We start from the raw sequence: 454,361 nt of genomic DNA, 5'->3' as shown, positions 1-454,361 counted from the left end.
GCGCCGAAACGGCGCGTTCTGTGGCAACCATACCTGCCAATCCTGCCCGGAAAATATCATTCTTCCGAAAATAACCTCTCTACTATTTCGCGTTAATCAGCGTTCCGCGAGCAGTTCGGGCAAATCGTTAATCGAGTCGATGACCGCCTCCGCACCGTTCTCTTCGTATTTTCGCCTCCCTTCTTCCCCGGTCAAACCGCCGGTCAAAACACCGATTCCGAAATACTCCCGCGACGAATCGGCGTCCGCCGCATTCGTCGCGGTTCGAACGTCGTCTAGCGTGTCGCCGACGAAGACGACTCGCTCCGCGTCGAATCGCTCCGCGAGCGTCAGCAGGGCGTGTGGGTGCGGTTTGCCCTGCTCCCAGTCGTCCATCGTAAAGCGGTGGTCGTCCGCCACGTCGAGTTCGGCGCGGGAGAGCGCGATGTCGGCCTCTGCGGACGGTCTGCCAGTCACGATTCCCACCGGGTAGTTTTCCGTGAGGGTCACAATCGTTTCCGGTTCGACCAGCACGGGTTCGTCGTTGATGTAGCCTCTCGTGGCAAGGGTCGGTTCCCCGCCTTCGAGTTCGGCGTACAGTTCCGACCCGAGATAGAGTTGCTGGAACACCGCATGCAGTTCTTCTCGGTTCCAGTTTTCGAAAACCCGCGTTCTTGCGTCTTCCGGCAGAGCGTCGGCCACGACTTGCTCCGCGGCGTCGAGTCCACCGCCTGCCTCCGCGATTTGGTCGGTGAACTCCGCGATTGAGTGGTCGAGTTCCTCGCGGGAAGCGAGGACGTACAGTGCCACGGCGTAGGTGAGTTCCCAGTCGTTGTTGAACCCACCGGCGTCTTTGAACGCCTGTATGTCGGCTTTCGGAATAGTGTCGTCGTAGACGTGCGAGACGGATTCGATAATCGCTCTCCGGTAGGAGTCTGCCACGTCTACCAGTACCCCGTCGATGTCTAGCACGACAGCGTCCGCATTCATGTTCTCGGCTTCGTTTCCGGAACCATGGGTCTACCGAATCGACTATGGTCATCGCGCGTGATGGTTAGTCCATGCAGCACGAGGAACTCCAGCAACTCTACGGCCACGACGAATATTACTGGGGCACGGAGCCGAACGGGTTGGCAGAGACGATACTGGAGTTCGCACCGGAACGGACGGCCCCTGCCGCAGTTGACATCGGTGCTGGAGAAGGTCGAGACGCCATCTATCTCGCCGAACACGGCTACGGCGTCCTCGCCGTCGATCCGATTCACAACGGTTTGAAAAAGGCCGAACAACTCGCGGAAAAACACGACGTCGTCATCCAAACGCGGGAAGCGGACGTAAACGACCTCGACTTCCCGGCGATGGACGTGGTGTACTCCTGTGGCGTGCTTCAGTATCTCCGCCCGGAGAACCGAACCGAGCAGTTCGAGCAGTTCAAAACCTCGACGACTGACGGCGGGATTCACGTCCTCTTTGCGTTCGTGAACCATCCCGATGTCCCAACCGCGCCCGACTGGAGCGACAACGAATATTTCTACGAACCGGGCGAACTCCGGGAGTATTACGACGATTGGGAGGTCGTGGAAGAAGACGAGTTCGTCTTCGACGACGATTCCGGCGGCGAACCGCACCAGCACGCGGCGGAAACGCTGGTCGCCCGGAAACCGGAAGCGTAGACTTCCACCAGATTCTCGGTGCTGTTCATATCGGAGCAATAGTCAAACAATCTGTCCAATATTGTGGTATTAACTGAATAGCGGCCCTCTGTTCGAATGCAGATGGAAGAGTACACCGTCCAAGTCACCGGCATGAGTTGCAAAAGCTGTGAAAGTATGGTTCGAGACGCGGTGACCGCCCTCCGCGGCGTCAGTAGCGTAGACTCTGACGCCCAATCCGGCGAGGTCACCGTCCGGGGTGAGGCCGGAACCGACGACCGAGTTCGCCAAGCGATAACCGAACTCGGCTACGAGGCGTAAGCCGAAACAGGCTTCAGCGAAACACCGAGGACACGATTTTTACCCCTCCACAGGCCTTTTTCCGCCGACAACTCGTTCAACATTGTCACCTCAACTCCGCGATAGTCGCAGTATCACTCCCGCGCCCAAAACAGCGTCTCCCCCGAAATCGTCTCCCGACGAACCGGAACCGACGGCTGGTCACCGCCCAAAGTGGTAAACACGAAGACTGAATCACACTTCTTGGCTACAACAAGCGCCGGGCGGTGGAGTTCCGGCGGAATGTTCAGCGCGTACAGCACATCAGAATTTTCGTACACGCTAGAGTCTGGATTCGTCACGTCGTCCAGCACGAACTGGACGTTCGAAGGAACCTCTCGCGGTCGGATGTCAGTCGCGGTAACGACGATTCCCGCGTCGGCGAGCGCACCCGCAACGTCCGGACGATTGCCGATTCCGATTTCGACGGCGGACTGATAGTCGGCGAGGCGGGCAACCATTTCGTCGCGGGTTTCCGGGTTCACGGCGGGATGTTTATGGGGCGTCCCCCCATAGGGGTTGCTATGTTGATTGACATCGTCCCCGTGGGGGACGTGACGGGACGGGTCAAACGGGAGGCCTCTTCGGCACTGCGGCGGATTTATGACTGCGACGTGATGGTTCACGAGCGACAGGAGATTCCCTCTGGGTCACACGACCCGAACCGAAACCAACACCGTGCGGAGGATTTCATCGAACTGGCGAGTCGCATCGGCACGGGGGAGAAAAACATCGCCATCACGCCTCAAGACCTCTTCTACCGCAGGCGGAACTACGTTTTCGGACTCGCCTATCTCGACGGCCGGGGAAGCGTCATCTCTACCTATCGACTGCAACCCGCCTCCGACGGCTTTTCTTCCGACGGCGGCATCACGACGAAACCCGCGGACGAGGTGTTTTCAGACCGCGTTCGAAAGGAAGTCGTCCACGAAATCGGCCACACGATGGGACTCGAACATTGCGACAACAGTCGCTGTGTGATGAACTTTTCTCCGACCGTCCGCGAAGTTGACGTGAAAGAGGAGAACCTCTGCGGCACCTGCCAGCGTCAGGTGTTGTAAACCAGTTCCCGAACGATTCTCGACTCCGCGTTTCTAAGGTGCGTTGAGGCCGTACTTGCGGCACAGTTCAGCTTTTCGGCGATGGCTTCGACTCCCGACTCCCGCGGCACTTCGTAGTAGCCGACCGCAACAGCGATTTCCAACGTCTCTTGCTGGCGCTCCGTCAATCTAGACCAGAGTTGCGCCTGCGGCGTGTCGTACTCGCCGATTTGCTCGACCACCACGTCGATGTCGGTGTCGAGTCCCTCCATTACGTCGTTCATGTCCGCTGCCTTCCCAACAAGTTCCATCCGCATCGCGCCGTCGCTGGTGTAGGTGATGGGCGGCACGACGAGGATGCTCGTTCCCTCGAACGCGGTTCTGAACTCGTCGTCCACGTCGCGTTTCGCGTGTTCGATGTAGGCGTAAAACGAACCGTCGGAAAGCGGCGTGAGTTCGTAATCGAGAATCAACGGTTGCCCCGAAACTGCATCCTCGTACGCCTCTTCGTCGCCGACGATTCGAAAGAGAACGTAGTCGCGGTCTTCATGCGAGAGGTTCCAGTTTAACAGTTCCGCACGCTCCATCTGTTCGTGTTCCATGATGAACGTCCGCATCGGATTGCGCATCTCGGCCGGATGACGAAGCGTGAGCCGAACGTATTTCATACGCGAACATACGGCTTCGCTTATAAATGCTCTAGTGGATTCGTGGGAAGTGGCTTCCGACTCACGCGCCCATGTTCGTGTATGACCACGTCCGAAGCCACCGCGAGTGACCGATTGGACGACCTCCCGCTTCCGCCGGGCCCGAACTCGTACCCCGTCGTCGGAAACACGCTCGGCTTTCTGCGTGATCCGTTCGAATTTTACGACGAACTGGGCGAGTACGGGGATGTGGTGTCGTACTCCGTCGCTGGCGAGGATTTTTGTACGCTTTTGCACCCCGACCACGTCGAACAGGTACTGGTCACGGAGGAATCCAAATTCGGCAAGAGCGAGTTCGTGCAGGACGCTGGCGAGCGATTCATCGGCAACGGACTGTTCGCAAGTGAAGGCGAGTTCTGGCGACGCCAGCGAACCCTTATTCAGCCAGCGTTCTACCGCGAGCGAATCGCATCCTACACGGAACCGATGGTCGATTTCGCGGCCTCTGCCGCGAAATCGTGGGACGACGGCGAGAGGATTCGGATAGACGAGAGGATGAAACGACTTACCCTCCGAATTCTCTCGAAAGCGCTGTTCGACCTCGACATTCGAAACCAACAGTCCGCGATTCGTGACGCCGTGCAGGCGATCAACGACAAGGGCGACGCAAGTTCAGTCGATGCGTTTCTCCCCGACTGGGTGCCAACGGCGACCAACCGGCGGTTTCGGCATGCAACTGACCAGTTCGACGAGGCCATCTGGAACCTTATCGAGAAACGCCGCGGCGAACCGCCGGGCGACGATTTCCTCTCGATTCTCATGCACGCCACGGACGAACACGGCGAGGGAATGTCGGACGAGGCGCTCCGCGACGAGATGGCTACGTTTCTGTTCGCGGGACACGAAACGACTGCCCTCGCACTCACCTACTGCTGGTATCTGCTCTCGGAAAATCCGCGCGTTCGGGAGAAACTGAACCGCGAACTCGATTCCGTGCTGGACGGAGAAACGCCCACGATGGCCGACATCGAGAAATTGGAATACACGGACAAAGTCGTCAGGGAAGCACTCCGTCTGTACCCGCCCGCCTACGTCGTCTTTCGCCAAACGAAGGAGGACGTGGAAATCGGTGGCTACAGAGTTCCCGCCGGAACGACGGTGACGCTCCCGCTGTTCGTGGTTCACACGGACGACCGCTGGTACGACGACGCCGAGCAGTTCCGACCGGAACGCTGGACGCCCGAGTTTGAGAACTCCCGTCCCGATTACGTCTACTTCCCATTTGGTGGCGGCCCGCGCCACTGTATTGGAATGCGGTTTGCCAACGCCGAAATCCGTCTCGTGCTGGCGACGATTGCACAGCAGATCGAGTTCGACTGCCACACTTCCGACCTCGATTTACGAATGGGAACGACGCTCGAACCGACGAACGCCATCGAGATGACCGTGAAAAAACGCTAACGTCGCCGCTCGATTCCCGTGCCGACCAGCGCAAGCAGACCGAACAGGACGAAAAAGGCCTGTTCCGCCAGTCGCTCCGGCGCGACGTACTTCACCATCGAAATCGCCCACGACCCGCGTTCGCGGACGACCAAAGCATCCTCGGTTTCGGATGGGATTCCTTCTCCGCTTGCTGTCGGGCCATCGCTCCCTTCGCCGGGCAGTCTGTCCGCCTCGTAGGGGAGCGACCCGGTTTCGACTGCCCAGACTATCTCGCCGTTCTCGTTCACTTCCACGACGCGGTCGTTGTACGAATCCGTGACGAGCGTGTGGCCGTTCTGCTGGCGGTCTGCGTCCCGCGGCCAGTCGAACACCGCACTTCCGCCGTACTCCCAGACGATTTCGCCGTCCTCGATTTCCAGCACGCGGTCGTTTTCGCTGTCCGCCACGAGTAGGGTGTCGCCGAGCGTGTCGGGGTTGTGCTGTTCGTGGAGGATGTCACCTCGCTCCGAAAACGAATCCGGCCCGACCACGGGTTCGACGCGAATCGAGTCACTGACTCGATTCGCGTTACGCTCGCCTCGGTTCGAGTCGTTTTGCTCCCCGGCCGAATCGTTGACGTGCAAATCGACTATCGTATCGAAGTTGCGGATGCTCACACGGAAAACCCCGTTTTCGACCCTGTCAACGTCGTTTGCGTGCGTCCAGTCGCCTTCCGGCCCCATTTCGTCCGGGCGTTCGTAGCGGTCGGTCGCGTTCCACTTCCAGACGATTTCCTTGTCGCGGTTCACCGCAAACACGCGGTCGTTGCCCATATCCACGAGTACCCAGCGGTCTTTCCCGTTTACCGTGTAGTGGTCTGCGTCGTGCAGTTCGTGCGCGTGGAGTTTCGCGTCGAACCACGAATACTCCCACGTCGTCTCGTTCGTGTCTTTCTCGACTATCCTGAGCGAGTTGCGAACGCAGTTTTCGTGGCCGTCGTCGCGGAACTGTGCCGGGCATTCCTCATCGCTGATTTCGTCGGCGACGGCGATTTGGACTCGGTTCGGGCCGAGGGCTTCCACGTCGAACACGTCGTGTGCTCGGTCGTACTCCCAGACGATTTCGCCCGCGGGATTCACCTCGATGGCACGCCCCTCGTCGTCGTACCCCTGAAGCGCGATGAGCGTGTTGTTCGCGGGACGCTCTTCGTCTTCCGTGAGATGGGGTTCGTCGGGTGCGGTGAACGCGCCGACGCCAGCAGTGGCGAACAGGACGACTGCGAGGAGAGCGAACAGGTTCGCGCGGTTGTCGGAGCGGGAGAGCCACGCGGTGAGCGTCGAAATCACTGTTCGGGAGTTTTGTCGGGTCGGAAAAAAGGTGGTTCGGTTCCGTTCCGGGATTGACTTTTTCTCTCGCCGAATTCCGAGGATGTCTTCGAACTGCCTGAAAATCAACCGATTAGCTGTAGTAGTACTCGCCTTCGCTTTTCTGTCGCCGGTCGAGTTGACTACCGGGCTTGTTGATGCGCGGGCGACCCACGTTCTCGTCCCTGCGGAAGGTGATGTCGAGGTTGGCGAGGAAGTCGTTCATGCCCTCGCGCATTCCCTTCGGGCGTCCGGCGTGACCGTGTTCTGCGGGTTCGCCGTCGAACACCATCAGTCGGTCGGAGAGAAGGTCGACCATGTACGTGTCGTGGTCGATGACCAACACCGTTGCGTCCTGCATCTCGGCGTAGCGTCGAATCGCGCGCGTCGCCCGGACGCGCTGTTCCACGTCGAGGTACGCCGAGGGTTCGTCCAGCAGGTAGAGGTCTGCGCTCTTCGACAGACAGGCCGCGATGGCGACTCGCTGGCGCTCGCCGCCGGAGAGGTCGGTCAGGTTCTGCTCCATGATTCGGTCGAGCAGGAGCGGTTGTGCGATTTCGGTGTTCCAGTAGGAAGAACCGAAATCGTCCGACAGCGACGAGAGAAACACGTCCACTCGCATCGGTTGGTCGATTTCGATGTACTGCGGCTTGTAGGAGATTTCGAGATTGAGGTCAACGTCGCCCTCGTCAGGTTGCAGTCGCCCAGCGAGCAGTTTGGCGAACGTCGATTTCCCGATTCCGTTCGGGCCGACGATGCCGAGAACTTCGTTCTCGTAAATTGTTCCGCTCTCAACGTCGAGCGAGAATTCGCCTTCGCCATAGGATTTCGAGAGGCTGGGATACTCCACGAGTGCGTCCGCGGTCGTCGTCTCTCGCGGTGCGTGCTCGTCGAACTCGATGGCGTTCGGACGAATCCGCATGTTCTCGTTATTGAGGTACCCAGCGAGATACTCGTTGATGCCGTTGCGCACCGATTTCGGCGTCGTGATGACACCGTAGGCACCGGGTTCACCGTATGCTACGTGAAGATTGTCCGCGACCAAGTCGAGAATAGCGAGGTCGTGTTCGACCACGAGCATGGAGCGTCCCTGCTCGTTCGCCATCTCCTGAATCAGGCGCGCGACTTTGACGCGCTGGCTGATGTCGAGGTACGGCGTGATTTCGTCGAGGAAGTAGAAATCGGCGTCACGAGCGAGTGCGGCCACCAGCGCGACGCGCTGAAGTTCCCCGCCAGAGAGGCTGTCGATGTCCTGTTCCATCACGTGCTCGATTTCGAGGCGTTCCAGCAGGTCGTCCAAAACCCCACGCTCGTCGGTTCGGGAAAGCAGGTCGGCCGTACTGCCGTCGAATCGGTTCGGAATCTTATCGACGTACTGCGGTTTTCGCGCAACCGTCACGTCGCCGTCTCGCACGTCTTCGAGGTAGTTCTGGAGTTCCGTCCCGCGGTAGCGGTCGAGCACCGCGTCCCATCCCGGTGGCTCTTCGAACTGGCCGAGGTTCGGCGCGAGTTCGCCAGCCAAAATTTTCACCGCGGTCGTTTTCCCGCTCCCGTTCGGGCCGAGGATCCCCGTCACTTGGCCTTCCTGTGGAACCGGCAGGCCGTACAGCGAAAACGCGTTTTCGCCGTAGCGGTGAGTCGGGTCGTCCTGTAGCTCTTGGGGTAGGTTGATAATCTCGATTGCGTCGAAGGGACACTTTTCGACACAGATACCACACGTTTCGCCGAGGCAGATTTCCTCGCTGATGTGAATTTGGTCGGGTTGACCTTCCTCCGTGTCCTCGCCGCGGAGCGTGATGCACTCCTTTCCGGTTCGGTTCGGTGGGCAGTAGTTTTTACACTCGTAGTTGCACCTGTCGGGCGAACAGCGCTCCAAATCAACGACGGCAATGCTGTCTTCCGCCATGGTTTACAACTGCACCTGATTCGTGAGCAGGATTCCCCACGTGATGAACCAGAGAGAAAACGTCATGAACGCCACGAAGAGATGGTCTTTGATTCCATTGAGTTCGTAGCCAATCACGCGGAGCAGTGGTAGTTGTACCACGACGAATCCGAGCATGATGGCCAGCCCTAACTGATCTGTCGCCGCCTGGCCGCTCGTCCCTACCACCATGGCAGAGGCGAACCCGGCGGCAATTCCGGCCAGCGAAGCGAGCGCCGTGACGGTGATACTCCGTAGATGGGCCGCCCGTCGCTCTGTTGCCTGTTCAGTCGCCATGTGTGGCAATCGGGTACCCGGCCTCAAAAGGTGTTCGTTTGCGTGTATCTCCGTTCGCGCTCTTTGGGGTGGGTGTTTGATGGTCGGTGTGCGATGAGTGTTCGTTTGAACTCGTCGCTTCCGCATCTTCTGTGAGTTGTTTGTGCATTTGGGACTAGTTTGCTGTCACTGCTGTTGTTGTGACTATTTTGCCAAGCAATCACGACGATTTCGCGCGAACCGAATAGAGACGGGAGTGTGTATTTACATGCCCATTGGTAACACAAAACTGCGTCGCCAACACGCGGTTGGCAGGCGGACGGTTAGCACGGGTCGTTCTCGGAACGTAACTCCCACAATCGCGTTCGATGAGTCACCACTAGCCGTTTCCCATGTCACCGTGTCTCAATAGTTTTATGCCGATGGGGTGTTTCGATTCGTAACGATGATGAGCCAGACAGAACGGGAGCAAATCGATGACCTGCCACCGAGTGCAAAACTCGTGTTCAAGGTTCTCGAATATCAGGGGTCGCTCACACAGAAACAGATCGTCGATGAGTCGATGCTGTCCGCGCGGACGGTTCGCTACGCTCTCGAACGACTCGAAGACATCGGCGTGGTCACGGAAGACATCTACTTTGCCGACGCCCGACAGAATCTCTACGACATCGACTTCCCAACCGAAACGGACACGGAACAGTCCGCCGACGCCCAGTGCGCTGAATAGCTGAATTTCGTTTCGCTTTTCTTCCCTTCTTCCCCGTTCCCGCTCTCACCGCCTCAGGCAGTCACGACCGTAATCTGGCGCTCTCGGTCGATCGCGCGCTCTAACTCCTCCGCAATCGCGCTTCCGCGGGAAACCTGAATGTCGCCGCCGCGTCCGACCGTCGCGGTGAACAGGTACTCGCCGTCAGCCTGCACTTCGACGGTTTCCCCTGCGTGGCCGTCCAACGGGATGATGACGTGCCGCGAGGTGATTTCCGGAATCACGACGTCGCCACGCGGTTCGGCCTGTGCCGAACCGCCGCCAGCCGACGACGGTTTCTCTTCGTGGGTGCGAACGTCGATGCTCATTCCCAGTCGGTTTTCGATGTCGTCGATTCGACCGCCGCCCTTGCCGATGACGTAGGAGATGTCGTTTTCGTCTACGTAGACCACGGCGTTGTTCTGGCCTTGGATTTCCACGTCAACCCGACCGCGCGTGACGGATTGGATTTCGCGTTCGATTTCCTGTTTGGCGAGTTGGGAGACGCCGCCCTCGTCGCGGTCACCCTCTTGCAGTGGAACCGTGACGACCTGTCGGTTGAAGGTGTAGATTTCGTACTCTGGCGTGCCGGTTTCGAACTCTTCGACCACGATGACGGGACGGGCAAGGTCTTCTTCCATCATTCCCTCGGGCACTTTGACCTGCGTCGTCACGTCGTACACTTTCTCGATTTGTCCGGCCTCGATGTAGACGACGGTGTCCACGATTTGCGGAATCATGCCGAGTTCGACCCGTCCGATGAGTCGCTGAAGCGCGTCGATTGGCCGAGTCGCGTGAACGACCCCGACCATGCCGACGCCCGCGAGGCGCATGTCCGCGAAGACCTCGAAGTCGTTCGTCTTCCGCACCTCGTCGTAGATGGTGTAGTCGGGACGTACCATCAACAGGGAGTCCGCGGTCTTCTCCATCTGCCCGGCGAGTTCGGTGTACTGCGTAATCTCCGGCCCGACCTGCAAGTCGCGCGGTTTCTCCATCGTCTTGACTGCGAAATCGTTGTTTGCGAGGAACTCCGCCACAGCCTGCGCGAAGGTCGATTTCCCGGCACCCGGCGCGCCGGAAATCAGGACGCCACGCTGGCGTTCAAGCAGTCGGCCTTTGAGTTCATCGGCGTGCTCGTAATCTTCCATCGAGGTTTTGACGATTGGCCGAACCGCGGTGATTTCCCACGCATCGGCAAACGGCGGTTCCGCGATTGCGATTCGGTAGTCGCGGAACTGGACGATTGTCATACCGGGTTCGTCGATTTCGATGAACCCCTCGGTACTCTGTTTCGCGCTCTCGACGATTTCCTGCGTGTACTCCTTGAGGTCTTCTTCGGTCGAAACGTCGTCACGAATTTGCTGGTAATGCATTTCGCCGATCTCTCCGCGTTTCGCCATCGGCGCGACATCGACGCGGAGGTGGACGCTCATCGTCTGTTCATCGAAATAATCCTCGATGCTGAGTCGCCCCACATCGCGGACTTTCGGTGAAATGTACTCGACATCCAATCCTTTCGCCTGCGCAACCTCGCTCTGGACGAGGTCGCTGGTGACGAAGGTGGCGTCGTGTTCGTCCGCGAGTTCCCGAATCAGCGCGTCGATTTCGCCCCGGTGGGCGTATCCCTGCTGTTCGGGTTCTGGTCGGACGCCGACGTATTCGAGTTCGATGTTCCCCTCATCCGCGAGATCTGCGAGTCGCTGGAGTTCCGACAGCCCGTCCCAGCCGTTTTCCTCGCCGTTGTTCGCCTGCGATTCCAGTTCGCTGACGACGGCCTCGGGGATGAGTACCGTCGCCCCTGCAAACTCGCCGTCATCGATTTTTGCGGAGATGCGACCATCGACGACGGCGCTCGTATCCGGCACTACGTTCATGCCTACAAATTCGTGTGGGGGATTCATAAGGGTTTCAGCGTCCGGAGTCACGCTTTTGGCATTCCATGGCGTACCACGGTCGATGCGACACAATCATCTCGTTCTCACCATCGACACCGAAACGCGCGAACGAATCGAAGCGGACTGTAGCGACGAAACCATCGACGAGTGGTTGTTGGACGCCATCGACCGCAAACTCGACCGCTATGAGGGGTACGAGTTTGTTGATGATTGTTCGATATAACCATACTTGCTACTGCAAGCGTCATTGTTAGAAGGATGACGAAGAAATCGGAGGCCGATGGTACAATCTGAGTCTACAAGACTCGACGCAGTGTTCAACGTACTTTCGGATGGGGAGCGTCGTCGCGTGATGCATCATCTCACGAACGCATCAGACGGAACTGCGACACTCGAAGAACTTGCGACCCTCGGCGACGACTCTGCCGGGAGTGAGGTTCGTCTCCGCCACATCCACCTCCCGCGTCTCGATGCGGCAAAATTCATCGAATACGACGAGCGAAGCGAAACAGTCCTATATCATGAAAACAACGCAATTGAAAAAATTCTAACTGAATGTTGCAGAAATAGATAACAGACTCTCGACTAACAACGCTCGCCCAAGCCATAAAAAGAGTCTAGTGGGTAACCATTTGGCAAATTCTTCGAGACCGGACTCGGCTAGCTGTTGTATTTTGTGAATTATTCTCCACCGATCTCGACAGTCAGAGACCAGTCCACTGATTCAGAGTCACCCATGCGAATCGAGTCAGTAAACGTGTATGTTCCAGATTCGATTCGCGACGCTTTGCCAGGATGTGCCCAAACCTCCCAAGTATGAGAGACGCTTTGTCCTGGTTCAAGTGTTGCCCCCATCAAAGTGAGGTCACCGGTCTCCAAGTTGTCCCTTTTTGGAATCCAGGTATCGGTGTTTCGCCGTTCGAAATTAGACTCCTTATCTACCAGCAGAACTCCCTCCTGTTTCGTACTCTTTTTCGGCGACGAGTACGGTATCGAACTTCCGAATGAGAGAGTCCGTTTTTCATCACCGTTCCAAGAGATGGTGAGCGAAATTTCGCCGGTATGATTTGATGTAATTTTTGCTTGCTTGACCGACGCTTCAACGGAGAGGTCAGTCGATTCTAAACCGGATACGGAAACGTCTGTTATTTGTCTCATCTGTGAAGTTCCGATGTTTTTGATTCCGTTTGCTGTGCAGCCCGCCAATGTTGCGAGAACTGTTGCCGCCCCTGTTAGGTAGGTACGTCGTTCCATTGTAAATCATATTCACTGTTGTTCCAGTAAATACCTTCTGTGAACTAAAACAGCGATTTTAGTTGGGGGTAATCTCTTTTATCCGTAAGGCTAAATGACTAACTAACATCTATGAGTAGTCTATTCCCCCATCAGTCAACGAGTACGCACAAACCTACCAATCAGAGCTATTTACTGAGTATCAATGATGAGGAGGCCGAAGAGGTATTCTCTGTCCTCAGTTCGGCTACAACTCGTGATGTTCTTGCTTCTCTTTATACTACACCAGCGACAGCATCGAGTCTTTCTGACGAAATGGATAGCTCCCTTCAAAATATCAAATACCATCTCAAGAAGTTGGAGGAAGCAAACCTTATTGAGGTTACTGACACATGGTACTCCAACTCAGGTAGCGAAATGAAGGTGTACGCACCGACGAACGAATCACTCGTTCTCTTCGCTACAAAGAGCAACAACGAAAAAACACTTCGAAATTCGCTCTCTCGCCTTCTTGGTTCGATTATCGCCTTGGGTCTCGTAAGTCAGCTAATCGACTTGTTGATGCAGTTCTTCCGCGAACCGCGAGATCAAAACTTTTCCGTTTCTTATGATACTCCTTCCCCGACTAGTGGTGCCACCGACCAGCTAATTCAGCTTTCGCTAGGTGAATTGTTCTTCACCATCGGCCTTTTCACCATTTTACTTGTGTTTATTTGGCGATGTCACACCCATTCTTCGTTACAATCAAGATCTTAATCGCGGGAATTGATAAAATAATAATATTATAAATATATAAGAAAAATAATTTGTTCCGTCCAGGCACCTAACCGGCAAGTGTCTCCTTCTTTGAAGATGTTAATCAGCCCATTTCAAGCCCTCTCGTTCGTCTCAGTATAAAAATGCGTTTCTATTTATAATATTTAAAAACTCACATTTCTGCTTTCGTGTTGGCTCTAACTGTGTGAAGAACCTTGAATCGGGTACTCGTTATTGAGATAGTACGCTGCAGTACCAATACTCTTTTTGAATGGATCTGTATCGTAACAATTGGAGTTAGATGTGTATCGGCCGCCTTTCGGATCTCCCTGTGTGACTATATGAGTGACGTAAGCGTCACCATTGTGGAGTGAAAAGGCAGGGCCTCCAGAATCACCCTTAGCAACGTCTGCACTACCTCTGACACCATGCCCGTCGTAGGACGGTGTACCTGAGTGGTAACTGTCTCCGATATGGTATTTACCAAGCCCACCTTCGGTTTCTCCGGTGGTAATGCCCATTTGTCTGTAACCATCGAAGAAGTCCGAAACCCGACTTGAAATTCCACTCTCGGTTACCCATCCACCAATTTGGTATGTAGATCCATCTCCGATAATTTTGTTTGGGATGTTACGGTTAGAGCTCAACACAGCCACGTCGGTCGCTGAAGCTGATTCGGTGAGAGCCACCCCTCCGACCTTCTGAGGGGACAGAGTGGGATCACCGTAGACGTCATAAGTATCCTCAACAGTGTGTGCCGCGGTCAATATACAATCACCATACCAGTCTACCTTCCAAGCAGTGGTACCGATCGAATACGGCGAAGTATCACTGTCGTAAATCTTCACTCCACCTGGAAGTCCACTATAATTTGTGTTGAGACAAAGGTCAACGGGAGCCTCTGGCTTCTCGGTAGTTTGGACAGGAACATTGTCCACATGGTCTTCGATTTCAGTTTTGATTTTACTCTTGTCTATTCCGACCTCAACCTGAAGCCCTCGTTTATCACCGAATTTTTCCGGGCTGGCAACGATACCAACTTCAACAACACCCTCATCGTTCGCATATCTATTTTTCAGTGCATTAGAAACTTTCTCAGCTCGTCGTTTTTGAGCAGCCCAAGATTGTGGAACTTCCAACCACTTTACCACACCATCTTGATTTCGCAACTCAGGGAGTTTTTCTGTACTACCCTGTTGACTGGCAAAGCTTCCGATAGGGAAGAGTGCACCAGCCCCCATTTTCTTCATTACGTTACGTCGACTTCCTATTAATTCTCTACTCATCGCATACAAAATCTCTTAGCACAATATATTAAATTTTTCTATCTAATTATACTTTTTTAAAACGTGTCTTATAGGTTATTAGATATTTCGAGCTAACCATCGGAACTCTATCAATTTGCTCTTTAATATAATTAATAAAATAATATTTTAAGAAATATTGATAATTTAATATATAATCTTATAATGGACTCTTAGAAACCACACCTACGTCTAAAGCAACGGGAAATACTAAATCTGCTTCATATATATATATATATATATATATATATATCTGTATATTAATAGTGATTGCTTATGAAATATGGGTGCTAGATTTCTTTTCTATACTCCGATATTTGAGAGTAACGGTATAATAGGCAAGTCTCATGAGTAAAACAGGGTGAGGATATCAGTTGAATTGCCGAGGACACAGAGTACTAAACCACTGGGTTGAATGAAGGGATATGGACGAACTGGTCGAGATAACCCGTGACCTCGTGTCGATTTCGAGCCACGAGGACGAGACGAAGGCGGGCGATTTCATCGAAGGATGGCTTCGCACCGAAACCGACGCGGAGGTAACGAGAGACGAAATCGGCAACGTGATTGCCCGCAAAGGAACGGGAGTCGAAACCGACACCGAACTGGCGCTCGTCGGCCACCACGACGTCGTTCCCCCGGACGAATCGCAGGTCGAAAACGGCGAGTACGTCGTCGAAGAACGCGACGGCCGACTCTACGGGCGCGGAACCGCGGACATGAAAGGCTCCGTGGTTGCGTCGATGCTCGCGTTCCGCGATGCAAACCCGACCTGCGAACTCGTCTTCGCCAGTTTCGTCGCGGAGGAATTGGGCGGCGACGGCGCGCGCCACGCCGTCGAAAACGGCTTTTCACCTGACTATGCCATCGTCGCCGAGGGTTCCACGAACTACTCGAAAGACGGCGTCACGGATGTGGTCATCGCGCACCGAGGCCGACGCGCGAGTACCATCACGGCCAGTGGCTCCGCCGCCCACGCCAGCGAACCAGAAGCAGGCGAGAACGCAATTTACCGCGCCTGCGACGCGGTGGACATCGTGCGCGATTGTTCGGTGCCGACGGTTTCCGTCCTCGGCCACGAGATTTCGGGAAGCGTCGTCGCCACCGAAATCGAGGGCGGAAGCGCGTGGAACGTGATTCCTGCGGGCTGTGAAATCACGATAGACGAGCGAACCGTCCCCGGCGAACGCGCCGACCTCGAAGCGGTCGAAGACATCGAGGGAGTGACGTGGACTGTCGAACAGGATTTGCCGCCGATGGAGTGCGACGACGCCGAGTTCGCGGATGCAGTGCTGGAATCCGCGCGCGATGCACAGGAGAGCGAACCGAAACACGTCACGAAACCGCACGCGACCGACGCGGGATGGCTCTCGCAGGCCGGAGTTACGTGTGTGGTCTGTGGCGCTTCCGAACCCGGCGAGGCGCACACGAAAAACGAAAGCGTCGGAATCGACGTGCTTGAACGCTGTTATCGGATTTATCGGAACACGGCGGAACGACTCTGAGGGTTTCGTTCCGAAACCCAGTCTTTGATAATCGGTGACAGCAAACACTCGGTGATGGCAACCGAAGCCGCCGCAGAAAACGCCGCGTATCAGGAGCTTCTCGACAACGTAAAACGAATCTCCAACGTCAAAAACGCCGCCGGAATCCTCGGCTGGGACCAAGAGGTCGTGATGCCCGAAGGCGGCACGCCCGCCCGGTCACAACAGCGTTCCGCCCTCTCCGCAATCGCCCACGAACTGCTCACCGACGACGAGATAGGCGAGTTGTTGGACGAACTCGAATCACAGGAGTTGGACGACGAGCAGGCCGCCGTCGTGCGCGAAGTTCGACGCGAGTACGAGCGAGCAACCCGAGTTCCGGGCGAACTGGTCGAGGAGATTTCACGAACCACGTCCGAAGCCCTTCCGCAGTGGAAGGAGGCGAAAGCCGAGGACGACTTCTCGATTTTCGCGCCGACGCTCGAAAAACTGGTCGAGCAGAAACGCGAGTACGCAGAGCATATCGACCCCGACAAAGACCCCTACGAGGTGCTGTTCGCGGATTACGAACCCTATCTCGGCATCGAAACCGCGGAGGAGATGCTGACGCGACTCCGCGACGAACTGGTTCCCCTCATCGACTCGATTCGGGAGAGCGACGTGGAACTCGCCGCACCGTTCGACGGCACCTACGACACGGACACGCAGGAACAGCTTTCGCGCGATATTCTCGACACGCTCGGCTACGACTGGAACCGCGGCCGCCTCGACACCGCACCGCACCCCTTCTCCAGCGGGACGCAGTTCGACGCCCGCGTGACGACGCGATTCGACGAGAGCGACCCGCTCGGCGCGATGATGAGCACCATCCACGAGTTTGGCCACGCGACGTACACGCAGGGCCTCCCGGACGAGGAGTACGGAACGCCGCTCGGTCAGTCCCGTGACCTGACCGCCCACGAATCCCAGTCCCGAATCTGGGAGAATCACGTCGGCCGGTCGCGCGCCTTCTGGGAACGGTTCCTACCCGCCTTGAAAGAGCGATTCCCGGACGTGGAAGACGCCTCCGTCGAGGACATCTACGAAGCAGTCAACCAAGTTTACGAGGATAACTTGATCCGCGTCGAAGCGGACGAACTCACCTACCACATGCACATCGTGGTTCGGTTCGAAATCGAGAAAGCGCTCATCCGCGGCCAAATCGAAGTCGAGGACGTGCCGGAACTCTGGAACGACAAGTACGAGGAGTACCTCGGCATCCGCCCCGACACCGATTCGGAAGGCTGTCTCCAAGACATCCACTGGAGCCACGGCAGTTTCGGCTACTTCCCGACCTACTCGCTCGGAAGCGTCCTCGCGGCGCAGCTGTACGCGAAAGCGGAAGAAGATATTCCGGACTTGGACGACCAGATTCGAAACGGGGAGTTCGACGAGTTCCACGACTGGCTGACCAGCAACGTCCACCAGCATGGTTGTCTGTACACCACCGACGAACTCATCGAAGAGGCGACCGGCGAGGAGTTCACCGCGGACTACTTCTTAGAGTACGCGGACGAGAAGTACGCCGAACTGTACGATTTAGAGTAGTAGGGTGATTCGATTTTCGCATTTATCGTACTGCTCGAACTATGAACTGAGCCTGAGAACCATGTAGATAAAAGACAAGTCTTCTGAGCCATTTTTATCACCATGATGTTTAATTCTCGTGATGTTTTCACGATTGGCTGTGGTCTGTTCGGCGGATTCACTGGCGGGTTGCTATGGATACTGCTAGGAAGTGCAGAACTTCCAGTTGGCCCGGGCATCGTCTGGAGTGTCACTGGTTTACTACTCGGGGCGTATTCCGGTACCCGAACCACGAGCACGGACGCATGAGGAACGGTTTGAGTTTCTACTTCTAAACAGCCAAGCAGCACTGACGTAACGATATTTTACCGAAATATCGGATGTCCAAAGGTGACAATTCGAGCATATTAATTTCCTATTATTTCTCAAAAAATTTATTTTGTTCTATTATCCTTGTTACTGTGTAGCTATGTCAAACCATGGAAATCCAACACAGAAGTTCACCGGACGGAAACTGACTCCCTCGGCATCACGGCGGAAATTCCTCCTTGGAACAGGCGCAGTGGCTGTGACGGGAACGCTCGGAACTCGCAACGCGAAAGCACACGGCGACTACGGCAATCGCGTCGTCGGCTACTACCCTGCTTGGGCGGGGAATTACTCGCCCGGGGACGTCCCCTACGACAAAATCACCCACTTAAATTACGCATTCCTCGAACCGCGGTCCGACGGAACGGTCGTCGTGGGCGATTCGTCCGAAAAGAGTCTACTCAGCGACTTATCGAACTATGACGACACGGACACGGTGTTCATCCTCTCCATCAGTTCCGGGTGGTATTCGGGGAAATTCTCGGACGCCGCATCGACGGCGACGCGACGCCAGCGATTCGCCAAGACGGCGGTTGATATAATGGAACGGTACGGCTTCGACGGACTGGATTTGGACTGGGAGTACCCTGATGGGACGATTCGAGCCAGCGATCCACACAACTTCACGCTTCTCTTGGAGGAGTGTCGAAAGGAACTCGATTCGCGATTCGGTTCGTGGACTCACCTAACGATGGCTGGCTCTCCGAATCCTAACATCGTGGACGATGCTTACGAGGTCGGAACCATCAGCAACTATCTCGACCACGTCAACGTAATGACCTACGACTACCACGGTGATTGGAGTAACGACACGAATTTCAACGCGCCGTTCGATTCCCCGCCGGAAGACCCTGATGGACAGCAGAGCTGGAACACCACCAACCACATGGAGCACTGGGCCAGCAAATCGATAGCGAAGGACAAACTCGTCATGGGAATGCCGTTCTACGGGCGTTCGTACTCGGGCGTCGCACCAACTAACGACGGGTTGTTCAACTCGTTCACCTCGTCAACGTCGGAGACGTACTACAATATCGTACAGAATATCAAACCACAGTCGGATTACGAGTACCACTGGCACCCGGATGCGAAAGTTCCATGGCTGTACTCCACAGTCGAAAACACGTTCATCTCGTACGATAACGTTCGCTCCATCTCGAACAAGTCGAACTACGTCAAGAACAACGGCTTCGGCGGGGCGATGTGTTGGGAACTCTCCCAAGACCCCAGCAACACCCTCATCGAGGAGATGCACAGTGCGCTCCACTCCTGATTCAACCGGCTTTTGACACTACGTTTTTTTGAGGAGCGTCTTGAGATTTTCAGCCGAGAAGAAGGAACTCGGTCTGTCCATGTGAACCCCGATTTCGCCAGCCATCGACCTGAGTCCGGCGGTCTGCACCGACTTCGGTAGGGAGTACGCCCGACGAACCCAGTGACCCAGTCGAATCTCGTTTTTCAACTCGTTGCGCCACGCGCGCTCGTAGTGGGAAAGCGTTCCGGGGTCGTCGGGGTCGATGGTTCGAACGGCGTGGTCTGCGGAAGTCATCCCGTAGAGGATGCCACCCCCGGTGAACGGTTTCGTCTGCGCGGCGGCGTCGCCGATGAGGAATCCGCGATGGGCCGAAACCCTCGCTGGCGGGCCGATAGGAATCATTCCGGCGCAGAACTCGTCTGTTTCGGCGCTGTATTCGGCGGTGAACCGGTCGAACAGGGCGCGGGCGCTGGGGGTCGAACCCGGCGGGGCGGCCAGTCCGAACTCCACGCCAGCATCGCCGCGGGGGATGCGCCACGCGAAGAATTTCGGCGCGGTGAGATGCACGTCCACGAAATTGCCGCTGTGGGCTTTCGGCGCGAATCCGAGGACGCCCTGTAGCTTCTCTTTCGGTTCCGGGAGGCCGAGTTCCCGTCGAACTCGTGAAACCGGGCCGTCACAGCCAACGACCATCTTTCCGCGGAAGGTTTCGGCTCCGTCGGGGGTGTTCGCCGTCACGTCCACGTGCTTTCCGTGTTCGTCCACGTCGGTGACGCTATGATTTTCGCGCAGGTCGGCACCCGCATCCTCCGCGGCGCGGGCGAGGGTCTTATCGAGTCCGACGCGGTCGATAACGTTCGAGATGACTTCGTCTTTGTAAAACGGATGTTCCGGAGAACGAGGGCCATCGACGTGGAATCGCGCGCCGTAAACTTCGTTCTGGAGGAGGTGGTCACGCGCACCGTCCGGGGTAAACTCCCAGATGTCGGTGCTCACGTGGCCGGAGCAGGCGAGTGGCGTCCCCACCTGTCCTCGTTCGAGGACGAGGACATCGTGCCCCGCACGGACTGCCTGTCGCGCGAATCGCGACCCGGCGGGACCTGCACCGACCACCACGAAATCGTACATTATACCCGCCTACTGTCCGCCGATTCAAATACCTTCTTTCTCGTTTCAGGCAGTAGCGATGCAGTCGGCAAGCATCGGTACGGCCATCGTTACCGGGCAGAGGGCGGCCGTTCCCCGGTTCCGAGTTGCCGCCGCCGCAAATAATGAACCAGTGCCGAGAGCGCGAACGCGGCGACGATGATGACGCCCCAGATTTCGTCCGGAATGGCGGTAAACGGCGGAATACCGAGAAAGTCTGCGAGGACGAGAACTGCGCTGACGATTGCGAGTCCGAGGTAGTACCGAATCCACGGAAATTCGTCCTGCGGGCGGAGATAGCCTTCCAACTGGGCGGCGTTGGCCGACAGTTCGACGACGCCCCTGCTCTGGTTGTACTCCACGATTCCCGCGTCCGAGAGCTTTGGCAGATGGGTCTGGTAGAGCGAAGTGTACACTGATTTTCGTTCGTTCGCCGAAAGCCCCTCGACGGTTGTGTCGTTCTCCCACGCCGCCACCTGTTCGGCGAGCTCGCTGAGTTCCACCGGGCGGCCCTGCTGCTTGAGGTAGTGAAGCGTGTACCGTCGCCGTCGATTTTTCAGAACGTCGAAGATGAGGTCTTCGGACAGTTCTTGTGGGGTTCCATCAGTCGAACTCATGCCACCAGTGACCCGCAATCCGTTGTTTCGTTATACCATTGCCACCCGGACGTAACACAGGTGCGAGATTACCGCGGACGACACTTTGTTATCCAGTGCTTAGCTGGTGGTAATTTTCAAATTAATTAGAATAACTGGGTTTAGGCATGCGATTCTTCGCGGTAAGCCCGGCGTTCCACCGGAGAGAACGCCTCTCCAACGGTTCTCAATCGTCCATCGCGGCAGGTGCAGGTCTGTCGGCACGCGGACCATCGAGTTCGACGGCGGGGAGTTTATCGCGGAGATACTGCCCGGTGTACGAATCGTCGTTTCGCGCAACTTCTTCGGGCGTTCCCGTGGCGACGATTTCGCCGCCCTTCTCGCCACCTTCCGGGCCGAGGTCGATGACGTGGTCTGCGTTCTTTACGAGGTCTAATTCGTGTTCGATGACGACGATGCTGTTGCCCTTCTCGGTGAGTCGCTGGAGCACCGAGATGAGTTTTCGCTCGTCTTCGTGGTGGAGGCCAGTCGTCGGTTCGTCGAGCAGATAGAGCGTGTCACCGGTCGATTTCTTGCCGAGTTCCTCGGCGAGTTTGACGCGTTGGGCTTCGCCGCCCGACAGCGTCGTGGACGGTTGACCGAGTTTCATGTAGTCGAGTCCCACATCCTTCAGCAGTTTCAGCCTGCGCCGAACCCGCGAATCGTGTTCGAAGAAGTCGTGGGCATCCTCGACGGACATGTCGAGGACTTCGGCAATCGTCTTGCCGCGATAGGTCACGTCCAGCGTTTCGTCGTTGTAGCGTGCGCCTTCGCACTCCTCACACGGGACGTACACGTCCGACAGGAAGTTCATCTCGATTTTCACGGTTCCCTGTCCGCCACACTCCTCACAGCGTCCGCCTTTCACGTTGAACGAGAAGCGACCCTTCTCGTAGCCGCGCTGTTTGGCGAGTTTCGTCTCCGCGAACGCTTCGCGGACGTAGTCGAAGACGCCGGTGTAGGTCGCTGGATTCGACCGCGGGGTTCTGCCGATTGGCGACTGGTCGATGAGTCGCACTTTCTCGATATCGTCCATCCCATCGATGGCGTCGTGTTCGCCGGGGTCGACGGACGTGTTGTCGTTCATCTCGCGGGCCAATCCCTTGTACAGGATGTCGTGCATCAGTGTGGACTTACCAGACCCCGAAACGCCCGTGATGGCCGTAAACGTCCCGACCGGAATGTCCACGTCGAGGTTTTTCAGGTTGTGTTGGCGGGCACCGCGAATCGTGACGTGCGTGTCGTGTTCTCGACGCTCGTCAGGCACTGGTATCTCTTCGCGTCCGGCAAGATAGTCGCCCGTGATGCTCTCGTCGTGGGCCATCACCTCGTCCACGTCGCCCTGAACGACGACTTCGCCGCCGCGTCTTCCCGGGCCGGGCCCCATGTCGATGACGTTGTCCGCGCGGCGCATCGTCTCCTCGTCGTGTTCCACCACGATGAGGGTGTTGCCCAAATCACGGAGTTCACAGAGCGTGTTCAGCAGGCGGTCGTTGTCGCGCTGGTGGAGTCCAATCGACGGTTCGTCAAGCACGTACAGCACGCCGACTAGTCCGGAGCCGATTTGTGTCGCAAGCCGAATCCGCTGGCTTTCCCCGCCCGAAAGCGTTGAGGCTTCACGGTCGAGCGTGAGGTACTGCAGGCCGACTTCCTCCATGAACCCCAGACGGGCGCGAATCTCCTTCAAAATCTCCTCGGCGATGCGGTTCTGGCGGTCTGTTAGATTCGCTTCGAGATTCTCGAAGTGAACCAGTGCGTCCCCGATGGACATCCGGTTGACCTGTGAAATCGACGTGCCATTGACGTACACCGACCGACTCTGTGGTCGCAGTCGCGTGCCGTCACAGGCGGGACACTCCGTCACCGCCATGTAGTCCTCGATGTGCTTTCGCGCCCGGTCGCTGTCGGTTTCGACGTAGCGACGTTCGAGGTTGTTCATCACGCCCTCGAACGGTTCTTCTTTCCGGCGAGTGCCGTTTTTCGTGTCCCATTTGAACAGCACGTCCTCGTTAGTTCCGTAGAGGAAGGCGTCCTGAATGTCCTCGTCCAACTCTTCGAACGGTGTCGTCAACTTCACGTCGAAGTGCCGGGCCACGGAATCCAGTTGTCGTCGATAGTACGTCCGCTGGTAGCCCCACGGTTCGAAGACGTGTTTCAACTGCTTGCTCGGGTCTTGGACGACGAGGCCCTCGTCAACTTCTTTCGTCTCGCCGATTCCCTCACACTCGGGACACGCGCCATGTGGACTGTTGAACGAAAAACTGCGCGTCTCGATTTCGCGGAAGTCGATGCCGCAGTTCGTGCAGGCGAGGTCTTCGGAGAACTCCACCGCGAGTCGAGAATCGCCCTCACCAGCCAGATCGCCAGTCGAGCGTGACTCCGAACCCAAATCCACGTCTTCCGGTGGATTCGGCACGATGAGTTTCATCATGCCCTCGGCTTCCTCCAGCGCGGTTTCCACGCTGTCGGTGATGCGCGAGCGCGCTTCCTCGCTGACTTTCACCCTGTCCACGATAACGTCGATTGTGTGATCGTAGTTTTTGTCGAGTTCGGGTTTGTCGAGCGTCAGGTCGAACTCCTCGCCGTCCACTTCGACGCGGGAGTAGCCGTCCGAAACGAGGTCGTCGAACAAGTCCGCGAACGCGCCTTTTTGGTCGCGGACGACCGGCGCGGCGATTTTCGCCTTCGTGCCCTCCGGCAAGTCTAGCACCCGCCGAACCATGTTCTGGGCGCTCTGCTCGCCGACTTCCTGCCCACACTGCGGGCAGTGGGGCGTCCCTACGCGGGCGTAGAGTAGTCGCAGGTAGTCGTGCAGTTCGGTCACGGTTCCGACCGTCGAACGCGGGTTGTTCGCCGCGTTCTTCTGGTCGATTGAGATGGCGGGCGACAAGCCTTCGACGTTCTCGACCTGCGGTTTGTCCATCTGTCCGAGGAAGTTCCGGGCGTAGGCCGACAGGCTCTCGATGTATCGTCGCTGTCCCTCAGCGTACACCGTCTCGAAGGCGAGCGAGGACTTGCCCGACCCAGATAGGCCGGTGACGACGTTGAACTCCTCGCGCGGAATCCGTACGTCGAGGTCTTTGAGGTTGTGCTCCTCGGCCCCCCGCACTTCGATGTAGTCCTTGCTCATCTATCCTCAGACAGCGACTGAATGAGGGTATGCCTGTCGGTTGCAGATGAAAGCGGAGTGAAAGTGAAAATGGATAATACTTGCATAGAACTGCAATATATCCGCCAAACTTGATTATAGCTCTAGTTCACAATATTATAAACCACGAACGCATATATGAGTGAAGTAAGAAATGGTTGTATAAATGGAACAGGTCACTCTCACACTCTACTCTGAAACAGGAGATAGCTTCACGATTCAGTACGATTCTGTGAAATTATTAGTAATTGAAAAATCTTTTAAAAATCTTGGTACAGATGATTTTGAAGTTCGACGATGTGATTCGGATATCCCTGCTGATGATATTTTTCACTCTCACAAGGGAAAAGCAAATAATACGTGCTGGCTTATGGAATATAAGGACGGTAGAAGCGAGAAATATTATGAATTAGATAGTCTATTAATGGAAGTGTGTAATCTTGAACCATCCTCCATTGATATATCCATCTTTCCACCAGTTAATGAACAAAGCTTAGACGCTGAACTGGTAGAGAAGTGTCTTCTTCAGTACGAAAATGGACATTATCAAGGTACTGTCCGGGAGGCATTTATAATTCTTGAAGAAAGGATACGACAAGAAGGGAACCTCAACCAAGACATAATTGGCTCAAAGTTGGCTACCGAGGCTTTCCATCCCAAAAACGGAGACATTACAATTGGTCAAACGGAGGGCGAGAAAGAAGGGATAATGTTCTTATATCGAGGGGCATTTCAGGCATTAAGAAATCCAGTGAGCCACAGATTCATTGATGAAATAGATGAGAGCTACGCCTACTCAGTACTACATACTGTCAACCTTCTGTTAAAATTATTAGATCAGTGATTGTTCGGAGTAGGCATCCAAAATTACTCGCTCTTCCAACTGTTTCATAAGATACTACCTACTGAAACACACAAACCCACTGAGCACCTAGAATCTTCGACTTAGGTGATTCCATTCAGCCTCTCCAGCAAACTCCCTAATCCTCGCAAACCAACCCAAAACGCCATGTGGCGACTGTACGCCGAGTACGGCAAAGGCCACGTCCACGAGTTCGCTCTCGGCATCGTCGCCACGATGCTCTCGCGTTTGTCCGGCCTGCTCCCGCCGTTCATCCTCGGCCTCGCCATCGACGCGATATTCCTGAATCAGCGTGAGTTTCACCTTCCCCTGTTCCCCGCAGAGTGGATTCCGCAAACTTCGACCGGGCAGTTGTGGCTCTCCATCGCCATCATCGCGCTGTCGTTCTTCATCGGTGCAACCTTCTCGTGGCTGGAAGGCTGGGGCTGGAATCGCTTCGCGCAGGGCGTCCAGCACGCGCTTCGGGTGGACACCTACGACAGGATGCAGTTGCTCGATATGGGCTTTTTCGACGACAAGCAAACGGGCGAGTTGATGTCGATTCTGAACAACGACGTGAACCAGTTGGAGACGTTCCTGAACGACGGAATGAGTTCGGCGCTCCGAATCGTCGTGATGGTGGCCGGAATCGGGTTCCTCCTGTTTTGGCTGAATCCGGCACTCGCGCTGGTCGCGCTCCTGCCGGTGCCGCTGTTGGCGCTGTTTACCTATCTGTTCGTCAGAATCATCCAGCCGAAATACGCCGTCATGCGGGCCAGCGTCGGCGCGCTCAATTCACGACTGGAAAACAACCTCGGCGGGGTTCGCGTTATCAAAACCGAGACGGCGGAGGAGTACGAATCCGACCGCGTCGAGGACGCCTCGCGGGACTACTACGACGCCAACTGGGACGCCATCAGAACGCGGATTACGTTCTTCCCCGGACTGAGCCTCCTCACCGGAATCGGCTTCGCAATCACGTTCTCCGTCGGCGGGTTTTGGCTTCTCTCCGGGCCGCCCGGCCCGTTTTCGGGAACCCTCGAACCCGGCGAGTTCGTCACCTTCATCGTGCTAAGTCAGCAGTTCATCTGGCCGATGGCCCAATTCGGCCAAATCATCAACATCTACCAGCGCGCGAAGGCGTCGAGCGTCCGCGTTTTCGACCTGATGAACGAACGCGGCACGCTGGACGAGAGCGCGGATGCACCGGATTTAGACGTGCCTGACGGAGCGGTGGAGTACGACGATGTGAGCTTTGGCTACGACGACGAAACCGTCATTTCGAACGTCGATTTGCGGGCTGAACGTGGCGACACGATTGCGCTCGTCGGGCCGACTGGAGCGGGGAAATCCACCGTTCTGAAACTCTTCCTCCGGATGTACGACGTTGATAACGGGGAAATCAGAATTGACGGCACGGATATTCGTGACGTGAACCTGCGAAGCCTTCGTCGGTCCATCGGCTACGTCAGCCAAGAGCCCTTCCTGTTCTACGGGTCGGTAAAGGAGAACATCGCTTACGGTACGTTCGACGCGAGCGAGGAGGAAATCATCTCCGCCGCAAAATCCGCAGAGGCACACGAGTTCATCGTCAATCTTCCGGAGGGCTACGACACGATGGTCGGCGAGCGCGGCATGAAACTCTCGGGCGGCCAGCGCCAGCGCCTCTCCATCGCGCGGACGATTCTCAAGAACCCCGCTATCCTCGTCCTCGATGAAGCCACGAGCCACGTCGATACCGAAACCGAGGCGCTCATCCAGCGCAGTTTGGGCCGACTCGTCCGGGAAAAGACGACCTTTGCAATCGCCCACCGACTTTCGACCATCAAGGATGCCGACGAAATCGCAGTGTTGGACGATGGTGAGATTGTCGAGCGCGGCACCCACGACGACCTACTTGCCCTCGACGGACTGTACGCCAACCTCTGGCGGGTGCAGGCCGGGGAAATCGAATCGCTCCCGCAGGAGTTCATCGAGCGTGCGATTCGGCGACGTGCCGAGGTCGAAGGAGTCGAAGATGCTGGTGAAGGCCCCGAAAGCGCAGATGCACAGGCAGACGGCGGCAAGTAATTCTCGAACTGTAATCGAACGTTCAACCTCAAATTTAAATAGCAGACAGTTACAACCGATTGACAATGGAAGACCCATTTCAGGAGCGAAGCATCGGCGGCGTCGTCCTCGATGACGACGAGTACACGGTCGAACAGAGCTACTTCCGGAACAAGTACAAGGTGTACGATTCCGCCGGTGACCTCGTCCTGAAGTCGAAACAGAAGATGTTCAAGATGAAAGAGGAGTTCCCGTTTTACGACGCCGACGGGAACGTCGTCTTCCGCGTAAAAGCGAAGAACATCCTCGACGTGGCGGGCGATTACGTCTTGACCGAGGAGGGTTCGGACGAACCGCTCTTAATCCTCAACAAGAACTTCACGTTCTTCCACCACCGTTGGACAATCAAGCAACCCAACGGAACCGAAATCGCGGAAGTCGACTCCCGCAGTGCGGTTCTCGAAGCACTGCGCTCGCTCATCGATTTCCTCTCGTTCCTCCCGCACAAATACTCGATTACGTCTCCCGATGGCGATTCGATAGGCGAAATCGAGGGGCACTTTTCGCTCCGCGATCGGTACGACATTCGAATCCACGATACGGGTTCGGTGCCGAAAACTGCGCTCGTCGCCGGGGCAATCGCCATCGACGCGTTGGAAGGGAATTAGACGAAATCAGATAGAGCGAAGTGGAATCAGTGTTAGACTGTTTCCGGCAACCAGCCGCCATCGACTTCCACGTTCACGCCGCTCAAGTAGTCGCTGTCCTCGTCCAGAAAGAATCGCACTGCTTGAGCCATATCCTCGAATTTCGCGGGGCGGCCACGAGGCAAGTCGTCGGGAAACACGTCCGAGTTCTCTACGACGTAGGGTGACACGGCGTTGACGGTGATACCATCGTCTTGCGTGTCTGCCGCGAGCATGCGGGTGAACATCAGGACGCCAGCCTTGGCCATGAAGTACGGCGCGTTTTTCGGACTGATGAGGCCCTTCTCCGAACTGGCGTAGCCCACGTTGACGATTCGTCCGAATTCATTGTCGCGCATGCCCGGGAGCGCTCGCTTCGAGCAAAGGTAGGTGCCGTTGACGTTCCCCTGCAACACCAGATTCCACGTTTCAAACGAGATGTCTTCCCAGTGGTCGGGTGCGAACGGGCCGACGTTGTTCACCAGTACGTCAACGGCTCCGAGTTCGTCTTCGATGGTCGCAAACAGTTCGTCCACGCTGTCCGGGTCGGTCACGTCTCCCTGCACCGAAATCGCGGTGCAACCGCGATTTCGGGCTTCCTCGGCGACTTCGCGTGCTTCTTCCTCGCTGGAGCGGTAGTGAACCGCCACGTCGGCCCCGCAGTCAGCAAGCGACAGCAGGAGTTCCTTTCCGACGCCCTTCGAACTTCCAGTGACCAGTGTGACTCTGCCGTCCAACTCCGGTGAAATCATGGTGGCTTCTTCGTGGAGGAGAAGCAACTATCTTGGCGTCTCAGTTTCTTCGATTCCGAGTTAACCCCCGCAGTTTTAAGATTCTGCACGAAGAGCTAATACCATGGCAATTGAGACGATTCTGCTCGCCGTTGGGCCGGGCGACGCAGACCGGACAGGAAAACTCGCATCCGCCGTGGCTGACGTGGCAGGGCCAACAGGCGCGACGGTTGTCCTCGCACACGTATTCACCGACGACGAGTTCGACGACGTAATCGACCAACTCGACTACGACCCGTCCGGGCAACCGAACTCGGACGAGGTGGCGGCGCGCCACGCGACGATTCGCTCGCTTTCGTCCGCGCTGGACAGAGAAGACATCGGCTACTCCGTTCGCGGCGCAATCGGCGAACACGGCGAAACCATCGTGAAACTCGCAGAGGACGTGAACGCGGACGGCGTTTTCGTCGGTGGACGAAAACGCTCGCCGACCGGAAAAGCGGTGTTCGGAAGCACCGCACAGGAAGTGATGCTGTCGGCACCGTGCCCCGTGACGTTCGTGCGAGACGACTGAGTATCGAAGTACCGAATCAGTCCCTCGCCCGTTTTCGCCATCTGCGCTGTTGTCGGCGCTCTTTGACGTGGCGTTCGCCCTCCGCGACGCTCTCGCAGACCGCCTGCTCGAACGCTAACACGTCCTCGAAAAACTCTTCTTCGAACGTTTCGAGCAGTTCGTACGTCCATCTGTCATCACCGAGGACGCCACTGGGAAGGATTTCGTCCCGGATGTGGTCGGCAAATTCGTCGTGGCCCGCCTCGCGGAGGTTCGACTCGGCGGCCTGGAGGTGGTTCATCGCCCGACCCGTCGCGTGATGAAAGTGGACGAGATAGCCGTGTGCCTTTCGTAGCCCTTCGATACCCAGTTCGAGTTCGTGCAACGCAGTTTCTTCGTCGTCGGTGAGTTCGGGAATGTCACTAGCCATGACATCACATAACGTTCTCAACGGGGTTAGTGTTAGTCGGTCGGATGAAACTCACCCGCGAGTAAATGCCTGTAGTTAAATGGGTCGGACGTCTTCTGTTCATCTGAATGGCCTACTACGCGGGTGTAGACCTCGGGGCGACGAACGTCAGAGCAGCGGTCGCGGACGAAGATGGCAACGTCATCAGCGTGTACGACCGCGGCACGCCGGGGGGTTCAACTGGCATCGCGGTCACCGAAGCGGTACTCGAATGTTTGCGTGAAGCGTGTGCCGATGCGAGTATCGACCCTGCCGAGATTCGCGCGGCGGGCATCGGCAGTATCGGCCCACTCGACCTCGCGGAGGGTGCGGTGACGAATCCGGCAAACTTACCGGACACCATCGACCGAATCCCGTTGACCGGGCCGGTCGGCAATCTCATCCACAGCGACCGAGTGTTCCTCCACAACGACACCAACGCGGGCGTCATCGGACAGCGGTTTTACAGCGACCGCAACCCCGACGACATGGTGTACATCACGATTTCGAGCGGTATCGGCGCTGGCGTCACGGTTGACGGCAACGTCCTCACGGGATGGGACGGCAACGCGGGCGAAGTCGGTCACATGGTCGTTGACCCGCAGGGAAGACGAACCTGTGGCTGTGGCCACGACGGCCACTGGGAAGCCTACTGTTCTGGGAACAACATTCCGAAGTTCGCCCGAATGTTGGCAGAAGAGGACGGTGGCGTCGAAACGTCCCTTCCTCTCGAAGACCCGGATTTCTCGGCCAAGGACGTGTTCGAGAACGCCGGACTGGACGCCTTCGCAGACCACGTCATCGAACAGGTTGCACACTGGAACACGGTCGGCGTGACCAACGTCGTGCAGGCGTATGCGCCAATCGTCGTCTACCTCGGCGGTGCAGTCGCGCTCAACAACGAAGAACTGGTTCTCGACCCGATTCGTAAGCGAATCGAAGACGGACTGCTCAACAACGTGCCGGACGTGCAGTTGACCACGCTCGGCGACGAAATCGTGCTGAAAGGCGCGGTTGCGAGCGCGCTGACCGAGGGAACCGGCGACGAGTCACTGGCACCGAACTGAATCGGTTCATTTTCGATCCAGCTCCGTCACCCGCGCTTTTATTTCTCTCGCACCCGATTAGTCGGTTATGCGACGGCGAGAGTTCCTCCGTACTGCCGCCATGGGGGGCGGAACCGCGGCTTTGCTCGCGTCCGGGGGCGTCACTGCACAAGACTCACAAGACCCGTACCGGCCGCTTGGCACCGTGGCCGTCGAACAAGCAAAAGAAGCAGTCGTTTCGGACGACGGCAAGACCGCGTTCGTCGCCGCGACGGACGGCTTCGCCACGGTGGACATTAGTGACCCCGCGAATCCGACGGTGCTGGCGGAGCGACGTGGTTTGCTCGAAGAGAGGGACGACGGCCCGATGTCCGAAATCTGGGACGCGAAAATCGACGGCGACCGTCTGCTCGTCGTTGGGCCAGCGAATCCCGCCAGCGATGTCGTTCACGGAGTCCTCCTGTTCGACGTGAGTGACCCCGCGAATCCAAATCGAGTGGCTTTCCACGAAACCGACTATCCGATTCACAACGCGATGTACGTGGACGGAGTCGCGTATCTCACGGCCAACGACGGGGATGGAAATCCGCTCGTCATGGTCGATACGTCGAACGACTCGCCGACGGAAGTCGGTCGCTGGTCGATGCTCGACTACAACTCTGATTGGTCGAAGGTCGATTCGTGGGTTCGGTCGCTCCACGACGTGTGGGTGCAGGACGGTACGGCGTACCTCGCGCAGTGGGACGCCGGAACGTGGCTCGTGGACGTGTCGAATCCGAACCAGCCCTCCCACATCGCGCATTTCGGCGGCGAACCGCTGGACGACCTCGCTTCGATTCCCGACGGGGAGGAAAACGACGCCATCATCGGCCTGCCCGGAAACGACCACTACGTCGCGGCCAACGAGGACGGGTCGCTGGTCGTCGTCAACAAGGAAGCGTGGGCGACGGGCGACGGTAGTTCGGGCGGCCCCGGTGGAATTTCCCTGTGGGATCTGTCCAACTCTCAAAATCCCGAGCAGTTGGCCGAAATTTCGGCACCGGAATCGGCCGACCCGACCTACGATTTGCAAGGGCCATCCTTGTTCCAGCAGTTCTCACTGCCGCAACTGTCCTCGCTCTCCCCGGTCGGAACCGCCTCGGCCCACGGAAAATGCCACGATTGCACCGGGGGCAGTGCGATTTCGGGCCAGTGGACGACCTCGCACAACTTCGACATCGTCGGCGACCGACTCTACACCTCGTGGTATCAGGGCGGCGTGAAACTGTTCGACATCAGCGACCCCGCGAATCCCGAGGAACTGGTTTGGTGGCGCGACCCCGAACAAACGGCGTTCTGGACGAGTCAGCACGTCTCGGATGACTTTTTCATCGGCGGAAGCATGGGTATGGACGGCAACGGAAAGGGGGCGCTCTACACATTCCCGAACCGTGCCGGACAACAGGAGAATCCGCCAAGCCTGACTTCCGGTGGCGGTGGCACGGCCAAAGACGAGTCGCGGACGACCTCGGAGCAACCCGGATTCGGCTTCGGGGTCGCCGGGGTTTCGGTGCTCGGACTGGCGGCGTGGAAACGGCTTCGAAATCGGGAGTGAGTTTTACCCCTTTCGCGCCCCGAACGAGAACCCCAAGTTTACCGTACCTCCAGCACCAAAGAATATCCAATGAGCAAGTCCAGCGAGACGGAAGCCACGAAGTCAAACCTCAAATCGCGGGTCGAACGCTGGCTGACCGCCCAAATGCCCATTATCCAAATGCACGGCGGAACGAGCGCAGTTCGAAAAGCCGACCCGGACGACGGCGAGGTCGTCATCGAACTCGGCGGGGCCTGTAGCGGCTGTTCCATCACACCCATCACGTCCCAGAACATCGAAGTCGAACTTCTCAAAGAGTTCGAGGAAGTGAACGACGTAACTGTTCGAATCGCCGACGACGGAACCAGTCAGTGGAAAAACGACCAAGCCGAGAGCGTCATGGGAATCGACCGAAGCGAGGGGGGCCGCGGTGGAAAGCTAAACACGCCGTCCGACCAAGAACACTTCTGACCCATCTTCTGCGTTCGCGCGGCGACGCCGCGCTCTCTGGAAAAATCTGAACCAAAAACACTGCGCTCCTCCCGATGGTCGTCGCTTGGCCCGCTCGTTCGTCACTGCGTTCTTCACTCGCGGAGAGTGTGCTCCGTAGCCATGTCGAATACCGATTACTGTGATTTGTTCCCGTCGCTATTTTCCGAGTACTTTCTCCACGCTCGCCGCAACGCTCCGCGCTTTGTCGGCCAGGTTCGCCGAAATATGGCCCGCTTCGACCGCCGAATCCAGTTCGTCGTCATCGACTCGCTCTACGCTTCCGTCGGGGCGCTTTACGACATCGACGTGTAAATCCACGTAGCGCACGGAACGCGGGAACAGTTCGACGGGCGTGCAGACGTTGACGTAGGTACCTTTCGACTCGCCGTCCTCGCTCCGGTAGGCCGTGGGGTACCACCAACGACCTTCGCGGAATTTGGTGATTGCCACGTCGCCCGCCTCGCGGTCGGTGCCGATGGCGTCGTAGGTTCCCGACCCCTGCATCTTCCGGCGAATGGTATACTTGCCGGACTCTGGGTCGCGCTCCGCCACGTCGCCCTTCCCGAGCGAGAAACACCGGCCGTCCGGCTTCCCGTGGTCGATGAAGACTTCGCCGTCCTCTTCCGGGCCGAACTGCCGGAGGGTCGCCCCGATGGGAACCTCGTCGCCGGGTTCGTAGAGGTCTTCCGCGAAATCGACCGCCCCGCTCGCGGCATCGTCCGCGGCCTTGATTCGGTGGTGGCCGGGCAAGGTCGTCGTGACTTCCCGTCGGAACTCGTCCAGTTCGAACCGGGATTCTCGGCCGAACCAGAGCCATGCAGTAGAATCGGGTTCCGCAATCGTCTGAGGCACGTCTGTGTCGCTCGAAGAATCCGCGGATTCTCTGAGCGCGCCGTCGATGTCTTCGGCGCGTTCGACCGCATCGGAAAGCGCGGCATCCATCTCCCCGATTTCGGCCTCGTTCGCGCCGTACTCCCATCGAACGCCCCATTCATCGGGTACGTCGGTCGGGAGCATCTCGGTCGTTCGCGCGAGTTCGCGCCTGCTGGCGTCGTCGGGCGCGCTGGCGACGACGCGGTTCACGCCTTTCGAGAGACTTGCCACGCCGCCGAACACCTGTACGTCGGTTCCGAGCAGGGGTCTGTCGCGCGACCACGGCGGTGCAGGGGTGTGAACCTGCACGCGAACGTGATCGCCTTCGTCGATTCTGCGGTCGATTTTCCGGAAGGGAAGAAAGCCGTCTCGTTTGCCGAGGCTCACGACCGCACCGCTTCCGAGGGTTTCGCTGACGACGCCGTCGAACAGCGCGCCGCGGGGGGTCGGGTCGTCCCAGTGGAAGGTGTCGATGCCGATTTCCGCCAGTCGATCGCCCACTGTTTTCACTGTATCCTGATCGCCGAACAGACCGATTCCCTGCCGGTCGTCGGTCGTTTCGACCGTCGCGTCGTATTCGCCGGTTTCGAACTTGGAATCGAACCGTCGCTGGATTGGTGGCGAAGCTTGCACTACGTCGAAATCGTCGACGAGCAGGTGTGTGAGTGCGGTGGTGTAGATACCGCGAACGCGGATTCGACTGTCGAAACTCATCGGTGGTGTTCGGAAAAACGGGGGGTGGTTGGTGTTCGGGCGGTCTGCGTTCGGATGGTTGTCACGCTGAAAGCGAGTGTCGCGCGGGAGGCGAGCGTGTCGCGCTGGGGAGTCATACCTCCCGGTTGGTGTGCAGGGGTTTTCAGCGTGACGAGGTCGGTCGTCGTGATGTCGGCGGTGTCGCAGTCGTCGGTCTGGAACCGTCTGCTTCAGTCGTCTGCGGGGATGGCACCCGTCCAGTTCGTGTCGGTGCCGGGTGTGATTTGTTCATCCACCCATCTGTCGTCCTCGACCTCTACTTCTTCGGCATCTACTGCCTCGCTATTCTCTTCTCGTGTGTCTTTCCGTGTCGATTCTTTCGGCGGTGCCGAGTACATAATTCCTCGGCTGTGACTCGTGGGTGTCATCGTGTGTCACGAATCGACAGTCCTCCCTAATAAACGCAACCCTACATTTGTTTATGGTATATAATTTCATATAAGGTGTTTAAGGTTTACTTGCCGAACGATTTACTCTCTGCCCGTGCGAACTCCCGCCATGGACGAGAATCGTGACCCTGTCGCTCGCGGAACCGACGACTCGGTCGATTTGTACGACATTGCGACGTGGGAAGAACGGTCGCGTTTGGACTGGTTCGCCACGAAATTCTACGGACTACTCGTCGCCTCGGCGCGGGCATTCATTATTCTCCTCGCAATTGCGATTCTCCTCGTGCAGTTCGCACTCGGAGGGCTCGCGGCGATAACCGACCCATCCAACCCATGGGTCGCAGTGTTCGTTCTCCTTTCGGTCGTCCCCGCGTTCGCCCTCGCGGCCTACATCTGGCACGCCGACGTGACGATGTCCGAACCGCTCCCGCTCCTCGTTGGAACGTTCCTCCTCGGCGTGCTGTTCGCCGGATTCGCGGCGATTTTCAACTCCTACACGCAACCGCTGTTCTCGTGGATTCCGCTCGTCGGGTCGGCGCTGTTTTTCTACATCGTCGTCGGGCCAATCGAGGAAACCGTGAAGTTGCTCGCGGTACGCCTGTTCGCCTTTCGGAGCGACCGATTCGACGCCGTCATTGACGGTGCGGTGTACGGCGCGATGGCCGGACTAGGCTTTGCAACCATCGAGAACGCCCTCTACATCAGTCAGGGGGTGCTTGACTCCTCGGGCACCGACCCACTCTTGCAAGCCGGGCAGACCGCCGTTTTTCGGTTGTTTGCCGGGCCGGGCCACGTCATCTACTCTGCCTTCGCGGGCTACTACCTCGGACTGGCGAAGTTCAATCGCGAAAACGCCGGGCCAATCGTCGTCAAGGGTCTGTTCATCGCGGCGGTCATCCACGCCACGTACAACACGTTGGTCGGGTTCGTCCCCGGTCTGGCGTCGTTAGTGTATCCATCAGTCACGCCCGTGATGGCCTACATCGTCTTCGTCTTCATCTACGACGGCTTTTTCGGCTATCTACTCTATCGGAAACTCGACCGCTACCGCGACCTGTACGAACAAACGGGCCACCACGATTCGGTAACCTTCGGCGTCGGTGAGGGCAGTCAAGTCGCAGAAACTGGACGAACGGGCGAAAAGAGGAAAATGGTTGACGGTGCAGAGGTCAGCGAACTAAACACCGCCGAAACCGACGATTCGAACGATTCAGCGGACGAGACCGACTCGATTTGGGACGACGATCCGTTCGGATACGACCGAAAGTAGCTCCGTCTGCCCTATTCCGCCAGCCCTATTCGGCCAGCAGTTGTTCTGCATACTTCGCCAGCACGTCTACTTCGAGGTGAACCGGGTCGCCGGAGCCTTTGTCGGAGAGGTTCGTCACGTCGCGCGTCGTCGGGATGATGGCCACTGTGAACGTGTCCTCGCCTTTTTCGGCCACTGTGAGACTGATGCCGTCCAGCGCGACCGACCCCTTGTTCACGATGTACTGACCGAAACCGTCCGGAATCACAAACTCGTACTCCCAATCCTCGCCGACTTGTCGAACGTCAACGACCTCTGTCGTCGTATCGACGTGCCCTTGGACGAAATGGCCATCCAGTCGCGCGTCCGCCCGCAGTGCCCGCTCTAGATTGACGACGTCGCCCTCTCGTACCTCACCGAGATACGTTTTCGAAAGTGTTTCCTCGGCCAGAAACACCTCGAACGTTTCGGCGTCGAACTCCTCGACGGTCAGGCACGCGCCGTTTACGCTGATACTCGCGCCGTGTTCGACATCCGCGAGGGCTTCGTCCCCCGCAATTGTCAGTCGTCGCCCGCCCTCCGCGTCCTCGACGCGACGAACCTCGCCAGCCTCCGCAACGATTCCGGTAAACATAACAGAACTGTGACGCCGGACGGTTGAAAACCGTTCCGGAACGCGGTGTCGGTGCGGGGTTGTCGTGGTACCGACCCAGCGCCGTGGCGTCGCACTTTTAATCGGTCGTTGGATAGAAGCGGTATGAAACTCGGTATTCTCGACACCGTGAGTCTGGCGGCGACGCTGGTGTTCGCGCTCCCCATCGGACTCCTCGGTATCGAACGCCTCATCGCCGGACAGACGCTTCTCGGCGGGGCGTTCGTCGCCATCGCCGTGCTGATGGTGTTCCTCCGCGAATGGTTGACGACCCCCGAAGACATTCCGGCCAGTGCGGCGAAAAAAGTGGTCGGAACCGTTGCTAAAACCGACGACGACGAAAAAGAGTGACGCGGTAGATTCACTGAGAGGACGATACTCGCCCCCGTTTTGGAGGCTAAAATGCAGACCAGTGCGGACGTTCTACCCTTGAACCGCTACAGGTAGATAACAGTTTTAACTGCTACTGCCTCAAACGGACGGATGATGGCGCTCGACCGACTCGTTACCAGCAAACGAGTGAATGCTATCGTGGGGTGGACGATGATAGGAACAGTCATTCTCGGGGCAATCACGAGTTTCCTCACGAACGTTATGCTTTGGGGCTGCTTCGCGCTATTCGTCGTCATCGTGGCATCGTTACCACCACTGGTAGCCCGCGACTGGACGGCACTGATTTCGTGGCCAGTCCTGTCCGTCGCTGCTATCGCTGTGGTTGCTCTAGCGACTGGATTACACCCTGAAATTGCAGGTTATTTTGCAATCGCGGCGCTCGCATTCGTTATCGTCGTCGAGATCGACGTGTTTACAGCCGTCGAACTGAGTAGTTGGTTCGTTGTCGGCTTTGGAGTTTTGACTACGATGGCGATAGAGGCACTCTGGATTATCGCCCAGTTCGTTTCCGATTCGTGGTTTGAGACGATGTTTCTTCGTTCGCAAACCGAACTGCAAAACGAGATGGTTCACGTCACCGTCGTCGGATTCGTAGTCGGCGGATTCTTTTGTTGGTTCTTCGGGAGATTCGAACCCGTGGGAGCCGTCAACCACTCATCGAATACGGAAACAGAATGACGATAGCCGACACGCTGGGACTGTCGGATTCGCAGGAACGAGTCATCGTACGCGTTCTGCAAGGAGTGTTGTTTGGGTTCCTCGTCTTCGGATTGACGACGGGACAACTGTCGATGACCATAACCTCGGGTATTGCGCTTGGCGTAACACTCTTTCCGGCAATCCTCCGCCGGGAGTATGGCTATGCGATGGATGCAGGACTCGTTCTCTGGATTACCATCGCGATGATTCTCCACACCGCTGGCTCACTGAGCCTGTATTCACAATATCAGTGGTACGACGAGGTGACACACACCGTTTCGGCGACGATTGTCGCAGGAATTGGCTATGCGTCTTTCCGCGCGTTAGAACTTCATTCCGATGCTATCGACGTTCCATCGGAGTTTCGAACGATATTCATCGTCGTTTTCGTCCTCGCGATGGGTATCTTTTGGGAGATTTTGGAGTTCGCTCTTGGCGGGCTAATTACTGTTTATGGCGTTGATGACATCGTTACCGACATGATATTCAATACGGTCGGTGCGCTCATCGTGGCAATTTGGGGAACCGGGTACGTCGGTAGTCTCGTCGGATTTTTTCGGGAACGACTGCGCTCAACCGAATCCTAAGCGGAGAAATCCCCGAACACATCCGTTCGCCGGATTCCGAAAAACGGACATCCAAACGCTCAATCGAAGTTACAGCCAAAACGCCGTCTTAGTCCAAATCGTAGATGTCGCTGTACTTCTCCTCAACGTACTCCAAGAAGTAGTCGGCGGTGAGCGGTTCGCCGGTTGCTTCCTCGATGAGGTCGTCCGTCGTGTACGTCTGCCCCTGCTGGTGGATGTTCTCGGTCAACCAGTCGCGGATTGGGGCGAAGTCGCCCTCTCGAATGCGCTCCATCGGGTCGTCGATTTCTTCTTCGATGGTCGCCCAGAGTTGGGCCGCGAAGACACTGCCGACCGTGTAATTCTGGAAGCCGCCGAATCGACTCGTCCAGTGAATGTCCTGCAAACAGCCTTCCGAGTCGGTTTCCGGGACGACGCCGAGGTAGTCGTCCATGAGTTCGTTCCAGCGGGCCGGAATCTCCTCTACGTCCAACTCGCCACCGACGAACTCCTGTTCGATTTCCGATCGCAGAATGATGTGCATGTGGTAGGTGAGTTCGTCGGCCTCCACGCGAATCATGTTGTCCGTGAATACCTGATTGACGGCTTCGTAGGCCTCCGCCACGGTCACGTCGTCAGCCTGCGGGAAGTGGTCTTTGAACGTCGGGAGGAACAGTTCCCAGAACGCCTTCGTCCGACCGACGTGGTTCTCCCAGAACCGGGATTGGGATTCGTGGATGCCCGAACTCCGCGAATCGCCGAGCGGCGTTCCGTACTCGTCGTCCCGCAGGCCGAGTTGGTAACTCGCGTGACCGAACTCGTGAATCGTCGCCGTAAGCGACCCGATTGGGTCGTTTTCGTTGTATCGCGTCGTCACCCGAGCGTCGAACTGCGTGCCCGACATGAACGGGTGGGGCGCGGTGTCGAGACGACCGCGATTCCAGTCGTAGTCGAGTGTGTCGAGCGCCGCTCGCGCGACTTCCTCCTGCGTGTCTGTGTCGTAGCGTCCCGAAAAAGCATCGTCCGCGATGTCCGCGCCGTTCTCTTGAATGTCTTCGATGAGCGGAACCAATCCGTCGCGGAGTTCGTCGAAAATTCGCTCGACGGTAGACAGTTGGAGGTACGGTTCGCCGTCCTCGAACATGACCTCGTATGGGTCTTTGTTGGCGTCGATGTGCTCCGCTCGCTCGATTTGGAGTTCGCGCAGTCGGTCGAGATACGGTTCGAACGTCTCGAACTCGTCTTCCGCTTTCGCTTCCTGCCACGCCGGTTGGGCCTCGCTACTCGTCTCGGCGATTTCCGTGACGAGGTCGCTGGGAACGTCGATTGCCCGGTCGTACTGTCGCCGGATTTCGCGGACGACCGCCGACTGCTCGTCGTCCAGTTCTTCGCTTTCGAGTTCGTCTAACAACTCGCCGGTTCGCTCCTCGGTCAGCAGTTCGTGCGTAATCGACTGGAGCGCCGAAAGTTGTTTTGCGCGCGCTGGTGTACCCTCTTCGGGCATCTTTGTCTGCTGGTCCCAGTAGAGAATTCCCGTCGCGTTTCCGATGTTGGCAATTCGCTTGATTCTGGTTTCGAGTTCGTCGTAAGTGGAGTGAGCTTCTTGTTCGGAAGTTGCCATCAAATCTATTCCACCGGCTGACGGTATCAATGCACGGGTATCGGAAAAGACGAAATGAGAACTCTGTGTTCTCGCCTACTGCGCTTCGAGTTCTTGGTCGAGGATGTCGTCAACCGACTGCTCGTTCGGTTCGTTGAACAACAGCACGTCTAGTTCGAGCGTCGGCGCGCCGCTGACGAGGTTTTCCATAAGAACAAGGCGCTCGCGGGCGCGACTCATGCCGACGTAGAAGACGCGGCGTTCGTTGTCGGTGAGGACTGGAACCGGGTCAGTACTCGCCGTAAATTCGTCCACGCCGGGAAGGTCGATACCGTCGTTTTCCACGGTCGCAGCCATCTGCTCGACCACTTTTTCGGTCAAGTCGGTGGCGACGAACACGTGGTCTGCTTCACGACCTTTCGCGCTGTGGATGGTACCGATACGGATGCGGTCGCGCTCCATCCCTTGATATTTGCCCATGAAGTAGGCGTTCATCGACCGTTTCTGATAGCTAGTTACTTTCCGAACCATGTCGGACGCCGATTCCGGGCCGGGCATGAACGGCGCGAAGTCCCGGACGAAATCCCCGTCGAACTCCAGTTCGGTGAGGTCGTCCACGTCTTTCTCTTCCTTGCGCTCGTCGATGGCGTCGAACATCTCGTCGCGGTCGTTCGAACCGAACGTGGAATCCGCGAGCATGTCCGCGAGTCTGCGCGCTTGCAGACCGTCGATTGGTTCGTCTTCCTCGATTTGTTCGACTGCATCGACGTACTGGTTCAGCCTATCCGTCCACATCCGCTGGTCGGTGAGGGTGCGGAACGGCATTCCCTCGTCGATGAACTCGTCGATGAACCGGAACATCTGGTAGCGGGCGCGGAACAGCACCATTGCGGTGCCGTCGAACTCGCTTATCGTGTACCGAACGTTTCGCACGAGGTCTAACATCGACGGACTCTCGACTGCCTCGACGGTGCCGCCCTCTTTCCGTGGTTTGAGGTTTTTCTCCTGTCGCTCGTCGATGTGGTCTACCTCCTGCTGGACGACTTTGAGAACGCGGGAGGGGAGACGGTAGGAGGTGTCGAGAATAACGTCTTCGCCGCCCTCTTGCAGGAGCAGTTTCGGGTCTGCGCCCTGCCATGCGTAGACGACCTGGTCGTCGTCGCCCGCGATGAGGACGTTCTCCATGTGGGGTTTCCACTCCTCGTAGATGTCGAACTGGAGTCGGGTGATGTCCTGAAACTCGTCGATAACGAGATAATCGACGCTGGGGAGAAGCGAACGCTGTTTGACGCGTTCGAGCATGTCGGCGAAGCCGACGAGTCCTTCGTCACCTTTGTACTTCCGCCAGCCTCGAATGGCCTCTGGAACGTCGAATCGGTCGTCACTGCTCGGCCATGTCGGGGTGTATTTGTTTCCTTCCTGCGAGTTTGGGTCGATTTCGGGTGGCAGTCGAACCGTCTCGACGTCCCACTGAAACGGAACGTCGTACCAGTCGGCAACGTCGCGGCGGGTTCGCTGAAGCCACTGAGAAGTTGCGATAATCTTGTTTCCGAGCGTCGTGGAGCGTGCCGTCCTGCGACCCTTGCCGCTGTACTCGTCTTCGTACTCCAGCCCAAAATCCTCGCAAAATTCCTTTTTCTGTTTCTCGCCGACGACGTCGCCGCGAGAGAGATTGAGCAGTTCGTAGGCTTTCGCGTGCATCGTACAGACGTTTCCTTGGAGCGAGCGAGGGTCTACGTCCAGTCGTTCCGCGAGTCGCTCTCGAACCTCGTTTGCCGCCGCACGGGTGTAGGAGACGACGAGAAGGTCGTTTACCGTGACCTCGTCCTTCGAAAGGATGTCCTCGACTCGGTCGAGGAGTTCGGTGGTTTTACCGCTTCCCGGTCCACCGAACAACCGAGTTACTTTCGCGTCAGTCTCTGCCGTTGGCATAGTCATTACACCACCACAGGTGATGGGGACGTATAAAACGACGTGAATCGGACTGACGGCTGTTTCGTCTCAGGCGCTGCGCGTCGAACGCGCCTTGCGTACCTCGGAACCGTCCCGGATTTTGTCCTCGCAGTTCGGGCAGACGCGCGGATTTTCGACCCCCGGTGGCGTGAACACTCGTGCATACGTCGCCGTCACGAACGAATCGCAGTTCTGACACTCTGGCATTTTCTCCTCGATTATGAATGTGGAATATGATAGTATATTTCTGACGACATCTGGATGAGCGCGGCAGTTATGCCGACGAGTGGAAACGTTTCTATAATGGCGATTCCCGTCGAGGTGTACCTCCTTTCGCTCGTCCCGGCCCTTCTCTGGGGATTCGAACCTATCGTCTCCAAGCGAGCGATGGCCGAGGGTGGCGACTCACTCCAAGCGTCACTGGTCGTCGTCATCGTTGACACCGCCGTTTTCTGGCTTGCGCTCGTCGTACTGGAAGGCGGAAACCCGCTTTCCGACCTCTCCCACTCGACCATCGGCATCTTCCTCTTCGCGGAATTCGTCGGAACTGCGGTTGGCCGACTGGCCGCATTCGGTGGTGTCCGGCGCGTCGGCGCGAGCGTCAACAACGCCGGAGTCAGTGCACGACCGCTCTTTTCGGCGACGCTGGCCGTGTTCGCTCTCGACGAACCGCTTTCGCTCGCAACCGCTGTTGGGATTCTCGTGCTCGTCGCGGGACTTGCAGTTCTCGCGCTAGCCAAAGGTGGCGACCTTGCCGGGTGGGAACCCTACGAGCTATCGTTTCCACTCGTCGCCGCGGCGGCGTTCGCGATCGGAAACGTGGTTCGACGATTCGGACTGGAGACGACGCAGGCAACCGCTCTCGAAGCGGTTACACTGAACGAAACCGCGGCACTGGTCGCATTAGGGGGCTATGCTATCGCCAGAAATCGTCGTGGCGTGCTCTCCGCACCGAAGCGAACGTACTGGCTGTTCGCGGTGAGCGGTCTGCTCACCGCGGTCGCACTGCTGTCGCTGTTTTCCGCGTTGGCGCTCCCTGAAGGCCGGGCCGCCATCGTTGACCCCCTAACTGGAACCGCGCCGCTGTTCACGACGCTCTTTGCGTACTTTCTGCTCAGGGACGTAGAACGAGTGACCCGCGGAATCGTTGCGGGCGCATTGTTGGTCGTTGTCGGTGCTGGAATCATCACCGCGCTGTGAGCGCGGTTTCCGTTTGCTGTCTCCTGTTTCTACTGTCTACGAATTCCACCCGCAAACTGTGCATTCAGTTGCGGCCATTTCGTGGAGTCCGCCGCACTCCGGGCACTGCTTTTTGTTATACTCCTGCTCCCAGTCTACTCGTTCTGTCTCGTGACCACGGTCGGTGAGAAACTGGTCGAACACGGACTCGTCGTTGCCGGTCGGTGCGGAAGCCATACATGCTATGCTAATGCACACCATCCATATAATCCTGATGGTCAAACAGATGCCAAACTGGTCTGAACTTCGAAAATTGTAGAAAGTTTCCCGGCTCGTTCCGCACAATTACGGTTTCGGGGCGAAATACCGCGCGAGTTCACGTCCGAACTCCTCGGCGAGTTCTCCGATTTCGCCGCCGGAAAGCACCTCGTATCCGCGTCGCATCGTCTTCTCGACGTGGACGCCGAGTGCGGCGTCGAAGACCGAATCACTCTCCAGAAACCCGATTGCCGTCGTGAACTCCCGCTTTCGCTCGACCGCGTAGCGGTCGCCGTCGATGAACGGGCCATACGAATCGTCGGCGTCGTACTTCTCGTAAAATCCGGTCGCGTGCGCGCGGACGTGAACCGGCGGGCCGTCGTGACGCTCGATTGCCGGACGCTCGGGCACGGACAGTTCGAAAAACAGCACCGCGGTTTCGTCCGCGAACAAGTCCGCTCGAAGGAGTTCGAATCCACGGCGGGAAAGCGCGTCAGCAACCCCGGAAAGCGATTTCTGTAGTTGCGGATACAGTTGGTCTTCGACTACGTCCGGCGCATCGAATCGAATCGCAACCGGTGTGGTTCCGCGATCAGCAACGAACTCGCTCACCTCGCTGGACGTGAGTGGGTCGGGAGAATCGGCGAAAAAGAGCGATTCGCGCGGATTGGCGAGCAAGTCGCGTGCATAATGCTGGAGTCGGGCGAAATTCTCCGGCGAGAGAACCGCGGCGACGTTACGCTCCGGGTCAGTCGGGTCGATGACCACCAGCGGGTCGCCGAACGTTTCCGTGCCGTGGTCTTCCGGGTCGAAGCGAACTGGCGGGTGCCAGTCCGCGACCGCTTCGAGCAATGCCCGAAAACCGCCGTATTCGAGGACGAGCAGTTCTGCCAGATAGCCTGAAAACCCCTCCGTGCGGAGGTCGCTTCCGTATGCCCCGATTCCTTTCAAAAACTGCTTGAACAGCAGGACTTCGCCCGCCAGTTCGTCGTCCAATCGCGCTTCGAGGTATTGGGTGTGAAACGGCGTGCGGTCAACCGCCGACTGGATTTTCGTCGCCGATTCGACGCGATAGCAGGGAACGAGGTCAACGTCGAACCCCTCGAATTCACCCTTGACGTAGGGATGTTCCGCGAACTCCTCGTGACCCCCCGGCAGGACTTCGTGGCCGATTTGCAGTCCGTACGATTCCAGCGTCTCGCGGTCGAGTTCCGGCGGAAATCGAACGAACAGGTCGATATCTCGGTCGCCGCTCGTCCACGTTCCGCGGGCGGTGCTTCCCACCTGTATCACGTCGGCCTCGACCGGCAGGTCGGCGATCGCGTTTTCCGCTCGTTCGGCCAACGACCGGGCGACCTGCTGAAGCCGTTCGCGCTCGTCGCCGTCCGGCTCGACTTGCTTGCGGACTTCCGCGACGACCTGCTCGAAGCGTTCCATCGTGGGATGGTTTTCCACGAATGCGTGAAAGCGTATCGATGCTACTGGCCGAAAACGAAAGCCCTATCAAAGAACTCCGTCTATGTGGAAATGCAGTCGGAAGCCGCCGTAGCTCAGTTGGTAGAGCACCTGGTTGTTACCCAGGTTGTCCCAGGTTCGAGCCCTGGCGGCGGCGCTTCTCTCGATTCACTGTTTGGTGAGTGGTTGCTGTGTTCTCTGCCGGTATCCGCACAAAACCCGGTACGTTAAAGAGGCGTCACAGATTACCGATAGCCGACAGGGCCCTTAGCTCAGTCTGGTTAGAGCGCTCGGCTCATAACCGGGTGGTCATTGGTTCGAATCCGATAGGGCCCATCCAGATTTTGGTTGATTCTGAGCCAACGGCTTCGCGTCCGTAAGCGTCTGTAGCGGTTATTTTCACTCTTGGATGATTGATACAGTTAGTGTGTCGGTGCTCTCAATTGTTGAACGCTCCTATGGAATCGAGATAGTCACGCATTTCAACGACGAACGTCTGGTAGCGCTCGATATTTTTCAACGCATTGTAAATAGTGTCGTAATCGATGATTCGGCCATACTTATGCAAGACAACATTCTGGAATCGAATACTTTGCGTCATCTGTTGGCTGCCGAAGATGAGAGTACACCAATCTCGCCGAGTGACCGCATCGGTTCGTGATTCCTTCCCGGGGGTTGTCTCTGCTTGTATTTGACGATTCTTTACCAATATCGATGATGCTTTTGTCGTCTTCACGAACCGCCGCTCAACGATATCACGGGTATTCGAACTTCTGACACCAAATCTACCACCCGATGGTAAAGTTCAGCGGCGTGACTTTACCATTGAGACTTGAGTTCAACCGTCTCAATCGATTCGAGGTACGTCATGAACGACCCGAACCGGTACTTCTCATTTCGCATTATATTTAAAACAATAGTATAAAAAATATATAAGTTAGTTACGTTCTGGAAATCATGTATGGATGAAAATCCAGAAGATATGACTAGAAGAAGTGCGATGAAAACAGTGGCTACTGGTATTGGAGTGACAATGGCCTCTGGGACGGTTCTTGGTAAAAAGGGAACCAATACAAAATCGGAACTCCCCGCACATGTGTCCGGAACGCGAAAATACCACTTCACACCGGACTCAGAAAGCAACGGGTTTGTGCGTAGAGAGCATTTAATACTTCTGATATAAAATCTCGAAACGGTGGCAGTCGCAAGGTTAGTTTCGAAACTGAAGTTCTCCCTCGTGAATCGATCCCAGAACAGTACCGAAATCCAGATCGAGCATTTACAGTTGAATACGCTGATGATGCGGTACTTGGTACTGTTGAGCAACATATGCGTGCTGAAAAGCAGGAAAAAGAACAGATGTCGAAGGATGGCGTGACATCTCAGGGCATCATTGACCCTGATGGGCCAGGAACTTACAATGGCCTCTCTATACATACAAATCGGGGTCGATTAACGAGAGAACTGCACCAATCAACGTCGCGTGGTATAATTTGGGTAAGGATGCTAAGGATATCAAGCAGCAAATGAATAATAATGGTTGGGGAAGTATTTACTGGCTCTCTACCTCAAAACACATCGGGTACGATACGAGCAATGGCTACGTAACGAAGGAGGAAGACAAACATGGCAAGAAAGAGGGTGGTCTAGTTGTTGGGGAACAGTGGCACGGTCGACTGTATAATATCCCTAGCGACTATTATGGTGGTTATGAGGTAGTCGGAGCTTTCCACCGAGATCCTGCTGATCACGGTTGGGTACCCGGTAATGAACAGTGGCGATTCGCAGATTCTCGCCGCGAAGTCGTCAGCACATGGGAAGATATCGCTTGTCCATCACTGAACCGAGATGTCGGGAATGGTGGGACATACCCATCTTCGAACGGAAAGCTTGGAGTCATATTTTGAATGGAAAGTCTAAACTAAGAAGTATAGTATATGAATAACGTAAAATTCACCAAAGGAGAGACTAAATTGCAGAATAAGATGCCTACAGGTACTTCCAAAGGAGTATACGCATAGATGTTGGAGTGGCTCTTCCCAACTGTGTCAAATCCTTTAGGCCTTGCTGCACTTATCGCTGTGAGAATCACTCTCAACGTGATTTTGACTGTGACTGTCGCGAGGGCTGTTGGTTTCAGAACCGTGACCACCGCAGTAGCAGGGACAGCGACATTCCTCTCGGGTGCTCTAGTGGTGTTAATCTTTAGTTCCGGAGAATTCGGACTCTACGCATCGTACGCTGAATTTACCCTACAAGCCATCGTAATCGTCCTTGCTGGATACGTCATCGTTACGTCCCTATCCACTCCTCTGTCCAGACTCCGACGTGCAGCCGGTGCAGTTGCACTTATCGGTGCAATCCTGGTTCTTCTCTCCATGATTCCACTTTATGGAGATGCATTCGTTGCACCATAGGTGGTGCTGAAAACTCCATCTCCGATGTCTTTTGCCATAATAATATTATATCGTAAATATCCACATCAATATTCATATACTCGATGATTATATTCTCTAGTAGGTAATATGTGATCTATGATATTTAATATGAATCCCACTTCTTTATATAGCCCGTTTCAGATACCTATGTACCTATAAACAGATATCTGCAAATCCCGAATATTTTGAATACGCTCCGATAGGGCCCATTTCTACCGAACTACATTCGTGAGCAACAGGATGCTGTCCACCGATTCGAGAATATTGTCTACAAACGCATGATGGAAAAACGAGGGTCGATTCCGCCCTGGAATCGACCCGCGACCGTACCTGCTGTCTCTTCTCAGAACTCCCCGTTCACGATGTCTGCAACCCGTTGGCGGTCGAATAGCTGGTTGTCTTCCGTCACTTCCCCGAAAACCTCGGGATACAACTGCTTTGCTCCCCGTTCGGTCAGAAAGAGGTTGTGAATCGGCCCTTGATAGAGGGAGCCGCCGCGGTAGACGCGGCCGTTTTTCACGGCTGTCAACCGACTCGCAACCGGATGGTTTCGCATAAATTCGAGAACCGTGTTTCGGAACTCGGTGGCGGACTGTCGCTCGTGGGCGCGCAGGAGTATCACGTCGGGGTCGATTTCCAGCATCGTCTCGTAATCGATTCGCCCGCGGTCTGTGGTGCTGATACCATCGATACCGGTGCTTCCGAGCGCGTCGGTGACGCCGAGGTCGCGCCACTGTTTCTTGCTCGTTCCCTTGTCGTTGAGGCGATACGGCGAGAACTTCTCCGGTTCATTGCTTCCTTCGTAGACGAGCAAGACGTTTGGTCGGTCGTCTTTTGGCGGAAGTTGGCTTTGGATGTCTGCAATGAACTCGTCGTGAAGCGTTTTGAACGCTCGATACCGTCCCCCTTCTCCGAACAGTTGTGCGATTTTCTCGAATGCTTCGTAGAGGGTGTAGTATCGGTAATCGTGCCAGTCGTCTTCCCGTCGGAAAATTAGGTTGCCGACGAACGGGCCGACGTTCGTCGTGATTTCTTCGACGTCCGTTTCGCTCCAATCGAACCAGTTGACGAGCATCTGCGGATCCATGACGTGGACGTCGTTGTCGAGTTCGTAGAACATCTCCTTGGACATGCCAGCCTCGCCCAAGTCGTTGTTTTCGAGCGTCTGGCGGTTGACGCTCACACCGGGAAGTTCGTCGTACACGGCGGTGTAATAGCGGTCTACGCCGCCGATGCCGGTCATACCGTCCGCTTTGCCGAGCGCGACGCCCATGTCGGCGTAGCCGCCGCCGTATGCGACCCACTGTTTGGGAACCGAATCGAACGTGACCCGGCCGACTGGTTCCATGGAAACCGCGTGAGAAGCGTCCCGACCAGTTTCAGATTGGTCGTTCGAGGCCGCCGTGTCGGTTGTCGCCGATGTTGCCTCCGTCCCTGAGTCGCTCGTACACCCGGCAAGAAAACTTCCGCCGAGTACCGCACCGCCGTACTTGACGTACTCCCTGCGTGTCGGCGCTTCGTGGTTTATGGTGTCTCTGACCATGTGATTTAGGCTCGCCTAAAACATAATAACTGCTTCGATTTTTAGGCTTGCCTAAAAACAAATCGCTCAGTGCGGCCCGCCGCAACGTGGACACATCGGCGGGGACTGTTCCGGAAGTGCAAGTCCGCAGTGGGGACACTCGTCGTCCGACGCGGTGATTTCGGCAACCGCGTCGCTGGTCGTCGCACGAACTCCTTCGACCGTTCCTATCCCGTCTCCTTTTTCATCGGCCGTAGCCACCTCGTTGATCGCTCCGAGGGCGAACCGCTCTCGGTGACGGGTGAACGGTTCGTCATCTTCCTGCCGTTCTTCGAACTCCTCGAAAAACGACGCTGGAAGCGAATCTTTTTCGGTATCTGCACGGGCGAGTACGCCGAGTGCTTCGACGGCCCGTCCGCGGACGTGGGCGCTTTCGTCGTCCAATTGCGCCACGAGCGAATCAGTCGCGTCAGCGACTGATTCGGGAGACTCGCACCCGACGACCACGACCACCGTACAGAGGTGATACCGAACGAGTTCGCTTTCGTCATCGAGGTGGGTTGCGAGGGTCGATACCTGATGTTTCAGCCGAGTCGGGTCGCCCAGCGCGATGTGTTCGAGTGCTTTCGCCAACTTCTTCTTTACCGCCGATTCGTCGAACGACAGTCCGACGTGCAAGTCCGCCACGACTGCTGGGGATGCAACTGTCTCGGGATGCTCGCGTGCGACGTAGCCGAGCGCCTCCGCGGAGCGAGCGCGAACGTAGTAGAACTCCTCGTCGTCGGCAAGCCGTTCACCGAGTGTAGACACCACCGGAACGACAGCGTCCGGTTCGGTTTCGGCGATAGCGACGAGCAGTTTCGCCGTGGTCAGGCGAACCGACCGCTCGTCGTCAGTGAGAAACTCTGAAAGCGTCGGGACGAGCGGTTTCAATGCGGATGGGTCGTCGTCCGCGAGCGAACGGAGCGCCTGTACCGTCGCTTTTCGCTCCTCGGTCGGTGCCGTTTCGACTCGTTGTACATACTCTCTCGCCTCGTCGTGGCTGTTCTGCTCGATGAGTCCGAGGAAATAATCAGTGGTGTGTGTCGAATCGTCCATGATACGGAATCCGTTACGTCCACCGTCACGGAGCAGTGTCAAAAACGTCCGGCGTTTCGTGTTGTTTCCGGTTCTGTCCGCAACGTGCCGTAGGAGACGCTTCTCTGCCGAATAACGCCCGCACGTCCATGAGTTTGATAGCAACACTTAGAAGACACTGAACGCTATATCAAGTAGACGAACACATGTCTGAGGAGGGATACGACCATGCGACTATCGAACAGCGCTGGCAAACGGCGTGGGCCGAGGAGGATGCCTATCGGACGCCGGACGACGCGGAGCACCCTACCTATGTCTTGGGAATGTTTCCGTACCCGTCCGGAAAGCTCCACATGGGCCACGTCCGAAACTACACGATAACTGATTCCTACGCCCGATACCGCCGGATGCAGGGGGACGACGTACTGCATCCGATGGGGTGGGACTCCTTTGGCCTTCCCGCAGAAAACGCCGCGAAGGAGCGCGACACCGACCCCCGTGAGTGGACGATGGACTGCATCGACACGATGCGCGACCAGATGAAGTCGATGGGGTTCGGCTACGACTGGGAGCGCGAGGTGACGACCTGCACGCCGGAATACTACCAGTGGAACCAATGGTTGTTCCAGCAGTTCCACGACGAAGGTCTCGTAGACCGACGCGCCGCCGAAGTGAACTGGTGTCCTTCCTGTGAAACCGTGCTGGCGGACGAACAGGTCGAAGGCGAGGACGAACACTGCTGGCGTTGCGGGACGATAGTCGAGCAACGCGAGTTAGACCAGTGGACGCTAGCCATCACGGAGTACGCAGACGAACTGCTCGAAGCGATAGACGAGTTAAAGGGCTGGCCGAACAGCGTTCGCCAGATGCAACGCAATTGGATTGGCCGACAGGAAGGAACCACGCTGGAGTTCTCCATTGAAGATCACGGCCCCGTGGAAGCGTTTACGACCCGCGTGGACACGATTTTTGGCGCGGCGTTCTTCGCGCTGGCTCCCGACCATCCAATCTCGCAGGCGGTGGCCGAGGACGACGAGAGCGTTCGCCGATTCATCGAGGAAGAGGCCGACCCGGACGGAGACGAACCGAACGGCGTCGAAACCGGTCTGACCGCGACGAATCCCGCAAACGGCGACGAAATCCCGGTGTTCGTCGCGGACTTCGTCCTCTCGGATGTCGGGACGGGCGCGCTGATGGGCGTCCCCGGACACGACGACCGCGACCACGTATTCGCCTCGAAGATGGGCGTCGAAATTACGCCCGTCATTGCCCCCGAACCGGAGGAAGGCAAGTCGAAAAACGGCGAATCCGACCCCGAAGCACCCGATGTGAGCGAGGGTGCGTACACCGAGGACGGCGTCTTGGTGAACAGCGGGGACTATTCCGGACTGAAAAGCGAGGAGGCCCGCGAATTGCTGACCGCGGACATCGACTCCGCACGATTCCACACGCAGTACCGCCTGCGCGATTGGCTCATCTCCCGACAGCGATACTGGGGAACGCCGATTCCCGCGATTCACTGCGACGACTGTGGCCCGGTCATGGTTCCCGAGGAAGACCTGCCGGTCGAACTGCCGGAGTTCATCAACACGACGGGGAACCCGCTTGACGCCGCAGAAGAGTGGAAACACGTCGAGTGTCCCGAATGTGGCGCGGACGCCGTCCGCGAGACGGACACGATGGACACCTTCGTTGACTCCTCGTGGTACTTCCTGCGGTACATCTCGCCGGACGCAGAGGATGCACCGTTCGAAACCGGGAAGGCGGACGACTGGATGCCCGTTGACCAGTACGTCGGCGGCATCGAACACGCCGTGATGCACCTGCTGTACGCTCGGTTCGTCACGAAAGCAATTGCCGATTTGGGCATGTTAAAGCACCGCGAGCCGTTTACGAACTATCTTGCGCAGGGGATGGTACTCTTAGACGGCAAGAAGATGTCCAAGTCGAAGGGGAACACGGTGTCCCCACAGCGGATTTCCGCAGAGTATGGCGCGGACACGGCGCGCCTGTTCATGATGCAGGCCGCCCAACCGGAACGGGATTTCGACTGGTCGGAGGAGGGGGTTCGTTCCACGAACCGCTTCCTCGCGCGATTCAAGAACGTGGTCGATAGCTTCGACGCTGAATCGGCAGACGGCGAAGACGATTCCGTCGCGGAGTACGTTCGCAACGAAATCGACGCGACGATTGCCGTCGCAACGGGGCAGTACGACGCGCTGATGTTCAACACCGCACTGCGCGAAGTCCAAGACCTTGTGGATACGCTGCGTACCTACGCGGATTACACCGATGTCCACGCGCCGACCTTCGGGCGCGGCCTGACGGTTGCGACTCGACTGCTGGCCCCGGTTGCGCCGCACATCGCGGAGGAACTGTACGACGAACTCGGCTACGACGAGTTCGTCGTTGACGCCGACTGGCCGACTCCGGAAACGGAAACCGAGGATACGGTAGAGCGCCGTCAACTGATAGAGAACACCCGAGAGGACGTGCGCGACATCATCGACGTCGCGGGTATTTCCGATCCCGAGCGAATCGACGTGGTGGTCACGCCGGAGTGGAAGTATCGCGCCCTCGAATTAGCGATGGACAGCGACGCGGACAACCTCATCTCCGAACTGATGCAAGAACAGGAAATCCGCGAACAGGGTGACGCCGCGGCCTCCTACGGCCAAGACCTGCAAGCGACCCGCGAATCGCTGACTCCGACGCTCACGCCGGAACGCGAGTACGAGGTGTTACAGCAGACCGCGTGGCTCATCGAACGCGAGTTCGACGCCCCTATAAGAGTGATGACAAGTTCGGACGCCGACGAGGGGACAGTTCGGAAGGCGGAACCCGGTCGTCCCGCCATCGACATTCTGGAATAGTCCGCACATTCTATTTTCTCGCTGACGCCCGAAACCGCCCGCGTTGAACTGCTTAATACGTGCAAAACGGTCGTAAACGGACAGTTCTATTATGAAATCGAACTGGCGTAAGATGGCTGATTTTCACAGTCTGAGACTTTAGGACTAACATAAATAAGGGAATAGAATCCAAAGGAAGTACCATGTCTATATGGAGGCGGTACTCTCTCCAGAACGCCCGCCGGGTTCTGGAAAATCCGTCGCTCCTTCAAGGAGAACTACGACGACTTCGCAAGGATGCCCTGAACGCGAACGCCTACGTCTCGCGGTTGTTGAACGACGACGAGCGAGTGAACGTGATGGCGGAAGATTGGGACAATCTCGTCATCTTGGACGCCTGCCGGTACGATATGTTCGCGGCGAGGGCGAACATCGGCGACCGAGTGACGAGCAAACTCTCGCCGGGGAGCGAGAGTTGGGAATTCATGCAGGAAAGTTTCGTGGGAACGGAATTTCACGATACGGTCTACGTCACGTCGAACCCCCACGCCTACAAACTCCCTGAGGGAACCTTCCACGCCGTTGTCAACCTGCTGGACGACCATTGGGACGACACCTTCCGAACCGTCATGCCCGAAACGATGGTCGAACAGACGCTTGCAGCGTTCGAGCAGTACCCCGACAAACGCATCATCACGCATTTCATGCAACCGCATTTCCCCTTCATCGGCGAAAAAGGGCGAAAACTCGGCCACGCTGGCATCGAAATGCAGTTGGATGCGGACGAACACAGCGGCGAACCGCATCCGTGGAACGCCCTGCTCTACGGCGAGACGGACAACGAATCGGAGATAATCGAAGCCTACGTCGAAAATCTCAACGTGACGCTTCCACACGTTGAGCAACTGGTGGACGAACTCTCCGGAAAATCGGTTATCACGGCAGACCACGGCAACCTCATCGGTGAACGAACGTATCCGATTCCGATTCGAACGTTCGGCCATCCCGGCGGATTACACAAGCGCGAACTCATCGAAGTTCCGTGGGCGGAAATAGATTCGAAGGAACGCCGCGAAATAACGGCGGAACCCCCGAAAGCCAGCGAAGAAATAGACGACGACGTAATCGAGGACAGATTGCGGAACCTCGGTTACGCGGAGTAATCGCGCGGCGAAGCGAACTTCGGACGACCGAACGTAGAGTCAGTAACGAACTACAGCGTGGCGAGTCGCGCGATGTACACCAAACTCAACACGTGGTCGTTCGTGTCGAGGTCGGCAGGGCCGTCGGAACCGAATCGGTCTACCTCCGAAAAGCCGTACATGTACGACTGCAAGGCTTCACAGGCCGGTTCGCTCAACCAGCCGATTTCCTCGTAGTACGAAAGCGCGTTGGAACTGTTCTCGAATCCGGCCTTCTCGATGAGGAAATCGAGCCATTCGAAGACGATGACCTCGGCACCGTATCTGGTCGGGAGCAAGGTCAGGTAGGGCTTTTCGGGAAGCGAACCGGACGCGAGAAACTGCGTTTGCAGTTTCATCAGCTCTTCACGCTGGCTTAGCCGAAAGATGTCTTCCGCAGTCTGTCCGTCGTCCGCGGAGAGGTCGAGCGGCGGCTCGTCCTCGTCCGCCATCCTGCGAAGTTCCCGCAGGTCGTAGTCGGAGGGTTTGATAGTCATTCTGATATTTAGGATACAACCCACTAGACCTATTTAACTCTTGGTGAGGTGTGATTTGCTGACTCTATATCAGAAAAATGGCTGTTCTACTCGTCCGCCGACCCGCCGCGGACTTTTCGCGCGAGGGCGACGACGCCGAGGAGACTGACCAGCACGCCAGCAACGCCTGCGGCGCTTTTACCGCGGCCGGTTTCCGCATCGAAATCGTCCGCGTCGAAATCGTCCGCTTCGAACGTCGTTGCATCGTCCTCGGCGGACGCTGCACGGAGTTTGCGAGCGACAAGTGCGATACCGGCGACTACGAGAAGACCGAGGAGCGGTTTTACTAGCGAGCCGACCGACCGACCCGACGATTCGGACTTCGTGCGCGCACTTGCCGGTGCGGTGTCCTCGTCGGGGTACACTCGTTCTTCGACGAGTGCGGGTTTTTCGATGTTGACTTCGAGGAGCGACATCACAGTCCTGTTCGTTGCCTACCACCGTTATACCTTCTGGCTTGTCGTGTGCATCCGTCTCGTCCTGCCCAAATATCATAATTCATAATAATCATTACGTCAAATTTACGTACCCCGGCGAGTATTCGTGGGTATGACGGTGTCCATCTGCGTCCTTCTGGTTGACGATGAACCAGACCTTGCGAACATGACGTCGCTTTTTCTTCAACGCGAGCATGACGCAATCGAGACGCGGACGGAGACGAACCCTGTCGATGCACTCTCACGCCTCGAAACGGAGCGATTCGACTGCGTCATCAGTGATTACGACATGCCTGAGATGAACGGACTGGAACTGCTCTCTGCAATCCGTGATTCGCACTCTGAACTGCCGTTCGTCCTCTTTACGGGCAAGGGAAGCGAGGAAATCGCCAGCGAGGCGATTTCCGCGGGCGTCACCGGCTATCTCCAGAAGGAAACGGGCACCGACCAGTACACCGTCCTCGCAAACGTCGTCGAGAATGCGGTAGAAAAGTATCGCGCGGAGCGCGCACTCAGGGAAGAACAGGCGTTCACCGAAAGTGCGCTCAACTCGCTTTCCGACATCTTCTACGCGGTCGATTCAGACTACGAATTTCTCCGCTGGAACGACACGATCGGCGACGAAACCGGCTATTCCGACGACGACATCGCGGAAATGCGACTGACCGATTTGGTGGCCGACGACGTTGCTGCCGATCTGGATTCGATTTTCGCGGCTGAAACCGGCGTGTTCGAAACGTGTCTGCGAACCAGCGACGGAGACACCATCCCCTACGAATTTCGCGGCGCGACGTTCACCGACAGCGACGGCACGGTTGGTATCTGTGGCGTGGGCCGGGACATAACCGAGCGACAGTGCCGGGAAGAAGAACTCAGGCGAAGCGAACGCCGGTTCGAAGCCATTTTTAACGACCCGTTTTCCTTCATCGGACTCCTCGAAACCGACGGGACGGTCATGCAGGTGAACCAAACCGCCCTCGACGCTATCGACGGCGACGTGGAACAGGTCGAAGGGAAACCGTTCTGGGAGACGCCGTGGTGGAACGTTTCGACCGCCGTCCAAGACGAACTCCGTGACCGAATCGCCGACGCGAGAGATGGGAAGTTCGTCCACTTCCGCGCCGAAAACCGAACTGCTGAGTCGGATTCCCTCGTCCTCGACGTTTCGATTCGCCCCGTCCGCGGCGAATCGGGTGCGGTGGAGACGCTCATCGCCGAGGGACGAAGCGTCGAGCGTCTCAAAGAGCGAGTCGAGGACTTAGAGTGACGGGAACGACCCGCGAACCGCTTCTTCGAGGGTGTGCCGGACACCCGGACTGACGGCCAGAAGGAGGCCGACGTAGACGACACCGCCGACCGAAACCAGCACCCCGAGGTCTACCCACGACTGGACGGAAATCGAAGCGCGTGCCGTCGAGACGACGGCGAACATGGCGAGGCCCGCACCGACCTGTTCGACCATCGGGCGCGAAATCGGAACGAGTCCCGAAACCGTCTGTCGGAGAAAGTGGAAACCACCGAGATACACGAGCGTTTCCGCGACAATCGTCGCAATCACAACGCCGATCGGGCCGAGTCGGAGCGTCAGCAGAACGCCCAGTACGAGGTTTACCGCGACCGCAACCGCCGACAGTCGCATTGCCACGTCCGGCCTATCGAGTCCGTTGATGGCTTGCACGAGCGGGCCGCTTTGGCTCCGGACGACGCGGTATCCGGCGAGTCCGATTAGCAAGGGTGCAGCGTTTCGGAAGTCGGGGCCGTAAACGGTCACGACGAGCGATTCGGCGAGCGCGAGCGACCCGAAGAAAATCGGAACCGCGAGGATTCCGGCGTAGGCGATTGTGTTCGACACGTCGCGTCCGATACCGCGTTCGTTTCTGTTTCCGCTCTCGTTTCCATTCTCGTTCTCATTCCCTTCACCATCCCCGCTGCGAGCGTGACGGGCGCTCACGGTCGCCATCAGTCCGCGTCCTGCAACGTCGGCGACGAACACCGCCGGAAGCGTGAGTTTCCACGCCACTTCGTAGAACCCCGCCGAGGCCGAACCGAGCAGAAATCCGAGCAGGAGCACGTCGAGGCGGTCGTAGGTCGTCCCGAGCACGCTCGTCGGAACGCTGTATCGTGCGTAGTCACCGAGACTTCGGAGGAATGTCCGGGAAGGAATCGCGGGTCGTGCCGAGACGAACAGCGCGATTACCGGAAGCGTGAGTGCCGATGCGACGGCGAGGCCGTACACCATCCCCGCCCCGGCGATTCCGGGAAGCGCGACGAACCAGAGTTGAAGCGGCAGTGTCAGCACCGACCGGAGAGTGTCGTTCCACGTCGCGGCGCTGATTCGTCCCCGTCCTTGGACGAGGCTCTCGATAGTTTCGTACATCGATTCGGTCGCCAGCAAGAGGACGAGCAAAACGGGCGCGAGTGCGAGGCCGGTGTACGCTCGCAGAGCGTCACCGGCCACCAGAACGGCAAGAACGGCGAGTGCAACCCAGAACGCGTTGAACAACAGTTGCGCCCCGAACGCAGGTGGTCGAAGCGAATCGGATTCGGAGAGTCGCTTTTTCGCGGCGAGCGACCACCCGTTCATCGGTCTGTCGGCGATTTTCGCTACCGCGAACAGCAGGTAGACGCCGCCGAACGTCGCGGGGCCGAGCCATCGAGCGAAGATGACGGTTCCGGCGAAACCGACGGCCGCCATCGTGAACTGGGCGGCGGTTCCGCCGAACGTCTCCCTGCTAAGGCTGATTCCGTCGGCCTCGCTCATGCGTAGCCTAAATCGCGCAGTTGAGCTTCAACCGACTCCGAGACGGCCACGTCGTTTTCGATGACCCGTTTGTCGAGTTCGTCCACGAGGGATTCGATTCGCTCCCGTGGCTTGTCTATTTCGCCGAGTTCGTGAAATCCGTCCAGCGCTTCCCACCCGTAGTAATCGGGAGCAATCAGCGCATGCATCTCTCCATCGAGTGGTTCAGTGTCGAATCCGTCCCGCCCGAGCGCGATTCGGTGGCGGTTCGTCAGGCCGTGATACTCCGCCAGAAACTCGGTTTCTCCGTCGTTCTCGGCGGTTTGTGTCCCTTCGAGCAAACTGCGCCCTCGTGATTCGCCGTCTATACCCACCATGTCGAGCACCGTCCGATGAACGTCGAGCAGGCTAACCGTCTCTTTCCGTACAGCGTTATTTCGAGATTCGCTCCGCTCATCTCGCTCCCGCTCCCAGATACAGAGTGGAACCTTCGTCACTTCGGGATACAGCCCACAGAGATGTTCCCACGCGTCGTACTCGCCCAACACCTCGCCGTGGTCGGAGAGCGTGATGATGTAGTCGAACTCCTCGCGCAGTTCCGCGAAGATGGCGCGATACATGGCAGAGAGGTACCGAACGCTGTCGTCGTACGCCTGCCGAATCGTTTCCGGATTCGCTTCCGGCCCTTCGAGTGTCGCCCGTAATCCGTTCAATTCCGGAGGTTCCACGGTTCGATACTCCTCCGGCGGGGCGTAGGGCGTGTGGGCTTCCATCAGGTTGACGAACAGAAATTCGTCGTCGCCGAAATCGGTTTTGCGGACGAACTGAAGCGCCTCTGTTGCGCCGTCGTCGTGGGTCGCTTTGCCCCACCCCAAATCACGGAGTTTCAGCAGTGCACCGCGCTTGAGCGAGGGAACCGTATCACAATCCCCGGTCAGCACCTCCTGTAGGGCGTAGAGATAGCGTTCCGGCCCCTGTTCCCTCGTTTCGGCGATGAACCCGTCCCAATCGAAGACGTTCTCCGAGAGGGCTTCGAGTCGCCAACTCCCTTCGAACGTTTCGAATCCCCGGTGAAAATCGAACGGTCGGGAGACGTTGACGTTCGCGCTGAACGCCCGCGTGGTGTACCCCGAATCGCGGAAGGATTCCGCGAGAACTGGCTCTTTACAATCCAGCAGTTGCGCCCCAGCGTACACCCCCAGTTCGCTGGCGTACGTTCCGGCGAACAGGGAGGCATGGGCCGGAATCGTCCAGTGTGAGGTTGAATAGGCGTTCTCGAATCGCTGTCCCGGAAGCCAGTCGAAATGCGCGTCGAAGGCGTCCTTCCGGAGCGTGTCGAGGACGACGAGCGCGACGTTCATCGGTACCCCAACGCCGACAGTCGGTCGGCAACCGACGTTTCCGTTTTCTCCATCCACGATTCCGGGTCGTGCGACCCGGAATCGTTTGCGGTGGTGACGACCCACGGAACCTCCCGGAGGACTCGAATCGGCACCTTGTCCGGATGCCCGTAAATATACCATTCGCCGAACCCGTTGCCGTGGTCTGCGGTCAGCACGACGCGGCGTGCATCGAGGTTGTCGAGTAGGACTTTCACGTCGGAGAGGACGTATCTGAGGTTTTCCCGGTAGGAGTCCCAGACCTGATTTCGCGTAAGGTCACCTCTCCGCAGGCGCTCCCAGACGCCGACCCGACTGCCGAACTCGTCCCGACTCATCGCGTCGCCCGGAATCGGGTCGGGAACCGAGGGAAAATGCGGTTGCATGTAGTGAACGACGAGTTTTTCCGCGTCGTGTTCGCGCCCCGCCGAAATCGCGCGGTCGGTAACGGCGCGAGCGGGAACCGTTCCGAGTTCGTCGTCCCATGTGTTGCGCCACACCTCGTCCAATAGGGCGAAGTTTTCCGCATCGAGATGCTCGTCGGAGTTCGGATTCGCCGTGACGTGAACCGTGTCGGTACAGTCTCGGCTCGAAAAGTTTGCTCGCATCCATTCGTCGGAGCGCGTCCCCGCCGACTGGAATCGGCTGATTCGGTCGATGAACGAAAATTCGTTCGCAACTTGTCGCATGCAATCGACCCGACAGCCATCGAGGACGACGAGCGCGTCCCACGGTTGGTCGTATATCGACTCGCCGTAGTTCCGGCGCTCGCCGACTCTTCGAAGGACGCCCTTGTACAGTTCGTAAGCCGACTTGTCCACGCCGTTCCACCCATCTTCACGAACTCGGCCCTTGCTTTCCGCAACCCAGTCGTCGAGCGTCATCGCCTTCCTCCGGCATATCGAACCCTATCGACCGCGTTCCAAAACCCACGTCGCCAGAGCCAGTCGTTGACTCGTCCGACGGTCGTCTGCGGGACGATTCGCTCCCGATAGCGATTGGGATATTCGTGTCGAAGGCGCGCTTCTTTTTCGTCGTCGATTCTCGCCCGCGTCCTGTCGGGATGGTACATCACCAGATTCGGGTCGTACCGGCAGGTTCCGTGGGATTCCATTCGCCATCCGAACTCGGTGTCGTCGCGCCACCCAGCGTACTCGCTGTCGAACCCTCCGACGGAACGCGCCGTTTCGCGGTCGAATACGAGGTTACAGCCGACGTACAACCCTTCGCCGTGATACGTTCTCCCGCCCTGTACGGCTCCCTCGACACAAACCGTCTCCTCGTCCTCCGCGAGTGCTTCCGCCGCTTGTGCCACCCAGTCGTGTGGTGGTCGGCAGTCGTCGTCGGTGAGAGCTATCGTGTCCGCCTTCGCGGCTTCGATTCCGGCGTTTCTCGCCTCGCAGATGTCCATCTCTCCATCGTCCACCACCAACACCTCGAACGCCGTCGTCGTCTGATTGCGGAGGGCGGCGACCACACCTTCGTGGTCGTTTTCCGGAAGCGTCGGAATCACGACCGAAACGCGAGGCTCAGTGGATGTGTACGGTTTTCGTATCATTGTTGACTGCGGAGCGCTTCGAGGCGGCTTCCGCGTGCGTTCTGCTGACGAGTTCGAGAAGGTCGTCCGCGAACGTCGTTCGGTCGTAGCGTTCCGCAAACCGTCGAATTTCGTCGCCGTCAAACTCGTTCGAGTCGAACCGTTCGATTGCGGCCCGCAGTGACGCCACGGTCGGTTCAAACCGGTGTCCGGTCACTCCGTCCACGACCTGTTGGCGGGTGTAGCCTTCATTCACCCCGATGAGCGGTTTTCCGGCCGACAGCGCTTCCGCCCCCACGAGGCCGAAATCCTCGTCCTTGGGTGCGTAGACGACTGCGGTTGCACGAGCGACCACGTCCTCTATGTTGTCCACGTAGCCGAGCAGTTCGATGTTATCACAGCCGCGTGCCCTCCGTTCGAGTGCTTTGCGTTCTTGGCCATCTCCGACGACGACGAGGCGTTCGTCGAGTCCGGCGAACGCATCGACCACGAGGCCGATGCGTTTTTCGGGCGAAAGTCGCGACCACGTCACGAAGTAGCCGTCATCGCCGTCATCGTACCAGTCGCCGATAACCGGGGGATAGAGAACCGCGGAATCTCTGTCATAGTATCGCTGGATTCGGTCACGCACCAGTTCACTGTTGGCGACGAACTGGTCAACGTAGTCGTTCGCCTCCTTGTCGAGCGTTCGCCACCATTTCGCGTAGCCCTTCAGCGCGAAGCGGATGCCGGGGTAGTCGAACCCGGATAGCCGCTCGCGGTAGAGGTCGTAGAGCCACCGCGGCGGACTGTGCGGATAATGAAGCACCGTCTGTTCGACGGGCGGAACGTATGATTTCGAAAGCGGGGCGCTCTCAACCAGCACGTCGTAATTCGTCAGTTCGTCGTGTGCGTCGGTCAAATCGAGTGCGACCGACAGCGTTTCCAACGGATTCATCCCCTCGTTTTTCCATTCGAGAAATCGGCCGGAGACGCCGCGAGTGTACTTTTCCTGCTGAATCGGGATGACAGTCACGTCCTCCGGAAGGCTGACGCCCTCCGCGACGTACGTCGTGTAAATCGGCGCATCGAGCACTCGCGCTGTCTCGATTGCGAACCGTTCTCCGCCTCCCATCCCGGGAAACCGGTCGTGCAACACCGCCGAAGAAATGCCCTGTCGTTCCTGCTTCATTGGCCCACCCATCGGGTTTGACAGTGCTACACCGTAGCCGAATATAAATTGTATGCCAGATTTGAAAACAGTGGTCGCTCTCCGTGCGTCTTTCCCTCCCGAATCAAAACGCTACTTCTGAATCCCTGCGATTCACGCCGAATCCAACAGCGGATGGGACGATCGAACCGCTGAAACGGCTTCCAACACGTCCTCGTTTGCTTTCTCTTCGGGGACGACTGGCTCCATCCCGTCGAACACTTCGTGAACGATTGCGACCCCGTCGGAAAGCGTGTCCATTCCGTAGCCGCCTTCCAGAACGAATCCGAGCGCGGAATCGACTTCGTCCGCGACCGCACGAACGCGCGCAGTGAGCATCCCGTATCCCTCCGTCGAGACGCGCATCCGTGAAATCGGGTCGTGGCGGTGAGCGTCGAATCCTGCACTCACCAACAGCAGGTCGGGGTCGAACGCCGTAATCGTGGGTGCGACCAACTCGTCGAGCGTCGTTCTGTATTCTGGGTCGCCCGACCCCGCCGGAAGCGGGACGTTGAGGGTCGTCCCTTCCCCGTTACTTTCCCCGACCTCTTCGATTTCGCCCGTCCCGGGATACAGCCCTTCCTCGTGAATCGAGGCGTAAAAGACGTTTCCGTCGTCGTAGAAGATGTCCTGCGTTCCGTTTCCGTGATGAACGTCCCAGTCGAAGATGGCGACGCGTTCTGCCTCCCCTCTGTCGATGACAGACTGGGCCGCGACCGCGGCGTTGTTGAAGAAACAAAATCCCATGGCGTCGTCGCCGACCGCGTGGTGTCCCGGCGGTCGGCCGAGCGCGAAGGGCGTATTCCGTCCGTTGTCACCCGCCAATGCCCGCTTTGCCGACCAGCACGATAGTCCGGAACTTTGCAGTGCGGCGTCCCACGTCGCTTCCACTGCGACGGTGTCCGGGTCCCAATTCCCGCCGCCGTTTTCGCAAAACTCCCGAAACTCCGCGACGTAGCCTTCGTCGTGAACCGCGGTTACCTCGGATTCCGTCGCTGGAGCGGGGTCGATATACTCGACACCGTGTTTGCGCGTGAGTGCCTGTCGAATCGCACGCAGGCGGTCGGGCGTTTCTGGATGTCGTTTACCGGTGTCGTGAGCTAAACACGTCTCGCTGTAGCCGAATTTCATTCGAACAGCCTGAAGTAAGTCTCGATGTCCTCGGCCTTAACCGTTCGCCGGTCGGCGTGATGTGCGAGAATCGACGCGGCGGACGCCACGTTGTTCGCGTAATCTTCGAGAATGTCCGCCAACGCGACGCGCGCGCCCATTGCGACACGGTAATCGTTGTCAATGTCGAGGCGCGCGATTCGGTCAACTGGGGCAACTGGCAGGGTGAGGTCGTCCTTGTCGATGACCTGTTGAACGCCGAAATCCCCCGCCATCAACGTCTTTCGTCCATCCCTCGTCGCCTCCTTCGCCGCATCCGTCGCCAAATCTGCGCCATGCGTCTGAATCCGGCGGGCGAGTTCTTCTGCCGCCCCCGCACTGACGCGGAGGGAACCCGCGTTTCGTCGGATTATCGTATCGACCGGCGCAAACGGAAGCTCAACGCTCATAATCCAACAGCGGGAGTGTGTCGTCCTTAATCTTTCCCTACAGCCGTTCGCGGCAAACTGGACGGGTCGAATATCGCGGATTGGATAGCGAATCTGCCAGCACGAATAAGAGCGATGACGTTGAACCATCGGCTACAATGAGCGACGACAACCCACGCGGACGCGACCGAACGCTGGCCAAAGAGAAAGAAGAAGCCGAAGAAGCGGAAGACAAGGAAGAAGCCGAGCAAGCCCGCGAAGACGAACTGGAAGACGAAACCGAAGTCGAACACAAAGAAGCGCGCGAAGATGCCGCGGCCGACGAACAGAACGTCGATAACCACCGCGACGAAGAACCGTTCGAGAGCTGAATCGAGAACGAGAACTAAAATACGTCTTCTGCGTCGAGCGTTCCATCGCGGAGTTCGCCCCGGGCGGTAACTTCCTGCCCGAGGTGAACGTCCGCAGTCGTCTCGACGCTCACCGTTTCTTCGCCGTCGTCGAGGACGACGGGGTTCCCGGCCTGTACGACCGTGCCGGTAAATTCGATTTGTTCGCCAGCGGTGCTGTCCGTTGTTCCGTTCGTATTCGTCGTGCTCGTTGCACTCGTGCCGGTGGAATCTACTGAATCGTCATTCCCATTTTCGTCTTCATCTTCGTCGCCACTGAACGCACCCAGTCCGGTCGTCTCGCTGTCACTCGACTCACTCGACTCGGTCGATTCCGTCGGCGAACCGCTGTCGAGGACGGAGATTGTGGACTGCCACCCGGCGGAGGCTTCGATGTCGTCGGCCCAGCCGTCTTTCACGTCCACGTCGGCGAACTGAGCTTTGTCGCCCGGTGCGAGTTCGATGTCCGCCTTCTCACCCCAGAGGGCGACTCGGATGTCGCCCGTTTCGTCCTGCACGCGGACGTTTTTGACCTGTCCCTCCGACCCGTCGTCGCGGTCGAACGTTCGTTTCGGGTCGGCGGAGCGAACCACGCCCGCGATGTCCACCGTGTCCCCCATTTGGAGGTCGGCGATTGGCGTGCTTTCGGGGACGTAGTCGATGTCCGCGTCGATGGTTTCGACTGCACCACGGTTGCCGACGTGAAGTTCGAGACTCCCGTTTCGCTCGCGTACGTAGCCATCGACCACTTCGACCGAGATGCCGGGCGAGAGTTCTTCGGCGGTGTTCGCCTGTTCGTCCCAGAGCGTGACGCGCAGTCTGCCCGTTTCGTCGCCGAGGGTCAGGTTTGCGACCTGCCCCTCGGAACCGTCGTCGCGGTCGAACGTTCGAACCGCGCTGGTGTCCAACAGTTTTCCTTGCAGGTTCACGTCCGACAGACCGAGCGAGAGGTCGGAAATCGAGTAGGTGTCCTGCACCTGCACGTCGATTTCCGTGTCCTCGTCCTGTTCGGCTTGGTCGACGCTGACCTCAGTGCCGTTGTAGCCGTCCTTCGGGCGACCCTTGATTCGGAGCACCTGTCCGGTTTCGAGTTCTTCCTTCGCGGCCTCGGCCTGTTCGTCCCAGAGCGAGATGCGAATCGACCCGGTTTCGTCTGCGACATCGACGTTCAGGACGCGGCCGTCCTCGTCGTCCCCATCGCGGTCGAAGGTGCGAATATCGCCGACGCTCGTGACCTTGGCGATGAACTTCACTTCGTCCATGCCGGGTTCGACGTCGGCGACCCCGTTCACTTCGTCCTCGTCTAATTCGTGGGCAATGAGCATCGCGGCGGTTTCTTTGTCCGCAAGCCCGCCCATCTGTTCTACTTTTTCCTCGACGGCGTCCCGGAACTCGTCCAGAGAGATGTCGGCGTCGAGGTCCCCATGTACCTCGTCTATAACGCCCATAATCGTACTGTGGTGCAGGGTTGGCCGTCGCTTAAGCGTTGTCTTTGTGTCGGCAGACCGACGCCGTCCGGCGGTTGTCCCGCGGGCAATTGTCTCTTGTTTCGACTCATGGACGACAGTGGCCGCGTCTTCTAAAATAAACCTACGCCTCGTCGATAGTTACGACGCTGTTCGTCATCGCAGTGCGGTCGAACCAACTGTTCACGTTCCCTCGGTGGACTCCCCGCTTCCGTGTCCTGCCGAGGTTACTTCCTTCGTCTCGCCTTGGCTCTGGTGGGAGACGGAGACTGAACTCGGAACCCCGGAACTGAACGCGAACTCCGATTCGTATTCGATTGCGCCGAGACACTGCTGGCAGGTGCTGACGCCCTCTCCTTCCTGTTTCTTCGCGCGGATGGTGACGTTCATCGTCCCCGACTCTCGGTCGTAGTTGACGTTCCCCAGCTTCGGCACGTGGCACGGGTCGCTCGTGCGAATAGTTCCGGTCACGAGAACCGTGGACTCCGATTCGTTGAACTCGACAGACGCTTCTTCGGGGTTGCCGTCCGCACATCCGGCGTTGACGATTTCGACCGACCGATTCTGGAGCGACGGGTTGGATTCCGTCGTGGTTTCCCCGCCCGTGGTTTCTTCCGTCGTCTCGTCGGTCGTTTCTTTAGTCGATGTTTCGGTCGGCGTGGATTCGTCCTCGGTGTCGTCCGGTGCGCCGCCGGGCGAGCCGCTGTCGCTGAGACAACCGGCCAACGCGCCAACTGTCATCGCCGCGCCCGCTTGTTTGAGGATGGTTCGTCGTTGCATATCAACAACCACCATGCCCATCCTAAAAGAACTCCCGTAGGCGAAAAGAGCGATTTGAGTTACCCGCATATTTCGGTTCACGGATATTCGAGGGACTGCGTGGCACACCCACAGTGTCCCCAGACCGTAACCCCTATTAAGGCAACCGCGAAATGAATGAATGAGTCCTGGTAGGGTAGTGGACTATCCTCTTGGCTTGCGGAGCCAGGGACCGGAGTTCAAATCTCCGTCAGGACGTCATTCTTACGGAATCAACCCGAGAGAGCCGACGCCTCTCTCGGATCATGGAGGAAGATGACGACTCGCGGAGATTTGAGCTAGCGAGACGCACGCCCGCGGAAGGAGCGTATGCGACTGAGCAGGAACGTCTCGCCAGTTCAAATCTTCGTTGGAGCACTCACTTTCGTTCGTGCTCCGACGTGCCTTACGCTCTCTTCGCTCGCGTGAGACTCCGTCAAGACGGGTTTCGAAATCCCATTCCGACGAATGTAACGAGTCGGCGCTACTTTTCTGCCCGAATCAGTACCTTCTCGTTGCTGAACCCGCGAATAGTTCCCTCTTCGACTGAAACGTCGTACACGGTTCCTGCTTCCGGCTTTCGCACGAATTCGGCCAACTTCTCCCGTGATCCTGCATCCGGATTCGTGCGTTCGACCCACGACTCGTATTCGAGTTCCTTGCGCATGGTGACCGATTCGTCGATGGTAAACCCGGCCTCGCGGAACCACGCAAGCCACTCTGGGGCGGAATAAGCTTCACCGTGGGTCGGGTCGCGGAGACGCTCGAATCGGTTGTAGAAGTCGGCCAGTTCGTCATCCTCGGGCGCGATGTTGTCCTCGAACGCGAAAACGCCGCCGGGTGCAAGGATACGAGCAACTTCGTTCACGAACGCCTGCGGATTCGGAAAGTGGTGGGCCGCGATTCGGCAGGTGACGGCGTCAAAACTGCCATCTGCGAACGGGAGGCGTTCCGCGTCGGCGACGATGCCGAGGAGGGCGAACGCCTCGGTTGCGGTTTCGACCATTGCGGGAGTTGCGTCGGCGGCGAAGACGGTCTCCGCGTTTTCCGTGAGCGCCTTGGCGGTGTGGCCCGCGCCGCAGGCGATGTCGAGCGCCCGATTCGCGCCGTCGCACCACGACGCGAGAAGTTCCAAATCCGCGCCGGATTGGTGAACGTCACTATCGAGATAGGAACGCGCAACGTCGCCGAAGGAGGCCGTCGTCGCCCGCTTGTGGTCGAGGTCGTCCATGCGAATGCTACAACTGTTGGTGGTATGATGGTTGGTGTACGGTCAATTCTGACCGGACGAACCCTAAGCACGTTCTGCAACGTATGCTATGATTTCACAGGCCAAATATGCCTCCAACCGTGACACTTTTCAACCCTGCACGAGTATTTACTCGTGTATGAGTAAAATCGAAAACTACCGACTGTTCGTACAGGATTTGAAGAAGTGGGCTGTGAAGAAGGCGGCAGAGAAGTAACCCCCTGTATTTTTCCGCGCGACGAGGCGAACGACCGGTCCCAACCAGTATCTGTCAGTTGCTGTTCTTGCTTAGCGGACGCTCCACCCGCGCCGCGAGGAGCAAGAACAGGCCGAACAGACGTCCTGGTTCCCGAAACCGCGCCATCTCGGTTCTCGAATCGTACTCTACGACACCTGCATTGGCCAGTTTCGGTAAGTCTACGTTCCGCAAACGCGCCACCGTCTGTTCGAGTTCCGTTTCTGTCACATCTTCGGTCGATTTCTCGCGCCTCCACGCAGTGATTTGCAAAGCGACGTCTTCGAGTTCGGTAGCGGCGTCTACCTCGTGAAGATAGTAGAGTACGTACCGTCGCTGTTCGTTCGCCAATAGTTGGAATATTTTGTTCAGTGACCCCTCGTCAGCAACAGTTCCCTGCGACATCGCCTCTCTGGAATACGCGACGGGTATGAATAATCATTGTGGTGTGTTATCACACACCAATCCAAAGCGATTTTCGAGGTCGTCCGAAACGTTTCGTATGAACGATTTCCTCCGGGCCGGACTGGCGATTTTCAACACAGGTGAGTTTCACGCCGCTCACGACGCGTGGGAAGACCACTGGTTGATCCTCGACCGCGACACCGAAGACGAGCGATTTCTGCACGGCTTCATCCAGTTCACCGCCGTCGTGTACCACGCACAGCATGCGAACTGGGACGGGATTCGCGGATTGGCCGAAAGCTCCGTCTTCTACCTCGACGGACTTCCCGCGGACTACCGCGGCGTCAACGTCGGCGCTGTTCGCTCGTACCTCGACGCAGTTCGTCACGACCCCGAATACGTCGAACGAGTTGCACCGCCGCGACTGACTCACGAGGGCGCTGTTCTCCTCCCGGACGACCTCGATTTCGACGCTTCAGCAGTTGCCGCGCTCGTTCTCGCCGAGGAGTTCGGCTACGACGAGTGGGTAATTGAGAAGGGTATCGAGTTCGCGCGCGCGGACTTGGAGTCGGGCGACGAGGGAAGCTCGTTCATCACCCTCGTCATGGATTTTGTGCGAGACATCGAGAATCGAGGACTCATCTTCCAGCGACTCCGTGGCCACGTCGAAAAACGGAATGCCCGTGAACGCGACGTTGACGGCCTGTTTGAGTGATTCTTTGCCTTGATAGCTTTCTCCTAACAAGTTTGCTTTTTGTCTTCGGATCATCTCTTCTACTTCTGTGCCGCTGGGTATTCACGACAAAATCGACGCAAACTCTGTGGTGCGTGCGTCGGCAGGCCCGAGGAAAACGCGGTTTCTGTGAAACCGCGAACGCGAGCGGTGTAACCGCGAGCAACCGTCCGAGGACCTGCGCGGGTTCGTGCGAGGGATGACTGAGCGAAGCGAAGGAATCGGTTGGGGAGGTGTGTGGGTGGTTGCGGTGCGGTGGCGGTTTGATTGGAGTCGTGACCTCCTAGCAACTCATCCACTTTTTCTCTCAATATCCAACAAACATCCTACCGTATCAATGTGCATAGAGATATAGTACACAAAACATCCGCTAAAAACTGAACAAAAACGAAATAACGAAACCTCTGCTGCTAGTCGAAGTGGGCGGAGTTGTCCTGCGGGTCGTACCCGAACACTTCGCGCGCTCGGTCGATGGAGTAGTATTTTCGGTCGTTGTCGGAGATACCGTAGACGATTTCGTAGTCGTACTCCGCCTGCAGACAGCGGTCGAAGAGGTGGGCACAGTCGCGGTAGGAAAGCCACATCGCCTGTCCGCGCTCGTAATCTTTCGGTGGATGCCCTTCGGTGAGGTTGCCGATTCGAACGTTGGCCACGCTCAGGTCGAACTCGTCGTGGTAGTAGCGGCCGAGCACTTCGCCCGTCGCCTTGCTCACGCCATAAAGGTTACTGGGTCGGGGAAATTCGTCACCGTCGAGTCGGAACTCGTCGTGGGGTCGGTAGAGGTCGGGTGTGCGCTCGTCGGTTTCGTAGTTGCCGACCGCGTGGTTCGAGGAGGCGAAGATAAATTTCTCGACGCTTTCCGAATCGACTGCGGCCTGTAGGATGTTGTGCGTTCCGTCGATGTTGTTGCTCAGAACGCTGTTCCACGGGGCCTCGGGGCGGGGGTCACCCGCGAGGTGGATGATTGCGCCCGCGCCATCGACAGCCTCGTAGACGGCGTCGTAGTCGGTGATGTCCGCGACAAAAAAGTCGTTCGACGATTCATCTGCCGGTGGTTCTCGGTCGAGGAGTCGCCAGTCGTATTTCGATTCGAGGTCGCCCAGAATCGCCGACCCGACCCGACCCTCAGCACCCGTGAGAAGAACGGGATCGTCCATTCAGTCGGCTAGAGGCACAACGGTGATAAGAACCATGCGGTTTCGCTCACGTCAACACGATTCCAAAAATGGATCTGTCGGAACTCAGGCCAGCACGCGCCGAAGAACCTTGTCGCGGGCCAGCATGACGCCTGCGATGAGTGCAACAGCACCCATGACGCCGAGCCAGATTGCAGTGATACTGTCGCCCGACGCGGCGGTTTGAAGGCCGTCGTACTCCGCGAGCAGGCCGAGAGCCGTCAGCAGTACAGAGCCGAGGGCGTACAGTAAGACCCCGCCGATTTCAACGAGTGGTTCGTACATGCACCTCTGTGGGAACGTGACGTAAAAGAGCGTTTCGTTGGTTCCCGGCGGAACGTTTTTCTGGGATTACCTCGGAAATCGACAGTATGGGACGATACGGAGATTTGGATTATCCGAAACTGACGAAGCGAGGGTTCTTCCTCGGCGTCGCACTGCTCACAATCGGTGCGCTCGGCGAAATCGTCGGAACCGCACTCTACGGCCCGCTTCCCGCGTGGGAAAACGCACTATTCACCGACCTCGAAATCATCGGCATCCTGCTCGGATTGCTCTCGCCGTTCGTGTTCGGAATGTTCCTCCCGCTGACGGAATAGCGAGAAAAACGAACGGATAGAAGGAAAAAGCGATAGAGCAACGGCCAGAGAAAATACGACCAGAGAGAGCGCAATTACGCGAGACGCGAGAACGCGAGATTTCCGCGGACGCTCTCGACGTAGATTTGGACGACGTCTCCTTCCTGTGCGCCCGGAACGAAAATCGTGTACTTGCCGCGTTCCGCGACACCGTCGCCTTTGCGGCCCGTGCCGGTGATTTTGACCTCGTAGGTTCGGCCTTCCTCGACCGCATCCTGCTGGTGGGTTCGACTGGACGTGCTTCGTTTCGTGACGGGGCGGAACGCACCACAGGCGTCACATCGAAGCATGAGGTTGCGGTCTTCGCGGACGAGGCGCGTGTCCGGCAGGCCACACTCCGAACAGGTGACGAACTCCTCTACGTACTCGTCCAGTGCGGCGTCGAAGTCGGATTCCGTGAACGACCCGCTGTAGCGGGCCTGTCCGTCCTCAAACTTCCCGCTGGTACCGAGTTCGCGCTGGAGCGCGCTGTGAACGTGTTCTGCGTCACGGGAAAGGGAGTCCGCGATGTCACCGAGGTTCGTCAGTCGTGTGAACGACCCGTCTTTCTGTACCGCCGGGTTTGGGAAACTAAACCGCTCATCACTCGTTTCGAGGTCTGGAACCGCGTCCATGCCTCTGTCGAGAGCTGAATCGTAATCCATACTCGTGCCTGGTTGTGGACGCATAAAGGTTCTCCGTGTTCCATGTCATCACGAACTTTAACCCCCGAATCCCACAGACGACTCATGGAACCGACCACCCGAGATTCGGCCTGTTTCGAGGCGGGAATCAAATTCGGCGCGCTGTATCACCAGTTCGCCGGAACCCCGGTTAACCCCGAAAGCGCGGCCAGTCTCGAAACCGCAATCGAGGAGAGCATCGAAAACCAGCCCTTCTGTGAATCGGTCGAAGTCGAGATTTTGACGGATAAATTGGCTGACGCGATTGACCATGGCTATACAGAACTGACTGGCAAGTTCATGGAAGTCGAAATCGTTGTGGAACAGGAAGGAACTAAGGTTGTGACGAAAATGGAAATGGAAGATGGCTATCCGATGATGAAAATCGAGTCGGTGACGAAATAAGCTAGCGTAAGAGAACAGTAATCTTGGTATTATAGTCAATACAAAAGATTCAATTAATCTGATTATCAACGTCGCCTGCTAGCAAATGAATGACGATAGTTCGTCTGTTCCCTCGGCGACGTCTAATACTGACGCGCTTGAAGTTGCATTAGCCGAATCTCGGAGAACATTCGATAAAACTGTCTCACGTTTGGAGGAAATAGATGACAAGGCGATGAGGAGTGTACGAACTGCCGTACTGCTTGCCGGTTTTGTTGCCTCGGCAATTGGTGTCGGTGGCCCTAGTTCAATATCTGATTTTGGTGTGTTTCCTGTTCTCCTTGTTGCGATTGGAGTAATTTGCCTTATCATTTCTATAGTTTTAGGCATAGGGACATACACTATTACTCAGTATCCATCCGGAATTGGTAGTAGTCACCGAACAGATGTAATTACGGGTGGCTACAACAAAAAAGAGTGGTTGGTAGATATGATAAACGAGTATGATGAATGGATTTCGGAAATAAATACAGAAATTCGTAGAAATGGAGGTTATCTAGATGTGGTTCAAATTTCATTAGCGTTTGCAGTAGTATGTTTGCTAATCTCTTCATCTATGATTGTAGTGAAAGCTGCATATGATATACCTCCGCTAATCACGCTTTCAATGATTCTTTTGTTTGTGCCTGCTATAAATTACCCCAAGAACTTAGTATCTGGTCGAACATAGTAGGAAATAGGAAAATGGGTAAATCTCATAAAACCGGTCGAAACCGCGAACCAGAACGGATCAAGAAAGGTTCGTCGTTTGCGCGAAAACTGTTCGGAAAATTCGGTATCAAATCGGTTCGTGCTGACCGTTCAGAACACAATTAACTATTCTTGTTCCGGTGCTTTGTGAGATATTGAATCTCGCATAATTTACAAGTATATTCTCTAGCATTCCACTTTCACTTTCGGGTCATCTTTTAAATGCAATCCCGCCGAATCGACAGCTATGAGCCAAGCTTCGTTCGAGGACGAACTGTTCGGTGAAGCGGCGAACGAAATGCGCGAGGATGTCGAAGAACATCTCGCCGCCGCACGCGAGGAACTGCCACCAGTCGAAGCTGTCTGGGAAACCGAGGCGGAAAACACGCTCGGGGCGCTCAACGCGCTTCGCTCCGCGCTGGATGTCGGGGATGCAGAAGACCACCTTCACGACGCGAAAAAGTGGTACGCGATGGGCAAACGCGCCGACGCCTTCGAGGACGCCGACGATTTGGAAACCGAAATCGAGACATTGGACTCGGCGATTGAGGACATCGAGGACGCCCGCGAGCAGGTCGGCGAACTGGCGAGCACGATTCCGAGTTTGAAAGGCGCGCTGGAAGACCTGCACGCGATGGACGACGGTGACGAATCCGAAGACGACGAACAGGACGAAACTGAAGCGGAGGCCGAAGCCGACGAAGAGGAAGAAACCGAGGAATAGAAAATCGCTACCGGTGTTCGGGTCGCCGAACGTCCCGCGACGCCACCGCAGAGAGCAGTTTCACTAGCGACTGTACCGCCAGTTCCAGCAGTTCCTCTCCTCGTTCCTCGCTTCCCTCACTCGGGTCGCCGACGACGCCGTTTTCCGTGAACTCCGCGCTGTCGTAGGCGAGATTCGTGTAGGACACCCACTCGCCCCAGCCGTCGCTCGCGCCTTCTCTGGCCAGTTCGACTCTATCCTCGTGAACCAGTTCACCGCGAGTGTGGCGCAAGAACGCGGTTTCCAGTGGCCCGGCGTGACCCATGTCGCTTCGATGGTCGCCGACCGCTTCGAACCACGTGAACGGAACCGCGTAGGCTTCGTCGTGGCGTGTGATTTTCCCGGTGACTTCGCGGAGCGCGGCGACGTTCCCGCCGTGACCGTTGACGATGACGACGCGATTCCAGCCGTGTTCTGCGAGGCTCGCAACCGTCTCGCGGACGTACCGCCGGAAGGTTTCCTCGGTGACCCAGAGTGTTCCGGTGAATTGGCGGTGTTCTTCGCTCACGCCGACCGGAATCGGCGGGGTGACGACGACGTCGCCGTCGTATGCCTCAGCAGTCGCGTCCGCGACTGCTTCGGCGTTGAGCCAGTCGGTTCCGAGTGGTGCGTGTGGGCCGTGTTGTTCCGTGCTTCCGACGGGAAGAAGCGCGAGGTTCGTCTCGACGTCGTCCGCGTCTGTCCACGTCGCACGAGAGAGATTCATGTCCCATTCATATCGGGGAACGCTCTTGTACCCGCCGGACGCAAGTCGGCGACTTTCATAATCGTTCACGACCGTCCCCGACCTAGCCGGAAGTTCTTACTGTTCTACGGGCGTGAATCCTCCATGGCCGACGAAGACCGCGAAATGGGTGTGGAGTTGGGCGAACTGGCCGACAAACTTGACGAGCACGACTATCCCGCATCGTCGGACGACCTCGTAGAGGAGTACGGCGACTACGAAATCGAATATTCGAACGGTTCCGAGCGATTCGAGGAGGTAATCGGGCCGCTCAACGAAACCTACGAATCTGCGGATGGTGTCCGACAGTCGATACTCAACATGGCCGACAGCGAAGCGGTTGGCCGTCAGCGATACTCCGACCGAGGCGGCACCGAACAGTCGTCGCCGGAAGACGACCCCGACCAACAATCGTTCTGATTCCTCTCGCGGGAGAAAGTACGTCGTTTCTCATATTTGGTTCGATAGGAAGTCATTACTCTAGCGGTAGGCCGTCATTACGACCGTTCACCGAGTCAAACGGAGTTGAACGGACGACTGCCTTATTCCTCGCAGTCTCGCACAGAAGACACCTGATGAGAGGTGAGTACAGACTTGCAGGTTTCCACTGGAACCCGCAACCGAAGCCATGACAGGTGAACGCCCAACCGCCGAGACGGTGTCATCCCTCCTCGGCGACCACGAACTCGTCGTCGCCTCGAACCGCCAACCGTACAGCCACGAACGCGAGGATGGGGAAATCGTCGTCAACCGACCTGCTGGCGGCCTCACGTCCGCACTCGACCCCGTCGTGCAATCCGCCGGGGGAACGTGGGTCGCGTGGGCGAGCGGCGACGCAGACCACGACGTGACCGACGAAAACGGGCGAGTCGGCGTCCCGCCGGAAGACCCGGCCTACGACCTGCGACGCGTATCGCTCACCGAGGAGCAGGTCGAAGGCTACTACTACGGCTACAGCAACCAAGTTCTCTGGCCGATTTGCCACATCGACACGTCGAAGATGAACGCGCGCGCCGATTTCTGGGAACACTACCGTGACGCGAATCGAGCCTTCGCGGACGCCATCGCGGACGAAGCGAGCGACGATTCCCTCGTCTGGTTGCAGGATTACCATCTCGCGCTGGCCCCGCGAATGATACGCGAAACAAACCCCGACGTATTCTGCATGCAGTTCTGGCACATCACGTGGCCATCGTGGGACGCCTTCCAGACGTGTCCACAGTACGAGCAACTGCTGGACGGACTGCTCGCGAACGACCTCGTCGGCTTTCACACCGACCAATACTGCCAGAACTTCCTCGACTGTGCCGCCATGCTTCCCGACGCCCGGGTTGACCGAGCAACCCGGAGCGTCGTCTACAAGGGACGGCGAACGTTCGTCCGGCCGTTCCCGCTCGGTATCGACGCCACGCACCGGCGGCAACTCGCACTGTCGAGCGCGGATACCGGATTCTGGAACGAGTTCCGCGACGAACACGACATCGGCGACACCGTCGCGCTCGGCGTCGAACGACTCGACTACACGAAAGGGATTCCGGAGCGATTGACGGCGCTCGAACAGTTCTGGGAGACGCGCCCCGAGTGGCAAGGAGAACTCACCTACGTCCAGAAGGCGAGCGAAAGCCGAACCCAGATTCCGGAATATCAAGCGATACAGGATTTCGTCGAATCCGAAATCGAGCGCATCAACACCCAGTTCGGCACGAACGACTGGACGCCAATCGTCTATCTCAACGAGTATCTCTCGAAAGACGGTCTTGCGACCCTGTACCGCGAGGCCGACCTCGGCATCGTCAGTCCGCGACGAGACGGAATGAATCTCGTGGCTAAGGAGTTCGTCGCGTCGCAAGTAGACGACCCCGGCGTTCTCCTCTTGAGCGAGTTAACCGGCGCGCACGAGGAACTCGGCGACGAGTCGATTTCAGTGCATCCGCACGATACGCTGGGATTCGCGGACGCAATCGAGACTGCACTGACGCTGCCCGAAACCGAGCGAGCGCACCGGATGAACGACCTCGAACGGCTGGTTCACTCGAACGATGTATATGCGTGGATGACGAAGCAGTTCCGAACGGTCGAATCGATCCAGCGCGGCCGCGACGTTGCGAAACAATCCATCAAACGACAATGACTACCGAGGTTCCGGAACCGCTCCGAACGAATCTGTACGTGCTGGTTAACCGACTCCGTGACACCGACGGCCTGCTTGCGCTGTTCGACTTCGACGGGTCGCTCGCACCCATCGAACAGCGACCGGAGGACGTGGAACTTCCGCCAGCAACCCGCACCGAACTCGAAGCACTCCGCGGAATGGAGAACGTGGAAGTCGGTATCGTCAGCGGTCGCGGCCTCGACGACCTTCGGGAACGAGTCGGCATCGACGGCGTCTCTTACGCTGGCAATCACGGATTGGAATTGTACATCGACGACGAGCGGAACGTCCATCCGGTCGCCGAGGATTCCAAAAAACAGATCGCCGCCCTCTGTGACGAACTCGAAGACGAACTCGCGCCCGTTGACGGCGCGTTCGTGGAGAACAAAGGCGTCACGGCGTCGGTTCACTACCGACTCGTTGCGGACGAGGATGGAGTCTCGACTGTTCGGGAGGCCGTCGAGAATGCGGTGCGAGGGGCGGACGACATTCGCATCACGTCCGGCAAAGCGGTGGTGGAGATGCGACCCGACGTAGAGTGGCACAAGGGGCGAGCGCTTCGATGGCTGTACGACCACCACGTTCCGGATGACGAGACGTGGCTTCCCCTCTACGTCGGCGACGACCGAACCGACGAGGACGCGTTCGAAGTCCTGCCGAAATCCGGACTCGGTATCAAGGTCGGTCGGCAACCGCCGACCGTGGCGAGCTATCGCGTCGCCGACCCGTCGTCAGTGCAGACAATTCTCACGTGGTTGGTGGAGTACGGCGTCGAGTTTCTCGGAACGGAGTCGCTTTCGAACGGAACTCGGAGCTGACGAAACCGTGGGTTTCCCGTCTCGAAAGCCATCGCGGAAGCGACCGAACTGTCTGAACAGTCACGCTGGTTTATTCTCTGTTTGCGAGTAGCACGCGGCAGACCATGGACACAGACGACGAAGAATCCCGACAGCCGGACGAACCGAACGACGAGGAGGTAGAAACCGAACAACGAGAGCGACAGGCAGACGAGGATGAGCGACGAGCGGAGGGCGAAGAACGAGAATCCGGTTCCAAGAAACGGCCGAAGCACGAAGAGCCAGCCCCGTCAGAGTCTCGTACACCACGTCCTCCGGAGCCAGAAGAGCGTCATCCCCCGAAACCGGAAAAGCGGCACCCTCCGGAACCGGAAGGACGACCGCCCGAGGGTGCGCCGGAACATCCTTCTCCGGAGGAGCCTCCGCACCAGTCTTCCCCGCCGTCGCGCCCGCCCCGTCAACAGCGAACGGAAGGGGGACAAACCCCCGAGAAGTCGGAATCGTACAGCGGTCGATACGGAAGCAGGGTGGGCGAGCGCGAAGCAAAAGAGCAATCGCACGAGGTCGAAGGAAAATCGGAGGAACCTCGTTCACGCCGGGACGAAGAGCAGCAAAATCAGCGCGAGTCGGAACCGACCGAAGTGAAAAAGTACGGCGGGCCGCGCGACCCGAACTGGGAACGACGGCGACGATTACAGAAAGCCGAACGCCGAGGAAACGAACGGACGATGGACGTCGCATTCGGCAAACAGCGGGCTGGACGACCGACAAAACGGTATCAGCGTGGACGACAAAAACAGCGGTAAAAACGAGCACCGATAGCCGTCAGTCGTCCGCGTCGGTACGGGCGGTTCTGCGGGCGGCGCGTTCGATGAACTCCTCGGGGAGTTCATCGATTTCACCGGCCTGAACGCCCCAGAGATGGGCGTAGAGGCCATCTTTTTGCAGGAGTTCGTCGTGCGGGCCGCGTTCGACGATTTTCCCGCCTTCGAGAACGACGATTTTCTCCGCATCCTTGATTGTCGAAAGACGGTGCGCGATGGCGAACGTGGTGCGGTCTTCGGTGAGTTTGTCGAGACTGCGCTGGATGAGCATCTCCGTCTCGGTGTCCACGTCGCTGGTTGCCTCGTCCAAGATGAGGATTTCCGGGTCTTTCAGGATTGCACGGGCAATCGAAATCCGCTGACGCTGGCCACCCGAAAGCTTGACTCCGCGTTCGCCGACCTTGGTGTCGTAGCCCTCCGGTAGATTGGTGATGAACTCGTGGGCCTCGGCGGCTTTCGCTGCCTCCTCGATTTCCTCGTCGGAGGCCTCGAAGGTGCCGTACTCGATGTTTTCTTTCACCGTCCCGTAAAACAAGAACGTGTTCTGGCTAACGTAGCCGATGTTTTGGCGAATGCTCGGCAGACTCACGTCGCGGATGTCGGTGCCGTCGATTCGAATCGCACCATCGTCCACGTCGTACATCCGAAGCAGGAGCTTCAGGACGGTCGATTTCCCGGCTCCGGTCGGGCCGACCAACGCGAGGGTGTCGCCGCCTTCGACGGTGAACGAGACGTCTTCTACGATAGTTTCCTCGTCGTAGCCGAAGGTTACGTCATCGTAGACGACCTCGCCGTCGCGGACGACGAGGTCTTCAGCATCGGGTTCTTCACGGATTCGACTCGGTTCGTCCATCAGACCGAAGATTCGGGCGCTGGACGCGTACGCGCGTTGGTACATATTGATGATGGAGCCGAACTGCGCCATCGGCCAAATAAACCGCTGAGTCAGGAGCATGAAGGTGATGAACTGTCCCGCTTCGAGGTCACCCGTGAAGAACCACGGCCCCTCGCCGTTGAACACCCACAGACCGCCGACGATGAACGTCAGGGCGAAGCCCAGTCCTGAAAGTATCTGGAGGGCCGGGAAGAACTTGATTCGCGTAACGATGGCGTCCCAGTTCGCACCGAAATAGTCGTGTGACACGTCGTCCACGCGGTCGGATTCGAACGACTCCGTGTTGCTCGTTTTGATGACCTGAATACCGCCGAGGTTGTTCTCCAATCGGGAGTTCACCTTCCCGACGGAAGAGCGCACGTCGGCATATTTCGGTTGGATAATCTGAATAAACTTGTAGGTGAACAGCGCGATGAGCGGTACTGGCACCAGTGCGACCAGCGCGAGTTGCCAGTTGATGGTGAGTAAGACGGCCGCGATGGCGACGACCATTACGCCCAGTCTGAACGCCGAGTTCATTCCGTCGTTGAGGAATCGCTCCAATCGGTTCACGTCGTTCGAGAGAATGGACATCATCTCCCCGGTCTGTTTGTCGGAGAAGAACTCCATGTCCAACCTCTGCATCTTGTCGTAGGTGTCGGTACGAACCGAGTGCTGAATGTTCTGGGCGAACGAGTTCCATCCCCAGTTTCGTGCCCAGTGGAAGGCCGCACCGACGCCGAACGCGACGGCGACCACGCCGACGGAAAACCAAAACTGTCCTCTGGGTGCCCCCGGCGTGATTTGTGCGGAGAAGCTCTCCGAGAGAAACGGTACTGAAGCGGCGAGTGCCTCCGTATACGGAATTTCTTCCCGAAATAATGCGTCGAGTGCAACACCGAGGATTATCGGCGGGAGGAGATTGAGAATTCGAGCGAAGAGACTGGAGACGACCCCGACGACGAAGGCGAACCGATTTTCGCCCCCGTATTCGAAGAACAGACGCCGCATCGGATTGTCGGCGTTTTCCCGTTGTTCTTCGAACGGGTCGTCTTCGTCTGTGTGTATGCTCATGATACTCATAAATGGGACACCGGATTGATAAGAGTTTCCTACGAACCGAAACACCGTTTCGAAGAAGAACGAAAACCCGGCTTTCGACTGTGTGATTGCCGAGTGAATAACTGTTCTGGGCGATTCACTTCGCTCAGAGGTCGCGGGCTTCGACTTCGGGGTCGATTCCCGCGGCGTCCAAATCCTGTCGAACTCGCTCGCGGAGCGGTTCCGGAACCGTCCCCCTTCCGACTGGAACCGCCACGTCGCCGTCGCCTTTGACTTTCCAGTACAGCACGCAGTGGCTGGGTTCGTAGTATTCGATGCTGTAGTAGTCGTCCGCGCCGCGGTAGTGAACGCGGGCGGCGAACTCGTCTACCTTCCAGCCGTCTTGCTCGCCGAGCGCGGGGAGCGAGTCGTCCATACCTGCGATTTGCTACCGGGTGTGGTAGTCGTTACGAAAACGAGAAAGTAACAGTTATTCCCCCGGAGCAACTTTTCCTGGGTACGGGTTCGTGGTCTAGTTGGTTATGACGCGGCCTTTACAAGGCCGAGGTCGGTGGTTCGAATCCGCCCGAACCCACTGGATTTTTGTGGCACATCACGGTGAGCGAAGCGAACCTCGTGCCACGAAAAGGAAGCGTTCGGGCGGTTCGAGGTAGGCCAGACGCACGGAACGAAGTGAGTACGTCTGGACGTGGTTCGAATCCGCCCGAACCCACTGTTTTGCGACGAACTTCTTCGTGAGTCACAAAACTGTTCCGAGGGCGATTGAACCAGACAAGTCGCACCCCCGGGAGCGAACGTAGTGAGCGACCCGAAACGTCTTGGCGTGGTTCGAATCCACCCGAACCCATGAAATTCTGCGCGATGCAAGGTGACGAGCGGAGCGAGTCACCTGCTCGCTTCCCTATTCACTCCTTCGCGACCTTGAAGAACTCCTGATACCCCACGGAAGCGAGCAGGGCGAGAAACGGAAGCGGATAGAGCCAGTACGCTCGATAGGCGCGCACGAACAGTGGTGCTGTCATTGAGAGCGCAAGGAGTGCGGTTGTTAGTATAGGCGCATTCGTCGAAAGGGCAGGACGTTCGGCGTCTCGTGTGGAGAGTGCCAACTGGGCAACAATCGTCGCGGGGACGATGAGGACGAGATGCTTGAGAGCTTCGCGGTAGAGCGCGTTCATCCAGCGACTCGTGTCGCCGATGAGTGATGGAACGACCGGATTCGTCGTGTACTTCTCCGCGGCCCCGAACGACCAGTAAATCGCGCCGTTGAACGAGGCCTGCCCCCACACTGCGTACACGAGCGCGAACGTGACGGCGACGACGCCGATTCCGGCGATGCTGAACGACGCCAGCCATCTGATGCCCGAATCGCGGTCGAGTTTTCGGAGACGGTCGTAGGCCAGCGCCGGAATGGCGAACACTGCGTGTTGAGAGAAGAGTCCCGCGGCCGCGATAGTCGCGCCGCGTGCCACTGGATGGTGAACCGAGAGTGAGAGGAGGATGCCCGCAATTGCGAACGAACGGACGTTCACGACGGTTCCACCGGCGGCGGGGACGCTCGTCAGGAACAACAGTCCTGCCACCATCCCGACGCGGGAGGCATCGCGCTGTGCGCAGATTCGCCAGAGAAGGATTGCGATGGCGGCGTTTGCGAACCCGACTAAGACGAAAAATACGAGCAGATACTGCCCAGTTGCGGCGACAGCGATATTGAGCAGTTCGAACAGCGGTGGTTTGTTGTCCACCGCTGGCCGCACGTAAATGGGTTTTCCGGCGAGTACCGCCTCCGCGAGCGGACGCCAACAACACCGCACGTCAACGTGGGGTTGCTGCGCGCCGGCTTGAATCCGCATGTACCGGTTCATCGTTTCGAGAACGCCGAGCAGAACGAATGCCGGAACGATGAACGTAGATGACTCAAGCGTTTCTCGTTTCGAGCTAAGTACGTGCATTGGAATGAGAACAGGGTGTGTCAGTTCGAGCAATTCGCACTGAATGCGTCGATGAGTGTACTGCCGTTATTACCTTCCACTCAACTGACTGGATAAATAATTTCTTGTATGGATTCGATAAATGATTGCGTAGAACGTCAAAATACAGGTCGCTTTACTGTTTTCCCCGACGACGAGTTAAAAGAGTAGTTGAGGCTCCGAGCCCTCGGCATCTCTCCGCTTGGATTTTCTAATCAACGCCACTCCACAAATCCACAAAACCAGTTGTTGCTCACCCCATCTCGAATCCGTTATCTCTCCTGAGAATACGTAGTTCATGACTGCTGTCGGCGTTCCAGTGCGACGAACGCTTCTGGAAAATGCAAGGCTAAACCCTCGCCTTCTGGGTTCGGAGGATGTTACGCTTCCCACGAGAGTTCGATACCGGCATCGGACCAAATCCAGGCTTCATCGTTTTCGGGGTCGTAGAACTCGACGCCGCCGTCGATTTCGCGTTCCAAACAATCGCCCCATTCTTCGGTGTTTTCTTGCACCATTGGGTATATCGGGAGTGCAGAACCGTGTAGGTATAAGCTTTCCCCCGCTCGCGGTATTCACCGCTTACCGCGTCGGTGATAGATTTTTGATGAAAGAAATATTTCGTGGTGCGTCGTCGATTACTCCGCCGATTTTTCCCGCGCTGGGGCGGGTGGATGGAGTTCGATTCCGACATCATCGGGCGTGAGAACGCTCGGGAGGTCACCCTCTCGGTCGCCCGTAATGTCCCCGAGAATCTCTTTCAGGTAGGCGTTGAACAGTTCGGGATGCTCGCTCATCGGGAAGTGGCCGATTTGGGCCATCTCGACTGCAACCGCTCCGTCGCCGACACCTTCCGCCGTCTCTTTGCCGTCTTCGGGCGTGGTAAGGTAGTCGTACTCGCCGTTGACGATGTACAGCGGACATTCGTCGGCCTTCACTTGGTCGAGTTTGTCCCGGTAGTCGTGGTCAACCGAGTAGTAGTACAGGTCGCCCTTGAACACGCCATTTGCGCCCTGTTCGTACAGATACATCGTCTCTCGGCGGGTTTCTTCCGGACTCTGCGGTGCCATCAGACCCCAACAGGAGTAGGCGTTCACCTCGGTCGTGTTGACTTCCGGGTGGTCTAACCAGTCGATGTAAAAGCCCGGACTGTGCGCGCCACACTCCAACCCGATGAGGGCTTGGAACCGGTCTGGATACCAGTCGGCCAGTTCGAGCGTGATGTTGCCGCCCATCGACGACCCCATGTAAATCGGGTCTTCGAGTTCGAGCGCGTCGGCAAGTGCGACGAGCGTCTCGGTGAACTGTTTGCCCGTCATCTTGTAATCTTCCTCCCACCACGACTGACTGGTCGGCGGAACCGACTTCCCGTGATACGGGAGGTCGTGTGCGATGACGCGATAGTCCTCGGTTATCTCCTCGTCGGTGAGGAGGTGCCGCCACTCCTGACAGTTGTTGCCAGCAGTGTGCTGACAGAGAATCGGCGTTCCGTCCTCCGGGCCGTTCTCCTCGAAGTAGATTCGGTGGTCTACCCCGCCGATTTCGACGTGGACGTACTTGCCCGTAATCGGTTCGATGGTTCCTTGTTCTGCCATGTTAGCTCCCTCCGTTGTTGTTCGCCACGCGCATCAAATCGAGCGCGCGCTGGAACGGTCGCAGGTTTTGGAATATTTTTTTGTTATCTCCTCGCATCATCAGATGGCCGTCTTCGTTTCTGACTGCACTTCGATAGTGTGATGCAACGATTTCGTGGTTGAACGCAGGCGGCGTCTCTTGAACGAACTCCTCCCACGCCTCGCGGTCGCCTTCGACGCCGAACGACCACCGGTTGTTCAACGCCGGATTCGGCAGTATCTCTTGTACGGTTCCGTTCTGCATTTGGATGAGGAACCGCTCCTCACCGATTTCGACGTAGAAGTTGTCGCTGAATTTGTCGTGACCCCGGACTTGCATCTCCGGGTCGCTATTCACCGTCTCCTTGTAGTTTTCCCACCATTCGTGGCTGGCGAACTCTGTATCGTTCATTGCTCCCCCAAAACACGGAGTCAACAGCGACGATGATAAAAAGTAGCATAATCAATCCGTGGCGTCTCGAGCGGAACAAGCAGTTAGAACATCAATTTTCAACCAGCGACGTTCCGCAGTCGGGACACTCCTCGTCCACCATCGTCACCTGCGCGTCGCACGCAGGACAGAACTCCAAATAGCAGGCGCGTTCTCCCATGCGTACTACTGACATGATACGGCATAAATGGCTTTCGACCGCAGTTTGGAACGCTGTCGCCGTGGTTTCGCCTTCCGGCCGCCCTCCGGCGCATTTCGAAATCCTTTTTTGTCCCATCCCCCTCCGTCCAAACGCGCCGCCTTAGCTCAGACTGGGAGAGCACTCGACTGAAGATCGAGCTGTCCCCGGTTCAAATCCGGGAGGCGGCATGATTCTACGGCTGACAACACGAACGAGCGTAGCGAGTGAGCCGTCAGCCGTGAATCTGCGACCCGACTGCGATTTGAATCAGACAAGTCGCAGCCCGGAAGCGCAGCGGAGCGAGCATCCCGGAACGTCTTGGCGAGGTTCAAATCCGGGAGGCGGCATTTCTGTTGCGAACAACATCGTGAGCAACAGATATGGAATCCGAGCGAATTTTAATTAGACCGAGGTTCTGCGCGAAGAGTAGGTTCTCGGACGTTGTTCAAATCCGGGAGGCGGCATTTCTGTAATTTTGACGTGGCTCGTTTCGCTCACAAGTCAGAATTGTGCTCGTACCCGTGGGTTGAAATCGGGCACGCTATTCCTCACAAAAATCAATGCCAGTATCGCATATCTGGCTTTTTCGAGGAGGATGACCGCGTCCACTGTCATCAGATAGGATATCGGAGAGAGCGAGCAAAAACGGTTTGATACACTGACTACTAGACAGAAATACGTAGCTCATGGATTTTACCACCTCCATCGTCCGGACAGAAATTCACGGACACGAAACCGAACTTCGCAACCTCCTTCGAGAATATTTCACCAGAGCCAACGAACAAGGGCAAGAATGGTTCGATGACGACGATTTCGGTGCGAGCGTCGAGGAAATCGTAACGGGTGACCTTAACAGACTCGAATCGGCGACTATCACGGAACCGCTCTTCCTCGCGTTTCTCGACGACGAAATCGCGGGCTCGGTGCAGCTAAAGCAACTAGACGAAACGACTGCCGAGGTGAAGCGACTGTACGTGAAACCAGCCTACAGAGGCGAAGGACTCGGCCGAAAACTCATGGAAGCGATGCGCAGAGAAGCGGACGCAGACGGGTACGAAACACTCCGATTGGGCGTATCGCCATTTCACGAGAAGGCACAGTCATTGTACCGTGACCTCGGATTCGAGTTTACGGAACCATACGACGGAACGCAAGCACCGCCAACGATTCGAGAAAATTGGAACTTCATGAAGCTCTCGCTCTCAGATTGACCGGCCCGCAACTGGCAAACGACCCCCTGTCTCTCGCGGAAACACCACCCTCCTTTACCGGATATGAAAAGAACTTTACTTTCGATTCGAAATACCACAGAGTCGTGCCCCGTTTCCCGAACCCCGTCCGGCTAACCATCCTCGCAATCGGCCTCGCGCTCGCTCGCGCAGGCCTCGTTAACCCCAAACGCGTCCGCAGAACGACGGATTTGGCGTGGCCGCGCATCGTCACAGGACTTGCTCGGATGTCGAAAAATGCGGTGGACGTGGCATTTGTCGGAATCGCCGTCGGCCCGGCGGCGATTGCGGGCGTCGGATTCGCCTCCCCGTACTGGGGTATCGCGTTTTCTCTCGGGGGCGGATTCGCCGGGGGGACGATTGCGCTTGTTTCACAACGCTACGGCGCGGGGGCGTTCGACGAACTCGGGCAGGCGATTCGGTCGAGTGCCGCGCTCGTCCTCGCGGTGACGCTCCCGGTTGCCTGCCTCTTCTGGCTGTTTCCGACGGAACTCATCTCGTTGATGACTGGCAACGAAACGACAGTCGAGATGGGGGCAACGTACTTGCAAATTCTCGCCATCGGCGTGCCGTTTGCGGGACTCAACCTCATCGGCAGTCGCATCTACATCGGCATGGACGATTCGTGGACGCCGATGCTGGTTCGTTCGGGCGGTGCGATTTCGAACATCGTCTTGAGTGGCCTGCTCGTCTTTCCCCTCGGCTGGGGTGTCGCTGGCGCGGCGTGGGGTACCGTGCTGGCGAACGTGGTCGTCACCGCGGCGTTCGCTCTGGGGCTGGTCGCTGGCCGACTTCCGATTGCTGGCGAACTGCCGGTGCAGGTGAATCCTGCCGCCAAGTACGTCGATGGCGACACGATTCGGCAGTTGGTTCACATCGGTCTGCCGGTCGTCGGGCGCAACATGGTGTGGACCGTCGCCAAGTTCCCGATGTTGGCCATCGTCGCGCTGTTCGGCCAAAACGTCGTTGCCGCATACGTCATCAGCCGACGTATCTGGGGCTTGATGAACACGCCCGGTTGGGGATTCGGACTGGCGTCGAGTAGCCTCGTGGGACAAGAACTCGGCGCGGGCAACGAACTCGACGCGGAGGAGTACGCACGGGACGTGATTCTGTTTGCGGTGGCTACCTACGCCGTCGCGGCGGTCATCGTCTTCGCGTTCGCCGAACCCATCGCCGTCTCGTTCGTGGGCGATTCGGCAGACCCGTCGGTGGTGCCACACACTGTGGCGCTCGTCTACGCGGCCTGCGCCGCTGTCATGGCACAGGGTGTCAAAGGTGCTGCTGCGGGGCCGCTCGATGCGAGTGGTGACACTCGCTGGCCGTTTTACAGCCAGATAATCGGAATGTTCGGCTGTGCGATTCCCGTCGCCTACCTCGGTGCCACGACGTCGCTCGGCCTTATGGGACTGTATCTGTCGTTCGTAGCGGAGACGACGGTGCCAGCGGCCATCAATTACCATCGGTTCTCGACCGGGAGATGGAAGGCAATCAGTCGGAAGTTTCGACCGGGTGTCTCCGCTTCCGACGACTGACTGCTTTCTTGAACTCTTCACCCCGATGTACCAAAATGGAACTGTCGATGACAGTAGTTCCGAGCCGAATTATCGACCGATTCGATGACGAACCGTATTGAAATCCAAAATAGCGGCCGTCCGTATAGAATATGGGATGATTTCGAAAAATCATCAACTGAATTCGAAACGAGGACAACGATTTCCCAAGCCTTATCCGGTACAAGGCATTCTGTTCAGAAGCAATGGCAAAAGGTAACGTTGATTTCTTCAACGACACAGGCGGCTACGGTTTCATTTCGACTGAGGACGCGGACGACGACGTTTTCTTCCACATGGAAGACGTTGGCGGCGAGGACCTCGAAGAGGGAACGGAAATCGAATTCGACATCGAACAGGCACCAAAAGGACCACGCGCGACGAACGTTACGCGCCTGTAATTTTCGGAATACGTGTCCGCTAACGCGGACGACAGCGTATCAAGATTTTACTGTCGAATATTTTCTACCCCGAGTAGCGATGCGTACTGCGTATCGCTTGCGTGGCACGGTATTCTGAAATATTCCGCCTGGTGAGAGTTCCATGGATCATCGTCCATGGTATAACCTGTCTCGGAAGTATTATCCGTGAGGCACCAGTTTATCCAAAAGCAATGGCGAAAGGCAAAGTTGATTTCTTCAACGACACTGGCGGCTACGGTTTCATCTCGACTGAGGACGCGGACGAGGACGTTTTCTTCCACATGGAAGACGTTGGCGGCGAAGACCTCGAAGAGGGAACGGAAATCGAATTCGACATCGAACAGGCACCAAAAGGACCGCGCGCGACGAACGTCACGCGCCTGTAAATCGGTTACTGCTGTTTATCGAATAGTACCACATTTTCTTCAGTGAGCAATGACGGAGAGCGGTGCGACCGCCATCAGTTTTACCTGTATACCAGTTGTTACACGGGTTCAGTCTGATGCGATAACAAACCGTCGAGAGTCTTCGATTGAACCTGTTCATCGAATCGCCACGGTTTTGACTATACAGAACAATACTACTACTATGAACACGGGGCGCGAATCCCCGAGATTGCTATGAGCGACCAGAAAAACCCTGAATCACCGGAAATGTGCGACCCGGAGGTTGGTGCAGGATTGCTCGAAACGAACATGGGTCCGAGTTCGGCGTTGGCCCATCTCTATCGTGGTGAGATTCATCGCATGAAGTTCTGGCGGGAGCGGCTCGACAGAACGAGCAACTGGGCGATTACGCTGATGGCGGCCATCCTCACGTGGGCGTTTTCGAATCGGAGCAATCCACATTACATCGTGTTGCTCGCCATCGTCACGGTCAGCATCTTCCTGCTCATCGAGGCGCGTCGGTATCGCGCCTACGATATCTGGCGCTCCCGGGTTCGGATGCTTCAGCAGAACGTGTTTGCCTTGGGACTCGACGATTCGGCGGGCGTCGTGGACGAAGACTGGCGACAGAAGTTGAGCGAGGATTACCGTATACCGAAGATGAAGGTCTCGCTGGAGGAGGCGCTCGCGCACCGTCTCCGACGCGTGTACGCGCCACTCTTTTTGGTGCTACTCGCGGCGTGGGTGTTCCACCTGACGGCCTACGCTTCGGGTGGGCAGTGGCCTCGCACTGCCGCAATCGCGTGGATGCCCGGCGGCGTCGTTCTCGCCACTGTCGTCGCGTTCTACGTCGGTATCCTCGTCGTCGCGTATCGTCCGCGAGAGTGGCACATCAACGGGGAAATCCTGCCGAGCGACGTGACCGGCTGGGATTATTCGCGGGAGTGACGAAAGCGGATTTCCCCGATAGGTGTTTACGTGAACCTCGCCTACCGGGGGCACGATGATGGCAACGACGCACGCCCTTGTCGGCGTGCTTCTCGGAAGCGTCACCCTGCTGATCGCGCCGGAGTCCGCTCCGGTTGCGGTCTTCGCGGGACTTTTCGGCGGGCTCTTCCCTGACTTCGACCTCTACTCGGGCCACCGAAAAACGCTCCACTTTCCGGTGTATTTTTCGGTCGCTGGAGCAGCAGCACTCGTGATTGCGATATTCGTTTCGACAACATGGACTGTCGCAGTCGCCGTCTTCCTTCTCTCCGCGGCAGTTCACTCCGTCTCGGACGCCTTCGGCGGCGGACTGGAGCTGAAACCGTGGCTCGGTGAATCCGAGCGTGCGGTGTACGACCACTTCCGCGGCCGGTGGATTCCGCCCCGTCGCTGGATTCGGTACGACGGCGCGCCCGAGGATTTCGCGTTGGGTTTCTTCGTCGCGCTCCCGAGTCTCGTCCTCTACGACGGGACGATTCAAACCCTCGTCATCCTCTTCGTGCTCGTTTCGGGCGTGTACGCTCTGCTCCGAAAGCAAATGGTGGTCGCGGCGGAATGGCTGGTCGGGCGGATTCCAGCGTCGATGTTGGGCTACGTTCCCGACCGGTTCGTTCGGGATTTCGTCCAGTGAGCGTCGAACTCGCTTCGAAGGGTTTATTCACGGCCTGACCATCAGACTTCAGTAGTAACTATGTCCGACAAACCTGCCTCAATGTACCGGGAGATTCGAAAGCCCCCGTACACGCGACGCGAATACATCACGGGTATCCCGGGTTCGAAGATTGCACAGCACAAGATGGGCGACGTTGGAGAAGACGAGGACAGCTACCCCGTCCAAATCTCCCTCGTCCTCGAAGAGGAGTGCCAGATTCGCCACGGCGCGCTGGAGGCCTCCCGTCTCTCGGCAAACCGCTATCTGCTGAAGAACATCGGCGAAACCGGCTACAAGATGATTCTGCGCAAGTTCCCACACCACGTCCTGCGCGAGAACAAGCAGGCGACCGGTGCGGGTGCAGACCGCGTTTCCGACGGAATGCGACAGGCGTTCGGAAAACCAGTCGGCACCGCGGCGCGAATCCAGAACGGCGAGCGCCTCTTCACCGCATGGTGTGAAGTCGAGGACGCAGACGCCGTCAAGGACGCCTTCCGCCGTGCGTACAACAAGGTTTCCCCGCCGTGCCGAATCGTCGTCGAGCGCGGTGAGAAAGAGCTTATCAGCTAAACTGACCCCCTCGACCACTTTTTCGACGTGCTGGTTTCGTCGTCAGCGACGGGTTTAAGCGACAGATTTGATTTTTCGTTTCGATTGGGATGTAGTCGTTATCCTGTGATGAAGTGTGTTCTTAATAATAGCGCTAGGTAGTCACGACAACAAATGACCGCACCGCCACCGCGCTCGCGACTTCGATGGGACTTCTCGGACGTGATGTCCTCGAAGTCCCACCAGCGCGCGCCACATGGCAAATTCGATTTTCGAGAATTTTCACATCCGCTCTGGCGCGTGCGTCGGCAGGGCTGAGGACTTTACGTCCGAAGGTCTGCCCGAGTTCGCGCGAGGGATGAGTGAACGAGCGACAGCGAGTGAGGGAATCGGTTGGGGAGGCGTGTGGGCGGTTGCGGTTTCATTGGAGTCGGCAACAGCTAGCTCCATCTCGGAAACCACCTCAATAGCTTTCTACTCTTCCAATCAGTTTTCAACCACTCCGAATCCACATCGAAAAACGAGAACAGTCTTTTTCACGCTTAACTCGAAATTCTCACTCGAATGCTGAACTTGGCGGTTGCGTACCGAAAACAGACGTTCGAACGAATGCGTGACCCACTCGAAGAACGAGGAATCAACGCACACCACGTCCCGAACGAGGCGCGGACATTCGACCTCGCCGACCCGCCGTGGACGCCGGACGAGTTCGATGTGGGATTCGTCTATCCTTCCCGAATGATGGAGGGCGGCGTGGTCGATGCCCTGCTCTCGGTTCCGTGGGTTAACGGACGCGAAGCAGTGCTCACGTCGCGGAACAAAGCCGGGGTCATCGTCCGACTCGGAAAAGCGGGGATTCCAGTTCCGAAGACCGCGATGGTGTCGAACCCGGTCGAAGAGAGCGACCGCCGGGAAATCTTTGCGCGGTTCGACCCCCCGGTGGTCATCAAACCCAACTCGACGACGCGAGGAACTGGCATCGCAAAAGTGGATGACATAGATTCCTTCCTCGGCGTCGTGGACTATCTGAACCTCGTCCACGACTACCGCGCGACCGGGGACAAATCGTTTCTCGTACAGGAGTATCTTCAGGGTGCAACCGACTACCGCGCGATGGTTGTCGATGGCGAGTACGTCGGCGCAGTCGAGCGCCGACTGCCGAACGATGCGCTGGCCGAGGGTCGCTGGAAACACAACGTCCATCGCGGCGCGGAAGCGCGCGGAATCTCCCTGCCGGAAGAACACAGAGAAATCGCGGAGAAAACAGCGGAAGCGCTCGATATTTCGTTCTGCGGCGTCGATTTACTCGACACAGGCGACCGAATCGTCGTGAACGAGACGAACGCCCGTCCGACCATCGACGCGGAGACGAAGTACGAGGACGGATTTTACGACCGCCTCGCCGAACTCGTCCGGACGACTCGCCGGTAACCGTTTTCCAATTACTCGACGCTGATGTTCGCCGATTCGTCGGTCTTTTCGAGTGTTACTTCGAGGACGCCGTTGTTGTACGTCGCTTTCGCGGAGCGTTCGTCAACGCGCGCTGGAAGCGAGATTCGTTCGTCGTATTCGCGGTGGTCGCTGACGGCGCTGATGGTCATCGTCTCGCCGTCGCATTTGAGGTTGATGTCCTCTTTTTCGACGCCGGGGAGGTCTGCGATGACGCGAACGTGTTCGTCGTCCTCGTGAATATCGACGTGGGTGTCAGCCCCAAATCCGGCGGGTGTACCAGTATCGACCTGCATATCGACGTTTCCGCCCATCATATCGTTCATCATGCGTTCGATTTCGCGGAAGAGGTCGTCGAAGGGGTCGTCGCGGTCGTCTCGTCGCATGCAGAACAGTAAGCCCCTCCCGGGCAAAAGGTTTTGGACGCCCCCGCGAACGCGCCGCTATCGAACGTGCTGGACGAACTTCGATTCGGCGTCTGAAAAATGAAACCGCGTCGGTTGGTGTTTGGTTAGTTCAGTACCGTGACAAGGAAGTTAGTCCCACCACTGGAACTGCTTGTTCTCGTTCTCGGCTTCGGAGTCAGCGTACTGGACGTTGATGTTGGCCTGCTTGTTCGCCTGAGTCGCTTCTGCGTTACCTTTCACAGCGATGGCGTAGTTGTCGTCCTGCTTGTTGAAGTTCTGCTGGTTCACGTACTGCTTCTGGTCAACGTCGGAGTCCGCGTACTGCCAACTGCTCTGTTTCTGTTCGTCGTCTGCCGCGGCCATGCCCGTGAACCCGACAGCGAACAGGCTTGCCACAACGGCCAGCGCAATCGTGATGCGAAGTGCTTTTTTCATTGTTTTCTCTCCGGGCGGGAGAGACTGCATGTCGAACGTGCACGGATGCCGTCAGTTCCGAAAGCGAACCTCCGGACTTGTATCCGGCGAACCGTGCTGTTCGCCCCACCCATCTCACGCCATCGCCCGATGTGTAAATGAATGGCCACCACCGTTGAGTCCGTTCGCTCGTTTCACGAACGACCGAATTTCGCCCTAATCGGGAGTAATACAGAAAATCGGTGGTACGCACTCGAATAAGTGCAGATAGGACTACCGAAACGAGCGCATTGTCTCCCCTTTCGAACGACCGAATTGACGGATGCGGAACCGTAACGAAACATACGAACGACTCATGTTACCGTCTCACATGCTGGAAATTGGCGAATACCGGTCTTGAATGCGGTTGGTCTTCGCAGTAGTTCTGTAGCCAGAACGGTTGTCGAACCGGCGAATTGCGCGATAAACAAAATGAGAAAACGGAATCCGAGAAGATCCGCTCGGATGCCCGGTTAGAACCCGATTTCAAGCGCGTCGTTCGTCGTCTGGATGCTCTCGCGGGCGTCCGCGCTGTTCGTGACGGCGCGAATTGCATCGACGTTTTCGGGAACCACGTCGCTCTCTTGATGAATCGCTTGGAAGAGGTAGAGGTCGTTGCCTTCCATCGACACCGACTCGCCCCAGAGGCAGTTCTCCCAGAGGTCGGCCCGCGGCCGCCCTCTGTCCATGGCGTACTCTTTGAGTTTGCCAGCGCCGTCGATGTCCATTCGCTCCGGAACGACGAAGATGCGCGACTGACTTTCGAGCAGTTTACGAACTTCCTCCGCATCCGGTTCGGATTCGAGCGAGACGTTGACGCTGTGCATGTGCATCAGCGTCGCCGGAACCTTCAGTCCGAGCGTGTCGATTGACAAGTCGGGGAAGATGGTTTTCACGTCCGGGCCGTGGTGCGACGGCAGTTTCACCGGATTCGGCACGATGTCGTTGATTGGGCCGCGACCGGTCTGGGCCGGGTCGCCACCACGTCGGACGAGCGTTGCACGAACCTTCTCGACGCCGTACTCCTCACGGAGTGGCGCAATGAGACGCGATAGTCCGGTCGTATTGCACGAAACGACGCGGACGTGCTGTGCGTCCACGGCTTCCTCGTAGTTGGCGCGCGCGTTGAAACTCACGTCGGCAACGTCCGCGTCCTCGCCACCCTGATAGAGTGCGGGCGTGTCGTACTCTTCGTACAGCGATTTGTTGTCCGCGCCGATGCCGGACGGGCAGGCGTCAACGACCACATCGGCCTTTTCGACCATCTCTTCGACCATACCGGCCAGTTCGATTCCTGCTTCGTCGAACAGTTCCGCGCGCTCCTCGATTGCGGCGTAGAGCGAATAGCCGTTTTCGACGGCTCCCTCGGCTTCGAAGTTGGGTCGGGTTTTTGCGACCCCCACGACCTCCATATCCGGTTGCGCCCGGACAGCGTCAGCGACTCGTTTCCCGATAGTCCCGTACCCGTTGATGCCGACCTGTAGCATGTACATCCGCAGGTCCAACGCCCGCCATTAAAACCGTTTCGAGCCATTCGTCTCGGAATCTAACTCACACGCGAGTAAGATAGAACGGAAAGAAAGGGAACATCTAACCACCTTGGAAGGCAATCCTCAGCACATGAGTTTGGACGACGCGGCGAAGACGGCCGTGGAGCAGTGTATGGCCCTCCAGTCGGACGAAAGCTGTGCAGTCATCACCGACGACAAGCGGTGGGACATCGGCAAGGCGCTGTACGACGCGGCCAGCGAAATCACGGACGATGTCGTCATCGTGCGCTACCCGGTCGGCAATCAGCACGGCGAGGAACCACCGGAACCCGTCGCCGCCGCGATGGCTGGCGCGGACGTGTTCCTCGCCCCCACCACGAAAAGCCTCAGCCACACTCGCGCACGCGGCAAGGCAAACGAGGCGGGCACGCGAGCGGCAACCCTCCCCGGAATCACGGAAGAAGTCATGGTTACGGGCCTTTCGGCCGACTACGAAACCATCGACCAACACTGTCAGGACGTGCTCGCGCAGGTCGAAGGCGCGCAGGAAATCCGCGTCACGACCGACATGGGAACCGACATTACCTTCGAACCCGGCGACCGCGAATGGTACGACGACACCGGCCTCTGTCACGACCCCGGCGACTTCACCAACCTCCCCGCTGGCGAGGTGTTCGTCAGCCCCGAGAACGTGAACGGCCACTACGTCGTGGACGGTACGATGCGCCCGCACGGATTACTCGAAGACGGCCAGACGCTCGAATTTGAGGTCGAAGACGGCTACGTCACCGAAATCAGCGACGACGAAATTCGCTCGCAGGTCGAAACCGCCGCGGAGGAAGTCGGGCAGGACGCCTACAACCTCGCCGAACTCGGTATCGGGACGAACGTCGCGGTCACGGAACTCGTCGGTTCCGTCCTGCTGGACGAGAAGGCTGGCGGTACGGTTCACATCGCAATCGGCGACGACGCGGGAATCGGCGGCGACACGGACGCTCCGCTCCATCTCGACGGCATCATTCGTGACCCGACAGTGTACGCAGACGGTGAAGAAGTCGAACTGCCGCGGCCCTAAAATCGGTCAACAGATGCCGACTATCTACGGAACCGAAGTTCACGGCGTCGAAGTAGACGAAGAGACACGATGCTCCCATTACGACACGGAACGAGACGTGATTGCGATTCGGTTTCCGTGCTGTAACGACTATTATCCCTGTTTTCGGTGTCACGACGAAGTGGCCAACCATCCGCGAGAGACGTGGCCGGAAAATCAGCGCGATGCGGAGGCGGTGCTGTGCGGAGTTTGCGGTTCCGAACTGACGATTGCCGAATATCTGGGCTGTGAATCTCGGTGTCCCGAGTGTGGTGCGGAGTTCAATCCGGGCTGTGCGAACCATTACCATCTGTATTTCGAAGGGTAAGTTCGGCGGTCAAACTCGACAGGACGAACACTCGACTCGAAAGCCGCAGTAGTCGTTTTACTCACCGCAAAAGCATTAATTCACGACAGACGAATAGTTGGTATGAATCGTCGTGTCCTCCTCGCAGGACTCGCCGTTCCGCTCGTCGGCGGAACGGCCGCCGTCGCTCAGCGACTCGATTATCGCCGTAAGAAGGAGTTCTCTGTCCGGACTGAACCGCCGATAACCGGACACCGATTCGAACTGGTTGACGCCCACGACCGATTTGGTGACGGGAGCTACGACCCCGACGAGCGGTTCGCCCACCGCGCTGAAGTCGAATTTGATACGGTCGGAAAGCAGGTTGGTGTACTCGGGCGGGTCAAAAGCGGCAGTCGGTCGTGCAAGGAGACGAAACTCAAATCGCTTCGCTACGACGAATCAGCGGACACGCTCACAGTTGTCGTCTTCGACGATTACACCCACCAAGACATTTGCATGCTAGAAATCGCAATCGTTCCGTACACAGTCTCCGTGGACTTCGAGTCGAACCTCCCGTCGAAAATCATCGCTAAGCATGTCAAAGATGGCAGTGGCGTCGTCTACGAAGAGACGTTCCACAAGTAGTGCCCTCCCAATCGTTCCCCGAACTCCACGCACTTTTAGGGCCTGAGTCCCTACACCGGAACATGAGCGAAACAGCGGAACGTGTGGCAGTGGTTTGCCCATCCTGTTCCCCCAACGCCGAAACCGTCCACGAGGTCCTCAAACCGGGTGGCCAAGCGACGGTTCGTTGTACCGAGTGCAGTCACGTCCACAAGACGAAAATCGAACGCGTACAGACCGAGGAAATCGACGTTATCGTCTCCCAAGAGGGCGAGTCGTTCTCCGCGAAGGCCGACGTGCCGGTCGAAGAAACGCTGGCGGTTGGCGAGGAGTTCGTCCTCGAAACCGACGAGGCCATCTTCGTGGTCAGAATCACGAGCCTCGAACAGGACAAAAACCGCCGCGTCGAGGACTCGGTGGCGGAGGATGTCGAAACCATCTGGACGCGCGCAGTGGACAACGTCTCTGTCAACGTGACGATTCATCCGAACGACGGTCGCCGAGACAACTCCCGCGGGGTCAAGGTGAACATTCCGGGCGACTACGAGTTCGTCGTCGGCGAGACCGAGGAGTTGGCGAACGAGGAGTTCACCATCGACGGCATCCTCGTCACGGACGACGCGAGCGGCTACAATCACGACCGACTGGATTTCGACGGCGACACGGTCATCGCAAAGGACGTAAAGCGCATCTACGCCGAGGACGAGAGTTCGACCGCTTGGTCGGCGTGGTAACGTGTCCGACCGCGGTAACGGCGGGTTCGAAGACGAACGAGAAGTGCTCGTCGCCCAACTCGCCGACCGCGACAGAATCCAGCAGGAGACGACGCTTTCGGCACTTCATTCTACTCCCCGTCACGAGTTCGTTCCCCAACACCGACAGCGGGAGGCCTACGACGACCGGCCGCTTCCGATTGGAGAAAACCAGACCATCAGCGCGCCGCACATGGTCGCGGTTATGACCGATTTGCTAAACCTGTCGCCCGGTGACCGAGTCCTCGAAATTGGAACCGGGTGTGGCTATCACGCCGCCGTGACCGCCGAAATCGTCGGTTCGGAAAACGTCTTCAGCGTCGAATATCATGAATCGCTGGCGCAGGCGACACGCAACCGATTTCGACGGCTTTCACACTCCGACCGATTCGACTACGATGACATCTCGATTCGCGTCGGCGACGGACACGACGGTTGGCCCGAACACGCGCCCTACGACGCCGTCTATCTGACTTGCGCCGCATCGAATTTCCCGTCTTCTCCCGTCGAGCAAGTTCGTCCCGGCGGTCGTCTCCTCGCACCGCTCGGAGACGACCCGCAGGTACTCGTCCTCGCGGAAAAGCAAGACAATGGCTCACTCGCCCGCGAATCGCACGGCTTCGTCCGGTTCATTCCGATGCAGGGAGAGTAGTTTTTTAGCTCCCACACGAGCAGTCGATATGGACTACCGCGAACTCTGTCTGTTGTGGGCGGCCCGCGAGACGGACATCATCGAGACGGTCATGTTCGACGCAGGGACAGTTGAGGAAATTGCCGAGGAAACCGACATCACCGAGCGCGCCGCGAGAATCACGCTCGAAGCGATGGTCGAGATGGGCTTTCTCGAACGATTGGGCGAGAAGTACGAGGCGACAAACCGCGCGCTCGGCCTCTTTGCGAAAACCGGCGTTCGCTCGATTGGGAGCGTTCCGCACCAGATGGACTGTCTCTCTCGGTGGGTCGAACTGCCGGAAACGATGCGAACCGGCTCACCGCCCGAAACGCCGGAGAATTGGACGCAAAATTTCATGGGCGCGATGGCAACCGTAGACGAAACCACGGTTCGGTCGTGCGTCACCGAGGCTGTGCACGAATATCCCGACGCAAACCGGGTTCTCGACGTGGGCGGCGGCCCCGGAATCTTCGCCAAGGAGTTCGCCCGGCGGGGATTCGAGGTGACGCTAATCGACCAGTCCGACGTTATCGACATCGACAGTAGATTTCTCGAACACGAACCCATCGAACTGGTTTCCGGCGACGTAACAGACGCACTCCCGACGGGATTCGACCTCGCGTTCTGCTCGCGGGTTGCCCACGCGCTCGGGCCGGAAGAAAACCGGAATCTCCTCCAGAACGCTTTCGGAGCACTGGAACCCGGCGGAGTCGCGGTTTTCATCGACCAACTTCGAGGGCGCGCGGAAGAGGCCGCACTAATGGGTGCGCACATGCTCGCCCAAACCGATAACGGCGACACCTACACCGCGAACCAGTTCGAAGACTGGTTCGCGGATGCGGGGTTCGTAACCTTCGAAATCCGCGACGTTCCGGGCACGAATCAGCAAGCAATCGTCGGGCACAGGCCGCGCAATTGAAGCACGTCCGAACCCAACGCGGTGTATGGAACCGGCGGTACTGCGCGACGATATGGTCGCCAGTTTGGAACACGAAATGAAGGGGTTGGTGCGGAGTGACAACGTCGGTCTGGCGCTTCGAACTGTACCCCGCCACGAGTTCGTGCCGATTGACGCCGAGCAAGGCGCGTACGCAGACAAGTCGTTCGACCACCGCGGGACGCGAATCCTCGCGCCGAGCATCGTCGCCAGACTTCTCGAAGCGCTCGACGTGCGGGAAGACGATTCAGTTCTCGTCGTCGGTGCAGGTGCGGGCTACACGTCCGCAGTGTTGGCGGAAATCGTCGGCGAATGCAACGTCCACGCAATCGACATTACGCGAACTATCGTCTACGAAGCCCGAGAAAACCTCGAAACTGCGGGCTACGGCGGCGTCTTCGTCGATTGCGGCGACGGTGCCGATGGCTTACCGGAGTACGCGCCGTTCGACCGAATCCTCGTAGAGGCGGCGGCTATCGAACCACCGCGAACGCTCGTTTCGCAACTCGCCGATGACGGCAGACTGGTCATTCCACTTGGAAGCGGCATCCAGCGACTCACCGCCGTCGAACCTTCCGATTCGGATTCCGGCACTCCCGAAACCGTCGGTGAGTTCGGGAAAACCGCCTTCGCGCCGCTTCTCGTGGAAGGCGAACAGTCCGATACTCTTGAGCGCAACCGAACCAACCGCGAAGACCGTGAATTTGCAGAGCGCCACGCTCAAACCCGGCGCGGATGGGAACACGAGTGGATAGATTGGGACGGCTACAGCTAGGCTGGTTTCTGTTTCCCTCAATCGCTGACGACCAGTATTCGAGTGTTTTCGCGCTTGTCGGCAAATTCGCTTCCGGCAGGTGGTTTGATGTCGATATCGAGCGTTCCGTCGTCCTGATTCGCCCCGAGACTGGGATGTATCGAGAGATGCGCTCGACCATCGCTTTCCGTCGTGGCGGTTTCGATGTTCTCCAGTCTCGCCGAATCGCTTTTCACCACGACGGTTGCGTCCGCCACGGGGTTTCCATCCGCGTCGATGACGGCGATTTCGACCGCCTGCTGTCCCGGTTCGATGACTTCGGGTTCGGGTTTCGCATCGAGTTCGCTCACGGCCAAGCCGTTGAGTCCGGACAGCATGTTCATCATGACTGAGAGACTGGCGACGCCGACGACGAGCGCGATGACCAGTCGAATCGGAAGCCCTTCGATTGCACGATTGTCGGAGCGAAATCGCTGACGTATGGACATGAGGCGGTCTGGTTTCGGTTTGAGATATAAACCTTCGTCCGAGAGTTTATCCGAAAAGCCGGAACCAGTTCCCGCCATGACGGAGGTTTTGGGACGAACTGGCGACGACGGAATTTCAGGACACCTCGGACACTACCGCGCCAGAGATGGCAGTGCGGGTGCGTCAGTGCGAATCGACCTCGATAGTCCGCACGTCGCGCTGGTGGTCGGAAAGCGAGGCTACGGAAAATCGTACACGCTCGGCGTGCTGGTCGAAGAACTCGGGGAAGCAGATGGAGTCGCGCCGGTCGTCGCCGACCCGATGGGCGCGTTCACCACGTTTGCGAAAATTTCGGGGTTCGAGGTGATTTCCACGCCACGCGTCTCCGCCAACGCACTCCCGCCGCGGGCGTGGTGCGATTTGCTTTCCCTCGACCACGAACGTCCGACTGGGTCGCTGGTGTGGCGGGCGGCAACCGAATCCAAAGCGCTGACGGAAATGAAGGATTTTGTTGCCGAGGCCGATGCGAACCGGGCGACTCGCCGTGCGGCGCGAAACCACCTTGCACTTGCGGAGTCGTGGGACATCTTTTCACCGGATGGCATTACTGCGGCGGACTGTGTCGAACCGACATCCGGCATCGTCCTCGACTGTTCGGGCTACGACGAATCGGCGATGAACGCCGTCGTTCGGGCGGTTGCGGAGGATTTGTACCGCGCCCGTATTGTCGAGTCGGTTCGCAAACTGCCGTGGTTGGTGGTGGACGAAGCACATGCCTTCTTCGGCGGCGTCGCTAACCCTGCGCTCAGAACCATCATCACCAGAGGACGGCGTCCCGGCGTGAGTTTTGTCGCGGCGACACAGCGACCTGCCGTGCTACCCGAGGTTGCGGTTTCCCAATCCGACTTGCTCGTAGCCCATCGGTTGACCTCGCGCAACGACCGGGATGCGCTCGCACATGCCCGTCCGGCCTACATGCAAGGGTCGTTTGCCGATAGAATGCCGGAAACCCCCGGTTCCGCGGTCGTCGTGGACGATGCGACCGAAAGCGTTCACGCGGTTCGGATTCGAAAACGGCAGGTCGAACACGGCGGCGGCAGTCCGAGCGCGAGCGGTGCCTGTTCTGGCGAGAGTGAACCGAATTCGCCTGCGACCGAACTTCGAAAAAGATAGGGGACGCTGTCGATTGCAGTCGAACACGAGCGATGGGCCGCGATTTCCGACCTGTCGTCGAAAATCGACCGGAAGTCTCTCGCTGGAAAGCGGTTCTCCGATGTCGGTACAACAATCACGCGCGCTGAAGCGTCTCGAACCAGTTTTCCTCATCGCAGTCGGTGGCTTCGTCGGCGCACTCCTGCGGTACGCGGTGAGCGACGCGCTTCCCGGCGGATTTCCGTGGGGGACGCTCGTCGTCAACGTTGTCGGGAGTTTCGCGCTCGGTGTGTTGCTGTACGAAGCGCATCTGGCGGATAGGCTCTCTCCCGAAACCCGACTGGTCGTCGGCACCGGCTTTCTCTCGTCGTTCACGACTTACAGCACGTTCGCGGTGCAAACCACGGGGCTGTCGCCGATGTTCGCCGTTCTCAACGTCGGCGCGAACTACGTCCTCGGATTTCTGGCCGTGCTTCTTGGCCGCCGGGTCGTCGGGGGTGTCGTCTCGTGAACCCCGCTGTTCTCGTCGGCGTCGGCGGAATGTTTGGCGCGTTGAGTCGTCACTTCGTCGGGCAGAGATTATCCGGTGAGGGTCACGGAACCTTCGCGGTGAACGTCCTCGGAAGCTTCGTTCTCGGCGCGTTGACTGCTGGACTGACGAGCGACCCGACTCTGTTCGCGCTGGTCGGAACCGGATTTTGTGGCGCGTTCACGACGTTTTCAAGCTTTGCGTTCGAGACGGTTCGACTGTACGAACGCGGGAAGCGCCGGAAAGCGGTCGCCAACGCGATGATCAATCTTCTCGGCGCGCTCGTAGCGGTCGGATTCGGTACTCTCACGGCCAGCACTATTTCGCTCTGAATATCAGCTCGATGCAACATATCTATCCCACAGAACGATGGCGGAGGGCGTCACGAAGATAGCGGCGAAATAGGAGTAAAAGATGCTCAGGGCAGTCACGACGCCGAACTGCCCCAAAACGGGCGTGATTGCGAGGACGAGAATTCCCGTTCCCGAAATCGTCGTGAGCATGCTCCCCGTCAGCGCGCCGCCGGTGCCGCGAACAGTTCGGGTGAGTGCGGCGAACACGTCGCCTTTCGATTCTACATCCGCCATTTCTTCGCCCAAACCTTCGTACTCGTCGGTGAACCGGTGGACGACGTGGGCCGAATAGTCCACGCCCAACCCCAACGCGATTGCAAGAACGGTTGCGGTCAGGGCGTTGAACGGAATCTCGAGCAGGCGCATCGTTCCCGCGAGCAGGGATACCGCGACGACGATTGGAAACAGGTTGATGACGCCGAAGGCGATTCGTCCCACGATGATTCGGTAGAGAAGTACGAGGAAAACCGCGGTCGTGGCCAACGCCGTCGCAAGGCTTCGTATCGCGGAGCTGAAAATTGTCGCCGCGATGGACTGAAACACGACGATTTCGCCGGTCGCAACCGCGTCGAAGCGATACCGGTCGGCGACGAGTCGAGCATCCCGCGTAATCTCGTCCTGTGACGCACCGCTCTTCGTGGAGTAGACGACCTGCGTGCTTCGCCGGTCGTCCGATATATATTCCAGTGCTTGCTCGCGGGCGGGAGAATCGAGCAGTCGGTCGTAAATCAACGCCAGATTGTCGTCCGGCACGCCGTCGTCGTCTATGTCGTTCCGTGCGACTAGCCGCCGGAACTTTTCCGATTGTTGGCTGTAGCCCTGAATGACTGTGATGATGCTTTCCGCATTTGCCTGCCGGTCGGTTGCGAGAAACGAATCCGGCGGATTCCGATTGGCGTGTTCAATCGATTCGAGGGCGTAGTCCTCTCGTAACGGCCCCTCGACGTAAATCGTCACCGTGTCGTCCTCGGCGGAAGCAAACTTCTCCTCCAAGAAATTCGTCACTTCGGTTACGGTGTACGTCTCCGGCGCGAACGGTTCGGGGAGCACTTCGAGATACGCTGGCGTCTCCTCCGGCGGAAGGAAATCCTCGTTCGAAAACGTCGTGTCGATGCCGGTTGCGTAGATGCCCGAAACGAGCGTCAGGGCGACTGCAACCGCGACAACGACAGTGGCACCTTTCCGGGCGAGAACGACACTACTCGACAAGGTTTGGCCCAGCAGCGAGCCTTCCTCGCCCAGCGGCCGCTCGCCGAACGTCGGCAGGTCGAACCGAACGCGAAGGTCGTCAGTGACGACCTTCGCGGCCGGAAGGAAGATACCGAAGATGAGGAAGGTAAAGACGATGCCGATGGCGGCGACGATTCCGAACTCCCGAATCGGTTGGAGGCGACTCGTCGCGTTCGACGCAAAGCCGAGAACCGTAGTTCCGGTGACGATGAAGAAGGCGACGAGCAGTTGGTCGGTCGCGCGCCGCATCGCCGGTTTGACTTTTGCCCCGATGACGCGTTCCTCGCGGTAGCGATTGATTGCGTGGATTCCGTAGTCGATTCCCACGGCGAGCAAAAGCGGCGGCACGGCGACCAACAGTTGCGTGAACGGAATCCCGACGATTCCCATGAACCCGAGCGTCCAGACGATGGTCATCACCAGCGAAACGACCCCTAAAACGAGGTCTACCGGGTCGCGATAGGCGAACAGCAGAAAGACGAAAATCAGTATTCCGGCGGCGGGGATGACGATGATGAGCGAATCGAAGGTGACGCTCGACAACTCGTCCGTGAGAATGCCGCTTCCGAACAGTCGGATGTCGCTATCAACGGAACTGACGACCGACTGCGACCGAATCTGTATCCCCGCGAGGGGGTCTGTTTCCGGCGACGCTTCCGCGCCCGCCTCTTGTGAAACACCACGCGGAATCACGTGTTCGACGATTCCAATGGTCGCCGAGGCAGATGCCGACCGGCGATTGAAATCCCTGCTCAACAGCACCCGAAACTCGGGATTTTCCGCGGCCTGCCGAACCGCGACTTCGATTTCGGTCGGCGTCGCCCGCTCCAGCGTTCGAACCTGGGCTTCGAGCGTCGTCGCGTTCGGATCGAGTGTTTGCGCGACGATTCCGGCGGCACTGGCCGTGGACGCGACGCGAAGTTCTTCCCGTTGTTCGAGTCGGTACTGCGCCCGCAACATCGCCAGCAGTTCGGGTTTCGACAGCACGTTGCGACCGCTTTGAATCAGTTGCGTGCTTCCGTTTTCCGCTTCGAACGGTTGCGTAAACTCCTCGTTGACGCTTTCGAACGCTTCCAGTGCGGGACTATCCTCCGTGAACTGACTCGTCCCTGCCTCGGTCGAAACGCGGGTGAGGCCGACGCCGAACACGGCGGTCAGAACGAGAAAGGTGAGGAGAACGGTTTTCGAACGGCCGACGATCCACTCGTCGGCCCAGTCGATGACTGCTTGGTAATCAACCACCGCCGTCACCTCGTCTTCTCCGACTTCCTCGCGCGGCCCGCCACCGCCGGAATGCGACGAATCCGCCGACGCCCACGAGAACGACGCCGAGGACGAGAATCAGCGGAAGTACGATTCCCCCGCTCAAGAACGAAAGAAGGCCGTTTCCGTCCGGTTCGGCTACTCGAACCGGAACCTCGTAGGTGTCCGAAAGTTGGCTCTCTCCGTCGGGCGTTTCGTACTGGAAATCAACCGACATCGGATACGTTCCGGCCAATGCCTCGCCCTCCGCGCTCAAGCTGAACGCAATCGTCGCCGATTCGTTCGGTTCCAGTCGCGTGATAAACGCTTGGTCTTCTTCGAGCGTGAGCGGACTATCGACGAATGTACGCGCGTCGATGTTCCGCAGCGTCCTGTCGCCGTTGTTCGTGACGACGAGCGAAATGGTCGAACTTGACCCCTGTTCCACCGACGCACTTTGTGGTTCGATGACGAACTCGTCCCGTTGAGGCCCGACGCGAACCGCCGTTTCGAGCGGTTTGCTCTGGCGTGAATCGCCGTCCTGATTCTCGTAGCGCACGACGAACGAGAACTGTCGTGGCCCGCGGTCTGCGCCCTCGCTCACGTCGATTCGATAGCGAACCCGCTCCGACTCCCCCGATTCAAGGGTTTCGAGGGCGTACTCCGTTTCCCGTGGGAAGGCGTTGTCGCCCTGCGACTGAAGGACGAGCACCGCGTTTGCCGCGGCTTGCGGCCCCTCGTTGGTAACCTGCCCAGTGACGACTCCCTCGTCGCCGACGCGGAGTGTGCTGTTCACGTCGGTGAGCGAAAACGATTGCTCCGGGGCCGGGATGATGCCGATAAGCTGTGATTGAGTTTGATTCCGCGACCCGTCTTCCCGGTAGGAGACGGAGATACTGAATGGGTAGCTGCCGCCGACGGTGTCGTTGCTCGCCGACACCTGATATTCGACCTGCACGTCCTCGTCGGTTGCCCATTCGCTGACGAACTGGCTTGCGTTCCGCGACTCTCCGAGTCGAAGTTGGTCGTTTTGAGATTGCAGAGAGATGACCGCGTCGCTCACGTCTCGTCCCGTGTTTTCGAGCGTGAGCGAGACGGTTCCAGTATCGCCAGCCTGTACGTTCGAGGAGATATCTGTCACCTCGAATCGCTCCAACCGAATTGGCTGTGTGGGCCGGACGTTGAACGTGTACGGCCCGGCCCGTTCCCGGGAACCGTTTCTCGTAGTGTACGAAATAACGGCCTCGAACGGGTAGCTTCGAACCTCCGCGAACTCCTCCGCGAGCAGTCTGTACGTAACCGTTCGCCGTTCACCCGAAGACCAGTTGCCGACAGATTTGCTGGCGTTTTGCGAGTCGCCGAACCGAACGCTTTCGTTCGGCGACTGGACGGCGATTCGCGCGTTCGTGATGTCCGCTCCGGTGTTCTCGAACGTCAGCGAAAGGTTCCCAGTTCCATCCACCGGTACGTTCGACGCGACGGAGACGAGTTCGAAGTCCGCAGTTACCCCTGCGTCCGCCGTTTGCGTCTGCTGTCCGATGTCTGCCTTGGAGTGGCCTTCGCCCATCACCATCCCGCCGCCGGTCGAACCCTGCACGACGAGAAGAATCACGACGAAAATCGGAACGAACGCTTCCCGGGTCATCTTCGATAGGTCACCCGTCGCTTCGACTGCACCATTCCCCACTCGTCCCGCGTGAGGACGGAGCGTTTCGAAACGCTCCGTCCTCTATCTGGCGTCATTTGTCCCCCTCCCCTATCGTGTCACGTCACGATACTTCCTATAGATTTGCCTCCTCGTCGGTATTTTCCCGAGCGTTCGTATCGGTAGAATGATTGTTTGTGGCCGAGAACTGTGTCGTATGCTTGGTTCCGAGCGCCCTATTTTCGAGGGGAGATGGCCGTGACAACCGCGACGGGTTTGTTCGAGCGAGCACTCGGTGAGGAGTGGACGCAACTCCACCCAAAAATCCGTAAACGATACGGCCTCGTGACCGACGACGACCGAACGGCAATCGGCCGGGGTCAAATGACACGCCTCTCCCGCGGTGCAATCGCGCTTCCCGTGCTGTGGTTCGGGACGACCCAAAACTTCCTCTTCCCGGAAGGTGGTGACGATGTTCCGTTCGAAATTCGCTCCGATGCCTTCGTGGATGCCCGAGGATATGAAGCACTAACGCTTCGGCGTCAGTTCCAAACCGACCCCGTCCGTCGGTTCGACGACACGATGCGCTGGAATCCGGAACGAAACTGTATCACCGATTTCTTCGGAACCGACGGCAGAATCGTGGCCGACATCCATCTCTCGGTCGAAGACGGCGGTCTCGCTATCCGCCTCGGCGACCAGTGGATTCGCGTCGGCAACCGATACGTTCCGTTTCCAGAACCGCTCACCGCCGACGCAACGCTTCAGGATTGGTACGACGACCACGCGGGGCGATTCCGCGTTGCCGCGACGGTCACGAATCCGCTCGCGGGTCACATCTTCGGCTATCAGGGCACCTTCGATAACGACTGGCAGGAGGCGGACGGAAGCCGCCTCACTGACTCGACTCTCCGCAGTGTTCAGCTTCCGAGTTCGTCGGGATCGTCCGGTTCCTTGGATTCGTCCGGTTCGCCGGGTGCAAGTCGATGACCACGGTAGAGGGGCAGAGGAGTGTCGATTCTCTCCACTTCACCGATACCCACCCCACTATCCGCGGATTTCGAATCACCGACGCAAACACCGTGTTCGGTGCGGTTCTGTGGTCGATGCTGGTCGCCGCGGATATTCTTTCGACCGTCGAACTGTTCGTCGCGCTCGCGGTTCTCGTCATTCTCCCGCTCGGACTTGGCGTTGCGATGACACCTCGGCGTTCGGGCGGGACACCGCTTGTCTACCGTCTCGCGGTGTTCGGACAGCCTCCGGCGGCAATTTTGGCCGTTGCGTCGTTTACTTTCCCTACCGGTTCCGTCGGTGCAGTCGCACTCGCGCTTCCGTGGGTCGCGGTGACAGCCTGCGTCGCACTGTTCGGTCTGTGGCGTCTGCTTCCTCGCGGTTTCACGCCGCTTCCGGAACTCGCAATCGACGCCGTCTTGCTGTACGTTCCGGTCGGTGCGGTCGCGCTTTTCCTCTCCCGCGCCGGAATTTCGTTTCATTTCAAACCGATTATCATCCTGCTCACGGTGGTTCACTACCATTACGCCGGATTTGCACTCCCGCTTATCGGGGGGACGGCTGGCCGACTCGTCACGGACGACAGGGGTCGATTCGGGTCGGACTTCGTTGGCCGTGCGATGGCCGCGACGACGCTGATTATTATGGTAAACCTCGCGCTCATCGCCGTCGGAATCACGTTTTCGCCGCTGGTCGAGGTCGTCGCAGTCGCATTTTTCACCGTCGCAGTCGTCGTCTTTGCGCTCTCCATTCTGGGCAGCGTCGTTCCGCGAGTTGACCGAGTTCGGGGCGTCCTGCTCGCGCTGGCGGCCGTCGCCGTCGTCTGGACGATGGCGCTCGCGCTCGCCTACGGCTACTCCGCGTATCCCGGAACGCCACAACTGGTCACTATCGACGAGATGATTGTCCGGCACGGAAGCGTCAACGCGTTCGGATTCGCGCTTCCCGCACTGTTAGCGTTTCGACTGGAGACACCGGAATCGACCGCCGTCTGACCCACGCCTCCTGTTTCTCGACTCGTTTCCCGTGGATCCGTCGGGACTGACTTCTTCGGAAAAACGAACTGTTCGCCTGCCACGAGGTGTTTTCGCTGGGGCGGTCGCTCGTGACATTCAGTATCGGAGTACGCGAAAGTAGGAGCAACAGACGCCTCTTTTAGAAGGTGAATTCGGAAAAAGCGCCCGAGGCGGGATTTGAACCCGCGTCACAACCGTGACAGGGTTGTATGATGGGCCACTACACCACCCGGGCCTGTGACGCAATTACTCCTTTCTCCCGCCATTATTAAGGGGTGTCGATTTACACCACCTTTGGCAATCTATACCATAAACATGATACAAGCCATCTTCTCCCCTATATTTCTCCATCAAACTCGTAATCCTCTGCCCAGTTAATCGAAGGGTGATTTATTTTAGCGTTGAATCGAAGTTCCATTTTCTGCTCAGTCGCTTCCTCAATCTGTATCCAATAGAGTTTCTCGTTTTTTGGGTACCGAACGAGGAAGGCATCTACTTCGCCGTGATACGTATTTTCGTGATATTTTCCCTCTTTTGTAGTCTGGGTGTGTGTATTGAATCGCATCGTCCCCTCTTTGTTCGTCCAGCTTGTCTCACATTGGACTCGATAGAGTGACCCATTGTCATCTACTATAAGATCATATTTGTCGTTGTCTCCGAACGGAATCGAAACACTGTATCCGTGAGAAATCAGCGTGTGAATTATTTTCGCCTCCGTTTCATCACCTTTGTCTTTCGTGTTCACCGTGCCGCTCTCCTCTATGCTATTACTGTCGAATGTGCTATTATAAAAATAGTCTTTTGTAGCAAAATAGTCAACTATGGTTCCACAAGCCTTGGTATGCCGCTTCCAAGTGGTCGCTTTCTAGTACTGTTCTCGGAAAGAAATCAAGCTCTCATCAAACAAGTAAATCCATCAAAAACGCCCGAGGTGGGACCAAGCGAATGCAGTTTATTCGCGAAGGTCGAAAGAGATGGAGCGCCTTTCGAGATTTGAACTACGCCAAGACGTTCTGCTCGCACGGAAAGAAACAAGTTCTTCCCTGCTCTCGTTCGCTCCCTTGTCACGCTCGGCAAAGCTGACCGCTCACTGTTTTGAAAGTTGAAAAAACGCCCGAGGCGGGATTTGAACCCGCGTCACAACCGTGACAGGGTTGTATGATGGGCCACTACACCACCCGGGCCTGTGACGCAATTCATGCTTTCTGGCTTGTACGCTTAAGGCTTTCCAAACGAAGACAGTGTGTCGGGGCACCCCGTGCTATGGTACGACTCCCCACATGCCAAAATAATTTATACCAGAACGAAGTAGATACTGGCGTTAGAGAACTGCCCGCATGGTGTGCGGGGTGCGATAGCCGGGCGTGTGCGCGCTACTTAGCAAGTCTTAAATGAGTGCCACCTGTAATACCCTGTAGTATCTCGTGATAGCCATTTCTCCCGCTGGTCAGAAAATCGCGCACACATGGTAGACGTAAGCCAACACAAGATGGTTCCGGAGCACTCCATCGTCGATGAGGGCAAGCTCGACGATGTGCTCGAGGAATACGAAATCAAGAGTACAGACTTACCAAAAATCAAGCGGACGGACCCTGCGTTGCCCGACGATGCGGAAATCGGCGACGTTATCAAAATCGTTCGTGACTCTCGGACGACTGACAGGGCAGTCGTATACCGACTCGTGGTGGAATAATGCAACGGGAAGACCGACGCGCACTATCGAGGCAGTATTTCTCGAAAGAACGACTCGCAGAGCATCACTACCGCTCGTTTAACTCCTTCCTGACTCGCGGCATGCAGGAAGTTGTGACCGAGAAGGGCACTATCGACACGGACATCGGCGACAAGGAGGGCGAAGAACCGGTGTTCGTGGAACTGGGCGACGTTCGCGTCGTCACTCCGCGCGTGCGTGAAGCGGACGGGAGTGAGGAACTCCTCTATCCGCAGGAAGCGCGCCTCCGCAACATCACCTACGCCGCGCCGGTGTTCATGGAGATGACCATCGTCAAAGGCGAAGGCGACGACAAGCGAGTCGTCGATACGACCGAGACGAAGGTCGGTCGGATGCCGGTCATGGTCGGCTCCGAGAAGTGTAACATCGCCAACTTCGAGGAAGAGGAATTGGTCGAAATCGGTGAAGACCCGGCCGACCCCGGAGGCTACTTCATCGTCAACGGTTCCGAGCGAGTGCTGATGACATCAGAAGACCTCGCACCCAACAAGATTCTCGCCGAGTACGACACGAAATACGGCGACGAAATTCAGGTGGCGAAAACGTTCAGCCAGCGCCGTGGATACCGTGCGTTGGTGCTGGTCGAGCGAACCCGCGACGGCCTGCTCGAAGTGTCGTTCCCGTCGGTGTCGGGGAGCGTCAACTTCGTCACTCTCGTTCGCGCGCTGGGACTCGAATCGGACGAGGAAATCGTCCACCGCGTCTCCGACGACCCGGAAATCGTGAAGTTCATGCTGGAAAATCTGGAGGCCGCGGAAGTCCAGACCCAAGAGGAGGCAATCGAGTCCCTCGGGAAACGGGTCGCCTCCGGACAGGGCAAAAACTACCAGTTGAAACGAGCGAACTACGTCATCGACCGTTATCTCCTGCCGCACCTCCACGAGGACGGCGTCGAAGAGGAGGAAGTTCGCATCAACAAAGCGTACTACCTCGCGCGAATGGCCGAGGCATGTTTCGAACTCGCACTCGGCCGACGCGATTCGGACGACAAAGACCACTACGCCAACAAGCGCCTGAAGGTCTCTGGCGACCTGATGAAAGACCTGTTCCGCACGGCGCTGAACAAACTGGCGCGGGACGTGAAGTATCAGCTCGAACGTGCGAACATGCGTAACCGGCAGTTGTCGGTGAACACCGTCGTTCGTTCCGACGTGCTGACCGAGCGACTCGAACATCCGATTGCGACCGGAAACTGGGTCGGTGGCCGCTCCGGTGTGTCGCAGTTGGTTGACCGGACGGACTTCATGGGTGTGCTTTCACACCTTCGTCGTCTGCGTAGCCCGCTGTCGCGGAGTCAGCCCCACTTCGAGGCGCGTGACCTGCACGCGACCCAGTGGGGTCGCATCTGTCCTTCCGAGACGCCGGAAGGGCCGAACTGTGGGCTGGTGAAGAACTTCGCGCAGGCGATGGAACTCAGCCAGAATATCGAGGACGAACAGGAACTCAAACAGGAACTCTCGTCCATGGGTGTCGAGGGCATCCCCGGAATTGAGAGCATCGAAGGGAGTGCGGACTGAATCATGAGCCAGGGACGAGAAGCGAAAGTGTACGTCAACGGGAGTTTGGTCGGGACGCATCCCGACCCGGAACAGCTCGCAAACCAAGTACGGGAGGCGCGCCGACGCGGCGACGTGAGCGAGATGGTGAACGTCTCGGTCAAAGATCGAACCCGCGAAGTCATCATCAACGCCGACGCGGGGCGTGCCCGCCGACCACTGCTCGTCATCGAGGACGGCGACCCCCTCATCACCGAAGAGGAAATTGAAGCCGTCAAAGCGGGCGATTTCTCGTTTGAGGAACTCGTCGAGCGCGGCAAAATCGAGTTCATCGACGCCGAGGAAGAAGAGGACATCTACGTCGCGGTTGACGAGGGTGACCTCAACGAAGACCACACTCACCTCGAAATCGACCCACAGCTCATCTTCGGTATCGGTGCCGGGATGATTCCGTACCCGGAACACAACGCCAGTCCGCGTATTACGATGGGCTCGGGGATGATGAAGCAGTCGCTCGGCCTGCCCGCGGCGAACTACCGGATTCGCCCGGACACGCGCCAGCACCTCTTCCACTATCCGCAGTTGTCGATGGTGAAGACGCAGACGACGGAGCAAATCGGCTTCGACGACCGCCCTGCGGCACAGAACTTCACCGTCGCAGTCATGAGCTACGAAGGGTTCAACATCGAGGACGCACTCGTGCTCAACAGCGGGTCGGTTGACCGCGCGCTTGCGCGCTCGCACTTCTTCCGTACCTACGAGGGTGAGGAACGACGCTACCCCGGCGGACAGGAAGACCGATTCGAGATTCCAAGCGACGACGTGCGCGGCGCTCGCGGCGAGGATGCCTACACGCATCTGGACGAGGACGGTCTGGTCAACCCCGAAACGCGCGTTGACGAAAACAGTGTCTTATTGGGGAAGACGAGTCCGCCCCGGTTCCTCGAAGAACCGGACGACATGGGTGGCCTGTCGCCACAGAAACGCCGCGAAACCAGCGTCACGATGCGCTCGGGCGAATCCGGCGTCGTTGACACGGTGACGCTGATGGAGGGCGAGGACGGTTCGAAGCTCTCGAAAGTGTCCGTTCGTGACGAGCGAATCCCGGAATTGGGTGACAAGTTCGCATCACGACACGGTCAGAAAGGTGTCGTCGGCCACATCGCGCCGCAGGAGGACATGCCCTTCACGCAGGAAGGTGTCGTCCCCGACCTTATCGTCAACCCGCACGCGCTCCCGTCACGCATGACGGTCGGGCACGTGCTAGAGATGATCGGTGGCAAAGTCGGCGCGCTGGAAGGACGGCGCGTTGACGGAACGGCATTCACTGGCGAAGACAAAGAAGAACTCCGCTCGGCGCTCGAAGAACGCGGGTACAAATCCTCCGGGAAGGAAATCATGTACTCCGGCGTGACGGGCGAGAAGATTGAAGCGGAAATCTTCGTCGGCACCATTCTGTACCACAAGCTGTACCACATGGTGTCGAACAAGCTCCACGCCCGGTCGCGCGGCCCGGTGCAGGTGCTGACCCGACAACCGACCGAAGGACGTGCCCGTGAGGGTGGCCTTCGTGTCGGGGAGATGGAACGTGAGGTTCTCATCGGACACGGTGCCGCACTCGCACTGAAAGAACGACTTCTCGACTCTTCCGACCGCGAGTGGATTTACGTCTGCGGTCAGTGTGGAATGAGCGCAGTCGAGAACATCGACCAGAACCGCGTGTACTGTCCGAACTGTGAGGAGGAGACGGACATCCACGAAATCGAGATGAGCTACGCGTTCAAGCTCCTGCTCGACGAGATGAAGGCGCTCGGAATCGCCCCACGACTCGAATTGGAGGACGCAGTCTAACATGGCAACGAATCAAACTCCCAAGGAAATCGGCTCCATCAGCTTCGGCTTGATGGACCCGGAGGAGTACCGCGAGATGTCGGCGACGAAAATTATTACCGCCGACACGTACGACGACGACGGGTTCCCAATCGACATGGGACTCATGGACCCCCGACTGGGCGTCATCGACCCCGGTCTGGAATGTAAGACCTGTGGGCAACACTCCGGGTCGTGCAACGGCCACTTCGGCCACATCGAACTCGCCGCACCGGTCATCCACGTCGGCTTCACGAAACTCATCCGCAGATTGCTTCGTGGCACCTGCCGTGACTGTTCCCGACTCCTCCTGACCGAGGAAGAACAGGAAAAGTACCACAGTATGCTGACCCGGACGCGGGAACTCGGCAACGACCTTACCGACGTGACGAAGGCAGCGATTCGAGAGGCCCGCAAGAAAGACCGCTGTCCGCACTGTGGCGAAGTTCAGTACGACATCAACCACGAGAAACCGACGACCTACTACGAGGTACAACAGGTTCTCACGAGCGAGTACTCGGAGCGCATCGCGTCGGCGATGCAAGGTCGGGACGAGGAAGGCGAAGAAGACGAAGACCGCGACCCAATCGCGCCGCCGGAACTCGCGGAGCAGACGGACATCGACCTCTCGCGTATCAACCAAATAATTTCGGGAGAGTTCCGTCCACGAGAGGAAGACCGGAAAGCCATCGAGAAGGCACTTTCCATCGACCTCACCACCGAGGACATGAACAAATTGATGCCCTCGGACATCCGCGACTGGTTCGAGGACATTCCGGATTCGGACATCGAAGCGCTCGGTATCGACTCCGACCGCTCGCGTCCCGAGTGGATGATTCTCACCGTTCTGCCAGTTCCGCCGGTGACGGCCCGTCCGTCGATTACGCTGGACAATGGCCAGCGTTCCGAGGACGACCTCACCCACAAACTGGTGGACATCATCCGCATCAACCAGCGGTTCATGGAGAACCGTGAGGCTGGTGCCCCACAGCTGATTATCGAGGACTTGTGGGAACTGCTCCAGTACCACGTCACGACGTTCATGGACAACGAGATTTCGGGAACGCCACCCGCCCGCCACCGCTCCGGGCGTCCGCTGAAGACGCTCTCACAGCGACTGAAGGGTAAGGAAGGTCGCTTCCGTGGTTCGCTGTCCGGAAAGCGTGTAAACTTCTCGGCGCGTACCGTCATTTCGCCCGACCCGACGCTCTCGCTGAACGAAGTCGGTGTGCCACAGCGCGTCGCCCGTGAGATGACTCAGACGATGAACGTCACGCCGCGCAACATCGAGGAAGCGCAGCGATACGTTCAAAACGGACCGGAAGGTCATCCGGGTGCGAACTACGTCAAACGACCCGACGGACGACGACTCAAAGTTACGGAAAAGAACTGCGAGGAACTGTCGGAGAAGGTCGAACCCGGATGGGAAGTCAACCGCCATCTGGTCGACGGCGACATCGTCATCTTCAACCGGCAGCCGTCCCTGCACCGGATGTCCATCATGGCCCACGAAGTGGTCGTGATGCCGTACAAGACGTTCCGGCTGAACACTGTCGTCTGCCCGCCGTACAACGCGGACTTCGACGGGGACGAGATGAACATGCACGCCCTTCAGAACGAGGAGGCACGCGCGGAGGCGCGCGTACTCATGCGCGTGCAGGAACAAATCCTGTCCCCGCGCTTCGGTGAGAACATCATCGGCGCGATTCAAGACCACATCTCCGGAACGTATCTGCTCACGCACGAGAACCCGCAGTTCAACGAGACGCAGGCACTCGACCTGCTTCGTGCGACTCGAATCGACGAACTGCCGGAACCCGATGGTGAGGAAGAGGACGGAACGCCGTACTGGACTGGCCGGACGCTGTTCTCGGAACTCCTGCCTGACGGACTGGAACTCGAATTTACGAGTTCGGCTGGCGACACCGTCGTCATCGAAAATGGCCAACACGTTAGCGGAACGATTGACGAGGACGCAGTCGGTGCGTTCGGCGGGGAAATCGTCGATACCATTACGAAGGCGTACGGCGAAACCCGCGCCCGTCACTTCATCAACGAAGTCGCAACGCTGGCGATGCGTGCCATCATGCACTTTGGCTTCTCCATCGCTATCGACGACGAAACGATTTCCACGACGGCCCAAGAGCAAATCGACGAAGCAATCGACAACGCCTACGAGCGCGTCCAAGACCTCATCACGACCTACGAGAACGGCGAACTCGAATCACTGCCGGGGCGAACGGTGGACGAGACGCTCGAAATGAAAATCATGCAGACGCTCGGGAAGGCCCGCGACTCTGCTGGTGACATCGCGGAAGACCACTTCGCGGACGACAATCCGGCAGTCATCATGGCCGAATCCGGTGCGCGTGGGTCGCTCCTGAACCTGACCCAGATGGCTGGCTGTGTCGGCCAGCAGGCAGTTCGGGGCGAGCGAATCAACCGCGGCTACGAAGACCGCACGCTCAGCCACTTCCAAGCGGACGACTTGTCCGCGGACGCTCACGGCTTCGTGGAGAACTCCTACACTGGCGGCCTGAGTCCGCTTGAGTTCTTCTTCCACGCGATGGGTGGCCGAGAGGGACTCGTGGACACGGCAGTTCGTACCTCCAAGTCCGGGTACCTCCAGCGCCGTCTGATTAACGCGCTGTCAGAACTCGAAACACAGTACGATGGTACGGTGCGCGACACCAGCGATACCATCGTTCAGTTCGAGTTCGGTGAAGACGGAACCTCGCCGGTTCGGGTGTCCTCCGACGAGGAGAACCCAATCGACGTGGAACATATCGCGGATAAAGTCATAGACGAGGAGTTCGACAGCGAGAACCGCAAACTGGAGTTCCTTGGCGAGCGTCAACCGCCGACGAATCTCTCCGAACACGCCGACGCACGGCAGGTGGAATCAGATGACTGAAGTTACGGACGACATGGAGGCAATCGTAGAGGACACGGAGCTTCCGCGACGCCTCAAAGACGAAGTGTACGAAACCATCGAATCGCGCGACGGGATTTCCGTCGAACAAGTGGACGAAATCGCACGCGCGGTCGAAACGCGCTACTTCAACACGCGAGTTGACCCGCTCGACCCGGTCGGAACGGTGAGCGCCCAATCCATCGGGGAGCCGGGAACGCAGATGACGATGAACACGTTCCACTATGCGGGCGTGGCGGAAATCGACGTGACCCAAGGGCTTCCGCGACTCATCGAACTCGTGGACGCTCGGAAGACGCCGGATACACCGATGATGACGGTGCATCTGGACGACGAGTTCGCCGACAACCGCGAACGCGCCCACGAAGTCGTCTGGCAAATCGAGGCGACGAAGATTCTGGCGCTCGGTGACATCTCCACAAACGTCGCCGACATGATTGTCTCGATCAATCTGAACGAGGACACGCTCGAAGAGCGGATGATTACTCCGGACGAAGTCTCGGGCATCATCGAAGACAGTCTCGGCGTCGAAACGAATCAGCAGGGAACGGTTATCGAATTCGGCCCCGACCAGCCGAGTTACCGCAAACTCCTTCAGTTGGTCGAAGAACTCCGCGAAATCGTCTTCAAGGGAATCGAGGACATCACCCGCGTTGTCATCCGCAAGGAGAAGATGGACGACGGAGGCGAGGAGTTCGTCCTCTACACCGAAGGCTCCGCGTTCGGTGACGTTATCGAAATCGACGGCGTGGACGCCTCGCGCACCACGTCGAACAACATCCACGAGATTTACCGCAACCTCGGCGTCGAAGCGGCCCGTGAGGCCATCATCGAAGAGACGATGGACACCCTCGAAGAGCAGGGGCTTGGCGACGTGAACGTTCGACACCTAATGTTGGTTTCGGACATCATGACCAACCGGGGCACCATCGAATCCATCGGTCGCCACGGTATCTCCGGAAGCAAGGAGTCCGTGCTTGCCCGCGCGGCATTCGAGGTGACGGTGAACCACCTGCTCGATGCCGCCATCCACGGCGAAATCGACGACTTGAACGGCGTCATCGAGAATGTCATCGTCGGCAAGCCAATCAAACTCGGCACGGGTGACGTTGACCTCCGGATGGGTTCGGTCAGTCGCGGCGCAGAGCCTTCGGACTGATGACGGTCACTCTTTCCGACACGGCACGCCAGTACATCGCCCTTTTCGAGGACGAAACGGGCGCGACGGCCCGTGATTGCATCGTGTTGACCGAAGAGAACGAAGAAACCGATGGCGAAGATACAAATCGCATCATCTTCGTCGTCAAGTCAGGCGAGATGGCGCAAGCCATCGGCCCCGGCGGCGAGAGCGTTCAGGCGGTCGAAGATCGTCTGGACGCAAACGTAGAACTGGTGGAGGACGCGGACAGCGCGGACACGTTCGTCGCAAATGCGCTCGCTCCGGCGGAAGTCCGCCATGTCACCATCAGTGAGAACGACGACACGGTGGCCTACGCAGAAGTCGCGCAGGCCGACACCGGGGTCGCCATCGGTGCTGGCGGTCGCAACATCGAGGCGGCGAAACTGCTGTCGGAACGTCATTTCGACGTAGATGACATTCAGTTGACCTGATTGAAATCGTTTCTGCGTTTTCTATGGATTTTCGTTTTTCTATTCGTTGAAATTGGTGAAGTACGCTCGACGTCGTCCAACGAACCCATTGGCTCTGCTTAGACTCAATGAAACGTGCTCAGATTGCTTTATCAACCCCTTTCGAGCGACCTGCGGGCGTAACGCCGAACCCAAAAGACACCGTTTAAGTAGCTCCATCGAATAGTCCACAGCATAATGGCGAACGGTAAGTACGCGGCTCGGAAGCTGAAGAAAGACCGCCAGAATCACCGGTGGTCTGACTCCGATTACGCCCGACGAGAGCGTGGTCTTGGTGAGAAATCCGACCCTCTCGAAGGTGCGCCGCAAGGCCGAGGTATCGTGCTGGAAAAAGTGGGCATCGAAGCGAAACAGCCCAACTCCGCAATTCGAAAATGCGTCCGTGTCCAGCTTATCAAGAACGGTAAGCAGGTGACGGCGTTCTGTCCCGGCGACGGTGCAATCTCGTTCATCGACGAACACGACGAGGTCACCATCGCAGGTATCGGCGGTGCGAAAGGTCGCGCGATGGGTGACCTTTCCGGCGTCAACTACAAAGTCGAGAAAGTCAACGGCGTGAGCATGGAAGAACTGGTTCGTGGCAATGCGGAAAAACCGGTGCGATAAATCATGAGTGCAGACGAAGAACAACCAGAACCCGACGCACACGTTGGAACGGAAGGCGAAGGTGCCGTTGCTGAACTGTTCGGCACGTGGGACGTGACGAACATCGAATTCAGCGACCCGAGCACGGAACGCTACATTTCGGTGACGCCCGTTGCGCACACGATGGGCCGCCACGCTGGAAAGCAGTTCCAGAAGAGCGAAGTCAGCATCGTCGAGCGTCTCATCAACCGTCTCATGCAGACGGAAGAGAACACGGGCAAGAAACAGCAGACGATGAAAATCGTCCGCAACGCGTTCGACATCGTTCACGAGCGCACCGAGGAGAACCCGGTGCAGGTGCTCGTCCGCGCAGTCGAGAACGCCGCCCCGCGTGAGGAAACCGTCCGCCTCAAATACGGTGGTATCTCCGTCCCGAAGGCAGTCGACGTTGCGCCCCAGCGCCGCGTTGACCAGTCGCTCAAATTCATCGCGGAAGGTGCCCACGGTGCCTCGTTCAAGACCGCGACGGACGCCGAGGAAGCGTTGGCACAGCAACTCATCGGTGCCGCGGATTACGACGTGCAGGCCTACGCGATTAACCAGAAAGAAGAGAAAGAGCGCGTCGCTGCTGCGGCACGCTAAACTCCGTTTCCTTCTCTTTGGACTCGATTTTCGTTTTTATTTTCTGTTCTACGAGCGGCCGCGTTTTCGATACGAGGTCGTTTTATTAGAGATGTCACTTTATTCACGGTGTAAAATCGAAACCAATCACTCAAACAGTTGTAGAGGTATATCGCTAACAATTCACGACTCTAAACGAACCGCCTCCGCCACCGCACCGCAACGGCCACGTGCCTCTCCAACCGATTCCCGTCGTCGCTTTCGTTCCTCCGATCATCCCTCGCGTGATAATTCGCAAGCCCTCGGACGACAAGTCCTCGGGCTTGCCAACGCACGCGCCATGTTGTTTGTGTCGATAGCAGGTGTCTTCGAAATCGGGGGTTCAGTCCGCGGCTTGTCCGTCTTCGTTCCCACCGAGAACGTATTCTTCGGCGGCATCTACGAGCGCCTTGCGGTATTCGCTCTCGTCGGGGTCGTCTGCGAGCGAGAGAAACCGGTATTTGAACCCCTGAACGTCAACGTTCGGGGCGTCGCGGGATGCGGTGCGGGCGAGGTCGTAGAGGCGGTGGTCGCGGGGAACGAGGTCGTGGCGTTCGACCAATGCGAGGGCGAAGGCGGCGTTCACGGCGGTCATTTCGGAATCGGTGGTCGCGGTCATTCGCCTCCCGCGTGGGTGGGTTGGCCGGTCTGCAATCGCCGTGGCGAGCTCGGATTCGAGGAACGCGACGAGTTTGTCGCTCGGGCCGACGCGGAGGGTGATGTCGTCGGCGTAGATGTCCTTCATGTGATTCGCAATCTGGTAGCAGTGGGTGAGCTTTCGTCGTTCGACCGACTTCCCCGCGAACGCGAGAAACAGAGCTTCCGCGGTCGATTGGGTGTGCGAAGGGTGTGACTGCTCGTTGCGGGCCATGTGTGAGTATTCGTGGAGCGCAAGTTCGCGGGCCATCGCACTCGTCGCGGCCTGCCGTGAGATGTTGAGGATGTGGTGGTCGCCGGGATGAGACGTCCACGTTCGCTCGTCCGGGTCGTCACGGACGCGGACGTGAACCGGCCTGTCGAGGTCGTGTTCTGTTTGGAACAGGTCGGAGGCGCTAAGGAACGGGGTCGGGGGCGTAGACCCATGCACTCGTATATCCATGTGTGTCGTTGACACGCTCTGGGTGGCTATTACTCTTGTGCCGTATGCGACTATTTGGCAGGGTAATGAACCATTTCCAGCCGCTGTCCGGACGCGAAAACACTACGCTTTTCAACCTCGTACAGGTAGGAATAGCCATATATGGGTAGACGAAAGAAAATCGTCGAAAAGTGCGAGCGGCTCATGGACAAACCGGAGCAGATCCGGAACATTGCGATTGCCGCCCACGTCGACCACGGTAAAACGACACTGACTGACAACCTTCTCGCTGGTGCGGGCATGATCGCCGACCAAGGCGAAGCCACCCAGTTGATGATGGACACGGAAGAGGACGAGCAAGAACGCGGTATCACCATCGACGCGGCCAACGTCTCGATGACCCACGAGTACGAGGACAAAGACCACCTCATTAACCTCATCGACACACCGGGCCACGTCGACTTCGGTGGCGACGTCACTCGTGCGATGCGTGCCGTTGACGGTGCGCTCGTCGTCGTGGACGCCGTCGAAGGCGCCATGCCACAGACGGAAACCGTTGTCCGACAGGCGCTCCGCGAGGGCGTTAAGCCGACCCTGTTCATCAACAAGGTAGACCGACTCATCTCGGAACTCCAAGAGGGTCCCGAGGAGATGCAACGCCGCCTGCTCAACGTCATCGACGACGTGAACGAGCTGATTCGCGGCATGACCAAGGACATGGACGACGTGGACGACTGGACCGTCTCCGTCGAAGAGGGAACCGTCGGGTTCGGGTCGGCACTCTACAAGTGGGGTGTCTCCATGCCGTCGATGCAAGCAACGGGCATGGACTTCGGGGACATCATGGAACTCGAACGCAACGGCGACCGTCAAGAGCTTCACGAGCGGACCCCGCTTTCGGACGTTATCCTCGACATGGTCTGTGAACACTTCCCGGACCCCATCGAGGCTCAGCCCCGCCGTATCCCCCGCGTCTGGCGTGGTGACGACGAATCCGAACTCGCCGAGCAGATGCGACTCGTTGACCCAGACGGCGAAGTCGTCCTGATGGTCACCGACATCGGTATCGACCCACACGCTGGCGAAATTTCCGCCGGTCGTGTCTTCTCCGGAACACTGGAGAAAGGACAAGACCTCTACATCTCGGGAACTGTCGGAACGAACCGCGTCCAGAGCGTCGGTATCTACATGGGTGGCGAACGTGAGGAAGTGGAACGCGTCCCCGCCGGGAACATCGCAGCAGTTACCGGTCTGAAAGACGCTATCGCCGGTTCGACGGTGTCGAGCGCGGAGATGACGCCGTTCGAGTCCATCGAACACATCAGCGAACCCGTCATCACGAAATCCGTCGAGGCGAAGAACATGGACGACCTGCCGAAACTCATCGAGACGCTTCGACAGGTCTCCAAAGAAGACCCGACCATCCAGATCGACATCAACGAGGACACGGGCGAACACCTCATCAGCGGACAGGGTGAACTCCACCTCGAAGTCATCACTCAGCGTATCGAGCGCAATCAGGGTATTCCGGTGACGACTGGTGAGCCTATCGTCGTCTTCCGAGAGAAGGTGCAGGGAGCAACCACCGAAGTCGAAGGTATCTCCCCGAACCGCCACAACCGGTTCTACATCACGGTCGAACCGCTGTCGGACGAAATGGTCGAGAAACTGAAACTCGGAGACATCTCGATGGACATGCCCGAACAGGAGCGCCGTGAAGTGCTCCAAGAGACGGGCATGGACAAAGATACCAGCCAGAACGTGGAACACATCCACGGGACGAACATCCTCATCGATGATACGAAGGGTATCCAGCACCTGAACGAGACGATGGAACTCGTCATCGAGGGCCTCACAGAGGCGCTCGACGACGGGCCACTTGCTGCCGAACCCGTCGAGGGGACGCTCATCAAACTCCACGACGCGCGCCTCCACGAGGACACCATCCACCGTGGTCCGGCACAGGTCATCCCCGCGGTTCGACAGGCTGTCCACAACGCGCTCATCCACGGGCACGTCAAACTCCTCGAACCGATTCAGAACGTGCGCATCGACGTGCCGAACGAGCACATGGGTGCCGCGTCCGGTGAGATTCAGGGTCGCCGTGGCCGCGTAGACGACATGTACCAAGAGGGTGACCTCATGGTCGTCGAAGGTATCGCACCCGTTGACGAGATGATCGGGTTCTCCTCGGACATCCGCAGTGCGACGGAAGGTCGTGCATCGTGGAACACGGAGAACGCCGGGTTCCGCGTCATGGCGGACAATCTCCAGCCCGAAACCATCATGGAAATCCGAGAGCGCAAGGGTATGAAGCTCGAACTGCCACAGGCAGTCGATTACTTCTAAACGACGATTCCTATTTTGCGCATTCTTTTTCGGTCGCTTACATCCACAGCGGTTGCTCTGTGAAACTCCACGCCGCTGTCAATTTATGAAAAGCGAACCGGTGGCACTGCCGACGATAGCGATATTATCGTTCCCCTCTGTGCACTATTTCGGCATCGCACACGGGGCACATTCGGTCGCGGCTGTCGAACGCCGTCTGACAGAACGCACAGACGTGGTCTTTCGCTATACTGTCATTGCTTGCACCGACTGCATCTGTGAATCGCATCGTCTATCACCACTCCCTCCTTTTTCCTCCAAGGGTATTACTACGCGCTCGTTAACGAGTCGCATAGGAGTTGGTTAATTCGGGTTGCACACAGTTTTGCATTCGTTTCATCCCGTTGCCGTCCCCGTGTTGGAGAATTTTGTGACCGTCTGAAGGTTTATTGCCACCCACGCCCCAATCCTGCTATCATGGCCGACCACGATGGGCACGTGCAAGCGTACACGGTTCGGTTGGAACTCGCCGACGAACCGGGCGAACTGCTTCACGCCCTTGAACCGATAGCCGAACACGGCGGTAACTTACTAAGCGTCTTTCACGAACGCGGTTCGCTCACGCCGCGGGGACACATTCCGGTCGAAGTCGATCTGGAATGTCCGCCCGACCGATTCGACGCTATCGTTTCCGCACTGCGCGAAGCGAGCGTGAACGTCATCCGCGCCGGAGCCGAGCGATACGACGAAGAAATAACCGTCGTCTTGACAGGGCACATCATCGACACCGATATTTCGGACACCCTTTCGCGGATTACGACCGAATCGAACACGTCGGTCGTTGATATTTCCCTTTCCGCGCCCGAGGGAACCAGCGACGTGTCCAGCGCGCGACTCCGACTTGCCACCGATTCCGCGGACACGGGAGACGTTCTCGATACGGTGGCACAGATTGCGGACGAAAAGGAACTGCGCGTCATCGCTCCGCTGACGGAACGTGAGGTGACGGCATGAAACTCGCAGTGCTCGGCGCGGGTGCGGTCGGTCGCTCGGTCGCGGAACTGGCGGAAGACTACGGTCACACGGTGACGGCGTTGGCCGATTCGACCAGTGCCGTCGTCGATTCTGATGGAATCAATGTAGACGCCGCAGTGGCCCGGAAAAACGACGATGAAACAGTTGGAACGGTCGCCCCGGGCGCCGCTTTCGAGAGCGAATATGACGTGCTGGTCGAAGCCACGCCGACGACGCTCGGCGACGCACAACCGGGATTCGACCACGCGCGTGCGGCACTCGAATCAGATCATCACGTCGTGCTGGCGAACAAAGGGCCGGTCGCCGAGCGATACGACGACCTTCGAGCAATCGAAGCTGAAAACGATGGACGTGTGCTGTTCGAAGCGACGGTCGGCGGCGCAATTCCCGTCCTCTCGACTATCGCGGATGTCGGCTCGGACAACGTCACGGCTGTTCGCGGCGTGCTGAACGGTACCGCGAACTTTATCCTCTCACGGATGGCCGCGGAGGGACTGAGTTACGAACACGTGCTCGCGGAGGCCCAAGACCTCGGTGTCGCGGAGGCAGACCCCTCATTTGATGTGGATGGTACCGACGCCGCATTGAAATGCGTCATCCTTGCGAACGTGCTGTTCGACGGACAGTACACCATCGGCGATGCGGAGGTTGCGGGTATCCGTGACCTTCCCGGAAGCGCGCTCGAACTGGCGAGCGAAGATGGCTGGACGATTCGATTGGTCGGTGAAGTCGCGCGCGATGGCGTTCGAGTCGGGCCGCGACTCGTGCCGGAAAACGGAACGCTCGCGGTTTCCGGCACGCGCAACATCGTTCAGTTCGAGACGAAACATGCAGGCCGACTCAATATCAGTGGACGCGGCGCAGGTGGCCCGGAAACTGCGTCGGCAGTGCTATCCGACGTGACGACGTTAGCACGGGAGGAATGAGCCAAATAGTCCGATTTGTTTCATAGTTCGCCCATGTCAATTGTTCCCACTAACCGCCAGACGGCGGGAAGATGCCCTGCAAGACGTATCGAAATGGTTTTAACCGCTTCTGCCAAATAAATCCGACAGAGCGCGTCTTCGCGTGAGATACCAATGAGCGACAAACCACACCAGAACTTGGCCATTATCGGCCACGTTGACCACGGTAAGAGCACGCTGGTCGGGCGACTCCTCTACGAGACGGGGAGCGTACCCGAGCACGTCATCGAACAGCACAAAGAAGAAGCCGAAGAGAAAGGCAAAGGTGGATTCGAATTCGCCTACGTGATGGACAACCTCGCAGAAGAGCGAGAACGTGGTGTCACCATCGACATCGCCCACCAAGAGTTCGACACCGACGACTACTACTTCACCATCGTCGACTGTCCGGGTCACCGTGACTTCGTGAAGAACATGATCACGGGTGCCTCGCAGGCAGACAACGCGGTTCTCGTCGTCGCGGCAGACGACGGTGTCGCGCCCCAGACCCAAGAGCACGTCTTCCTCGCTCGTACGCTGGGAATCGACGAGCTCATCATCGCCATCAATAAGATGGACGTCGTCGACTACTCGGAAGACTCCTACAAGGATGTCGTCTCCGAGGTCAAAGACCTGCTCAAGCAGGTTCGATTCAACACCGACGACGCCGAGTTTATCCCGATTTCGGCGTTCGAGGGCGACAACATCGCAGAGGAAAGCGACAACACGTCGTGGTATGACGGCGAAATCCTGCTCGAGGCACTCAACAACCTCGAAGCACCGGAACCGCCAACGAATGCCGACCTCCGTCTGCCAATTCAGGACGTGTACACGATTTCCGGTATCGGTACAGTCCCAGTCGGACGTATCGAGACTGGTGTCCTGAACACGGGCGACAACGTTTCGTTCCAGCCAAGCGACGTCGGCGGCGAAGTCAAGACCGTCGAGATGCACCACGAAGAGGTGCCAAAAGCTGAACCCGGCGACAACGTCGGTTTCAACGTGCGTGGCATCGGCAAGGACGACATCCGTCGCGGTGACGTGTGTGGCCCAGCCGACAACCCGCCAAAGGTCGCAGAGACGTTCAAGGCCCAGCTCGTCGTGATGCAGCACCCGTCCGTCATCACGGCTGGCTACACGCCGGTCTTCCACGCCCATACGGCACAGGTCGCCTGTACCGTCGAGGAAATTAACCACAAGCTCGACCCCAAGACGGGCGAAGTCGCCGAGGAGAACCCAGACTTCATCAAATCCGGTGACGCCGCCGTCGTGACGGTTCGACCACAGAAGCCACTCAGCATCGAGCCGTCCGGCGAAATCCCGGAACTCGGTTCCTTCGCTGTCCGTGACATGGGTCAGACCATCGCGGCCGGTAAAGTCCTCGAAGTCAACGAGAAATAAACGATGCAACAGGCACGAGTCCGACTCGCAGGAGCCAACCCCTCGGACCTCGACGACATCTGCGACGATGTCCGCGAGATAGCCGAGAAAACCGGCGTCTCCCTGAGCGGCCCGATTCCGCTCCCGACGAAGACGCTGGAAATCCCAACTCGCAAGTCCCCTGACGGAGAGGGAACCGCGACGTGGGAACACTGGGAGATGCGCGTCCACAAGCGCCTCATCGACTTAGACGCCGATGAACGCGCGCTTCGACAGTTGATGCGCATTCAGGTTCCGAACGACGTGAGCATCGAAATCGTTCTCGAAGACTAAGCGACACGGTCGCTTCTTCGACCTCAATTTTCCACTTTCTCATGCCGACCAGCGACAGCGTCGTCAAAACACGGTTTTCGGCGGGATTCGATTTTTGTAGTTTGAGTCGCAAGTAGACGCTATGCGTCTTTCGCGCTCTCCTACGATACAGACGCTCATCGTTTTCTGTATCGTGTACGTCCTCCAGTCGGTGATTCGGCTCGTCAGTCCTGCATTGATGGTGAGCCTGTTCGCACTCTCTCCACCGGTGGCCGTGCATCCGTGGACGCTCCCACTGAGCGTCTACTCCCACGTCAGCCTTGGGCATCTGCTTTCCAATGCGATTGCCCTAGTGTTCGCTGGCGTCCTCATTGAGCGCGTGACGACGAAATTCCGATTCCACGCCTACTTCCTGACGGTCGGAATCGTGGCGGGCGTGGCACAGATTTGGATTGGTGGGCTGTTCTCTGCGGATCCTATCGGCGTCCTCGGAGCCAGTGGCGCGGTATTCGGCCTCTTTGGCTATCTCATCGCCGGAAATCCGGTGGCGGATGCAGTGTTCGGAAGGCTGCACCTCTCACGGCGTGCGCAAATCGCGGTCGTGTTCGGCCTCGCCTTGCTCGCCACCTTGATGACGGCCTCGCCCGGCGTGGCCCTCATCGCCCACTTCACAGGCTTCGCGGTCGGTCTTATCGCGGGACGACTTCACATCCTGCGCGTCGAAACACAAGCTACAAGTAACGACCGGGCGGTACAATAGTTCGAGGGCTCGTAGATCAGTGGCAGATCGCTTCCTTCGCAAGGAAGAGGCCCCGGGTTCAAATCCCGGCGAGTCCACTACTTTCACTCCACTGCGTTCCGTTCAAGTAGTGGACTCGCCGACCTTCGCAAACAGACCGCCGTTTGCTCAGTCCCGGCGAGTCCACGACGAACGCAGTGAGGGATGGACGAGCAGGATTTCAATTAGACAAGACGCGTGACCCAGTCATTGGCTAACTTGCCTATCGCTCATTTCATTCGCTATCATTCAATCATCACCTCGCTAATCTCCCTCCGATTTCCCCATCTCAACCACCGTTTCATACCGAATTCAACTCCAAAAACCCACCTAAACCCCCGATTCCAACCAAACAGCCTATTCCAGTATATCCAACCGTTTCACACCGTTCGGTCGGGCTCCGTCCCCGTTATTCGGAATATAATGAAGGGGGTAGCGGTCTTCGTATGAAATACGCCCGGAGCCCGGGTGTGACAGACCCGGCACGTGTTCGACGGCGCCGGAGGCCCTGGTGGCGAGCTGGCCTCTCGCCAAGTTTCGGCCATGCCTCCCACGAAAGTTTGTCATCTCGAACTCATGCCGACTTTTTCGGACAGCAACCAACAACCAACAGCGACGATTTCAATATTCACCATTATGAGCAAGGATTCACTCGATGACGTTGACCGCGGCATTCTGCACCTGCTTCAAAAAGACGCGCGTAACACGACCACGACCGAAATTGGCGAAGCGGTCGGCGTCTCGGCCAGCACGGTCGGCAATCGGCTGCAGCGACTCGAAGACGAAGACATCATCAAGGGGTATCACCCGCAAATTGACTATCACAACGCCGAGTTCCCACTTCGTGTCCTCTTCATCTGTACCGCGGCGATACCCCGCCGCGAGGAACTTTCGGAACGCGCGCTCTCCGTAGATGGCGTGGTAAACGTTAAGGAGATTATGGCTGGTGTCGAGAACGTTCACGTCGAAGCGGTTGCGCCGACTCGTGAGGAAGTCACGGCCGTCGGAAAGACGCTCGACGAAATCGGATTGGATGTGGTCAACGAAGTGCTCGTGAAAGACGAACGTGTACAACCGTTCGACCATTTCGGTCAGGACGAAGTCTCCGAGTGACTGATAGTCGGAATTATTTCGTATTTGGGAAATTACGGTGTTTATAATTGGATTTGGACAGATTCATCCGTCATACTTATCTGCTGACGAATCCTCCTCAGCAGTACCGGAATGGACCGAACTTCCTACCGCTTGGAGGACGATGAACGCCCAAGCACTGCCGTCATCAATGCGATTGCAGACTACGAAGGTTTGTCGCCGGACGAAATCCGTCCGCAACTGTACGACGCCGTAGACCCGGATGCACTGGATTCGCTGTTCCAACCGCGAGTCGATGGTAAGTTCAGACGCGGCGGAAGGGCTGTCTTCACGTACCGAGGCTATCGAATCACCTACGAGAGTGATGGGTGGATACACGTACACGACAATCAGAGCGCCGCTTCGGGAACCTCCGAACACACTCCTGCTGACGAATAGTTAGCGGAGTTTTGCGAGTTCGTCCCCGATGGCGGTGACGTACTCCGCTCGGTCGTATCCGAGTCGTCCAATCCAGATATTGTCGTACGATGGGTGCAACAGTGGTAACGACATCACGCCGAGCCGTTCGCATTCAACCGGGGAGAGAACACAGTCGAGAAAGCCGTCCAACCGAATGGATTCGAAATCGAACAGGGCTTTGGTGGCGTGTTTTCCCGTCGGAACGACGACATCGGGGTTCACCTGCTCGATTTCCGCTCGCAGGTGGGCGAAACAGTTGTCGAGTTCGCTTTTGCGTGGTTCCCGATTCGAACCGTCTTCCCCTTCGGGAAAGCATTTAACGGCGTTCGTAAAGTAGGGTTCGTAGCCGAGTTCGGCGAACAGCGAGCGAATTTTTCCGCCCGAGTAGCGCGTGGTGTACGCCATTCCTGTCCAGTTACCGCCTTGCCACTGTTCTGCGTCGGGGTCGCCGTAACCGGGTGCTTCACCGACGACCATCACGTCAGCATTGAGCGGCCCGGTTCCCCACGAAATCCGATTTCGACACGAAACGAGTTCGGGACATCGTGAGCAGTTCGGCGAGAGAACGTTGCGCGAGTCAGGAAACGGCGGCATTCGATTTTCGATTGATCGTCGTTTGTCGTCTTAGTCGTCTTCTTCGACAATTTCGATGCCGCGGTTGTTGACCGCGTTCGGGTTGAGTCCGACTTCCTCCAAATACTGTTTGTACTCGCGTTCGCAGGCCTCGGCGTCGGCCTGTTTGTCGCTGGCGCGGTCACAGAGCGCAACGAGGTCTTCCGGAACGTCGTTCGAGTAGACGATCCAGTGGTTGATGAGGTCGGAGAGGCGGCGAATCGGACTGGTGAAGTGACCGTAAATCTCGAAGTTGAGCGCGTGATGCCCGCCGAACGGGTCGCTCATGTATCGCGCTCGCGGCATCACCTTCATCACGGCCCACTGAATCTTGTCGAGTTGTCGGCGCGGTGCCTCTTCGAGCGTGGCGTTGACCGCTTTTCGTGGGTCGTCCCACGTACTGCCCGGAATCGAGACGCCGTCCAAATCCTGTATCTCCCGAAGCGCCTTGCTCCACTCGTCCGGCGTCGGTTGCGGGTGGACGCGGTACATCGCCTCGACCCCTCGGCCCCACATCAGTTCGTGTGTGACCGCCTTGTTCGCCTTCAGCATCGACTCCTCGATGAGGGTATGTGCGCGGTCACGCCGCGGGTTGAGGACGAGACTGCCGTCCTCTTTGCGCTGTTCGTGCATCTGGTCTGCGAGTTCGAACGACAGTTTGCACTCCTCGTGAAGTGGAGCGTCTTCGTCGTCGATGCGTTCCTCTGCCTGCGCGTAAGTGAGTCGCTCGTCGCTCTGGATGACGGATTTGTAGATGTCGATGGTTTCGTAGGAGAGGTTCTCCTTGTCGAGGTGCATCTCCACCGTGTGCGCGAGTCGGTCTTCGTTGGGCACCAGAGAACAGACCGTCTCCGCCAGCATCGGCGGGAGCATGTGAATTGTGTAGGACGGCAGATACACCGTGTTGCCGCGTTTGACCGCTTCCTCCCACATGTTCGTCTCCGGGTTGACGTAGTGAGTCACGTCGGCGATGTGCACCCACAAAACGTACTCGTCCTCGCGCTCTTCGACGGAAATCGCGTCGTCGAAGTCCTGTGCGTCGATGGGGTCTGTCGTCCACGTCGTCATGTCGCGCAGGTCTTTGCGCTCTTCGGCTTCGTCTTTAATCTCCTGTTGGATGCCCTCGGTTCGCTTTTCGGCCTCGGTCATCACGGCCTGTGGAAATTTGTCCCGAATCTCGAACTTTTCGAACAGTTTCTCCCGCTTGTCTTCGAGTCGCTCGGCGAGTTCCGGCGAAATTTCGACCGGCCCTTGACCTTCGGCGGTTCCCGCCTCGGCCTGCGCGTCGCTTGTCATGGCCGAACCTAGGAGAGTCGGGCAGTTAGTCGTATCGACTGGTCAGCCTTCCCGCTCTTCCAGCGGGCCATAGCGATTTCGAACAGCGGTTTCGTACCGGGTGAAAAACGTCTCCTGTTCGATGACTCCGGCGTCGATTTCGACGAGGAGGGTTTCTAGTTCGTCTCGCGGTTGGTGACAGAGGCCGCGGTGACACGCTTTACAGAGGTGCTCGAAGGACTTGCCGTTTCGCTCCCAGCGGTTCCCCTCTTTGTCGTATTCGCGGGCCGCGCTACGGAGGACGGCGTCGCCACATGCGATGCAAACGACGGTCTTCTCCCGGTTCCGCCGGGAACCCCACATACTGCTGCGTTCGCCGTGCTCCCACTTCTCCTTTTTGTCACTATTTCAAACTGAGAACTCGAAGAGGTCGTCACCGACGTAATGAACCGACTCAACTACTTTTCCGGAATCTCCGACCATGTCGTCGCCGGTCGTCTTCGCGCGTCCGATGGCGAGTACTTTGCCGTGGGTTTCTTCCGCGATGGCGACGAGGTCGCCCGATTCGATGTCGTCGTCCGCTTCGACGATTCCCGGGCGCATTACGTCCGCACCGCTACTGACGAACGACACGGCACCGGAATCGACCGTGACGACTGCGTTCGTCGGCGGATACGCGTTTGCACCTTGTACTGTCAGGAATGGTTCGTCACCGACGTACACGACGAACTGCTCGCCGTCCACGAGGACGAGGTCGAACTCGGTTCCTTCCAACTCCACGAGTTCGTAGGTGTCCGCATCGAGTTCGACGCCGACCGTGTTTTCGAGTGCCGTTTCGATTTCTCTGACCTCGTCGCTTCGAAGGTGATGACGAGATTTGACCTGCATATCCGCAAATGCGTCGTTTTCCGGCATAAACCCACCCGTTTGTCCTGCAAGGGACGAACCGAACGTGGAACCACCGATTCCACCGCCTATTGATACTTCGTTGGAACAGTTTGAAACGGAGAACTCGCCTACCGTCATAAAAAATGCCAGTGGTACCGTGCTCAGAAGCTGAACGTTCGTGATGGTGCTTCCGTTTTTCCGTAGGCGTTCGTGAGGACGGCCCGATATTCGTAGGTCACGCCGCTTTCTTCGCCGATTGGGTGTCCGGTGTACGTCTCGTATGGCCCGACCTGAAGCAGTTCCGTGTCGTTCGGGAAGCCAGTACCTTGTTCTCCCCACTCGAACCACGCATTTCCGCCGTCGCCGTTCGACCAGCCGCTCAGTTCTACCTCGCCGTTGGAGACGGTGTAGTGCCCTGTTCTCGGTGCCGCTGGTGGGCTACCGGTACCACCACCACCACCGCCGCCGCCACCGTCGTCGCAGTCGGGGCACGGCATATCCGCGCTTGCGCTTCCCATCACCGAAAGGCCACTCATCGCCGCGAGAGTCGTTCCGGACAGTTTGAGCACGTCGCGTCGTGATGTACGGTCGTTTTGCTTATTCATGGCTTTGTTAGAACGAGAACGTCCTCGTCGCGCCCTCGGTGCGTCCGTATGCGTTGAACGCGACGGCGCGATATTCGTAGGTTACTCCACTCACTTCGCCGACCGGATTTCCGGTGAACTGCTCGCCCGAATAATCCACGACGCGGAGTTCGGTGTCGTTCGGGAATCCGTCGCCCACTTCGCCCCACTCGAACCACACGTCGGCGTCGGCCTCGGATGCCCACCCGTGGAGTTCGACCTCACCGTTTTCCACGAGATACAGTCCCGTTCTCGGTGCCGACGGAGGACTGCCGGTGCCGCCACCACCGCCGCCTCCTCCGGGGTCACATCCGTAACACGGAACGTCCGCACTTGCGCTTCCCATCATTGAAATTCCACTCGCGGCCGCGAGGGCAGTCCCCGATAGCTTGAGTACGTCCCGCCGTGACGCACGTTTGTCTTTCTCTACCATACCGTTAGTAAAATACTACGCCAGATTATATAATTTTCTATAGTGGAAATTTAAAACAATAGTTGCATATCTATTTACTCTATTTGTAACAACGGGAAAATGAGCAATTATTGCCGCGAAGATTGGCGCTATGACTCAAATCAGGAGTTGCTCGTCGGAATGGATTTGCGGCCGTCCGGTGCACACGTTCCGCGGATTCCGAACCCGGCCAGTAGTTGTTCGGGTTCTCGCGGCGTCTGACGTAAGAACTATACTCGTTCGCTTGCCCCATCATGCTATGGGATTCATGAATAAGATTCTCGGCGAGGGTCCATCTGGAAGCACCGAGGATTACGTCGAACTCGATTTGGACGATTTCGAAGCTGCACCCGACGAAACGCGGGTGAGCGTTCACATCGCCGAAATCGGCGGCCAACAGGATGTTATCGCCATCAAAGACGCCGTCTACGACGGCGACATCGTCATCGCGGACATCACTCGACTTCGAACCGAAGATACCACTGTCGAGCGAATTACCGACGAACTGCAGCAGGTCGCTCGTGAAGTCAACGGTGACATCGTCCAGAAAGGCGACGACCAACTCATCGTGACGCCGACGGGCGTCAACATCAGTCGGAAGAAACTCGGGCGTAATTAGACGTTGTCGGGCGTGTCCGCTTTGTCTTCGACGGTTCGTTTTAGAGAGTCACGACGCGCTTTCGCGTCGCGGCCAGTCGCTTCGAGAAGGAACTCGTTTTTCTTGCTGACCGCGTCGGCGGCGGCGTCCGCGTTCCCTTCCGCGATGACATCCTCCGCGGGGCGCTCTTGAAAGTCAACTGCGAGTTTGTCCTTCTTCCCACTGTACGATGCCGCGCCTGCGATAATGCGCTTGAACACTGGGTTGTCCGGTTCCTCGACCACGTAGAGTTCGTGTCCGTCGAACTCCTCGGTTCCGGTAATCGGGCCGAAGTAATCCTCGATGCTGGCTTTCAGGTCGGGCATTCGGTCCTCGAGATGCTCACCGCGTCGCATTTTGTACTGTTTCATGGGTTGCTCCGTGATTGGATGGGTGGATGTTTACTCTTTTCGCGTCGCGTTTACTCTTGTTCGCTTAGATAACCTCGCCGACATTCGGGACAGATGTCCCCTGCGCGGAGCGACGACCCGGTCGCTGCGCCGCCGAGTTCGCCACATTCGGGACAGATGAGGTCTGCGTTCGGATTCGATCCCGAGGCTTGGTCGGGTTTCGGGGCCTCGCGTGCACGAGTGAATCCGGTTTCGGTCTGCGGTTCCGGTCGCGTCGTCCTGACGAATCCGGTGTCCTCGCGCGGTTCGGCTTCGACGACTTCCGTCCCGTCGTCCGTCTCCGGCGCGCTTTCCGGCGTCAATCCGCCGCCGAAGTCCACGTCGGCGCGGCCACCGTCGCCGACTTCGGCGTCGAAGCCTTCGTCTTCCATTCCCGTGTCGGGCCATTCCGTCGCTCCGCTCCCTGCACCATCGACGTTGGTGTCTTCGGGGTCGGGCCACTCGCCGTGTCCGCGTCCGGTGTCGTCGTCGTCCGCTTCCTCGTCGTCATCAAGGATGACGCCGTCGTCTTCTTCGGCACTCTGTGGCGGTTCGAAATCGTCGTCGTTGAAGCTCACCGGTTCCTGCGCCGATGCCGCCTCTGCTGGCGGTTGCGTCTCGGAGACGATTTCCGCCTCACCGTCTCCCGATTCGGACATGCTCACCGGTTCCGCCTGTCCTCGCGGTTCAGACTGCCGTTTTGGTTCTGTCTGTCCACCCGATTCTGCCTGTTCCCGACTCGCTATCGGTTCCGGCGTCGGTTCCGGTTCCTCGATTGCGGTTATCTCTTTGTTCTCGCTGACGACCTGCTGGTCGCCACAGCGAGCGCACTCTTGGAACTCTCTGACCGTCACTACCACTTCGTTGCCTTGTTCTTCTCGCTCGCGCTCGATTTCGGACTCGCCGTAATCGTGCCCCAGCAGCGAACACCTGAGACCCATTGGGTGTGGGTTATTTTCACGCCGTAATAAAAGGGTACTGCTTTCTTCGGTTTAGCCGAAATTTTCACTTTTGGCGTCATCTGGCTCGTGACCGGTCGCCGTCAGCACTGTATTTGCCTCCTCCAAGAAATCGGCGAAGCCGTAGACGAACAGTTGCCCTGACGCGCTTTCAAGTGCGTCCGTCACTTCCTCGCCCTCGGCCAGCGGTGTGGCGGTCACTACGACTGTTGCACCCGCGGCTTCGAGTTCCCGAAGGCGCTCTTCGTGCGCCGGGTCGTCGTCCTGATAGATGACCACGGCCTCGCCGCCGTCGGCAATCGCGCGTTCTGCGATGCCGACGGCTGGTCCGACGCCCGGCCCGCCCGCGAGGACGACGACGCTTTCTTCTCCTTCGTAGTACGACCGGCCGAACGGGCCATCGACGGAGACGGTGTCTCCCGATTCCAGTTCCGCGAGCCACGGACTCAAATCGCCGTCGGGGTCGATGCCGACCGTAATTTCGAACGTCCCGTCGGTGTCCGGCGACGAGAGCGTGTAGTGGCGCGTGATTTCCTCGCCATCTACTTCGCCGCGAACCTGCACGAACTGTCCCGGTTGGGCGTCGAATTTTGCCGGAGACTCCAGTTCGAGTGCAATCGTGTTGTTGCCGACCGTTCGTACCGCTCGCACGATAATTTCGGTGCCTTCCATAGCTATCTGTTTGATCTTTTCCGCCAAAGTGTTTCGCGTGCTGGCGGGTCTGCTTCAGAAGGTTTTTGATTTGTCACCGGGTAGCGTAGCAGTGATGCAAGACCTGAACTGGGCCATCGGCGGCGAAGCCGGCGATGGAATCGATTCGACCGGGAAAATTTTCGCGCAGGCACTCTCCCGCGCGGGGCGACACGTCTTCACGTCGAAGGACTTCGCGTCCCGTATCCGAGGAGGATACACCGCGTACAAAATCCGGTCGTCTACGGACCAAGTCGAGAGCGTCGTCGATAGATTGGACATTCTCGTGGCGCTCACCCAGCGGACGATAGACGAGAACTTAGACGAACTGCACGAAGACAGCGTCATTATCTACGACGGGGAGCGCACGGAAATGGAAGACGTGGACATCCCCGGTGAGATGATCGGGCTGTCCGTTCCGCTTCGCCGACTCGCCGAAGATGCTGGCGGTGCCATCATGCAGAACACAGTCGCACTCGGCGCGGCCTGTGAAGTGGCGCAGTTCCCAATCGAGAATCTCGACAGCGCACTGGACAAGAAGTTCGGTGCCAAGGGAGAGGCAATCGTCGAGAACAACAAAGAAGCCGCCCGTCTCGGCGAAGAGTACGTGCAAGAGGAGTACGACCACGACTTCGCCTACGACATCGAGACGACGGACAACGACTACGTCCTACTCAACGGTGACGAGGCAATCGGTATGGGCGCTCTTGCCGCCGGATGCCGATTCTACTCGGGCTACCCCATCACTCCCGCGACCAACGTGATGGAGTACCTCATGGGTCGTATCCAGCACTTCGGCGGCACCGTGGTACAGGCCGAAGACGAACTGTCCGCCATCAACATGGCGCTCGGCGCGGCACGCGCAGGAGCGCGCTCGATGACGGCCACGTCCGGCCCTGGTATCGACCTGATGACCGAGACGTTCGGCCTCGTCGCACAGAGCGAGACGCCGCTCGTCATCGTTGACGTGATGCGCTCCGGCCCATCGACCGGGATGCCGACCAAGCAAGAGCAGGGCGACCTGAACATGACGCTGTACGGCGGTCACGGCGAGATTCCTCGATTCGTCGTCGCACCGACGACCGTCTCGGAGTGTTTCCAGAAGACCATCGAAGCGTTCAACTTCGCCGAGAAGTATCAGACGCCGGTGTTCCTGCTGGCCGACCTCGCAATGGCGGTCACGGAACAGACGTTCTCCCCCGAGGAGTTCGACATGGACGCCGTCGAAGTTGACCGCGGCAAAATCGTGGACGAGAACGACATCGAGGCGTGGACGGACGAACAGGGTCGTTTTCAACCGCACTTCCCGACCGCGGACGGAATCAGCCCACGTGCCTTCCCCGGAACGACGGGTGGCGCACACATGTCCACCGGTTTGGAACACAACTCGCTCGGTCGCCGTACCGAGGACACGGAAACCCGCGTCGAGCAGGTTGACAAGCGAAACCGCAAGGTCGAGACGGCCGAGGAAAAAGAAGACCTGAGTCCCCGCGAGTTCGGTGACTCGGATTCGGATACGCTCGTCATCTCGTGGGGTTCGAACGAAGGGCCGATGCGCGAAGCCCTCGGCTTCCTCGAAGACGACGACGTCAGCGTTCGATTCCTCTCGGTCCCGTACATCTTCCCGCGTCCCGACCTGACAGAAGACGTAGAGGCCGCGGACGAGGTCATCGTGGTCGAGTGTAACGAGACGGGGCAGTTCGCCAACGTCATCGAGCACGACACCCTTACCCGCGTCGAGCGAATTAACAAGTACAATGGAATCCGGTTCAAGGCAGACGAACTGGCCGACGAAATCAAGGCGAAACTCGGAGAGGAGGTAACAGCATGAGCTCAGACGTTCGATTCACCGACTTCAAGTCGGACAAACAGCCCACGTGGTGCCCCGGTTGCGGGGACTTCGGGACGATGAACGGGATGATGAAAGCGCTCGCCGAAACCGGCAACGACCCGGACAACACGTTCGTGGTCGCCGGTATCGGCTGTTCCGGTAAAATCGGGACGTTCATGCACTCCTACGCCATCCACGGCGTTCACGGACGTGCGCTTCCCGTCGGAACGGGCGTCAAACTCGCCAACCCAGACCTCGAAGTGATGGTCGCGGGCGGCGACGGTGACGGTTACTCCATCGGTGCTGGTCACTTCATCCACGCGGTTCGCCGCAACGTGGACATGTCCTACGTGGTCATGGACAACCGCATCTACGGCTTGACGAAGGGACAGGCATCCCCGACCAGCCGCGAAGACTTCGAGACGAGCACGACGCCGGAAGGCCCGAAACAGCCGCCGGTCAACCCGCTCGCCCTCGCGCTCTCCGCCGGTGCGACGTTTATCGCCCAGTCGTTCTCGACTGATGCGCGTCGTCACGCCGAAATCGTGCAGAAGGCAATCGAGCACGACGGCTTCGGCTTCGTAAACGTCTTCTCGCCGTGTGTCACGTTCAACGACGTGGACACCTACGACTACTTCCGCGACGCTATCGTTGACCTCGCGGACGAAGACCACGACTCGAACGACTACGACGCCGCAAAGGAGAAAATCCTCGACGCGGACAAGGAGTACCAAGGCGTCATCTATCAGGACGAGGATAGTGTTCCGTACAGCGAACTCCACGGTATCGAGGGCAACATGTCCGAGATTCCCGACGGTGCGCCCGAGGACGCGATGGACCTCGTGCGCGAGTTCTACTGAGCGGCACACACGCAGTAGCGTACCGTTATTTTTGTTTCGTCTGTATCCTCTCGCCCAGAGCCACGACGATCTCTTTCATCTCTCCTGTCTTTCCCAGTTCGATTCACGGACTTCGTGATTGATTCCCCGTTTTTAGCCGATTTCTGCCCTCTTCCATGCGACTCATTCGCTCATTCTCGGGGGCGTTTGCGTCTGTTTTTTATGATATGGACAGTAACACCGTGTCAAGATGACTGCGGAAACATGCGACATTGCCATCGGTGGCGTGGGACGCCATTTTGCCGGGTCGGTCGATTTCGACTTACCGGGGCGAGTTCCCAGAATAGAACGGAAAACCTCCTCTTTCTGTGACACTGAGGGACGATTATGACCGAGCATTTCGACGTCGTCGTTGCCGGTGCTGGCCCTGCCGGTGCGCAGTGCGCGCGGGATTTGGCCCAGCGCGGGCACGACGTGGTCGTCCTCGAAGTCGAGGGCGAAGACGAATTCCCGAAACAGAGCAACAAATCCACTGCGGGAACGTTCTCCTCGATGATGGCCGCGTTCGGGATTCCAGACGATGTGGTGATGAACTACACCGACAACGTCGTCCTCGAATCGCCGAACGAACATTTCGTGCAAGAACAGCCCGGAGCAGTCCTCGAATTCGCTGACTTCAAGCGATTTTTGGTCGAGGATAGTCGAGAAGAGGGGGCCGAATACTGGTTCAACTCGCGCGTCTCGAAGCCCATCATGGAGGGCAACGACATCGTCGGCGTTCGACACAGCGGGAATCACGAAGTGTACGGCGACATCATCATCGACGCGACCGGCCCGAGTGCGCCCCTCGCAAAGAGCCTCGGCGTGAGCAACCTCAAACGGGAAAAGCAGGCTATCGGCATCGAGTACGAACTGGAAGGCGTCGATATGGATTGTGACGGCTACGCAGACCTCACGGACGCGATGATGCTCCGCCTCGACCACGAACTCGCGCCGGGCGGATACTCGTGGATTTTCCACACCGGGGAAGACACCGCGAAGGTCGGCCTCTGTTACATCCAGAACGAGAGCCACCACGATTACGCGAAGGAGGGCATGGGCATCGACGACTACATGCAATACTGGCTCGACAACGACCCACGATTCGAGAGTGCCGAGCGAATCGCGGGCAAACAGCACCGCGGGTCGGCACACATCCAGATGCCGGGCGGCCTCAGCACGGACAACTTCATGGCAATCGGGGATACGGTTCCGACCGTCGACCCGCTCTGGGGCGAGGGAATCCATACGGGTATGAAATCCGGCCGCGCCGCCGCGATAACCGCCGACCGTTGTTTCATGACCGCCGAATCCGACACCTCCGCCGACAAGATGTCCATCTACAACAAACTCTGGCACGGCGACGTTGCCCCGCAAATGCGCACCCGTCTGCTCATGACGCAACTGCTCTACCTCGCCGAAAACGAACGCTACGATACGCTGGTTCGTGACCTGAAACGAATCGGCGACGATGTGCGAAGCAAAGCAAATTCCGGGAAGATTCTCGGTATCTTGGAACTGCTTCACTGGGAGGACATTCCACTGCTGAAGCGATTCGTCAAAGAACAACTTCCTGTCTGAGTATCGCTTTCTGTGTCGCGGATTTTAGTGGTCGAGGGTAGAGATTGTGGCGACGATTTAGATTTTCTCTACCGTGTTCGAGAATACGAATACATGACTTCGGCGGTCGCAGTCGCTCTGGTTTTCGAGGCACCAACGTTCATCGAACCACGATTTGCTATCAAAACCAACCCATTCTACTTCGTCACAGCCGTCTCCTGAAAATCGTCGGCTTAGTCGCTAAATATCTCGAATCGCGTTTTCCGCTTCTTTCAGCGCCGTCTCGCGGTCGAAACCTTCGACAATCGCTTTCAGTTCGTCAGGAGACGCATCGGCAAGGTTGCGCGCGTGGGCGGTCATGTTCGGCACCGCTCGCATGATGTTGTCGATAATCGGAATCGCGGCGGTTCGCGGCGAGCGCGAGAGTGGATTCAGGTCGATGACGAGTTCCGTCTTCCCCATTTCGGCGAGCGCCTCGGCGCGGTCACCGTCTTCCAGCGGAACCAACACTACGTCCGCGCTGTAGATTCCGTCCTCGTCCACCTTTCCGCGTTCGTGTTCCAAGCCGGGGATTCGGGCGTCCGCGGTGAGTCCTTTGACCTCCTCGGCACCGTGTTCGCGCAGATGGTCGGCGATAGCCTGCATCCGCTCGTCCGTGCGATTGAACAGGTTCACTTCGATGTCCGCGCCCGTCGCTTCGGCGAGTTCTACGATTTCGCCGGGAACCAGCGCCGCGACGTTTCCATTCACGGAGAGAACGGCGTGCTCCGCGAGAAGCAGTTGGGCTGACGCCGCCCGTTCCGCTTCGTCCGCACTCGGAAGGGTTTCTTCCCCCAACAAGTAGTCGAACGACTCGCCGCGGCCCTCCGCGATGAGGCCCTGTTTGCTCGTGATGCCTTTTTCGACACCCTCCTCGATTCGATGGCGCGTGAGAAGCGATTGGTAGCGCGGATGATCTTCCGGAATCTCCACCTCGTCGGTCATACCCTCTTCTGCGAAGTGAGCGCTAAAAACGGACATGGTTTTATTTCCGGTTTCTTCGTGAGGGTTGCGAACCGTGTTTCTCGTGACTGAGTTTGTGGCGGTATGTGGAGTCGGCAACTGCTCGCACTTTTCAACTCTCTCTACTGGTTGGCAGTTGCCGACTCCAATCAAACCGCTCCGCCTCCGCACTGCCTGCTCGCGGTTGCACCGTCGTCTCGCGGCTTCGCCGCTCGACTGTCCGCGGGACTGCGTTCCGCGCTACTCGCGTTCGAGATTTCGAAGAAATCTCGTTCGCCACCCGCCTCCCCCAACCGATTGCGTTTTTCACTCCGGAAGCGCAAGCTCTTCGTGCTCTCGTTCACTCCTTCGCCGCTCACGAGAACTTCGTCGCGATACCTGCGGGCCACGGCCACAGGTCAGCGAGTCGTTTCGCGTCTCGCAAGCCTCATCCCTCGTACGCTTCAGCGAGACAATTCGGACGACGTGTCCTCACAGTCTCGGCAGCGCGCGCCACATGGAAATCCAAGCGCCAAGTTAACCGAGGAAATTCACTATCCGACAACAACTCAGTCCAGCAGTGTCGCTCCGGCGTGGTGGGTTTCGCAGGTTTCTGCGTCGTATCCCGCATCGGAAAGCCCAGTTCCGATGGCGAACACGGTTTCGCCGAGCATGGCCATCGAGGCCTGTCCTCCGGCATCGTGGACGTCCTCGATTACCTCGCGCACTTCGTCCGTGAGCAGGCCGGTTTCCTCGGCGAAAATCCTTGATTGGTTCATAAACGTGTCCAGCGTCGGTTCGTTCACCAGCGCGACGAGAGACTCCACGCCTGCCTTCGAAAGTTGGTCGGTTCTTCCCGAAAGCACCTCGGCGGTCGAAAGTTCGCCGAGCGAGCAGTATTCGATTCGTGTTCGCATCGGAATACCGTCGAGGCGGTTGTACTCCGGTGCGCCGGGTTCGAGTCGGATTGGGATTCCGCCGCGGGCCTGTGCTACCACGTCTCCAAGCCCGGTACCGGCTTTGACTTCCGCCCCGTGTGCGAGCGTTACGAGTTCGTTTTCCGACCGTCCGCGGTCGAACGCATCGTTCGCGGCGAACGCAGTTCCGAGTGCGAGCGCGCCGGAAACGCCGAATCCTGCGCCGAGCGGCAGGTCGGTTCGCGCCGAAACTCGCGCCGTTACATCCAGTGCGTCGAGAACTCGTCGCCCGGATTCGACCGCCGCAAACTCCCCGTTCAGTTCAATGCTCGCCTCTTTTGCGGGTTCGACGGTCACAGTTACGCCTTCTGAAAGCGTCAGTCCTGCTCCACGCGACCCGGCCTGTTTGGGGTCGTCTGCCTCGTGGATGCTGAAAAACCCCGTGACGTGTCCGGGTACGAACGCGCGACCTGCCTCGTCGCTCATACACCAGTTTTCGGGCGACGGCGTATAACGCTTAAAATTCGTACTCGCCGTTCGGCAGTGTCATGTTCGTCGAATTGAAGACCGCAAAAAGTCGATTTCGCGTCGGAGGTGATTTCGTCTACGGCGAGAGTCGCTGTCGGTCGCGCGGGAACAACACCGCTTCGCGAATGTTGTCCAGACCGAGCATCGTCATGATGAGACGCTCGCCACCGAGTCCCCATCCGGCGTGCGGCGGCATGCCGTATTTGAACATCTTCGTATAGTAGTCGAACGCTTCGGGGTCGAGTCCCTGCTGTTCGAAGCCGTCCACGAGTCGCTCGTAGCGGTGTTCACGCTGACCACCGGAGACGAGTTCCATACGCGGGTGCATCATGTCGAACCCGGTCGAGAGTTCCTCGTCGCCGTCGTGGTCTTTGATGTAGAACGGTTTGATTTCGCTCGGCCAATCCGTGATGAAGTAGTGGGTTCCAACGTCTTCTCCGAGCGCTTTCTCGCCCTCGGTCGGCAGGTCGTCGCCCCAGACGAGCATCTCGTCCAGTTCGCCCGTCGCGTTGATTCGCTCGATTGCCTCCTCGTAGGTGAGACGTGGGAAGTCGCCCTCTGGCACTTCGAACTCGACGCCGAGTGCGTCGAGTTCGTCTTGGCAGTTCTCGGCGACTGCTTCATAGGCCGCTTTGACGACCGATTCGCAGGCGTCCATCGCTTCGGTGTGGTCGTAGAACGCGCTCTCGAAGTCGATGCTGGTCGCCTCGTTCAGGTGGCGCGGCGTGTTGTGCTCTTCGGCGCGGAAAATCGGGCCGATTTCGAAGACGCGCTCCAGACCACTGCCGACCATCAGCTGTTTGAACAGCTGTGGCGACTGGTTCATGAACGCTTCCTCACCGAAGTACGTGATTGGGAACAGTTCCGTTCCGCCCTCGGTTCCCGTCGCCACGATTTTCGGCGTGTTGATTTCAGAACAGCCGAGTTCGCGGAACTGCTCGCGCACGGCGCGAAGCACTTCGCCGCGAATCTTGAAGACGGCTTCCACGTCGCCTTTTCGTGCGTCGAGGGTTCGGTTGTCCAGTCGCGTCGAGAGGTCTGCGTCGACCTTTCCGCTGGGGTCGAGCGGCAGCTCGGGTTCCGCGGCCGCGACGACTTCGACTTCCCTCGGGACGATTTCTACGTCAGTCGGTGCGCGTGGCTCCTCTTTCACATCGCCCGTAATCTCGACGACGCTCTCGCGGTTGACGCCGAGGCCGGTTTCCACGAGGTCGTCGTCCATCTTGTCCTTCTCGAACTTGACCTGAATCTTGCCGGTCGTGTCGCGGACGATGATGAAAGCGATTCCACCGAGGTCGCGGATTTCGTGCACCCAGCCAGCCACGGTGACTGTGTCGCCGGGTTCTGCATCCGCGGTGTAGGTTCGGTTCTGCATACGCCGCTTTTCTTTCGGGGCGGTCTTAAACACGTTCGTTTCGCTCCGCCATCGGCGTCAATTGCTCCCGCATCCGTCCTGATTTGTCAGTCCTGTGGCATCAGTCCTGCCGCGATGGTTTCGATGAGCATGTCGCGGATAATGGGGTAATACTCCTCGCCTATCTGCTCGCGGTACGGGACAAGGAACTTCACCGATCCCATCGTGCCAACGATGGCAACCGGGTCGTCGTCGCGGAGTTTCTCTTCTTCCTGCCACTGTTCGATGTACGGCAGTACGTGAGCGAACGACTCCGCACGTCGTGCATCCATCTCCTCCTCCGAAACTTCGTCCACTGTCCGCATCATTTTGTCCCACTCGTCGCCGACCATCAACCGTTCGAACAGCGGATTGGTTTCCATCGTCTCGACCAATGCACGGAGGAACTTCCGAATCGCGCGCTCCGGGTCGTCTTCGGCGGCGAGTGAATTTGCGATTATTTCCTCGGCGATTTCGTGGCCTTCCCGTTGAACGACCTCGAAGTACAGCAGTTCCTTCGAATCGAAGAACTGGTAGAAGGTTCCGTTGGCGATGCCGACAGCATCAGTCAAGTCGGCAATCGTCGTCTTCTGCAGTCCGTATTGGGCGAACAGGTCGCGCCCCGCCTCGATTAGCTCGCTGCGGATTCGCTCCCGTTGGTTTTCGTCGAATCCCCTCATCGAACGTCTCTCCGCTTGAAGGCGATTGCGCTGACGGCCACGAGCGCGACAGTTGCCCCGAGCAGAACGAGCGCGCCCATCCAGTCGTACTCGCCACTCACGAGAATCGCCGTCGGGTCGTAGTAGTGCGTCGGACTCAGTCCGCCGACCCATCCCATTCCCGCCGCCTCAGTAATCGAATCGAGCAGGAACAGGCCGAACACCGCCCCCAGTCCACCACGCTGTGCGAGGTCGGCCTTTCCGGCGACGACCGACAGCAAGAGGCCGATTGCGGCACAGGCCAACAGATACGGAATCGACAGCAGGTGAACCATCGCCAGATTGGTCAAATCGATGGATTCGCCGACCAGCATGACGCCCAGAAAAACGGCGAGCGGGACGGCGATGTTCACCACGACAATCGGCGTGATGAGCGAACAGAACTTTTCTACGACGACGCTCACGCGGGAGACGGGCGCGGCGAGCAGAACGTCCATCCGGTCGCGCTCCTCGTCTGCCGCGATGAGCGCACCTGCGACGTAGGCGACGTAGACGCCGAGGAGCAGGAGCCAGAAGAACTGGTAAATCTCTATCGCCAGAAAGCCCTCTATCGTCGTCAGCGAAGCTTCGCCGAACGCCGCCTGAAGTGCGGGCGGCATGCTCTCCATGTAGGCGTCCAAATCCACACCGGAACTCGTCACCGAAGGGAAAAACCCGATGAATGCGAGCGACATCACGGCGAGTAGACCGCCCAGCACGAGTGACCCTTTCACCCGTTTTCTCCCCTCGTAGCGGGCGACTTCAAGCATGGGCCTCACCGCCGTAAAATCGCATGAACACTTCGTCTAACGGCGCTTCCTCCACATCCAAATCGACCAGACTGTACTGGTCGAGATGGTCGATGAGCGTGTCGTAATTCCCGGTGAACGTGAATCGAACTTCACCATCCACACTCAGGTCGTGGACTCCTGCGAAATCGAAATCGCTCGGCTCTACGCTGTTTTCGGTTCGCACTCTGACGCGCTTCCCGCTTCTGTCGAGCAGCGTCTCGACATCCTCGGTCGTCACGAGTCGTCCATTGCGGATGATGCCAACCCTGTCACACACCTTTCGCACTTCGCTCAGGATGTGGCTGGAGAAAAACACTGTTTTGCCTCGCTCCTGTTCTGACTGGACGAACTCGTAGAATCTGTCCTGCATCAGCGGGTCGAGGCCGGAGGTCGGTTCGTCCATGATGACGAGGTCTGGGTCGTGCATGAACGCCGAAATGATAGCGAGTTTCTGCTTGTTCCCGCGCGAGTACTCCCCGATTTTCCGCTCGATAGGTGGGTCGAACAGTTCAACCAACTCGTCGCGTCGTTCGTCGCCCTTCAGCGACGCTTGATAGTCGAGAAATCTCGTTCCGGTCGTCTCCTCGTCGAACCCGGGGTCGCTCGGCAGATAGCCGATGTGATGTTTGGCCTCGATGAGTTCCCGTTCCTCGCAGGCGTTCCGGCCAAGCACGCTCGCGGTCCCCTCCGTCGGGGAGATGAATCCGAGTAGCGTCCGAATCGTCGTCGTCTTTCCGGCCCCGTTCGGGCCGAGGAAGCCGAATACTTCGCCCTCCTCTACAGCGAGGTTGAGGTCTTCGATACCCCGCGTCTCGCCGTAGTATTTCGTCAGGCCGCTTGTTTCGAGTACGGACATGTTGTTTCCCGTCTGTATCTCGACTCTATGAACATATGAATATTTCGTTCATTCATTTTTGAATTGGCTACCCCCGAATCTCAAGCTCTCTATCTGCTCTGAACGGCATTTGAGGCGTCGGAGAAGTAACTGCTATTCGAGCTACCACCAACGTATTATACTGCGTCAGAAACGGTTTCCCTACGCCGATTCCGCGTGCGCCTTCTTCGCGTCCTTTGCACCTTCGACCGTTTCCCGAACGGCCTCTACACCTTCGTCGTGGACCAGGTCACCGACGACGATGGTGTCGGCGTGTTCCGCCATCGTGTGCGCCGAGTCGTAGTCGTGGATGCCGCCGCCGTAGAACAGCGTCGCCTCATCCAGTGCTTCCTGCGCCGTCTCCACGACTTCCGGGTCGCCAAAGGTTCCGGAGTATTCGATGTAGACGATTTCTTGGCCGTACATCTGTTCTGCGATTTCGGCGTATGCGGCAACGTCTTCCGCCGATTGGTCGCAGTCCGCGTCCGTGAGCTCCGCGACGCTCGCGTCCGGATTCATGACGATGTACGCTTCCGTAGTCGTCCTCTCCCAATCGACGTCGCTCATCTTCACCCACTCTTTGTGGAAACCGGTCATCCACGCGATGTCACCTGCGTTGAGCACGATGGGAACGAGATAGCCATCGAGTGCCTCGTCGTCCACGACGACCGCCGGATTGCTCGGTTCCTGATAGAGCGACACGTCGTACTTCGCGCAGGCGTCAATGACGGATTGCATCTTTTCCCGCGTCATGTCGAGAGTGCCACCGATTTCGATGGCGTCGGTGCCCGTCTCACAGACATCCTCGAAGGTATCGTCACCCGCGAGGGTCTTGTCCGGGTCGAGTTTGATGATATGGTTCCAGTCGTCCCAAGGCGCAGTCATAGCGTTCCCTTCAAAACTGTCGGCTAAAACTGCTTCGAAACCACCTTTTGCTGCGTTCGCGCGGCGAAGCCGCGCTCTCTGGCAAAATCTGGACCAAAAGCCTCCTCACCCCCTTCGGGGGATTCGTCGGCCCGCTCGCTCGTCGCTGTCGCTCCTCGCTCGCGGTGAGTGTACTGCTCGTTCCGGCTGTGTCGATTGCCGATTCTCGGCGGTTGCGTCACCGGCCTATCGCGCCCTCGGAGACGCAAAGCCTCTCCTCGGTTGCTGTCGAGTGTTCTCTACGGTTTCCGCTCGTCACCGACAAGAATCGAAAAATCGCGCTTCGTTCCTCAGTCCGCCTTCGCCTGCCAGCCACGAAGTCGGTCTTCGCTCACGCCGTTTACCTGCTCCGCCACCGACTCGACTTCCGCGTTTTTCAGGTCGTCGATGTTCTCGATACCTGCTTCGGCCAGTTTCTCGGCGGTTTTCGCGCCGATGCCGTCGATGACTTCGAGACCGCTCTTTTCTTCGCGCTGTCTGAACTCCTCGTAGTTGCAGATTGGACAGCCGAGTTCCCACGGTTCGTCGTCGTCGTTGTGAACCACGAGTTCCGGCAGGTCGTGCTCCTCACATTTCTCGTCCGTCACTTCGATGTCCCCCCGGCGCGGGAGCGGAAGCGAGTAGTCGCAGTCCGGATAGCGCGTACAGCCGACGAGTCGGGAACCGGTTTGGAGCTGTTTGATGGCCAGTTCGCCACCGTGTTCTGTACCACAGTCGGGGCATTCCCCGATAACGCGGTCTTCCGCTTCTTCGGCCGCTTCGGCCTTACACAGCGGACAGCCGTGGACGAAGGTACCTCTTCCGGCGAGAATCTTCACCTCGCGCAAATCGTGGTCGTCACACGTTTCGTCCAAGATGAGCGGTTTGCCCTTGTTCGGCAGCGGAAGCGTGTACGTGCAGTCGGGATAGCCGTCACAGCCGACGAAATGAGACCCTCTGCGACTCTGGCGAACCAGCAGGTCTTCACCGCAGTCGGGACACGGCCCGAGCGTTTTGTCGGCTTTCAGCGACTGTTGGAGTTGCTTACCGATTTCCTCGCGCGATTCTTCTAACTCGTCGAACACCCGTGCGAGAATTTCACGGGAGGAGTCCGCCACGTCGTCCAAATCCGCCTTCCCTTCCGCGATGGCGGTCATGTCCTCTTCCAGTTCGCGGGTCATGCTCTCGCTCACCACGAGGTCGGCGTAATCCTCCGCGGCGGAGACGACCGACTGCGCGAGGCGCGTCGGTCGCGGCGGGTCGCTTTCGAGGTAGCCGCGGTCGTACAGTTTTTGGATGGTGTTGTGGCGGGTCGATTTCGTTCCGATGCCCATCTTCTCCATCTTCTCGATGAGCCGAGATTGGCCGTACCGGCGCGGCGGTTGGGTCTGCTTGTCCTCGATTCGCGTGTCGGTCACGTCGAGAACTTCGCCCTCCTCGACGTTCGGGACGAAGTTCTCGGTCGTCTTGAAGTACGGATAGACGGCGTGGTAGCCCTCTTCGAGCAGTCGCTTTCCGTTGGATTTGAGCGACAACTCGGACACCATTGCCACGACTTTGAGGTGTTCCCATTTCGCACTCTCTGCAACCGTCGCAAAGAACCGCCGAACGACGAGTTCGTAGATGTCCCACTCGTCGTCGCTCAATTCGCCCTTGGTCGGAATGTCCTCGGTCGGATGAATCGGCGGGTGGTCGGTGGTTTCCTCGTCACCTTCGGTCGGTTCGATGTCGTCCCGTTCCAGCAGACTGTCCGCATCGTCGCCGAAATGGTAGTTCCCGACGAACTCATCGAGCAGTTCTTCGGGGTCTAAATCGTCCGGATACACCGTGTTGTCGGTACGTGGGTAGGTGATGTACCCGGCGGTGTAGAGGTCTTCTGCGATGCTCATCGCGCGCTGGGCTGAATGACCGAGACTGCCCGCCGCGCGGATGAACTGTGTCGTGTTGAACGGCGCTGGCGGGTCGTCGGTTCGGGTTCGCCGTGAAACACGTTCGACGGTCGCTTGGGTCGCCTCTCGAAGCGTTTCGTAGGCTTTCTCGGCCGTCTCCTCGTCCCACACGCGTTCGGCCTCGTTGCCGTCCTCGTCGCGGTAGAAGTACTGGGCTTCGAACTCCTCTTTTGCCTTTTTCAAGTCGGCGAACATCTCCCAGTAGTCCTCCGGGTCGAACGCCTCGATTTCGCGCTCCCGGTCGACGATGAGTTTCAGCGCCGGACTCTGCACCCTGCCGACGCTGATGAAGTCGTTGCCGAGTTGGCGGGACGAAAGCGAGAGAAATCGGGTCAGCGCGGCACCCCAGATGAGGTCGATAATCTGGCGCGCTTCGCCCGCCGCGGCGAGGTCGAAGTCGAGTTCGTCGGGGTTCTCGAACGCCGAGGTGACCTCGTTTTCCGTAATCGAGGAAAATCGAACGCGGTTGATTGGTACCTCGTCGTTCACCTCACGGACGAGTTCCCACGCTTCTTTCCCGATGAGTTCTCCCTCGCGGTCGTAGTCCGTGGCAATCGTTACGCGACTCGCGTCCCGTGCCAACAGTCGAAGCGTGCGGACGATGTTTTCCTTTGTCGGTTGTTTCTCGATGTCGGCGTCGATGAGTTCGACGGGTTCCACGTCGCGCCAGTCGTTGTATTCCGGCGGAAAATCGACCCCGACGACGTGCCCTGACAGGCCGATACAGCGCTTTCCGCCCCATTTGTAGACGTTGACGCCGTTTTGTCGGTCGGCGTCTGCGCTCTCGCCGGATAGGATGTCGGCGATTCTGCGCGCGGCATTGTCCTTCTCGGTGATGATGAGTTCCACTCACACACCACCCCGTTTCGCGTCGGTCATCGCCCTCGGCTACGGCCATCGCGCTGGTAAACGTTTCGCCAGACGAAGATTGCGCACAAAGTCCCTTTGAGTCGCGTAGCTAACACAACGACCAGTCTTCGCCCTCGATTGCGGTTCGCGCACGGCGTGACGAGGATGCGATTCGCGTCGAAATCGAGGACGACGGCCCCGGTATTCCGGACGAGATGAAATCGGCGGTGTTCGACCGCAACGGTACCTCGGAGTCGTCGGGTTCTATCGGGTTTGGCCTCTACTTCGTCCACGTAATGATGACCCAGTACGGCGGAAACATCCGGTTCGAAGACGCCCTGAAACATCTCACAATCCGGCAGAGGATGGGCTGAACACGTGTGTTTAAGGGTCATTCGACCAATGTGACGACGCACGCATGTCCCGACGAACGCAGAGTCGCGTCGATATGACCACCGGTTCGATTTCGCCGAAACTGGCGAGTTTGGCGTGGCCGCTGGTCGTCGGGAATCTTCTCCAGACGTTTTACAACCTCGCGGATATGTTCTGGGTCGGGAGAGTCAGCACCGAGGCCGTCGCCGCCGTCTCGCTCATGTTTCCGACTTCGTGGCTGTTCGTCTCGCTCGCCATGGGACTCACCGCCGGTTCTGTCGCTCTCGTCTCACAGCACGTCGGGGCTGGCAACGACCGGGCCGCGGACAACGTCGTCGCGCAGACGACGATTCTGGGAGTTCTACTCGGAACCGTTCTCGCCACGCTCGGCTACCTGTTCCGTCGGCCACTGCTCACGCTCGTCGGTGCGGAGGGGCAAGTGTACGTCGAAGCCCTCCAGTACATCGAGGTGCTGTTTTTCTCCATTCCGTTTACGTTCCTCTTTTTCGTCTTCCGGGCCGTGCTTCGCGGCGCGGGCGACACGCGAACCGCGATGTGGTTGATGGTGCTTTCGGCGGGAATGAACGTGATTCTCGATCCGATTCTCATCCTCGGTTGGGGACCGATTGACGGAATGGGGACGCAAGGTGCGGCCGTCGCCACACTCATTGCCCGCGTGTTCGCGGCCGTCGTCGGCGTGTACGTGCTTCTCCGCGGCAACTGGGGGATTCAGCTTCGACTCGAAGACCTCTCGCCGGACTGGCCGGTGTTGAAACGACTCGTGGAAATCGGTTATCCCGCCACCATCGACGGCGCGGCCCGCAGTTTCGCCGCCGTGGCGATGGCCGCATTGGTCGCTCGATTCGGTGCAGTTCCGACCGCCGCCTACGGCGTCGGCGTTCGACTGATGTCCGTTTCGTGGACGGTTTCGGGTGCGGTCGGACAGGCCACCGCGACCGGCGTCGGGCAAAACCTCGGGGCGGAAACCCCCGAAAGGGCCGCGGAGGTGACGTGGAAAGCCACCGCCGGAACGTTAGCCGTCCTCTTCGCGGCGGGTGGCTTGATGGTGGCGTTTCCCGACGTCGCCATGCGAGTGTTCACGGACGACCCCGCAGTAGTTGCGGAGGGCATCAACTTCCTCCACATCATCGGGCTGTTCCTCTCGTTCTTCGGCGGCCTGATGGTGATTCAGGGTGGCTTCCGCGGCGCGGGTGACACCCGCGTTGCGATGGCCCTCTCGTTTCTCTCGCGTTGGGTGTTTCGCCTTCCCATCGCGCTCATCCTCGCCTACGGATGGACGTTCCAACTCGGCCCGCTCACCCTCTCGGGACTGGCGTGGGGCGTCGATGGACTCTGGTGGGCGTGGTCGATTTCGGCCATCGTCTCGTTCGTCATGGGCGTCCTCTGGTTCAGCCTCGGCCGGTGGCGACATGGCGTCCTTGAGGATGAGAAAAAACCGGCAACCGCGGACTAACACGAACGAAATTACTTCTATCCGCCGAAAAACGATGAACTGGCCGTCTATGCGTCGGTGAGGTACTGCTCGACCGACCAACCCCACACGTTCCGGTCGAGCCAGTGGACGCCCCACCACGTGTAGCCGCCCTTCGTGGTCGGGCCGTTCATGATTTCGCCGACTTCGCCGGGCGAAATCGTGGCGACGATTGGCTGGCCGGTTCCGGGCTGTTCACGGGTGTTCAGGTTGGCAGTCGGCGTAATTCGGTCGCCGTCGGCAAACCCACCACCGCCACCTCCACCGTACTGGTTGCGGTAGTAGGCGGCGGTGTCTTTCACGTCGTTGACGTAGCTCCAACTGTGGTTGTAGGCGTACAGCGCGTCGTCCCAGTTCTCCGGCGCGCCAGAGGCCGTCAGGTAGTTTGCGGCGGCTGGAATCGCGTCCTGATAGTCGCAGATATTCGCATAGCCGTCGCCATTACCGTCAACGCCGTAGGCGTCCCACGTCGCGGGCATGAACTGCATCGGACCACGTGCGCCCGCCGACGACTCGTCGCAACCGGGCTCGTACTGGCCGTGCTGGGTTTCTATCCAGCCGACGCCCGCGAGGTACGTCCAGTCGATACCGTAGTTGGCACCGGTCGCCTGATACTGATCGAGATAATGCGACGGAATGGAACCGGGTGCGGCGGATGCAGACCCGGACAGTCCCGTCACCGTGATTGCTGTCGCTCCTGCTGTACTGACTTTCTTGAGTATGTCACGTCTGGATGGCATGGTGCATTTATTCCACGCGCACAGAGTGCAATATATTTTTTCGAAGAGAAAAATAATAAATCAATAAACTAGTATGGAAACTCAAACCAGTTTGGAATCGCGTTCGACGATGCGACCCTCGTTTTGGGAGTTCCTCCGCACTCACTCTTCTCCGGGGGAAATCGTCCAGACGTATTCGTTTCGACACGGCGCGCCGAGTGCATAGGAAACGCGTCCCGCCGCAGGGTCGGCGATACACGACCAAAACGTTGCGAGTCCGTCTTCGTGGCCACAAACCGGTGCCTCGTGGTCGCGGAGACGGGTTTGTACGTCCTTCGCAGTCGGTTCTGAAATTTCGGCCAACCCTCGCAACGTCTCCCGTCGCCGGACGGAGTTGTCCCACGCCGGTTCGTACTCCTGCATTGCGGGATGGACGAAGTGATTCGTAGCGACGAGGACGCCGTCTTCTGGTTCTCTGACCGCAGTTTCTTCTGGGTGTGCTTCCACGACGAACGCCGAACTTTCGTCCGCGAGCAGGTAGCTTTTCGATTCGCGCAGTGGCAGGTCGCACAAGGTATCGCGGGCCTCCGTCGCGGTTTCACAGTTCTCCAGCAGATAGCGAACCACGAGGTGGAACGGCATTCCGACACGGGAATCGTCGGGTTCGCCAGCACCATTGAACTCCACGAACAGTCCTGCTTCGTTCAGGCCGTCGAACCGCCCGCCGATGAGTCCCTCGTGGGTTCCGACGTGGGCAAAGCCATCGTCCGGATTCGTATGAATCAAGTGGCGTCGAGACTCGAAGTAGAAGAAATCGTAGTTTCGTCCGATGATGAAGCCATCCTCCGTTTCTACTGCAACCGCACTGCATCCACCCTGCACACCCGGCGCGAACTGCCACAACCACTCGTCGTCGGTCAAATCGAGGGCGTCGGCGTAGCCTCGAAATTCTTCGACCGCTTCCGGAAACACGGATTCGGTGATTTCTCTGGATTCTTCGGCCACCTCGCGCGCTTCGTCAGTCAATTTCGTTCCCGATTCGATGACAGACTCGCTTCGTTTGGCTGTCTCGACGCCGATTTCGTGATGACTTCCGGTGAGGCTGTAGCACTGGTAGTTGGCGGCTAACTCGCGTTCGAGGCTCTCGTCGTGTTCCGAATTCACGGGGTTTGTCATAGAATCACAATCACTGAAACCCGTGAAAAATGGTTCGAGTTGAAAACAGAATTAAATCATCGTCCGACTTTGCAAAGCCGTCTACTCGCCTTACTCGTCCAGTTGCTCCCGAAGCATGCCATTCACGGAACCGGGGTCGGCACTCCCGCCGGTTTTCTGCATGACCTGTCCAACGAGGAAGTTGATTGCGCCGCCCTCTCCGGCGTGGTAGTCCTCCACCGTGTCCGGGTTCTCCTCGATAGCCTCCTCGACTGCCTGTTCGACTTCGCCCGAATCTGCCTTGCCGAGTCCCTCCCGGTCGATGACTGTTTCGGGGTCGTCGCCCTCGTCCAGCATCTCACGCAGGACGGTTTCTTCGGCGTTTTTGGCCGTAATCTCGTCTTCGGCGACGAGACGGATGAGGGTCTTGAACTCGCCCAGTCGGTCTTCGACATCCGTGATTTCCATGTCGCGGTAGTTGAGTTCTCCGAGGAGACTGTCGGCGACCCACGCCGCGGCGAGGTCGGGGTCGAACTCCTCGGCTACCTCCTCGTAGAAGTCTGCGACTTGCTTGCTGGAGGTGAGTTTGCTCGCGGCTTCCTTGCTCAGGTCGTACTCGTCGCGGAATCGCTCTCGGCGGGCGTCGGGCAGTTCCGGAATTTCGAGTCGCTCCTTCCAGTCACTGACTTGGAGCGGTGGCAGGTCTGCTTCGGCGAAGTAGCGGTAATCTTTCTCCTCTTCCTTCGAGCGCATCGAGACGGTCGAGCCGTGGGTTTCGTTGAAGTGGCGCGTCTCCTGCTCGACCGCCTTTCCACGCCGAATGAGATTCCGCTGGCGACTCTCCTCGTAGGCGAGCGCGCTTTCTGCGCCCTTGTGACTGGAGATATTCTTCACTTCGGTTCGGTTCGCGTCCGCCAGCACCTCGTCGGAAATCGTCCCGTCGCCGTCTACGTCCTCGCCGGGAACCAGCGAGAGGTTTGCGTCAACGCGCAGACTGCCGTCGCGGGTCGAATCGAAGATGCCGAGATATTCGAGTACCTCCTCCAGTTTTTCGAGGAAGGTAACCGCTTCGCCCGGTTTGCGGAAATCGGGGTCGGTGACGATTTCCATCAAGGGCGTCCCGGCGCGGTTGTAGTTGACCAACGTGTAATCCGCACGGTCGATGCCGGTAGTTCGGGTGTCAATGTTTCCACTGCCGTCGCGGACGTGTCGGAGACTGCCGGGGTCTTCTTCTAAGTGCGCGCGGTGGATACCGACGGTTCGGGTTTCGCCTTTGTGCCGGAACTCCAATTTCCCGTCTTGACAAATCGGGGCGTCGTACTGCGTAATCTGGAAACCCTTCGGCAGGTCGGGGTAGAAGTAGTTCTTTCTGTGGAAGCGGGTTTCTTCCGGAATATCGGCGTCGATAGCTTTGCCGACTTTGACGGCGAATTCGACGGCCGCCTCGTTCAGCACCGGGAGAGCACCCGGAAGGCCGAGACAGACCGGGCAGGTGTAGGTGTTCGGTTCGGGGTCGTCTTGGTTGGTCGAACAACCGCAGAAAATCTTCGTATCCGTCTCCAGTTGGACGTGGATTTCGAGGCCGATAACGGCCACGTGTTCGCCCTCTTGGACAGCCTGAGCAGTCATTGCTAACTGGTTGGTTCGGTACAAGTTAAAAACCTACGGGATGGGTCGTATCGCGGGAATGAGTCCAACAGTCGGCGTTCAGTGGGCGTTCGTTCCCCAACGGATGTTGTCCACGGACATGACGACCGCCGAAATCCCGTGCACGTCGTGACTGCTCTTTATTGTGAACGTCTCCGTCGCCGTCGTGCCACCCTGTATCGAGACGCTGATTTCGTACTCCACGGAACCCTGACTCGGAACGGCCAGTGCGTCCTCGAACGTCACCGCGTCGTTTATCGGAAGCGTGATGGTTTCGTCCAGCACCGACGACCTTCCCTCCGTTGCCGTCACCGTCACCGTGTGCTCACTGCTTGCGTAACTGCTGACTGCCAACAGAACCGGGTGCGTGTCGGACGGGCTAACTCCGTCTTCGGTGTTCGAGTCTTCCGTTTCGTCCGAATCTCCTGTCTCGTCCGAAGTCGTTTCCGTCTCAGTTTCTGTCGTCCCCGTCTCGTCATCCGATTTTCCGTTTTGTTCGGCTTGTTGGTCGCTTTCGCCCGACACACACCCACCGAGCGCGGCGATGCCCAAACCGAAGTACCGGAGGGCTGAGCGTCGTGTCCAGTTGTCTCTCCCCATCTCGTTCGTTTCCACTCGTCCACGATAATATGTTTTGTGTATCCGTTCTCGAAGTTCGATAGTTCGGAGGAAAATGTAGTAGCTCGACCCGTATTTCGCCCGTGTCTGCCGCATGTCTGACGCACCTTTATGAGGAAACCGTGACGCATACGTGATATGACTAGCCAGCGCGACCGAATCGCAAACTTGGAATCGCGGGTCGAAGAACTCGATGCGACGATTCGCGGACTGACGGAGGAACTCGTGGACGCCAATCAGCGACTCCGCGAGTTGGAGGCCGAGCAGGAATCGAACGAATCGACCGAGGTCGAAGAGGCTAAAACCGAGGAGTCCAAGGACGAAACAGACGATAACGACGAGGGTACGTCCGGACTGGGCGACGACATCATCGTGGCGTAGGGGCTACCCTCTCCTACGAGCAACCCATGCACATCAAAAAGCTCGTCCTCGATAAGTTCAAGAGCTTCGGCCGGAAGACCGAAATCCCGTTTTACGAGGACTTCACCGTGGTCACCGGGCCGAACGGTTCCGGCAAGAGCAACATCATCGACAGCGTCCTGTTCGCGCTCGGACTGGCCAGAACGCGGGGCATTCGCGCCGAGAAACTGACCGATCTGATTTACAACCCCGGCCACGACGAGGATGAGGGCGCGAAAAACGGCCCGCTCGAAGCCTCCGTCGAGGTCATTCTGGACAACTCCGACGGAACACTCGACAGAACACAGGTCGTCAACGCCGCCGGGACGGACAACGTCGGGGACACCGACGAAATCACCATCAAACGTCGGGTGAAACAGACCGAGGACAACTACTACTCCTACTACTACCTGAACGAGCGGTCGGTCAACCTCTCCGACATTCAGGATTTGCTGGCACAGGCGGGCGTGACGCCGGAAGGCTACAACGTCGTCATGCAGGGCGACGTGACCGGCATCATCAACATGACGCCCTACGAGCGTCGCGAAATCATCGACGAAATCGCTGGTGTCGCGGAGTTCGACGCGAAAAAAGATGCCGCACTCGAAGAACTCGAAGTCGTCAAAGACCGCGTCGAAGAGGCCGAACTCCGCATCGAGGAGAAAGACGACCGACTCGACCAACTGCGCGACGAGCGGGAAACCGCGCTCGAATACAAGGGACTCCGCGAGGAAAAAGAAGAGTACGAAGGCTATCTGAAGGCCGCAGAGCTGGAAGAGAAGCGGGCTGACCTCGAAAACACCCAAGACGACATCGAGAGCAGGAAAGACGAACTCGTCTCCCTCCAGCGCGAACTGGACGAACGACAGGGCAAAGTCGTCCGTCTGGAAGACCAACTGGAAGAACTCAACACGGAAATCGAGCGCAAAGGCGAGGACGAACAACTCGCCATCAAGAGCGAAATCGAGGAAGTCAAGGGCGAAATTTCGCGCCTCGAAGACAAAATCGAATCCGCGGAAGCAAAGATTCAGGACGCGGAAAACCGCAGGCGGCAGGCGTTCGTGGAAATCGACCGCAAGCAAGAAACGGTCGATGAACTAGACGGCGACATCCGCGACATCAAAATAGAGAAGGCCTCGGTCAAAGGAGAAATCGGTACGAAGGAATCCGAATTCGCCGAAATCGAGGACGAAATCGACAACGTCGATACGGAATACGACGAGGTGAAAGCCGACCTCGCCGAGAAAAAGGACGCGCTCGAAGACGAAAAGAGCGCGAAAAACGAGCGCCAGCGCGAGAAAGACCGCCTGTTGGACGAGGCCAGACGACGCGCCGACGCGGTGGACGAAAAACAGACCGAACTCGATTCGGCCCAAGAACGAATTCTGGACATCGAAACCGAACTGGACGACCTCGCGGACGAACTGCTGAAAGCCGAGCGGAATGCCAACCAAATCGGCGACGTGGTGGACGACTTGAAAGCCGAAAAGCGGGAACTCCAATCCGACCTCGATTCGGTCGAGAAGAAGTTACAGTCGAAACAGCAGAAGTACGCCGAACTCGACGCTCGCGCGCAAGAGAGCGGCGATTCATCGTATGGCCGGGCCGTCTCCACGATTTTAAACGGCGGTCTGGACGGCGTTCACGGGACGATTGCCCAACTCGGAAGCGTCGGCCAGCAGTACGCCACCGCCTGTGAAACCGCGGCGGGCGGCCGAATGTCGCAGGTCGTCGTGGACGACGACAGCGTCGGCCAGCGCTGTATCGAATACTTAAAACGCAGAAACGCTGGTCGTGCGACGTTCCTGCCGATTACGAAGATGCAGAATCGCCGTCTGCCGTCGGTGCCGAACATGCCCGGCGTGGTCGATTTCGCCTACAACCTCATCGACTTCGATTCTGAGTATTCGGGCATTTTCTCCTACGTCGTCGGCGACACGCTGGTCGTGGAGGACATGGAAACCGCCCGCGAACTGATGGGCGATTTCCGTCTGGTCACGCTGTCCGGCGAACTGGTCGAAAAGAGCGGGGCGATGACTGGCGGTTCGACCAGCGGGTCACGCTACTCGTTTTCGGCCTCCGGCAAAGGCCAGTTGGAGCGCGTTGCCCGGCAAATCAACGAGTTGGAGGAAGAACGCCAGTCGGTTCGGGAATCCATTCGCAGCGTCGAAGAGCGATTGGACGATGCACGCGACCGGCAAACCGACGCAACCGACCAAGTCCGCACGATAGAGAACGACATCGAGCGCAAGGAAGAAGAAATCGCGTCCATCGAGGACAAGATGGAGTCGCTCGAAGCCGAAATCGAGGAGGTACAGGACGAACGCGAGTCGGTCAACGACCGAATGCAGGAACTCGAAACCGAGATTTCGGCTCACGAGGTGGAAATCGCGGACATCGAAGACGACATTTCGGAACTCGAAGCCGAACTCGCCGACTCGAAGATTCCCGAACTGTCGAGCAAGGCGGACGAAATCCGCGCCGAAATCGACGAGTTAGAAGACCGGATGGACGATTTGGACGGCAAACTGAACGAACTACAACTCGAAAAGCAGTACGCCGAAGACGCCATCGACAGCCTCCACGACGATATCGAATCTGCACAGAACAAGAAGGCCGAGCAGGAAGCGCGCATTTCGGAATTCGAAGGGAAAATCGAGGACAGCGAGGAAACTCTCGAATCGAAGCGCGAGGCCGTCGAGGAACTCGAATCCGAACTCGCGGAACTCAAAGACGAGCGTTCCGAACTGAAATCGGAACTCGCCGAGGCAAAGGAGAAACGCGACGAACAGCAGTCGCAAGTCGAAGCGGTCGAAAATCGTCTCGAAAGCCTCAAACGGAGTGCAAGCCGCCTCGAAGAGGATGTCGCCGAACTCCGCGAGGAAGTCGGCGAGTACGACCCCGAGGACGTTCCAGACCACGACGAGGTTCGGAAGAACATCGACCGACTCGAACGCCAGATGGAAGCGCTCGAACCGGTCAACATGCTCGCAATCGACGAGTACGACGAAGTCGAGAGCGACTTGGACGACCTGAAAGAGCGCAAGGCGACACTCGTTGAGGAACGGGACGGCATCCGCGAACGAATCGACTCCTACGAATCACAGAAAAAGGAGACGTTCATGGAGGCCTTCGACGCCATCGACTCGCAGTTCCGGGACATCTTCACGCGCCTCTCGGCGGGGTCGGGCGAACTGTTCCTCGAAAATGATGACGACCCGTTCGACGGCGGCCTGACGATGAAAGCGCAACCCGGCGACAAACCGGTTCAGCGACTCGACGCGATGAGCGGCGGCGAGAAATCGCTCACTGCGCTCGCGTTCATCTTCGCCATCCAGCGATACAATCCTGCGCCGTTTTACGCGCTGGACGAGGTGGACGCCTTCTTGGACGCCGTCAACGCGGAGCGCGTCGGCGAGATGGTGGACGAACTCGCGGGTGACGCCCAGTTCGTCGTCGTCTCGCATCGCTCGGCGATGCTCGAACGCTCCGAGCGCGCAATCGGCGTGACGATGCAGGGCAACAACGTGAGCAGTGTCACCGGCATTCGGCTTGACGGGGAACAGGAGGTGCCCGCGGATGATTGATGGAGTTGCGTCCGAGAGTTTGCCCGACGAGCGCACCGCGGACGACGAGGAAGTCGAACCCGTCGAACTCCTCGTCCAACTCGCCGAGGACGGCGAAATAGAACCGTGGGACATCGATATCGTTGATGTGACGGACAAGTTCCTCGCGCGATTGGACGAGGCCGACCTTCGAACGTCCGGACGGGCGCTCTTTTACGCCAGTGTTTTGCTCCGGATGAAAAGCGACGCGCTCCTCGCGGACGACGACCCCGAGGAAGAGGAACTCGAACCGTGGGAAGCGCCGATGGCGATGGATGGCGCGATGGACGACGGCGGCTTCGACCCCGTAGATTCGCTCGAAGACGAGATGGAGCGCCGACTCGACCGCAAACACGCCCGCGGAAATCCGGAAACGCTGGACGAACTCGTCCGTGACCTGCGCGAACGAGAGCGCGGGTCGTGGTGGAAAGAGTCCAGAACGTACGATACCAGCGGTTCGCCGCAGGGATTCCAGCGAGGAACACAGACCCTCGATTATCACTCCGGCGACGACATGCGGTTCGACGACGAACCGACCGAATCCGAGGTGACCGGCACGACCCACGACGAGGACATCGAATCCGTCATCGCCGACGTGCAGTCAGTGCTGATTTCCCAGTACGAGGCAGGGCGAACCGAAGTGCTGTACGCAGAAATCGACGGCATCGGGCCTTCCCGGGTGGAAACCTATCTCGCACTGCTGTTTCTTGCCCATCGCAGTTTTCTCACGCTCGAACAGGACGACCTGTTCGGCGATCTCTGGGTGCAGGACGCTCGGGGGACAGAAAGCGACACAGGAGATACGGACGGAGACGAAAGCGAAGACGAAGAAACGGCGGAACTGCTGGCGGACTAACTTTTCGAAACTAATCCAGAACCGATTCGAGCGCGTTCATCGCCTCTTCGACGCGAGGTTTCTGCGCGTTGTATCCCATGTGACCCACCCGGAGCAGGTCATCAGCCATCTCGCCCAGTCCGGTTGCGACGAGAATCCCGTGGTCGTCGTGAAGTCGTCGCTGAACTTCTTTCGCCCGCCCTTCGATTTCGAACGCGGTGACAGTCGGGGAACAGAGCGATTCGGTTCCGGGGAACGGGTCGATTCCCAACTCCCGCCCACGATTTCGACACAGTTTCGCCGTTTCCTCGTGCCGGGCGAACACCGAATCCAGTCCTTCTTCCAAAATCCGGTCGAGGGAGACCTCTAGCGCGTACAGATTCGAGACGAGGTGGGTGTACGGCAGGAAGGAAAAATCCGGCTCGTGCCACGGTTCCAGACTGGTGTAAAAGGAATCCTGTTCCGTGTTTTCGACTTTCTCCCACGTAGAATCGCTGACCGACATCGTGGTGAGGCCGGGCGGTGAACTGAAACACTTCTGTGACCCGCCGAGACACACGTCGATGTCTTCGACCGGAACCGAGGTTCCGCCGATTGACGACACGGCGTCAACGATGGTGAGAACGCCTGCGTCTTGCAGTGCCGAAAGAATCTCGTCGAAATCGTTGAGTAGTCCGGTCGGCGTCTCGCAGTGCACCATCGTCGCGGCGGTGAACTCGTTTTCCGCAACCAATTGCTCGATTTCCTCGGGGTCGAATCCCTCGGTGTAGTCGATGCTGTGCGAAACTGGATTTCCGCCAGCCATCTCCACGAAGTCCGAAAAGCCGTCGCCGTAGAGTCCGTTGCCCAGACAGAGCACGTCGTCTCCCGGTGCGACCAGCGAGGTGACGGCGGCCTCCAAGCCCAAGATTCCCTCTCCTCCCAAAACGACCATCTCGTCGTCCGTTTGGTATACCCGCGCCAGTTTGTCGAGCAGGGTTTCGTAGTACGACCCAAATTCGGGGTCAACGTCGGGGTTCATCGCCGGTTGGGCCATCGCCTCTCTAACGTCGTCCGGGATTGCGGTCGGCCCGGGCGTCATCGTCAGCGTTTCGTCGTTCATGCTAGAGGGTTCTCTGGACTGGAATTAAAACTGCGTGATGGGCCGATTCGGCAGGTGGTGATGGATTCGAATATCGGCCAGTTGTGACCTGTGATGAATTGCGTCGGTTGAAATCACGAGTCACAAACGACGCCCTCGTTCGTCACTCACTCCTTTCAGTCGTTCGCTCCTCGCTCGCCCGAAATCCGCCGGGCCGCAGGCAGGCCGAGGGCGTGTGCCCTCGGCCGCGCCAAATGAACGGTCGGAAAGCCGTTCCCGGTCGTTTTCCAGTACGCCGATTTCGGGTCGAAAATCAGTCGGTCGTCGTGATTCGGGCGAGCGCGCCGTCCGGCGCGCTCGCCCGCTCGTTCTTCGAATTCAGTCGAGGTACTGCCCGGCGAGTAGTTCGACTTCCTCGCGCGTCTCCTTCGGAATCGCGTCCGTCGGCGTGTTGATGGTGCCTTCCAGCGCGTGGCCACAGTTACAGTCACGCTCTTCGGGCAGATTCCGAATCGCGTGTTCCACGACCTGCTTGATGGCGTCTTCGTTCTCCGCGGCGTTTTCCAGCACTTCCTCCAAGGTAACTTCGCTGTCGGATTTCCACACGTCGTAGTCGGTGACGCCCGCCACGGTGGCGTAGCACATCTCGGCTTCGCGGGCCAGTTTCGCCTCCGGAATCGCCGTCATGCCGATGATTTCGAAGCCTTGCTGGCGGTAGAACTCGCTCTCCGCGCGCGTCGAGTACTGCGGCCCCTCGATACAGACGTAGGTGCCGCCCGAATGGTGGTCTGCGTCGGTCGCTTCGTCGCTCGACTCCGAGAGATGTTCCACCATGTGCGGGCAGTACGGGTCGGCGAAGGGCATGTGGACGACCATGCCACTGCCGAAGAACGTCGGGGTTCGGTGTTTCGTCCGGTCGAAAATCTGGTCGGGAATCACGAGCGTTTGCGGCGGCAGTTCTTCGCGTAGGCTGCCGACCGCGTTGCTGGCTAAAATTCGCTCCACGCCGAGTTCTTTCAGCGCGTAGATATTCGCCCGGTACGGCGCTTCCGTAGGCGTCCGCTGGTGTTTCGGGCCGTGTCGAGGCAAGAACGCGACTTCCTTCCCGGCGATTTCGCCGATGGTGACGGGTGCGCTCGGTTCGCCGAACGGCGTCGTCACTTCTTCTTCGCGGGTGTTTTCGAGCGGTAGTGCCTCGTAGATGCCGCTTCCACCGATGAAGCCAATCATAGGCGAAGATGGTTTCGGCAGTCACGTAAACGACACGGGTTCGTCCCGGACGAAATCAGCCTCGTCGATAGTCGGTTGCCGTTCGTCGGTTACTGCCCGCCGGTTGCTTTCTCCAACAGTCGCCACTCGCCGTCTTTGCGCGACAGCAGACCGCGCCGAACCATCTCGGTGAGAACCTCGTCCAATCGGTCGGGTTGCGCGATTTCCATCTGGATGCGCTCTACGTCGTGGTACTCGTTCAGATAGTGCCGAACGTCCTCGTTGGTGAACACGTCTTGGTCTGCCCTGTCCAGCGCGCCGCTGGTCACGTCTATCATGTCCTCGATGAAGTTCCACGGATAGACTATCCACGCCCACTCTTCGAGTTTCTCGCCGACGTAGTCGGGGTCGAACTCGCTGGTCTGGAGCAGTTGGAGCGTCGCGGTTCTGACCTCTCCTGCGTCCCGGTCGGTGACGTACTCTTCGGCGTGTTTGATGGAGCCGCCGGTGTCCGCGATATCGTCGATGATGAGAACGTCCTTGCCTTCGACGCTCCCTTCCGGCATCGGATAGCGAACTTCGGGTTCGCCCGATTTCTGGGCCGTTCCGACGTAATGTTCCATCTTGAGACTCGTCAGGTCGTCCAGTCCGAGGAAGTCACAGATGCATCGTCCGGCGAACCATCCGCCGCGCGCGAGTGCGACGATGACATCCGGTTCGAAATCGGAGACTTTCACCTGCTCGCTCACGCCGCGGCAGAGGCCGTAGATGTAGTCCCAGTTGGTAATCGTGCATTTGAAATCGTCCGGCAGGTCGCTCATGCTACCGGAGAGTCGCGGCGCGTGCCACTTAACGGTTTACAGGTGGGTTTCGGATTCCTCCTCACCATAGCCGATGCACTCTGGTTTTCGAACGAATCGTATTATCTATAAATTTACGTTAGTATTTACGGGAATAGTATTTTGGAAGTCGGTACCGAACTAGCAACCATAGCCATGTCCCGCACCGAAGATTACGAAGACCTGCTCGAATGCAAGAACGTCCTCGGCGTCGAGTACGACGACGAGACGAACACTCTCACGGTGTTCGTCTCGCAGAAACTTCCGGACAGCGAACTCGCCGACGAGGACAACGTGAAACTGCGCGTCTCCGACGTGAACCTCGAAGTCGAGGACGCGGGATTCGAGGAAGAGCGCGAGGGATTCGACGCGCTCTCCCGCGTCGAATCCCTGCCGGAGGCGCAGGCAGACCGACAGAAGCGACACCGGCCGGTCGTCGGCGGCGTCAGCGAAATCAACGCGAAGGAGTCGGCGGCCACTGCCGGGCCGTACCCCGCCCGAATCACGGACACCTCGACGGCGAACTGGAGCGACGCGGCTTCCGAGGGCGACCTCGTCCGACTGAGCAACAACCATGTGTACGCGCGAATCAACGATGCCGAGTTCGGCGAACCAATAATCCAACCCTCGCCGACCGACGGCGGGAGCCTCCCGGACGACAAAACCGGCGAACTGCTGGGCTACGTTACCGCCGAAGACGGCGCAGCGGTCGATGTGGCGGCGCGGTCTATCGACCCTGAACAGGACTCCGCCGAGTACCACGAACTGGACGACTCGTGGCCGACCACCGTCCGGCGCGAGGATTACCGCTCGTTGAAAGGAAAGACGGTCACGAAAACTGGGCGAACCACGGGCGTCACGCAAAGCCAAGTCAAGGCGACCAGCGCGAGCGTCCGGGTTCGGTTCGGCGATGCCGGAACACTTACTCTCCGCGACCAGTGCATCGCAGGCGCGATGTCGGAAGGCGGCGACAGCGGGTCGCCCGTTTTCCTCGATTCGTCCGGCGAACTCGTCGGCTTGCTCTTCGCCGGGTCGTCGCGCCAGACGATTTTCAACAAAATCGGCAACGTGGAATCCGAGTTGGGTGTCGAGCTGTTGACCGACGAACCCGGCGACGGAGATGGTGGCAGTGGAGGCGGCGGCGACGACTCGGCGACCTACCGAGAGACGCTTTCCGAAACCGTCTCTGTCGCGGTCGGAACGCCGCAGCTCTCGCTGGTGTCCTTCTCGATTTCGGGGTCGCCTTCGCCCGGCGAACAGGTTTCGGCGACCGCGCGCGTGTCCGGCAGTGCGAAAGGAACGGCGTGGTTATCCGTCGATGGCGACCGAACCACGTTCACATTGGCCGAAGAGCACGTCCGTGGCAATCGGTATTTGAAGGACGTTTCGCTGTCGTTTACCGCCCCCGACTCCGCTGGCGATTCGTTCGATGTGGACGTAGACGGTGGCTACGTTCTCGACAGCGAGTAGTTCGGATTTGGTCTTTTTGCGGATTTTCGCGGTTTGAAATCGTTTTCAGAAAATCGTTTCGAGGAAGTTGTTCGAATGGATTTTATTGGGAGGTGTTTGTTTCCGAGTCGCTAGCTGTTGCCGACTCCAAATAACCGCCACCGCAACCGGCCACTCCCTCCCCAACCGACTCATGCGCTCACTTCGTTCGCGCACTCGTCCCTCGCGCGCTTCCACTCGACTTCTCGGACGACGAGTCCACGAAGTCTCACGAGCGCGCGCCATGGCGGTTGATTGGGTTTCTTGATTCGACGTAAATTCAGTGGCGCGTGCGTCGGCAGGCCTGAGGACTCGTCGTCCGAGGGCCTGCTCGGGTTCGCGCGAGGGACGACTGAGTGAGCGGAGCGAGCGAAGGAGTCGGATGGGGAGGGTGTGGTCTGCGGCGGTGCGGTGGCGGTTTCATTGGAGCCGTGACTTGCTTCCGACAAATCTTCAACAACCTCACGTTCGTATTGTTGATTTCGTCGTGGTGGTTGGTTGGAGTCGTGATTTGCTTCCGACGAACCTCTACCACTCTCACGTTCGTAGTGCAGATTTCGTCGTCGTGGCGGTCATGTGTTGTCGGCAGTACCTAGCGACAATCCCATTCCAACACTTGTCGCAGATATATTCCGACATTAATCCTCGTTGGAAAACCCTGCTTACCTTCCCCGGACTATCGAACGCAGAATTAAACCCACCAGCAAACGACCACTCCGACATGCAAACAGTCAGAACCCTCCTCGTGGACGCCTTCACCGACGAACCACTGGCCGGAAACGCGGCGGGCGTCGTCCCGAACGCGGACGACCTGACGGACGACCAGATGCAGGCCATCGCCCGCGAACTCGCGGTCAGCGAGACGGCGTTTTTCTCCGAAAGCGAGGATGCAGACCGCAGGGTTCGGTTCTTTACCCCAACAACGGAAATCGACCTCTGTGGCCACGCGACGATTGCCTCGCACGTTCACCTACTGGAAGACGGCGAACTGTCGCCGGGGGCGCACACCCTCGAAACGGAAGTCGGCGTGCTGGATATCGAAGTGGAAGAAAACCACACGAGCTGGATGACGCAAAACGAGCCGGAAATCGAGACGGTCGAACTGGAGTACGACCGAGTGGGTGGCGCGCTCGGCATCGACCCGGCAGCGCTTCAGGACGTTGGCGCGGACATTCCGATGGCGGTGGCTTCGACCGGCCTTCCGTGTCTCGTGATTCCGGTCAATTTTCTCGAACATCTCGGCGGCGCGGAACCGAATATGGCGAAGGTCGAGCAACTGTGTGAGGAAGTCGGCGCGGTCGGAATCTACGCCTTCTCCTTCGACGCCATCGACGCCGAATCGACGCTCCACGGGCGGATGTTTGCTCCGCTTGCAGGGATTCCGGAAGACCCGGTTACGGGAACCGCCAGCGGCGCGGTCGGTGCCTTCCTGCGCGAAACGGACGCCTTCGACGAGTTCCCCGAGGAACTGCGACTGGAACAGGGGCATTTCCTCGACCGACCCGGATACGTTCGCGTGCGTGCGACTGAAGATAGCGTGAAGGTCGGTGGCCGGGCGACGACCGCACTCGATGGTCAGTTGGTCGTTCCCGAATCGGAAGACGACGGGATTATCGAACTATAACAGTCCCGAAGCGTAGTTGCCAACCACCGCCACCCCGGCGATTTTGCGACTGTTCGAAACAGTATTCCGTTTCTGAGTTAGTATTCTTCGAAAATTTGGTCGGAACATTCTTTATGTGTCTGCTTGTCTCCACCCATACGCAATGGTTGTACTCTGGCTGGATGAAATCAGCGCAAACGACCTCGAACTGGTGGGTGGCAAAGGTGCGTCGCTCGGTGAACTCACCGGGGCGGACCTCCCTGTCCCGCCGGGATTCGTCGTGACTGCCGGAACCTACCGGGAGTTCATCGAGGAAACCGGCATCGCGGAGGAGTTGTTCGAGGCCGTGGACGTTGACACTGAAGATTCTGCGGCATTGGCGGACGCCGAGGCGCGTGCGGAAGAACTCATTCTCGGCACCGAGATTCCCGAAGAGATGCGACAGGGAATCCTCGATGCATATGACAATCTGGACGACGGCAAAGCGTTTGTCGCGGTTCGGTCTTCCGCGACTGCGGAAGACCTCCCCGACGCCTCGTTTGCGGGCCAACAGGAAACGTTCCTCAACATCACCCGCGAAGACCTCATCGAACGCGTGAAACAGTGCTGGGCATCGCTGTTCACCCAGCGGGCGATTTACTACCGACAGGAGAAGGGCTTCGACCACGAAATCGTGGACATTGCGGTCGTTATCCAGCGCATGGTGGACGCCGAAAAGAGTGGCGTCATGTTCACGAGTCACCCTTCGACCGGCGACAAGAAAATTATCATCGAGGCGGCGTGGGGACTCGGCGAGGCGGTCGTCTCGGGGTCGGTTTCCCCGGATAACTACGTCGTTGACCGCTCCTCCAACGCGACGGAGGACATCACCATCGCCGATAAGAAGATGATGCACACGAAGGACGCCGAAACCGGCGAGACGGTCGAACGCACGGTTCCGGACGACAAACGGAACGCGCGTGTGCTCTCCGAAGCCGACATCAATCGCCTCGTGGAACTCGGCGAAGAGGTAGAAGACCACTACGGAACTCCACAGGACGTGGAATGGGCAATGGTCGGCGACGACGTCTTTATGCTCCAATCCCGGCCAATTACGACGATTAACGACTCCGGCTCTATCGAAGCGGACACGAACGAAGGCGTCGCCGACGGAAGCGGTGCGGTGCAGACCGAGAAAGGCGGCAGTCAGGAAGTTCTCGTGAATGGACTAGGCGCAAGCCCCGGTATCGCCAGCGGCCCGGCACGAACCGTGACGAAACTCGACCAACTGGACAAGGTGGGGGAGGGCGACATCATCGTTACAGAGATGACGACCCCGGACATGGTGCCCGCGATGAAACGCGCCGCGGGTATCATTACGGACGAAGGTGGTATGACCAGCCACGCCGCCATCGTTTCGCGCGAACTCGGCGTCCCCGCAGTCGTCGGTTCCAGCAACGCGACGGACACGCTCGAAGACGGCCAAGTCGTTACGTTGGACGGCGACAAGGGAACCGTCCGCGAGGGCAAACCCGAAAAGGAACAGGGACAGGAGCGCGAACCAATCGAGGACGCCCGCCCGAAAACGCCCGTCAAACCGATGACGGCGACGGAGGTCAAGGTGAACGTCTCCATTCCGGAGGCCGCAGAACGCGCCGCCGCGACCGGTGCCGACGGCGTCGGCCTGCTCCGAATGGAGCACATGATTCTCTCGACCAACAAGACGCCGGGGAAGTACATCGAAGACCACGGCGTCGATGCCTACGTCGAGGAAATCGTGGAGGGAATCCGCGGCGTTGCAGAAGAGTTCTATCCGCGACCAGTCCGCGTTCGAACGCTCGACGCGCCGACGGACGAGTTCCGCCAACTGCAAGGTGGCGAGCACGAACCGGACGAACACAATCCGATGCTCGGCTGGCGCGGCATTCGCCGCAGTCTCGACAAGCCGGACGTGTTCCAGCACGAACTCGACGCTTTCCGCGAACTGTTCGAGATGGGCTACGACAACGTCGAACTCATGCTCCCGCTCGTCAACGACGCGGAGGACGTGCTTCGCGCCCGACGACTTATCGCCGAATCCGGAATCGACCCCGACAAGCGCACGTGGGGTGTGATGATTGAAACGCCCGCCAGCGCGCTTCAAATCGAGGATATGGCCGAGGCAGGCATCGACTTCGCCAGTTTCGGCACGAACGATCTCACCCAGTACACGCTCGCCGTTGACCGTAATAACGAGAACGTCGCGGGGCGGTTCGACGAACTCCACCCCGCCGTTCTCAAACTCATCGGCCAAACTATCGACTGCTGTCGTGACCACGACATCAACACCAGTATCTGCGGACAAGCCGGGTCGAAACCGGAGATGGTACGCTTCCTCGTCAACCGCGGCGTCTCGTCCATCTCGGCTAACATCGACGCGGTGCGCGACGTGCAACACGAAGTGAAGCGCGTCGAGCAGAAGTTGATGCTCGATTCGGTTCGCTGATCGCTTCGACTCTCATCTCTCGTGTTTTCCGACGTTTTCTACGTTTTCACGGACAGAGCAGTCGTTTCGGCGACCGTAAATTTATAAACCATCTGTAATAGATAGTAGTTAGACATGAACCTCCGCGCAGTTTTTGCCCTCCTTACAGCACTGCTCCTCGTCGCTGGATGTGTCGGTGGTCCCGCCGAGAACACGGGAACTGCCGCACCAGCGACAGAAACGACCGACATTACGGCGACAGCAACCGAAACCACGAAATCGACTACGTCGCTTGCGTCCCTTCCATCTGGAATCTCCGACGATAGAACGTTGAATGCGAGCCGACTCCTCTCCACGCACGAATCCGCGCTGAAGACGTCCGGGTACGAGTTCGACTATCGCAGTGTCACAAAAACTGATGGCACGGTGAACGCGACTGCCATGCTGTGGGGAACCGTCGCCGAAGGTCAAACGTCCTTCGAGAGACACACGGAGTACACCGACGGTTCGGCGACAGCGTATCGGACGCATCTTTGGGCGAACGATTCCGTTCTCCTTACGAAGCAAACTGCGGACGGACAGACGCAGTACAACGAACGGGCACAGAGCGAGCAACTCCGCGCCGAACTCGCCCAAACAGGGATGATGACGCGAACGCTCACCGAACTCTTGAACTCCGGCGAGTTCACCGTCACAAAGACCGAGGATTCCAGCGGGCAAGCACTCATCACCCTCAAGGCGACGGAACCTGCGAACGATTCCGAGTTCGAAAATGCGACCGACTTCGATGCGACGCTCGTCGTTGATTCGTCCGGTCGCGTTCGTCAGCTCCACCGAACGGTGAAAACCGACGATGTGCATCTCGAACACGACTTCGAACTCACCCTCTCTGGCACCACAGCAGTCGAACGACCTGATTGGTCGGAGAAAGCTCACGAAACCGTCTCGGCGAACATCGAGGTAAACGCCGCGGAGCGCACAATCGAACTCGAACATGCTGGCGGAGAGACGCTGTCCGCCGGTTCGACGGTTCGAATCGAACACGATGGCAAAGTGCATCTGCTCGAATTAGAGCGTTCGTTCGAACCGGGACAGCACCGCTATCTCTCCTATCCTGGCGGCGGTGACCCTGTTCTCCTCACTCAGAGAACGTCCGGCGCGAACGGTGACCGAATCGAGGGTTCGTATTCGCTGGCTATCCTCGACTCGAACGGGAACACTGTTACCTCGATGGGATTCGGGGTCGGTCACAGCGAAGCAACTGACAGCAGTTCCGACTCGTCGTAGAACGGAACGAATAAACCCGACGCGCCGAATTTTCGGGTATGCAGGTGGCCGCGCCCCAGTCATTCCGCCGGGTGCTTTCCTCGATGTGTACCGAACCTCATCCGGCGGCGCGTGACGCCGCGGAACGATTTTTAGCGTCGAATCCGGGCGACCCGACGACGTATCCGACCGTCTCCGCGCTGGAAGACGAAGCGGTCGAGATGCTGGGGGAGATGACCGGGCTAGACAATCCATACGGCTACATCGCCAGCGGCGGCACCGAGGCCAACATTCAGGCGGTTCGGGCGGCGCGAAATCTCGCGGAAGCGGAGTCGGAGACGGACGCGAATCCGCCGAACGTCGTCGCCCCCGAGAGCGCCCACTTCAGTTTTCAGAAGGCGGCGGACGTGCTCGGCGTCGAACTGCGACTCGCCGATGTCGATGCCGACCGACGGGCCGACCCGGACGCGGTGAACGAACTGGTCGATGACGACACCGTATTGGTCGTCGGAATCGCTGGAACCACGGAGTACGGTCGCGTTGACCCGATTTCGGCGCTGTCGGAGATTGCCCACGATGCCGGGGCACTCCTCCACGTGGACGCGGCGTGGGGTGGGTTCGTGCTTCCGTTTACGGATTACGAGTGGAATTTCGACCACGCAGACGTGGATTCGATGGGAATCGACCCGCACAAGATGGGGCAGGCGGCGGTTCCGGCAGGTGGCTTCTTGGCCCGCGAGAAGCCCGTTCTGGACGCGCTGGCGGTCGAAACGCCCTATCTCGAATCGACCTCGCAGGCGACGCTGACCGGAACCCGAAGCGGTGCGGGAGTGGCCAGCGCGTGGGCGGCGATGGATGCGCTCTGGCCGACAGGCTACCGCGAGCAGTACGAACGTTCGCAAGCCAACGCCGAATGGATTGCCGATGCGTTCGAAACCTGTGGCTACGAGGTGGTTGACCCAGTTCTCCCGCTGGTTGCGGCGGATGTTCCACGTGAGACGGTCGAAGAACTCCAATCGCTCGGTTGGCGCGTCTCGCCGACCGGGTCGGGCGAACTCAGAATCGTCTGTATGCCACACGTCACTCGGTCGATGTTGGAGTCGTTCGCCGAAGACCTCGAATCGCTGTAACTAACTCTCCTCCACTGGCGCGCCGAGCGCGTTCCGTTTGACGCTCTTGATTCCCTTTCTTGCGGCCTGTTTCGAGGAGTAGCCCTCGCCGCTGTCTGCGATGATGTTTCCATTTCGGTGGACGAGTCGCCACCGCCACTCTTCTATGTGGTCTTCGTACAGTTCGAACGATGCTTGCGTCGGTGGCCGAAGGGCTTCCACGACCGAACCGTCTTCCTGCGTGGCCGCGACGGGCCACGATTCGGATTGTGTGGTTTCGGATGGGCTTTTCACCCGTTCCGTAAGACGACGCGCAACCTTCGAGACGGTCTTCCCGTAGCGTTCGAGCAGTTCGGCCGAAACGTCCTGTTCCAGCAGTGGTTCGCCGTCCCGCGTGATTGTAAATCCCTGTCCGCGGCGTTCTATGGTTCCGTTCGATTCCTCCCAGTCCCCGTCGCGTCGGTACTCCACGGTGAGCGTGACCGCGGAGTAGTCAGTGGTGTACTCTGTCCGAACTCGGAGGTTCGGATGGATACCGACGCGGTACTCTCTGTCCGATTGCACGTTCCCGCTTTTCGTTCCGATTCCGTATGAGTCTATTTGCCAATAGCAATTTGCGCAGACAGATTCTCCGATGTTAAAGTTTACATCGGTCGGTTACCGACTATGTCGTGTGTTAGGGAGTATCGCTTTGTTTGGCGACCTGCTGTCCAGTGGTGTCGTTTTCGTGTCATTTGGTTGGTTGGAGAGTGCCGTCGAACACGCCACCGGATGGGCAGGACTCGTCATCATTGCCGTCTACTCCTTTCTCATCTCGTTTATCCTCCCGCTTCCAAGCGAGGTCGTCCTCCTCGCACCGCTCGACCTCGGGTTGGGACGGATTGGACAGCTTTCGCTCATCATTCTGGTTAGCGGCCTCGGAAAGGCCGCGGGGAGCGTTTTCGCCTTTCACATCGGGCAGGAAGCAAAGCAGTCCGGCCCGGTCATCAAGGCGCTCCGTCGGTCGAAAATCAACATCGTGGAGTGGTCGGAAAAGAAAACCGTCGCACTTGCCCGAAAATGGGGGTATCTCGGACTGGCCATGGCGCTCTGTGTTCCATTTTTCCCCGACACGCTCTCAATTTATGCTTTCTCGATTTTGGAAGAGGATTATATAAAATTCGCCGCCGCGACGTTCGCCGGCAGTGTCGGTCGGTTGTTAGTGACGTTGGGGTTCGGCGCTGGCGTCTTTGCGCTGTAGTCGGATTTCGAAACTGTCGGTTTGGCCGGGGCGTGATTTGTTGTCGTTATTTCTTCACCAGTAGCAACTCCAAAATGAAGTACAAATCTCACCCCGAACCCCACGAACAATCTGCCATCTCACTCTTCGACCACCTCTCACAGGCGTGGGTTTATATACTGTCACGAACCAATGAATAACTATGCGACGGACGGCCCACACTCACGCTCCCTCCATGCGAACCCTGCCATAGCGTCGGGTGAATCCTTCTGGGCCGGATGCAGTCGGTTTTTCGGGGGTGAAACCCGACAGTTCGAGTATCACTCCGGAGCCACTGCGTCGTTCCGCGAAGCAATCGCACGAAACACCCATGACGAGACACCGAAACCAGCGGGTTTTACACCCGCAGCAAAGGAGATGAGAGTATGAGCCACGACGACTATCCGACGGACAATCCCGCGGTGGTGACCTGCGGGCTTCCCTACGCAAACGGGGACTTGCACATCGGCCACCTGCGAACCTACGTCAGCGGTGACGTACTGTCCCGCGCGCTGAAACAGTTCGGCCAAGAGACAGCCTTCGTTTCCGGGTCGGACATGCACGGAACGCCCGTCGCCGTCAATGCCGAGAAAGAAGGCGTCTCGCCCCGTGAGTTCGCGCTTCGCCACCACGAGAAGTACGAGGAGACGTTCCCGAAGTTCAACATCGAGTTCGACAACTACGGCCACACCGACGACGAAACGAACACCGAACTCACGCGCGAAATCGTCCGCGAACTGGACGAAGGCGGCTACATCTACGAGAAAGACATCAAGGTCGCGTGGGACCCAGCGGAGGAAACCCCGCTTCCAGACCGCTACGTCGAAGGAACCTGCCCCTACTGTGGCGAGCACGCCCGCGGTGACGAATGTGACGAAGGCTGTGGTCGGCACCTCGAACCCGGCGAAATCGAAGACCCGACGAGTACCCTGACGGGCAACCCGGCAGAGTACCGCGAGCGAACGCACAAGTTCTTCCGCGTCTCGGAGCTACAGGAGTACCTGCAAGGGTTCATCGACCGACTCGAAGGGACGAGTAACGCGCAAAACCAGCCCCGCGAATGGATTGAGGGCGAACTGCAAGACTGGTGTATCTCCCGCGATATGGACTGGGGGATCGACTACCCCGGAGACGAAGACGGCGGCACTGACGACCTCGTCCTCTACGTCTGGGTAGACGCGCCAATCGAGTACGTTTCCTCGACCAAGCAGTACACCGACCGCGTCGGTGCGGACGCCTACGACTGGGAGGGAGTCTGGAAAGAGAATGGGGAAATCATCCACATCATCGGGCGCGACATCATCCAGCACCACACCGTCTTCTGGCCCGCGATGCTCCACGCAGTCGGCTACAACGAACCGCGCGCCGTCATGGCCAGTGGGTTCGTCAACCTGAATGACAAGGGTTTTTCCACCAGTCGAAATCGCGCGGTCTGGGCCGACGACTATCTAGACGAAGGCTTCGACGCCGACCTGCTTCGTTACTATCTTAGCACAACTGGTGGATTCGAGCGCGACGTGAATTTCTCGTGGGAGCAGTTCCAAGAGCGCGTCAACGGCGAACTCGTCGGCACGTTCGGCAACTTCGTCTACCGAAGCCTGCTGTTCGCCGCGCGGAACTACGACGGCGCGCCGGACGCCGAAGCTAGCGACGAAGTTCAACACCGTATCGAGTCGGCCATCGACGACTTCGGCGAAGCTCTCAACGACTACTCGCTGAAAAAGCTCGGTGATGCGGCCACCTCACTCGCCGCGTTCGGCAACGAGTACATTCAGCGCAACGAACCGTGGAAGCTGACCGACGACGACCCGGAGAAAGCACAACAGGTCATCTACGACTGTGTCCAGTTGTCGAAGGCACTCGCGGTGCTTTACGCACCGCTCCTGCCCGGCAAAGCCGAAGCCCTCTGGTCGCAGTTGGACGAGGATGACTCGGTTCACGACGCAACTATCGAGGACGCTCTCGCCGCACCCCGCGGCGACTTCGGCGAACCCGACGAACTGTTCGGCAAAATCGAAGACGAGCGAGTAGCGGAACTGAACGAGAAACTGCAAGCAAGCATCGACGCGGCGACTGACGATGGGGAAGAAGACAAAACCATGACCGACGACGAATCCACGACGGAGGGCGAATCGACTTCGAACGACCGCATCAGCTTCGACGAATTCCAGAGCCTCGACCTGCGTGTCGGGCGCATCGAATCCGCAGAGCCAATCGAGGGAGCGGACGCCCTCCTTCGATTGGAAGTCGATATTGGCAGTGAAACGCGCCAAATTGTTGCGGGACTGAAACAACTGCACGACGTAGACGACCTCGAAGGGAAGAACATCGTCGTGGTCGCCAACCTCGAAAAGGCCGAACTGTTCGGCGTCGAGAGCAACGGAATGGTGCTGGCGGCAGGCGAAGAAGCAGACCTACTGACGACGTACGAGGACGCGGAACCGGGAACGAAAATCAAGTAGCCGCGTGAGAATTGGTTGAACCCACCGATTTTTACGGCTGCTCGCGTTTGGCTCTCGTAAATCGCTTTTTATAGATCGTTCACGAGATTTGCGAACTCGTTCATCGGAATGATTTCCATCGTTTGCATGTCGAGTCCGTAGCGTTCGATACACAGCGAGGCCTGATACGCCGAATCCCTATCTTCGGCGTCGATGACGAGAAGGAAATCGTATTCGCCGAGGATGGCGTAGGTTTCTTCCAGTGTTGCCTCGTGGGTTTCCAGTTCGTTTCGGATGTCTCCCCAGATGGACGCGAGTTCCTGGACGTTCTGATAATTTTGTTCGATAGTGACCAGTGATGCGTATTTGGACATATTTTCCCGTTTTGAATGGGACACAAATAGCGATTGTGGCCAGATGTCCCCAATCATTACTCTCCGCCGCGGTAACTGCGGGGTTTTTTGGCAGGCACCGACCAATCGTGGCGTATGAGAAATGCGAAAATCGTCTGTACCCTCGGTCCTGCGTCGGATTCGCAGAGTTCGGTTCGGGAACTCGCAGACGCCGGAATGACGGTCGCTCGGGTCAATGCAAGCCACGGGTCGCGTGACGACCGAGCGGACATCATCGACACGGTTCGGCGGGTTGACGAAGCGACCGAAAATCCCCTTGCGGCGATGCTCGACCTCCAAGGGCCGGAAATTCGAACCGCCGAAATCGAAGAGCCAATCATGCTCGAAACCGGTTCGACGGTTCGATTCATCGAAGGCAACGACGCGACACCGGAGGAGGTCGGCCTGTCGGTCGCCATCACGAACGCCGAATCAGGCGACTCGGTTCTCTTGGACGACGGCCGAATCGAGACGACGGTGGAAAAAGTCGACGACGACGCCGTCGTCGCACACGTCGAAAGCGGCGGCGAACTCAGCAGTCGGAAAGGCGTTAACGTTCCCGGCGTCGAACTCGATTTGGATGTCGTCACCGAAAAAGACCGCGACGACCTCAAATTGGCCGCAGAAGCGAACGTCGATTTCGTCGCGGCGAGTTTCGTCCGCGACGCCGACGACGTGTTCGAGGTCAGCAAAGTGCTTGAAGACAACGGGGCAGACATCCCGATTATCGCAAAAATCGAGCGGCGCGGCGCGGTCGAGAATCTGGAGGAAATCGTTGACGCCGCCTACGGCGTGATGGTGGCCCGCGGGGACCTCGGCGTCGAATGTCCGATGGAGGACGTGCCGATGATTCAAAAGCGCATCATTCGAACCTGCCAGCGAGCAGGTGTCCCCGTCATCACTGCCACCGAGATGCTCGATTCGATGGTTCACTCGCGCAGGCCGACGCGCGCAGAGGCCTCCGACGTGGCGAACGCGGTTCTCGACGGGACGGACGCCGTCATGCTTTCGGGCGAGACGGCAATCGGCGACCATCCGGTTCGCGTGGTCGAAACGATGGACAGCATCGTCCGCGAAGTCGAGGAGAGCGACGAGTACGAGGAAACGCTCGAACAGCGCGTTCCGACGAGCGATGACACCAGAACCGACGCCATCGCACGTTCCGCGCGGTATCTCGCTCGCGACATCGGCGCGAGTGCCGTGGTCGCCGCCAGCGAATCCGGCTACACCGCGCTGAAGGTGGCGAAGTTCCGCCCCGGGGTTCCCGTCGTGGCGACGACGCCGAACGACCGCGTCCGCCGAAAACTCGCGCTTTCGTGGGGCGTCAACGCCCAATACACGAATCTCGGCCCAAGCGCCGAAACTATCATCGAGGACGGGGTGCAGGCCGCCCTCGACGCAGACGTTGCGAAGAGCGGCGATACAGTGGTCGTCCTCTCCGGCATGATGACCGAACTCGAAGGCTCCGATACGGCCAACATGCTGAAAGTCCACGTCGCCGCCGAAACCATCGCAACCGGTCGCGGCGTCGTTCGCGGGCAGGTTGCGGGGCCGGTTCTGCGTAGTTCGACCGGCGACTTCGTCGACGTTCCAGAGGGGACGATACTCGTCCTCGAACCGGAGTTCGACGGCGAGTTCACGGGCGATACGTCGAACCTCGCCGGTATTGTCGATGCTCGACCGGGAATGACCGGCTATCCGGCACTAGTCGCCCGCGAACTCGACATTCCGATGGTGAGCGGCGCGCCGCTCGGCCCGGAAGTAGAAAGCGGCGACGAAGTGACTATCGACGCGGAACGCGGCGTCGTCTACCACGGTGACGTTCGGTCACACGACCGTCCATAGTCCGTCCCGTAGCCAGCCTTTTGTCCGACCGACTCGTATCGCGGCGTATGTCCGACTGGAAGTTTGATGTGGAGGATGTTGGGGAGGATGATGACGAAAACGGCGACGACGCTTCACAGATGTATCCCATGGACGAACCTCTCGAACCGGGCACTCCCTCGGCGGAAAACATCCTGTTCGTCGTCCTCGGCGCGCTTACGATGGTGTTCGTGTTTCTTCGGTTGACCGGACTGGCGTAACCCACAAACCCTTAATCGTTCGACACCAACTCCCAATCATGGCATCGCCCCTCGATTCGCTCCCGCTTTTGCTCGTCCTCGCGGGTGCGGGGCTCGCGCTCGCGGAGGCGCTCATCCCCGGAGCGCATTTCATCGTCCTCGGCGTCGCGCTCCTGCTCGCAGGTCTGGCGGCGCTCGCATTCCCGCCGCTAGCAACGCCGTTCGTGTTGGCCTTCCTCGTCCTCGCGTTCGGCGGTCTATCGCTGTACGCCTACCGCGAACTCGACCTGTACGGCGGCAAAGGAACCGGACGGACGAAAGATTCTGACTCGCTCAAAGGAACGACCGGACGTGTTACCGAGCGCGTCACCCCCTCCGAAGGACAGGTGAAACTGTCCGGTGGCGGATTCAATCCCCACTACGCCGCGCGGTCGATGGACGGCGAAATTCCGGAAGGAACGGAAGTAATGGTCATCGACCCCGGCGGCGGCAACGTCGTCACTGTCGAACCGCTCGGCCACATCGAAGACAGTATCGACCGCGAACTGGCCAGAGGACGCTCGAAGCGCGAGAAAGAGACGGAAGAACTCTGACACGTCTTCGCCCTCCGGATATTTTCCCACTAACTCTCAGCGTACAAAGTAGCAAAATACTTAACAGGTAGCTATCCCAACATTCGGATGTATGCTGCCCCTAGTACCTCTACAATCCGTCGCCGCTGGCGGACTCATAACGATAGTTGCACTGCTATTTCTGGTTCTCGCCATCGTCACAGTCTGGTCGGCGGTCGAAATCGTGCAAGCGACCGAGAAGCGCGCACTGACCGTCTTCGGTGAGTACCGGAAACTCCTCGAACCGGGTATCAACTTCGTGCCGCCGTTCGTCAGCAAAACGTACCGCTTCGACATGCGGACACAGACGCTCGACGTGCCGCGACAGGAAGCCATCACGCGCGACAACTCGCCCGTGACCGCGGACGCCGTCGTCTACATCAAGGTGATGAACGCGAAGAAGGCGTTCCTCGAAGTCGAGGATTACAAACGCGCCGTTTCGAACCTCGCCCAGACGACGCTCCGCGCCGTCCTCGGTGACATGGAACTCGACGATACGCTCAACAAGCGCCAGGAAATCAACGCGAAAATCCGCCGCGAACTGGACGAACCCACCGACGAGTGGGGGATTCGCGTCGAAAGCGTCGAAGTCCGTGAAGTCAACCCGTCCAAGGACGTTCAGCAGGCGATGGAACAGCAGACCTCCGCAGAGCGCAAACGCCGCGCCATGATTCTCGAAGCACAAGGTGAACGCCGCAGTGCTATCGAGACGGCGGAGGGTGACAAACAGTCCAACATCATCCGCGCACAGGGTGAAAAGCAGAGCCAGATCCTCGAAGCGCAGGGTGACGCAGTTTCGACCGTCCTCCGCGCGAAATCCGCCGAATCGATGGGCGAACGCGCCGTCATCGAAAAGGGAATGGAGACGCTCGAAAGCATCGGACAGGGTGAATCCACGACGTTCGTGCTGCCGCAGGAACTCTCGTCGCTCGTCGGCCGGTACGGCAAACATCTGACCGGAAGCGACGTGAAGGCGGACAACCAGCAGTTGAACAGCCTCGACTTCGACGAGGAAACCCGCGAACTGCTCGGACTGGACGACATCGACGAAATCCTCGGCCAAATCGACGAGGAAGCCGAGATGGACGTGGAAGCGATGGAAAAGGAAGCACAAGCCATCAAAGAGGGCGAGGACAAAGCCCAAATTAAGAGTGCGGACGAAGTCATCGAGGAGATGGACGAAGAAGCCGAGATGGAAACCGAAGTCGAATAACGTCTCCCTCGTTTCGTTTTTCGTTTGTAACTGTCTATCAAGCGAAGCTATTTTACGTCCCCCTCGCCTACGAGTGTGTAGATGGTTGAACCCGGTAACGTGGATGAAAATAAGCGTGCCACCCTCCGCCGGTTTGCGGTTATGGGGGCGGCCACGCCGCTGGCGAAATTCGCAGACGCAGACCGCACGGGCGAGCGAAGCGAGGCCCGGGATGCGATTGCCGGATACGTCACCACCACGCCGGGCGCTCACTTTTCGAAGGTACGCGACGACCTGCAACTCGGAACCGGCGAGACACAACACCACCTCCGACAGCTCGTGGAGGCGGGCGTCGTCGAGAGCCACCGAGACGGCGACTACCGGCGGTTTTTCCCCGCCGGGCAGTTTTCCGCGTTCGAACAAGTCGCGCTGAGCTACCTCCGCCGCGAGACGCCGCGCGGGATGCTCATCGAACTCCTCCGAAATCCGGACGCGACTGGAAGCGACCTCGCAAGCGCGCTCGACGTTTCCCGTCCGACTGTGAGCAAGTACGCCGCGGATTTGGACGAAAAAGGCCTGCTTTCCCGCGAGGACGGCTACGCCGCTCGGCATCCCGAGACGCTCATCACTCTGCTCGTTCGCTACGCCGACTCGTTCGATGCGAACGCAGAGCAGTTTGCGGGCGAGGCGGCCGGTTTGATTTCGTTCGACCCTTGATATTTTCGCTTCCACTGGTTTTCGTCTCTCGAACTCTGCCCGAATCAGTCGATTGGTGCAATTGGTGAACTAGCACATCCGATTTCGGTTCCACTTTCCGATTACTCGACAGGAGAAATATTGCATTGCTCTTCGCTACTTGTCAGTACCGTCGGTACGGATTATCCAACATCGAGCGTCGCCAGAAATCAGCGAAAACGAAACACAGCGAAACGACTGGAACGACGCAATCGAGCGCTGACTGGAACGATGCGCTCGACTGTCCACTGCGACGAACTACCCGAACTCAGGCGCTGACTTTCCACGTCGTCGAAGAGGAGTAGCCCCACTTTTCGACTTCCACGTCGAAATCGCCGTCCGCGATGGCGGTCATGTTCGTTCCGACTTCCTTCGCGGTGAGTCCGAGTTCGCTTCCGATGAGTCGCGATTTGAAATACGTCTTCGTCTCGCCGTTCTCACGGAGGTAGCGAAGGATGCGCTGTTGCTTGTCGGTGAGGGTCGTCGTGCCAGCAGTGGTAGTGCTCATACCTACGGAGAGGGCGGAGACGACCTTAGTGGGTTTGGTACGAGTAGTTAACGCCGCGCCCTCTCGTGATTTCTCCACTGTTCGCGGTGAATATAACCTCCCCCGTGGGGTGGGTTGGTACGGTTGGTTAACGGCTCGTTTCGTGACAGTCGTGGCCCAGAAGCTACTTACGGCGAGAGGATGACCTGAGTGAATAATGAGCGGTGGTTCCGTAGAGGTGAGTGTCGTCCTTCCAGCGTACAACGAGGAGGCGACCATAGAGAACACCGTCGAGACGACCCTCGACACGCTTGCATCGTTTTTACCCTCCGATAGCTTCGAGGTCATCGTCGCGGAAGACGGCTGTGACGACCGAACGCCGGAAATCGCAGACAGAATGGCAGAACAGGATAGTCGAGTTCGTCACTTCCACAGCGACGAACGACTGGGGCGCGGGGGCGCACTGAATCACGCATTCGAGGCCGCACACGGCGAGACGTTGGTCTACTTCGACACGGATTTGGCGACGGATATGTCGCATTTGGAGGAACTGGTCGAAAGCGTTCGCTCCGACGACTACGACTTCGCAACCGGGTCGCGGTGGATGCCCGAAAACGTGGCCGACCGTCCGGCGAAACGCGACTTTGCGAGCAGAGGTTTCAACGGCCTGACGCGCCTCTTTTTGCGTTCCGACTTGCGCGACCATCAGTGTGGGTTCAAGGCCTTCGACAGGACGGCGCTGTTCGACGTGCTGTCGAACGTCGAGGACAAACACTGGTTCTGGGACACCGAGGTTCTCGTGCGCGCCCAGCGCAGAGGCTACAAAATCAAGGAGTTCTCGGTGGACTGGACGCCGAAAGGAGATACGAAAGTCGACCTCGTCCGCGACGTGTTCGGCATGGGGAGTCAAATCGGACGCTGCTGGTGGGAGTTCTCCGTCGAACCGCGAATCACCCGCCGCGTGTCGATGGCCGTCGGGGTTCTACTGACCGTCATCGCCGTCGCGCTGATGAGCCTCTATCTCCCGATGGAAAGCGTGCTGACCCAGATGAGCAAGGCGAATCCCCTCCTCGTCGGCGTTGCGGCGCTCATCTACGTCGTTTCGTGGCCACTGCGCGGTGCGCGGTACAAAGATATTCTCGAAGAACTCGGCTTTACCGAGACGACGCAGTTCCTCACCGGCGCGATATTCATCAGCCAAACCGGGAACCTCGTCTTCCCCGCCCGACTCGGTGACGGCGTTCGCGCCTACGTCGTGAAAGCGCGCCGGAACATTCCGTATCCCTCCGGTTTCGCTTCGCTCGCCGTCGAGCGCGTGTTCGATCTGCTCACGATCACCGTGATGGCCGGGACGGTGCTGCTCGGCTTGACTGCCAGCGGGCAGGCCGCGGACATCGTCCAAGCGATTACGGGCGCGGAACAGCAAGAGGCCGCACAAACAGCGGTGTTCGTCGCAGCGGGCGTCGGCGGGGCGGCAATCGCGGCGGTCGGCGTCATCGTCGCCAGCGCGCGCTCCGACCGGAATCTCGTCCGCGAAGCCGTCATGAAAGTCAGTTCGGACTCCTACGCCGACTACGTGGCCAGCCTCATCGAGCGATTTACCGGCGACGTGCAAACCGTCGCAAGCGACAAGAAGGCGTTCGTCCGCGTCGGCCTGAGCAGTCTGGCTATCTGGTCGCTCGACGTGCTGACGGCCATCCTCGTACTGGTTGCCTTCCCCGACGTTTCGCTCGACCCCATCACGCTGGTCGCAGTCGGGTTCTTCGCGGTGAGCGTCGGCAACCTCGCAAAAGTGCTTCCGCTCTCGCCCGGCGGTGTCGGCCTGTACGAAGCGGCGTTTACCGTCTTCGTTGCTGGCCTGACCCCAATCTCGTGGCAGATTGCACTCGGCGCGGCGATTCTCGACCACGCGGTGAAAAACATCGTCACGCTCATCGGTGGCGTCGCGTCGATGTTCTCGCTCAACGTCTCGCTCACGCAGGCCGTCGAAGAAGGCAGCGAGATGTCGGTCGAATCCGACCCCGCGTCGTCGCTCGACGACTGAACTGGTCGGGTTCTATTTTTACGGTCAGTAGAAATCCGTGACAAACGGGGCGAGTGCCCCGGCAACTGCGTGTTCCAACGCTTCCTGCCGGTCGATTATTCCTGCCGTAAGCGCACCCGCTGCGCCCTGTTTTTTGGCTACATCCGATTCGCCGAGTGTGTCGTCCATCACTGGCCCGAGTTCCTCATCGTCCCGAATCCGTCGGGCGACGGACTCCGGTAGTTGCAGGCGCGGCCCTGCACCGCGTCCGACCGTTTTGCCGTCGGTCACTGCTGCCCACATAATGAGGTACAGACCGTCGGAACCGGGCACCTCCGCGACGCCACCTTCTAACCCGACGCCGAGGTCGTAGTCGGAATCGTCGCGCTGGCTGTCTTGGGCACGGCGGGCGCGATTTTCTGCACCCGCAATCGTTTCCGCTTCGCCGAACGGCTGTTCCGAAACGCCCGATTCGACGGCTACCGGTTCGACAACGACCGGTTCTGGATTAGCATCGAGGCTCTCGAACACCGTTTCTACCGCCGCAATTTTCACTGGATTTCGACTGCCGACTCCGACTCGCATATCTTTCACCTGTTGTTCGTCGGATTTGGCGTTTTCTACTCCAGTGCTTCCGGATGAATCCTCGCGGCCATCTCTTCGATTCCGTCGATGAGTCGCGGACTCGGTTGGTTCAACAGCGAATCGTCCAGTACGTGAACTGCCTCATCTTCTATCGCCGGAATCGACCAGTCTCGATTCAACACGACTTCAGGGTCGCTTCGCTCGCCGTAGCCACAGACGTGGAGGAAGACGTGTTCCGGTTCGACCTCCTCCACCAGCGAGCGTTCGACCGCAGTCGAACGCTCGCCCGGCGACGAAAACGGATAGCGACCGCCTGTGGCGCGAACCGCATCGGGAACCCAGTTTCCGGCCGCAGTCGGTGGGTCAGACCACTCTTCGCAGTAAACGACTGGTCGCGGAAAATCCGCGACCAGTCGCCGAACGCGCTCGACTCGACTTCGTGCGCGCCACGCGAGGTCGTGGCCCTCGCGCGGTTGCCCGATTGCTTGCCCGAGCGTGGCGAACGATTCGATTGCTTCTCCGAGCGTCCGTGGTTCGACGTGGACGACTCGATGCCCGCGGTTGCGAAGTTCGTCGCGCACTTCCGTCTGCAACGGGTCGGCAGTGAGCACGAGGTCGGGGTCGCACGCTTCGACTGCGTCGAAATCCGGGTTCAACCAGCCGCCGACTCCGGTCGCATCGACCGAGCAATGGTGCGTGACGCCGACGAGTCGGTTCGTCGCGTCGAGTTCGCGGAGCGTTTCCGTCGCACTTGGCGCAAGCGAGACGATGCGGTCTTCTACCATTGGTTTGGCACTGATTCGAACGGAAGTAAACGTTCCCTTACCCGATGGAAATGGGGGCTTAAACATTTCGCTCGTCTGACGCCGGACGGCTATTTCACGGCGTGTGTGACTGTTTCACGAACGAATGGCGGGCCAAAAACGAATCCTTTAAGTATGTTTCGTCCTAACGACGAGTTAAGAGTAGCGGCGTCCGGGTTTTTCAGGCTATTCCCTGCCCGGTAGCCGACGCTCCCTCCCCCCGGAGGGATGTTTCACATGCCAAAAACGTCAATCCGAACGAGAACCGAAGAAACCGAAGTCGAAGAGCAACGAAACGAAGGCCAGAGCTGTCCCGAATGCGGCGGCAAACTCGTCGCCGATTCCGGCCACGGCGAAACCCTCTGTGAAGACTGCGGACTGGTCGTCGATGAGGACAACGTCGACCGCGGCCCGGAATGGCGCGCGTTCGACGCCAAAGAAAAGAACGAGAAATCCCGCGTCGGCGCGCCGACGACGAACACGATGCACGACAAGGGTCTCTCGACCAACATCGACTGGCGAAACAAGGACGCCTACGGCAATTCGCTCGGGTCACGCCAGCGCGAGAAGATGCAGCGACTCCGCAAGTGGAACGAGCGCTTCCGCACCCGCGACAGCAAGGAGCGTAACCTCAAACAGGCGCTCGGCGAAATCGACCGCATGGCAAGCGCCCTCGGTCTGCCGAACAACGTCCGGGAGATGGCAAGCGTCATCTACCGACGTGCGCTGAACGAAGACCTGCTCCCCGGACGTTCCATCGAGGGCGTCTCGACGGCCTGCGTCTACGCCGCCGCGCGACAGGCCGGTGTCCCGCGCAGTTTGGACGAAATCACGGATGTGAGCCGAGTCGAGAAAAGCGAAGTGGCGCGCACCTACCGTTACGTCGTGCGCGAGCTCAAGTTGGAAGTTCGCCCCGCTGACCCCGAAAGCTACGTCCCACGGTTCGCATCCGGACTCGACCTTTCGGACGAGGCCGAGCACCGCGCCCGCGAACTCCTGAAGAACGCGAAAGAACAGGGCGTCCACAGCGGTAAATCGCCGGTCGGACTCGCCGCCGCGGCGGTGTACGCTGCCGCGCTCCTGACCAACGAGAAGACGACGCAGGCGGAAGTGAGCGAAGTCGCCGACATCAGCGAAGTCACGATTCGCAACCGCTACCACGAACTGCTCGAAGCGGAAGAAGGAACCGTCGCGCTGTAATTTCTCCCCGACCAGTTTGAAAAGATGTTTTTGCGGTGCGCCGATACGTCCACACAGCAACTGCAATGGAAACCGAGCACGAGATTCACGTCGGGGACGCAAGCGACTGTGCGCTTCCCGACGATTCGATAGACCTCGTCGTCACTTCTCCGCCGTACCCGATGATAGAGATGTGGGACGACCTGTTTTCCGGGCTGAACCCGGACATCGCGTCGGCACTGGAACGTGAGGACGGGGACACCGCTTTCGAGTTGATGCACGACGAACTCGACGGCGTGTGGTCGGAACTCGCCCGCGTGCTAAAACCGGGCGGCATTGCAGTCGTCAACGTCGGCGATGCGACCCGCAAGGTCGATGGAACCTTTCAACTGTTTCCGAATCATTCCCAAATCCTTCAAAGGCTACGAACGCAGGGGCTTCGCCCGCTTCCCGATATTCTCTGGCGAAAACCCTCGAACCGTCTGACGAAGTTCATGGGGTCGGGGATGCTCCCGCCGAACGCCTACACCGCCCTCGAACACGAATATCTGCTCGTCTTCCGAAACGGCGATTCGCGGCGGTTCGAACCCGGTGCTGACCGGCGGTACGAGGCGGCGTACTTCTGGGAGGAGCGAAACGACTGGTTTTCAGACCTCTGGACTGCGGTTCGGGGCGAGATACAGGAACTCGACCATGGCGACCTGCGCGAACGCTCCGCGGCGTTTCCGTTCGAACTCCCCTATCGTCTCATTTCGATGTTTTCCGTCTACGGCGACACCGTCCTCGACCCGTTCTGGGGAACCGGAACAACCTCCATCGCGGCGATGGTCGCGGGGAGAAATTCGGTCGGCTACGAACTCGAATCCGACTTTACTGCCGTGTTCGAAGAGCGCACCGAACAGGTGGCTGGTCTTTCACACGATGTCATTCAGCGACGACTCGACGACCACCGCGAGTTCGTCGCTGAACACGACGGGGCGCTCGCCTACAACTCAGACCACTACGATTTCCCGGTCAAAACGGCCCAAGAGAGAGAGCTACAATTTTACGAAGTGGCCGACGTGACCCGCGACGGGAATCGGTTTTTCGCCGCGCACGAACCGTACTCCGAGTGACTTTTCGCTCTTTTCCCCTTCCGGGTAGCCTTTTGTCCCGCCGAACCGACACCACGGTATGACCTTCGATTCGTTCACCCTCGCGGCGAGCACCGCGGTTCTCGCGGACGAACCGCGCGCCCGCGACCACGCCAACGTGGTCGAATTTCGCATGGATTTGGCGGACGACCCACTCACTCAACTGGCTAATTACGACGGCAACCTTCCGGTTCTCGCCACGAATCGTGCGTCGTGGGAGGGTGGTGAGGCTACCGGCGACGAATCGAGATTGAACGCCCTCGAAACCGCCGTGGAGTACGACGCTGTCGCCGCAATCGACCTCGAACTGGAGTGTCTGCTGTCGGGGGAGGGCAACCGAGTAATCGAACATGCTCGCAAGCACGGCTCGGCAGTCGTCGCCTCGATTCACGATTTCGAGGAAACGCCCGGCGGAAAACGGATGCGGGAACTGCTGGAACAGGCTACCGACTACGCCGACGTGGGAAAACTCGCGGTCACCGCGGATTCGCGTTCCGACGTTCTCGATTTGCTCTCGGTGACGAATCGACTGACCGAGCGCGGGCGAACCGTGGCGACGATGGCGATGGGCGAAATCGGTCGCCATTCGCGCGCCGTCGCCCCGATTTACGGGTCGAAAATCGGCTACGCGCCGCTGGATTCGGCGGACGCGACGGCTCCGGGGCAGTACGATTTGGTAACACTGTCGCGGTTGGTTCGAGAACTTCAGAGATGACGCCGATTTTTGATCGGTTGCTGATACCGACTGCAAGTCACATTGCCAGTGAGTTGTAGAGTCGAAGCTGATAGAGAGCTAGTTGCAACTCGCCAAAACTGATTTGTATCAATTATTTCCCATCATAAACATCGCCGCCTCGAAAGCCGTATTGCAAGGATTTAACACCGCCCGCCAACAACCCACGAAAAATGACACGAAAGCGCCCGTGGCTGGCGGCAGTCTTGGCTCTCGTCTATCCCGGGTTCGGACACGCCTATCTGCGTCAGTGGCTTCGCGCGCTTCTCTGGTTTGCCTTCGCCCTCGTCACCGCCATGGTCTTCATCCCGCCGGAGACGTTTCAGGCGGTTGAGGGTGCCGGGTTCTCCGCCTACTACGAGCAATTGCAGGCACTGCCCTTCGAGGTTACCCTCCCGATTCTCGTCGTCCAGTTGTGTAACGTCATTGATGCCTACTGGTCTGCACTCCGGAACAACCGGGCGTCGGCCACGACGACGACGGACGGCGAGGGCGAAGTGCGCTGTCCGCACTGTCGGAGGAACGTGGACGAAGACCTCGACTTCTGTCACTGGTGTACGAATCCAATCGACACCGAACCGGCGGCCCAGTAAATCGAGTTCGAATTTCTCTTTTCCGAACTACTGCTCGATGATGCTCTCTTCGACGCTTTCGCCGAAGTGGCGCGCACCGCCTTCCAGATAGAGCTTCAGTTCGTCGCCGACTTCGAGGTCGGTCACTGCTTTTCTGCCGTCCTGCGTGGCGACTTTGATGGTTTCTGCGTTCTGAAGCAGTGTTTCAACTCGGTCGCCGTTCGCGGTTTCGACTTCGACGCGAAACATCGGGCGCTTCTCGATTTTCACTCGTCCGACGACTGCCTCACGGGTGTTGCCGTCGGTGTCAACCAACTGAACTTCGTCGCCGCTCTGAAGTTCGGCGAGGTATTTCGTCCCGCCATCCGGCACACGAACGTAGGCGTGGACTGCGCCCGCGTTCACCCGGAACGGCCGTGAGGCGACGTATGGCGATTCGGCGGTTTCCGCATGAACGAAAAAGAGGCCCCGCGACATCGACCCGACGAGCATGCCCTCGTCGTGTTCCATCAACGACCCGGTATCGACGCAGACGCGGTCTGCACTTCCGGTCTGTTCGATGGTTAGTACCTCTCCCCACTCCAAGTCGAGCGTTTCGCGCTCCGCAGCGTCCCGAACGTCCACCGTCGCGCGAATTTCGTCCGGGCTGTCGCTGTCGAGCAGTACCGCATCGGCACCGAGTTCCAGCGTCTCGAACGCGGTTCGGGCCTCCTCGGCGTTCGTAACGCCCGCGACCAAATCGGTTTCTTCGCCGATTCTGGCGATGAGGTTTTCGAGCGGGATTATCGTCCAATCCTCGCCGACGACGATGGTGTACTCCGCTTCTTCTGCCGCGGCCTCGGCGAACGCTTCGTACTCTTCGCTCAGGATACGGACGAAGGCACCTTCCGCCGCGCCCTCGCGCCGGAGCGTCGAGAGGTCGGCGGAACCGGAGAAGTCGGATGGAAGGTCAACCGTGCCGTCGCCCTCGCCGTCCTTGCCGACGATTCTAGCGTCCGGTTCGGGCACTTCATCGTTCGCTTCCACGTCGAAAACGTGAACGTCGCTGTCGGCACGAAACGCCGCGACGTTGACTTCGCCGAGTTTTCGCACGCGCTCTACGTCGCGTTCGTCAACCAGCACCCAGTCAACACCAGCTTCCAACCCGGCGGTAATTCGTTTGCGGCGGTCGTCCCAGTCGCCGACCTCGGAGTCGGCTTTCAGCCACACGGAGCGTGTCATGTTTTCACGGTCGAATCGGGGTGGCTTCAACGTGGCGAATACGGCGATGTTTCTACGGAAAATTACAGCTTACACATTCGCCAACAGGCCGACTTCGGAAAGCGCGTCTTCAGCGGACAAATCGTCGTGAACGACGCCGGAAACCGCGCGTGCAATCGCTTCCGGATTGTCGTGCTGGAAGACGGAGCGGCCGATAGAAACGCCCGCCGCGCCCGCGTCCATCGCGCCGCGAACCGCATCGAGGGTTGCTTCGTCGCCTTCCGGCGCGCCGCCCGCAATCACCACGGGGAGGCGCGTCGATTCCACGACGTGTTCGAAGCTCTCCGAATCGCCGCTGTAGGCTGTTTTCACGACATCCGCGCCGACCTCTTCCGCGAGTCGTACTGCGTGGCCGAGGTTTTCCGCGTCGTGTGCATCGATATCCGGGCCGCGGGCGTAGGACATGGCGAGGACGGGCATGCCGAACTTGTCGGCCTTGCTACAGACTTCCGCGAGGTCGGTGATTTGCTTGGGTTCGTAGTTGCTTCCGACGTTGATATGAAAAGAGACGGCGTCGGCACCGGCCCGAATCGCTTCCTCGACGGTGCCGGTCATTCGTTTGTCGTTCGCGTCCGGGCCGATAGATGTGGAGGCATTTAGATGGACGATGTAGCCCGCATCGTTTTTGTTCGGATGGACGCGTGGTGCGATTCCCTTTTGCGTGAGAACGGCGTCCGCGCCGCCCCGTGTCACTGCGTCGATCGTCGATTCGATGTCTTTCAGGCCGCGTACTGCGCCCAGTGTAATGCCGTGGTCCATCGGAACGATGACGAAGCGTCCGTCCCGTCCGATGCGGTCGAGTCGTGCTGCAATTCCAGTGTTCATTGTGTGACTGTGTAGCAAGCTAGTGTGAAATTCATTCCGGTTGCGGTACTTCCTGTGTCCCGTTGCGTGCCCCGGATTTGAGTTCCGCGGCTTTCGATTCGAGGCGTTCGGCGACGTTCTCGCCCGAGGCGATGATGTCCACGAGGGCGCTTCCGACGACGACGCCGGAAGCGCCCGCCGAGATGATTTCTTTGGCGTGGTCGCCCTCGCTCACGCCGAAACCGACCACCTTCGGCAGGTCAGTTTCGGCGAGTCGCCCGAGACTGTCGTGGGTTGCACTGCTCACGTCGGCCTGCGCCCCGGTGGTTCCCATCCGGGCTTGCACGTAAACGAATCCCGACGCCTGCGAGAGAATTTTGGCCTCGCGCTCGTCCGTGGTGGTCGGCGCGACGATGAACACGAGGTCGAGGCCGTGTTCGTCGCAGGCCTCCCGAAGCGGGTCGCTTTCTTCGACTGGGAGGTCGGGGACGATGAGTCCCGAAACCCCGGCCTCTCCGGCGGCGGAAACGAAGGATTCGACCCCCTCGGATTCACCATACTGGTAGATGAGGTTGTAGTAGGTCATGCAGACGATTGGGACATCCACGTCCAACTCGGCCACAAGGTCGAGATATTTGTCGGGCGTCATCCCGCCGGAAAGCGCGCGCTGGATGGCGTTCTGAATCGTCGGGCCGTCCGCAATCGGTTCCGAAAACGGTAGGCCGAGTTCGATGACGTCCGCGCCACCCTCCGCGAGGGCGCGGACGTATTCCTTCGTCGATTCCGGATCCGGGTCGCCAGCGACGACGTAGGGAATCAAAGCCGGTTCGTCGGAGAAAGCGGATTCGAGGGCCGATTGTTGATTGCTCATTTGAATACCTCCATGCTCGGCGCGGTGTCGATGCCCCGCTTCTCGCTTTCCTCGATGACCGTATCGAGGTCTTTGTCCCCTCGTCCAGAGACGTTGACGACGACGAGGTCGCCCAAGTCGTCGGCTTCGTCCGAATTTCGTGCTTCTTCTACGTAGGCAATCGCGTGACTCGATTCCAGCGCGGGGATAATTCCCTCCAATTTCGACAGTCGGTGGAACGCTTTGAGCGCGGCGTCATCGCCGACGCTCACGGGCGTCACGCGACCGGTTTCCGCGAGATGCGCGAGTTCCGGGCCGACGCCGGAGTAGTCCAATCCCGCGCTCACGCTGTGAGATTCGAGAACTTGGCCGTCTCTGCTCTGAAGCAGTTTGGTTCGTGCGCCGTGAAGCACGCCGTCTTCACCCGTCGAAAGTGACGCGGAGTGCGGAGCGAGTCCTTCGTCCTCCTCAATCGTCAGGCCCGACCCACCTGCTTCGACTGCGAACAGGGACACGTTCTCGTCGGAGACGAATTCGTGGAACGCGCCCATCGTGTTCGACCCGCCGCCCGCGCAGGCCACAACACTGTCCGGCAATCGTCCGGCCTGTTCCTGAATCTGTTCTCTCACTTCCTTGCTGATGATCGCCTGAAAATCCCGAACCATCTGCGGGAAGGGGTGCGGGCCGACGACGCTCCCGATGACGTAGTGGGTGTCCTCCACGTTCGTCGCCCAGTCGCGCATCGTCTCGTTGATGGCCTCTTTGAGCGTTCCCGAGCCAACGTCCACGGGATTCACTTCCGCGTCGTGGGTTCGCATTCGGAAGACGTTCGGGCGCTGGCGGTTGATGTCGGTGCGGCCCATGTACACCTCGCAGTCGATGCCGAGGTAAGTCGCGGCCATCGCGGTTGCCGTGCCGTGTTGGCCCGCGCCGGTTTCAGCCACGATTCGGTCTTTGCCCATGTACTTCGCCAGCAAGACCTGTCCGAGCGCGTTGTTCAGCTTGTGCGCCCCGCCGTGGAGCAGGTCTTCCCGTTTCAGATAGATGTCGCGGTCGTATCGCTCGCTCAGGGCGTCGGCGCGCTGGAGGGGCGTCGGTCGCCCGCCGAAGTCGCGGAGGTGGCGACGAAACTCGTCCATGAAGCCATCCTCGTTTTCAAGGACGTATCGCTCGTAGGCCGATTGAAGTTCCTCGATGGCGGGCATGAGGACTTCCGGGACGTACTGGCCGCCGTAGTCGCCGAATTTTCCTTCTTTTTCGAACTCGGCGTCGCTCATGCGGAAACCAACCTCCGCGTGTTCTCGGCCACGTCGCCGTCCATAATCGCGCTCCCGACGAGAAGAGCGTCTGCGCCCGCCTCACGCATTCGTCGGGCGTCCTCGGGCGTCGTGATTCCGCTTTCCGCGATGCAGGTCATATCGTCCGGCACTTCGGGTACAACTGACTCGAAGGTGTCGAGGTTTACTTCCAGTTTGCCGAGGTCGCGGTTGTTCACGCCGAGGATGTCTGCGCCCGCGTCTATCGCTTTTTCCAGTTCCTGGTGCGTGTGAACCTCGACGAGAACCTGAAAGCCGCGCGCTCTTGCTGCTGTGACCAGTTCCGAAAGGTTGTCACCCACGAACCGCGCGATGAGCAGGACGAGGTCGGCTTCCACCACGTCCAGTTGCGCTTCCTCCACGACGAAATCCTTGCGGAGAACCGGAACGCCCACGGCTTCACGAACCCGGCGCAGGTTCTCGGCCGACCCGCCGAAATGCTCCGGTTCGGTCAGCACCGACAACGCGGTTGCCCCGCCTTCGACCATCTCTTTCGCCAGTTCGACTGGGTCGTCGGTTCGGTTGCCATCCGTCGTCGGACTCGTCGGCTTTACTTCCGCGACGACCGGCATTTTGCCCACCGACTCCGTGCGTGCAATCGCGTCGGAAAACGAGCGCGCGTCTACCGACACGCGCTCGTCGGGTGTGTCTCGTTTTCTCGCGTCCCGAAGTATGGACTGCACCGCGGGTGCGAGTTCGCCTTCTGCGTCCATCATCGTACATTAACGAACTAGTTTGTACATAAGACTTGTGTCCACGAGACGCCAATCTTGAATAGTCGGACGTGCGTTTTCTCCGGTATGGACGAGAATGCCGGGATCTACGCGCAGGAATCGGCCTATCTGGGCCGGTTCGTGCAAATCGGGGTGGCGAGCGGTCGCGTTTTACGCGTCACGTTCCCCCGCGAAGCGGACGACGACGCCGAGGAAGACCACGCGGTGCTCGACAGAATCATCGCGTATCTAGAAGGTGTCGAGGATGATTTCGAAGACGTGCAGGTTGCACTGACGCTTCCCACCGACCAGCGAGGCGTTCTCGAAGCGGTGCGAAACGTTCCCTACGGCGAACAGGTGAACGTCGAAACCCTGACCCGGATGACATCCGGACTCGACCACACCGAGGAGGCGGATTTGGAACTCGCCCGGACTGCCTTGGACGCGAATCCCGCGCCCCTTCTGGTTCCCGACCATCGGATTCGTGACGGGCCGAGTGCGGCACCGCCGGATGTGGAACAGAAGTTGCGGTCGCTGGAAGGGTTGTAATTTCTTTCTCGTTTTCCCCATCGAACTTCCCTTGCTATTGCGGTGGATGACTTTTTGATGACCGCGAACGTATCTCTCCCCATGTACGTCCGGGATGCCAAAAACAGAGAGGAAGTCTGGCTACTCGATAACATCGAGGCGATGGGACTGGACGAAACCGCCTTCCGCTCCCGGGATTACGTCATCGCCATCGACGAGGATTCCGGAACGAAAGCCGGGTTCGGACGAATTCGAATCCACAAACCCGACGATTCGCCCGACATCTGTGAGTTGACCAGCATCGGCGTCGTCTCCGCGTGGCGCGAGCAGGGCGTCGGCGCGCACGTCGTAGAACGACTCATCGACAAAGCCGGGGACAACGATTTCGAGGAGGTGTACGCCCTCGTCGGCGTTCCCGACTACCTCGCGCAGTTCGGATTCGAACCCATCGACACGAGTGACCTGCCCGAGAAACTTCGGGACAGACTCGAATCGAAGCGCGAACAGACGGAACCCGACGCCATCCCAATGGTGCTTTCGGTCGGCGAGTTCGAGATGCCCGACCGACTGCGCGAACGATTTAAGCAAGCACGGGAACGGGCGGTTTCGGAGTCGGTGGAGAACGACACCGAAGGAATGGCCGAAGAGTTCGGTATCGACCCCGACGAGGCGACCTACAAGTACGACACCGGTCGTCACTAACACGAGAATTAGTTTTCTTTTTGGAAATCTCGCCTTTTGTATTGCTCGGTAGTTCTGACTCTGTGTGTACCACATCGGGGTGATGGTTGTGTCACGTAATTTGAGGTGCAGTAGAGTTGCCGCTAGGTAATCACGACTCCAATCAAACCGCTCCGCCACCGCACCGCCTGCTCGCGGTTGCAGCGTCGTCTCGCGGCTTCGCCGCTCGACTGTCCGCGGAACACAGTTCCGCGCTACTCGCGTTCGAGATTTCTTCGAAATCTCGTTCGCCACACGCCTCCCCAACCAATTCCTTTGCTCGCTGACACTCGCTTCTGTCATCCCTCGCGCGGTTTTGGTTCGCCTTCTCGGAGGTGAACTCCTCGACGGTTCGCCAGCGCGCGCCGTGTCGTTTGACTGACCTGCCGCATGGTTGCGCCAGCGCACTCGGGCGAGTGACGAACGACAGTGAGGCATGTAGCCCAAACCTGCGCTGGCGGGGAGGTGTGGGGAGACTGCCGTTGCGGTGCGGAGGCGGTGGTGGTTCCTCGGTGTCCTCGTGAACGAAGTGAGCGAGGGCTCGTCAGAGCTTGTCTCTGACGGTGGATGAAGGGCGAGGGAGGAGCGACCGGAGGGAGTGACGACTGAGGGCTTCGTTTGGAGTCGTGACTTGCGGACAACACCGAAAATAGACCTGAACCCTCCCGTATCTAAAGATTGGCCATCCACGAGACAATAACTGTTCTAACAGTTCGACAGTCAATAAAACCCAAATAATGCTATGAAACCCGTCTTTTGATGGCTATTCCCAGAGGTGGTACAAATCGTCCCGAGGCGGTTCTGAAACCACCTCTTCGTCCACCACCAGTTCGCCATCCCCGTCCACGACTCGACCAATCTCATCCGCCGAAATCCCCGCCTCGTATAGGTCTGAAAGAACCGCCGAAACTGCGTCCTCCGGAACCGCGGCCAACAATGCTCCAGACCCGAAAATCCGGAGTGGGTCGACGCCCATCGTGTCACAAAGCTCCCGCGTTACGTCCCGAACCGGCACGTCCTCGCGCGCGACTTCGAGACACACGCCGGAGGCTTCGGCCATCTCCAGCAGGCCGGTGACCACCCCACCCTCGGTCGGGTCGTGCATGGCCGTGGCATCCTCACGTAGAATTCGGGCATCTTCGACCACGCTGATTTCCTCGAAGAAGGATTCGCCCCGGTTCGCATTCTCGCCGACTTCGTCCCGGAAATCGGTTGCGAGGATGGCCGTGCCTTCGATTCCGGCCCCCTTGGTCAGAATCAGTCTGTCGCCGGGTTCCGCCCCGCCGGTCGGAACGAACGCGTCGGTAAGTCCCATGGCGGTCATCGTTACCATCGGTCGCGAGAGGTCGGGGGCGTATTCGGAGTGGCCGCCGACGATTGCGACGCCCAACTCACGGGCAGAATCGTCTATCTGCTGGGTCACCACGTCCAGCGTTTCTGGGTCGTCGTCCGACAAAAACACGACGTTCGTCAACCAGCGCGGGTCTGCGCCGGAGGCGGCCACGTCGTTGCAGGCGACGTTGACGGCCAAGGTTCCGAGTCGTTCGCGGGCCAGCGACAGCGGGTCGGAGCTCACGACGAGCGACTGGTCGCCGACGCGAATTTCGGCGGCGTCCTCGCCGTATCCGGGACCGACCTGTACGTCGTCGTCTCGCGCACCCGTGCGCGAGACGACCATCGCAAGATCGTCGGGGTCGAGTTTGCCTATCATTTCCTGAAATTTCTCACGGCGGGGGGATGTGCGTTTCGCCACGAGACACGGTGAGAACGGGTTCGGAAACGCTTCGACTGAGTCGGGATAGTTCTTTTGTGGATGCCCTCGTACCTCGGTCGGGGGTACCATGGCAGACAGAATGCAGACGGGACCGATTCTGATACTCGGAGAGGATGCACAGCGAACCAGCGGGCGCGACGCCCGCGAGATGAACGTCACGGCGGCGAAGGCCGTCGCCGAGGCGGTACGAACTACCCTTGGGCCGCGAGGGATGGACAAGATGCTCGTCGATTCGATGGGGGACGTGGTCATCACGAACGACGGCGTCACCATCCTCAAGCAGATGGACATCGAGCACCCGGCGGCGACTATGGTGGTCGAAGTCGCGGAAACACAGGAAGACGAAACCGGGGATGGAACGACCAGCGCGGTCATTCTCGCTGGCGAGCTGCTGAAGCGGGCAGAAGACTTACTCGAACAGGGCGTCCACCCGACCGTCGTCGCCCGTGGCTATCGACTGGCCAGCGAGGAGGCGCGCGATGTTCTCCAATCGAAATCGTATCCGGTCGAAGAGGCTGGGTTGCTGACCGAAATCGCACAAACTGCCATGACCGGAAAGGGGGCGGAAGCCGCGAAGGAGGCGCTTTCGGAACTCGTCGTCACCGCGGTACGGGCGGTTCAGGACGAGGAGGAAATCGATCTGTCAAACGTTGCCGTCGAAACCATCGTCGGAGGTGGTATTTCTGATTCCGAACTCGTAGAAGGCATCGTCGTAGACAAAGAACGGGCCGACGACAACATGCCGTGGCAGGTCGATGACGCCAAAATCGCGCTCATCGATACGCCGATAGAGGTGCGCGAAACCGAAACGGACACTTCTGTCAGCGTCACCGACCCCGACCAACTGACGACGTTCATCGAGCGCGAGGAAGCGCAACTCCGCGAGATGGTCGATAGAATCACCGACAGCGACGCGAACGTTGTCTTCTGCCAGAAAGGAATCGACGACATGGCCCAACACTTACTCGCCAAGGGAGGCGTCCTCGCCGTTCGCCGAACGAAAGCGAGCGACATGAACCAACTCGCGCGGGCAACGGGCGGCAAAGTCGTCTCCAGTTTGGACGACATCGACCCCGAAGACCTCGGCGAGGCGGGAACCGTCGGCGAACGCGATGTCGGAGGCGACACCATGATTTTCGTGGAGGACTGCGAGAATCCGAAAAGCGTCACCCTGCTCCTCCGCGGCGGAACAGAACACGTCGTAGAAGAGGTCGAACGCGCCGTAGAGGACAGTCTGGGCGTGGTTCGCGTGACCCTCCTCGACGGACAAGTCCTTCCGGGCGGCGGTGCGCCCGAAACGGAACTGGCCCTCGCTATCCGCGATTACGCCGACAGCGTCGGCGGGCGGGAACAACTCGCCGTCGAAGCCTTCGCCGACGCGATGGAGGCCATTCCGCGCACCCTCGCGGAGAACGCGGGCGTCGGCCCGATCGATGCCTTGACCGACCTTCGAAGCCAGCACGACGCCGGAGAAGAAGACGCCGGACTCACCGCCGAAACCGGCGAGGTGACCGACATGCTGGACGCCGGCGTGGTCGAACCCCTCCGCGTGAAAACCCAAGCCATCCAGAGCGCAACGGACGCCGCGGAACTCCTGCTCCGCATCGACGACGTGATTTCGGCAGGTGACCTCGGCAAAAGCGAAGGTGGGGAGGAACCCGAGATGGGCGGAATGGGCGGGATGGGCGGCGCGATGTAGCACCACGGAACATCCTCGCTCGGTTCGTCTTGTCGGTGCTGAATGGGGCAGTAATAAACACAGGGTAACGGACGCAGAAATCCCCTGTCCGCCCGCTCACGGTCGCTGGCGCGAGATATTCCGGTCTCTCAGCAACGCCCGACCGGAATAGTAGCTCGCGCAGACGACCACGATGAACGCGAGTTGACGGCCCCTTTCGATCCCACCCACAGCACCGCCACCGCTACAGCCACCTCCTCCTCAGTCATCCCTCGCGTGATACCCAGCAGACCCTCGGCGGTAAACGCCTCGGGCCCGCTGGCGCACGCGCCATAGAAATCGGAGTCCAGTTCGAGGAACGGCGTCTCGTTGCTTATCGCGGTGTCTCGGTGCCCCACTTGTCGAGCGCTGTCTTCAGTTCTGGGCGGTCTTCCGCATACTCCTCGATTGGTGTGCCAGCGACCGAGGCATCGACCGCCTGTCGAAGCGCCGTCGCACCCGCCCGCGTTCCGTCGGGGTGGCCGTGGACGCCGCCACCGGCCTGAATAGCGATGTTCTGTCCTTCGCGCTCAATGAGTTCGGGGACGAGTCCGGGGTGGAGTCCGCCGGAGGCGACCGGGAGCACGTCGGTCATGCCGTGCAGGTCGGAGTAGAGCCATTCGTTGATGCCCACCGTGTCCTCGTTTGCGAGTTTGCCGAGGTCTGTGGTTCCGGTGTGGAGTTGGTCTGCGCCGCAGAGGCGGGTAATTTGTGCGATGACGCGCATCGAGACGCCGTGGTCTTCGAGTCGGTCGAAGGCGGCGTGCATCGCGCGGTGCGCGTGGATTGCGAGGCCGAGTTCCTCACAGCGCTCTCGCACCGCCTGCACGGCGGCCCAACCAGATGTCACCACGTCAACCATCACGTACTCACAGCCCTGTTTTGCTACCACGTCGGCGCGTTCGAGCATGGTGTTCGCGTCGGCGGTGATGTTGATGAGGTAGCTCTTTTTCTCGCCCGTCTCGTCCTGCGCGTCGTCGCGGTAGGAGAGACTCTCCGTGAGTCGGTCGTGGAAGGGGTTGAACGCCTGGTCGGTCAAGTTCTCGTCGTCTTTGAGGAGGTCTAAGCCGCCCATCCACGCCTCGTAGCCGATTTTCGCGTGCTGGTCGGTCGAGAGGCCGACCTTGGGTTTCGGCACCGTCGCCGTAATCGGGCGGTCGCCCGCGTCGAAAATCTCGTTTCGAACGTCGCTTCCGAACTGCGGGCCGGGGAAGGAGTTCGTGAGTGCTTCGGGCCACTCGCAGTCGAGGAGGCGGATGCGGTCAACCGCCTTCATGCCCATGATGTTGCCCGCGATGCAAGAGAGCACCTGCGCCATGTTGCCGCCCTCGAACAGTTCGTCGGGGTAGGCGACTTGAATCGTGTTGCCCTCAATGTCGAACGTCGTGGCACTCAGGTCGGTGATGCCGCCTTCGACCTGTAGCTCTGCCCACGTTCCGTTGGAACTCTCGCTGGCGACGCGCGAGGCGGCGTCTTCCATGTCCATATCTTCTGCAGGGTCGATGTAGAAGGTGCAGACGAGTTCGGAGTCGGCGGGCGTGTAATCCAAATTCAGGAAGTCTTCGTATGTGATTCCCGGCATAACATGATACTTCGTCGGCATTGGTTAAAAAACCGACCGTCGGTTTGGGATGGAAGTCAGTCGAAGAAGGGCGAGAACAGCTAAGAACAGTCCCGTCGTCTCTGACTCACCATGCCACCGGAACGAGTGCTCGTGGCGGGAGCAACGGGGAATCAGGGTGGGGCAGTCACGCGACACCTCATGGAGCGCGGGCTCGAACCGCGCGTTCCGCTCTACATCATCGACGTGGACGACATCGGTGCGTTCGTCGCGGAGGCCTTTCACGACCGAAATCGCTACGCCGGAAAGACGTTCGAGTTGGCTGGCGACGAACTCACCATGTCGGCGATGGCGGCTCGACTGTCGGAAAGTATAGGAATCGACGTGCTGGCCGACCACGTTCCAATCGAGAAATTCGAAGAGCGCGCGGGCGAAGCGTATGCCGATATGTACCGCTGGTTCAACCGGAACGAGGCCCAATCGACCTGGCGGAACTACGGACGAATCACGACGTTTCGTTCACGCTGTTCGCGGACTACCTGCGCGAACACGAGTGGGCCGAGTGAACGGGAAACCGACTACCAGAGCGTTCGTCCGGCGTCGTCCACGCGCCCGACCCAGAGCAGGTGCGTGAACGGGACGAATGTCAGGAAGCCGCCCTCCTCGTCGAAGAGTCTGACACCGACCTCTTCCATCTCGTAGTCGGCACACCGAATCTGTTCACCGTCGGAGAGTTGTGCCTTGAACATCGCCGTAAATACACGACGTTCATCCGCAAAGCTCTGCCGGGGGTAGCTTTTACTTCGAGAACGTTGTGTCCCTGTCATGGCCCGGATCTACGGATTCGAAGGGACAGAGCCGTCGATTCACGAGGACGCCCACGTCAGTCGAGAGACGACGCTGGTGGGGGACGTGGAAATCGAGGCCGACGCGAGCATCTGGCCCGGCGTGGTTTTGCGGGGGGATGTATCGTCGGTGCGAATCGGTCGAGAGTCGCACGTCGGCGACAACGCGGTTGTCCACGCCTCGATCGTCGGCGACCGAGTGATGGTCGGTCACGGCGCGGTGCTGAACGACGCCGAAGTCGGGAACGGCGCGCTGATTGGGTTCAACACGACAATAAATAGTGACGTGCGAGTCGGCGAGCGAAGCATCGTCGCGGCGGGAACCGTCACGCCAGAGGCATTCGACATCCCGCCCGAATCGTTCGTCAGGGGAATTCCTGCGCATGTGACGCCGCTTTCGGAGACGGCTATCGACCCCGAGGAAATCTTCGAAGCGTACTCCTCCGGAGCGTACACAGACCTCGTGGAACAACACGAGGAACTGTTCGCGTAGCAGTTTGTGAACGAACTGTCCGTTCTATCGAAAGAGATGAACTTGCCAACGCAAGCCACGAAATGATTGGGCTGTCGCTCCCAATGTAATCAAGTGAGTAACACCGATAAGTCCGTCCCGAACGCGCTCGCGGAATCGAGCGGTCATCCTCCGACAATGTCCGATTTGTTCGAAAGCAGGGAGTTCGTGCTGGTTTCGAACCGAGAGCCGTACACGCACGAACGCGACGACGGGTCGGTTAGCGTCGTTAGACCGGCAGGTGGTTTAACATCCGCGCTCGACCCGATGATGGCGGATACCGGCGGAACGTGGGTTGCGTGGGGAAGCGGCGACGCGGATGCCGACGTGACCGACGAAAACGACTGCGTGCGCGTGCCGCCGGAATCGCCGTCCTACGAACTGAAACGCGTGCTCTTGAGCGACGAACAGGTGTCGAACTACTACTACGGCTACAGCAACAAGGTTCTGTGGCCGCTGTGTCACTCCGACACCGCGAAGATGACGCCGAACGCGAGATACTGGCGGCAGTACCGGAACACGAACCAGCAGTTTGCGGACGCGATTTGCTCCCGAATCGACCCGTCGAACGCCGTCGTCTGGTTTCAGGACTACCACTTCGCGCTCGCACCGCGGATGGTGCGCGAGCAAGCTCCTGACGCCTTCTGCATGCAGTTTTGGCACATTCCGTGGCCGTCGTGGGACGTGTTCCAAAGCTGTCCGCAGTACGACGAACTGCTTTCCGGACTGTTAGCGAACGACCTGCTCGGCTTCCATCTCGACCAGTACTGTCTGAACTTCCTCGATTGCGTTTCCCACGCGCTCGATGCGGACGTAGACCGGAACCGCGGTCGCATCGACTACGACGGGAGAACTATCCGCGTCGAGGCGTTCCCGCTCGGCATCGACACCGCGGAGCGACGACGGCTCGCGGAGTCGAGCGAAGCGGACGACCAGTGGCAGTCCCTACGCGAAACGTATCCGATTCCCGACGAGGGACAGCTCGCGCTCGGCGTCGATAGGTTGGACTACACGAAAGGAATCGAACAGCGCCTCGATGCCCTTTCACACCTCTGGGAGTGGTATCCCGACTGTCGGGAACGACTCACTTACGTGCAGAAAGTGACCGAGAGCCGGAGTCAAATCGACGAGTACCAGCACCTACAGGAGAGCGTCGAAGAGCGGGTCGAACGAATCAACGATCGGTTCGCAACGGAGACGTGGCAACCCATCGTCCCCATCGACGACCACCTCCCGCAGTCGGCGCTGGCCGCGCTGTACCGGGAAGCCGACATCTGTCTCGTCAGTTCGCTTCGAGACGGAATGAATCTCGTGGCGAAGGAGTTCGTCGCCTCGCAGGTGAACGACCCGGGCGTGCTGGTTCTGAGCGAACTCGTCGGCGCGCACGAAGCACTCGGAGAACTCGCGCTGACGGTGCATCCGAACGATACGGAAGCGTTCGCGGCCACCATCGAAGACGCACGGGAGATGCAACCAGCGGAGCGGTCGAACCGAATGAACCGACTCCGAGAACAGGTCGCAACGAACGACATCGGTCGATGGAAGCACGACGTACTACAAGAAGCGAGTGAAATTCTGGAACAGCAGTGACGATTCGTTATTGGTTCCTCGCTTCCAACTGGGTCTGCACCTCGTTCGTCAGTTCTCGAAGCCCCTCGCTGATTTCGACTGGATACTCGGCGGGATTCCGAAGCGACCGACATTCAGCTGGCAAGTTTCGGCGACCTTCTCGTGCCCGGTCTGCAATCGCGTCGAGGCCCGGCGAGTCGTACACCCGCGTTCCGTTTTCGAACACCGTGACGAGTTGTTCTTCTCCCCCAGAATCGCCCTCGCTTCCGTCCCGGACATCCTCATCTTCGCTCCCGACAACCTCTCCCCGCAGGGCGAGGATGTCCTTTCGATACTCGTCTTCTTCTCCGTGATGGACGCGCCGAAGACTTTTCGCGCCGGGGTAGGTAACTTTGCCCGAGGAGAGTTTCATGCTCGGCACCATCTCGCCGTCGCGCTCTATTTCGGTGAGTTTGTAGACGAGGTCGAGCGAGGGCGCGTCCTCGCTCGTCGTGAGCGCGGTTCCGGGGCCGAAGCCAGTAGCGACGCCGCCGCGTTCGAGGAAGTCCGCGATTTTGTACTCGTCCATTCCGGAGGAGACGAAAATCGGTGCGTCCCCGACGATTTCCGCGACTTCCTTCGAAAGCGTTGCGAGGTCGCCCGAATCGAGGCGTACCCCGACCTCGGCGTCGTGTTCGTCGGCTACGTCCATCGCAATCCGGGCCCCTTCGACGGTGTCGTAGGTATCGACTAGCAAAATCGAATCGTCGCCGTACTGTTCGGTGAACGTGGAAAACGACTCGCGCTCGTCTTCGAAGCTTTGCACCCACGAGTGGGCCATCGTTCCGTGGACGGGGATGTCGAAGGCCTCCCCCGCCGAAACGAGCGAGGTTCCGTCGAAGCCACCGATGACGGCGGCGCGGGCGGCTTTCATTCCGGCATCGGTGCCGTGGGCGCGCCGGGAACCGAAATCGACGAGCGACTGATCGTTTCCGTGGCGGTCGACGGCTTCGCGCATTCGCGCCGCTTTCGTCGCCACGAGACTCTCGAAGCCGACTTGATTCAAAAGCAGGGTTTCGAGGAGTTGAGCTTCGAAAATCGGGGCTGTCACCTCCAGAATCGGCTCGTTCGGAAACACCGGGGTTCCTTCCGGAAGTGCCCGCAGTCCCCCCGTGAACTCGAAGTTTGCGAGTGTGTCGAGAAAATCAGATTCGAATCCCCTCTTTTCGAGGTACGAAAGTGCTTCCTCGCCGAACGACAGCGTTTCGATGCTGGCGATTACCTGCTCCAATCCCGCCGTGAGCACGTAGCCTCTGTCCGTCGGTAGTTCGCGGAAAAACAGGCTGAACGTGGCCATTGGATTGTGATTCGCACCGTGATACCCCTGTAACATCGTCAGTTCGTAGAGGTCGGTAAACAGTCCCAAATTCTCGGGCGTGACGTACCCGAAGTTCGGCTCCCCGTTTTTTTGCTCGCTCCCCACCATAGCCTTCGGGACGACGGGAAATCAGTAATAGCTGTGGGCGTGGAAGACAGTCGCTAGCGACTGTCTCCTACAGTCCAAGCCTCGATTTTTCGCACCCGAATATTCATCTTCTGCGGCGTGAGGCGTTTATTCACTCGCTTCCTAGTGATGGCATGAACTTGGAATCGCTGAAACCCGACTTCCTCACACCGAACTGGAAATGCAACGCGTGCGGCAAGAAATACTGGCGCAACCGACGACAGTGCCGGAACTGTCAGAACACAGTTTTCGACCGCGTTCGATAGGTTACTGGCAGTTCCTGATTATCGGTCGCCGGGAAATTCGCCCGCGCTCCGCGGACGAATTTCCCCATCTGCGTCCCGTCGCGCTTGTTCGTAGGCAACCGTCTTTTCCAGCGAGTAACCACCCTCCGCGGTCGGCCCGCAGAAGGCGTCGTGTGTCTGCCCGCAGGCGATTTCGGTAGCGGAGTCCGCGGCCAGATGGCCGGATCTTTCCGGGTGCTCCGCTCCCGGTCGAACGTCGATGTTGGCCGTCTCAGGCAGATACCGCCAGACGAGAACGACGATGCAAACCATTGCGCCACCAGCAATCGCCGTGGTTCCGTCGTAGCCGACGGCGACGTAGGCACCCCCGGCGAGCGCGCCGCCGATGCCGGAACCGACCTGCCCGATACCGACCGTGAGGCTCATCAGCGACCCGCGCTGGTCGCCCGACACCAGTTCGGTCAACATCGTCTGGAAGGGAGTCGCCCGCGAGGCGAACAGTCCCATCACGACGAAGAAGAGGGCGTAGACAGCGAGGACGCCCATCGCGAGAAACGGCGTGGCGAACATGACCAGCGCGATGCCGATTGACGCCGCGACGATGACGCGCTTGCGGCCCACGCGGTCGGAGAGCGTCCCGGCCTGCGGCCCTGCCAGAACGTTGGCGATGCCTCCTACGAAGAACATCGCGCCGATTGCGGTGCCGTTCATGCCGAGGGTAGCTTCCAGCCACGTCGGGAGGTAGGTCGTGTAGAGCGCGTTGCCCATGAACATCACGATGAACACCACCGTCGCGGCGGCGATTTCGGGCCGCCGGAGGAGCGTCGCGTAGGCTCCGATAGCCGACCGAAAGGAGAGTTTCCCGGTCGCCAACTGCACGTCCGGTTTCGGCACCGTCGTCCAGACGAGAACGAACGTCACGGCCATCAGCACGGCGAAGAGGAGGAACGGAATCCGGAAGCCGAGTCGTTCGGCGAGAATCGCACCCAGCGGAATCCCGGCGATTTGCCCGGCCGCGAAGCCGCTGAACACCCAGCCGTTCGCCCAACCGCGCTGTTCGCGCGGGAAGTAGTCCCCGACGTAGGCGACTGCCGCGCCGTTCAGCACGCCGCCAGCGATTCCGGCCAGACCTCGGACTGCCAGCAGGGAAGCGAAATCCCACGCCAATCCGTGGGCCGCGAGTGAAATCGCGAGGAGGGCGGTGCCGACCAGCAGAATCCGGCGACGACCCACGTGGTCTGAAATCGGGCCGACGACGAGCGAGAAGGCTCCGACTGCCACCGCATAGGAGGTGATGAGCGTACCAAGTACGGCTTCCGGGGCCGACAGTTGCTCCGCGATTCGCGGAAGGATGGGCGCGATGATGAGGGCTTGGCTGGCGACGATGAACACCAACAGCCAGAGGACGAAGATGACGAGATAGTCGGTTCGTTTTCCTTTGTTATTCATCGGGTTCGCCTCTCCTGGTTGATGGTTTGGTGGTAGGCACGCGATTTCCCCCTCTGCTCGCAGAAAGAGACGGGTTGCGCGGGCAAAAGGGCATCTAGGGACCGTGAGATGGGGCGTTACAGACTCGAATAAAACTGTCACCGTAGAAAATCCGACGACGAGTTTCTGAGGTTTGTTCGGATATGGAATTCCTGCGGTTTGTTTCGAGATGATGGTTGCAAGCCACGACTGCAGAACAGCACGCTCTCAAATTTTGGACGCTGTTGTTGGCACGTCACGACTCCACTGAAACCGCCACCGCAACCGCAAGCCACGACCCTCCCCAACCGATTCCCTCGTTTCACTCGGTCATCCCTCGCGCGATAATCAGCAAGCCTTCGGACGACGAGTCCTCAGGCTTGCCAACGCACGCGCCATTGGATTTAGTGAAAATCCACAGCACTCGAATATGACGATACGGCGCGCGAAGGCGAACTCTCGGTTCGCCCGCGCGAGGGATGAGTAAACGAGCACCAGCGAGTGAGCGAATCGGTTGGGGAGGGCCGAGGCCCTGCGGGTACGGTGACGGTTTGATTGGAGTTGTGACGTGCAACCACCATCTCCGAACAGACTTCGAAAAGCCGTTGGCATATCGTCAACTTGCCGCGATAAATCACATACTGCACGAAACCATCTCGCATATCCACACCATCTCAGCCCCCGAACTTTATCTCCCGTGAAAAGCCATACTCCTGTATGGAACGCTACGACGCCCTCTATCGCCTCTACGACGAGTTCGACGCGAAAACCCTCCGGGCATATCAGGATTTCGTTGACCTCTTTCCACCAGTCGATTCCCGCGTCGCGCTGGAACACTGGCAGTCGGCGAGCGAGGAGTTAGACCAGCGAAAGGACGAGATTCGCGGGGCGTTCGACGCGGGCGAAACCTACGCCACCATCGCCGCGCACGCCACGCGCGACCAGTCGTTCACCGCGCTCGACCTCTACTCGAAATACGGGCGAGGGGTGAACGCGCTGGTGCTCGACGTGGACGAAACCCTGCGCTCTGCCGGAGGAACCGACAACGAGATTCCGCGGGAGACGCTCCACCTGCTGACCGAGTTTCACGAAAACGGGATGCCAATCGTCGTCTGTACGGGACAGACGCTTGAGAACGTGAAGGGATTCGCTATTCAGGGCCTCGGCAACGAAATCGTCCACTCGGGCAATCTGAGCATCGTCTACGAGGCCGGGACGGGCGTGTTCACGCCGGGCCACGGCGCGGAAACGAAGCGACTGCTGTACGAGGAGTTGGACGACGAGATTCGGAACATCTTCGATACGGTTCGCTCGCAGGTGCTTTCTTCGGCACCCGACGAACTCCGGCGGTGTACCCACCTGCAGGGCAACGAGTTCAACGTCACGATGAAGCCGAACTTCGAAACCGGCAGTTCGCGGGCCGTCGAAATCATCGACGACGCGTTGGTCTATCTGCTGGATTTGCTCGGCGGGACGGTCGCCGAAACTGGTGCGGAAAGCAACTCTGAAAGCGGAAACGGAAGTGGAAGTGACTGGGCGCGAGCGTACTACGCCGATAGCGACCCGGAAATCCGCGGCGTGCTGGAAGAACAGGGTGAAACTCCGGAAAACGACGTGGAAGCGATTCCCGAAGAGGTGCAGGACACCTTCGACCGAATCGACGTGGCCTACTACGAGGGTGACGCCGCCGAAATCGGCAGTCGGGAGTTGAACAAGGTGGTCGGCGTGAAAGGCGCGCTGGACGTGCTGGGTATTGACGACCCATTCACGCTCGTCATGGGCGACAGCAAGAGCGACCTCCGAGTTATGCAGTGGGTGGACGAAACCGACGCCGGTATCGCCGCCGCCCCGGAGCACTCCTCGCGCGACGTGTTAGACCACGTCGTCAGAACCGACGAACTCGTCTACGACCAAGGGAAGGCGGGCGACGTGCTTCGAACCGTCTACGCGATGAACCGGTTGGCGAAACTGGGATAATCGCGTACCGCTTGCCAACGCAGGCAGAGTGCGTTTTCGTTCCGCATTCGTATCGAGTTCTATGAACGAATGTCCAGTCTGCGGCACGGAACTGTACGAGAATCGGGAAACGGAATTCGTCAGCCGTCATCTCGGCGAACAACATCGGTTTTGCTCGGCGGAGCACCGAGAGCAGTTCGAACAGTCGCCTGGCGAGTTCGTCTGAACTCGGCCGTACCAGTAGACGAAACTGGCAACCGAGAGGGGGAATCGTCGTGAGCCAGAGGAACACTCGAAGGGAAAGCAACAGTCCGGACGAAGCGGGTGCCGAAACCGCCCTCTACACCGAACTCGCCCGATAGGAAAACTCGACTTCGAGGGATTCCGGCAGTTCTCCATCGCTTGCTTGCCACTTTTGGATTGATCCGGCGACGATTTATTCGCGTTCTTGCGTGTCTGAATCGACCACGTCATACTGCTGTGTCATCACACCACCCTCGAATTTGGTATCTGAAAATTCCAGTTCCCGCGACTCGGGGAGCAGGATCTCGACGAGTGTCAGGAACTCACCGTCGTCAAAATCGACATCCTTGAAATCACTAGCGAAACCGAATCCCTTCTCCTCCAATGTTTTCCATCGAACTCCGACCCTATGCTTGGGGTTTGTGAGCAGTGTCGCACTCGCAATTTCGCCCGAGGTTTTGTCTCGTAACGGAGAATACCGATAGACGGACTCGGAGACGCGAAATTGCCATCCGGAACGAACGGCCGGTTCGTCCTCGGAACCATTCGCTATCATATCCGAGCAACCACCCAGTGAAACTGCCGTAGCGGCGACACTGATTGTCGTGGCGCGTTTGAGAACGCGCCGACGAGTTCGCTTGTTGGAGGACACGTAGAATCTGTTGTGAATATTGTTGATAAATGTGTCTATAGAAACATAACCACAGAATGTAGAATCACGGGGCGGAGAAACCGAGGTAAGCGTGCCGAAATGGACGACTCAGGCGTTCACTTGAACGCGCACCGTGTCGCCCGCTTCGACGGAACTGTGGGCCGAAAGTGGTTCGGCGTTACGTCCCGACTCGCGGAGGACGCGAGTGTCGGAGCGGAGGCCGAAACCGTCCACGATTCCGGCGCTGACTTGCTGGCCGTACTGTTCGCCGAGTCGGTTCACGACATCCTCGACGGTTGCCGCTTCTGGCACTGCAACGCGGGCGTCGCGGGTTCCTGTTCGCGCCACCATTGGGCCGGTAAGTTTAACTGTGACGTTCATACTCATACTGTTGTCCCCCTGCAACAAAAAGTTTACTCATACTCGAAAAAGTCCTGCCGGGACGAAACCGCTTATGAGGCCGGAGAATGAGCCTTCGAGTATGTCGCACGCACCCGAACCGGGGTCGGACGACCCGCTGTCCCTGCACGGCGTCGTCCCGCCCACGATTACGGCGTTTCACGAGGACGAATCGGTTGATTACGACGCGACGGCGGCCCACGCCGAGTTCGTCGTGGACGGCGGCGCGCATGGCGTTTTCCCGCTCGGAACGAACGGCGAGTTCCCGCTCCTGACGAGCGAAGAGAAGCGCGGTGTAATCGAGGCCGTCGTGGACGCCGTAGACGAGGTGCCGGTTATCGCGGGCGTCGGTGCGCCGAGCACCTACGAAACCGTGTCCCACGCGGAACACGCGGAATCCGTCGGTGCGGACGGCCTCGTCGTCGTCACGCCGTACTACTTCCCGCTCGACCACGACGCCGCAGTTTCGCACTACCGACGCGTCTGCGAGGCCGTTGATGTCCCAGTGTACGTCTACCACATTCCGAGCAAAACCGGGAACTCGCTGTCGCTCGGCACGCTTTCCGACCTTGCCGAGATTCCGAACCTCGCGGGACTCAAGGATTCGAGCAAAGACGTGCCGTGGTTAGGGCAAGCCATCGACGCACATCCCGAGCTTACCTTCCTCGCAGGCTCGGACTCCCTGCTCTTCCCCGGCCTCGAAATCGGCTGCTCGGGCATGGTCAGCGCGGTTGCCAACGTCTTCCCCGAACTGGTCGTCTCCCTCTACGACGCCTACGACGACGGCGACGAGGCTCGTGCGCGAGAACTCCAAAGCAAAGTGTACGACGTTCGGGACGCTCTGAAGGGCGGGTCGTACATGGCCGGAGTGAAGACGGCGCTCGACGTTCGGAACCTCGACTTTTCTCCCGGCCCGCTCCGGAGTCCACTTCGAAAAATGGACGACTCCGATAGGGCGGAACTCGAATCCGACCTCCGCGCGCTGGATTTACTCTAACGTTTCTCCCGGGTAGGCCGTTCTTTCGGGGAGTGGCTATAACACGGAGGGCGTTGTCCGGGTGGCTATGGCTCCCTCGCGCGTCCTCGCAGTCGGAGTAGTTGTGCTGTGTTTACTCGGTGGTGTCGCCGACGCTCGACCGTTCGATTCGTCCCTCGACGGAACTCAGGCCTCCCGTATCGGTTCCTGTACGAAAATAACCAGTCCGGGCCACTACACCCTCGGACAGGACATCAACAACGGCAAGACGCGCATCTCCACCGGTTGTATCGACATTCAGGCTGACGACGTCGTCCTCGACGGGCGCGGCCACCTCCTCGACGGATTCGGGGTTAGCGACACCAGCGGCGTGCTGGTCGAAGATGCTTCGAACGTGACCGTCAGAAATCTCCGCGTTCAGGACTGGAATCGCGGTATCGCCGTCAGAAACGCGGAAAACGTGGCGGTTCGTAACGTGGACGCGTCGAACAACGCGATTGGCATCGACGTAACCGGTTCCGATGCTCGGCTGGTCGGAAACACCGTTCGTGGCGATTTGAAAGGACTCGTCCTCGACGACCCGTGGGACGACGACCTCGTAAATAACGACATTCGGGGCAACCACGTCGAAAACGTCTACGCGCCGCTCGCGGTCGTGGACGTTTTCGGCGTTCAACTCACGCTCGGCCCGCCCCTCGACCTCGACCGAGACGGGCGGTACGAGGATTTGACCGGAAGTGGTGATGCTGGTGTCTTGGACGTTGTGGCGTTTCCCGTCGTCGTCGTGGCCGACGCGATTGGCCTCGCCGACATTCCGACGGAACAGCGCACGGCCCTCGACTTCGACGGAGACGGTACTTTAGACCACGGCGACCTGCTGGCCTATGCCGGACTCAAGCCGACGGCCTGAATCCGGCCGCGTCGTGCTTCGGTGACCTGTTTCGATTACGACTCTTCGTTTGCCCGCTCTGGCACTTCGTTCGCCCATTCTGGCCACTCTTTTCTCTGTTCTCCCGAGAAGGAGTCGTCGCCAGACATCGACTTGATTGCGCGAGCGTCCTTCTTGCTCCACACTACGCCGTCCTCGTGGAAGACGCCGTTCAAAATCCCGCGTTTGCGCTGACTGAGCATGTAGGCCGGTTTGAGCATGAGTGACCAGAAGAAGTTGCCGACCCCTGCCTCGCGGATGGGCGGCACGAGCGACGCATAGCGCGGGCCGCGTTTGGTCGGTGGAACGTTTTTCTGTCCCCAACCGAAATTAGCGATTCGTTGCCACTCGGTGAGCCACACTGGCATTCCGGCGCTTTGTTGAAGTTTGTTGGCTTGCGCGAGAACGTCCCGATAGATGGCCTGCGTATTCGGATAGTTGTAGTGAAACTGCATTACATCGACTCCCCAATCGTAGTAGTCGGCAACGTTCGCCAAACTCGTTGCACCGACCGTCAGCGGGACATCTCCGCGCTCTTCGCGGACGACGCGGAACATCTCGCGGGCGAACCGCTTTTTCCACTGTCGCCATCCGGGTTCGTTCATCACTTCGATAGCGAGCACGCGTTCGTCGTCGCGGTAGCGGTTCATCACCCACTCCGCGAATCGGGTCGGCCCGCCCCATCTGTCGGGATTTCTCATCACCTGTTTTCCCGGCGACCAGACCGAGGTACCCGTCCACGGGTCTGTGTCGTAGAGGTTTTTCGGAACCGGCGGGCGTCCGACTCCCTCGAAAATCCCGAGGATAATCCGGATTTCGTGGGATTCCGCGGTTCGCAGGAAGTGGTCTACCGCCCGGCCAAACGATTCTTTGTCCTTGTGCCACGCTTCGTAACTCAGCCACGTCCTGAGGCCGTTCAGATTGAGTCGGGTGGCAAACCCCATGTCGCGCTCCGTGACACCGCGTTCGTAGGTGTGCCACATCTGGAACGAGTTCATCGCTCGTGCTGGAAGGTACATCGCACCGCGGACATCGACTGGCGGTTCTTGAGCATCGGCTACGCATCCCGCGAGTGAAACCGCAGATGCGACGCCGGTAGCGAGGAACCCCCGTCTCGTACACCGACGAGTCATACACTCGCGGACAACCCCGTTCTACCTGAAAGTGATGGTTTGTTTACTGATACTCTGTCAAAACTTGACACGTGTTTCCCATCTGAGTAGAATATTCCGACTTCCTGTGAAACCGCCGAATACAGCACTCTAACGGTTTGAAACAGTATGCAACGGCTTAGGAGGCGTTTAGCAACGTTCAACGATTCTCACGTTTTATACTACCGACCTGTTTGCCAATGAACCGTGACGCAGCACAACCCTACCCGAAACACGGCGGAAAACAAAAAATCAACTTCGGAACGAAACGACACGCGGAACACGACACGACGAACCTTCATGCGACTCACCGGCGGAACTGCTCTTCTCGGCTTTGCGGGCACCGCGAGTGCAGACCACACGACCGCAGACCCGGTGTCCGGTGCACCAATCCCCAACAATCCGGGGCAGTACACATACGCGACGATGGGTCACGGCGGCAATCCGACCGCGACCCTGTACGGGAATTTCAAATGTCCGTACACGCAGGATTTCGTCCTCAACAATTTGGAGGACGTCATTCGGGAGTTCGTCGAATCCGGCCGCCTCGATATTCGCTTCCGGGCACTCGCATACGAACCGCCGGGACGCTCTTCTCACGGTTCTTCGTACTACTTCATCTCCGACAGCGACCCTCTCATCTCCGAATCCGCGATGGGCGCGTGGAACGCCGAAGCGAACGAATACTGGGCCTTCTTCCGCGACATGTTCGAAAACAAGGTGTCCGGGAACGTCTCATACGACGACATGCGCGCCCGGATGAACCAGTCTGACCTCGAAGAGCGAGGGACGGCAATCTCGTGGGCGAAAGACAGCCGGTACGAGGACACTGTCTATCAGACGCGATACGCCGCTGGCGACGACGGCGTGACGTACACGCCGATATTCGAACTGGATGGTGACACGACGCCACCGCATCACGACACGCAAGATATTCTGAATTGGATAGAAAACCGACTGCCCGACGACGGCGGCAGTGGCGGCGGGTCGTCCGGCAAATCCGGCGAAGCCGGGTCGATAACCACCAGTCAACCCGATAGGGACGATTGGTTCAGCGAGAGTCTTTCTACCTCCTACGATTCGCCAACAGTTATCGCCAAATCGCTGACCTACGACGGTGCCGAACCCGCCCACGTCCGACTACGAAACGTCGGAAACGACGGATTCCAGTACCGAATCGAGGAGTGGGAGTACGAAGACGGCCCACACACCAGCGAGACGTTCGGGTACGCGGTGCTCGAAGCAGGGACGCACTCGCTCGACGGAGTAAAAACCGAATCGGGGCGTGTGACGACGGACGACGATTTCCAGTCCGTTTCGTTCCAACAGGATTTCTCCGACCGTCCAGTCGTCTTCAGTCAGGCGCAATCGCGCAGAGGACTCGACGCCGTCGTGACGCGCAACGACGACGTTTCCCGGAATGGAATGCGAGTATGTCTGAAAGAACAGGACAGCTACGGGGCGCACACCGACGAATCGGTCGGCTATCTCGCAGTCGAAGAAGGATTCGGTACTCTCGGCGGGTCGTCGTTCGAAGCGGGCCGAACATCCGAGTCGGTGACCGAGGACTGGCACGAAATCCGCTTCGACGGGTCGTACAGCGACCCGTCGTTCGTCGCCGATATCCAGACGTACAACGGATGGGACAGTTCCCAAATCCGATACCGAAACCTCACGAGTTCGAGTGTCGAAGTCAAAGTCGAGGAGGAGCAAAGCGAGGACGCCGAAGTCGTCCACCGAGCCGAATCGGTCGGATATCTGGTTTTCGACGCCTAAACATCGAAAGCCAGCAACTCAGTGGCTGACGCGGTTGAGGATCTACGGAATTTGAGGAATTGCGTTTTGTCGAACCAGCGGATGTCCAAATCGTGCTGTTCGCCCATGCGAAGCAGAAATGTCGCTTCGCGCGGTGGCTCTGTTTCGCGCGGTTCGATTCGGCGTCGCTGAATCGAACCGCCAACTTTCCGGCGTACGTTCGGTGGACAATCGGCAAGAAACGGTCAAATCGACGATGAATGGTCGCAAAAATGATCGTTCTCGGGTCTGATTTTCACTTAGAGAATCCTTAATCGACAGCAGGGGGGAGCACGAAGTGGATTCGCCCAAACGGGCGTTCGTCCACCAACAGACAGGAACGGTCGGCCTATCCGACCGCGCTGTTGGTTAACTGGTCAATAGTAACGACGACGGGAGTAGAAGGGACAAACGAGATGCCAGAACAGCAGACCGTCCCACGGGTCGTTGGCTACTATCGCCGCGGTCGGTACGAACTCCGAACAGAGGATTCCGTCCACGCGTGGATAAGCGCGGAAAAACCGGTTGACGTGCTGCAGTGAGTGGCCGATACCAGTCAAACTTTTACTCTGGCCTGAGTACTCGGTGGCATGGGACGCGATTATTCCACGCTTCACGACCCGAACGCGGAGTACACCATGCGGAACCTCTCCGCCGAGACGATGGGCGCGACGACGACGCGAAGCGGCGCACGCGATGTCGAAATCACCGACGTGCAGACGACGATGGTGGATGGGAACTTCCCGTGGACGCTCGTTCGCGTCTACACCGACGCCGGAATCGTCGGCACGGGTGAGGCCTACTGGGGCGCTGGCGTCCCCGAACTCATCGAACGGATGAAACCGTTCGTCGTCGGCGAAAATCCACTTGACATCGACCGACTGTTCGAACATCTCATTCAGAAGATGTCCGGCGAGGGCTCGGTCGAGGGCGTCACGGTAACCGCGATTTCCGGCATCGAAATCGCACTGCACGACCTCGCGGGCAAGATTCTCGACATTCCGGCCTACCAACTCCTCGGCGGCAAGTACCGCGACGAGGTTCGCGTCTACTGCGACTGCCACACTGCGGACGAGGCAGACCCCGAAGCCTGCGCCGACGAAGCGGAGCGCGTCGTGGAAGAACTCGGTTACGACGCCCTGAAGTTCGATTTGGACGTTCCGTCCGGACTCGAAAAAGACCGCGCAAACCGTCACCTCCGTCCCGGCGAAATCCGTCACAAAGCTGAAATCGTGGAGAAGGTCACCGAGCGCGTGAAAGACCGCGCGGACGTGGCGTTCGACTGCCACTGGACGTTCTCCGCCGGGAGCGCAAAGCGACTCGCAAAGGAAATCGAAGACTACGACGTGTGGTGGCTCGAAGACCCTGTTCCCCCGGAAAATCTCGACGTGCAGGAGGAAGTGACGAAATCAACCTCAACGCCGATTACGGTCGGTGAAAACCGATATCGCGTTACCGAAGAACGTCGCCTCATCGAGAACCTCGCCGTAGACATCATCGCGCCCGACCTGCCCAAGGTCGGCGGCATGCGCGAAACCCGGAAAATCGCCGACGTTGCGAACCAGTACTACGTCCCGGTCGCCATGCACAACGTCTCGTCCCCGGTTGCGACCATGGCCAGCGCCCACGTTGGCACTGCGATTCCGAACTCGCTGGCGGTGGAGTACCACTCCTACCAACTCGGCTGGTGGGAAGACCTCGTAGAAGAGGACGTTATCGAGGACGGCTACATCGAAATACCGGAGAAACCGGGACTCGGCGTGACGCTCGATATGGATGTCGTGGGGGAAAAAATGGTCGAAGGTGAGACGTTGTTCGATGAAACGTAGTTTCGTCGAGTCAGCCAAACACGAACAGATGAGCGAAAGGTAGCTGAGATGTGACAAACGGGAGTTGCGACCGTAGTCGCTCCTCACCGACCGACGGTTGTATTTTTGTCTCTCACTGACAATCGGCAGATATTTTGAAATAATACTACTCTTTGGATTCGATTCTACAAATATGTGGTCACAAAACTTATTCAGTGTCGATTCGTTCAATTCCCTATGAACGGGACACATCGGCGGAAGTTCCTCAAAACGGCCGGCGTTCTCGGGGCGATGGCCACGGTCGGAACTGGATTCGCGCTCAGCGCGACAGACACCGACGAATCCGACAGTTCGTGGCCGACACGCCGCGGAAACGCCGGACGAACCGGGGCAACCGCAGACCGCGGCCCCGATTCGTCCGTGACGACCAAATGGTCGTTCGATATGGGTGGCGGAATGTACGCCAACGAACCAATCGTGGGAAACGACATAATATATTTGGCGGTAGCGACGGCGAACACACCCTCGACCAGTGAGGGATACGTCGCCGCCTACGATTCGGCCGGAAACGAGATATGGAAACGAGGCGGGATTTCTCGTCCCGGAACGCCGACCCTCGGGGATGGTGCCATCTATTTCGATACGTTCGGTGCCGAGGACGCCGACTCGACTGGATTTTTTGCGCTCGATAGCGAAACCGGCGAAACGAAGTGGCACAAACCCTCGTCTTCCGGGTTCGGCGGTGCACTGGTTGCCGACGGTGGATTGTACTGCACCGTGGCCGGGGATGCGTGCGAAATCGACCCCGAAACCGGTGACGTGGTCTGGAAGACGCAAAACGTCGGTGGTGCGACGTGCTACGCCGACGGAACACTGTTTTATGGCGACGGTATCGCGCTTTCCGCAAAAGATGGCTCCGTCTTGTGGGACGTCTCCGGGGACGAAGACCGTCTCCAGACTGTTTCCGGTGGGCAGGTGTACAGCGTCAAAAGCGACAGAGACACCGGAACAGAGGTTCGTGCGCGGTCGGCAGACGACGGGACGGTTCTGTGGTCGCAGTCGCTCGGTATCGAGGGATACTGGTGGGGTGCGCAACTCACGGCCGCTGACGGACGCGTCTTCTTCCGCGTGGACAATACGGTACGGGCACTCGACGCGAAAACGGGCGAGGAAGCGTGGGTGTATGAAGCGAATGCGGAACTCGCGGGCGACCTGACAGTCGCGAACGATGCACTCTACGTCGGTGGGCGGACGACCCCCGAACCGGACGTAGGGATTGCACTCATCATCGCAATCGACACCGCGTCCGGCGAACGGAAGTGGCACCATTCGTTCGGAGCGTGGGAGTTCGATGAGATCGGCCCTGCCGCCGGAACACCCGTTATCGCCAACGGGAAAGTGTACACTGCCACCTTTCCGCTTCGGTCAACCATCGACTGGATGTACACCGAGTATGCCGATTTTCACGTTCTCGGGGCGGCCGAGTCGAACGAAACGACATCCCAATCGACCGAGACGACGGACGAGGAGACGACAGCGACGACCGAAGGGATGGAGAGCGAGACGACGACAACAGACGATGGAACGACAAAGACAACCACCACAACAGACGACGGGACAACAACTGACGGAACGACGAGTGAAACGCCCGCGGAAACCACGACGAGCGAACGAACAGTTACCGAGACAACCGAAACTACGCAAACGACCACGATACAAACGAAGGGAACGACCACGTTTGAATCGCCGGGTGATGAAGATAGCACCACCACAACCACCACGGATGGCCAACCCGGATTCGGAATCCTCACCACAATCGGCGGGCTTGCGGGCGTCGGTGCGTATCTCCGTCGTCGCGTCGAGCGGGAAGAATGAGTTCGAAAGCGTTGACAACTCGGTTTTAGGCTCGCAACTGCTCTCTCACCGTCTCCTTGAACGCAACCAGCACCGCACCGACCGCAAACAGCCACACCACGGTGATTTCCGTGGCTGTTGCGTCCCCGGAAGTTAGTCCGGTTCCGACGATGGTGTGAACACCAATCGAGAGCAAGAAGACGAGAAATCCGAAATGCCAGACGCCATCGACGTACAACTCCGAATTGTACGAGAGGAGGGCGAATCCGAGTGCCAGCGAGACGGCAATGGCGACCACCGACCATCGCAGACCAGTCACACCGAATGCATCCGCCAGCGGGCCAACGAGGGTGATCAAGGCTAAATTCAGTGCGAGAGTGACGCTCACGAGACGAAAACCGGAAACCATGCGACGAGTTGGTAGCCTCGTCGGATAAATGTAGCCAACTAGAGGTTTTTATAGTATGGCGACCAAATCGAGAAACGAATGAGCGAACCGCGGTTCCGCGAAGTACAGCGATTCCGGCAGGGATGGCTCTGGGCACTGTTAGTTTTCTCGACCATTCCAGTCGGTCTGCTGGTGTCCGTCGTGACGATAGAGGAGGCGGGCGGTTTCACCCGCGATGCACTCACGACACTGGCGGCGGTACTATTCGCACTTTTCGCGCCGTTGGTACTTTTCTACCGCGCTGGACTCGTCACCGAAGTCCGCGAGGACGGTCTGTACTGCAAGTTTTTTCCTTTCCATCTCCGATTCCGGCGAATTCCGTTTTCGGAGATGACGCGCGTCGAACGAGTTAGCTACAGTCCGATGCGTGACTACGGCGGTTGGGGAATCAGGTTCGGCCTCTCGTTCTCTCGTCGGGGAATCTCGTTAGACGAAAAAGGAGTGGCCTACATCGTCAGCGGAAACGAAGGCGTCAAAATCGAACGGGAAGGAAAACGCCCGTTGCTGGTCGGGTCACAGCGCGCGGACGAACTCCGGCGGGCGATTGCAGACGCGCGGCGTTTCAGCGCGGATAGCGGAACCGATTAACAGATGGGTTTCGGGTCGAGTCCCATGTCGGTCAAAGTATCAGCGTAGTTGTCGTATGCAATCTGGACGATTTCTTCCGCGATTTTCCGCGCCTCGTCCCACTCCGAATCGTCCTCGCAGCAGGCAGAAAGCAGGGAAACGCCGTCTCCGACGTTTTGCTGGGTATCCTCGCGCAAATCACGAAAGAGGTTCGCCCGGCGTTCGTCCGCCCTGTTGACGAAGAAGTTCACGACTTGAAGCAGGGTTCTGTCGCCGACGAGCGAGCGTCCGACGAGGCCGCCCGCCCGCGAAACGTCGTCTTCTAGTTCGCGGAGTCGTTCGTGCATGGAGTCCACCCCGGCGGGTTCGAACTCGTCCAGTTCCGCTACGACGCGCTCGTAGTGGTCGCGTTCCTGTGTTTCCAGTTGGTTGAACAACCCCCGTTCTGATGACTCGGCCCACTCTGCGAACGTCTCTGCCGCGGTGCGTTCGCTTCCCGCGACTGCCGTGAGAACGACTTCAGGTTCGAGGTCGGCATCCGTGAGCGCGACGAGCAGTTGTTGGGAGCCGAGACGGTCGAGTTCGGTCGATTTGGCATCCCGTACCGAGTCGGCGAAATCGTCTCCGTTCATACCATTGAAACGGCGAGGCGGAGCATAACGTTTGGGCGGCGATGGCGAGAGGTCGCACTTCTCGGGCGACCGTTTTTCCCCTCGAATCGCGTATTCGGTGCATGGAAAACGCCCTCTCCGCCCGAGAACTGTACGACCGACTCCAGCGCGGTGAGTCGCTTACGGTTCTCGACGTGCGCAATCGCGACGAATACGAAACGTGGCACATCGACGCCGAAAACACGGCTCAGACGCCCTACGCCGAGTTCATGAGCGCGAAGGTGAAAGATGGGATTCCCGATCTCGCGGATTCGCTTAATCTCGAAGAACCGGTCGTCGCGGTCTGTCCTCGCGGCGAAGCGAGCGACCAAGTCGCCGAGATGCTCCGCGAAAGCGGCATCGACGCGCGGAATCTGGCCGACGGAATGGACGGTTGGGCGCGAGTGTACGTCGCCCGCGAACTCCCCACGGAAAGCGAGGGTGACGAAACAGTCCTCCAGTACGAACGCCCGTCCAGTGGTTGTCTGTCCTACCTCGTCGTTTCGGGTGGTGAGGCCGCCGTCATCGACCCGCTTCGAGCGTTCGCCGACCGCTATGCCGAAGACGCTTGCGAGTTCGGCGCAGAACTGAAATACGCCATCGACACGCACGTCCACGCAGACCACGTCAGCGGCCTCCGCGAGGTCGCAGACGCGACCGACGCGGAGGCGGTTTTGCCCGAAGGGGCGCGACATCGGGGACTCTCGTTCGACGCGAAACTCGTCGTAGGCGACGAACTCGCAGTTGGTGGGTTGACATTGGTCGCTATCCACGCACCGGGACACACCAGCGAGATGACGCTGTTCCGGGTCGGAAACACGCTGTTTAGCGCGGACACGCTGTTCTTGGACGGCATTGGACGGCCAGACTTGGAGCGCGAGACACGGCGCGTCTCGCAACGCGCGAGCGGGGAAGGTGAGACGGAGTCTCCGAGCGGTGAAACCGCGAGCAACGATCCGCGACCCGCTTCGGATGGTGCGAACGAACTGGCGGCCGACCTCCACGAAACGCTTCACGAGCGCGTTCTGACGCTTCCGGACGAAACGCTCGTCGCGCCGGGACACGTCCACGCGGAAACACCGCGGCGGGAAGATGGAACGTTCACCGCGCAGTTGGACTCGGTACGCGAGTCGGTTCCCCTCCTCTCGCTCGACCGAGAAGAGTTCGTCGCGCGAGTTGCGGACGACCTGCCACCGCGACCTGCCAACTACGAGGACATCGTGGCGGTGAATCTGGGCGAGAAGAGCGTCGATGGAGAAACCGCGTTCGAACTCGAACTCGGGCCGAACAACTGCGCGGTGCAGTAGAATTTCACTGCGGTTCGCTCGGATTTCTGCTGGCCCTCATTATACTGTCGCCGCGCTTCGCCCGGCAACGACGACGTTTACCACGGCACCGACGAGCAGGAGGACGCCCGCGAAGTAGAGCCACGTGAGAAACAGGATAACTCCGGCGAGCGCCCCGTAAACGGGTGCTTTGCTCGCGGCCCCAGCGTAGGCTTGGAAGCCAGCCTGAAGGATAATCCAACCGACTGCCGCGACGAGCGTGCCCGGAATTGCTTCTCGAACCGTCATGCTCACCGGCGGGAGCACGTAGTAGAGCGGCAGGAAGACCAGAACGAGGCCGAAAAGCAGGGCGAGAGTGCCAGCAAAGTCGATGAACGGAATCGCCTCGAATGCGGACGACCGAATGACGACCCCGATGGCAATCATCAGGGCGATTCCGATAGCGACCGCGATTAGTGTCACAAATCCTTTCTTTAGCTGTTCCACGATACCCGCGTCGGGGTCGCGCTGGTACACTTCCTCGAAGGCGAGGAGTAGTCCCCGGAACAGTTTCAGTGCGCTCCAAAGCAGGACGACGACGCTCAGGAGGGAGGCGCTCGTTCGTGCCGAGGAGTTCTGTACCGCCTGTTCGAGGAAGGACGCGCCTTGTTCGGAGAGCAAGCCCTGCGCTTGCTGGACGAGTGCGTTTGCGAACTCCTGTCCGCCGATGAGTGTTCCGACCGTCAGTGCGAGGAGGGCCAGTGGGAATACCGACACGAAGGCGTAGTACGCGAAACTCGCCGCGAGGAACGTGATGTTGCGCTCTTGCACGACATCAATGACCGACCGGGCCGTCGTGGTTACGCTCATAGGTGAAAATGGTCGTCCCTCCTAATGTTTGGTTCGGCTATCTGAATGACGTATTCGCACTCGTTCGCGAAGAAAAGGAAACTGCGGTCGAATAAGTCGTTACTCGATGCAGATGCACGCCCAGTCCGAAACGGAGTTACCGTCGTCGGTCACGGACTGGTCGAGGTTCCCCGAGCCGTCACAGTCGCCAGGGTCGTCGTCGTCCCCGTCGTTGTCACAGTCGTAGGAGCCGTCGTTCCAGTCTGCGTCGCCGTTACCGTTGCTGTCGGCGTAGAGCACTGCCTTGAGCTTCGTGTCTTCGCAGTACTTGTCGTTCAGTTCGACGTGAACGTCTTCGTGCGTTCCGGCTTCGAGGTGGTCAGACTGCCCGACCACGTTGCCGTCTTGGTCGTAGATGACGATGTAACCGTCTTCTTCAAGCGTTGCTTCCTGCACCATCACCGATTCACCGTCACTCTCCTGTTTGTCGAAGGTGACGCTCGCTTTCAGCGCATCGTCTTCGCAGTCTTCGCCGGTTTTGCTGTCGTCAGAGTTGTCAGAGTCGTCGGAATCCGTGCTGTTGGAGTCCGAGTTATCGGAGTCGTCCGAGTTTTGTTCATCACAATCGCCGGGGTCGTCGTCGTCCCCGTCGTTGTCGCAGTCATATGAACCGTCGGCAGACTGCTCGACGGTATCATTGACCGCGGTTACGTTAGCACCGTGGTCCGTAGCAACTGCAACGCCAGCCACGGCAGACATCAGTAGTACTGCTGTCAGTAGGACACTTTTGATTTTGTGTACCATTGTCTGGATTCACTCCATCCGCGTTCGTACCCGCAGAGGGGGAGCCACATCCGACACAGCGCGGAAACGCGTCACCGAAACTGCGTCGGAGTCACCGGAGTCACGTCCGATACCGTGTCGGATTGCTACCCGATTGGATACGATCTTTTCAACTATGCCGCCATAGTTTACTATAATCCACATAAATGTGTTCGATAATTTCATAATCGACTGGGTAAATATGCAAAAGTATTGTTGTACATTGTTCTCCATTTTGAGGGATAGATAATATGGCACATACAGAATACGAATAATCTGGCTTCCGTCTGCGATAATCTGGGAGATAACATCATATATATGATCAGTCTTCCGGCAGAATCGACTGCACCCACAACTGGCTTGCGACCCCGCTACCATCATCCAGCATGGAAATCGACCCCACGGAGGTTCAGTCGCTCTATCGAACGCTGGCGGGCGCGGTCGTCCCCCGACCGATTGCGTGGGTCAGCACCCGCAATCCCGACGGTGTGGACAATCTCGCACCGTACAGCTTTTTCAACGTCGTCAGCGTCGTGCCACCCGTCGTGATGTTCGCTCCGGTGGACGGACAGGACGGCTTGAAAGACACTCCCGCAAACATCAGGGAAACCGAGAACTTTGTCGTCAACGTCGTCACGGAACCGCTGGCCGAGGCGATGAATCAGACGAGCGCGACACTCCCCCACGGCGAAAGCGAGTTCGACCACGCCGGACTTGACCGCGCGGAATCGACAGTTGTCGATGCTCCACGCGTTGCAAAAACTCCAGTCGCATTCGAATGCTCGCTATACGAGATGGTTGACATCGGCGCGTCCACGATGGTTCTCGGCGAAGTCGAATGGGTACATATCGACGACGCAGTAACGACCGACGGGAAACTCGACGTGGAAAAAATAGATGCAGTCGGTCGCCTTTCAGGAAGCTTATATGCGACGACGGACGACCGCTTTTCGCTAGAGCGTCCTCCATGAGCGAACAAGAAACAATCGAGCAGAGCGACGAACCGATTACCGGCGAACGAATCGCGGACGACCTCCGCACCCTCGGAATCTCGGCAGGCGACACCCTTCTCGTTCACTCGTCGCTTTCCGCCCTCGGATGGGTCAGTGGCGGTGCGCCTGCTGTCGTGGACGCCTTGCGTTCCGTCGTCACCGACGACGGAACGCTCGTACTGCCGACCCACACGGGACTTTCCGACCCGGAGAGTTGGCAGAACCCACCAGTGCCGGACGACTGGAAGGAGACGATTCGGGCGACGATGTCGCCCTATCGCCCCGAAATAACGCCAACGCGGGGCATGGGCGCGATTCCGGAGACGTTCCGGAGTTATCCCGATGTGGTTCGAAGTCGGCATCCACACCACTCCTTCGCGGCGTGGGGAACGGACGCAGAATCAATCGTCGCAGACCATGAGTACGATTTCGGATTGGGTGAGTCGTCACCGCTCGCCGACGTGTACGACAGGGATGGAACCGTTCTTTTGCTCGGTGCAGGCTACGATTCGAACACTTCGCTCCACCTCGCGGAACACCGCGGCGACTACGAAAAGGAAAACGACACCGACGGCGCGCCAGTGCTGAAAGACGGTGAACGCGAATGGATTCAACTGACGGGACTGGCGCTTTCGGACGACGACTTTGAACAGGTGGGCGAAGCCTTCGAAACGGAACGTCCGGAAGCAGTCACTCGAGGACGTGTCGGTAGTGCTGACGCGGTTGCGATGCGCCAGCGAGAACTGGTCGATTTCGCCAGCGAGTGGTTCAGCGAAAATCGGTAATCGTCGCGGTAGTCGTCGCGTCGATTGTCGTCGCGTCGGTATTCGTTATACCTGTTGCTTAATCGTCGTCCGCAGTTGCGGCGTCGGAATCCATCGCTTCCGCATCGGCCTCGATGCTCGGTGGATATTCGCCGCGGTCGAGTTTCAGGTCGCTTTGCGGGCGCGCCATGCAGGTGAGTGCGTAGTTTTCGGCTTCTTCGTCGGTCAGGCCGCGGGCCGCCGGTTGCGTGACTTCTCCTTCCACGATTTCGGCGGAGCATGCGAGACACATGCCGACTCGACACGAGTATTCCTGTGCGATACCCTCCTCGATACACGCCTTGAGGATGGTTTGCTTGTCGGACACCTCGGTTTCTTCCCCGGTTCCGACGAACTCAACGGTGTAATCGGTCATACTCCGGAGATACGAAACTCCCTGACAAAACTCTTTATCCACGCTGTCCCGTTTTTACTGTTGCTTTGAAAAGGACACATTAGGGGATAAAGAGTTTTCTCGCTTCCCTCTCGTAGCGAAACGCATGACCGAGCAGTACGATATGGTCGTCGTCGGCGCAGGAACCTCGGGGTGTTACGCCGCGGCGACTGTCGCACGCGAGGGCTACGACGTTGTCATCGTGGAGCGGAAGACGGAGGAAGAAGCGGGCCACATCGCCTGTGGAGATGCACTGAAAGGCGCAGACGCCTTCCCCGAAGCGATTCCAAAGGAGAAAATTCAGCCCGCGTTCACCAACACGGACGTAGACCACGGCCGGTTCGAGATTCCGAAAGAGGACACCATCCTCGAAATCCCGGTGCCGGGCGAACTCGCCGTCATCGACCGTTGGGAGTACGGACGACTCATCATCGAGGGTGCAAAAGAAGCGGGCGCGGAGTTCCACTACGACACCGTCGTTCAGGACGTGACGCAGGACGACGCCGGTCGCGTCACAGGTGTTCGCGCCAAGCACAACGCCGAAGTCGTGGAGTATGAATCCGAACTGCTCATCGACGCCGCCGGGGCGCTCTCGCTTCTGCAGGACAAGACGGACTTCTCGAACGCGACCTTCGACACGAACGTCACCTATTCGCAGTTCTGTTCGGCCTACCGAGAAGTGCTTCACGTCGATGAACCGGTCGAATGGGACGACGCGCTCGTGTTCAAACCGACCGACCGCGCCGCGGGCTACCTCTGGTACTTCCCGCGCACCAGCACGGAAATCAACGCCGGACTCGGCTTTCAGATGAACGAGGAACCGATGAAGTTGGTCGAGGACTTGAAAGTGGACTTGCGCAATCGACCCGAGTTCAAAGGGGCAACCGTCGAGGACAAACTCGGCGCGGCGCTGCCGACCCGCCGTCCCTACGACTCCGCCGTCGCGTCCGGATTCATCGCGGTCGGAGACGCCGCAGGCCACGTCAACCCGACGACCGGCGGCGGCATCGCGGGCGCGGCCTACGCGGGCAAGTACGCGGGCGAGCAAGCCATCGAAGCCTTCGAATCAGGTGACGTGAGCGAACAAGCCCTGTGGCAGTACAACCAGCGCGTCATGGATCACTTCGGCGCGCGCTACGCGGGACTGGACATCTACAACATCTTCACGACCGCCGTGGAAGTGGACGACCTGATGGGAATGCTCGGGGCGCTCCCGACCGAAAAACTCTCCGAGGCGCTGTATTCAGGTAGTGCGAACATCGGGTGGAAACTCAAACTTCAGACTGCCATCGACGCCCGCGACCACTGGCGTCTCATCTACGACCTCTACCAGACGAAAGAGTTGGCCGACGACATCATCGACCACTACGACCACTATCCGACCGACCCGCGAGGGCTTCCGGCATGGCAGGAGGTACGCGACGACCTGATGGACAGCGTGTACGAGACGACCGGCGCGCCGCCGAAATACTGACTACGACCTATTTGCTTTCTTTCGCTTAGTAATGAACAGTCTTGTACATCTCTCGCACTTAGACCATGCTGCTTACTTGTCGTCTTCCCACTATTCAGTATTCGGCGTCTTAGCACAATCTTCAGTCGTGGAAAACGAAGACGTGACGTAGCGATGAAAAGCGAAATGAGCTACGCCGTCGAAAATGTGTCAATCGAGTTCTTTCACGACGATTTGACCGTAACTGTGCACCGTCACGCGATAGTCGAGAATGTCGAAAACGACTTTGCCACCCATTCGGGGTGAGCCGTCGTGTTTGTCGCTGAATAGATTGTCTAGTGCGTCTGGGTCGATGGCGTCGTATAGCGGGACGCCGATTTCCGCGGGGTCGTCCCCAGCCATTTCCGCGAGTGCCATCACTACTGCGGTGCTGAGTTTTTCGTCTTCCGTGTAGCAAGTGTACTGGTTGTTCGGTGCTGTGTTTGTGATAACGCCGCCGTCGTCACTGTGGTTGATGTTCTCGTTCATGTTGCTGACCTCGGGGACTGCAATACTGTTCGGTGTATACAGAGCCTTGCGACAGAGGCTAATAAAAATTGCCGTCTATCTTTGAAATAGTTGCGGTGCCAACATATGTCTCCGTAGATGTCTGCTACTCAGTCCAATCCGTAGTCGCCCCCGTACTTCAGGAAGAAGTACGACAGAACCAGCACCGTGACCATCGCGGACATCGTCGCAACCCCGAGCGTTATCGCGCTGTTCGGAACCGACGGAAGGGCACCGCCGCCTCCACCGCCACCCTCGCCTCCGCCACCTGCACCGACTTCGACGGTTCCGACCATCCCGGCCGACTCGTGTGGAATGCAGAAATACTCGTAGGTGCCTTCCACGTCGAATGTGTGTTCGTACTGTTCGCCCCCGCCGATGTCGCCCTCGGGGTAGGCGTCCCGCGCCGCCTGTTCACTATCGAAACCACCGCTTGCGAAGTACCCTGCTTCCTCCGGAATCTCGTCCTCGTAAGCCGTGACGGAGTGGCCGACCGACCCCACGTTGTCCCAGACGACCGTCGTTCCGGGCGACACCGTAATCGACTCCGGTTCGTAGACCAGACTGTCCGTCATCTCGACCGTCTGTTGATTCTGTGCAGATGCCACTCCCGCCGTGGACGCAACTGCTGTTCCTCCCGAGAGTCCCCGAAGGAACCCCCGTCGCGTCGTTTCAGTTCCCCCCATAGTGGACTAGTCGGGATTCTCCGCAAAGGCAATTACGCCCGTGTGGATTTTGGGTGCGCATTTCAAGGAGAACTGGATTTTGGAGCGATTGTCGTTTTGGTTGCTCGGAGTTCGGATTTCTCGACAATGAGCTGATTATGGACGTTGCAAATCACGACTCCACACCACGCCCTCACTCGTCATTCGCTCCTTGCAGTTGCTCATTCCTCGCTCGTCCGAGACCACGGGAAGAACAAGTTCTTCCCTGCCATCAAAATCGCAAGGCGATTTTGAGACACCGGGAACCGCCAAGCGACTGATTGGCTTGCCGTCATGTGTCGGAAGCCGAATTTGGGAGAAAACGACTGGTTAAATTTAGGGTGGCCGGGCGCGCGAGCGCGCCCGGCCCCGGCAGCCTGCTGGATTTTGGCCGAGCGAAGAGTGAGCGAGGCGTATTTGCAGACGTGATTTGCAAAGGACTCGGCTACACCAACTGTTCCACAGCGACCCGTCTCGCCCTTCTTCGACTCACTCGAAAATCAGCCAAACCGTTTCACGACACTCGAAGCACTCTCAAGGTCGTTTGTTCGCAATCTCCCGAATCGAGGAGGACAACAAATCGACCGCAATTGGAAGACTGTCCTCGTCCACGTCGAACGTCGATGTGTGGTGGCCGCCGGGGTGGTCGGTGCCGACACCGACGTAGGCCGCGAGGCCGCCGTTTTGCTGGACTTCCTGCATGAGATACGTCGCGTCCTCGCTCCCGCCGAGGGAGTCCCGACGAATCGGATTCTCGACGCTACGGGTGTTCGTCGAAACGTCGTGAACGATTTCGACCAGTCCCTCGTCGCTTTCCGCGCTTGGGGCTTCGCCCTCTTTGCTCTGTTCGACCGAACAGCCGTGCATGGCCGCGGCGCTTTCGAGGACGCGGTCTGCGCGCTCTTGCATGTAATCCTTGAGGTGGGTCGTCTCGCCGCGAACTTCGCCCTCGATGTAGGCCTGTTCGGGGATGATGTTCGTGGCCGACCCGCCGCCGACGTCCCCAGCGTTGATTCGCGTTGCGCCGTCCTCGTGGCGCGGGATGGCGTAGAGGTTCTGAACCGCGGCCGCCATCGCCTGCACTGCATTTTCTCCGGCGTTGGGTTTCCCGCCCGCGTGGGCCGGTTCGCCGGTAAATTCGGCGAGGAAATGGCTCACCGCGAGGAAGCCATCGACGCCCGCGACGACTTCGCCGGTCGGGTGGTCGAGGCCGATGTGAACCGCGAGGAGGTAGTCCACGTCGTCCAGATGACCGCTTTTCGCCATCGGCTTGCCTCCGGCGACCATCTCCTCGCCGGGTTGGAAGAGGACTTTCAGCGTGCCCTCGAAGTCGCTGTCCTTGATGGCTTCCAGCACGCCGATTCCGATGGTCGCGTGGGCGTCGTGCCCGCAGGCGTGCATCGCGCCCGCGTGCTCGGAGCGGAACCCTTCCGTCGCCGGAACGTGGTCGTCGTCGATGGACTCCTCGCGGAGCAAGCCGTCGATGTCCACGCGGAGGGCAACCGTCGGCCCCTCGCCGCGTTCGATAACGGCAATCGCGCCGGTTTTGCCGCCCTCCAATTGTTCGAGGATGTCCTCGCGAGCACCCTCCTGCCGGGCCTGTTCGTACCAGCGACCCAGTTCGTCGTCGTCGGGAACCGACATCCGTTCTTCCTCCGCGAGGACTTCTGGGCCGACGTACAGTTCGTCTACGCCGATTGTTTCGAGTTCGTCCACGATTCGGCTGGTGGTGTAGAACTCGCGCCACGCCGGTTCCGGATACTGGTGTAACTCCCGTCGTAGTTCGACCAATCGGTCACGGTGGGTCTGTTGACTCATGGCAGGGCTGACGGCCGGTGCGGGCTTAAACCCTCACGAGTGGGCAGGCGTTGCATCTTCCAGTGGAAATCGGGTAATTTCAGTGGGAATCGGGTAATCGTATCGCTGATGCCGAAACCATTCGGATATTTTGTACACTGTGTTGCATCTTTCGCCAACGTATCATTCCTTATTAACTATAATTTATAATTCCGGGCCGTCTTGCCACAGGACGACAGAGGTGAGTTAGATGGGTTCTTCAGGCGATAGGCAGGATGAACCGGGAGATGAAGTAGAAGAAGAGCTGATGGAAGCGGAGCGGGCGCGGAGCGAGCCGCAAATCGAGTTCTACGGCGGGAAGTGGATGAGTACGATTCCCATCGCGCTGTTCATCGTCTGGGCAGTGTTCCAGAGTGGACTCCTCGGAATCGGCGATACGACGGGACTCGTTATCGGGATGCTCGTTTCGCTCATTATCGGAATGCTGTTCGCCAAAGGCGACTGGAAAACCTACGCGAACACCATCTTCGAAGGGATGACACAGCGCGTGGCCGCGACGGCCATCGTGGCATGGCTCTGGGCGGGCATGTTCGCACAAGTACTCCAAGACGGCGGCTTCGTCGAGGGACTCGTGTGGGCCGCAGAGGCATTGAGCATCGGCGCGGCGCTGTTTCCCGCGGCGACGTTCATCCTCGCCGCACTGCTCGCAACCGGTATCGGAACCGGCTACGGGACGACGATTGCATTTACCGGGCTGTTCTTCCCGGCGGGAATCCTCATCGGCGCGAATCCGGTGTTGATGTTTGGTGCAATTCTCTCGGGTGCAGTGTTCGGCGACAATCTCGCGCCGGTCAGCGACACGACAATCGTGAGCGCTGTGACCCAGGATTCCGACATCGGCGGCGTCGTGGCATCGCGTTTCAAGTACGCAATCTTCGCGGCGGTGTTCGCCCTCGCCGGCTACGTCGTCGCGGGGTCGATGATGGACGGTATCACCGTCTCCGGTCAGGCCGCCTTCGAAGGAAATCCGATTGGCCTCATCCACCTCGTCTCCATGCTCATCGTTATCGTAACGGCCATTTCCGGCAGACACATCGTCGAAGCGATTTCGTGGGGCCTCATCTTCGCAATCGGCGCGAACTTGGCGTTCGGACTGGCCCAACTCCAGCAGATGCTGGTCTTTTACGCGCCGGAAAACGGGCCGTTCGCGCAAGAGTTGGCCTTCCTGCCGATGGTTCAGGTCGTTGCGCCCGACGCCGAAATCGCCGGGACGGTGAGCGGGAGCCTGTACAACGGCGCACTGGGCTTTTTCCCGCTCATCGTGCTCACTCTCCTCATCGTGGCGGGCGCACGAATCATGATTCGCGGCGGCGGCTTCGAAGCGCTTCAGAACTGGTTGCTGAACAGCGTGGCAACGAACGTCCGCCGTGCGGAGACGACGATGGTCATGGGAACCGCGAGCGTCAACGCGATGATTACCATCAACACCGCCGCGGAAATCGCAATCGCACCATACGTCGCTCGCATCGGCCAGAAGTTCAACATCAACGGCTACCGCCGTGCGAACATCCTCGACGCGAACTCCTCCGCGATGGGGTACATCTTCCCGTGGGGCGGCGGCGTGCTGGTCGGCTACGCGACGATGGTCGGGCTAGTTGACCAGTTCGACTGGTTCACGCAGGCGATGCTGGTCAATCCCGCCGAAGTTTGGCCGTTCGTCTTCCACGGCTGGTTCCTGTTTGGCGTGTTCCTCCTCTCCGCGCTGACCGGGTTCGGACTGGAATACGTTTCCGACCGCAAAGCCGAGGAGGTGGCACGAGTATGAGCCTACTGGACAAATATCTCGCAGGCTGGACGTTCCGGACGAACAAGCCGAAATTCGATATCGGCCAAGAAATCGACGTGTATCTCACGGATTACACCAACGGTACCGCGCGTGCCCGCGTCGGTGACACCATCATCCACGTCGAGGACGCACCGCCGGACGCGCTCGACACCCGCGTCCGACTCCGTGTCGAGGAGTTCGACGCGAACGACCACATCGGCGAAGCGACGTTCGTCGAAACGATAGACGGCCAGACGTTCTGAGCGCGTCGAATTTTCACTATTTTTCGCAGTCGTGGTCACCGCGAAAAGTCGGTACGAGTTGGTAACGTGGTAACCATTTACTCAGGGTATAGTTATTGACATCGCCCTCCTCGGTTCACACGGTGTACCCGGGGGGTATCACCAATGGAGTTAGAACGGAGCGACACTGGGAAACGACCGGACGAGACGGGCGAAACAGGTGAGACGGGAGAACGAAAAGACATTCAACCGAACGACTCACGACGGGATTTTATGCGGAAGGGGGCGTTGACTGCAGGGGTACTCGCACTCGGTTACTCGGCGACTGGAACCGCCACGACACAGGACGACGACGAAGTGCTGGTGTACACCGACGACTACATCGCGCGAACGCCGTTCCGCGTCATCTCGGAACTACCGCAATCCATTACGATTCGACTGCTTCAGCTTCCGAACGGAAACGAAGTTCCTGAAATCTCACAACCCGACGACTACAACGGGTATAGTATTCGATACGGCGGTGGCGGTACCGTCCTCGGAGCTAGTTACGTGTTCACGCAGGGAACGCTTCAGGACGGCAATCGATACCGCTTCTCGACGGATGCGAACATCTTCAGCGGGCGACTCAACCTCGTCAGTGCGACGGTCAATCGCGTTGGCAACAACTAGGTTCGAGACGCGTGCTCTTTTTTACTGCAAATCAGTCGAAGCGAGAAGAAACGACGTTATGCTTTCCCCATTCCCTGTACCTGTTCGAGTTCGACCTCGACGCGGATTCCAGGGGGGAAATCCATCTCGGCAACCTGTCGTGAGACGGCATTGTGCCCGACGATTTCTATCTTTCGCGTGTACACCGTGTAATCCCAACTCCGGAACTGTTGGCCCTCGTCCCCGGAGAGCGTTTTGTACTGCGGTACCCGAATCCGTTCCGGCGGTTCGGAGTGCGGGCCGCGTAGGTCTGCTCCTTTTCGCTCCGCTTTCGAGCGAATTTCCGATACGACTTTGTCCAGTACGGGCCGATTCCCGCTCTGGAGAAGCATTTTTGTAATGAAGGTCATGGCTGGCTCTGTAGAGTATAGAGATTCACAGTACGTAAAATTCCTGCTTCTGCTTCGTAGCGACTATCTATATTTGTTCAGCCTGTTCACTGGTCGCATATATCGTTTCATTCGGCGTACTGAACGAGAAATGGCCGAAAACGACTGTGTTGGTTCGACATTCCTTTAATGGCCAACCGCATACGAGGGCACAATGGCAGTCAAAGCTACGAGCGCGGGTGCCATCCTGTTTCGGGATACCCGTGGTCGAAGGGAATACCTCCTCCTTAAAAGTCGTCCCGGCGATTGGGAGTTCCCCAAAGGCGGCGTGGAGGGCAACGAAGAGCTACAGCAAACGGCAATAAGAGAAGTAGAGGAGGAGGCCGGAATCGAAGATTTTCGGCTCCTCGACGGGTTCCGCGACGACTACAGCTACGTCTTCGAAGCGAACGGAACCACGATTCACAAGACGGTGCATCTGTTCATCGCCAAATCGTATGAGGCCAGCGCGGAACTCTCGAACGAACACCGCGACTTGCAGTGGCGTGATTACGAACAGGCGATAAACACCATCACGCAGGACGGTCCACGGGACATCCTCCGGGATGCACACGAGTTCCTCAACGATGCCGAGGACAGCTAAAAAAACAAGAAGCAAAACCGGTTTTTCGGAGTTATCGACGCCGCGCCAGCAGTGCGACTCCTGCGAGCGCAGTCAGTGCAAGACCGATGCCGAAGCCGGGTTGACCGTCGGATTCGGTGCTTTCGGTGGTTCCGTCTTCCGTCGTCGTGGTTCCGTTAGACGAATTGCCTTCTTCGGTCGTCATTCCATCGTCCGTCGTCTCTGTCGTTTCGTCGCCTTGGACGTTGACGCCACCGTAGGCGATTTGCGAGACGTTCTCGTCAGTGCCCGAGTAAACCGTGATACCGTACATTCCGGGTTCCAACGAGTCCATCTCCGTCTCGTTTTCGATGGAGAGGTTGTCGGCGTCGGACTGCGTCGTCAGCGCAGACCCATCGCCACTTCCTGCTGCCGACGTGTCGAACAGCAGCGTGACCTGTCCGTCGCCGTTACCGTCAGTGACGGTCGCGTTCAGTTTGTAGTCGGCTTGGCCGCCGCCGAGTTGGACGGTCATTTCGTCGAGGTTGCTCAGGCTGAAGTTCATCGCGGCCGTTTCGCCCTGTTGCACCTGATAGATGGAGCGATTGAGCGAGACTGTTCCGTTACCATCTCCTTCCTGTTGGAGGGAAAGAGGAGACTGTACTTCGGGATTCTGGTCGGTGTTCGTCGCGGTTCCAGCAGTACCTGCGGCGGCAGTTCCTGCGAGGAGCGAGACGATCACCAAGGAGGTCAGAGCGTGTCGGATGTTCATAGCTATCGGAATAGTTTGCGGTAAAACCGCGCTTGCCCGTCGCGTGACGAGCGTCGCTTGAACTTTCGTAGCGGGAAACAAATATTTTCTGCTATGAGCCAGTCGAACCGCTTACCAGCACGGGGGTCGATGAGTGAGTATGGCCGAACCGGAGTTCACGTTCGAACTGCGAACCTGTCGGTGGGCGGAGCGATGCTGGCCGCCCGAAGGCCGTGAACGCCCGGTGCTCGTCTCCCGACAACTCGGCACGAAACGCAGGCGATGGGATACGGTCGTGGTGGAGGTAGACGCCGATGCGTTCGCTCGACGCGCCAAGTTCGGACGAGAGCGACTCGACGGTAATTTCTTGCACGTCGTTCGAAACGCACCGGAGGCGTGGGAGTGGTATCAGGACGCCCTCCCCGACCCCGGCTATCCATGGCGCTATGTGCGAGAAACGATTCACGAGGCGGACGATCGGGGAATTTTGGATGTTCGAAAACGCGGGCGAAAACTCGAAATTAGACGCCGTTGGGAGTATCCCGACTGGGTTCGTCGCATCGTTGCCATCGAGAACAAGCCCGATTTGGACGCCAGCGCGGCGCGAAATCTCCGCCCGCAGATGGAGCGAGACGTCGCCCTCGCGCTGGCCGACGAGGTGTGGGTCGCAACGCGCGCAACGGGGGACAAAATCGAACCCGCACTGCTCGAATCCCTGCCGGTCGAAGCAGGGATTCTGACGCTTTCGGGCGACGAAAGCGACGATTACGGCGGATTCAATGAACAGCAGACAGAGGTTGCGTGGTTTCCTCGAACGCTCGACGTTGACGCCCCCGGCACCCGAATCGTGGAACGTCCGAGCGGCGGGAAGTACGACCAGTCTGCCGCCACGTTCGAGTACGTCGAACCGGCGCGAAAACGAAAAAAGCGACTGGAAATCGCGGAACGGGCCTACGAACGCGGCTGGCGGTCGTACATCCGAACCATGCGCCCCGACTGTCGATATTTCGAACTTCGGCACGAAAACGAGATGCTGCTTCCGTACTGCTCGGCGAAATCGTGTTCGCAAACCGCGAGCAACTGTTCCGGGCGCTGTTCCGACTTCGAACCCGAACCCCCCGCGTGGCGACAGAAGGAGTGGCCAATCGAGGGCGGCCCCGGCAAGGCGATTCGGCGACTGCTCGACTCCCGTCGAGAGCGATTCCGCCCGGAGTAGCGAATTGGTTTCGCAGTTCTCAGCCTGACGCTTCGACCGTAATGTCCTCGCGCGAAACGGCGAGTTTGAACGTCGGGACGGTTCGGTAGACGACTTTCACGACGCCTTTCCGTTTCAGGCTTTGGAGGGCAGAACGCACGTCGTCAACGTCCGGGTCGATATCGAACTCTTCGCGGAGGTCGTGGAGCACCGAGACGACGCTTTCGGAGCGCTCGTCCGGGCCAGCAAGCACGGAGAACACCTGCTGCTGGAGTTTCGGAACACGAACCACGCTCGGTGTCTCTCCGTCCTCGTCGGCGACCATTCCGGGTTCCACGTCCACGAGGTCGTTCGCCTCAGTCGTCGCGCAGATGTAACTGTTCTCGTCGCGGTAGTAGTACTCTTTTAGTTCGTTTTCTAGATACTGGTGGACTTCGCTCCCGCTCTCTAACCCCCACCTGTCCTGTAGTTCACTGTTTTTCGTCGGTTGCAGTTCGACCAAGTCGGCGAGTCGCTCGCGGGCGTCCTCGGACAGCGTCATTGTGGGGAGGCTATGCGGGCGTGTTATTTCCCAGTTCCGGAGCAGTTTCGGCGACGACGATGAATATGGTGATGGAGGTATCACGGTGGAGACACCGTATTTCGAAGAACGCCGAGGAGACATTCCGGGTGCGACGAACTCGCTTGTACGGGCATGGTGTTTGCGGTTGCTAGGCGCAATGGACGCCCGAACTCCATCAGTCGCTCATGGCTTCGCCATTCGCTCCCGCTGTCGTTCGCCCGTTCCCAGCCAAAACCGCAGGGCGGGCGAGTGCGCCGCACTCGCCCGCCCAATGATTGAACGTGACTGCTATCGTGTCACGGCAGGACGGGTTTTCGTCCCGAAATCGCCCGGTCGAGTTTGGATTGAGCGGGCAGGCCGCTGGCCTGCCCGTCCTGCGGTTTCGGCCGTTCATTGCGTCTAGCACCAGTAGTCACGACCGACCCTGTTTTTAACTTCGACTCCATGCCGACAGTCCACAGTACCCGGATACCGACCCGCCTTCAAACCAAGACCCACATCTCCGGAACGATTAACCGAGTTCCGCGAGACATCCCACGTATGCCTGAATGGGATACGGTACGACTCGATTTCGACGACGACGTAGCCACGCTGACGGTTGACCGCCCCGACCGACTCAACGCCTTGAACGTCGAGACACTGCACGCACTGCGCGAAGCGATTTCCGAGGCCGAATCAGAGAATGCCCGCGTGCTCGTCCTCACGGGCGCTGGCGAGAAGGCGTTCATCGCGGGGGCCGACATCAGCCACATGCAAGACCTCTCAGTGGCAGAGGCACAGGAGTACGCCGAACTGGGCCACGAAATCGCGGACATGCTGGAGGCGTTCCCCGGCCCCGTCATCGCGGCGATGAACGGCTACACCTTCGGCGGCGGTTGCGAATTTGCACTGGCCTGCGATTTCCGCGTCGCCAGCGAGGACGCAGTCATCGGCCAGACCGAAATCGACCTCGGCATCATTCCGGGGTGGGGTGGCACCCAACGACTCACCCGACTGGTCGGCGACGAACTGGCCCGCCGACTCATCTTCTTCGGCGAGCGGATCGACGCGCAGGATGCCCACGAAATCGGACTGGTCGGCGAAATCGTCGCCCACGATCAAATCGACTCCCACGTCGCGGAGATGGCGGCAGATCTCGCAGAACGCCCGGCTTTCGCCCTTCAAGCCGCGAAAGAGGCGCTGAATCAGGCACACGAGGGAACCCAATCCGCGGGCCTGCGCTACGAGCGCCGCCTCTGGAGTTCGCTGTTCGGTACGCACGACCAGCGAGAGGGAATGGCGGCGTTCTTGGACGACCGGGAACCGGATTTCGAGTAGAAAAATTAATCCTGCGGCGTCGGCCGCGAATCGGTTTCCGCCTCTCCGTCAGCACCGACCGCCACCGTTTCTTCGACCTGAGTATAGACCAGCACCGCGCCGAGGGCGGCCAGTGCCGCCCCGAACTCGAACGGCATTTCGAAGCCGTATCGAACCAAAAATCCGGACGCCAGCGGGCCGATTGCGGTTCCCAATCCGAACGCCATCGTCAAAATCGACAGTTGGGTTCCGGACTGACCTTCCCGTGCGAGGTCGCCCGCGAGTGCCAGCGCGGGCGCGAACACCAGCGCGCCTGCGACACCCTGCAAAAGGCGGGCAACGAGCATTTGGACGGAGGTATCGACGAATCCCTGCACGAACGTTGCCGGAACTAAAATCACCATCCCGGCGATGATGAACGGGCGTCGTCCGAATCGGTCGCTGGCGCGGCCAACCGGGGCCTGAAGCGCGACCTGCGCGAGAACGAACGCCGCGAACTGGAGACCGAACCACGTTTTTCCCTGATCCAATCGGTCGTTGATTGTCGGTTCGATGGTCGCCAACAGCGCGATGCTGATGGCCAAAAACAGCGTCGTGAGACCGAGTGTGAACACGGGGTCGAGGCCACCCTCCGAATCGCGGAGCGAGAGGTCGAACTCTTCGCCAGCACTCGCTTGGGTTTGTTCCGGGTCGCTCACCAGCAGGGTGACGAGCAAATAGCTGACGAACGCGCCGACTGCCGCAAAGTAGAATGCGGCGTCGAAACCACTCAGTTGGATTCCTGCGAGGGTGTATGGGCCGCCATCGACGACAGACCCCGCCGCAATCGGGCCGAGACCGAATCCCAGCAGTCGGAAGGTGTTGAAAATACCCATGTTTCCGCCACGGTTGTCGGACGTGGCGAGTTCGTTGACCAACGCGATGGTACACGGTATCGTGAACGCGACACCAACGCCCTGAAGTGCCCGAATTGCGACGAGCGACAGGTAGCTTCCGGCGAACGCGTAGGCGATATTCGTCGCCGTTAGAATCGCCAGTCCGAGCAGGATGAACAGCTTGCGTTTCCCGGTTCGGTCGGAGATTCGCCCGGCGAAGGGTTGCGTGAAGCTGTTGAGAAAGCCGAACAGCGAGAGAACGATACCCGTCACCATCGCTTCTGCAAGGCCGAACGTACTACCGGAGACGGTTCCACTTGCGATGTATACTGGGAGGACGACGATAAGGAAGGAGTTGCCGACTGCGTCCGCCATCCGCGCCAGCGCCAGCGCTAACACTCGTCTGTCGGTACCAAACATTCGGTTCGAAATACCGGGCCTGCACGCAAGACGATTGTGGTGGTGTCCGTGGTTTCCGACAGTAGCCGTAATAACAGCTAAGACACTCCACGTTGTTCACTGTTCTCATGGCACGTAGCGTCAAGTTCAGTCATCTGGAGTCCGAACTCCAACGGCTGTCCTATCCGGTGTCGCGTGAGGAGGCTACAGAGAAACTGGACGACGTAACCGTTCTGTTCGCGGAGGGGGAAGAGAACCTCGGCAAACTCGTTTCACAGACCGAACAAGCAGAGTACGAGTCCGTAGAGGACATCGATGCAGAAATCAACAACGTCCTGCCGCGGGAAGCAGTGGGCGAACCGTACCAGTCGGAAGGCGAGGGCTAAGAAGCACGTCGTTTAAATGGGCGCGTCGGCTATCCCGGGACAACAATGGAGTTCTGTGACGAGTGCGGTTCCATGATGAAAGCCGACGATGGTCTTTGGGTCTGCGGAAGCTGTGGCTACGAAAAGCCCAAAGGCGACGCCAGCGACTACACCATCACCGAAGACCAAGAGGTTAGCGAGATAATCGAAAGCGGCGGCGGCACCAACGGCCTACCGACCACCAGCGCGCAGTGTCCGAACTGTGACAACGACCAAGCCTACTGGTACATGCAACAGATTCGCTCCGCCGACGAGAGCGAAACCCGGTTCTTCGTCTGTACCGAGTGCGAACACAAGTGGCGCGAAGACGATCATTAACCACGACCTTTTTATTGCGAACAGGTCGGCGGTGCCGACCTGTTCGATAAAAAGCTCGACCAAAAGCACTCCTCGCTCCTGACGGTCGCTCGTCGGCCCGCTCACTTCGTTCGCGGAGAGTGTGCTGGTCGCAAGTGGATGTGTAGAGTGCTAAGTTGAGTAGTGGTTCTGGTTGCTGTTTCTGGCGGTTGTGAATATCCACGAAACTAATGACTGTGTAGCCTGCAGACTTGGCGGTTGCGTCGCTGCCTATCGCTTACTGCGCTCGCTGGCTGAAAGACCACAAAAGAGAGTCGAAAACGCGGAGTTACACTTTTCGCGCGAACGTCAGATAGCCGGTGTGACCGACACCGGTCGTCGTGGGGCGCGTGCCTCTGTCGTCGAAATCCATCTCGCGCTGGATGGTTTCCATGGTTCGAATGTTGTTCAGATTGGCCTCTCTCGCGGCCATCTCGACATCGCGCGCGCTCTCCACGAACGGGGCGTACACCCCGAGCGACCCGCCGTCTGCGAGCAACTCTGGCGTGTGTGCGACGACATCCGGGGCATCCGGCGTGTCCAGCGTGAGTACGTCGAACTCGCCGAGTTCGTCCACTTCCTCGGTTATATCGCCAGTTCTGACATCGACTCGGTCGGCCACGTCGGCCATCTCGATGTTCTCACGGGCGACCTCCGCGAAGTCGGCTTTGCGCTCGAACGTGACGACGTCCGCGCCGATTCGACCGAGATAGCCCGCGAGAACGCCGGTTCCGGTTCCGGCATCGAGGACGCGGTCGCCCGCAGATACGCCCGTTTCGCCAACCACGAGTCCGATGTCGCGCGGGAGCATCGGCGCGCCGGTTCGGTCGAAATGGTGAAACAGGTCGGGGCCGCGAAGTCTGCGAACCGTAAACTCCTCGTCCAAATGCGTAGACAGGATGTCTCCCGGTTCCACGTCTTCCGGAACGGTGAGGACACCGAGGTCGGTTTGCAGTTCCTCGCCGGGGTCGCGCAGGTATTCCCGGTCGCCGTGCGTGAGCAGTATCGTCACTCCAGTCGCTCGACCGCCGCCGCAAGGTCGCCATCGACCGCTTCGAGCGCCTCACGGGCTTTGTCCTCGCTTGCACCCGTTCGCTGGGCGACGATTTCGACGTCTGCATCCGGAATTGCGCCCGCGGACGAATCTGCATCGCCCGCCTCGACCGCACCGCTTGCGCCGCCGGTCGCTTCGCGCGACTCGGCGTCGCCGACGATTTGATAGGTCTGCTGACCGCGGGCATCCATCCGGGTGACTTCCGGGTCGCTGAAGACGAGTTCCTCGCCGTCAGCGGTGCGGATGACCACTTCTTCGGCATCGACGTCGTCTACGTCGATACCCATTTGCTTCATCATCTGTTGCATCTTTCGTGGGTTGAGTCCGCCACCGCCTCCTCCAAACATACCTGAATCGTCGGAACGGAGGGCAAAAAACGTGACGCAAACGCGGCGGGATATCGACCGTTTTCTTCGGGCGACCTCGCCGAACTTACTTGCCCGCGCTGTCCCGCACTTTGACCGCCATTCCGGTCGTGAAATCGAGGATGGCGTCCGCGTCGAGTTCGGCGCGGCCGACCGCGAGTAGGTCGCCGTTTTTGTGGGTCACGAGCACTTCGTCGCCAGCGCGAATGTCGCCGTCAGCCTCGTCCACGAATTTGGCGAAGACGTTCTTGCCGTCGCGGACGAACGGTTCGCTTTCGTCACCGACGACGACCCTGCCCGCCGGGGAGTCGAGGGTGTCTGCGAGTCGAGCGCCGCCCGCGAGTCCGAGCGTAAATCGACCGTCGGTCGCGTAGGTGACCAGTCTGGTTCCGTCCGCGTGAACTTGCTGTGGGCGTCCGGAGGACGACCGGCGGATTTCTAGCTCCTCGTCCCGCGGGAACAGGGCGGAGCCAGCACCGGCCCCGAACTGATACTCTGCCGTGGTGCGGAGCGACGGCAGGTCGTCTGCCTCCGTACTCTCGTTTTCGTCCGCAGGTTCGGTGGCTGCTGTTCGCTCTATTTCCACGCTCTCGGGGTCGGTTTCGGTCATTGACCCGGCTTTGTCGTGGCGGAGTGAAAGCCCTTCGACATCCCACCGGTCGCATCCAATGTCATGTTATAGCATAACATTGTTATTTGGAACCATGGCTCAGTCTATCGATTTGAGAGTGATTTATTAGGAATGAGTCCGAAAGACACGTATGAACTCGAAAGAACTACTGGGAATCGCGCTTCTCATCATCGGAAGCGTTGTGATTTTCACCATTACGTCGATGGCGGGGTCGCTCGTCGGCAATATCTTCGCCGGTGTCGCCACGGTCGCGCTCGCGGCGGGCGCGCTGATGTACGGAACGGCAGAAGACGGTCGCCCGGTTTAAAGCAGAAACGTATCAGTTCGTTCGCTCAAATCGACGAACGTGTCGGCGGCGTCGATGAGTTCTTCCGCGGATGATTCTTGGAACCCCATCACTTCCACGCGCACCCCTTCATGGCGAAGGTGTGTCGCAAGTCGAGCGAAATCCCCGTCTCCGGTGCAGAGGACGACGGTGTCTACTTTCGGTGCGAGGGTAATCGCGTCGAGACAGATGCCGACGTCCCAGTCGGCCTTCTTCGACCCGTCCCCGAACGTCTTTATCGCCTTTATTTTCGTCTCGAATCCGATGTCGGTGAGGGCATCGAAAAAGCGGTCTTCGTCGGGGCTGTCGGCCTGAATAACGTAGGCGATTGCGCGTGTCAAATCGCGTTCCTGCGTCGCCTTCGAGAGGAGAGATGAGTAGTCGATGTTCCGGCTGTAAACACTTTGCGCCGTATGGTAGAGGTTTTGCGCGTCGGCCAACACCGTGACGCGCTGGGCCGGATGAATCTCAGTCATACTTTGGTGTGATAACTACTCGCATAAAGAGGTTCCTGCTTTGCCCCCATCAGCTTTCTGGGGTTTCGTGCCACGTCAGCGAGAGGGTGTCGGGGTCGAGTATGTAATATCGCTCCCACGTCGGTGCCACGCTGATGACACGGGTACCGTTTATCGTTGTCTCCGTGTGCTGGTGATGGTGGCCGATGAGACAGAGTTCCGGGTCAAGTACGGAAAGCAAATCGTCGATGTACGGACAGCCGACTTCGTACTCCTCGGATACGGGCAGTCCGTGCGGTGCTTCGTGTGTCATCAGCACGTCCACCGATTCCAGCGTCATCGCGCGCTCTATGTCTTCGTGCGTGAAATGTCGTCTTCGCTCACCGACGAGGTTCGCGCGTGGTCGGTCGTACTGCGTCGGCGCGTAATTTCCCGACAGTCCGGCGATTCGAAGCCCATTCAGTTCGACCATGCTGCTGGCCAGCAGGGTGGCGTTCCGCACGTCCGAGTTGGAAACCAGTCCGTTCCGGAGTGCAGAAATCGTATCGAAGTCCTCGTTGTTGCCCGCGATGAACCACGTCGGTTTCGGCAAGTCGTAGTACATCAAGTCGCCGAGTTGCAGAGTGACGTCTTGGTTCGCTTCGCGGTAGGCCGCAAAGAGCGCGCGCCGTTTTTCCGCGGTGGCGGCGTGAGCATCTCCGAGGACGAGCATCGACCGTGATTTTTTCCGGAGACATGATAATACCGCCGGATTCAGTTCACCCGAAGAGAACGAGTGCGACGGCGGCGAACCCCAGCACCCCGATGCCATAAAAGAGGACTTTGATGTCGCCGTCCATCGCTTTCGTCTGCGTGTCGGCCGGGTCAACGATGGTACTCGAAATTCCCATCGAATCGGCGTTGGTCATCGCGGTACCCATTCTGACGGTTCCAGTTCCGCCGAGCGCAAACAGCAGTGCCACCAATCCGAGTCCGAACAGACAGAGGAGAACCATTCCGGACTGAGTTATGATGTAGGTAAGGGCCACTGTCAAACCAGCGTAGACGAGCGTGTATCGAACACCACACCGTCCGACGAGGTTCCAATTCATATCTCGAGTATCGATTACATCGTAGATAAATATATCCTCAAGTCGAAACGAATCACGGACTGCCGTTGCCAGCAGGGACGAAGCGACGGGAGCAACGGGAACGACAGCCCCAGTGACAGCGACACAATCTGCCTGCGGCGTAAGGCATAAGTTCCCACGGAAATAGCCCTGTTGTATATGCCATGTGCAGTCGCTCACTCCCTGTTCGCGTTTGGGACAAGCGACGGCACAGTCGGAAAACGCAAAAAACGCGCGAACTGAACGGTTCTCGGCGGGACTGGCACACCCGTCGTTTGCCATCTTCGTTTTGCACCGCGCGACCACCGATTTCCGACTCAAAACCAATGACGAACACACCATTCCGCGGGGTCTACCCCGCGATGACTACGCCCTTCGCGGGCGACCACGACCGCATCGATTACGACCAACTCCGTAGCGACGCCCAACGTCTCGAACGTGCTGGCGTCCACGGCCTCGTTCCCGTCGGTTCGACCGGCGAGAGCGCGACCCTGACCCACGACGAACACGCGGAAGTCGTGGAGGAAGTGGTAGAGGCCGTCGATATTCCGGTTATCGCCGGAACCGGAAGCAACGCCACACACGAAGCACTGGAACTGTCCCGGCGGGCTGAAGAGGCCGGGGCCGACGCACTCCTTCTCATCTCGCCGTACTACAACAAGCCCGAACCGGCGGGGATGGAGCGCCACTTCCGAACCATCGCCGACGAGGTGGATCTGCCACAAATCGTCTACAACGTTCCGTCTCGGACGGGCCGAAACATCGACGTAGAGACGACGGTTTCGCTGGCGGAACACGAGAATATTTCGGGCTACAAGGCCGCGAGCGGCGACTTGGGACAGATCGGCGAAATCATCGAGCGAACCCTGAACGAAGAGTTTTCCGTATTATCGGGCGACGACGCGCTGACGCTTCCGATGCTGTCGCTCGGCGCGACTGGAACCATCAGCGTGTCGGCGAACGTCGAACCCGAGCGCACCTGCGAGTTGGTCGAATCGGCGCTTGATGGCGGTTATGACCGCGCACAGGAACTCCAGCACGAACTCGGCCCGCTGTTCCGCGGCCTGTTTTCCGAAACGAATCCGATTCCGGTGAAGACGGCGATGGAAATCAGAGAGTACGGTCCGGGCGAACTGCGTCCACCCCTCTCGGCCCTTTCCGAGGAAAACCGCGAGGAACTCACCGGGATTCTCGATAGGTTGGAGGGGTCTGCGTGACGCGCGTTTCGGACGCCGAAACGCGCGTCCTCGTCTCCGGCGCGACCGGGAGAATGGGACGCCGCGTCATCGGGGAGGCGGCCGCCCGCGACGACGTCCGCGTCGTCGCGGGCGTGAGCCGTGACCTGTCGGTGGAAATCGACGGAACCCCCGTCGAACCGGCCGAGGAGTTCAGGTTCGTACTCGCCGAGTACGAACCCGACGTGCTGGTTGACTTTTCGGTTCCGGAAGCCAGTCGGGAGTTCGTCACCGACTGCGCCGAGGCGGACGTCGCCTGCGTCGTGGGAACGACCGGATTTTCGGGAATCGAATCTACGGAAGACGAGTTCGCGGAGGGCGGCCTCGCCGCCCTCCGCGAAGCGAGCGAACAGGTGCCCGTCCTGCGCGCGAGCAACTTCTCGCGGGGGATTCAGGCGTTGCTTCGCGCAGTCGAAGGCGCAGTCCGCGATTTGCCCGGATACGACGTGGAAGTCACGGAATCCCATCACCGACACAAGCGCGATGCTCCCAGCGGAACCGCGAACTCGATTCTCGACCGAATCGAATCCGCAGGGGAGTTCGATAGACGAGTGCATGGCCGCGAAGGAGATTCTCTGCGCGAACCCGGTGAACTCGGCGTCCATTCGCGACGTGCAGGTGGAATCAGGGGCGAGCACGAAATCCTGCTGGCGAACGCCCACGAGGAACTGCGATTGACCCATCGGGCAGGAAGCAGGGCGGTGTTCGCCGACGGAGCACTCGACGCGGCGGTGTGGCTTGCCGGACGAGGTGCAGGACAATACGATTTCAGCGAGGTAGTAGCAGAATGAGAAACGACATAGAAGAGCTGTGGCGGCGATACGAATCGGACGAATTGGACGCGGAAAACGCCGGAGAGGACGAGTACGAAATTCTCGAAATGTTCCTCGACGCGCTGGAGGCGGGCGACATTCGCGCCGCCGAAAAGCACGACGGCGCGTGGGAAGCGAACGAATGGGTGAAGCAGGGCATTCTGCTGAACTTCGGTCTTCGAAATACGGAGGGCCGAGAGTACGGCGGCGTGACCTACTACGACGTGCTTCCGCTGCAGGAAACCAACGACCTGCCGGAGCGCGGAACCCGCAACACGCCCGACGGAACCGTCCTCCGGCGGGGGGCGCACATCGGGTCGAACGGCATCATGATGAGTCCGAGTTTCGTCAACATCGGCGCGTCCGTCGGCGACGGGACGCTGGTCGATTCCTGCAACACGGTTGGCTCCTGCGCACAAATCGGCGCGAACGTGAAGTTGGGCGCGAACACCCTCATCGGCGGCGTCCTCGAACCGGTCGAAAGCACCCCCGTCATTGTGGAGGACGACGTGACCCTCGGCGCTGGCTGTCGCGTCACCTCCGGATTCGTCGTCGGCGGGGGAAGCATCGTCGGCGAGAACACGCTTCTCACGCCGCGAATCCCCGTCTACGACCTCGTGGACGAAGAAATTCTATACGGTCATCTGCCCGCGAACCGGCGTGCTTTCACCCGGTTCGTGGAGTCCGGAATCGGCGACCACGACCTCTTCGACGGCGGGGCGTTCAAGCCCGCCGTCGTCGCCCTCGACGTGGAAAACGATACGTTAGAACAAGTTGAACGCGAGGAGGCCCTGCGATGAGCGAGACGAGCGCGTCGAGCGAATCAAGCGACGAAGCGAACGACCCCGACAATCCCGGTGTACGGCGACTCGCAGATTGGTCGGGAGCGCGCCTCGAATCGCTCGCGGAGGAGCACGGAACACCGCTGTACGTCACCGACCTCGGACGTGTGCGCGAAAACTACCGACGATTTTCCGCGGCGTTCCCGAACGCGGACGTTCACTACGCTGCGAAGGCGAACACCTCGCGGGCGGTTCTCGAAACGCTGGAAACCGAGGGGTCGAGCGTCGAATGTGCCTCCGCCGGGGAAACCGAGCGCGCGTTCATGGCCGGATTCGAGGGCGAGCGCGTCCACTACACGGCAGTCAACCCACCCGCTGAAGACCTCGACAGGGCGGTCGAACTCGCCGACGAAAATCCCGGCCTGACGATTACGGTCGGTGCACAGGACACCATCGACCGACTCGCAGAACGTGGCTACGACGGACGGCTCTGTCTGCGGGTCAACCCCGGCGTCGGTGCCGGACACCACGAGAAGGTGCGAACCGGTGCGGACGCGAAGTTCGGCGTGCCATACGAGCGCGCCGCGGAACTGCTCGAATCCGCCGCGGACGATTTCGATGTCGTGGGAATCCACGCCCACGCGGGAAGCGGGATTTCCGGCGACGACCTGAGCAACCACCGCGAACTCGTCTCGCGGATGGGAGAACTGGCGCGAAGTCTCGATATCTCCCTCGAATTCGTGGATGTCGGCGGCGGTTTCGGCGTCCCGTACCATCCCGACGAATCGCCGCTCGACCTCGATTCGGTCGCGGAGGCGACTCGGGATGCACTCGGCGACATCGACGCAACGCTCGTCGTGGAACCGGGTCGGTATCTCGTTGCCGATGCTGGCGTCCTCCTCACGCGAATCAACACGGTCAAGGAAACGCCCGAAACCACCGTTCTCGGCGTCGATGCCGGGATGACGACGCTCGCCCGACCTGCACTGTACGACGCGTATCACCACGTCCGAAATCTTTCAGGAGATGGCGATTCGGTCGAGACGACCATCGCCGGGCCGATTTGCGAGAGTTCGGACACCTTCGGCGAGCATCAAATTTCCACCCCCGAACGCGGGAATCTGCTGGCAATCGGCAACGCCGGTGCTTACGGCTACGAAATGGCCAGTCAGTACAATTCGCGTCCGCGGCCCGCGGTCGTCGTGGTCGATGGCGACCGCACTGCGGTCGCGCATCAACGCGAAGCGCTGGCCGACGTAACCGCGACTGAGCAGGAGGTGAACTGGCAATGAACGTCTCGTTCGAGAAGTTCCACGGAACCGGCAACGATTTCGTCATCGTGGACGCGAGCGTCTGTGTTCCCGATCGTGCAGGCTTCGCGCGCGAAGCCTGCGACCGGGCCGACGGAATCGGTGCAGACGGCGTCCTCTTCCTCGCCCTCGAACCGGATTACCGTCCGCCGAGGGTTATCATGACGCTCGTTCAACCCGACGGAAGCACGGCGGAGATGTGCGGCAACGGCGCGCGCTGTGCCGCGATGTGGGCCGCGGAACGGGCGGACGCCGACGAAGTCATGATAGATACTCTCGCCGGAACCCGATACGCGAGGATTCACGACGAGGGTGCAACCATCGAGATGGGCGCGCCGGACTTCTCGCCGAGTGGCGTTCCGCTCGCGCAGGACGAACCGATCGTACAGGAAGAAATCGGCGGCTACGAAGTGACGGCCGTAAACACGGGCGTCCCCCACGCAGTCGTCTTCGTGGATGACGTAGATGCGGTCGATATCGAGCAGGACGCGCCGCCGATTCGCAACCACGAACTGTTCCCGGAGGGTGCGAACGTCACCTTCGCATCGCCCCGCGAAGGCGGATTCGACCAGCGAACGTTCGAGCGCGGCGTCGAGGGCGAAACCCAATCCTGCGGAACCGGCGCGGTCGCAATCGGGGCGGTTGCTCGGCGACTCGGGATGACCGATGAGGAACTGATTTCGGTGTCGCCGCCCGGCGGTACCCTCGAAGTCGCGCTCGGCGAACGATACGCCACGCTGTCCGGCCCGGTCGAAACCGAGTTCGAGGGACGGGTTCGAATCTCCACAGCGGGCCGACTCGACTTGGAAGCATGAGCGAGTTCGACCCAATCGTGTTTCTGGAACGCGCAGTACAGACCTCGTCGCACGAATCCGTCTCCGAGATGCGTGCCCTGCTCGTTGGGACGCTCGAATCGGCAGGCGTGGAGGCGACCGTAGACGACGCCGGAAACGTTCTCGCGGAGCGAGTTGGGCCGGAAGACGGCCCCCGCGTCGTGTTGAACACGCACATCGACACGGTTCCGCCGCACGTCCCGTTTTCGCGAGAGGGTGACCGAATCTGTGGACGTGGCTCCTGTGACGCGAAAGGGCCACTCGCGGCGTTTCTCGCGGCCTTCCTCGCCGTGGAACCCGACCGCGGACAACTAACGTTTGCAATCACGCCGGACGAGGAAACCGACTCCGCGGGTGCGGCGGCACTTTCCATCGACGCGGATGCCGTCATCGTCGGCGAACCGACCGGCCTCGACGTGTGCAACGCCGGGAGAGGGAGATTCCAAGGCAGGGTGACGCTTCACGGCGAAAACGCCCACGCCGCCCACCCCGAGGCGGGTGTCAATGCTATTTCGGGTCTGTCACCCATCCTTTCGGCTCTTTCGACGTTCGACACGCGCGACCCGCATCCGGAACTCGGGTCGCCGACGCTCACCCCGACGACGATAGAAGGTGGAACCGCGACCAACCAGATTCCCGCGCAATCTTCGTTCGTCATCGACCGGCGGAGCGTTCCCCCGGAAGGTGCGGATGCGTTTCGAGCGTCACTCGAAACGCATCTGCGAGATTCTGCGCCCAAGGGAATCGAGGTTGACGTTTCGCTCGCCGAGCGTGATACGCCGTTTTTGGAAGCGTTCTCCACGCCCGGGGATTCCGAACTCGTGGAAACGCTACAGAAAGCGAGCGGCGGCGAGGTGCGACCGTTCGGCGCGGCAACCGAAGCGTCCTATTTTGCGCAAATCGCGCCAACGGTTGTGTTTGGACCGGGAGTCCTCTCCGACGAAGAGGGTGCAGTCGCCCACGGCCCGCGAGAGTACGTGAACGAAAACGAGGTGACGGCGGCGGGAGACGCCGTCACTGAGACGTTACGTCGATTCCTCGATTAGTATTGGTCGTGTACACGGCGAGGAAACCGCCAAGCGCGCTCAGTCCGGCCGTGTAGATGAGCGACAGCACGCCAAACAGCAAGAGGAATACGACGGATCCGCCTGCCGCGTTCCCGAAGAAGAGGATGCTCATGACGAAGAAGCTGAATAGAGCCATCGGAATCGTTGCGATGACGCCGGAAATCGCCCCGATTCGGACGCCGGAATCGGTGTCAGCCTCGCTCAGGTAGGCCGCGACGGCACCGCCGAGAATCGGCGAAAACGGAATGAAGGAGGTGACGAGGGTTACGACTGCGCCGATAAGTGCGTTGACGAATGTGTTGTCTGTGTTCATGATGTATTTATTGGTGTTTCGAGGGGATAACGTTTCTCGGGACTTCTATCCGAAGAACACGTCAACGACGTCGCTTCCCCGATTCCCGACGTCCTTGTACAGTTCGGAGTAGCCGCAGTTCTCGCAGGAGACGACGGTGAACTTCTTCGTCTGAATGTCGAACATCTTGCTCAATCCGCCGCCAGTGGTCGAAATCGAATCCGTGGAGGCTTGGGTATGACTGCATTTCGGACATCCAGAGGAGTCATCAGGGTTCATGATGCGCCCCTGTGTGACGCAGTGGTAAATACTTCGTGTTCGACATGTGGGCGGAATTTATTACGACTCGCTTCGAACTGGGGGATATGAGTTCCTCCTATTCACGCAAACAGTCCGCTCCGCTCGGCATCAAAATCCTCTGCATGCTCGGCGCGATTTCGGGGATTCTCGGCATCTTCGGCGGTTTGGGAACGCTGTTTTCGTCCCCAGTCGGCATCGTCGTCGGCACCCTCGCTATCGGTTTCTCGCTCGCCAAACTCGTCGTCGTTTGGGGACTCTGGACGCTTCAGTCGTGGGCGTGGATGCTCACCATCGTCGTGTACGGAATCGGCCTCCTCTTCGACGTTCTGAGCCTGCTGGCCGGAAATATCTTCGCTATCGTCAGCATCATCGTCGGTGGTCTCCTGTTGGCCTACGTCTACAGCAAGCACGACTACTACGAATAAAAGGAAAGCGCGGATTGTATCCTTTCAGCAATCGTCCACGAGTTCGCCAGCGATGCCTGTATAGCCTGCTGGCGTCAGTGCGTGCAGTTCCTCGCGCACGGATTCGTCCACGTCTAACTCATCGAAGAGGTCGCGGAAATCGGCCAACGTGACGCGTTTTCCGCGGGTCAGGGCTTTGACGCGCTCGTAGGCGTCCTCGTGGCCCTCCCGGCGCAGAATCGTCTGTACCGCCTCGCCGATGATTTCCGGCGTCGATTCAAGATCTTCGCGCATGACCTCCTCGTTGGGCACGACTTTGCCGAGGCCGTCCTGCGCTTTCGTGTAGCCGAGGTGGCAGTAGGCAAATGCGGCCCCGATGTTTCGCTTGACGGTCGAATCGGAGAGGTCACGCTGGAGGCGCGAGGTGGTGATGTAGTCACCCAAGAACGTCAAATCCGAGTTGGCCTTCGAGAGGTTGCCTTCGCTGTTCTCGAAGTCGATTGGGTTGACCTTGTGCGGCATGGTCGAACTGCCGGTTTCGCCCTCGGTTGCGACCTGTCCGAGATACCGGTCGCTGACGTAGAGCCACGCGTCGCGGTCTAAATCCAGTAGGACGTTGTTCGCCCCGCGTAGCGCGTCGAACAGTTCCGCGAGGTCGTCGCAGGGGTTGACCTGCGTGGCGAGCGCGGTGTGTTCGAGTCCGAGATTCGCCACGAACTCGCGGGAAAATTCGCGCCATTCCACGTCGGGATAGGCGGCGACGTGCGCGGCGTAGGTGCCGCTGGCCCCCGCGAGTTTGCCCGAAACCGAGTCGGTTGCCTCCTCGATTCGTCCCATCGCCCGACCGAGACGGGCCGCGTAGACGGCCATCTCCTTACCGAACGTGGTGGGGGTCGCGGGTTGGCCGTGGGTTCGGGCGAGCATCGGGACGTCCCGATGCTCGCGGGCCATCTCCGCGAGTTCGTCGCGGACGGTGGCGAGTTCCGGGAGGAGAACGTTCTCAACTGCGGGTTTGATCAGCAGTCGGTGGGCGAGGTTGTTCACGTCCTCGCTCGTCAGCGCGAAGTGAATCCACGAGGAGAGGTCCGACAACTCGTCGGGAAGCGAGAGACGGACGAAATACTCCACGGCCTTCACGTCGTGCCTCGTCGCGGAGTATCCGGCGTATCCCTCGGTTTCGAGCGCTTTGACGATTTCTGCATCTTCCTCGTCAAATTCCTCGTACAGATTTCGGAGGAAATTGCGGTCGTCGGCCGCGATTTCGAACGGGGTCACGTCGAGGTCGGCCAGGGCGATGAGATATTCGACTTCGACTTGCACGCGGCCACGCATGAGCGCGGCCTCGCTCGCGTACTCGCGGAGCGGTGCGGTTCGTCCGGCGTATCGCCCGTCCAGCGGCGAGACGGCGTACAGGGAATCCATACCTGTGCCTGCCGGGGCGTTCGGCAAAAGCGTGTCGGTACGGTGACGCACAGACGTGCATACAACAGGTAGTAATCGTGCTTTCTATGCTGAAAATATTCATGAACTCGTATACATCTCGGCAATAGACCGCAACTACTTTGCCGACGCCGGTCGGTCTTCTCACCATGACACAAATTGCGGGTATGGCCGGGAACCGTGGTCGAAACCTGATGCACATCGCCGACCTCGCACCGGGCGGGACGGAACTGGCGGTCGTCCTGACGAACAGTGCGGACACGCCGGTTTTAGCGGAAGCCGAAAAGCGCGGTATCCCGACAGAGGTCGTCGAACTGGATGACGACGAATCCCGCGAAGCACACGAAAAAAGAGTGCTCGACGCGCTCTCTTCCTACGAGTTCGACCTCGTCTGTCTCGACGGCTACATGCGAATTTTGACCGGCGAGTTTTTGGACGAAACGCCGACGACGCTGAACGTTCATCCATCCTTGCTTCCCTCCTTCCCCGGTATGGACGCGTGGGGCGATGCACTCGACGCGGGCGTGAGTCTCACCGGATGCACGGTTCACGTCGTCACGGAGGCGGCAGACGAGGAGGGCAAAGTAGACCCGAAAAAGGTCGATAACGGCCCAATCGTCACACAGGAACCGATTCCCATCTACGAGGGAGATACGAAGGAGTCGCTGAAAGAGCGCGTTCTCTATCAGGGCGAGTTCAAAGCCTATCCCCGCGCAGTGCGCTGGTTTGTGGACGGACAGGCAGAAGTCGATTTCGACGCGAACGCAGTTCACGTCGAAGGCGACGAGGACGACGCCCTTCCGGCCCGGAAAGTGGACACCGCAGACCGCGCCGCCGACTTGCGATACGGCGAAAATCCGCATCAGGACGCCGCGCTGTACGCCGACACGACCTGCGGGGAGGCCAACGTCGTTCACGCAGATCAGTTGAACGAGGGCGCGAAGGCGCTTTCGTACAACAACTACAACGACGCCGACGGCGCGCTGAACCTGATAAAGGAGTTCGACCGCCCCGCCTGTGCGGTCATCAAACACACCAATCCCGCAGGTTGTGCGACTGCTGATTCACTCGCGGAAGCCTACGACCGCGCACTTCGAACCGACGCGAAAAGCGCGTTCGGCGGCATCGTCGCCCTCAACCGAGAATGCGACGACGAAACGGCGATACAAATCGTGGACTCGTTCAAGGAAGTCGTCGTCGCACCGGGCTACACCGACGACGCGCTGGAAACGCTCCGCGAGAAGAAAAATCTGCGAATCCTCGAAGTCGGCGACCTCGGCGAGGTTACCGAAACCCACACCGAAAAAGACCTCGTGGGTGGCCGACTCGTGCAGGAGCGCGACATGCAGGCCCCGTCCCGCGACGACCTCGAAATCGTCACCGACCGCGAGCCGACCGATGAACAACTCGATTCCATGCTCTTTGCGTGGCAGACCATCAAACACGTCAAATCCAACGCTATTCTGTTCGCCAAAGGAACCGAAACCGTCGGCGTCGGCGCGGGACAAGTCAGTCGCGTGGATGCGGTCGAGATTGCGAAGATGAAGGCCGAGCGCGATGCGGAGGGCAAGGACGCCGAGGGTGCGGTGATGGCGAGTGACGCATTCTTCCCATTCCCGGACGCTATCGAGGAGGCCGCAGCGGCCGGAATTGAGGCCGTCATCCAACCCGGCGGCTCGGTGAACGACGACGATGTAATTGAGGCCGCGAACGAACACGAGATGGCGATGGTGTTTACGGGGAGTCGGTGTTTCCGCCACGACTGAACGATAGTGAAGAAGTGGTGGAAGCTCGTCAGAGCTTGCTCTGACGGTGTTTTCGGCACGATTGAGCGAAGTGAAATCGTGTCGAAAGCCAGCTAGACGCAGCGCCCGAAGGGTGACCGTCTCGTGTGTTTCCGCCACGGTTGAGAAGTATCAAATGCAGAGTGACGCGAACGCACATCTGACAACCTCTCCGATTCCCGCGTGACCCACTATCGCTCCGGAACCCAAAACTTCCGTATCCACACCGCCCGACCGATGACCAGAATGAGAAAAAGGCCAAGTGCGATTTCGTTCACGAAACCAAGGGCGTAGGCGACCAACAGCGTGACTGCAAAAATGTAGTATGCGAGTGAGAGATAATGTTTCTGGGTTGGGGAGAGTTCGTCTACGTTCATGCTGTTGCTTTCGGCATTTGATTCAATATAATGTATTCGTTAGGCTATATGTGGGTAATTATGTGGTCATCTGTACTGTCTGTTTAAACTGCCGAGGATTCACCGTAAAAATCGGCACTGTTCGAAAACTCAATTAACCGTCGAGACCGTCGTTCGGGAAACACTCGCCGAGGTCGTGAATCATGTCGATGGTTTCGGCCTTCGTCTCGTCGTCCAAGTCGTCCAGCGTTTTGATTTCGTCCAACGCGTCCTGAAGCAGTGGGAGACTCAGTCGCTGGTCTAAGTGGGCGACAGGTAGGTGGAGGTCTTCGAACGACTCCGGCGGGATTTCGGATGTCGAGAGGAGGAAGTAGTCGTCAATGTCCGCCATGTCGTCCATCGGGAAATCCTCCTCGCTGTAGGGCGTATCTGGCGATTCCTTCGTCGCGCCGCGAATCGAGGGAACGTGTAGCGTGTACTCCGGCATTACGTCCCAATCGTCGGCCGAAGTGTGGTTAATCTTTGTTGCCGATTGAAAGGAATGAGCAGTTCGACACGACGGATTTTCGTCCGCTCCGCTACAATCCCTTCACGAACTCCCCAATCGCGCGATTGAACTCGTCCGGTTGTTCCAACGTGGGAACGTGGCCGCTCTCCTCGAACAGTTCGAACTCGGTGTTCGGAATGCGGTCTGCCACGTCCTCCACGGCGGCGACGGTTCGCCATTTCTCGTCCGCGCCAGCGCAGACGAGTGTCGGAACGTCGATGTCAGGAAGGTCGTTCCGGTAGTCGCGCATCGCGTAATCGAACAGAATCGCGCTCTTTTCCGACGGGGGTGAGCGCGACACTTCGTCGAAAACCAACCGCCGAACGTCTTCCGACGGCGGTTCCTTGAACGTCTGCTGAACGAGGCCATCGACGAGGGCCAAGTGGTCGGTTTGCACCAGTTCGAGCGTCTCGGTCAGTCCGTTGAGGTCGGTATTGCCGTGTTCGAAACCGTCCCACTGAAACGGCGAGGCGGACATATCAACGACGACGAGGCCGCGAATCTCGCCGGTTCCGAACTGGTCTGCGTACTCCCACGCGACCAGCGCGCCATCGACCACCCGACGAGAACCACGTCGTCCAGATTTCGCTTGTCGAGGAACACCCGCAAATCGCGGGCGTACTGCGGAACTGTGTGTCCCGTCTCGGTTTTCTCCGACCGACCGTGGCCCCGGTAGTCGAGCGCAATCGTCCGGAAGTCGTCCGAAAGGTCGGCCATCTACGGCATGAAAAATCGAATTCCAGTCGTGATCCCCGGAAGGAAAACGATTGTCGTTCCCTCACTCTGTTCTTCGAAATAGAGCGTTGCTCCGTTGCACTGTTCGTCGAGCATCGAACTCTTCTCAACTCGCACGGGCAAAGCTATCGCGGCCAAGCAACTTTGCGTGGAATCGGTCACGCGGAGAATGGCTTAAAGTACGACCCCGACCAACATCCGAACGATGGGACTGCTCGGAGATTCCAAGGTCAAGACCCTGCTTGCCGGGTTTATCCTCTCGTTAGTCTTACTCGTCGGTATTGCCGCGCTCGGACTGTTAGCCGCGCTGTCGGCGCTCGGCAATCCGGAGTACGCTAACACGCCCCTGCTCATCATTTTTCTCGACTCCGCCGCGCTGTACATCGTGGCGTTTCTGCTCGACGCGCTGTTTGCGGGACTGCTGTTCGTCGGGTTGGTCGTCGCCGCAGTCCGAAACGCGTCCATGCCGCGAAACGACCAACTCGCGGGACTCGTCCGACGGGCGGAGCGACTGCATCCACACGCCAGTTCGCTCGGCCTGTCGGAACGCGTCGAACCGACGACGCAAGACCGGATGGACGAGTTGAAAGAACAGTACGTGGCGGGAGAAATCGGCGAAGCCGAGTTCGAGCGCCGGATGAAACGGCTCGTGGACGACGACGTGGGCGACGAGGAAGTAAGACGAGAGCGCAGGCGAACCGAACGCGAGTACGAGTACTGAAAGACAGCAATCGCTGGTTTTCCGACTTCGACAATCTAAAGCGGACTGCTTCTGTCGTCTCAGCTATGGACTACCACGAGGCGGCGAACTTTCTTTTCGACCTGCGGCGATTCCGTCCCAAACCGGGGACGGACTCCACCGCGGACCTTCTCGCACACCTCGGCGACCCCCACGACGGCGTGCAGTTCGTGCAGGTAGCTGGGTCGAACGGCAAGGGAAGCACGGCCCGAATGACGGAGCAGGTGCTCCGCGAATCGGGCCTCACTGTCGGGCTGTACACGTCGCCACATTTCGACGACGTTCGCGAGCGAATCACGGTTGACGGCCGGAAAATAACGAAAGCCGCGATGGGCGAGTTCGTGGAAGACGCACACGAGTACATCACCGACCGGGCAGTGGACGGCGAATCGCCGACGTTTTTCGAGACGATGACCGCGATGGCGCTCTGGTATTTCGGCCGCGAAGCGGTCGATGTCGCCATCCTGGAAGTCGGTATCGGCGGGCGCTACGACGCGACGAGCGTCGTCTCCCCGATTGCTTCGGCGGTGACGAGCGTGACGCTCGAACACACCGGCATCATCGGCGAAACGGTCGAGGAAATCGCCACCGACAAGGCACACGTCGCGCCCGACGACGCTCTGCTGGTCACCGGTGCAACCGGGGACGCTCTCGACGCGATTCGGGAGCAGGCGGGCGATGTCGTCTTGGTCGGCGAAACATCCGATGCAGATGTGCAGACCACTTACAACGGGCGGACGAACCACACCGAGGCCGCGATTTCGCTGTCCGGGCCGGATTGGGAGGTCGAAACGTCGATACCACTGCTCGGGGAGTATCAGGCCCAAAACGCCGGAATCGCGGCGGTGCTGGCCCGTCAGGTCGCCGACGTGAGCGAAGACGAACTCGCAAACGGCCTCCGGAAAGGATTCTGGCCGGGTCGGTTCGAAGTGATGGGAACCGACCCACTGGTCGTCCTCGACGGAGCACACAACCCCGGTGCCTGCGAAGCACTCGCGGAAACCATCTCGGAGTTCGACTACGACGAGTTCCACCTCGTCTTCGGCGCGATGCACGACAAGGACATTCAGTCGATGGCCGAGGGACTGCCGACGCCCGACCGCGCCGTCGCCTGCCATCCGAACATCGACCGTGCGGAGGACGAAGAAGTGCTCGCACGCGCGTTCGAAAAACGCGGTGCGAGCGAAGTCGCGCGAGTGAGTTCGGTCGAGAGCGCGTTGGAAAACGCGCTCGATGCGGCAGGGAAAGATGATTTGGTTCTCGTCACGGGATCGCTGTTCGCGGTGGCGGAAGCACGAACCCGCTGGACTCGGGCCGAAATTCCGAAACGAATCGGGAATCTGGAAGAGGCACGAGAAGCGCTTGCAGGAACTCACGTCACGGAACCCGGAGTCTGGAGAATGCGAGGAAAAGCAGTTCATCGCGTGCTGAAAACGCGCGTGCAGGTTCGACAAGCCCAGTACCTAAAAGAGGAGATGTTGAGTCTCGGCGGCGAATGCGCCCAATCCGGCCTGAACGACCGCGACGATGAGAACATCGACGTGCTGTTGATGGGTACCTTGGCGCAGTTCAAACGACTCGCCGACAAACTAGACGGACAACCCTACGGCCTGTCGGTGTTCGCCGACGAACTCCGTGACACGCTGGGAATCCAACGAGCGGAGAGCGAACACGGCTACCCGTGGGAGGGAAGAACTGCGGTGATGGGCATCCTCAACGTTACGCCGGACAGTTTCCACGACGGCGGGCAGTACGAGGCACACGAGGACGCAATCGAGCGCGCGAAAGAGATGGTCGAATCGGGTGCCGACATCATTGACGTGGGCGGCGAAAGCACCAGACCGGGAGCCGACGAAATCTCGAACGAGGAGGAAATCGAGCGAATCGCCCCGGTCATCGAGGAAATCAGCGATTTGGACGCGATGATTTCGGTGGACACGCGAAAGGCCGAAGTCGCCCGCGCCGCCCTCGACGCTGGCGCGGACATCGTAAACGACGTGTCCGGATTAGCCGACCCGGAAATGCGGTTCGTCGCGGCGGAGTACGACGCGCCCCTCGTGGTGATACACAGCTTAGATGCGCCCGTGGTTCCGGAGCACGTCGTTGAGTACGACGACGTGGTCGAGGACGTTATCGCGGAACTGGAAGAACGCGTCCTGCTCGCGGAAAAGGCCGGACTCGACCGGAACAAAATCATCGTCGACCCCGGACTCGGCTTCGGCAAACGCGCCGCGGAAAACTTCGAACTGCTCGGGCGAACTGGCGAGTTCCACGGCCTCGACTGTCCCGTCCTCATCGGCCATTCACACAAATCCATGTTCGGCCACATCGGAAGCGAGGCAGGCGAGCGCGGCCCGGCGACGGTTGCCGGAACGACCATCGCCGCGGAGCGCGGGGCCGACATCGTCCGCGTTCACGACGTGGAGGCGAACGTCGCCGCAGTTCGCGCCGTCGAGGCCGTAGAAGCGCCGAAAACGCTGGATGAATCGTAGGGACGACTCGTAGCAATTCGACCCGTGGATTTGCGCGAGACGGATTTAGATTGCAAAAAACAGCAGTTCACTCCAAAAAGCAAGAGTCGAACCGCTCGCAAGACCTCGTCGTAAACTGCTGATTTCGGTTAGTTGCCGATGTCAACGAGCGCCTGCCACGTGTTCGGGCCAGCCATGCCGTCAACGGTGAGTCCGGCGCTTGACTGGAAGCTCTCAATGGCTCCCTCGGTTTCGGGGCCGTAGTAGCCGTCCACGGAGATGTTGTAGCCTTCGTCGTAGTTCAGTTGGTGCTGCACGGCGTAGGTCGGCCAGTACGGGTCGTCGCTCGAACTCGTGACGTAGACGACGAGGTTACTCCACGTGTTCGGGCCGACGACGCCGTCAACCGTGAGTCCCTGTGCGGACTGGAAGTTCTGCACCGTACTTTCGGTTTCCGGGCCGTAGCTCCCGTCGTGCGCGAGGTTGTAACCGTGGTGTTCGAGCAGGAACTGAATCGAGTAGACGGCTTCACCGTTGTCGCCGCGCGAGTACACCGGCCAACTGTAGCCGCCGCTTCCGCCGTCGCCGAGGCCGGGGTAGTCTTCCGGAATCGGATTGCTCGTGTCCACCCAGTCGCCGGGACTTCCGGGGACGTAAACGTAGCTTCCGTTCCGTTTGATGTCGAAGTGAAGGTGCGGTTCGTAGCCGCCACTGCCGCCGAGGTCGGCGATGTGCTCGCCGCGACTGACGTAGTCACCGACATCCACTCTGAGGTCGGACTGACAGTGCGCATATCGCGTCCGATAGCCGCCTTCGTGTTCGATGTTCACTCGATAGCCGTATCCGCCGTTGTAACCCGATGCCGTGACCGTTCCGGACTGAGCCGCGTAAATCGGCTGGCCGGTTTCCCAGTCGATGTCCACGCCGCGGTGGGTTCGCGTTCCACCGTCTCGGTCGTCGTAATATCCGGATGTGACTTGACCCGTGGTTGGCCAGTAGAAATCATCCGACGCCGCGGTGGCGGTTGCGGAGAGTGCTGGAATCGTGAGTGCAGTCGCTCCGACGGTTCGAAGGAAATTTCGCCGTGTGTTTTTGTTAGCCATTTTTGAACGCAACTTATTGGACGAATTGGTTGTTAAAAAGTTTTTCTAATACTGATAAATAGTTGCAATATAGCAAAAATAATTGAAATAATATAATCAAAACAGCCGACGTAGAAGTATCGTTTCTGTAATTCACAGCATCTCAAACTGCTCCAGAACATCGGTAGAACCACACGCGTCGAAGTTGCAGAGACGCTGTTTGGGTAGCTCCGAGAATCTTCGTTTGAATCCCTCCAAGAGGACGAACGACACTCGAATCGGTCGAACGTCCCATGTTCAACACAAAAACTGATTTTGTTAGGGTTTATAAATCACCGTATCGCCGGTCAGAACCATCACTTCCAAATCGGTTACAATATACGACGCGCTATCACTCCGATAGTCGATATCCTCGCGCTTTCGGTTCCGGTGCCGACATCACGAAAATCTGTCAGAAAAATCCGAACGAATCCTGCACATCCCGGTAGCAATCGAGATACTGCTCCAACACGGGTCGGTGGTCGTATTTTTCGAACGCGTCGTTTTCCGTCATCTCGGGCAAGGTTGCGGCCTCCCGCAGTGCGTCGGTGAGTTCCTGTTCGCTCGTCGTTCTGAACGTGCGTTCCTCCCGTTCGACCAGTTCGTGCGCGCTCGATTCGACGTGATACTCCACGACGCCGGCACATCCGCAGGCAAGCGCGCGAAGGAGGTCTGTCGGGAAGGCTTCCTTTCTAGCCGTCTGGACGTAGACGCTCGCGCCGCGGAATACGGGAATCCGTTTTTCCGCCGGTTGCGCTCCGGTAAATTCGACGCGGTCGTCGATTCTGAGGTCTGCGGTTTGTCGTTCGTACTGCCCACGAGCGGGGCCGTCGCCAATGACCACCGCGTGCCAGCCCTTGTCCCGTAGTTCGGCCAGCGCGAGCAGGAGGCTTTCCAGATTTGCGTCCTCGTCGAGTCGCCGCGAGTAGACGATGTCTGCGCCATCGACCACCTGCGCCTCGCGGATGGCGTCCATGCCGATGCTGTTCGGGACGACGCGCACGTCGTCGCCACTTGCACCGAGTTCCCGGACGCGCGTTTTGACCGTCTCGGATGGAGTGATAACCTCATCCGGCGCGCGCGCGGCCATTCGAAGTGATTTCGACGCGGTTCCCGTCCCGGCGGGCGGCGCTTCGTACCAGTCCACGACGAGTGGCGCGCGCGCAAATTTGCTCGCCGTTTTCGCGGCTAAAACGTGCTTTGGAACCGCTGTTGCGTGAATCACGTCCGGTTTCGCGCGTCGGAGCGCACTGGGAAGCGAGAGTGCAAATCGACGCGACGGTGTCTCTCCGGGCGGTTCGGTCGTCACGGCGTAGTACGTCACGTTCTCCTGTTCGAACGACTCGTGGTCACCGTCCCACCACTGGGCGCAGAAAATAGTGATTTCGTGACCGCGGCTAGCGAGGAGTTCCGCAGTGCGACGAAGCCGACGGGTTGCACCCGTTTCCTCGTGTTGGGCCGTCACTTCGGCGACGAACGCGACTCGCATACCTGCGGCCACGAAACGAGAAAGTAAAAGTCTTCTTTCATTGAAACCCGCTCACTGGAACCAACGACTGTCGTCGAACTCCAACGCGAGGTCGGGCGTCGCACCCTGAAATCGCCGCTGCCAGACGTGTCGGTCGTAAAAATGACCGATGGCGGTCATTCCGAACAGAAACAGCACGAACGCCGCGAGTTGAAACCCGGAAAACGAGATGAAACCGACCCAGCCGAAGATGACCAACACCGTACTGATTCCCGAGAGGGACATGTACAGTTTGTGCCACGGAATTGTCGTCTGCGAATCGGTCGCCAGATACAGTTCGAAATTCTGTGCACCCTCGGTAAACGATACTCGCTTGGAGTTACGGTCGTAGGTAACGATTCCGATGGCTTCTAGCTTCGGGAGATGGGTTTGATACAGCGCGCTGTACACCGATTTTCTCTGTTCCGGTGACACCATCTCCACGTCGATGTTGTTCTCCCACGCCGCGATTTGTTCCGCGAGTTCCCCCAGTTCGACCGGTTTTCGCTCCCGATTGAGATAGTACAGCACGTACCGCCGACGAAGATTTTTTACTGCGTCGTACACCTCCTGCTCTGAGAACGCGGCCGACCGTGTCCGGTCGGCGCGCTCTCGGGTTCGTGTCGTAGTCATACCTCCCCCGTAGTACTCTGCACACGCCAACGAGCCGCATAAATCAGCGACTCCGTTCAGTTCGTATCCCGTGATGTCCGTTTCACGTGAACGATTCCGTACCGAGCAAATCGTGAATTACATCCTCGTCGTGAGGACACGACGATGACGCGATAGGGTGGCGCGCGCTGGCGATTCAACCACCGATTACCAGCTCCATCGTTCGAAAAAACGTCGGCGTTATCGTGTCGATTCCACCGTTCATACCCGTCGAAATCAGTCGCTCGCGGTCTTCGGGATGGAATTTGTGTCAACCAGAGCGATTCGCGTCGTCGGAACCGATGCGCTCCTCACAGGCGGTCGTAGCGGGATGCTGACGACTCAAAACCGGAGTGGCCCGCTCGTCGTCGTACACGGTAACGTAGGCGACTGCCGTTCCAGTTTCACCCTGATTTGGTGGCGTAACGAGCGTCGTGTCGTTGACCGGGCCGTACTCGAAGTACGATGTCGCAACGCCGTCCGGGGCGTACCACGTCGTTCCGACGGCGACACGCTCCGCCGACCCGTTGATTCGGACGGCGGAACAGTTGACGAACTCGACGTGGAGGTCGGTCGCCGCGGTGTCGGCGGTTGCAGTTCTCGAATCCCCGTTGACGCTGTTCGTGTCGGTTTGTGCGCCGGTACCGACGCCGCTTTCGGCGACGAGCAAGCAGACGAAGGCAACCACGATTACTCGCCGCGTGTCTGTTGTGACCTGCATGGCGACTGGCCGTCACACGCAGGGGTTTTTGTTATGTGCCGTATATGGCCCGGTAATGGAACGATAGAATACGAATGCTGTCGTTACCGCTTCTCGGCGTCTCCGCCGCGCTTCTGTAAACGAGTGATTTCGACCATCACGTCCGGAACGTCCTCCTCTTGTCCACGGAACGTCCACGAGCGGTCGAACCCGATTCCGTTTTGCGCACTGACTTCGACCAGTTCCCCTAACTGCTGTTCGAACTCGTCCAACGAGAGCAGTTCCACGTCACGAGTCACTTGGCTAGCACCCGGAGCCATCGGGAGAGTACCTCTGTCCCTCGTCGTACACTTGTACCGTCCCCGTGGTGTCGATTCGAACCGTACAGTCGTAGAACGGGAACTGTACCTGCCCGATACCGGGATCGTCTTCGATGCTGAACGATGAGAAGAGGACTTCGAGCGCGTCGCAATCTATCGTCTCCTGCAGGGGTGGCATCTCCTCGATAGGTGTGTCAGTTACCTGAGAAACTGCCTTGCTGACGGTGACGACGATACTATCAGTTTCGTCCTCGTCGAACGAAAACTGATGTATCAAATCCGTGTTATTGCCTGCGTCCGTAGATGTCGCCTCCATATTATATCACTTATCGTATATCAAATCAAGCTACCGATTCTACAAAACCTGTGCCTTTGTATCTCCATTCTTTAAGTATAGTGAGGGGTAAAGTATTAGACTAGTTCGGCTAGTGGCATTTCCCGCCAACCGATGGTAACACCGCCCCGCGATAGCTACCGCTTGCCAAACTACTTTGTCACCCGTATCGAAACGAAGTATCAATGACGACGTATGATTTCGAGCGGTATCTGAACGTCCGAAGCGCACATACTGCATCCTTCGGCCCAGATGGCGAACGACTGAGCTTTCTGCTGAACACGACGGGCGTTCCGCAAGTGTGGCGGCTGGACGAACCGGAAACGTGGCCCGAACAGCTCACGTTTTACGACGAACCAATTTCGTTCGCCTCGTGGTCGCCGGAACGCGACGAACTCATCTTCGGCATGGACGACGGCGGAAACGAGCGCGAACAGTTGTTTCGCCTCGGCGGAACCGGCGAAACCATCACTCCACTCACGGATATGCCGGAGGCGAAACATCGCTGGGGTGGGTGGAACTCCGACGGGTCGCAGTTCGCGTTCACGTCGAACCGGCGTGAAAACGCCGTTTTCGACGTGTACGTGCAAGACCGAGATGCGGTCGGCGAGGACGCCGAACTGGTGTACGAAGGCGACGGCTGGCTTTCCCTCGCTGGGTGGAGTCCCGACGACGACCGGTTGGTGGTCGTCGAAGCCCACTCCTCGTTCGACCAAGACCTGCACGTCCTCGACATCGAATCCGGCGAGCTCGAACACGTAACGCCGCACGAAGGACACGTTCGCTATCGCAGCAGCAACTGGGGGCCGAACGGCGACGCGCTCTACCTCGTCACGGACGAGGGGAGCGACACGATGTATCTCGCGCGCCTCGACCTCGGTTCGGCCGAACTCGAAGTCGTGGAGGAAGGCGGCGACTGGAACGTGGATGGCGTCGCCCTCGACGAGGATTCCGGCCGACTCGTCTACTCGCGCAACGAGGACGGTTACACCGAACTCACGGTCGGCAGGCTGACCGACGAGACGACCATCCGCGAGTTCCCGACGCCGAACCTTCCCCGTGGAGTCGCAGGCGGCGTGAGTTTCGACCCCGATGCGGCGCGGTTCACCCTCACCGTCACGGAGAGCACGGATAACACGAACGTCTACGTCGTGGAAACAGAGACGGGCGAGGCCGAACGCTGGACGGAAGCGTCCGCCGGCGGAATCCCGCCGGAGACGTTCGTCCCACCCAAACTCGTCCGTTTCGAGAGCTTCGATGGCAGAACGATTCCGGCTTTCTTCTCGGTTCCCGAGGCTGCGGAAGTCGGCGACACCCCGGTTATCGTGGACATCCACGGCGGGCCGGAGTCCCAGCGACGGCCCTCCTTCAGTCCGACAAAGCAGTACTTCCTGAATCGCGGCTACGCCTACCTCGAACCGAACGTCCGCGGGTCGTCGGGCTACGGCAAGGAGTACACCCATCTGGACGACGTGGAAAAGCGGATGGATTCCGTCGCGGACATCAAAGCCGGAGTCGAGTGGTTGCACGACCAGCGCGTCGTTGACCCCGACCGAATCGTCGCCATGGGCGGTTCCTACGGCGGGTTCATGGTGCTCGCCGCGCTGACCGAATATCCCGACCTCTGGGCCGCCGGGGTGGACATCGTCGGCATCGCCAACTTCGTCACGTTCCTCGAAAACACGGGCGACTGGCGGCGCGAACTCCGCGAGGCGGAGTACGGGTCGCTTGCCGACGACCGGGAGTTTTTGGAATCCATCAGTCCCATCAACAACATTCGGAACATCGAGGCGCCGTTGTTGGTGCTTCACGGCGCGAACGACCCGCGCGTGCCGGTGGGCGAGGCCGAACAAATCGCGGAGGAAGCGAAGGAACAGGGCATCCCGGTCGAGAAGCTGATTTTCCCCGACGAAGGCCACGGTTTCTCGAAACTGGACAATCGAATCGAGGCGTACACGAAGACTGCCGAGTTTTTGGAAAAGTACGTGTAGCGCAGTGATTTCGGTTCCAGACAACAGACGCGATGAAACGAACAGAATGGTGTTCGGAGCGGAGTCAAGTCTGTCGATTCGAATTTGTCGTCAGCAAGTCACGACTCCACTGAAACCGCCCCGCACCCGGCCACACCCTCCCCAGCCGACTCCCTCACTTCGTTCAGTCGTCCCTCGCGCGGGCGCACCGGAGGTGCGCCTCCACGCGCCATGTGGAAATTCATATTTCAAAAGTTTTCACAAACCACGGTGGCGCGTGCTGGTACAGGCCTGAGGAGCTCACCTCCGAAGGCCTGTAGTGATAGCGCGCGAGGTCTTCGTGAGCGACAGAGGAGCGAGCGAATGGCTTGTCAGAACTTGCTCTGACAGTGGATGACCAGAACGAGCGCAGCGAGTGGCGGGAATCGGTTGGGGAGGATTGTGGCCTGCGGTGGCGGTCATGTGTTGTCGTGACTTGTTGACGACATCTATTCGAGATTTGAAGGTGCATATCACCAACGACACTCACTCAAATCTGTGACGAAACCATCCCGCCCACATCCTACTTATAATATCCATACCCCCACTACAACGTCTTTTCGTACACGTATTCTCCGACACCGAACCCTGTAGCTTCGCCCTCCTCCACGCGCTCGAAATCGCGCGATTCGTAAAATCCCACGCCAACGTCGTTGTCCGCCAACACGGTCAACCGAAGCGTCTCACCGCCACGCTCACGCAGTCGCTCCTCCACACGACTTAACAACCGACTGCCCATTCCCGAACCCCACTCGTCGGAAACGACGTAAATCCGAAGCAGTTGGAAGACTCCATTTTCGTCCGAACTCGGTGCGGCATGAACGATTCCGACGATTTCCTCGCCTTCTTCGCGCTCCGCGACGAAAAACTCGTGGTCTGAGTTGGTCGCGCTCTCGCGGAGGCGTTCGATATCGTACCACTGGTCGATGGTTTCGTCCACCGTATCGGCCCCGATGATGTCGTCGTAGGCGGCGTGCCACGACTCTCGGGCGACGCGGCGGATGGCGGGGGCGTCGTCCGACTCCGCAGGTCGGACAGCAAAGCCAGTCATGCAGAGTTCTCGTGACGTGTTGTCAAAAGTATTGCTCGAACTGTGCCATTGGTACGACGTGTCAATGAACAGAAAGCACATGTAGGTCGCCTGTGAAACCCCCGACATGGCCGCCATCAGAACGAACTCCCTCACGAAGCGATTCGGCGACGTCGTCGCAGTCCGCGACGTGAACCTCACGGTCGAAGAGGGCGAAATCTTCGGCTTCCTCGGTCCCAACGGGGCAGGGAAATCCACGACCATCAACATGCTGTTGGATTTCATGCGCCCGAGCGAGGGCACCGCGGAGGTTCTCGGACACGACGCACAGAACGAACCGCGAGCAATCCGCAATCGAATCGGCATCCTCCCGGAGGGCTACGACCTCTACGACCGACTTACTGCACGCGAGCATCTTGACTTCGCTATCGACGCGAAAAGCGCGAACGAAAGTCCGCCGGAACTCATCGACCGAGTCGGCCTCTCCCAAAAGGACGCCGACCGAAAAGTCGGCGGCTACTCGAAAGGAATGGCACAGCGACTCGCGCTGGCTTCCGCGCTGGTCGGCGACCCCGACCTGCTCATTCTGGACGAACCCTCTTCCGGACTCGACCCCCACGGAATCCGCGAAATGCGCGAACTCATCCGCGCGGAGGCAGATCGCGGTACGTCCGTGTTCTTCTCCAGCCACATCCTCTCGGAAGTCGAGGCGGCCTGTGACCGCGTCGGAATCATGAACAACGGACAACTCGTCGCTGAAAACACCGTCGAAGGCCTCCGCGAACTGACCGGTGCGAGTTCACAGTTGATCCTGAAAGTGTCGCGCGTCCCGACCGAACTCGACTTGTCAAGCATCGATGGCGTCTCCAGCGTTTCCGTCGATGACGCCACGCTTCGCGTATCCTTCTCCGACCCCGGCAAGAAGGCACAGGTGGTAAAGCGCGTGGACGCCGCGACGAATATTGCGGACATCGAATCCGAACAGGCCTCGCTCGAAGAGCTGTTCGACAGCTACACGAGGGGCGAGGAATCGACCGACCAGAAAGCCGAATCTCCCGCGGAGGTGTCGGCATGAGCTGGCTTTCCGTGGCGAAAAAGGACTTCATCGATTCCCGACGCTCGAAAGGGTTGTTGGGCCTCATCTCGCTGTACGTCCTGCTGTTGGCGCTCATCGTCTACTTCGCGGGCGACAGCCCTCAGAGCGCGATGACGGACGTGCTCGCGCTAATGTCGCTCATTGGCATCTTCATCATTCCGCTGAGCGCGCTCATCGTCGCCTACCTCTCCATCGCTGGCGAGCGTGAATCGGGGAGCATCAAATATCTGCTCGGACTGCCGAATACGCGATTCGACCTCGTCGTCGGGAAGTTCGTCGGTCGCTCGATGGTTATCACGGTCGGTCTGCTGTTGGCGTTCGGCGTCGCTGGCGTGCTGGGCGTTGTCATGCTCGACAGCGTTGACTTTGTCGTGTTCGCCAAGTTCTTCCTGTTGATGCTGTTCTTTACCCTGACGTACATCGGCATCGCAGTCGGTCTGTCGGCGCTCTGTGCCTCGCGTTCGCGCGCGATGGCGAGTTCCGTCGGCGTATTCTTCGTGTTCAACGTCCTCTGGACGGTTCCGACGATTTCGCCCGCCGCAGCACTCCGGTACGTCGCGGACGACAAACTCGGAATGACGCTCGGCCCCGAAATCTACGAACTCGTCTTCCTCATCAGTCCACCCTATGCGTTCCAGCGCGCCGCCGGACTCGTCTTCACCGAGCAGAGCATCTACTTCCCTCGATACATCACTCCCCAGATGAATATTCCGTTCTACTTGGAAGAGTGGTTCATGCTCGTCATCCTCGGCGCGTGGCTCGTCGCTCCACTGGCAATCGGCTACCTTGCCTTCGAGCGCGCTGACTTGGGATAAGTGAGCATACGAATCAATTCGCGAGAATACGGATAGATTTCGACGAATCGTGCAGTAAACTCGACATCCCGTGTCTTGATTTATCATGCCAGTGAAGATTTAAATGGCCAGTAAATCAATCGATAGCTATGGCCGCCATTCAGACAAACGGTCTCACGAAACAGTTCGGCGAGGTGGTTGCGGTTTCCAACCTCGACTTGACTGTCGAAGAGGGCGAAATCTTCGGTTTCCTCGGCCCGAACGGTTCGGGTAAATCGACGACCATCAACATGCTGATGGACTACATTCGTCCGACCACGGGGTCGGCGAACGTCCTCGGCTACGACGCACAGGAAGACACCCAGACGATTCACGAACAAATCGGTATCCTCCCCGATGCGTTCGACCTCTACGGACGACTCTCGGGTCGAAAGCACATCCAGTTCGCCATCGACTCGAAGAAAACTGGCGACGATGCTGACGACATCCTCGACCGAGTCGGACTCTCCCAAGAGGACGCAGACCGCCCTGCGGGCGACTACTCGAAAGGAATGCGCCAGCGCGTTACCCTCGGAATGGCGCTCGTGGGCGACCCCGACCTGCTCATTCTGGACGAACCCTCCTCCGGACTCGACCCACACGGTGTCCGCGAAATGCGCGAAATCATCCGTGCGGAGGCAAACCGCGGCACGGCCGTGTTTTTCTCCAGTCACATCTTAGACCAAGTCGAAGCAATCTGTGACCGCGTCGCAATCATGAACCAAGGCGAACTCGTCACCGTGGACACCATCGAAGGACTGCGCGAGACGAGCGACACCGGTTCGGCGATGGAACTGTCGGTCAACATCATCCCGGACATCGACTTGACGACGATAGCAGGCGTTACGGATGTCACGGTCGATGGAAACAAAATCACGGTGACCTACACCGAATCGAGTGCGAAGGCGAAAGTCATCAACGCAGTCGAAGAGGCGGGTGCGACCGTCACCGACATCGCGACGAAGGAATCTTCGCTCGAAGACCTGTTTACGGCGTACACGACAGAGTCGGATGACCGCGGAGTCAAATCGGAGGTAGAAGCATGAGTGTCGCCGTCGTCGCCCGCAAGGACTTCGAGGATGCCGCGCGCTCGAAGATGCTCTGGGCCATCACGGCCCTGTTCGTGCTGGCGACTGCCGGTGGAATGTACGCGATAGGTTCGTTCAACGATGATTTTACCGCAAACCAGACGGTTGCATTCCTTAGCACTCCAGCGACCCTCATCGTCCCGCTTGCGGCGCTCGTCGTCGCGTATCTCGCTATCGCGGGAGAACGTGAATCGGGGAGCATCAAACTCCTGCTCGGCTTGCCCCACAGTCGCCGAGATGTTCTGTTCGGCAAACTGATCGGACGAACTGTCGTCGTTTCGGTTGCGACCGTTGTCGCGTTTATCGCGGGTGCAATCGTTCTCGCCGTCCAGTACGGTTCATTCCCGCTAACCGAGTTCCTCGTGCAGGGAGTCGTCACGCTCCTCTTCGGACTGGTGTTCGTCGGTATCGCCGTCGGCTTTTCGTCCATGACCGCCACCCGCTCGCGGGCGATGGCTGGTGCGATTGGCCTGTATTTCCTCTTCCAGCTCGTCTGGAGCGTCATTCCACTGGGCGCCTACTATCTGCTCGAAGGCGGGATTCCAAACCCTGTAGAAGGGCTTCCAGCCTGGTACTTCCTGCTTCAGCTACTCAATCCCGTGAACGCGTACGCAGTTGTGGCCGACTTCCTGACGAATCCGGACGGACAGACGATATACCAAACCATGGTTACCGGAGATGCACCGTTCTACCTCGAAGGGTGGTTCGCAGTGGTCATCCTCGCGGTGTGGTTCGTCGTCCCCGTGGCGATTGGCTACCTCTCGTTCGAGCGCGCCGACTTGGGATAGTCTCGTCGTCGAACGGACATCAAACGTATTTTTCACGAATGCAACCCCATCGAGCGATTTCCGCGAAAAATAGCGTTTCGTATTATTCTGAAGCGACGTGGCTCTGCATCAGTTCCCCTTGCAAATCGTCGTCTCCTAATCCGTCCAACGTGTTCGAAAGCGACGCTTTCAGCGACTGAATCTTCTGTATGAGTTCCTGATACTCGTCACGATTTTCGAGTTCGTCCGGACTCATTCGGGTTTCGAGTGCGGCCTGCTTCGAAGACAGCGTGAGCAGTCGCTGAATGTCGGTGGAGTACGTTGCGCGCTGTGTCAGCGTCGTGACGATGTCGTGTAACTGTTCTGGGGAGCGTATCGGTTTGACGACGTAGTCATCGTAGCCGAGTTCGAGCACGTCGAAGTCCGGCTCTACTGCGGTAATCATGCCGACGCGGCAGTCCAGCTGTCGCTCACGAATCGTCTCAAGAACGTCGTCACCGCTTGCTCGCGGCATATCTCGGTCGAGGAGTGCGATGTCGATGGTGTCGTCCGCATACTCCATCGCTTCTGCGCCGTCGTATGCGGTGTACACGTCGTACTCCTCGCCGAGCCATCGGGAGTATAGATCTGCAATCGAACGCTCATCGTCGGCGACGAGAACGCTGTAGTCGGTCACGAAACCACGCTCCCCTCGTCGGGTGGTGGTCCGGCGGTCGGCAGTTCGAATCCATGCGAGCGGCACCCTCGCTGAGTCGGTTGTATATCCATCGGTCTGGGTCTGCTGATTTTGCAGGTCGGGGCGTATTCAGGACGATAGACGGAGCGTTCAGTTACAGCGAAGAGACAACGTCCACTGGCAAACTGGATGGAACGCATCCATCTCCGTCTAGGGAATCACGACAAAAGATAGCGGGCGAAACCAGTTGAGGCCACATGTTTCCCACGAAACACACTTAAGTACTGCTCGATATTCGTATTTATGCGCTTACTATTGTATTGAACGAAATGACCCCGAGATGAGGTTCGCGTAGCCGCGCCGTAACCGACCGCCGACCGCCTGCGGCGAGATTTTCAGTTCGTCGGCCAACTCCTCCAATGTGATGTTTCGCGGGCGCTCGAAATAGCCCTCTTCGTAGGCGGTGACGAGCGTTTCTTGCTGTGCGGGCGTGAGCGTTCCCAACTGCTGTGCCGTCATCTCCTGTAGGGAGTAGACGCGATGAACCTCTACGGTTATGCCTTCCTGCTGGCAGAAGGCTTGAAATTCGGACATCTGTTCTTGTGCCGGGAATCGAAGGTGAAACGTCCAGCCATCCGACGTGCCGTTTGCCTCCATCACGGTCACGTTGGCCTCTTCGATTCCTTGCACGAACCCGGTAATCTCTTCGTTCCAAACCGCTCGGAACAGCGTCCCATCCGAAAAGGAATCGAGTTTCGTGAGGTCTTGTATCGCCGGTTCAGCACGCACCGCGGCCTCGAACTGGCCGACCGAGTCTCCCCACGCCCAGAAGAAAGGAAACACGGCAGTCCCCGTCGGAACGATGCGCTCCAGTTCGATTTGCAACTGCGAATCCGATTGCAGTGCACGACCGAGCGCGAACTCGTCGGCGGGTATCGAAATCTCCACGATGGTACTCATATAATTAGCGCCACACCCGGACACTTTCGCGGGAGTGCCTTGAAAGTTGTTGCCGCGGTAAAGTTATGATATTTTATATGACGTTCGTCGCCGTCACCGCTTCGATGGCCGCGGCCTCGTTCATCCCATTGCCGAGAATGGTGTATCTATCGCGGATTTCGTGGGCTGTGGTGAGTGCTTCGACGACCGTTTCGCCGTCGATTCCGAGGTCGTCCGAAGTTGTCGGCGCACCGATAGTCGCTAGCGCGTCTCTGATTCCCTGCCAATTTCCGCCGTGCAGATATTCGGTGATGATGGAACCGACACCGACCTGATGACCGTGGAGGGCCGCCCCCGGCGCGATGCGGTCGAGTTGATGTGAGAAGAGGTGTTCTGCTCCGCTGGCCGGACGCGACGAGTCGGCGATGCTCATCGCCACGCCGGAGGAAACCAGTGCTTTGGTGACGACCCACGCCGATTCCTCCAAGCCGGGCTTGATGGACTCCGCGTTGTCCACCAGCATTTCGGCGGTCATCTCCGCCAGCGCGGCCGAGTAGCCCGAATATTCGACGTTTTGGAGGCGGTTGGCCAGCCGCCAATCCTTGACCGCGGTGTAGTTGCTGATGATGTCCGCACACCCCGCCGTCGTGAGTTGCCACGGTGCGTCTGCGAGGATTTCCGTGTCCGCGATGACCGCCAGTGGCGGTTCCGCGGCCACGCTATGTCGAGTGTCCTTCTCGGGTACCGACCCTCGCCCGCTGACGATGCCGTCGTGACTCGCCGCCGTCGGAATCGAGACGAAGCCGCGTTTGATTTCGTCGCTCGCCATTTTGGCAATGTCGATGGCTTTCCCGCCACCGACGCCGACGAGGTATCCTGCATCCACTTCGCGCGCAACTTCGATAACTTGCTGGACGGACGCGAAACTCGCCTCCTCGATGACCACCGTTTCGACGGCGATTCCTTCCTCCTCGAACTGCGCGACGACTCGCCTGCCCGCCACGTCGTTCGGCGTCGGACTCGTGACGATTAATGGTACGCCGTGGAGATGGAGTTCAGAAATGGCGTCCACCGTCTCGGAGAGGACGCCGTGGCCTACCACCACGTTCCGGGGCAGGCGAATCCACGTAGATTTATCGAACATACCATCCATTCGGTATGGGTCCGTGAAACAGTTTACTCTCTCGCGGAACGTAGACGCGGATGCAGGAACGGACGGTTTTGGACGCATCTCAATCGCAACGACGAAAGTCGGACTGCACACTCTCAAATCTTCGATGAATGTCGTCAGCAAATCACGACTCTACATACCGCAACAAGAAAAGTAAGATTGCACGTTCTAACATGCTGAGATTCTGTCGTTGGCAAGTCACGACAACAAATACCGCAACCGCTACCGCAGGCCACACCCTCCCCAACCGACTGCGTTTCTCACTGCGTTGCGATACTCATCCCTCGCGCGACTTCAGCACACCCCCTCGAACGTAAAATCCTCAGGGGGTGTGCCAGCGCGCGCCAGATGGTACAATTCGGATTTCGTGGATTGTCACAAACCACAGTGGCGCGTGCGTCAGTAGACCCGAGGCGTGTACCGCCGAGGGTCTGCCCGAGTTCGCGCGAGGGACGACCGAAACGAGCGCCAGTGAGTTGAGGGAGTCGGTTGGGGAGGTTCGTGGACGGATGCGGTGGCGGTGCGGTCTCATTGGAGTCGGCAGTTGCTAACGGCAAATCTATCCCAACTCGATTGGCACAAAGAATGAAAAATAATCGAAACATCGGTTATCGAGCCAATCAAACCAAACTCCTTCTCATTACGCCTCTCGCGTCTCGTCGCTTATATCGTGTCCAGAACGCCGAGCACCTTCTCCTCTTCCTCACGACCGGGTTCGTACTCGCTTCCGTCACGGTCACTTTCCAGATGCTCCGCAACCGTCCGCTCCATGGCCTCTTCCACGGGCGTCGATTCCCACCCGAGACTCGCAAGCTTGTTCGTATCGAGGACGTGCGGGTACTCCCGGTAGAGAATGTAGTCGTCCACCGAAAGGTCGGCGGTCGAGAGTTCGCGGTCGCTGGCGTGGACGAGTTCCACGTCGGTTTCGAAGGCGTCCGCGATGAGTCCCAGCATTTCGTCCATCGTAACGAGTTGCTCGTCGCCGACGTTGTACGATTCTCCCGCTTCGCCCTCCTCGGCAACGATTCGCAGGGCGCTGGCCACGTCTTCGACGTAGGCGCGGTGCCAGAGATTTTGGCCGTCGCCCGGCACGAGCAGTCGGTCGTAGTGGTTCACCCGGTCGAGCCAGAAATCGAGGCGCTCGGTGTAATCGTGCGGGCCGTAGACGATGCAGGGACGGAGGCTCATCGCGTTCACACTCCGCTCTGCGGCCTCGAAGATGGCGCGGTCGCCCTCCGCCTTTCGTGGGCCGTAGGAATCCCCGGATTCGTCGGTGGCCTGTTCGGGCGTGCAGTCACACAGTTCCGTCTCGTTTTCGCGCTTGGGGATGATTTCCTCGCCGTAGGCGCTTCCGCTGGAGATGTAGACGTAGCCCGATACGTCGGCAAAGATTTCCATGGCGGCGCGAACTTCGCGGGGTTTGTACGCCACGCAGTCGATGACGATGTCCGGGGCAACCTCCGCCTTGGCCGCTTCGAGCGCGGAGTCGTTGGTTCGGTCGCCTTCGAAGTGGGTGACGCCCTCGGTATCCGCGAAAGGATTGTCGTGGTTGCCGCGATTGAAAATCGTCACGTCGTAGTCGTTGTCGAGCAGGTCGTTTACGAGGTGGCGACCGATGAATCGAGTGCCGCCGATGACGAGTGCGCTATCCATGCCGGGGAGGTTTCGGGTGATGGCGCAAAACGCTACCGAAGGCGGAGAAGTGGGGCGATTGTCGAAGATCGAACAGCGAAGAAATCCCACTGGCCGGTAGAATGTTTATCTCTCATGCCACAGTAGTCCAAGTATGCAGGTACGCGAAGCCAGAACGGAGGACATTGCCGGAATGCAAGACGTTGCCGAGCGGTCGCTTTCGGCCTCCTACTCACATTTTGTGGACGAAGAGGCAATCGAACACGCGGTTTCGGAGTGGTACTCCGACGAGTCTCTCGAATCCGAGTTCCAGAGTCGCGGCATGCTGTTCCTCGTCGCGCTCGAAGGCGGCGACGTGGTCGGCTTCTCTCAAAGTGATATGCTCCCCGACGTGCCCGAGGGGAACATCCTCTGGTTACACGTCCACCCCGACTACCGTGGGGAAGGCGTCGGCACGGCACTCCTCGGTAGAACGCAAGAGGAACTCAGAGAGAAAGGCGTCGAATCCCAGATTGGGCTAGTGCTCGCCGACAACGAAGAAGGAAATCAGTTCTACGAAGACCACGGCTTTACCAAAGTTAGCGAGCGTACCGCAGAAATCGGCGAACAAACGTACACCGAGAACGTCTACGCCGAAACCGAAGATGCGGTGTTGGAACCTAAAGAGTACGAGGGCCAAACGCTCTACATCAATCGCGCCGAGAGCAGTCGCGGGTCGAAAGCGCCGTTTTTCGCCGTCTTCACCGACGGAGATGCCGAAAACCGCCACGGCTACTTCTGTGCAAACTGCGAATCGTTCGACAACTCGATGGACAGCATGGAGCGAATCCAGTGCAACGATTGTGACAACAAGCGAAAGGCGGCGCGGTGGGACTCGGCGTATCTCTAAGCGCGATTTCGTAGGAATCGGTCGGTTTAGTTTGAGGTATTTACGACTCAGTCGTCCGAAACGACTTCCACCCGCGACGACTGTCCCGACCTTGGAACCGCACTCGGCGGCGTCGTCCGAACGTCTTTTTGCCCGGCCTCGATGGCCTGCTGGTAGGCGTCGGGCATGACCTTCATGAAGTTTTCTTTCGCGGACTCCCACTCTTCGAGCAGTTCCCGCGCAACCTTGCTGTCGGTTGCCGTGGCGTGGTTTTCGACCAAGCGACGAAGCACCGCCTCGTCGCAGGGTTCCAGTTCGGTCGAAAGCGAGACGGTGTCGCCGTTAACCCGTTCTGCAATTTCACTACCCTGATAGACGTAGGCCACGCCGCCGGTCATCCCGGCGGCGAAGTTCTCGCCGACGTCGCCCAGCACCGCCACGACGCCGCCGGTCATGTACTCACAGCCATGGTCGCCGACGCCCTCAACGACGGCTTTCGCGCCGCTGTTGCGGACGCCGAATCGCTCGCCAGCGACACCGTTGACGTAGGCTTCGCCCTCCGTCGCGCCATAGAGCGCGACGTTGCCGACGACGACGTTCTCGGCATCGTATCCGGCGTCTTCGGGAGTTTTCACGGCGATTCGACCGCCGGAAAGTCCCTTGCCGAGGTAGTCGTTCGCGGCACCCGTCAGGAACAGGTCAACACCCGACTGAGCGAACGCGCCGAAACTCTGTCCGGCGGTTCCCTCGAACCGGCACGTAATCGTTCCATCGGGCAGGCCGGATTCGCCGTGGACTGCCGACACTCGACCGGAGAGCATCGCGCCGACTGCCCGGTCTGGATTCGAAATCGTGCCCTCGATTTCGACGGACTCGTCGCACTCGATTGCGGATTGGGCGGCGGTCAGCAGAGTGCGGTCGAGATGGTCGTCCAGTTCGTGGTCTTGTTCTCTGGTCTTCGTTCGGTTGTCGTCGCTCTCACCGCCATCGACTGGTTCGGCCAGCACGGCGGAGAGGTCGAGACGGCGGGCTTTCGGATGCGTCGTCTCGCGCTGGCGAAGTAAATCGACGCGACCGACCATCTCCTCGACAGTTTTCACACCGAGTTCGGCCATGATTTCGCGCAGTTCCTCCGCGATGAACGTCATGTAGTTGATGACGTGGTCGGGTTCGCCGGGGAAGCGCGCGCGCAGGTCTTCGTCCTGCGTGGCGATACCGACCGGACAGGTGTTTTTGTGACACTGCCGGGCCATCACGCAACCGCTGGTCACGAGGCTTGCGGTTCCGAAGGAGAACTCCTCTGCGCCCAACAGGGCCGCGACAGCAACGTCCCTACCCGTCTTCATACCGCCATCGACCGTGACTTTGATGCGGGAGCGCAGACCAGTCCGTCGGAGCATCTGGTTCGCCTCGGCCAAGCCGAGTTCCCACGGTAGTCCGGCGTTCTTGATGGACGTTCGCGGACTCGCGCCGGTTCCACCGGAATGGCCCGAGATGTGAACCACGTCGGCGTTCGCCTTGGCGACACCCGCGGCAATCGTCCCGATTCCGGCTTCAGACACCAATTTCACGTTGATGTCCGACCCGTCGCTCGCCGTCTTCAGGTCGTAGATGAGCTGTTTCAAGTCCTCGATGCTGTAGATGTCGTGCTGTGGCGGCGGCGAGATGAGGCCGACACCGGGAGTCGCGTGGCGGACGTGCGCTATCGCTTCGTTCACCTTGCCGCCGGGGAGGTGACCGCCCTCGCCGGGCTTCGACCCCTGTGCCATCTTGATTTGTAGTTCGTCGGCGGACTGAAGGTATCTGCTCGTGACGCCGAACCGACCGCTGGCGACCTGCTTGATAGTGCACTCGCGCTCGGTGTCGAACCGCTCCGGCGGTTCGCCGCCCTCGCCAGTGTTCGATTTCCCGCCGATACGGTTCATCGCAATCGCGTTGTTCTCGTGCGCTTCGGGGGACAGCGACCCGAGGCTCATCGCGGCGGTGGAAAATCGTTCGACGATTTTCGAGACTGGTTCGACTTCCTCGATTGGAATCGACTCGCGCCCGTTTGTATCGAAATCGAGCAGACCGCGGAGCGTCTGGAGTCGCTCACTCTGGTCGTTGATTTCGCTGGCGAATGTTTCGTACTCCGCTTCGTCTCCCTGCCTGACGGCGCGCTGAAGCGCGCCGACGCTCTTGGGATTCCACTGGTGGCGAATCCCGTTCGAGCGGTGTTCGTACTCACCCTGTCGGACGAGTTTTGCGTCGTCCTCGTCGTTTCCATCGAACGCCGTTTCATGCCTGTCGAGTACGTCGGCCTCGATTTCTTCGATACCAATTCCTTCGGTGCGGTTTTCGGTTCCGGTAAAGTATTCGTCCACGACCTCGCCGTTCAGGCCGACGGCCTCGAAAATCTGAGCACCGCGGTAGCTTTCGACGGTCGAGATTCCCATCTTCGCCATTGTCTTCAGCAGTCCCGTTTCGAGCGCAGAGACGTAGGCGTCGATAGCCTGGGATTCGTCCGCACCTTCCGGCCCGGCGACCAAATCCGCGATGGTCTCGTAAGCGAGGTACGGGTTGACCGCGCCCGCGCCGTAGCCGACGAGCGTTGCGAGGTGGTGAACCGTTCGGGGGTCGCCGGATTCGACCACGAGCCCGGTTCGAGTTCGCAGACCCTCACGGACGAGGTGGTGGTGAACCGCGCCGGTCGCCAGCAGCGACGGAATCGGCACCCGATTCTCACCCATCTCGCGGTCGGAGAGAACGACGATTTCCGCACCCGATTCGACCGCGCTTTCTGCTTCTGTACGCACGCGCTCGATGGCCGATTGGAGGTCGCCTTCGGCGTCGAACGTGATGTCCACCGCCTCCGTTTCGAGGTTGGTGTCCGTCACCGCAGAGAGTTCCGAATCGGTCAACACGGGCGATTCGAGGACGAGTTGCCGGGCGTGGTTCGGCGATTCACCGAGGAGGTTTCGCTGGCGTCCGAGTCGAGTTTCCAGACTCGTCACCAGTTCCTCCCGGATGTAATCTATCGGCGGGTTCGTCACCTGCGCGAACAACTGCTTGAAGTACGAGAACAGCGGGCGGTCAAAGTCGGATAGCACCGAGAGCGGCGTGTCGTCGCCCATCGAATCGACCGGGTCTTTCGCCTGCCGGGCCATCGGTTCGATGAGTTCGGTCAGTTCGTCGTCGGTGTAGCCCCAAACTGCCTGTCGCGCGCGGAGGGGTGCTGTGGTGTCCGCTACCGTTCCCAAATCGGCGGAAACCGACTCCGTGGAGTCGGTTTCCGAAAGCTGAACTTGCTCTTTTTCGACCCACTCTCCGTACTTTTGGTCGGTCAGGTCTTCGAAAACCTCCTCGTCGGAGACGACGCCGCCAGCCTCCGGGTCGGCAAGGAACAACTGTCCGGGTTGGAGACGGCCGCGTTCGACGATTTTCTCCTCGGGCGTGTCCAGCGCGCCCGCTTCGCTGGCCATGATAAGTCGGTCGTCTTTCGTCACGTCGTAGCGACAGGGTCGAAGTCCGTTGCGGTCGAGCACCGCGCCGACGCGATCTCCATCGGTCGCTGCGACGAGCGCGGGGCCATCCCACGGTTCGACCAGCGAAGCGTGGAAGTCGTACCACGTTTGTCGGTTGCCGTCGGTTCTCGACCGCCACGCTTCCGGAAGGAGCATTCTGAGTGCGTGCGGGAGGCTTCGTCCGTCCTGCAGGAGCAGTTCGAGGACGTTGTCGAGGCTGGCCGTATCGCTCTGGTCGCCCCGAGTAACGGGCGCAATTCGGTCGATATCCTCGCCAAGTCGCTCGCTTTCGAGGTCGGTTTCGCGGGCGGCCATCCAGTTGACGTTGCCTTGGATGGTGTTGATTTCACCGTTGTGGATGGTTCTTCGGTACGGATGCGCGAGGTGCCACGCACCGAGCGTGTTGGTCGAGAATCGTGCGTGAACCATGGCGATGGACGATTTGAATCGGTCGTCAGAGAGGTCGGGGTAGTATGCAGAGAGTTGTTCCCCCGTCAGCAGACCCTTGTAGACGACCGTTTTGCGGTCGAGCGAGCAGACGTAGAATCGTTCGCCGTCGTCGGTTTCCGGACTTCCGATTTCCTGTTCGAGAACGCGACGGGCGACGTAGAGGGTTCGGTCGAACCCCGCCTGCGACTGGTCGCCCTTCGATTCCACGAAACACTGTACCACGGCGGGTTCCGAATCGAGCGCGGTTTTGCCGAGGTCACTGTTGTCGGTAGGAACCGTCCGCCAGTGGAACACGGACAGTCCTTCCGATTCGAGAACGGTTTCGACCCGTTCTTCGAGTGCGTGGCGAGCGTCGTCATTTTGCGGCAGGAACAACTGGCCGACTGCGTAGGATTTGGGGAGTTCGCGGTCGAGTTCCGGTGCGAAAAAAGCGTCCGGTCGCTGGACGAGGATTCCGGCCCCGTCTCCGGTGTTCGGTTCCGCACCCGTCGTCCCGCGGTGTTCGAGGTTGGCGAGGAGCGAAAGCCCGTCGGAGACGGTTTCGTGGTCGGCACTGGCGTCGGCGTCGAGGTTTTGGACAACCCCGACACCACAGTTCGACCGTTGGTCGGTTGGGTCGGCGAGGTGCGTCGTCATATGCGACCGCATGGCAAAGATGAATAAGAGGGTTTCCCTGAAGGACTAAGGGTGCCTCATTGTCAATGCATGAACCTTATATTGTGGTCAAATGGCTATTCATCTCGGGTATAATACGATAATAATGTCTCTAACGATGCACTATCCAGCGCATATTATCGAATCGGCGAAAAATACGAACGAACGGCCACTCGATATCGTTCGTTCTGTGTAGCCGATAGGAGTTTTCGTTACTCGCCTTCGATGAGTTCCTGCAAATCGTCGTCGTCGTAGTTTATCAACAGCCTCGATTCGTCCTTGAACGTTTCCAACACGACCTGCGTCGAGGAATGTTCGACTCCCTCGGTGTGGATGATGTTGTCGATGTACTCCTGTAGGTGGTCGTGGTCGCGCAGATGAGCGATTATCGTGAACGACTTGTCCCCCAACATGAAGTAAACGGTCTGAACACCGGAAATGTCTCGAAGGTCGTCGCCGATTTCCTCGTATCCCGGCCCGTAATCGCTTCGAATCTGCGTTATTGCAGTGAGTTCGAGTCCGAGCTTTTTGGCGTCCAATTTCGAGACGGTTCCCGAAAGAATGCCTTGTTTTCGATACTTGTCGAGTCGGTAGTAGACGGTCGAGGTGCTGATTCCGAGTTCGTCGCTTACCTCGTCCACGTCGATGTCACCCTCCCGGTCGAGCCAGCGAAGGATTTTGAAGTCCTTTTCGTCGAGATTAACGTCGGGCATATCTAACCAATCGTAGTCGGGTTTCTAAAACTTTGCTAAGAATTCGTGGGTTGGATAAATTTGGCTTCTATAGATTCCAACATCTGTCGGAGTAACAGATTGTTCGAAACTGTCCCATAAATGTGTTTGAAAATTATACACAGAACGGTTTATATCTTTATTTTTCAATTCTATCGGGAGCACTGGCATCGGACGAGTCGAACAACCGTTCAACTATCCTCTGCGTTCCGCGTCACCCGAAATGTCGAAGCTTCCGGAATGAGCATATTCGAGCATTTCGGTGTTCGGAAAGAACAAATCGAGATTTGCCGCGACGACATCCTCCAGCAGGACGAAGGTCGGACCGTCACCGACCTGCACCAATCGAGGGCGGTTGCCGGGAATCTTCACCCGCGAGAATGTCGACTCTTCGTCCTCGTTCTCCTGCGTCAACACCGCGAGCGACAGACTCAGATTGGAAATGAACGGAAACGGATGGGCCGGGTCGAACGTGAGCGGCGTGAGCGTCGGTAAAATGGAACTCTGAAAATACTCTCGCGGTTCTCGTCGTTCCGATGGAGAGCAGTCGGTGTACGAAATGATGTGAATACCGGCGTCTGCGAGCGCGTCGTGAATCACGTTGTGGTAACACGCCGACGGCTGGCTGAACATCTCGCGGGCGATGTCGAGAATCGCGTCCCACTGCTCCGTCGGAGTTCTGCCGTTTGGCGTCCGCTCGGTGACGTTCGCGGCCATCTGCTGTTTCAGGCCGCCAACGCGCTTGCGGAAGAACTCGTCCATGTTTGTCGTGAAGATGGAGAGGAACTTCACGCGTTCCAACAGCGGATTTCGCTCGTCGAGTGCCTCGTGTAGCACCCGTTTCTGAAATTTCAACTGGCTGAGTTCACGATTCAGATAGTATTCGGGGTCGGAGAAGTCAACCTCGGGTTCCGGTTTCGTTTCCTTCCCGCCGTTCGCAGTTTGCTTCTCGTCGCCGCGTTCCTGTTGACTCTCGCTATGCTCGTCATCTGTTGGCAAATCGTGCTCTGACATGGTTCTTTGGAAGGGCGAACTCACGAGGACTGGGGCGTCACGATGGAATCGTCGCTTCGTTCCTTTCCGTTTCCAACAGCGGGTTGGACGACGAACTCGTCCCGTCGATAGTCGTCGGCGGTAAGCGACCCACCGTAGACGCATCCGGTATCCAGACCGACTGCCGACTTCCGCTCGACGGGATGGTCGAGTACCGTGTAACCGAAGAACACACGACGAGATTCGTCGTACTGCTCGAACCAGAACGGACGGTCGTAGCTTCCATCAGGTTGCAAAGAACGCGTCGTTTGGAGGTCATCGACCGAGTGCTCTGATAGTGGTTTCCGGGGGTCAACACCGCCGTGAACGACGAGGATGTCCTCCCACGAAATCGCCACTGGGAGTGACGCTACGTACTCTCGTTCTGCTGGCCCGAAGTCGGAAAGGATTGCGTCCGCGCGCAGGAACTTCGTTGTTCCCGCGAACTGAGAGCAGGTTGTCATTAGCCTGTACCAGTTCGAGGACGCCGAGGCTGTCCGGTCCTTTTCGAATCAGGTCGCCGACGAACACCACGAGGTCGTCGTCGTCGTTCACGCCGAGCGTTTCGAGAAGTGATTCGAGTTCGGTCAAACAACCGTGAACATCGCCAACGACGTAGATATCATCCCACTCGTCGGCGTCGATGCGTCGGCGTGCCACCTCGTCGGCAAATGTCGGGTTCGAATCCATTGTTCGTGCTGAAGCCGTGTGTAGCCGGGAAACGGCATCGTCGGTGCAAGAGAGTCGTGGAACAGTATAAACTATTTATAATTTCTGCCAGTATTGCAGGAGAGAGATATTGAGACGAACATATCCGAAATATCGGCACAAAGTATTCACTTCGGCTGTGGAATAATAAAAGAAGAAATCCAATTCAGTACGATTTGGCGAAGTACGCCGTCTCCGCTGCTTCGTCGCCACACATCGCACACTCATCGCCGCACGGTTCCTCGTCGCGGTCGAGGGGAACCATCACGATTTCCGCCGAAATCGGCTCCTTGATTTCTTCCTCACACGCCTCGTCGCCACACCACGGCGCTTTCACGTAGCCGCCGTGCTGGCCGATGGTGCCGAGGATTTCATCGCGCGAATCCGCCTCGCGGACGTTGTTTTCGAGGGTTTCCGCCGCCGATTCGTACATCTTGTCGTAGACCACGTCGAAGTGGTCTTCCATCGCATCGGCGATTTCGGCGCGGTCTTCCACGACCGACTCGCCGTCGGGTCGGTGAACGACCGTGATTTCGTCGTCCTCGACTTCGTGGGGGCCGATTTCGAATCTAACTGGGACGCCTTTGAGTTCCCACTCGTTGAATTTGAAGCCGGGGTTGCGCTCGTCGCGGTCGTCCAGTTCGACGCGGATGCCCTTGGCTTCGAGGTCGTCCGCGATGCCTTCCGCGTAGGAGAGGACTTCTTCGCGGTTCTCTTCCTGCCAAATCGGGACGATGACGACCTGCTCGGGTGCGAGTTCGGGTGGGCAGACGAATCCCTGTTCGTCGCTGTGGGTCATGATGAGCGCGCCGATTGCACGCCACGACAGTCCCCACGATGTGGTGTGTGCCGGGCGCTCGTCCTCGTTCTCGTCGGTGAAAAAGAGGTCGTAGGCTTCCGCGAAGCCCTGTCCGAGGTAGTGGCTCGTCCCGCCCTGCACCGATTTTCCGTCGGGCATCAGTGCCTCGACAGTGGTCGTGGTGTGCGCGCCGGGGAACTTGTCGTGTTCCGGTTTTCGACCGCGCATGACGGGGATTCCCAGCACGTCCTCGTACAGTCGTTCGTACTGGCCGAGTCGGGTCATCGTCTCGTCCCACGCCTCGCCCTCGGTTTCGTGGGCGGTGTGACCCTCCTGCCAGAGGAACTCCTTGGTTCGGAAAAACGGCTTGGTGTCGGTCGCCTCCCATCGAATCACGCTACACCACTGGTTGAGTCGCAGGGGCAGGTCGCGGTGGCTTCGCACCCACTGGCTCATGAACGGCGTGATGATGCTCTCGCTGGTCGGGCGGAAGGCGAGTCGCTCTTCGAGTTCGTCGTGGCCGCCGTGGGTGACCCACGCCACTTCCGGGTCAAAGCCTTCCACGATGTCGCTTTCCCGTTCGAGGTAGCTCTCGGGGATGAGCGCGGGGAAGTAGGCGTTCTGTGCGCCGGTGTCTTTGAACCACGAATCGAGATGGTTTTGCAGGCCCTCCCAAAGGGCGTACCCGCGTGGGCGGGTGACGATGAACCCGCCCATTGGGGCGTAATCCGCGAGGCCAGCCTTCAGAACCACTTCGGCGTACCAGTCGCCTGGACTGTGTGATTTGGACTCGGTGATACCGAGTTCCTGGTCGTTGCTCATACTCGGAGGTCAGCCACGAGAATAATAAACCCGCGGTGTTCGTCGCGGGGGCTTGTTCGTCACAATTCCGGTTATCGAGCGATCACGACAAAAGTCTCGACTACAGCGAGAGCGTGAACGTCTCCGACCCAGTCGTCCCGTTGCCATCATCGAGGTAGTAATCGACGGTCAAATCGACCGTTTCACCGACCATATTCACGGCAACACCGTCGTCTTCGAACTGGTAGAGATAAATCCACCCGGTCGAACCGGGTGAGAACACGGCCCAACGTTTGTCGCTCTCCGAATGCCCGTCGTTTCTGAGGTCGATGGAACCCGGCAGGGTGAGGCCGTCGTTTACGTCCGCCGCGCTGTCCTGAATGTCAGCATCGACGTACAGTTCGCTCTTCCATTTACCTTCCTCCATCGTGTGGTCGGAGAGTTCGTTGATGGCCGAATTGGACGGGGAAATGGTTACGTCCGTGATGTTCAGTTTCGAACCGAAGTTGTTCGTGACGCTGAGCTTCAGCGCGGACTGCTTGCCGTTCGAATCCACGGAGGCATCGACGGCAGTTACGTCGTCGTTGTACTCGAAGTTAGCACTGCTCCGCGGTGCGCCGATGTTCGCGGCGGGTTCTTCCGGGCCGAATGCGTTGTTCGACTCGTACATGTTCGTCCACGAGGAGACGCCTGTTTGGGTGTACGCGTAGTCGTCGCCGCCAGTGGTTCCTGCTGGTGGTTTCTCTTTCTGCTGGAACCAGTTGTTGTCCATGTCACAGCGGTTGTCGGGTGCACCCCGTATTTTGATGTACTCCTGTGGACTGCCGTCGCGGTAGTCGTCCGAATCGCCCTGCACCTCGTTGTCGTACCGGAACGTGTTGTGGTGGATGTGGATGGTACTTCCCGCAACATCGCGGTCGCCCTTGTTCGACTGCCAGTTGTGCATGTCGAAGGCGTGACTGACGGTTCGGTCGTCCACGATGTTGTACCGGGCTTCGTAGCCGTTGTCCGGGTTGCCGAAACCGTCGATGCAGTGACGGTTGAGGTCGAAGTAACAGTATTCGATGAGATGTTCGTCGCCGTTCAGGAGGTCGATACCGTAGCCGAGATGCTCCATCGCGTTGGTGTGGATGGAGCAGTGGTGAACGTGCGTTCCGGTCGGATAGGTCGTCTCGTTCTCGTCCGCATTTGCGTTCGCTCCGACGCGGACTGCCGCAACGCTCCACCCCCACAGATGACAGTTGTCGATTTCGATGTTTCTGGCTGATTCCGTATTGTAGAACTGAACCGCCGTCGACCAATACCCTTTGAACTCGTCGCTATCGGAGGAAACAGGCGGGTCGAAGTAGCCACCGGGATAGGGACCACGAAGTTGGATTCCGGTAACGCGAACTCCCTTTTCGTATGGCGATTTGAACAGCGCGTGGGTATCCCTGTCGCTCGTCGGTTGGTCTACGTGGAGGAGCGCGCCCCGTGAACCGTCAATCCCGCGTCCGCTTGCCAAGGTCACGCCGGACGGAATTTCGATGTTCGATTCACCGGTCATGTCGATTTCCGCCGAGTTCTCGACCCAGACCACGTCCCCGGAACCCACATTGCTCAGTTCGGTTTTCAGTCCAGATTTCGTGCTAACGGTGACCGTCGCATCGCTTCGGGTGATGTCGTTTTCGTACTCCGAACCGCCACCGATTTTCGAATCCGAAGGCGATGGGTCGGCAGTCGAGACGGCCGCCGCTTCGCCGACGAACTCGTCCATCGTGGTGAGCGCGCCGACGCCAACTGTCGCCATCGTACTCGCCTTCAGGTAGTCACGTCGATTCAACAGTCCGTGACGACTCGTTTCAGCATCTCGCTTTCTCTCGGACATACAAATGCAGACAAGAAATATTGTGTTAAAGTCGTTTTGACGGAATAAATATGAATTTATTATGGGGCAGGGGTGGTTATTTTGATTTGGTTTCAAACTGTTGAACTGAGCTCCATTCTGCTGTCTTCGTTTCCGCTTCTTGAACGCCAAAGCGACAAGCTATTTACGTTTAGTTCGACAACAGATAGCTATGAAAGCGCCGACCATCTCGGCACCGACCGGCGGAATGGGTCGCCGAGGACTCCGATTCCTTGGACTATTCATCCTCCTCATCAACTGCGGCCTTCTGTTCGTCTTTGGCTTTGACGTGCTGACCGACGCGAGCCATTTCGTGCAGGTCGTCTTCGGCATTCTCGGCGGTTTGCTTCTCATCGGTGCGACCGTTGACCTCTCGTGGAACGTCAAGGCACACCGACTGGCGGGAGTTGGCTACCTCTGTATCGCGTCGTCGTACCTGTTCGGAAACCTCCTCGCCCAAGACGAACTCTGGTGGGTCGCCATCACGGTTATCAGCGCGCTCTCGTTGGCGTTCATCGGCTTCGACATCGCGCGCGGCGGGCGTCACTTCAACATCGACGTAGACGCCTGATTCCGTTTCTAAAGCTTACTCCACCGAAAACGGACTTTCTGTTTCCGTCCATTTCCAGCCCGGCAATCGCGTCTGAAATCCCGCGGCGAGTGCGGCCTCCAAATCGTCCACTCCGGCGACTTCGTCGTCTTCGTGATGCAGTACGTCCGCGTAGTGGAACGTCGCCTCACCGAGCAGCCGAAGTGGTTGATTGCCCGCAATCATTCCGGCGAGTTCCCGGCCGAGGAGTTCGTCCACGACGAATCCGGGGTAGTCGCCGTCTACGTCCAATTCACGGAGAATGATGACCAGTCCGGCGACGTTCACCGCGAGGTCGCCGTCGGCGAATACGGCGTCTACTTCGGTTTGGTACTGCGATTCCGTGATTTCTGCAACTGTCGTCTCGAAGGCGTCACCGAGTTCGGCGCGGACGCGGTTGATGAGCGCAACGACTTCGGTTCGGTCGCGCACCCATTCGTGTTCGGCGGCGACGCGGGAGGGTGAGAGATGCACGAACACATCTTGTCGAGAACCGGTTTAGTTGTACCGTCGGCTGTGTAATTTCCCTTCGAGCGGACTGCTACGGTGGTAACGTAACAAGTTCACGAATATTGAGAAGGCTTTTATAACCTCGTGAACTACTGTGTGATAAGCGGGTTTTCCTGTGTCCCCCATGAGCAGTTGGCTTTCGGAGGCCGGGACCACACTATGCGCATCAGTGCGCGACATTACAATCCCGCAAAAAATAAGCGAGACAATCTATGCTGTGCTGTCTAAGTCGTAGTGATTACGGTGTTCGAACACACCATTTGCGACATCATTCGAGACATCGGACAACCAGCATTTGCTCTCTCGACGGACGAAGCAGACTGTTTTCACCATGAGTAAAGTAGAGCAACAACTCGAAGACCTCAAAGCAACGATCACGAGCGAACTGCCGAGCGACATTTCGGTGTCTGACGTCAAATACGAAGGCCCCGAACTCGTCGTCTACACGCGCGACCCAAAGAAATTCGCGCAGAACGGCGACTTGATTCGAAAACTGGCGAGCCAACTTCGAAAGCGAATCACTGTTCGGCCCGACCCCGACGTCCTCTCGCGGCCGGATAGGGCGCGAAAGGATATCCTCGAAGTCATTCCAGACGAGGCGGGCGTCACCGACCTCGATTTCCACGTGGATACGGGAGAAGTCGTCATCGAAGCCGAAAAGCCCGGAATGGTTATCGGCAAACACGGGAGTACGCTCCGACAGATTACACAGGAAGTGGGCTGGACGCCGGAAGTCGTTCGCACGCCGCCAATCGAATCTTCGACGGTGTCGAACGTTCGAAACTTCCTGAAACAGGAACGCGAAGATAGACGCGATATTTTAGAGAAGGTCGGTCGGCAGATTCACCGCGAGGAGATGAGCAACGAAGAGTGGGTTCGCATCACCACCCTCGGCTGTTGCCGCGAAGTCGGTCGCGCGAGTTTCATCCTCGCAACGCCGGAAACCCGAATTCTCATCGACTGCGGCGACAAACCCGGTTCCGAGGACGTGCCGTACCTCCAAGTGGAGGAAGCGCTCGGCGCGGGTGCGAGCACCATCGACGCAGTGGTACTCACGCACGCTCACTTAGACCACAGCGCGCTCGTTCCGCTCCTCTTCAAATACGGCTACGACGGCCCAATTTACACGACGGAACCGAGCAGGGATTTGATGGGATTGCTCCAACTGGACTACCTCGACGTGGCCGCAAAGGAAGGCCGCGTCCCACCATACGAGAGCGAAATGGTGCGAGAAGCCATCAAACACACCATCCCGCTCGAATACGGCGACGTGACCGACATCGCGCCCGACGTGAAACTCACGTTCCACAACGCGGGACACATCCTCGGCTCCTCCGTCTCCCACTTCCACATCGGCGACGGCCTCTACAACGTCGCGTTCTCGGGCGACATTCATTACGAGGACACCCGCCTGTTCAACGGCGCGGTCAACGACTTCCCGCGCGTGGAAACCCTCGTCCTCGAATCCACCTACGGCGGTCGAAACGACTACCAGACCGACCAAGCCGACTCGGAAGAGCGACTCAAAGAGGTCATCAACGAAACCTACGAGAAGGGTGGCAAAGTCGTCATTCCTGCGTTCGCCGTGGGTCGCTCGCAGGAGATGATGCTCGTCATCGAAGAGGCGATGCGAAACGGCGACATTCCGACAATGCCGGTGCATCTGGACGGAATGATTTGGGAGGCGACGGCCATCCACACCACGTATCCCGAATACCTCCGCGACGACCTCCGCGACAGAATCTTCCACGAGGACGAGAATCCGTTCCTCGCGCCACAGTTCAATCACATCGACGGCGGCGAGGACGAACGACAGGACGTTGCGGACGGCGACCCGGCAATCATCCTCTCGACTTCGGGGATGGTCACCGGCGGCCCAATCATGTCGTGGCTCGAACACCTCGGCGGCGACCCGGACAATACGATGGTCTTCGTCGGCTATCAGGCACAGGGAACGCTCGGTCGGCGCATCCAGACCGGTTGGGACGAAATCCCGCTCAACGGACGCGGCAATCGGAGCAAGACGCTTAGCCTGAAAATGGACGTGGAGACGGTGGATGGTTTCTCCGGCCACGCAGACCGCGCCGGATTGATGAACTTCGTCAAAACGATGAACCCGCGCCCCGAGAAGGTGCTCTGTGTCCACGGCGACGAGAGTTCGACCCAAGACCTCTCCTCGTCGCTCTATCACGAGTTCAACATCCGAACCTTCGCGCCGAAGAACTTGGAAACGTTCCGTTTCAAATGAGCGCGCTCGCTCGGCGCTGACGCGCTTCGCTCGCCGGTCGAACTCGGTACCGATTCGTCTCGCTTTTCAGTGTTCTACGAACTCGATGAGCACGCCGCCCGTCGATTTCGGATGCAAAAAGGCCACGTCGTGTCCCCACGCGCCGAGTCGTGGTTCCTCGTCAATCAGTTCGACGCCGTGCCCGCGAGCGGTTTCGAGCGCACCCTCGATGTCGTCCGTTTCGAGCGCGACGTGGTGAATCCCTGCCCCGCGATTGTCTAAATAGCGGGAAATGGTTCCCTCCTCTATCGGTTCCAGCAGTTCGAAGTAGCTGTCATCGAATTCGAGGAAAATGACGCGCAGGCCGTCGAATTCCTCTTCGTGGACGATCGGAGCGTCGAAGAGGTCTGCGTACAGTTCTGCCAGTTCGCTCGCTTCGTCGGTTGCGATACCGAGATGGTCTACGTGCATAGGTTTGTGTTCGTCCGAATAGAGTAAAGGTTCCGTGATACGCCTCGATATGGATCTGACAGTTGTCGAGCGCGTTGGCCAGCCGATTATAAAATATGTGTTAAAATTCGAATGACATATTACTGTTCTTCAACTACGTAGACGAAATGGTCGATACAAACAGACGCACCACCGTGTCTGCTGTGGTGACGGCCCTGTTAGCAGGGTGTACGACAGTAGACGACCGAAAGAGAGCGGCGGATAGTTCAGAAAGTTCGGAAACAGCGACGAAACCAAATCGACCGAGCAACTGTGCGTTGCGTCACGAACTGGTGGACGACGATTCGAGAGGATACGAGTGGGAGAATCTAACGTATCAAAATCTCTCCCCTAATGCCAAATATCTCTTCGAGAAGACGGTCGAAAACCATGGGTACATGACCAAAAACGAGAGCAGAAATCCACCCGAGTTCGACTACAGCGACACGAGAACAAATTACAGAATTCGACGGAACAACACGACGTACACGATTATCACGTACTCCGGTTCTGGGTGCTGACCACGGGGATTCCCCTCCGACTATCTCATCGCGCGCTCGACTATCGAACCGCCATCGCCGACCGCAACCCCGCGACTGGAACCGACTGCGACCCCTCTGAGTTCATCCGCACTGGTCACGATTCGCTCCCATTCGGTCGCCGAATCCTCTCCTGTGCGCTCGTAGAGGAGTCCGCCTTTGCAACAAACCACGGATACATCACGACTCAGCGCAAGCGCTCGAAGTTCCTCCTCGCCGAGTCGATTCGGCGTCCAGTTTCCATCGGCGTAACGATGCAGAACGCCGTCGTCGGTAGTCACCGCACAGTCGCCCTGCGAAGTCGCTGAAATATCAGTGAGCATTCCGTCAACCCCATCGACGCCGATTTTGCGGAACGACTCCCCGCCGTCCGTCGTCTCGAACACGGAATCGTTCGTGTCACAGCAGTAGCCGACCGATTCGCCAACGAGCGTCACAGCGCAGAGACTCGACCCGCTTCCGGGTTTGGTCGGGTCGTCCCACGCGAGGTCGCCGTCACGATACCGGCCGCGGAGCACTTCTCCGGAACCGTTAACCAGTAGTATTGTCGCGTCGTCGCTCGTTCCCGAGACGGCAATGTCAGTCCAGTTGTCGCTGATTCCTGACGGGGACGAGTAATCTACGTGTCGGCCCGTTTCCGTATCGAGACGGCCGAGGGAACCGCCGTCGCCAGCGAACCAGACGCTCTCCCCGTCTTCCGTCGCGTCCACGCCGCGGAGGGTTCGTCCGTCAGCGCCCGCCCCGTCAGAGAGGCAAACCTGCCACTCGGAACCGGCGTTTTCGTCGCACGCGAGAACGACGCCATCCTCACCGACTGCGTAGGAACCATTACTCGTGGCCACGGTATCGAACAGCGTGTTTTCGGTGGGCGTATCGGCTGTCGTCCACTGCGGCTTTTTTCCATGATTCGCTTCTGTCGATTCGGTTGACTCGCTCGCTTCAGCCGTTTCGACACTTTCGTTCGAACTTTCCGCGTCGGTCGCATCGCTAGGTGTGGTCTGATTCGCACTCGCTTCGGAACTCGATTCGGCGGACTGAACGTCTGCCCCGCGGAAGTAGAGAATGATTGGCGGGAGAACGTAGACAGCAACCGCGACGATGGCGAAGCCTCGATGAACGAAGGTGAGCATTCCGAACGCGGTCAATCCTGCCGTCGCCAACGCGTGTATCCACGATTTCGTGTACTGTCGATAGAACGGAACGAATCCGCGGCGGGAGGGGGAGACAGCGGTCATTACCTAATCGTTGCACTGGAGACGGGTGAGGCTTTTCGCCGGGTGAAAAATTGAACCGTAGTCGAACCCTCAGACCGCAGTTCCGGGGCGGTACTCACCGAACACGTCCCGAAGGACGTTACAGATTTCGCCGACCGTGGCGTAGGCTTTCACCGCGTCGATGATGTACGGCATCAGGTTGTCGTCGCCCTCCGCAGCACCGCGGAGTGCGGCCAGCGTTTCTTCGACTTCCTCGTCGTCGCGCTCCGCCCGAACTTCGTTCAGGCTCTCGATTTGGCGGCGTTCGTCCTCTTCCGTAACCTCTTGGATATCCATCTCGGGTTCTTCGTCCACCTCGAACTCGTTGACGCCGACGATGGTTCGCTCGCCCGCCTCGACTTCCTGCTGGCGGTCATATGCCACGTCCTGAATCTGGCGCTGCACCCACTGGCTCTCGATGGCCGAGGGCATCCCGCCCTTCTCGTCGATGGTATCGAGCAGGTCGAAGGCCTCCGCTTCGAGGTCGTCCGTGAGTGCTTCGACGTAGTAACTCCCTGCCAGCGGGTCGATGGTGTCCGCGGCCCCGCTTTCGTGCGCGAGGATTTGCTGGGTGCGGAGCGCGGTTCGAACGCTCTTTTCGGTCGGAAGCGCGAGCGCCTCGTCCTTGCCGTTCGTGTGAAGGCTCTGGGTCCCGCCGAGAACCGCGGCGAGGGCTTGATACGCCACCCGAACCACGTTGTTGTCGATTTGCTGGGCTGTCAGGGTCGAACCCGCGGTTTGCGTGTGGAACTTGAGCTGTTTCGATTTCGGGTTTTCCGCGCCGAATCGCTCTTCCATGATAGTGGCCCACATTCGCCGGGCCGCGCGGAACTTCGAAACTTCTTCCAGAATGTTGTTGTGCGCGTTGAAGAAGAAGGAAAGCTGAGGCGCGAACTCGTCCACGTCCAGTCCGGCGTCGAGTGCGGCCTCGACGTAGGCGATTCCGTCGCCGAGCGTGAACGCGAGTTCCTGCGCCGCCGTCGCGCCCGCTTCGCGGACGTGATAGCCCGAAATCGAGATCGTGTTGAACTTCGGCGTCTCTTCCGCACAGAACTCGAAAATGTCCGTGATGACCCGCATCGAGGGTTCCGGCGGGTAGATGTACGTGTTCCGCGCGATGTACTCCTTCAACAGGTCGTTCTGGATGGTTCCCCGGAGTTGCTCGCGGGGGACGCCTTGCTCGTCGCCGACCGCGATGTACATCGCCAACAGAACCGACGCGGGCGCGTTGATAGTCATCGACGTGCTCACTTCGTCCAGCGGAATGCCGTCGAAGACGGTTTCCATGTCGGCCAGCGTGTCGATAGCTACGCCGGATTTCCCGACTTCGCCCGCAGACATCGCGTCGTCGGAGGTGTAGCCCATCTGGGTTGGTAGGTCGAAGGCCATGGACAGGCCGCTCTGGCCGTTGTCGAGCAGGTAATGATAGCGTTCGTTGGTTTCGTCGGCCGTCCCGAACCCGGCGTACTGGCGCATCGTCCACAGTCGCCCGCGGTACATCGTGGGGTACACTCCGCGCGTGTAGGGGTCTTCGCCCGGGTAACCGAGGTCGTCCTCGTAATCCGTCCCTTCCACGTCGTTCGGCGTGTAAAGGCGGTCTACCGACTGCCCGTCCGTATCGGTCGTAAACTCCTCCTGTCGCTCCCCGAATCGGTCGAGCGTCGGGGAGAGCGTCTCTTCTTCCCAGTCGTCTTTCCCCCGGCGGATTTCTTCGAGGTCGTCCGCGTCGAACATTGTCTTGACAGTCGTGGGGGCGACTCTTAAGAGTTGACGGACGACGATGAGTAGAACCACGGTTTTTTGAAGCATTTCGAGCAACCGCGATTTCTTTTAACGACCTGTTTGCAAGTCCCGACAACAAACGAAGCCCTCGCTTCGCTCGCCCTTCATCCACCGAGGTCAGCCACCGCAACCGCCAGTCTCCCCACACCTCCCCGCCAGCGCGGGATTGCACTCGCGCCTCACTTCGCTCGGCGCTCATGCGAACGCGCTGGCGCAACCATGCGGCTGTTCAGTAACAACCATGCAACTGTTCAGTAATTTGCTGTGGCGCGTGCGTTGGCAGGGCTGAGGGAACCGAAGTCCTGCCAACTATCACGCGAGGGATGACTGAGCGAACGAAGCAAGCGAAGGAATCGGTTGGGGAGGCGTGTGGCTGTCGCGGTGCGGTTGCGGTTTCATTGGAGTCGGCAACAGCTAGCGTCACCGATTGTCGCTTTTTGTAGAGACAGCAAGTAGCGCAACCGGAAATTGCGTCCATAATAGCTAGTTCCCCACGCCAAAACAACCACCAATCCACAGTCTCCAAGCGCGAACGAAGCCCAAAACGATAACCAAATCGCCATCATCAACTATCCAAATGCAACTCACAAACCACCTCACGGAGTTCACCCGGCGCGACTGGCAAACCGTCTCCGACCCGGACGAGAAAATCCGATTCGCCCTGATTGGACTCGGGTGGTTCACGACGGAACGAGTCATCCCTGCTATCCAGAAAAGCGACCTCTGCGAGGTTAGCACGGTCGTCAGCGGCAGTTCCGAAAAAGCCGATAAGGTCGGCGACGAGGCGGGCGCGGAGTACCGACTCGGCTACGACGAGTTCCACGCTGGCGAAGCCAACGAACGTTACGACGCGGTGTACATCGCCACGCCGAACGCGACACATCTCAATTTCGTGGAGAGCGCCGCCGACTTCGGCAAAGCCGTCCTCTGTGAAAAACCGTTAGAGGCGACGACGGCGCGCGCAGAAAAAGTCGTCAAAACCTGTGGAAACGCCGGAATAACGCTGATGGTCGGCTACCGGATGCACACTAATCCGGCGGTTCGACGGATGCACGAACTCGTCCGCGAGGGGTTCGTCGGCGACCCCGTGCTGGTCGAGGGAGCGATGTGCCAGAACGTCTTCGAGATGATTTCGCCCGACCCGAACCAGTGGCGACTCGACGCCGACCTCGCGGGCGGGTCGGCGCTCATCGACCTCGGAATCTACCCGCTCAACACCGCCCGGTTCGTGCTGGATTCGAATCCCGTGAGCGCACAGGGAACGACGAAAAGCCCGCACGAACATTTTTCTGAGGTTGACCAGCATGTCTCGTTCGAAGTCGAGTTCGAAAATGGCGTCACGGCGGCTTGTGTCGCCAGTCAGTACGCCCAACAGCGAAGTCAGTTCTCGGTTATCGGCACCGAAGGGAGCCTGCGCCTCGAACCGGCGTTTTTCGGCGAAGCGCAGTTGACGGCGGAGCGAGATGGGGCGAAAGCCGATTTTTCGGTCGAACCGGTGAACGAGGAGGTAGCGGAGTTCGACTACTTCGCGGACTGTCTGCTTTCGGGGCGCGACCCGGAACCGGGCGGCGAGCACGCGCTGGTAGACATGCGAACTATCGAGGCGATTTACGAGTCCGCAGAGCGCGGAAGACGGGAATCGGTCGAAGTGTAACGCGGAAACCGGTCGAAACGTGACGTAGAAAACGAATCTCGATTACGGCGTGATGACCGCCCGCCCTTCGATTTCGCCGTGTTCCAGTTTCTCGGCCACGTCGTTGATTTCGGCCAAATCGTACCGCGAGGTTCGCAGTTCCACGTCGCCGCGCGCGACGAGCGCCATGAGTTCCTGTAGCTCAGGGTAGGTTCCGACGAGGGTTCCCCGGTAGTCGAAATCGCCGTTTACGAGTGCTTGGGCCGGTTCGTGGACGTGGCCACCGTAGCCGACGACGTGGTGGTCGCCGCCCCCGGATAGCAGGGCGGGAGCGTAATCGAGGGTTTCGTCGCCACCCACGAAATCGAGGATTTGCTGGACGCCCTCGCCGTCGGTAATCGCGTCCACTTCTTTCGATACGTCCGAATCCCGCGAGTTGACGGTGTAGTCGGCACCCAAATCGTCCGCGAGGGAGAGCGCCTCGTCTTTCACTTCGACGGCGGTAATCTCCGCCGCACTCATGGTTCGGAGGGCTTGGAGTCCGATATGGCCCAGTCCCCCGACGCCAACGACGACTGCGTGTTCGCCGGGGTTCAGTTCGCGGGCCGCCTTTTTCACCGCGTGATAGGCCGTGATTCCGGCGTCCGCGTGGGGCGCGATTTCCGCCGGGTCAACCCCGTCAGGAAGCGGAATCACGGCGCGTTCGCTCGTCAGCAGATATTCCGCGAACCCGCCGTCAGTGGAAAGTCCGGGGAAGACGAGGTTCTCGCAGTGCATGTCCTGTCCGAGTCGGCAGGCCCGACAGATGCCGCAGGTTCGCGCCGGGTGACAGACCACGGCGTCACCCTCCGAAACGAGCGTTACGTCTTCTCCCACCTCGGCCACGATTCCGGCGTTCTCGTGGCCGAGCGTCATGGGAAGCGACTGACCCATCTGTTCTTCCCACATTCCTTCGATGACGTGGTTGTCGGTTTGACACCAGCCAGCGCCTTCGATTTCCACCACGACGTGGTTTTCCTCGGTTACTTCGGGTCGGTCGACGTCGTCAATCGAGAGCGCATCGCCCATCTCGTCGGTGTATTCGTGGAGTCGCGCGGCTTGCATGGAACCGTTGACGACCTGAAAGAATACAGGTGTTGTGGCGAATCAGTTGTGGACAAGGAGTTGCGAACGAAGAGTTGTACACGAGGTCTGATTCGTGCTTCCACATGGGGTCAAAAGAGGCGGCCGGTATCTCATGTTTGACAGGTGTTCGGACGTGGTGAATGCATGTCGGATAGTGGTTCTCACCGCGGCGATAACGACCATCTGTTCTAGACAAATTTACTCGCCAAAGAATAAATCTTTTGAACACGTGGGAACAAGAGACGCGTATGCACGCAGTCGCACTCCGACGCGGGAAACACAGCCCCGAAGTCATCGAGAAACCGCGGCCTGAACCCGAACCGGGTGAAGCGCTGGTGCGAACCCTCACGGTCGGTGTCGATGGCACTGACCACGAAATCCTCGCCGGACACCACGGCGAATTTCCGGCGGACGACGACCACCTCGTCCTCGGCCACGAAGCGGTCGGCGTCGTGGCAGACCCGAACGGAACCGCATTTGCGGAAGGAGACGTGGTCGTCCCGACGGTTCGAAGGCCGCTTCTCGATGGCCCGACGGAGTACTTCGAGCGCGGCGAACCCGACATGGCTCCGCCGGACGAAACGACCGAACGCGGAATCTCCGGCGAACACGGCTTCATGAGCGAGTATTTCACCAGCCCCGCAGAGAACCTCGTTCCGGTTCCCGGCGAACTGGCCGACTGGGGATTTCTGGTCGAACCTATCAGCATCTCCGAGAAGGCAATCGAACACGCCCGCGCCTCTCGGTCGGCGTTCAACTGGCAACCGGAGAGCGCGCTCGTTCTCGGGAACGGGAGTCTCGGCCTGCTCACGGTGGCGATGCTCGATTCGGAGTTCGACCGAGTGTACTGCCTCGGGCGGCGTGACCGCCCTGACCCGACTATCGACATCATCGAGAAGTTGGGCGCGACGTATGTCGATTCGCGCGTGACGCCGGTTGGCCAAATTCCCGACGCGCACGAACCCATGGATTTCATCTACGAAGCAACCGGCTACGCGAAACACGCCTTCGAATCCATCGAGGCACTCGCCCCGAACGGCGTTTCGGCACTGCTCGGCGTCCCGGATTCGTGGCCGTTCGAAATCGACGGCGGGAATTTGCACCGGGAACTCGTGATGAACAACAAGGCGCTCGTCGGAAGCGTCAACTCCAACTATCGGCATTTCGAATCCGCAGTCGAGACGCTCGCGGCAATGCCGGAGTGGCTGTTAGACGACCTCGTGACAGGCGTCTATGACGTTTCGAATTTCGAGTCGGCATTTGCGGACGACGAAACGACAATAAAGACCGCGGTTAAATTTGATACCCAATGAAGAACGTAGACGACTTGATAGAGAGTGCGGCAGAACTGGCGGAGCGTGGCCTCTCGAAGGGCGAAATCGCTGACGAACTGAACGTGTCGCGCGAGACTGCCAGTTGGTTAGTCGAGCGGAGTGGCAGCACGCCAAGCCCGGAACCGACGGGCGGCACGCAGGACATCCACGTCGATTGGAGTGCAATCGGCCGCGACAGCACTCGACTCAGCCATATCGGCGCGGCGATGGCCGACTTGCTGTCGAAACACGGCGAAGAAGTCGATTTGACCATCGGCATCGAGAAGGCTGGCGCGCCCCTCGCAACCGTGGTCGCGCGCGAACTCGACACCGACCTCGGAACCTACGCCCCTCGCAAACACCAATGGGAGGAGGGCGACATCGACGAGTACGGCGGCAGTTTCTCGCGCAACTTCGCGCAGATTCGAAACCGCGAGTGCTACATCGTGGACGACACCATCACCAGCGGGACGACGATGGGGGAAACCATCGAGGCCATCGAAGACCGCGGCGGTGAACCGGTCGCCTGTATCGTCCTCGCGGACAAGCAGGGAATCGAGGAACTGAACGGTGTCCCGGTCTACTCGCTCGTGCAGGTCATCGGCGTCGGCAGCGACGAGTGATGCGAACACGATACCTCGGTCGCAACTTCTTTGCGCCGGGGGTGCCTACGCAACGGTATGACGTTCACACCCGGAGAACAGCTTTCCGCCGAAGAGGTGGAAGAACGAGTCGATTCGACGCTCGAAAACGAGGAGGTCGTCCTGTTCATGAAGGGAACACGGATGATGCCACAATGTGGTTTCTCACAGCGCGCGCTCGAACTCATCGGCAAGCATCGCGGCGACGAGTTCGAGACGGTAGACGTCCTCGACAACTTGGACGCCTACCGCGAGGAACTATCCGACCACAGCGGGTGGGAGACGATTCCACAGACGTACGTCGATGGCGAGTTCATCGGCGGCAGCGACATCCTCGCGGAGATGGAAGAACGAGACGAACTCGGCGAAACGCTTCGAACTAACTAACGTCATTTCGATGGTTGCATACGCAACCGAAAGGGTAGCCCCTATAAGTTCGGGGCACGTAGTGACAAACGTACAGCCGACGGGAGACGGAACTCACGACTACAAATGAGCCAGGTATACCGACTACATTCGACGCTCGAACTGCCGCTTGAAACCGTCTACGACCACTTTGAAAGCGAACCCCCGCTACCGGATGGAATCGACAGCGTCGATATCACCCGCCGGAACAACACGCTTATCATCAGTGCTGTCTCGACGGACGAATCTATCAGCAAATACACACCGACGGCGCAACTGAAAGCCAGCGTCTCGGAAACACGGGTCTTTACCGAAGAGGAAGAGGCACGACGCAATGCGCCGCGGTGGGGTGCGGACGCAGAGGACGAAGAGGAAGAAGAGCCGACGGGCGAACTCATCGAGATGGCCGCGTTCAAAGGTGACCGGGAAACCGTGCTTCAGAACAGCGCGGTTCAGTATCCGATGTTCGAGGTGCTATGCACTCTCGCCCGACAGGCCGAAAAGGGAACGCTCACCGCGATTTCGGAAGTTGACGGCGATTTGGAAGCGACCCGCATCGTGGACGGCGACGACCGACCGGCCTCCATCGAAGTGGTGGAAGGTCCAAGCAACGAAAATTCCTCGTCCAGCGGCGTGAACTGGCGCGACAACAAGTTCATCTCGTAATCTCGCGTTCTGGGTTCGCATTCGGTCGAAAGCGGTGAGCCACTGCCTCGTGATTTTTCTTGCCTACCGTAAAATTCGAACGCAATTCTTCACTAACCTAAACGGTTCTTCATGCGGAGCCGAAAAGCACTTTAGCCAGGTAATTATATCTAATTACGAGTCATGGCAGACGAGTTTCCAGACTATCTCGACGTAGACTACAGCGATGGTGAAGGCGAAAACCCCGAGGATTACCCCTCGCTCGAACACAAAGTAGAGAAAGCCATCGAGGTCACGAAGAAGGGTCTCGAAGAGTACGAAAACCCCGCCGTGATGTGGACGGGTGGCAAAGACTCCACGCTCACGCTCTACTTCATCAAGGAAGTGGCGGAGCGCTACGATTTGGAGGTTCCACCGGCGGTCTTCATCGACCACTTCCAGCACTTCCAAGACATTCACGACTTCGTCGAGCATTGGGCCGACGAATGGGATTTGGAGGTCATCTACGCCCGCAATGAGGACGTTGGCGGCTACGTTGACGAACACGATCTCGAACCCGGCGACGACATCGACATCAGTGAACTCTCCGACCACAACCAGCACCACGTTCACGACCTGCTGGAATACGAGGAAGACACCTTCCCGTTCTTGCTCGACACCTACGTCGGCAACCACCTGTTGAAGACCGTTGCGCTGAACGACGCCCTCGAAGAGTACGACGTGGACGGCGTCATCTCCGGCGTGCGCTGGGACGAACAAGAAGCCCGCGCCGACGAGACGTTCTTCAGCCCGCGCCACGACCCCGAAATCTACCCACCCCACGACCGCATTCAGCCCATCCTCCACTTCGACGAACCTGCCGTCTGGGACGCATTCTGGTACTTCGTCGTCCCGGACACCGTCGAAGCGTACCCCGACGACGGCTACGTCCCGCAAGGATTCGACGACCTCCCAGAGGGCGTCGAACAGGACGACATTCCCGTTTCGCCGAAATACTTCGAAGGATTCCGCTCGCTCGGAAGCGAAGTCAGCACGCAAAAGAGCGACCAGGAACCGGCATGGTTGCAGGACATGGAGAACACGACCGAGCGTGCAGGCCGCGCCCAGGACAAAGAAGACCTGATGGAGCGTCTGCGCGACCTCGGCTACATGTAGAACCTTTTACGACGGTCGCGGTCAGGAACGACAACCGCGTCGTTCCTGACGGCTCCCTGTAAAACCTTCACCAAAAGCACTCCTCCTTCATTTCGCACGGAAGAGCTTCGCTCTTCCGTGCTCCATTCAGTCGTCGGCCCGGAAAATCTCCGATTTTCCGGAGAGTGAGCTAGCCCCCCGGCGGCTGTGGCGGTTGCTGATTTTTGGTGGTTATATCGATTGCCTATTGCGCCCTCGTTTCACTCGGTCGCTGGTCAGTGCCCGAACTGTGTCCAGTTGTCCCATACCAAATATTCACAAGAAAGAACTATGGGCCGACTCCTGAAAAAGATGTGTCACGATGGCAGACGACGACCCACTTGCCAAAATCGACCCGGCGAACTACTACGATAGCCTCGGGGAGGGCGAGTGGGAACGCCTCGAAGAATCGTTCAAAAACTCACTGGAGTTCGAGAATACGACGGATTATCTCGACCAGCATTTGCCCGAGTCGGGCCATATTCTCGACGCTGGCGGGGCCGCCGGGAGGTATTCGATTTGGCTGGTTGAACAGGGTTACGACGTAACTTTGCTCGACCTGTCTGCGGAGCAGGTCGCCATCGCCAAAGAGCGCATATCGAAACGCGACCTCGAATCGAAGGTCACGGTTCAGCAGGGCGACATCCGTGACTTGCCATTTTCCGCCGATCAGTTCGATGCAACTCTGTGTCTCGGCGGGCCACTCTCGCACGTCGTTGCGGACGACGAACGGAGCAAAGCAGTCTGCGAACTCCATCGCGTGACCACCTCGGATTCCCCTATCTTCGTCTCCGTGATGGGGTTCGTCGCTGTCGTCCAGAACCTCTTAAAGAGCGCACCACATTTTGAGGCTGGCGTTCGCCAACTTCCCAACCTCGTGGAGACTGCGACGTATTCGGCCAAACTCGCGGAAAAATACGAAGGTGATGATCCGTCGTTCGTAGAGTGCCACTTCTTCCGCGCCGCGGAACTGCGCGACCTGCTGGAAAATCGCGGTTTCGCGGTCGAAATCGTCGCCGGACTCGAAGGCCCAGCCTCGAACTTCGGAACCGCGCTGGAAGAAATCGATGCAGATGCACAGGAAAACGTCGCCGAAATCGTTCGAAAACTACGCGAAGACCCGACAATTGCGGATTTGTCGAACCACATTCTCGCTGTCGGGCGAGTCGAGTAAAGCCGAGCCGTTTTGTTCTATCTCGTCGCGCGATACTCGCCGTGTTTGATGCCGAGGAAGAGCGCTATCAGGCCGAACACCAGCATCGAGGGGGCCACCATCATCAATACTGTACCCATCGCCATGACATCCATCCCGATGAGGCCCGCCGTACCGACAGCGACGATTGCTAGCAGTGCTCCGGCGGTCACGGGTAAATTGAACTCCATATCGGACAGTTAGCCGAACGAAGGAAAAGCGTTACTCCGATTTCGGCCGCATGAGATTCGCCAGCGTAACCAAGAATCCCATACTCCAACCCAACGGCACCGCGATGCCGAACCACATGCCGACGTAGGCGAACCCTTCGAGATCGAAGCGCGCGCGGAGGATTTCGTTGATTCCGCGGTAGTCGAGGACGTTGTCCAGCAACCACACCGCCAGCGTTTCGCTGTTCGGGAAGATGACCTCCGAAAGCGTCGGCGAGTACAGCGCGGCGACCACCGGGGGTAGGAACAACGCCGTCATGCCGAACGGGTAGGCAAACAGGATGGTTGTAATTCGGCCACCGTACCGACTGGTGAGGTACGCAAGCACTGCGGCGACGGTGGCGACACCTCCCGCCGCAGTGACGGCGTAGAACCCTTCGGTGGAAAAGCGCACTCTGGCCAGCGCCGCCAGTCCACCCCAGATGAGCACCGAGAGCAGGATAACGCCCAGCACGCCGAGACTCGCAGCGGTTCGGTCGATGCGACTCGTGTAATAGCGCGTCGCAAAGCCGAACAGGACGAACGGGTACAGGAGGGCGACGACGAGCGTGCCGACCACGCCCCATATTCTATAGGCTACTTTCCCCGCCGTACTCTGTGGCGTCCACTGCCCGAGCACCGAATGGGACTGCTGTCGCTGTCGTGGAAAGAACAGTGACATCCATCCGGTGTGTAACTGCTGTAAGTCGTACCGTATCGCATCGAGAAGTCCTCCCTGACTCGTCCCGCGTGACATACTGAAATTTGATTCGGCCAGCCGATATGAAGGTTCTCCTTACCAGTCGGGAAAACGGTCGGAAATCGGACTCGACTACTCCGCGCGCCGTCCCGCGTGGCCCGGATAGTCGCGCTCGAACCGATTTTCGATTTCCTCCTCGCCAAATTCGATGACGACCGGCCGCCCGTGCGGACACGCGTATGGATTGTCACAGTCGTCCAGCGCGGACAGCAAACCCACCACGTCACCTTCGTGAAGCGACGTATTGCCGGTAATCGAGGGATAGCACGCCAAATCGGAGATAAGCGCGTCGGCGACCGCCGCCGCGGAATTTCGGTCGCGTTCGTCCGAGTCGGCCGAGACGAACTCGCCCAACACGTCCCGGAGGAGTTCCGGAGACAACGTCTCGCTGAGAACTGCGGGAACCGTCGTCACTTCGACCGTTCGCTCCCCCGTGAGTGCCGCGTGGAACCCCAACCGTGCCAGCGCCTCGTCGTACTCCTCAAACAGTGCGGCCTCCGCCGCCGTCAGTTCGAGTTCGACCGGCGAAGCGAGCACCTGCGTCGTCGTGTCGCCCGCAAATTTCTCACTCAGTCGTTCGTAGTTCACGCGCTCGTCGGCGGCGTGCTGGTCTACGAGCACCAGTCCGTCCGACGTTTCGGCGACGACGTAGGTGTCGTGCAGTTGCCCGAGGACGCGCATCCGGGGCAGTCGGTCGAACTCCCGTTCCACCGACTCGGATGTGTCGGGCGCATCGGTTAGCGTCTCTGCTTCTGTCGCCGCGCGGAACTTTCGTTCCGGTTTTCGATTCGTTTTCTCCGCGGTATTTTGATTCGACTTGCTCCACGATGGCTGGTCAGTCGTTGCCGGTTTCGCATCCGTGGCGGATGCGTTGGTGTTCGTGGCTGGTGCGTTGGTATCCGTGTCGGGCACATCTGTGCCCGTGCTGGGTGCGTTCGCGTCCGTGGTTTCGCTCTCCGTAGTCGTCTTCCGACCATTTGCAGTTGCAGAATCGTGTTCGTGCGATTCTGTAACCGCTCTGCTGGTTGCTGATGACTCCGCGTTCACGGATTTCGATTCGTCAGCCGATTTGCTTACGGCCTCCGCGAAATCGCTTTCGTCCGTTGTCGTCCCCAATTCCGACTGCACCTCGGGCGTTACGTCGGTTTCGTCGGGTGCGGAACGCCCCCGGGGTGCGCCCGACCGAATTAGTCCGTTGTCGAGAAGCGCGTTTTCTATCGAATCGCGGACGGCGTTCCGAACCATCCCCTCGTCGCCGAACCGAACTTCCATCTTTCGTGGGTGGACGTTCACGTCCACGGAATCGCCCGGCACGGAGAGGAAGAGGACGGCAAAGGGATAGCGGTCGGGGGCGAGTTGGTTTCCGTAGGCGTCGAGAACGGCCTCCCGAACGACGGACGAGCGAACGTAGCGCCCGTTGACGTAGGTTGCGACGTACTCCCGCGTGCTCCGGGTGGTTTCGGGATGGCTGACGTAGCCCGAAACGGTGAGGCCGTCATTTTCGCCGTCTTCCTCGTCTCGTTCGTCATCTGTGTCACGCTCGTCCCCAACGGCAATCATCGCGGTGGCGACTTCGCGGCCGTAGACGGACAAAATCGCGGACTGAAGGTCGCCCTGTCCGGTGGTCGAAAACACCTCGCGTCCGTCGTGTTCCAGCGAGAACGCCACGTCCGGATTTGCCAGCGCGTACTGCGTGACGACTCGATTGACGTGCGAGAACTCGGTCGAATCCGTTTTCAGGTACTTCTCCCGCGCCGGGGTGTTGAAAAACAGGTCGGTGACCTCCACCGTCGTCCCTGCCGGTCGTCCGGCGGGCTTGACTTCGTCCACGTCGCCTCCCACGAGTCGGAGTTCCGTTCCAGCCTCGCCGCCCCTCGCTTTCGTTCTGATTGTGAGCCGGGCCACCGCGCCGATGGTGTAGAGGGCTTCCCCACGGAAGCCGAGGGTGGCAACCCCGGATTCCAAATCGTCTATATCCCGAATCTTGCTCGTCGTGTGTTCCTCGACGGCGAGTTGCACGTCGTCTTCGCTCATGCCGATGCCGTCGTCCTCAATGATAATTTTCTCGGTTCCGCCGCCGTCGATTCGCACCGAAATCCGTCCGGCGTCCGCGTCGAGGCTGTTTTCGACCAGTTCCTTCACCACGGAGGCGGGTCGTTCGACGACCTCTCCCGCCGCGATTCGCTGAACCGTTTTCTCGTCCAGCGCCCGAATCGTTCGCTCCCCGTCGCTCATTTGTGATACCGTTTCGTTCAGGCGTCTTCAAGCTTGAGATGTTCATGTGGGATTCTGCTCCTGTCGCGCGACGACTCGTTTTTAATACTTGTGTGAGGAGACATCGGTTCATGACTGTCAGAATCTCTTAAAATCGTACACCTACAACTCTTGGATACGTGTTGTAAGCGAATCACGACTCTACTCAAACCGCACCGCCACCGCACCCCTCCCACAGACCTCCCCAACCGACTCCTTCCATTCGCTGACGCTCATTTCGGTCATCCACCGTCGGAGTTCGTCTCCGACGAACCGTTCGCTCGCTCCGGAAGAGTACAGCACTTCCGTGCTCTCGTTCGCTCCGCTGTCACTCACGAGAACTCCTCCGTCGCTCACGAAGACCTCGCGCGGATACTGCGCAAGCCCTCAGACGACAAGTCCTCGGGCTTGCCAACTATCACGCGAGGGATGAACGACGACGCGACCACCGGGAGCAGCGGAGAGAATCGGTTGGGGAGGTGTGTGGCCGGATACGGTGCGGAGGCGGTCTGATTGAAGTCGTGATTCGCGGCCACTATCGAACATCTATCATCGAATGAGATAACCTACGCTTGAAGATAACCCACACATGATTTCGTCGCAGTGGTGGTCTGATTGGTGTCGTGAATTGCCCGAAGTACAAACAAAAGTACAATGCCAGACACCACTGCGATAAAGTAACAAATAATTCCACAATTACGAACAAATCCACTCTGAAACACGACTCAGGGCAATATTTTTCACACATTCCGCTGAAAAGCCGTAACGCTTACTCAGGTTCGCCGCGTGTTACTGACCGACATGCAAACGTTCACCGAAACGCTAGAAATCGTTACATTAGGGAACCACGTTCGCATCGAACTCGCGGACGGAACCGCCTACGAGGGACCTGCGAGTCCAATCGATTACATGCCCGACGACCGCTTCCGACTCGAAATCGAACCGCGACACGAAGGCATCCGACGGTGCGAGGTCAGCTCGGAATGCGTCGATGGGGAGTGGGAGACGCCGGAGGTTCGCCACTATAGCCTCGGCGACGACGACTGGGTGGTCGCGGGGGAAGCCGACGGTATCGAAATTACGCGGTAGCTCTCGTCGCCACGGCTGGCACCGTCCGCAAAATCCGATTCGGTTACGGCTCGACCGGATAGGTCACGCAGGAGCGAATCCATGCATCCGCGTCGTCGGGGTCGTATAGCATGATGACGCGGCCTGCGCCGTCGGTGTATTCGGTCTGTTGTACGTCTGCTGTTCGGGTTTCTTTTTTATTTGACATCTAGGTCGAATGCTCGTGGGGGTTCTGTGGTGGAACTGCGGCGGTTACTCGATATTCGTCTCTCGTCGGCTTTCGGATTGCTGTCGTTCGTCCGACTGCTGTCGGTTCCACGCGTCTTGACACGCTTCGTTGCAGAACGAGTGGAGGACGACCGATTCGCTTCCAGTGGTTTCCGTGACGATGGGAAACCAGTCGGTTGTCTCGATGGGCGACCCACAGTGAGAACAGACCGGCGTTCCCATCGGGGACGCGGCAGTGGTGCGGTCTTCTGGTTCTCTGTCGTCCGTATCCTCGTTCATGTATCGACTGGCGACAAACGCTTTGCGGCTACGACTCGATTATCAGTGATCGTCACCTCACAGCCCGCAACGGTGAAACTAATCTTCGATTCGATGTCTCGCTTGGTCGTCGGCGTCGGTTGAAATAGTCGGTCGAGTGCATCCGGGTCGATGGTATCGTACAGCGGAGAATCGAGTTCGAGTGGGTCAACGCCGTTCACCTGCGAGATGGCCTGTACGACAGCTTCGCTGACGTGGCCATTCGTAATCGGCGTTGTGACGGTGTTTGCTCGTTCGTTCATGCGTTCTACGACACAGTTCACGTGCAGTATCGACAAAGCGGTTCCAGCTAGCTATGCAGTAGCATGGAATACCCACGGCTAGCTATCTAGCATATCCGCTTCGTACAGTTGGTCGAACAGTTTCCGCTGTGCCGACCTGAGGTGGTTGATGAACGTCGGTTGCGTGATGCCGAGTGAGGCGGCAACCTCCTGCCCGGTCGTACTCCGTGGCGAGTCGAAAAAGCCGCTTAGATACGCGGTTTCTAACACCTGTTGCTGACGGTCGGTCAATCGCTCCTCGAACGCGGCACGGCACGTCTGCACTGTCTGCACCGGCCGTTCTCTATTCCGCCGCGCGGCGAGTTCAAGTCTTGGATAGCGCACTCGCAGTGTCTCTACGAACTCCCTCACTTCCGTCGTGTGCGGGACGTTGACGACCGCTCGAATCGACTGTTCGCTCGCCGTAATCGACTCCGGGACGGCTCCCCGTTCGACCAGCGCCGAGGCAAACAGCGGCTCGGTGACGGTCACCTCGAACAGCGCGTTCTCGTCGCGTTCGCTGACGAGCCGACTGTCCGCGACCCCGACGACGCCGTCGAGATACGACTGCACTGCTTCGACGTCCGTTACCGAGGTCGTGATGAACAGATGGTCTTCATCCTCGTTACCTGCCACGACGCCTTCATACGCGACCTGACAGTCGAGACTGCCCGCAAGTCGTTGGAGTAAATCGTCGGAGTCGTCGACGCGCAAGTCGAGTTCGACAGTTTGGTCAGTCAGTAATCCGCGCTTCGTTTCGATAGCATTGATGGCGTAGGCGATGGTTTCGCCGAGTTCGGCAAACACCTCCCGAGATAGTGCATCGAAGGCATCGGGGCGATTTGCGTACACGGCCAACACGCCATACGAATAGTCTCGATAGACGAGCGGAATGGCGACGACCGACTGATAGCCACGCATGAGCGCCTCGGGTCGCCAGTCATCGCTTTGGAGTCCTGCCGTGACACCGGCAACCTCCGCCACGTTTCCGATGGCAGTCAAGTCGCCACTTTGGACTGCCGTCAGGGCAGGTTCGCCTTCACCCTCTGTCTCCGAGTCGTCATTCAGCGCGAGTGAGACGCTATCCAGATACCCACGCTCGGTTCCGGCCCATGCCTCCGGAATCACCTGCGATGCGGTTTCGTCGGGGCGTCCGACCCACGACATCGCAAATCGGTCGGTTCCCGCGAGGCGTTCACACACCTCGTTGACCATGTTGGAACGCGAGTCCGCGAGGACGAGCAGATGCTCGATGTCACGAAGCAACTCCGTCGTTTCGTGCAGTCGTTCGAGCCGCTCCGTCTGTTGTTCGAGTTCTCGTTCGCGCTCTCGAAGGGCGGACTCCCGACTCACGCGGTCGAGTGCGGCCTGCGTCGTTGCGGCAAAAATCCTCGCCAGTTCGATAGCGTCCGCTTCGAAGGTTGCCGTCTGGTCATCCAAGGAAACGAACACGCCGTGATTGCCAAGCGGGACGTACAAGCCACTCCTGAGACGAGTGTCCGGGTTGTAGACGTGTTCCGATTCGCGCACGTCGTCGAACACCCGTGTCTCTCCCGCAACGAACACCTGCCACGCAATGCTTTCACCCGCTTCGAACGACGTGGGTTCGCCCACGAGTTCCGGCACGTCGTCGGAATGTGCCACCGGCCGCAGCACGTTCGTCTCCTCGTCGAACAGGAAGACGGCTACGCCGGGGAGGTCGAGAACCGACGCCCCGACCTCCGCGGCGATTTGGGCGACCGCCTCCGTCGAATCGGCTTCGAGCATCTCCTGTGTCGCCGTGTGGAGCGCCGTAAGCGCCTGTTCGTGACGTATGCGCTCTGTAACGTCCATCGAGACGCCGATGACGCCGGTCACCTCGTTATCCTCCCGAATCGGTTGATACCACGTTTCGAAATATCCGTCGCATATCTCGTGAATCGTATCGACCGGTTCGCCCGACAGCGCCCGTTCGATGTCGTCAGTGATGGCAGGATAATCAGCCAACCAGTCGAAAACGGAGTTGCCCACAGCATCCTCCACATCCGCATCGAACGTCGACAGTCCGCGTCCCTCGGAGAGTGTAAACGTCCCATCGACATCGACGGCGAACAGAATAACCGGAATGTTCTCGACCACGGTTCGAAGTCGTTCTTCGTTCTCGCGGAGCGCGCGCTCGCGCTCGACTCGTTCCGTGATGTCGCGGACGACACCGACGGTTCCCTGCCCCTCCGACGTATCGTCGCTCGGAAGCGGCCTGAAACGAAGTTCTACCGGAATCTCCTCCCCCTCTGCAGAACGCAGGTCTATCGTCGTCGTCTCCGTCTCGGTTTCCCCGGACAGTATTCGCTCGCGCAACCGCGTCGTTTCCGCGAGCGTCTCTTCGCTCGTTATCAGTTCCGGGGTGCTTCCTAGCAGTTCGTCACGACTGTACCCGGTCATCGAAACGAATGCATCGTTGGCGGACGTAAACCGAAACTGCTCGTCGGTCGTGTAGATGCCGTCGCTGACCGTCTCCACGATGGTTTCGTAGCGTTCGAGTTCCCGCTCGCGCTCTTTTTGCTCGGTAATATCTGTATAGACGCCGTACGACCGTTCGCCCGACTCACCCGGGCGTATCGGAATCGACCGCAGGAAGAAATCACGAACGCCATCGGTCGTTTCGCGCCTGACCTCCCGTTCGATATACTCCCCTTTCTTCGTCCGATGGTTGATGTCGGTTGCTTCTGCTTGGAACTCGGATGGGACGACCACCTCGTCGATCGGCATGCCGACCACCTCCTGGGAGACCCCGAAACTCTCCTCGAACGCGTCGTTCGCTGCCCGAATCATCGGCGTCTCACCGTCGTACTCGCAGTATGCCATGGCATCCCCCGAATTTTCGAACATCGCCGTCACTCGGTCACGTTCGATTTGAAGTCGTCGGTCGCGTTCCACTCGTTCCGAAATGTCGCGCATGACGCCGACAGTCCCTTCGAAGTCCCCGTCCTTGACTGGTAATGCGGTAAATCTGACTTCGACTGGAATTTCTTCGCCGTCAGCAGTTCTGATCGGTATTTCGTACTTTCCAACGTCGATTTCACCGGCGAGAAGCCGTTCTCGTTGGCGAATCGCTTCTGCAACCGTTTCGTCGTCCGCGATGAGTGATACGTGTGCGCCGACGAGTTCGTCCCGACAGTATCTCGTCAACTCCTCCATCGCCTCGTTGACCGAACTAAATCTGACCGAATCGTCCGAGGCGTAGATTCCGTCACCGACCGTTTCCACGATGGTTTCGTAGCGTTCGAGTTCCCGTTGCCGATTCTTTTCGTCGGTAATATCTCTTGTAAACACCGTCACGCCATCCGCGGATGAATAGAGTTGCGTCTCCATCCACATCTCCGCCTCTGGCAGATACTCTTCGAACCTGTTCGGTTGCTGTGTCTCCAGTGCGGCGTCGATTTCGTCGTGCAATCGCGTTCCGATGGCGGTCGGAAACAGCGTCCAAATGTGCTCTCCGAGTACCGAATGTCCGTCATGGCCCCACTCGGCCGCCGATTCGTACCACGGGTCGTTTGCGTATACGAACCGCAGTTCGGTGTCGAGCGCGTAAATTATCGTATCGACGCGATTCAGCGTTTTCCGATGATCTGTCAACTCGCTCGTTTCGGTGACGACGGCGAAACAGAGGTCGTTCTCCCGAAGCCGAACGATTCGACAATCGCCGAATCGAACGTGTCGTTTCGTCGTATCGAACGCCACAACGAAAGATGCTTCTCCTTCGTCGAGGGCGGTCTGAACACCGGTTTCGAACCGTTCTCTATCTGACGCAACGACGAGGTCGCTCGCACGTAGTTCGACGAGATCGGAGTCGGGACGCCCGGTCAGGTCGGTCAGGCGATTCGACCACCACGTGAGCGGTTCGTCGGGTCTAAACGCAAACGCACACAGTGCTTCGTCTACCGCTGAAAACAGGGGGGAAGACGAACTCTCTTCGTCGCACAACCACGACGCGACAGCACCGAATCCGCCGCCATCGAGCGATGTCTGTTTATCGGGAAACGAAATCATGTCGATTTGTGCTCCTCGTTATTAGCAGCAACTACGCGCAGAGAGGGTCGGCACAGTCATGAATCCGTTGCCGATTCCGCGCTGGTCGTCGTTCCAGCGGACTTATCCACGCCAAACCCGAATTCGAACCCGATGGAGCGAAGCGCGGCAATCCAGCGCGTCGAGGAACTCGTCGAGACGGTCGAGAACGACACCATGCCAGTCCCCGTCCGCGAAATTTGGGTGTACGGCGACGTGGCACTCGGTCTTGACCCTATCGACCGACTCGACGTGTACGTAACGAAGGACATCCTGCTCCGAGGTGACGACGCCGACCGCGAAGGCGACTTTGTGGACACCCACAGCGTGAAGGGTATCGGGAAGACAGTTCGCGCGGAGTGGGCAGACGACCATCCCGACCTGATTCGGGCGAACGACAACGGCTATGCGGCACCCGAAAAATGTCTGGCGGTGCACCTCTTGCCAGAAAACGAACCGGTTCACCTCGAAGTCTGCAATTCGAGTTTCGAGGATAATGTCACCCAACGTTTGCGAGGTGCGATGGCCCGCGATGCCTACGAACAGATTCTCGACCCCAGAGGCGTCTGTCTGTGGGTTGATGGCCAGCGAAGCACGGAAGCGTTCCGAAAACTGCGCGAAAGCGAGTTCGCGTTTCCGACGCTCCCGGCCGCGTTGGAGATGCTCGGAATGGACGAAGAGAAGACGGACTCGGCCGCGGACGCAGTCGAATCCTATCGACGGCGACAGGATGGTACGACGGTTCGCGGCGACGTGGTGTAATCGTCACTAGAACTCAAGCGAGTGGCAAACAGGCGGCACGCTTCGTTCGCGCGAGGGTGTGCCACACAACGTCCTCGGCCACTCACGCGACCGGTTTCAGGTCACGTCGGGGTTGGCTTCGGTTTGGTATTTGAATTTTTGCGACCTTATCCACTAGCTCATCCCTCGAATTTATCTTCGAAGCGAAACGTCCCGTTTCGTTGGACGATTTCGCCGTCAACTTCGATGAACGAATCCTCACTCATATCGACAATCATGTCGAGGTGCGTTGCACTCTCGTTGTACGGTTGCCCCTCTGGAACAGTCTGTCCGATGGCCTTTCCGATTGCAAGGTGGATGGTGTCGCCCATCTTTTCGTCGAACAGCATATTGTACGTAAATCGGTCAATATCGCGGTTCATTCCGATGCCCAGTTCGCCGAGTCGGCGCGCACCCTCGTCCGTGTCGAGAACGCCCGTGAGCACTTCTTCGTTCTTCTCGGCGCTGTGTTCGACTACTTCGCCGTCTTCGAATTTCAGCCATGCGCCTTCGATTTCTCGCCCCTGACGAATGAGCGGTTTGTCGAACAGTACTTCGCCGTCTACGGAATCCGGTACTGGTGCGGTGAACACCTCTCCGCCCGGGAGGTTTTTCTCACCGTAGTCGTTGACCGTCTTCATCCCTTCGACGCTCATTCGGATGTCGGTGGTGCCTCCGGAGACGATACGAACCTCGTCCGCAGGGTCGAGTATTTCGACCATATTGTGTTGGAACTCGCGCTGTTCGTCCCAATCTTTGTTTACCGCACCGTAAACGAATTTCTCGTACTCTTCGGTGCTCATTTCGGCCAGTTGTGCTTCGCCGGGCGCGGGGAACTGCGTCCCGACCCATCGCTTGCCTAACCGTTCTTTTTGAATCGGTGCCATTGCGGTCGTGTAGGCCGTGGCCTTTTCTCCCGGAACGTCGCTCATCTCTGCCGTGTTTTTCGACCCCTTAACGATAATGACGGCATCCGTTTCTTGCATCTCCGCGAGCGAATGTTCGGGCAGTTCGAAATCGTCCGTGTCGCACGCCAAGTCATATGCCCGATTGGCCCGTGAACTCCGCATCGCAAGGGAGGGTTTTGCACCGCACTCCCCGAGTTTTTCATAGATAGCGACGGCGAGGTCTTCAGCCACGGGTGGGGCGGCGACTCGGACGGAATCTTCCTTTTTGATTTTCACCGAGTGGTCAACGATTACCTCTGCATGTTCACGGATTCGTGGGTCCATAGTGTAATACGAACCATCGTGATGATAACAATTTTCGGATTACATTTGGGTCGTCTTCGCTTACACTCGCCCGGTCGTGACGTAAAACGGAACGACCTCTGCCCGCCGATATTCGTCTGCTTGCATCTGCTCGATGGCCGACCGACCCATTTCCCGCCACTCGACGCGTAGTCGTTCGTACTCGTCTGCCGTGAGCGAACTAGTCAGGGTTTCCCGTCGCTCATCCAGCGCGTTCGCGGTCGCTTTCTTTTTCGCGGCTTCGAGGTCGCGCGCCGAGTAGGGCGGCGCGACCGTCTTCGAGTGGTGATGTTTCAGGGTCGAAACGTCGGAAACACCGACGTTCGAAAACGCGTTTCGCGTTCCGTCTCCGCCGAGTGCGACGTTCGTATCGACGCCGTCTACGTATGCTTCGCGGGCGCGGCGGGACAGGTTTCCCTCCACGGAAACGGTCGATTCGACCGAGACGGCCGAATTGTCCGGTTCGATTGCGGCCACGAGGTCGGACGAAATGCGGGCAAACTCCCGAACTGCACGTTCCGGGTCGGGGAGATTGATGAGTAACGCTTGACAGACCACGAGGTCGAAACTGTCGTCCGGAAACGGCAGTCGGTGGGCATCGCCCGCAACGACCGGAACGTGTTCCCCTGCGACCGCCAGCAACCGCGGGTCTGCGTCCGTCCCGACAACTTCGCCTGCCGTTTCTTCGGCCAGAACGCGGGAGAGTTCGCCCGTTCCGCAGCCGACATCGAGCACGCGTTTTCGGGTGTCGAGTTCGAGGTCGGAAAGCGCCTCGCGGGACTCCCACATCCCCTCTCGCGTTCGTTCCAGATAGTCGGCGGAGAACTCTCGCATGGCGGATTCTTACTCGGGTTTTGCATGGACGCCGGAAAAACGGGACGGTTTGCGGTGCAGTCATTCGAAAGACAGTCCTCGTGCTTACCGCCATACCAAGGTTGATACCTCCTCACTAGCCTACGGTGAAGTAGTGTCGTCATCACGTGCTGATTTCCTCTCCGGAGTCCGAGTCTCTCTTCCAATCGTGCTAGGCGTCCTGCCGTTCGGGATGGTCGCCGGTGTCGCCGCGGTGAACGCTGGTCTGTCCGCTCCGCTGGCGCTCGCCATGTCCGTCTTCGTCTTCGCCGGAGCGTCACAACTCGCCGCGGCAGACCTCATCGGACGGAGTGCACCCGCAGTCGTCGTCGTGCTGACCGTCATCATCATTAATCTTCGAATGATGATGTACAGCGCGTCAATCGCGCCGTATTTCAAACGTCAATCGGCGCGCTGGAAGGCAGGGTTGTCGTACTTCCTGACCGACCAAGCCTACGCGGTTTCGCTGATGAAGTTCGAACAGGACGAGGAGACGAATCGGCGCTGGTACTACCTCGGCGTCGGTGTCTCGCTCTGGGTGACGTGGCAACTCGCCACCGTCGCCGGAATTCTGCTCGGTGCGAGCGTTCCCTCGGGGTGGCACCTCGATTTCGCGGTGCCGCTCGTCTTCCTCGCGGTGCTCGTGCCGAGCGTCACCGACCGCGCGACCGTGGTCGCGGCGGTCGTCGGCGGAGCGACTGCCGTCGCTGCAAACGGACTGCCGTTTAATCTCGGCCTCGTGACCGCCGCAGTCGTTGGCATCGTGGCAGGCCTGCTGGTCGAGGAGGTGGCCTGAATGCCACAGACGAACTTCGGGTCTGAGATGCTGTGGCTCATCATCATCGTGGCGGGGCTCGGAACGTACCTCATTCGACTGTCGTTCATCGCCTTCTTCGGGCGACTGGACGACATTCCGGAGCGCGTCGAACGGGCGCTCCGGTTCGTTCCCGCGGCGGTGCTCTCCGCACTGGTCGTTCCGCAGTTCGTCTACGCTGACGGGTCAATCGCGCTCTCGCCGGACAACCTGCGACTGTTCGCGGGCGGATTGACGGTTCTCGTCGCGTGGAAAACCGAGGACATTCTGGCGACGCTGGTCGCTGGAATGGGCGCGCTGTGGCTGTTGAGCTTCCTGTTCGCCTGAAAAACGGGTTGATTTTCACTGGCTTTGCAGCGACCGTCGAATCGTCACGACGATTGCGACGACGACACAGACGACAGCGACTACCGTGATGATGGGATTTCCCGTCGTGTCGAATCGCCAGTCGAAGACGGTGTAGCCGACGAAACCGACGACGAACACCAGCAAACCGACGAGTTGGAGGGCTTTGGACTGGGAACGCATGGTCGTGGTCGATAATTGTTCGTCTGGCTACAAAAATATTGGTCAGGATGCTCCGTGCCTGCGACTGTCGGGGCTGCCTACTCTACTCCTCGCGCAGTTCTTTGACGCGCTCTATGTTCCACGCGAAGCCTTTGCCGTTTTCCGTCGGCGTTTCGAGGACGAGCGGCACGTCTTCGAGTTCTGGATGGTTGATGAGCGTCTTCATCCCTTCGTCGCCGATAAGGCCTTTGCCGATGTGGGCGTGTTCGTCCTTGTTCGTGCCGCACTCGTGTTTCGAGTCGTTCAGGTGGATACACTGCAGGTGTTCCAATCCGACGACGTCGTCGAACTCCTCGATGGTTTCCTCGACACCGTCGCGGGTGGAGAGGTCGTAGCCCGCGGCGAAGGCGTGGGCCGTGTCGATACACACGTCGAGGTCTTGTTCTGAAGCGGAAAGTACCTCCGCGAGATGTTCGAAATCGCCGCCGAGTTTCGTCCCGCTTCCCGCGTCGCTTTCGATGAGAACCGTGACGCCGTCCGGAATGTCCAACTCGTCGAGCGCGCTGGCGGCGTTTTCGAGGCCACCTTCGACACCTGCCCCTGTGTGCGCCCCGAGGTGGACATTTACGTACTCGACGCCGAGTTTGTCCGCCGCATCGACTTCTTTCTGCATGCTGTCGATTGCCTTCTCGCGGAGGTCGTCTTTCGGCGTGCAGAGGTTGACGAGATACGAAGAATGGATGACCCACGGGCCGTCGAGTTTCTCCTCGGTTTCTCGCTTGAACAGTTCTGCTTCTTCCTCGCTGATATCCGGGTCTTTCCACACTTGCGGGGATGTCGTGAATATCTGCCCGCAGTTGCCGCCGAATGTCTCCTGTCGGCAAACCGCGTTGGCGATGTTGTCGTGTGGGGGTTTCGACTCGTCGCTCGAAACCTTCGAACTCGAAATGGAAACGTGTGCTCCGACTCGCATATTCTCCGACTAGTAATCCGGGGGTCAAATGCACTTCGAACCGTCTCCGAATGCTTAAATCGACTGCACGAGATGGTCGTGTATGTCTGATTCCGGTGACTTGTCGGTCGGATATGTGGCTCCCGAATTTAGCGCGCCACTCGTCACCAGCAACGGGGAAGTAACAGACACGTCGCTCTCTTCGCTCCTTGCAGACGGGCCGGTATTGTTGTCGTTTTACATGAACGATTTCACCCCCGACTGTATCGAAGAGTGGTGTTCGTTCCGCGATTACGACTGGTTCGCCAGCGGCGACCACGTGCAGGTCGTCGGTATCAGCAAATCGCGCCCGAAAACCCACCGCCGATTCATCGACCATCTCGGCCTTCAGTTTCCGCTTTACACCGACGAAAACCTCGAAGTCGCCGACTCGTTCGGCGTAAAATATCGCACGTTCAAGGTCGTCAACCGAGCGAAACGCTCCTGCTTCCTCATCGACCAAGACCGCACGATTCGGTACGTCTGGGTCGGCAACCATCCCATCGACCCGACGATAGATACACCGCCGCTGTCGGAGATTCACGAAGCAATCGTGGACACGTTCGGTTCGGAACCCGAGACCTTCGGGTTTTGACCAGTGCGAGTAACCACACGATAGGCAGTCAGTTCACGCTGTCGGTGGACGATTCACGCAGTCGGGTCGTCACGGTTTTTCGTCCACAATTCGCTCTCGAATTTGGTTCGGGCGTGCTCGCGCGCCCGAACCAACTCCTCGTCCGACCATTCCCCTTCTTCTGTCGCTCCCCAATCCCGAAGCGCGGATTCGACCGCGCTGACAGCATCCTCGCGGTCGAGGCTGACCTGTTCGTTTATCGTCGTCACGCGTTCGTGGAACGTTTCGGGCGTCGTCTCGGGGTTCGAAAACGTCGAAAGATGGCGCTCTGCGTCGATGGCGAACTTCAGCGACCCGTGCTGGATGACGGCGTCTTTTCGCCGGTACTGGGCGTTGCCGCTGATTTTTCGCCCCCCTGCAACCACGTCGTGTGCGGGATGGAGTTCGCGCAAGTAGCACGCCGGTTGGTGGATGACCGGCAGTTTCTCCTCGGTGAATGTCGCGTCCACGCCCATGCGCTCGAAGGCGTCGAAGATGGGTTCACAGAGCAGTTCGTAGGTTTCCATCAGGTTCCCCGGGAGTTCCTCGGCGGGCGCGATGATGGAGTACGAAATATCGCCGTAGTTGTCGTGATAGATGCCGCCACCGCCGGTCGGTCGCCGGGTGACGGTGATGTTCTCGTTCTCGCAGAATTCCCAATCGACCGTTTCCGGGTCTTGTCGGTAGCCCAACGACAGCGTACTCGGCTTCCAGCGATATACGCGCAGGGTTCGCGGGCCGCCGTTCGCCGCGGTTTCGGCCGCGATTTCGTCCAGCGCCATGTTCAGTGGGCCGTCCCACGACTCTTCTCGAATCAGCCGCCAGTCCCTCTCCGCCAGCGTCATGGCTCGTCATTGGCAGGGGTCGGGCAAAGCGATTGCGGACGAGCGATTACCGCGTCGTCTGTCCCCGAACGAAGACCACGTCAACGACGATGTCTTGGTCAATGTGGAAGGGGCCGGCGCTGACCTGCCCCGTCGATTGTGTTAGGCGGTCGTCGATACGCTGTGCCATGTCCGGTGGCAGTTGCTCGTTCGGGCCATGTGCCACGATGACCGTCACCTGTGCCGGGTCGTTGAGCAGAACGTCGTCGATGTCGTAGTCAACGCTGACCGATTCGACCTCCATATCGCTGAATTGACCGCTGTCGAACATCGCTTTGATTTCCCTGTTCGCATCGGTTTCGACGCTTCCGACTGCGAAGGACGCCGCCGTGATGGTACCGAGAACGAGTGAGAGAAACACGAGACTAAGGACGATTGTCCCAATGCGAATGCGGACTGCCCTGCGAGCCTGTGTTTCCTGCTCGCTTTCTTCGGGCCGGTAGCCAGCAATCCACAGCAAGATGAGCGCCGAGAGGTTGATAGCGAGCAAGTTCACCAGAACGAGGACGCCAGCGGTGACGACGACGCCGGAGTGACCCCACGCGAGGCCGAGTCCTGCGGTAGCGGCAGGGGGAATGAGCGCAACCGCGATGGCGACACCGACGAGTGCCGACCCGCTTCCGCGGATGATGCTCACGGCACCGGCGATACCTGAGCCCAATGCTAAAAAGAGCGAAAGAAAATTCGGTGAAGTTCGCTCTAAAACCTGTGGAATCGTTCGAATATCGACCGGGGGTAAAAAGACGGTCTCATTCAAGAACAGTCCGAATACGGCGGCGGTAGCGATTGCCGCGAGGAGACCGGTCACCTGTAATGTCACACCGCGAGAAGTCATCTCGCGGTCGGCGAGAACCGCCCCGACGCTGGCCGAGATGGCGGGCCCCATCAAAGGCGCGATGACCATCGCGCCGATGATGGTCGCCGCCGAATCGAGCAACAGGCCGGTCGTCGCAATGAGCGTACTCACGATGAGGAAGATGAAGAACGTCGAGGCGGCGGGCGCGAGGTCTTCGGATCGGGCGATGAGTTCGTCGCGCGAAATACGATAGCCGCTGTATCGTTCTTTCAAACTCCCGAGTTTCTCGGAGACGACAGTCTCCGTCGACATAACGATGGTGTAGGAGTCTTCTTTGATGCCAGCCATGTACAACTGGTCGAGTACGGGTTCGACGCCGGTTTCGGGTACCGGGAACGAAACCAGTGCCTCGAAGTCGCCTCGACCCGTCTCTTCCCAGACTGCGTAATCTATTCCTTCGTCGTCGAGTACCGAGAGCACGTCCGACCGGCGTCCTTCCGGAATGAGCACCTGAACGAGACGCATACCCCCGATATGCTCTCAGAGGATATAACATATCTGAAATTATAATTAACATATAGTTTTTATTTTGAAATTACGGTCGAACACGACGGTTGACTTCGGCAACGCAAGATGGATTTCTCGGAAGGCGTCACGCCCCCGACAATTCGATAGGGGTATCTTGGCGTCGTGAGAGTGCTTCGGTATGAACGACCCCCAGACAGGACTCCTCCATCATGTCGAACTGTACGCCTCCGATTTCGAACCCTCGGCTACGTTTTGGGTTGGCTACTCGGCGAACTCGGTTATTGCGTCTATCAGGACTGGGACCGCGGCCGGTCGTGGAAACGCGGTCCGACCTACATCGTCCTCGTACAGGCTGACGAGAAGTATCTGGACGAACCGTACCATCGTTGCCGTCCGGGACTGAACCATCTCGCGTTTCACGCCGAGTCCCGCGAGCAGGTGGACGAACTGACCGCGAAACTTCGGGCGCGAGACGTGCCGATTCTGTACGAAGACGAACATCCATTTGCGGGCGGTGACGACCACTACGCGGTCTACTTCGAAGACCCCGAGCGGATGACAGTGGAACTCGTCGCGCCGGAATAATCACACTCTTTGATTACGTCACGAGATTCACGGGGCTTTGATGTATCCGTATCCTTCGTCTTGCAGGCGGGCGAGTTCGCCAGAACCGGACGGAACGCCATCAACGCCCGGAAGCAAGTCCGCATCCGTCACACCCATTCCTCGAAGAGCGTTCCGACAGGCACGGAGGTCAACCTCCCGATTTCTGAGTTCGGACACCAGTTCCCGCTGTGCCGTGGTTGCCTCCACGAACATTCGAATGCCTGCACCGTTGGCGAGACCGACGACATCGTCCCCGGGCGTGAAAACGCTCTCGTCGCCGACGAGATTCAGCGTGTTGGCGATGGCTTCTCGCTGGTCGTTCGGGTCGGGACTGGAGACGTGAATCACGGTTTTCATACCGAAACGGGATGCTTCGAGAATCCATAACCAGAGAACGGATTTATCAGACGTTTTCGAACCAGAATGTTGGCAACTGTTAACGTGGATACAGACGTGATGAGCCGATGGGTGGGAACCATATGAGCGATTTATCGACACCGGAGTACAGTCCATTCGTCACGCCGGAAAGTTCGGGCGAACGAATGCAGTTCGTGGGATGTGACATTCACGTCGTTCACCCCGAATCCGGAACTGAGCGGGAAACACACGCACGAAGAAACACACATCATCTTCATCCGCGCGGGGAGAATGGAATGGAGCGTCGATGGCGATTCACGAGGAACCGGCCCGGGAGACACTATCGTTAGGCGGACGTTCCGCACGGGTGGAAAGTACTCGGAGATGCGCCGTCCCAAGTCGTCTGTGTTACTGCACCCCCGGAACCGGAAAGTAAACCCGGAGAGCAGTAACTCCGAGTGGGCTATCGCTTCCGAACGAACGTCTCGATTCTGTTCATGGCCTCCCGCAGGTCGGCCATTCCGGTCGCGTAGGAGACGCGGAGGTGACCCTCGCCACCCTCTCCGAAGGCGCTTCCCGGGACGACGGCGACCCCTTGCTCTCGAAGTAGACTCTCGGCAAACGCTTCGTCGTCGCTATCACAGGCGGGAAAGGCGTAAAACGCGCCATTCGCGTCGAAGCAGTCCAGTCCCATTTCGTCGAACCGCGAGAGGACGAATCTCCTGCGGCGATTGTACTCCTCTCGCATTTCGATGACTTCGTCCTCACAACTCCGAAGTGCTTCCAACGCCCCGTACTGGGCGGTTACGGGTGCCGAAAGCATCGAATACTGGTGGATGCGGTTCATCGCGTTGATAGCTACCTCCGGGCCGAGGGCGTAGCCTAATCGCAACCCAGTCATCGCATAGGCCTTCGAAAAGCCGTTGAACACGATTGTTCGCTCACGCATCCCCGGAAGCGTAGCGATTGACGTATGTTCGCTGTCGTAAGTCAGCGCGGCGTAAATCTCGTCGGAGAGGACGAACAAGTCGTTTTCCTGTACGAATTCGGCTACTTCCGCGAGTTCGTCCCGGCTCATCGTCGCGCCCGTGGGGTTGTTGGGATAGCACAGGACGAGTGCCTCAGCATCCGCCGCACCCGACTTTTCGAGCGCTTCTCGGGTCAGCACGAACTCGTCGGCCGCGGTGGTCGGAACCGGAATCGGTTCGCCGCCCGCGAAGGTAACGCCGGGGACGTAGGAGATGTACGACGGTTGCGGAACCGCAACCCCATCGCCCGGATTCACCAGTGCCCGCATGGCAAGGTCGATTGCTTCGCTGGCCCCCGCAGTCACCAGAATCTCGCCATCTGGGTCGTATTCCAAATCGTATCGCTGGACGTGACTCGCAATTGCTTCCCGCAAATCCTTTCGCCCGCGGTTGGCCGTGTAGGACGTTTTTCCGCGTTCCAGCGCGTCGATTGCCGCGGTGCGCGCCGACCACGGTGCCGAAAAGTCCGGTTCGCCGACGCCCAGCGAGATGATGTCGTCGCGCTCCTCCGCGAGTTCGAAGAAGCGACGAATCCCCGACGGCGGAACCCGTTCGACGCGGTCTGCCGGTTTCATGGCGAGACGGAGAGGCGGTCGTCTTCGTCGCGGTCGTCGAACTCGATGCCGCGTTTTTTGTACGTCTCCATCACGAAATGAGTGACGGTCTGTGTCACTTCCGGAATCGGCGCGATTTGCTCCGCGACGAAGTTCGACACGTCGTGCATGGACTCGCCCTCCACGTCGAGGGCGAAATCGTAGTTGCCGCTGACCAACCGGAGCGATGCGACTTCTGGAAACTTCGCAATTCGACGGGCGATTTGCTCGTAGCCGGTTTCGCGGTCGAGTTCGACGTTCAACTCGACTTTCGCCTCGACGTGCTCGTCAGCCGCGTTGTTCCAGTCCACGACCGCCTGATAGCCCCGAACGACGCCCTCGGATTCGAGGGCTACAATCTGCGATTCGATTTCCGATTCGGATAGTCCGGTTTGACGCGCGAGGTCAGCGGTGTCCTCGCGGGCGTTCGACAGCAGGAGCGACAGTAGTTCCCGTTTCGCGTCCATGAACGTTCTGTGAGTGGGAGATACAAGAATCTGGCCGCACCTGACAGTTGGCTGTCTATCCGAACTGTCTATCGAAACGAAGATTTCGAGAAGGGAAGTGTTCTTGAATCAAGACCGCATTGGAGCGACCGTGTCACAGTCACGTTACGTAATCGGTCATCAGCAGCCAGATACAGATACAGTTTGCTCTGCGTTAGCGTATGCGCGATTGAAACAGAAACAAGAAATCGATGCCGTCCCTGCACGAGCGGGCGAACTGAACCCGGAAACGCAGTTCGTATTGGAGCGATGGAATGCCGAGTCGCCGCCGCTTCTCAACGATGCAACAGACGAACAGTTGATACTCGTCGATCACAACGAGTACAGTCAAACCGTCGCTGGAGCACGAAACGCGAATATCGTCGAAATTGTAGACCACCACCGTATCGGCGACGTCGAAACCAGCAATCCGATTCTGTTCCGAAACGAACCTGTCGGGTCAACTGCGACCATACTCACTCAACTGTTTGCCGATGCAGATGAGACGATTTCCGCTCAGACTGCCGGACTCTTGCTTAGCGGACTGCTTAGCGACACGGTCGTGCTTCGCTCTCCAACGACTACCGAACGAGACAGGGTAGTTGCTAAGCAATTGGCCGACACTGCTGGTGTTGACTATGAGAAGTACGGGAAGGAACTGCTTCGACACAAGAGCAAAATCGGTGAAAAAACCCCGCGGGAGATGATACTCAGCGACTTCAAAGAGTTCGAGTTTGGCCCCGCTGAGGTCGGTATCGGCCAAATCGAAACCGTCGAACCCGATGTCGTATTGGATCAGCAAGACGCGGTTCTTGCGGCGATGGACGACGTTGCAACAGAACGCGATTACGCGGTGTTTTTGTTGCTTGTTACTGACCTGCTCGAAGAGGATTCGACAGCGCTCGTTGCAGGCACCGAAACGGCAACAGTTGAAACTGGCCTGGATACCTCGTTCTCAAATCAAGAAGCGTTCTTGCCCGGTGTAATGTCTCGGAAAAAGCAAGTCGTCCCACCGCTGGAAGACGCCTTCAACTGATACCAAACCACCCGTTGAAACTGTTTTCGAAGACCGAAGAGGAAGATACTGTTCGGACACCGTCGGAGACGACCATTTACAGAAACATCCTCCGAGCGATGAGCAAAACGAGTCCTCCTAGAAGATGAGGCTATCCACGAGTTATGCACGAGCCGCAAGTTCATTTGAACAATTGGGAAAGTCTATTTGTTTGAATCACAGGAACGATGATAGGTGATGATTCGGGGAGAGTGTTCTTGTTCAATAACGGTCGGAGAAGTGCTGTAGTCTGGGCTTATTCGAAAAATGTAGTCAGCACCGCGTAGGTGAAAGAAAGCGTGATGAACGCCTTTCCGGGGAAGTTCACTCGTGAAATGTCTGTTAATAATAATTTATGTACTTTAAACTAGAATGTATTTAAGTAATAATGAATTTCATATTGTATTGTATATGGTAGAAAAGAGCCGACTGAACCGGCGAGATATACTGAAAGGAATCGGTGCAACTGCGAGTGCAGCTAGCTTCACTAGTGTCCCAGTAGTCGCTAAAGGAGCAACAAACTACAATCGTCTTAACAGGGCCCGAGGCTCCGAATACGTTCGCTCTATACTTACCGAACTAAATTACCCGAAACTAAAATTAGAAGGCTCTCAGGAGTACGAAATCGAAGGAAGCGATGGAAAGACACTGCAAGTCGCAGAATTTTCAACACTCTACGGCATGCTGTACTATGTTGAGTCAGAAAACACCGATACAGGTGCCATCTTCCGGTTTTCAGATGAGAAACTTAGCAGTATTGATCGTTCTCAGCTCCCTGAGCGTTACCAATCTCTCCCGAGTGGGACGAACGCTGTACTTCTTGGCCGCACTTCTGATGTCGTTTTCCGTCGCAATGCAACTGATGGTGAGCAAGCAGTCGTCGAGAAGGTCGATGGTGTCGTGGCGGATGACGCCGCTGTCGTTACAGGAACCGACATTTCTGGCTACAAAGTACTACACAGCAAAGATACGGACAGCGAAACCCTCCAAACAGTCGTGGTTGACGAAGGGATCTCGTTCACCCCGATGAAGTCGATGGCCGACCAACTCTCAGCCGAGCGGCTGTCGGTACAGGATCAAATTGGAGCGCAATGGCATAATTCGTGCGTGCTACCGTGTGGTGGGTGTGTCGGAAGTGTCGGCGGATGTTGGCAATGTTCGCCCGCGTGTATCGATGCACCAACTGGAATCGGAGCAGTTGATTGTGCTGTCTGCCTGTACTTGATTTGCCACGGTGCCCTCATTGCTGCGTGTGGCGGGTGTGCTCACTGCGTTGGCCAGTACGTATAATAAACCTGAAGAAAGACATACAAATATCCATCGCGTACTTTTTCATTATGAAACAAGGTTCATTCAGCTACTTCGGCATCGCAAACATCATCCTCTCACAATTACTCATCGTCATCTTCGGAGTGGGTGCTTTACTTTCCAACCCTCTCGCCGCCATTCTTATCGGACTCTTCACCCTCGGTGGCATCACATTCGTTCTCGCCGGTCTTGGACTTGAATTCGCTGGGCTGAACTTCCGGCAGTTCGCCGCGTTTGGCTATTTTGCAACCGCAGTCTCGTTCGTCGGCTTGACAATACTAGGCGAAGTGTGGAACTCACCGACAAATATCTACCCAAAACTGGCCCTGATCGCTATGCTGTTGATTGGTGGCCTGATGCTCGTCCGGATTGGCTTCGACATCGCTACTGACCGACAACGCATCGTCACGGTCGAACCGACTCACTCGCCCGAGTAAACGCGGCTCTTCGGTCTCATGCAGTCCGAGTTGGATAGCTCTTTTTGTTCTTCAGAGTAGGTTAGCGAAATAAGTAGTCGAAGCTCCGTTTGGACATCTCGTCTCCGCTGCTTTTATGTGTCCTTTCGTTGCCGAAGCCCAATTTCGGATAATCTGTGTACTGTCAATCGACAACATTCTCGCGCACGTCTATTCTCGTTCGTATTTAACTCCTACTCCCGGAGTTTCATATACTGAAGCGGCAATAATTAAATATGAAGACGCTCAGTGCCACCCGAAAACCATCCGCACTCGGAGTCGCTTGCATCGGTAGCGAGCGACGGCACTGACCCGATTTCACTTCTTCCCGATATCGTCCGCGCGTCAGCTCAAGCCACGTTCGATTCAGACCCGGATGCCGATATCGGCGCTGTCATCGCGGCGCTTCCCATCCCGAACGACCTCGGTGACCGCTATCCGACATGGCACTCGTCGTATCCATTCGATGCGATTCTCCGTGCATTCGTTCTCAAACACACGCTTGGGATGGATTCGGACGCTTCTCTCCACCGACGACTACGAACTGACCCGTTCCTACTCGGTCGGTTGGGCTTCGATTCCGTGCCGAACCAATCGACGTTCTGGAGGACGTGGCATCGACGATTCTCCAGCGACCTCCGCGAAAGCGTCCTCGACGCCGCCGACGCGGTCGCCGAAGTTGCGCGGGAACACGATATCGACGCACCGGGGCCAGCACGGGACGAGTCCGACGGAAACGAGAGTCGCCGCGATGGACGACTCGGCCAGCCGTCACCAGTAGTCGGAGAGGCCGACCGGGTAGCTGAGGCCACGCGAAACGAGGTCTTCCCGGCGCTGGAACTCGATAGAGCCTCGAACGCGACGATACCAGAGAGTGCGTTCTGGTCGCTTCAAACGTTCTGCGGGCTACGCGAGAACCTACACGCGAACGCGGGAGCAGAACTATTTACACACGAATCGCGGGACGTAACGCCACTCGGTCACAACCATCGTGACCAGCTACGCGGGCAGTCCGTCGAAGATTACCGCGAGATGCTTCGGTCGGCGGTCGGGAACATCGTCACGACGGCAAAGCGGGACGCTGTCCTCGATAGAAAGGTCACTCTCGCCATCGACATCACGACCAGCACGCGGTTCTACGGCGACCGTGACGGTCACGAAGGAATCATCATGGGGACGAAAGAGCCGAACGATAAGTACGCCTACCACTGGGCGACCGTCCAGATCACCGATCCGGAGTGCCCGGTCGTCCTCGATGCACGTCCAGTTCGACGTGGAGAAAGCCGGGCTGAAGTCGTCGCTGACCTCCTTGATTCAGCACTCCAGCACGTCGCGGTTGACCTCGTTCTTGCGGACAGAGAGTTCGACAGTGACGACGTGAAGAGTGCGTGTGAGGCGCGAAACCTCCGGTATCTCATTCCGAAGCGCAAGCACACGTCGGAGAAAGCAACCGAGAAACGTCTATCGCGTGCGGGCCGTGAGACGAAGGTTGAAGTCCAGAAGACGGTGCAGGGGTCAGACCGGAAGAAGCTCTACCTCCGACGAAACGGACGTGACGAAGGTAACGTCGGTATCGAAACGTCGTCGTATGAACGGGAGTACCGCCAGACGCTCTGGGATGAACTTGGAGAAACTGTCGGCATCGACGTAGGAACCGACGAACGCGAAGACGCGGCACTCCATTTCCTCGGCACAGAAATCCTCGATGACGACAGTACCGATGAAAACGACGACCACGACCGCTACATCGTGTTTGAGACGAACTGCGAGCTACCCGTCGATGCTGGCCGCGATGACCTACAGAACGCCGTGGAACGAGTCACTCGTCGGTATCGGAAGCGGTGGATTATCGAGAACGGCTACAAGAGCCTGAAGAGCTTCATCGTCCCGACGACGAGTAAATCCCACGAGCTACGCTTCTTCAACTTCATTTTCGCTGTTCTGCTCTACAATGTCTGGAAACTCGTAGACCTACTTCTCCGACAGTTGTTCGGCATCGAGGACGGGCGGCCCGTTCTGAGTGCGGCGCAAGTTCTCGCCAGCGTACAACGCGCTACCGGGGTTGGATAGGGCCGTTCAGTGCCGACCGAGTTCTCTGTTCGGTAGCCAAAGCACTCGTCAACCCCCGTAGTTCCGCTGTTCTCCCCGTCTTTCTCTGACCGCTCCCACTCCTATTTCAATGTTCACCCCGCGATATCAACCGCCAGAAGCCTCGAAATGCCGGTTCGTCTTATCCAAAGTCTCATCTTCAGGTCCTCCAATTTCATATTGCAACATGGAGTGTATTACTCAGCAGTCACACCGCACGTGAATACTGACCACCGTCGGAAAATACCGTTCTCAAGCTACGAAGCGGCCTTCTGGGTTGCCGAACCGTCCTCACCGGGATTTTCAATCGTTCCGGAAGAGCGTACTCCATGGCGCAAGCCCCTTACGCTCCCGCCGAGTACACGAAGTCGATGGTTCGGAACGTCGCGCCAGAGATGGTCGAGTTAGAGCAAGCGGACTTCTACTTGCTCTCCGGCGTCGAGCAGGGGATGCGCTTTAGCGAGTGGGTTCAAAAGGAGAAAATCCCGAACTTCTCGCGGTTGACCGCCGAGGAAGTGGACTACCGAATCGACCGCTGCCTCGACCGCGAGCTGCTTCAGCGCAAAACGATTCAGTACGAAGGCTACACCCTCACCTTCGAGGGATACGACGCGCTGGCGCTCCGAACGTTTTCGCAACGCGATACGATTCAGGGTGTCGGTTCGCCACTCGGTGTCGGCAAGGAAAGCGACGTGTACGAAGTCCAGTCGTTCCGCCCGCTCGCGCTGAAATACCACCGCGAAGGGTACACGAACTTCCGCGAGGTGATGAAAGAGCGCGATTACACGTCCGACCGCGAACACGTTTCGTGGCTCTATACGGCACGGAAAGCGGCCGAACGGGAACACGACATTCTCGAAGCGCTCTACCCGGACGTGAGCGTCCCTCGACCAATCGACCACAACCGCCACGCAATCGTGATGGAGAAAGTCGATGGCGTCGAACTCGCGCGCGCGAAATTCGAAGACCCGCAGGTCGTGCCCGTGTTAGACCTCGTACTGGGAGAGATGGCCGAGGCCTACGACTGCGGGTACGTCCACGCGGACATGAGCGAGTACAACGTGTTCGTCAACAGCGAGGGCGTCACGGTGTTCGACTGGCCGCAGGCGGTGCCGACCGACCACCAAAACGCAGAAGAATTTTTGGAACGTGACGTGCGAAACGTGGCTGGATATTTCAAGCGCAAATACCCCCAACTCGTCGGCGATGTGGACGTTTCGGGCGTTGCTGAAGCGATTATCGATGGTGAGTTCGAATCGGTGCGCGACCATTCGGACGACGATCGGTAGCGTCGCAACTGTTCGGTGTTCTGTATTCCAAAAAACGGAGTGGCGGTCAGAGAACGAACGAGATTATCGCCAGCACGAGGAAGGCGATAACCAGCCATTTTGCAATGTCCATCGACAGTCCGGCGATTCCGCCCGCGCCCATTACTCCCGCGACGATTGCGAGGACGAAAAAGGCGATTGCGAGTTCGAGGATTGCCATCAGTGCACCACCTCGCTGGATTCGTATCGGAGCACGTAGCTCATGGGTGAAGTAAGGCCTCCCAGTGGCTTTCCGGTGTGGGCTGAACTAGCAAGGTACGGATACGGTTTGCGGCCATTTGCTGTCTCAGGATGTACGACCGTGCGAAAGACGAAGGCCTTAAACCCCCGAACGGGATATCTTGGGTAACTCGCTGGTCAACGGGCACCAGTGGGCACCTGCAATCGCAGGACGGAATGTGGCAGGCGGGATTCGTAGAATCCTGCCCGCTGAACCACTCAACGCCCGTGGTGATAGACCATGGCAAAAAGTTTCTATTCCCACATCCGAGACGCATGGAAAGACCCGGACGACGGCAAACTCGCCGAACTCCAGTGGCAGCGAAAACAGGACTGGCGCAAGCAGGGCGCAATCGAGCGCATCGAGCGCCCGACCCGACTCGACCGTGCCCGCTCGCTCGGCTACAAAGCCAAGCAGGGCATCGTCGTCGTGCGCGCAAGCGTCCGCAAAGGTGGCGCGCGCAAACAGCGCCACAAGGCTGGCCGCCGTTCCAAACGACAGGGTGTCAACCGCCTCGGTCGGCGCAAGAACATCCAGCGCATCGCGGAAGAGCGCGTGAGCAAGAAGCACCCGAACCTTCGTGTGCTCAACTCCTACTGGGTCGGTGAAGACGGAAGCCAGAAATGGCACGAAGTGATTCTCGTTGACCCCGAACATCCCGCCATCCAGAACGACGACGACCTGAACTGGATTTGCGACGACTCGCACCGTGGCCGCGCACAGCGTGGACTCACGAGCGCAGGCCAGAGCAACCGTGGCCTGCAACAGCGCGGAAAGGGTACCGAACACACCCGTCCGAGCAACTCGAAAGGCAAAGGCCGCGGTAAGTAACGCCGGTCGTACTTCTCAATCCATTTCTATTTGAGCCGACTCGACAGCGGCTGGTTTCCAGTGACAATGCGGAATACGACTGTTTAGCGCCTTTGGAAAGCGTGTTGTGCGTTTCCTCGCGTGTGTTGTTGTTGGAGTTTTCTACTCTGTAAACTGTATCACGCGATATGAAATGACCTGTCACTAGCAACATCTTCGGTGAGGGATGGACACACCCACACCGATTACTACGCCACACCGTCGTTCTGGGGCGGGTTGCTTTCAGCAAACATGCACTGGATTCTTCGGTACAGTTCGGTGGCAACTCGAAACGGCTATGAAAAATCGCAGTCGGTAATCGAACAATGGCCGATAACTCAACAAAACACTCCCGGCGCACCGTCGTTCAAACGGTTGGAGCAACAGTCACAACTGTCGGTTTAGCGGGTTGTATCGGTGGAACTGGTACGAACGATGGTGGCGGGAAAGACCCGGACGAGTCCTACGTGGAAGACGAACCGGACTACGGCGGGTGGTTCGAAGGGGCCAACAACTACAACAGCACCGTCGATAGGCGAGGGCAGGATGAGGTAACTGTGCGCGTCGGTGCAGGGAGTCGCGGAATGGCGTTCGACCCCGCGAGCGTGATGGTGTCCCCACAGACGACAGTGGTTTGGGAATGGACAGGCAGAGGAAGCTTGCACAACGTTGTCGCACAAGTTGGGACATTCAAATCCGAGTTCACCGGTTCCAAGGGGCATACGTTCGAGTACAGGGTTGAGAACAGCGGCGTCTTCAAATACGTCTGTGAACCTCACGAATCGTCGGGCATGAAGGGCGCTATCGCGGTTGGTGAGTCCGAATAGCTCCGACCGATTTCTCTGACTTCCCGACGCAGGTCATCCCGATTCCCGCCGAAAATCGACTACTGTCGATATTTAGGTTGGCCAAAAAATCGAAACGATTTTAGCGCTTTAGGCGAGCCTAAAAACATGGCAGGAGACACAGACGGTCTGCGGGCACCGACTCGACGCGATTACGTGAAGTACGGCGGTGCGGTCATCGGTGGTGGATTGCTCGCGGGTTGTACCGACGATAGCTCATCGTCCGAAGGGACGACAGGGGAACAATCCGCGAGTGCAGACACTGATTCCGGCACGAGCGACGATGACTCGTATTCGGTGACGATGGAACCGGTGGGAACCGTCGAGTTCGGGGGGGTTCCGAAAACGTGGGTTCCGTACACGGGCGACTACGCCGATATGGGTGTTGCCCTCGGCCAAAGCGACGGACTTTCGGCTATCGGCGTTCGCGCCCGTTTCGGCTCGCATCTGTACGAGGAACTGCCGGATGTTGCCGTCAACAAAGACGACCTCACGGAACTGTGGCAGGACGGCACTGGTAAGGAACTGTTCTACGAACTCGACGCGGACGTTCACGTCATCGACCCCAACTTCATGATAAACCGCCTCCAGTGGAGCCAGAGCGACGTCGATGAAATTGGAAACAACGTCGGCCCGTTTTTCGGCAACACGATTTTCACGAGAGTGTACGACTGGCACGAGTACGCCGACTATTCGATGTACGAAGCGTTCGAGAAAATCGCCGAGATGTTTCAGGAACGTCCGCGATACGAGGCGTTCAAAGGGTATCACGACGAGATTCTGTCGGACGTTCAATCCCGCCTCCCCGACGAAACGCCAACCGTTGCGGTGTTGTATCCTGCCGACATTCCACCGGAATCGTTCTATCCGTACCTCATCGGTTCCGGAACTCAGTCTAAACACTGGTCGGATTTGAACGTGGAGGATGCACTTGCCCAACACGGTATTTCAGATGCGCAAGCGGGCGGTGGAACCATCGACTACGAAGCACTGTTGGAAATCGACCCGGAAGTCATCGCAATTCGGTTGCAGGGCGAGATTACACAGGAGTACATCGACCGAGAAATCACGTCGTATCTAAAGAGCCACAACGTTGCAGGCAATCTTCAGGCGGTGCAGAACGACCGCGTCATCTACGGTGGATTGACGTATCAAGGCCCGATTATTCATCTGTTCCAGCTCGAACGAACCGCGCGAGGACTGTATCCCGACGAGTTCGGCGACGAACAGTTGTTCGACAGGCAGAAAGTGAGCGACATCGTCAACGGGAATTTCTGACCATGACGGATGACACGCCCGACTACGATGTCGTCATCGTTGGCGGTGGCCCCGGCGGTTGTTCAGCTGGCGTGTTCACCGCCCGGTACGGCCTCGACACCGTCATCTTCGACCGTGGAAATGCGGCGCTCCGTCGATGCGCATATTTGGAAAATTACCTCGGGTTTCCCGCCGGTATCAATATAGACACGTTCTACGCACTGATGCACGCCCACGTCGAAGAGTTGGGCTGTGAGCGTATTCCGGATATGGTCGAGTCCGTCACCAGAGCCGAAACCGATTCGATTGCTGATGAGTCCGCGAACGACGAGTCGGTGTTCGTCGTTGAGACGCAGGATGGCCGAAGCGTCACCGCGAAGAACGTCCTCGCGGCCGCGTGGTACGACGGCGAATATCTCCGTCCGCTCGGTGGTGACGAGATGTTCGAGCAACATGAACACGACGGCGAGAAACACGACCACTTCGACCCGGAGTACGCGGATGGTGACGGTCGAACACCAATTGAGGGTCTGTACGTCGCCGCACCCGCTGGCCAGCGAAGCGTGCAGGCCATCGTCGCCGCCGGTCACGGCGCACACGTTGCGCGGTGTCTTCTCGAAGACTATCGACGCGAAATTGGTTTTCCCGATGGCGTCGCGCCACACTACGATTGGCTTCGGCGCGAGTCCGAGTTCTCCGGCGAGTGGGCTGAACGCGACCGGTGGCGCGAATGGTTCGAAAATGAGGTCGAGGACGACCACGACATCGACGACGAGCGATTCGTCGAACTACGCGAACGGTACATCGACCGAGCGTTCGAAACGCGCGTCTCCGACGCGGAGGTCGAGAACAGATCCCAGCGTGGCGTCCGCCATCTCGTTGAAACGATTGGAACTAAGCAAGTTCTCGACGCGCTCGACGACGGAGAAATCCGAGAGTACGTGGTAGACGAGATGTCGGACGAAGAAAACTCGTAAACCGATTTCGGGAATGGTTTCGAGGAATATGCGTCTCTTGTCGGCGGTCGATGTTACTCGTCTTCCGATTTCAATTCCAGTTCAACTTCTACGTCACCACCCAGTTTGACTTCTGCCTCGAATAGGCCCCATTCCAGTTCGAACTCGGCCAGTTTCGCATCGATTCGCCACAGCATTTCGTTTACCGTTTCTTCCCCCACCTGTACTTTCATAAAGACGACGGAGGTACGCTCGCCACGCAGAAATTTCTTCGTGCCGCTACCACGCTCGATTACTCGCTTGGTTCGCCCACTTTCACCAACTGCTTGCCGATGTTCTCACCCTCGAACAGTCCCAAGAAGGCGTCGGGAGCGTTTTCCAAGCCCTCGGTTACCGTCTCTCGATACGCGAGTTCGCCCGTCGAAACCCACTTCGCCAACTGCCGGGTTGCCTGTTCGAATCTCGGGGAGAAGTCGCTGACGAGGAAGCCTTCTACTTGCGCACGACTCTGGATGAGTTTGCCGAGTTTTCGCGGCCCCATCGGCACCGATTCGTCGTTGTAGAGCGCGATTTGGCCGCACACGGCGACTCGCGCGTCCACGTTCAGTTTCGAGAAGACGGCGTCGGTAATCTCGCCGCCGACGTTGTCGAAGTAGGCGTCTACCCCGTCGGGCGCGGCGCTGTCGAGCGCCGCACCGTAGTCGTCCGTGGCTTTGTAGTTGATGCCAACGTCGAAGCCACACTCGTCTTCGAGAAATTCGACTTTCTCGTCGGAGCCAGCGAAACCGACGACGCGAGCGCCGGATTGTTTCGCAATCTGACCCGCGACGGAACCGACCGCGCCCGCCGCCCCGGAGACGACGAAGGTGTCGCCAGCCTTGGGTTCGGCTACTTCACGGGTGCCGAAGTAGGCGGTTCGTCCGGGCATTCCGAGGACGCCAAGGGCCGTCGAAATCGGGGCGTGGTCGGGGTTGACAGGTTGGAGCGAACTGCCGGAGGCAGTCGCGTAATCCGCCCACTCCAAGTTTCCGGCGACGAGTTGGCCCGCTTCGAATCCCGCGCCGTTGGATTCCACGACTTCGCCGACCACGGCGGCTTGAAGCGGGTCGCCGACGTCCCACGGTTCGGCGTAGGATTCCGCGTCGCGCATCCGACCGCGCATGTACGGGTCAACCGAGAGGTAGAGGGTTCTGACGAGTGCTTCGCCCGGCCTCGGTTCCGGAACGTCTTCTTCGACCAGTTCGAACGTTTCGCGGTCTGGCGTGCCGTCTGGCCGCTGTGACAGGAGGTACTTCCGGTTGGTTGCCATGATAGAACGAACGACGGGAAGACAAAACAACACTTCGGCAGAAGCCGCCTTTGCCGCTTATAGGACGAAGAGTAGCGAGACGATAACGAGAACCACGTGGAACGAGGCATGGCCGACCATCGCGGTTTCGAGGCTCTGTCGCCAGTAGAGCCAGCCGAAACCGACCCCGGCAATTCCGTTGAGAAGAACCGTTCGAACGACCACGATTGGCGTTAACGGAACGTCTATCGACATCGCGGGAAGGTGGCCCAGACCAAAAACGAGTGCGGAGGCGAGGATTGCAGACCACATCAGTCGGTCGGTCGGGCGCTCGCCCCCGGAAACCGTCCAGAGTCCCCACACGACGAATGTCATGAATCCGTATCGAAGCAGTAGCTCCTCGGTGATTCCACCGTATAGAAATCGCACGGGGATGCTTGCGAGAACGCCGAAGATAGAGCCACTGTTCGTATTCAGTACGGTGTACGCCGAGAGTTCCGCAGGGAGAAACGGTGCGAACGCGAAATCGAGCGCGAGGACGAGAAACGACGCCGCAACGCCGACGCCGATTCCGATTGGTGCCTCTTCGGCGAACAAACTCGGCGGTTGAATCCGACCGGTGAGTCGGGCCAACAGCCGTGATTGTAAACCGACACGCGGGGCAAGGGTCGTTCCGACGAGACAGGCGACCGCGAGTAGCACGAGCGGTTGACTGATTGCCACGAAAAACAGCGTCACTGCCGGGAGGTCAGCGAGTTCCGGAAGCTGTCGAAGCGTTTCTATCGAGGAGAGTCCGACCGCTGCAATTCCCGGAACGCCGAGCAGGAACGTTGCGACCACCCCTTTTAAAAACGAACGGCGTTTCGTCCGTTTCTCTCCGGAGACGGTGGTTTGCATATCGCAGTGCGCGCAGTGGAGGGCGAAAAACTATTCCCATTGGATTTTGCGGTGCCAGAACCACACGTGAAACCGACCGACGCCGACCTGCGTTGACCGACATTGACCTGCGCCGGCCGACGCAGGTCGGTTCGAATGTCGCCGAACCACGGGTTTATACGCCGATACGACCAATCCGGAAGCATGAGCGGCCTTTCGCTCGATGCGACACAACTCGACCGCTACTCCCGGCACATCATCATGGACGAAGTGGGGCCGGAGGGCCAGCAGGCCCTCCTCGACGCCGCAGTTCTCGTCATCGGTGCAGGCGGCCTCGGTGCGCCCGTCATCGAATATCTCGCCGCCGCGGGCGTCGGAACGCTCGGCATCGCGGACGACGATGTGGTGGAGCGAAGTAACCTCCAGCGACAGGTCGTCCACGGCGACGACGACGTGGGACGCCCGAAAGCCGAGAGCGCGACGGATTTCGTGACGAATCTGAATCCCGACGTAAGCGTCGAAACGCACGAGGTTCGCGTCGAACCCGACAACGCGGAAGAACTCGTCGCTGGCTACGATTTCGTCGTGGACGCGACCGACAACTTCCGGACGCGCTACCTCGTCAACGACGTGTGTACGCTCGCGGAAATTCCGTTCTCCCACGGCGCGATTTACAAATTCGAAGGTCAGGTGACGACGTTCACAAACGATGGCCCCTGCTATCGCTGTCTGTTCCCCGAAGCGCCGCCGGACGGGATGGTCGCGGACTGTGCCACGACGGGCGTCCTCGGCGTGCTCCCCGGCACCGTCGGCTGTATTCAGGGCACCGAAACGGTGAAACAACTCATCGGCGTCGGCGAACTGCTGGAGGGTCGAATGGTATTTTACGACGCCATGGACATGTCCTTCGAGGAGGTCGAATACCGCAAAAATCCCGACTGCCCAGTGTGCGGAGAGGAAGGTATCGAGTCGATTGGAGAGGTGGAGTACACCGACGAATCCTGTGCGGTGCAGGCCGACTGAGCCACTTTTCGGCCGATCTCCGTCCAAAATGACTATTTGGCTGTGGCCAGTAGCTTCTCGCAATGTCCCGACACCCCGCGAGGGACACGAAGAAGGCCCGGAGCAGTCGGCGCGGCACGTGGTACGGACACGGCCAGACGACGACTGTCGAGAAGGACGGCGTCGGTCGATTCATCGACGACGCCGTCTACACCTTCGCGGACGTCTCCCTCGTCACCATGCCGCTTCTCGCCTTCGTGGCGATAACCGCGAACGTCACCCACTTCGGCGTGAAAAACTCCGCGATGATAGCGTGGGTAACGATGGTCGTCGGTGCCGCAGCGATTCGCGGCGGTTGGGTGACGCCACTCGGAACGGACGTTCCGGGCTGGGTGTCGCTCTCGCCGTCGCTGATACTGTTGCGTCTCGGTTACTACAACCTCGTACTGGCGGTCGCCGCATACGGCGGCGGGGGGATAGCCGTGACGCTCTCGCTTCCGGTCGTCTCCGTGTTGTTCACGTTCCTGTTCGCCGCGATTGCCATCGGCGTGTTCCCGCGAATCGCCGACGAGTTCTACGAGTACGTGTCCAACGCCGATTGACATAGTCGCCTGTCGATTTCTTCGAAGACGAATCCAGTGAATACATGACGACGCAACCGTTGGCTTTGTGTATGGACTCGAAGGTGGAGGCGTGGGGCGTTCGAGCACTCGTTGCGTTGGCAACCATCGGGACGCTTCCAGTCGTTTCCGCTCACGGAAGCGACCACACACCAGCGTATCCGCAGTGGCTCGCGCTGGTCGTCCTGTTAGCGGGCGTCGGCATCGTCGCCACGAGCGTTTTTTTCGGACGCACTGCGTGGAGCCACCGGCGAACGCTCGCGCTCTGGGGCGTTTTCGCCGGACTGTTCGTCACCGTCGTCGGTGCGGTCGGACTGGTACAGTTCTCAGTCATCGAAACAGTTCGTGCAGCGCAAGCCCCGCTCGCGCAGGAATGGTATCATCCGCTGACGCTCGCCGCCGGGACAATTATCGCGGTCGGAAGCGTTCTCGCCGGACGAATCAAATTGCCCGACCGACCGAGATATGCCGGACTCGGACTCCTGCTCGGCGCGTGGGTTGCCTACCCTGCCGTGATGAGTGCGTTCGGCACGCGAACGCACCCGCTCGGCTACGTCCTCGTCGTCGCACTTCCGGTCCCTCTCGGCTACATTCTCTGGCGCGACGCGCGTGAGTCCCTCTCGTGGGCACTCCGCAACCGACCTGCTCGCTGGTTCGGCGTCGGCAGTGGCGTCCTCGCAGGACTCTTCTTTGCCTTCTCGATGGGAATGCTCTCGTTCATTCCGGAGCACGGAATCGGGATTCCTGATGGGGCGTTCGTCACGACGGTTCCGGTCGCAAACCCGCTGGTGTACTGGACGGCCGTGGAGTTCAACTTCCCATCAGTGCCGCTCTCCGGCGTGCTCTCGCTCGGAATGCTGATTCAAATCGGGACGGTCGCCGTCCTCGTCGGCCTGAACGCCGCGGTCATCGCGTTCCAGTGGCAAGGCGCGACGAAAACGGGTTCACACGAAATCTCCTCCGATACGGCGGCAATCGCGGCCCCCGCTGCCTGCTGTTGCTGTGGGCCACTCATCTCGGAACTCGCCGTGGTTTCAGTCGGCCCGTCTGCGGCCGCACCCCTCTACTGGCTGTTCGTTGACCTCGCCTCGCCAATCGGCGCGCTGTTTTTCGTCTTCAGTGTCGCACTGTTGACCGGGAATCTGGCGTATTTCGGGATGCTGAACGAGTAATCAGAAATGACGGATTTTATGAAAGTAAAGCAACCGTTCAGTTACAGTTCGAGTGTTACGGGCTTGGTTACGGTGATTGCGGCCCTAATTCTTTTGTGAAAATATGACATCCTTTCAGATATCATGGCAGACGTAGGGTTGGTTATTCTTGCACTTATTCTCGTGATAGGAGGTGCGATGCAGTGCGTCACTGCATATGAGTTCATCTATAGTTCAAGAACAAATAGGATATTAGGTGCGATATGGTTCGTACTTGGGATTCTGTTTTTCATGAACGCGATATGATATCTCAATCAAATATGCGCCCAAACACTGTTCTGGAGTTCTATTCGTACTGGTTAACGCATTCTTAAATGTCCATCTTTACGCGATTGATTATTCAGGCAATAAATCATCTACAAGCCGCGTAAATCTATCCACCATTCGCTCCGGGAACGAGGGCGTGACTGTCGCAAGCAGTTTTCCAGTTTCCTCCGGTCGCGCCGGAACGAGCGTTACCCGATTTCTCGCGTCACGCTGCTTTTCGACCAAATTTTGTTCGACGAGATGGTTGACGTGCCATTCGAGGGTGCTCCGGGCGATGCCGAGGTCGTCCGCAAGGCTTGCGGGTTGGGCCGTTTCCTGTTCGAGCAGACTCACGAGCACGTCACGGGCCGTCTCCCGGCGGAGCAAGGCGAGCGCGGAGCGCTCCCACTCGTCGTACTCCGGCGGATAGTAGTGCGTCTTGCCGTACAACTGCTCGCTGGTGAGTTGCTCTTTGCCGAGCAACTCACGGAGATGGTACTGCACCTGTCCGGGTGCGAGTCCCGACCCCCGGACGAGGCCGTTGAAGTGGACGCCGGGACGTGATTCGACGTATCGCGCTATCTGTGTTCGTGTTTCAGTCATTGCGTATTTCTGTCACCGTTGGTTCGATTGTTTCGTTTCCACCGACCGCGCGTAGTACACCGCACCGACGAGCAGGGCAATAATCACCACGTCGAGGATGTGTTCCACGAGGTGATGCGTGTTGTCCGCCACGAAGTTGACGGTCGTGAGGCCACCCATAAGCGTCTGTCCCGCGAGCGCGCCGAACGCCAGCGTCACCAGCAGATAGGGGAGCGTCCGTCGCTGGCGAAACGCGACCAGCGCCAGCGCGAGAACGAACACCGAACCCACCGCCGAGAGCGCGAGAACGGTCGGAAGCATCAGCTCGCTGCTTCCGGCGAGCGAGTGAAGCGGGTGGAACGCGGAAACCATTCGGCTCTATTTAGGAGCGGAGCTACGTCAGGCGTTCGGTTTTGGACGGTTCCTCTTCCACGGCCTCGCCACACATGCGGCAATTCCCTCCCGATTCCTCCCTCTTTACACGCAGACTCCACAACGGTTCGGCATGACCGAATCGCAAACCGACGACCAACTCACAGTGTACTCCGACTACGTCTGTCCGTTCTGTTACCTCGGGCGCAAATCGCTCGAACGCTACGAGGAAAATAGAGGCGACGAGGTCGCCCTCGATTGGCATCCGTTCGACCTCAGAAGCGGGAAGCGAAATCCCGACGGCAGTATCGACCATGGTGCGGACGACGGAAAAGACGACGCTTACTACGAACAAGCGAGGGAGAACGTCCGGCGCTTGCAGGAAAAGTACGGCGTGGAGATGGAACAGGAAATCGCCACCGACATCGACTCGTTGAACGCACAGGTCGCTTCGTTCTCCGTCAAAGAGGAGTATCCCGAACAGTGGCGGGCCTTCGACGAGGCTATTTTGGACGCACTCTGGCAAGAAGGAGACGACATCGGCGACCCTGACGTGCTGGCGAAAATCGCGGAAGAGGAGGGACTCGACAGCGACGAAATTCGAGCGGCAATCGAGGACGACGAACTGCGAGAGCGAGTTCACGCGAAATTCGCGGAGGCACAACAGCAAGGAGTCACGGGCGTCCCGACGTTCACCTACGAGGGATACGCCGCGCGCGGTGCGGTTCCGCCGGAGCAGTTGGAGCGATTGGTTGAGGGAGTGTAGTTCGTATCGAAAACGAGGTCTGATTCGGACACTACTGCAACGGAGCCAGTTCCTCTTCGACTTCCGGTTCCACGCCCGCGAACACCGAGTGAGCGCCCTCGCGCTCACGAGCGCTCGGGGCGACCTGAATGAACTCGGCGTTCTCGCGGGCCGCGGCAATGTCGTGACCCCCGCAGTAACTCAGCCCGGAGCGGATTCCGGCGAGGAACGGTTGGACTTCGTCCGCGAGCGAACCTTTGTACTCGGTCAGACCTGCAATCCCTTCGTCCGCGTCGGGCGTGAGTTCCTTGTCGGTGCGGTTTTCGTTCGCCGCGGTGGACGCCATTCCGCGGGAGCGTTTGAATTTCTGCCCATCGATGGTGACCGTCTCGCCGGGCGCTTCGTCGGTTCCGGCGAAGAAACTGCCCATCATCACGGTGTCGGCACCGGCCATCAACGCCTTGACCGCGTCGCCGGAGGTGCGGATGCCGCCGTCCGCGATGATGGTGATACCGAGGTCGTGGGCCTCGTCTGCACAGTCGTCCACTGCGGTCAACTGCGGGGAACCTGCGCCAGTGACCTCTCGGGTCGTGCAGTGCGAACCCGGGCCGACACCGACTTTCACGGCGTCCGCGCCCGCGGAATAGAGGTCGGAGACTGCCTCGGGTGTGACGACGTTGCCCGCAACGAGTTCCGCGTCGGGGAACTCGCCGTCGATGCGCGAAACGGCGTCCAAACAGCGTTCCATGTGACCGTGGGCGACGTCGAACATGATGCAGTCCACGCCCGCGTCGAGGGTGGCCTCGACGCGTTCTTCGAACGCTTCGTTGATGCCGACCGCGGCAGCGACGAGTTCACCAGCGTCCTTGACCGAACGAACTTGTTCTGCCTGTTCTTCGATGCTCATGAATCGGTGGAGCGTGCCGATTCCGCCCATCTCGGAGAGCGCGATTGCGGCCTCTGCCTCGGTGACGGTGTCCATGGCCGCGCTGACGAGCGGCATGTCGAGTTCGAGGTTTCGCGTGAGATTCGTAGAAAGGGAAACGTCGCTTCGACTATCGACCGGTGAGCGTTGCGGGAGCAGTAGCACATCACCATACGAGAGTCCAGTCCTGATGTCCATCGGTAACCTTCACTGTCAAGTTTCCGACGCCACTTAATTCTACTGAAACCTTTTTCCACCCAATATTCCACTCGATTCCGGACGCTTATCTGCATGCAGGCACTGGGTTTCTCGCATGGACGCGGCGCTGGGACCACCGGAACAGATGGCCGAACACAGCGAGGAACTGACGCCGATGATGCGCCAGTATTTCGACCTGTGTGGGCAGTACGAGGACTCGCTGGTGTTGTTTCAGGTGGGTGATTTCTACGAGACGTTCTGCGAGGCCGCGGAACGAAGTGCCCGGATACTCGAAATCACGCTCACGCAACGGGAAGATAACACGGGAACGTACCCGATGGCGGGCATTCCCATCGACAACGCCGAGTCGTACATCGAGACGCTTCTCGACGCGGGCTATCGCGTCGCCGTTGCCGACCAAGTACAAGATCCCGCAGACGCCTCCGGCGTGGTCGAACGAGCGGTTACGAGAGTCGTTACACCCGGAACGCTCACCGAAGACGAACTGCTCCACACCGACGACAACAATTTCGTCGCGTGTCTCACCCGCGACAGCGACCCCGGAAACAGCGACTACGGATTGGCCGTCCTCGACGTTTCGACGGGCGACTTCTACGCCACGACGGTCGAAACCGAATCGGCGGCGACGGACGAAATCAGTCGATTCTCTCCCGCGGAGGCAATCGTCGCCCCTGAGGCACCAGAAACGCCGTTTGACGCCGACTGCATGGTTACTGGCTACGAGGAATCTGCTTTCGACATCGATTCGGCGAACGAACTCGTCACGGAGTACTTCGGCCCGCCGGAACGACTGCTTGCGACCGACGCCGAAATCCGTGCCTGCGGCGCACTTCTCGCCTACGCAGAATACGTCCGCGGAGGTGAGAGTGCAGATTCGGATGCGAAAACCGATGAAACCGAAGGCGAGGACGACGCCGAAAATGTTCATCTCGACTATTTGAACCACCTCACCCGGTACGACCCGCGGTCGTACATGCTCGTGGATACAGTCGCACTTTCGAGTCTCGAACTGTTCGAGTCGCGGGCCGTCCACGGTCAGCGCGATGCCACGCTCGTCGGCATTCTAGACGAAACTGCCTGTGCGCTCGGGAGCAGACGATTGAAAGATTGGCTTCGTCGGCCGCTCCTCGACCAAGGACGAATCGAGAAACGACTCGACGCAGTCGAGGAGTTGACGACCCGTGTCCAACAGCGCGAGAAAGTTCACGACCTTCTGCGGGACGTGTACGACATCGAACGCCTCATCTCGCGGGTCGCTCGCGGGCGTGCCAACGCCCGCGACCTGCGCTCGCTGAAATCCACGCTGGATGTAGTTCCAAAGGTAGCAGACGCAATGGAGGGTGTCGAATCGGAAACACTGCGCACTCTCCACGGAAATCTGGACGAGATGGCCGACGTGCGCGACCGAATCGGTCGCGCAATCACCGAAGAACCGCCAATCGAAATCACGGAGGGTGGCGTCATCAAATCCGGCTACGACGACGAACTCGATGAACTGCGCGAAACCGAGCGGTCGGGCAAAGCGTGGATAGACGACCTCGAAGAAACCGAACGAAAACGAACCGGCATCGGGTCGCTCAAAGTCGGCTTCAATCAAGTTCACGGCTACTACATCGAGGTGACGAACCCCAACCTCGACAAGGTGCCAGACGATTACAACCGCCGACAGACGCTGAAAAATTCGGAGCGATTTTACACGCCCGAACTCAAACAGCGCGAGGACGAAATCATCCGGGCGGAAGGCAGAGCCGACGACTTGGAGTATGACTTATTCCGCGAGGTTCGCAGTACGATTGCCGAGGAATCCGAACGGGTACAGGCGCTCGCCGACACGTTGGCTGAACTGGACGTTCTCGTTTCGCTGGCGGAAGTCGCCGCGAAACACGGCTACTCCCGCCCCGAAATCGGCGGCGAGGGAATCGAGATTCGAAACGGTCGTCACCCGGTCGTCGAGCGAACCGAAACCTCGTTCATCCCGAACGATACGAACCTCGACAGCGATACCACGGCCATCATCACCGGGCCGAACATGTCCGGCAAATCCACGTACATGCGCCAAGTCGCCCTAATTTCCCTCCTCGCGCAGGTCGGCAGTTTCGTTCCGGCGGACGAAGCGCGCCTCGAACTGATAGACCGAATCTTCACCCGCGTGGGGGCAAGCGACGACATCGCGGGCGGACGCTCGACGTTCATGGTCGAGATGACCGAAGTCGCCGACATCCTCCAAAATGCGACCTCGAAATCGCTCATCCTGTTGGATGAAGTTGGTCGCGGAACCAGCACGACCGACGGGTTCGCCATCGCGCGGTCGGTGACCGAACACATCCACGACGAAATCGGCGCGAAAACGCTGTTTGCGACCCACCACCACGACCTCACAGCCGTTGCCGACGAACTGCCGAACGCCGTCAACCTCCATTTCGGCGCGACCGAACACGACGGCGAAGTCGTGTTCGAGCATAACATCTCTCCGGGTGCCACAATGGCGTCCTACGGAATCGAAGTCGCACAGGTCGCGGGCGTGCCGGATTCAGTTATCGGCCGGTCGAAGGAACTGCTTGAGAACGACCAAGATTGTGGAGAAAACGGGGCGGAGAAAGTGGACGGAAAGGAGACGAACGAAAATCCCTCCCCAGTCGATACCGTTTCGGAAGACGTTCTCTCGGAACTCAAGCGAACGAACGTTGCGGATACAACGCCACTGGAAGCACTGCAATTGCTGGACAGGCTGAAAGGGCAGTTGGATTAGGGTTCCAGCGAAACGAACTCCAATCCGCTTTCTGCCAGCATATTTCGAGCGCGCTCCGTGACCGAGGGGGCAATCAGTACTCCTCTAACTTCTGCTCCGGCGTGGAGGTCACGCCGGAGCGCGTCGATGTATCTGCGAAGCTGCCCGACCGCGTCCGGGCCGACGCGCCGCCGCTTGAGTTCGACAACTAACGTCGTTCCGTTCGCGTCTTTGCCGTAGATGTCGATGGCTCCGGCGGCGGTTTGGCGCTCGGTTGCCAGCGGCGTGAAACCCGCTTCCACGAGGTCGGGGTCGGTCAAGATACGCTGTCTGAGGTCTTCTTCGCTCCCGGCGAGCGAAATTTCTTTCGCGTCGGTCACGTCGAACGCCGAGAGTTGGGTGACGGATTCGAAGTGTACTTCGAGCGATTCGTCCGGATTCGGTCGTCTGCTTCTCACCAGCAGTTGCTCGTCGGTCAGTTCGGACTCGAACGTCCCGCCCGGCGGTTGCCAGTTGACCGGCTTTTGTCCTTCCTCGGTGTGAACGAGCGCGGTGCCGTCGGGTTTGAGGACGACGAGTCGGTCGCCGGGACCGAGATAGCTCTCCGCGCGGCCGTCGTACTCGACGGTACAGCGCCCGAACAGGGTGAGGAGGTCGCCTCGCTCGATTGCCGATTCGACCTGTCGCTGTGCTTCTCGGTGTGTCGGTGCTTGTATCGTCGTGGGTTCACCTCGCCGCTCGCCCTCGGTTGTCACTGCCTGTTGTAGATGGCGGTCGGATAAAAACCGACCGCCATCCCGCCATCGTCGTAGGAGGTCGGTCGGAAAGTCGATCAGACCATCGAGATCACCTCTCGACGGTCGCCCGCCCACTCGGTCGTTCGTCTGGCGAGGTAGTTCGTCGCTTCGTGCTCTCCGAGCACTCCGCGACGAACCATATCCCGGACGACCGCCCGTGTGGCCCGAAACCACTCTCGGACGTGGACTGCGTCGTGGTCGTCACGAACCGCGACGAGCGCGCCGACGGTCGGGTCAGTGCGCTCCGTGGGGCCGAACCAGAGCGGGATGTACGTCGTGACGACCCACGCGAGTGAGACGACGTACAACGCCTCTATCTGCTGATAGTCGAAGTTTGCCGTCTCCTTGCAGGAGAGTACAGTGGCTTGGGGAGTCGGTTCGATAGCGGGTTTCCACTGGGTTTCGGATTTACTTTCCTCCGCGAACGGCGTCTCCGCCGTGATTTTGTGTCGAAGCGCGAGGGAAGTCGCGCCCCAGTGTGCATAGTGGCGGTCGTAACGGCCGTCCGGTCGCTCGTAGGCGACGAGTGCTCTGTGTCCCACGGGTAGCCCGCAGTGGTCGCGTCATCGAATAAAAAGATACGCGAGGGATGGGGCCGTTGTACATCAGTCGAGTACTTCGGAGGCGTTGTTACGCGGACGATAGCCCAACGCTCGTTCGGTTGCAAGAAGCGAGAGGAATCGGTCGTCGTTACGCGAGGTGGCGTGGGCAGTAACCGTCGGTTCGGGCAGGTCTGCGGTGACCGAGGCGTGTATTACGTTCCGACAATCTTGGGGACTCAGCCACATCGCGCGAGAGAATCGGGCGTGTTCGTCCGATTCAGTCTGCGTCTCTCTCAGTTCGTCTTCCGAGAGAAGCCAGCCGATTCTGAGGTTGACCACCTCGATACCGTGGCGGTTTGCGAAGTACGTTCCGAGGGCTTCTCCGGTGACTTTGCTCACGCCGTAGTAGGAGTCCGGACGCGGCGGATCGTCGGGGTAGACCGGATGGGCGTGACCGGTAACCATCGTTTCCGTTTCTGCCGGGTCGTTCGCGTTGTACATCCCGACGGCGTGGTTGGAGGAGGCGAAGACGACGCGGTCGATGTCGTGTTCGCGGGCGGCCTCGAAGACGTTGCGCGTCCCTTCGATGTTCACGTCCACGGTGCTTCGCCAATCGGCCTCCGGCGAGGGATTCGCGGCGAGGTGAACGACCACGTCGTGGCCAGCAAGGACTTCCGAAACCCGCTGGGCGTTGGTCACGTCGCATACCTCGCCGTCGATGTCGTCATGCTCGCTGTGCGTGATGGGGGTTACGTCGTACTCTTCGAGGGCGGCGAGCGTTTCGCGTCCGACGTTCCCCGCCGCGCCCGTCACTGCGATTCGTGTCATGTGGGCGAGATGGGCGCGATGGGACGTATAACTCCCGGCCAGTGGAATACCGGGATACAGAGTACTACTCCGTCGAATCACTACCGATTTGTGCCACTGGAGGATATTCCCGGTATGACCGACCTCGGGAAGATAGACCGCGATTTCTTCGACGAACACGTCTATCCGTATCTTGGCGCGGAACGCGACGACGAACTGCTCGGGCCCAAGCATGGCGTCGATTTCGGGGTTATCGAGCTTGGCTCGATGGCTAATCAGACTGCGTCTGATGATGTGATTGACATGGGGGAGCAAGTCGTCGCCCTCGCCACCGATCCGATTTCGATTTTGCCAGAACTCGGATTCGAACGCGCCGGGTGGTTCGCCTTCCACGTCGTGATGAGCGACGTGGCGGTCAGTGGCCTGCAACCGACCCATCTCGCGGTGGACTTCAACCTGCCGCCGGAAATCACCGACGAGGAGTTCGCAACCGTCTGGAAAACATTTGACCGCGAAGCTTCAGAATTGGGCGTCAGCGTCGTTACGGGCCACACAGCGCGATATTCCGGTTGTCAATATCCATGGGTTGGCGGAGCGACGACGTTGGCGGTCGGCAAGAAGGAAAACCTTGTTCGACCAGATGGGGCAAAACCGGGGGACAGCGTCCTCGTCACGAAAGGCCCGGGCGTCGAGACGGCCGGGTTTCTGGTCACGCTGTTCGAAGACCACATCGACCTGCCGGAGGAAACCATCGAGGATGCGAAAGAGCGGTTCTACGACATGAGTCCCGTGGAGGACGCCTTAGTTGCGGCAGATGCAGGAAACGTTACCGCAATGCACGACGCCACGGAATGTGGGATTCACGGCGCGCTAGTCGAGATGGCCCGGGCGGCGGATGTCAAATTCGACGTGAGTCACGACGACGTGCCGATTCTGCCGGGCGTGCTGGAGGCGTGCGAGTTTTTCGACATCAATCCGTGGGAGTCCACGACCGAGGGAACGCTCGTCCTCACCGTCGCGCCGGAAAGCACCGACGCGGTGCTTTCTGCGCTCTCCGACGCCGGGATTCCGGCGGCCGAAATGGGTACAGTGCGTGAGGGTGATGGAGTGTACGTCGATGGTAGTCGAATCGAGCATCCCGACGTAGACCCTTCGTGGCAGGTGTTCGCCGAGTACGCAGACCGGGACTAAACGAAATCGTGGACAATCCAGTAAGCATCACTGGTAAATACCACCTAGTAATAACACCTGCATATGGACAACCTCGGCAAAGTAGACAGGGAGTTTTTCGAGGAGTACATTTACCCGCATCTCGGTGCGGAGCGCGACGACGTGACGCTGTCGCCACAGCACGGCGTCGATTTCGGCGTCTTCGAGGTCGGCGGAAAAGCGGTCGCAACCGCGACAGACCCGATTTTCATCATGCCCTCGCTCGGGTTCGAGCGCGCAGCGTGGTTCGCCTTCCACATCATCATGAGCGACGTGGCGGTGAGCGGACTCACGCCGACCCATCTCGCGGTGGATTTCAATCTCCCGCCGGAAATCACGGACGAGGAGTTCGAAACGATTTGGAAGACCTTCGACCGAGAGGCCAAGGAGTTAGGCGTCAGCGTCGTCACGGGCCACACAGCGCGCTACACAGGATGCAACTACCCGATGGTCGGCGGCGCGAACGCGATGGCCGTCGGCGACCCGGACGACATCGTTCGCCCGAACGGCGCGAATCCGGGCGACCGCGTCCTGCTCACGAAAGGGCCAGCGGTCGAAGCCACAGGTCTGCTTTCCATCCAATTCGAGGAGTTGATGCACGGAGAGTTGCCGGAGGAAACGGTCGAAGATGCAAAAGACCGATTTTACGATATGAGTCCGGTCGAAGATGCGCTGGTTTCCGCGGCGGCAGGGAACGTCACCGCGATGCACGACGCGACCGAGGGTGGCGTTCACGGCGCATTGGTCGAGATGGCCCGCGCGAGCGGGGTTCATTTCGACGTGAGCAGGGAGTCGATTCCGATTCTGCCGGGCGTGTTGGAGGCGTGTAAATTCTTCGACATCAACCCGTGGGAGTCGATTAGCGAAGGAACGCTCCTCCTTTCGGTCGCGCCCGAGGACGTAGACGGCGTCCTCGCCGCGCTGGACGAGGCCGACATTCTCGCCGCCGAAATCGGTCAAGTCCGCGAAGGCGACGGTGTCGAAATAGATGGCGAACGAATTTCTCATCCCGAGGTTGACCCGTTCTGGGGTGCCTTCGAGGAGTTCATGGAGCGTTCCCAATGACCAGGATTCCGGCACCCGTCGAACCGCCGGTCGCGCTGACAATCGCCGGAAGCGACTCCGGTGGCGGCGCGGGGATTCAGGCCGATTTGAAGACGATGGAGGCCCACGGCGTGTTCGGGACCAGCGTCATCACGAGCGTCACGGCCCAGAACACGCAGGGCGTCGAGGGAACGTTCACGCTCCCCGTCGGAGCAATCGAGGAGCAGTGTTCCGCCGTCCTCTCGGATTTCGACGTTCGGGCGGTCAAAACCGGGATGCTCGCGGAAGCACCAGTCGTGCGGAGCGTTGCGGAACGGGTCGCGGAAATAGACGTTCCAGTCGTTATCGACCCCGTGATGGTCGCCACCTCCGGCGACCGACTGCTCGATTCGGATGGCGAATCGGCCTACGAGGAACTCATCCAGCACGCGACGCTCGTGACGCCGAACGCGGACGAGGTGGAAGTACTGACCGGCGTGAAACCCGAGGATGACGAAAGCGCGCAATCGGCGGGCGAGGAACTGCTCGAAATGGGTGCCGACGCCGCACTCATCAAGGGCGGGCACGTTCCAGGCGAGCAGGTTCGGGACGTGCTGGTGGCCGAGGACGGCGTCGAAATTTTTACTCACGACCGAATCGAGACGGACGCAACACATGGTTCCGGCTGCACGCTTGCCAGTGCCATCGCGGCCCGACTCGCGCAGGGAAACACCCTGCGCGAGTCGGTTGCAGGTGTGACGAAATTCATGGAACGCGCTGTGCGCTACCATCTGGATGTGGGCGAAGGGCCGGGGTCGGTTCACCACCTCGTTGAACTGCGGAACGACGCGGAACGCGATTCGACCGCCGAAGCAGTCGAGCGCGTCGTTCAGTCGTTCGTCGAACGGGACGTGAGCGACCTCGTGCCGGAAGTCGGGATGAACGTCGTCGGGGCGACCCCCTACGCCGAGAAAGTCGGTGAAACCGCCGCCGCCGAGGGCCGAATCACCCGAACCATGTCGGGCGTGAAGCCGAATCGCGGCGTGCGATTCGGCGCGTCCAGCCACGTCGCCAGATTCCTGCTTTCGGCGCGCGAGTTCGACCCCGACCTGCGGTTCGCCGTCAACTGCCGATTCGATGCCGACGTAGAAGCCGCACTCTCGACGCTCACCGGCGAGGTCGCAGAGTTCGACCGCTCGGCTGAACCGAAAGACGTGAAAGCACAGGAAGGCAGTACGATGCAGTGGGGTGCGAGACGGGCGTTCGAGTCGGTAGACGAGACGCCCGTCGCAATCATCGACCGGGGCGAAGTGGGGAAAGAGGCCATCGTAAAGATTCTCGCGAAGGACACGGAAGAACTGCAACGCCGGACGTTCGCGGTGCTTTCGTCGTTATAGGTTCCTTACTCTTCTCCCATCCAGTTGTAACACCGAAACGTCTCCCGGTCGGTCGTCAGCATCTCGATGGGGATGAATCCCTTCCCACCCCGCGCGCCGGCCTTCGGCCGGTCGGGGTCGTCCGCGACGAACATCGGTTTCGCTCGGAGTTTGAACGTTACTTCGAAGTTGCCGACGCCCCCTTTTTCGGGGTCGAACGACATCTCGACCCCGGACGCCCCGACGCCGAACGTGACGTAGCCCGCTGGGGATTCCACTGCAACGTCGTGGCTTGCCAGTCCACCAGCGAGGTCGGATAGCCAGTCAGCCATCCCCTCGCGGTCGAGGTCTGTTTCGAGGTCAAACGAACCGTCGTCTCCGATTTCTCCGTTTTCGAAGACGAACTCCGGGTACCGGAGTTCGTCGGGCGAGAGCGCATGGTGGTCGTGGCTATCTGTCGATTCTTCCACATCGTCAGCGCACGCCTCGCACTCGTCGGTCATAATTCAGACACTACTCCGGCGGTACATCACGCTGTCGGGAGTCGGAGACGTGATTCGGAAAAATAGTCGGGTTCGACCGCTTTATGCCATCATCGCACGACAGCTTTCGGCGCACTCTTCTAACACGTCGGCACAGACCTGACAGTGGTCGTGGTCGTGCTGGGAACACTCCTCGGCGCACTCTTCGCATGCACCGGCGCAGGCTTCCGCAAGCTGTTCGCTGTAGTTCGAATTTCGCGCCATGAACCGCGCGTGCTGAGTGGTGAGGTCGGCCACGTCTCGGCAGAGACGCAGACACCGTGCCATCTCTTCACCTTCGCCTGCACATTCGTCCGCGCACCACTCGCTGGCTTGCGCGGCCTCGAAGCAGTTGTCGATGCAGTTTTGCTGTTCGTCGCTCAGGTGCTCGATTTGTGCGAGTGCCATGGAAGAGTGGTCGGGAGTGTTTAAGGAGGCTACTGTGGTTGCTCATGCAACCGTCTTTTCCGACTCCGAACGACCAGCCAGAACCCGACGAGAAACGTCAAAAGTGCCACGAAACCGACCGCGAGATGCCATCCCGCCAGCCAGTACGGGAGGGCGACGACGTGTCGGGCGCTGTCGAGCAGATAGCTGAAGACGGGCAGTTTCGTCGTTCCGCTTCCGACGACACCGTCCGAATCGGCGGGATTTCCTGCTGGATACTCGCCGGGGTCGCGGTCTGCTTCGTAGGGTACCGTTGGAACCCGTGCGCTCCACACCATTTTCCCCGATTCGTTCAGTTCTACGACGCGGTTGTTCCGACTGTCGGTGACGAGCGTATTGCCGTTTGGCAGACGGTCAGCATCGCGGGGCCAGTCGAAGTTGATTCCCCCCGCGCCGTGTACCTGCCATTCGGGTTCCCACTGCCCCGTGGCTTCGTTTCGGTGGAGTTCCACGATGCGGTCGTTTTCCGAATCGGCGACGAGAACCGCATCTTCGGAAAGCCACTGTGGATTGTGCTGGTAGTTCAACACGCTCGTGTCGCGGTCTTCGTTCACTACTTCGACGACGCCCTCTCCGCGCTCTACGACGAGCAGTTGATGTGCGTTGCGAACCGAGACGAGGTATCTGTCCTCACCGATCCTGTCAACATCGTTGATGTGGAGCCAGTCAGTTCTGGTCGGGTCGGGTGGCGAATCGTAGTACTGGCTCGCGTTCCACTGCCACGTTTTCGTCCCGTTCGGCGCGAGCGTGAACACGCGCTCTCTGTCCATATCCGCGATTAGCAGTTCGCCGGACGGAAGCAGTTCGGCATCGTGGACTTCGCTGTTCCCGCTGGTTCGAACCGGAAACGACCACTCGTAGACGATTCGGGCGTTCGGTTCGGGGTTGATGATTCTGACGCCCGTGTGCGCGCAGGGGGATTCGTAAAAACCGCAGTCGTCGTCGCCCCGCTCCATGAACGACGCGAGAACCGACCCGTTCGGGAGACGGGACACGTCGTGATAACTAGCTGCTTGGCCGAAATCCCAAATCTGTTCGCCCGCGGCGTCGAGGACAACGACCCGGCCTTCGGTGGTCGTCGATTGTACGCCGATGACGGTTTTTTCGGCGTTGTTCGTCGTCGGTGCCTTCGAAATCGGCGGCGCGACGGCGGCGCTCACAACCAATACGAGCGCGAAGCTGACGATGGAAACGACCATCAGTCCGGCACCGAGTCGGCGACCCGAACGAGGAATCACGGAAACCACGCGAGTACTGTTAGATGCGGTGGAGTATCAAAATCGTGCTGGCCTTCGACTAGCTGGCGAGAATCAATATGACTCACAATCTCACAGTGATGCAATGAGGTAACACTTTAGCTGACGTACCGCTCTTCTTCGACAGTGCTCGAATCCCTCCAAGACGAAGTCGAACTCGTCGCTCGAACCGTCGAAATCCTCCAGCGCATCCGTGCGGAAGAACCGGTCGGCCTTCGGCACGCGTCTACGGTTACCGGTCTTCCGGAGCACCGGGTCAGAACGTCGTTTCAGATGCTCGAAAACGAAGGACTGATACAGCCGACCGGCGATGGTGCGGTGACGACCGACCGGACCGAACCGTTTCTCGATAAGTTCGACGCCGAAGTCGAATCGGTGCGGGCGAACGTCGAGGAACTCGACACGCTGATGGCCGAGTAACCCGCCACAATCATCACCGCGGACTCGATTCCGGCGGAGAAACCACATCGTTTTATTCGCGCCCCAACTCACTCCGGACATGATTTGGACTGCTCGTTTCCGGAGGTGTCCGCCGTGAGCGAGGGCGGCATCGTCGGGGAGTTTTTCTCGCTGAAAGAGGAGGCAGACGCGGACGTGCTGACGATGCAGGTCGGCGACTTCTACGAATTTTTCGCCGACGACGCGGAACTGGTCGGCGACGTGCTGGATTTAAACGTTTCCCAGAAGTCGAGCCACGGAAGCAGCTATCCGATGGCAGGTGTCCCGCTTTCGGAACTCACGCCGTATATGAAACAACTGGTCGAACGCGGTTACCGAGTGGCAATCGCCGACCAGTACGAAACGGAAAACGGCCACGCCCGCGAGATTTCGCGGGTCGTGACGCCGGGGACGCTGCTCGAAACGACGAACGACGACGCCCAGTATCTCGCCGGAATCGTTCGCGTGGACGACGGCTACGGGTTGGCCTTCGCGGACGTGACGACGGGGAGATTTCTGGTCAGTTCGGTGTCCGGCCCGGACGCCGATTCGAAGGCGCTGACGGAACTCTATCGATTCGACCCTGCCGAAGTGCTTCCCGGTCCCGAGATTCGCAACGACGATTCGTTCCTCGAAGCGGTGCGCGAACGGACAAACGCCTCCCTCTCGCTTCACGATGCGAACGCCTTCGCGCCCGGAAAGGCGAAACACGTCACCCGCGAGCAGTTCGGAACTGAGGCGCTTTCCAGCATCGGCTTAGATTCCGCCGACGGAAACGCGCCGAACGCGGAAGTTCGCGCGGCGGGGGCCGTTCTCTCCTACGTCGAAGAGACGGGTGCGGGCGTCCTCGGGTCGATGACGCGCCTCCAGTCGTATCACGCAGACGACCACGTCGAACTGGACGCGACGACCCAGCGCAACCTCGAACTCACGGAAACCATGCACGGCGACCGAAACGGGTCGCTGTTCGACACGGTAGACCACACGAAAACCAGCGCGGGCCGTCGCCTGTTGAAGGAGTGGCTTCAGCGCCCTCGTCGGTCGCTCGATTTGCTCCGCGAGCGCCAGTCGAACGTGTCGGCCTTCGCGGAATCCGCGTTGGCCCGCGAAGAGATTCGGGAAACGCTCGGGGACACGTACGATCTCGAACGGCTGGCGAGCAAAGCCGTCTCGGGGAGTGCCGACGCGAACGATTTGCTCCGGGTTCGGGACAGCCTCGCGGTTCTCCCGGCCGTCGCGGATTCGATTGCGAACGCACCGTCCCTATCGAGTTCGCCACTCGCAGAACTCGTGGCTCGTGCCGACCGAGCGCAGGCAGAACGCCTGCGCGAGGAGTTGGCCGAAGCACTGGCCGACGACCCGCCGAAAACCGTCACGCAAGGTGGACTATTCCGCCGGGGCTACGACGACGAACTGGACGAAATCATCGACCAGCACGAGGAGAATCTGGAATGGTTCGACACCCTCGCAAGCCGCGAAAAATCGCGGACTGGAATCTCGCATTTGCAGGTAGACCGCAACAAAACAGATGGTTACTACCTCCAAGTCGGCAAGTCGGACACGGACAAGGTTCCCGAGGAGTACGAGGCGGTCAAGACGCTAAAAAACTCGGAACGATACGTCACGGACGAACTGCGCGAGCGAGAGCGTGAAATACTGCGTCTCGAAGAACGCCGCGGCGAGTTGGAGTACGAACTGTTCGGGCAACTCAGGGTGCGAATCGCAAACCACGCGGAACTCATGCAGGACGTGGGGCGCACGCTGGCCGAACTCGACACCCTCGCAAGCCTCGCGGTTCACGCCGTCGAAAACGGCTGGGTTCGTCCGGAACTCGCCGAGTCGGGATTCGACATCGAACAGGGTCGCCACCCCGTCGTGGAACAGACGACCGAGTTCGTCCCCAACGACGTGCGGATGGACGACGAGCGCGAGTTCCTCATCGTCACCGGGCCGAACATGTCCGGCAAATCGACGTACATGCGCCAAGTCGCGTTGATTACCCTGCTCTCCCAAGTCGGCAGTTTCGTCCCCGCGCGGGAGGCGCGAGTCGGATTGGTCGATGGCATCTTCACCCGCGTCGGCGCGCTGGACGAGTTGGCCCAAGGGCGTTCGACGTTCATGGTGGAGATGCAGGAGCTATCGAACATCCTCCACTCCGCGAGCGAGGATTCCCTCGTCATTCTGGACGAGGTGGGACGCGGAACCGCGACCTACGACGGAATCTCGATTGCGTGGGCCGCGACGGAGTATCTGCACAACGAGGTTCGCGCGAAAACGCTCTTTGCGACTCACTACCACGAACTGACGACGCTGGCCGACCACCTGCCGAGAGTTGCCAACGTCCACGTTGCGGCAGATGAGCGAGATGGCGACGTAACCTTCCTCAGAACCGTCCGCGACGGCCCGACGAACCGCAGTTACGGGATTCACGTCGCAGACCTCGCTGGCGTACCGGTTCCAGTGGTCGAACGCTCCCGTGACGTCCTCGACAGGTTACGACAGGAGAAGGCAATCGAGGCGAAAGGTGGCACGTCGAGCGAACCGGTACAGGCCGTGTTCGACCTCGGAAGCGGCGAGTTCCAGCAGGGAGAGATTGGTTCGAGTGCTGGCGAAAATAGGGACGAATCGAGCGGAACCGGGAGCGACACGTCGGAAATCGACCCCGAAACTGAAGCCGTGCTGTCGGAACTCTCGGGCGTCGAAGTCGCCGACGTATCGCCAATCGAGTTAATGTCGAAAGTACAGGAGTGGCAAAAACGACTCGACGGCGAATAAGGAACTACATCGTCCGTGTCCGGATTGAGCTACCGACTTGGCGATGGCCGAATCCGTCGCGGATAGTCGGTCAAATTTTCGTAGCCCGATTCCGTGACGACCACGAGGTCTTCGATGCGAACCCCGCCACGTTCCGGGTCGTAGACGCCGGGTTCGACCGTGACGACGTTCCCGACTTCGAGTCGCTCGTCGCTTGAGAGGGATGGCGATTCGTGCAGCGAGCGGCCGACGCCGTGTCCGGTTCCGTGGTACATCCCGACCGAAACGTCGCCCACCTCGAACCCATGATTTTGGAGCGTTTCCGAAACGCTTCGGTGAACCGTCTCGGCACGGATTCCCGCACCCGAATCGAGCGTTTCGAGGGCAGCGTCCTGCGCATCCTGCACGGCGTCGTAGGTGGCGCGTTCCCACTCGCCAATATCGCCGACGACGAAGGTTCGAGTCACGTCACCGTAGTAGCCACGTGAACCGCGCGGGGAAATGTCAAGTAGAATCGTCTCCCCGGAATGAATCTCGTCCTCACCGGTGAAATGCAGGTCGGCACAACTCGGCCCGGCACCGATGACGGTGTTTCTGGCGTCCTGCACGCCGTGGCGTGCGAGAACGGCGTTGACCTCCCTCCGAAGGCGTTCCGTAGTGAGCAGCTTTCCTTTCCAATGAAGACACTCGTCCCGAATCGTTGTTTCCGCGAGAATGGATTCCGAACGAGCCATTCCACGCTGTGCGACCTCCTGAACTTCGGCCAGCGCGGCACGTTCGTCTGGCGTCTTCCGCGAGCGACCGAAATCGGCGTCCGTCGTAACGAGTTCGAGGTGCTGTTCGAGCGCGGTCGCGGTTCGATGAGAAATATGGCTGGGCACCAGAATCCGCTCTGCATCGGCGAACTCCCGAATCGTTTCGATGGCGCGGGCCGGTGCTGTCGCCCCTGTTTGGTGTTCGCTCGTCCGAACATCGTCGCCACCGAACTCGCGGCGTGCTTGCTCACCGAACAATCGTGGCGCACAGAGTATCGCCCGTCCAGCGACGAAGACGAACGCGTAGTCGCGGTCCGGCCCGGAAAAATCGGTGAAATATCGAAGCAGGTCATCGAATCGGTCGCCGACGTGAACGAACGCATCCGCGTCAATTCTGTCGAGTTCGCGGACGATTTCGTCAAACGCTTTCTGAACCATTGTTTGTTTGCTACCGGTATTCTTTCACACACTCAATAGCCGCTTCCATGTCCCCTGTTGATTGCCGCTTGTCTGCAACACCTGTGTCGAACCTCCGACAAACCGGTGGAGGGCGGTGCTGTCTTCGAACGCGAAATTGTTTCAAAATGGATGTTCTGCGAAGGTATTACCGAACGACGAACGAAGTGGTGCCGCCGGATTTGAACGACGGCACCGCCTACGCATGGTACGCAGGTACCTCGATGGCGGCCCCGCAAGTTGCTGGACTCGTTGCTCTCATCCGCGAGGCCAATCCAGACTTGAGCGCGAAGAAGGTGCAGAACATCATCGAGAACACCGCCCGATTCAGCAACGGCAAGAGCGATGCCGACATCGGGGCAGGAGTCATCTACGCACCTGACGCAGTTGCGGAAGCGGAGCAACGGAACTAATCACGGCCCGTTTACCCGGCGAACTATTTTTAATACGCTCACATGTACGAGAATCGCTGACGTTCACGGGGACGTTTCCGATACGGGTTGACCAACGACAACGTACTGTTGCCTGTCGAAGGTAGCGCCCGATTGTGCTATCTGAACGCGTACACTGCATCGCTGGCAGCGTACACCCTGTCGTCCGAATCGACTGTAACGCTCTCGACTTCCCCGCCGGTTTCGAACCGGCGAATCTCACTTCCGTCCGCCCCTGACAGCGCGTACACTCGTCGGTCGCTGGCACCGACGTAGACGGTGTCGTCCGCGACGACCGGTTCGCAGAGCGACCCGAACGGGAGGAATTTCGGGTGGAACGACCATCGTTCTTCACCAGCCGAAAACGCGGTAAGCCACTCTCTGCTGTCGGTTCCCATGCTCGTCACGCTGGTCGTGACCGCGTAGACGCTATCGTGAGTTTCGCCCGCAACGAGATGACTGATAGAATCGCCGTTTTCCGGGGTCGTCCGCCACAGTTCGTTGCCGTCGAAATCGTATGCGACGACTTCGTTTTCGTCGGTTCCGGTGTACACCGCGTCACCAGATGTGATTGCACAGACGTTCTCACCGGCAACCCACCGCACGCCACCTGATTCGAGCGCGAGAACCCGGCCCTCCATGACAGCGAAAGCGCGGTTTTCGCGCGCTGTGAGGCGTGTAACGGAGCCGAGGGCACCGCAGTCGCCCTCGTACCGCCACTGCAGTACACCAGTTTCTGCGTCGAAGGCACTGACCCACCCGTCGCCGCCAACGAACACCGCTTCGTCCGTGACTGCTGGCTTGGTAGCGATGTTGCCGTTGCATCCGGCACGCCACTGTTCGGTTCCGCCTGCGGTGTACGCGACGACGTCCCCGCCGTCCGCGACGTACAGCAGTTCGTTCTCCGTGGCCGGTGCGTTTCCACCGTCTGCCATCCACTGCTTTTCGCCGGTTTCGGCGTTGAGTGCGACCAATTCGTCGTTCGAAACGTAGACGTTTTCGCCGACTGCAAGTGTGCCGGTTCGGTCTACACGCCAATCGAGTTCCGTCGAATCTACACGCCAATCGAGTTCCGTCGAATCGCGTATCACGTACAGGAAACCCTCACGGTCGGTAACGTAGATGTCGTCGCCGACTGCGGCGGGAAGCCACGAATTGCCGAGGTTTCGAACCGGGACACGCCAGCGTTGTTCACCGGTCGCGGCGTCAACCGCGACCAGTGCATCGTCACCGGAGATGGGGATGTAAACGGTTCCATCGGCGACTACCGGCGTTCCGGCGGAGTCGCCTCCGTCTTCAAACGACCACTGTTCCGCCCCGTTTTCACAGTGAAGCGACCACGCACGTGCCTCCCGACCATCCGTGATAATGACCGAATCGCCGATGATTGCAGGAGACTGCGCGAGTCGTGCAGAGTCAGCGACGCTGGTTTCCCATTCCGTGCCTCCATCGTCCGTCGAAAGGGCGAACACGCGCTCCCCGCAGACGTAGACAGTTCCGTCGGCAACCGTCGGCGCGTGGTTAATGGTTCCATCGACGCTGGTCTGCCATTGAGGAGTTCCGGTTTCGGCCTCAAAGGCGTACACGTCGGATTTATCGACAAAGTACGCGACGCCGTCGACGACTGCTGGCGGGACGTTTTCGGCGCTTGGGATTTCGCCCTCCTTGCCGCTCGGAATGCGGATTCGCCAGCGTTCGGTTCCTGTCGCTGCGTCTACTGCCCAGCAGACTCCCTGTCCGTTTGCGTCGCTGGTTTTGAAAAAGAGCGTCCCGTCAGTGGTCGTTATCGGAGAGCTTTCGGTAACGCCGACTTCGAACCGCCACTGCTCGCTTCCGTCGCTCGTCGAGAGCGCGAGTACGTCCGTCCCTGCCACGTAGACCGTGTCTCCGACGACAGTGGGCGCGTAGTCCAATCCGCGGACGTTCGCCGTCCAGCGCGTTTCTCGCGCTTCCGTGTCGAATGCCCTCAGCACTCCCGAGGTGTCAACGACATAGGCCGTGCCATCGACGACGGTTGGCGCGAATAGGCGTCGGTCGCACAACTGTTCGCTCCACGCTATCCACGCCCCGGAACCCGGGTCACCTCCGACTGGGTTGTAACCCGTGTTTCCGGCGTCGTACTGGAACGTCGGCCAGTCCTGTTCGGCCGAACGCTGCGCGTCGGACATTACTGTCCCCGAAAGCCCCGCCGTGCCGAGCGCGACGCTGGTCAGTTTGAGAAAAGTTCGCCGTGTTTCGTCGGAGGGTCGAACCATGAATTCAACGAACGGGAAGTATAAGGTTTATTATTCGTCCCTTAAACCGGTCGCAATCGGTGTCTACTGGCAGTTCGGTAGCAGTTACCACGCAGCAGTAACGGATTCTTGTTTCGGCGTTAAAACTCCGTTACAACCCATATTCGCCCACTCCAATCGACAGCGCATCGTCAATTCAACTACCGGAGTCGGCGGAGCCACTATTCGAAAGTAATTGTCAAAAATACTATCATGAAACAGTTATTCACCGAAAAAATCCCAAAATACGGTCGTTCTTGTGCTTCTCAGAATAGACACTTTAGTTACCTTTCCGGGATTTAGTATAGCGATATTCGATTTACTCCGGAGCGAAACCGTGAAACGGCCCGCGACGAAAGCCACAGGTAATGGACTGCGATAAGTGCGACCGAGAGGCGGTGATGCACGCGGCTTACTCGGGGCTTCACATGTGTGAAGACCATTTCTGTCGGTCGGTCGAAAAGCGCCTTCGACGGCGGATCCGTGACGACAATCTCCTTCCCGCATCTGCTACGCCCGACGAGCCACAAACGTGGCTCATCGGTCTTTCCGGCGGGAAAGACAGCGTCGTTCTCACACAGATTCTCCACGACACGTTTGCCAACGACCCGCGCGTCGAACTCGTCGCGCTGACGATTCACGAGGGTATCGAGGGCTACCGAGACAAGAGTTTGGACGCCTGTCTCGAACTCACCGATGAGTTGGACATTCGCCACGAAGTCGTCACCTACGAGGATGAGTTCGACGTGCAAATGGACGACGTGGTGGAAAAAGACCCCGAAAGTATGGCCGCCTGCGCCTACTGTGGCGTGTTCCGCAGGGACTTGCTTTCGAAATACGCCGAGGAGTACGGGGCCGACAAACTGCTCACGGGACACAATCTGGACGACGAGGCAGAAACCGCATTGATGAACTTCCTCGAAGGCGACGTTGCTCAAATCGCCAAGCATTTCGACGCCAGCCTCGGGAAATTCGCGGAAGAAACGCCTTCAAGCGTCTCTTCCGCAGAGAGCGGCGAAGACGACGAAACCGACCACAACCCGCAAACCAGAAACGACCAAGATTCGTTCGTCCCGCGTGCGAAACCGCTTCGGGACGTTCCGGAAAAAGAGGTTGCGCTGTACGCTCACCTCGAAAACCTCCCGGCGCACATCACCGAATGTCCACACTCGAGCGAGGCGTACCGCGCCGAAATCCAGCAGTTGATGCTCTCGCTCGAAGAGAACCATCCCGGAACACGTCACTCGATTATGGCTGGCTACGAGGAACTCGCCGCGGTCGCCGCGGACGAGTTCGGCATCGGCGACGGCAAACGCGAAATCAACGAATGTGAGCGATGCGGCGCGTCCACGACGAGCGACATCTGCCGGAAATGCGCGTTGGTGGAGTCGATTCACGCGGTGTAATCGCAATCTTGTTGATTTCTATTCTAAGATAGCGGAAATAGCAATTCGCTGTTTGCGAAAAAGAGAGAAGAGAGGAAAGCGAATTATCGGATAACGTCAAGTCCGTTGTTTTTCTCGACTTCGTCCCGACCACCGTCGCTCTGGGTGCCGAAGGTGCCAGTTTTAGATTTTTCGACGTTGTTGCTGGCGTCGTAGGACTGTGCATCCACGTCGCGCATCTTCTGCCGGGAGCGGTCGGCCTGTTTCTGCGTCGATGGGCCGAGCACTTGTGCGCTTTTGACGCCAGTCATGATAGCCATGACTCGGACTTTGCTTTTGTAGTTCTCCTGAATGCGTGCGCCCCAGATGACGTTGGCGCTCGCTTCGAGGCGTTCCGTGATGTTGGCCGCAATGCCTTCTGCCTCTTTGAGCGTGAGGTCTGGGCCACCCGTGATGTGAACGAGGCCGCCCGATGCACCTCGGTAGTCCACGTCGAGCAGCGGGTGGTTCATCGCATCTCGCACCACTTCCTCGGTTTTGTTCTTGTCCTGTGTCTCCCCGACGAGCATCACGGCTACGCCGCCCTGATTCATGATGGAGGTCATGTCGGCGTAGTCTAAGTTGATGAGGCTCGGCTGAGTGATGGTTTCCGAGATACCTTTCACCGTTTCGGCGATGATTTGGTCCATCACCGAGAACGCCTTGCCAATCGGGAGGTTCGGGACGTAATCGAGCAGGCGGTTGTTGTCGAGGACGATGATGGAGTCCGCTTCGTTGCGAAGCTTTTCCAGTCCTTCCTCGGCTTTCACCGTGCGGGCACGCTCGACGTTGAACGGTGTCGAGACCATGCCGACGACGATTGCGCCCTGCTCTTTGGCGATTTTCGAGACGACGGGTGCGGCACCGGTTCCGGTTCCGCCACCCATACCTGCGGTCACGAAGACGAGGTCGGCATCGCCGAGAACCTCTTTGACCGTTCCCTGTGCCATCTCGGTGGCGCGTTCGCCCATAGATGGGTCGCCACCAGCGCCGAGGCCGGAGGTGAGGGATTTGCCGACGAGGATTTTCGTGTCGGCTTCGATCATCTTCAGGTGCTGTTTGTCGGTGTTGATGGCGACGGTATCCGCGCCATCGACGCCGATGTTGTACAAGCGGTTGATGGTGTTGTTTCCGGCACCACCACAGCCGACGATGACGATTCGCGGGTCACCGAACTCGTCGCCCGTCGTGACGGCGTCCATCTCGCGCTGTTCGCTTTCTGCGTTTTCCAGTGCTTCTTGAACGATGTCCTGCATCGTTCACACCTTCGCCCAAGTGCGCTTGTTCGTGGTCTCGGTTCCGTTTCCGTCGTGCTCGTTGAGCATGTCGCGGACTGCGGCCCGAATCGCTTCGCTTCGGTTCGGGAACTCGCCGGTTTCGACCATCTGTTCGACTTCTTCGATTTGCTGTTTTGGTATTCGTAGTGTCACGCGCTCCATAGTGGATTCCCCTTGTATGGTAAGACGACACGCGGTATGCTTTCAATCTCCGTCTTACGCCGTATTAGCGGCCAACACGCGATATTTTGACCGATTTAACGTTGGCGTAAGACAATCGTCTTACGTGGAAGTATCCACAAAGGCGCAGTATATATAATTAACGGCGGTTGTAAAACAATCGTTTTACGACGAATCTAAAACGTCCGCTGACGGCGTTCTTCGGCCACATCCGGGGCAAAACGCCCAGTCGGATCGAATCTCGTCGCCACAGTCACAGAACACGCGGTGTGTCGCCTTCTCACCGCAGTTCGGACAGTATACGTGGCCCGAATCGAGCGACTCTCCGCACTGGCCGCAGGTGTTCTCGGTCTGACTTGTGTCGTCGGTTGTCCGACGCGCACGATTCGTCGTTCCACTCGATGTCGGGGTGTGTTCCGTTGCCCGAATCTCGCCAGCACCTTCGACGGTGACGTTTACGTTGATATCTCGCCCGCTCTCGCCCGCACGAGGCTCGAGTCGCTGGTCGATGAGGTCGTCTACGCGCTCTGTGACGACTGCATCGAGGCTCCCGTCGGTTTGCTCCGCTGATTCTCCCTGGCCGTCGAGATAGTCGCGGAGTGCCTCGCGCATGACCTCGCTCTTCGAGGCGTCGAGCGATTCGAGTTGCTTGACGAGGTCGTCGTCTGCGCGGAACGTGATTTTGCTCATGTCGGCCACCTAATCTTGTCTCTACTCCGATACACACAACCTATCATACTTGAAGCTTTCCGTGTGTCCACCACGCCGTCTCGAATAATAATTCTTAAGTCTGGGACGGGATTAGGTGAAAGTGCGTGCCCGCCCTTAGCTCAGACTGGTAGAGCAGTCGACTGTAGATCGACTTGTCCCCCGTTCAAATCGGGGAGGGCGGACTTTCTCCGAACTCATTTTGACCAGTGTAGCGAGAAGGGTTGTTTTGGAACAGGCGAAAGTCGATGTCGAGGAAGCGAACGAGCAAATCGAAAACGAGGGAGAATAAACTGCAAACGCTAATTTTGGGCGATTTGAGTTCCCGATCCAAGCTTCGGCGGAATCGAATAGTTGCACAGACGCCGGTTGTATTACGATTTCAGACGCCCCAAATGACAGCAATTCCGAAAGCAGTTGCTATTGACAACACTAACTGCAGTGGCGCACCGACGCGAAAGTAATCCGTGAATTTGTAGCCTCCTGGCCCGTACACAAGAAGCTTCGTCTGGTAGCCAATCGGCGTCATGAAGTCCTCCGCGAAGGCCAACGTCGCCGCGAGTTGCTTTCGCTCGTCCGTCCCTGCGAACGAGGCCATCCGTTCGCCGAGTTGCTGTACCGCGCCGGTTTGGCTGACCCCCCCGCTCAAGACGAGCATCGCCAGCACGATAATCGTCGCGTCGTTTACAAACCCCGAGATGTCTTCTTCGGGCGATATTCCCGTCCATGGGCCGAGGACGATAAGCACGACCATGACGATGAGAGCGGTGATGTCCGGCGGAAAGGCTTCCGTGGCGAACAGCACGAAGGCCGCCGTTGCGATGGCGAACACGACGACCATCTCCACTGTCAGTTCCGGAATCGCCGACCCGGTTTGCATCACGAGGTCGGAAACGAGCATTCGAACGGACAACGCTACCCGGACAGCAAAGAGTACGCTCCCAAACGAGAGTAGCCTCGCCATCTCGGACGAGCAACGACGCCGTTCGACAGCAACAGCGATTTGGAACGGCTTTCCGCCACGTGAAGGTTTTAGTTCGCACCAGTGAACGCTATGGCATGGCTACACGACTTCCGGATTCGGAGTTCGACCATCGTCTCGAAGCAGTACGCGAGAAGATACGCGAACAGGGTGCCGACGCAGGCGTCTGGTTCGGCGCGACGAGTATCGAGTATCTCACCGGCTTTGACCACATTCAGACCGAACGACCGGTCGTACTCGCCGTCACTGACGAACGAATCGAAATCACGGTGCCACGACTCGAAGTCGAGCGCGTCGAACCGAACCCGCGAATCGACGCCGTCCATCACTACTTCGACTATCCCGGCGGTAAACCGATTCAGGTTGCTGTCGAAATGCTCTCGGGACTCGGCGCGGAGACAGTCGCCACGGACGCCGACGGCGCGCCCGGCGTGATGGGCTACGACGGCCCGGCGCTCTCGGAGTTCGTCGAAGTCGAAATGCAAGGCTGGGTGAGCAGACTGCGCTGGGCGAAAACCGACGCCGAAATCGACCTCATCCGCGAATCGGCCAAATGGGGGAACCTCGCACACCAGTATCTCGCGGATTACACGGAACCCGGCGCGCACCCGGCGACCGTCAGCCAGCGAGCCTCGATGGACGCTTCCCGGGCGATGCTCGATACGCTCGGGAACGAGTATGTTCCGCGTACGCGAGGAGACGGGCCTGCATTTGCAGGCTACATCACCGGGCCACAAACAGCCCTTCCGCACGGCCACACCGCGAACCGCCGAATCGAGGAGGGAGACGTTCTGGTCACGGGTGCCGCCGCGAACGTCGATGGCTATCACTCCGAACTGGAGCGAACGATGTTCGTCGGTTCGCCGACAGACGAACAGGAACATTACTTCGAGTTGATGCTCGAATCTCAAACCATCGCTATCGACGCCCTTGGGCCGGGTGTTCCCTTGTCTTACGTTGACCAACAGGTGTGGGACTACTTCGAGGAGCAGGGCGTCACCGACCTTGCACAGCATCACGTCGGCCACAACATCGGAATGGGCGGCCACGAACCGCCGTACATCGACCGCGGATGGGATGACCACGTAGACGAGGATGACGCCGAAATGGAACCCGGCCACGTTTACACCATCGAACCGGGACTGTACACCGACACCTACGGCTACCGTCACTCCGACACGGTTGCGGTCACGGAGAACGGCACGGAAATGCTGACCTACTTCCCGCGCGATTTGGAGAGCAACGTCATCACGTGGTAAGCCACCTATCGTATTGTGGTAAGCCATCGCTTCTTCGCGCGATTTATCGTCACAACGCTACCCACGACAACAGTCGGTCAGGTGCTCGACGGATATCGATTCGCGGTTCGTCAGCCATTATCCCGAACCCTTATTTTTGCGTGGAACATTCGTCTCACTAATGAGTTCTCGTCTCGAATTTCGAAGCGGGTCGGGCGAGGGTTCGACGCAGGACGTGCAGTTCACTGAGTGGCTTGCGGGGCTGAAAACGAGTGGCAGCAATCTCCTCGTTACCGGCGACGTGCCGAAAGAGACGAGCGCCGCATTCAGTCGGACGCTCTTCGGACAGGGGCGACGAACGCGCGTGCTCGCGCTTACGAACCCCACCGCACTCGGTGCAGACTCGCACCTTCCGGTCGAACCGAACTCCCCGGACACCCGCGTCATCGACCGACGAACTGAATATCGCGCCACGAAGAGCGACGAAAAAACCGACTCCGTACAGAACGTTTCACGGGAAACGCTTCGTTCCGAGCTAATTTCCGTAATCAGTCAGTACGACGACCAAAACGATGGCTTTTCGCCCGCGGAACTTCGCCTCGGAATCGATTCCGTCGAAGTGCTGTCCGGTGGGGACGACATCGTCTCCCTTTCCCAGTTCCTTCGCGGACTCACCGCAATCGTCCGCGGTGTCCACGGCATGGCGCACTATCATCTTCGAGTGGCAGACGACGACCCGCTCGTAGAAGAACTGTCTCCGCTGTTCGACGCGCGTATCGAACTGCGCAAGCGGCCCGGTTTGGCAGAGCAGCGATGGCACGTTCCCGACCTCGGTGAGACGACCCACTGGGTAGAACTATCATAGCTGACTCACATACCTTCGCTATGGAGTTTCGGCGGCATCCCGAGCGCGACGGACTCGACGTTTACGACCCTATCGAGAACGTTCGCTTCGCACTCTACACCTCCGGTTCCGTTCAGCCGACGGCAGTTTCGACCAAACGGTTCTACTTTCCGGTCGATGCCGCGGTTGCCGTCAAAACCGTGACGCTCTGCGTACCGAAACTGCTTCCCGTCACCATTCGAACGCAGGACGGGGAGATGGTGGCCGAAACCTCCGACGGCAACAACCGGAGCGTCGAACCCGGAACCTATCTCATCGAACTGAGTACGGCCCCGATGAAGCTGTACCTCGGCGTCGAAAGCGGATTCCGTCTCAAACAGCGCGACGGTGCGGTCGTCCTCGACTTCGGAGCCGAAACGTCCGTGCGTGTGGGTGCACGCTCCTACCACGACCGACCGGCGGGGACGATAACCGTTACCGACGACGTAGAGGACGTGATGCGCGCGCTTTCTCTCTCCGGGTCGGCGCTGAAAACGACGAGTCCGGAGCGCTCGTTTCCGACCCTGCGGGGACATCCGCCACTTATCAAGCGCGCGGAACAATTCGACGCGCCGGATGGGCTGGTTCGACCCGATACGGGTGTTTCACTTGTCGTCCCCCCAGACAGGGAACACGTCTTCCCGCTGGCCTCGCTCGCGTATTATCTCGGCGGGGAGGTCGTTCCGGAGACAGGAACTCGTCCGCGATTGGTCGCGGACGAGTTCGAGCACGAACTTACCGCTGGCGACAGCTACGAAAACGCGGTCAACCGCGTCCTTCGCCAGACGTTTTTCCTCGACTGTCTTACTCGAACCGAGGGATACTATCAAGTTGACTTGCACGAACGCGAGCAAGTCGAACCGCTCGTTGACCTCGACTTTTCTGCACTGTACGACGCGCCGTTGACGGCGCGTCTCGCCGCGTATCTATCGGTTCCGTTCGAAACGCTCGAACCGTACATCCCAAACTGGCGACTCGGCGTTGACCTCACACCGACGGTCGAAAACGCGGAATATCTCCCGTACCTCGCGGACAACCTCGCGCTCGTTCGGCTTCCCGACAGCCCGAATCCCAACTCGGTCAAACCCATGTCGGACGCTCAGAGCGAGTTCTTCCGCGCGCCGCCATCCGGCGTGCTGGCTCGCGGGACGAAGGGCTGGGACGCGGTGGACGACCGGGACGTGTTTCAGGTTGATTCGATGCCGAACGTCATCGAACAGGCGTGGGCCGGGCCGGGATTCCCTCTCAAGGTCAACAAACTCGATTTGTCCGCGCTTGAGCGACGAGTTGACCGCGTTCCGACCTCGGACACCATCGACATTCACGTCGTCTGTAACGACGACAAAATGCTGGACGAGGACGTGGTGAAGGAACTGTACGGCGTTCGGGAGTTCCTCGATTTCGACGTGACCGCCCACTACGACCTCACGCAGGACGAACTCCGGGAACTGCTCGCTCGGCAGTCCGATTTCGTCCACTACATCGGCCACATCGACGACCGCGGGTTTCTCTGCGCCGACGGGTCGCTCGACGCGCATACCCTCACGGAGGTCAACGCCACCGCATTCCTCCTGAACGCCTGTGAGTCCTACCAGCAGGGGTACGAACTCATCAAAAAGGGAAGTCGCGGCGGCGTCGCCACGCTTTCCCCCATCGGCAATCCGTCGGCGACGAAACTGGGCAAAATACTGGCTCGACTCCTAAACTGTGGTTTTCCTCTTCGCGCCGCGCTGTCGATTGCACGAAAGCAATCAGTGTACGGCTATCAGTATACTGTGCTCGGAGATGGTGGGTTGTCGTTAGTCCAGTGTGAGAGCGGACTACCACATCATCTCAAAATCAAGCGAGTTAAAAACGACCGGTTCGAGGTTGTGGTCAATACATACCCGACTGATATACACGGGTTTGGAACTCATGTTAATTTTCATCCCGATTGGTCGCAAGAACGGTATATCGCCTCGGCACCCCTAACAACAGTAAATCTATCTATAGAAGAACTTAAATCTTGGATTTCGTACGAAGTTAGACCGGTTGAAGTTGAAAATCAGCTTTACTGGAGCGACGAATTACAAATATCTGATATTAACTAGCTACGGGCCGCTATTTGCACCATCTGCAATCACACTCCCTGCTTGAACCAACAACGTGCTAAGTGCGAACAGGACGCCGAGTAGTCGTGGATGCTGTGCAACGAATTCCCCAATCGAGTTTTTTGTCGCCATTGCAACTAAGACATGTGGCCCTTCTTTCTTATAATTTTTTTAATAATACGGAGTCAAAATTAATAATAGTAAGTATTTAAAAAATAGCATCAATTCGTATTCGGGCGTCTCACTGGGCGAAACCGCCGATTGCGTCAGAAAGTGGGTCGTTGAGTTCGTAGAGGACGGCGTCGATGTCCTCGGACAGTTGGCGGAGAAGTTGTGCGTGGGCCGTCGGAGCGAGCGAATATTCGGGATACGCCCCGTCTGTGTCGATTTCGTCCACCAATTCAAGTTCGAGGAGGTCGTCCCGGTGGCTCGTCCACGTGCTGGCGGCGGTTCCGGCGTGTTCCGCCAGTTCGGTCGCGCTAAAGCTCTCGTCGGGGTTGTCCGCGAGCACCGCGAGGAACTTCACGCGTGCAGGATAGACGAACACCTGCGCGAGGGGCGGCGTGGCAAGGTCGACTTCTGGAGGGCTCATATGGTATGCTACTACATACTTGTTTCAAAACTGTATCGAAGTTCGTCTGGAGACAAATCAATTTAACATACGCTCAACTAGAGAGTAAATTTTTAGACAGTGGGGGTAGTAGAAGAAGTTGGATGGACGAGAAACGGACAAACGACCGATTCCAACGCACCACTCCACAACTGGTCACCGCCACTCAACCAGTGTAGGAGCATCTCGATGCACTCTGCGACACCCCACTCGCGTCGCCGTCGGTCGCTTCCTCGTGCATCCCTACCGTATCGCTACCGATACCAGTACCGACAACCCCTCCCTCCCCCGAATTTTCCCGCTGACGCTCGGTGTGTCATCTGCGCGTTTCAGATTCGGTTGATACACTATCGGCCCTCCACACATCCAAACCACCGATTTCCCTGCCGACGAAGTGGATGATTTTTTAACGGATGACGAACCGAGTATGGAGCAATGGTCGAGGCGTTTGCGGTTGCGAGCGGCAAAGGAGGAACTGGGAAGACCACGAGCACGCTCTCGCTCGGAATGGCCTTGTCGGAAGAGTACGACGTGACGGTCGTGGACGCCGACACGGGAATGGCGAATATGTTGTTTCACGCGGGGCTAACCGACGTGGAGACGACGCTTCACGACCTTCTCATCGAGGACGCCGACGCACCCGTCGAGGACGCCGTCTACGAACGGTTCGGGATGCGCGTCGTTCCCTGTGGTACCAGTTTGTCCGCGTTCGAACGCGCCGACCCCGACCGATTACAGGACGTGGTGGCCACACTCGCCGCCGAAACCGACGTTCTTCTGCTCGACTCACCTGCGGCTCTCGGCAGTAAAAACGCGATTCTCCCCATTGTCCTCGCTGACCGAATCGTCGTCGTCCTCCAACCGACGATTCCGTCGCTGAGCGACGGTCTGAAGGTTCAAGAGTACGCTCGCTCCTACGGCACCGGAACCGCGGGCGTACTGTTCAACAAAGTCCACGACGACGAGAACGTGGCCGCAATTGCCGACAAGAGCGAACGTTATTTCGGCGGGCCGACGCTCGCCACAGTTCCCAACGACGACGCCGCGCGCGCGGCGCGACAAGCGGGAAAACCACTGCTGGCACACGCACCCGACAGTCCGGCGGCACAGGCGTACAAGAACGCGGCCAGCACCCTCGACGTTCGTTCGGGTGATTCCGCGGGCGTTGCGGAACGCTTCCGGAGCGCCGTCATCCCCGACTCGCCATGAACCTCCCGCGCGGCGAACTCGTTCGCTCCCGCGTCGTCAGCCATCCGGCGACGATGCTCGAAACCGTGCTGGAGCGCGAACTGACCGGATACGCCGTCTTCGAACCGCAGGATTCGCTCCTGTTGGACGCCGAGGGTCACGGTATCATCACTTTCGAGGCCGGTATTCCGAATCTCGTGTATCACACGGGAACGAATCGTGGCGGTTCGGTTGCACTCGCTGACCTCGCCATGCCCGGGCCGTACAGCATCGACCTATTTCGACTGTCCGGTGACGAACTCGCTTCAGTCGAAGGCGGAGAACGGAACGAGTACGACTGGGAAATTCCGCCGGGAATGCCCGCCAAGCGGTTGGCAGGCGACCCGGAGTTAGCCGACCGGACGCGAGAGCAAGCACCGACGGAACGAAACCGTCTCACTTCGGATGGAGAGACAGACGACCCGCCCAGCGCGGTGGAAGCGTTCCTCGAAAATGACGAGAAAATCGACGCGATTCGAGAACAGGCGCGCGAGGAGGCCCAACGTCGCGCTGAGGAGTGGGGATTGAACGACCAGTTAGGCACCTAAGTTGTGACTGCTTTCTTCTGAAGGGCAAAACTATAGGTACTTCAATCGAGTGATGAAAAAACAGATGCAGATTCCGGGGAACCTTCTCGGCCCGGCACTCGACTCCCTCACGCTCAACGTCGCCATCCTCGATTCGGATGCGACGATACTCGCTTCGAACCGGGCGTGGCAGGAGTTCGGCCGGGCCAACGATATTCGACCGCCTGCCGACACGGTCGGAGACAACTACATCGACATCTGTGCGGAAGCAAACGACGAGTATGCTCGAACCGCGATTGCGGGGCTTCGAGAAATCCTCGACGGAGAGCGAGAATCGTTTTCGTTCGAATATCCGTGCCATTCGCCCGAATCGAAACGCTGGTTTCTGATGCACGCGAGTCGATTCGAGTCGCGCGGTAACGACTACCTCGTCGTCGCACATGAGAACATTACACAGAGAAAGGTTGCGGAACTGAAATCAAACCAGCGAACCGAGGAACTACAGGAATTCGCTAAACTTCTCTCCCACGACCTTCGCAATCCGCTCGCCGTGGCACAGGGGTCGGCGAAGATGCTGGCGATGGACACCGACGACGACTATCTCGATGACATCCTTTCTTCGCTTTTGCGGATGGAGGCCATCATCGACGGCGCGCTCACCCTGATGCAGTACGGCACTGAGGGACGGGACAAAGAACCGGTTCGACTGAGCAACCTGACCGAAAGCGCGTGGTCGAACGTCGAAACCGAGGCAGTGAAACTCGCGCGAACCGACGACCGCATCCTCGACGGCTATCCGGATTTGCTGGCACACGTCTTCGAGAACCTGTTCCGAAACGCAATCGAACACGGCGAGGCGGAAACCATCACCGTCGGTGCAACGAAAAACGGATTGTTCGTCGAGGACGACGGAAGCGGGATTCCGGCGGAAATACGCGACAAGGTGTTCGAGATGGGCCACACGACGCAGAAGAACGGAACCGGATTCGGACTGGCCATCGTCGAGAGCCTCATCGATTCACATGGATGGTCGATTGCGGTAGCGGGGAGCGAAACCGGCGGCGCACGGTTCGAAATCCGGACGAACCCCGCGGTGCCGAAAGACAGATTCGGCCGGTGACGATGAGAATCGACGGACGAGACGCCGCGACGATTGGATTTGCCTCGATGGGTCGCTGCTCGGCGCACTCGTCGAAAACGCCGTCGGAAGCGGAAATATGCTTCTGTGGTGGGGTGGCGGGACTGTCCTCGGTTCCGCATTCTCGGCCTACTTTGTGCCGTGAGAAACCGAATCAGCTATCCGCAGTTTCTCGAACGAATTCCGGTGGCAAATGAGTGAAAATACGGTCGAAACAGAAAAATACCAACAGTATAATTCATTATGAATATTTGTAGAGTATGAATGAATAGTTACTGTATTCGGATTATTATTTGCTAATTGTATATCTTTTCCACATAATTTTGAACAAACCCCAAAAAAGATAACCTAGGCTTTCTACATCCGGGGTGAGCATACATGACCACGACACGACGCACGTTTCTGACTGCTGCCGGATGCACAGGACTCCTCGGACTCGGTGTGGCACAGACGCACGGCCAAAACGGAGACGACCTCGCGCGCGATTCGTTCACGCTCATGAGCGGCACCGCCGACGCAACCGAGGTGCACGTAACGACCGCGAGCGAATCCGGGCCGACCGCACTGGTCGTCGGTGGGATGCACGGCAACGAAGAAGCGGGCTATCTGGCCGCTGAGAAAATCGCCCAGTGGAACATCGAACGCGGAACGTTGGTGACGATTCCGAGAGCCAACGCGGAAGCGGTTGCAGCGGACGCGCGCACCGCGAGCGGCGAGAGCGACCTCAACCGACAGTTCCCGTCGGGGTCGGAACCCGAGACGGAACTCGCTCGCGCCATTTGGGGCGTCGTCGAGGAGTACGACCCGGACGTGGTCATCGACCTGCACGAATCCATCGGCATCTACGACGGTGACTTGGTCGGCGGCGTCGGGCAAGTCATCTTCACCTCGTGGGACGAATCGGCGTCCGACGACGCCAGAGCGGCCGCTCAATACCTGAACCGAAACTACGTTTCGCGCGACAACTACACGTTTTCGGTCGGCGCGTTCTCCTCACCTTCGAGCGAACCGACCGGACTGCTCAGCCACAAGGCCGCGCGCGACGCGGGTGCCGACGCGTTCCTCGTGGAAGTTACCTCCAAGGACACGGAAATCGGCAAACGAGTGCAGTGGCACGCCAAACTCGTCCAGCAACTCGTGGAAGAGGAACTGTTGACTGCGGGTGGAGATGGAAACGACGGCGACGAGGATGGTGAAGACGGTGGAGACGACGAGGACGGCGGAAACGGTGACGAAGGCGACGATGGCAGCGACGACCAGAACGAACCACCAGTCGCGCGGATTCAGAGCGACGCCGGTGGAAATTCAGTAGAGCGAGGTGAGACAGTGACGTTCGACGCCTCCGCATCTGAGGACGGCGACGGCGACATCGTGGAATACGCGTGGGACACCGACGACGATGGCGCGTTCGAAACCAATGGACAGTCCGCCGAACTCTCCCCGACCGAGTGCGGGGAGTTCCGAGTCATGCTTCGCGTGACCGACGACGAGGGTTCGGTGGCGACGGACGACGTTGTCATATCTGTCGTCTGATTGAATTTAGGACTGCTCCAAATAGTTATATTTATTCTTAGAAACACATCGGTAATTGATGCTATTTCTGCGGCCAATAGTGAATTATACTTTGGACGGAAACCGCCGAAGCGACATGAAGCGTCGCACGTTTATCGCTACGACAAGCGCGGTTCTTCTCGCGGGGTGTTCCTCCGACGGGGACGACACTGGTTCGACCACGACCGGAACGGAGCAATCGACCACGACACCACCCTCGGGTGAGATGACCGGGACGACCGAGGCAGAAGGTACCACGACGGGAGACGCGACGACGAGCGAAACCACGGCAGACGGGACGACGGATGAGACGACCACGTCGGACTCGTCCACGACGACCGGCGAGACGCGAACCGTCGCGTTCGGTGAATCCGCGTCCGTCTCCGACGGACTCGACGTTGCCGTCACGGAGGCCGACGCGTCCGATACCTACGACCACGGCGGAACGACCGCGGAATCCAGCGACGGAAACACGTTCTTGCTCGTGACGTTCGAAACGCAAAACACGGCACAGGCGTCCCAATCGTTGCCCGAGGGCGCGACGGTGTCAGTACAGGCGAACGACGAGCAGTACGACGTGGCCGAACCCGCCACCGAAAACTGGCAGCAGTTCGTTTCGTCGTCCGTGGACTCCGGCGGGTCGGCTACCACCACGGTTGCGTTCGAAGTTCCGGAAGAAGTCGTTTCGTCGTTCGGCACGTCGGTACAGCTATCCTACACCGACTCCGGAGCGGAGCAGGTCGTTCGCTGGAGTATGGAGTAGTCGTCGGGAATTACTCTTCCTGTTCCATATCCGATTCCAGCGCCGAGAGGATTTTTTCGGTCGTCTCCGCCACGATTTGCTCCAAGAACTCGGCGTCCGACTCCGTCGGGTCGCCAAGTCCACCCTGTTCTGTGATGTCGTCGAAGTAGGTGTACTGTCGGGCCTCGAATCGGGTTTTTCGGGTCTGTGGTTCCTTTTTGTCGGCTTTCACGAGGTCGGGATAGAACAGTTCGATGACGCTGGTTTCGTGGTCGCCCGCGTGGCCCCACTCCTCGCCGAACCGATCTTTCAGCCTGTCGCGGGCGAAATCCGTCCAGTGGACGAAAAACACCTTCACGCCGTGGTCGCGCTGGATACGGTCGCCAGCGAGTTTCAGCGGGGAGCGATTCCCGCCGTGGCAGTTGAGCAGGACGAGTCGCTTCGCGCCGTGTTCCGACATCGACTGCGCGATTTCCTCGACGACGCGCATGTACGTCTCGCCGGAGAGGGTAATCGTCCCGGCGTAGTTCATGTGGTGTTCGGAGTAGCCGTAGGGAAGAGTCGGCAGTCGAACCATCGACAGGTCGCGTTCCGGCGCGGCCTCCACGAGTTCGCGCGAGAGGGTTTCGGCACGAAGCGTATCGACCGTGACGGGCAGGTGGATGGAGTGCTGTTCGACGCTCCCGGTCGGCAGGACGAGGAAGTCGGCGTTCGGAATCGCCTCCTCCGCGTCCTCCCACGTCATCCCGCCGAGGTCGAACGAATCGTAATCGAGTCGAACCGTCATCGGTCGCCCTCCGCGGTTGCGTTTGCAGATGCGTCGATTTTGCCATCATCGAACGGCCAACTGCCGGAGTTGCGCATTCCCTCCTCGAATCCCTGTTCGACGGTCGCCTCGCGGATTTCGGCGACCGATTTCGGCTCGATTTCGCGGTCTGTTTCCGCGAGTTTGACGACTCCGGCGGTGAAGACGACGGCGAGGTCGCGGAGGTCGCGGCGGTCGAGTTTGTCGAGCGTGTCGCCGTGGGTGTGGCCCCAACCGCGCCCGCTGTCCTTCGCAATCGAGCGCGCTTGTGCGCCTGCGACACCCTTCTGAACGAACGGCCAGTGGTCGCTGTGCGGGCGGATGCCGGTGTTGATTTCGACCGGGACGCCGAGTTCATCTCGCACTTCTTCGAACGCTTCGCCGATGGCTTCGAATCCGTGGGTGTGTACGTCCGCGGTTCTGGAGTAGCCCGCGCCGTCCATGTTGAAGATGCATTTCACCGAATCCGTGTCGCGGGCTTCGGCCCAGTGGTACGCGCCGAACAGGCCGACCTCTTCCGCGCCGAAGACGAGACAGCGAACCTTCGTTTCCAGTTCCTCTTCCATCCCTGCGAGCAGTCGTCCGATTTCCGCGACGAGGACGGTGCCGACGCCGTTGTCGTTCGCGCCCTCGCCTACGTCGTGGGCATCAACGTGGGCGGTGACGAGCACTTCTTCGTCCGTATCCGGGCCGATTACCGCTTCGATGTTTCGGGAGTTCGTCGGTTCGTTCCGACAGTCCACGGTCAGTTGGGCGGTCGTTTCACCATCTTCGCAGTATCGAACGAGTCGGTGGCCGACTTCCTTCGAGACGCCGACCGCGGGAATATCGCCCGGGCCGTTTTCGTTGCCGATGCTCCCCGTCGGCGGGAGGTTGCCGTCCAGATGGTTCCGGAAGAGGAATCCGACCGCACCGCCGCGAACGGCCGCCCCGTACTTCTCCGCGCGGTGAATCCAGCGCCCGTACTCGTCCGGCGTGAGACTAGACGCCATCACGAGTTTGCCCTCCACGTCGTGTTCTTCGAAATCCTCGGGGAGGCCGTCGCCGACATCGACCAGTTCGGCGCTTACGTCGCCGCTCGGCGTTCCCGGCAGGGAAACCGTTTCGTGCTGGGCATCGAACTCGTGGGTTCGGTCGTGTTTGACGGTGAGCGAACTCGACCCGCGCCACCAACCCGGGATTTCGAACTCGGTTATCGAGGCGTCGCGGAGGCCGTGTTCCTCGAACACGTCTTTGACCAACTTTGCGCCTTCTTTTTCGCCCTGCTGTCCGGCCATCCGGTTGTCCAAATCGACGAGGTCACAAAGGAGGTTCCAGTGGTGGGAACTCGTGTAGGCATCGCCAACGATTGTCGTGGGTACTGTGTTCATTGTACGTGGTGGGAAATACAGATGGAGGCGGGTGCAATGTAGGTTTGGATGGGAGAAATCCGCGCAAATGTGGAACAAATTTTACCACTCCACAACGAACGAACACCATGGAACAACTGACGCAGGGAATCGAAACCGCCGAGTGGGTGTTGTCACGACTCGACTCCGAGGAGGACGTTGCCTACGCGGAGGTCGGGTGTGTCGGCAGGGAAACCACCGACGGGTCGGTGACGCCGGAAAAAATCCGGTCGGCGACCGACCTCTCACAAGTCGGCGTCTGGTGGCGACTGTTCGCGGAGGGGAGCGCAGACTACCGATTCACGACCGCCTTCGAAGAAGACCATTTGAACAATCTCATCGAGCGGTCGATTCGGTCGGCGACGGTTCTCGACCAACGACTTCCCGCAAGCTACGACCGCGGGACGATTCATCAGGCGGTGCATCCGGGATGGGCCGTCGGCGGGTCGCTCTCCGATTTCGACGCCGAGGAAAAACTCGAACGGGTGAAAACTGCGTTTTCCGAGTCGGTCGGTGAACTGGCACTCGACCGCGCAACTGCGTCCTACCGCGACAACCGCATCCACGGAGTCGTGTTGACGACGACGGACACGACGGTTCGGACGACCCTCGAACGGGCGTCAGTAACCGTCTTTTTCGACCCGACCGACGCGCCGAAACACCAGCGTCATTTCGGAAGCACCGCGGGAGCGTCGTTTTTGGATTCGCTTTCCGGCCGATTCGAGGAATTTGCGACCGACGTTCGGGAGGTTGTCGAGTGGGGGTCGCGCGCGGAGAACAGCGACTCGGGGGCGGCCGATTCGATGGACGACGATAGTTCGACCGCGGCCGATTCGATTGCAATCGAATCGGCCGCGGAGTTCGGCGACGACACCGAAATCGTGTTCGGGCCGCGAGCATCCGCCGAACTGTTCCACCACCTCTCGCACTATCTCGAAATCGACTGTGTCTACTTCGGGTCGAGTCCGTTTTCGGTCGGCGACCGAATTGGCCCGGACAACCTCACAATCGAGGATGCGGTTTGCGCTGGGTCGTGGTCGGGACTGGCCTACGACGGGGAGGGTCGCCCTACGTCGCCGGTCACGCTGGTTTCGGACGGAATCGTGAGAAACCAACTTCACGACATGGTGTCCGCTATCGAGGAAGAAGCGACTCCGGCGGGGTCGGTCGTTCCCAGCATCGGGTACGAACGCCCGCCCCGGATTCACAGCCGCCATCTCGACGTTGCCGCGGGTGACGCGAGTGAGTCGTCCCTTTTGGATGGTGCCGACCTGTTCGTCCAATCGGTCGAACCGCCGCGAATCGAAAACGAGGCGACCAGAACGAAACGCGCGAGTTCCATGCCGCCGAGCGTCCTGTACGCGAAGAACATCGCGGACGCAACGCCACAGGAGTTCGAAAACGAGGCAACAGACCAGCGTATCGCGTTTCCGATTCGAATCGGAAACGCGATAGCAGACGGGGAGAGAGAGGGCTTGAAAACCGATGGAACGGTGGTCGCTTCCCTCGCGGACGTTCGCTCTATTTCCGACATGGGGGTCGAACGCGAGACAGTGACCGGCACCTGTTCTAAGCATCGTTCGATGCTTCCCTACGCGGTTACCGCCCCCGCAATTCGGTTCACGGCATGTGTTCGGAAAGAATGACAGAATTATAACTGAACTTGGCGCAATCCTAAACCGAGAACAGATCTACTGTTAACGCTTTCTATACTAACAATCTATGTTACAGTACGTTTCTATAAAATCTGTTCAATTTTGCTTATATAGTAGACCTCCATTGGTAACTAATGGCAAATGGTAAACGATAACAAGGATGTCGGGCGACGTGACTTTCTAAAATACTCAACTATCGCTGGAGTTGGTGGTATGACTGCTCTTGCTGGTTGTAGTGGTTCCGACGGAGACGGTAATGGCAACGGTGGCGGTTCGGGCAGTGGAAACGAACTCCCGCAGTATTCGTACTTGAACAACCCTGCGAACTATAACCCTGCTCGCCACGACGCGATAAACCTCATCGGTGACCAACTCAACAACCTCGGACTCAACACGAAGGTTCAAGTGTTCGAATGGGGTACCCTGTACACCAAAATCACCGACGAGTTCAACTACTCCTTTGCGACGTGGTCGCGCGGCCTGGGTATCGACCCCGGACGCAGAATGGCGGAACAGTTCCACTCATCGAACACGGGCAAGGGCGGCGGTAATTTCACCGGCTACACTAACAAGGATCTCGACCCGACGCTGATGAAGCAGTTGCAGGAAGCCGACGAGCAGAAGCGAATCGACATGCTCCACGAGATTCAGGCGACCATCAACGAGGACGTTCCGATGCACCCAATCGTTCAGATGCCGAACATCGTGGCGTTCAACAACCAACAGGTCAGTGGGTGGACTGACCACCTCGTCGGCTACTACCACATGGAGCCGATGACCAACGTCGAGGTGAACAACAGCGCGAACGAACTTCGCGGCTCGTGGGCCGAGACGCTCGGAACGTTGAGCGTCCTCGGCTACAACAACGAGACGAAACTCTTCCACCAGTTCGAGATGCTGTACGACAAACTCGTGCGCATCAACTCCGAACTGGAACCCGACCCAGAACTCAGTCTGGCGACGGACTGGGAACGCCCCGACGACACGACTGTTCGGTACAAGCTTCGTGAGGGCCACAAGTGGCACGACGGCGAAGACCTGACGCCGGAGGACGTGAAGTTCACGCTTGAGTACATCAAAGAAAACGAAATCCCGCTCTACTCGACCCAGTGGGAGATGTACGATTCCGTGTCTGTCGATGGACAGTGGATTACGGTGAAGTTTTCCGACCCTGTTGGCCCGGTTCACAAAGTGTTCTCCAACCAGATTCCAATCGTTCCCCAGCACAAGTGGGAGAGCCGAAGCAACCCGGCACAAGCGTCGGTCAACGAACCGGTCGGCAGCGGCCCACTCCAGTTCGACTACTGGGAGAAGGGGAGCGAACTGAGCCTCACGAAGTACGAAGACCACTGGCGACCCGTCAAATTCGACCGCAGAATCTGGCGCATCATTCCGGAAAGCTCGACGGTCTGGTCGCTGTTGAAGCAAGGAGAGCTAAACTACCTGCCGTACACCCGCATCGGCAAACAACTCAACGACAACCAAGACGCGGGCAACATCGGCGTGAAATCCGCGCCCGGCGACGGCTGGTGGCATTTCAGCCAGAACACCCGTAAGGAAGGGTTGGACGACAAAGCTGTCCGACAGGCCGCAGTTCACGCGCTGCCGAAGCAAGCCATCAATCAGCAGATTATGTACGGCTTCGCGGAGGAGGGCTGGAACCTCATCGGCGAATCCTTCGGAAAGTTCAGCAACCCGGACGTGCCAAAATACCAAGAACAGGACGGCATCGCCGCCGGACAGCAGGTGCTCGAAGACGCCGGATACAGCATCGAAAACGGACGGGTTCAGGCGAAGGGGTCATCAGAGTAACGCGAACATAACATATTTCAGTAAATTCAATGGGAAAATTAGATTTCTTCGTCAGACGCACCCTCCAATTGGGGATAACGCTGTGGGCGGTCGCAACCGCGCTGTTCATGCTGTTCCGACTCATGCCGGGCAATCCGACTTCCTACATCATCTCGCCGGGGATGACGCCGGAAGTCCGACAGCGACTCATCGACAGCTACGGCTTGAACGACCCGTTGTGGGTGCAGTACGTTCGATACATCGAAAATCTGGTCACGCTCGACCTCGGGCGCTCGTTCAAAACGAACGAGCGCGTGGTAGACGTGCTCGCCACGTACCTCCCGAACACGCTCGTCCTGATGCTGACCGCGTTCGTCGTCGCGTACATCATCGGGATTTCGCTCGGCGTGCTCACCGGATGGTACCGCGGAAGCAGGTTCGAGAAAACCGCCGTCGTGACGGCGCTCGTCGGACGCAGTATCCCGAGTTTCTGGATGGGCATCCTCGTCCTCTGGATCTTCGGCGCACAGTACAACCTGATTCCGATGAGCGGGATGACGAGCCTCGGCTCCGGGCCGACGACCTTCTGGGACATGGTGTTCTCGCTTGACTTCCTGAAACACCTCGTCGCGCCGGTCGCCGTGCTCGCGTTCTACTACATGGGTTATCCCCTACTCATCATGCGCAACAGCATGCTCGAAACGCTCTCGGAGGACTTCATCGACCTCTGCCGGGCGAAGGGACTGACCGAGCGAACGATAATGTTCAAACACGCCGCCAGAAACGCCCTGCTTCCCGTGCTGACCGCGGCGGCCATCGCAGTCGGCTACGCGGTTGGCGGAAGCGTTCTCATCGAAACAGTGTTCGGCTGGCCGGGAATCGGCCGCGAGATGATTCGGGCCGTCCTCCGGCGTGACTTCCCAGTCGCACAGGGGACGTTCCTCGTCCTCGCGCTGTCGGTTATCGTGATGAACTTCGTCGCCGACCTGCTGTACGGCGTCCTCGATCCACGGGTGACGTATGACTGAATCAATGAATCAAGAACACGAACGGTCGATATTCGAAGACATAGAACCGGACGAAGACGAAGGATTCAGCACGTGGCAGCGAAACGTCCGACTCTGGACGGAGACGCTTTCGGAACAGTTCCGGATGCTGATACAAGACCCGATGGTCGTTCTCGCCATGATGACGCTGACCTTCTTCGGCGTCATCGCCGTCATCGCGCCGTTGATTGCGCAGTATCCGCCGACAGAGCGGGTGTTCACCAGCGGCGCGCTCATCGCCAAATGGATGAAACCGTCGTTCCTCGGCGGCGAAGGCGGATTCATTCTCGGGACGACCGCACAGGGGTACGACATCTTCAGCCAACTCGTCTACGGCGCGCGTCCGGCGCTGATTGTCGGACTGGTCGCCGCGTTCATGACGGTCGGACTCGGCACGCTCGTCGGCCTAACCGCCGGATATTACGGCGGCTACGTGGACGACGTGCTGATGCGCCTCGTGGACTTCGTCTACGGACTTCCGCTCCTGCCCACGGTCATCGTCCTCGTGACGGTTCTCGGCCCCGGACTGGAGAACATCATCCTCGCGTTCGTCCTCCTTCAGTGGCGAACCTCGGCGCGTGTCATCCGCGCGCTCGTGCTTTCGCTCCGCGAACGCTCGTTCGTCAAGGCGGCGAAGGTGTCCGGCGCGAGCAACTGGCGAATCATCTCGCGCCACATCGCGCCGAACGTCCTTCCGATGGCGTTCCTGTACGGCGCGTTCGCCATCGCGTGGGCAATCCTCACCGAGGCAGGGGTGTCGTTCCTCGGACTCGGTGACCCCGAAAGCGTCTCGTGGGGTGTGATGCTCCAGAGTGCGCGCGTCTACAGTGCCATGACTGAAGGCGCGTGGTGGTGGTTCGTGCCGCCGGGAGTCTGTATCGCACTCGTGGTCATCAGCGGCTTCCTCATCGGCCGCGGCTACGAAGAAATCGTCAATCCAGAACTACAGGTCGAAGGATGAATCTACGTATCCAACTCCAACCGAATCGCAGCCGCACAATCGAGGAGGGCCACTGAAATGGCCCTCCTTGAAGTCGAAGACCTCGAAGTGTACTACGACAGCGAAGACGGCCCCGTGAAAGCGGTCGACGGCGTCAGCTTCGAAATCGAAGCGGGGGAAACCATCGGTATCGTCGGCGAATCCGGCTGTGGCAAGAGCACACTCGCAAAAGCACTCATCGGCATCCTGCCGAAAAACGGCTACATCAACGGCGGGAGCATCCGGTTCAAGGGCGAAGACTTGACCGAGATGCCCGAAAAGCGCCGCCGCGAACTCCGCTGGGACGAAATTTCGCTCATCGCACAGTCCGCGATGAACGCGCTCGACCCCGTCTACACCATCCGCGAACAGATTATCGAGGCCATCGACGCCCACTACCCGAAGATGGGCCGCACCGAAGCCCAAGAACGAATCGACGAGGCCTTCGACCTCGTCGGACTCGACCGCGACCGCCAGACGGACTATCCTCACCAGTTCTCCGGCGGGATGCGCCAGCGCGCTATGATTGCTATGTCGCTCGTGCTGGAACCGTCGCTCATCCTCGCGGACGAGCCGACGACGGCGCTTGACGTCATCATGCAAGATCAGATTCTCAAACGAATCAACGGGATTCAGCGCGAGAGCGCCACCGCGATGATGGTCATCACGCACGATGTGGCCGTCGTCGCGGAAACCTGCGACCGTGTCGTCGTCATGTATGCGGGCGAAGTCGCGGAGGAAGGCCCGTCCGAGTTCATCTTCGGCGAACCGTACCACCCCTACACGCTCGGGCTGAAAAGCGCGTTTCCGGATATCCGCCAATCGAGTCAAGACCTCGTGAGCATCGGTGGCCATCCGCCGGATTTGAGCAACCCGCCGAGCGGTTGCCGGTTCGCGGAACGCTGTCCGCTGGCGACCGAGAAATGTACCAGAGAAGACCCACCCGAAGTGACCCACGGCGAACTGCGGTCGTACTGCCATCACGCAGACAAAATCGACACGCAGTTGCGCCCCGTTGCGAGTCGAGCGAAGACGTGGGAAAACGAGGCGTCCATGGAGGTGAGCGATGACTGACGCGAATCCCTCCGCGGACGACGACACGCTCGTCCGCGTCGAAGGGTTGGAAAAACATTTCCCGGTCGGAACCGGCCTCGTGAGCAGTTTCATGAAATCCGTTCGCGGCGAGGAACCGGACGCGGTGCACGCCATCGACGGTATCGACTTCGACCTGCGCGAGGGCGAGACGTTCGGCATCGCGGGCGAATCCGGGTGTGGTAAAACGACCACCGGAATGTGCCTGACGAAACTGTACGACCCGACGGGCGGAAGCATCTACTACGACGGCGAGGACATCGCGGACAAGAGCGGTTCCGGCCTGTCGAACTTCCGGCAGAACGCCCAGATGATTTTCCAAGACCCGTTCGAGAGCCTGAACCCGCGGATGACGGTGTACGACACCGTGGTCGAACCGCTTCGTATCCACGACGTTCCGAACCAGCGGTCACGAGTTCAGCGGGCGTTGGAGTTCGCCGAACTCGAACCAGCGGAGGCCTACTTCGACCGCTATCCGCACGAACTGTCGGGTGGTCAGCGCCAACGCCTCGCTATCGCTCGGGCGTTGGTCATCGACCCGGATTTCATCGTCGCGGACGAACCAGTGTCGATGCTGGACGTGAGCCTTCGGGCGGGCGTCCTCTCCCTACTGGAGCGCATGACCGACGAGTTCGGCCTTTCGGTCGTCTACATCAGCCACGACCTGTCGCTCCTGCGCCACATGTGCGACCGACTCGCCATCATGTACATGGGAAAAATCGTAGAACAGGGGCCGACGGAGGAGATAATCACGAATCCGAAACACCCCTACACGAGAGCGCTCATCGACGCGGTGCCGGTTCCCGACCCGACGGCGGGTCGGGAACGAGTCGAACTGGAAGGCGAAGTCGGTGACGCGATTAACGTGCCGACCGGCTGTCGGTTCCGGAAGCGGTGTCCGAAACTTATCCAGCCGTCGGAGTACGACCTTTCCACCGACGAATGGGCTGCCGTCAGAACCTTCATGCGGTCAGTTCAGTTGCGCGACATCGAAAGCCGCGACGAGTCGAATATTCGAGAAGAATTCTTCGCCGATACCTCCCTCAACGGCGAAGCGGGCAATATCGTGGACGAGGGAATTTCGCTGGTTGCCTCGGAAGAATTCAATGAGGCTGACGACCTACTTACCGGTCGGTTCGAAGAGGAGAGCGTCTGTGCTAATGCACTGCCGCCGCTTCACGAACGAACAGACATCGAGGGAGAGCGGGAAGTCGCCTGTCACCTCTACGAGAGCGAACAGGGCTACGACCCCTACGCGCAGATGGACGGTGCGCCCGGCGAAGAGAGTGCCGACCACGCGACTTCCTCCGTAGACGCCGACTGAACGTCCACATCGTTTTTTTTGCGGCCCCGAAACCGAACTCGGCCGAAGGCTACAGTAGTATCGCTGTCGTGCCGAATAGGGTCGGAGAAGCTCCCGACTGATGCAGTATGTTCGGTAACAACGACGCTCGCGTGATTCCAGATGGCGGAAAAAACGGCGAAACAGGAACAGACGATGGTACCGAAACCACCGGGAGCGGAGACACAGACCACACTCCGGAGGACGGCTATCATTTTCGTCTCGGCGGCCTGTCGCTCGACCTTTCCGGCGTCGAGGCTGACATCGACGGATTGACGCTCGGCCTGGATGCGGTAGAACTCGGCGTGTCAAAAACCGGAGGCTCGAACGCCGAGGAGTCCGGCTCTCGGCTCCGAAGCGTGCGAAACTTGACTCCGAAAAACGACCGCTCCGGACGTTTCGGAGCGCGGGTAGGCGCGTTCGTCGGGCGTCTCGTTGGCAGTCTGGTCACGTTTTGTCGAGTACGGATTTCGACTGCTGTTGGACGAACTTCGTTCTCGCCTACGCAAATCCGAACGGGAAGACGAATCGACGGAATCGAGCGCAGAGGATGAATCCGATGGAGCGACGACCGATTCGAAGGATTCGAACGAGGAACTGATAGCGCAACTGGAACGGGCGATGGAGCGCGACTAATCCGGGTGTGGGAATTCGAACGAACAACGGCTTTCGACCGACTACCCGCGGCGTTTTCGCTGGCTTTCTTCGGCCTCGGATTCCAATTGCTCGGCGCGAATCTGGTCTTTCACTTTTCGTCGCCACTCCCAGATGCCCGCGACGATGACGAGCACGCCGCCCGCCGCGCCGCGAAACGGTTGCCCCGAAAGCGAGAGTGCGACGAAAACGACGACTGCGAACAGCAGCGAGACGCCAAGCGTAATCTTCTCCCACCCGCGCTGTGGCCCTCGGAGACGCATGTTCGGTGGTTGGCGAGCAGGGATGTGAACGTTACGGGAACCCACCTCGGTTGCTGGTACATTTCAATTCACTCTAATCCCAGTTCAATCCAGTTCAGCGCGGCCTGCGAATCTCGTCTCGACTCGGAAACTCGCGGTTCAGTGCAGATAACAGAACCTCGGCAGTTTCCGCCGCGTCCGCCATTGAGAGCGTTTCGACCGGCGAATGGGAGTACCGGCAGGGAACCGCGATTGCTCCGGCGTGGCGGCCGCCGCGAACCTGCTGGAGTTCGGTCGCGTCGGTCGAACCGGTCAACATCAAGTCGTGTTGGATTTCGACGCCTGCCTCCTTCGCGGCCTCCTGTAACCACGTTCTGGTTTGGCGGTCGACGATGACGCCACCGAAGAGGTACTTCGACGTGCCGTCGCCGAACTCCACCACTGGGCCGCCGTCTAGCGTCGATTTCGCGCCGTCTACTCTCCCGGCGGGGTAGTCGTCCACCGGGAAGATTTCGAGCGCGATGCCGACATCCGGGTCGAGGGTGTATCCCGCCGCGCGCGCACCGCGGAGGCCGACTTCCTCCTGTACGGTGGCGACGTAGTGAACCGTCGCGTCCACGTCCTCCTCGCGGGCGAGGGCGAGCAAAATTGCAAGCGCGATTCGGTCGTCCAGCGCCCGGCCCGCGATTCGGTCGTTTCCGAGTCGGGTGACGCCGCAGTCCCACACCGCGTAGTCGCCGGGTTCGACGCCGAGTTCGGCCACGTCTTCGGGCGTAGTCGCGCCGATGTCGATGCGGAGCTTTTCCGGGAGCGATTCTTTTTCTTCGCTGTTCATGTAGTGGCGACAGCGCGGGCCGATGACGCCGGGAACACCGTCGGGGCCGACGCGAACGCGCTGGCCGGACAGATTTCCTTTGTAGTGCCCGCCCAGCATTCGGAACGTGAGAAAGCCGTCTTCGTCTACCCGGTCTACGAGAAAGCCCAGTTCGTCGGTGTGGGCCGCGAGCATGATTTCGAAGTCGGTGTCCTCGCTCCCGTCGCTCGTCGCGGTGACGTTGCCCATCGCGTCGAACGAAACGTCGTCTACGTGGGGTTCGATTAGTTCGGCGAATCTGTCGGCGACGGCGTACTCGTTTCCGGGCGCACCGGGCGTCTCGACCAATGCTTCGAGGTCTTCGAACGAAACGTCCATGCGTGAATCCCGGATGAACGGGGGGTTAATCGTTCGGGTCGATGCAAAATAGTCGCTGTCGAATGCAATCGCTGCCGAATCGAGAAAAATCGGGTACGAAAGAGGGAGAGCGTTATTCGGCGTCGAAACCGAGTTCGGAAAGCGTCTCCTCCGAGACGCCGATGTCGAGCATTCGTCGGCGGAAATCCTGCTGCTCTGCATCCGAGAGATCGATAGCTGTGCCGTCCCCAGCGCGGTCGTCGCGGCCGCGACGACCGCGCTGTGCTGTCTCATACGCGTCGCGGATGAGTTCGGCTTCTAGTTTGGGAACCGATTGGGGAATCTCAGGAGATTTTCTGATTCCAGACATCGTTTCCCGCCACTCACAGGAGGGTGTTAAAGTTATTTCAAGCTAACAGATTTGTCTTTTCCCAGTTGTACAGTCGCATTTCGTGATATGTGTACCTTTGTAAGGGTTGTACCATTCGACGTGGCAAATTAGGTCACACGAACGTTGATGTAGTGATGCATGGATTTCGAACCTACGCGCCGTCTACGCGTTCGTCATTGCGTTTCTGCCGATTCGGTCGTCTGTCGAACGCGTCCGACGGCCGTTTTCACAGCTTCGAAATTCAACAGGAGGAAGCCGACGAAAATAACCAAATAGCCGAAAAGCGCCTCGGGCGGCAGTCGTTCGCTCAGCACGAGCCACCCGGCGACCGACGCGACGACCGGGATGAGATACTGGACGAAACTGGCGCGAACCGCGCCGATGTCTTCGATGAGCGTGAAGTATGCGCTGTATCCGACCGCAGTCATGAACACGCCGACGTACAGGAGGGCGACGAGGGCGGTCAACGTCGGTTCGACCGATGCGATCGATTTGCCGGTTCCGATACTCACGATGTGCATCGCAGGTGCGGCGACGGCCATCGACCACGCGGCCACTGCCAACTCTCCGAGTTCGTGGTTCGACCAGCGAATGAGGATTCCGCCGATGGCGAGGCTCACGACGCCGAGGAGGATGTACTCCTCTCCGAGCAGGTTTCCGGAGACGAAGCGACTGGGATTCGGTTGGACGACGATGCCGACGCCGACTAGTGCGACGAGGACGCCGACCAGACCGAATCGGGAAAGTCGTTCGTCCGCGAGGAGGAACGCCGCGAGCGCAATCGTCAGCACTGGGTCTAAACTGTAGATGATTGCCGCCACGCCGCTGGTCGTCCCCTGCAATCCGATGAAGAGGAACGCCAAGCTACCGAACGTGAAGAACACGCCGCCCGCCAGTATCCCAAGTACGTCCTGTCGGGTGCGTGGTCGCCAATCGTCCGTCCGAAGCATCACGTAAGCCAACAGCAGAATCGCCGCGATGTCGATTCGAAACGCCGCGAACAGCAGTGGCGGAATGTACGACAGTCCGACCTTCATCGCGACGTATCCCAATCCGAGCAGTACCGCGGTCAGCAAAAAGAGTACCTGCACGCGGTTTGGCGTCGCTATTCGTTCCCCACCCATGAAAAGAGATACCACGCTATTCGTCCTAACCGTTGTGGTGCGACCTCACAAAAATGTGATACAACCCGGTACAGTGGGTTGTAGACCGTTCGGTTCCCGACTACCGCCAGTTTGCAAGCGCCAGTGCGTCCGGCAGGTCTACTGCAAGCCACACGTCGTCCTGAGTAATGTCCGCGATAATCGCCCGGTCGGGACATCGGTCGTCAGGCGTTTCGTCGATTGCGAAGACGATTTCGCGGTCGTCGTCGCCAGTCCGTTCGTCGAGTGCTGAGTTTGTCATTGCGTCAGTTGCCGCTGGGGTTTCGGGATGTTCGTCCGGTCGTTTCAGATTGGGTTTCGGATGGGAGTGTAAAACCGGTTGTGCCCGACAGTGCAAGCCGAGGTTATTCGAAATCGTCCGGGTCAAACTGGTATTCGCCGTCGTGGGGCGTTGGAACCGGCAGTTCGAACGAAAGGTCGGCCATGAACATCTTCATGACGACGAGCATTCCGATGAACGTCGGGAGTAGCGCGAAAAACGGGACTGTCGTTCCAAGCCAACGAATCGTTTCCCAGAATGATGCGAGTGTGAGTGTTATTCCCATGCTCCCGTTGGATGCAAACTGACACTGGTAACATATAACAATGTCGGTTGTAGGTCGAAGTTCCACCCCATTATTTTACATTTCGTAGTGCTCGATGCGTCTACGCCCTGTTCGATTTATCCGGAGTCGTCGTCGATTCGAGGCATTCCGGTGAGTATTCCTTGCAGGTTATCCATCGGCTCTCCGACCTTGATTCCGTTCTTCGTGATACTGAACTCCCGAAGGAAGCGTTCGTAATCGCTGGTTCGCTTTTTCAGGACGCCGATTGCCTTTCGTAGTTCGCCTCCCAGTTCGAGATGCTGTAAGAGGATGATGTTGTCCGCGAGATAGCTGATTCCCTCGCCGGTCGCTTTGACCTGTCCGGTCATCGAATCGTGCTCGGTGATGAGAATGACCGTCACACCCATGTTTTTGAGATACCGACAGAGTGCCTGCATCGTCTCGACGAGATTCAGTCGGTCGTCGCGGAGCGAGACATTGTAGCCCTCGATACCGTCTATCATCACGATGTCCGTCTCGTGGGTTTCGACTTCGCGCCGAACCATGTTCGCAAATTCGACCGACGAGCGCTTTACGGGTTCTATCTCCTCCAGTTGGAGCGAATCGGAATCGACCATTCGTTTCACTGGCACGTTGATGGCTTCGCTCCGCTCGCGGAACGTTTCTGTGCTCTCTTCGAACATGTAGATGACCGAGCGTTCACCGCGACCCGCGGCCTCTTTCATGAACTGCGTTGCGAACGTGGTTTTTCCGACGCCGGTCGCCCCGCTGATTACTGTCGTGGTTCCGCGCTCGATACCGCCGTCGAGCAGTTGGTCTACCTGCGGAATACCCGACGAGAGACTTTCAGGTTGGAAGTCGCGTTCGTGCACTTCGGGGTCGAGTGCGGGAAAGACCGCGATGCCGTCGTCGGAAATCTGCAGTCCGTGTACTCCCTCTCGGGCGCTTTTCGGAGCTTTCGGAACGGTGAGCGTTCGAGCGCGCTCGTCTCGACGGAGTTCGAGTCGTCCATCGTCAACGAACGACAGCACTTCTCCGTATCGGTCGGTACGGCACGTAAACACGACCGTCGCGCCGCGCTCTTTGAGATGTCGCGCCAGACCGACGAGTTCCTCCCGATACCGCGCAGAATCCGAAAAGAGGTGACGAAGCCTCGTCACCGGGTCAACGACGACGCGGTCGGGGTCGAGTGCGGAGATGCGCTCGGCGATACGACCGACGAGGTCGGCATCGGAAACGTCCGCGACGAACGTTTCACGCGGCTCGTCGGCGGGTTTCGTCTCGGCACGCACGTCCAGAAACGAGATGTCATCGGTGTCGATTCCGACCGAATCGGCCTTTTCTTGGAGTTCGTCGGGATTTTGCGAGCAGTGAACGAACAAGGACGTTTCGCCCTGTTCGAGGCCCGCTTCGAGAAAACGAAGTCCAACGAGCGTCTTTCCCGCACCAGCGTCGCCACGAAGGACGTACGACCGTTCTGCGGTGAGTCCACCGTTGAAAACGGTGTCGAGGCCACGGATGCCAGTCGATAGTCGTTCAGCAGACATTGGTATAATCGCAGATTACTGCCGTAAAATTGTTGCGGATAGTTCGAACAACTAGTTATTTGTTAGCGGTGAAACTACTCAATCGAGCGGTGAGAACACCGGGGCGGGCATCCCTTCGATTTCGATTGTCGTGGTGAACGCCACCTCGTCCTCGATTTCGACGCTCCCCTCGATCCGTCCGAGAAGGTGTGCATCGCCCAAATCCACGATTGCGACCTGATAGGGGCCTTCGACACCCACCGGCGGAACCGTAATCGTCGTTTCGCTGTGAACTGCACCCGTTTCCGGAAGGTCGTGGAGTTCGAGATTCCGGCCGCCGCACTCGCCACACGCCCGCTTTGGGGTCGCGGTGACGTGGCCACACGAGGAACATTCGAGGCCGACGAGGTTCCCCGATTCGAGCTGTTCTCGCCACTCCGCGTAGGTCAGGCCGACTTCCGTGTTTCTGTTGTCGTCCGAATGTTCGCTCGTCATACTCGTTCCTCCATGACGGTGACGACGGTGGTTCCGGCGTCGCCGCCGAGGTTGTGCGCGATTCCCGTTTTCGCATCCTCGACTTGCCGCTCACCGGCGGTTCCGCGGAGTTGTTTCGTCAACTCCACGATTTGGGCGGTTCCGGTCGCACCGATTGGGTGTCCCTTAGATTTCAGGCCGCCACTGGGATTCACTGGGAGTTCCCCGTCGATGTAGGTTCGGCCCTCGCCGGTTGCCGCTCCGCCTCTCCCGTCTTCGAACAGCCCCAGCGCCTCGATGGCCAGCACCTCCGCACCCGTGAAACAATCGTGGACTTCAGCGAAATCGACGTTCTCTGCTCGGATTCCGGCTTGCTCGTATGCCTCCCGCGCGGCGTCGCGGGCGGACTGCGTCGCGGAAAGCGATGTCTTGTCCGCCAGCGGAATCGCGTCGGTGCGGTGGCCGACGCCGGTCACGTCAACCGGTTCGCCCGCGAAGTTTGCCGCGAGGTCGGAGGAGACGACGACCACCGCGGACGCGCCGTCCGAAAACGGACAGCAGTCCATGAGGTGGAACGGGTCTGCGACGATTGGGCTGTCGAGAACCGCCTCGACGGTCGTATCCTTGCCGAAATGCGCGTGGGGATTGAACTGCCCGTGGTGATGATTTTTCACGGCGACTTCGGCGAGTTGCGCCTCGGTCGTCCCGTACTCGTGCATGTGGCGTTTCGTGAGCAGTGCGAACACGCCGGGGAAAGTCAGTCCGGCGGGTTGCTCGTACTGTCGGTGGGCCGCGCTGGCAAAGATTTTCGTCATCTCGCCGGTTCCGAGGCCGGTTTCGGGCGTACATCGTTCCGCACCGCCGACCAGTGCAACGTCGTGGATTCCAGATTCGACGGCTTGAACGGCGTGTTTGAACGCGTTCGAGGAGGTCGCACAGGCGTCCTCGAATCGCTGGCAGGGGATGCCTTGCAGGCCGATGTGGGTCGCCAGTTTCGGTGCGAGGTGTGTGTCGGATTCGGCTTGGCCACCCAGCGCGTTGCCGAAGTAGAAGGCGTCGATTTCGTCCAACGAGACAGAAGCGTCGTCGATAGACGCGAAGGCGGCGTCCGCGAACAGTTCCTCTATCGGTTGGTCGTGGGGGCCGAAGTCCGTCATCCCTGCCCCGACGACGACAGCTCGTGACATGTCGGGTCGTTTGGTAAGCAGGGGCAAGAAACTACGGAATCGGATACATCGTTTGGGTGAGAACATGTAGTGAAGACATGTTGCAACCGCATCGCAAGAGCATGGTTTTCTCGGTTCGAACTCTGTCGTTTCGGACTTTGTTTTTCGCTTGTCGTTGTTAGCAATTACCGACTCCACTGAAACCGCCACCGCAACCGCGCCACGCCCTCCCCAACCGACTCCCGCACTCGCTTTCGCTCGTTTTGGTCGTCCCTCGCGCGGTAATCAAGAGGCCTGCGGATAATCCGCAGGCCTCCCAATGCACGCGCCGGAGAGTATGTGAAAATTCGTACAATCCGAATTTGTGCGGTGGCGCGCGGAGGCGAACCTCCGTTCGGAGGTTTGCCCGCGCGAGGGGCGACTGAGTGAACGAATGTGAACGAGGGAGTTGGTTGGGGAGGGCGTGGCGCGGTTGTAGTGTTTGGAGTCGGGATTTGTTATCTCCTGAAAACGGAGAAGTTGTGTTTCGTAACCAACCCACGAAGAAATGCGAACCAGCATCGAGACTCTACGAAGTAATTCAGCCGATTCCTGAACTACCCCACAACGTCCGTAACCACGACCTACGAATCGACAGCGCGGTCTGCCCGAACCGAAACCCCGACAAAACCCCACGAAAGACCGTTTACGCGACCGACCACAAAATACGACCCACGATTGAAACGTCCTAACGAGTAGCCGAATCATTACTAAATACCCGCTTCCCATCGTGTGAGAGCATGGCTTCGCCGGGAACGGTACGGCTGTTGACCGCTCTTTGGGAGGGTTCGCTGGACGAGGTTCGACCGACGCTGGACGTGGATACGGGGGAAGTCACCTATCCCGACGCGACACAGCAGTTGGACGACCGAGACGGGGAGACGTTCGACGTGTTGGAAACGCTGGCGGAACGCGACCTCCTGTACCGTGAGTTTCAGGAAAAACAGTACATCTGCCCGCGCTGTGAGGCGAAGGGGATGCAGTACACCACGGCGTGTCCGACGTGCGAATCGCCGCAGACGATTCGAACCGAACGATACATCCACTCCGACTGTGGCTACGACGGACTGCGCGGGCAGTTCGTCGGCGAGGACGGGGTGGCCTGCCCCGACTGTGAGACGACGCTGGAATCGCTTTCCCAACTCGATTCCGAAGCGGTTCACATCTGCGAGGACTGCGAAACCGCGTTCGAAAGACCCGCGCATCGACTCCGTTGTCGTGAATGCCTCCTCGTTTCCCAACCACTCCAAACCATCGAGCGAATTCTGTATCGCTACTATATCAGCGATGAGGGTACGAACTGGGTGGAAAAGCAGTTGACCGCGCGGCAACTACTGGTCGAGATTTTGGAAACGAGAACGCTCGAAACGGAAATCGACACGACGGTCGAAAACCGGTCGGGGGAGTCGGTTCCGGTTCACGTCTTCGCGCACGACGACCTGCTCGACGACCGCGTCGTCGGCGCAATTCACGAACGACCGGACGAAGCGGACGTTCGAGAACTGCAATCCGTCGCGGCCGACGCGAACGCACGCGCGACGCTCGTCACCACGTCGGGGGAAATCGTCGGCAACGACGTCTCCGAGATGGTTGCCGAGAAGGGGGTGTCAGTCCTCCGACTGACGAAAAACGATACGCTCCGGCGCGAGTACGAAATCGTGGAGGAGACGGAAGCGCGGAACTCATTCGTCGGGCGAATCGCCAATATTTTCAAACCGCAGCACGGATAATATTCTCTGTGTTTCGAAGTCACGTTTCGTGTGACATATCTCGACCTGCACCGACGGATTAGTGTTCGGTCGGCACATACCTGCATTGCTGTGTACGCGAACGTACGGTAACCATGCTCAACCGACTCAACCCCTTCAGCCGAAGTAACGCGAAAAAGAACTCGCAGAGAAAGAGCGACCACAACATCGAGATTCGGTGTCCAGAGACGATGGAACTGCTGGCGACCGAGGAAACCGACCCGGATGAGTGGGACTCGAACGTGGACGACGGCGAGGGAATCGCAACCTACGACTGTTCGCACTGCGGCGGTCAGCATCGGTATCTCTGGGGGCCACCGGTTCCGCTCATCCTTGACGAACAAACCACCGACAGCGAACCTGTGCTGTTCGGTGACGAGTGAGTTTTCGGCGGACGTCGGCGCACCGAGTGCTTATACCGATTCGTTCCTGAGATGATGTATGAACGGAGAGACGGAACGATGCGAGGGATGAAGTTCGGCGGCGGGCGGATTTTCCGCATTTTCGTACTATTGCTGATCTTCTCGCTCGGACGACGACTGTTCTTCGGCGACCGGGGCGGGCCGCTCGGCGGAACCGGCATCGACAGCGCGATTCTCGTCGGTATCGGCGTCGGCGTCCTCGTCATCGGCGGCGTTCTCGCGTATCGAGCGGGTATGTTCTCCAGAAATGGGTCTTCGTCAGCAACGACCACGGAACCGCCCGAGGGAGGGTACGTGTGTCGATACTGCGGGACGAATTTGGAACGATTCCGAAACCGCTGTCCGTACTGTGAGACGCGGAATCCGGTGACGAATCCGGACGAATAGCGGGACGGTTTCTGTGATGTCGTATCGGTAACGAAAACGACGTGTGGCTGCTACGACTGTCCGCTTCAATTATTAAGATGGTTGGGTTGCTATGACATACCATGAAATCCGAGACGCTCTTTCGAGTACTCGTCGCCGGAGTGCTCACCGTTGCGCCGACGTTGTTGTTCCTCGGATTGTGGCGAGGGTTGATGACCCTCCGTGACGACGACCTTGTCAATCGCACCGTGAACGGCGAGTTCGGTTCGGTGCCGAACTCCTTGCTTCGTCCCAGCCTGCCCGGTTCTTCGAAAGCCAGTCGTGACCCTACGACCGTAAATCGCCCCGAAGCCTCGCTTCGGTGTCGAACCTGCGACGCGGAAAATCCCAGCTACGCCGACTACTGCGGCAACTGTCTGGAAAAAATGTGATGGCCGTTCGAGCGCCTAGTTCCCCTCGCGCTCGATTGTGGCTTCGTAGGTTCGACCCGAAAGTTCGAATCGCACACTATCGCTGTCGTGGCCGACCACTCGCTCCGCGACGCGTTCGTCGGTCTGTAGCACGACGGTTTCCGTTTCGCCGTCGAGAAACGCATACAAAGCTAAAATTGTATTTTCTCGGTCTTACCAAATACACATTTGTCGAACCGCGTATCTTATAAATATCTTTCATCTATGGATAGGAAAACATGGTGAATAATTTCGGCTTCCGAATTTTTATTGGAGTCATTTTGATCGTGGGTGGTGTGGCAACGAGCGGACTTTTAATCGATAAACGACCAGCAGTGCTTGAATACCATGCCGAAAATATTTCTCCGGATAGCGCTTCCATTTCGGAAACTACAATGGTTACAACGGCTGAGCGAAAAAAATCCATAGTAGAGGTCAGTTCTCTTTCAAATCAAAATCAGAAAATAGTTGCGCAAGCGATTTCCGATCCTAATTCGTCGAATAGCTTGACAAAAAGCAAAAAGAATCGTTCCCAAGATTTGTCATTCGTGATGTGGGATTATACGAGATACAGATAAATGAAACATACAACGATTATCGTTTATCTACGACAAAGATCAGTGGTGAACGTCGTCTGGCGGCGCTTTCTCTGCAAATTCACGACTTTGATAATAAGGGCGGTTCCGAGTTAGTTCCAAAAGAAACAGAGCGACAAATCGTACGAAAAGCGATTGTCAGGGAATCATATGAGACTCCACACTCTGTACAAGTCAATGGATTAATCATCTCATATAAAGGAGAATATCATAAACTTTCTTCGTCAATGATTAGTATTGTAGCCGTTATAAAACTCGGCGGTACTTTTTTTGGGATTTTTCTTAGTATAGCATCTATACTCTTTGGCATATCTCATATCACAGGGATATATTCCATAGAAAGATGCAAATATTAGATCGATCATAAACACCCAAAAATGCTATTTTCATAATTATATTCGTTGACGCCCCTCACTCGATTCGTCGTTCTTGTTCTGTCTCCCGTCGTTCTCGGCCGTCTACGACGCGAAAACCGGTCTCTTTGCGCGTGGAAAGCGCCCGCTGTGGGAAGGGAATCTCGATTCCGTCCCGGTCGTAGGCGGTTTTCACGTCGGCGACGACCGCGGTGATTGCGCGCCACTTCCGACGACTGCTCGGTCGGTCTATCCAGAATCGGAGTTCGAGAAGGATGGCGGAGTCGCCGAACCCCGTCAAAATCGCGCGAGGCCGTGGAACTTCCAAGATGGCCGTAACGTCCGTCATCGTTCGCTCGGCGATTTCAATCGCCCGGTAGGGGTCTGTCGAGTAGTCGATGCCGACTTCGACTTCGAGTCGAAGTCGGCCCTTTCGCCCGTAGTTCGTGATGGTAGAAGAGCCGACCACGTCGTTCGGGATGATGACGTACTCTCCCGAGAACGTCTCGATTCGGGTGGTAAACAGCGTGATGTCCGTGACGATTCCTTCGTCGTCCTCGTTTCCCTCGATTGGAATCCGTATCCAGTCGCCGATTTCGAACGGGCGCGAGAACATGAGCGTGAATCCGGCAATCAGCGAACTCAGGGTTTCGTTCGCCGCCAAGCCGATGATGATGCCGAGGAATCCGGCCCCGATGAGGAAGGCGCGAACATCGACCCGCCACACGCCTAACAAGAGAAGTCCGGCGAGAAGGTAGACACAAACCTCCCCGACTCGGGCGATGACCTCCCCTTGATGGCCGGTTATCTGCCCGCTTTGCGTGATGAATCGGTCGATGACGCGGACGAACATTCCCGCGCCGACGTAGGCCGCCGCGAGGACGCCGAAGGTAATCGCCAGTCGAACGCCCGCCGAGGTGAGCTGTGAGAACACATCGACTTGCGGGGCGGGTGCGGCGTCGTCCGTCCAGAGCGCGAGGGTGTACTGTCCGATGAAAACCGCGGCGAGTCCGCTCGTGGTGAGCAAGAGAACGTCTACCAGACGGGGATTCATCCGACGCTTCAACCGCGGCGCGACTTTCCAGAGAATCCACGTGACGAAGACGAGAACCACGAGCAGAAACGTCGATAGCAGTACCTGCGCGTCAGGAACCGGGAGTTGCTGGATGACCGCGGAGAGGAACCGTAGCGTGTTCGGCATGGGAATCGACTTCCTGCGTAATGTAGTGTGCTTTGCTGCTGTGGCGCTTAGACGTGCTCTGTCTACAATCGTCAGTCGTCGGAACGACGCATCCTGTCACACCTTGTCTAGTCGGTATGGACGGCGATATGCTTTAGAATGTTGGAAAGTATACAAGATTGAGACAGTATCATCGTGTTTTGAAAATCCAACTGGAACGTCGAAGCGACACTGTGGCGTCAATTTTCCCGCAATCGAACGTTCCAATCGTCGGCGTCGCGCAGATACGCTGGTACTGCGGCGGAATCGACCGTTTCGTGGAGGTAAATCGTTCCGTCATCGACCGCGCCGCGTCCGAGGTCGGTGAACAGTCGCTCCAACCCGTTGCGCCAGCCCTCATCGACTAACTGCCGCCAGCAGGCTTCGAAGGCGTCTTCCTCGCTCGCGGTCGGGCCACCGCTTTCGCGCATGAGTTCGAGACAGCAATCGGGACAACTGCGAACCGACACCGGTTCCTTGAGCGCGTGAATGTGTTCGTCGAAGGTGACGACCGGCGTTTTCTCCTTCATCGCGCCGTGTCGCTCACAAACCGCGTCTTCGGTGTCGGTGCCGATGTAGATGGGGCGTCGGTTCGGTGGCATGGTCGGAAATGAGAACTAACCAACGACCGATTCGGCCATCAAACTACCGGCGACAGAAACGGGCCGAGAACCACAGGGTAAACCTTGCATCTGAAAGCATTGAAAGTAAATACATAATTCGACGGCAAATAGTTATTTCCTATCGGTGACGGAACGAACTGGTATGAGTAACACCGACCTCAAGCAGGCGGTGCTCGACTCGAACCCGAGCGACTGGCAGACGGACGGTGCACCGGATTCGTTCACCTATCCGACCCGCGGCATCACGGTGGAGCGAATCGGCGAGTGGTCGCCCGCATCCGCCCCGTGGAACGACAGGTCTTCGGGTGACACCCTCCGACGGGCGAAATACCGCCTGTTTCACGACGACGCCCCGTTCGACCAAATCGACCTCCTCGACCTCGGCGATGGGACACTGCTTCCCATGCCGGACTACGGCCCACCTGCCGACAATCCGGACGTTATGCCCGACGAGTTCGTCCTTTCCGTGAATCAGTACGAGGCGGCGCTCGGGACGGTCGCGTCCACGAGCAATTTCGATATGGCACGCGAACAGGTCGGCGTCGAAGTTCGTGACGAAACGTTCTGAGTCTGAGTTGTCGGTTCGATTTTCCGGTCGATTCGTCGGTATGGCGAGTTGCGGTTGTCGAGTTACTCGGCCACGACACGAACTTCCAGAAGAAATATCAGTTTTAAGAGAGTAGGCGACGGCGTGCCCTCTCCCGTCGCCTTCCAACAGCCCTATCTGTCCGTCTTTTTCGCCACCGTCGCTGTCTGGGTCGCTTCCGACTACCTCATCGGGCGTCGATACAATCCGGAATCGGACGGCACCCAAGACCGCGGTTCGAAACGCGCTATTGCGGGTGCAACCGCTGTCGGAGTCACGTTCGCAAGCCTCGCGATGGAACTCGTTCCAACTGCTCGCGTGCCGTATCCATACCTCGTGTTCTGGCTCGGAATCGTCACCATCCTGCTCGGGGTTGCGATTCGGCGCTACGCCGTGTGGACGCTCGGGCGATATTTCTCGATTACCGTGACGGTCGATTCCACGGACGATGTGGTCGATGTCGGGCCGTATCGGTGGGTACGCCATCCTTCCTATACGGGCGGACTGCTGTCGCTGGTCGGTCTTGGTATCGCGGTGGGTAACTGGCTGAGCTTCCTCATCATCCTGCTGCCCGGACTCGTGGGCTACGGATACCGAATTTCCGTCGAAGAGCGTGCCCTCCGGGAGGAACTCGGCGACGACTATCGCAACTACGCCACGGAAACGCCGTACCGACTCGTTCCAAAGATTTGGTAATCGGTGTTGATTCTCAGTCCTCGGTCTGGTCGCGCAGTTCGGTTCGACGAATCTTCCCGGTCACCGTCTTCGGCAGTTCGTCCACGAACTCGACCTCGCGGGGGTATTCGTGGGCGGACAACTCTTCTTTGACGTGGGTTTTGATGTCTTCGGCGAGGTCGGAACTCGCTTCCGCGCTCTCGCTCAGGACGACGTAGGCCTTCACGATATTGCCGCGCTCTCGGTGGGATTTCGGCACGACGGCGGATTCGGCGACGGCGGGGTGTTCGCCGAGCGAACTTTCGACCTCGAACGGGCCGATTCGGTAGCCAGCGCTGATGATAACGTCGTCGGCGCGCCCCTCGAACCAGAAGTAGCCGTCCTCGTCCAGATGGCCCAGATCGCCGGAGAGGTACCAATCATTGACAAAGCACGACGCGGTCTTTTCGGGCTTGTTCCAGTATTCCGCAAAGAAGCAGGGATACTCTCCTCGCTGGGCGATTTCGCCCGTCTCGCCCGGTTCTAACTGTTCGCCGGTTTCCGGGTCAACCACGGCGGCCTCGATGCCCGGCAGCGGTTTGCCCATGCTTCCCGGCCGGATTTCCATCGTTGGGTAGTTGTTGATTATCATATTGCCCGTCTCGGTCTGGCCGTAGGTGTCGTGGATGGTGACACCGAGGGTGTCTTCGCCCCACTCCACCACGCCCGCCGAAAGCGGTTCGCCGATGGAAAGCGCGTGACGCAGGTCGAGATTTTTTCCCTTCAACACCGCTTCGTTTTCGCGGAGCATCCGGTAGGCCGTCGGGACGCTGAACAGGACGGAGATGGGAAATTCGGCGAGCAAATCGGCCCACGTTTCCGGGTCGAACTCGCCTTCGTAGGTGAACAGGCTCGTCCCCCAGAACCACGCTCCGAGGGTGTTGATTGGCCCAGTTAGCCACCCGAGGTCACCGGTTGACCAGTACACATCGCCGGGTTGCAAATCCACCGCGAATCGCTGGGTCGCGGCGACGCCAGCGACCCAGCGATGTTTGTGCAGGACGCCTTTTGCCAGTCCAGTCGTTCCGCTGGTGTAGTACAACAGGGCGTTGTCCTCACCGCCTGTTTCCGCCGTTTCGAACTCCCGACTCGCTTCCTCCATCGCGGCGTGGTAGCTAACGTCCCCCTGCTCGATGCCAGTTCCGTCGCCGGACTTCGTCTGGCTGGCTGTCGAGTCGTTCTTGACAACGTCGTCGCTAACGACGATGACGTGTTCGACCGAGGGTGCATCCGCCAGCGCATCTTCGATCGTTCCACGGTTTTTCGGCGTAGTGATGACGACTTTCGCGTCGCAGTCGTCCAGTCGGTACGCGATTCCGTCCGGGCCAAATCGTTCGTTCACGCCACCCCAGACGCCGCCAGCCTTGAGCGTCCCAATGAGTGCGACGTAATGTTCCGGAATCCGCGGCATGTAGGAGAACACGCGGTCGCCGGAGTCCACGAGGTCGGAGAGGACGTTCGCAAACCGGTTCGACTGTTCCGCGAGTTCCCAGAACGTGAGCGTTTCGCGCTCGCCGTTCGTCCCGGCGTAGTAGAGCGCGACCTTTCCCCGGTCGTCGGCATGTCGGTCACAAACTTCGTGTGCGATGTTCAAGTTCTCCGGTGCGTCCCAGTCCGCGTCGGCGAAAATCTCGTCCCAATCGAACGTTTCGCGTTTTTCGTCGTAGTCGTGCAGATTGTGAACAGACATCACTCACACCATCGGCGAGGATGAATAAAATCGTTATCACAGGAGAGTTAGATATTTCCCCGAGTTTCGGCTCAGTTGTATTTTGTTGGGTTCGCGGTACCGAATATCAACACTCGAAAGCAGTGGTAACTCACGAGTCATTTGCTGTCGGTGTGACGGATTAACAGTGCGACCGATCACACAGCGATGCAGTCGCCAGTCGGTATCAGTGCCGGTCGTGTTTCTACTTCGGGTCGTGTTCCTATTTCGAATCGTGTGTTTCTATTTCGAACTTCGTCGCGTCTGCGCGACGAAGTTCCAGCGCCCTTCCCGGGAAAGCGTATCGAGAACCGGGTCGAACTCGGCTTTCGGAATCTCGCGGTACTTCTCCCGGCCGACGGCAGTTCGAAGCCGAACGAGATACGTGTCGCCGTCTGGGTCGTACACCGAAAGCGTTCGTTTCGACCGCGAATCGGCCAGTTCCGAGGCGAGTGTGACGGTGTCGAGTCGTCGGAGGCGGTCACCGAGTTGCCAACTCAGTCGGCATCCGTATCGGTGAACCGGTGGAGCCGCCCCACCAGTCGAAGGTTGCGAATCTGTCCCGTTTTTCAACGACTCTGATTGACACTCCCCATGGCTTACCATGACACATTCAACATCGACCCGGTACTTAAATCATGTCGGTTTCACGCTCGTGTTTTCGGATTGGCACGAATACGGCGATGAACGTGATGAACTGAGTCTGGTACAATGACGAACTGAACGTGATATAATCGCCGAACTGCAACAAAAGGAATCGAAAACTGGCCGTCGGTGCGAGCGGTACCAGCGCCGCTCGCTTCCGCCTGTTTTCCGCTCGGTTCGATTGTTTCGCTTGTCGCTCGTTTTGCTCGTCGTTCGCTTAGCTTGTCGTCTGGGTCGTCGTTTCCGTGGTCGTCGTTTCTTCGCCGTTCGAGTCCACCGCGGTCACGAGTTCGAGCGATTGGGCTTGATTGTCGGTTTCCACCAACCCGATGGCGAACGCGGAGATGACGGTGCCCCCTTCGAGCGTTACGTCGGCCGTCGTAACTGCTTGGTCTTCCCCGGCGGGGCGGACTTCGACGGTGTACGACCCGGCGGGAAGGTCTACGTACTCGCTGGCAGTGCCGTATTCGAGTCCCTCGACGAGCAGGTCACCGTTCGTTGCAATATCGACGGCGGGCGCGTCCGGTGAGAGGTGAACCGCTCGAATGCTAACTCGGTTGCCCGCCGGAATTTCGTTCACGTCCATGAACAAGAACGCCTCGGGACTGTCTGGTGTTCCTCCCGCCGCAACCGTGTAATCCCTGTTGGGTTCGAGGGTCGCTTGCTGTTCGATAATCGCACTCCCTTGTCCTTCGCCGGTAGGCGCGACTGCGAGGGTGTGCTGGCCGGGTTGGAGTTCGAGGTAGTCACTCACGTCCGTGTAAGCGACGTCCTGTAGCACGCGGTTTCCGTCCACGAACACGTCCACGTTCGGCGCGCCCGGAATCGCGTGGACGATCCGCGCTCGGGCGGCCTCCCTATCTCCACCGTTGCCACCGTCTCCACCTTCTGTCGTGGTGGTGTCTTGTGCGCTCGAAACCCCGCCGAGAACTGCCACTCCACTCGCGCCGACGAGTCGAAGCACTCGCCTTCGTGTCTGTCTCATTTTCATTCCCCCCGACAGCTCCTAGATTGGTTAGTTAAAAAGAATTTCCCCCAACGAGTTCGATGGCGAGTTAGACGGCTTCGACGAACACGTCGATTGGTTCTCCCGCCGACCGAACCACGAGTCTGGCGCCGTCGAACGCGCCGTTCGTTTCGGTGTAGGACACTGATTCGACGCCGCCAGCGATTCGGCCGAAGGTCAGTTTCGGCCGTTGAGCGTAGGATTTGTCGAACTGAATCCGGACGTTCCCTGCTTCGTCCGCCGTGAATCCGCGATGCACGTCGAACGCCGGAACGTGATTGCGGACGAACGAAGTCGGGCTTTCGATTTTCCACGAGGCGTTTCCGTTCGCCCAATTCCCGCTGTAGCAGTTGTCACCGCCGCCATCCGCCTCTACGATTGCGAGGCCGCCGCCGTTCTGATGGATTCTGTTGTCGCAAACCACGTTCTTCCGCGTTCGGAGCAAAATTCCTTGGAAGTAGCCATCCGCTTTTCCGTACCCTCGAACGCGATTGTCGGCTATCTCGTGGTGCGTTCTATTTCCACCCCGGGAGACGATTCCCGACCGTTGCGTTCCTCGGATGTGGTTGTGTTCGACACCGACGAACGCCGCACCGTCGAGCAAGACTCCGGCCCGTCCGGCGTTGGAAACGGTGTTTCGAGCGACGACGCCGTCGTTCGCGCCGACGATGCGAATCCCGTCGCTTCCGGTGTCTCGGAGGGTGTTTCCGGCGACGACGAAATCCGAGATTCCGCGTTCGACGCTGACGCCTGCGCCGCCGTAATCGTACAGGTCGTTGTTGACCACCATGATGGCGTTCGCTTGCTCGATGTTCAGAGAGATTCCGGCGAAGTCGTCAGCTCGGGTTTCTTCTTCCTTGACGCTCACGTTGCCGTCGATTCGAACGTTTCGCGCCCTGCCGTCGAATCCGATGTGGCAGAAGGATTTGTGAGCGCCGAACCCGACGTTGTTCGAGATGAGGATGTACCCCCCGGCTTGCAGGTCGTTGCCGCCGATACCGGTCAGACTCCCTTCGCTGTTGTCCCCCAGTACGTTCCCCACGATGGCGATGTTTCTCGCTTGAGTATGGTCGTACTCTCGCCACACGTCACAGGAAACCGACCGGTCGAGGCCGTCGGTGACGACGTTGCCCGAGACGACGACTTGCGCGCCGCCGACCTGAATCCCCCTGTCGCCGATGTCGTGGATTCGGTTGCCGAGAACGCGGACGTTTCTGGCGTCTCTTTCCACGCTGATTCCGCTTCCACCCGTGTTGTGCTCGTGGTACGGATGGGTTCGCGTCAGGTAGTTACCGGACAGGGTGACGTTTTTTGCGTCCTGCACGACGATTCCGTGGCATCGTTTTGCGTTTCGATTCTGGTTTTCGGGATTGCCGTCGAAGCCCACGCCGCGAATCGTCACGTTCTCGCAGTGGTCGTCGTGGCCGATTCGAAACCCGCCGACGTTCGCCCCGTTTTCGGGTTTGATGAGCGTCGAAATATCCGGGCCGATGACGGTGACGCCGTCCACGTCGATGTCGAGCCAGCGCGTTGTCCGGTAGGGGGCGTTTTCGCCCGTGATGACGACCGTTTCGCCTCCTGAAAGCTCGGCAAACGTGGATTCGAGTGCCGACGCCGTCGAGACGACGGCATCGGCGAGACGGCCCGTTTGCATGTTTCCTTCGGCACCTCGGAACGCGTCCCGCCCCGCGAACGCCAGCGCGAGTCCGGCGGTTCCCCGCAGTAGCCCTCGCCGTGGTATCTCTCCCATTCCATCCGAGTGACGACGGGGAGCAAACAGTGTTTTGCGGCCAAACGGTTGCAGCTATCAACTCGACGCTGTTTGATTCGTTCACGCTTCGTCCCATGTGTTCAAGTTACTGGCCTTCGTCAGGGATGATACCACACCGAATAGTTGTGATTCGACACGAAATATGCGACAGCAACAACAGTGATAACCTCATGCCCGAAATTCTCGAACATTACCGTCCAACGAATGATACCCGCACTCCCGGTGTCTACCGCGTCGTCGGAACGACTGACGAAATAACACTTCTCCGAGTTACCGACGCTGACGGCAGACGGGCCGCAACTGGAGAGATACATCGCGTTTCTCGGGGGATACTCGACACCGAGTTCGAACGTGCAGACGACCCTGATGCGGGCTTTACTCCGATTTCCGGTATTCGAAACATGCTTACCGGACTGTACTGGTCAGTCCGTCGGTTTTTCTGAGGAGGACGAAGCCATCCGACCTCGTCCACTACGCTGGTTTCGATTGCCGCGCCGAACCAGTTACTCCCCCATTTCGGTCAGTTCGTCCGGCATCGGGACGATACCGAGTTGCTGGAGCATTCCGAGCATGTCCCAGTTCGCCCACGTCTCTTTGATGACGCCATCCTCGACGCGATGCATCGCAAGGCCGGTGATTTCGAACGTTTCTCCCGTCGGTTCGTGGCCCATGAACTCCCCTTCGTGGGTACCGCTTTCTCTCGCGCGGAAAACGACCAAATCACCTTCCGAAATCATCTCCTCTACGTGTACCTCGCCGTCCGGAAACGCCTGCTGGAGCATCGAAATCATCGCCTTGAACTCGGCCGCCTCCTGTACGCCACCCGGCGCATCCGGGTCGTAGCGGACGTACTCCGGCGCAAGTAGTTCGTCGGCGACCGATTCGTCACCCTCGTTGACGAACTCCTCGATGAATCTGCGAACGACAGCCTTGTTGTCCTCTGTTTGTCCCATCTTTCCCCTGTTGAGGAAGTACTTCCGAGTACAAAGCTATTGTCTATATATCACTTTCGACCCGTTCTCTCATTCTCGGGAACCTACCATTTGGCGACGATAAACGTCATAGTCACCACTGTTGTAGCCGTGTAGTTGCAGGGGTGGGAACGAATGTCAATGGACGCGGTCGTTTACCAAGGACCGCACGACGTAGCAGTAGAATCGGTCGATGAACCCGCAATAGAACACCCGAACGACGTGGTCATCGAAATTACAACTTCAGCAATCTGTGGCTCCGACCTCCACATGTACGAGGGTCGAACCGACGCAGACCCCGGAATCGTCTTTGGCCACGAGAACATGGGAATTGTGGACGAAGTCGGTGACGGCGTGGATTCACTCGAAGAGGGCGATAGAATCGTCCTTCCGTTCAACGTTGCCTGTGGCTTCTGTAAGAACTGCGAAAACGGCTATACGGGCTTCTGTACCAACGTGAATCCCGGTTTCGCCGGAGGCGCATACGGATACGTTGCGATGGGGCCGTACAAAGGTGGCCAAGCGGAGCGACTTCGAGTCCCCTTTGCGGATTTCAACGCGCTGAAACTGCCGGAAGGAGACGAACACGAAGATTCGTTTGCCTTGCTCGCGGACATCTTCCCGACGGGTTGGCACGGGACTGAACTGGCGAACCTCCAACCCGGCGAATCGGTCGCAATCTTCGGCGCGGGACCGGTTGGCCTGATGGCCGCCTACAGCGCGAAAATCAAGGGAGCCTCGGAAATCTACGTGGTCGATAGGGTGCCAAGCAGGTTGGAACTCGCGGAACAGCACTGTGACGCGAAGGCCATCAACTTCGAGGAGAGTGACCCGGTCGAACAAATCAAGGACGCCCACGGCGGCGGCGTGGACAAGGGCGTTGACGCGGTGGGCTACCAAGCCATCGACCCGGAAACCGACGTGAGCGACGACGCCTACGACCCGGCGCGGGAGAATCCGGCCGTAGTGCTCAACCAACTGATTCAGACCGTTCGACCGACCGGACAGTTAGGCGTGCCCGGTCTATACGTGCCATCCGACCCCGGTGCGCCGGACGAGATGGCTGCACAGGGCCGCCTCGGTATCGATTTCGGGAAGTTCTTCGAGAAAGGACTGAAAGTCGGCACTGGACAGTGCAACGTCAAATCGTACAACCGCGAACTTCGTGACCTGATAATCGAAGGGCGTGCAGACCCGAGTTTTGTCGTCTCACACCGCGTGGGACTCGACGAAGCACCCGAGATGTACGAGCGGTTCGACAACCGCGAAGAGGGTGTGACGAAGGTTCTGCTCGAACCATAGACGAATTCCTATTTTTTCATACAGACTCCGCTACCGCATCTTCACACAGAACTATCGACAACGACCACGAGACGAAAACGTTTGTTGAGATGTCTATCCTCTGGTTCGTTCCGTTTGGTCACCTATCATCAACGCCGACAGCTTGTGGATGATGATGACGGTATGAGTGGGAGAGCTGACGACATGCTATCACCTCCGTTGGAACCAATCTCATCATTGGCGTATCACTATACAACCCAATAACAGATAAATCATTTGGGAAAATAAATAGTATAAACCACACAAAATACTTGAATACATTACTATAGAATTTAATTACATTTACTTTGAGCCCGGATTTCTATCACCAGCTTCGGTCTGTTTGCGTATCTTACCGGTGCCACGGCTGTAGGAACCCTGTTTTCTCCCCAACTAGCAAAACAGCATTTCCAGAGTACACTGCATTGTTCGCAACCACGCGAGCGAGCAGGTAATGTTGGTTATCTGCTATCCTCGCGGTGTCGAGCGAAAAACTTGCCGTAATCGACTCACCAATTGGAATGGTCGCCTGGACTGCGGGTGGGTCGAATAGGTGTTCGTCGTCCGCCGTCGTGTTTCCTTCGTGACGAAGTGACAGAGTTATCATGGCATCCAGTTCGTATTCGGTTGGGTTTTCGAACGAAACTTCGAGTTCGCGCACTTGCTCGTCCGTGCATGTGAAGTCTCCCGAAACCGTTGGGTGTGGTGGACACCGTTCGCCGTCCGCCGTCGGTACGTCGTAAACGTGTCCACAATGGGAACAGACTCCCATCGCGCGGTACGTCTCGTCGCCGTCCGAAATCTGTTTGATGAGCGTCTCGCGTCCGCACGAAAAACAATCCACGTCGGCCGCGAACACGTCGTCATCTATCGCTCGCGTTCGGTAGTAGTTCTGGAAGTATTCCCCTTTGTTTGCGACCGAGGTGAGTTCGTGGCCGATTGCCTTTGCAGTCCCATCTATCTCGTCAATCTGCTCTCGAACCTCGTGGTAAACGTTGGGGTCGTACTTTTCTGACGACACTTTCTCCGGCAAGTTGCGAACGAGTTGGCGAAGATTGTCGGTCTGGCGCTCGGCTTTCGAACTGAGTATTCCCAAGTTCCGGTTGTCTTCGGCGTTGTGATACGAATCGAGATACCGTTCCCGCTTGCGCTGGTCTATTGGTGTCGGACTAACGCGAACTTCGAACGGGGAGTGCATTCGCCCTCCGGAGTAGAGGACGACTCGTAGCTCGTCGCCCTCCCGAAAAGTCATGTAATACCGTACTTTCTGCGGGTCGTCGTCGAGATTTCGAACGTACGCACGGTCAATCGGTTCGTCGAAAACGTCGAGTGGTATTGACGTATCCACGAGAAATGCGCCCTGTGGATCGGCAGAGAGGACAACTCCCTCGTCGTCGGCATCCACCTCGACCGTTTCGCTCGGCCCACTGCCCGCAACGCTCGCATCCGGATGTCCGAAGGGGACGTAAGGATACGCCATAACATCGTTTACGTGTGAGTGCTGATTCAGGAGATAGCACCGTTCGGAGAGCGTGTAGCCCGCTCGAAGCAGAACGTAGTGGAGAATCGGCTCGTGGGGGAGTGACGCACCGGGCCTGTACGAACCGATGAGGGAGGTTGCACCGTTTAGTAGCCCCATTCCGACGTGAACAGGGAGTCCAGACCACCCATTGTCAATCATCGACGCACACGAGACGAGAAAAACGTGTTCCGGGGTCAGCTCTTCCGCGGCGATGATCTCCTCATCGAATGGACAGTCTATCTCTCCGTCCTGCACGCAGTACGGTTGTGGTTCGTCGTAGTCGGCAACGTTTTGTGTCGTCGGATACCCACAGACGAATCCGTCAGCGAGATTCAAATGAATCGGCCACCCGTGAGTTTGGACGGCCAAGGACGTTAGTCCATCCTGTTGTATCTCCCGGAGATTTTTGACGGTTGCATCGTTTCCAAGGAGTACTGTCGCGTCCTCGTCGGTGTCGAAACGCTCGGCCGTGAGCGACGTATGGGGGTGTTGGACGAGTACTGCGTGTTCGCCCGACTCGTGATTCGTTTCCCGCTCGTACAGCCGTCGTGCCATCTTTGGAGTGTATCCCGTAATAACGCTGAACTGCCCATTTTCTGGCCCTTTATCCAGCGATCGCTTCTGCAGTCGGAGAAGACCGGAACTGTCGATGTTCGATGGATGGTCTACCCAAACGACTGGTTCGTCGGCGAGTGATGTGAGGTCATTGATGACTTGTCCACCGCGCTCTACCGCGATTTCTTCTGCTAAATCCGCGAACTCCCCGCTGACAGTGGTATATATTCGCATAAATTACACAACATTTGAAGAGGCCTTATTACTTTTGGGAGTTAAATTAAGACAGGATAGGAAATTTTCTTTATGAAATGACAACGACTCGGCAACCATCTTGTATAACTGTTTCACCGGCTCACGGCGATGGTTTCTATGATTTAAACCATATTTATCTTTATATTTTATTATATGTATCGGAACCATTTTATCATATCTATCCGAAACAAGCACTATCAAAGAATGGCGAGTTTACGAAAAAATCAAAATTTTGTTCGGCTCTTTTTAGGACGATTAGTAACTAACGTGGGGGACAGTCTCTATCTCATTGCCGCACTGTGGCTCGTTCACGAGTTGGGCGGTTCCCCGTTTCTCACTGGCGTCGCAGGATTTCTTACCCTGCTACCGGGGGCGTTACAGTTTCTCACTGGCCCGTTCGTCGACCGCTGGCCGTTGCGGCGTTCGCTCGTCGTGATTCAAATGATTCAGGCTGTTTGCGTGCTTATTATACCACTTGCGGCGGCCACCGGACAGTTGACCGTTGTATTAGTCCTAGTGCTGATTCCGATACTTTCGATGCTCAATCAGTTTGTCTATCCCGCACAAAACGCGGCACTGCCGCGTATCGTCGAAGACGGAAATATTGTTCGGGCCAATTCGGCGTTTTCGTTCGCCTACAACGGTGTCGACGCGGCGTTTAACGCAATCGGCGGTATCCTCATTGCCGTCGTAGGGGCGGTGTCACTCTACGTTCTCGACTCGATTACGTTCGTTTTTGCTGCTCTTCTCTTTGCATCTGTGAACTATCCCTCAACGGAGGCCGAGAACGAAGACACGGACGAATCTAGTATCTCTCAGTACTGGAGCGACCTCTCCGAGGGCTTTGCATACGTCCGTGGTTCGGTCGTGTTCAGCATCATCACCACTGCGGCGATTGCAAACTTCGCGCTTCAGATATCGACAGCGGTTCTGCCATCGTTTTCCGACCAGCAGGGTGGCCCCGAGATGTACGGTGCCATGCTCGGCGCACTCGCCGCGGGAACACTTCTCGGGTCGCTAGTCGCACCGAAACTCGAAAACCGAGAGTTCGGTCGCGTCTGTATCTTCGTTTTCTTTTTTGGATTCGTCTTCTGGCTTGGGTCGATTTTCTCTCCGTGGAAGTATGGAACGATCGGACTGTTCATGCTCGCGTGGGTTCCCGTTGGAATTTTCAACGTTCTCGTCCACGCGACAGTCCAAACCATTGTACCCGATGAACTCATCGGACGAGCGATGTCCGTGACGAGTGGTGTCTCGGCGGCCGCAGGACCCGTTGGCGCACTCGCTGGTGGTGCCATTGCGAGCGTCTGGGGGAGCGTCGTCGCTATGGTCGTCGCGGCGTTTGGACTCTTAGCTGTCGTCGGATTTTTCCTCGTGCGTCCAAGCCTCCGTCAGCTTCCAGCGATTACCGAGATAGAGGGTAAAGGTCACGCACACGCGTCGGAAGACTGAAACTAACTGAAAAAAGCGCTGATTAGAGTCGCTGTTCTGCTTTTTCGATATCTTCTGGCGAGTTAATGTTCATACGCCAGCCATCGATAGAGAGTGCGGCGATGTTGTGTTGACCTTTGATGAGCATCTCGATACCGTCGCTCATCTCGTACTCGCCTCGGTCGGACGGTTGTACCAGTCGGCAGGCGTCAAAAATCCGTTCGTCAAAGGTGTGGAATCCGGCCACGACGAGCGTGGATGGTGGGTCGTCCGGCTTCTCGATAATCTCGGTAACCGTGCCATCGTCAACTCGACAGACTCCCTCTCCTTTCGCTTGTTCTCGGGACACCTCTTCAAGGAGCAATCCGCCCGAAATTGTTCCGGAGAGCTGTTGTTCGACTAGTTCATCGAGATTGTCCCCTTCAACAATGTTGTCCCCGTCCATCAACATGAAATCGCCTTTTACGACTGGCTCGGCCATCAAGAGCGCGTGAGCGAGGCCCAGTTGCTCGTTTTGCCACGCATACTTCACTGGCATACCATCGTACGAGTCTCCGTAATGTTCAACGATTTTCTCGCCACAGTAGCCAGCAACGACGATGAGTTCAGTTGCTCCCGCATCGATGAGTACGTCGAAACAGTGGGTCAGAATCGGCTTTCCATCGACTGCTACCAGCCCTTTGGGACGATTGTCGGTCAGGGGACGCATTCGTGTCCCTTTGCCAGCGGCGAGTACAACTGCTTGCATGCTCGCACATCATTGCGCCCCGGCTTATACTTTTCCACTGTAAGAACGTCTATTCATTTTTGTTTTGGAAGTACCATATTTAAACTGCGATCGATGAAAGACATAGCGATGAACGTAGATTCATAGCACATATTTTCAAATACATAAATTATAAATATATTTAAAATGAGTTGGAACGATACTGGATTTATTATCTACCATTATTATTTTCTCGTATTCTAACTGGTGCTGTGTAAAATGATGCTCACTTTAGTATGCTATAATCGATTTGTGTACTAATATAAATATAAAAATAACCGTAATTATTTAGTATATTGAGTGTGTGGCATTGCTATGAACAGTCATGATCCGCGGATGCAATCTCCGTCGCTAGACCAATGCCGGGAACGACTATGCCAGAACTTTCAGCCGGATCAACAACCGTTCGCCTCTGGAAACGGAGTATCTATCGTTGACGTAGACGGAAACGAGTATCTTGATTTTGCTTCTCAAACACTTAATCTCAACTTCGGTCATAGCCATCCCCAGATCATCTCCGCGGCCGTCGAGCAAATACAAACGCTCCAATACACCTCCTCACGCTATCTCGACGAGACGACGCTTATGCTCGCAAAGAAGTTGGTGGACGTAGCACCGGCCGGTCTCGAAAAAGTGAATCTGAAGATGACTGGTGGTAGTTTAGCCAACGAATGTGCCATCAAAATGGCACGAAAGCGCCACGGGAAATATAAAATAGCAACAACGTACGGAAGTTTCTTTGGTGAAACGCTTGAGACGATGCGAGCGAGCGGGAAATATTTCGGACGGGATTTCATCGGTGGCCAAGAGCCGTTTGTCCATTTTGAGCCGCCGTACGAGATGGACGAACCAAGTGCTCGCCCGTTCCGGAAGTTGGCCGAAAACGACGACGATATTGCCGCCGTGTTGTTGACACCCATCGACGTTAATGCGGGCGTTATCGGGTTTCCACAGGAGTATCTCGAAGAGATTCGACAAATTTGTGATGACAACGACATCGCGCTTATCTTCGATGAGGTGCAGACGGGATTCGGCTGGTTAGAGGATATGTTCGCCGCGGATTACTACGGAGTGACACCGGATATCATGACTGTGGCAAAAGGGCTGTCGGCGGGATTCCCTCTCGGAGGTGTCCTCTGTAAGGAAGAGTACGACGTAGTAGAGTACGGCGAACACGAGTTCACCTACGGTGCACACCCGGTTTCGTGTGCGACTGCACTCGAAGTGCTCGAAATACTCACCGAACCGGGTTACAGCGATAGTATTCGAAAGAAGAGCCGATATCTCCGCGACCGGCTTCAGAAACTGAAACGTTTCGACTGTGTCAGCGACGTCCGGAGTTTCGGTCTCATTGCGGGACTCGACATCGTCTTCCCCAATGGGGAACCCGACAGCGAACTCGCCCAACGTGTGTTCGACTCGTGCCGTGAACAGGGAATCTTGTTCCGGCTGTCGGGCGATTTCGGAGGGAACTCTATCGTCATCAAACCACCGGTCGTCGTGACCGAAGATGAGATAGACGAGGCGATAGACGTCTTAGAACAGACGTTACAGAACCTCGCAGAAACTGCGTAACGCCTCCAATATCTCGCCCGAAAGCGCTTACTCTTCCCTCGTAATTCGACCGTCCGTCGTCGGTTCGACAGTTTCCCGTTCTCGAATGCTATCGATTACAAGTTCGGACAACAGCGGCGGCTCTTCCACCGTCGAACAGTAAGTCGCCTCTGCGAACGTCTCGTAGCCGTTTCCGCCATCCGCGGTGAAATCGCTGGTCGCAACAGAGTACGTCTGGTCGTTTTCTATCCGTTTTCCATCCACAATCACGGTCTGAATCCGGTCGAACGGCGCTTTTGTTGTGGTGTAACTGTACGCCATTCCACTCACCTGCGGAAACCGTCCATCGGTATCCTCGACCATACTGACCCCGTTTTCCAGCGCGGAACGGAGTTGTTCTCCGCTCACTTCGATTTCGACCCTCGTATTCAAAAACGGAAGCATCTCGACGATTTGTCCTTTGGTAATGTTTCCGGATGGGTGAACCGTATCTGTTCGGATGCCACCGGCCGGGAGCAGGGCGATGTCGGTGTTTGCTGTCTCGCGCATGATGTCAACAATGAGGTTGCACACGCCGGACTCGCCCCGCCGAATCGTTTCGAATCGAGTGTCGAGTTCTGCCGTGGTCTCTCCGACCGTCGTTTCGAGTCGAGCGCTCAGTCGCTCTTTATAGGATTGTGCGATTTCACCGACTGTGCTGTCCAGTTCCGGTTCCGCGTCGGCAACAGCGTGAAGGTCGTACTCGTATCCGACGAGACCGTCTTCGTCGATACGAAGTTCGAGTTCGCTCACGGATTCGTAGAGGTCACCCACACAAGCGACTACCGTATTATCGACCGTCCGAGGTGGCGAGACGGTGTGATTGAACCCAACGAGCAGATCGACATCGTCTATCTGGCTGGCGAATCGCTCCGGTTCGTCGTTCATCAACTGTGAGAGCACAACGACGATGTCGATCCCACGTTCGCGCATCTCGGGAACGATAGTTTTGACCGCTTCTGCAGGGGGCAGTATCTCCGTTTGCTCACCGGGAGAAGAGGTGTCGGCAGTGTCCCCGTCCGCGATGCCGGTGATACCGAGTGTGTACTCTCCAGCTGGGAACGAAACGTACCGCCGTGCGCCGTCTTCTCGCCCCAGCACGTCGTCCGTTTGAGTGTCGATGACGTTCGCCGCGACCCACGGAAACGTGCTTTCGGCGACGCGCTCGACGAGCGTTTCGGAACCGAAGTCGAAGTCGTGATTTCCGTAAATGTTGCAATCGAGTTCGCCAGCATTGAGGATATCTACTGCCTGTTTCCCGCGAAAAATCGTCGAGGGAACCGATGGAGCAATGTCGTCACCGCTCCCGACAAATATCGGCCGAGTAACAGTATCACGCAACCGATCTACGAGTCCGAAGTAGCGTTTCGGGGTTTCGCCCGTCTCTTCGTTTCCGAGTCGGCCGTTGAAGTGAGTACCGAAAAGAACTGTTGCACGTTCCATTGAACTATCATTTTACAGTATTCCGACCCGAATATTAATTGTTTGGGAAGAGCAACAAAAACCCCGTGTTAAGCGGGACTTTATCGACACAACGCTGATACCGATTACCCACATCCACTCGAATATGGTTCGCTCTCGCACGGTGGAGTTGGAAGGCCACATCATCGACTCCGGCATGATGCAGCAATGTTTCGGCGTGGTGATGGATTTGGACGGGGAGTTCGAAGTCGAGGAGTTTCGCGTCGGCAAGCACAAAGACGAGGAGTCCTACGCAAGGATGTCCGTCTCGGCGGAGGACGAGGAGACGGTTCGCGCGATTCTGCACGAACTGCACCAGAACGGCGCGCACGTGCCGAATCCCTCCGACGCAGAACTGAAACCGGCCCCGGAAAATCAAGTCGTCCCGCACGGCTTTTACTCAACGACGAACCATCCGACGCAGGTTCGGTACGACGGGGAGTGGATTCCGGTCGAGAACATCGAGATGGACTGTGCAATCGTCATCGACCCCGACGAGTCACGGGCCACGACGAAGGTGCTCAACGCAATCGAGGAAGGTGACCTCGTCGTGACGGACGAATCCGGCGTGCGCGTTGACCCGCCGGAACGACCCCGCGGTGGTGGCGGCCCGTTCGGATTCATGCAGGGTGGCGTGTCGAGCGAACGGCCCTCCGAATCGCTCATCCGCGAAATCGGGGAAACCATCGTGGAGACGAAAGAAGAAGGTGGAAAAGTGCTCGCCGTGGTCGGCCCGGCGCTCATCCACTCCGGCGCGGGCGACGACCTCGCGCGCCTCATCCGCGAGGGCTACATCGACATGCTCAGCGCGGGCAACGGGTTCGCGGTTCACGACATCGAACGCGGTCGGTACGGCACTTCGCTGGGGATGAACATCGAGACGCTGGAACACCCGCGAAAGGGACACAAACACCACATCTACACCATCAGCGAGGTAATCCGGGCGGGCGGTATCGCGGAAGCGGTCGAAGAGGGACTCATCGAAGAGGGTGTGATGTACGAATGCGTGGAAAACGACGTGCCATACGTCCTCGCGGGGTCGATTCGTGACGATGGCCCACTGCCGGACACCATCACGGACGCGGTGAAAGCACAGAACGCCATCCGGGAACAGGCCCACGAGGCTGACCTCGTGTTGATGCTCTCGACGCTTCTCCATTCGGTCGCGGTGGGCAACTGCCTGCCGTCCACTACGCGCGTCGTCTGCGTGGACATCAATCCCGCGACGGTCACCCAACTGCTCGACCGTGGGAGCGCACAGGCTATCGGGATGGTTACGGACGTTGGAACGTTCGTGCCGACGCTCGCTGAAACCGTCCTGGGGCGGGTATCGTCCGACTGACGCTACCCCACATGCTCCAAACATTCACAGAAGTAACACATACCAATCTGCATTAGCGAAAGTCTATTTTTGATTCTTCTCCTGTATCTCACAACCATGTCCGAACCTTCTCCGCCGGACGATGCGACTACCAGTTCACTCAGAAGCATGGAATCGGCCGAAGAAGCCGCTTTTTTCAAAAGTATTGTCAAGGATTCGCTCGACGGGTTAATCACGATAGCCGAGGACGCGACCATCGTCTTTGCGAACGAAGCAGTGGCGTCTCTCTTCGGATACAGTGTAGACGACCTTCTCGGGAACTCGATACATATGCTTTTTCCGGAACGAGATTCCGAAGTCTCCGACTTCTACCAGTATACGGACGACCTAGAATCGACGAACAAATGCACGAACATCGAGCGAGTCGGACGACACCGAAGTGGTGACGAACTTTTACTCTCCCTTTGTCTTCGTGAACACACCTATCGCGGACAATGCTTGTTCACGGTGAGACTCCGGGACGTTTCCGAACAGCAACAACGACAAAACGAACTCGAAGCGGCAACCGAAAAGTATCGAACGCTCGTCGAAACCGCGCCGGACGCCATTTTTGTAGCCGATGCGAAAACTGGTGTAATACAGGAGACTAACCAAGCGGCGGCTGAATTGCTTGAACGACCGGTAGACGAGATTGAAGGAATGCATCAGACGGAGTTACACCCATCCGAGGAAGCCGAGCGTTACGAGCAGCTATTCCAGGGACATCAGAAACGTGGTGGTCTGTTCAGAGAGAATCAGGAGCTGACGGTGATGACCGCGAACGGAAACCGGATTCCTGTCACAATAAACTCAAAGACGACTGAGTTACGCGGCCGACCGGTCATTCAAGGTATCTTTCGCGACATCAGTGAGAGGAAGCACCGTGAAGATGCGCTCAATGCGTTACACGAGACGACACAGCGAATGTCCGAGACTGCATCATCTCAGATGATTTGCACTCACGCGGTGACGACTGCGGCCGAGGTTCTCGATTTCCCGATTAGCGGAATTCATTTCGAATCGGCGGATGGCGAATCACTCGAACCCGTCGCAACGACAGACAAGGTCGCCAGCGCACTCGGAGGGTCGGTTCCGACGTTCACGCCCGAAGACCCGTTCGTCTGGGATGCTTTCGAGGCGGGCGAACCGTCCGTCATCCCCGACGTGCAAGCGACAGAGGAAGGGGCGGCCCGAGATACGCCGATTCGAAGCAGTATCATCGTCCCGATCGGTGAATACGGTGTGTTCATTACGTCGTCGGAGTCGGTTCGTGATTTCGACCAAATCGATTTCGACTTGGTACGAGTGCTGGCCGCAAACACCGAGGCCGCTTTGACGAGAGCAGAGCGCGAACGCGCGATTGCTCGCCAGCGTGACGAGTTGACGACCTTAAACCGAATCAATGCCATCGTCAGAGACATCAATCAAGCCTTGGTTGCATCCCCGACCCGCGAGGAGATCGAGCAGACGGTGTGTGAGAGATTCGCAGCGTCGAACGTCTACCACGGGGCGCTCGTCGGAACCTTGTCCGCGGCGGAACAGGGACTCTCCGTCCAAACCGCGGCCGGAATCGACGAAACGTATCTCGAAACCGTCGCCAAAGAAAGCACCGAAACAGAATCCGGTGCCGCAGCGACAGCGATACGAACCGGCACTGTTCAAGTCATCGAAGACGTTCAGACTGACCCGGCGTTTCCGGCATCGATAAAAACGGCGGCGTGGGAACGAAACTATCGTTCTGCCGCCTATATTCCGTTTGGACACGGGGAAACTATGTATGGTGTTTTGGTCGTGTACGCGGCTCGACCAACGGTCATCGGGGAGCGTGAACAGGCCGTATTCGCCGAACTGGGCGAGATGATCGGTCACGCGATAAACGCCGCAGAAAGCAAACAGCTTCTCTACAGCGACCGTATCCTTGAACTCGAATTCTCACTCTCCGGAACTGATTCCTTTTTTGTCACCACATCTGCGGAGCTTGAATGTTCCTTCACGCTCAATGGTGTGGTACCAGCATCGAACGATACCTACATATTCTACGTGACGAGTTCTGGAGTGGCACCGAAAGACGTTATCGAGCGAGCAAAAGCGTCGCCCAGCATCGAATATGTTCGGCAGATACAGAGCGGAGACATCGATACCACGTTCGAAATGAAGATTCGGGGAACGAAAACCACCGCGCAAGCCCTCATCGAACGCGGTGCGTACGTCCGCAGTGGATCAATTACTCGGGGCGAGGGAACGCTTATCGCTGAAGTTCCAGCGAACACCGAAATTCGTCCGTTCGTCGAAGCGGTTCAGGCTGTGCATCCGAGCGCCGCACTTCTCGCGAAACGAAATCGGGAGCACCCACTCCACCCAGAACCTGACCTCCATGACGAGTTAGAGACGATGTTGACTGCACGACAGTTTGAGATACTACTGTCTGCATATCTTGCAGGATACTTCGACTATCCCCGGGCAAGTACAGGTACGGAACTTGCCGAAACGCTCGACATTTCTTCGCCGACGTTTCATCAACACTTGCAGACTGCACAGCAGAAGGTGTTCACTCTCCTGTTCAGCAACCACGATGAGGTAGACTGACCCGTCCCGCATTCGGCCTTGACGATGATACCTCAATAGTGAGGCAGAGGACTCGTAGCCCGAGACTTGTTTCTTCGGGTAATGAGCGATTCCGAGAAACGACTCGACAATATTGAAACTGTGCGGAATCACCCCGAAGAAGCATACGAGCCGAAATTGTCGTCCGAAACTATCGCACGGGTTCTGCAGAATCAACGGCGGGAAACTATCTGCCGCGTCCTCTCGAACGGTTCCAACGTTACGACGCTGGATGAACTCGTTGACACGCTTGTGGAACTGGAAGCGAACGCGTCGGAGGCGGAAATCGAACCTAACCGTGAATCAATGTCCATCCAACTCCACCACGTCCACCTCCCGCTGTTGGAAGATATTGGCCTCATCGCGTACGAAAACCGGTGTGGCACCGTTCGTTACTGGGGACATTCGAAGATAGACGGTCTTTTTGACTAGCCCTCACCTCCCTTTTGACCACGCTCGATGACCCGAGTTTCCCAACCGTAGCAAGACAGTAACAGCTGACCGAACGCTTTGTTGAATAGCTCTCTTCTGGTTGGGGTCGCACGGTTCGATACTTTCAGCTTGTTCCGTCTAACGATTATTTATGCCCACTAGAATATCTAGAAATATGTCCCTTTAGGCTGGCCTAAAAATCGCAGGTTTTACATGGGTTTAGGCGAGCCTAAAATCTGTAATGCGTCGATGTACGCCACGAAATGGACGAATAGCGTCATCTCTCCTGCTCGATTCGGCCGGAGGGATTCGATGACCGGGAGCGAAAGCGAAAATGCGCGCTTGCTGTCCCAGCAAGCGCGCCGGGAATCGAACGCGCGAACGTACCCCCGTCACCTTCCGATTGCCATCGAGCGAGCGAACGGCGTCGAAGTCGAGGACGCGGATGGAAACGTCTACTACGACTGTCTGGCGGGGGCAGGAACGCTCGCGCTCGGCCACAACCACCCCGTCGTGGTGCAGACCATCGAGGACGTGCTGGACGCAGAGCGACCACTGCACACGCTCGACATCACGACGCCGACGAAAGAGCGGTTCGTGGACACGCTGTTCGACAGCCTTCCCGACGAGTTTTCGGAGTCAGCGCGGGTACAGTTCTGTAGCCCCGCCGGAACCGACGCCATCGAAGCGGCGCTGAAACTCGTCAAAACAGCCACCGGAAATCGCTCCGTACTCGCGTTTCAGGGCGGCTATCACGGGATGACCCACGGCGCACTCGGACTGATGGGCAACACCGACCCGAAAGAATCCGTTCCGGGAACGATGCCCGACGTGCATCATCTCCCGTATCCCTCGGAGTATCGCTGTCCGTTCGGTATCGGCGGCGAATCCGGCCACGAAACCGCGAGTCGATACGTTGAACACGTCCTTTCGGATCCGGAAAGCGGCGTCGTCTCCCCGGCAGGAATGGTGCTCGAACTCGTGCAGGGCGAGGGCGGCGCGATTCCCGCCCCCGACGACTGGACGCGGGAAATCCGGCGGATGACCCAAGAACGCGACATCCCGCTCGTCGTGGACGAAATCCAGACCGGACTCGGCCGCACGGGCGAACTGTACGCCTTCGAGCACGCCGACATCGTACCCGACGTGATAACGCTCTCGAAAGCGGTCGGCGGCGGCCTCCCGCTTTCGGTCGTCGTCTACAAAGAGGAGTTAGACGTGTGGGAACCGGGTGCCCACGCTGGAACCTTCCGCGGCGACCAACTGGCGATGGCGGCGGGACAGGCGACCATCGAGCACGTCCTCGAAAACGACCTCGACTCCCACGCCGAGAAAATGGGCGACAGACTCAGGAGTCACCTCGAAGACACTCAAGCAACGTTCGACTGCGTCGGCGACGTTCGCGGGCGGGGTTTGATGCTCGGCGCAGAAATCGTCGATATCGCCGCAGAGACGGACGACCTCGGACATTATCCGACACATTCCGACCTCGCCTCCGAAATCCGTGACGAATGTTTCGACCGCGGCCTCATCGTGGAACTGGGCGGCCGCGACAGCAGTACGGTTCGATTCCTGCCGCCGCTCATCGTCACGAAGGACGACGTGGACGCCATCGCCGAGCGATTTTACGACGCGGTCGGCACCGCGGTTCGCCGGGAGGTGACCGCCAAATGAACAAATCACCCGAAGAGCGTCTCGCGTCTTCGGCGAAACCGTCCGCGGAATCAGCCGATTTCGCGGACGGAGAGGATTCTGCGGACGCCGCGACGCCCGAAGAATCCCTGTTTTTGGGCGGCGAGAAGGGCGCAGAGGCGTATCGAACGACGATGGAGCAGACGACGAACGCGGTTCTCGATGCGTTCGTGGAAAACGCAGACCCGTACTCTGGTGCCAGTCCGGAATCGCTCCGCGAGGAGATCGCCGAGGTGGAGATGATTCCGGACTCTGGCGAGGGGTTGGAGTCGGCCCTCGAATCGGCCGAATCCGTTCTCCGAAATTCGGTCGGCGTTTCGAACCCGCAGTGTCTCGCGCACCTGCACTGCCCGCCGATGATTTCCGGACTCGCCGCGGAGGCGATGCTGTCCGCGACGAACCAGTCCATGGACTCGTGGGACCAGAGTCCGGCGGCGACACACCTCGAAACGCGGATGGTAGAAGCACTCTGTGACCTGTTCGGCTACGGCGATTCCGGCGACGGCGTGTTCACCTCCGGCGGGACGCAGTCGAACTTCATGGGCCTGCTACTGGCCCGCGAACGGTTCGCCAAAGAACGATTCGGCACCAACGTACAGCGGTCGGGACTGCCCCACCGCGCGAAAGCTATGCGAATCCTCTGCTCCGAGGAAGCGCACTTCACCGCGGAACAGGCGGCCGCCCACCTCGGACTTGGGGAAAACGCGGTCGTCACCGTCGAATCGAACGACGACCGGGAGATGTGTCCCGACGCGCTCGACCGCACCTTGGCCGAACTGGACGAGCGCGAACTGCTCCCGTTCGCGCTCGTCGGCACGGCGGGAACCACCGACTTCGGAAGCATCGACCCACTCTCCGAACTCGCGGAGCGCGCGGAGGAACACGACCTGTGGTTCCACGTCGATGCGGCCTACGGCGGCGCGCTGGCGCTGTCAGACCGCCATCGGGAACTGCTTTCGGGTATCGACCGAGCGGATTCCCTGTCGGTGGATTTCCACAAGTTGTTCTACCAGCCGATTAGCTGTGGCGCGTTCCTCCTACGCGACGGGTCGCAGTACGAACACATCGCGCGAAACGCCTCGTACCTTAATCCGGAGGACGCCTCCGTGCCGAACCTCGTCGCCAAATCAGTGCAGACGACGCGACGATTCGACGCGCTGAAGCCGTTCGTTTCCTTCCGCGCGCTCGGTCGGGACGGATTCGGGACGCTGGTCGATGAGACGATTGCCCTCGCGGAGGAGGTTGCGGAACTGCTCGTTTCCGATTCGTCGTTCGAACTGGTCGCCGAACCGACCATCAACGCGGTCGTGTTCCGCTATCGTCCTGATAGCGACATGGACGACGAGCGATTGAGTTGGCTGAACGAGGCGATACGCGAATCACTGCTGCGAGAGGGTGATGCCGTGGTCGCCCGAACCGAAGTGGACGGCGTTACCGCGCTGAAGTTCACCCTGCTTAATCCGCAAACCACGCTGGCCGATGTCGCGGACATCCTCGACGCAATCGAACGACGCGGCAGTTCCCTTCGCGCTGTTTTCCCGGAGGTGGAACGATGACGGCACCGGAGACTGCCCAACTGGACTCGAGCATCGAATCGGCGGATGCCGCCGAATCTGCGACGATTCACGCATTCCTCAACTGCTATCTCCGGGAAACCGGCGCGTACGACGTGGTTCCCGACGACTCCGCAGCGGCCGATGAGACGATTCAGTTCGAACTCCCGATTCTGGGAATCGGCGTTCGAGCGCCGCTGTCGTATCGTTCTCCAACCGGGAGACATCTGTTCGACCTCCCGATTCGGTTCAAAGCGAGTGAGGGCTGGCGTGACCTCGACTACGCGACCCTGTCGAGTCTCGTCGTCAAGGAACTCTCGCTCGCACGAGGAGGCGACCACGTCGGCGACGAACTGCTCTTCCGCGTGCTGTCGAGCAAGGCCCGAATCGAGCGGTTCGTCCGCGCTCGCGCGCACGACCGCGACCGACTGTACGGCACCGACTTCGAATTTAAAGACGCCGAGCAGTCGTTGATTTTCGGCCACCTGCTCCACCCGACGCCGAAAAGCCGAGAAGGTATCGCGGAACGAAACGCCCCCACCTATGCCCCGGAACTGCGGGGAGAATTTTCGCTCCACTACTTCCGGGCCGACCCCCAAATCGTGGCACAGGATTCCGCGCGCGACCGGCGTGCCGACGAATGGGTCAAAGGCGAACTGCGGGACGATTCCGAGGTTTCGGAATCCTTCCGCGAGAAACACGTGGAAAGCGACGACGTGCTGATCCCGGTACATCCGTGGCAGGCGAACCACCTGCTCTCCCAACCGCACGTCGAATCCCTGCTGGCGGATGGCAGGCTTCAGTACCTCGGCGCGCACGGCGAGCCGTACTACCCCACGTCGTCGGTTCGAACCCTCTACAATCCGGAGTCGGCGTTCATGGTGAAAGGATCGCTCGCGGTGAACATCACCAACTCGGAGCGGACGAACAAACGCCCGGAACTGGAACGCGGCGTGGCAATCACCGAACTGATGGACACCGAACTCGGGTCGGAACTCGAAACCCGGTTCCCGAATTTCGGCGTGGTGCGCGACCCGGCGTATCTCACCGTCGATGTCGGAACGAAGTCGGCACCCGAATCCGGATTCGAGGTCGTCCTGCGCGAAAATCCATTCCGCGGCGAGGACGCGAAGGGTGCCTCGCCAATCGTCGGCCTCTGTCAAGACCACATGTTTGGTGGCGATTCGCGCCTCGCAAACGTCGTCTCGGAAATCGCTGACAGGGAAGGAAGACCCACGGCCGACGTGAGCGAAGACTGGTTCCGCCAGTATCTCGCCATCTCGCTCAGGCCGGTGCTGTGGCTCTACCTGAACTACGGAATCGGTTTGGAGGCCCATCAGCAAAACAGCGTTCTGACGCTCCGTGACGGCTATCCAGGCCGATTCCACTACCGAGACAATCAGGGCTACTACTTCACCGAGTCGGGCCACGACGAAGTCGATGCCCTGCTTCCGGGCGTCGCGGAACGCGCCGACACGCTGGTCTCGGACGAGTTGGCGGACGAACGAATCCGCTACTACGTCGTCCTGAACAACGTGCTCGGCGTGATCAACGCCTTTGGCACGGCGGAACTCGTGGACGAGTCTCGCCTGCTGTCGATTCTGCGCGAGGAACTCGAATCCCTGACCGAACACGACCACGAGGAATCGTCCTTGCTGTCGAGTCTGCTCACACAGGAACGGTTGGCCTGCAAGGCGAACCTACTGACGCGGTTCCGCGGCATGGACGAACTGACCGGAACGCTCGAAAACCAGTCGGTCTATACCGAGGTTCCGAACCCCATCGTGACGGCCACGGAGGATGAAAACGAATGACCGGCCTCGCCGGAATCGTGGCGTCGGAGTACGACTTCCAGACGCACGATTCGACCATCGAGAAGACGGTTTCGTTCCGCAACGTGGCGATGGAGCGCGACCTCGGTCGCCTCCATCGCTGGCTGAACGAACCCCACGTCCTACCCTACTGGCAGTGGAACGACCCGCTTCCCGAGTTCCGCGAAAAACTCGCGGAAAAGCTCGACGACGACCACATGACGCCCTACATCGGCCATCTCGACCACGTCCCGATGAGCTACTGGGAGTCTTACTGGGCGGTGGACGACGACCTCGCAGACCACTACGACGCGAAGCCGACAGATCAAGGGATTCACCTGCTCATCGGCGTGCCCGAATTTTTGGGCCATGGTTACGCAGAGCCGCTGCTTCGGGCGATGACCGCCTTCCAGTTTCGCCACGACGAAACCGACCGCGTGGTGACCGAACCCGATGTCCGTAACGAGAAAGTTATTCACGTCTTCGAGAAATGCGGCTTCGAGCCACAGCGCGAAATCGAACTGGAGGAAAAGGACGCCCTCTTGATGATTTGTGAGCGCGAGCGATTCGAGCGGGAGGTGCTGGGCTGATGACGGGGACGAATGAGACGGAGACGAGCGAAGGGCAAGGTGAAGACGTGTACGACGTTCTCGGAATCGGACTCGGCCCGTTCAATCTCGGCCTCTCTGCCTTGCTTTCTCCCACCGATTTGAATTCGGTGTTCTTGGAACAGAAACCCGAGTTCGAATGGCACGGCGGGATGCTCATCGAGGACGCGACGCTCGAAGTGCCCTTTATGGCCGACCTCGTGACGCTCGCCGACCCGACGAGCGACTACAGCTATCTGAACTACCTGCGTCAGCACGACCGTCTCTACGAATTTTACTTCTACGAGACGTTTCAGGTGCCGCGCCGGGAGTACGACGAATACTGTCGTTGGACTGCCGAGGAGTTGGACAACACTCGGTTCAGTCGGCGCGTGACCAACGTGACCTACGACGAATCGGCGGACGAATTCCGCGTCATCGCACGCAGTCCCGAAAACGGAAACGCGGGCGAGACGGGCGAAATGGGTGAGCCAATCGAATACCGCGCGAAGGACATCGTCGTCGGTGTCGGGAGCGTTCCGTTCGTTCCGGAACCGCTTCGCGGTCATTCCGACGAAGACGTGTTCCACTCGGCCTCGTATCTAAATCGGCGAGAACGCTGTTTGGACGCCGATTCGATTACGGTCGTCGGGTCGGGCCAGAGCGCCGCAGAGATATTCCTCGATTTGCTTCGCCATCAACCGGAGGCGGAGTTCCGTCTCGATTGGCTCACTCGGTCTGACGGGTTCTTCCCGATGGAGTACTCGAAACTGGGACTCCAGCATTTCACGCCGGAGTACACCCAGTACTTCCACGAGTTAGAACAGAAGACGAAAGACGACCTCCTGCCGGAACAGGGCTTGTTGTACAAAGGCATCGACGAGAACACCAGCGAGGAAATCTACGACCTGCTCTACGAGCGGTCTGTCGGCGGCGACGACCCGAACGTCGGCATGCTCGCTATGACGGACGTACAGGACATCGAGCAGGTCGGCGATAGCTATCGCCTGATCTGCGAGCAGTGGCAGGTTGGCGAACGATTCGCTCACGAGAGCGACGTCGTGATTTTAGGCACGGGGTACCACCGCCCGACGCCCTCGTTCCTCGCCGGAGTCGAGGAGCGAATCGCCCGAGACGCGAAGGGGCGAGTCCGCGTTGAATCCAACTTCGAAGTCGGATTCGACGCGGAGAGCAGGATGTTCGTCCAGAACGCCGGAATGCACGCCCACGGCGTCGGCACGCCCGACCTCGGACTCGGTTGTTATCGAAACGCACACATCATCGAATCGATCGCTGGAGAGGAGGTGTATCCCGTGGATGAAGACACCGTCTTTCAGGATTTCTCGGTCGAGCAATTCGTCTCAAAAGCACCGAACAGCGAACGACTGCGGAGCGAGCGGACACCATTGCAGGAGGATTAACGATGCAAGAACTCACGACGGAAACGGATGGACGAATCGACCACGAACAACTACAAGACGCCCTCTCGACGGAGGTCTGGCAGACTGTCGGCAGAAATCTGCTGGCGAAGATGCTGGCGGAGTTCAGCTACGAGGAACTCATTGACCCCGAGGAAACCGCAGATGGGGCCTACCATCTTGGACTGACCGAGGGTGTCGAATACCGATTCGAAGCAAAAGAGCGAAAGTTCGACTGGATGCACGTCGAACCCCAGTCGCTCGAACGACGGGGGACTGGCGACTGGGAACCGGCGACCGACCCGGTTCAGTTCCTGCTTGACGCACAGGACACCATCGGCGTCTCCGACATGACGACGGGGCACCTGATTCGGGAGTATCGAAACACGATGCTCGCGGACGCGCACATCGAAGCCAAGGATGACGAGGGAATCGACCCGACAGACCTCGATTACGCCGAACTGGAAGGTGAGATGAGGGGCCATCCGTGGATTACCTACAACAAGGGTCGGCTCGGATTCGGCTACGACGACTACCTCGATTACGCACCCGAACAGAAACAGCCAGTGACGCTCTCGTGGGTCGCGGTGTCACGCGACAGATCGACCTTCGAGGCGGTGTCCGGACTCGACCACGAATCGCTGGTGGAGGGCGAACTCGGCGAATTTCGGGAGAAATTCGACACCAAACTCGAATCGAAGGGTTACGACCCCAAGAACTACTACTATCTTCCGATTCACGAGTGGCAGTGGGAGAACAGCATCGTCCAACTGTTCGCGGACGAAATCGCCACGGGGAACATCGTTCCCCTCGGCGACGGCCCGGACGAGTACCTGCCACAGCAGTCGATTCGAACCTTCGTCAACGTGGACGAGGAGGAGCGCCACCACGTCAAACTCCCGCTCCGAATTCTCAACACGCTCGTCTACCGCGGTCTGCCGGGTGAGCGAACCGAGGCCGCGCCGATGGTTACGGAGTACATCAAGGGAATTTACGAGGACGATACATTCTTGCGCGACGAATGTGACCTGATTCTCCCCGGCGAAATCGCGGGACTAAACTACGACCATCCGGATTTCTCGCAACTGGACGGTTCTGCCTACCAGTACGACGAATTGCTCGGCTGCGTCTGGCGCGAGAGCATCTACACCTTCCTCGAAGACGACGAACAGGCAATCACCCTCTCGGCGCTAATGCACGAAGAAGACGGGAAACCGCTCCTCGAATCGCTCGTGGAAGAGTCGGGGCTGACGATGGAAGAATGGCTGGACGAACTGTTCTCGACCGTCCTGCCGCCGCTTCTCCACTACCTCTATCGCTACGGAACGGTGTTCTCCCCGCACGGCCAGAACACCATCCTCGTGTTGAAAGATGGCCGACCGCACCGCCTCGCGGTGAAGGATTTCGTGGACGACGTGAACGTCAGCGACCAACCGCTTCCGGAACTCGAATCCCTACCGGACGACCTTTCCGCAGTGCTTCGCTCCGAACCGCCGGAAGGCCTCTGTCAGTTCATCTTCTCCGGACTGTTCGTCTGCGTCTTCCGGTACGTATCGGATTCGCTGGCGACCCATGCGGACTACTCGGAAGGGAAATTCTGGTCGCAGGTTCGAAACGCGATTCTCGATTACCAGTCCGAGTTCCCCGAACTCGAAGACAGATTCGAACTGTTCGACCTGCTCCGCCCCGAGTTCACCAAACTCTGTCTGAACCGAAACCGCCTGCTGGACTACGGCTATGAGGATGCGGATGGGCGGCCACACGCCTCCGAGCACGGCACGGTTCCGAATCCGCTGTACGAGGTTGCAGAGGAGTCACGACCTGCCGAGAAATAGCGGCCTGAACTTCCTGATCTAACCATAATATATTTTATCTATTCTCTATGTTATTGCGGTTTATAGGGTCTAATTGCCTTAATGCATCGTTTTAGCTAGCGAATGGAAATAAAATAAATCTGGTAGGATACAGGAAGAGTTAACCGACTGCTTTGGACATGCTCATGAGTGTCCGGGTTTCCGGGCCACGAGAAATAATGAAAGACACACTCGAAACGCGCCTCAACAACAGAGGTCAAGTCGGTATTGGGACACTCATCGTGTTCATTGCGATGGTGTTGGTCGCCGCGATTGCGGCGGGGGTTCTCATCAACACAGCGGGATTCCTTCAGTCGAAGTCCGAACAGACAGGTGAAGAAAGTAGTGCGCAGGTTTCGAATCGCGTGCAGGTCGTCAGCACCTACGGTAACGTCACGGACGACAAGCACGTCGATTTCGTCAACTTTACTGTCATGCGTGGGTCGGGGTCTGACGACATCAATCTCTCCACGGCTACCGTCCAGTGGATAGGGCCGGACAGCGCGACGACGCTCGTCGGTAACAACTCCTCGATAGATGGCAACACCGTCATCGTCGCACCGGAGAACGACGAGTTCGCTATCAGTCCCATCAAGGACACTGACCGCTCCCGTCCGGTTCTCAATTCGCAGGACGACCGTCTTAGATTGACGATTCCAGCCTACCACCTCAGCGACGATGGATTGGGTCTGGGAGAGGGTGACACGGCAGAAGTGACGATTACGACGCAGTACGGTTCAACCACGACGTATCAAGTCTCCGTCCCGCAGTCGCTCTCACAGCAGAAGGCAGTTACAGTCTGACGGCTGACACACCAATCGCTTTCATCTTTTGCGGTCGTTTCGAATCTTCACGTAACGTCGCGTTCGCGCTGCGTCTGACTGCTTTCCCTCGTTCCGGTCTGTCTATCCCTGCAGAGGGTTCCGATTGCAGTTTTACAGACGTAGCGAACGACATCCACGCCCGTCGGCATGGTGTACAGAGTGCCGAGCGAATCCGGGGTAGTCGGTTCGAACGTCGAATCTCGCAGTCGGCGGACACCGACCGCGAGCTGTTGTTCACAGACGGCGATTTGCCGACGCTCTATCTCGCGCCACGTTCGAGCGTCGGAAATATCGACCGTCCGTTCGGCGATGATTTCCCCGCCGTCCAACGTCTCGCTGATTCGCTGGAGCGTGATGCCCGCCGTCGGTTCGTCGTTCAAAAACTCCCACAACCCGCCCGGCTGCCCGCGGTAGGTCTCCAAGTCCCCGCGATGAAAACTCAACACGCCGTGGGTCGGCATCTCCAAAAATTCGCCTTTCAGCACGCCGAACCCGAATCGGATGACGGCATCCGTGTTTTCGCCGACTTCCTCGGCCACATCGTCGGGGAGGAGATTGCCGAATCCGGACGCCGGAAGGGGTTGGCAGTACAACCGTTTTGCACCCGAAAACCCCGCGATAGAATCGATTGCTTTCGGCTCTTGGTAGTCGGGTGTTTCCGCGAACTGCCGAGCAACACCGGTCAACGACCATAGGAGATGTTTCCGCAGTCGTTCGACGCTACACGAAATGTACTCCAGAACGCCGCCGGGAAACGACCCCGCACGGTAATCACTGAGGTCGTCGGGCCCTGCGTCGTCGTTGATAACGAGATGCGTAATCTCGACGTTCGTCTCCGCGACCATGCGCTCGATGGCGCGTTTCATCCACGCGGGAACCGTCTCGCCGGGAAGGAGAACCCCGACTCGAAGCGGTTGTTCCGCCGTCGATGACTCCGGAGTCGAATGCCCTCGACTCGTCTTCGATTCCGCTTTCTGCTCACTGTCAGACGAGTCGTCAGTCGTCGGAGGCATGATATTCCAGCGTTTCTGATGGACTATATTCGTTATACGCACCCTGTCCTCCGTGGACTTCGCGCTTTCTTAGCGAGTTTCCAGCGTTTGGTTTGTACTAACCACAGCATGTTTGGATATGATTCCCGTTCTAAACGGACTCTCACGCGATGAGTTCGGAACACACCAAATTTCGGACGTTCGGAATTTCGATTCGAACAGCCCTGATAAGAAAAACGCGAACGTTTCACGCCGTTTCCACGGTTTTCGTCACGACGAGAACAGGCACGTCCACGACGCTTAGAACCGTATCCGTGACGCTTCCGAGTAACTGTCCTCGCAAATTTGCCTCGCCCCGCGATGCCATCACGACGAGGTCGATGTCCTCGTCGTTGACGTACTCTCGAATACCCGCCGTCGGCGCGTCTCGAACGATTGCAGTTTCGAGGTTGATTTCGGAGTCTATTCCGCGAGCGCGCTCCGCGACTCGTTCGACCGTCTCGGTTCCCCGCGCTTCCAATCGCTCGATGAACTCCTTCGAGACGCCACCCGCACTGAACAGTCCGCCCTCCATCTCCACGTCCACGACGTTGAGAACGTGGACCGTCGCATCGTACTGCTTTGCAACGCTCACGGCGTATGGCGTCGCGTTTTCGGCGTTCTCGCTTCCGTCCGTCGGGAGGAGTATTCGATTGTACGCTTCTCCCGTCTCGTCCGAAATTTCGCCGTTCGAAACCGCACAGACGGGAACCGTGACGGTTCGGAGCACCCGGTCGGTCACGCTTCCGAGTAGTTGTCCGCTCAGCCCCGACCGTCCGCGGCGACCCATGACGATGAGATTCGTGTCGATTTCGCTCGCGTGCTCCGCGATTGCTTCGTGCGGTTTTCCCTCCAAAAGAGTGGTGTCTACCGAGATGCCAACGTCGTCGGCCATGGCTTCGATTTCGGCGAAGTAATCGGTAGCTTGCTCTTCTCGCTCGGCCTGTGTCTCCGTATCGACTCGTCGAAACCTGCTTCGTTCGAGGGCGTAGACCACGGTTACCGTCGAACCGTAGGCGGTTCCGAGTTTCAAACCGTACTTCGCGGCGCGCTTCGCGCAGTCGCTCCCGTCGATGGGGATGAGGATTCGGTCGAACATGGCCCGTCCGATGTACGGCGAAGACATGTATAAATCGTCGTTCGGGGGTCGCCGATTCTCCCCGGACTGCTATCTGCTTAGCCGACGGAACCGTTACCTTGCACGCCGTGGTTCAGTAAGAACCCATGAGTTCTTTGCTACGCCATCCGCTCACCGCCCTCGTCGGGGCGGTTTTGCTGACCCTTTCGTGGGTGGGCGTCTGGACGACGGGCGCTCAACACGCGCTCGGAACGCTGGTTGTCGTCGCCGTGAGCGGACTCGCCATTCTCGGGGCGTCCTTTCTTCTCGCATGGGGGGCGGAAACCGCGGAAAAAGACGTTCCGCGCGCGTTCGCGCTCGCTGTCCTCGCTATCCTCGCCGTCGCCCCGGAGTACGCGGTGGACGCCTATTTCGCGTGGACTGCCGGAACGAACGCCGGGACGGAGGCGGGACGGGAAGCCGCAAATCTCGCCGTTGCGAACATGACCGGTGCGAACCGAATCCTCATCGGACTGGGCTGGTCGGGCATCGCGCTCTTTTCGATTCACAAGGCTCGTCAGCACGACGGCGCGCGACTCATAGAGCAGAACGTTCAATTCGGGGATTCGATTCCGCTCGACCGGGACATCGCAACCGAGATTCTGTTCCTGTTCTGTGCGACCGTCTACGCCTTTTTCGTCCCGTTCGGCGGCGGTATCGACGCCATGGATACCATCGTGTTGGTCAGTCTCTACGCGATTTACATCGCAATCATCATTCAGGGAGAGGTCGGCGCAGAAGAACACGTCGGCGTTCCGGCGTACTTCCAGCGCCGGCCCCGTTCGGTTCGCATCCCAATCGTCTTCGTGCTGTTCTTTTATTCGGGATTTCTCATCTTCACTGCCGTCGAACCGTTCGCACACGGCCTCGAAACGCTCGGTCTTCAGTTCGGGATTCCACCGTTTTTCATGCTCCAGTGGATTGCACCCCTCGCCAGCGAGAGTCCGGAACTCATCGTGACGGCGTATCTGGTCAACAAGGCGCGCTCGACGGCGGCGTTCAACGCGCTCATCTCCTCGAAACTCAACCAGTGGACGCTCCTCATCGGAACCCTCGTCGTGGTGTACAGCCTCGCGCTCGGACAGTATGGCGTGCTTCCGTTCGACCGAAAACAGGCGGCCGAAATCTGGTTGACCGCGGCACAGAGCCTGTTTGCTATCTCGGTGCTCATCAACTTCCAAATTAGCGTCCGCGAGGCGGTTACGATTCTCGTCCTGTTTAGCTCGCAAGTGGTGGCGGAGTTCATCCTTTTACAGACGCTTCCGCCCGCACAAGCCGCGACGTATTCGTACTGGTTACTCATCGCGTACTCAATTTGCTACATCGTGTTAGCCCTCGCGTTGTTCTGGAAGCGACACGCCGCTCTGCGGGAGGTGCTTCGACTGACGGCGGCGAAAGTGCGCCGCGCACGCGTGCGCGGCGCGGAAGAGTCGCAGGATTGAAAAGATATTTGTGGATGTCTTGCAGTTCTCGATGCTATTGATTATATGCTGCCTTTTTCAATATTGTAATATTGACCAATTGCCACCCCAACCCCAATCACGACCCCTATTGTCACAGATACAATATTAACAAACAGATTAGTCTCTCCAAGGTTTTGTATGAGATATGTCATCGTAAGCATAGCTACAGCAGTGAACAAAATAACATAAACCGCAGTTCGTAGAATCCACTTAAATATCTTCATATGTTAACCTTTAGTGCTAATTTCAAATAAGCATCGTGGTCGCTGTTCCCCGCAGAGCAGAGGAGTCGCAGGATTAAGCGACAACTCTCCGGATCGAGCGACAACTGCTAACCGTCTTCGCGTCGCACCCCCTGCAGGGGATTCCATGGTACATCAAATCACTGCCGACGAGTTGGCCGACCGATTCGACGCGGGCGAGTCGATGACGCTCATCGACACCCGCCCCGAGGATAGCTTCGAAGCGTGGCATCTGCCCGACGCGAAAAACGTCCCGTTCGACCCGCGGGAGGGTGTGGGGGACGACCAACGTGACCGAATGGAGGAAATCGACGGCGAGGAAATCGTCACCATCTGCGGAAAAGGCCTGACATCGACGCCCTTTGCCTTCGAACTCGAAACGCAGGGATACGACGACGTGACCGTCGTCAAAGGTGGCATGGAAGACTGGAGCAAGGTGTACGACATCGTCCCGATAGCGACGGACGACGGGGACGAGGAACTCGTCGTCCGGCAGATTCAGCGGCGGGGGAAAGGCTGTCTCGGGTACATCGTCGGTTCCACGGAGTCGGGTGACGCCGCAGTCGTGGACGCGACGCGGCAAATCGACGTGTTCGAAATCGCCGCCGAAGAGGCGGGGTTGACCATCTCGTGTGTGTTCGATACGCACATCCACGCAGACCACATTTCGGGGGGTTCACGACTCGCCGAAACCCTCGACGTTCCGTACTATCTCGGCGAGATGTCGAGCGAGCGCGATGTCGAGTACGAGTACGACTCGCTCGAAGACGGTGATACCATCGAACTCGGCGATGTGGAGATAACTGTCCTGCACGCGCCCGGCCACACGACCGAGATGATGAACTACCGCATCGACGGTGACGATGGCGACTACCTCCTTACAGGCGATACGCTATTCGTGGATTCGGTGGGACGAACCGAACTCCAATTCGGCGAAAGCGATGCGTCCACGGGTGCCGAACTGCTGTACGAAACGCTCCACGAGACGATTCTCGACCTGCCGGACGACACCCGAATCCTGCCCGGACACGTTTCGGTTACGAACGATGGCCGGTACGAGGGTGGTGAACCGGGTGAACCCATTCAAGCCCGCCTCGGCAACCTCCGCGATACGCTTGACCTGCTTCAGTTGGACGAAGAGGCGTTCGTGAACCGACTGACCGACAATGCCCCCGAAAAACCGCCGAACTACGAGACGGTCATCGCAATCAATACAGGGGAAGATTCACCCGACAGCGACGAAGAAGCGACGGAACTCGAAGTCGGGCCGAACAACTGCGCGGCGTGAGATCGGAACTACTGTCCGAATAGTCGATAGTTCCGTCTCGTTCGAAATCGTGCAACTGAGAGCGAGTCGCCAAAACGAAGGCACGATTCGGAACTAATTCTGTCGGTCGGTCGAATGTGTTCCCGCCCGTTCTTCGGACGACTCGCTCCGTTCCCGTTCTCGGAGATATTCGCGTAGACGGGTACCGAAGAGCCACTCCGACCACGACAGTTCGAATCGGTGTCGGTTGTGCTCCGGAAAGCGCCGATTTTCGGTCATGCTGAAGTTCACGAGCGCGACGAACACGATTCCACCGAGGGTGTTTCCGAGAACGACGGGAACGAAAAAGTCCGCAAAGACGGTTCCAACGTTCGCGCTCCCGATGAAAACCAAAAAGAGCACCTCGCACGCGCCGACCACGCAGTGAAAGAGGTCGGCGACCGGGATGATTATCATAATCGAATAGACGATGAGAAGTCGTGAAATCGTCTCCCGCGCCGCGTGAACAAGCCATACCATCGTCGCGACGAGGCCGCCAGCAAAGATGCCTTTGTAGAAGAGCGCAGACCACGACGTGTGCATCGCGTGCTCGCCGAACCGGTAGGCCGTTTCCGCAACGTCGGGTTCGAAAATGCCGGTTCTCGCGAGGAGGAAGGCGCTGACTCCGGCGCCGAGGACGTTTGCGGCGAGAACGATAGTCCACAGACGGAACAGTTGTGGCAGGCTGGCGAGGCGCGTTAGAACGAGCGTAACCGGCGTCAGCGTGTTTTCGGTGAACAACTGGTAGCCACCGATGACGATCATCACGAAGCCAATGGGATACAGGAGGTTTCCCATCGCCACGCTTTCCGGGTATGCGGTCGTCATCGCCGCTCGCGCGAGGAACGTTGCACCGACGCTCAAGCCCGCGGCGAGTCCGCTGAAAAACAGGAGTCGCGTCCCCCGTTCCATTTCCTCGTCCGCAGTTGCGGTTACTCGCTGAAAAATTTCGTCCGCCGAAAACCGGTCACGGACGGCCTCACCAGCGGCGGGTGCTCCGCGGCGAGAACGGTCTATCGTCTCTCGAAGTTCGCGGTTCTCGACCTGCAACGACTGTTTTACCTCGGATAGGTCACCCACCGCTGCAATCGCGGCGAGCATTGGTTCGAACTCGTGTGGGCCGTCGTATCGTTCCCCGTCGATGTAGAACGTCGGCGTTCCAGTTACACCACTTCGGATACCGCTCTGATACTCCTCTCTGACTCGCTCTTCGTGGACGCCTCTGTCGAGTTCGTCCGTGAACCGACGAATGTCCAAATCGAGTTCCTCGGCGTAGCGCACGAGGTCGTCTCGGGTGAGCGCATCCTGTCGCTGATACAGCAGGTCGTACATGTCCCAAAATCGGCCTTGCGCACCAGCGGCCTCCGCCGCTTCGGCGGCTTTCTGTGCCCGCGGATGCTGTTGTGTGAGTGGGAAGTGGCGGAAGACGAATCGAATCTGCGTTCCGACCCGGTTCAAAATCCGCCGGATGACCGAATAAAAATCACCACAGTACGGGCATTCGAAGTCGCCGTACTCGACGAGCGTCACCGGGGCATCGTCCGGGCCGCGAATATGATCTCGTTCAGTTACCGGCACCGCGAGCGTGCTATTTTCGGTCTGGCTCATATGAAACCCACCCCCTCGACCGGAAAACGCTGTCACAGTCGATTGTACAGGTGTTGGCTAAGTAGTAGAATAACGCTGTTGCAGACGTAAAAGTCGCCAACTAATTAATTCAATGCTGTAAAAGCAGCTTGTAAAATATGCTGTCGTCCAGCCATTGCAACGAACTGAACGTCATCTATCGATATCGAGTACGTCGATGTCACAATCGGATGTCGGTTATCTCGTTTCTTCCTTCTCCAGATTGTAACGAATCACTCTGTCGTTTCCACCGGTATCGTTACCTCGTACCACCCACGTTCAGTCGTCACGCGAACGTCGAACGCGACACCGAGAACGTGCGTTTCGCCACCCCGGTTTTGGACGACGACGCCCCGTTCTGCGACACAGTCTCCGAACTGCCGATTCGGCCCACTCGGGCAGTTCGCCTGTGTCCATTCCTCCGCGGCCGATTGATTGTACTCGACTTGGTAGACCGTTCCCGATTCGACGCGGGACGAGCGTAAGGTGTCCAACTCCGATTCGAGGTTGGAGTGTACCGCCGAAATCGCGGCGTCTCGATCGTCCCACTCGTACTCCGCGGGAACGTCGCGGGCGGTGTCCTGCACCGCCCGCGACAGTACGCCGTCGGCGTTCTCGACGGGCGAATCGTAATCGTTGCTCGCGGTTACGTCGCCGCTGTAGCCCAGTTGCAGGTACGCGAAGACGACGGGTGCGAGTGCGACGGCGACGATTGCTGCTGCGGCCAACACGAGTTGTGCGCGGTCTCTCACACGTACCACACCCAAATCGTCACGTCGCCGTTCGTCGTCGTTACCGTCGAAACGCCGACTGGGACGCTTGCGGGTTTTCGATAGCCGACCGCACCGTGTGGCGTTTCGACCCGAAACATGAGGTTGTCCGGGAGGATTCTATCCACGCGGCGTTCCAGCGCGCTCTGCTCACGTTCGAACGTCTGCGGCGAGTCGATGATCTCTGCGAGACGGGTCGTTCCCTGATGTCGCGGCGGTTCGCTCGCAAGCACGGTTCCCGCGTCTTCGGCGTACAGTTCGAGCTGTGCGCTGCGCGTGTCGGGGGCCGGGACGCCCAATGCGAATCCCATCGCAACGCCGAGAATGAAGATGACGCCAATTCCCGCCTCCACGACCGACAGAGAGAGCTGTGCCCTAGGCATCCACCGTCACCGCCAGCACCGCTTTTCGGGTGTTCGTGGGATAGTACGTGACTCGAACGCTTCCTGTCGGAAGCGACCCCGAAGCTTCGGTTTCGAATGCGAACTGAACCGTTTCGAAGCGCGAAACGGACACCGAAACCGTTCCGTCGAGTCCGGATTCGTTTCGCAGCACGATTCGGCCGTTCGCCCGAACCGTCGTTACCGTCGTTTCGTCTGGGGACTGTATCGTGAGCGTCGCGTTCGACGTGCGCCTCGGAAGCGTAAATCGCGGATCGGTCGCTGAAAGCTGGGGCGTTCGCGTCACTTCGTCGCGGCGCTCGACCAACACGATACGGCGAATCGTCGGCCCACTCGTCGGATTCCCGCGCTCGGCGAGAAGGTTCTCGTCGAGTTTGACACGAACGTCGTGGTTCCCGACGACAGGAAACAGCTCTTGCATCCGCTTTGCGTCGAGGGTTTCGAGTTCGGTTGCGTCGATGACGTTCGGTCGAACCGTCACGTCGCTTTCCTCGCTTACCATTCGTTCGCTGACCGCGACGCCGACCTGCCGCGACGTGGCATCCCTGTCCGCACCGAGGAAGGCTCTGTCCGCCATTCCGATACTCAGTCCGGTGACCATCGTCAAGATGAGCAGTGCAACCGCCAACGCGGGAAGATTCATCTGTCCTCGCGTCATGATGCTCGCCCCCGTTGTCCCCGCTTCAGTTCGACGACGAGGCCTGACCTCTCGGTTTCCCCGCTTCGAACGACGATGACTGCCGGTTCCGTACTCGACCAATTTCCTCGTACCGTCCCGACGTGTTCCGGAACTGCAATCTGAGTAGTTCCGCTCACTTGCTCGTTCGAATGGACGAGTGTGAGCGTTCGATTTTGGGCGCGGATTTCGTACGCCGTCCCGCGAATCGTCTGCGGGAGTGTCACGCGCATCTGACCGCGAACGGCTGTTCCGTTCGCGGGAACCGTCTGTTGGATTCGCTCCGCGGCCTTCGAGAGCACGCGGTCGCCGACTTCGTCTCCGACCGCCGTTCGGTACTCCGGGACGACCCCGCCGTACAGCGTCGTCGTAATCATTCCGATGTACAACACGACCAACCCCGCTTCGAGTACCTTTCCGATGACCGGACTCACTCCACGATTATTCATCACTGAACCTCCGTTCGCATGTCGTGGACGACGAGGTACGCGAACCGCTGTCCGGGGTACTCCGCGACGACGCTCGGAATCCCGTCCCCGTCGAAATCGCGGGTCGTTGTCGTCGTGTTTTGGCGCTCGAAGTATCGACGCCACGCGCCGGTCGCTTCCGTCTCGACGGCGACTCGGTACGTCCCGTTGCCGAGCGTCGTCCGAGCGTGCGTGACGTTCGTTCGGACGAGCGCGGACGTGCCTGTATTTGATGCGACGGCGCGCTCCGATGCGTTGAGTTTCGCGGCACCGACGACCAACACGCCACCGTCTCTTGAAGCCGTAATCGGTGGTTGGGTGTACATCCGTGCGGAATCGTTCGTCCCTCGGACGATGCCTCCCGCGACGTATGTGACGCGTCTACTCCCGCTCGTGAAGCGTAACGCATCGACCTGAACTGTTCGGGCGACGCCCGAATCGTCCAATATCCGGAGTTCCCGCTCCGCGGTTTCCAGTCGTCCGTCGGAAAACGAAATCCGACCGCGATGGACGCCAGTCGATTCGACTGGCGAGAGGGCGCGGTTCATGTCGGTCGAAACGCGCGTCGCGTCCGCGGTTGCGGTGTTGCTATCCACGACGAAACCGACACTGGCGGTTAGCCCGGCGAGAGAGAGCATCACCGTTCCGAGAAGAAGAGCGACGCCGACGACGTTCGATTGGCCGCGTTTCATATCATTCCCGCCCCTGCGAAAACGAAATAGGCAACTGTGACGAGGGCCGCCGAGTGAAGCAGTGCTTCGTAGAACCCTCGACTCGCGTATCCGGCGAACCAACCACAGGCGAGCATCGTCGTCTGCGTGACGACGTAGAACCGGTGTCGGTCACGTGCCGGTTGTACCGCGTTCGGGTCGAGAGCTAACCCCGCATTCGAGTTGGACACCGCCGACAACTGCGAGAAACTGTCGAGAACGTAGGCGTTCACGGCAATCATGATGCCGATAATGAGGAGCGCAGTCGTCCAGCCAACGACCACGTACACCAGCATGTTCGACCGAAGTGCTTTCTTTTGATGATACAATCTGCCAATCTCGACCTGTAGAGTGTCGAAAACCGTTTCTGTATCACCGCCGACGTCCAGCGTTCCGGTGACGAGTCCGATGGTCTGGTCTGCCATCGGCGTCCCGACGTTTTCGACGAATCGAGTGAGTGCATCTCGGCGCAAATCTCCGTCTCGACTCGTGAGGTTCACATTGAACGCGAGATCCGTGACGTCCGATTGAAGCGCCCCCATATCGACGTCGCGCGCAACGCGCTCAACTGCGGCCGAAAACGGACGACCTAATCCGACGTGAGCAGACACCGCATGAACGAAATCCTTGATTTCGCGGTCTTTCGCGTCGTCGATTCGTGACCGCCGGACGGAGACGAGGCCGACCGGAAGGGCGAACGCGACGTAAGAGAGCAACACCGTATCTACGGGTGTATAATCGAGCATCCAGAGCAATCCACCGACACAGAGCGCCAGCGGAACCGCCAACACCGCGGTGTTTGCCGGATTAACCAACAGCGTTTTGAACAGTTCGATGCCATGTGACGAGCAGGAATGCTTCGGGGCCGATTGATCGGCGGGTCGAAGCGAGGACATCACGACCGCCGCGCCAGCACCGACGACGAGGATGAACGCGCCACTGCCGTAGATGATGAGTGCTCGCATCGATAGCCAGCCGAACGGCGGTGGCGCAGGTGCCGCCAATCCCGGTGCGAGAACGCTCATAACGGTTAGTACGATAACCAAGAGAGCCGGGATAACAAGCAGGACGATGAACATTTCGGCGATGAGTTCGAGAAATCCTTCTGCCTGCTCGCGGCTTCGAGACTGTCGATGGCTCAACATCCGACTCTCCATCTGGAGGTACTGTTCGAGTGCATCCGGCCCCTGTTCCGCGTGCTCACGGAATTTGAGCAGAAATGGCGCAAGAACGTCGCGTGACGGCGTATCTCGGGCGACGATTCGCAGGCCGTCGTCCACGCTTCCTGTGAGCGCCGCCTTGTTCAGCACCTTCCGAAACGCGACGGCGGTGTCGCCGTAGGATTCTTTTCGGTCGGCGACTTTCCGGAGCATGGCCGTCTTGTCGTCGCTTCCGGACGAAAGCGCGCGAAGGTATCGAACCGTACCGGGCAGTGTTCGCTCGATGTTCGACCGACGTGCACTGGCCGACCACCCGAGATACAGTCCGCCGACCCACACCACCGTTCGCTTGCTGATGGTTGCACAGGCCACAGCGAGGCCGGTTGCGGCGTACATCCGCGGAACGTTCGGTACCCGAACCCTATCCAGCAGTGGGAGTCCGTCGTGGAAAAACGACGCCAGACTAGCGAGGACGGAATCCGGAACCGCCACCGTCACCAGAAACGCCCAGCAGAACGTAGCGAGAAAGACGAGCCACGAAAGGCCGTAGGTTCGGGAGAGAAACACGTCGAAACTGGCGTTCACGTCGGTTGCGCGGTAGCGTTTCCGGTCGCGGTCGTGGCGGCTCCGGTCGGCGTGGCGCGAGAACAGCGCGTACAGTGCGCGGTCGAGAATGCCGAGGGAGGACGAGCGGTGAAAATTCTCTGCAGGTGGTGAATCTTCTGGACGTGTTTCAGCGCTGTTTGACTCCGTAATGGTGCTCATCCCGGAACCTCGTACTCGAAATATATCATAAAACGAGATACCCGTGTTATTTGATTTAAACTCTATGAATCTATGACTGTATTTTCACGTAGAGTAGCGCAGGCTTCTATCCTGACGCGGAGGGGATATGTCAAATTCAACGACGTCCGTGGAACTCGCGGTCTGTTGAGCAACGCAACCCACGAGAGTGAGGTTAGTCAACTGCTGACCTTCATCCGAACACCACATCTCTTACCGTAATTATGAACGTGGAAAATAAATCCGAGAACAACTGCGCCGAGGCGGTAGGTTTACTGTTAGTGAATCTGATGCCGGTTGTCGGTGTTGTCGCGTTCGACTGGGACATACTTGCATTGTTGACCTTCTACTGGATCGAAGTCGGCGCTGTATTCGTCCGGACTGCCGTCGAAGGACTGTTTGCGGGACAGCCTACCACCGCGGACATCACGGTTGGTCGTGGGATTTTGGGGCGCTGGACGGGACTGGGAACCGGTTCCGTTCACCTGAAAACTAGAATAGTATCTTCCCGTGACGAGGTATCTTCGCTCCATTCCCTGCACGACTAACGGACAACGAATCGTCGTTGTCCGCTCGAATCTCCTCTCCTCGACGATTACTACAGAGACTGTCAATATTGGTTCCGTACAACCCTCTCAAGCCGCCGTTGTAACCGCTTGCGGACATCGCCTCGTCGGTATCTGGGTTGGTGTATCCGAAGACGAAACAGGAATTGTCGTGCGGTATATCGAATGGCGCGATATTTAATCTATATATGGATTTGCGAAATTATACTATCTTTCACCGCTGTTCTGTCACCGTTTGTAGAAACGAATCATTTGTATACCTGTAGTATTTTATTTTCTTCATGGTAGTATTATCTGAGAACGACGGCGAATATTTTGAATCAGCAGAACAGATCGCATCGGACAGAAATGAGGAAGTTATCACTGAACTTGACGATATTGGAGACGAAGAGCCGGTTATCTACGTAGGGTCTTCTGACGACCTCGATGAGTCGATACTGCTTGCACTTCAGCGTCGCCTGTCCGACAATGGGCCGTCGCAGGGGTGCTTTAGCGTTATAACAGGCTTTACTCCGTCGCTCGCAACTGATCTCTACCGACGGGAAGAACGAGACGCTGAAGAAGACTGTCTACTCTTAAAAAGTCCCCCAAAGCAGTACGAACCCGGTTCGGGAGAGACGGTTATAACCCGCTCAGCTAACGACACCGCCGAGCAACTAGCTTCGCTCGAAGAAAAGGGATTGTCATCCCTGTCGATGCATATCGGTGGCTTTCCGCTTCACATCTTCCTCAACGGCGGAATCCTCTGTGGCTATCCGACTCGCGTTGACCCGGACTCATACGACGGTCGGCAACCCCAGTGTGTCCAAAACGGCGAACGGAACTGCCCGCTAAATGACGGCGAACTCATTCCCGTCGATGAGTTCACCGTTGACCACTCGTTTATGGCCTCTTGTGCGTCGATGATAGGTAACGGCCCATCCGGACTTCCAGTTCACGTCGGAACCGGAATGCTCGTGAATGGAACGTCTCTCATCGGTGGATATCGTATTTCTCCGATAGACCCTATCGAACCGTTGTTACATCACAGTCTCATCAAAGCAGGCTACGATGTAATTGAGCGATGTTATCTCCTCAACGAGTTCTCCACCCTGAACGATATTCAAGCAGATGCGTACATTCCCTTCGGTCATCCCGAGGCGGGCGGTGACCCCGAGAAGGAACCGCCGTCGGACTGCTCGATTTATCAGAGCGAGGGTGAAACACGGATGGAAGTTACGGTCGATGGATATATCGGTGATTTCCGGATTCCGCTTTCAGAACTCCCTGAAACGGATGACCGATACTATCTCCGAACCAGTGCTCCAACTGACGGTGTCGGTGACCGATACTACCTTGCATTCCAAGAAAACGATACGCTTCGCGTGCTACTGTTCGCCGGTCGTCAAATGGAGTCCGAACAGTTCGAACTCGTCGTCAGCGATACGATGGTTGGAGACGAAAAACTCCAGACAATGTTCGATTGTCTCGACACGCTTGACCGACACCGGCGGCTTGGAATGCTCGGCGATTCCCTTGCGGAAACCGCACAAACGTTCCAGAACGACCTCCTCGACACACACCACACTATCACACGTGAGCGACTCAATCTCGATACGCACCACCAATCACGTTCGATTCTCAACGACCTTTACGACCAGATCGATGAGCTATCGAAGGGACTGTTAGAGCCACTTGAAAACGGTTCTTCCATCGTCGGTCAGTATGTTAGTCGAGCTATTGACGACGATACATTGGTTGCTGACCAAGACTGCATTCACTGTGGCCGTCCAGTCTTTATCAAACAGGTGTCCGACCTCTCCGGCGAGGCTCATCGTGCACTTGGAGAATGTCCGCAGTGTGCTCAACTGTTCGACGTTCCAACAACACCGGGAGAAACCGACCCCGTTTGTCCGGTTGTTGAGGGGGAACTATTCGACACGACGGACTCCCGGCGTGAGTTCACAGTCACGTTCGAAAACAACCGAGATGTCACATCCGAAGTCGTGATTTATCCCACTATCTGGCAGTACGGGGATACGAATCGAAACGGAAAGCAGCTATTCAACCCTCAGATCACCGAACGGACGATTGAACCCGGTGAAACCGCTCACGTAACCTTTGAGGTCGATGCCGCGGCACTCGAAGAGAATCAGTATTACATCACGACGCACGTCGTTTCCAATCTCGATGTCTACTCCGAAATTGGAACAACAATGTTGGTCGGCGAGAAAACGGGCTACATGCCTCCGTACCGTCAATAGACCCAAATACTGGAGAAGTAAAATGCACCTTATTTCAAATATTTACTACGTACTACTATATCTGTAATTGCTACTTATAACTAAATTTGAGGAGAAAGTAATTTATATGCGTTTTTACTGTTTATAGTATAAGAGATGAACGCAGCGATATACGGCCCATTGGGCGCGGGAAAAAATGTTCAGTGTAAGAAACTAGAGCGCAGGTATGGTATCCCACACATCGTAACCGGCCAGATACTTCGAGAAAATGCTGAGTTAGAGACTCCCTACGGGACACCGAAGGAGTACATGGACGAAGGGAAGTACGTTCCCGACGAGATGATTAACTCGATAGTCGAAAAGGAACTGTCCGAGGTTGACCACTTTATGCTCGACGGCTACCCGCGAACCATGAATCAACTGGAGAATTTCTCCGAAATTATCACTGGTTTGGATGTTGTCGTCCTCATGGAGGTCAGCGACGAGACGACATTCTATCGTCTGTTAGACCGAAAGATATGCAGTAACTGTGGAGATTCCTATCACAAAGAATATCGTCCGCCAGACACGCCGGGAGAATGTAAGTTCTGTGGGGCGAAACTAACCGAACGCGACGACGACAACAGCGAGGACATCATTCGACAGCGAATCCAAGAATACGAACAGAAGACTGTTCCAGTGGTTGAACAGTACAGTGACGATGTCGTCGTCGTTGACGCGGAACGCCCTCACGAGGCCGTTTGGGAGGACTTCTTCGAAGTGGTCGAAGAGTACATTCCGGACGACAGGTTGTGAGCCTTCAGCATTGACAACAGACGAATATAGAGCCATAAGACAGCCTATCTGTTGGCGAATTTGTCACACCAATACGATACACAGCCAGCACGGAACTATTGTTCTGGCCACCTTTATATAATATATAACCTATGGAATCATAATATTTATAAGTTCTTTAATCATAATATATGTTATCATGGGTAATGGTGTGACCTCAACGAAAAAAATATCGACCATCGGTTCGATTTGTGGTTGTGGTGGGAAAACATCTCTTCGAAAGGTGGTTTATCCAGCTATCGATGAAATCAAAGACTACTTAGATGGGTGTCCAGTCGAACTCCCACCGACATCGGAAGCGGCGATTCTCCCGAATACGACGGAGTACCGACGTTCAGTCACCAAAGAGGGACTTGAAAAATCTGCTCCGGATACGAACTACGACGAAGCCGATAATCAAGTTTGGACATTGACGGCGACATTGGCTGACAAACAACTTGGAACGGACATCGAGACGTTCGCAGAGCGAGTTGGCGACGCCTACCAGTCCCTCTCTGACCTTGGGCAAGTCTCCATCGGGAAAGCCCACTCCATTCAGATAGCTAATTCGACAGACCCGATGCAGTGGTTCGAACATATCGAACCAGTCGGTTCACGTGAATCAGGGTTCGTCGCTGGAAACATCGATATTGTTCACGCGTTTCCACATCTCTCGGGCGAAAAACAGGCCGCAATCGCGGCCAATCATTCACTCAATGACTGTTATTCCATGGGTGCGTACCAAAATCGTGAGGTGCGACCAATTGTTGCGGCCCCCAAAGACGGGGAGTTGTCCACCGAGCTGGTTTCGAAGTGGTTTGAACAAGCTGTTTCTGACTCAGTCACCGTCCTCACACCAGAGATTCTGCGACACGACGGTAATGGGTGGCAGTTTGGTGCGACTGCGACGGCCTCTGGGAATCACGAACCACCGACGGGAGAGAATCGAGTCGAATCAGACGATATGATTTTGATTCATAGACCATGCGGTGGACTTGCGATGTACCGCCTCGGCATCGAAGAGGGAACTTCTCCGAACGTCCGTGAACAGGCGTTCGAATCGCTTAGCGCAGACCACAAACACGTCGCAAAAATCATTTCCGAGTTCTGCCCCGAAAGTGGAGCGGAGTTCGATTCCGCTCGCCATATAAAATTTGCATCGGACATCTCCGGCCCCGGAATCGGAGGAATGCGGCGTCCTGCCGAAAAAAGCAACAAGACGTTCCACCTTACGGACATTCCAATACTAAACAAACAACTGATTGATAAAATACGCGACCGTTGGATTCTGCCGGACATAACCGTTGAAACAAACGGGCCGATAGCTATCGTTGCGGCACCGAACGTAATCCGGGAAATACAGCAACGATTGGCGAACGCGGAGGATGCCGACCCCGCCGTTCTCGGACAGTTCCACGACTGGCAGGGAGACACCATTTCCGTGGATGACGGACTCAACGCCGCGAAGTACGTTGAGTGGTTGGCACGGGTTGATGTATGAGCGTCGGTCACATCCACGGTCGGTTTCAGCCATTCCATGACGGCCATCTCGAATATGCCAAATGGGCCAGCAACAACTGTGACCAGTTGATTATCGGGATAACGAACGCTGACCCATCACACATCGCCGAAGAAGTGGACGACCCGAAACGCCACAAGTTGGCCCATAATCCGTTGAAATACTACGAACGAAAACGGATTATCGAGATGGCTATCGAACAGTCCAATATAGAGACGGCGTTTAGTATTTCTCCGTTCCCGATAAATCGCCCCGAACTTTGGCAGTACTATATCCCACAAGACGTCTACCACTTCATATTAATGCTGGAAGAATGGCACGAAACAAAAGTTTCACGCCTTCGACGGCACGGGAAGGAGGTAAAAACGAAGCGAAAAGAGAGGGATATCAGTGGATACGAAGTGAGAAAAAAGATAGCGACGAATGCCGAGTGGAAAGATGACGTTCCGAATGCAGTAGCGGACGAACTCGAATCCATTGGCGCAGTATCCCGAATACGGGAGCTTTGGAACACTGAATCGAGTCTCATTCAGACAACTTGTTCTGACTGACGGTGTACGTCTACCTTCGATAGACGAGCGTCACTGGTTTCGCCACTCCGGCGCGAGAAGTCCGTAAAAGTGTGTGTCCTGTCGCTCACCTTGAACGAACTCGTGTTCTCTTAGCGTCCCTTCGAGAGTGAAACCGAGCGCTTCGAGGAATGCCTTCGAAGCTTCGTTCGATGCTATCGTTTGAGCGTACACGCGGTGAAGATCCAATGTGTCGTACGCAAAATCAAGCAGAAGCGAAATCGCTTCAGTTGCGGTGCCATTTTGGCGGTGCTCCGGGAGAATCCAGTAGCTGATTTCGCCGCAGCGCTGGTCAATATTGAACACGTTTACTGCACCAACTGGTGTTCCCTCGACGGAGACTAATAGATTGACACTGGCGTCGTCACCAACGACGGTGTTTTCGAAAAACGACCGCATCTGTTTCCGGTTTGTTGGTTTTGTGAACCGGAGTGTCCGTCGGAATCCCGGCTCGTTTCTCGACTGCTGAAGAAAACCGATATCGTCCTCTTCGACCGTTCGAAGTGTTACTGTCTCTCCACTGATAAACGTTGAACCAACCATAGCTGTACAAACTAGCACTATAAATTAATATTTGATGGATTAAAACGAAAATGTGATAGTAGATGATGTAGTAACAATCGAATGTAGGTACGACTTATTCAAGGCGAGGTCAAGTCGGTCGACGGATACCGTTCTCTTCTCTATGAGTATTATATTATTTTTACATTAATTCAATATATAAATAAATTTAATCCATAAGTTTTAACTTGTAGTAAGTCGGAGTAATGATACGACAATGGAGGTGATAGCATGGCAGTTACATCCATACCCCAATTGAGTAGTGATTTTCAGAGGGACACCGCGTGTTTAGATAAGATACTTCCCTCGCTGTTTCTGCCCGAAATTATAGTATAGTTTTCACATCGATAAAACGACTATTCCTGCTCGTACTATTATTGCCAGTATAATATAAGGAGAAGCAAAACGGCCATCTATCTCGCTTTCATTTAGACGCAATTTTCTCGGCGAGTGTTCGATAAACCACGTCCGGGGGACGTGTTGCATCTATCGTTACAAAATGTGGATGAGTACGATATCGTTCAACTATCGGTTCGAGCAACTCCTGATTCGCCTCGATACGCGGTTTAAGAAGTTCTTCTCGGTCACTCTGACGTTGAACAAGCCGATTGGCAACCGCTTCTGATTTCGGTGGATTTGCCCTAAGATGATACGTGGTGCCCGTTTTCGGGTCGATGCGTCTGTTACGAAGTCGCTCGACGAGAACCTCTACACTCGCCGAGAGGAAACAGACGAAACCAACGTTTGTGATCGTCCCGAGATGCTCGACCTGCGTTACAGTGCGCGGATACCCGCTTAACACGAACTCATCGGCAGGAAGTCGTTTCGACACGAGTTCGTTGACAAGTTCATCGGGAACGAGTTCGTCGCGGTTCATATATTCGCCCGGAGTGCCGTAGGCCGTTTCGACATCTGCATTTTCTCGGAGGATGGTTCCGAGATCGAACTCGGTGAGTCCGAACTCCGCAGAGAGTTTGCGAGCACATGTCGTCTTTCCCGCCCCGGGGAGTCCAAGGAGGATTATTTTTGAGTGTTTCATTTTTCGTTTGATTTGGAACGGATACTGTTCAATCGTCGTGGCTCGGACTGGTCGCTCGTGTCTCTGATTTCTGTGTGACGAAGAGTGCCCAGCCGACGCCACCAACCACTAACACGACCATCGTCGTTCTGAAGAGGACGACGGTTCCAGCCACACTAACCATAATTCCGGCGAGGGCCATTGCGATAATCTGTGACCCACGAGTTGTCGATTTGAAAACGCCGATGATACGACCGTGATATGACTCATCGAGGTCACGGTGAAGAGTGGTGTAGGCGGACGACGTGAACCATACGGCCGCAACACCGACTGCTCCCGAGGCAATCGCAATCGCTGGCGTGCCTTGAACGATGGTGAATGCTCCCACCGACGTGCCCAGTATCACCACTGCCAGTGCGGGCACGAGTTGGTATCCGATTCGGTTTTTAATCGAGCTAATCGTGAGTCCACCGAAAAATGAACCCACTCCTATCATCAACAGTACCAAGCTATACATTGAACTGTTTTGACCCAGCGTTTCCCTGAGGAAATACGGAATGATAGCTTCAAACACGCCTATCGCGGCGAACATAAGACCACCGAGAACGACGACGGAGAGCACGAATGGTGCACGTTTCAGGTATGAAAGGCCATCTCGAAATTCGGTGACGAATCCACCATCGTTCTCTTTGTCTACCGCCGTGACGGAGAGCGTATAGACGATGAGTGCTGCAAAACAGTACGAGATCGCATCGAGTATGAATAGGAGAGTCGGCTCAAAAAACGAGAGGAAGACACCAGCGATACCCGGGCCGACAATCTGTGCAGTCGAGTCGCTACTGGAGAGCAGCCCGTTTGCCGCTTCGAGCTGTTCGTCCGGAACGATTTGCGGTATCAACGACCGGTAAGACGGCCGTGAAACTGCATACAGCGTCCCCGTCCCGAGAAAGACACCATACGCTAACCATATCGACTGATAGAAAACCAGCAGTCCGACGAGTGGTGCACACAGCAGGTATGATATGGTGATGATATTTCGACGGTCGTACCGGTCAGTGAGGACACCGGAAATCGGACCGCCGATGACTTGTGGAAGGACGCTACTCACGCCCAGAATACTAACTGCTAATGGCCCGATTCCGGCGTCAAACACGTAGAGGTCGAATGCCGCTACGTAGGTAAACCAGAACCCGAACGTCGTTACTATGTTTGAAGAGAGAAGTTTTCGATATGCGGAGATTCGGAGGGGCGCAAGCTTAGTAGACACATCACTCGAAACAGTGCACATACACTTAATTCTTTTACCTTTCTATATTTTATAAATAGTTCCTCGTTCAGTTTTATATTGGTGGGTAGTTAGCTGCTGTTGGCGACTAGGTTGATGGATACCTTATCAAGTTCTATTTTAATATTAATATATATATTAGAATATATATTCCGTGGCGAGGGTGCTTCCGCACGCACTTGTCTCCGTGCTGTCACACTCCCCGCTTCGCCCGCTCCACGGTTGCCGCCTCGTTGTTCTGCAAGTCGGCGAGGAAGGAAAACAGTTCCTCGAAATCCGTCATCCCCTCGCGTTCTAAATACTGCACGTAGCCGTGTTTGCGGTGGAAATCGGTCTCGACTTCCTCGACGCTTCTGTCGGTGCGGTCTGCGAGTCGTCGGAAAAATCGGAAACCGATTTCACGTTCGTCATCACCCAACTGCGGATGGTCGTAGTCGAGTTGGAACGTGCCGTCGTGATCGCGCCATGCGACCGTGTTCCAGTGAATCGTCGTCCCGTCCTTGCGAACCGTACCACAGCGTCCGTCCAACTCGGCGAACTCGTCTTCGTTCACCAACTCCACGAGTTCGCCGACGTACCGGTTGCCATCGACGTATCGCGGGAAAACGACGAGGTCGATTTCGCGCAGAAGATAGGCGGGAAGACCTTGCTCCACGACGCGATTGACGAGTTTTTCGATGTTCTCGGCGTGCGTCGTACCAATCAACCCGTGGCCCGTGTTCAGCGATTCCGCGAACGTCTGGAACGAGGCGGGCGTGTTGATTTCTGCGATAACCTCCACGTCCGGATTGAGGTAGTTACATTCGGTCATTAAATCCGCCATCGTCACGCGTTTGTAGTCGCTCTCGTGGTCACGGGTCGTAAGCGAGACGCCAGTTTCGTGGGGCAGTCGAACCTCGCGCGACCCCTCGTCGATGCTGATCGGGCGGTCGCGGTAGGGGATGAACGGCATATGCGCATTCATCAGCGTCGTCTTCCCGACCCCTGTCGGCCCGGAAAACAGCGCGACGCCGTGGTGTTCGTACAACTGCCAGAGCAGGGTGACGATTTCCGTAGAGATGCTTCCACCGTCCAGCAAATCGACGGGCGTCATCGTATCAGGTGCCTGTTTCCGAATCGAAATGTGTGGCCCGCCCTCCGAAATAACTGGGAGAGCGACCGCACAGCGGATCGTTTCCTCGTCGGCAACCCCGTCTGGGGAGAGATTGACCTTTGCACTCGGGTTGCTGGCGTTGAGTTCGACGCCGTCCGAGGCGGCCATCTGCGTGACGACGTTGACGAACGCCGATTCGTCTTCGAACGCAAGGTTGGTCGGAATGCGCTCGCCGTGACCGATTGTGCGGCCGCGCGGAACCACCTTGATGCGCTCACCGACGCGGTTGGCTTCGATGTCCTCTAACAATCCGTCCCGAATCGGAATCGTCATCTTCCCGTGGCCAACGTAGTCTCGCAGGACGTAGTACACCAAATCCGAGAGCCTATCGTCGGAAAATCGGTGGTCAACCGGCGGAATCGCGAGGTCGTACTCCGCCAGTGCGGTTCGAACGCGATACCGGGCGGCGTCGAGCCACGCCCGCGTGTTTCTGGCCGTGAGTCGCCGCGATAGAAACTGTCTGGCGTGTTCACGGACGAACGAGGAACGGTCATCAACGACGCCGCCGACGTTCGTCTCCCAGATTCGCTCTTTGCACTCCTCGATGAGTCGGTCGTCGTCCGGCAGGAGATTCGGTTCGAGGACGGCGTACTTCGTCGCAAAGGAGTCGGTGCCGAGCAGGTGTTCCTGATAGACGACGACCGGGATTCGAAACTCTCCGAACGCGACCGTGTGCGTCTCGATACGCTCGCTGGCGAACCGGGCGAGATAATCGGCGTCGGCGGAGAGGTCGGTGTCTGCAGGTGCGTAGTTTTCCGTGTGGACGACGAGCTGGTCGCCCGCGGCGTCGGCGACTTCGATGTGGTCGTCCAGCGCGAGGGGCGTCAGCTTTCCGAGACAGAGCAGTTCGGCCAGCGCGTGGTACTCGACGCGCCGCCGACCCGCCTGCGAGAGGTTGGTGAGACGGTCGATAGCCCGGCGATATTTCGGGTCGAACCCGCGTTCGACACACTCGATTGCGCCTTCGCGCGTCAGCGGTCGGCGGAGATTTGCAGTTGCAAAGTGCTCTCGAATCTTGACGAGGGCGCGTTCGTCCCTCGCGCCGAGTGCAGGGGTTCGAACGTCGTAGCGAAAGCCGTCGTCGGTTTCTCGAATCGTGGCGACGACGCCGGGATGGAGTTCGCGCTGGTCGCGCACGTCGGGGGCGTACCACGCGTCGGAGTCGTCTGGTGGGATTGGTGGCGGAACTGTTTCGGGGGTGTTGCAGTCGGTAGTGGTAGTGTGAAGCGAATGCGCGTTGGCCATGGCGCAAAGTGGTCTGCTTTTTTAATTTAAACTTTTACAAGTGATGGTCTGATCTGATCTCGGGTTGGATCGTGGAATGTCACTCCGACATGAGAAGGCGACTGCATACTGAATAGCTTCCTTATTCGCTATGGCGTCAGGAGAAATCCATTTTCTACTCCGACTGCTAATATTGGATTTGGCACCTCTCAAAAATCTACTAATAATGTTGGTGGATGCTAATTAGTCCTGGATAATAAATTGGTTGGAACACATTCTATCGTACTCTATTTCAATTATTACTATTTTCAAGATTCGATACGGTCAGAACCGAATATATTCATATCATATCTTCCACGGGAAAAGTATGAACAGAGAACGGCTCAGACGAATTCTGTCTGCTACATTAGTTCCACTCGGTGTTATCCTATTAACAATTAGTATGATTACTAACGATGTTTTTGGAGCTATGATTGGTGTGGCGACCACAATTCTTGGAGGTGCTTTCTTTTTGAGTGTGAGTCAGTTTTCGGATACGGAATTTAATTTAACAGAAAATTCCTCATAGTAGTGAATTTTATTCAACTTAGTGGAATTCTCATCATCTTCGTCCTGCTTGCTTATTTGAAAGGCGATATAGGTGATATTACGCAGTTCTTCCGTACTGGAACACTATCGCCGAAACATCCTGCCTATGCTGGACTCTTAATGGGTACCTTTCTCGGTGGGGGTGTTCCCTTGCTCATGCAACAGTTTGAAATTATAAGAGGATTAATGGTTTCTTCGATCCCTGCAAGAATGGTTGGGTTTTCACTTACTTTTGGAACGTACGTAATTCTGATCATCTATTGGCCGCAATTAAGCATGGGATATGCTATTACGTACCTTTTCAGTCGAACTGCTGTTCTCGTTGGCTTGTATACTTTCTCATGACATAAATAGACAAATATTTTAGATATGAATGAATCTGATTAGAAAATTGAAGAAGGTTGCGCCACTATAGATCCTGATACTCATTTTGTAGGATTTTTACCCAAACTCATTTGTATACTATATCAATACGAATGTGAATTTTTCATTTTAAGCATATTAATATAAAATTTAATATAAGTATTATTTTATACTTATGTGACTAGATATATGATGAGGTTAATGAACGAGACTTTCTGAAACGATTTGGCATTGGAGCACTAACTACAGGCAGTTTCGCAACAATTACAACTGCAAGTGGAGAATTTGAAGAGCCGATTAAAAAGTTATCCTTAGAAGCTGCAGCAAATAAGAAACAAGAAACATTACTATTTACAGCAGCTGAACAGAATTCTCTCTGTCTATATCTTGCGACTGGAACCGCCAGCGTTGATGAACCCGCAAACGAGATCATTCAACTAACTGATCCAGAAGATGGATCTGTTGTGAATATTTCGTGGAATAGCACATTAACAGCAGAGTATTGGCAGAATGGTGTCATTCATGAGTTGACAATAGATACTGATGGTACCATAACCCGCACAAGACAAGTTGAGGAGGAGAAATTCCCAGATGGTGTCATTTCAAAAAAATCTAGTAATGAGCATGAAGCTGAAAATATTGGTGTAGAAAGTGGCCCAGTTATCTGCACAACAGACGTCAGCACTCAATGTAGTGGTGGAGTTTCTACTGATGACCCGGATTGGATGGATGACCGAGATCTTCATCATGATCCGATTCAATCATGTGATACTGCCAGCTGGGGTCAAGCATGCACAGAGACAACACTAATTCAGCCAAAATACTTCACTGATTGTAATGGATACGGAGTTCCATTAGTTGGAGCGCAGTTTAGTGGTGTATCATTTTCCGAGGGAAGTCAAGTTGGTAGCATTTCTATTGGAATGTGGGCAGGTTGGAATCCGACGACGAATTGTCTATACTGGGGTGGAACTGAAAACGATGAGTGTCATAAGGAGTGCTTTAGTGCGCCTCCGACAGATGCCGAACTTGAAAACAGAATTAAGGACGATATTTCAGACAACTTCGTACAAGATGTTCCTGTTTTCCTTGATGCTGCATGGCCGCTAATAAAATCCGCAGCTATCTTTGTAATATTATTTATCATTACAGCCATTATCAATATCGGTACTGGTGGTAGTGTGGGTGCATAAGCCAAGAAGACAATAGTATTCTAACATATCTACTATTTCAACTAGTAAAATAGATTTTACGTGAAAGGATAGGAAAGATATTCACGTCCTAAGGACATTGTCAATTATTAATGGAATATCGTCGGGCAGGAATCGTTGTTGCTGGAATGAGCTTCCTATTCACAGTCTTGATGACGTATGAGATGTATTTATTGTGGAATTCTCCAAACCCCTCTTGGGCACCAGACGGAACGACCACCACCGAATTAAATTTAGCAGCGGTCATTGCAGGTGTTCTAGTTCTAACAGTCGGATTATATATCACGCGAAACATCTACCGATGGTCAATGGCTGACGTAAACACCGATAGCAATTAGGAAGCACTAATTCTGTAATTCTGTATTTTTGCAGTAGAGAGATGTATCTCAGCACACCCGCCGAACCGTCTCCGCAACAACACCAATTCCAATCGGAATCGACTCCTCTTCGATATCGAATCGGGCGGTGTGATGCCCATACGGATTGCTTGCGCCGATGCCGACGTAGGTCGCCTGTCCGCCGTTTTCCTGCACTCGCCGGATGAGGTAGGAGGCGTCTTCGCTTCCACCCATGTCGTCGCACGGGACAACCTCCGCAACACCCTCAACCGCACTGGCCGCGTCCGCGACGGCTTCCGCGATGTCCGTATCGGCGGTGAACGTCGTCGTCTTCCCGTACAGGCCGGTTTCAACGCCGACTTCGTGCATCTCCGCAGACGCGGAAACGATTCGTCGCGCCCGCCCGAGCATGTATTCGTTCAACTCGGCGTCACCGCCGCGAACTTCGACGCGCATTTCTACTTCTTCGGGAATGATGTTCTGTGGATTTTCCGACCGAACCTGTCCGATGTTGATTCGCGTAACGCCGTCGCTGTGGCGCGGAATCGCGTAGAGGTTCTGGATGGCAGTTGCGGCGGCTTGGAGCGCGTTTCGTCCTTTTTCGGGAGCGTTGCCCGCGTGGCTCGGTTCGCCGTCGAAGGTTACGTCCAATTTCGCGTTCGAAAGCGGGTGTTCGAACGCCGCGACGACGGTTCCCGTCTCGATGCCGAGTCCGAGGTGGATGGCGACGAAGTGGTCTACGTCGTCCAAATGGCCGGATTTACTCATCGGGAGGCCGCCGCGACCGCCCTCCTCGGCGGGTTGGAAGAACAGTTTCAGCGTTCCGTCGAAGCCGCCGTTCCGGTCGAGTTCGCGGGCGACACCGAGGCCGATGGCGGTGTGGCCGTCGTGCCCGCAGGCGTGCATCTCGGTGGGATGCGTGCTAACGAACCCCTCGTTTGCAGGTCGGTGGTCGTCGTCCTGTGCCTCGGTTCGTTCGAGGGCGTCCATATCGACTCGGACGCCGACGACGGGGCCGGTTCCATCGCCGTAAGTTTTCACTGCGACGAGGCCGGAGATACCGTCCATTCGGTCGAGGTATTCTTCAGGAGCGCCTTCCCGCCGCGCTCGTTCGATTGCGGCGAGCAGTTCGTCCTCGGGCGGGACGCCGAGTCGTTCCTCCTCGGCGACTGCATCGCTCCCGAGATGGAGTGTGAAATCACGCTCTGCGAGTTCGTCGGCGACGAGCGCGGTCGTTCTGAACTCCTTCCACCCGGCCTCTGGATATTGGTGTAGGTCACGGCGGAAATCGACTATCGACGGTCTACTGCCAGACATGGACTGCTAACGACGGAGTACGGACAAAATCCTATGGATTGCGGTAACGGGAACGACTCTGCGGTCCATAGTCGGTTACGACAGTTATCTTACTCGTCTGTCGAATCCTGCGCGACCGTCGCTGGTGAGTCCGCAAGCAGTGCCTCCTCGAAACCGTCTCGTTCACAGACCATCAACAGGGCGTCTTTGTCGGCTTCTTCGAAGTAGAATTCCTTGCGGGCCTCAAAGCCACACTGTTCCAGAACGTGAAGGACGACTTCGTTATCGGCTTCGGGTTCGCCCACCACCCGCTTCGTTTCAGGGTGTGAGAACAGCATGATGCCCATGGCGCGGAAAAGCGCTTTCGCGTAGCCGCTGTTCACGTACTCCGGCGGCCCGATGAGCAGGTGTGCGGCCCGGTCTGCCGGGTCTGCGTCGTAATACGCATCGAGTTCGTACTCGCTGGGCCAGTAAACTTCCCAGTAACTCATCGGCACGTGGTCGATGTAGCCGATATACGGCGTCAGGTGGTCTTCCGCGAGTTTCCCGGCGAGGTGGTCGCGGAACGCTGGCAATGAAATGTCGAGGGTCCAGAACTCTGCCACGTGGTCGTAGCCGAGCCATGTGTGGAGTCTGCCCAAGTCGCGTTCCATCGTTGCTGGGCGAAACGAGATGGTTCGCTCTATGGTTCGGTCGTACCGTTGGAACACGTAATTCGACCTGATGGTCGCACCCGGGCCGAGAGTAGGGGTCACCTCCTGGTGATCGTCGCTCATACCGTAGTCCCTCCTGCCGTGGAATCGGTGCGAGTCCGCTGATTCACCTGACATCTTCTTACTGGTATCATTGTAGTTTAGGCTAACCTAAAACATCATAAGCGCGTCGATTTTACGCAACGTTCAAAAACAGTTCCAGTTTTCTATCTACTCGCCGACGAAGTCGCACCAAATCCCGGTCAATCCGTAACGATAGACCTACTACATCGACACAGCCAAGATGTGGCTATGAACGTGGCGTATGCGTCTGTGTCGGAAATCGCGGCGAAGGTTCGTCGCGGGGACATCTCGCCCACTGCGGTCGTCGAAGACATATTAAACCGAATCGGCCGCCGAAATGACGAGCTGAACGCCTACGTGGAGGTTGCGGACGAGTACGCTCGAAAGCGGGCCGCCGACATCGAGCGAGCAGTCGAGAATGGTCGTCCGGTTGGCCCGCTCGCCGGGGTTCCCGTGGCGTTAAAAGAATCCGCCGCATCGAAGGAGGGCCTGTTCCGAACGATGGGTTCAGTTCCATTCCGCGATTCCGTCTCCCAAACCGATTCGACCTTCGTCACTCGGTTAGAAGCGGCAGGCGCAGTGATCGTCGGGACGACCAATACGCCAGAGTTAGACCACAAGGGAACGACTGACAATCCACTTCGTGGCCCGACTCGGAATCCGTTCGACCTGTCGCGGAACGCTGGCGGCTCCTCCGGTGGGAGCGCTGCGGCAGTCGCCGATGGACTCGTATCCATCGCACACGGGAAGGACGCTGGGGGGTCACTTCGCATCCCAGCAGCGTGGTCTGGCGTGTACGCATTCAAGCCGACGTTCGGACGCGTACCGGACGTAACTCGACCGGATGGATTTGCTAATGAACTCGGTATCCAGTCCACTCACGGCCCGATTACGCGGAGCGTCCGTGACGCCGCGCTCGTTCTCGACGTGATGGAGGGCCACCATCCTCGGGACCCATCGAGCCTGCCGGACGACCACGAGTCTTACCGCGAGGCTCTCGAACATCCAATCGAAGACCTCAAAATCGCATACACGCCGGATTACGGGACGTTTCCTGTCGAGGCTGAACTGCGCGAGACAGTTAACGACGCGGTCGAAGCATTCCGTCACGCAGGGGCCACAGTCGAGTTTGTCGAGATTCAACTCGGATACTCTCACACGGAACTGACGGACGCGTGGCTGAAGCTTGTGGGCGCGAATCTCGCGGCGATGAACGAGTGGCTCGCACGCCACGAGAACCTCGATTTGCTCGGGAACCATCGTGACGAGATGACCGATGGCCTCGTTGACTTGATTGAGTCTGGTACGGAAATGACTGCGACGGAGTACCTCCATCACCACGTTATCCGAACGACAGTTCACGATGCCATAGAGGACGTGTTTGTAGAGTACGACCTGCTAGTCTCACCTACAGTCTGTCATCCCCCCGTCGCAAACGCAACAGAGGGGTCTACGCTCGGCCCGGACGAAATCGAAGGCGAACCGGTAGACCCGCGAATCGGGTGGTGCCCCACGTACTTGCTCAATTTCACCGGCCACCCCGCCGCGTCGGTTCCGGCAGGAACCGTCAGCGGCGGGCTTCCGGTCGGGATGCAAATCGCGGGCCCGCGTTTCGCAGACGACACAGTTATCTCTGCCAGCGCTGCATTCGAGCGCGTCCGACCGTGGTTCGGTCGATATGATACTGGTGACGATAGTTCGTAGTAGCAGTCCAAGAATCTCGACACCAACTTTCTCGAATCTCAAAAAATACTGTTCGCCGTTGTGTCCCCGGATTTTCAGTGGCGACCTTCTTCGAACTCCTCGACTACCTTATTACAGAAGGATGTCAAATCGTCCGGATTTCTGCTGGTCACCAACCCTTGGTCAACGACGACTTCTTCGTCCACCCACTCCCCGCCCGCGTTCCGGATGTCGGTCTGTAGGCTGGGATAGGAGGTTAGCGTTCGACCTTCGACCACGTCCGCTTCGACCAGCGTCCACGGGCCGTGGCAGATGACGCCGATTGGTTTGTTCGCCTCGGCGAACTCCCGAACGATCTGTACTGCATTTTCGTCGGCGCGGAGTTTGTCGGCACCGACCGCACCGCCCGGAATGAGCAGTGCGTCGTACTCGTCTGCGGAGATTTCGGAAAACGCCTGTTCGACTTCGAATGTGTCGCCGGGTTCGAGGTCGTTGTTGACCGCCTGCACTTCGCCGGTTTCGGCGCTGATTACATCGACGCTCGCTCCGGCGTCTTCGACTGCGTCTTTCGGTTCGGTAAACTCGACCTGTTCGGTTCCCTGCGGTGCGATGAAAATCGCGACTGTCGTATCGGTAAGTTCGTCTGCCATCGTATCCCCCACGAAGTTCGGACTTCACAAATCTGCTTAGCTATTGTGGCAATCGATTTTGCCTTACTCCGCAGAGGTCGTTTTCGTCTCTTCAGAGCCTTGTTCCCCTTGTTCGACGCGGCCGCCAAGGCGGTAGACGGCGCGGAACGCGACCAGCGCGATACCGACTTCGAGCAGTCCCGTGACCGTGAACGCCGTCGTAAATCCGAGGCTGTCGGCGAGACCGCCGCCGACGAGGAACCCGGTCAGAAATCCGAGACTCCCGAACGCGTTGAATCCCGCCATAGCAACCCCCCGGTCGCTGTCGGGGGCAATATCGGTGACGAGCGCCATCGTCGCGGGGGAGACGAACGCGCCGCAGACGCCGACGGCAACCATCGCAGCCCCTGCGAGGACAACCGTCGGTGCGAATCCGACCGCGACGACCGTGATGCCGTAACAAATCGATCCGACGACGACCGGAACGAATCGCCCGATTCGGTCTGACAGTCGTCCCATCGGATACTGAAGTAGGGCGAACGGGGCGAAAAAGAGCATGAGCATGAGTCCCGTCGCACCCGCATCCAAGCCGAACTCGGTTTGGAAGTAGAGCGTGCCGACGAGCGCGAAAAAGCCCGCCGTGAGTCGGTCGATGAAGCCGAAGGCGTAGGGAATCGACAGTTCGGGTCTGTCGCGGAGTCGCGCCAGTGCGGTTGCAACGGTCGCACGCGACTCAGATGGCACGCGGTCGGGGGTCGGAACTGCCAGCAGGGCGGTTCCGACCAAGAGGACGCTCGCGGCGACGAGCGGCGTGGTCGGGTGAATTTCGGTCAGTTGTCCGCCGATTGGTGCGCCCATCGCGGTTCCGAGGCCGATGGCGATACCGGCCGCGCCCATGTTTCTACCGTGGCCGCCGCGCAAATCCATCAGCATCGTCATCGACAGCGAGAACGCGGCGATAGTCGCAGCACCTTGCACGACACGGAGCGCCAGCACCGCGCCGAACGAGAGGCCGAGGGTCGGGGTCGCGGCGAGAGCGGCGTATCCGGCGGAACCGCCGATTGCACCCGCGACGATGAACGGGACACGTTTTCCGAGTCGGTCGCTCAAGTAGCCCCAAATACCCGCACAGATGACGAACGCGGCGAACTCCGCGACGAGGAACCACGTTCCGCCGTCGAGTTGTTCGCTCGCGCCGAGGTGGACGACGAGGTCGGGCACGCCGGGATAGAGGAGCACCTGTGCAAGCAGCACCGACCATATCACGGCGGCGAGGCGAACGCGCTCGCCGCGGACGCCGGAAAGTAGCCGACCCATCGTCCGTAGTTGGTACTGTGGTCGGAAAATGCTATCTACATTTTCGTGCCACGGTGTTTTTTCTGCACTACAGTTCGTCGTTCTCATCGGATACACCGATTTGGAGGGGATTGACGTTCCGAGTCAGAATCATACCAAATCGTTTAGCACGAAATTTTAATATCAAGTATACTTTCAATATACTCGAGGTTGAAAAAATGACTGACAAAAGTAACACGGACGGATTGAACCGACGAACGCTGATGAAAAAAGCCGCAACGACCGCCGTGGTCGGCGCTGGCGTGGCCGCCGCTAGCGGTGGTGCGAGTGCTAAACCGACGCTGGAAGAGCAGTACGCAGACCCAATTCGAACCGAATCGCTGTTCGCAGAGCACGCAGGCGACCTCATGGCGTTGCTGTCGAACGACGGCTTGCTCCAAAGTGCCGACGTGCATTCGGAAGTTCACACCCGGAAAACCGTCGGATTCGGCGACGTCGCCAAGAAAAACGAGGGAACGACCTACTTGAAAGGTACCGCAGAGCGGGCCGACGAAATCGTCAGTGTCCGAAACGTTGATGATGGCGTCGTGAGCATCACCGTCGAACCGGAAACCGGTCGCGCGTACGCCTTCCACGAACCCGAGAGTTCCGACAAAACGTTCCTCTACAACCCGGACATTAGAACACAGGCAATCGACACGCAAGCGTGTAACACGGACTGTTTCTGTTCGCCGATCATCTGTGAAAACACTCGCTCGGCGGAGTGTGAAACCTGTTGTGACGGTGACTGCCAGACGAACTACTTCTGTAACTGCTGAACTCGCGACTCGTTTTTTGTGAATGGGTGCAGTTCGACCTTACTGCTCTGAAACCATATTAATATTTATTAAAATAATTATTGAATAATTATAATATCCGGGGAGTATATTTCTGTACGATGTCGAAGAAACACACCCAACTGGACTCGGAACAAAACTCCGACGGCGACCGATTGACGATGACCCGACGGCGTGCACTGCAACTCTCCGGTGTCGGCGTCGGTAGTTTGGCGGTACCGGGAAGTTCCATCGACGTTCGCGCCGCGTCCGACTGTGCGAACGGCCCGTTCGAACGAACGCACTCCGGGGCCACGGTGAATCTCGCACGGTTGGAGTC

General features: G+C 58.4%; 451 protein-coding genes, 9 tRNA genes and 3 pseudogenes (2 of these 463 cut by a window edge). 236 read left to right on the top strand and 227 right to left on the bottom strand.

The window, feature by feature from the left end; genetic code table 11:
- A protein-coding gene (locus HL45_RS14450) for a hypothetical protein (protein WP_049971755.1) crosses the window boundary here: on the bottom strand, positions 1-31 show its beginning. 335 nt of this gene lie to the left of the window's left edge; 31 of the gene's 366 nt are visible here — the first part of the coding sequence; it begins with the start codon at positions 29-31; its stop codon lies off the left edge, out of view.
- Between the two features lie 65 nt (positions 32-96).
- Positions 97-969 (bottom strand): TIGR01548 family HAD-type hydrolase, encoded by an 873-nt coding sequence (locus HL45_RS14445; RefSeq protein WP_049971754.1) that lies wholly within the window; start codon positions 967-969, stop codon positions 97-99.
- A 71-nt stretch (positions 970-1,040) separates the two neighbouring features.
- Between HL45_RS14445 and HL45_RS14440 the strand changes: the two genes are divergently transcribed.
- Positions 1,041-1,652 carry a methyltransferase domain-containing protein gene (locus tag HL45_RS14440; RefSeq protein WP_049971753.1) on the top strand — a complete coding sequence of 204 codons (612 nt, stop codon included), beginning with the start codon at positions 1,041-1,043 and terminating at the stop codon, positions 1,650-1,652.
- A gap of 96 nt (positions 1,653-1,748) precedes the next feature.
- Positions 1,749-1,952 carry a heavy-metal-associated domain-containing protein gene (locus HL45_RS14435; protein ID WP_233274785.1) on the top strand — a complete coding sequence of 68 codons (204 nt, stop codon included), beginning with the start codon at positions 1,749-1,751 and terminating at the stop codon, positions 1,950-1,952.
- 113 nt (positions 1,953-2,065) lie between these two features.
- On the opposite strand, the gene HL45_RS14430 is transcribed toward HL45_RS14435, so the two are convergent.
- Positions 2,066-2,431 (bottom strand): UPF0146 family protein, encoded by a 366-nt coding sequence (locus tag HL45_RS14430; protein ID WP_049972062.1) that lies wholly within the window; start codon positions 2,429-2,431, stop codon positions 2,066-2,068.
- A 63-nt stretch (positions 2,432-2,494) separates the two neighbouring features.
- Between HL45_RS14430 and HL45_RS14425 the strand changes: the two genes are divergently transcribed.
- Positions 2,495-3,031, top strand: a complete 537-nt coding sequence (locus tag HL45_RS14425) for an archaemetzincin family Zn-dependent metalloprotease (RefSeq protein WP_049971752.1) — start codon at positions 2,495-2,497, stop codon at positions 3,029-3,031.
- Here HL45_RS14425 and HL45_RS14420 read toward each other — a convergent pair.
- Positions 3,019-3,678, bottom strand: a complete 660-nt coding sequence (locus HL45_RS14420; protein ID WP_049971751.1) for a helix-turn-helix domain-containing protein — start codon at positions 3,676-3,678, stop codon at positions 3,019-3,021. The genes HL45_RS14425 and HL45_RS14420 overlap by 13 nt on opposite strands.
- Before the next feature lie 81 nt (positions 3,679-3,759).
- Between HL45_RS14420 and HL45_RS14415 the strand changes: the two genes are divergently transcribed.
- A complete protein-coding gene (locus tag HL45_RS14415; RefSeq protein ID WP_049971750.1) occupies positions 3,760-5,118 on the top strand; it encodes a cytochrome P450 in 1,359 nt (452 codons plus the stop codon).
- On the opposite strand, the gene HL45_RS14410 is transcribed toward HL45_RS14415, so the two are convergent.
- From HL45_RS14410 to HL45_RS14400, 3 genes are all read right to left on the bottom strand, one after another.
- Complete coding sequence (locus HL45_RS14410; protein WP_049972061.1) at positions 5,115-6,425, bottom strand: NHL repeat-containing protein; 1,311 nt, start codon at positions 6,423-6,425, stop codon at positions 5,115-5,117. The two genes, HL45_RS14415 and HL45_RS14410, sit on opposite strands and share 4 nt — an antisense overlap.
- Positions 6,426-6,537: 112 nt before the next feature.
- Positions 6,538-8,349, bottom strand: a complete 1,812-nt coding sequence (locus tag HL45_RS14405) for a ribosome biogenesis/translation initiation ATPase RLI (protein ID WP_049971749.1) — start codon at positions 8,347-8,349, stop codon at positions 6,538-6,540.
- A gap of 3 nt (positions 8,350-8,352) precedes the next feature.
- Positions 8,353-8,664, bottom strand: a complete 312-nt coding sequence (locus HL45_RS14400) for an EMC6-like membrane protein (protein WP_049971748.1) — start codon at positions 8,662-8,664, stop codon at positions 8,353-8,355.
- 427 nt (positions 8,665-9,091) lie between these two features.
- Between HL45_RS14400 and HL45_RS14395 the strand changes: the two genes are divergently transcribed.
- Positions 9,092-9,370 carry a MarR family transcriptional regulator gene (locus HL45_RS14395; protein WP_049972060.1) on the top strand — a complete coding sequence of 93 codons (279 nt, stop codon included), beginning with the start codon at positions 9,092-9,094 and terminating at the stop codon, positions 9,368-9,370.
- Positions 9,371-9,423: 53 nt separating this feature from the next.
- On the opposite strand, the gene HL45_RS14390 is transcribed toward HL45_RS14395, so the two are convergent.
- Positions 9,424-11,262 (bottom strand): PINc/VapC family ATPase, encoded by a 1,839-nt coding sequence (locus HL45_RS14390; RefSeq protein ID WP_049971747.1) that lies wholly within the window; start codon positions 11,260-11,262, stop codon positions 9,424-9,426.
- A gap of 82 nt (positions 11,263-11,344) precedes the next feature.
- On the opposite strand from HL45_RS14390, the gene HL45_RS21285 reads away from it, so the two are divergent.
- Positions 11,345-11,506 (top strand): hypothetical protein, encoded by a 162-nt coding sequence (locus tag HL45_RS21285; RefSeq protein WP_162833882.1) that lies wholly within the window; start codon positions 11,345-11,347, stop codon positions 11,504-11,506.
- A gap of 57 nt (positions 11,507-11,563) precedes the next feature.
- Positions 11,564-11,857: a DUF7344 domain-containing protein gene (locus HL45_RS14385; protein ID WP_084156943.1), complete on the top strand. Its 294-nt coding sequence runs from the start codon at positions 11,564-11,566 to the stop codon at positions 11,855-11,857.
- A gap of 107 nt (positions 11,858-11,964) precedes the next feature.
- Here the strand turns inward: HL45_RS14385 and HL45_RS14380 are convergent, their stop codons facing one another.
- Entirely contained in the window at positions 11,965-12,537 is a 573-nt protein-coding gene (locus tag HL45_RS14380) for a hypothetical protein (RefSeq protein WP_049971745.1), read from the bottom strand.
- Positions 12,538-12,648: 111 nt separating this feature from the next.
- Here HL45_RS14380 and HL45_RS14375 point away from each other — a divergent pair, with 111 nt between their 5' ends.
- Positions 12,649-13,272 (top strand): ArsR/SmtB family transcription factor, encoded by a 624-nt coding sequence (locus HL45_RS14375; protein WP_084156941.1) that lies wholly within the window; start codon positions 12,649-12,651, stop codon positions 13,270-13,272.
- Positions 13,273-13,469: 197 nt separating this feature from the next.
- On the opposite strand, the gene HL45_RS20490 is transcribed toward HL45_RS14375, so the two are convergent.
- Complete coding sequence (locus HL45_RS20490; RefSeq protein ID WP_144240095.1) at positions 13,470-14,522, bottom strand: chymotrypsin family serine protease; 1,053 nt, start codon at positions 14,520-14,522, stop codon at positions 13,470-13,472.
- Between the two features lie 479 nt (positions 14,523-15,001).
- Here HL45_RS20490 and HL45_RS14365 point away from each other — a divergent pair, with 479 nt between their 5' ends.
- From HL45_RS14365 to HL45_RS14355, 4 genes are all read left to right on the top strand, one after another.
- Positions 15,002-16,081 carry a M20 family metallopeptidase gene (locus HL45_RS14365; protein ID WP_049971742.1) on the top strand — a complete coding sequence of 360 codons (1,080 nt, stop codon included), beginning with the start codon at positions 15,002-15,004 and terminating at the stop codon, positions 16,079-16,081.
- Between the two features lie 54 nt (positions 16,082-16,135).
- A complete protein-coding gene (locus HL45_RS14360; RefSeq protein WP_049971741.1) occupies positions 16,136-17,647 on the top strand; it encodes a carboxypeptidase M32 in 1,512 nt (503 codons plus the stop codon).
- A 102-nt stretch (positions 17,648-17,749) separates the two neighbouring features.
- A complete protein-coding gene (locus HL45_RS20900; protein ID WP_158413705.1) occupies positions 17,750-17,935 on the top strand; it encodes a hypothetical protein in 186 nt (61 codons plus the stop codon).
- 160 nt (positions 17,936-18,095) lie between these two features.
- The gene (locus tag HL45_RS14355; protein ID WP_049971740.1) at positions 18,096-19,268 is read left to right on the top strand and encodes a glycoside hydrolase family 18 protein; all 1,173 of its coding nucleotides are present in this window, start codon (positions 18,096-18,098) and stop codon (positions 19,266-19,268) included.
- 18 nt (positions 19,269-19,286) lie between these two features.
- Here the strand turns inward: HL45_RS14355 and HL45_RS14350 are convergent, their stop codons facing one another.
- The 3 genes from HL45_RS14350 to uvrA all read right to left on the bottom strand — a co-directional run bounded on the left by HL45_RS14350 (position 19,287) and on the right by uvrA (position 24,161).
- Positions 19,287-20,378 (bottom strand): geranylgeranyl reductase family protein, encoded by a 1,092-nt coding sequence (locus HL45_RS14350; protein WP_049971739.1) that lies wholly within the window; start codon positions 20,376-20,378, stop codon positions 19,287-19,289.
- Positions 20,379-20,467: 89 nt separating this feature from the next.
- On the bottom strand, positions 20,468-21,013 hold the full coding sequence (locus HL45_RS14345) for a DUF7344 domain-containing protein (RefSeq protein WP_049971738.1): 546 nt from the start codon (positions 21,011-21,013) through the stop codon (positions 20,468-20,470).
- Positions 21,014-21,218: 205 nt separating this feature from the next.
- A complete protein-coding gene (uvrA, locus tag HL45_RS14340) occupies positions 21,219-24,161 on the bottom strand; it encodes an excinuclease ABC subunit UvrA (protein ID WP_049971737.1) in 2,943 nt (980 codons plus the stop codon).
- 184 nt (positions 24,162-24,345) lie between these two features.
- Between uvrA and HL45_RS14335 the strand changes: the two genes are divergently transcribed.
- The 3 genes from HL45_RS14335 to HL45_RS14325 all read left to right on the top strand — a co-directional run bounded on the left by HL45_RS14335 (position 24,346) and on the right by HL45_RS14325 (position 27,737).
- Complete coding sequence (locus HL45_RS14335; protein ID WP_049971736.1) at positions 24,346-25,023, top strand: TIGR02391 family protein; 678 nt, start codon at positions 24,346-24,348, stop codon at positions 25,021-25,023.
- A 165-nt stretch (positions 25,024-25,188) separates the two neighbouring features.
- On the top strand, positions 25,189-27,090 hold the full coding sequence (locus HL45_RS14330; protein WP_084156939.1) for an ABC transporter ATP-binding protein: 1,902 nt from the start codon (positions 25,189-25,191) through the stop codon (positions 27,088-27,090).
- Positions 27,091-27,155: 65 nt separating this feature from the next.
- Complete coding sequence (locus tag HL45_RS14325) at positions 27,156-27,737, top strand: LURP-one-related/scramblase family protein (protein ID WP_049971734.1); 582 nt, start codon at positions 27,156-27,158, stop codon at positions 27,735-27,737.
- Positions 27,738-27,769: 32 nt separating this feature from the next.
- On the opposite strand, the gene HL45_RS14320 is transcribed toward HL45_RS14325, so the two are convergent.
- Positions 27,770-28,507, bottom strand: coding sequence for an SDR family NAD(P)-dependent oxidoreductase (locus HL45_RS14320; RefSeq protein ID WP_049971733.1), 738 nt, complete (start codon positions 28,505-28,507; stop codon positions 27,770-27,772).
- A gap of 103 nt (positions 28,508-28,610) precedes the next feature.
- On the opposite strand from HL45_RS14320, the gene HL45_RS14315 reads away from it, so the two are divergent.
- Positions 28,611-29,060: a universal stress protein gene (locus tag HL45_RS14315; RefSeq protein WP_049971732.1), complete on the top strand. Its 450-nt coding sequence runs from the start codon at positions 28,611-28,613 to the stop codon at positions 29,058-29,060.
- 16 nt (positions 29,061-29,076) lie between these two features.
- Here HL45_RS14315 and HL45_RS14310 read toward each other — a convergent pair whose 3' ends face one another.
- Complete coding sequence (locus HL45_RS14310) at positions 29,077-29,469, bottom strand: hypothetical protein (RefSeq protein ID WP_049971731.1); 393 nt, start codon at positions 29,467-29,469, stop codon at positions 29,077-29,079.
- A 107-nt stretch (positions 29,470-29,576) separates the two neighbouring features.
- Between HL45_RS14310 and HL45_RS14305 the strand changes: the two genes are divergently transcribed.
- From HL45_RS14305 to HL45_RS20485, 3 genes are all read left to right on the top strand, one after another.
- On the top strand, positions 29,577-30,554 hold the full coding sequence (locus HL45_RS14305; RefSeq protein ID WP_049971730.1) for an ROK family protein: 978 nt from the start codon (positions 29,577-29,579) through the stop codon (positions 30,552-30,554).
- A 67-nt stretch (positions 30,555-30,621) separates the two neighbouring features.
- Positions 30,622-32,127 carry an LVIVD repeat-containing protein gene (locus tag HL45_RS14300; RefSeq protein WP_049971729.1) on the top strand — a complete coding sequence of 502 codons (1,506 nt, stop codon included), beginning with the start codon at positions 30,622-30,624 and terminating at the stop codon, positions 32,125-32,127.
- 69 nt (positions 32,128-32,196) lie between these two features.
- The gene (locus HL45_RS20485) at positions 32,197-32,577 is read left to right on the top strand and encodes a NifU family protein (RefSeq protein WP_049971728.1); all 381 of its coding nucleotides are present in this window, start codon (positions 32,197-32,199) and stop codon (positions 32,575-32,577) included.
- A gap of 177 nt (positions 32,578-32,754) precedes the next feature.
- Here HL45_RS20485 and HL45_RS14290 read toward each other — a convergent pair whose 3' ends face one another.
- Positions 32,755-34,185, bottom strand: a complete 1,431-nt coding sequence (locus tag HL45_RS14290) for a DUF402 domain-containing protein (protein WP_049971727.1) — start codon at positions 34,183-34,185, stop codon at positions 32,755-32,757.
- A 209-nt stretch (positions 34,186-34,394) separates the two neighbouring features.
- Positions 34,395-34,562: a hypothetical protein gene (locus HL45_RS20895; protein ID WP_158413704.1), complete on the bottom strand. Its 168-nt coding sequence runs from the start codon at positions 34,560-34,562 to the stop codon at positions 34,395-34,397.
- Positions 34,563-34,722: 160 nt separating this feature from the next.
- Between HL45_RS20895 and HL45_RS14285 the strand changes: the two genes are divergently transcribed.
- Positions 34,723-35,883: a PrsW family intramembrane metalloprotease gene (locus HL45_RS14285; RefSeq protein WP_049971726.1), complete on the top strand. Its 1,161-nt coding sequence runs from the start codon at positions 34,723-34,725 to the stop codon at positions 35,881-35,883.
- Between the two features lie 25 nt (positions 35,884-35,908).
- Here the strand turns inward: HL45_RS14285 and HL45_RS14280 are convergent, their stop codons facing one another.
- Positions 35,909-36,496 carry a riboflavin synthase gene (locus HL45_RS14280; protein ID WP_049971725.1) on the bottom strand — a complete coding sequence of 196 codons (588 nt, stop codon included), beginning with the start codon at positions 36,494-36,496 and terminating at the stop codon, positions 35,909-35,911.
- Positions 36,497-36,619: 123 nt separating this feature from the next.
- Between HL45_RS14280 and HL45_RS14275 the strand changes: the two genes are divergently transcribed.
- The 3 genes from HL45_RS14275 (at position 36,620) to HL45_RS14265 (ending at position 38,193) form a co-directional block, all read left to right on the top strand.
- A complete protein-coding gene (locus HL45_RS14275) occupies positions 36,620-36,865 on the top strand; it encodes a DUF7533 family protein (protein WP_049971723.1) in 246 nt (81 codons plus the stop codon).
- Between the two features lie 132 nt (positions 36,866-36,997).
- Positions 36,998-37,585 (top strand): hypothetical protein, encoded by a 588-nt coding sequence (locus HL45_RS14270; protein WP_211250858.1) that lies wholly within the window; start codon positions 36,998-37,000, stop codon positions 37,583-37,585.
- Entirely contained in the window at positions 37,582-38,193 is a 612-nt protein-coding gene (locus HL45_RS14265) for a hypothetical protein (RefSeq protein ID WP_049971722.1), read from the top strand. Before HL45_RS14270 ends, HL45_RS14265 begins: the two co-directional genes overlap by 4 nt.
- A gap of 88 nt (positions 38,194-38,281) precedes the next feature.
- Here the strand turns inward: HL45_RS14265 and HL45_RS14260 are convergent, their stop codons facing one another.
- From HL45_RS14260 to HL45_RS21280, 3 genes are all read right to left on the bottom strand, one after another.
- A complete protein-coding gene (locus tag HL45_RS14260) occupies positions 38,282-39,793 on the bottom strand; it encodes a carboxypeptidase M32 (protein WP_049971721.1) in 1,512 nt (503 codons plus the stop codon).
- Positions 39,794-39,868: 75 nt separating this feature from the next.
- Positions 39,869-41,710: a UvrD-helicase domain-containing protein gene (locus HL45_RS14255; RefSeq protein WP_049971720.1), complete on the bottom strand. Its 1,842-nt coding sequence runs from the start codon at positions 41,708-41,710 to the stop codon at positions 39,869-39,871.
- Positions 41,711-41,773: 63 nt separating this feature from the next.
- A complete protein-coding gene (locus HL45_RS21280) occupies positions 41,774-41,932 on the bottom strand; it encodes a DUF7563 family protein (protein WP_162833881.1) in 159 nt (52 codons plus the stop codon).
- Positions 41,933-42,028: 96 nt separating this feature from the next.
- Here HL45_RS21280 and HL45_RS14250 point away from each other — a divergent pair, with 96 nt between their 5' ends.
- A complete protein-coding gene (locus HL45_RS14250; RefSeq protein ID WP_211250857.1) occupies positions 42,029-42,925 on the top strand; it encodes a DMT family transporter in 897 nt (298 codons plus the stop codon).
- 36 nt (positions 42,926-42,961) lie between these two features.
- On the opposite strand, the gene HL45_RS14245 is transcribed toward HL45_RS14250, so the two are convergent.
- Together HL45_RS14245 and cca are read right to left on the bottom strand one after the other, a co-directional pair.
- Positions 42,962-43,141, bottom strand: coding sequence for an HVO_0416 family zinc finger protein (locus HL45_RS14245; protein WP_049971719.1), 180 nt, complete (start codon positions 43,139-43,141; stop codon positions 42,962-42,964).
- Between the two features lie 108 nt (positions 43,142-43,249).
- The gene (cca, locus tag HL45_RS14240) at positions 43,250-44,599 is read right to left on the bottom strand and encodes a CCA tRNA nucleotidyltransferase (RefSeq protein WP_049972057.1); all 1,350 of its coding nucleotides are present in this window, start codon (positions 44,597-44,599) and stop codon (positions 43,250-43,252) included.
- A gap of 102 nt (positions 44,600-44,701) precedes the next feature.
- On the opposite strand from cca, the gene HL45_RS14235 reads away from it, so the two are divergent.
- From HL45_RS14235 to HL45_RS14220, 5 genes are all read left to right on the top strand, one after another.
- Positions 44,702-44,774, top strand: a tRNA-Asn gene (locus HL45_RS14235).
- 104 nt (positions 44,775-44,878) lie between these two features.
- Positions 44,879-44,953, top strand: a tRNA-Ile gene (locus HL45_RS14230).
- A 73-nt stretch (positions 44,954-45,026) separates the two neighbouring features.
- Positions 45,027-45,278, top strand: a complete 252-nt coding sequence (locus tag HL45_RS20480; protein WP_144240094.1) for a hypothetical protein — start codon at positions 45,027-45,029, stop codon at positions 45,276-45,278.
- A 300-nt stretch (positions 45,279-45,578) separates the two neighbouring features.
- Complete coding sequence (locus tag HL45_RS20475) at positions 45,579-45,800, top strand: hypothetical protein (RefSeq protein WP_144240093.1); 222 nt, start codon at positions 45,579-45,581, stop codon at positions 45,798-45,800.
- Between the two features lie 838 nt (positions 45,801-46,638).
- Positions 46,639-47,034: a hypothetical protein gene (locus HL45_RS14220; RefSeq protein ID WP_049971717.1), complete on the top strand. Its 396-nt coding sequence runs from the start codon at positions 46,639-46,641 to the stop codon at positions 47,032-47,034.
- A 364-nt stretch (positions 47,035-47,398) separates the two neighbouring features.
- Here the strand turns inward: HL45_RS14220 and HL45_RS14215 are convergent, their stop codons facing one another.
- The gene (locus tag HL45_RS14215; RefSeq protein ID WP_049971716.1) at positions 47,399-48,598 is read right to left on the bottom strand and encodes an ABC transporter substrate-binding protein; all 1,200 of its coding nucleotides are present in this window, start codon (positions 48,596-48,598) and stop codon (positions 47,399-47,401) included.
- A gap of 66 nt (positions 48,599-48,664) precedes the next feature.
- Complete coding sequence (locus HL45_RS14210; protein WP_049971715.1) at positions 48,665-49,675, bottom strand: HEAT repeat domain-containing protein; 1,011 nt, start codon at positions 49,673-49,675, stop codon at positions 48,665-48,667.
- 185 nt (positions 49,676-49,860) lie between these two features.
- Between HL45_RS14210 and leuS the strand changes: the two genes are divergently transcribed.
- The gene (gene leuS, locus HL45_RS14205) at positions 49,861-52,527 is read left to right on the top strand and encodes a leucine--tRNA ligase (RefSeq protein WP_049971713.1); all 2,667 of its coding nucleotides are present in this window, start codon (positions 49,861-49,863) and stop codon (positions 52,525-52,527) included.
- 182 nt (positions 52,528-52,709) lie between these two features.
- On the top strand, positions 52,710-53,669 hold the full coding sequence (locus HL45_RS14200; RefSeq protein ID WP_049971712.1) for a hypothetical protein: 960 nt from the start codon (positions 52,710-52,712) through the stop codon (positions 53,667-53,669).
- A 50-nt stretch (positions 53,670-53,719) separates the two neighbouring features.
- Here HL45_RS14200 and HL45_RS14195 read toward each other — a convergent pair whose 3' ends face one another.
- Together HL45_RS14195 and HL45_RS14190 are read right to left on the bottom strand one after the other, a co-directional pair.
- Positions 53,720-54,184 carry a FlaD/FlaE family flagellar protein gene (locus tag HL45_RS14195; RefSeq protein WP_233274784.1) on the bottom strand — a complete coding sequence of 155 codons (465 nt, stop codon included), beginning with the start codon at positions 54,182-54,184 and terminating at the stop codon, positions 53,720-53,722.
- Between the two features lie 86 nt (positions 54,185-54,270).
- Positions 54,271-54,639: a hypothetical protein gene (locus HL45_RS14190; protein ID WP_049971711.1), complete on the bottom strand. Its 369-nt coding sequence runs from the start codon at positions 54,637-54,639 to the stop codon at positions 54,271-54,273.
- A gap of 133 nt (positions 54,640-54,772) precedes the next feature.
- Here HL45_RS14190 and HL45_RS20010 point away from each other — a divergent pair, with 133 nt between their 5' ends.
- Positions 54,773-55,927, top strand: a complete 1,155-nt coding sequence (locus HL45_RS20010; RefSeq protein WP_084156937.1) for a PAS domain-containing response regulator — start codon at positions 54,773-54,775, stop codon at positions 55,925-55,927.
- On the opposite strand, the gene HL45_RS14175 is transcribed toward HL45_RS20010, so the two are convergent.
- From HL45_RS14175 to HL45_RS14145, 7 genes are all read right to left on the bottom strand, one after another.
- Entirely contained in the window at positions 55,919-57,421 is a 1,503-nt protein-coding gene (locus tag HL45_RS14175) for a lipopolysaccharide biosynthesis protein (RefSeq protein WP_049971710.1), read from the bottom strand. The genes HL45_RS20010 and HL45_RS14175 overlap by 9 nt on opposite strands.
- On the bottom strand, positions 57,418-58,866 hold the full coding sequence (locus HL45_RS14170) for a sulfatase-like hydrolase/transferase (protein ID WP_233274783.1): 1,449 nt from the start codon (positions 58,864-58,866) through the stop codon (positions 57,418-57,420). Before HL45_RS14170 ends, HL45_RS14175 begins: the two co-directional genes overlap by 4 nt.
- Entirely contained in the window at positions 58,758-59,663 is a 906-nt protein-coding gene (locus HL45_RS14165) for an alkaline phosphatase family protein (protein WP_049971708.1), read from the bottom strand. Before HL45_RS14165 ends, HL45_RS14170 begins: the two co-directional genes overlap by 109 nt.
- Positions 59,660-60,337: a glycosyltransferase family 2 protein gene (locus tag HL45_RS14160; protein ID WP_049971707.1), complete on the bottom strand. Its 678-nt coding sequence runs from the start codon at positions 60,335-60,337 to the stop codon at positions 59,660-59,662. Before HL45_RS14160 ends, HL45_RS14165 begins: the two co-directional genes overlap by 4 nt.
- Positions 60,309-61,487, bottom strand: coding sequence for a glycosyltransferase (locus tag HL45_RS14155; protein WP_233274782.1), 1,179 nt, complete (start codon positions 61,485-61,487; stop codon positions 60,309-60,311). Before HL45_RS14155 ends, HL45_RS14160 begins: the two co-directional genes overlap by 29 nt.
- 132 nt (positions 61,488-61,619) lie before the next feature.
- Complete coding sequence (locus tag HL45_RS14150; RefSeq protein ID WP_049971706.1) at positions 61,620-62,636, bottom strand: histone deacetylase family protein; 1,017 nt, start codon at positions 62,634-62,636, stop codon at positions 61,620-61,622.
- Positions 62,633-63,064 carry a histone gene (locus HL45_RS14145; RefSeq protein ID WP_049971705.1) on the bottom strand — a complete coding sequence of 144 codons (432 nt, stop codon included), beginning with the start codon at positions 63,062-63,064 and terminating at the stop codon, positions 62,633-62,635. The genes HL45_RS14150 and HL45_RS14145 overlap by 4 nt, the downstream gene beginning before the upstream one ends.
- Positions 63,065-63,201: 137 nt before the next feature.
- On the opposite strand from HL45_RS14145, the gene HL45_RS14140 reads away from it, so the two are divergent.
- Positions 63,202-63,414, top strand: a complete 213-nt coding sequence (locus tag HL45_RS14140; protein WP_049971704.1) for a hypothetical protein — start codon at positions 63,202-63,204, stop codon at positions 63,412-63,414.
- 14 nt (positions 63,415-63,428) lie between these two features.
- Here HL45_RS14140 and HL45_RS14135 read toward each other — a convergent pair whose 3' ends face one another.
- Both HL45_RS14135 and HL45_RS14130 read right to left on the bottom strand, forming a co-directional pair.
- Positions 63,429-64,880, bottom strand: coding sequence for a single-stranded DNA binding protein (locus tag HL45_RS14135; RefSeq protein WP_049971703.1), 1,452 nt, complete (start codon positions 64,878-64,880; stop codon positions 63,429-63,431).
- Between the two features lie 201 nt (positions 64,881-65,081).
- Positions 65,082-65,678: a hypothetical protein gene (locus tag HL45_RS14130; protein WP_049971701.1), complete on the bottom strand. Its 597-nt coding sequence runs from the start codon at positions 65,676-65,678 to the stop codon at positions 65,082-65,084.
- Between the two features lie 164 nt (positions 65,679-65,842).
- Here HL45_RS14130 and HL45_RS14125 point away from each other — a divergent pair.
- Positions 65,843-65,915 (top strand) — tRNA-Arg (locus tag HL45_RS14125).
- A 265-nt stretch (positions 65,916-66,180) separates the two neighbouring features.
- On the opposite strand, the gene HL45_RS14120 is transcribed toward HL45_RS14125, so the two are convergent.
- A complete protein-coding gene (locus tag HL45_RS14120) occupies positions 66,181-66,927 on the bottom strand; it encodes a class I SAM-dependent methyltransferase (RefSeq protein ID WP_049971700.1) in 747 nt (248 codons plus the stop codon).
- A 289-nt stretch (positions 66,928-67,216) separates the two neighbouring features.
- Complete coding sequence (locus HL45_RS14115; protein WP_049971699.1) at positions 67,217-67,585, bottom strand: DUF7344 domain-containing protein; 369 nt, start codon at positions 67,583-67,585, stop codon at positions 67,217-67,219.
- A gap of 97 nt (positions 67,586-67,682) precedes the next feature.
- Between HL45_RS14115 and HL45_RS14110 the strand changes: the two genes are divergently transcribed.
- A complete protein-coding gene (locus HL45_RS14110; RefSeq protein WP_049971698.1) occupies positions 67,683-68,300 on the top strand; it encodes a DUF309 domain-containing protein in 618 nt (205 codons plus the stop codon).
- A 428-nt stretch (positions 68,301-68,728) separates the two neighbouring features.
- On the opposite strand, the gene azf is transcribed toward HL45_RS14110, so the two are convergent.
- Positions 68,729-69,475, bottom strand: a complete 747-nt coding sequence (azf, locus tag HL45_RS14105; protein ID WP_049971697.1) for an NAD-dependent glucose-6-phosphate dehydrogenase Azf — start codon at positions 69,473-69,475, stop codon at positions 68,729-68,731.
- 84 nt (positions 69,476-69,559) lie between these two features.
- Entirely contained in the window at positions 69,560-69,778 is a 219-nt protein-coding gene (locus HL45_RS14100; protein WP_049971696.1) for a hypothetical protein, read from the bottom strand.
- An 86-nt stretch (positions 69,779-69,864) separates the two neighbouring features.
- Between HL45_RS14100 and HL45_RS14095 the strand changes: the two genes are divergently transcribed.
- Positions 69,865-70,092, top strand: coding sequence for a DUF7860 family protein (locus HL45_RS14095; RefSeq protein WP_049971695.1), 228 nt, complete (start codon positions 69,865-69,867; stop codon positions 70,090-70,092).
- Positions 70,093-70,166: 74 nt separating this feature from the next.
- On the opposite strand, the gene HL45_RS14090 is transcribed toward HL45_RS14095, so the two are convergent.
- Positions 70,167-70,775: a translation initiation factor IF-2 subunit beta gene (locus HL45_RS14090; protein ID WP_049971694.1), complete on the bottom strand. Its 609-nt coding sequence runs from the start codon at positions 70,773-70,775 to the stop codon at positions 70,167-70,169.
- Between the two features lie 84 nt (positions 70,776-70,859).
- On the opposite strand from HL45_RS14090, the gene HL45_RS14085 reads away from it, so the two are divergent.
- From HL45_RS14085 to HL45_RS14080, 3 genes are all read left to right on the top strand, one after another.
- Positions 70,860-71,198 (top strand): dihydroneopterin aldolase family protein, encoded by a 339-nt coding sequence (locus HL45_RS14085; RefSeq protein ID WP_049971693.1) that lies wholly within the window; start codon positions 70,860-70,862, stop codon positions 71,196-71,198.
- 85 nt (positions 71,199-71,283) lie between these two features.
- Positions 71,284-71,907, top strand: coding sequence for a hypothetical protein (locus HL45_RS20470; RefSeq protein ID WP_144240092.1), 624 nt, complete (start codon positions 71,284-71,286; stop codon positions 71,905-71,907).
- 267 nt (positions 71,908-72,174) lie between these two features.
- The gene (locus HL45_RS14080; protein WP_049971692.1) at positions 72,175-72,651 is read left to right on the top strand and encodes a DUF5790 family protein; all 477 of its coding nucleotides are present in this window, start codon (positions 72,175-72,177) and stop codon (positions 72,649-72,651) included.
- Positions 72,652-72,658: 7 nt separating this feature from the next.
- Here HL45_RS14080 and HL45_RS14075 read toward each other — a convergent pair whose 3' ends face one another.
- Positions 72,659-73,396, bottom strand: coding sequence for a creatininase family protein (locus HL45_RS14075; protein ID WP_049971691.1), 738 nt, complete (start codon positions 73,394-73,396; stop codon positions 72,659-72,661).
- Between the two features lie 123 nt (positions 73,397-73,519).
- Here HL45_RS14075 and HL45_RS14070 point away from each other — a divergent pair, with 123 nt between their 5' ends.
- The 4 genes from HL45_RS14070 (at position 73,520) to HL45_RS14055 (ending at position 77,169) form a co-directional block, all read left to right on the top strand.
- On the top strand, positions 73,520-73,834 hold the full coding sequence (locus HL45_RS14070) for a DUF5789 family protein (protein ID WP_049971690.1): 315 nt from the start codon (positions 73,520-73,522) through the stop codon (positions 73,832-73,834).
- Positions 73,835-74,042: 208 nt separating this feature from the next.
- Positions 74,043-75,545: an alpha,alpha-trehalose-phosphate synthase (UDP-forming) gene (locus HL45_RS14065; protein ID WP_049971689.1), complete on the top strand. Its 1,503-nt coding sequence runs from the start codon at positions 74,043-74,045 to the stop codon at positions 75,543-75,545.
- Positions 75,542-76,384: a trehalose-phosphatase gene (gene otsB, locus HL45_RS14060; protein ID WP_049971688.1), complete on the top strand. Its 843-nt coding sequence runs from the start codon at positions 75,542-75,544 to the stop codon at positions 76,382-76,384. The genes HL45_RS14065 and otsB overlap by 4 nt, the downstream gene beginning before the upstream one ends.
- Before the next feature lie 104 nt (positions 76,385-76,488).
- Positions 76,489-77,169 carry a hypothetical protein gene (locus HL45_RS14055; RefSeq protein ID WP_049971687.1) on the top strand — a complete coding sequence of 227 codons (681 nt, stop codon included), beginning with the start codon at positions 76,489-76,491 and terminating at the stop codon, positions 77,167-77,169.
- A gap of 19 nt (positions 77,170-77,188) precedes the next feature.
- Here the strand turns inward: HL45_RS14055 and HL45_RS14050 are convergent, their stop codons facing one another.
- Together HL45_RS14050 and HL45_RS14045 are read right to left on the bottom strand one after the other, a co-directional pair.
- Positions 77,189-79,135, bottom strand: coding sequence for an ABC transporter ATP-binding protein (locus tag HL45_RS14050; protein ID WP_049971686.1), 1,947 nt, complete (start codon positions 79,133-79,135; stop codon positions 77,189-77,191).
- 133 nt (positions 79,136-79,268) lie between these two features.
- On the bottom strand, positions 79,269-79,538 hold the full coding sequence (locus tag HL45_RS14045) for a DUF7538 family protein (RefSeq protein WP_049971685.1): 270 nt from the start codon (positions 79,536-79,538) through the stop codon (positions 79,269-79,271).
- An 85-nt stretch (positions 79,539-79,623) separates the two neighbouring features.
- On the opposite strand from HL45_RS14045, the gene HL45_RS14040 reads away from it, so the two are divergent.
- A tRNA-Val gene (locus tag HL45_RS14040) sits at positions 79,624-79,697 on the top strand.
- A 331-nt stretch (positions 79,698-80,028) separates the two neighbouring features.
- Here HL45_RS14040 and HL45_RS14035 read toward each other — a convergent pair.
- The 4 genes from HL45_RS14035 to HL45_RS14025 form a co-directional block, all read right to left on the bottom strand.
- Positions 80,029-81,072 carry a hypothetical protein gene (locus HL45_RS14035; protein ID WP_233274781.1) on the bottom strand — a complete coding sequence of 348 codons (1,044 nt, stop codon included), beginning with the start codon at positions 81,070-81,072 and terminating at the stop codon, positions 80,029-80,031.
- Positions 81,073-81,470: 398 nt separating this feature from the next.
- The gene (locus HL45_RS20890; RefSeq protein WP_158413703.1) at positions 81,471-81,608 is read right to left on the bottom strand and encodes a DUF7331 family protein; all 138 of its coding nucleotides are present in this window, start codon (positions 81,606-81,608) and stop codon (positions 81,471-81,473) included.
- Positions 81,609-81,728: 120 nt separating this feature from the next.
- Positions 81,729-82,685, bottom strand: a complete 957-nt coding sequence (locus HL45_RS14030) for an alpha/beta fold hydrolase (protein WP_049971684.1) — start codon at positions 82,683-82,685, stop codon at positions 81,729-81,731.
- A gap of 1 nt (position 82,686) precedes the next feature.
- Positions 82,687-83,115: a hypothetical protein gene (locus HL45_RS14025; RefSeq protein ID WP_049971683.1), complete on the bottom strand. Its 429-nt coding sequence runs from the start codon at positions 83,113-83,115 to the stop codon at positions 82,687-82,689.
- A gap of 334 nt (positions 83,116-83,449) precedes the next feature.
- Here HL45_RS14025 and HL45_RS14020 point away from each other — a divergent pair.
- The 9 genes from HL45_RS14020 (at position 83,450) to HL45_RS13980 (ending at position 90,544) form a co-directional block, all read left to right on the top strand.
- Positions 83,450-83,523 (top strand) — tRNA-Phe (locus HL45_RS14020).
- A gap of 498 nt (positions 83,524-84,021) precedes the next feature.
- Positions 84,022-84,546 carry a GNAT family N-acetyltransferase gene (locus HL45_RS14015; RefSeq protein ID WP_049971682.1) on the top strand — a complete coding sequence of 175 codons (525 nt, stop codon included), beginning with the start codon at positions 84,022-84,024 and terminating at the stop codon, positions 84,544-84,546.
- Between the two features lie 104 nt (positions 84,547-84,650).
- A complete protein-coding gene (locus HL45_RS14010; RefSeq protein WP_049971681.1) occupies positions 84,651-86,099 on the top strand; it encodes an MATE family efflux transporter in 1,449 nt (482 codons plus the stop codon).
- Between the two features lie 224 nt (positions 86,100-86,323).
- Entirely contained in the window at positions 86,324-86,518 is a 195-nt protein-coding gene (locus HL45_RS14005) for a cold-shock protein (protein ID WP_049971680.1), read from the top strand.
- 212 nt (positions 86,519-86,730) lie between these two features.
- Positions 86,731-86,925: a cold-shock protein gene (locus HL45_RS14000; RefSeq protein WP_049971678.1), complete on the top strand. Its 195-nt coding sequence runs from the start codon at positions 86,731-86,733 to the stop codon at positions 86,923-86,925.
- A gap of 234 nt (positions 86,926-87,159) precedes the next feature.
- Positions 87,160-87,873 carry a DUF2270 domain-containing protein gene (locus tag HL45_RS13995; RefSeq protein ID WP_049971677.1) on the top strand — a complete coding sequence of 238 codons (714 nt, stop codon included), beginning with the start codon at positions 87,160-87,162 and terminating at the stop codon, positions 87,871-87,873.
- 55 nt (positions 87,874-87,928) lie between these two features.
- Positions 87,929-88,543, top strand: a complete 615-nt coding sequence (locus tag HL45_RS13990; RefSeq protein WP_211250856.1) for a metal-dependent hydrolase — start codon at positions 87,929-87,931, stop codon at positions 88,541-88,543.
- Positions 88,544-88,603: 60 nt separating this feature from the next.
- Entirely contained in the window at positions 88,604-89,134 is a 531-nt protein-coding gene (locus HL45_RS13985) for a 50S ribosomal protein L16 (protein ID WP_049971676.1), read from the top strand.
- Positions 89,135-89,677: 543 nt separating this feature from the next.
- Positions 89,678-90,544 (top strand): ATP-grasp domain-containing protein, encoded by an 867-nt coding sequence (locus HL45_RS13980; RefSeq protein WP_049971675.1) that lies wholly within the window; start codon positions 89,678-89,680, stop codon positions 90,542-90,544.
- A gap of 11 nt (positions 90,545-90,555) precedes the next feature.
- Here HL45_RS13980 and HL45_RS13975 read toward each other — a convergent pair whose 3' ends face one another.
- From HL45_RS13975 to HL45_RS13965, 3 genes are all read right to left on the bottom strand, one after another.
- On the bottom strand, positions 90,556-90,948 hold the full coding sequence (locus HL45_RS13975; RefSeq protein ID WP_049971674.1) for an Hsp20/alpha crystallin family protein: 393 nt from the start codon (positions 90,946-90,948) through the stop codon (positions 90,556-90,558).
- Between the two features lie 150 nt (positions 90,949-91,098).
- Positions 91,099-91,404, bottom strand: coding sequence for a hypothetical protein (locus HL45_RS13970; protein WP_049971673.1), 306 nt, complete (start codon positions 91,402-91,404; stop codon positions 91,099-91,101).
- 491 nt (positions 91,405-91,895) lie between these two features.
- Positions 91,896-92,909, bottom strand: a complete 1,014-nt coding sequence (locus tag HL45_RS13965; protein ID WP_049972053.1) for a type II glyceraldehyde-3-phosphate dehydrogenase — start codon at positions 92,907-92,909, stop codon at positions 91,896-91,898.
- A 133-nt stretch (positions 92,910-93,042) separates the two neighbouring features.
- Between HL45_RS13965 and HL45_RS13960 the strand changes: the two genes are divergently transcribed.
- From HL45_RS13960 to HL45_RS13930, 7 genes are all read left to right on the top strand, one after another.
- The gene (locus HL45_RS13960; RefSeq protein ID WP_049971672.1) at positions 93,043-93,987 is read left to right on the top strand and encodes an aminopeptidase; all 945 of its coding nucleotides are present in this window, start codon (positions 93,043-93,045) and stop codon (positions 93,985-93,987) included.
- 13 nt (positions 93,988-94,000) lie between these two features.
- Positions 94,001-94,333, top strand: a complete 333-nt coding sequence (locus HL45_RS13955) for a CHY zinc finger protein (RefSeq protein WP_049971671.1) — start codon at positions 94,001-94,003, stop codon at positions 94,331-94,333.
- 102 nt (positions 94,334-94,435) lie between these two features.
- Entirely contained in the window at positions 94,436-94,939 is a 504-nt protein-coding gene (locus HL45_RS13950; RefSeq protein WP_049971670.1) for a hypothetical protein, read from the top strand.
- Between the two features lie 62 nt (positions 94,940-95,001).
- Complete coding sequence (locus tag HL45_RS13945) at positions 95,002-95,652, top strand: HVO_0476 family zinc finger protein (protein WP_049971669.1); 651 nt, start codon at positions 95,002-95,004, stop codon at positions 95,650-95,652.
- A 1-nt stretch (position 95,653) separates the two neighbouring features.
- Positions 95,654-96,322, top strand: a complete 669-nt coding sequence (locus tag HL45_RS13940) for a protein-L-isoaspartate(D-aspartate) O-methyltransferase (protein ID WP_049971668.1) — start codon at positions 95,654-95,656, stop codon at positions 96,320-96,322.
- A 28-nt stretch (positions 96,323-96,350) separates the two neighbouring features.
- The gene (locus HL45_RS13935) at positions 96,351-97,262 is read left to right on the top strand and encodes a class I SAM-dependent methyltransferase (RefSeq protein ID WP_049971667.1); all 912 of its coding nucleotides are present in this window, start codon (positions 96,351-96,353) and stop codon (positions 97,260-97,262) included.
- A gap of 25 nt (positions 97,263-97,287) precedes the next feature.
- Positions 97,288-98,055, top strand: a complete 768-nt coding sequence (locus HL45_RS13930; RefSeq protein ID WP_049971666.1) for a protein-L-isoaspartate O-methyltransferase family protein — start codon at positions 97,288-97,290, stop codon at positions 98,053-98,055.
- Positions 98,056-98,072: 17 nt separating this feature from the next.
- On the opposite strand, the gene HL45_RS13925 is transcribed toward HL45_RS13930, so the two are convergent.
- Positions 98,073-98,522: an Ig-like domain-containing protein gene (locus HL45_RS13925; protein WP_049972052.1), complete on the bottom strand. Its 450-nt coding sequence runs from the start codon at positions 98,520-98,522 to the stop codon at positions 98,073-98,075.
- A 76-nt stretch (positions 98,523-98,598) separates the two neighbouring features.
- On the opposite strand from HL45_RS13925, the gene HL45_RS13920 reads away from it, so the two are divergent.
- From HL45_RS13920 to crcB (HL45_RS13910), 3 genes are all read left to right on the top strand, one after another.
- Positions 98,599-99,675: an ATP-binding protein gene (locus tag HL45_RS13920; protein WP_049971665.1), complete on the top strand. Its 1,077-nt coding sequence runs from the start codon at positions 98,599-98,601 to the stop codon at positions 99,673-99,675.
- 100 nt (positions 99,676-99,775) lie between these two features.
- Positions 99,776-100,165 (top strand): fluoride efflux transporter CrcB, encoded by a 390-nt coding sequence (gene crcB, locus HL45_RS13915; protein WP_049972051.1) that lies wholly within the window; start codon positions 99,776-99,778, stop codon positions 100,163-100,165.
- On the top strand, positions 100,162-100,515 hold the full coding sequence (gene crcB / locus HL45_RS13910; RefSeq protein ID WP_084156935.1) for a fluoride efflux transporter CrcB: 354 nt from the start codon (positions 100,162-100,164) through the stop codon (positions 100,513-100,515). The genes crcB (HL45_RS13915) and crcB (HL45_RS13910) overlap by 4 nt, the downstream gene beginning before the upstream one ends.
- Before the next feature lie 3 nt (positions 100,516-100,518).
- Here crcB (HL45_RS13910) and HL45_RS13905 read toward each other — a convergent pair whose 3' ends face one another.
- A complete protein-coding gene (locus HL45_RS13905; RefSeq protein ID WP_049972049.1) occupies positions 100,519-103,008 on the bottom strand; it encodes an efflux RND transporter permease subunit in 2,490 nt (829 codons plus the stop codon).
- A complete protein-coding gene (locus HL45_RS13900) occupies positions 103,001-104,653 on the bottom strand; it encodes a COG1361 S-layer family protein (RefSeq protein WP_049972048.1) in 1,653 nt (550 codons plus the stop codon). Before HL45_RS13900 ends, HL45_RS13905 begins: the two co-directional genes overlap by 8 nt.
- 252 nt (positions 104,654-104,905) lie before the next feature.
- Here HL45_RS13900 and HL45_RS13895 point away from each other — a divergent pair, with 252 nt between their 5' ends.
- Positions 104,906-105,643: a DUF4166 domain-containing protein gene (locus HL45_RS13895; RefSeq protein ID WP_049971664.1), complete on the top strand. Its 738-nt coding sequence runs from the start codon at positions 104,906-104,908 to the stop codon at positions 105,641-105,643.
- Positions 105,640-106,659 (top strand): YndJ family protein, encoded by a 1,020-nt coding sequence (locus HL45_RS13890; RefSeq protein ID WP_049971663.1) that lies wholly within the window; start codon positions 105,640-105,642, stop codon positions 106,657-106,659. The genes HL45_RS13895 and HL45_RS13890 overlap by 4 nt, the downstream gene beginning before the upstream one ends.
- A 183-nt stretch (positions 106,660-106,842) precedes the next feature.
- On the opposite strand, the gene HL45_RS13885 is transcribed toward HL45_RS13890, so the two are convergent.
- From HL45_RS13885 to HL45_RS13875, 3 genes are all read right to left on the bottom strand, one after another.
- Positions 106,843-106,915: transfer RNA gene (locus tag HL45_RS13885), tRNA-Asp, on the bottom strand.
- Positions 106,916-107,017: 102 nt separating this feature from the next.
- Complete coding sequence (locus HL45_RS13880) at positions 107,018-107,425, bottom strand: group I intron-associated PD-(D/E)XK endonuclease (RefSeq protein WP_049971662.1); 408 nt, start codon at positions 107,423-107,425, stop codon at positions 107,018-107,020.
- A 366-nt stretch (positions 107,426-107,791) separates the two neighbouring features.
- Positions 107,792-107,864 (bottom strand) — tRNA-Asp (locus tag HL45_RS13875).
- 281 nt (positions 107,865-108,145) lie between these two features.
- Here HL45_RS13875 and HL45_RS13870 point away from each other — a divergent pair.
- The 8 genes from HL45_RS13870 to HL45_RS13835 all read left to right on the top strand — a co-directional run bounded on the left by HL45_RS13870 (position 108,146) and on the right by HL45_RS13835 (position 117,586).
- Positions 108,146-108,373, top strand: a complete 228-nt coding sequence (locus HL45_RS13870; protein ID WP_049971661.1) for a DNA-directed RNA polymerase subunit H — start codon at positions 108,146-108,148, stop codon at positions 108,371-108,373.
- On the top strand, positions 108,373-109,929 hold the full coding sequence (locus HL45_RS13865) for a DNA-directed RNA polymerase subunit B'' (protein ID WP_049971660.1): 1,557 nt from the start codon (positions 108,373-108,375) through the stop codon (positions 109,927-109,929). Before HL45_RS13870 ends, HL45_RS13865 begins: the two co-directional genes overlap by 1 nt.
- Positions 109,930-109,932: 3 nt before the next feature.
- Positions 109,933-111,759 (top strand): DNA-directed RNA polymerase subunit B, encoded by a 1,827-nt coding sequence (gene rpoB / locus HL45_RS13860; protein ID WP_049971659.1) that lies wholly within the window; start codon positions 109,933-109,935, stop codon positions 111,757-111,759.
- A gap of 1 nt (position 111,760) precedes the next feature.
- Positions 111,761-114,691 (top strand): DNA-directed RNA polymerase subunit A', encoded by a 2,931-nt coding sequence (locus HL45_RS13855; protein WP_049971658.1) that lies wholly within the window; start codon positions 111,761-111,763, stop codon positions 114,689-114,691.
- Positions 114,684-115,868, top strand: coding sequence for a DNA-directed RNA polymerase subunit A'' (rpoA2, locus tag HL45_RS13850; RefSeq protein WP_049971657.1), 1,185 nt, complete (start codon positions 114,684-114,686; stop codon positions 115,866-115,868). The genes HL45_RS13855 and rpoA2 overlap by 8 nt, the downstream gene beginning before the upstream one ends.
- The gene (locus tag HL45_RS13845) at positions 115,868-116,320 is read left to right on the top strand and encodes a NusA-like transcription termination signal-binding factor (RefSeq protein ID WP_049971656.1); all 453 of its coding nucleotides are present in this window, start codon (positions 115,868-115,870) and stop codon (positions 116,318-116,320) included. Before rpoA2 ends, HL45_RS13845 begins: the two co-directional genes overlap by 1 nt.
- Before the next feature lie 216 nt (positions 116,321-116,536).
- Positions 116,537-116,965, top strand: coding sequence for a 30S ribosomal protein S12 (locus tag HL45_RS13840; RefSeq protein ID WP_049971655.1), 429 nt, complete (start codon positions 116,537-116,539; stop codon positions 116,963-116,965).
- A 3-nt stretch (positions 116,966-116,968) separates the two neighbouring features.
- A complete protein-coding gene (locus HL45_RS13835; RefSeq protein ID WP_049971654.1) occupies positions 116,969-117,586 on the top strand; it encodes a 30S ribosomal protein S7 in 618 nt (205 codons plus the stop codon).
- 361 nt (positions 117,587-117,947) lie between these two features.
- Here HL45_RS13835 and HL45_RS13830 read toward each other — a convergent pair whose 3' ends face one another.
- Complete coding sequence (locus HL45_RS13830; RefSeq protein ID WP_049971653.1) at positions 117,948-118,703, bottom strand: DUF5781 family protein; 756 nt, start codon at positions 118,701-118,703, stop codon at positions 117,948-117,950.
- A 141-nt stretch (positions 118,704-118,844) separates the two neighbouring features.
- Here HL45_RS13830 and HL45_RS13825 point away from each other — a divergent pair, with 141 nt between their 5' ends.
- From HL45_RS13825 to HL45_RS13785, 9 genes are all read left to right on the top strand, one after another.
- Positions 118,845-121,031: an elongation factor EF-2 gene (locus HL45_RS13825; RefSeq protein ID WP_049971652.1), complete on the top strand. Its 2,187-nt coding sequence runs from the start codon at positions 118,845-118,847 to the stop codon at positions 121,029-121,031.
- Between the two features lie 456 nt (positions 121,032-121,487).
- Positions 121,488-122,024, top strand: coding sequence for an amino acid-binding protein (locus HL45_RS13820; protein ID WP_049971651.1), 537 nt, complete (start codon positions 121,488-121,490; stop codon positions 122,022-122,024).
- Positions 122,021-122,971: a homoserine dehydrogenase gene (locus tag HL45_RS13815; RefSeq protein WP_049971650.1), complete on the top strand. Its 951-nt coding sequence runs from the start codon at positions 122,021-122,023 to the stop codon at positions 122,969-122,971. Before HL45_RS13820 ends, HL45_RS13815 begins: the two co-directional genes overlap by 4 nt.
- A gap of 153 nt (positions 122,972-123,124) precedes the next feature.
- Positions 123,125-124,390 carry a translation elongation factor EF-1 subunit alpha gene (gene tuf / locus HL45_RS13810; protein WP_049971649.1) on the top strand — a complete coding sequence of 422 codons (1,266 nt, stop codon included), beginning with the start codon at positions 123,125-123,127 and terminating at the stop codon, positions 124,388-124,390.
- A gap of 3 nt (positions 124,391-124,393) precedes the next feature.
- Complete coding sequence (gene rpsJ / locus HL45_RS13805) at positions 124,394-124,702, top strand: 30S ribosomal protein S10 (protein ID WP_007979652.1); 309 nt, start codon at positions 124,394-124,396, stop codon at positions 124,700-124,702.
- Between the two features lie 121 nt (positions 124,703-124,823).
- The gene (locus HL45_RS13800) at positions 124,824-125,441 is read left to right on the top strand and encodes a rhomboid family intramembrane serine protease (RefSeq protein WP_049971648.1); all 618 of its coding nucleotides are present in this window, start codon (positions 124,824-124,826) and stop codon (positions 125,439-125,441) included.
- A 5-nt stretch (positions 125,442-125,446) separates the two neighbouring features.
- Positions 125,447-125,518: transfer RNA gene (locus HL45_RS13795), tRNA-Ala, on the top strand.
- 577 nt (positions 125,519-126,095) lie between these two features.
- Positions 126,096-126,572 (top strand): Lrp/AsnC family transcriptional regulator, encoded by a 477-nt coding sequence (locus HL45_RS13790; RefSeq protein ID WP_049972047.1) that lies wholly within the window; start codon positions 126,096-126,098, stop codon positions 126,570-126,572.
- A gap of 111 nt (positions 126,573-126,683) precedes the next feature.
- Positions 126,684-126,989: a HalOD1 output domain-containing protein gene (locus tag HL45_RS13785; RefSeq protein ID WP_049971647.1), complete on the top strand. Its 306-nt coding sequence runs from the start codon at positions 126,684-126,686 to the stop codon at positions 126,987-126,989.
- Here HL45_RS13785 and HL45_RS13780 read toward each other — a convergent pair whose 3' ends face one another.
- The 6 genes from HL45_RS13780 to HL45_RS13755 form a co-directional block, all read right to left on the bottom strand.
- A complete protein-coding gene (locus HL45_RS13780) occupies positions 126,990-127,604 on the bottom strand; it encodes a uracil-DNA glycosylase (RefSeq protein ID WP_049971646.1) in 615 nt (204 codons plus the stop codon).
- A 30-nt stretch (positions 127,605-127,634) separates the two neighbouring features.
- Positions 127,635-128,918, bottom strand: a complete 1,284-nt coding sequence (locus HL45_RS13775; RefSeq protein ID WP_049971645.1) for a ribonuclease catalytic domain-containing protein — start codon at positions 128,916-128,918, stop codon at positions 127,635-127,637.
- Positions 128,919-128,960: 42 nt separating this feature from the next.
- Positions 128,961-129,260 (bottom strand): DUF7562 family protein, encoded by a 300-nt coding sequence (locus tag HL45_RS13770; protein ID WP_049971644.1) that lies wholly within the window; start codon positions 129,258-129,260, stop codon positions 128,961-128,963.
- Between the two features lie 45 nt (positions 129,261-129,305).
- On the bottom strand, positions 129,306-129,785 hold the full coding sequence (locus HL45_RS13765; protein ID WP_049972046.1) for an RNA-binding protein: 480 nt from the start codon (positions 129,783-129,785) through the stop codon (positions 129,306-129,308).
- Positions 129,786-129,946: 161 nt separating this feature from the next.
- The gene (locus HL45_RS13760; protein ID WP_049971643.1) at positions 129,947-130,390 is read right to left on the bottom strand and encodes a hypothetical protein; all 444 of its coding nucleotides are present in this window, start codon (positions 130,388-130,390) and stop codon (positions 129,947-129,949) included.
- Positions 130,391-130,397: 7 nt separating this feature from the next.
- Entirely contained in the window at positions 130,398-130,841 is a 444-nt protein-coding gene (locus HL45_RS13755) for a hypothetical protein (protein ID WP_049971642.1), read from the bottom strand.
- Positions 130,842-130,940: 99 nt separating this feature from the next.
- Here HL45_RS13755 and HL45_RS20885 point away from each other — a divergent pair, with 99 nt between their 5' ends.
- Both HL45_RS20885 and HL45_RS13750 read left to right on the top strand, forming a co-directional pair.
- Positions 130,941-131,081: a hypothetical protein gene (locus HL45_RS20885; RefSeq protein ID WP_158413702.1), complete on the top strand. Its 141-nt coding sequence runs from the start codon at positions 130,941-130,943 to the stop codon at positions 131,079-131,081.
- Positions 131,082-131,118: 37 nt separating this feature from the next.
- Positions 131,119-131,478, top strand: a complete 360-nt coding sequence (locus tag HL45_RS13750; protein WP_049971641.1) for a cell division protein SepF — start codon at positions 131,119-131,121, stop codon at positions 131,476-131,478.
- On the opposite strand, the gene HL45_RS13745 is transcribed toward HL45_RS13750, so the two are convergent.
- The 3 genes from HL45_RS13745 to HL45_RS13735 are packed head-to-tail and all read right to left on the bottom strand — an operon-like array spanning position 131,475 to position 133,516.
- Positions 131,475-131,867: a DUF5611 family protein gene (locus HL45_RS13745; RefSeq protein WP_049971640.1), complete on the bottom strand. Its 393-nt coding sequence runs from the start codon at positions 131,865-131,867 to the stop codon at positions 131,475-131,477. The genes HL45_RS13750 and HL45_RS13745 overlap by 4 nt on opposite strands.
- Positions 131,868-131,917: 50 nt before the next feature.
- Positions 131,918-132,826, bottom strand: coding sequence for a DUF7093 family protein (locus HL45_RS13740; RefSeq protein ID WP_049971639.1), 909 nt, complete (start codon positions 132,824-132,826; stop codon positions 131,918-131,920).
- Between the two features lie 51 nt (positions 132,827-132,877).
- Positions 132,878-133,516, bottom strand: a complete 639-nt coding sequence (locus HL45_RS13735) for an FAD-dependent oxidoreductase (RefSeq protein WP_049971638.1) — start codon at positions 133,514-133,516, stop codon at positions 132,878-132,880.
- Between the two features lie 91 nt (positions 133,517-133,607).
- On the opposite strand from HL45_RS13735, the gene HL45_RS13730 reads away from it, so the two are divergent.
- The 3 genes from HL45_RS13730 to HL45_RS13720 all read left to right on the top strand — a co-directional run bounded on the left by HL45_RS13730 (position 133,608) and on the right by HL45_RS13720 (position 137,824).
- The gene (locus HL45_RS13730; RefSeq protein ID WP_144240091.1) at positions 133,608-135,365 is read left to right on the top strand and encodes a 2-oxoacid:acceptor oxidoreductase subunit alpha; all 1,758 of its coding nucleotides are present in this window, start codon (positions 133,608-133,610) and stop codon (positions 135,363-135,365) included.
- Positions 135,362-136,225 carry a 2-oxoacid:ferredoxin oxidoreductase subunit beta gene (locus tag HL45_RS13725; RefSeq protein ID WP_049971636.1) on the top strand — a complete coding sequence of 288 codons (864 nt, stop codon included), beginning with the start codon at positions 135,362-135,364 and terminating at the stop codon, positions 136,223-136,225. The genes HL45_RS13730 and HL45_RS13725 overlap by 4 nt, the downstream gene beginning before the upstream one ends.
- Positions 136,226-136,591: 366 nt before the next feature.
- A complete protein-coding gene (locus HL45_RS13720; protein WP_049971635.1) occupies positions 136,592-137,824 on the top strand; it encodes a digeranylgeranylglycerophospholipid reductase in 1,233 nt (410 codons plus the stop codon).
- Positions 137,825-138,043: 219 nt separating this feature from the next.
- Here HL45_RS13720 and HL45_RS13715 read toward each other — a convergent pair whose 3' ends face one another.
- The 10 genes from HL45_RS13715 to HL45_RS22050 form a co-directional block, all read right to left on the bottom strand.
- Positions 138,044-138,787: a 4-phosphopantoate--beta-alanine ligase gene (locus HL45_RS13715; RefSeq protein ID WP_049971634.1), complete on the bottom strand. Its 744-nt coding sequence runs from the start codon at positions 138,785-138,787 to the stop codon at positions 138,044-138,046.
- 167 nt (positions 138,788-138,954) lie between these two features.
- Positions 138,955-139,164: a hypothetical protein gene (locus HL45_RS13710; protein WP_144240090.1), complete on the bottom strand. Its 210-nt coding sequence runs from the start codon at positions 139,162-139,164 to the stop codon at positions 138,955-138,957.
- 189 nt (positions 139,165-139,353) lie between these two features.
- Positions 139,354-140,187 (bottom strand): pantoate kinase, encoded by an 834-nt coding sequence (locus HL45_RS13705; RefSeq protein WP_049971632.1) that lies wholly within the window; start codon positions 140,185-140,187, stop codon positions 139,354-139,356.
- Positions 140,188-140,305: 118 nt separating this feature from the next.
- Complete coding sequence (aspS, locus tag HL45_RS13700; protein WP_049971631.1) at positions 140,306-141,604, bottom strand: aspartate--tRNA(Asn) ligase; 1,299 nt, start codon at positions 141,602-141,604, stop codon at positions 140,306-140,308.
- An 86-nt stretch (positions 141,605-141,690) separates the two neighbouring features.
- Positions 141,691-142,302, bottom strand: a complete 612-nt coding sequence (locus HL45_RS13695; protein ID WP_049971630.1) for a TetR/AcrR family transcriptional regulator — start codon at positions 142,300-142,302, stop codon at positions 141,691-141,693.
- Positions 142,299-143,090, bottom strand: a complete 792-nt coding sequence (locus HL45_RS13690; protein ID WP_049971629.1) for an ABC transporter permease subunit — start codon at positions 143,088-143,090, stop codon at positions 142,299-142,301. Before HL45_RS13690 ends, HL45_RS13695 begins: the two co-directional genes overlap by 4 nt.
- A complete protein-coding gene (locus tag HL45_RS13685) occupies positions 143,083-143,967 on the bottom strand; it encodes an ABC transporter ATP-binding protein (RefSeq protein WP_049971628.1) in 885 nt (294 codons plus the stop codon). The genes HL45_RS13690 and HL45_RS13685 overlap by 8 nt, the downstream gene beginning before the upstream one ends.
- Positions 143,968-144,147: 180 nt before the next feature.
- Positions 144,148-144,870 (bottom strand): phosphoglycerol geranylgeranyltransferase, encoded by a 723-nt coding sequence (locus tag HL45_RS13680; protein WP_049971627.1) that lies wholly within the window; start codon positions 144,868-144,870, stop codon positions 144,148-144,150.
- Between the two features lie 329 nt (positions 144,871-145,199).
- Positions 145,200-147,686, bottom strand: a complete 2,487-nt coding sequence (locus HL45_RS13675; protein ID WP_049971626.1) for a DNA topoisomerase I — start codon at positions 147,684-147,686, stop codon at positions 145,200-145,202.
- A gap of 26 nt (positions 147,687-147,712) precedes the next feature.
- Positions 147,713-148,081 carry a hypothetical protein gene (locus tag HL45_RS22050; RefSeq protein WP_449404099.1) on the bottom strand — a complete coding sequence of 123 codons (369 nt, stop codon included), beginning with the start codon at positions 148,079-148,081 and terminating at the stop codon, positions 147,713-147,715.
- 23 nt (positions 148,082-148,104) lie between these two features.
- Between HL45_RS22050 and HL45_RS13665 the strand changes: the two genes are divergently transcribed.
- Positions 148,105-149,532 carry an MATE family efflux transporter gene (locus tag HL45_RS13665; protein ID WP_233274780.1) on the top strand — a complete coding sequence of 476 codons (1,428 nt, stop codon included), beginning with the start codon at positions 148,105-148,107 and terminating at the stop codon, positions 149,530-149,532.
- Positions 149,533-149,579: 47 nt separating this feature from the next.
- On the opposite strand, the gene HL45_RS13660 is transcribed toward HL45_RS13665, so the two are convergent.
- The 4 genes from HL45_RS13660 to HL45_RS13645 form a co-directional block, all read right to left on the bottom strand.
- Positions 149,580-150,290, bottom strand: coding sequence for a lytic transglycosylase domain-containing protein (locus HL45_RS13660; RefSeq protein ID WP_049971624.1), 711 nt, complete (start codon positions 150,288-150,290; stop codon positions 149,580-149,582).
- A gap of 141 nt (positions 150,291-150,431) precedes the next feature.
- A complete protein-coding gene (locus HL45_RS13655) occupies positions 150,432-151,445 on the bottom strand; it encodes a C45 family autoproteolytic acyltransferase/hydolase (protein WP_049971623.1) in 1,014 nt (337 codons plus the stop codon).
- Positions 151,446-151,535: 90 nt separating this feature from the next.
- Positions 151,536-153,053: an Asp-tRNA(Asn)/Glu-tRNA(Gln) amidotransferase subunit GatB gene (gatB, locus tag HL45_RS13650; RefSeq protein WP_049971622.1), complete on the bottom strand. Its 1,518-nt coding sequence runs from the start codon at positions 153,051-153,053 to the stop codon at positions 151,536-151,538.
- 78 nt (positions 153,054-153,131) lie between these two features.
- Positions 153,132-153,671, bottom strand: coding sequence for a hypothetical protein (locus HL45_RS13645; RefSeq protein ID WP_144240089.1), 540 nt, complete (start codon positions 153,669-153,671; stop codon positions 153,132-153,134).
- Between the two features lie 156 nt (positions 153,672-153,827).
- On the opposite strand from HL45_RS13645, the gene HL45_RS13640 reads away from it, so the two are divergent.
- Genes HL45_RS13640 through HL45_RS13630 form a run of 3 tightly spaced genes read left to right on the top strand, consistent with a single transcriptional unit; the run spans position 153,828 to position 158,549 of the window.
- Positions 153,828-154,070 (top strand): DUF7518 family protein, encoded by a 243-nt coding sequence (locus HL45_RS13640; protein ID WP_049971620.1) that lies wholly within the window; start codon positions 153,828-153,830, stop codon positions 154,068-154,070.
- A gap of 26 nt (positions 154,071-154,096) precedes the next feature.
- Positions 154,097-157,675 (top strand): chromosome segregation protein SMC, encoded by a 3,579-nt coding sequence (gene smc / locus HL45_RS13635; RefSeq protein ID WP_049971619.1) that lies wholly within the window; start codon positions 154,097-154,099, stop codon positions 157,673-157,675.
- On the top strand, positions 157,668-158,549 hold the full coding sequence (locus tag HL45_RS13630; RefSeq protein WP_084156931.1) for a segregation/condensation protein A: 882 nt from the start codon (positions 157,668-157,670) through the stop codon (positions 158,547-158,549). The genes smc and HL45_RS13630 overlap by 8 nt, the downstream gene beginning before the upstream one ends.
- Before the next feature lie 10 nt (positions 158,550-158,559).
- Here HL45_RS13630 and HL45_RS13625 read toward each other — a convergent pair whose 3' ends face one another.
- The 3 genes from HL45_RS13625 to HL45_RS13615 all read right to left on the bottom strand — a co-directional run bounded on the left by HL45_RS13625 (position 158,560) and on the right by HL45_RS13615 (position 161,639).
- Positions 158,560-159,630: a pyridoxal-phosphate-dependent aminotransferase family protein gene (locus HL45_RS13625; protein WP_049971617.1), complete on the bottom strand. Its 1,071-nt coding sequence runs from the start codon at positions 159,628-159,630 to the stop codon at positions 158,560-158,562.
- A 357-nt stretch (positions 159,631-159,987) separates the two neighbouring features.
- Positions 159,988-160,839, bottom strand: coding sequence for an S-methyl-5'-thioadenosine phosphorylase (gene mtnP / locus HL45_RS13620; RefSeq protein WP_049971616.1), 852 nt, complete (start codon positions 160,837-160,839; stop codon positions 159,988-159,990).
- Between the two features lie 89 nt (positions 160,840-160,928).
- Positions 160,929-161,639, bottom strand: coding sequence for a phosphoribosyltransferase (locus HL45_RS13615; RefSeq protein ID WP_049971615.1), 711 nt, complete (start codon positions 161,637-161,639; stop codon positions 160,929-160,931).
- A gap of 174 nt (positions 161,640-161,813) precedes the next feature.
- Between HL45_RS13615 and HL45_RS13610 the strand changes: the two genes are divergently transcribed.
- On the top strand, positions 161,814-163,127 hold the full coding sequence (locus HL45_RS13610) for a chymotrypsin family serine protease (RefSeq protein WP_049971614.1): 1,314 nt from the start codon (positions 161,814-161,816) through the stop codon (positions 163,125-163,127).
- A 170-nt stretch (positions 163,128-163,297) separates the two neighbouring features.
- Here HL45_RS13610 and HL45_RS20465 read toward each other — a convergent pair whose 3' ends face one another.
- A complete protein-coding gene (locus tag HL45_RS20465) occupies positions 163,298-163,594 on the bottom strand; it encodes a hypothetical protein (protein WP_144240088.1) in 297 nt (98 codons plus the stop codon).
- 272 nt (positions 163,595-163,866) lie between these two features.
- On the opposite strand from HL45_RS20465, the gene HL45_RS13605 reads away from it, so the two are divergent.
- The 4 genes from HL45_RS13605 to mfnA all read left to right on the top strand — a co-directional run bounded on the left by HL45_RS13605 (position 163,867) and on the right by mfnA (position 169,587).
- A complete protein-coding gene (locus HL45_RS13605; RefSeq protein WP_049971613.1) occupies positions 163,867-164,769 on the top strand; it encodes a PhzF family phenazine biosynthesis protein in 903 nt (300 codons plus the stop codon).
- Between the two features lie 142 nt (positions 164,770-164,911).
- Positions 164,912-167,212, top strand: a complete 2,301-nt coding sequence (gene ppsA / locus HL45_RS13600; protein WP_049971612.1) for a pyruvate, water dikinase — start codon at positions 164,912-164,914, stop codon at positions 167,210-167,212.
- 114 nt (positions 167,213-167,326) lie between these two features.
- Positions 167,327-168,478 carry a DUF7537 family lipoprotein gene (locus tag HL45_RS13595; protein ID WP_049971611.1) on the top strand — a complete coding sequence of 384 codons (1,152 nt, stop codon included), beginning with the start codon at positions 167,327-167,329 and terminating at the stop codon, positions 168,476-168,478.
- Between the two features lie 38 nt (positions 168,479-168,516).
- Positions 168,517-169,587: a tyrosine decarboxylase MfnA gene (gene mfnA / locus HL45_RS13590; RefSeq protein ID WP_049971610.1), complete on the top strand. Its 1,071-nt coding sequence runs from the start codon at positions 168,517-168,519 to the stop codon at positions 169,585-169,587.
- Here mfnA and HL45_RS20000 read toward each other — a convergent pair whose 3' ends face one another.
- Positions 169,588-170,130 (bottom strand): HVO_2922 family protein, encoded by a 543-nt coding sequence (locus HL45_RS20000; protein ID WP_233274779.1) that lies wholly within the window; start codon positions 170,128-170,130, stop codon positions 169,588-169,590.
- Positions 170,131-170,239: 109 nt separating this feature from the next.
- Between HL45_RS20000 and HL45_RS13580 the strand changes: the two genes are divergently transcribed.
- Together HL45_RS13580 and metG are read left to right on the top strand one after the other, a co-directional pair.
- Positions 170,240-170,806: a YqaA family protein gene (locus HL45_RS13580; protein ID WP_084156929.1), complete on the top strand. Its 567-nt coding sequence runs from the start codon at positions 170,240-170,242 to the stop codon at positions 170,804-170,806.
- A 404-nt stretch (positions 170,807-171,210) separates the two neighbouring features.
- Positions 171,211-173,286, top strand: coding sequence for a methionine--tRNA ligase (metG, locus tag HL45_RS13575; protein WP_049971608.1), 2,076 nt, complete (start codon positions 171,211-171,213; stop codon positions 173,284-173,286).
- Positions 173,287-173,354: 68 nt separating this feature from the next.
- On the opposite strand, the gene HL45_RS13570 is transcribed toward metG, so the two are convergent.
- Positions 173,355-173,639: a GYD domain-containing protein gene (locus tag HL45_RS13570; protein WP_049971607.1), complete on the bottom strand. Its 285-nt coding sequence runs from the start codon at positions 173,637-173,639 to the stop codon at positions 173,355-173,357.
- 114 nt (positions 173,640-173,753) lie between these two features.
- Between HL45_RS13570 and pyk the strand changes: the two genes are divergently transcribed.
- From pyk to HL45_RS13545, 5 genes are all read left to right on the top strand, one after another.
- Entirely contained in the window at positions 173,754-175,502 is a 1,749-nt protein-coding gene (pyk, locus tag HL45_RS13565) for a pyruvate kinase (RefSeq protein ID WP_049971606.1), read from the top strand.
- Positions 175,503-175,549: 47 nt separating this feature from the next.
- Complete coding sequence (locus HL45_RS13560) at positions 175,550-175,741, top strand: DUF7312 domain-containing protein (RefSeq protein WP_049971605.1); 192 nt, start codon at positions 175,550-175,552, stop codon at positions 175,739-175,741.
- A 38-nt stretch (positions 175,742-175,779) separates the two neighbouring features.
- Entirely contained in the window at positions 175,780-176,313 is a 534-nt protein-coding gene (locus HL45_RS13555) for an NfeD family protein (protein WP_049971604.1), read from the top strand.
- Positions 176,314-176,404: 91 nt separating this feature from the next.
- Positions 176,405-177,544: an SPFH domain-containing protein gene (locus HL45_RS13550; protein ID WP_049971603.1), complete on the top strand. Its 1,140-nt coding sequence runs from the start codon at positions 176,405-176,407 to the stop codon at positions 177,542-177,544.
- 81 nt (positions 177,545-177,625) lie between these two features.
- A complete protein-coding gene (locus HL45_RS13545) occupies positions 177,626-178,240 on the top strand; it encodes a winged helix-turn-helix transcriptional regulator (RefSeq protein ID WP_049971602.1) in 615 nt (204 codons plus the stop codon).
- A 286-nt stretch (positions 178,241-178,526) separates the two neighbouring features.
- Here HL45_RS13545 and HL45_RS13540 read toward each other — a convergent pair whose 3' ends face one another.
- The gene (locus HL45_RS13540) at positions 178,527-178,766 is read right to left on the bottom strand and encodes a DUF7123 family protein (protein ID WP_049971601.1); all 240 of its coding nucleotides are present in this window, start codon (positions 178,764-178,766) and stop codon (positions 178,527-178,529) included.
- Positions 178,767-178,962: 196 nt separating this feature from the next.
- Here HL45_RS13540 and HL45_RS13535 point away from each other — a divergent pair, with 196 nt between their 5' ends.
- Entirely contained in the window at positions 178,963-180,789 is a 1,827-nt protein-coding gene (locus tag HL45_RS13535; RefSeq protein ID WP_049971600.1) for a flippase-like domain-containing protein, read from the top strand.
- Positions 180,790-180,813: 24 nt separating this feature from the next.
- Here the strand turns inward: HL45_RS13535 and yjjX are convergent, their stop codons facing one another.
- Positions 180,814-181,353, bottom strand: coding sequence for an inosine/xanthosine triphosphatase (gene yjjX / locus HL45_RS13530; RefSeq protein ID WP_049971599.1), 540 nt, complete (start codon positions 181,351-181,353; stop codon positions 180,814-180,816).
- A gap of 35 nt (positions 181,354-181,388) precedes the next feature.
- A complete protein-coding gene (locus tag HL45_RS13525) occupies positions 181,389-182,138 on the bottom strand; it encodes a helical backbone metal receptor (protein ID WP_049971598.1) in 750 nt (249 codons plus the stop codon).
- 255 nt (positions 182,139-182,393) lie between these two features.
- On the opposite strand from HL45_RS13525, the gene HL45_RS13520 reads away from it, so the two are divergent.
- From HL45_RS13520 to HL45_RS13505, 4 genes are all read left to right on the top strand, one after another.
- The gene (locus HL45_RS13520) at positions 182,394-183,356 is read left to right on the top strand and encodes a transcription initiation factor IIB (protein ID WP_211250855.1); all 963 of its coding nucleotides are present in this window, start codon (positions 182,394-182,396) and stop codon (positions 183,354-183,356) included.
- 65 nt (positions 183,357-183,421) lie between these two features.
- Positions 183,422-184,450, top strand: coding sequence for a DNA-methyltransferase (locus HL45_RS13515; protein WP_049971596.1), 1,029 nt, complete (start codon positions 183,422-183,424; stop codon positions 184,448-184,450).
- Positions 184,451-184,508: 58 nt separating this feature from the next.
- Positions 184,509-185,183, top strand: a complete 675-nt coding sequence (locus tag HL45_RS13510) for a type I 3-dehydroquinate dehydratase (RefSeq protein WP_049971595.1) — start codon at positions 184,509-184,511, stop codon at positions 185,181-185,183.
- Between the two features lie 191 nt (positions 185,184-185,374).
- Complete coding sequence (locus HL45_RS13505) at positions 185,375-185,794, top strand: DUF7575 domain-containing protein (RefSeq protein ID WP_049971594.1); 420 nt, start codon at positions 185,375-185,377, stop codon at positions 185,792-185,794.
- 27 nt (positions 185,795-185,821) lie between these two features.
- On the opposite strand, the gene HL45_RS13500 is transcribed toward HL45_RS13505, so the two are convergent.
- The 5 genes from HL45_RS13500 to trpC form a co-directional block, all read right to left on the bottom strand.
- Complete coding sequence (locus HL45_RS13500) at positions 185,822-186,994, bottom strand: 3-dehydroquinate synthase II (RefSeq protein ID WP_049971593.1); 1,173 nt, start codon at positions 186,992-186,994, stop codon at positions 185,822-185,824.
- Between the two features lie 69 nt (positions 186,995-187,063).
- A complete protein-coding gene (locus HL45_RS13495; protein WP_049971592.1) occupies positions 187,064-187,858 on the bottom strand; it encodes a 2-amino-3,7-dideoxy-D-threo-hept-6-ulosonate synthase in 795 nt (264 codons plus the stop codon).
- A gap of 31 nt (positions 187,859-187,889) precedes the next feature.
- A complete protein-coding gene (gene trpA, locus HL45_RS13490) occupies positions 187,890-188,708 on the bottom strand; it encodes a tryptophan synthase subunit alpha (RefSeq protein WP_049971591.1) in 819 nt (272 codons plus the stop codon).
- Positions 188,705-189,964 carry a tryptophan synthase subunit beta gene (trpB, locus tag HL45_RS13485; protein WP_049971590.1) on the bottom strand — a complete coding sequence of 420 codons (1,260 nt, stop codon included), beginning with the start codon at positions 189,962-189,964 and terminating at the stop codon, positions 188,705-188,707. The genes trpA and trpB overlap by 4 nt, the downstream gene beginning before the upstream one ends.
- Entirely contained in the window at positions 189,961-190,716 is a 756-nt protein-coding gene (gene trpC, locus HL45_RS13480) for an indole-3-glycerol phosphate synthase (protein WP_084157012.1), read from the bottom strand. Before trpC ends, trpB begins: the two co-directional genes overlap by 4 nt.
- An 87-nt stretch (positions 190,717-190,803) precedes the next feature.
- Between trpC and HL45_RS13475 the strand changes: the two genes are divergently transcribed.
- A complete protein-coding gene (locus HL45_RS13475) occupies positions 190,804-191,265 on the top strand; it encodes a methylated-DNA--[protein]-cysteine S-methyltransferase (protein ID WP_049971588.1) in 462 nt (153 codons plus the stop codon).
- 81 nt (positions 191,266-191,346) lie between these two features.
- Positions 191,347-191,946 carry a GNAT family N-acetyltransferase gene (locus HL45_RS13470; RefSeq protein ID WP_049971587.1) on the top strand — a complete coding sequence of 200 codons (600 nt, stop codon included), beginning with the start codon at positions 191,347-191,349 and terminating at the stop codon, positions 191,944-191,946.
- Between the two features lie 781 nt (positions 191,947-192,727).
- On the opposite strand, the gene HL45_RS13465 is transcribed toward HL45_RS13470, so the two are convergent.
- Positions 192,728-193,675 (bottom strand): AIR synthase family protein, encoded by a 948-nt coding sequence (locus HL45_RS13465; RefSeq protein WP_049972043.1) that lies wholly within the window; start codon positions 193,673-193,675, stop codon positions 192,728-192,730.
- Between the two features lie 142 nt (positions 193,676-193,817).
- Between HL45_RS13465 and thsA the strand changes: the two genes are divergently transcribed.
- Positions 193,818-195,437, top strand: coding sequence for a thermosome subunit alpha (thsA, locus tag HL45_RS13460; RefSeq protein ID WP_049972042.1), 1,620 nt, complete (start codon positions 193,818-193,820; stop codon positions 195,435-195,437).
- A 352-nt stretch (positions 195,438-195,789) separates the two neighbouring features.
- Here the strand turns inward: thsA and rbcL are convergent, their stop codons facing one another.
- Positions 195,790-197,037: a type III ribulose-bisphosphate carboxylase gene (gene rbcL / locus HL45_RS13455; protein WP_049971586.1), complete on the bottom strand. Its 1,248-nt coding sequence runs from the start codon at positions 197,035-197,037 to the stop codon at positions 195,790-195,792.
- Positions 197,038-197,148: 111 nt separating this feature from the next.
- Between rbcL and HL45_RS13450 the strand changes: the two genes are divergently transcribed.
- The 3 genes from HL45_RS13450 (at position 197,149) to HL45_RS13440 (ending at position 199,962) form a co-directional block, all read left to right on the top strand.
- Positions 197,149-197,718, top strand: a complete 570-nt coding sequence (locus tag HL45_RS13450) for an NmrA family NAD(P)-binding protein (protein ID WP_049971585.1) — start codon at positions 197,149-197,151, stop codon at positions 197,716-197,718.
- A 123-nt stretch (positions 197,719-197,841) separates the two neighbouring features.
- A complete protein-coding gene (locus tag HL45_RS13445) occupies positions 197,842-198,354 on the top strand; it encodes a gamma carbonic anhydrase family protein (RefSeq protein WP_049971584.1) in 513 nt (170 codons plus the stop codon).
- A gap of 156 nt (positions 198,355-198,510) precedes the next feature.
- Positions 198,511-199,962: an alpha,alpha-trehalose-phosphate synthase (UDP-forming) gene (locus tag HL45_RS13440; RefSeq protein WP_049972041.1), complete on the top strand. Its 1,452-nt coding sequence runs from the start codon at positions 198,511-198,513 to the stop codon at positions 199,960-199,962.
- A gap of 7 nt (positions 199,963-199,969) precedes the next feature.
- On the opposite strand, the gene HL45_RS13435 is transcribed toward HL45_RS13440, so the two are convergent.
- Together HL45_RS13435 and HL45_RS13430 are read right to left on the bottom strand one after the other, a co-directional pair.
- Positions 199,970-201,406: a nicotinate phosphoribosyltransferase gene (locus HL45_RS13435; protein ID WP_049971583.1), complete on the bottom strand. Its 1,437-nt coding sequence runs from the start codon at positions 201,404-201,406 to the stop codon at positions 199,970-199,972.
- A 302-nt stretch (positions 201,407-201,708) separates the two neighbouring features.
- The gene (locus HL45_RS13430) at positions 201,709-203,118 is read right to left on the bottom strand and encodes an MFS transporter (RefSeq protein WP_084156927.1); all 1,410 of its coding nucleotides are present in this window, start codon (positions 203,116-203,118) and stop codon (positions 201,709-201,711) included.
- A 735-nt stretch (positions 203,119-203,853) separates the two neighbouring features.
- Here HL45_RS13430 and HL45_RS13425 point away from each other — a divergent pair.
- Both HL45_RS13425 and HL45_RS13420 read left to right on the top strand, forming a co-directional pair.
- Complete coding sequence (locus HL45_RS13425; protein ID WP_049971582.1) at positions 203,854-205,113, top strand: HAD family hydrolase; 1,260 nt, start codon at positions 203,854-203,856, stop codon at positions 205,111-205,113.
- A 61-nt stretch (positions 205,114-205,174) separates the two neighbouring features.
- Positions 205,175-205,318 (top strand): TRASH domain-containing protein, encoded by a 144-nt coding sequence (locus HL45_RS13420; RefSeq protein WP_049971581.1) that lies wholly within the window; start codon positions 205,175-205,177, stop codon positions 205,316-205,318.
- Between the two features lie 210 nt (positions 205,319-205,528).
- On the opposite strand, the gene HL45_RS13415 is transcribed toward HL45_RS13420, so the two are convergent.
- Together HL45_RS13415 and HL45_RS13410 are read right to left on the bottom strand one after the other, a co-directional pair.
- Complete coding sequence (locus HL45_RS13415; RefSeq protein ID WP_049971580.1) at positions 205,529-205,891, bottom strand: hypothetical protein; 363 nt, start codon at positions 205,889-205,891, stop codon at positions 205,529-205,531.
- 204 nt (positions 205,892-206,095) lie between these two features.
- On the bottom strand, positions 206,096-206,368 hold the full coding sequence (locus tag HL45_RS13410) for a MoaD/ThiS family protein (RefSeq protein ID WP_049971579.1): 273 nt from the start codon (positions 206,366-206,368) through the stop codon (positions 206,096-206,098).
- Between the two features lie 100 nt (positions 206,369-206,468).
- On the opposite strand from HL45_RS13410, the gene HL45_RS13405 reads away from it, so the two are divergent.
- Positions 206,469-207,383 carry a dihydrodipicolinate synthase family protein gene (locus tag HL45_RS13405; RefSeq protein ID WP_049971578.1) on the top strand — a complete coding sequence of 305 codons (915 nt, stop codon included), beginning with the start codon at positions 206,469-206,471 and terminating at the stop codon, positions 207,381-207,383.
- A gap of 67 nt (positions 207,384-207,450) precedes the next feature.
- Positions 207,451-208,272, top strand: a complete 822-nt coding sequence (locus HL45_RS13400; RefSeq protein ID WP_049971577.1) for a NosD domain-containing protein — start codon at positions 207,451-207,453, stop codon at positions 208,270-208,272.
- 35 nt (positions 208,273-208,307) lie between these two features.
- Here the strand turns inward: HL45_RS13400 and HL45_RS13395 are convergent, their stop codons facing one another.
- On the bottom strand, positions 208,308-209,423 hold the full coding sequence (locus HL45_RS13395; protein WP_233274778.1) for a cellulase family glycosylhydrolase: 1,116 nt from the start codon (positions 209,421-209,423) through the stop codon (positions 208,308-208,310).
- A gap of 318 nt (positions 209,424-209,741) precedes the next feature.
- On the opposite strand from HL45_RS13395, the gene HL45_RS13390 reads away from it, so the two are divergent.
- From HL45_RS13390 to HL45_RS13380, 4 genes are all read left to right on the top strand, one after another.
- The gene (locus HL45_RS13390) at positions 209,742-211,217 is read left to right on the top strand and encodes a DsbA family protein (protein WP_144240087.1); all 1,476 of its coding nucleotides are present in this window, start codon (positions 209,742-209,744) and stop codon (positions 211,215-211,217) included.
- 434 nt (positions 211,218-211,651) lie between these two features.
- On the top strand, positions 211,652-211,777 hold the full coding sequence (locus HL45_RS21825; protein ID WP_267879593.1) for a hypothetical protein: 126 nt from the start codon (positions 211,652-211,654) through the stop codon (positions 211,775-211,777).
- A gap of 48 nt (positions 211,778-211,825) precedes the next feature.
- Positions 211,826-213,064, top strand: coding sequence for a mandelate racemase/muconate lactonizing enzyme family protein (locus tag HL45_RS13385; RefSeq protein ID WP_049971574.1), 1,239 nt, complete (start codon positions 211,826-211,828; stop codon positions 213,062-213,064).
- 216 nt (positions 213,065-213,280) lie between these two features.
- Entirely contained in the window at positions 213,281-214,918 is a 1,638-nt protein-coding gene (locus HL45_RS13380) for a PQQ-binding-like beta-propeller repeat protein (protein ID WP_049971573.1), read from the top strand.
- Positions 214,919-214,943: 25 nt separating this feature from the next.
- Here the strand turns inward: HL45_RS13380 and HL45_RS13375 are convergent, their stop codons facing one another.
- Positions 214,944-215,306, bottom strand: a complete 363-nt coding sequence (locus HL45_RS13375; protein WP_049971572.1) for a hypothetical protein — start codon at positions 215,304-215,306, stop codon at positions 214,944-214,946.
- A 78-nt stretch (positions 215,307-215,384) separates the two neighbouring features.
- Between HL45_RS13375 and HL45_RS13370 the strand changes: the two genes are divergently transcribed.
- Positions 215,385-215,933 (top strand): hypothetical protein, encoded by a 549-nt coding sequence (locus HL45_RS13370; protein WP_049971571.1) that lies wholly within the window; start codon positions 215,385-215,387, stop codon positions 215,931-215,933.
- On the opposite strand, the gene HL45_RS13365 is transcribed toward HL45_RS13370, so the two are convergent.
- Positions 215,930-216,544, bottom strand: a complete 615-nt coding sequence (locus HL45_RS13365) for a hypothetical protein (protein WP_049971570.1) — start codon at positions 216,542-216,544, stop codon at positions 215,930-215,932. The genes HL45_RS13370 and HL45_RS13365 overlap by 4 nt on opposite strands.
- 101 nt (positions 216,545-216,645) lie before the next feature.
- Between HL45_RS13365 and HL45_RS13360 the strand changes: the two genes are divergently transcribed.
- A complete protein-coding gene (locus HL45_RS13360) occupies positions 216,646-217,869 on the top strand; it encodes an MBL fold metallo-hydrolase (RefSeq protein WP_049971569.1) in 1,224 nt (407 codons plus the stop codon).
- Between the two features lie 39 nt (positions 217,870-217,908).
- On the opposite strand, the gene HL45_RS13355 is transcribed toward HL45_RS13360, so the two are convergent.
- Both HL45_RS13355 and HL45_RS13350 read right to left on the bottom strand, forming a co-directional pair.
- Complete coding sequence (locus HL45_RS13355; RefSeq protein WP_049971568.1) at positions 217,909-218,697, bottom strand: YihY/virulence factor BrkB family protein; 789 nt, start codon at positions 218,695-218,697, stop codon at positions 217,909-217,911.
- A 99-nt stretch (positions 218,698-218,796) separates the two neighbouring features.
- Entirely contained in the window at positions 218,797-219,435 is a 639-nt protein-coding gene (locus HL45_RS13350) for a DUF7282 domain-containing protein (RefSeq protein WP_049971567.1), read from the bottom strand.
- 449 nt (positions 219,436-219,884) lie between these two features.
- Between HL45_RS13350 and HL45_RS13340 the strand changes: the two genes are divergently transcribed.
- A complete protein-coding gene (locus HL45_RS13340; RefSeq protein WP_049971565.1) occupies positions 219,885-220,469 on the top strand; it encodes a flavin reductase family protein in 585 nt (194 codons plus the stop codon).
- Positions 220,466-221,275: an aminoglycoside N(3)-acetyltransferase gene (locus HL45_RS13335; RefSeq protein WP_049971564.1), complete on the top strand. Its 810-nt coding sequence runs from the start codon at positions 220,466-220,468 to the stop codon at positions 221,273-221,275. The genes HL45_RS13340 and HL45_RS13335 overlap by 4 nt, the downstream gene beginning before the upstream one ends.
- 58 nt (positions 221,276-221,333) lie before the next feature.
- Here HL45_RS13335 and HL45_RS13330 read toward each other — a convergent pair whose 3' ends face one another.
- Positions 221,334-221,669: a 2Fe-2S iron-sulfur cluster-binding protein gene (locus HL45_RS13330; protein WP_049971563.1), complete on the bottom strand. Its 336-nt coding sequence runs from the start codon at positions 221,667-221,669 to the stop codon at positions 221,334-221,336.
- Between the two features lie 124 nt (positions 221,670-221,793).
- Between HL45_RS13330 and HL45_RS13325 the strand changes: the two genes are divergently transcribed.
- Positions 221,794-223,161 (top strand): geranylgeranyl reductase family protein, encoded by a 1,368-nt coding sequence (locus HL45_RS13325; protein WP_049971562.1) that lies wholly within the window; start codon positions 221,794-221,796, stop codon positions 223,159-223,161.
- Positions 223,162-223,350: 189 nt separating this feature from the next.
- On the opposite strand, the gene HL45_RS13320 is transcribed toward HL45_RS13325, so the two are convergent.
- From HL45_RS13320 to HL45_RS13310, 3 genes are all read right to left on the bottom strand, one after another.
- On the bottom strand, positions 223,351-223,668 hold the full coding sequence (locus tag HL45_RS13320) for a HalOD1 output domain-containing protein (protein WP_049971561.1): 318 nt from the start codon (positions 223,666-223,668) through the stop codon (positions 223,351-223,353).
- 128 nt (positions 223,669-223,796) lie between these two features.
- A complete protein-coding gene (locus HL45_RS22015) occupies positions 223,797-224,372 on the bottom strand; it encodes a plastocyanin/azurin family copper-binding protein (RefSeq protein WP_049971560.1) in 576 nt (191 codons plus the stop codon).
- A 552-nt stretch (positions 224,373-224,924) separates the two neighbouring features.
- A complete protein-coding gene (locus HL45_RS13310; protein WP_049971559.1) occupies positions 224,925-226,208 on the bottom strand; it encodes an amidohydrolase in 1,284 nt (427 codons plus the stop codon).
- 286 nt (positions 226,209-226,494) lie between these two features.
- Here HL45_RS13310 and HL45_RS13305 point away from each other — a divergent pair, with 286 nt between their 5' ends.
- From HL45_RS13305 to HL45_RS13295, 3 genes are all read left to right on the top strand, one after another.
- Entirely contained in the window at positions 226,495-228,012 is a 1,518-nt protein-coding gene (locus HL45_RS13305) for a Na+/H+ antiporter NhaC family protein (protein WP_233274802.1), read from the top strand.
- Positions 228,009-228,275 carry a DUF7513 family protein gene (locus tag HL45_RS13300; protein ID WP_049971557.1) on the top strand — a complete coding sequence of 89 codons (267 nt, stop codon included), beginning with the start codon at positions 228,009-228,011 and terminating at the stop codon, positions 228,273-228,275. The genes HL45_RS13305 and HL45_RS13300 overlap by 4 nt, the downstream gene beginning before the upstream one ends.
- A 144-nt stretch (positions 228,276-228,419) precedes the next feature.
- Complete coding sequence (locus HL45_RS13295; protein WP_233274777.1) at positions 228,420-228,923, top strand: hypothetical protein; 504 nt, start codon at positions 228,420-228,422, stop codon at positions 228,921-228,923.
- A 56-nt stretch (positions 228,924-228,979) separates the two neighbouring features.
- Here HL45_RS13295 and HL45_RS13290 read toward each other — a convergent pair whose 3' ends face one another.
- Entirely contained in the window at positions 228,980-229,312 is a 333-nt protein-coding gene (locus tag HL45_RS13290; protein WP_049971556.1) for an uS10/mL48 family ribosomal protein, read from the bottom strand.
- 193 nt (positions 229,313-229,505) lie between these two features.
- Between HL45_RS13290 and HL45_RS13285 the strand changes: the two genes are divergently transcribed.
- Complete coding sequence (locus HL45_RS13285; RefSeq protein WP_049971555.1) at positions 229,506-229,934, top strand: bis(5'-nucleosyl)-tetraphosphatase; 429 nt, start codon at positions 229,506-229,508, stop codon at positions 229,932-229,934.
- A 31-nt stretch (positions 229,935-229,965) separates the two neighbouring features.
- On the opposite strand, the gene HL45_RS13280 is transcribed toward HL45_RS13285, so the two are convergent.
- Positions 229,966-230,664, bottom strand: coding sequence for a DUF7827 domain-containing protein (locus HL45_RS13280; protein WP_049971554.1), 699 nt, complete (start codon positions 230,662-230,664; stop codon positions 229,966-229,968).
- 139 nt (positions 230,665-230,803) lie between these two features.
- Here HL45_RS13280 and HL45_RS13275 point away from each other — a divergent pair, with 139 nt between their 5' ends.
- Entirely contained in the window at positions 230,804-231,859 is a 1,056-nt protein-coding gene (locus HL45_RS13275) for a DUF5787 family protein (RefSeq protein WP_049971553.1), read from the top strand.
- A gap of 19 nt (positions 231,860-231,878) precedes the next feature.
- Here the strand turns inward: HL45_RS13275 and HL45_RS13270 are convergent, their stop codons facing one another.
- Together HL45_RS13270 and HL45_RS20460 are read right to left on the bottom strand one after the other, a co-directional pair.
- The gene (locus HL45_RS13270; RefSeq protein ID WP_049971552.1) at positions 231,879-232,379 is read right to left on the bottom strand and encodes a DUF5797 family protein; all 501 of its coding nucleotides are present in this window, start codon (positions 232,377-232,379) and stop codon (positions 231,879-231,881) included.
- Positions 232,380-232,575: 196 nt separating this feature from the next.
- Positions 232,576-232,794: a hypothetical protein gene (locus HL45_RS20460; RefSeq protein WP_144240086.1), complete on the bottom strand. Its 219-nt coding sequence runs from the start codon at positions 232,792-232,794 to the stop codon at positions 232,576-232,578.
- 146 nt (positions 232,795-232,940) lie between these two features.
- On the opposite strand from HL45_RS20460, the gene HL45_RS13265 reads away from it, so the two are divergent.
- Positions 232,941-233,717, top strand: a complete 777-nt coding sequence (locus HL45_RS13265; protein ID WP_049971551.1) for an enoyl-CoA hydratase/isomerase family protein — start codon at positions 232,941-232,943, stop codon at positions 233,715-233,717.
- A gap of 5 nt (positions 233,718-233,722) precedes the next feature.
- On the opposite strand, the gene HL45_RS13260 is transcribed toward HL45_RS13265, so the two are convergent.
- Positions 233,723-234,991 carry an MFS transporter gene (locus HL45_RS13260; RefSeq protein ID WP_049971550.1) on the bottom strand — a complete coding sequence of 423 codons (1,269 nt, stop codon included), beginning with the start codon at positions 234,989-234,991 and terminating at the stop codon, positions 233,723-233,725.
- Positions 234,992-235,098: 107 nt separating this feature from the next.
- Here HL45_RS13260 and HL45_RS13255 point away from each other — a divergent pair, with 107 nt between their 5' ends.
- Both HL45_RS13255 and HL45_RS13250 read left to right on the top strand, forming a co-directional pair.
- The gene (locus HL45_RS13255) at positions 235,099-235,356 is read left to right on the top strand and encodes a DUF5789 family protein (protein WP_049971549.1); all 258 of its coding nucleotides are present in this window, start codon (positions 235,099-235,101) and stop codon (positions 235,354-235,356) included.
- 45 nt (positions 235,357-235,401) lie between these two features.
- Positions 235,402-235,713 (top strand): transcription factor S, encoded by a 312-nt coding sequence (locus HL45_RS13250; protein WP_049971548.1) that lies wholly within the window; start codon positions 235,402-235,404, stop codon positions 235,711-235,713.
- A 307-nt stretch (positions 235,714-236,020) separates the two neighbouring features.
- On the opposite strand, the gene HL45_RS13245 is transcribed toward HL45_RS13250, so the two are convergent.
- From HL45_RS13245 to HL45_RS13235, 3 genes are all read right to left on the bottom strand, one after another.
- Positions 236,021-236,743 carry a methyltransferase domain-containing protein gene (locus HL45_RS13245; RefSeq protein WP_049971547.1) on the bottom strand — a complete coding sequence of 241 codons (723 nt, stop codon included), beginning with the start codon at positions 236,741-236,743 and terminating at the stop codon, positions 236,021-236,023.
- Complete coding sequence (locus HL45_RS13240) at positions 236,740-237,132, bottom strand: nascent polypeptide-associated complex protein (protein WP_049971546.1); 393 nt, start codon at positions 237,130-237,132, stop codon at positions 236,740-236,742. The genes HL45_RS13245 and HL45_RS13240 overlap by 4 nt, the downstream gene beginning before the upstream one ends.
- A gap of 85 nt (positions 237,133-237,217) precedes the next feature.
- Positions 237,218-237,760 carry a PUA domain-containing protein gene (locus tag HL45_RS13235; protein ID WP_084156925.1) on the bottom strand — a complete coding sequence of 181 codons (543 nt, stop codon included), beginning with the start codon at positions 237,758-237,760 and terminating at the stop codon, positions 237,218-237,220.
- Positions 237,761-237,911: 151 nt separating this feature from the next.
- Here HL45_RS13235 and HL45_RS21275 point away from each other — a divergent pair, with 151 nt between their 5' ends.
- A complete protein-coding gene (locus tag HL45_RS21275) occupies positions 237,912-238,088 on the top strand; it encodes a hypothetical protein (protein WP_162833880.1) in 177 nt (58 codons plus the stop codon).
- On the opposite strand, the gene HL45_RS13230 is transcribed toward HL45_RS21275, so the two are convergent.
- From HL45_RS13230 to HL45_RS13220, 3 genes are read right to left on the bottom strand one after another with little or no spacing between them, the layout of a single operon-like run.
- Positions 238,085-238,582 carry a LabA-like NYN domain-containing protein gene (locus tag HL45_RS13230; protein ID WP_049971545.1) on the bottom strand — a complete coding sequence of 166 codons (498 nt, stop codon included), beginning with the start codon at positions 238,580-238,582 and terminating at the stop codon, positions 238,085-238,087. The genes HL45_RS21275 and HL45_RS13230 overlap by 4 nt on opposite strands.
- A gap of 49 nt (positions 238,583-238,631) precedes the next feature.
- A complete protein-coding gene (locus HL45_RS13225; RefSeq protein ID WP_049971544.1) occupies positions 238,632-239,273 on the bottom strand; it encodes a metallophosphoesterase family protein in 642 nt (213 codons plus the stop codon).
- A 46-nt stretch (positions 239,274-239,319) separates the two neighbouring features.
- Positions 239,320-239,652: a hypothetical protein gene (locus HL45_RS13220; RefSeq protein ID WP_049971543.1), complete on the bottom strand. Its 333-nt coding sequence runs from the start codon at positions 239,650-239,652 to the stop codon at positions 239,320-239,322.
- A gap of 344 nt (positions 239,653-239,996) precedes the next feature.
- Here HL45_RS13220 and dapA point away from each other — a divergent pair, with 344 nt between their 5' ends.
- Genes dapA through HL45_RS13190 form a run of 6 tightly spaced genes read left to right on the top strand, consistent with a single transcriptional unit; the run spans position 239,997 to position 245,688 of the window.
- Entirely contained in the window at positions 239,997-240,887 is an 891-nt protein-coding gene (gene dapA / locus HL45_RS13215; RefSeq protein WP_049971542.1) for a 4-hydroxy-tetrahydrodipicolinate synthase, read from the top strand.
- Entirely contained in the window at positions 240,884-241,696 is an 813-nt protein-coding gene (gene dapB, locus HL45_RS13210) for a 4-hydroxy-tetrahydrodipicolinate reductase (protein ID WP_267879592.1), read from the top strand. The genes dapA and dapB overlap by 4 nt, the downstream gene beginning before the upstream one ends.
- The gene (locus tag HL45_RS13205; protein WP_049971541.1) at positions 241,693-242,517 is read left to right on the top strand and encodes a 2,3,4,5-tetrahydropyridine-2,6-dicarboxylate N-succinyltransferase; all 825 of its coding nucleotides are present in this window, start codon (positions 241,693-241,695) and stop codon (positions 242,515-242,517) included. The genes dapB and HL45_RS13205 overlap by 4 nt, the downstream gene beginning before the upstream one ends.
- Positions 242,514-243,791 carry a diaminopimelate decarboxylase gene (gene lysA, locus HL45_RS13200; protein WP_049971540.1) on the top strand — a complete coding sequence of 426 codons (1,278 nt, stop codon included), beginning with the start codon at positions 242,514-242,516 and terminating at the stop codon, positions 243,789-243,791. The genes HL45_RS13205 and lysA overlap by 4 nt, the downstream gene beginning before the upstream one ends.
- On the top strand, positions 243,788-244,624 hold the full coding sequence (gene dapF / locus HL45_RS13195; protein ID WP_049971539.1) for a diaminopimelate epimerase: 837 nt from the start codon (positions 243,788-243,790) through the stop codon (positions 244,622-244,624). Before lysA ends, dapF begins: the two co-directional genes overlap by 4 nt.
- Complete coding sequence (locus HL45_RS13190) at positions 244,621-245,688, top strand: M20 family metallopeptidase (RefSeq protein WP_049971538.1); 1,068 nt, start codon at positions 244,621-244,623, stop codon at positions 245,686-245,688. Before dapF ends, HL45_RS13190 begins: the two co-directional genes overlap by 4 nt.
- Here HL45_RS13190 and HL45_RS13185 read toward each other — a convergent pair.
- Together HL45_RS13185 and HL45_RS13180 are read right to left on the bottom strand one after the other, a co-directional pair.
- A complete protein-coding gene (locus HL45_RS13185) occupies positions 245,657-246,022 on the bottom strand; it encodes a DUF5518 domain-containing protein (protein ID WP_049971537.1) in 366 nt (121 codons plus the stop codon). The two genes, HL45_RS13190 and HL45_RS13185, sit on opposite strands and share 32 nt — an antisense overlap.
- Before the next feature lie 45 nt (positions 246,023-246,067).
- Positions 246,068-246,280, bottom strand: a complete 213-nt coding sequence (locus HL45_RS13180) for a zinc ribbon domain-containing protein (protein ID WP_049971536.1) — start codon at positions 246,278-246,280, stop codon at positions 246,068-246,070.
- Between the two features lie 86 nt (positions 246,281-246,366).
- Here HL45_RS13180 and HL45_RS13175 point away from each other — a divergent pair, with 86 nt between their 5' ends.
- On the top strand, positions 246,367-246,726 hold the full coding sequence (locus HL45_RS13175; protein WP_049971535.1) for a hypothetical protein: 360 nt from the start codon (positions 246,367-246,369) through the stop codon (positions 246,724-246,726).
- 24 nt (positions 246,727-246,750) lie between these two features.
- On the opposite strand, the gene purB is transcribed toward HL45_RS13175, so the two are convergent.
- Positions 246,751-248,127 (bottom strand): adenylosuccinate lyase, encoded by a 1,377-nt coding sequence (gene purB / locus HL45_RS13170; RefSeq protein WP_049971534.1) that lies wholly within the window; start codon positions 248,125-248,127, stop codon positions 246,751-246,753.
- Positions 248,128-248,294: 167 nt separating this feature from the next.
- Here purB and purH point away from each other — a divergent pair, with 167 nt between their 5' ends.
- A complete protein-coding gene (purH, locus tag HL45_RS13165; RefSeq protein ID WP_049971533.1) occupies positions 248,295-249,911 on the top strand; it encodes a bifunctional phosphoribosylaminoimidazolecarboxamide formyltransferase/IMP cyclohydrolase in 1,617 nt (538 codons plus the stop codon).
- Between the two features lie 209 nt (positions 249,912-250,120).
- Here purH and HL45_RS13160 read toward each other — a convergent pair whose 3' ends face one another.
- From HL45_RS13160 to HL45_RS13150, 3 genes and pseudogenes are all read right to left on the bottom strand, one after another.
- A complete protein-coding gene (locus HL45_RS13160; protein WP_049971532.1) occupies positions 250,121-250,306 on the bottom strand; it encodes a hypothetical protein in 186 nt (61 codons plus the stop codon).
- Positions 250,307-250,439: 133 nt separating this feature from the next.
- Positions 250,440-250,772 (bottom strand): hypothetical protein, encoded by a 333-nt coding sequence (locus tag HL45_RS13155; RefSeq protein ID WP_049971531.1) that lies wholly within the window; start codon positions 250,770-250,772, stop codon positions 250,440-250,442.
- A 91-nt stretch (positions 250,773-250,863) separates the two neighbouring features.
- Positions 250,864-251,549: pseudogene (locus tag HL45_RS13150) on the bottom strand (alpha/beta fold hydrolase).
- A 223-nt stretch (positions 251,550-251,772) separates the two neighbouring features.
- Between HL45_RS13150 and HL45_RS13145 the strand changes: the two are divergent.
- Positions 251,773-252,288 carry an SHOCT domain-containing protein gene (locus tag HL45_RS13145; protein ID WP_049971530.1) on the top strand — a complete coding sequence of 172 codons (516 nt, stop codon included), beginning with the start codon at positions 251,773-251,775 and terminating at the stop codon, positions 252,286-252,288.
- Positions 252,289-252,353: 65 nt separating this feature from the next.
- Positions 252,354-254,798, top strand: coding sequence for a dihydropteroate synthase (gene folP / locus HL45_RS13140; protein ID WP_049971529.1), 2,445 nt, complete (start codon positions 252,354-252,356; stop codon positions 254,796-254,798).
- Between the two features lie 128 nt (positions 254,799-254,926).
- Here folP and HL45_RS13135 read toward each other — a convergent pair whose 3' ends face one another.
- The 6 genes from HL45_RS13135 to HL45_RS13110 form a co-directional block, all read right to left on the bottom strand.
- Positions 254,927-255,880 carry a peptidoglycan hydrolase gene (locus tag HL45_RS13135; RefSeq protein ID WP_049971528.1) on the bottom strand — a complete coding sequence of 318 codons (954 nt, stop codon included), beginning with the start codon at positions 255,878-255,880 and terminating at the stop codon, positions 254,927-254,929.
- Positions 255,881-256,310: 430 nt separating this feature from the next.
- Entirely contained in the window at positions 256,311-257,387 is a 1,077-nt protein-coding gene (locus tag HL45_RS13130) for a glycosyltransferase family 4 protein (protein ID WP_049971527.1), read from the bottom strand.
- 51 nt (positions 257,388-257,438) lie between these two features.
- The gene (locus tag HL45_RS13125) at positions 257,439-258,038 is read right to left on the bottom strand and encodes a DUF7344 domain-containing protein (RefSeq protein ID WP_049971526.1); all 600 of its coding nucleotides are present in this window, start codon (positions 258,036-258,038) and stop codon (positions 257,439-257,441) included.
- 289 nt (positions 258,039-258,327) lie between these two features.
- The gene (locus HL45_RS13120; RefSeq protein ID WP_049971525.1) at positions 258,328-258,777 is read right to left on the bottom strand and encodes a hypothetical protein; all 450 of its coding nucleotides are present in this window, start codon (positions 258,775-258,777) and stop codon (positions 258,328-258,330) included.
- Between the two features lie 83 nt (positions 258,778-258,860).
- On the bottom strand, positions 258,861-259,076 hold the full coding sequence (locus tag HL45_RS13115) for a hypothetical protein (protein WP_049971524.1): 216 nt from the start codon (positions 259,074-259,076) through the stop codon (positions 258,861-258,863).
- Complete coding sequence (locus HL45_RS13110) at positions 259,060-259,392, bottom strand: HalOD1 output domain-containing protein (RefSeq protein ID WP_049971523.1); 333 nt, start codon at positions 259,390-259,392, stop codon at positions 259,060-259,062. Before HL45_RS13110 ends, HL45_RS13115 begins: the two co-directional genes overlap by 17 nt.
- 203 nt (positions 259,393-259,595) lie before the next feature.
- On the opposite strand from HL45_RS13110, the gene HL45_RS13105 reads away from it, so the two are divergent.
- Entirely contained in the window at positions 259,596-261,401 is a 1,806-nt protein-coding gene (locus HL45_RS13105) for a S9 family peptidase (protein WP_049971522.1), read from the top strand.
- Between the two features lie 565 nt (positions 261,402-261,966).
- Here the strand turns inward: HL45_RS13105 and HL45_RS13100 are convergent.
- Positions 261,967-262,470, bottom strand: a complete 504-nt coding sequence (locus tag HL45_RS13100) for a GNAT family N-acetyltransferase (protein ID WP_049971521.1) — start codon at positions 262,468-262,470, stop codon at positions 261,967-261,969.
- Between the two features lie 106 nt (positions 262,471-262,576).
- On the opposite strand from HL45_RS13100, the gene HL45_RS13095 reads away from it, so the two are divergent.
- The 4 genes from HL45_RS13095 to HL45_RS13080 all read left to right on the top strand — a co-directional run bounded on the left by HL45_RS13095 (position 262,577) and on the right by HL45_RS13080 (position 266,254).
- The gene (locus HL45_RS13095; RefSeq protein WP_049971520.1) at positions 262,577-263,524 is read left to right on the top strand and encodes an ABC transporter ATP-binding protein; all 948 of its coding nucleotides are present in this window, start codon (positions 262,577-262,579) and stop codon (positions 263,522-263,524) included.
- Entirely contained in the window at positions 263,521-264,360 is an 840-nt protein-coding gene (locus tag HL45_RS13090; protein ID WP_049971519.1) for an ABC transporter permease subunit, read from the top strand. The genes HL45_RS13095 and HL45_RS13090 overlap by 4 nt, the downstream gene beginning before the upstream one ends.
- Before the next feature lie 128 nt (positions 264,361-264,488).
- Positions 264,489-265,424, top strand: coding sequence for an ABC transporter ATP-binding protein (locus HL45_RS13085; protein WP_049971518.1), 936 nt, complete (start codon positions 264,489-264,491; stop codon positions 265,422-265,424).
- Positions 265,421-266,254, top strand: coding sequence for an ABC transporter permease (locus HL45_RS13080; RefSeq protein ID WP_049971517.1), 834 nt, complete (start codon positions 265,421-265,423; stop codon positions 266,252-266,254). The genes HL45_RS13085 and HL45_RS13080 overlap by 4 nt, the downstream gene beginning before the upstream one ends.
- 82 nt (positions 266,255-266,336) lie before the next feature.
- Here the strand turns inward: HL45_RS13080 and HL45_RS13075 are convergent, their stop codons facing one another.
- The 4 genes from HL45_RS13075 to HL45_RS13060 form a co-directional block, all read right to left on the bottom strand.
- Positions 266,337-266,909 carry a response regulator transcription factor gene (locus HL45_RS13075; protein WP_049972037.1) on the bottom strand — a complete coding sequence of 191 codons (573 nt, stop codon included), beginning with the start codon at positions 266,907-266,909 and terminating at the stop codon, positions 266,337-266,339.
- A 312-nt stretch (positions 266,910-267,221) separates the two neighbouring features.
- Positions 267,222-267,869: a helix-turn-helix domain-containing protein gene (locus tag HL45_RS13070; RefSeq protein ID WP_049971516.1), complete on the bottom strand. Its 648-nt coding sequence runs from the start codon at positions 267,867-267,869 to the stop codon at positions 267,222-267,224.
- A gap of 73 nt (positions 267,870-267,942) precedes the next feature.
- The gene (locus HL45_RS13065) at positions 267,943-268,992 is read right to left on the bottom strand and encodes an NAD(P)-dependent glycerol-1-phosphate dehydrogenase (RefSeq protein WP_049971515.1); all 1,050 of its coding nucleotides are present in this window, start codon (positions 268,990-268,992) and stop codon (positions 267,943-267,945) included.
- A 690-nt stretch (positions 268,993-269,682) separates the two neighbouring features.
- Positions 269,683-270,672, bottom strand: a complete 990-nt coding sequence (locus HL45_RS13060; RefSeq protein ID WP_049971514.1) for an NAD-dependent epimerase/dehydratase family protein — start codon at positions 270,670-270,672, stop codon at positions 269,683-269,685.
- Between the two features lie 133 nt (positions 270,673-270,805).
- On the opposite strand from HL45_RS13060, the gene HL45_RS13055 reads away from it, so the two are divergent.
- A complete protein-coding gene (locus tag HL45_RS13055) occupies positions 270,806-271,540 on the top strand; it encodes a GNAT family N-acetyltransferase (protein ID WP_049971513.1) in 735 nt (244 codons plus the stop codon).
- A 47-nt stretch (positions 271,541-271,587) separates the two neighbouring features.
- Here the strand turns inward: HL45_RS13055 and gltB are convergent, their stop codons facing one another.
- The 6 genes and pseudogenes from gltB to HL45_RS13025 form a co-directional block, all read right to left on the bottom strand.
- Complete coding sequence (gltB, locus tag HL45_RS13050; RefSeq protein ID WP_233274776.1) at positions 271,588-276,108, bottom strand: glutamate synthase large subunit; 4,521 nt, start codon at positions 276,106-276,108, stop codon at positions 271,588-271,590.
- A gap of 230 nt (positions 276,109-276,338) precedes the next feature.
- Entirely contained in the window at positions 276,339-276,839 is a 501-nt protein-coding gene (locus tag HL45_RS13045) for an Lrp/AsnC family transcriptional regulator (protein WP_049971511.1), read from the bottom strand.
- Between the two features lie 218 nt (positions 276,840-277,057).
- Positions 277,058-277,871: pseudogene (locus HL45_RS13040) on the bottom strand (polyphosphate kinase 1); the annotation flags it as partial.
- 20 nt (positions 277,872-277,891) lie between these two features.
- A pseudogene (locus HL45_RS21940) lies at positions 277,892-278,579 on the bottom strand (metallophosphoesterase family protein).
- A 184-nt stretch (positions 278,580-278,763) separates the two neighbouring features.
- A complete protein-coding gene (proS, locus tag HL45_RS13030; RefSeq protein WP_049971510.1) occupies positions 278,764-280,218 on the bottom strand; it encodes a proline--tRNA ligase in 1,455 nt (484 codons plus the stop codon).
- A gap of 100 nt (positions 280,219-280,318) precedes the next feature.
- Positions 280,319-282,064 carry a hypothetical protein gene (locus HL45_RS13025; RefSeq protein WP_049971509.1) on the bottom strand — a complete coding sequence of 582 codons (1,746 nt, stop codon included), beginning with the start codon at positions 282,062-282,064 and terminating at the stop codon, positions 280,319-280,321.
- Positions 282,065-282,254: 190 nt separating this feature from the next.
- Between HL45_RS13025 and HL45_RS13020 the strand changes: the two genes are divergently transcribed.
- Positions 282,255-282,653: a hypothetical protein gene (locus tag HL45_RS13020; protein WP_049971508.1), complete on the top strand. Its 399-nt coding sequence runs from the start codon at positions 282,255-282,257 to the stop codon at positions 282,651-282,653.
- Between the two features lie 15 nt (positions 282,654-282,668).
- Here HL45_RS13020 and HL45_RS13015 read toward each other — a convergent pair whose 3' ends face one another.
- The gene (locus tag HL45_RS13015; protein ID WP_049972036.1) at positions 282,669-283,145 is read right to left on the bottom strand and encodes a hypothetical protein; all 477 of its coding nucleotides are present in this window, start codon (positions 283,143-283,145) and stop codon (positions 282,669-282,671) included.
- 367 nt (positions 283,146-283,512) lie between these two features.
- Between HL45_RS13015 and HL45_RS13010 the strand changes: the two genes are divergently transcribed.
- Positions 283,513-285,429, top strand: a complete 1,917-nt coding sequence (locus tag HL45_RS13010; protein ID WP_049971507.1) for a beta-CASP ribonuclease aCPSF1 — start codon at positions 283,513-283,515, stop codon at positions 285,427-285,429.
- Between the two features lie 66 nt (positions 285,430-285,495).
- On the opposite strand, the gene mce is transcribed toward HL45_RS13010, so the two are convergent.
- The 3 genes from mce to HL45_RS12990 all read right to left on the bottom strand — a co-directional run bounded on the left by mce (position 285,496) and on the right by HL45_RS12990 (position 289,423).
- Positions 285,496-285,879: a methylmalonyl-CoA epimerase gene (gene mce / locus HL45_RS13005; RefSeq protein ID WP_049971506.1), complete on the bottom strand. Its 384-nt coding sequence runs from the start codon at positions 285,877-285,879 to the stop codon at positions 285,496-285,498.
- 559 nt (positions 285,880-286,438) lie between these two features.
- On the bottom strand, positions 286,439-287,671 hold the full coding sequence (locus HL45_RS12995) for a WD40/YVTN/BNR-like repeat-containing protein (protein ID WP_049971504.1): 1,233 nt from the start codon (positions 287,669-287,671) through the stop codon (positions 286,439-286,441).
- A gap of 69 nt (positions 287,672-287,740) precedes the next feature.
- Entirely contained in the window at positions 287,741-289,423 is a 1,683-nt protein-coding gene (locus tag HL45_RS12990) for an acyl-CoA mutase large subunit family protein (protein WP_049972035.1), read from the bottom strand.
- Positions 289,424-290,048: 625 nt separating this feature from the next.
- Between HL45_RS12990 and gfo6 the strand changes: the two genes are divergently transcribed.
- The gene (gene gfo6, locus HL45_RS12985; RefSeq protein ID WP_049971503.1) at positions 290,049-291,125 is read left to right on the top strand and encodes a D-xylose 1-dehydrogenase Gfo6; all 1,077 of its coding nucleotides are present in this window, start codon (positions 290,049-290,051) and stop codon (positions 291,123-291,125) included.
- A gap of 42 nt (positions 291,126-291,167) precedes the next feature.
- Here the strand turns inward: gfo6 and HL45_RS12980 are convergent, their stop codons facing one another.
- On the bottom strand, positions 291,168-292,208 hold the full coding sequence (locus HL45_RS12980; protein ID WP_049971502.1) for an NAD(P)-dependent alcohol dehydrogenase: 1,041 nt from the start codon (positions 292,206-292,208) through the stop codon (positions 291,168-291,170).
- Positions 292,209-292,477: 269 nt separating this feature from the next.
- Here HL45_RS12980 and HL45_RS12975 point away from each other — a divergent pair, with 269 nt between their 5' ends.
- From HL45_RS12975 to HL45_RS12950, 6 genes are all read left to right on the top strand, one after another.
- On the top strand, positions 292,478-293,542 hold the full coding sequence (locus tag HL45_RS12975; RefSeq protein WP_049971501.1) for a glucose 1-dehydrogenase: 1,065 nt from the start codon (positions 292,478-292,480) through the stop codon (positions 293,540-293,542).
- The gene (gene gfcR / locus HL45_RS12970) at positions 293,539-294,165 is read left to right on the top strand and encodes a transcriptional regulator GfcR (RefSeq protein WP_049971500.1); all 627 of its coding nucleotides are present in this window, start codon (positions 293,539-293,541) and stop codon (positions 294,163-294,165) included. Before HL45_RS12975 ends, gfcR begins: the two co-directional genes overlap by 4 nt.
- Positions 294,166-294,222: 57 nt before the next feature.
- A complete protein-coding gene (locus HL45_RS12965; protein WP_049971499.1) occupies positions 294,223-294,570 on the top strand; it encodes a glutaredoxin family protein in 348 nt (115 codons plus the stop codon).
- A gap of 105 nt (positions 294,571-294,675) precedes the next feature.
- Positions 294,676-295,254 (top strand): DUF7110 family protein, encoded by a 579-nt coding sequence (locus HL45_RS12960; RefSeq protein WP_049971498.1) that lies wholly within the window; start codon positions 294,676-294,678, stop codon positions 295,252-295,254.
- A gap of 162 nt (positions 295,255-295,416) precedes the next feature.
- A complete protein-coding gene (locus HL45_RS12955) occupies positions 295,417-296,388 on the top strand; it encodes a phosphoadenosine phosphosulfate reductase family protein (RefSeq protein WP_049971497.1) in 972 nt (323 codons plus the stop codon).
- A gap of 340 nt (positions 296,389-296,728) precedes the next feature.
- Positions 296,729-297,580: a class I SAM-dependent methyltransferase gene (locus HL45_RS12950; RefSeq protein ID WP_049971496.1), complete on the top strand. Its 852-nt coding sequence runs from the start codon at positions 296,729-296,731 to the stop codon at positions 297,578-297,580.
- 17 nt (positions 297,581-297,597) lie between these two features.
- Here the strand turns inward: HL45_RS12950 and HL45_RS12945 are convergent, their stop codons facing one another.
- From HL45_RS12945 to HL45_RS20875, 5 genes are all read right to left on the bottom strand, one after another.
- A complete protein-coding gene (locus HL45_RS12945; protein WP_049971495.1) occupies positions 297,598-297,789 on the bottom strand; it encodes a DUF7333 family protein in 192 nt (63 codons plus the stop codon).
- Positions 297,790-297,820: 31 nt separating this feature from the next.
- Complete coding sequence (locus HL45_RS12940) at positions 297,821-298,564, bottom strand: hypothetical protein (RefSeq protein ID WP_049971494.1); 744 nt, start codon at positions 298,562-298,564, stop codon at positions 297,821-297,823.
- Between the two features lie 75 nt (positions 298,565-298,639).
- The gene (gene mutL / locus HL45_RS12935) at positions 298,640-300,802 is read right to left on the bottom strand and encodes a DNA mismatch repair endonuclease MutL (protein ID WP_049971493.1); all 2,163 of its coding nucleotides are present in this window, start codon (positions 300,800-300,802) and stop codon (positions 298,640-298,642) included.
- Between the two features lie 180 nt (positions 300,803-300,982).
- The gene (locus tag HL45_RS20880; RefSeq protein WP_158413701.1) at positions 300,983-301,156 is read right to left on the bottom strand and encodes a hypothetical protein; all 174 of its coding nucleotides are present in this window, start codon (positions 301,154-301,156) and stop codon (positions 300,983-300,985) included.
- Between the two features lie 51 nt (positions 301,157-301,207).
- Complete coding sequence (locus HL45_RS20875) at positions 301,208-301,366, bottom strand: hypothetical protein (protein ID WP_158413700.1); 159 nt, start codon at positions 301,364-301,366, stop codon at positions 301,208-301,210.
- A 255-nt stretch (positions 301,367-301,621) separates the two neighbouring features.
- Here HL45_RS20875 and HL45_RS12925 point away from each other — a divergent pair, with 255 nt between their 5' ends.
- Complete coding sequence (locus HL45_RS12925; RefSeq protein WP_049971491.1) at positions 301,622-301,909, top strand: hypothetical protein; 288 nt, start codon at positions 301,622-301,624, stop codon at positions 301,907-301,909.
- Between the two features lie 43 nt (positions 301,910-301,952).
- On the opposite strand, the gene HL45_RS21270 is transcribed toward HL45_RS12925, so the two are convergent.
- The 4 genes from HL45_RS21270 to HL45_RS12910 form a co-directional block, all read right to left on the bottom strand.
- The gene (locus tag HL45_RS21270) at positions 301,953-302,096 is read right to left on the bottom strand and encodes a hypothetical protein (protein ID WP_162833879.1); all 144 of its coding nucleotides are present in this window, start codon (positions 302,094-302,096) and stop codon (positions 301,953-301,955) included.
- A gap of 44 nt (positions 302,097-302,140) precedes the next feature.
- Complete coding sequence (locus tag HL45_RS12920) at positions 302,141-302,395, bottom strand: DUF7576 family protein (RefSeq protein ID WP_049971490.1); 255 nt, start codon at positions 302,393-302,395, stop codon at positions 302,141-302,143.
- Positions 302,392-302,676 (bottom strand): HalOD1 output domain-containing protein, encoded by a 285-nt coding sequence (locus tag HL45_RS12915; RefSeq protein ID WP_049971489.1) that lies wholly within the window; start codon positions 302,674-302,676, stop codon positions 302,392-302,394. Before HL45_RS12915 ends, HL45_RS12920 begins: the two co-directional genes overlap by 4 nt.
- A gap of 78 nt (positions 302,677-302,754) precedes the next feature.
- Positions 302,755-306,723 carry a PAS domain S-box protein gene (locus HL45_RS12910; RefSeq protein WP_049971488.1) on the bottom strand — a complete coding sequence of 1,323 codons (3,969 nt, stop codon included), beginning with the start codon at positions 306,721-306,723 and terminating at the stop codon, positions 302,755-302,757.
- Positions 306,724-306,855: 132 nt separating this feature from the next.
- Between HL45_RS12910 and HL45_RS12905 the strand changes: the two genes are divergently transcribed.
- On the top strand, positions 306,856-307,503 hold the full coding sequence (locus HL45_RS12905) for a DUF7095 family protein (protein WP_049971487.1): 648 nt from the start codon (positions 306,856-306,858) through the stop codon (positions 307,501-307,503).
- A gap of 158 nt (positions 307,504-307,661) precedes the next feature.
- On the opposite strand, the gene HL45_RS12900 is transcribed toward HL45_RS12905, so the two are convergent.
- The gene (locus HL45_RS12900) at positions 307,662-308,753 is read right to left on the bottom strand and encodes an aminopeptidase (RefSeq protein ID WP_049971486.1); all 1,092 of its coding nucleotides are present in this window, start codon (positions 308,751-308,753) and stop codon (positions 307,662-307,664) included.
- A 60-nt stretch (positions 308,754-308,813) separates the two neighbouring features.
- Entirely contained in the window at positions 308,814-309,605 is a 792-nt protein-coding gene (locus tag HL45_RS12895) for a class I SAM-dependent methyltransferase (protein ID WP_049971485.1), read from the bottom strand.
- A gap of 133 nt (positions 309,606-309,738) precedes the next feature.
- Between HL45_RS12895 and HL45_RS19995 the strand changes: the two genes are divergently transcribed.
- Positions 309,739-310,419: an AzlC family ABC transporter permease gene (locus tag HL45_RS19995; protein WP_049971484.1), complete on the top strand. Its 681-nt coding sequence runs from the start codon at positions 309,739-309,741 to the stop codon at positions 310,417-310,419.
- Positions 310,420-310,764, top strand: a complete 345-nt coding sequence (locus HL45_RS21265; protein ID WP_049971483.1) for an AzlD domain-containing protein — start codon at positions 310,420-310,422, stop codon at positions 310,762-310,764.
- Between the two features lie 15 nt (positions 310,765-310,779).
- Here the strand turns inward: HL45_RS21265 and HL45_RS12880 are convergent, their stop codons facing one another.
- Positions 310,780-310,965, bottom strand: a complete 186-nt coding sequence (locus tag HL45_RS12880) for a hypothetical protein (protein ID WP_049971482.1) — start codon at positions 310,963-310,965, stop codon at positions 310,780-310,782.
- An 82-nt stretch (positions 310,966-311,047) separates the two neighbouring features.
- Positions 311,048-311,917, bottom strand: a complete 870-nt coding sequence (locus tag HL45_RS12875; protein ID WP_049971481.1) for a deoxyribonuclease IV — start codon at positions 311,915-311,917, stop codon at positions 311,048-311,050.
- An 82-nt stretch (positions 311,918-311,999) separates the two neighbouring features.
- Between HL45_RS12875 and HL45_RS12870 the strand changes: the two genes are divergently transcribed.
- Positions 312,000-312,530 (top strand): redoxin domain-containing protein, encoded by a 531-nt coding sequence (locus tag HL45_RS12870; RefSeq protein WP_049971480.1) that lies wholly within the window; start codon positions 312,000-312,002, stop codon positions 312,528-312,530.
- A gap of 53 nt (positions 312,531-312,583) precedes the next feature.
- Here HL45_RS12870 and HL45_RS12865 read toward each other — a convergent pair whose 3' ends face one another.
- Together HL45_RS12865 and HL45_RS12860 are read right to left on the bottom strand one after the other, a co-directional pair.
- The gene (locus HL45_RS12865; RefSeq protein WP_049971479.1) at positions 312,584-313,393 is read right to left on the bottom strand and encodes a lipoate--protein ligase family protein; all 810 of its coding nucleotides are present in this window, start codon (positions 313,391-313,393) and stop codon (positions 312,584-312,586) included.
- A gap of 46 nt (positions 313,394-313,439) precedes the next feature.
- Positions 313,440-314,753, bottom strand: coding sequence for a TIGR00341 family protein (locus HL45_RS12860; RefSeq protein WP_049971478.1), 1,314 nt, complete (start codon positions 314,751-314,753; stop codon positions 313,440-313,442).
- Positions 314,754-315,008: 255 nt separating this feature from the next.
- Here HL45_RS12860 and HL45_RS12855 point away from each other — a divergent pair, with 255 nt between their 5' ends.
- On the top strand, positions 315,009-315,341 hold the full coding sequence (locus tag HL45_RS12855; protein ID WP_233274773.1) for a VOC family protein: 333 nt from the start codon (positions 315,009-315,011) through the stop codon (positions 315,339-315,341).
- 27 nt (positions 315,342-315,368) lie between these two features.
- On the opposite strand, the gene HL45_RS12850 is transcribed toward HL45_RS12855, so the two are convergent.
- From HL45_RS12850 to HL45_RS12835, 3 genes are all read right to left on the bottom strand, one after another.
- Positions 315,369-315,719: a DsrE family protein gene (locus HL45_RS12850; protein ID WP_049971477.1), complete on the bottom strand. Its 351-nt coding sequence runs from the start codon at positions 315,717-315,719 to the stop codon at positions 315,369-315,371.
- Positions 315,720-316,182: 463 nt separating this feature from the next.
- Entirely contained in the window at positions 316,183-317,322 is a 1,140-nt protein-coding gene (locus tag HL45_RS12840) for a pyridoxal phosphate-dependent aminotransferase (protein ID WP_049971475.1), read from the bottom strand.
- Positions 317,319-317,807, bottom strand: coding sequence for an Lrp/AsnC family transcriptional regulator (locus HL45_RS12835; RefSeq protein WP_049971474.1), 489 nt, complete (start codon positions 317,805-317,807; stop codon positions 317,319-317,321). The genes HL45_RS12840 and HL45_RS12835 overlap by 4 nt, the downstream gene beginning before the upstream one ends.
- A gap of 97 nt (positions 317,808-317,904) precedes the next feature.
- Here HL45_RS12835 and HL45_RS12830 point away from each other — a divergent pair, with 97 nt between their 5' ends.
- The 5 genes from HL45_RS12830 to HL45_RS12810 all read left to right on the top strand — a co-directional run bounded on the left by HL45_RS12830 (position 317,905) and on the right by HL45_RS12810 (position 324,019).
- Complete coding sequence (locus tag HL45_RS12830) at positions 317,905-318,861, top strand: manganese-dependent inorganic pyrophosphatase (protein ID WP_368085931.1); 957 nt, start codon at positions 317,905-317,907, stop codon at positions 318,859-318,861.
- A 429-nt stretch (positions 318,862-319,290) separates the two neighbouring features.
- Positions 319,291-320,169 carry a hypothetical protein gene (locus HL45_RS12825; RefSeq protein ID WP_144240083.1) on the top strand — a complete coding sequence of 293 codons (879 nt, stop codon included), beginning with the start codon at positions 319,291-319,293 and terminating at the stop codon, positions 320,167-320,169.
- A gap of 47 nt (positions 320,170-320,216) precedes the next feature.
- On the top strand, positions 320,217-320,624 hold the full coding sequence (locus HL45_RS12820) for a hypothetical protein (protein WP_049971472.1): 408 nt from the start codon (positions 320,217-320,219) through the stop codon (positions 320,622-320,624).
- 267 nt (positions 320,625-320,891) lie between these two features.
- Positions 320,892-322,712, top strand: coding sequence for a transposase (locus tag HL45_RS12815; protein WP_049971471.1), 1,821 nt, complete (start codon positions 320,892-320,894; stop codon positions 322,710-322,712).
- Positions 322,713-323,101: 389 nt separating this feature from the next.
- Positions 323,102-324,019, top strand: coding sequence for a serine/threonine-protein kinase RIO2 (locus HL45_RS12810; RefSeq protein WP_049972033.1), 918 nt, complete (start codon positions 323,102-323,104; stop codon positions 324,017-324,019).
- Positions 324,020-324,065: 46 nt separating this feature from the next.
- Here the strand turns inward: HL45_RS12810 and HL45_RS19990 are convergent, their stop codons facing one another.
- On the bottom strand, positions 324,066-324,212 hold the full coding sequence (locus tag HL45_RS19990) for a DUF1328 domain-containing protein (protein WP_162833888.1): 147 nt from the start codon (positions 324,210-324,212) through the stop codon (positions 324,066-324,068).
- A gap of 306 nt (positions 324,213-324,518) precedes the next feature.
- Between HL45_RS19990 and HL45_RS12805 the strand changes: the two genes are divergently transcribed.
- From HL45_RS12805 to HL45_RS12790, 4 genes are all read left to right on the top strand, one after another.
- Positions 324,519-325,109, top strand: a complete 591-nt coding sequence (locus HL45_RS12805; RefSeq protein ID WP_049971470.1) for a 50S ribosomal protein L15e — start codon at positions 324,519-324,521, stop codon at positions 325,107-325,109.
- 344 nt (positions 325,110-325,453) lie between these two features.
- Positions 325,454-325,954 (top strand): halocyanin domain-containing protein, encoded by a 501-nt coding sequence (locus tag HL45_RS12800; protein ID WP_049971469.1) that lies wholly within the window; start codon positions 325,454-325,456, stop codon positions 325,952-325,954.
- A gap of 126 nt (positions 325,955-326,080) precedes the next feature.
- Positions 326,081-327,250 (top strand): ABC transporter substrate-binding protein, encoded by a 1,170-nt coding sequence (locus HL45_RS12795; protein WP_049971468.1) that lies wholly within the window; start codon positions 326,081-326,083, stop codon positions 327,248-327,250.
- Positions 327,251-327,252: 2 nt separating this feature from the next.
- Entirely contained in the window at positions 327,253-328,206 is a 954-nt protein-coding gene (locus HL45_RS12790; protein WP_049971467.1) for an FAD-dependent oxidoreductase, read from the top strand.
- A 53-nt stretch (positions 328,207-328,259) separates the two neighbouring features.
- Here HL45_RS12790 and HL45_RS20870 read toward each other — a convergent pair whose 3' ends face one another.
- Genes HL45_RS20870 through HL45_RS12780 form a run of 3 tightly spaced genes read right to left on the bottom strand, consistent with a single transcriptional unit; the run spans position 328,260 to position 330,370 of the window.
- Positions 328,260-328,418, bottom strand: a complete 159-nt coding sequence (locus HL45_RS20870; RefSeq protein ID WP_158413699.1) for a hypothetical protein — start codon at positions 328,416-328,418, stop codon at positions 328,260-328,262.
- 59 nt (positions 328,419-328,477) lie between these two features.
- Positions 328,478-329,497: an NADP-dependent oxidoreductase gene (locus HL45_RS12785; RefSeq protein WP_211250877.1), complete on the bottom strand. Its 1,020-nt coding sequence runs from the start codon at positions 329,495-329,497 to the stop codon at positions 328,478-328,480.
- A 54-nt stretch (positions 329,498-329,551) separates the two neighbouring features.
- The gene (locus HL45_RS12780; RefSeq protein WP_049971465.1) at positions 329,552-330,370 is read right to left on the bottom strand and encodes a CPBP family intramembrane glutamic endopeptidase; all 819 of its coding nucleotides are present in this window, start codon (positions 330,368-330,370) and stop codon (positions 329,552-329,554) included.
- A gap of 183 nt (positions 330,371-330,553) precedes the next feature.
- Between HL45_RS12780 and ubaA the strand changes: the two genes are divergently transcribed.
- The 3 genes from ubaA to HL45_RS12765 all read left to right on the top strand — a co-directional run bounded on the left by ubaA (position 330,554) and on the right by HL45_RS12765 (position 333,143).
- On the top strand, positions 330,554-331,372 hold the full coding sequence (gene ubaA / locus HL45_RS12775; protein WP_049971464.1) for an SAMP-activating enzyme E1: 819 nt from the start codon (positions 330,554-330,556) through the stop codon (positions 331,370-331,372).
- A 62-nt stretch (positions 331,373-331,434) separates the two neighbouring features.
- Positions 331,435-331,953 carry a hypothetical protein gene (locus HL45_RS12770; protein WP_049971463.1) on the top strand — a complete coding sequence of 173 codons (519 nt, stop codon included), beginning with the start codon at positions 331,435-331,437 and terminating at the stop codon, positions 331,951-331,953.
- A 71-nt stretch (positions 331,954-332,024) separates the two neighbouring features.
- Positions 332,025-333,143 carry a hypothetical protein gene (locus tag HL45_RS12765; protein WP_144240082.1) on the top strand — a complete coding sequence of 373 codons (1,119 nt, stop codon included), beginning with the start codon at positions 332,025-332,027 and terminating at the stop codon, positions 333,141-333,143.
- A gap of 375 nt (positions 333,144-333,518) precedes the next feature.
- Here HL45_RS12765 and HL45_RS12760 read toward each other — a convergent pair whose 3' ends face one another.
- A complete protein-coding gene (locus HL45_RS12760; RefSeq protein ID WP_049971461.1) occupies positions 333,519-334,031 on the bottom strand; it encodes a winged helix-turn-helix transcriptional regulator in 513 nt (170 codons plus the stop codon).
- Between the two features lie 12 nt (positions 334,032-334,043).
- Entirely contained in the window at positions 334,044-334,382 is a 339-nt protein-coding gene (locus tag HL45_RS12755) for a DUF7471 family protein (protein WP_049971460.1), read from the bottom strand.
- Positions 334,383-334,515: 133 nt separating this feature from the next.
- Here HL45_RS12755 and HL45_RS12750 point away from each other — a divergent pair, with 133 nt between their 5' ends.
- Positions 334,516-335,148 carry a DsbA family oxidoreductase gene (locus tag HL45_RS12750; protein ID WP_049971459.1) on the top strand — a complete coding sequence of 211 codons (633 nt, stop codon included), beginning with the start codon at positions 334,516-334,518 and terminating at the stop codon, positions 335,146-335,148.
- 31 nt (positions 335,149-335,179) lie between these two features.
- Here the strand turns inward: HL45_RS12750 and HL45_RS12745 are convergent, their stop codons facing one another.
- A complete protein-coding gene (locus HL45_RS12745) occupies positions 335,180-336,250 on the bottom strand; it encodes a guanosine monophosphate reductase (RefSeq protein ID WP_049971458.1) in 1,071 nt (356 codons plus the stop codon).
- A gap of 115 nt (positions 336,251-336,365) precedes the next feature.
- Between HL45_RS12745 and mutS (HL45_RS12740) the strand changes: the two genes are divergently transcribed.
- Entirely contained in the window at positions 336,366-339,020 is a 2,655-nt protein-coding gene (mutS, locus tag HL45_RS12740; RefSeq protein ID WP_049971457.1) for a DNA mismatch repair protein MutS, read from the top strand.
- Here mutS (HL45_RS12740) and nucS read toward each other — a convergent pair.
- From nucS to HL45_RS12725, 3 genes are all read right to left on the bottom strand, one after another.
- Positions 339,017-339,715, bottom strand: a complete 699-nt coding sequence (nucS, locus tag HL45_RS12735; RefSeq protein ID WP_162833887.1) for an endonuclease NucS — start codon at positions 339,713-339,715, stop codon at positions 339,017-339,019. The two genes, mutS (HL45_RS12740) and nucS, sit on opposite strands and share 4 nt — an antisense overlap.
- 116 nt (positions 339,716-339,831) lie before the next feature.
- The gene (locus tag HL45_RS12730; RefSeq protein WP_233274772.1) at positions 339,832-340,338 is read right to left on the bottom strand and encodes a DUF6735 family protein; all 507 of its coding nucleotides are present in this window, start codon (positions 340,336-340,338) and stop codon (positions 339,832-339,834) included.
- A gap of 63 nt (positions 340,339-340,401) precedes the next feature.
- Entirely contained in the window at positions 340,402-341,166 is a 765-nt protein-coding gene (locus tag HL45_RS12725; RefSeq protein ID WP_049971455.1) for an NAD-dependent epimerase/dehydratase family protein, read from the bottom strand.
- A gap of 114 nt (positions 341,167-341,280) precedes the next feature.
- Between HL45_RS12725 and HL45_RS12720 the strand changes: the two genes are divergently transcribed.
- From HL45_RS12720 to thiD, 3 genes are all read left to right on the top strand, one after another.
- A complete protein-coding gene (locus HL45_RS12720; protein WP_049971454.1) occupies positions 341,281-342,336 on the top strand; it encodes an AIR synthase family protein in 1,056 nt (351 codons plus the stop codon).
- Positions 342,337-342,399: 63 nt separating this feature from the next.
- On the top strand, positions 342,400-343,419 hold the full coding sequence (locus tag HL45_RS12715; protein WP_049971453.1) for an AIR synthase family protein: 1,020 nt from the start codon (positions 342,400-342,402) through the stop codon (positions 343,417-343,419).
- Positions 343,416-344,774, top strand: a complete 1,359-nt coding sequence (gene thiD / locus HL45_RS12710; RefSeq protein WP_049971452.1) for a bifunctional hydroxymethylpyrimidine kinase/phosphomethylpyrimidine kinase — start codon at positions 343,416-343,418, stop codon at positions 344,772-344,774. The genes HL45_RS12715 and thiD overlap by 4 nt, the downstream gene beginning before the upstream one ends.
- Positions 344,775-344,779: 5 nt before the next feature.
- On the opposite strand, the gene HL45_RS12705 is transcribed toward thiD, so the two are convergent.
- From HL45_RS12705 to HL45_RS12695, 3 genes are all read right to left on the bottom strand, one after another.
- Positions 344,780-345,256 (bottom strand): hypothetical protein, encoded by a 477-nt coding sequence (locus HL45_RS12705; protein ID WP_049971451.1) that lies wholly within the window; start codon positions 345,254-345,256, stop codon positions 344,780-344,782.
- 81 nt (positions 345,257-345,337) lie between these two features.
- Positions 345,338-345,682, bottom strand: coding sequence for a four-helix bundle copper-binding protein (locus HL45_RS12700; protein WP_049971450.1), 345 nt, complete (start codon positions 345,680-345,682; stop codon positions 345,338-345,340).
- A gap of 29 nt (positions 345,683-345,711) precedes the next feature.
- Complete coding sequence (locus tag HL45_RS12695; RefSeq protein ID WP_368085930.1) at positions 345,712-346,968, bottom strand: aryl-sulfate sulfotransferase; 1,257 nt, start codon at positions 346,966-346,968, stop codon at positions 345,712-345,714.
- Positions 346,969-347,103: 135 nt separating this feature from the next.
- Between HL45_RS12695 and HL45_RS12690 the strand changes: the two genes are divergently transcribed.
- Entirely contained in the window at positions 347,104-347,397 is a 294-nt protein-coding gene (locus HL45_RS12690) for a hypothetical protein (RefSeq protein ID WP_049971449.1), read from the top strand.
- Positions 347,398-347,511: 114 nt separating this feature from the next.
- Entirely contained in the window at positions 347,512-350,190 is a 2,679-nt protein-coding gene (gene mutS / locus HL45_RS12685) for a DNA mismatch repair protein MutS (RefSeq protein WP_233274771.1), read from the top strand.
- 29 nt (positions 350,191-350,219) lie between these two features.
- On the opposite strand, the gene HL45_RS12680 is transcribed toward mutS (HL45_RS12685), so the two are convergent.
- A complete protein-coding gene (locus HL45_RS12680) occupies positions 350,220-351,362 on the bottom strand; it encodes a M24 family metallopeptidase (RefSeq protein ID WP_049971448.1) in 1,143 nt (380 codons plus the stop codon).
- Between the two features lie 146 nt (positions 351,363-351,508).
- Between HL45_RS12680 and HL45_RS12675 the strand changes: the two genes are divergently transcribed.
- Positions 351,509-351,793 (top strand): S8 family serine peptidase, encoded by a 285-nt coding sequence (locus HL45_RS12675; protein ID WP_049971447.1) that lies wholly within the window; start codon positions 351,509-351,511, stop codon positions 351,791-351,793.
- Positions 351,794-351,930: 137 nt separating this feature from the next.
- Here the strand turns inward: HL45_RS12675 and HL45_RS12670 are convergent, their stop codons facing one another.
- The gene (locus HL45_RS12670; protein ID WP_049971446.1) at positions 351,931-354,066 is read right to left on the bottom strand and encodes a PQQ-binding-like beta-propeller repeat protein; all 2,136 of its coding nucleotides are present in this window, start codon (positions 354,064-354,066) and stop codon (positions 351,931-351,933) included.
- Between the two features lie 386 nt (positions 354,067-354,452).
- Here HL45_RS12670 and ncsA point away from each other — a divergent pair, with 386 nt between their 5' ends.
- On the top strand, positions 354,453-355,490 hold the full coding sequence (gene ncsA / locus HL45_RS12665; RefSeq protein ID WP_049971445.1) for a tRNA 2-thiolation protein NcsA: 1,038 nt from the start codon (positions 354,453-354,455) through the stop codon (positions 355,488-355,490).
- Between the two features lie 83 nt (positions 355,491-355,573).
- Here ncsA and ftsZ read toward each other — a convergent pair whose 3' ends face one another.
- The 3 genes from ftsZ to HL45_RS12650 form a co-directional block, all read right to left on the bottom strand.
- Positions 355,574-356,764, bottom strand: coding sequence for a cell division protein FtsZ (gene ftsZ / locus HL45_RS12660; RefSeq protein ID WP_049971444.1), 1,191 nt, complete (start codon positions 356,762-356,764; stop codon positions 355,574-355,576).
- Positions 356,765-356,767: 3 nt separating this feature from the next.
- Complete coding sequence (locus HL45_RS12655; protein ID WP_049971443.1) at positions 356,768-356,947, bottom strand: ribbon-helix-helix domain-containing protein; 180 nt, start codon at positions 356,945-356,947, stop codon at positions 356,768-356,770.
- 183 nt (positions 356,948-357,130) lie between these two features.
- Complete coding sequence (locus HL45_RS12650; RefSeq protein WP_049972030.1) at positions 357,131-357,655, bottom strand: double zinc ribbon domain-containing protein; 525 nt, start codon at positions 357,653-357,655, stop codon at positions 357,131-357,133.
- Positions 357,656-357,784: 129 nt separating this feature from the next.
- Between HL45_RS12650 and HL45_RS12645 the strand changes: the two genes are divergently transcribed.
- Positions 357,785-357,858 (top strand) — tRNA-Tyr (locus HL45_RS12645).
- 197 nt (positions 357,859-358,055) lie between these two features.
- Here the strand turns inward: HL45_RS12645 and HL45_RS12640 are convergent.
- The gene (locus tag HL45_RS12640) at positions 358,056-358,514 is read right to left on the bottom strand and encodes an SLC13 family permease (RefSeq protein WP_084157006.1); all 459 of its coding nucleotides are present in this window, start codon (positions 358,512-358,514) and stop codon (positions 358,056-358,058) included.
- Positions 358,515-358,732: 218 nt separating this feature from the next.
- On the opposite strand from HL45_RS12640, the gene HL45_RS12635 reads away from it, so the two are divergent.
- The 3 genes from HL45_RS12635 (at position 358,733) to HL45_RS12625 (ending at position 362,866) form a co-directional block, all read left to right on the top strand.
- Entirely contained in the window at positions 358,733-359,914 is a 1,182-nt protein-coding gene (locus HL45_RS12635; protein WP_049971441.1) for a M24 family metallopeptidase, read from the top strand.
- Positions 359,915-360,074: 160 nt separating this feature from the next.
- Complete coding sequence (locus HL45_RS12630) at positions 360,075-360,758, top strand: DUF7504 family protein (RefSeq protein ID WP_049971440.1); 684 nt, start codon at positions 360,075-360,077, stop codon at positions 360,756-360,758.
- Positions 360,759-360,778: 20 nt separating this feature from the next.
- The gene (locus tag HL45_RS12625; protein ID WP_049971439.1) at positions 360,779-362,866 is read left to right on the top strand and encodes a CHAT domain-containing protein; all 2,088 of its coding nucleotides are present in this window, start codon (positions 360,779-360,781) and stop codon (positions 362,864-362,866) included.
- Here the strand turns inward: HL45_RS12625 and HL45_RS21820 are convergent, their stop codons facing one another.
- Both HL45_RS21820 and HL45_RS12620 read right to left on the bottom strand, forming a co-directional pair.
- Positions 362,867-362,998, bottom strand: coding sequence for a DUF7503 family protein (locus HL45_RS21820; RefSeq protein ID WP_267879591.1), 132 nt, complete (start codon positions 362,996-362,998; stop codon positions 362,867-362,869).
- Positions 362,999-363,107: 109 nt separating this feature from the next.
- Entirely contained in the window at positions 363,108-363,458 is a 351-nt protein-coding gene (locus HL45_RS12620) for a helix-turn-helix domain-containing protein (RefSeq protein ID WP_049971438.1), read from the bottom strand.
- A 453-nt stretch (positions 363,459-363,911) separates the two neighbouring features.
- On the opposite strand from HL45_RS12620, the gene HL45_RS12615 reads away from it, so the two are divergent.
- The 5 genes from HL45_RS12615 to HL45_RS12595 all read left to right on the top strand — a co-directional run bounded on the left by HL45_RS12615 (position 363,912) and on the right by HL45_RS12595 (position 368,682).
- A complete protein-coding gene (locus tag HL45_RS12615; protein ID WP_049971437.1) occupies positions 363,912-364,685 on the top strand; it encodes a nucleotide-binding protein in 774 nt (257 codons plus the stop codon).
- A complete protein-coding gene (locus HL45_RS12610; protein ID WP_049971436.1) occupies positions 364,682-365,251 on the top strand; it encodes a hypothetical protein in 570 nt (189 codons plus the stop codon). The genes HL45_RS12615 and HL45_RS12610 overlap by 4 nt, the downstream gene beginning before the upstream one ends.
- Positions 365,252-365,303: 52 nt before the next feature.
- Positions 365,304-366,350 (top strand): PAS domain-containing sensor histidine kinase, encoded by a 1,047-nt coding sequence (locus tag HL45_RS12605; RefSeq protein ID WP_049971435.1) that lies wholly within the window; start codon positions 365,304-365,306, stop codon positions 366,348-366,350.
- Positions 366,351-366,746: 396 nt separating this feature from the next.
- Positions 366,747-367,901, top strand: coding sequence for a PKD domain-containing protein (locus HL45_RS12600; protein WP_049971434.1), 1,155 nt, complete (start codon positions 366,747-366,749; stop codon positions 367,899-367,901).
- 115 nt (positions 367,902-368,016) lie between these two features.
- Positions 368,017-368,682 carry a DUF4352 domain-containing protein gene (locus tag HL45_RS12595; RefSeq protein ID WP_158413698.1) on the top strand — a complete coding sequence of 222 codons (666 nt, stop codon included), beginning with the start codon at positions 368,017-368,019 and terminating at the stop codon, positions 368,680-368,682.
- A 10-nt stretch (positions 368,683-368,692) separates the two neighbouring features.
- On the opposite strand, the gene HL45_RS12590 is transcribed toward HL45_RS12595, so the two are convergent.
- Together HL45_RS12590 and HL45_RS12585 are read right to left on the bottom strand one after the other, a co-directional pair.
- Entirely contained in the window at positions 368,693-369,448 is a 756-nt protein-coding gene (locus tag HL45_RS12590; protein ID WP_049971432.1) for a creatininase family protein, read from the bottom strand.
- On the bottom strand, positions 369,445-370,836 hold the full coding sequence (locus HL45_RS12585) for a M28 family peptidase (protein ID WP_049971431.1): 1,392 nt from the start codon (positions 370,834-370,836) through the stop codon (positions 369,445-369,447). The genes HL45_RS12590 and HL45_RS12585 overlap by 4 nt, the downstream gene beginning before the upstream one ends.
- A 107-nt stretch (positions 370,837-370,943) precedes the next feature.
- Between HL45_RS12585 and HL45_RS12580 the strand changes: the two genes are divergently transcribed.
- The 7 genes from HL45_RS12580 (at position 370,944) to HL45_RS12550 (ending at position 379,313) form a co-directional block, all read left to right on the top strand.
- Positions 370,944-372,500 carry a metallopeptidase TldD-related protein gene (locus tag HL45_RS12580; RefSeq protein WP_233274770.1) on the top strand — a complete coding sequence of 519 codons (1,557 nt, stop codon included), beginning with the start codon at positions 370,944-370,946 and terminating at the stop codon, positions 372,498-372,500.
- 222 nt (positions 372,501-372,722) lie between these two features.
- On the top strand, positions 372,723-374,321 hold the full coding sequence (locus HL45_RS12575) for an ABC transporter substrate-binding protein (protein WP_233274769.1): 1,599 nt from the start codon (positions 372,723-372,725) through the stop codon (positions 374,319-374,321).
- A gap of 29 nt (positions 374,322-374,350) precedes the next feature.
- Positions 374,351-375,328 carry an ABC transporter permease gene (locus tag HL45_RS12570; protein WP_049971429.1) on the top strand — a complete coding sequence of 326 codons (978 nt, stop codon included), beginning with the start codon at positions 374,351-374,353 and terminating at the stop codon, positions 375,326-375,328.
- Positions 375,321-376,307, top strand: a complete 987-nt coding sequence (locus tag HL45_RS12565; protein ID WP_049971428.1) for an ABC transporter permease — start codon at positions 375,321-375,323, stop codon at positions 376,305-376,307. The genes HL45_RS12570 and HL45_RS12565 overlap by 8 nt, the downstream gene beginning before the upstream one ends.
- A 57-nt stretch (positions 376,308-376,364) precedes the next feature.
- The gene (locus tag HL45_RS12560) at positions 376,365-377,399 is read left to right on the top strand and encodes an ABC transporter ATP-binding protein (protein ID WP_049971427.1); all 1,035 of its coding nucleotides are present in this window, start codon (positions 376,365-376,367) and stop codon (positions 377,397-377,399) included.
- Positions 377,392-378,741 (top strand): ABC transporter ATP-binding protein, encoded by a 1,350-nt coding sequence (locus HL45_RS12555; protein WP_233274768.1) that lies wholly within the window; start codon positions 377,392-377,394, stop codon positions 378,739-378,741. Before HL45_RS12560 ends, HL45_RS12555 begins: the two co-directional genes overlap by 8 nt.
- A 107-nt stretch (positions 378,742-378,848) precedes the next feature.
- Positions 378,849-379,313: a hypothetical protein gene (locus tag HL45_RS12550; RefSeq protein ID WP_049971426.1), complete on the top strand. Its 465-nt coding sequence runs from the start codon at positions 378,849-378,851 to the stop codon at positions 379,311-379,313.
- A 123-nt stretch (positions 379,314-379,436) separates the two neighbouring features.
- Here HL45_RS12550 and HL45_RS12545 read toward each other — a convergent pair whose 3' ends face one another.
- From HL45_RS12545 to HL45_RS12505, 9 genes are all read right to left on the bottom strand, one after another.
- Positions 379,437-379,676, bottom strand: a complete 240-nt coding sequence (locus tag HL45_RS12545) for a hypothetical protein (protein WP_049971425.1) — start codon at positions 379,674-379,676, stop codon at positions 379,437-379,439.
- 94 nt (positions 379,677-379,770) lie between these two features.
- On the bottom strand, positions 379,771-380,847 hold the full coding sequence (locus tag HL45_RS12540; protein WP_049971424.1) for a M42 family metallopeptidase: 1,077 nt from the start codon (positions 380,845-380,847) through the stop codon (positions 379,771-379,773).
- Positions 380,848-380,959: 112 nt separating this feature from the next.
- Positions 380,960-381,196: a hypothetical protein gene (locus HL45_RS12535; RefSeq protein ID WP_049971423.1), complete on the bottom strand. Its 237-nt coding sequence runs from the start codon at positions 381,194-381,196 to the stop codon at positions 380,960-380,962.
- 194 nt (positions 381,197-381,390) lie between these two features.
- Positions 381,391-382,341, bottom strand: coding sequence for a DMT family transporter (locus tag HL45_RS12530; protein ID WP_049971422.1), 951 nt, complete (start codon positions 382,339-382,341; stop codon positions 381,391-381,393).
- A gap of 100 nt (positions 382,342-382,441) precedes the next feature.
- Positions 382,442-382,621 (bottom strand): DUF7556 family protein, encoded by a 180-nt coding sequence (locus HL45_RS12525; protein WP_049972029.1) that lies wholly within the window; start codon positions 382,619-382,621, stop codon positions 382,442-382,444.
- A 103-nt stretch (positions 382,622-382,724) separates the two neighbouring features.
- Positions 382,725-382,925 (bottom strand): hypothetical protein, encoded by a 201-nt coding sequence (locus HL45_RS12520; protein WP_049971421.1) that lies wholly within the window; start codon positions 382,923-382,925, stop codon positions 382,725-382,727.
- Positions 382,926-383,041: 116 nt separating this feature from the next.
- The gene (locus HL45_RS12515; protein WP_211250854.1) at positions 383,042-384,472 is read right to left on the bottom strand and encodes an ATPase domain-containing protein; all 1,431 of its coding nucleotides are present in this window, start codon (positions 384,470-384,472) and stop codon (positions 383,042-383,044) included.
- 78 nt (positions 384,473-384,550) lie between these two features.
- A complete protein-coding gene (locus tag HL45_RS12510) occupies positions 384,551-384,946 on the bottom strand; it encodes a Zn-ribbon domain-containing OB-fold protein (RefSeq protein ID WP_049971418.1) in 396 nt (131 codons plus the stop codon).
- Positions 384,943-386,112: a thiolase domain-containing protein gene (locus HL45_RS12505; RefSeq protein ID WP_084156917.1), complete on the bottom strand. Its 1,170-nt coding sequence runs from the start codon at positions 386,110-386,112 to the stop codon at positions 384,943-384,945. The genes HL45_RS12510 and HL45_RS12505 overlap by 4 nt, the downstream gene beginning before the upstream one ends.
- A gap of 758 nt (positions 386,113-386,870) precedes the next feature.
- Between HL45_RS12505 and HL45_RS12495 the strand changes: the two genes are divergently transcribed.
- From HL45_RS12495 to HL45_RS12480, 4 genes are all read left to right on the top strand, one after another.
- Positions 386,871-387,860 carry a TackOD1 domain-containing metal-binding protein gene (locus HL45_RS12495; RefSeq protein WP_049971415.1) on the top strand — a complete coding sequence of 330 codons (990 nt, stop codon included), beginning with the start codon at positions 386,871-386,873 and terminating at the stop codon, positions 387,858-387,860.
- 113 nt (positions 387,861-387,973) lie between these two features.
- Positions 387,974-388,261, top strand: coding sequence for a hypothetical protein (locus HL45_RS12490; protein WP_049971414.1), 288 nt, complete (start codon positions 387,974-387,976; stop codon positions 388,259-388,261).
- Positions 388,262-388,312: 51 nt separating this feature from the next.
- Positions 388,313-388,687: a hypothetical protein gene (locus tag HL45_RS12485; RefSeq protein ID WP_144240081.1), complete on the top strand. Its 375-nt coding sequence runs from the start codon at positions 388,313-388,315 to the stop codon at positions 388,685-388,687.
- Between the two features lie 101 nt (positions 388,688-388,788).
- Positions 388,789-389,097, top strand: a complete 309-nt coding sequence (locus HL45_RS12480) for a hypothetical protein (RefSeq protein ID WP_049971412.1) — start codon at positions 388,789-388,791, stop codon at positions 389,095-389,097.
- A 15-nt stretch (positions 389,098-389,112) separates the two neighbouring features.
- On the opposite strand, the gene HL45_RS20865 is transcribed toward HL45_RS12480, so the two are convergent.
- Positions 389,113-389,265, bottom strand: a complete 153-nt coding sequence (locus HL45_RS20865) for a hypothetical protein (protein WP_158413697.1) — start codon at positions 389,263-389,265, stop codon at positions 389,113-389,115.
- 146 nt (positions 389,266-389,411) lie between these two features.
- Between HL45_RS20865 and HL45_RS20455 the strand changes: the two genes are divergently transcribed.
- Positions 389,412-389,693, top strand: coding sequence for a hypothetical protein (locus HL45_RS20455; protein ID WP_144240080.1), 282 nt, complete (start codon positions 389,412-389,414; stop codon positions 389,691-389,693).
- A gap of 429 nt (positions 389,694-390,122) precedes the next feature.
- On the opposite strand, the gene HL45_RS12475 is transcribed toward HL45_RS20455, so the two are convergent.
- Positions 390,123-391,265 carry a mechanosensitive ion channel family protein gene (locus tag HL45_RS12475; protein ID WP_049971411.1) on the bottom strand — a complete coding sequence of 381 codons (1,143 nt, stop codon included), beginning with the start codon at positions 391,263-391,265 and terminating at the stop codon, positions 390,123-390,125.
- Between the two features lie 218 nt (positions 391,266-391,483).
- The gene (locus tag HL45_RS12470) at positions 391,484-391,885 is read right to left on the bottom strand and encodes a hypothetical protein (protein ID WP_049971410.1); all 402 of its coding nucleotides are present in this window, start codon (positions 391,883-391,885) and stop codon (positions 391,484-391,486) included.
- Between the two features lie 163 nt (positions 391,886-392,048).
- Between HL45_RS12470 and HL45_RS12465 the strand changes: the two genes are divergently transcribed.
- Positions 392,049-392,474: a hypothetical protein gene (locus HL45_RS12465; protein WP_049971409.1), complete on the top strand. Its 426-nt coding sequence runs from the start codon at positions 392,049-392,051 to the stop codon at positions 392,472-392,474.
- A 123-nt stretch (positions 392,475-392,597) separates the two neighbouring features.
- On the top strand, positions 392,598-393,188 hold the full coding sequence (locus HL45_RS12460; RefSeq protein WP_049971408.1) for a methyltransferase family protein: 591 nt from the start codon (positions 392,598-392,600) through the stop codon (positions 393,186-393,188).
- A gap of 13 nt (positions 393,189-393,201) precedes the next feature.
- On the opposite strand, the gene HL45_RS12455 is transcribed toward HL45_RS12460, so the two are convergent.
- The 4 genes from HL45_RS12455 to HL45_RS12440 form a co-directional block, all read right to left on the bottom strand.
- Positions 393,202-394,896, bottom strand: a complete 1,695-nt coding sequence (locus HL45_RS12455) for an acyl-CoA synthetase (RefSeq protein WP_084156915.1) — start codon at positions 394,894-394,896, stop codon at positions 393,202-393,204.
- A gap of 261 nt (positions 394,897-395,157) precedes the next feature.
- Complete coding sequence (locus tag HL45_RS12450; RefSeq protein WP_049971406.1) at positions 395,158-395,520, bottom strand: hypothetical protein; 363 nt, start codon at positions 395,518-395,520, stop codon at positions 395,158-395,160.
- A gap of 256 nt (positions 395,521-395,776) precedes the next feature.
- Complete coding sequence (locus HL45_RS12445) at positions 395,777-396,544, bottom strand: DUF4397 domain-containing protein (RefSeq protein WP_084157004.1); 768 nt, start codon at positions 396,542-396,544, stop codon at positions 395,777-395,779.
- A gap of 70 nt (positions 396,545-396,614) precedes the next feature.
- Positions 396,615-398,315, bottom strand: a complete 1,701-nt coding sequence (locus tag HL45_RS12440) for a right-handed parallel beta-helix repeat-containing protein (protein ID WP_049971405.1) — start codon at positions 398,313-398,315, stop codon at positions 396,615-396,617.
- A 191-nt stretch (positions 398,316-398,506) separates the two neighbouring features.
- On the opposite strand from HL45_RS12440, the gene HL45_RS12435 reads away from it, so the two are divergent.
- Positions 398,507-398,779 carry a hypothetical protein gene (locus HL45_RS12435; RefSeq protein WP_049971404.1) on the top strand — a complete coding sequence of 91 codons (273 nt, stop codon included), beginning with the start codon at positions 398,507-398,509 and terminating at the stop codon, positions 398,777-398,779.
- Positions 398,780-398,839: 60 nt separating this feature from the next.
- Here HL45_RS12435 and HL45_RS12430 read toward each other — a convergent pair whose 3' ends face one another.
- Entirely contained in the window at positions 398,840-399,289 is a 450-nt protein-coding gene (locus HL45_RS12430) for an ester cyclase (RefSeq protein WP_049971403.1), read from the bottom strand.
- 159 nt (positions 399,290-399,448) lie between these two features.
- Here HL45_RS12430 and HL45_RS12425 point away from each other — a divergent pair, with 159 nt between their 5' ends.
- Positions 399,449-400,609: a glutathione-independent formaldehyde dehydrogenase gene (locus tag HL45_RS12425; protein WP_049971402.1), complete on the top strand. Its 1,161-nt coding sequence runs from the start codon at positions 399,449-399,451 to the stop codon at positions 400,607-400,609.
- A gap of 370 nt (positions 400,610-400,979) precedes the next feature.
- On the opposite strand, the gene HL45_RS12420 is transcribed toward HL45_RS12425, so the two are convergent.
- The gene (locus HL45_RS12420; RefSeq protein ID WP_049971401.1) at positions 400,980-402,938 is read right to left on the bottom strand and encodes a hypothetical protein; all 1,959 of its coding nucleotides are present in this window, start codon (positions 402,936-402,938) and stop codon (positions 400,980-400,982) included.
- Between the two features lie 174 nt (positions 402,939-403,112).
- On the opposite strand from HL45_RS12420, the gene HL45_RS12415 reads away from it, so the two are divergent.
- The gene (locus tag HL45_RS12415) at positions 403,113-404,411 is read left to right on the top strand and encodes an MFS transporter (RefSeq protein WP_368085929.1); all 1,299 of its coding nucleotides are present in this window, start codon (positions 403,113-403,115) and stop codon (positions 404,409-404,411) included.
- Positions 404,412-404,433: 22 nt separating this feature from the next.
- Here HL45_RS12415 and HL45_RS12410 read toward each other — a convergent pair whose 3' ends face one another.
- Positions 404,434-405,138 (bottom strand): sugar phosphate nucleotidyltransferase, encoded by a 705-nt coding sequence (locus HL45_RS12410; RefSeq protein ID WP_049971399.1) that lies wholly within the window; start codon positions 405,136-405,138, stop codon positions 404,434-404,436.
- Positions 405,139-405,471: 333 nt separating this feature from the next.
- Between HL45_RS12410 and HL45_RS12405 the strand changes: the two genes are divergently transcribed.
- Complete coding sequence (locus HL45_RS12405) at positions 405,472-406,731, top strand: class-III pyridoxal-phosphate-dependent aminotransferase (RefSeq protein ID WP_084156913.1); 1,260 nt, start codon at positions 405,472-405,474, stop codon at positions 406,729-406,731.
- A gap of 27 nt (positions 406,732-406,758) precedes the next feature.
- On the opposite strand, the gene HL45_RS12400 is transcribed toward HL45_RS12405, so the two are convergent.
- On the bottom strand, positions 406,759-408,192 hold the full coding sequence (locus HL45_RS12400; RefSeq protein ID WP_049971397.1) for a bifunctional metallophosphatase/5'-nucleotidase: 1,434 nt from the start codon (positions 408,190-408,192) through the stop codon (positions 406,759-406,761).
- A 124-nt stretch (positions 408,193-408,316) separates the two neighbouring features.
- Between HL45_RS12400 and HL45_RS12395 the strand changes: the two genes are divergently transcribed.
- The 10 genes from HL45_RS12395 to HL45_RS12350 all read left to right on the top strand — a co-directional run bounded on the left by HL45_RS12395 (position 408,317) and on the right by HL45_RS12350 (position 422,323).
- Positions 408,317-409,552, top strand: coding sequence for an ornithine cyclodeaminase (locus HL45_RS12395; RefSeq protein WP_049971396.1), 1,236 nt, complete (start codon positions 408,317-408,319; stop codon positions 409,550-409,552).
- A 96-nt stretch (positions 409,553-409,648) separates the two neighbouring features.
- A complete protein-coding gene (locus tag HL45_RS12390; RefSeq protein ID WP_049971395.1) occupies positions 409,649-412,156 on the top strand; it encodes a PAS domain S-box protein in 2,508 nt (835 codons plus the stop codon).
- An 81-nt stretch (positions 412,157-412,237) separates the two neighbouring features.
- Positions 412,238-412,606 (top strand): DUF7344 domain-containing protein, encoded by a 369-nt coding sequence (locus HL45_RS12385; RefSeq protein WP_049971394.1) that lies wholly within the window; start codon positions 412,238-412,240, stop codon positions 412,604-412,606.
- Between the two features lie 312 nt (positions 412,607-412,918).
- The gene (locus tag HL45_RS12380; RefSeq protein ID WP_049972026.1) at positions 412,919-414,280 is read left to right on the top strand and encodes a diaminobutyrate--2-oxoglutarate transaminase; all 1,362 of its coding nucleotides are present in this window, start codon (positions 412,919-412,921) and stop codon (positions 414,278-414,280) included.
- A complete protein-coding gene (locus tag HL45_RS12375; RefSeq protein ID WP_084156911.1) occupies positions 414,277-415,854 on the top strand; it encodes a pyridoxal phosphate-dependent decarboxylase family protein in 1,578 nt (525 codons plus the stop codon). The genes HL45_RS12380 and HL45_RS12375 overlap by 4 nt, the downstream gene beginning before the upstream one ends.
- Positions 415,851-417,665, top strand: a complete 1,815-nt coding sequence (locus HL45_RS12370) for an IucA/IucC family protein (protein ID WP_049971393.1) — start codon at positions 415,851-415,853, stop codon at positions 417,663-417,665. The genes HL45_RS12375 and HL45_RS12370 overlap by 4 nt, the downstream gene beginning before the upstream one ends.
- Positions 417,662-418,252, top strand: a complete 591-nt coding sequence (locus HL45_RS12365) for a GNAT family N-acetyltransferase (protein WP_049971392.1) — start codon at positions 417,662-417,664, stop codon at positions 418,250-418,252. Before HL45_RS12370 ends, HL45_RS12365 begins: the two co-directional genes overlap by 4 nt.
- Complete coding sequence (locus HL45_RS12360) at positions 418,252-419,670, top strand: lysine N(6)-hydroxylase/L-ornithine N(5)-oxygenase family protein (RefSeq protein WP_049971391.1); 1,419 nt, start codon at positions 418,252-418,254, stop codon at positions 419,668-419,670. The genes HL45_RS12365 and HL45_RS12360 overlap by 1 nt, the downstream gene beginning before the upstream one ends.
- 2 nt (positions 419,671-419,672) lie before the next feature.
- Entirely contained in the window at positions 419,673-421,502 is a 1,830-nt protein-coding gene (locus HL45_RS12355; RefSeq protein WP_049971390.1) for an IucA/IucC family protein, read from the top strand.
- 197 nt (positions 421,503-421,699) lie between these two features.
- Entirely contained in the window at positions 421,700-422,323 is a 624-nt protein-coding gene (locus HL45_RS12350; RefSeq protein ID WP_049971389.1) for an archaellin/type IV pilin N-terminal domain-containing protein, read from the top strand.
- Positions 422,324-422,370: 47 nt separating this feature from the next.
- On the opposite strand, the gene HL45_RS12345 is transcribed toward HL45_RS12350, so the two are convergent.
- The gene (locus HL45_RS12345) at positions 422,371-423,357 is read right to left on the bottom strand and encodes a formyltransferase family protein (RefSeq protein WP_049971388.1); all 987 of its coding nucleotides are present in this window, start codon (positions 423,355-423,357) and stop codon (positions 422,371-422,373) included.
- Between the two features lie 226 nt (positions 423,358-423,583).
- On the bottom strand, positions 423,584-424,501 hold the full coding sequence (locus HL45_RS12340) for a universal stress protein (RefSeq protein ID WP_049971387.1): 918 nt from the start codon (positions 424,499-424,501) through the stop codon (positions 423,584-423,586).
- A 98-nt stretch (positions 424,502-424,599) separates the two neighbouring features.
- Between HL45_RS12340 and HL45_RS12335 the strand changes: the two genes are divergently transcribed.
- Positions 424,600-425,934: a sodium/calcium exchanger protein gene (locus HL45_RS12335; RefSeq protein WP_049971386.1), complete on the top strand. Its 1,335-nt coding sequence runs from the start codon at positions 424,600-424,602 to the stop codon at positions 425,932-425,934.
- A gap of 390 nt (positions 425,935-426,324) precedes the next feature.
- Positions 426,325-427,485 (top strand): MBL fold metallo-hydrolase, encoded by a 1,161-nt coding sequence (locus tag HL45_RS12325; protein WP_049971384.1) that lies wholly within the window; start codon positions 426,325-426,327, stop codon positions 427,483-427,485.
- A 93-nt stretch (positions 427,486-427,578) separates the two neighbouring features.
- Here HL45_RS12325 and HL45_RS19985 read toward each other — a convergent pair whose 3' ends face one another.
- The 7 genes from HL45_RS19985 to HL45_RS12290 form a co-directional block, all read right to left on the bottom strand.
- Entirely contained in the window at positions 427,579-429,111 is a 1,533-nt protein-coding gene (locus HL45_RS19985; protein ID WP_084156909.1) for a formate/nitrite transporter family protein, read from the bottom strand.
- A gap of 251 nt (positions 429,112-429,362) precedes the next feature.
- Positions 429,363-429,881 (bottom strand): DUF7261 family protein, encoded by a 519-nt coding sequence (locus HL45_RS12315; RefSeq protein ID WP_049971383.1) that lies wholly within the window; start codon positions 429,879-429,881, stop codon positions 429,363-429,365.
- Positions 429,878-430,282 (bottom strand): DUF7262 family protein, encoded by a 405-nt coding sequence (locus tag HL45_RS12310; RefSeq protein ID WP_049971382.1) that lies wholly within the window; start codon positions 430,280-430,282, stop codon positions 429,878-429,880. Before HL45_RS12310 ends, HL45_RS12315 begins: the two co-directional genes overlap by 4 nt.
- Positions 430,275-430,958: a DUF7263 family protein gene (locus HL45_RS12305; RefSeq protein WP_233274766.1), complete on the bottom strand. Its 684-nt coding sequence runs from the start codon at positions 430,956-430,958 to the stop codon at positions 430,275-430,277. The genes HL45_RS12310 and HL45_RS12305 overlap by 8 nt, the downstream gene beginning before the upstream one ends.
- On the bottom strand, positions 430,955-431,425 hold the full coding sequence (locus HL45_RS12300; RefSeq protein WP_049971381.1) for a DUF7266 family protein: 471 nt from the start codon (positions 431,423-431,425) through the stop codon (positions 430,955-430,957). The genes HL45_RS12305 and HL45_RS12300 overlap by 4 nt, the downstream gene beginning before the upstream one ends.
- Entirely contained in the window at positions 431,425-432,135 is a 711-nt protein-coding gene (locus tag HL45_RS12295; RefSeq protein WP_049971380.1) for a DUF7289 family protein, read from the bottom strand. The genes HL45_RS12300 and HL45_RS12295 overlap by 1 nt, the downstream gene beginning before the upstream one ends.
- Positions 432,132-434,078: a type II secretion system F family protein gene (locus HL45_RS12290; RefSeq protein ID WP_084156907.1), complete on the bottom strand. Its 1,947-nt coding sequence runs from the start codon at positions 434,076-434,078 to the stop codon at positions 432,132-432,134. The genes HL45_RS12295 and HL45_RS12290 overlap by 4 nt, the downstream gene beginning before the upstream one ends.
- 242 nt (positions 434,079-434,320) lie before the next feature.
- Between HL45_RS12290 and HL45_RS12285 the strand changes: the two genes are divergently transcribed.
- From HL45_RS12285 to HL45_RS12265, 5 genes are all read left to right on the top strand, one after another.
- Entirely contained in the window at positions 434,321-434,644 is a 324-nt protein-coding gene (locus HL45_RS12285) for a DUF6498-containing protein (protein WP_049971379.1), read from the top strand.
- A gap of 299 nt (positions 434,645-434,943) precedes the next feature.
- Positions 434,944-436,905 carry a hypothetical protein gene (locus HL45_RS12280; protein WP_049971378.1) on the top strand — a complete coding sequence of 654 codons (1,962 nt, stop codon included), beginning with the start codon at positions 434,944-434,946 and terminating at the stop codon, positions 436,903-436,905.
- Between the two features lie 135 nt (positions 436,906-437,040).
- Positions 437,041-437,679, top strand: a complete 639-nt coding sequence (locus tag HL45_RS12275) for an adenylate kinase family protein (protein ID WP_084156905.1) — start codon at positions 437,041-437,043, stop codon at positions 437,677-437,679.
- Between the two features lie 460 nt (positions 437,680-438,139).
- On the top strand, positions 438,140-439,198 hold the full coding sequence (locus tag HL45_RS12270) for a hypothetical protein (protein WP_144240079.1): 1,059 nt from the start codon (positions 438,140-438,142) through the stop codon (positions 439,196-439,198).
- Complete coding sequence (locus HL45_RS12265; protein WP_049971375.1) at positions 439,195-439,767, top strand: adenylyltransferase/cytidyltransferase family protein; 573 nt, start codon at positions 439,195-439,197, stop codon at positions 439,765-439,767. Before HL45_RS12270 ends, HL45_RS12265 begins: the two co-directional genes overlap by 4 nt.
- Before the next feature lie 30 nt (positions 439,768-439,797).
- On the opposite strand, the gene HL45_RS12260 is transcribed toward HL45_RS12265, so the two are convergent.
- From HL45_RS12260 to HL45_RS12245, 4 genes are all read right to left on the bottom strand, one after another.
- The gene (locus HL45_RS12260; protein ID WP_049971374.1) at positions 439,798-440,328 is read right to left on the bottom strand and encodes a GNAT family N-acetyltransferase; all 531 of its coding nucleotides are present in this window, start codon (positions 440,326-440,328) and stop codon (positions 439,798-439,800) included.
- 442 nt (positions 440,329-440,770) lie between these two features.
- Positions 440,771-441,385, bottom strand: coding sequence for a nucleoside monophosphate kinase (locus HL45_RS12255; RefSeq protein WP_049971373.1), 615 nt, complete (start codon positions 441,383-441,385; stop codon positions 440,771-440,773).
- Positions 441,386-441,413: 28 nt separating this feature from the next.
- Complete coding sequence (locus HL45_RS12250) at positions 441,414-442,631, bottom strand: MFS transporter (protein WP_158413696.1); 1,218 nt, start codon at positions 442,629-442,631, stop codon at positions 441,414-441,416.
- Between the two features lie 211 nt (positions 442,632-442,842).
- Positions 442,843-445,047: a type II/IV secretion system ATPase subunit gene (locus tag HL45_RS12245; protein WP_049971371.1), complete on the bottom strand. Its 2,205-nt coding sequence runs from the start codon at positions 445,045-445,047 to the stop codon at positions 442,843-442,845.
- A 1,394-nt stretch (positions 445,048-446,441) separates the two neighbouring features.
- On the opposite strand from HL45_RS12245, the gene HL45_RS20450 reads away from it, so the two are divergent.
- On the top strand, positions 446,442-447,170 hold the full coding sequence (locus HL45_RS20450; RefSeq protein ID WP_144240078.1) for a hypothetical protein: 729 nt from the start codon (positions 446,442-446,444) through the stop codon (positions 447,168-447,170).
- 404 nt (positions 447,171-447,574) lie between these two features.
- Here the strand turns inward: HL45_RS20450 and HL45_RS12235 are convergent, their stop codons facing one another.
- Together HL45_RS12235 and HL45_RS12230 are read right to left on the bottom strand one after the other, a co-directional pair.
- Positions 447,575-448,843 carry an amidohydrolase gene (locus tag HL45_RS12235; protein WP_049971370.1) on the bottom strand — a complete coding sequence of 423 codons (1,269 nt, stop codon included), beginning with the start codon at positions 448,841-448,843 and terminating at the stop codon, positions 447,575-447,577.
- Positions 448,844-448,932: 89 nt separating this feature from the next.
- Positions 448,933-449,598, bottom strand: coding sequence for a GNAT family N-acetyltransferase (locus HL45_RS12230; protein ID WP_049971369.1), 666 nt, complete (start codon positions 449,596-449,598; stop codon positions 448,933-448,935).
- Between the two features lie 228 nt (positions 449,599-449,826).
- Here HL45_RS12230 and HL45_RS12225 point away from each other — a divergent pair, with 228 nt between their 5' ends.
- The gene (locus HL45_RS12225) at positions 449,827-451,302 is read left to right on the top strand and encodes an amidase (RefSeq protein WP_049971368.1); all 1,476 of its coding nucleotides are present in this window, start codon (positions 449,827-449,829) and stop codon (positions 451,300-451,302) included.
- A 74-nt stretch (positions 451,303-451,376) separates the two neighbouring features.
- Here the strand turns inward: HL45_RS12225 and HL45_RS12220 are convergent, their stop codons facing one another.
- Together HL45_RS12220 and HL45_RS12215 are read right to left on the bottom strand one after the other, a co-directional pair.
- Positions 451,377-451,931: a type 1 glutamine amidotransferase domain-containing protein gene (locus tag HL45_RS12220; protein ID WP_049971367.1), complete on the bottom strand. Its 555-nt coding sequence runs from the start codon at positions 451,929-451,931 to the stop codon at positions 451,377-451,379.
- Between the two features lie 63 nt (positions 451,932-451,994).
- Positions 451,995-453,227, bottom strand: coding sequence for an MFS transporter (locus tag HL45_RS12215; RefSeq protein ID WP_049971366.1), 1,233 nt, complete (start codon positions 453,225-453,227; stop codon positions 451,995-451,997).
- Between the two features lie 197 nt (positions 453,228-453,424).
- Here HL45_RS12215 and HL45_RS12210 point away from each other — a divergent pair, with 197 nt between their 5' ends.
- Positions 453,425-454,024 carry a hypothetical protein gene (locus HL45_RS12210; RefSeq protein ID WP_049971365.1) on the top strand — a complete coding sequence of 200 codons (600 nt, stop codon included), beginning with the start codon at positions 453,425-453,427 and terminating at the stop codon, positions 454,022-454,024.
- Between the two features lie 119 nt (positions 454,025-454,143).
- A protein-coding gene (locus HL45_RS12205) for a hypothetical protein (protein WP_049971364.1) crosses the window boundary here: on the top strand, positions 454,144-454,361 show its 5' end (the start). The gene runs 1,576 nt beyond the window's last position; only the first 218 of its 1,794 coding nucleotides appear in the window; its start codon is at positions 454,144-454,146; the stop codon falls past the right edge of the window.

This window comes from Haladaptatus cibarius D43, from assembly GCF_000710615.1.
In the GTDB taxonomy this organism is placed as follows: domain Archaea; phylum Halobacteriota; class Halobacteria; order Halobacteriales; family Haladaptataceae; genus Haladaptatus; species Haladaptatus cibarius.
Note: the sequence above shows the minus strand (reverse complement) of the source record. Positions and strands in the feature narration are given on the sequence as shown.

Coding starts and splice junctions, on each gene's coding strand:
- HL45_RS14445 (WP_049971754.1), bottom strand. CDS start 969: ATGAATGCGGACGCTGTCGTGCTAGACATCGACGGGGTACTGGTAGAC.
- HL45_RS14440 (WP_049971753.1), top strand. CDS start 1,041: ATGCAGCACGAGGAACTCCAGCAACTCTACGGCCACGACGAATATTAC.
- HL45_RS14435 (WP_233274785.1), top strand. CDS start 1,749: ATGCAGATGGAAGAGTACACCGTCCAAGTCACCGGCATGAGTTGCAAA.
- HL45_RS14430 (WP_049972062.1), bottom strand. CDS start 2,431: ATGGTTGCCCGCCTCGCCGACTATCAGTCCGCCGTCGAAATCGGAATC.
- HL45_RS14425 (WP_049971752.1), top strand. CDS start 2,495: ATGTTGATTGACATCGTCCCCGTGGGGGACGTGACGGGACGGGTCAAA.
- HL45_RS14420 (WP_049971751.1), bottom strand. CDS start 3,678: ATGAAATACGTTCGGCTCACGCTTCGTCATCCGGCCGAGATGCGCAAT.
- HL45_RS14415 (WP_049971750.1), top strand. CDS start 3,760: ATGACCACGTCCGAAGCCACCGCGAGTGACCGATTGGACGACCTCCCG.
- HL45_RS14405 (WP_049971749.1), bottom strand. CDS start 8,349: ATGGCGGAAGACAGCATTGCCGTCGTTGATTTGGAGCGCTGTTCGCCC.
- HL45_RS14400 (WP_049971748.1), bottom strand. CDS start 8,664: ATGGCGACTGAACAGGCAACAGAGCGACGGGCGGCCCATCTACGGAGT.
- HL45_RS14395 (WP_049972060.1), top strand. CDS start 9,092: ATGAGCCAGACAGAACGGGAGCAAATCGATGACCTGCCACCGAGTGCA.
- HL45_RS14390 (WP_049971747.1), bottom strand. CDS start 11,262: ATGAACGTAGTGCCGGATACGAGCGCCGTCGTCGATGGTCGCATCTCC.
- HL45_RS21285 (WP_162833882.1), top strand. CDS start 11,345: ATGCGACACAATCATCTCGTTCTCACCATCGACACCGAAACGCGCGAA.
- HL45_RS14385 (WP_084156943.1), top strand. CDS start 11,564: ATGGTACAATCTGAGTCTACAAGACTCGACGCAGTGTTCAACGTACTT.
- HL45_RS14380 (WP_049971745.1), bottom strand. CDS start 12,537: ATGGAACGACGTACCTACCTAACAGGGGCGGCAACAGTTCTCGCAACA.
- HL45_RS14375 (WP_084156941.1), top strand. CDS start 12,649: ATGAGTAGTCTATTCCCCCATCAGTCAACGAGTACGCACAAACCTACC.
- HL45_RS20490 (WP_144240095.1), bottom strand. CDS start 14,522: ATGAAGAAAATGGGGGCTGGTGCACTCTTCCCTATCGGAAGCTTTGCC.
- HL45_RS14365 (WP_049971742.1), top strand. CDS start 15,002: ATGGACGAACTGGTCGAGATAACCCGTGACCTCGTGTCGATTTCGAGC.
- HL45_RS14360 (WP_049971741.1), top strand. CDS start 16,136: ATGGCAACCGAAGCCGCCGCAGAAAACGCCGCGTATCAGGAGCTTCTC.
- HL45_RS20900 (WP_158413705.1), top strand. CDS start 17,750: ATGATGTTTAATTCTCGTGATGTTTTCACGATTGGCTGTGGTCTGTTC.
- HL45_RS14355 (WP_049971740.1), top strand. CDS start 18,096: ATGTCAAACCATGGAAATCCAACACAGAAGTTCACCGGACGGAAACTG.
- HL45_RS14350 (WP_049971739.1), bottom strand. CDS start 20,378: ATGTACGATTTCGTGGTGGTCGGTGCAGGTCCCGCCGGGTCGCGATTC.
- HL45_RS14345 (WP_049971738.1), bottom strand. CDS start 21,013: ATGAGTTCGACTGATGGAACCCCACAAGAACTGTCCGAAGACCTCATC.
- uvrA (WP_049971737.1), bottom strand. CDS start 24,161: ATGAGCAAGGACTACATCGAAGTGCGGGGGGCCGAGGAGCACAACCTC.
- HL45_RS14335 (WP_049971736.1), top strand. CDS start 24,346: ATGGAACAGGTCACTCTCACACTCTACTCTGAAACAGGAGATAGCTTC.
- HL45_RS14330 (WP_084156939.1), top strand. CDS start 25,189: ATGTGGCGACTGTACGCCGAGTACGGCAAAGGCCACGTCCACGAGTTC.
- HL45_RS14325 (WP_049971734.1), top strand. CDS start 27,156: ATGGAAGACCCATTTCAGGAGCGAAGCATCGGCGGCGTCGTCCTCGAT.
- HL45_RS14320 (WP_049971733.1), bottom strand. CDS start 28,507: ATGATTTCACCGGAGTTGGACGGCAGAGTCACACTGGTCACTGGAAGT.
- HL45_RS14315 (WP_049971732.1), top strand. CDS start 28,611: ATGGCAATTGAGACGATTCTGCTCGCCGTTGGGCCGGGCGACGCAGAC.
- HL45_RS14310 (WP_049971731.1), bottom strand. CDS start 29,469: ATGGCTAGTGACATTCCCGAACTCACCGACGACGAAGAAACTGCGTTG.
- HL45_RS14305 (WP_049971730.1), top strand. CDS start 29,577: ATGGCCTACTACGCGGGTGTAGACCTCGGGGCGACGAACGTCAGAGCA.
- HL45_RS14300 (WP_049971729.1), top strand. CDS start 30,622: ATGCGACGGCGAGAGTTCCTCCGTACTGCCGCCATGGGGGGCGGAACC.
- HL45_RS20485 (WP_049971728.1), top strand. CDS start 32,197: ATGAGCAAGTCCAGCGAGACGGAAGCCACGAAGTCAAACCTCAAATCG.
- HL45_RS14290 (WP_049971727.1), bottom strand. CDS start 34,185: ATGAGTTTCGACAGTCGAATCCGCGTTCGCGGTATCTACACCACCGCA.
- HL45_RS20895 (WP_158413704.1), bottom strand. CDS start 34,562: ATGTACTCGGCACCGCCGAAAGAATCGACACGGAAAGACACACGAGAA.
- HL45_RS14285 (WP_049971726.1), top strand. CDS start 34,723: ATGGACGAGAATCGTGACCCTGTCGCTCGCGGAACCGACGACTCGGTC.
- HL45_RS14280 (WP_049971725.1), bottom strand. CDS start 36,496: ATGTTTACCGGAATCGTTGCGGAGGCTGGCGAGGTTCGTCGCGTCGAG.
- HL45_RS14275 (WP_049971723.1), top strand. CDS start 36,620: ATGAAACTCGGTATTCTCGACACCGTGAGTCTGGCGGCGACGCTGGTG.
- HL45_RS14270 (WP_211250858.1), top strand. CDS start 36,998: ATGATGGCGCTCGACCGACTCGTTACCAGCAAACGAGTGAATGCTATC.
- HL45_RS14265 (WP_049971722.1), top strand. CDS start 37,582: ATGACGATAGCCGACACGCTGGGACTGTCGGATTCGCAGGAACGAGTC.
- HL45_RS14260 (WP_049971721.1), bottom strand. CDS start 39,793: ATGGCAACTTCCGAACAAGAAGCTCACTCCACTTACGACGAACTCGAA.
- HL45_RS14255 (WP_049971720.1), bottom strand. CDS start 41,710: ATGACTATGCCAACGGCAGAGACTGACGCGAAAGTAACTCGGTTGTTC.
- HL45_RS21280 (WP_162833881.1), bottom strand. CDS start 41,932: ATGCCAGAGTGTCAGAACTGCGATTCGTTCGTGACGGCGACGTATGCA.
- HL45_RS14250 (WP_211250857.1), top strand. CDS start 42,029: ATGGCGATTCCCGTCGAGGTGTACCTCCTTTCGCTCGTCCCGGCCCTT.
- HL45_RS14245 (WP_049971719.1), bottom strand. CDS start 43,141: ATGGCTTCCGCACCGACCGGCAACGACGAGTCCGTGTTCGACCAGTTT.
- cca (WP_049972057.1), bottom strand. CDS start 44,599: ATGGAACGCTTCGAGCAGGTCGTCGCGGAAGTCCGCAAGCAAGTCGAG.
- HL45_RS20480 (WP_144240094.1), top strand. CDS start 45,027: ATGATTGATACAGTTAGTGTGTCGGTGCTCTCAATTGTTGAACGCTCC.
- HL45_RS20475 (WP_144240093.1), top strand. CDS start 45,579: ATGGATGAAAATCCAGAAGATATGACTAGAAGAAGTGCGATGAAAACA.
- HL45_RS14220 (WP_049971717.1), top strand. CDS start 46,639: ATGTTGGAGTGGCTCTTCCCAACTGTGTCAAATCCTTTAGGCCTTGCT.
- HL45_RS14215 (WP_049971716.1), bottom strand. CDS start 48,598: ATGGTCAGAGACACCATAAACCACGAAGCGCCGACACGCAGGGAGTAC.
- HL45_RS14210 (WP_049971715.1), bottom strand. CDS start 49,675: ATGGACGATTCGACACACACCACTGATTATTTCCTCGGACTCATCGAG.
- leuS (WP_049971713.1), top strand. CDS start 49,861: ATGTCTGAGGAGGGATACGACCATGCGACTATCGAACAGCGCTGGCAA.
- HL45_RS14200 (WP_049971712.1), top strand. CDS start 52,710: ATGTCTATATGGAGGCGGTACTCTCTCCAGAACGCCCGCCGGGTTCTG.
- HL45_RS14195 (WP_233274784.1), bottom strand. CDS start 54,184: ATGACTATCAAACCCTCCGACTACGACCTGCGGGAACTTCGCAGGATG.
- HL45_RS14190 (WP_049971711.1), bottom strand. CDS start 54,639: ATGTCGCTCCTCGAAGTCAACATCGAAAAACCCGCACTCGTCGAAGAA.
- HL45_RS20010 (WP_084156937.1), top strand. CDS start 54,773: ATGACGGTGTCCATCTGCGTCCTTCTGGTTGACGATGAACCAGACCTT.
- HL45_RS14175 (WP_049971710.1), bottom strand. CDS start 57,421: ATGAGCGAGGCCGACGGAATCAGCCTTAGCAGGGAGACGTTCGGCGGA.
- HL45_RS14165 (WP_049971708.1), bottom strand. CDS start 59,663: ATGACGCTCGACGACTGGGTTGCGGAAAGCAAGGGCCGAGTTCGTGAA.
- HL45_RS14160 (WP_049971707.1), bottom strand. CDS start 60,337: ATGATACGAAAACCGTACACATCCACTGAGCCTCGCGTTTCGGTCGTG.
- HL45_RS14155 (WP_233274782.1), bottom strand. CDS start 61,487: ATGAAGCAGGAACGACAGGGCATTTCTTCGGCGGTGTTGCACGACCGG.
- HL45_RS14150 (WP_049971706.1), bottom strand. CDS start 62,636: ATGAAATTCGGCTACAGCGAGACGTGTTTAGCTCACGACACCGGTAAA.
- HL45_RS14145 (WP_049971705.1), bottom strand. CDS start 63,064: ATGAGCGTTGAGCTTCCGTTTGCGCCGGTCGATACGATAATCCGACGA.
- HL45_RS14140 (WP_049971704.1), top strand. CDS start 63,202: ATGAGCGACGACAACCCACGCGGACGCGACCGAACGCTGGCCAAAGAG.
- HL45_RS14135 (WP_049971703.1), bottom strand. CDS start 64,880: ATGGGCGTTATAGACGAGGTACATGGGGACCTCGACGCCGACATCTCT.
- HL45_RS14130 (WP_049971701.1), bottom strand. CDS start 65,678: ATGCAACGACGAACCATCCTCAAACAAGCGGGCGCGGCGATGACAGTT.
- HL45_RS14120 (WP_049971700.1), bottom strand. CDS start 66,927: ATGGACGACCTCGACCACAAGCGGGCGACGACGGCCTCCTTCGGCGAC.
- HL45_RS14115 (WP_049971699.1), bottom strand. CDS start 67,585: ATGTCGCAGGGAACTGTTGCTGACGAGGGGTCACTGAACAAAATATTC.
- HL45_RS14110 (WP_049971698.1), top strand. CDS start 67,683: ATGAACGATTTCCTCCGGGCCGGACTGGCGATTTTCAACACAGGTGAG.
- azf (WP_049971697.1), bottom strand. CDS start 69,475: ATGGACGATCCCGTTCTTCTCACGGGTGCTGAGGGTCGGGTCGGGTCG.
- HL45_RS14100 (WP_049971696.1), bottom strand. CDS start 69,778: ATGTACGAACCACTCGTTGAAATCGGCGGGGTCTTACTGTACGCCCTC.
- HL45_RS14095 (WP_049971695.1), top strand. CDS start 69,865: ATGGGACGATACGGAGATTTGGATTATCCGAAACTGACGAAGCGAGGG.
- HL45_RS14090 (WP_049971694.1), bottom strand. CDS start 70,775: ATGGATTACGATTCAGCTCTCGACAGAGGCATGGACGCGGTTCCAGAC.
- HL45_RS14085 (WP_049971693.1), top strand. CDS start 70,860: ATGGAACCGACCACCCGAGATTCGGCCTGTTTCGAGGCGGGAATCAAA.
- HL45_RS20470 (WP_144240092.1), top strand. CDS start 71,284: ATGAATGACGATAGTTCGTCTGTTCCCTCGGCGACGTCTAATACTGAC.
- HL45_RS14080 (WP_049971692.1), top strand. CDS start 72,175: ATGAGCCAAGCTTCGTTCGAGGACGAACTGTTCGGTGAAGCGGCGAAC.
- HL45_RS14075 (WP_049971691.1), bottom strand. CDS start 73,396: ATGAATCTCTCTCGTGCGACGTGGACAGACGCGGACGACGTCGAGACG.
- HL45_RS14070 (WP_049971690.1), top strand. CDS start 73,520: ATGGCCGACGAAGACCGCGAAATGGGTGTGGAGTTGGGCGAACTGGCC.
- HL45_RS14065 (WP_049971689.1), top strand. CDS start 74,043: ATGACAGGTGAACGCCCAACCGCCGAGACGGTGTCATCCCTCCTCGGC.
- otsB (WP_049971688.1), top strand. CDS start 75,542: ATGACTACCGAGGTTCCGGAACCGCTCCGAACGAATCTGTACGTGCTG.
- HL45_RS14055 (WP_049971687.1), top strand. CDS start 76,489: ATGGACACAGACGACGAAGAATCCCGACAGCCGGACGAACCGAACGAC.
- HL45_RS14050 (WP_049971686.1), bottom strand. CDS start 79,135: ATGAGCATACACACAGACGAAGACGACCCGTTCGAAGAACAACGGGAA.
- HL45_RS14045 (WP_049971685.1), bottom strand. CDS start 79,538: ATGGACGACTCGCTCCCCGCGCTCGGCGAGCAAGACGGCTGGAAGGTA.
- HL45_RS14035 (WP_233274781.1), bottom strand. CDS start 81,072: ATGCACGTACTTAGCTCGAAACGAGAAACGCTTGAGTCATCTACGTTC.
- HL45_RS20890 (WP_158413703.1), bottom strand. CDS start 81,608: ATGGTGCAAGAAAACACCGAAGAATGGGGCGATTGTTTGGAACGCGAA.
- HL45_RS14030 (WP_049971684.1), bottom strand. CDS start 82,685: ATGGCAGAACAAGGAACCATCGAACCGATTACGGGCAAGTACGTCCAC.
- HL45_RS14025 (WP_049971683.1), bottom strand. CDS start 83,115: ATGAACGATACAGAGTTCGCCAGCCACGAATGGTGGGAAAACTACAAG.
- HL45_RS14015 (WP_049971682.1), top strand. CDS start 84,022: ATGGATTTTACCACCTCCATCGTCCGGACAGAAATTCACGGACACGAA.
- HL45_RS14005 (WP_049971680.1), top strand. CDS start 86,324: ATGGCAAAAGGTAACGTTGATTTCTTCAACGACACAGGCGGCTACGGT.
- HL45_RS14000 (WP_049971678.1), top strand. CDS start 86,731: ATGGCGAAAGGCAAAGTTGATTTCTTCAACGACACTGGCGGCTACGGT.
- HL45_RS13995 (WP_049971677.1), top strand. CDS start 87,160: ATGAGCGACCAGAAAAACCCTGAATCACCGGAAATGTGCGACCCGGAG.
- HL45_RS13990 (WP_211250856.1), top strand. CDS start 87,929: ATGATGGCAACGACGCACGCCCTTGTCGGCGTGCTTCTCGGAAGCGTC.
- HL45_RS13985 (WP_049971676.1), top strand. CDS start 88,604: ATGTCCGACAAACCTGCCTCAATGTACCGGGAGATTCGAAAGCCCCCG.
- HL45_RS13980 (WP_049971675.1), top strand. CDS start 89,678: ATGCTGAACTTGGCGGTTGCGTACCGAAAACAGACGTTCGAACGAATG.
- HL45_RS13975 (WP_049971674.1), bottom strand. CDS start 90,948: ATGCGACGAGACGACCGCGACGACCCCTTCGACGACCTCTTCCGCGAA.
- HL45_RS13970 (WP_049971673.1), bottom strand. CDS start 91,404: ATGAAAAAAGCACTTCGCATCACGATTGCGCTGGCCGTTGTGGCAAGC.
- HL45_RS13965 (WP_049972053.1), bottom strand. CDS start 92,909: ATGCTACAGGTCGGCATCAACGGGTACGGGACTATCGGGAAACGAGTC.
- HL45_RS13960 (WP_049971672.1), top strand. CDS start 93,043: ATGAGTTTGGACGACGCGGCGAAGACGGCCGTGGAGCAGTGTATGGCC.
- HL45_RS13955 (WP_049971671.1), top strand. CDS start 94,001: ATGCCGACTATCTACGGAACCGAAGTTCACGGCGTCGAAGTAGACGAA.
- HL45_RS13950 (WP_049971670.1), top strand. CDS start 94,436: ATGAATCGTCGTGTCCTCCTCGCAGGACTCGCCGTTCCGCTCGTCGGC.
- HL45_RS13945 (WP_049971669.1), top strand. CDS start 95,002: ATGAGCGAAACAGCGGAACGTGTGGCAGTGGTTTGCCCATCCTGTTCC.
- HL45_RS13935 (WP_049971667.1), top strand. CDS start 96,351: ATGGACTACCGCGAACTCTGTCTGTTGTGGGCGGCCCGCGAGACGGAC.
- HL45_RS13930 (WP_049971666.1), top strand. CDS start 97,288: ATGGAACCGGCGGTACTGCGCGACGATATGGTCGCCAGTTTGGAACAC.
- HL45_RS13925 (WP_049972052.1), bottom strand. CDS start 98,522: ATGTCCATACGTCAGCGATTTCGCTCCGACAATCGTGCAATCGAAGGG.
- HL45_RS13920 (WP_049971665.1), top strand. CDS start 98,599: ATGACGGAGGTTTTGGGACGAACTGGCGACGACGGAATTTCAGGACAC.
- crcB (WP_049972051.1), top strand. CDS start 99,776: ATGTCGGTACAACAATCACGCGCGCTGAAGCGTCTCGAACCAGTTTTC.
- HL45_RS13900 (WP_049972048.1), bottom strand. CDS start 104,653: ATGACCCGGGAAGCGTTCGTTCCGATTTTCGTCGTGATTCTTCTCGTC.
- HL45_RS13895 (WP_049971664.1), top strand. CDS start 104,906: ATGGCCGTGACAACCGCGACGGGTTTGTTCGAGCGAGCACTCGGTGAG.
- HL45_RS13890 (WP_049971663.1), top strand. CDS start 105,640: ATGACCACGGTAGAGGGGCAGAGGAGTGTCGATTCTCTCCACTTCACC.
- HL45_RS13870 (WP_049971661.1), top strand. CDS start 108,146: ATGGTAGACGTAAGCCAACACAAGATGGTTCCGGAGCACTCCATCGTC.
- HL45_RS13865 (WP_049971660.1), top strand. CDS start 108,373: ATGCAACGGGAAGACCGACGCGCACTATCGAGGCAGTATTTCTCGAAA.
- rpoB (WP_049971659.1), top strand. CDS start 109,933: ATGAGCCAGGGACGAGAAGCGAAAGTGTACGTCAACGGGAGTTTGGTC.
- HL45_RS13855 (WP_049971658.1), top strand. CDS start 111,761: ATGGCAACGAATCAAACTCCCAAGGAAATCGGCTCCATCAGCTTCGGC.
- rpoA2 (WP_049971657.1), top strand. CDS start 114,684: ATGACTGAAGTTACGGACGACATGGAGGCAATCGTAGAGGACACGGAG.
- HL45_RS13845 (WP_049971656.1), top strand. CDS start 115,868: ATGACGGTCACTCTTTCCGACACGGCACGCCAGTACATCGCCCTTTTC.
- HL45_RS13840 (WP_049971655.1), top strand. CDS start 116,537: ATGGCGAACGGTAAGTACGCGGCTCGGAAGCTGAAGAAAGACCGCCAG.
- HL45_RS13835 (WP_049971654.1), top strand. CDS start 116,969: ATGAGTGCAGACGAAGAACAACCAGAACCCGACGCACACGTTGGAACG.
- HL45_RS13830 (WP_049971653.1), bottom strand. CDS start 118,703: ATGGATATACGAGTGCATGGGTCTACGCCCCCGACCCCGTTCCTTAGC.
- HL45_RS13825 (WP_049971652.1), top strand. CDS start 118,845: ATGGGTAGACGAAAGAAAATCGTCGAAAAGTGCGAGCGGCTCATGGAC.
- HL45_RS13820 (WP_049971651.1), top strand. CDS start 121,488: ATGGCCGACCACGATGGGCACGTGCAAGCGTACACGGTTCGGTTGGAA.
- HL45_RS13815 (WP_049971650.1), top strand. CDS start 122,021: ATGAAACTCGCAGTGCTCGGCGCGGGTGCGGTCGGTCGCTCGGTCGCG.
- tuf (WP_049971649.1), top strand. CDS start 123,125: ATGAGCGACAAACCACACCAGAACTTGGCCATTATCGGCCACGTTGAC.
- rpsJ (WP_007979652.1), top strand. CDS start 124,394: ATGCAACAGGCACGAGTCCGACTCGCAGGAGCCAACCCCTCGGACCTC.
- HL45_RS13800 (WP_049971648.1), top strand. CDS start 124,824: ATGCGTCTTTCGCGCTCTCCTACGATACAGACGCTCATCGTTTTCTGT.
- HL45_RS13790 (WP_049972047.1), top strand. CDS start 126,096: ATGAGCAAGGATTCACTCGATGACGTTGACCGCGGCATTCTGCACCTG.
- HL45_RS13785 (WP_049971647.1), top strand. CDS start 126,684: ATGGACCGAACTTCCTACCGCTTGGAGGACGATGAACGCCCAAGCACT.
- HL45_RS13780 (WP_049971646.1), bottom strand. CDS start 127,604: ATGCCGCCGTTTCCTGACTCGCGCAACGTTCTCTCGCCGAACTGCTCA.
- HL45_RS13775 (WP_049971645.1), bottom strand. CDS start 128,918: ATGACAAGCGACGCGCAGGCCGAGGCGGGAACCGCCGAAGGTCAAGGG.
- HL45_RS13770 (WP_049971644.1), bottom strand. CDS start 129,260: ATGTGGGGTTCCCGGCGGAACCGGGAGAAGACCGTCGTTTGCATCGCA.
- HL45_RS13765 (WP_049972046.1), bottom strand. CDS start 129,785: ATGCAGGTCAAATCTCGTCATCACCTTCGAAGCGACGAGGTCAGAGAA.
- HL45_RS13760 (WP_049971643.1), bottom strand. CDS start 130,390: ATGAATAAGCAAAACGACCGTACATCACGACGCGACGTGCTCAAACTG.
- HL45_RS13755 (WP_049971642.1), bottom strand. CDS start 130,841: ATGGTAGAGAAAGACAAACGTGCGTCACGGCGGGACGTACTCAAGCTA.
- HL45_RS20885 (WP_158413702.1), top strand. CDS start 130,941: ATGAGCAATTATTGCCGCGAAGATTGGCGCTATGACTCAAATCAGGAG.
- HL45_RS13750 (WP_049971641.1), top strand. CDS start 131,119: ATGGGATTCATGAATAAGATTCTCGGCGAGGGTCCATCTGGAAGCACC.
- HL45_RS13745 (WP_049971640.1), bottom strand. CDS start 131,867: ATGAAACAGTACAAAATGCGACGCGGTGAGCATCTCGAGGACCGAATG.
- HL45_RS13740 (WP_049971639.1), bottom strand. CDS start 132,826: ATGGGTCTCAGGTGTTCGCTGCTGGGGCACGATTACGGCGAGTCCGAA.
- HL45_RS13735 (WP_049971638.1), bottom strand. CDS start 133,516: ATGGAAGGCACCGAAATTATCGTGCGAGCGGTACGAACGGTCGGCAAC.
- HL45_RS13725 (WP_049971636.1), top strand. CDS start 135,362: ATGAGCTCAGACGTTCGATTCACCGACTTCAAGTCGGACAAACAGCCC.
- HL45_RS13720 (WP_049971635.1), top strand. CDS start 136,592: ATGACCGAGCATTTCGACGTCGTCGTTGCCGGTGCTGGCCCTGCCGGT.
- HL45_RS13715 (WP_049971634.1), bottom strand. CDS start 138,787: ATGACCGACGAGGTGGAGATTCCGGAAGATCATCCGCGCTACCAATCG.
- HL45_RS13705 (WP_049971632.1), bottom strand. CDS start 140,187: ATGAGCGACGAGGCAGGTCGCGCGTTCGTACCCGGACACGTCACGGGG.
- aspS (WP_049971631.1), bottom strand. CDS start 141,604: ATGCAGAACCGAACCTACACCGCGGATGCAGAACCCGGCGACACAGTC.
- HL45_RS13695 (WP_049971630.1), bottom strand. CDS start 142,302: ATGAGGGGATTCGACGAAAACCAACGGGAGCGAATCCGCAGCGAGCTA.
- HL45_RS13690 (WP_049971629.1), bottom strand. CDS start 143,090: ATGCTTGAAGTCGCCCGCTACGAGGGGAGAAAACGGGTGAAAGGGTCA.
- HL45_RS13685 (WP_049971628.1), bottom strand. CDS start 143,967: ATGTCCGTACTCGAAACAAGCGGCCTGACGAAATACTACGGCGAGACG.
- HL45_RS13680 (WP_049971627.1), bottom strand. CDS start 144,870: ATGACTGCGCCTTGGGACGACTGGAACCATATCATCAAACTCGACCCG.
- HL45_RS22050 (WP_449404099.1), bottom strand. CDS start 148,081: ATGACCCTTAAACACACGTGTTCAGCCCATCCTCTGCCGGATTGTGAG.
- HL45_RS13665 (WP_233274780.1), top strand. CDS start 148,105: ATGTCCCGACGAACGCAGAGTCGCGTCGATATGACCACCGGTTCGATT.
- HL45_RS13660 (WP_049971624.1), bottom strand. CDS start 150,290: ATGCCATCCAGACGTGACATACTCAAGAAAGTCAGTACAGCAGGAGCG.
- HL45_RS13655 (WP_049971623.1), bottom strand. CDS start 151,445: ATGACAAACCCCGTGAATTCGGAACACGACGAGAGCCTCGAACGCGAG.
- gatB (WP_049971622.1), bottom strand. CDS start 153,053: ATGACTGCTCAGGCTGTCCAAGAGGGCGAACACGTGGCCGTTATCGGC.
- HL45_RS13645 (WP_144240089.1), bottom strand. CDS start 153,671: ATGGGGAGAGACAACTGGACACGACGCTCAGCCCTCCGGTACTTCGGT.
- HL45_RS13640 (WP_049971620.1), top strand. CDS start 153,828: ATGACTAGCCAGCGCGACCGAATCGCAAACTTGGAATCGCGGGTCGAA.
- smc (WP_049971619.1), top strand. CDS start 154,097: ATGCACATCAAAAAGCTCGTCCTCGATAAGTTCAAGAGCTTCGGCCGG.
- HL45_RS13630 (WP_084156931.1), top strand. CDS start 157,668: ATGATTGATGGAGTTGCGTCCGAGAGTTTGCCCGACGAGCGCACCGCG.
- HL45_RS13625 (WP_049971617.1), bottom strand. CDS start 159,630: ATGAACGACGAAACGCTGACGATGACGCCCGGGCCGACCGCAATCCCG.
- mtnP (WP_049971616.1), bottom strand. CDS start 160,839: ATGATTGGCTTCATCGGTGGAAGCGGCATCTACGAGGCACTACCGCTC.
- HL45_RS13615 (WP_049971615.1), bottom strand. CDS start 161,639: ATGAGCGACCTGCCGGACGATTTCAAATGCACGATTACCAACTGGGAC.
- HL45_RS13610 (WP_049971614.1), top strand. CDS start 161,814: ATGTCCCGCACCGAAGATTACGAAGACCTGCTCGAATGCAAGAACGTC.
- HL45_RS13605 (WP_049971613.1), top strand. CDS start 163,867: ATGCAAACAGTCAGAACCCTCCTCGTGGACGCCTTCACCGACGAACCA.
- ppsA (WP_049971612.1), top strand. CDS start 164,912: ATGGTTGTACTCTGGCTGGATGAAATCAGCGCAAACGACCTCGAACTG.
- HL45_RS13595 (WP_049971611.1), top strand. CDS start 167,327: ATGAACCTCCGCGCAGTTTTTGCCCTCCTTACAGCACTGCTCCTCGTC.
- mfnA (WP_049971610.1), top strand. CDS start 168,517: ATGCAGGTGGCCGCGCCCCAGTCATTCCGCCGGGTGCTTTCCTCGATG.
- metG (WP_049971608.1), top strand. CDS start 171,211: ATGAGCCACGACGACTATCCGACGGACAATCCCGCGGTGGTGACCTGC.
- HL45_RS13570 (WP_049971607.1), bottom strand. CDS start 173,639: ATGTCCAAATACGCATCACTGGTCACTATCGAACAAAATTATCAGAAC.
- pyk (WP_049971606.1), top strand. CDS start 173,754: ATGAGAAATGCGAAAATCGTCTGTACCCTCGGTCCTGCGTCGGATTCG.
- HL45_RS13560 (WP_049971605.1), top strand. CDS start 175,550: ATGTCCGACTGGAAGTTTGATGTGGAGGATGTTGGGGAGGATGATGAC.
- HL45_RS13555 (WP_049971604.1), top strand. CDS start 175,780: ATGGCATCGCCCCTCGATTCGCTCCCGCTTTTGCTCGTCCTCGCGGGT.
- HL45_RS13550 (WP_049971603.1), top strand. CDS start 176,405: ATGCTGCCCCTAGTACCTCTACAATCCGTCGCCGCTGGCGGACTCATA.
- HL45_RS13545 (WP_049971602.1), top strand. CDS start 177,626: ATGGTTGAACCCGGTAACGTGGATGAAAATAAGCGTGCCACCCTCCGC.
- HL45_RS13540 (WP_049971601.1), bottom strand. CDS start 178,766: ATGAGCACTACCACTGCTGGCACGACGACCCTCACCGACAAGCAACAG.
- HL45_RS13535 (WP_049971600.1), top strand. CDS start 178,963: ATGAGCGGTGGTTCCGTAGAGGTGAGTGTCGTCCTTCCAGCGTACAAC.
- yjjX (WP_049971599.1), bottom strand. CDS start 181,353: ATGCGAGTCGGAGTCGGCAGTCGAAATCCAGTGAAAATTGCGGCGGTA.
- HL45_RS13525 (WP_049971598.1), bottom strand. CDS start 182,138: ATGGTAGAAGACCGCATCGTCTCGCTTGCGCCAAGTGCGACGGAAACG.
- HL45_RS13520 (WP_211250855.1), top strand. CDS start 182,394: ATGCCAAAAACGTCAATCCGAACGAGAACCGAAGAAACCGAAGTCGAA.
- HL45_RS13515 (WP_049971596.1), top strand. CDS start 183,422: ATGGAAACCGAGCACGAGATTCACGTCGGGGACGCAAGCGACTGTGCG.
- HL45_RS13510 (WP_049971595.1), top strand. CDS start 184,509: ATGACCTTCGATTCGTTCACCCTCGCGGCGAGCACCGCGGTTCTCGCG.
- HL45_RS13505 (WP_049971594.1), top strand. CDS start 185,375: ATGACACGAAAGCGCCCGTGGCTGGCGGCAGTCTTGGCTCTCGTCTAT.
- HL45_RS13500 (WP_049971593.1), bottom strand. CDS start 186,994: ATGACACGCTCCGTGTGGCTGAAAGCCGACTCCGAGGTCGGCGACTGG.
- HL45_RS13495 (WP_049971592.1), bottom strand. CDS start 187,858: ATGAACACTGGAATTGCAGCACGACTCGACCGCATCGGACGGGACGGA.
- trpA (WP_049971591.1), bottom strand. CDS start 188,708: ATGAGCAATCAACAATCGGCCCTCGAATCCGCTTTCTCCGACGAACCG.
- trpB (WP_049971590.1), bottom strand. CDS start 189,964: ATGAGCGACGCCGAGTTCGAAAAAGAAGGAAAATTCGGCGACTACGGC.
- trpC (WP_084157012.1), bottom strand. CDS start 190,716: ATGGACGCAGAAGGCGAACTCGCACCCGCGGTGCAGTCCATACTTCGG.
- HL45_RS13475 (WP_049971588.1), top strand. CDS start 190,804: ATGGACGAGAATGCCGGGATCTACGCGCAGGAATCGGCCTATCTGGGC.
- HL45_RS13470 (WP_049971587.1), top strand. CDS start 191,347: ATGTACGTCCGGGATGCCAAAAACAGAGAGGAAGTCTGGCTACTCGAT.
- HL45_RS13465 (WP_049972043.1), bottom strand. CDS start 193,675: ATGATAGGCAAACTCGACCCCGACGATCTTGCGATGGTCGTCTCGCGC.
- thsA (WP_049972042.1), top strand. CDS start 193,818: ATGCAGACGGGACCGATTCTGATACTCGGAGAGGATGCACAGCGAACC.
- rbcL (WP_049971586.1), bottom strand. CDS start 197,037: ATGCCGGGAATCACATACGAAGACTTCCTGAATTTGGATTACACGCCC.
- HL45_RS13450 (WP_049971585.1), top strand. CDS start 197,149: ATGCCACCGGAACGAGTGCTCGTGGCGGGAGCAACGGGGAATCAGGGT.
- HL45_RS13445 (WP_049971584.1), top strand. CDS start 197,842: ATGGCCCGGATCTACGGATTCGAAGGGACAGAGCCGTCGATTCACGAG.
- HL45_RS13440 (WP_049972041.1), top strand. CDS start 198,511: ATGTCCGATTTGTTCGAAAGCAGGGAGTTCGTGCTGGTTTCGAACCGA.
- HL45_RS13435 (WP_049971583.1), bottom strand. CDS start 201,406: ATGGTGGGGAGCGAGCAAAAAAACGGGGAGCCGAACTTCGGGTACGTC.
- HL45_RS13430 (WP_084156927.1), bottom strand. CDS start 203,118: ATGAATAACAAAGGAAAACGAACCGACTATCTCGTCATCTTCGTCCTC.
- HL45_RS13425 (WP_049971582.1), top strand. CDS start 203,854: ATGGAACGCTACGACGCCCTCTATCGCCTCTACGACGAGTTCGACGCG.
- HL45_RS13420 (WP_049971581.1), top strand. CDS start 205,175: ATGAACGAATGTCCAGTCTGCGGCACGGAACTGTACGAGAATCGGGAA.
- HL45_RS13415 (WP_049971580.1), bottom strand. CDS start 205,891: ATGATAGCGAATGGTTCCGAGGACGAACCGGCCGTTCGTTCCGGATGG.
- HL45_RS13410 (WP_049971579.1), bottom strand. CDS start 206,368: ATGAACGTCACAGTTAAACTTACCGGCCCAATGGTGGCGCGAACAGGA.
- HL45_RS13405 (WP_049971578.1), top strand. CDS start 206,469: ATGTCGCACGCACCCGAACCGGGGTCGGACGACCCGCTGTCCCTGCAC.
- HL45_RS13400 (WP_049971577.1), top strand. CDS start 207,451: ATGGCTCCCTCGCGCGTCCTCGCAGTCGGAGTAGTTGTGCTGTGTTTA.
- HL45_RS13395 (WP_233274778.1), bottom strand. CDS start 209,423: ATGACTCGTCGGTGTACGAGACGGGGGTTCCTCGCTACCGGCGTCGCA.
- HL45_RS13390 (WP_144240087.1), top strand. CDS start 209,742: ATGCGACTCACCGGCGGAACTGCTCTTCTCGGCTTTGCGGGCACCGCG.
- HL45_RS21825 (WP_267879593.1), top strand. CDS start 211,652: ATGCCAGAACAGCAGACCGTCCCACGGGTCGTTGGCTACTATCGCCGC.
- HL45_RS13385 (WP_049971574.1), top strand. CDS start 211,826: ATGGGACGCGATTATTCCACGCTTCACGACCCGAACGCGGAGTACACC.
- HL45_RS13380 (WP_049971573.1), top strand. CDS start 213,281: ATGAACGGGACACATCGGCGGAAGTTCCTCAAAACGGCCGGCGTTCTC.
- HL45_RS13375 (WP_049971572.1), bottom strand. CDS start 215,306: ATGGTTTCCGGTTTTCGTCTCGTGAGCGTCACTCTCGCACTGAATTTA.
- HL45_RS13370 (WP_049971571.1), top strand. CDS start 215,385: ATGAGCGAACCGCGGTTCCGCGAAGTACAGCGATTCCGGCAGGGATGG.
- HL45_RS13365 (WP_049971570.1), bottom strand. CDS start 216,544: ATGAACGGAGACGATTTCGCCGACTCGGTACGGGATGCCAAATCGACC.
- HL45_RS13360 (WP_049971569.1), top strand. CDS start 216,646: ATGGAAAACGCCCTCTCCGCCCGAGAACTGTACGACCGACTCCAGCGC.
- HL45_RS13355 (WP_049971568.1), bottom strand. CDS start 218,697: ATGAGCGTAACCACGACGGCCCGGTCGGTCATTGATGTCGTGCAAGAG.
- HL45_RS13350 (WP_049971567.1), bottom strand. CDS start 219,435: ATGTCTGCCGTGGCTGGCGTTGCAGTTGCTACGGACCACGGTGCTAAC.
- HL45_RS13340 (WP_049971565.1), top strand. CDS start 219,885: ATGGAAATCGACCCCACGGAGGTTCAGTCGCTCTATCGAACGCTGGCG.
- HL45_RS13335 (WP_049971564.1), top strand. CDS start 220,466: ATGAGCGAACAAGAAACAATCGAGCAGAGCGACGAACCGATTACCGGC.
- HL45_RS13330 (WP_049971563.1), bottom strand. CDS start 221,669: ATGACCGATTACACCGTTGAGTTCGTCGGAACCGGGGAAGAAACCGAG.
- HL45_RS13325 (WP_049971562.1), top strand. CDS start 221,794: ATGACCGAGCAGTACGATATGGTCGTCGTCGGCGCAGGAACCTCGGGG.
- HL45_RS13320 (WP_049971561.1), bottom strand. CDS start 223,668: ATGAACGAGAACATCAACCACAGTGACGACGGCGGCGTTATCACAAAC.
- HL45_RS22015 (WP_049971560.1), bottom strand. CDS start 224,372: ATGGGGGGAACTGAAACGACGCGACGGGGGTTCCTTCGGGGACTCTCG.
- HL45_RS13310 (WP_049971559.1), bottom strand. CDS start 226,208: ATGAGTCAACAGACCCACCGTGACCGATTGGTCGAACTACGACGGGAG.
- HL45_RS13305 (WP_233274802.1), top strand. CDS start 226,495: ATGGAAGCGGAGCGGGCGCGGAGCGAGCCGCAAATCGAGTTCTACGGC.
- HL45_RS13300 (WP_049971557.1), top strand. CDS start 228,009: ATGAGCCTACTGGACAAATATCTCGCAGGCTGGACGTTCCGGACGAAC.
- HL45_RS13295 (WP_233274777.1), top strand. CDS start 228,420: ATGGAGTTAGAACGGAGCGACACTGGGAAACGACCGGACGAGACGGGC.
- HL45_RS13290 (WP_049971556.1), bottom strand. CDS start 229,312: ATGACCTTCATTACAAAAATGCTTCTCCAGAGCGGGAATCGGCCCGTA.
- HL45_RS13285 (WP_049971555.1), top strand. CDS start 229,506: ATGGCAGTCAAAGCTACGAGCGCGGGTGCCATCCTGTTTCGGGATACC.
- HL45_RS13280 (WP_049971554.1), bottom strand. CDS start 230,664: ATGAACATCCGACACGCTCTGACCTCCTTGGTGATCGTCTCGCTCCTC.
- HL45_RS13275 (WP_049971553.1), top strand. CDS start 230,804: ATGGCCGAACCGGAGTTCACGTTCGAACTGCGAACCTGTCGGTGGGCG.
- HL45_RS13270 (WP_049971552.1), bottom strand. CDS start 232,379: ATGACGCTGTCCGAGGACGCCCGCGAGCGACTCGCCGACTTGGTCGAA.
- HL45_RS20460 (WP_144240086.1), bottom strand. CDS start 232,794: ATGAACGGCCGAAACCGCAGGACGGGCAGGCCAGCGGCCTGCCCGCTC.
- HL45_RS13265 (WP_049971551.1), top strand. CDS start 232,941: ATGCCTGAATGGGATACGGTACGACTCGATTTCGACGACGACGTAGCC.
- HL45_RS13260 (WP_049971550.1), bottom strand. CDS start 234,991: ATGTTTGGTACCGACAGACGAGTGTTAGCGCTGGCGCTGGCGCGGATG.
- HL45_RS13255 (WP_049971549.1), top strand. CDS start 235,099: ATGGCACGTAGCGTCAAGTTCAGTCATCTGGAGTCCGAACTCCAACGG.
- HL45_RS13250 (WP_049971548.1), top strand. CDS start 235,402: ATGGAGTTCTGTGACGAGTGCGGTTCCATGATGAAAGCCGACGATGGT.
- HL45_RS13240 (WP_049971546.1), bottom strand. CDS start 237,132: ATGTTTGGAGGAGGCGGTGGCGGACTCAACCCACGAAAGATGCAACAG.
- HL45_RS13235 (WP_084156925.1), bottom strand. CDS start 237,760: ATGACCGAAACCGACCCCGAGAGCGTGGAAATAGAGCGAACAGCAGCC.
- HL45_RS21275 (WP_162833880.1), top strand. CDS start 237,912: ATGAACTCGAAAGAACTACTGGGAATCGCGCTTCTCATCATCGGAAGC.
- HL45_RS13230 (WP_049971545.1), bottom strand. CDS start 238,582: ATGACTGAGATTCATCCGGCCCAGCGCGTCACGGTGTTGGCCGACGCG.
- HL45_RS13225 (WP_049971544.1), bottom strand. CDS start 239,273: ATGCTCGTCCTCGGAGATGCTCACGCCGCCACCGCGGAAAAACGGCGC.
- HL45_RS13220 (WP_049971543.1), bottom strand. CDS start 239,652: ATGAATTGGAACCTCGTCGGACGGTGTGGTGTTCGATACACGCTCGTC.
- dapA (WP_049971542.1), top strand. CDS start 239,997: ATGACGAACACACCATTCCGCGGGGTCTACCCCGCGATGACTACGCCC.
- HL45_RS13205 (WP_049971541.1), top strand. CDS start 241,693: ATGAGAAACGACATAGAAGAGCTGTGGCGGCGATACGAATCGGACGAA.
- lysA (WP_049971540.1), top strand. CDS start 242,514: ATGAGCGAGACGAGCGCGTCGAGCGAATCAAGCGACGAAGCGAACGAC.
- dapF (WP_049971539.1), top strand. CDS start 243,788: ATGAACGTCTCGTTCGAGAAGTTCCACGGAACCGGCAACGATTTCGTC.
- HL45_RS13190 (WP_049971538.1), top strand. CDS start 244,621: ATGAGCGAGTTCGACCCAATCGTGTTTCTGGAACGCGCAGTACAGACC.
- HL45_RS13185 (WP_049971537.1), bottom strand. CDS start 246,022: ATGAACACAGACAACACATTCGTCAACGCACTTATCGGCGCAGTCGTA.
- HL45_RS13180 (WP_049971536.1), bottom strand. CDS start 246,280: ATGAACCCTGATGACTCCTCTGGATGTCCGAAATGCAGTCATACCCAA.
- HL45_RS13175 (WP_049971535.1), top strand. CDS start 246,367: ATGAGTTCCTCCTATTCACGCAAACAGTCCGCTCCGCTCGGCATCAAA.
- purB (WP_049971534.1), bottom strand. CDS start 248,127: ATGGATTCCCTGTACGCCGTCTCGCCGCTGGACGGGCGATACGCCGGA.
- purH (WP_049971533.1), top strand. CDS start 248,295: ATGACACAAATTGCGGGTATGGCCGGGAACCGTGGTCGAAACCTGATG.
- HL45_RS13160 (WP_049971532.1), bottom strand. CDS start 250,306: ATGAACGTAGACGAACTCTCCCCAACCCAGAAACATTATCTCTCACTC.
- HL45_RS13155 (WP_049971531.1), bottom strand. CDS start 250,772: ATGCCGGAGTACACGCTACACGTTCCCTCGATTCGCGGCGCGACGAAG.
- HL45_RS13145 (WP_049971530.1), top strand. CDS start 251,773: ATGGGACTGCTCGGAGATTCCAAGGTCAAGACCCTGCTTGCCGGGTTT.
- folP (WP_049971529.1), top strand. CDS start 252,354: ATGGACTACCACGAGGCGGCGAACTTTCTTTTCGACCTGCGGCGATTC.
- HL45_RS13135 (WP_049971528.1), bottom strand. CDS start 255,880: ATGGCTAACAAAAACACACGGCGAAATTTCCTTCGAACCGTCGGAGCG.
- HL45_RS13130 (WP_049971527.1), bottom strand. CDS start 257,387: ATGCGAGTCGCGTTCGTCGCCGAAGTGACGGCCCAACACGAGGAAACG.
- HL45_RS13125 (WP_049971526.1), bottom strand. CDS start 258,038: ATGACTACGACACGAACCCGAGAGCGCGCCGACCGGACACGGTCGGCC.
- HL45_RS13120 (WP_049971525.1), bottom strand. CDS start 258,777: ATGCAGGTCACAACAGACACGCGGCGAGTAATCGTGGTTGCCTTCGTC.
- HL45_RS13115 (WP_049971524.1), bottom strand. CDS start 259,076: ATGGCTCCGGGTGCTAGCCAAGTGACTCGTGACGTGGAACTGCTCTCG.
- HL45_RS13110 (WP_049971523.1), bottom strand. CDS start 259,392: ATGGAGGCGACATCTACGGACGCAGGCAATAACACGGATTTGATACAT.
- HL45_RS13105 (WP_049971522.1), top strand. CDS start 259,596: ATGACGACGTATGATTTCGAGCGGTATCTGAACGTCCGAAGCGCACAT.
- HL45_RS13100 (WP_049971521.1), bottom strand. CDS start 262,470: ATGACTGGCTTTGCTGTCCGACCTGCGGAGTCGGACGACGCCCCCGCC.
- HL45_RS13095 (WP_049971520.1), top strand. CDS start 262,577: ATGGCCGCCATCAGAACGAACTCCCTCACGAAGCGATTCGGCGACGTC.
- HL45_RS13090 (WP_049971519.1), top strand. CDS start 263,521: ATGAGCTGGCTTTCCGTGGCGAAAAAGGACTTCATCGATTCCCGACGC.
- HL45_RS13085 (WP_049971518.1), top strand. CDS start 264,489: ATGGCCGCCATTCAGACAAACGGTCTCACGAAACAGTTCGGCGAGGTG.
- HL45_RS13080 (WP_049971517.1), top strand. CDS start 265,421: ATGAGTGTCGCCGTCGTCGCCCGCAAGGACTTCGAGGATGCCGCGCGC.
- HL45_RS13070 (WP_049971516.1), bottom strand. CDS start 267,869: ATGAGTACCATCGTGGAGATTTCGATACCCGCCGACGAGTTCGCGCTC.
- HL45_RS13065 (WP_049971515.1), bottom strand. CDS start 268,992: ATGTTCGATAAATCTACGTGGATTCGCCTGCCCCGGAACGTGGTGGTA.
- HL45_RS13060 (WP_049971514.1), bottom strand. CDS start 270,672: ATGGATAGCGCACTCGTCATCGGCGGCACTCGATTCATCGGTCGCCAC.
- HL45_RS13055 (WP_049971513.1), top strand. CDS start 270,806: ATGCAGGTACGCGAAGCCAGAACGGAGGACATTGCCGGAATGCAAGAC.
- gltB (WP_233274776.1), bottom strand. CDS start 276,108: ATGACGACGCACCTCGCCGACCCAACCGACCAACGGTCGAACTGTGGT.
- HL45_RS13045 (WP_049971511.1), bottom strand. CDS start 276,839: ATGCCCGACGTTAATCTCGACGAAAAGGACTTCAAAATCCTTCGCTGG.
- proS (WP_049971510.1), bottom strand. CDS start 280,218: ATGAGCAACGACCAGGAACTCGGTATCACCGAGTCCAAATCACACAGT.
- HL45_RS13025 (WP_049971509.1), bottom strand. CDS start 282,064: ATGTCCGAGAGAAAGCGAGATGCTGAAACGAGTCGTCACGGACTGTTG.
- HL45_RS13020 (WP_049971508.1), top strand. CDS start 282,255: ATGAAAGCGCCGACCATCTCGGCACCGACCGGCGGAATGGGTCGCCGA.
- HL45_RS13010 (WP_049971507.1), top strand. CDS start 283,513: ATGAGTAAAGTAGAGCAACAACTCGAAGACCTCAAAGCAACGATCACG.
- mce (WP_049971506.1), bottom strand. CDS start 285,879: ATGCACGTAGACCATCTCGGTATCGCAACCGACGAAGCGAGCGAACTG.
- HL45_RS12995 (WP_049971504.1), bottom strand. CDS start 287,671: ATGACCGCTGTCTCCCCCTCCCGCCGCGGATTCGTTCCGTTCTATCGA.
- HL45_RS12990 (WP_049972035.1), bottom strand. CDS start 289,423: ATGTTCGACGCGGACGACCTCGAAGAAATCCGCCGGGGGAAAGACGAC.
- gfo6 (WP_049971503.1), top strand. CDS start 290,049: ATGCAACTCACAAACCACCTCACGGAGTTCACCCGGCGCGACTGGCAA.
- HL45_RS12980 (WP_049971502.1), bottom strand. CDS start 292,208: ATGCAAGCCGCGCGACTCCACGAATACACCGACGAGATGGGCGATGCG.
- HL45_RS12975 (WP_049971501.1), top strand. CDS start 292,478: ATGCACGCAGTCGCACTCCGACGCGGGAAACACAGCCCCGAAGTCATC.
- gfcR (WP_049971500.1), top strand. CDS start 293,539: ATGAAGAACGTAGACGACTTGATAGAGAGTGCGGCAGAACTGGCGGAG.
- HL45_RS12965 (WP_049971499.1), top strand. CDS start 294,223: ATGACGTTCACACCCGGAGAACAGCTTTCCGCCGAAGAGGTGGAAGAA.
- HL45_RS12960 (WP_049971498.1), top strand. CDS start 294,676: ATGAGCCAGGTATACCGACTACATTCGACGCTCGAACTGCCGCTTGAA.
- HL45_RS12955 (WP_049971497.1), top strand. CDS start 295,417: ATGGCAGACGAGTTTCCAGACTATCTCGACGTAGACTACAGCGATGGT.
- HL45_RS12950 (WP_049971496.1), top strand. CDS start 296,729: ATGGCAGACGACGACCCACTTGCCAAAATCGACCCGGCGAACTACTAC.
- HL45_RS12945 (WP_049971495.1), bottom strand. CDS start 297,789: ATGGAGTTCAATTTACCCGTGACCGCCGGAGCACTGCTAGCAATCGTC.
- HL45_RS12940 (WP_049971494.1), bottom strand. CDS start 298,564: ATGTCACGCGGGACGAGTCAGGGAGGACTTCTCGATGCGATACGGTAC.
- mutL (WP_049971493.1), bottom strand. CDS start 300,802: ATGAGCGACGGGGAGCGAACGATTCGGGCGCTGGACGAGAAAACGGTT.
- HL45_RS20875 (WP_158413700.1), bottom strand. CDS start 301,366: ATGTTCGATAGTGGCCGCGAATCACGACTTCAATCAGACCGCCTCCGC.
- HL45_RS12925 (WP_049971491.1), top strand. CDS start 301,622: ATGCAAACGTTCACCGAAACGCTAGAAATCGTTACATTAGGGAACCAC.
- HL45_RS21270 (WP_162833879.1), bottom strand. CDS start 302,096: ATGTCAAATAAAAAAGAAACCCGAACAGCAGACGTACAACAGACCGAA.
- HL45_RS12920 (WP_049971490.1), bottom strand. CDS start 302,395: ATGAACGAGGATACGGACGACAGAGAACCAGAAGACCGCACCACTGCC.
- HL45_RS12915 (WP_049971489.1), bottom strand. CDS start 302,676: ATGAACGAACGAGCAAACACCGTCACAACGCCGATTACGAATGGCCAC.
- HL45_RS12910 (WP_049971488.1), bottom strand. CDS start 306,723: ATGATTTCGTTTCCCGATAAACAGACATCGCTCGATGGCGGCGGATTC.
- HL45_RS12905 (WP_049971487.1), top strand. CDS start 306,856: ATGGAGCGAAGCGCGGCAATCCAGCGCGTCGAGGAACTCGTCGAGACG.
- HL45_RS12900 (WP_049971486.1), bottom strand. CDS start 308,753: ATGGACCCACGAATCCGTGAACATGCAGAGGTAATCGTTGACCACTCG.
- HL45_RS12895 (WP_049971485.1), bottom strand. CDS start 309,605: ATGCGAGAGTTCTCCGCCGACTATCTGGAACGAACGCGAGAGGGGATG.
- HL45_RS21265 (WP_049971483.1), top strand. CDS start 310,420: ATGCCACAGACGAACTTCGGGTCTGAGATGCTGTGGCTCATCATCATC.
- HL45_RS12880 (WP_049971482.1), bottom strand. CDS start 310,965: ATGCGTTCCCAGTCCAAAGCCCTCCAACTCGTCGGTTTGCTGGTGTTC.
- HL45_RS12875 (WP_049971481.1), bottom strand. CDS start 311,917: ATGCGAGTCGGAGCACACGTTTCCATTTCGAGTTCGAAGGTTTCGAGC.
- HL45_RS12870 (WP_049971480.1), top strand. CDS start 312,000: ATGTCTGATTCCGGTGACTTGTCGGTCGGATATGTGGCTCCCGAATTT.
- HL45_RS12865 (WP_049971479.1), bottom strand. CDS start 313,393: ATGACGCTGGCGGAGAGGGACTGGCGGCTGATTCGAGAAGAGTCGTGG.
- HL45_RS12860 (WP_049971478.1), bottom strand. CDS start 314,753: ATGCGTCTCGTTCAGGTGCTCATTCCGGAAGGACGCCGGTCGGACGTG.
- HL45_RS12850 (WP_049971477.1), bottom strand. CDS start 315,719: ATGAAAACCGTGATTCACGTCTCCAGTCCCGACCCGAACGACCAGCGA.
- HL45_RS12840 (WP_049971475.1), bottom strand. CDS start 317,322: ATGAAACCGGCAGACCGCGTCGAACGGGTTCCGCCGTCGGGGATTCGT.
- HL45_RS12835 (WP_049971474.1), bottom strand. CDS start 317,807: ATGGACGCGAAACGGGAACTACTGTCGCTCCTGCTGTCGAACGCCCGC.
- HL45_RS12825 (WP_144240083.1), top strand. CDS start 319,291: ATGGTAGAAAAGAGCCGACTGAACCGGCGAGATATACTGAAAGGAATC.
- HL45_RS12820 (WP_049971472.1), top strand. CDS start 320,217: ATGAAACAAGGTTCATTCAGCTACTTCGGCATCGCAAACATCATCCTC.
- HL45_RS12810 (WP_049972033.1), top strand. CDS start 323,102: ATGGTTCGGAACGTCGCGCCAGAGATGGTCGAGTTAGAGCAAGCGGAC.
- HL45_RS12805 (WP_049971470.1), top strand. CDS start 324,519: ATGGCAAAAAGTTTCTATTCCCACATCCGAGACGCATGGAAAGACCCG.
- HL45_RS12800 (WP_049971469.1), top strand. CDS start 325,454: ATGGCCGATAACTCAACAAAACACTCCCGGCGCACCGTCGTTCAAACG.
- HL45_RS12795 (WP_049971468.1), top strand. CDS start 326,081: ATGGCAGGAGACACAGACGGTCTGCGGGCACCGACTCGACGCGATTAC.
- HL45_RS12790 (WP_049971467.1), top strand. CDS start 327,253: ATGACGGATGACACGCCCGACTACGATGTCGTCATCGTTGGCGGTGGC.
- HL45_RS20870 (WP_158413699.1), bottom strand. CDS start 328,418: ATGAAAGTACAGGTGGGGGAAGAAACGGTAAACGAAATGCTGTGGCGA.
- HL45_RS12780 (WP_049971465.1), bottom strand. CDS start 330,370: ATGCAAACCACCGTCTCCGGAGAGAAACGGACGAAACGCCGTTCGTTT.
- ubaA (WP_049971464.1), top strand. CDS start 330,554: ATGAGCGGCCTTTCGCTCGATGCGACACAACTCGACCGCTACTCCCGG.
- HL45_RS12770 (WP_049971463.1), top strand. CDS start 331,435: ATGTCCCGACACCCCGCGAGGGACACGAAGAAGGCCCGGAGCAGTCGG.
- HL45_RS12765 (WP_144240082.1), top strand. CDS start 332,025: ATGGACTCGAAGGTGGAGGCGTGGGGCGTTCGAGCACTCGTTGCGTTG.
- HL45_RS12760 (WP_049971461.1), bottom strand. CDS start 334,031: ATGACTGAAACACGAACACAGATAGCGCGATACGTCGAATCACGTCCC.
- HL45_RS12755 (WP_049971460.1), bottom strand. CDS start 334,382: ATGGTTTCCGCGTTCCACCCGCTTCACTCGCTCGCCGGAAGCAGCGAG.
- HL45_RS12750 (WP_049971459.1), top strand. CDS start 334,516: ATGACCGAATCGCAAACCGACGACCAACTCACAGTGTACTCCGACTAC.
- HL45_RS12745 (WP_049971458.1), bottom strand. CDS start 336,250: ATGGACATCAGGACTGGACTCTCGTATGGTGATGTGCTACTGCTCCCG.
- mutS (WP_049971457.1), top strand. CDS start 336,366: ATGGACGCGGCGCTGGGACCACCGGAACAGATGGCCGAACACAGCGAG.
- HL45_RS12725 (WP_049971455.1), bottom strand. CDS start 341,166: ATGACACGAATCGCAGTGACGGGCGCGGCGGGGAACGTCGGACGCGAA.
- HL45_RS12720 (WP_049971454.1), top strand. CDS start 341,281: ATGACCGACCTCGGGAAGATAGACCGCGATTTCTTCGACGAACACGTC.
- HL45_RS12715 (WP_049971453.1), top strand. CDS start 342,400: ATGGACAACCTCGGCAAAGTAGACAGGGAGTTTTTCGAGGAGTACATT.
- thiD (WP_049971452.1), top strand. CDS start 343,416: ATGACCAGGATTCCGGCACCCGTCGAACCGCCGGTCGCGCTGACAATC.
- HL45_RS12705 (WP_049971451.1), bottom strand. CDS start 345,256: ATGACCGACGAGTGCGAGGCGTGCGCTGACGATGTGGAAGAATCGACA.
- HL45_RS12700 (WP_049971450.1), bottom strand. CDS start 345,682: ATGGCACTCGCACAAATCGAGCACCTGAGCGACGAACAGCAAAACTGC.
- HL45_RS12680 (WP_049971448.1), bottom strand. CDS start 351,362: ATGGTTCAGAAAGCGTTTGACGAAATCGTCCGCGAACTCGACAGAATT.
- HL45_RS12675 (WP_049971447.1), top strand. CDS start 351,509: ATGGATGTTCTGCGAAGGTATTACCGAACGACGAACGAAGTGGTGCCG.
- HL45_RS12670 (WP_049971446.1), bottom strand. CDS start 354,066: ATGGTTCGACCCTCCGACGAAACACGGCGAACTTTTCTCAAACTGACC.
- ncsA (WP_049971445.1), top strand. CDS start 354,453: ATGGACTGCGATAAGTGCGACCGAGAGGCGGTGATGCACGCGGCTTAC.
- ftsZ (WP_049971444.1), bottom strand. CDS start 356,764: ATGCAGGACATCGTTCAAGAAGCACTGGAAAACGCAGAAAGCGAACAG.
- HL45_RS12655 (WP_049971443.1), bottom strand. CDS start 356,947: ATGGAGCGCGTGACACTACGAATACCAAAACAGCAAATCGAAGAAGTC.
- HL45_RS12650 (WP_049972030.1), bottom strand. CDS start 357,655: ATGAGCAAAATCACGTTCCGCGCAGACGACGACCTCGTCAAGCAACTC.
- HL45_RS12640 (WP_084157006.1), bottom strand. CDS start 358,514: ATGGTCGTCGTGTTCGCCATCGCAACGGCGGCCTTCGTGCTGTTCGCC.
- HL45_RS12635 (WP_049971441.1), top strand. CDS start 358,733: ATGGCTACACGACTTCCGGATTCGGAGTTCGACCATCGTCTCGAAGCA.
- HL45_RS12630 (WP_049971440.1), top strand. CDS start 360,075: ATGAGTTCTCGTCTCGAATTTCGAAGCGGGTCGGGCGAGGGTTCGACG.
- HL45_RS12625 (WP_049971439.1), top strand. CDS start 360,779: ATGGAGTTTCGGCGGCATCCCGAGCGCGACGGACTCGACGTTTACGAC.
- HL45_RS21820 (WP_267879591.1), bottom strand. CDS start 362,998: ATGGCGACAAAAAACTCGATTGGGGAATTCGTTGCACAGCATCCACGA.
- HL45_RS12620 (WP_049971438.1), bottom strand. CDS start 363,458: ATGAGCCCTCCAGAAGTCGACCTTGCCACGCCGCCCCTCGCGCAGGTG.
- HL45_RS12615 (WP_049971437.1), top strand. CDS start 363,912: ATGGTCGAGGCGTTTGCGGTTGCGAGCGGCAAAGGAGGAACTGGGAAG.
- HL45_RS12610 (WP_049971436.1), top strand. CDS start 364,682: ATGAACCTCCCGCGCGGCGAACTCGTTCGCTCCCGCGTCGTCAGCCAT.
- HL45_RS12605 (WP_049971435.1), top strand. CDS start 365,304: ATGAAAAAACAGATGCAGATTCCGGGGAACCTTCTCGGCCCGGCACTC.
- HL45_RS12600 (WP_049971434.1), top strand. CDS start 366,747: ATGACCACGACACGACGCACGTTTCTGACTGCTGCCGGATGCACAGGA.
- HL45_RS12595 (WP_158413698.1), top strand. CDS start 368,017: ATGAAGCGTCGCACGTTTATCGCTACGACAAGCGCGGTTCTTCTCGCG.
- HL45_RS12590 (WP_049971432.1), bottom strand. CDS start 369,448: ATGACGGTTCGACTCGATTACGATTCGTTCGACCTCGGCGGGATGACG.
- HL45_RS12585 (WP_049971431.1), bottom strand. CDS start 370,836: ATGAACACAGTACCCACGACAATCGTTGGCGATGCCTACACGAGTTCC.
- HL45_RS12580 (WP_233274770.1), top strand. CDS start 370,944: ATGGAACAACTGACGCAGGGAATCGAAACCGCCGAGTGGGTGTTGTCA.
- HL45_RS12575 (WP_233274769.1), top strand. CDS start 372,723: ATGACTGCTCTTGCTGGTTGTAGTGGTTCCGACGGAGACGGTAATGGC.
- HL45_RS12570 (WP_049971429.1), top strand. CDS start 374,351: ATGGGAAAATTAGATTTCTTCGTCAGACGCACCCTCCAATTGGGGATA.
- HL45_RS12565 (WP_049971428.1), top strand. CDS start 375,321: ATGACTGAATCAATGAATCAAGAACACGAACGGTCGATATTCGAAGAC.
- HL45_RS12560 (WP_049971427.1), top strand. CDS start 376,365: ATGGCCCTCCTTGAAGTCGAAGACCTCGAAGTGTACTACGACAGCGAA.
- HL45_RS12555 (WP_233274768.1), top strand. CDS start 377,392: ATGACTGACGCGAATCCCTCCGCGGACGACGACACGCTCGTCCGCGTC.
- HL45_RS12550 (WP_049971426.1), top strand. CDS start 378,849: ATGTTCGGTAACAACGACGCTCGCGTGATTCCAGATGGCGGAAAAAAC.
- HL45_RS12545 (WP_049971425.1), bottom strand. CDS start 379,676: ATGCGTCTCCGAGGGCCACAGCGCGGGTGGGAGAAGATTACGCTTGGC.
- HL45_RS12540 (WP_049971424.1), bottom strand. CDS start 380,847: ATGGACGTTTCGTTCGAAGACCTCGAAGCATTGGTCGAGACGCCCGGT.
- HL45_RS12535 (WP_049971423.1), bottom strand. CDS start 381,196: ATGTCTGGAATCAGAAAATCTCCTGAGATTCCCCAATCGGTTCCCAAA.
- HL45_RS12530 (WP_049971422.1), bottom strand. CDS start 382,341: ATGGGTGGGGAACGAATAGCGACGCCAAACCGCGTGCAGGTACTCTTT.
- HL45_RS12525 (WP_049972029.1), bottom strand. CDS start 382,621: ATGACAAACTCAGCACTCGACGAACGGACTGGCGACGACGACCGCGAA.
- HL45_RS12520 (WP_049971421.1), bottom strand. CDS start 382,925: ATGGGAATAACACTCACACTCGCATCATTCTGGGAAACGATTCGTTGG.
- HL45_RS12515 (WP_211250854.1), bottom strand. CDS start 384,472: ATGTCTGCTGAACGACTATCGACTGGCATCCGTGGCCTCGACACCGTT.
- HL45_RS12510 (WP_049971418.1), bottom strand. CDS start 384,946: ATGACGAGCGAACATTCGGACGACAACAGAAACACGGAAGTCGGCCTG.
- HL45_RS12505 (WP_084156917.1), bottom strand. CDS start 386,112: ATGTCACGAGCTGTCGTCGTCGGGGCAGGGATGACGGACTTCGGCCCC.
- HL45_RS12495 (WP_049971415.1), top strand. CDS start 386,871: ATGGCTTCGCCGGGAACGGTACGGCTGTTGACCGCTCTTTGGGAGGGT.
- HL45_RS12490 (WP_049971414.1), top strand. CDS start 387,974: ATGCTCAACCGACTCAACCCCTTCAGCCGAAGTAACGCGAAAAAGAAC.
- HL45_RS12485 (WP_144240081.1), top strand. CDS start 388,313: ATGATGTATGAACGGAGAGACGGAACGATGCGAGGGATGAAGTTCGGC.
- HL45_RS12480 (WP_049971412.1), top strand. CDS start 388,789: ATGAAATCCGAGACGCTCTTTCGAGTACTCGTCGCCGGAGTGCTCACC.
- HL45_RS12475 (WP_049971411.1), bottom strand. CDS start 391,265: ATGCCGAACACGCTACGGTTCCTCTCCGCGGTCATCCAGCAACTCCCG.
- HL45_RS12470 (WP_049971410.1), bottom strand. CDS start 391,885: ATGCCACCGAACCGACGCCCCATCTACATCGGCACCGACACCGAAGAC.
- HL45_RS12465 (WP_049971409.1), top strand. CDS start 392,049: ATGAGTAACACCGACCTCAAGCAGGCGGTGCTCGACTCGAACCCGAGC.
- HL45_RS12455 (WP_084156915.1), bottom strand. CDS start 394,896: ATGTCTGTTCACAATCTGCACGACTACGACGAAAAACGCGAAACGTTC.
- HL45_RS12450 (WP_049971406.1), bottom strand. CDS start 395,520: ATGGTAAGCCATGGGGAGTGTCAATCAGAGTCGTTGAAAAACGGGACA.
- HL45_RS12445 (WP_084157004.1), bottom strand. CDS start 396,544: ATGAGACAGACACGAAGGCGAGTGCTTCGACTCGTCGGCGCGAGTGGA.
- HL45_RS12440 (WP_049971405.1), bottom strand. CDS start 398,315: ATGGGAGAGATACCACGGCGAGGGCTACTGCGGGGAACCGCCGGACTC.
- HL45_RS12435 (WP_049971404.1), top strand. CDS start 398,507: ATGCCCGAAATTCTCGAACATTACCGTCCAACGAATGATACCCGCACT.
- HL45_RS12430 (WP_049971403.1), bottom strand. CDS start 399,289: ATGGGACAAACAGAGGACAACAAGGCTGTCGTTCGCAGATTCATCGAG.
- HL45_RS12425 (WP_049971402.1), top strand. CDS start 399,449: ATGGACGCGGTCGTTTACCAAGGACCGCACGACGTAGCAGTAGAATCG.
- HL45_RS12420 (WP_049971401.1), bottom strand. CDS start 402,938: ATGCGAATATATACCACTGTCAGCGGGGAGTTCGCGGATTTAGCAGAA.
- HL45_RS12415 (WP_368085929.1), top strand. CDS start 403,113: ATGTATCGGAACCATTTTATCATATCTATCCGAAACAAGCACTATCAA.
- HL45_RS12410 (WP_049971399.1), bottom strand. CDS start 405,138: ATGCAAGCAGTTGTACTCGCCGCTGGCAAAGGGACACGAATGCGTCCC.
- HL45_RS12405 (WP_084156913.1), top strand. CDS start 405,472: ATGAACAGTCATGATCCGCGGATGCAATCTCCGTCGCTAGACCAATGC.
- HL45_RS12400 (WP_049971397.1), bottom strand. CDS start 408,192: ATGGAACGTGCAACAGTTCTTTTCGGTACTCACTTCAACGGCCGACTC.
- HL45_RS12395 (WP_049971396.1), top strand. CDS start 408,317: ATGGTTCGCTCTCGCACGGTGGAGTTGGAAGGCCACATCATCGACTCC.
- HL45_RS12390 (WP_049971395.1), top strand. CDS start 409,649: ATGTCCGAACCTTCTCCGCCGGACGATGCGACTACCAGTTCACTCAGA.
- HL45_RS12385 (WP_049971394.1), top strand. CDS start 412,238: ATGAGCGATTCCGAGAAACGACTCGACAATATTGAAACTGTGCGGAAT.
- HL45_RS12380 (WP_049972026.1), top strand. CDS start 412,919: ATGACCGGGAGCGAAAGCGAAAATGCGCGCTTGCTGTCCCAGCAAGCG.
- HL45_RS12375 (WP_084156911.1), top strand. CDS start 414,277: ATGAACAAATCACCCGAAGAGCGTCTCGCGTCTTCGGCGAAACCGTCC.
- HL45_RS12370 (WP_049971393.1), top strand. CDS start 415,851: ATGACGGCACCGGAGACTGCCCAACTGGACTCGAGCATCGAATCGGCG.
- HL45_RS12365 (WP_049971392.1), top strand. CDS start 417,662: ATGACCGGCCTCGCCGGAATCGTGGCGTCGGAGTACGACTTCCAGACG.
- HL45_RS12360 (WP_049971391.1), top strand. CDS start 418,252: ATGACGGGGACGAATGAGACGGAGACGAGCGAAGGGCAAGGTGAAGAC.
- HL45_RS12355 (WP_049971390.1), top strand. CDS start 419,673: ATGCAAGAACTCACGACGGAAACGGATGGACGAATCGACCACGAACAA.
- HL45_RS12350 (WP_049971389.1), top strand. CDS start 421,700: ATGAAAGACACACTCGAAACGCGCCTCAACAACAGAGGTCAAGTCGGT.
- HL45_RS12345 (WP_049971388.1), bottom strand. CDS start 423,357: ATGCCTCCGACGACTGACGACTCGTCTGACAGTGAGCAGAAAGCGGAA.
- HL45_RS12340 (WP_049971387.1), bottom strand. CDS start 424,501: ATGTCTTCGCCGTACATCGGACGGGCCATGTTCGACCGAATCCTCATC.
- HL45_RS12335 (WP_049971386.1), top strand. CDS start 424,600: ATGAGTTCTTTGCTACGCCATCCGCTCACCGCCCTCGTCGGGGCGGTT.
- HL45_RS12325 (WP_049971384.1), top strand. CDS start 426,325: ATGGTACATCAAATCACTGCCGACGAGTTGGCCGACCGATTCGACGCG.
- HL45_RS19985 (WP_084156909.1), bottom strand. CDS start 429,111: ATGAGCCAGACCGAAAATAGCACGCTCGCGGTGCCGGTAACTGAACGA.
- HL45_RS12310 (WP_049971382.1), bottom strand. CDS start 430,282: ATGCCTAGGGCACAGCTCTCTCTGTCGGTCGTGGAGGCGGGAATTGGC.
- HL45_RS12305 (WP_233274766.1), bottom strand. CDS start 430,958: ATGACGCGAGGACAGATGAATCTTCCCGCGTTGGCGGTTGCACTGCTC.
- HL45_RS12300 (WP_049971381.1), bottom strand. CDS start 431,425: ATGAATAATCGTGGAGTGAGTCCGGTCATCGGAAAGGTACTCGAAGCG.
- HL45_RS12295 (WP_049971380.1), bottom strand. CDS start 432,135: ATGAAACGCGGCCAATCGAACGTCGTCGGCGTCGCTCTTCTTCTCGGA.
- HL45_RS12290 (WP_084156907.1), bottom strand. CDS start 434,078: ATGAGCACCATTACGGAGTCAAACAGCGCTGAAACACGTCCAGAAGAT.
- HL45_RS12285 (WP_049971379.1), top strand. CDS start 434,321: ATGAACGTGGAAAATAAATCCGAGAACAACTGCGCCGAGGCGGTAGGT.
- HL45_RS12280 (WP_049971378.1), top strand. CDS start 434,944: ATGGTAGTATTATCTGAGAACGACGGCGAATATTTTGAATCAGCAGAA.
- HL45_RS12275 (WP_084156905.1), top strand. CDS start 437,041: ATGAACGCAGCGATATACGGCCCATTGGGCGCGGGAAAAAATGTTCAG.
- HL45_RS12265 (WP_049971375.1), top strand. CDS start 439,195: ATGAGCGTCGGTCACATCCACGGTCGGTTTCAGCCATTCCATGACGGC.
- HL45_RS12260 (WP_049971374.1), bottom strand. CDS start 440,328: ATGGTTGGTTCAACGTTTATCAGTGGAGAGACAGTAACACTTCGAACG.
- HL45_RS12255 (WP_049971373.1), bottom strand. CDS start 441,385: ATGAAACACTCAAAAATAATCCTCCTTGGACTCCCCGGGGCGGGAAAG.
- HL45_RS12245 (WP_049971371.1), bottom strand. CDS start 445,047: ATGGCCAACGCGCATTCGCTTCACACTACCACTACCGACTGCAACACC.
- HL45_RS12235 (WP_049971370.1), bottom strand. CDS start 448,843: ATGTCTGGCAGTAGACCGTCGATAGTCGATTTCCGCCGTGACCTACAC.
- HL45_RS12230 (WP_049971369.1), bottom strand. CDS start 449,598: ATGAGCGACGATCACCAGGAGGTGACCCCTACTCTCGGCCCGGGTGCG.
- HL45_RS12225 (WP_049971368.1), top strand. CDS start 449,827: ATGAACGTGGCGTATGCGTCTGTGTCGGAAATCGCGGCGAAGGTTCGT.
- HL45_RS12220 (WP_049971367.1), bottom strand. CDS start 451,931: ATGGCAGACGAACTTACCGATACGACAGTCGCGATTTTCATCGCACCG.
- HL45_RS12215 (WP_049971366.1), bottom strand. CDS start 453,227: ATGGGTCGGCTACTTTCCGGCGTCCGCGGCGAGCGCGTTCGCCTCGCC.
- HL45_RS12210 (WP_049971365.1), top strand. CDS start 453,425: ATGACTGACAAAAGTAACACGGACGGATTGAACCGACGAACGCTGATG.